Genomic DNA, 447,189 nt, shown 5'->3' with positions numbered 1-447,189 from the left:
ATGGGCGGACCCACTGCCTGGATCTTCGGCAACGAGGCCTGGGGGCTGCCCGAGGAGACCCGCGCGCTCGCCGACGCGGTCGTCCGGGTGCCCATCCACGGAAAGGCCGAGAGCCTGAACCTGGCGACCGCCGCGGCCGTATGTCTCTATGCCTCGGCGCGTGCCCAGCGCGCAGGCAGTACCCGCTGACCGGCGGTACTCGCTCAGGGGGTCCGCTCCGTCACCTTCAGCTAGTAGGGTGACGGGCTCGGGGACCCACTGCGCCGGCGGAGAGGTGGGGTACGGGGATATGGCTGTCGGGACGAGCGGGCCCGCGGAGACGCACGGGGCTCTGCGGGGTCCTTCCGACGGACCCGGGTGGTCCGGCATCGACCCCGACGATCTCGCCGACGGACTGGTCGTGGCCGACGAGACGGGCCGGGTGATCTGTTTCAACGACGCCGCCGTCAGGATCACCGCCGTGGCCCGGCGCGACGCCCTCGGACATCCCCTGGAGCAGGCGCTCCCGCTGGAGGACCTCAAGGGCCGCCGCTGGTGGACCCTGACCGATCCGTACGGCGGACTCGCCACCCGCGTCGGCCAGCCCGAGCGCAACCTCCTGCTGCCGGGCGGCCGTGAGGTACTGGTCTCCGCCCGGTACGTCCGCGAGCGCCCCACCGGGCCGATACGCCGGCTCGTCGTCAGCCTGCGCGGCACCGAGGCCCGCCGCCGCACCGAACGCAGCCACGCCGAGCTGATCGCCACGGTCGCCCACGAACTGCGCTCGCCGCTCACCTCTGTCAAGGGCTTCACGGCGACCCTGCTGGCCAAGTGGGAACGCTTCACCGACGATCAGAAGCGGCTGATGCTGGAGACCGTCGACGCCGACGCCAACCGGGTCACCCGCCTCATCGCCGAACTGCTCGACATCTCCCGTATCGACTCGGGACGCCTCGAGGTGCGCCGCCAGCCCGTCGACATGTCCGCGGCCGTCGGCCGCCACGTCCAGGCCCACATAGCCAGCGGCCAGAGCGCCGACCGGTTCCTGCTGCGCATCCGCCATGATCTTCCCGATCTGTGGGCGGACCCCGACAAGATCGACCAGGTGCTCGGCAACCTGCTCGAAAACGCGGTGCGCCACGGCGCCGGAACCGTCACCATCGAGGTGGCGCCGGCATCGGCGAAGGACGACGAGAAGGGAACGGCCGTCACCGTGAGCGACGAAGGCCCCGGCATCCCCGAGGAGTCGATGGGCCGTGTCTTCACCCGCTTCTGGCGGGGGAGCAAGCGCGGTGGGACGGGTCTGGGCCTCTACATCGTCAAGGGCATCGTCGAGGCGCACGGCGGCACGATCACGGTGGGCCGCGGTCCCGGCGGCGGTGCCGAGTTCCGATTTATTCTGCCCGTCGGCGCCCCCGCCTATCTGGCGTAGGCGCCCACGGGCTTCGCAGCGTCCAAGCGACCTTTAGACTCGGCTTTTGGCACCTTTGCGTCCTCATTCGTCGAGCAAGGCCGCGCCATCAGCCAATCGGAAGCACGGGAAGAGATGTCGGCACCGAACAAGTCGTACGACCCTGTCGAGGTCGAGGCACTGAAACCGGAAGAGATCGAGCGCATGCGGGACGAGGCGCTCGCCGCCTTCGCGGCCGCCGGCGACCTCGACGCGCTCGCCCACGCGAAGGTCGCGCACACCGGCGGTACCTCGCCGCTCGCGCTCGCCAACCGTGAGATCGGCGCGCTGCCCCCGCAGGCGAAGGCCGAAGCGGGCAAGCGCGTCGGCCAGGCACGCGGCGCCGTGAACAAGGCGCTCGCCGCCCGTCAGGGCGAGCTGGAGGCCGAGCGCGACACCCGCGTGCTGGTCGAGGAGGCGGTGGACGTCACGCTGCCGTACGACCGGATCCCGGCCGGCGCCCGCCACCCGCTCACCACACTCATGGAGCGCGTCGCGGACGTCTTCGTCTCCATGGGGTACGAGGTCGCCGAGGGCCCCGAGGCCGAGGCGGAGTGGTTCAACTTCGACGCCCTGAACTTCACGCCGGACCACCCGGCGCGGCAGATGCAGGACACCTTCTTCGTCCAGGGGCCCGAGGGCACCGACGGCGACGAGTCCGGCGTCGTGCTGCGTACGCACACCTCCCCGGTCCAGGCCCGCTCGCTGCTCGACCGGGAGCCGCCGGTCTACGTGGTCTGCCCCGGCCGGGTGTTCCGCACCGACGAGCTGGACGCCACCCACACCCCCGTCTTCCACCAGATCGAGCTGCTGGCCGTCGACGAGGGTCTGACCATGGCCGACCTCAAGGGCACCCTGGACCACATGGTCCAGGCGCTCTTCGGTGCGGGCATGAAGACCCGGCTGCGCCCGAACTACTTCCCCTTCACCGAGCCGTCCGCCGAGATGGACATGCTCTGCTACGTGTGCCGGGGCGAGTCCGTCGGCAACCCCGACCGGCCCTGCCGCACCTGCTCCAGCGAGGGCTGGATCGAGCTCGGCGGCTGCGGAATGGTCAACCCGAAGGTGCTCGTCGCCTGCGGTGTGGACCCGGAGAAGTACAGCGGATTCGCCTTCGGGTTCGGCATCGAACGGATGCTGATGTTCCGCCACAACGTCGAAGACATGCGAGACATGGTCGAGGGTGACGTCCGGTTCACCCGGCCGTTCGGGATGGAGATCTGATGCGGGTCCCGCTTTCATGGCTGCGGGAGTACGTCGACCTGCCGGCGACGGAGACCGGCCGTGACGTACAGACCAGGCTTGTCGCCGCCGGCCTCGAGGTCGAGACCGTCGAGCAGCTGGGCGCCGGGCTCAAGGGCCCGCTGGTGGTCGGCCGCGTCCTCACCATCGAGGAACTGACCGAGTTCAAGAAGCCGATCCGCCACTGCACGGTCGACGTCGGCCAGGCCAACGGGACCGGCGAGCCGCAGGAGATCATCTGCGGCGCCCGGAACTTCGCCGTCGGCGACAAGGTCGTCGTGGCCCTCCCCGGCGCCGTCCTGCCCGGCGACTTCCAGATCGCCGAGCGCAAGACGTACGGCCGGATGTCCCGCGGCATGATCTGCTCCAGCAGCGAGCTGGACATGGGCGACGACGGCACCAAGGGCATCATCGTGCTGCCGCCCGAGTACGAGGTCGGCATCGACGCCACCGAGCTGCTCGAGCTGTTCGACGAGGTCCTCGACATCGCCGTCACGCCCGACCGCGGCTACGCCCTGTCCCTGCGCGGCGTCGCCCGTGAGACCGCCACCGCGTACGGCCTGCCGCTGCGCGACCCGGCACTCCTGGACGTCCCCGGGCCGAACGCCTACGGCTACCCGGTCAACGTCTCCGACCCCATCGGCTGTGACCGCTTCACGGCGCGCACCGTCGTCGGGCTCGACCCCGAGGCACGGTCGCCGATCTGGCTCCAGCGCCGCCTCCAGAAGGCGGGCATGCGCCCGATCTCGCTCGCCGTCGACATCACCAACTACGTGATGCTGGAGCTCGGTCAGCCGCTGCACGCGTACGACCGCACCCGTCTCGACGGGCCGATCGGCGTGCGCCGGGCCGAGGCCGGCGAGAAGTTCACCACCCTCGACGGGGTGAACCGCGTCCTCGACGCGGGCGACCTCGTCATCACGGACAGCCGCGGCCCCATCGGTCTCGCGGGCGTGATGGGCGGAGCCAACACCGAGATCGCGGACGCGGAGACCCACCCGGAGACGGGCGAGGTCAAGGGCACGACCGAGGTCGTCATCGAGGCCGCGCACTTCGACCCGATCTCGATCGCCCGTACCGCCCGCAGGCACAAGCTGGCGTCCGAGGCGTCCCGGCGCTTCGAGCGCGGGGTCGACCCGGAGGCCGGCGCGGCCGCCGCGCAGCGCACCGTCGACCTGCTGGTGCTGCTCGCCGGCGGTACCGCGGAGGCCGGCGTCACCCACGTCGTCGCGCCGTCCGCGCCGCGTACGGTCACCATGCGCGCCGACCACCCCGACCGGGTGGCGGGCGTCGACTACGGCCGCGAGACCGTCGTCCGCCGCCTCCAGGAGGTCGGCTGCGACGTCTACGGCCAGGACGAGCTCGTCGTCACCGTCCCCTCGTGGCGGCCCGACCTCGCCGCACCCAACGACCTCGCCGAAGAGGTCATCCGGCTGGAGGGGTACGAGAACCTGCCCTCGACGCTGCCCAAGCCGCCGCCGGGACGCGGGCTCACCGAGCGCCAGCGGCTGCACCGCCGCCTCGGCCGTGCGCTGGCCGGCGCCGGCTATGTCGAGGCGCTGAACTACCCGTTCATCGGGGAGCAGGTCCTCGACCAGCTCGGTCTCGCGGCGGACGACCCGAAGCGGCGCCTGGTCACGCTCGTCAATCCGCTCTCCGACGAGGAGCCCGCGCTGCGCTCGACGCTGCTGCCCGGGCTGCTCGGCGCGCTGCGCCGCAACGACGGCCGCGGCAGCCACGACCTCGCGCTCTTCGAGACCGGTCTGGTCTTCCAGGCCGGTGAGACGCCCGGTGTCGCGCTGCGGCTGCCGGTGGACCGCAGGCCCACCGACGAGGAGATCGCCGAGCTGGACGCCGTGCTGCCCGCACAGCCGCGGCACGCGGCGGTCGTCCTCGCGGGCGCCCGCGAGCAGGCCGGCTGGTGGGGCAAGGGCCGTCCGGCCGAGTGGGCGGACGCGGTCGAGGCCGCCCGGTCCATCGCCGCCGAGGCCAGGACCGAACTGACCGTGCGCCAGGGCCAGTACGGCCCGTGGCACCCGGGCCGCTGCGCCGAGCTGGTCGTGGTGGTGGACGGCGAGGAGTGCATCGCGGGCCACGCCGGCGAGCTGCACCCGCGTGTCCTCAAGGCACTCGGACTGCCCGCCCGCACCTGCGCCATGGAGCTCGACCTGGACCTGGTCGAGCAGGCGTCCGCGGGCACGGTACCGGCTCCGCGGATCGCCACCTTCCCGGTCGCGACCCAGGACGTCGCCCTGGTCGTGGACGGGCAGGTCCCGGCCGCCGAGGTGGAGAAGGCGCTGACCGACGGCGCGGGCGAACTGCTGGAGTCCATCCGGCTGTTCGACGTCTTCACCGGCGAGCAGATCGGTGAGGGCAAGAAGTCGCTGGCGTACGCGCTGCGGTTCCGTGCGCCCGACCGGACGCTGACGGTCGAGGAGGCGTCGGCCGCGCGGGACGCGGCGGTGGCTCTGGCGTCGGAGCGTACGGGAGCGGTCCTGCGCGGAGCCTGACGCGCGTACCGGGGCCCGCTCCGGACGCCATGCACGACACTCGCGGGAAACCGTGAGGGACATGCCAACACCGGCGAGGCTGGGGAACCTGCCTCGCCGGTGTTGTCGTGGGTACGGCGTGCAGGCGCCGTACCCGGGCCGGAATCCTCCAATCGCTCGCCTTCTGCAACCAGTGCAGCGAAAGGCAACCAAGGGATTGCCGTGCGGCCGGCGCCGCCCGCCCTGCCGCGGAGTGTCGGGCAGATCAGCAGGGCAGACGACGCGAACGAGGACCGCCGCACTGTACGAGGGGGAGCCGGCGGTCCGGCCGCCTCCATGAGAGGCATTTCAGTCAACCGGCGCGAACCGTACGGCGGCAGAGCGCGCGTGGCACAGATCGGGGCACTCCGTTCACACCCCGTGCGAATCGTCCTCTACTAGGCTGGGCGCACCGAGCCAACGGAGGGGCCTCATGCAGCCCAATACCCTGCTCGACGCCCTGCTCGACGAGGCGGGCATCTCCCATGCGGGCCTCGCCGCACATGTGAACCAGGCCGGCCGTGCCCGGGGTCTCTCGCTCCGGTACGAACACACGGCCGTGGCACGGTGGTTGAAGGGACAGCGCCCGCGCGGCCAGGTTCCCGACCTGATCTGCGAGGTGCTCGCCGGCCGGTTGCACCGCGCCATCACGCTCGGCGACATCGGTCTCGGCGTCAACGGGGACTCGGTCATGCCCCCCGGCTCGCCGCTGTCCGGCTTCGTGGAGCGGGCCACCGCGCTGTGGCGCTGCGACGAACAGCAGCGGCGGCACATCATCGAGGCCCCGGCGGTCACCGGCACACCCGCCGTGATGCCGGTGTGGGAGTGGGAGAACCCTCCCGAGGACGCGGATGTGTCCCGCTCCGGGCAGACGCGCGTGAGCATGGCCGACATCACGATGCTGCGCGCCGCCCGCGCGCACTACGAGCTGATGTACCGCAGGGCGGGCGGCATCGCGACCCGCGCGCGCATCGTCGGATTCCTCAATGCCGAGACCGCGCCGTTGCTGCGCGGCGGCTACAGCGACGCGCTGGGCCGCCAGTTGCACCGTGCGACGGGCGGCCTGGTGGCGGTCGCCGGTATCTGTGCCTACGACTCGGACGCCCACGGTCTCGCGCAGCGCTACTTCCACCAGGCCCTGCGTTTGGCAAAGGCCAGTGGGGACAGGGGACTTGGCGCGTACGTGATAGCGCTGCTGGTCAACCAGTCGCTGTTCATGGCCGAGCACCGGCAGGCGGTGGCCTTCGCGGAGGCGGCACTGCGGTCCGCCGGTGACCGGATCACCCCTGCCCTGGCGGCCGATCTGTACGCGATGCAGGCCAAGGCGTACGCGCACCTCGGGGACGGAAGCAGTGCTCTTCGCTGCATACGGCGCGCCGAACTGGAGGCAGGGCGCATTCATCCGGGGCACGAGCCCGACGAGACCGGCTATGTGCAGCCCGGACTGGTCAACGTCCAGGTGGCCGAGGCCCTGCTCAGCCTCGGTGACCTCCAGGCGGCCCGTGAGCACGCCACGGCCGCCGTCGACACTCCCGCGCACGACCGTGGTCGGGTGCACCGGCTCGCCATGCTCTGTCAGATCGAGCTCCGCCAGGGCGAGGTCGACCGCGCGGCCCGCACGGCGGTGGAGATGGCGGAGCGGGCGCGGGGCATGGAGTCGCAGCGGCTGCGGGACCGGTTGCGCGCGGTGCGTGAGCATCTCGTCCTGAGCGACTGCGCCAACGCCGACGAGGCCGCCGAACTCATCGACGGGGCGCTGCGCGTTCCCCTCTGACCGAGCTCCTGCTGCGATATTGCCATCTACTTGTCGGAAGGTGGCAGAAAAGTGCAGTGGACGAACTTAAGCGAACAAACTGTGTATGAGAACCGTTGGTTCAGGGTCAACCTGGCCGACGTCGTTCTCCCCGACGGCCGGCATCTCGATCACTTCCTGATACGGCTGAGGCCGGTCGCCGTGGCGACGGTGGTCAACGCGGCCAACGAGGTGCTGATGCTCTGGCGGCACCGGTTCATCACCGACACCTGGGGCTGGGAGCTCGCCGCGGGGGTCGTCGAGGACGGCGAGGACGTCGAGACCGCGGCGGCCCGCGAGATGGAGGAGGAGACCGGGTGGCGTCCCGGCCCTCTTCAGCACCTCATGACCGTGGAGCCGTCGAACGGTCTCACCGACGCCCGGCACCATCTCTACTGGGCCGAGGACGCGACGTACACCGGTCACCCCGCGGACGACTTCGAGTCCTCGCGGCGCGAGTGGGTCCCGCTGAAGCTCGTGCCCGACATGGTCGCCCGCGGTGAGGTCCCCGCCGCCAACATGGCGGCCGGGCTGCTGATGCTCCACCATCTGCGGCTGGGCTGACGTTCCGCGGCCGCACTCGCCCACGACGGGCCCCGGCAGGCCTCGACGGGCTCGGGGAGCCGACGGCTGCCGACCCCCGCTCCCGGCGGCTTACCTAGCGGGCCAGCGCCTGCCAGACCGCCACCGCCAGCGCCCCGAGCGCCGTCAGTGCGGCCACGGCCGGCAACGGCCACCTGGCATGTTCCAACGCCCCGACGCGCGCGGCCAGATCGGTCAGCTCCCGGTCGATCTGGTCGTTGCGCTGCGCGAGCAGCGCCAGATGCCCGTCGATCCGGGCGAGGCCGACATCGAGGCTGCGGCGCAGTTCGGCGAACTCCTCGACGACCACTAAGTGATCTGGGTCGGTGGTCACGGATCGGCTCCTCTGCAGAAGGTGTACGGCGAACCCTTGGCTGAGCGGAACCGAGTCAACTCTCCGTGGTCACAGGGCGGGAGCGTGTGCGCACGGCATATGCGGGCACGCCCCTCACACTCCGTGTGAATCAGGAGTACGGGTAGAAGCCGGAGCCCGTCTTACGGCCGAGGCGCCCCGCGTCCACCATCCGCTGCAACAGCGGCGGTGCCGCGTACAGGGGCTCCTTGAACTCGGCGTACATCGAGTCGGCGACGGACGCGACGGTGTCCAGGCCGATCAGGTCGGAGAGCTTCAACGGGCCCATCGGGTGGGCGCAGCCCAGCTCCATGCCGTTGTCGATGTCCTCGCGGCTGGCGATGCCCGACTCGAACATCCGGATGGCGGAGAGCAGGTAGGGGATGAGCAGCGCGTTCACCACGAAGCCCGAGCGGTCCTGGGCGCGGATGGCGTGCTTGTCGAGCACCTGCTGGACCACGGCCTCGGAGCGCTTGATCGTCTCCTCGGAGGTGGTGAGCGCGGGGATCAGCTCGACCAGCTTCTGGACCGGCGCCGGGTTGAAGAAGTGGATGCCGATGACCTGGTCGGGCCGCGAGGTGGCGACGGCCAGCTTGACCAGCGGAATCGAGGAGGTGTTGGAGGCGAGGATCGCGTCCTGGCGGGTCACGACCTGGTCGAGGATCTGGAAGATCTCGGTCTTGACCTGCTCGTTCTCCACGACGGCCTCGATGACGAGGTCGCGGTCGGCGAACTCCCCGAGGTCGGTGGTGAAGCTCAGACGCTCCAGCGTGGCGTCCCGCTCCTCCTCGCTGATCTTGCCGCGTTCGGCGGCCTTCGACAGCGAGTTGTACAGCCGGGTACGACCGATCTCCAGGGCCTCGCCCGTGGTCTCGGCGACCTTCACCTCGAGCCCACTGCGGGCGCACACCTCCGCGATGCCTGCGCCCATCTGGCCACAGCCCACCACTCCGACGCGTGCAATGTCGGCCATTGAGTCCGTCACCTCGTGCCTTTCGCTGAATCAGTGCGGCGGGGCCCCCGCATGGTTCCGGTGCCCGCCTCGACGCCCCGACGTTACTCCGGATGCGGAGGTGCGTGACCGTCAGGGGCGGGCATGCTGTGCGGAAACGACCAGCGGCAACGACGACACCGAGGGCGACAAATGGGGCGTATCGGTAGAAGAGGTTTCGTGGCGGCGGCCGTGAGCGTGCTCGCCGCGATGGCGACGGCGGGCGACGCGGCAGCCTTTCCCCCGAGGCCCGGGCGCCCGCGGCCCCTCGCCGAGCCGGAGTTCCGGGGCACATGGCTGGCGACCGTCACCAACCGTGACTGGCCCTCACGTCCGGGCCTCACGGCGGTCCAACAGCGTGACGAACTTCTCGCCCACCTCGACACCGCGGTCGCCCGCAGGCTCAACACCGTCGTCTTCCAGGTCAGGCCGAGCGCGGATGCCCTGTGGCCGTCGCCGTACGAGCCCTGGTCGGTCTACCTCACGGGTGTCCAGGGCAAGGACCCCGGCTGGGACCCGCTCGGGACCGCCGTGCGCGAGGCCCACGCCCGCGGGCTCGAACTGCATGCCTGGTTCAACCCCTACCGTGTCGCGGTTCACACCGATCCCTCCCGGCTGGCCGCCGGCCACCCGGCCCGCGTCCACCCGGACTGGGTCCTCCCGTACGGCGGGAAGCTGTACTACAACCCCGGTATCCCCGAGGTCCGCGCCTTCGTCCAGGACGCGATGACCGACGCCGTGAAGCGCTACGCCGTCGACGCCGTCCACTTCGACGACTACTTCTATCCGTATCCGGTCGCCGACCAGGTCTTCGACGACGACGCGACCTACGCACGGTACGGGGCGGGCTTCCCGGACAAGGCCGCCTGGCGGCGCGACAACATCGACCGGCTCGTCAGGGAGATGTCAGCACGGATCAAGGAGACACGGCCGGGCGTCGGTTTCGGCATCAGCCCCTTCGCGGTGTGGCGCAACGGCGCCACCGACCCGCTGGGTTCGGACACCCGTGCCGGAGTGCAGACCTACGACGACCTCCACGCCGACACCCGCCGCTGGGTGAAGGAGGGCTGGATCGACTACATCTGCCCGCAGGTCTACTGGAACATCGGGTTCGCCGCCGCCGACTACGCGAAGCTGCTGCCCTGGTGGAACGACGTCGTCCAGGGCACCGGCGTCGATCTCGTGATCGGGGAGGCCCTCTACAAGGCGGGTGACCCGGCCCAGCCCGCGCCGTGGCAGGACCCCGCCGAGCTCTCGCGCCACCTCACGCTGGCGAAGATGTACAACGGGGTCCGCGGCCACTGCTTCTTCTCGGCCAAGGAAGTCATGACGGATCGGATCGGGGCGATGGCCAGGGTCGTGGCCGACCACTATCCGACCAGGGTGCTGCCGCCGCGCTGAGCGGCGGCCGCTCAGGCGTGCTCGTCCGGCTTGACGACAGTGTCGGGGCCCGGGGACATGAGCGCCTCGTGACCGTCGTCGTAGCGGACGCGGTAGGGCGGTGTGCCCTTCTGCCCCAGCACCTCGACGACCTCGGCGGTCCGGTCGTGCTGTCCCACGGTCCTGCCGTGCACGAGCAGCTTGTCGCCTACGTTGGCATGCATCGTGGTGACCTCCTCGCAGGGGTGGTCTCTGGTTCCGAGTCTACGGCCGGGTCCCGGAGTTGCACCCTCAGCTGCGGGCCCGCTGGGTCACGGCGATGCAGACGAGGACGGCGACCGCGGCCACGGGTGCGGCGGGGGAGATCTCCTCGCCCAGCAGGCCCACCGACCAGACGAGGGTGAGCAGCGGCTGCGCCAGCTGGATCTGGCTCGCCTTGGCGATACCGATCGAGGCCATGCCCCGGTACCAGACGTACAGGCCGAAGAACGTCGAACCGGCGGCGACCCACAGCAGACCGATCGCCCCGTGGGCCGTCATCCGCACCGGCTCGTGGGCGAGCGCGACGGCCGAGCCCGCCAGCGCCAGGGGCAGACAGAACACCAGGGCCCAGCCGACCACGTGCCAGCCGGGCATCTGCCGGGCGAGCCGGCCGCCCTCCGTGTATCCGGCGGCGCAGACCAGCAAAGCGCCGAACAGATACAGATCGCCGGTGTGCAGCGCTCCGCCGCTCTGCTGCACGGTGAACGCGATCACCACGGCGGCCCCGGCCAGAGCGGCCAGCCAGAAGGTGCGGGAGGGGCGGCGCCCGGTGCGGACCGCGGCGAAGGCGGCGGTGGTGAGCGGCAGCAGGCCCACCACGACGGCCGCATGGGACGTGGTGGAGGTCTGCAGGGCCAGCGTGGTCAGCAGCGGGAAGCCCACGACCACACCTCCCGCGACCACGGCCAGCGGGCCCCAGTGGCGGCGCTCGGGAAGCGGTACGCGCAGCGCCAGCAGAAAGGCTCCCGCGATCAGCGCGGCGAGCACGCTGCGCACCCCGACCAGCGACCAGGGGCCGAACGACTCGAGGCCCCAGGCCGTGGACGGAAAGGTGAGGGAGAAGGCGACGACGCCCAGCGCGGCGAGGAGGGTTCCGTTACCGACCGCTATCGGCATCGTGCGAGTAGCGCTATCCTGTGCTGTCATGCAAGAGCGTAGCAGTGTGGCGGAACTGGCGAATGTCCTGAAGCAGGAGCTCGACCGCTACTCGCCAGGTGGGAAGCTGCCATCGAGCCGGGCGCTCGTCGAGCGCTTCCGGGTCTCCCCGGTCACCGTCTCCCGCGCCCTCGCACAGCTCGCGGCCGAAGGGCTGGTCGTCACCCGCCCCGGCGCGGGGGCTTTCCGGACGGAGCCCCGGACGCACGCTCCCGCCCCCGGGGACACGTCCTGGCAGGAGGTCGCCCTCAGTGCCGACGCCGCGGCCGAGCTCGTCCCCCGTACCGTCGACGCCTCCGGGGTTCTCGCCACGCTCGCGGCACCGCCGCCGGGTGTCGTCGAGTTCAACGGGGGCTATCTGCATCCGTCGCTCCAGCCGGAGCGGGCGATGGCCGCCGCGCTGGCCCGCGCGGGACGCCGCCCGGGTGCCTGGAGCCGGCCGCCCGCCGACGGGCTGCCCGAGCTGCGCGAATGGTTCGCCCGCGGTCTCGGCGGCAGCATCGGGGCCGCGGACGTCCTGATCACCGCGGGCGGACAGTCCGCACTGACCACCGCGCTGCGGGCGCTGGCGCCGCCCGGAGCGCCCGTCCTCGTCGAATCGCCCACCTACCCGGGCATGCTGGCCATCGCGCGCGCGGCCGGGCTGCGGCCGGTTCCCGTGCCGGTGGACGCCCAGGGCGTGCGGCCGGACCTGCTCGCCGCGGCGTTCCGGGCCACCGGCGCCCGGCTCTTCATCTGCCAGCCGCTCTTCCAGAATCCGACCGGTGCCGTGCTGTCCGCCGAGCGCCGCCCCGATGTCCTGCGTATCGCGCGCGAGGCCGGAGCCTTCGTCGTCGAGGACGACTTCGCCCGCCGCATGGCCCACGACGACGCCGGTCCGCTGCCGAGCCCGCTCGCCGCCGACGACCACGACGGTGTCGTCGTCCACGTCAGCTCCTTGACCAAGGTGACTTCGGCCAGTCTCCGGGTGGGCATGCTGGCGGCCCGCGGGCCCGTGTCGGAACGTCTGCGGGCCATTCACGTCGTCGACACCTTCTTCGTGCCCCGCCCGCTCCAAGAAGCGGCTCTCGAACTGGTCGGAGCGCCCGCCTGGAGTCGTCATCTGCGCACGGTGGCCACCGAGTTGACGGCGCGCCGCGAGGCGATGGCCGTGGCCCTGAGGGCTGGACTGCCCGAATTGTCCCTGCCGCACATCCCTGCCGGCGGCTACCACCTCTGGCTGCGGCTGCCGGACGGCACGGACGAGTCCGCGCTGCTCTCCGCCGCCCTGCGCGCGGGTGTCGCGCTCGCGCCCGGCCGCCCCTACTTCTGTGCCGAACCCCCGGCCGGGTACCTCCGGTTGAGCTTCGCGGGGGTGGCGGGCACGTCGGAGATCGCCGAAGGAGTACGCCGGCTGCGCACCGCCTGCGACGAGCTGACCTGACCTTTCTTCATGCTGTGGGTAAAGGCGTGGGGTCGGCGGACGGCTGTCCATTTCCCCTCTTGACCTGCGCGGCTTTCCCGCTCACCATCTCGCCATGAGTGTTCGGATCACGCTGGTGGCAGCCGCCCGCAGCTCCGCCCTGCTCGCCGAGCGCTTCGACGACGACCGGCCGCTCGACCAAGCCGGCTGGCACGAGGTGCAGCTCGCCGCGCATGCCCTGATGCAGCTCAACGCCTCCGAGCTGCGGTACTGCTCGCCGACGGTCCGCAGCCGTGCGACGGCGCAGGCGCTCGGCTTCGCGCCCATGGCGCAGCCGGCCCTGCGCGACTGCGACATGGGCCGCTGGCGCGGATACACCCTCGCGGAAGTGACCGCCGTGGAACCCGGCGCCGTGGACGCGTGGCTCGGCGATCCGCGCTCCGCGCCGCACGGCGGCGAGTCCCTGCTCGCCTTCATCTCGCGGATAGGGGGCTGGCTGGACACCCGGCCGGCCGAGGACGGCGGCACGATCGTCGCCGTCGCCGAACCGTCGGTGGTCCGGGCGGCCCTGGTGTACGCCCTCCAGGCGCCGCCGACGTCGTACTGGAACGTGGAGGTTCGCTCGCTGTCGACGGTCACCCTGGCGGGCACCGCGGGCCGCTGGAGCCTGCGCCTCCAGACGGCGGCCTGAGCCCGGGGCGGGAATCGGCGGCCGGCCGAGCCGCGCGGGCCGAGCCGCGCGGGCCGAGCCGCGCGGGCCGAGTCGCCCGGGCCCGGTCGTTCTAGGCGGCCGTGCCGACCACGCGCTGCGGCGTGATCCGGATCTCTATGCGTACGACTTCCGGCGGCAGCTCCAGATACTCCTCGCCGGCGCCCTTCCCCTCGTACTCCTCGGCCAGGCGGGCGGCCAGCCGGCGCTCGGAGTCCACGGTGATCGTGGCGGTCCCGCGTACCTCCAGGTACCGCAGCGGGTCCTCGCGGTCGTAGACGGTCAGGCTGACCCGCGGATCGGCCGCGATGTTCCGGTCCTTGACGCGGCCGGCCTGGGAGGAGATGACCAGGTCGTCGCCGTCCCGGGCGACCCAGACGACCGAGGTCTGCGGGCTGCCGTCGGGCTGGACGGTGGCGAGCACCGCGGGGTTGGGGGCGTCGAGTATCGCGTGGGCGCTTGCGCTCAGGGAAGCGGACATGATCGTGAGCCTACTGATCACGGGCGCGGCGGCGAAGACCCGGCCGCGGCGAACCCGACGGACAGCGCCCCGCCGCGCTCAGGGCCTCAACCACCCGACACCGTCTCGCGGTTGCGCTCCAGCAGCGCGCGCTCCTTCGCGTTCTCCGTACGGGCGATGGCCTTCTCGTACGCCGCGCGGGCCTCGTCGTGGCGGCCCAGCCGGCGCAGCAGATCGGCGCGGATCGCGTGGTGGAGCCGGTGGCCGTCCAGATCCACGGCGTCGACGAGGGCCAGCGCCGTCTCCGGCCCCTCGACCTCGGCCACCGCGACCGCGCGGTTGAGCGCGACCACCGGATTGGGGGCCAGGGCCAGCAACTGGTCGTACAGCAGCACGATCTGCCGCCAGTCGGTGGCGGCCGGGACGGATGCGTCACTGTGCACCGCCTGGATCGCGGCCTGGATCTGGTACGGCCCCGGCCGGTCACGCCGCAGGCACTGGCGTACGAGCGCCTGGCCCTCGTCGATCAAGGCGCGGTCCCAGCTCTCGCGGTCCTGGTCGGCCAGCCGCACGAGATCCCCGGCCGGGGAAGTCCGGGCCGGACGGCGGGACTCGGTCAGCAGCATCAGCGCGAGCAGTCCCTTGACCTCCGGCTCGTCCGGCATCAGCTGTTCCAGCAGCCGGCCCAGCCGGATCGCCTCGGCGCACAGATCCTCGCGGACCAGGTGTTCGCCCGAACTGGCCGTGTATCCCTCGTTGAAGACGAGGTACACGACCGCCAGGACGGCCCGCAGCCGGTCCGGCAGGTCGGCGTCACGCGGCACACGGTAGGGAATGCCCGCGTCCCGGATCTTGCCCTTGGCGCGCACCAGGCGCTGTGCCATGGCCGATTCGGTGGCGAGGAACGCCGAGGCGATCTCGGCCGTGGTCAGTCCGCCCAGGAGCCGCAGCGTCAGCGCGACCCGGGACGCCGGTGCGAGCGCCGGGTGGCAGCAGGTGAAGATCAGGCGCAGCCGGTCGTCACGCACGGGACCCTCCTCGGCCGGTACCTCATGGGCGTGCAGCAGAGCTGCCTGGGCGTGCCGGTCCTCGCGCTGCGACTCGCGGCGGAGCCGGTCGATAGCGCGGTTGCGGGCGGTCGTGATGATCCACCCGGCCGGACTCGGCGGCAGCCCCGCGGCCGGCCAGCGCTGCACCGCGGTGGCGAACGCGTCCTGGACCGCCTCCTCGGCCACGTCGATGTCGCCGAAGATCCGGGCCAGGACGGCGACCGCGCGCCCGTACTCCTCGCGGAAGTGGCGCTCGATCACCGCCCCGGTCACCGCGGGCCCGCCGGCGGTCACGGGTGCCGCTCCCGGCACGCACGGCCCGGTCGAGGCACTAGGCACAGCTTCCGTGCTGGAGCGGACGGACCTCGATGGGAAGGGTGATCGCCCGGGCGAGCTTGCGGCCCCACTCCAAGGCGGCGTCGAGATCGGGGGCCTGGATGACCGTGAACCCGCCGATGTGCTCCTTGCCCTCGACGTACGGTCCGTCCGTCATGAGCAGGTCGTCGTCCTTCAGCCGTACCACCGTGGCGGTGCTCGGCGGGTACAGACCGCCGGAGAACACCCACGCCCCGGCTTCCCTGATCTCCGCGTTGACGGCTTCGAGATCCCGCATGATCGGTTCCAGGATCTCGGGGCCGGGCGGCTCTCCGTCGGGCTGGTAGATGCTGAGCAGGTACTGCTTCATGGTGTCTCTCCTCGGTGTGCGGTGGGCCGGCCGCCCGCCTCTCACCCTCTACACGAACGGCCTTCCGCCGTTTCGACATCTCACCGCGCCGGATCCGGAATCTTTTTCGCCCGGCGGTGGGCGGCCACCCGCTCGCGGGTCGCGCACCGCCGCGAGCAGTAGCGGCGGGCCGGCCCGCTTCCCTGCGTGAGGAAGACATTGCCGCAGGCGGGAGAGGCGCACACCCCGCCGGGCGGACGCTGCCGGTCCCAGACGATGACGGTCAGGGCGAGACAGGACGACGCCAGCAGCCACTCGCCCCAGGGGCCGTCGTCGTCGCGGTCCAGATGCGGATGCCAAGGGGAGCGGCCGCCGTGCGAGGTGAGGCGCAGCGCTCCGGTGCTCAGGGACAGCAGACGGTTGAGGCGGGCCGCGGCCTCGTCGGTTCCGTCGGCGGCGAAGACCTCCCGCACCTGAAGGGCGGCCGCTCGCATCTCCGCGACGTCCCTCCCGGAAAGCTCCACCGCGTCGCCCTCGCCGTGCGCGCGCAACACCGCGGACACGGACTGCGGTGAAACCCCCTCGTGCGACAGGGCATTGACGAGGGCGGCGGTCCGCAGGGCGACGGCCTGCACCGAATGCCGGGCCGACCAGTCGCTGTTCGTAGGCTCCACCCCTCGAAGGTAACGCACCTGGCGCAGGATTGAGTTACCTGCGTAACGTCCAGCGCATGCAAAAGCGTTACGCACTGTGGACGTACGCGGCGGGAGCGGCGGCCGCACGCACGGGCGACGAGATGTCCGGCCCCGCCCTGCTGCTCGCCGGTCTCGCGGTCACGGGGTCGGCCGCGTCGGCCGCGTCGCTGCTGGCGGGCATCACCATCGCGGCGGCGGTGGGCGGACCGCTGCTCGGCGTACTGCTGGACAGATCCGCCCGCCCCGGCCGACTGCTGGCGGCGGCCCTCGCCGGCTACGCCGCAGCCCTCGCCGTCGTCGCGCTGTGCCTCGGGACGCTGCCCATCGCCCTGACCGTGCTGATCGCGGCCGGCGCCGGGCTGCTGGGCCCGGCCCTCGGCGGCGGCTGGACCTCCCAGCTGCCGCGGGTCGTCGCCGCGGACGGCCTGCCCCGGGCGAACGCTCTCGACGCGATGACCTTCGATGCCGCGGGCCTGCTCGGGCCGGCCCTGGCCGGTGCGGTGGCCCACGCGGCCGGCGCACGCCCCTCAGTGGTGGCGTCCGCGGTACTGATCTGTCTGGCGCTGCCGGCGGCCCTTGCCCTGCCCGCGGCTCGTCGCCCGGACCGCGCACCCTCGACCACCACGATGGCCGCCGATCTCGCCGCCGGTTTCCGGGTGATCGCCCGGAGCCGGCCGCTGGCGCGGGCCACGGCGACCTCGGTGATCTCCTGCGCGGGTGCGGGGATGCTGGTGGCGTGTGCCCCGATGCTGGGGGAGCGGGCCTTCGGCGGGGCCGGCCAGGGCGCGTTCCTGCTGTCGGCTCTCGCCCTCTCCGCGCTCGCGGCGAACGCGCTGCTCGCCCGCAGGCCCGATCGGCTGCGAGCGGACACGGTCCTCGTCGCAAGCACGGTCGTCCTGGCTGTCGCTCTCACCCTTGCGGCGACGTGCCGGCCGGCGTTCTTCGTGGCCGCCGCCGTCCTGGCAGGCATCGGCGAAGGCCCGCAACTGACCGCCCTGTTCGCGATTCGCCACCGCGAGGCACCCGAGGTGCTGCGCGGGCAGATCTTCACCACGGGGGCGAGCCTCAAACTCACCGGCTTCGCCGTCGGCGCGGCACTCGCCGGGCCCCTCGCCACCTGGTCGCTCACCGGCGCGCTGCTCGCGGCAGCGGGCGTGCACCTCCTCGCGGGGGCCGCCTTCACCGGGTGGCCCGGCACCGCGCGTGTATCCCGTCCGTCCGTGACGTCCCGGTCTGCCGCCGGGCGGGCCCGGTCCCTGCCGTCCGGCACGGACCGGGCCCCGCAGCCGCCGACTACCAGGTCGCGCCGGCAGGCTGACGAGTCGTCACATTGAGCCGGTTGAAGAGGTTCGTCACGCCGATCATGAGGATGATCGATGCGAGCTGCTTCTCGTCGAAGTGGTCGGCGGCCGCGTCCCAGATCGCGTCCGGCACCGCGTCGGACGTGTCGCTGAGCCGCGTCACGGCCTCGGTCAGCGCCAGCGCCGCCCGCTCGTCGTCGGTGAAGAACGGCGCCTCCCGCCAGGCCGCCACGGCGTGCAGCCGCTCGTCCGTCTCGCCGTTCTTCTTGGCACTCGCCGCACCACCGACCACGCAGTAGCTGCACCCGTTGATCTGGCTGGCCCGCTGGTGGACGAGGTCGAGCGTGGTCTGCGGAACGCCCCCCTGCTGGGCGGCGCCGAGCAGATCGAGCATGGCGGGCAGCGCGGAGGGGATGACCTGGGCCGGGTTCTTCATACGTGCCTGCATCGTCGTTCTCCTCAGTAGGTGTCGTCACCGCACTGACGGATCCGGGAGCACGGATGTGACCGGTCCGGGAAAGGAACTTTCCGTGGTCGGAGAACGGGCTGCGGGCACAGAGGGTGACGGCGGGTCAGCGTGCGGTGGACGCGTCCGGGTCGGACGGTGTGTCCCGCCGCCTGCGCGTGACCAGCACGAGCCCCGCGCCGGTGAGCACGGCCGCGGCGGCGACGGCACCGAGCCCCGCGAGAGCCAGTGAGCGGGAACCGGTGTCGGCCAGCGCGGGCTTCCCCGCCGACGAGTCTGACGACGCCGACGCCGACGAGTCCGACGACGCCGACGCGGACGACGAGGAGCCGGCCGCGTCGCGGATGAGGTCGGTGACCGTATCGGGGTGGGAGATCATCGCGACGTGGGAGGAGTCGATCTCGACCGTGTGCGAGCCGGCGCGTTCGGCCTCGAACCGCTCCAGGTCGGGGGCGATGCTCTTGTCCTGCTTGGCGACCAGGGCCCATGACGGAATGGTCCGCCAGGCGGCGGCGAGGGCCTTGTCCGTGAACGCCGAAGCGGCGATGGGGCGTTGTGCCGCGCTCATCACCGCGGCGGTCTTCGCCGGGAGGTCGGCTGCGAACACGTCGTGGAACTTCGCGGGCTGGATGTACAGATCGGTGCCCTTGCCGCTCGTCGTCTCGAACGGCGTGGGACTCAGCGCGGAGTTCAGCTCGCTGCCCGGGAACTTGGCGGCCAGCTGTCCGAGGGCCTCGCCCTTGTCCGGCATGAAGGCGGAGACGTAGACCAGCGACTTCACGTTCGGGTTGCCGGCGGCCGCGCTGCTGATCACCGCGCCGCCGTAGGAGTGGCCGGCGAGCACGATCGGGCCCTTGATGTTCTTCAGGACACTGGCGATGTAGGTGGAGTCACTGGCCAGCCCGCGCAGGGGATTGGGCGGGGCGAGGACCGTGTAGCCGTCCCCCTGAAGACGTTCGATGACCCCGTTCCAGCCGGAGGCGTCGGCGAAGGCGCCGTGCACCAGGACCACGGTGGGTCTGGCACCTGCGTCCGTGTCACCGCCCGTCGTCCCGGCAGGGCCCGAGTCGGCGGAGGCCGGGACCGCGACGGTACAGAGCGCCACGGTGAGCACGGCTGCGGAGGCGTGCGGGAAGCGCCGGCGTATGAGGTCGGCGGTGGAAGGCATGGTCATGCTGTTCCCTCTTCTGCGCTACGGGTTGGCGGACCATCAGCGTTTCCGAGCACGGCCGAAGCGGCGCGGCCCGCGAGGCAAGCGGGTGAAGAGGGCCGCCCGTCCGGGTGACATCCGCGGCACATCCGCCGTCGGTGGGTAGCGGGGCGCCGTGGACAGTCCGGTGGGTGCCGCCGATCGGGTGGTCTCTGACCGCCCCCATCAGGGCTCGCCGGCCTGTGCCCGAGCGGGGTGGCACGGGCAACAGTGCCTAGTCGGCGGGGTCGGCGGCCCGGCGGGAAGACAACCGCGCCACCCCGGACACCGCCCGGCCCGTGGATGTCATGGAGGTGGGCGGGACGTAAGCCCGCTAGATTGCGCTTCGTGCGCCTTTGAGGAAATTTGCGGCCTGCTCAGGGGGTGCGGTCTGTGCATGGTGAAGGCTGCCGATTGAGTGGGAGTTCGTGTGGCTTCAGGGTCCGGGCCTGAGCTCGAAGTGCTGTCCAAGGACGACGACGCGTACGAGGACGAGCTGCCGCTGCGGCGCAAGCAGTCCGGCAGAGTGGTGGTGACGTGGCTGACCACCACCGACCACAAGACCATCGGCACGCTCTACCTGACCACGTCGTTCGTCTTCTTCCTGATCGGCGGGGTGATGGCGCTCTTCATGCGCGCCGAGCTGGCCCGGCCGGGCACGCAGATCATGTCGAACGAGCAGTTCAACCAGGCGTTCACGATGCACGGCACGATCATGCTGCTGATGTTCGCGACGCCGCTGTTCGCCGGTTTCACGAACTGGATCATGCCGCTGCAGATCGGCGCGCCCGACGTGGCGTTCCCGCGGCTGAACATGTTCGCGTACTGGCTGTACCTCTTCGGCTCGTCGATCGCGGTGGGCGGCTTCCTCACGCCGAACGGTGCCGCCGACTTCGGCTGGTTCGCCTACTCCCCGCTGTCGGACGCCGTCCGCTCGCCGGGTATCGGCGCAGACCTCTGGATCATGGGTCTGGCCTTCTCCGGCTTCGGCACGATCCTCGGCGCGGTCAACTTCATCACCACGATCATCTGTATGCGCGCACCCGGCATGACGATGTTCCGGATGCCGATCTTCACCTGGAACGTGCTGCTGACGGCTGTCCTCGTGCTGTTCGCCTTCCCGGTTCTCGCCGCCGCGCTCTTCGCGCTGGAGGCGGACCGCAAGTTCGGCGCCCACATCTTCGATTCGGCCAACGGCGGCGCGCTCCTGTGGCAACACCTCTTCTGGTTCTTCGGCCATCCAGAGGTGTACATCATCGCCTTGCCGTTCTTCGGCATCGTGACAGAGATCATTCCGGTCTTCAGCCGCAAGCCGATCTTCGGTTACATCGGTCTCGTCGGTGCGACGATCGCGATCGCCGGTCTGTCGGTGACGGTCTGGGCGCACCACATGTACGTGACAGGCGGGGTACTCCTACCGTTCTTCTCGTTCATGACGTTCCTCATCGCGGTGCCCACCGGTGTGAAGTTCTTCAACTGGATCGGCACGATGTGGAAGGGCTCCCTGTCCTTCGAGACACCGATGCTGTGGACCATCGGGTTTCTCGTGACCTTCCTGTTCGGTGGTCTGACCGGCGTCATCCTGGCCTCGCCGCCGATGGACTTCCACGTCTCCGACTCGTACTTCGTGGTGGCGCACTTCCACTACGTCGTCTTCGGCACGGTGGTGTTCGCGATGTTCGCCGGGTTCCACTTCTGGTGGCCGAAGTTCACGGGCAAGATGCTGGACGAGCGGCTCGGCAAGATGACCTTCTGGACGCTGTTCCTCGGCTTCCACGGCACGTTCCTGGTGCAGCACTGGCTGGGCGCCGAGGGCATGCCGCGGCGGTACGCGGACTATCTCGCCGTCGACGGCTTCACCGGGTTGAACACCATCTCCACGATCAGCTCGTTCGTCCTGGGCCTGTCGATCCTTCCCTTCCTCTACAACGTGTGGAAGACCTCCAAGTACGGCAAGAAGGTCCAGGTCGACGACCCGTGGGGCTACGGCCGCTCACTCGAATGGGCCACGTCCTGCCCGCCGCCCCGGCACAACTTCATCACCCTGCCGCGGATCCGTTCCGAATCCCCGGCCTTCGACCTCCACCACCCCGAGGTCGCCAGTCTCGATCCCGCACACGTCGAGGGCCGCCGGGACGTCATCGAGCCCGGGCAGGGCGCGGCGTCGCCGCTGGGAGACGACGACGGGAACGACAAGGGCCGGTCGTGACCGGCGGGCCGTCGTGGCAGCAGCCGTCGCTCGACATCGATGCCGGTATCTCGCAGGTGGAGGGCTACCTGCTGGCCCAGAGCCGGCTGCGGGAAGCAGCGGTGTCGGCCGAGATGTTCGCCGGACGCATGCCGTGGCTGACCACCGCCCAGTACGACGAGGTCGTGCGCCTGTACGCCGAGGAACACATCGAGGTGTCCCGGAAGGCGCTGGAAGCGATCACGGCGCGCGCCGGTGAGCTCCGCACGGAGTACAGCGAGCGGTACGACGCGCTGCGGCAGCGTCTGCTGTGCCGGGTGGTCGCCGTGCTCACCGGCCTGGCGGTTCTGTGGCTGTGCGTGGTGCTGCTGACCGTCCGTGGCTGAGGGGTTCGCGGTACCGGCGTACGGGGCTGAGGCGTTCGCAGTACGGGCGTACGGGCGGTGCTCTTCGGCGACGGACGGCCTAGGAACGGCGGCGTGGCTTGCCGCGCTTGCTGCCCTTGGCGCCGCCGGAACCGCTCCGCGGGCCCCTGCCCGTCGACGTACCGCCCGACTTTCCGCCGCCCGACCTGGCCGCGGGCTTGCGCCGTGCGTCTCCTGCCTCGGCGCGCTTGTTCTTCGGTTCCGCCGGTGTCTGAGGACGACCGCGCGAGCTGTTGACCGTCCGCCCGCGGACGATCCCGATGAAGTCCTCCACCAGATCGGTGGTCCGGTCCTCCGGCCAGGACAGCGCGATGCGCGACTCGGGCGTGCCGGACACCGGCCGGTATGTGAGGTCCTTGCGGTGGTGCAGGCGGGCCAGTGACTGGGGCACGACGAGCAGTCCCACGCCGGCCGCCACCAGCTCGATGGCGTCCGCCGTCGTCGCGGGGCGCTCGTACGCGGGCCGGCCGGGCGGCTGCTCCCAGTCGAGGGTGTCGTCGAGGGGGTGCAGCACGATCTCGTCGTCCAGATCCTCGGAGGACACCTCGTCGACGGCTGCCACGACGTGGTCCTTCGGGACCACGACCACGGTCGTCTCGGAGTAGAGGGGGATCGCGCTGAGGTCCGCTCCGTCGACCGGCAGCCGCACGAATCCGGCGTCCGCGCCGCCGTCGCGCAACACGTCGAAGGCCTCGGCGGGGGACACCGCGACGAGAGTCAGGGGGACGTCGGGCAGCCGCTCGTTCCAGATCCGCACCCACTTCGTGGGCGTCACTCCCGGGACATACGCCAGCCGGAACGAAGGGGATGCTTCCGAGCCTGTCACCGGGCCAGGCTACCGGTCGTGGTCGGAGGGGGCGCACACGCTCGATACCCTGGACACCATGACGTCGCACCAGACCACCCAGACGATGAAGCCCGCGACCGCGGCGAAGAAGCTGGGTGTGTACCTCGAGGCCACCCCCACCGAGTTCCAGGAGGGTGTCGTCTCGCGCACCGAGCTGAACGCCCTCCAGGCAGACCCGCCCGAGTGGCTGCAGGAGCTGCGACGCAACGGCCCGCACCCCCGGCCGGTGGTCGCGGCGAAGCTCGGCATCTCCATCGCGGGCCTCGCCCGCGGCGGAGTGACCGACGCGCTCACCACGGAGCAGATCGACGCGCTGAAGACGGACCTTCCCGAGTGGCTCCAGAAGGAACGTGCCACTCAGGCCGAGGTCCGCAAGGAAGCGGTGCGCATCAAGGAGAAGAACGCGGAGCGAGCCGAGCAGCCTCGCGGTCCGCGTTCCTGACCTTCTCCCCGCTCGGGCGATCGCCGGTCACACGGACCGGCGAGAGGAGCTGAGCCAGTCCTTGTAGTGGGTGGCGGCCAGACGGGCGCCGGGCCCCGGGACAAGAACGCCGTCGTCGGTGGCGGAGAACATGCCCGCCTGCTCGTCGGTGACGACGGTGCGCTCGTCCTGTCGGTCCGCCAGCGTGAGGCGGCCGAGCTCGTCCAGGGTGAAGACATCCGGCCCCGCGACATCGACCGAGCCGCCCAGCGGCGGGGCCGTGGCGACATCGGCGAGGGCGTCGACGACATCGGCCGTCGCGATGGGCTGGATACGGGTGGACGGCAGCCGGACGGTCTTGTCGTCGGAGGTCCACGACATGACCGCGTCCATGAACTCGAAGAACTGCGTCGCGCGCACGATCGAGTACGCCGTGGGGCCCTGTCGCAGCAGATCCTCCTGGAGCGTCTTCGCGCGGTAGTAGTCCAGCTGCGGCACCAGGTCGACGCCCACGATGGACAGGATCACCTGGTGACCGACGCCCGCGCGCTCGCCCGCGGCCAGCAGATTCCCCATGGTGGTGCGGAAGAAGTCCGGTGAGGCTTCGTCGAACGTGGGCGAGTTCGTCACGTTGACGACCGTGTCCGCACCCGCGAGCGCATCGTCGAGCCCCTCGCCGGTGAGCAGGTCGACGCCGGTCGACAGGGACGCGGGCGTCACCTCGTGTCCGGCGTCGCAGAGCGTGGAGATGAGCTGGGAGCCGATCAGCCCGGTGGCTCCGATGACGGTGATCTTCATGATGGTCCTTCCGTGAACAGGGTTCGCTGCACGCGCAAACTCGGATATCTGTTGTCCGAGATACTACTCGGATAGGCTTTGTCCGAGTCAACTGGAGGGTGCATGAAACTGTCCGGCGGCGTGGAGTGGGCGCTGCACTGCTGCGTGGTGCTGACCGCGGCAACCGAGCCGGTCCCGGCTGCCCGGCTGGCGGAGCTGCATGACGTCTCGCCCAGCTATCTGGCGAAGCAGATGCAGGCTCTGTCCCGGGCGGGTCTGGTGAAGTCCGTACAGGGCAAGACGGGTGGATACGTACTGACCAGAGCCGCCGGCGAGATCACGCTCCTGGACGTGGTGCAGGCGGTCGACGGGGCGAACCCGGCGTTCGTGTGCACGGAGATCCGTCAGCGGGGGCCCTTCGGGACGCCGCCGGAGGAGTGCGCGAAGGCGTGTCCCATCGCCCGCGCGATGGGTGCGGCGGATGCCGCTTGGCGGGCGTCATTGGCGAGTGTCTCGGTGGCCGATCTCGCGGGTTCGGTCGAGCAGGACAGCGGGCCCGAAGCGCTGCCGACGATCGGTGCGTGGCTCAACGCGGACAGGGGTGCCGACGGCTGAGGGGGTGGTCGACCCGGTGCTGCTCGGCCCGTGGTGTGGCTGGGGGCGGCGGCTGATCACCCAAAACCTTTGCATAAAGCTGCGGTGATACGTATAGTCATGCCATCGACGAGGAGGACCCGATGGCAGTACGCGCAGCAGTGGCCGGAGCGAGTGGATACGCGGGCGGGGAACTGCTGCGTCTCCTGCTCGGCCACCCGGACGTCGAGATCGGCGCGCTCACCGGGCACTCCAACGCAGGTCAGAAGCTCGGCGGACTCCAGCCTCACCTACTGCCCCTCGCCGGGCGGGTCCTGGAGCCCACCACCGCCGACGTGCTCGACGGACACGACGTCGTCTTTCTCGCCCTCCCGCACGGGCAGTCCGCCGAGGTCGCCGAGCAGCTCGGGGACGAGACTCTCGTCATCGACATGGGCGCCGACTTCCGGCTCGAGGACGCCGCCGACTGGGAGAAGTTCTACGGCTCACCGCACGCGGGGACCTGGCCCTACGGGCTTCCCGAGCTGCCGGGGGCACGCACCGCGCTGGCCGGTGCCCGTCGGATCGCGGTGCCCGGGTGTTATCCCACCGCCGTGTCGCTCGCGCTGTTCCCCGCGTACGCCGCGGGACTCGCCGAGCCCGAGGCCGTGATCACCGCGGCGTCCGGGACCTCCGGTGCCGGCAAGTCGCCCAAGGCGCACCTGCTGGGCTCCGAGGTGATGGGCTCCATGAGCCCGTACGGCGTCGGCGGCGGACACCGGCACACGCCCGAGATGATCCAAAACCTCAGCGCCGCCGCGGGCGAGCCGGTCACCGTCTCCTTCACCCCGACCCTGGCGCCGATGCCCCGCGGCATCCTCGCCACCTGCTCCGCCAAGGCGAAGCCGGGCACCACGGCCCATGACGTACGGACCGCCTACGAAAAGGCCCTGGCGGACGAGCCGTTCGTCCACCTCCTCCCCGAGGGGCAGTGGCCCGCCACCGCGTCGGTCTACGGGTCCAACGCCGTCCAGATCCAGGTCGCGTACGACGAGGCCGCCGGCCGTCTCATCGCGATCAGCGCCATCGACAACCTCACCAAGGGCACCGCTGGCGGTGCGGTGCAGAGCATGAACATCGCCCTCGGACTTCCCGAGGACACCGGTCTTTCCCTGACGGGAGTCGCTCCGTGAGCGGCAGACCCGCAGCCGTCCGGCTGCAGAGCGACCCGGCAGCCGCGTCCGCGTGCCGCACGGGCGGAGAAGCCAACGAGGAGAAGCAGTGAGCGTCACGGCAGCGAAGGGATTCACGGCGGCGGGCATCGCGGCCGGGATCAAGGAGAGCGGTAACCCGGATCTGGCCCTGGTGGTCAACAACGGGCCGCGTCGCGCCGCCGCGGGCGTCTTCACCTCCAACCGCGTCAAGGCCGCGCCCGTCCTGTGGTCCGAGCAGGTCCTCAAGGGCGGCGATGTCACCGCGGTCGTCCTCAACTCCGGTGGTGCCAACGCCTGTACGGGTCCGCAGGGCTTCCAGGACACCCACGCCACCGCGGAGAAGGTGGCCGATGTCCTCGGCCACAGCGCCGGTGAGGTCGCGGTGGCCTCCACCGGCCTGATCGGCCTGCTGCTGCCGATGGACAAGCTCCTTCCCGGCATCGAGAAGGCCGCGGCACAGCTCGGCGAGCACGGTGGCGAGAAGGCGGCCATCGCGATCAAGACGACCGACACCGTGCACAAGACGGCCGTGTACGAGGGCGAGGGCTGGAGCGTCGGCGGGATGGCGAAGGGTGCGGGCATGCTCGCCCCGGGGCTCGCCACCATGCTCGTGGTCCTGACCACCGACGCCGACCTCGACAGCTCCACACTCGACAAGGCGCTGCGCGAGGCGACCCGGCTCACCTTCGACCGGATCGACTCCGACGGCTGCATGTCCACCAACGACACCGTCCTGCTGCTGGCCTCCGGCGCGTCCGGGACGGCGCCGGAGTACGACGCGTTCGCCGAGGGTGTGCGCACGGTCTGCGGCGACCTCGCCCGTCAGCTCATCGGTGACGCCGAGGGTGCCTCCAAGGACATCCGCATCGAGGTCGTCGGTGCCGCCTCCGAGGACGACGCCGTCGAGGTCGGCCGGTCCATCGCCCGCAACAACCTGCTCAAGTGCGCCATTCACGGCGAGGACCCGAACTGGGGCCGTGTGCTCTCGGCGATCGGCACCACCCGCGCCGCGTTCGAGCCGGACCGGCTGAATGTCGCCATCAACGGCGTGTGGGTCTGCAAGAACGGCGGAGTCGGCGAGGACCGCGACCTCGTCGACATGCGCTACCGCGAGGTGCGGATCACCGCCGACCTCTCCGCCGGCTCCGAGTCCGCCGTCATCTGGGCCAACGACCTGACGGCCGACTACGTCCACGAGAACAGCGCGTACTCGTCATGAGCACCCGCAAGCACATCGCGCTGCCGAAGGCGCAGATCCTCATCGAGGCCCTGCCCTGGCTGACCCGGCACAACGGCAAGATCGTCGTCGTGAAGTTCGGCGGCAACGCGATGGTCGACGAGGACCTCAAGGCGGCCTTCGCCCAGGACGTCGTCTTTCTGCGGCAGGCCGGCCTCAAGCCGGTCGTCGTGCACGGCGGCGGCCCGCAGATCAACGCCCAGCTCGACCGGCACGGGCTGGTCAGCGAGTTCAAGGCGGGCCTGCGGGTCACCACGCCGGAGGCGATGGACGTCGTACGGATGGTCCTGTCCGGCCAGGTCCAGCGCGAGCTCGTCGGACTGCTGAACCAGCACGGCCCGCTCGCCGTCGGTCTGACCGGCGAGGACGCCCACACCATCACCGCCACCAAGCACCGGCCCACGATCGACGGCGAACTGGTCGACATCGGACGCGTCGGCGAGATCACCGCGATCGACACCGGCGCGATCGAGGCACTCCTCGCCGACGGCCGTATCCCGGTCGTCTCCTCGATCGCCCGCTCACAGGACGACGGACATGTCTACAACGTCAATGCTGATACGGCGGCTGCGGCACTCGCTGCGGCGCTGGGCGCCGAAACGCTGATGGTCCTCACCGACGTGGAGGGGCTCTACGAGGACTGGCCCAACAGCGACGAGGTGATCAGCAGACTCACCGCCGGCCAGCTGGAGAAGCTGCTGCCGGAGCTCGCGAGCGGCATGGTCCCCAAGATGGAGGGCTGTCTGTTCGCGGTACGCAACGGTGTCAACACCGCCCGCGTCATCGACGGCCGGGTGCCGCACTCGATCCTGCTGGAGATCTTCACCGACTCGGGCATCGGCACGATGGTCGTGCCCGACGGGCAGGGGGAACCATGACCAATCAGGAACTCGCCCAGCGGTGGCGGGACGTGATGACCGACAACTACGGCACGCCCCAGCTGTCGTTGGTCCGCGGTGAGGGTGCCACGGTCTGGGACGCCGATGGCACGGCGTACACCGACTTCGTCGGCGGCATCGCCGTCAACGCGCTCGGCCACGCGCACCCCGCCGTCGTGGAGGCCGTGACCCGGCAGATCGCCTCCCTCGGCCATGTCTCCAACCTCTACACCGCCGAGCCGCCGCTGGCGCTCGCCGAACGCCTCATCCAGCTCGTCGGGCGTCCCGGACGCGTCTTCTTCTGCAACTCCGGCGCCGAGGCCAACGAAGCCGCCTTCAAGATCGGCCGCCTGACGGGCCGTCAGCACATGGTGGCCACCGACGGCGGCTTCCACGGCCGGACCATGGGCTCCCTCGCCCTCACCGGTCAGCCGGGCAAGAGGGAGCCGTTCCTGCCGCTGCCGGGCGATGTCACCCACGTCCCGTACGGCGACGCGGACGCGCTGCGGGCCGCCGTCACCGAGGAGACCGCACTCGTCGTCATCGAGCCGATCCAGGGCGAGATCGGCGTGGTCGTACCGCCCAAGGGGTACCTGGAGGCCGCTCGGGAGATCACCCGGGCCACCGGCACGCTGCTCGTCCTCGACGAGGTCCAGACCGGCATCGGCCGCACCGGCCACTGGTTCGAGCACCAGGCCCACCAGGGCGTCGAACCGGACATCGTCACTCTGGCCAAGGGGCTCGGCGGAGGGCTGCCGCTCGGTGCGACCGTGGTCTTCGGTGAGGCCGCGGATCTGCTGAAGCCCGGTCACCACGGCACGACCTTCGGCGGGAACCCGGTGTCCTGCGCCGCGGGCCTGGCCGTACTGAACACACTGGCGGCCGACGGAGTCCTCGACGAGGTCAAGCGCCTCGGCGAGAGGATCCGCGACGGAATCGAGGGCTCCGCGGACCGGCCGGGCCACCCTCTGATCTCCCATGTCCGTGGTGCGGGCCTGTTGCTGGGTATCGTGCTCAACGAGCCCCTCGCGCCCCAGGTGCAGCAGGCGGCTCAGAGCGCCGGTTTCCTGGTGAACGCCCCGGCCCCCGATGTCGTACGGCTGATGCCGCCCCTGACCATCGCGGAGGCCGATGTGGACGCGTTCATCCGGGCGTTGCCCGGTGTTCTCGACGCAGCAGGCGGGGAAGGACGATCCGGAGAATGAGACGACGATGAGCGATGCGCAGGACACCGAACACGGCGGGCCGGCCGTGCCGCAGACCCGTACGGCCCGCCACCGCCGGATCGTGGACATCCTCAACCGGCAGCCGGTGCGCTCGCAGAGCCAGCTCGCCAAGCTCCTCGCCGACAACGGGCTGAGCGTCACCCAGGCGACGCTCTCCCGGGACCTCGACGAGCTCGGCGCCGTGAAGATCCGCAACACCGGCGGTGAGTTGATCTACGCGGTGCCCAGCGAGGGCGGCTACCGCACCCCGCACGTGCCGCTGGGAGAGTCGGCGAAGGAGGAGCGGATGCGCCGCCTCTCCGGTGAACTGCTCATCTCGGCGGAGGCATCGGCCAATCTCGTCGTCCTGCGCACCCCCCCCGGCGCGGCACAGTTCCTCGCGTCGGCCATCGACCAGGCCGAACTGCGCGACATCCTCGGCACGATCGCGGGTGACGACACCCTGCTGCTGATCAGCCGCGACCCGCTCGGCGGCCAGGCGCTCGCCGACCATCTGCTGCGCCTGGCCCAGAACGACCGCTGACGGGGGCCCGATCGGGCCGTCAGGCGGGCAACTGCGCGCAGTGGCGGGCGAATCCGCTGGTCTGCCAGGTGCTGCCGTCGGCGAGGACCGCGAACGCCTCGGTGCCCGCGAGGTCCTCCAGCCAGCCGCGGGCCCGGTCGCCCATCGCGTACGCGGCGGTCGCCCGGGCGTCCGCCTCCGTCAGTCCCGGGCAGACGACCGTCATCGAGGCGATGCCGTCGGCGGGGGGCCGGCGGGTGTGCGGGTCGAGGATGTGGCAGCCGCGCTCGGCCGGGCCCGAGGTGGCGACGGCCAGACCGTCCTCGGCCTCGATCACGGTGACGAGCTCGCCGGGGTGCAGCGGGTCCGACACCCCCACCCGCCAGGGGCCGCCGTGCAGTTGGATGTCACCGCCGCCGTTGAGGCAGACCGCGTCCGCGCCGGAGGAGGCGAGCATGCGGACCGCGCACTCCACCGCCCAGCCCTTGACCACGCCGGTCGGATCGAGGCCGCCGGCGTAGCGGGCGGTGAACCAGCCGTCGCTCTCGCGCTCGGCCTCCTCGCACAGCCGGAAGACCTCGGCGACCTCGGTGACACAGTCGTCGAGCGTGATCTCGCGCCGGGCCAGCCGGCTGATCTGGCTGTCTTCGCGGTACGTCGAGAAGATCTCGTCGACGCGGTGCAGACCGGCCACGGCGGCCGCGAGCCCGGCACGCACCCGCGGGGAGTCGGCGGCGGCCATCCGGACGTCGAACGAGAAGACCGTGCCCATCGAGTGCTCGACGTGACGCAGCCGCGTCCCGCCGGACATCACAGTCCCGCCTTGTCGAGGGCGCTCTGCAGGGACGTGATGTAGCCCTTGCTGGTGTAACTGGCGCCGGAGACGGCGTCGATGCCGGCGCTCTGCGCCGTGACCGCGGCCTGGTTGAGCTTGGGTACGGCATTGGCGGCGATCTGGCGGCTGTTGGCGTCGCTGTTCGGCGCCTTCACCGCGTCCGCCGCGGTGATCCTGCCACCGCTGACCGTGATCTTGACCTGCACCGGGCCGTACTGCGTGTCGGCGACGTCGCCGAGCACGGTCTTCGGCGCTGCGTCGCCGGCTCCCGCACCTGCGCCGGAGCCGCGATCCGCGCCCGCGCCGGGATCCGCACCGGCTCCCGGGTCCTTGCCGGCTCCCGGGTCCGCCGCGGGCGGCGGTGCCGCCGCCTCACCGCTCCCCGTGCCCCCCGACGCACCGGCGCCCGGGGCGGCCGCCCCCGCCTTGTCCAGGGCGCTCTGAAGGGACGTGATGTACCCCTCGCTCGTGTAGCTGGCGCCCGAGACGGTGTCGATGTCGGCGCTCTGCGCCGCCATCACCGCCTGGTTGAGCTTGGGGATGGCGTTGGCGGCGATCTTCCGGCTGTTGGCGTCGGCGTCGGGCGCTTTCACCGCCTGCGCGCCGGTGATTCTGCCGCCGCTGAGGGTCAGCTGGACCTGGACGTCGCCGTACTGCGTACCGGCGGCATCCCCGAGCACCGTCTGTCCGCCGGCGGCCGACGCCCCGTTGCCGGCCGACGCCGAGCCGCCCGGCGGTACCTGGGAACCGGCGGACGCCTCGGCCACCGTCGTACCCGGCTGCTTCAGTGCGAGCAGCAGCACGACGCCGGACGCCGTGGCGGCAATGCCGATCATGACCCGGCGCAGCGGGTGTTTCCTCTTCACGGACGGCCTCACATCTCGAAGGACTCGTGGTGGATGCGACGGGACGGCACTCCGGCTTCACGCAGTGCCTGGAAGGACTCCTCGGCGAGACCGGGCGGTCCGCAGAGGTACACGTCGTGACTGTCGATGTCGGGCAGGACTTCCTTCAGCCGCTCGGCGGTGATCTCGGGCCGGGCACCGTCCGGACCGTTCACGGCGTACATCAGCTGTGCGTCGCGGTTGCGGGCGATCTCCTTGAGCTCGCTCCACAGCGCCAGGTCCTGGGTCTTGCTGGCGCGGTAGAGCAGCGTCAGATCCCCCGGCCCGCCGGGCAGCGTCTCGAACAGCGCCCGCAGCGGGGTGATCCCGGCGCCGCCCGCGATCAGCAGCACCTTGTTGCGGCTGCGCCGGCCGGCGGTCATCGCGCCGTACGGACCCTCCGCCCAGACCCGGGTCCCCGGCTCCAGCCGGGACAGCGCCGTGCTGTGCTTGCCGACGGCCTTGACGGTGATCCTCATCAGATTGGGCCGGGGCGGGGCCGAGAGCGAGTACGGATTGGCGCTCCAGCGCAGGCCCTTGGTGAGGAAGCGCCAGCGGAAGAACTGCCCCGCCTCGGCGCCGAGCCGGTGCAGCCGGCGCCCGCTGATCAGTACGGAGACCACCCCGGGGGCCTCGTCCACGGTCGACTCGACCCGCATGCGGTGCCAGAGATTCAGCCGGACCGGCGCCAGCACGCGGTACCAGAGCAGCAGCGCGCCGACGGCCCCGTACAGGGCGTACCAGACGGTGCGGGCTGTGGAGTCGGCGACGAACTCGGCCCCGGTGGCGAGCTGGTGCCAGAAGGTCAGATACACCGCGACGTACGTCAGCAGATGCAGGTAGTACCAGGTCTCGTACGCCATCTTCCGCCGCACCATGCCGGCCGAGACGAAGCCGATGAACAGCAGGAGACCGGTGCCGATCGTCGCCTTGATCATCTCGGGGAAGTCGACGACGACGGTGACGGTCTGCTCGACCACACCGGTGTCGGCCTGCACGGAGTAGCCCCACACGGTCATCACGACATGGGTGACGATCAGGCAGATCGCATAGCGGCCGCTCATCGCGTGCCATCGCGTCACCCGGTCGGAACCCACCCGCCGCTCCAGCGCGGGAACGCGCGCCATCAGCAGGACCACCAGCGCGATCATGTATCCGCCCAGCAGACCGGTGATCCTGCCGGCCCCGACCAGCCACTCGGCGGTGTCCATGTGGACCACGGCCGTGTTCTGCCACCACAGGGACAGCACGGCCGCCGCCCCGACCCAGGCGATGGCCAACAACACCACCGCCGGGTCACGCTGGGGCCGGATCGCCCGCATGGTCTGGCGTCTGGCGGCCCGACCATTCTGCAACATCGTCACGACTGCTCCTCGGCTGCGCCTCGTTCGCGTACCTGGATACGGATGCGGAGCGGCGGGAGTTCAACCGGCGGGGTTCCGGGTTCTGCCGTGACGCGGGTGCGGGCGTCGGTAACGTGTGGGGCCGTGCGTCCGGTGGTGGTCCCGTTCTGCGGTCAGCGGCCACGAACGTCCGGACCGGGGCGCCGACCGGGCCGCCCGCGCCCCTGCCTTGAGGCGGTGTCCCGCCTCAGACGGTGTCCGTACGGGCCGCGAGAGGCAGCGGCAGCGCCGGCAGCCCGTCCAGGCTCACCCCCACGTGGTCCTTCTTCGCGCAGTACGCGGCGAACTCCTCGTCCGTCTTCCGGCCGAAGTGCTCCGCGTGCTGGGTGCGCTCCTCCCGGTAGTCCATGAAGGGCACCGCGAAGCCGCAGGCGTCGCTGATACGGCGGGCGTGGACGACCACGATCGCGCGGGCGGACGGCCCATCGACCTCCGTGAAGTGGCCGATGTACGCGGACCAGCGGGGATCGTCGCGGAACACGGCCTCCCCGGTGCCGTGCACCCGCAGCACCTTCGGCGGGCCGGAGAACGCGCACCACATCAGCGTGATCCGGCCGTTCCCCTCCTCCCGCAGATGGGCGACGGTCTCGGCGCCGCTGCCGCCGAAGTCCAGATAGGCGAGGGTCTGCTCGTCGATGACGACGAGGGTGCCGCTGCGCCCCTTGGGGGAGAGGTTGACGTGCCCGTCGGCGGCCAGGGGCGCCGTGGCGGTGAAGAACACCGGCTGCTGCTCGATGAAGGTGCGGATACGGCCGTCTATCCGTGCGTAGCGCTGTCCCATACGGGTGATTGTCCGCTGTGGTCGATCATCCTGTCCGGCCGTCTCATGCACCGGTACGCACCGCTGTGGGCGCCTTCGCCCCGGCCCCGCGGGGGCCGCGTTGACAAAACATACGGTGCCTTGCATACTTATGCCCATCACCGAATGCATCGTAAGGAGAAACCCGTGACCGAGCGCGTCGTACTCGCCTACTCAGGCGGTCTGGACACCTCCGTCGCCATCGGCTGGATCGCCGAGGAGACGGGCGCCGAGGTCATCGCCGTTGCCGTGGACGTCGGCCAGGGCGGCGAGGACCTGGACGTCATCCGCAAGCGCGCGCTCGCCTGCGGTGCTGTGGAAGCCGAGGTCGCCGACGCGAAGGACGAGTTCGCCGAGGAGTACTGCCTGCCGGCGATCAAGGCCAACGCCCTCTACATGGACCGCTACCCGCTGGTCTCCGCCCTCTCCCGGCCGACGATCGTCAAGCACCTCGTCGCCGCCGCCAAGAAGCACGGCGCCACCACGGTCGCCCACGGCTGCACCGGCAAGGGCAACGACCAGGTGCGGTTCGAGGCCGGCATCGTCGCCCTCGCCCCCGAGCTGAAGTGCATCGCCCCGGTCCGTGACTACGCGATGACCCGGGACAAGGCGATCGCCTTCTGCGAGGACAAGCAGCTCCCGATCGCGACCACCAAGAAGTCGCCGTACTCCATCGACCAGAACGTCTTCGGGCGGGCCGTCGAGACGGGCTTCCTGGAGGACATCTGGAACGGTCCGATCGAGGACATCTACGAGTACACCTCCAACCCCGCCGAGCAGCGCGAGGCCGACGAGGTCGTCATCTCCTTCAAGGAGGGCGTCCCGGTCGCGATCGACGGCAAGCCCGTCTCCGTCCTCCAGGCCATCCAGCAGCTCAACGAGCGGGCCGGCGGCCAGGGCATCGGCCGGATCGACATGGTCGAGGACCGGCTCGTGGGCATCAAGTCCCGTGAGGTGTACGAGGCCCCGGGCGCGATCGCGCTGATCACCGCGCACCAGGAGCTCGAGAACGTCACGGTCGAGCGTGAGCTGGCCCGGTACAAGCGGCAGGTCGAGCAGCGCTGGGGCGAGCTCGTCTACGACGGCCTGTGGTTCTCCCCCCTCAAGCGCGCCCTGGACGGCTTCATCAACGAGGCCAACCAGCACGTGACGGGCGACATCCGGATGACGCTGCACGGCGGCCGCGCCGTCGTCACCGGCCGGAAGTCCACGGAGTCGCTGTACGACTTCAACCTCGCCACCTACGACTCGGGCGACACGTTCGACCAGTCGAAGGCGCAGGGCTTCATCGAGCTCTTCGGACTCTCCGCGAAGATCGCAGCCAAGCGCGACCTCGCCTGATTCCCTGAATCCCCGTGCACGCGACATCTGCCTCCCCGTACCTCCGCGGCGGGGAGGCAGTGGTTCATCCATCCTCCTGAGGAGCTTCAGCTGTGAGCAGCAACAACGGTGACGTCCGGCTCTGGGGCGGCCGGTTCGCCGACGGCCCGGCAGAGGCGCTGGCGAAGCTGTCCGCGTCGGTGCACTTCGACTGGCGCCTCGCGCCCTACGACATCGCCGGCTCCCGCGCGCACGCCCGGGTGCTCCACAAGGCGGGGCTGCTCACCGAGGACGAGCTGACGCGCATGCTCGCGGGGCTCGACCAGCTGGAGACGGACGTCGCGGACGGGTCGTTCGTCGGCACCATCGCCGACGAGGACGTCCACACCGCGCTGGAGCGGGGCCTGCTGGAGCGGCTCGGCCCCGACCTCGGGGGCAAGCTGCGCGCCGGCCGTTCGCGCAACGACCAGGTCGCGACGCTGTTCCGGATGTATCTGCGCGACCACGCCCGGATCATCGGCGGCCTCGTCGCCGAACTCCAGGACGCGCTGGTGGGCCTCGCCGAGGCGCACCCCGACGTCGCGATGCCCGGCCGTACGCACCTTCAGCACGCCCAGCCCGTGCTGTTCGCCCACCATGTCCTCGCCCATGTGCAGTCGCTCTCCCGGGACGCGGAGAGGCTGCGGCAGTGGGACAAGCGGACGGCCGTGTCCCCGTACGGCTCGGGCGCGCTCGCCGGGTCCTCGCTCGGGCTCGACCCGGAGGCGGTGGCGAAGGACCTCGGCTTCGAGAACGGGTCGGCGGGCAACTCGATCGACGGCACGGCGTCGCGTGACTTCGTGGCGGAGTTCGCCTTCATCACCGCGATGATCGGCGTGAACCTCTCGCGCATCGCGGAAGAGATCATCATCTGGAACACGAAGGAGTTCTCCTTCGTCACGCTCCACGACGCCTTCTCCACCGGCTCGTCGATCATGCCGCAGAAGAAGAACCCGGACATCGCGGAGCTGGCGCGCGGCAAGTCGGGGCGTCTCATCGGCAACCTCACGGGCCTGCTGGCGACGCTCAAGGCGCTGCCGCTCGCGTACAACCGCGACCTCCAGGAGGACAAGGAGCCGGTCTTCGACTCCTGCGACCAGCTGGAGGTCCTGCTCCCCGCGTTCACCGGCATGATGGCCACGCTCACGGTGAACCGCGAGCGGATGGAGGAACTGGCCCCGGCGGGCTTCTCCCTGGCGACGGACATCGCGGAGTGGCTGGTCCGGCAGGGCGTGCCGTTCCGGGTGGCGCACGAGGTCGCGGGCGAGTGCGTGAAGGAGTGCGAGCAGCAGGGGATCGAACTGGACCAGCTGACCGACGACCAGTTCGCGAAGATCTCGGAGCATCTGACCCCCGAGGTGCGCGGTGTGCTGAACGTCCCCGGGGCGCTGGCGTCGAGGAACGGGCGCGGCGGTACGGCGCCGTCGGCGGTGGCCACGCAGCTGTCCGAGGTGAAGGCGGACCTGGTGATCCAGCACGCGTGGGCGCGGGCGAAGCGCTGACCACTGGCGTCGGGAGGCCGGCCGGACAGCCGGCCGCCCGACGCGCACGCGCCGGTCCGCGGTCAGTCGATCTGTTCGCAGATGTCGGTCCTCGTGCCGTGGACCATGGTGACCGTCTTGTGGCCGGTCGCGCTGATGTCCATGGTGTAGAGCCCGTCGACGACATACAGGCTGCGGGGCATATTGCCGCCCCCTTCGCCGACGCCGACCAGTACCGGGCCCAGGACGGACCAGAACTGGGAGCCGTCGGTGCGGTGGTCGACGAGGGCCGTGCCGCTCACGTCGGCGTCGTAGAAGTCACCGGTTCCGGTGTGCGTGACCCGGACGACCAGATCGCCCTTGTACGCCACCCGCTTCGGCGAGCCGTCCGGGTGCCGCTCGACAATCCGCCGGACCACCTCGTCGACCAGCGGTTCGCCGTGGACCGGGAAGTCGCAGCGCACGCCCGCGGCGAGATCGAAGGGCGGGGACGGCGCCGGCTCCCAGCCGGGGGCGGTCTCCGCCGCCGACGCGACCGCCGCCGGGCCCAGCAGCGTGGTGGCAAGTGCCGTCAACGCAAGGGCAGTTCGTCGCACGGCAACAGCAGTTCGCATGGTCACTCCGTGAGCTCGGTGAGATCCGCGAGGAAGCGGGATCGAGACCCGGCCACCATCTCCCCGGCCGCTGACCACACTCTCACCACCGTCGAAAGACGTCTGGGCGGCGCCGAACCGCCCGGCTAGGCTCAGCGGTTCATGGAGTTCCACCTGCTCGGGCCGTTCGAGGCCCACCACGAAGGCCGGCGGGTCCTGGTGGGCAGCCGTCGCCAGGAACGCTGTCTGCTGGCGATCCTGCTGCTGGAGGCGGGCGCCGTGGTGACCACCGACCGGCTCATCGACCTCCTGTGGGACGGTGGCGCGCCCGCGTCCGCACGCGGCACCGTGCACACCTACATCGGACGGCTGCGGGCCGCGCTCGCGCCGTACGGGCTGCGCCTCGAGACCCGTCACGACGGCTACGCCGTCGAGCCGGACACTCACGTCGTCGACGCGCGCGAGTTCGTCCTCCTCGTCCGCGAGGCCGCCGCCACGCGGGACCCCGCACAGCGGGTGCGTCTGCACGACCGGGCACTCGCGCTCTGGCGCGGCCCGCTGCTCGCCGACGTCGCCGGGCCCCGGCTGCGCGAGCGCATCGGCGGCTCGCTCGACGATCTGCGGCTGTCCGCACTGGAGCAGCGGGCCGAGGCCCAGCTCGCCATGGGGCTGCACGAGAGCGTCGTCGCCGATCTGGCGCTGCCGGCCCAGCAGCACCCGGATCGCGAACGGATCGTCGCCGCCCGGATGACCGCCCTGTACCGCGGCGGCCGCCAGGGCGATGCCCTGGCGCTGTACCGCGGCACCCGCCGGTTCCTGGTCGCCGAGCTCGGCGTCGAACCGGGCAGCGGGCTGCGCACCCTGCACGACCGAATGCTCCGGGCGGATCCCCGTCTGGACCGCCCGCCCGCGCCCGTCTACGCCGTACGCGTCGGTGAGGAATGGCTGCCGTGGAACACGAGCGGTCATCCGGCACTGGAGTTCTGCAACACCTACGCCGGCTGGGGCGGGCCGGAGCTTCCCGGCTCGGAGTGGCTGCGCGGCTACTCGACCCTCGCCGTCTGGGCCGGACATCTGGACCTGGCCGAGGACCGGTTCGTGTCCCGGCTGCTGGAACAGGCGCGCCGTCACCCGGCCGAGGCGGCCGCCGCGCTGGAGGAGGCACGGGACTTCCGCGGCCGGCTGTACACCTGCCTGACCGCGCCGGACGACGGGCGCGCCTTCACGGCGGTGGCCGCCGTGGCCGAGGAGGCGGCCAAGGCCTCGGTGTTCGTCCGGGGCGAGGACGGTCTGGGCCGCTGGCGGCTCCCTCCCGGCGCCGGGCTGCGCCTCCCGCTCTGGGCCGTCGCCCACAGCGCCGCCGAACTGCTCGCCGACCCCCGCCGGTTCCTGATCCGCGCCTGCCCCGGCGAAGAATGCGGCTGGCTCTTCCTCGACGAGAGCGGCCGCCGCCGGTGGTGCAGCCTCGGCACCTGCGGAAAGGGGCATCCGACCCGGGAATGAGACAATGGTGTCTCATATGGTTTATGCTTGTCTCATGACAGTGGATCGTGAGCAGGTACTGCGGACCGCCGCCGGCCTCCTCTCCCGCAAGGCGACGTCCACGATGGACGAGGTTGCCAGGGCCGCCGGCATCGGACGCGCCACCCTGCACCGGCACTTCGCCGGGCGGGAGGCGCTCGTGCGGGCGCTCGAGGACCTCGGAATCCGCGAGTTCGAGACGGCCCTCGACGCGGCCCGCCTCGCGGAGGGGCCGGCTCCCGACGCGCTGCGCCGGCTCATCGCCGCGACCGAGCCGAGTGCAGGACTGCTCGCCTTCCTCGTGACCGAGAACCAGCTGTTCGAGGGCGAGGAGATCAACCAGGGCTGGGCCCGGCTCGACGCCCGGGTCTCGGCGCTGTTCCGGCGCGGGCAGGACGAGGGCGACTTCCGCATCGACCTCACTCCTGCCTGGCTCACCGAGGCGCTGTACGGGCTGATCGGCTCGTGCGCCTGGGCCGTGCAGGACGGCCGGGTCGCGGGCAAGGACTACCAATTCATGATCGCCGAGCTGCTGCTCGGCGGCGCACGACGGAGCGTGGAGAAATGAGCACAACCGACCAGCGGGCGACGGCACACGAGACCGTGCGCGCACCCGGCCGGTGGCTCGCCCTGTCGGTCCTGGTCCTGGCGGTGCTGCTCGTGGCGGTCGACGCCACCGTGCTCGGCCTCGCGACCCCCTACCTCAGCGAGGACCTGAAGCCGTCCGGCACCCAGCTGCTGTGGATCGGCGACGTCTACTCGTTCGTCATCGCCGGCCTGCTCGTCTCCATGGGCAGCCTCGGCGACCGCATCGGCCGCAAGAAGCTGTTGCTGACCGGCGCGGTCGCGTTCGGCGCGGTGTCGGTGCTCAACGCCTATGCGTCCAGCCCCGAGATGATGATCCTGGCCCGCGCGCTCCTCGGCATCGCCGGTGCCACGCTGATGCCCTCCACGCTCGCACTGATCCGCAACATCTTCCACGACCCCAAGGAGCGCAGCGTCGCGGTCGGCATCTGGGGCGCCGCCGCGTCGGCGGGCGCCGCGGTCGGGCCCGTCGTCGGCGGATTCCTGCTGGAGCACTTCTGGTGGGGCTCGGTCTTCCTCATCAACCTGCCGGTCATGGCGGTGCTGGTGGTCGTCGGCATCAAGCTGCTCCCCGAGTCGCGCAACCCCGACCCCGGCCCCTGGGACCTCATCAGCGTCGCCCTCTCGCTGATCGGCATCGTCGCCGTCGTGTACGCCGTCAAGGAGGCGACCGTGCACGGCCTGCGCCCGGACACGTGCGGGGCCGCGGTGATCGGTATCGCCGCACTCGTCTGGTTCGTACGACGGCAGTTGACGCTGCCCTCGCCACTTCTGGACGTACGCCTGTTCCACCACAAGGGCTTCTCCGGCGCGGTACTGGCGGACCTGCTCACCATTCTCGGCCTGTCCGGCCTGGTGTTCTTCCTCTCGCAGTTCCTCCAGCTCGTCCAGGGGCGCTCGCCCCTGGAGGCCGGGCTCATCGAACTGCCGGCGGCGATCGGAGCGGTGGGCGCCGGCCTGCTCGCCGGCTGGGCGGCGCGCCGCGCTTCCGTGCGCAGCGCCGTCTCGGCGGGCCTGGCGGCCGTCGGTCTGGCCCTCGCGGCCTGCACGCTGCTGACGGCCGACACCTCCGCGCTGATGCTCGGGGTGGCCCTGTTCGTCGGCGGACTGGGTGCGGGACTCGCGTTCACCGTGACCGCGGACGTCATCCTGTCCACGGTGCCCAAGGAGCAGGCGGGCGCCGCGTCGGCCGTCTCCGAGACGGCGTACGAACTGGGCGCGGCGCTCGGCATCGCCCTGCTGGGCACCGTCGTGACCGGCGTCTACCGGGACTTCACCGTCCCGCAGGGCGTACCGGCCGGTGCGGCGGAAGCGGCCCGGGACTCGCTCGGCGGCGCCGTGGAGGTGGCCGAGGGGCTGCCCGCGCACCAGGGCGAGGCGCTGCTCGCCTCGGTGCAGAACGCGTTCACGGAGGGCTTCCACGTGGCGGGCGCGGTGGGCTCGGCCGTGCTGTTCGCGACGGCGCTCGCGGCGTGGTTCCTGCTGCGCGGCCAGCGCCTCGAAAGCGGCATCGAGCACTGACGCACGACGACTGCGTGCAGCACGGACGTACGGCGACGGGCCGGGACCCCCATCAGGTCCCGGCCCGTCGTCGTACGTCGTGCGGCAGTCGGCTCACCCGGTCAACGGCGCCCTGCCACCGTGCGGTTCGCAGCGCTCCCGGAAGCCTCGGCGCTCTTAGGCGGCCTTCGCCTTCGTGGCGTACATGTCCACGTACTCCTGGCCCGACAGCTCCATGACCTCGGTCATCACCGAGTCCGTCACCGCCCGCAGCACATAACGGTCGCGGTCCATGCCCTCGTACCGCGAGAACTCCATCGCCTCGCCGAAGCGGATCGTTACCCGGCCCGGACGCGGCAGGCCCGCGCCGCCCGGCTGGAGCTTGTCCGTGCCGATCACCGCGAACGGGACCACCGGCGCGCCGGTCATCAGCGTGAGCCGGGCGATGCCGGTGCGGCCCCGGTACAGCCGGCCGTCGGGGGAGCGGGTGCCCTCGGGGTAGATGCCGAAGACCCTGCCCTCCTCCAGTACACGCCGTCCCGTCATCAGTGCCGCCACTCCGCCGTTGGCGCCGTCGCGGTCGACGGGGATCATCCCGCAGCCCGTGAAGAACCAGGCCATGGCCCGGCCCTTGAGTCCCTTGCCCGTCACGTACTCGTCCTTGCCGATGAAGTACACCGGACGGGCGCACACCAACGGCAGGATCATCGAGTCGATGAACGTCAGGTGGTTCCCGGCGAGAATGACAGGACCGGTGCCCGGAATGTTCTCCGTGCCCTCCACCCGTGGACGGAACATCAGGCGCAGGAAGGGTCCTAGGACGGCCTTGATGAGCGACAAGCGGGACAACGGGTCCTCCGGTCTCAGGGACGGACGGTAGTGGACGGCCAAGTCTGTGCAGGTGAGGACGATACTCGCGGCTTGTCTCCACCGCACATCGGGTTCACGGAGCGGATACGCAGTGTTGACGTGTGTTTCCGGCGCGTTCGTCCAGGGTCTGCCGTATGTAAGGCGTAGCTGCCTACGATCGGGCGACTCGCGACAGGTGCGGGACATCACATGGAGGTACCTCGATGACGCAGGGTTCGGACGGAAGCCCGGCTCGCCGGACTGTTCTCGGAGCGGCGGTACTCGGCACGGCAGCCCTCGGTGTCGGCGCCACCGCCACGCCGTCCGGGGCCGCCGAACGGCACGGCGGTCACGGCGGATACAAGGACCTGCCGTACCCGACGGTCATCGCCCACCGCGGCGCCAGTGGTTACCGGCCCGAGCACACGCTCGGCTCGTACCAGCTGGCGCTCGACATGGGCGCGCACGTCATCGAGCAGGACCTGGTGCCCACCAAGGACGGTCATCTCGTATGCCGTCACGAGAACGACATCACGGGTACCACGGATGTGGCGAACCATCCCGAATTCGCCGCGCGGAAAACGACGAAGAGTGTCGACGGGGTGAGCCTCACGGGCTGGTTCACCGAGGACTTCACGCTCGCCGAGCTCAAGACGCTCCGTGCGAAGGAGCGGATCCCGGCCGTCCGGCAGGAGAACACGCTCTACGACGGCCGCTGGGCCGTGCCCACCTTCGAGGAGGTGCTGCGCTGGGCCGAGACCGAGGGCCGCCGTCGTGGCCGGCCGGTGTGGCTGCACGTCGAGACCAAGCACCCCACGTACTTCCGGGGCATCGGCCTCGGGCTGGAGGAGCGGCTCGCCAAGCTGCTGCGCCGCTACGGGCGTGACCGCCGCAACTCGCCCGTGTTCCTCCAGTCGTTCGAGCCGAGCAGCATGCAGCGGATGGCGAAGCTCGTCGACTCGCCGCGCGTGGTGCTGTTCGACGCCGCGAACACCCGCCCCTGGGACTTCGTGACGGCGGGGGACCCGCGCACGGTCGCCGATCTCGTCAAGCCCGAGGGCCTGAAGTGGATCGCGTCGTTCGCCCAGGGCATCGGCCCGTGGGTCGACCTCATCATCCCGAGGGACGCCAACGGCAAGCTCACGAAGACGACGACGCTGGTGCGGGACGCCCACGCCAAGGGCCTGATCCTCCACCCGTACACCATGCGGAACGAGAACAGCTTCCTGCCCGCCGACTTCCGGCGCGGCACCGACCCGAACGCCTACGGTGACGCGTTCGGTGCGTTCAAGGTCTACTTCGAGACCGGCATCGACGGCATCTTCACCGACAACGCCGACACCGGACTGCTGGCCGCCGCGGACTTCCGCGGCTGACCCGGGGAACCGGCCTGCCCCTGCGTACGGCGGGGGCAGGCCCTGTCCGTCCGTACGAGTGACTGTGCGCCGGCGGGGCAACCGTCGCCGCTCCGCGGCGCGTCCCGCCGGGCATGACGCTTCTCGATGACTCCGCGGCCCATGTCGTCAGCGCTCTGCGCCCGTTGGTGAGCGCGGAGGCGACGGCCGAGGCGCTCGGTGCGGCGATGGACGCGGGCGATCTGGAACAGGCCGTGTGGGTGCGGCTGTTCGAACTGCTCGACGGCGACGGACCACCGCCGGACGCGGCCCGCTGGGTCAGGTCCGCCGTACGGGCCGAGGCCCGGCGCGCCCGGCGGACGGCCGCACGGGAGCGTCCGTACGGCGCAGAGTTCTCGGCCGATCCGGCCGATCCGGCCGATCCGGCCGATCCGGCCGATCCGGCCGGCGGACCGGAACGGGCGGCGCTGCGCGCCGAACGCCGCCGCACTCTGCGGGCCGCCGTGGCCCGCACTCCTGGAAACTGCCCGCGACTGCTGACTGCGATGCTGTCGCCCGAGGACCCCACCTACCAGGAAATCGCAGGGGAGTTGGGTATCTCACAAGGAAGTCTGGGGCCGATGCGTTCCCGTTGCCTGGGATGCCTGCGCAGAATGCTCACGACAGAGGTTGCAGCTCCTGAACATGGGGGAAAGGAGCGGTAGACAACCGGCGGACAGGTGAGCGGGAGGCGTGCGCACATGGGCATGAGCGTGACCATCTCAGCGGCGAGAGCACAGGACGCGGAGCAGATCCTCAAGCTGCAGTATCTGTGCTACCAGGCCGAGGCCGAGCTCTACGGGGACTACGGCATCGAGCCTCTCACCCAGTCACTCGACGATCTGCGGGCCGAGATCGACCAGGGCCACGCTCTGGTGGCCAGGCTCGGTGACGAGGTGATCGCCTCCGTGCGCGGCCGGGTCGACGAGGAGGGGACGGCCCGGATCGCCAAACTCATCGTGCACCCGCGGATGCAGCGCCACGGTCTCGGCGGCCGGCTGCTCGACGCGATCGAGAAGGGCTTCGCCGCGGAACCCGCGGCCAAGCGCTTCCAGCTGTTCACCGGCCACCGCAGTGAGAGCAACCTGCGGCTCTACCGCAGCCGTGGATATGTACAGGTCTCCAGCGAGCAGGTGGGCCCGAGGCTCACGCTGGTCACGCTCCAGAAGGAAGCGGTGGCACGGGAGTTCGTCGCCAGCGCCTGATGCCCGGGCAGCCCGTCCGGGCCGTGTCCGCGGCGGACACTCCCTACACGGGCTGCCTGCGTGAGCGGCGCAGCCACAGCATTCCGGTGACCGGCAGCAGCACCGGGATGAAGAGATAGCCCATGCCGTACTCCGACCAGACGGTCGAGTCGGGGAAGGCGGACGGTTCCAGCACCGTCCAGGTACCGACGACCAGGACGCCCACGAGCTCGGCGGCGCAGCACACCAGCGCCGCCCTGCGGGCTCTCTCCCCGCCGCGGACCAGGGTGTAGGTGATGAACGCGTACACCACGGCGGCGACGGCGGAGAGCACATGCGCCAGCGGGGCGCTGCCGAAGTCGGTGAGGATCTGGTAGACCGAGCGCGACACCGCGCCGACCGACATCACTCCGTACAGCCACACCAGCAGCAGTCCGGGGCCCTGGACCAGCCTGGTCCGCTCCTGCCGGCCGTTCTTCTCGCCGGTGACGGGCTCGGCCATCGTCAGCCTCCCCAGATGTCGTAGAGCCGTACTTCGAGTACCGCGAGGACCACGGCCCCGGCCGCGACGGTCGCCGAGCCCCAGCGGGTCCGTTCCGTCAGTGACAGGAACCCGGCGGCCGGGACGGAGAGGAACGAGCCGATCAGATACGCGACGAAGATCGTGTTGCCCTCGTGCGCCTCCTGCCCGCGCGCCAGGAACACGATGCCCACCACCAGCTGCGCCAGCGCGAGGACGGTCACCACGGCCATGCCGATGAAGTGCCAGTCCTTGGTGGGCTGATCGCGATAGGCGGCGAAGCCGCACCAGGCGGCGAGAGCGAGCGCGGTCACGGCGACCGCGACCGTCAGGGCGTCAAGCATGGCGGAAGCGTATTACGGGCCAAAAGGCCCGACGCGAGCGGCCCCGGTGCGCCCCGTAGGGTCAAGGCCATGAAGATCCCCGCCGAAGCCCTGCTGTTCGACAACGACGGAACCCTCGTCTCCTCGATGGAGTCGGTGTACCGCTGCTGGACCCGTTGGGCGCAGGAGTACGGCATCACCGCGGAGGACTTCGCCCGCGTCGAGCTCCACGGCCGTCCCGCCGTGGAGATAGCCGCCGACCTGCTGCCCGCCGCCGTGGTCCCCGAGGCCGTGGCCCGTATCGAGCAGCTGGAGGTCGAGGACGTCGCCGGGGGAGTCGTGCTCCTGCCCGGCACCGCCGAACTCCTGGACAGCCTGCCCGCCGACCGCTGGGCCGTCGTCACCTCCGCGACGCGGCGGCTGGCCGAGGCCCGGCTCGAAGAGGTCGGCATCCGGCCCAAGAACCTCATCGCCGCGGACGACATCACCCGTGGCAAGCCCGACCCGGAACCCTTTCTGCTCGGCGCGCGCCGGCTCGGGGTGCGGCCGGAGGGCTGTGTGGTCTTCGAGGACGCCCCGGCGGGACTGACCGCGGGGCGGGCCGCCGGTATGCGAACCGTGGCCTTGACCACAACGCACGAGGCGACCGAGCTGCTGGCCGATGTCGTCGTCCGTGATCTGTCGGCGGTGTCTGCGCAGGTCAGCGGGGCCGGCCTGGAGATCATCGCAGCGGAGTGACCCCGTCCATTTTCCGTATCAAGGCTGTCCGCTATTCGGACAGCTGTGATCGTCCGGTGTGACGGTCTGGTTTACTTGCCGCCATGACCACGACGAGCAGCCGCACCCTTGCGACCGAGGCGATCACGACGCCCGGTGCTCGTTGTATGTGTCGAATGTGCGCCTTCTGAGGGCCCCTGCCGTTGTTTCGCGCCCCGAAGTGAGACCGCAGACGCCGCGTCCATAGCCATGGACCACGCCTGCCCCCGCGCACTTTTCCCGTTCCGTGCTCCGGAACGAATCCGTGCCGCTTTCCGAATGTGAATGCCCCGTGCCCGGCGACACCCCTGCCGTGCACTCGACAGTGACGGACATCCCTGTGATCACCACTACGGGCCTGACCAAGGTCTACCGCTCGCGAGGACGCGAGGTCACCGCCCTGGACGGCGTCGATCTCCACGTCGAGGAGGGCGAGGTGTACGGCGTCATCGGCCAGAGCGGCGCCGGCAAGTCCTCGCTCATCCGCTGCGTGAACCTCCTGGAGCGCCCCACCGCCGGCACCGTGACCGTGGCCGGCGAAGACCTCACCGCTCTCGCCGGCCGCGGACCGCGTGCGGGCAAGCAGCTGCGCGAAGCCCGCAGCCGTATCGGCATGGTCTTCCAGCACTTCAACCTGCTGTCCTCGCGCACCGTGCAGGACAACGTCGAACTGCCGCTGGAGATCCTCGGCATCTCCGGCCGGGAACGCTCCCGCAAGGCGCTCGAACTCCTCGACCTCGTCGGCCTCGCCGACAAGGCCAAGGCCTACCCGAGCCAGCTCTCCGGCGGTCAGAAGCAGCGGGTCGGCATCGCCCGGGCCCTCGCAGGCGACCCCAAGGTGCTGCTCTCGGACGAGGCCACCAGCGCGCTCGACCCGGAGACCACCCGCTCCATCCTCCATCTGCTGCGCGACCTCAACCGCCAGCTGGGCCTGACGGTCCTGCTCATCACACACGAGATGGACGTCGTCAAGACGGTCTGCGACTCTGCCGCCCTGATGGAACAGGGCCGCATCATCGAGTCCGGCACCGTCAGCGAGCTGCTCGCCACCCCGGGCTCCGAGCTGGCCGCCGCACTCTTCCCGGTCAGCGGCGACGCCTCGGGCCTCGACCGCACGGTCGTCGACGTCACCTTCCACGGCGAGGCGGCGACCCGACCGGTGATCTCGCAGCTCTCCCGCACGTACAACATCGACATCTCGATCCTCGGAGCCGCGATGGACACCGTCGCGGGCCGGCAGGTCGGCCGGATGCGGATCGAACTGCCCGGCCGGTTCGAGGAGAACGTCGTACCGATCGGATTCCTGCGCGAGCAGGGACTCCAGGTCGAGGTGGCCGACGAGGCCGTTGCGGGCGAACTTGTGAAGGACGGTGCCAAGTGACCTGGTCGGAGATGCAGCCCCTGCTGGAGCAGGCCTGTTGGGACACCCTCTACATGGTGGGCTGGTCCACCCTCATCGCCGTCGTCGGCGGACTGCCGCTCGGTGTCGTCCTCGTCCTCACGGACCGCGGCGGCCTGCTCAGCAGCTCCCTGCTGAACAAGGTGATCGGCCAGATCGTGAACGTCACGCGCTCGATGCCGTTCATCATCCTCATGGTCGCGCTGATGCCCTTCACCAAGGCGCTGACCGGCACCACCATCGGCCGGGAGGGCGCCATCGTGCCCCTGGCGATCGGTGCCATCCCGTTCTTCGCCCGGCTCGTGGAGACCGCCGTCCGCGAGGTCGACGGCGGGCTGGTCGAGGCCGTGCAGTCGATGGGCGGCAGCACCTGGACGGTTGTCCGCAAGGTGCTCGTGCCCGAGTCGCTGCCGTCGCTGATCTCCAGCGCCACCACGACGATCGTCGCGCTCATCGGCTACTCGGCGATGGCCGGAACGGTCGGCGCGGGCGGACTCGGCGACATCGCCATCCGCTACGGCTACCAGCGCTTCGAGACCGAACTGATGTGGATCACGGTGGCCATCCTCGCCGTCGTCATCTCCCTCATCCAGTTCGCCGGCGACTACGCGGCCCGCGGTCTGCACCAGCGCGGACGCGGCAGCTCGGCACCCCGGCTGCGGATCCTCAAGCCCGCCACCGCGGCCGCGGAACCCACCAAGACTTCCTGACCCCCTTGACCCCACCAGGGTCGTACCACCCATGGAGAAAGGCACTTTTCGTGCGTAACACCGCCAAGATCACCACCGCCGTCCTGGCCGCCGGAGCCCTCACCCTCGGGCTCTCCGGCTGCGGCTCCGACTCCGGTTCCTCCGCCGATGCCGACGCTCCGCTCGTCGTCGCCGCGAGCTCCGTCCCGCACGCCGAGATCCTGAACTACGTCAAGGACAACCTCGCGGCGAAGGACGGCCTCAAGCTGGAGGTCAAGGAGTTCACCGACTACGTGACGCCGAACACGGCCACCGAGAGCGGTGAGGTGGGTGCCAACTACTTCCAGCACAAGCCGTACCTCGACGACTTCAACAAGAAGAACGGCACGCACATCGTGCCCGTCGCCACGGTGCACCTGGAGCCCCTCGGCCTGTACTCCAACAAGGTCAAGAAGATCGCCGACCTGAAGAACGGCGCCACGGTCGCGCTGCCGAACGACACCACCAACGAGGCGCGCGCCCTGAAGCTGCTCGCCCTCAACGGCGTCATCAAGCTCAAGGCCGGCGCGGGCAACGACGCGACGCCCAAGGACATCGCCGAGAACCCCAAGAAGATCCAGTTCAAGGAGATCGAGGCCGCCCAGGTGCCGCGCTCGCTCGACGATGTCGACGCGGCCGTGATCAACGGGAACTACGCCGTCGAGTCCAAGCTCAGCCCCAAGGACGACTCCCTCGTCCTCGAGTCCGCCCAGGGCAACCCGTACGGCAACTTCCTCGCGGTCAAGAAGGGCAACGAGAAGGACCCGCGCGTGGTGAAGCTCGCCAAGCTGCTGAAGTCGCCCGAGGTGAAGAAGTTCATCGAGGACACGTACGAGGGCTCCGTCGTCCCCGCCGTCTGACCGGCCCGGACGACCACCACAGCCCGTACGACACGACAGGGAGCACACCATGCGCAAGCAGGCCGTCGCGGCCGTCGCCGCGACCGGGGCACTCGCCCTGGCGCTGACAGCGTGCGGTTCGGGAGCGGGCAAGGGCGGCGGTGACGCGAAGACCCTCGTCGTCGGGGCCACCGCCGTGCCGGCCGGTGAGGTACTCGACTTCATCGCCGGGGACCTCGCCGAGAAGGAGGGCCTGGACCTCCAGGTCAAGGAGTTCACGGACTACGTCCTGCCCAACACCGCACTCGCGGAAGGGCAGCTGGACGCGAACCTCTACCAGAACGCCCCGTTCCTGGAGAACTTCAACACGACGAAGGGCACCGACCTCGTCCCCGTCACCGAGGCCTACCTGCCTCCGATGGGGGTGTACGCCGAGAAGCTCGACGACATCGCCGAGCTGCCCGCGGGTGCGACCGTCGCCGTGCCGAACGAGACCACCAACGAGGGGCGGGCGCTTCTGCTGCTGGCCTCCCAGGGGGTCATCACGCTCAAGGAGGGGGCCGGCGTCACCGCCAGTCCCGCGGACATCACGTCCAACCCGAAGAAGCTGACGTTCAAGGAACTGGAGCCGGCGCAGCTGCCGCGTGTCCTCGGTGACGTGGACGCGGCGGTGATCAACAGCAACTACGCGCTCGACGCGGGGCTCGACCCCAAGAAGGACGCGGTGCTGCTGGAGAGCGCCGAGGGCAACAAGTACACCAACGTCCTTGCCGTGAAGAAGGGCGACGAGGACGATCCGCGGGTGAAGAAGCTCGTCACGCTGCTGCACTCGCCCGAGGTGAAGAAGTTCATCCAGGACACCTACAAGGGCTCCGTCCTGCCGGCCGCCGCGGGCTAGACCCCCGGGCCGGGCACGCGAGCCCGGCACGAGCCGAACGAGCGGCCCTGGGTCCCGGGCCGGGCACGCGAAGAGCCCGGCACGATCCGGAGCCGGGCTTCGGGCCGGCGCGGTCCCGCGGGCTCCGCACGTCCCTCACGGGCGTGCGGGGCCCGTCGGCATACCCGCCCGGTGCTCAAGTGCGGGACCCTGTGGTGCAGTTCCGGCGCGTCATGCTGCATGCTGGGCTTTTCAGCAGGCCCCTGGTTACGGAGCGCGCATGACTACCACCTTCCCGGACGTGTCCATCAGCACGGAGCGGTTGGTGCTGCGCCCCTTCGAAGAGGCCGACATCCCGGCGCTGACCGAGATGATGAACGACGAGATGGTCACGGCCTGGACTTCCGTGCCCCAGCCGTACACCACGACGGACGCCGAGCGCTGGGTGCGCAGGATCGCTCCTTCTGAACGTACACAGGGCCGCGGGATCGCCCTGGCCGTCACCGAATTCCTCACCCAGCGGCTCGTCGGCATGGTGCACCTGCGGAACACCGACTGGCGCACACTCGCCACCGAGGTCGCCTACGTCACCGCCCCCTGGGCGCGCGGCGAGGGCTACGCCACGGAATCCGTCCTGGCCATAGCCCAGTGGCTGTTCCGTGTGCAGCGCTTCGAGCGCATGGAACTGCGTACTCCCGCCGACAACACCGCCTCCCAGCAGGTCGCCCAGAAGATCGGCTGCATCAGCGAGGGTGTCCTGCGGAACGCCTGGATAGCGCGGACACAGACGGCCGACGGCGGCTGGGCCGACATCCGCACCGACCTGATCGTCTGGAGCCTGCTGTCCGAGGACCTCGAAGGAGTCACGGACCAGCTGGCGGACTCCGGCTACGCGTCGTTCACCGACTGGAACTGACCGCCGACTGGAACTGCCCGGGCCCCGGCTGATTCAGTAGGTGCGTACCCCAGGTAGCCTCGGCCTGCCCGTACGGGCACGCCCTGCACCACCTGCGACACCACCAGGGAGACTGACGACGATGGCCGACCGCGTCACGGTGATCGGCTGGGACGGTTCGCCCCTCACCGCCGCGGCCAGGTCCGCCCTCTCCGCCGCCACGCTGGTGGCCGGGGCGGCCCACCATCTCGCGCTCCCGGAGGTGCCACGGGACGCCGAGCGCATCCGGCTCGGCAGCGTCGACCTCGCCGCCCGGCGGATCGCGGTCCACCGCGGCAGCGCCGTCGTCCTCGCCGACGGCGACCCGGGCTTCTTCGGCGTCGTCCGCACCCTGCGGGCCCCCGAGCACGGCCTGGAGGTCGAGGTCGTGCCCGGCGTCTCCTCCGTCGCCACCGCCTTCGCCCGCGCCGGGATGCCCTGGGACGACGCCCAGGTGGTCGTCGCCCACCGCCGTACCCTGCGCCGCGCCGTCAACGTCTGCCGCGCACACACCAAGGTCGCCGTCCTCACCTCGCCGGGCGCGGGCCCCGCCGAGCTCGCCCTCCTGCTGGAAGGCGTCCACCGCACCTTCGTCATCTGCGAGGAGCTGGGCACCGACCGCGAGCAGGTCACCGTCCTCACCTCCGACAAGGCCGCCGACCATGTGTGGCGTGACCCCAATGTCGTGATCGTCATCGGCGGCACGGGCAGCACCACCGTCCAGGGCAGCGGCTGGATCGCGGGCCGCGAACCCGGCTACCCGTCCGGGACGCGCGGCTGGGCGCTGCCCACCGAGTCCTACGCGCAGGACGGCGACGACCGCGAGAGCGGAGGCGAGGGGGAGTCGGAGCAGCTCCGCGCCGCCCAACTGGCCCGCCTCGGGCCCCGTATCGGCGACCTCGTCTGGGACATCGGCTCCGGCAGCGGCGCCCTCGCCGCCGAGGCGGCCCGCTTCGGTGCCGCGGTGATCGCCGTCGACGCCGACGCGCGCAACTGCGCCCGTACCGACGCGGCCGCACGCCGCGCCGGCGTCCAGATGCAGATCGTGAACGCTCGGGCACCCCATGTGCTGGAGCGGCTGCCCGAACCCGATGTCGTCCGCATCGGGGGCGGCGGGGTCCCCGTCGTCACCGCCTGCGCCGACCGGCGGCCGGAACGCATCGTCACGCACGCGTCGACCCGCGACGAGGCCGAGGCGATCGGCGAGGCACTCGCCGCCGGCGGATACATCGTCGAATGCGCGCTCCTGCAGAGCGTCGAACTGGACCCCGACGGCTGGGCGGAGCGGGAGCGGTCCGTCGTCTTCCTGCTCTCCGGACGGCAGCCCGACCGCGCCCACTGACCCGCCGCCGAGGGCCGCGGGGTAGGCTGGCCGATCGTTGTACCGCGCCCGGCCGTTCGTCGCTTCGTTCGTCAATGTCCGGAAAGTGGGGTCGCTTTGGCTCCGGTATGTGGTACGTCGGAACCGGGGGACGCGCAACGTGGCGCAGCCCACAGCGGACCGTGCCGGATCTCCGTGCCATGGCCGCGAACGGCCGCGAGAATGCTGTGAGTCCGTGGGGCATCGTGCCGCGCGGCGCACCCGCTCGTTCTTGTTGACGGGCGTCAGGTGCGCGGCGCTGGGCGCCCCGGGCGACGGGGAAGGATCACAAGCGATGGGCGAGGGGTATGCATGACTGACACCGGCCAGATCCCGGGCGAGGGAATGCCCGAGAACGCGGGCGTGGTGGAGCAGCCGGGCATCCCCGGTGCGTACACCTTCCAGGACCCGTCCGAGACCCATTCCGAAGAGGACGATCTGCTGCTCATGCCGGGGGCGCAGGGCGCGTGGAGCGACCCGCAGTCCGTGCCGGCGCACCACGGCGCTACGGGCCATGTGCCGGCGCCGATGGCCGAGCAGTTCGCCGCCCCCGCGCACCGGATGACCCAGGCGCCCATGGCCGAGCACTACGCCTCCGACCAGCCGGTGGCCGAGTACGGCGCCCCGCAGGCGGCAGGCGGCTTCGCCGCTCCGACGGATCTGGGCAGCCCGGGCTTCGACGCCCCGGCGGATCTGGGATCCCCCGACTTCTCCGGCGCTCCCGACCACGCGGTGACGGGCATACAGCCCGCCGCCGGTCCGGGGCAGGGCCTCGGCCCGGTGGCCTCGGCGCAACAGTCCGCCCTCGCCGAGAACTTCCAGGCGGCGTTCGGGGGCGAGCCGGCCGCGGGCCTGTACGAGGCCGCGGAGAACGGACAGGCGAACGCTCAGCAGAACGCACAGGAGAGCACGCCTGAGGCGGCTCCCCACGAAGCCGCTTCCCATGAGGCCGCTGCCCGGACGGCGGTTCACGAAGCCGCGGCGCGTGCGGCCGTCGAGCACGAAACCGGTGCGCACGAGGCCGGAGGCCGTCACTCGGGCTCCGTCGACCTGCGAGGTGTCCGCATCCCGCCGTCGTCCGCCACACCGACACCTCCGCCGGCACGGCGTCCGTTGCACATGGGCCCGCCGATGCCCGACACCTCCGGCGGCGTCGTACGCTCCCTGGCCGACCGCGGTCCCGCGGGCACGCCTCCGCACCCCCTGACCGTGCAGAGCAACTCCGGACCGGCCACCACGGGTCCGGAGTACCTGGACATTCCGCGGGACGAGACCGGCGCTCCGCTGCCGGGTCCGCAGCTGGGGGAGATCCCGCCGCAGGCGGGGGCACCCTGGAACCCGCAGCCGCGGGCTCCCCAGCCCCAGGCCCCGCAGCTTCGGACCCCGGATCCGGTACCAGCAGAAACGGTCGTCCCGGAGCCCTCACCTGTCACAGCGGAGGCTTCCGTCACACCGGTCGCAATGGAAGCGCCGGTGACGGAGATGCCGGTGGCGGAAACGCCGGTACCGGAGCAGGAGACGGAGCAGCAGCCCGAGGTGCTGCCCGAAGCGCTGCCCCAGCCCGCGCCGGAGCAGTCGTCCGAGGGGCACTTCGTGCCGGTCGAGGGCTCGCTGCCCGACGATCAGCACCAGGCGCCCACGCCGGTCGCCGTCGTGCCCGAGCAGGCGGCCGAGCCGGAGCCGGTCGCGGCACCGGAGGCCGTTGACGAGGCGCAGGAGTCCGTCCCCGTGACGCCGGAGGCCGCCCAGGAGGCGCCGGAGGCCGGGACAGGGCTCGTGGCCGTACCCGCGCAGCCGGAACCCGTTGACGTGGTTCTGTCCGCCGAGCCGGTGGCGGAGACCGAGCACCGGGCCGAACCCGAGCTCGAAGCCGAACCCGAGCCCGAAGCCGTAGCCGTAGCCGAAGTCATGGTGCCCGCGCCGCGCGAGGCCTCGGAGCACGTCGTCGTCCAGCACGCGGAGGAGGTGACCGACGCCGCGCCGGAGCCCGAGCCCCTGCCGGAGCCGGACGCCGAGGCCGTACAGGAGTCCCAGCCCATGTCCGTCCAGGACCCCGCGGCCGAGCCCGTACCGGAGGAGACCCTTCCGGCCGCCGGGCCCGAACCGGTCGCCGCCGACAACGGGCCCGCGCCCGGATACGACGACGCCGAGCGCGAGGCCGTACTGCGCGTGATGCGCGAGCGCCGGGACATCCGCAACGGTTTCCGTTCCGACCCCATCCCGCACGAGGTGCTGCTGCGCGTCCTGGAGGCCGCGCACACCGCGCCCAGCGTGGGTCACTCGCAGCCGTGGGACTTCGTCGTCATCCGTTCCGCCGAGACCCGGCGTTCGATGCACGAACTCGCGCAGCGCCAGCGTGAGGCGTACGCCAAGTCGCTGCCGAAGGGCCGGGCCAAGCAGTTCAAGGAACTGAAGATCGAGGCGATCCTCGACACCCCGGTCAACATCGTCGTCACCGCCGACCCGACGCGCGGCGGCCGCCACACGCTCGGCCGTCACACGCAGCCGCAGATGGCGCCCTACTCCTCGGCCCTCGCGGTCGAGAACCTCTGGCTCGCGGCCCGCGCGGAAGGGCTCGGCGTCGGCTGGGTCAGCTTCTTCGACGAGCGCGAGATGGTGCGCGCGCTCGGGCTGCCCGAACACCTCGAAGTCGTGGCGTACCTGTGCGTCGGTTACGTCGACGAGTTCCCGGAGGAGCCCGAGCTGATGCAGGCGGGCTGGTCCAAGCGCCGGCCGCTGTCCTGGGTCGTCCACGAGGAGACGTACGGCCGCCGCGCCCTGCCCGGCGAGGACCCGCACGACCTGCTCCAGGAGACCGTCACCAACATCCGCCCGCTGGACGCCAAGGCGCTCGGCGAGGCGTGGGAGCGGCAGAAGCGCATGACGAAGCCGGCGGGCGCGCTCGGCATGCTGGAGATCATCTCCGCGCAGCTGAGCGGGCTCTCCCGGATGTGCCCGCCGCCGATCCCCGAGCCCGCGGCCGTCGCGATCTTCGCCGGCGACCACGGGGTGCACGCGCAGGGGGTCACGGCCTGGCCCCAGGAGGTGACCGGCCAGATGGTCGCGAACTTCCTCGGCGGGGGAGCGGTATGCAACGCCTTCGCCAACCAGGTCGGTGCCGAGGTCTGCGTCGTGGACGTCGGAGTCGCCTCCGACCTGCCCGCGACGCCCGGACTGCTGCCGCGCAAGGTGCGGGCCGGCACGGCGGACTTCACCACGGGCCCTGCGCTGACCCGCGAAGAGGTCCTCGCGGCGGTCGAGGTGGGCATCGAGACGGCCCGCGACCTGGTCGCGGCGGGCAACAAGGCGCTGCTGACGGGCGAGATGGGCATCGCCAACACGACGGTGTCGGCAGCGCTGATCTCCGTCTACACCGGCATCGACCCGGGCGAGATCACCGGCCGCGGCACGGGCATCAACGACGAGATGCACGCGCGCAAGGTCGACGTCGTCCGCCGCGCGCTGGACCTCCACGCGCCGGACCCCGCGGACCCGATCGGTGTCCTGTCCGCGGTCGGCGGCCTGGAGCACGCCGCTCTGGTCGGGTTCATCCTGGGCGGCGCGTCACTGCGTACGCCGGTGGTGCTGGACGGCGTCTCGGCGGGCGCGGCGGCGCTGGTCGCCCGCGCGGTCGCACCCGAGGCCCTGGCGGCCTGCATCGCGGGCCACCGCAGCGCGGAACCGGGCCACGTCGCAGCCCTCAACAAGCTGGGCCTGCGTCCCCTGGTCGACCTGGACCTCCGCCTCGGCGAGGGCACGGGCGCACTGCTGGCACTGCCGGTGGTGCAGAGCGCGGCGAGGGCGATGCACGAGGTGGCGACGTTCGACTCGGCGGGCGTGACGGAAAAGTAGCGGGAGCGGGCGGGGCCGGGCCCCTTGGGGCTGGGCCGGACCCGCGTGCCGACGCGAGCGGTGGGCGGCGGCCCGGCCTCCCGCGCGTGTGGGGCCGGCTGCCGGGTCGGACCCGTCTGCCGACGCAACGGCGCCGACGGTCCCGGCTTGCAAGGCGCCCATGCGCGAGGCCGGACGACCACCTGCGGGCGCGAAGGACCCGGCGGTTGGGGGCCGCTGCCCGGCGCGCAGCGGTCCGCCGGCTGCCTGCCGCGTCCGGGCGTCCGGCTGTCAGCCACCCCGGGACGCGGCCGACGTCACAGCCCACCCGCGCCGCCCGCTCGGGCACCCCCGCGCCGCCCCCGGATATCGTGGCCCCCACCAGCCGCTTCATCGTCGCAGCGGTCCGCACCTCCGTACGGTACGAGGAGTCCCCACCGCCATGGCCGAGCAAGCGCACGCGCCCGAGCACCCCGCCTACCCCGTCGGGCTCCGCCTCTCGGGGCGACGCGTCGTCGTCATCGGCGGCGGGCAGGTCGCCCAGCGCCGGCTCCCCGCGCTCATCGCCGCCGGTGCGGACATCCTGCTCGTCTCGCCCTCCGCTACGCCCTCCGTCGAGGCCATGTCCGCGTCCGGCGAGATCCGCTGGGAGCAGCGCCGGTACGCCGACGGGGATCTCTCCGACGCCTGGTACGTCCTCATCGCCACCGCCGACACCGAGGCCAACGCAGAGGCCTCCGCCGAGGCCGAGCGCACCCGCACCTGGTGCGTGCGGTCCGACGACGCCGGTGCCGCGACCGCCTGGACCCCCGCGACCGGACGGTCGGAGGGCGTGACGGTCGCCGTCCTCACCGGCCGTGACCCGCGCCGCTCAGCCGCCGTACGCGATGCCATCGTCGAAGGACTGCGCGACGGCACCCTCGCCGCCCCGCACCACCGCACCAGGACCCCGGGCGTGGCCCTCGTGGGCGGCGGCCCCGGCGACCCGGACCTCATCACCGTCCGCGGGCGCCGGCTTCTCGCCGAGGCCGATGTCGTCATCGCCGACCGTCTCGGCCCCCGCGACCTCCTCGACGAACTGCCGCCGCACGTAGAGGTGATCGACGCCGCGAAGATCCCCTACGGCCGCTACATGGCGCAGGAGGCCATCAACAACGCCCTGATCGAGCATGCCAAGGCGGGCAAGGCGGTCGTACGGCTCAAGGGTGGCGACCCCTTCGTGTTCGGCCGCGGCATGGAGGAGGCCGAGGCGCTCGCCCAGGCCGGCATCCCGTGCACCGTCGTCCCCGGGATCTCCAGCTCCATCAGCGTGCCCGGAGCCGTCGGCATCCCGGTCACCCACCGCGGTGTGGCCCACGAGTTCACCGTCGTCAGCGGCCATGTCGCCCCGGACGACGACCGTTCGCTGGTCGACTGGCCGGCACTCGCCAGGCTGCGCGGCACCCTCGTCGTCCTGATGGGCGTCGACAAGATCGGCGCGATCGCCCAGACGCTGGTCGCCAACGGCCGCGACCCGCACACCCCCGTCGCCCTGATCCAAGAGGGCACCACGGCCGCCGAACGCCGTGTCGACGCGAACCTCGCCACCGTCGCGGAGACGGTCGTCGCCGAGGACGTACGCCCGCCGGCCGTCATCGTCATCGGCGAGGTCGTCGCCGTCGGCCCGCGTAACCGCCAGTAACCGACTCCTGCCCAGGCGTTGGCACCACCACCAGGAGAAGGCAGTATCACCCTGTGGCCGATCTCATCACTGTCGAGGACCCCGACGACCCGCGTCTGCGCGACTACACGGGCCTGACCGACGTCGAGCTGCGACGCAAGCGCGAGCCCGCCGAAGGCCTGTTCATCGCCGAGGGCGAGAAGGTGATCAGGCGGGCCAAGGACGCCGGGTACGAGATGCGGTCCATGCTGCTGTCCGCCAAGTGGGTCGACGTCATGCGCGACGTCATCGACGAACTCCCCGCACCCGTCTACGCGGTCAGCCCCGAGCTCGCCGAACGCGTCACCGGCTACCACGTGCACCGCGGCGCTCTCGCGTCCATGCAGCGCAAGCCCCTCCCGACGGCCGACGAACTGCTCCGGACCACGCGCAGGGTCGTGGTGATGGAGTCCGTCAACGACCACACCAACATCGGCGCGATCTTCCGCAGCGCCGCCGCCCTCGGGATGGACGCGGTCCTGCTCTCACCGGACTGCGCGGATCCGCTCTACCGCCGGTCCGTGAAGGTCTCCATGGGCGCGGTCTTCTCCGTCCCGTACGCCCGTCTCGACGCCTGGCCCAAGGGACTTGACGCGGTACGGGAGGCGGGCTTCAAGCTCCTCGCCCTCACCCCCGACGAGAAGGCCGCGACGATCGACGAGGCCGCACCGCACCGGCTGGAGCGGGTGGCGCTGATGCTCGGGGCCGAGGGCGACGGCCTGTCCACCCAGGCGCTGGTCGCCGCGGACGAGTGGGTGCGCATCCCGATGGCCCACGGGGTCGACTCGCTGAACGTCGGCGCGGCCGCAGCGGTGGCCTTCTACGCGGTGGCGACGGGCCGACCGGGGGCCTGAACCACCCCCGGGGCCCGGGTCACAGCTGCTGGGCGGCGGCGATGCCCAGCGCGACGATCAGCGTCACGACGAAGAAGACGATGATCCGCTGCCGCAGCAGCCTCGGGTTGGCCGGCCGGCGCCCCGCCGATGTCGTCCGCACCCCGGGCCGGGTGCCCTGCCGCCCCTGAGGGCGGGAATTGCGCGGCTTCTGCGGGCGCGAACCCCCGGTGCGCGACGGCTGCGGCCGCGACCCCGAGGAACCCCCCGTACGCCGGTCCGGCCGGTCACCGCGCTCCAGCCGTTCGGGCCGCTCCATGCGCTCCGTACGCTCCAGCCGCTCCGGGTGGCGCGAGGTCGGCCGGTCCGCCTCGATGCGCTCGCGCTGGGCCGGGGGCCGCGCCTCCGGCAGCCCCTGGGCCTCCCGCGCCGCGATCTCCTTGAGCCGCATCGAGAGCTGCAGGGTGCTCGGGCGCTCCTCCGGGTCCTTGGCCAGACAGGCGCTCAGCAGCGGGGCGAGCGAGTCGGGTACGCCGTGCAGGTGCGGTTCCTCGTGCACCACGCGGTACAGCATCACCTCGGAACCGCCGTGCCCGAACGGCGAGTCCGCGGTCGCCGCGTACGCGAGGGTCGCCCCCAGCGCGAACACGTCCGTCGCCGGGGTGACCGCGACACCCCGCACCTGCTCGGGGGCGAGGAAGCCGGGAGAGCCGACCGCCGTACCGACGTGCGTCAGCGTGCTCGCGCCGGTCGCCCAGGCGATGCCGAAGTCGATGATGCGCGGGCCCTTGGGGGACAGCAGGATGTTCGACGGCTTCAGGTCCCGGTGCACGACACCGGCCTCGTGCACCGCCACCAGGCCCTCGGCGAGCGCCGCACCGACCGAGGCGACCTCGGAGGCCGGGAGGATGCCCTCCTCGGCGACCTTGTCGTGGAGCGAGGGACCGGGAACGTACTGCGTGGCGAACCACGGCCGCTCCGCCTCCAGATCGGCGGCCACCAGCCGCGCCGTACAGCCGCCGCGGATCCGCCGGGCGGCGGACACCTCACGGGCGAACCGCGATCTGAACTCCTGATCCTCCGCCAGATCCGGCCGGATCACTTTCAGCGCGACCCGCTGGCCCCGGCGGTCCGACCCGAGATAGACGACGCCCATCCCGCCCGCGCCGAGCCGCCGGTGAAGCCTGAACGAGCCGACGACACGCGGGTCCTCGCGCCGGAGCCGCATCATCGCCATGTCCGTCCCCTACCTACGGTGGGGGAGACCCCACCCCTGCCTGGCGGTGGGAGGAGCCCCACCTCTGCCCAGCGGTCGGGAGGCCCCGCCCCGCTGCCCGGTCGTCCGTCTGACGTGGCACAGCTTACGGATCCCCGCCCCGGTGCGCTCATAGGCCGCGCCCTCGCGGCCCGATCGATTGTCAGTGCCGGGTGGGAAACTTGAAGAGTGGTCAGGGGGCGCCGGATCCATGCCGCTTGGCCCGTGCGAGATCTCAACGGTCCGTCGCAGAAGGGGGATTGGATCAATGAAGGGTGACCGCGTGGAGATAGTGGTGGACGCGGGTGACACGACGCGGACGTACGAAGTCGTGGCAAGCCGGGCGGGTCGACGGGTGGAGACTGCGGTGCGCAGAGGTGTGGTGGAAGTGAGCGAAGTCACCCGCAACGGAACCGTGGTCCGGACGGCCCGCTTCATGGCCACCCGAGTGCTCGCTCTGGTGGAGCAGCCGGTCCCCCGGCAGGACGCCTCGGAGGGTCCCCTCCGGGAAGACCCCAAGGCCTAGGGCGGCATCTCCACCCTGGGGAGTACGCCGGGGGGTGACGGCTCATCCTCCGGGAGGCCCGGCAATCGGTACGCGGGCATGACGCCCGGGGCCTGCGAGATCCCTAATGTTGTTGTCAAGCGGCGGGTGCAGCACTCGTCCCCCGAGGTCAGACACCCGCCGCTGTTACAGACGACAGGAGAGGAACCATGGCGGACACGGCATCGCGGACCATGATCCGCACGCAGGGACGCAGGGCATACGCCGCGTTCGGCGGCCGCTCGTCCGGCCGGCGACACCCCTTGGTGGCGACGGCGATGGTTCTTCCTCTGGCGGCACTGCTGGTGGTCGCGTTCGGCGGCTGGGAAGCAGTGGTCACACAAGCGTCGTCCGTGGGCGTGATGCTGGGGCGCTGACCAGCGCCCCGGACCCGGAAGAGCGGTCCGGGTCGGGGACATCCGGCCAAAACCCCGTGGGGACGGGGGTGCGGCGGACGGCAGCAATGGCCGGTCAGCTGGGGAGCTGACCGGCCATCGCGCATTCTCCTGCGGGTCCTTGTGGTGCGGGTCCTCTTGTGCGGGTGCTTGTGGTGCGGGTCTTTGCGGTGCGGCTGCGCCCGGTGGGTGGTGGGTGCGGGGGCCGGGTTCTCCGGAGGGGGGTGTCCGGACTGCTTTCTCACCGCGCTTCGCGCGAGTTGCTGAAGCTTTGACGTCCGGACACCCCCCTCCTGCGCCCCCGTCCCCCTCCCGCCCGTCAGCGATCCCCCGACCGTTCGGGACGAGGCCCAGTGGACCGGTCACGATGGTGGCGGATACGGGTCCGGCGGGAGCGAGGGCTCGGGTTCAGGGACGGGGACGTGCAGGGGTCGTGTCCGGGACGTCAAAGCGCCCGCAACTCGCGCGAAGCGCGGTGAGGACCGCAGTCCCGGACATGACCCCGGAACGGCACCGGGACAGCAACCGAACAACCGGCCGCGCCACAACCACCCGCGGCCGCGCCACAAGGGCCCGGGCCGAACAACCGGCTGAGCCACAAGCACCCGAGCCACAAGGGCCCGCACCGAACCAGGGGCTGGAGCACACGCACCCGGGCCCGAGCCACAAGCGCCCGAGCCGAACAACCGGCTCAGCCACAAGAACCCGAGCCACAAGCACCCGCACCCGCACCCGCACCCGCACCCGTAGGGTGAACGCCCAGCGCACCCCCGGGGGAACCATGTCCGTCGTCAGCGAGCTCGCCCTCGCCGCCCGTACCGCCGCTCATCTCCCCGGCGCCCGCCGCCCCTGCCCCGCCTGCCGACGCGACGAGGCCGAGTCCGTCCTCGCGGACCGCGACGACGGTGCGGTCGTCCGGCACGGCGAGGCCGTCGCCAAGGCCCACGCCCCCGGTACGGACCCGAACGGCCACCACGCCCGCCTCGCCGTAGCGTCGCACCCCCTGCTCGCGGGGATCCTCCTGCCACCCCTCCCGCTGGACGCACCGGACGTGCGCGGCAGACCGGTCACCGCCTGGCCGTACGGCGCCCCCGTGGACCCGGAGGACCCCCACGCCGCCCCCTGGGAGGCGGCGGCGGTCCTTCTCGCGCGCCTGCACCGGGTGGACGTCGCAGCGCTCCCCGGCCCGCTGCCGCCCATGCGCGGCCCCGCCAAGGTCGCCCGGGCCATTGCCCGGATGGAGTCGGTGGCCGGGGAGCACCCCGCGACGGCTGTCGTCCGCCGCGCCTGGGACCGGCTGCCGGCCTGGGCCCGCGACGTGACCCCGTCCCCCCGCGGCGCGACGCCCTCACCCCACGGCGAGACCCCGTCCCCCCGCGACGCGCTCTGTCACGGCGATCTCCATCTCGGCCAGCTCGTCCGCCACCCCGCCCCGTCCGGCCCCTGGCTGCTGATAGACGTCGACGATCTCGGCGTGGGGGACCCCGCGTGGGATCTTGCCCGGCCCGCCGCCTGGTACGCCGCCGGCCTGCTGTCCCCGCAGATCTGGCAGCGCTTCCTCGGCGCGTACACGGCCGAACAGGGCCCGGCCGTCCCCGTGGACGGCGACCCGTGGCCCCAACTCGACATCCCCGCCCGGGCGCTCACCGTCCAGACGGCCGCGCTCTCGCTGGCCAGAGCGGTCGCGGATAAACGCGAAACGGACGAGGTCGATCAGATGATGATCGATGCGTGTGCGCGAATAGTCGACCTCCCGCCCGAGTTGGAGTTCGAGCCTCCGTCGTAGGCTGAACTCCTTGTCACCGGGCATGCATCCGGCGACGTCGACCGAACGGCGAGGAGCTGAAGCAGACCATGCAGTGTCCCAAGTGCCATGCAGCGATGCACACGTACAACCGCAACGGCGTCCAGATCGAGCAGTGCAGCGGATGCCGGGGAATCTTCCTCGACTACGGCGAGCTCGAGTCCCTCACGCGTCTCGAGTCCCAGTGGCAGCAGCAGGCCCCGCCCCCGCAGGGGTACCCGGCGGCCCCGGCCCCGCAGGCGTACCCCGCCCCTCCGGCGCCCGCCTGGGGCGCCCCGCATCACGGCGGGCACCACGGTGGTCATCACCGGCAGAAGGGCTTCGGCCGGATGCTGTTCTCCTCCTGATCGCTTTCGTGCCCTCGGCCGGTCTTCCCGTGCCGGCGGGCGCGGTGACGGGTGCGGCACCCGCGGGCCCGGGCTCCCCGTCCGGGCCCGCACCGCGTCCCGTGCATACCGTCGACAAAAAAGGTGCCCTCGGCATCTAGTCATGAGCATGATCGCTCTCTAGGGTGCGGCCATGACCTTCCTCGACAGGTCCCGTACCGTCGCACCCCCCGGCTGGAGCCGCTGGCTCGTTCCCCCCGCCGCTCTCTCGGTCCACCTCTCCATCGGACAGGCCTACGCCTGGAGCGTGTTCAAGCCCGCGCTCGAGTCGTCCCTCGATCTGTCCGGCACCGCCAGCGCCCTCCCCTTCCAACTCGGCATCGTGATGCTCGGCCTCTCCGCGGCCTTCGGCGGCACGCTCGTCGAACGCAATGGCCCGCGCTGGGCCATGTGCGTCTCCCTGATCTGCTTCTCCTCCGGCTTCCTGATAGCCGCCCTCGGTGCCGCCACCCGCCAGTACTGGCTTGTCGTCTTCGGCTACGGCTTCATCGGCGGCATCGGTCTCGGCATCGGCTACATCTCCCCGGTGTCGACGCTCATCAAGTGGTTCCCCGACCGCCCGGGCATGGCCACCGGCATCGCCATCATGGGCTTCGGCGGCGGCGCGCTGATCGCCTCGCCCTGGTCCACGCAGATGCTGGACTCCTTCGGCACGGACAACACCGGCATCGCCTCGGCGTTCCTCGTCCACGGCCTGGCGTACGCGGCGTTCATGTCGCTGGGCGTCATGCTCGTCCGCGTCCCGCCCGACGGCTGGAAACCGGACGGCTGGGAACCGAAGGAGCACTCCGGCACGTTGATCACCACGGCTCATGTGTCGGCCGACAACGCCCTGCGCACACCGCAGTTCTGGTGCCTGTGGGTCGTTCTGTGCATGAACGTCACCGCCGGCATCGGCATTCTGGAGAAGGCCGCGCCGATGATCGCGGACTTCTTCGCCGACACCCCGGCCGCCGTGACCGCCTCTGCCGCGGCCGGCTTCGTCGCCCTGCTCTCCCTCGCGAACATGACCGGCCGCATCCTGTGGTCCTCCACCTCGGACCTCATCGGCCGGAAGAACATCTACCGCGTCTACCTCGGCGTCGGCGCGCTGATGTACCTCGCCATCGTGCAGCTCGGCAACGACTCCAAGCCGCTCTTCGTCGTCTGCGCGCTGGTCATCCTGTCGTTCTACGGCGGCGGGTTCGCCACGATCCCCGCGTATCTGAAGGATCTCTTCGGCACGTATCAAGTGGGCGCCATCCACGGCCGGCTGCTCACCGCCTGGTCCACCGCGGGAGTCCTCGGGCCGCTGATCGTCAACTGGGTCGCGGACGCACAGGAGTCGGCGGGCCGCACCGGCCCCAGCCTCTACACGGCCTCGCTGTACATCATGATCGGGCTGCTGGCCGTCGGCTTCGTCGCCAACGAGCTCGTACGGCCGGTCGACGCGCGCTTCCACGAGCCGCGGAAGGAAGGGGCGGTCCATGAACAGCAGCAGGCGTAAGGCGCTCGGCGTCGCGGTCTGGCTCTGGGTCGCCGTGCCCTTCGGCTACGGCCTCTACGAGCTGATCCGCAAGGCCACCCAGCTCTTCACCGGGTAGCCGGCGGGGCGGACCCGCCGACGACAGAACCCCCGGCCGTCGAGACGGCCGGGGGTTCTGGCTGGTGCGCGATACTGGGATTGAACCAGTGACCTCTTCCGTGTCAGGGAAGCGCTCTCCCGCTGAGCTAATCGCGCGGGACGATCATGCGTGGTACTGCGTGCGCGATACTGGGATTGAACCAGTGACCTCTTCCGTGTCAGGGAAGCGCTCTCCCGCTGAGCTAATCGCGCGGGTCCCAAGTCTGAAGACCGGGAAGATCCTTACGGATCAGTGGACGATACTGGGATTGAACCAGTGACCTCTTCCGTGTCAGGGAAGCGCTCTCCCGCTGAGCTAATCGTCCTTGGAGGTGGAGACGGGATTTGAACCCGTGTAGACGGCTTTGCAGGCCGTTGCCTCGCCTCTCGGCCACTCCACCAGGAGTGCAGGGGCTTCGGGAAAGATCCCCCACTTCGAGCGGACGACGAGATTCGAACTCGCGACCCTCACCTTGGCAAGGTGATGCTCTACCAACTGAGCCACGTCCGCTTGTTTCCGGATCACTGAGGTGTCCCGGCGACGTGTTGAACTCTAGCGGATTCCTGGTCCAGCACAAAAACGCGTTTCCGCAGCGTGCTGACGTGTGTTCGGGCCGCAGCGGCACATCCGCACCGGTCATAGACTCGCAGACGTGCACGACCTCGCTCCTCTGGCCCGCTTCGGGCGACTCATCGCCACGGACCTCCGGGATGTCACCAGCGACCCCGAAGCCCTCGACTCCGCCGGCTTCTGGGCCGTCGTCGCGGACTTCGAGGGCGCTCTGACCTGCGCACGCTTCGGTGACGTACGGACGGAGCCGGTGCCCGCGCCGATCCCCGGGCGGTGGCGCGGTCCCGCCGCGGACGACTGGACCTCGTCGCTGGACCGCGCCGGATACACCGCCGGAGTCCGGCGCATCCGCGAGCACATCGCGGCCGGCGAGGTGTATCAGGCCAATCTCTGCCGGATCCTGTCGGCGCCGCTGCCCGACCCGGCCGCAGCCGACGTCGACGCCCTGACCGCACTCCTCGCGCGGGGCAACCCGGCTCCCTATGCGGGAACGATTCGGCTGCCCCGCCACGGCGTGGAGATCGCCACCGCGTCGCCCGAGCTCTATCTGCGGCGCGACGGCGCCGTGGTCGAGTCCGGGCCGATCAAGGGCACCGGCCGGACCCCGGAGGACCTGCTGGAGAAGGACCACGCCGAGAACGTCATGATCGTCGATCTCGTCCGCAACGACCTCGGCCGCGTCTGCGCCACCGGCACCGTGTCCGTCCCGGCGCTCTGCGAGATCGAGGCCCACCCGGGGCTCGTGCATCTCGTCTCGACCGTGCGCGGCGAGCTCGGGCCGAAGGACGGCTGGCAGGCGCTGCTGGAGGCGACCTTCCCGCCCGGCTCGGTGACCGGAGCCCCCAAGTCCAGTGCGCTGAAGATCATCGACGCGCTGGAGACCGCTCCGAGGGGGCCGTACTGCGGAGGGATCGGCTGGGTCGACGCCGACCGGGGAACCGGTGAGCTGGCCGTCGGCATACGGACGTTCTGGATCGACCGGACCCCGCCCGGCGGCCCGGTCCTGCGGTTCGGCACCGGAGCGGGGATCACCTGGGGTTCCGACCCCGAACGCGAGTGGGACGAGACCGAACTCAAGGCGTCGCGCCTGCTCGCGGTAGCGTCGGGGGCGTACGTGACCGGCGGAAGGACAGCGGGATGAAGCTCTGGGTCAACGGAGAACTGCGGGACGCCGACGAGGCACGGGTCTCGGTGTTCGACCATGGTCTGACCGTCGGCGACGGCATCTTCGAGACGGTCAAGGCCGTCCACGGGCAGCCCTTCGCGCTCACGCTCCACCTGGAGCGGATGAGCCGCTCCGCCGCCGGTCTCGGCCTCCCCGAGCCGGACCACGACGAGGTGCGCCGCGCCTGCACCGCCGTTCTGGACGCCAACCCGATGGAGCTCGGCCGGCTGCGCATCACCTACACCGGCGGCGTCTCCCCCCTCGGCTCCGACCGTGGCACCGCCGGCCCGACGCTGGTCGTCGCCCTCGGGGAGACCAAGCGCCGCAAGGACACGACCGCCGTGATCACCGTGCCCTGGACGCGCAACGAGCGCGGCGCGCTGACCGGCCTCAAGACCACCTCGTACGCGGAGAACGTCGTCGCGCTCGCCCGTGCGTCCGAGCACGGCGCGTCCGAGGCGCTGTTCGCCAACACGGTCGGACAGCTCTGCGAGGGCACGGGATCCAACGTCTTCGTCGTCGTCGACGGAGAGCTGCACACCCCGCCCGTGGCCTCCGGCTGTCTGGCGGGCATCACCCGCGCCCTGACGGTCGACTGGACCGGTGCCAAGGAGACGGATCTGCCGTTGGACGTGCTGGAGCGGGCCGAGGAGGTCTTCCTCACGTCCACGCTGCGCGACGTCCAGGCCGTTCACCGGGTCGACGGACGCGAGCTCACGGACGCCCCCGGCCCGGTCACCGCGGAGGCCATGCAGGTGTTCGCGGAACGTGCTGCGGCCGATCTCGATCCGAAGGCTCCGTAAAACCCCGTGACGGACGGCCGCCGGGCAGGTAGAACACCCGTGATGACCACCACCCTGCGGCCGACCGGGCCGTTGCAGCACGAGGCGGACGGCGCCCAGTCGCGGACCTTCGTGGTCTGCGTCAACAGCCGTCCTGTCGGCTCCGTCGAGATCGCCACCCTGCCCGCGCTCGGGCCGAGGGCGGGAACCGTCCGCTCGCTCGGCATCGACGATGCGGACCGGCGCCGCGGTCGCGGCACGGTCGCCGCGCTCGCCGCCGAGGAGGTCCTGCGCGGCTGGGGCTGCTCGCAGGTGACGGTGTCCGTACCGCCGGAGGCCGTCGAGGCCACCCGGCTGACCGCCGCCCTCGGCTACACCGAGCGCAGCCGCAACATGCTCAAGACCCTCGCCGCCGAGCCGCCCGCGCTCCCCGAGGGCGTCGAGGCACGGCCCATGACCGAGCCGGAGTTCCGTACCTGGTGGGACGTCCAGCACGAGGACTACGTCACCACCTGGTCGGAGCGCGGCCTGTCGGTCGCCGAGGCACGCGCCAAGGCCGACGCCGACCGGCACAGAAGCCTGCCCGAGGGCCTCGCCACACCGGGTGTGCGCCTGGAGGTGCTCGTCCGGCAGGGCGAGGTCGTCGGCCATCTGTTCGTCGGACGGCGCGAGGTGCGTCCCGGCGAGGAGGGCGCGTTCGTGTACGACGTGGCCGTGGCCGAGGCGCACCGCGGTCAGGGCCACGGACGTTCACTCATGCTGCGTGCCGAGCAGGGCGCGCTGGAGTCCGGCAAGCGGCTGCTCGGACTGCACGTCTTCGCCGGCAACGCCCCGGCGCTCGGTCTCTACACCTCGCTCGGCTACGAGACGACGGGCGTCAACTTCACCAAGCCGCTGCTGTAGCCGACTCGGACACTTCCTAGGCGGCGCCCGAGGATCCCTCGGCGAGGAGCCGGTCGACGATCTCCTCGACGCGTGCGCGCAGCCCCTCCTGGCTCTTGCCGCCGTCGAGCCGCTCGCCGCCGACGACATACGTCGGGGTGCCCGTCACGCCGATCGCCTTGCCCTCGGCCTGGTCGGCGTCGACGATCAGGATGTGCCGGCCGTCGATGAGCGCGGTGTCGAACTCCTCGGCGTTCAGGCCCAGTTCACGAGCGGTCTCGACCAGGAAGGCCTCACCCTCGCGGCCGAGGCGTCCGACGTGGGCGAGTACGGCCTCCGTGTACGGCCAGCCCTGCCCCTGCTCGGCGGCCTCCTCTGCGGCCTGGGCGGCGGCGAAGGCGTACGTGTGCTTCTCCAGGGGGAAGTGCCGCAGCCGCAGCTCGAGCCGGTCGCCGTAGCGCTCGCGCAGGGCCCGCAGATCATCGAGGGAGCTGCGGCAGTCGGGACACTGGAGCTCGCACCAGACGTCCAGGACGACGGGGCGGGCGGTGGTGGAGTCGCTCATGGGCCCAGTCTCCCAGCCCGCAGTGGCACCACCCAACCGGGACCTGGGGAGGAGCCCGTCCCGGAGATCTCCCTGAGGTCGCACCCGACCGTGGCCGCTTTGCCGCCGTGCGGTGCAGGATGGAGGGGGACGTAACCGCCCATGCCCGCCGAAGCCTGGAGGACCGGATGATTGCCGAGACCATTTGCTCCGCGGTGTCCGCGGCGGGCCTGGGCATCGCCGCCATCACGGCGTACCGCAAGCGATTCCTCGCGGCCACCAGGATCGCCGCCTACTCGCTGGTCCCCATCGGCCTGGTGCTGACCGGCGCCGTCGAGTGGGCCGTCGACACCGCCTTCAGCCTCACCGCCTGGATCGGCTTCGGACTGCTGGGCGCCGCCTGGCTGCTGTTCCTGACGAGCCGCGCGGTCGAACGGCGCTCGGGCGGCACCCGCAAGGAGCGCAAGGCGGCCAGGGCCGCGGCCCAGCGCGAGGCCGTCGCACCGGCGGCCTCCGCGCCCTCTCTCGGACAGGGCGCCACCCCGGCGGCCCCTCCCTCGGCGAAGAAGCCCAAGGAGGCCGCCGGCACCGGCGAGGACTTCAGCGACATCGAGGCGATCCTGAAGAAGCACGGCATCTGATTCCGTCGCCGCCCCGCGGGAACCGGGCGGACCACGGGATCGGGTCCCGCGGGAACAGGGACCGCGCCCTGTGAGGCCACGGGAACGGATGAACTCCCAAAGTCGCGGGGCGTGTTGCTCGATCACGGCGGCCCGCACTGCGTCATCATCACCCCGAGATGGTCGATACCTCCCGGGGCGAGGCCCCCGCACCGCCGCAAGAGCCGCGAGGCTGTCTCTTCGCGCTCTCCCAGCCGCCCCTGATGATCTTCCTGACGGTGATCGGCGTCCTGCTGCTCATGGCAGCCGTGCACGATCTGTTCCTCTTGTGAGCGCCCCGGGGTGAGAACCCGCATTCCCGCGCCGCGGGCCCGGGCCGGCGCGCCGTGGCTCAGCCCGCGGCTTCCTTGCGGCGGGCGCGGTACGCGGCCACATGCAGACGGTTCCCGCAGGTGCGGCTGTCGCAGTAGCGGCGGGAGCGGTTGCGCGAGAGGTCGACGAAGGCGCGCCCGCAGTCCGGGGCCTCGCAGCGCCGCAGCCGCTCCTGCTCGCCCGCGACCACGATGAAGGCCAGCGCCATCCCGCAGTCGGCGGCGAGGTGGTCGGCGATCGAGGCGCCGGGCGCGAAGTAGTGCACGTGCCAGTCGTAGCCGTCGTGGTCGGTCAGCTGCGGGGTGGTGCCCGCGGCGGCCACGAGCTCGTTGACCATCTCGGCCGCACTGCGGGCGTCGGTCGCCGCGAAGATCTCCGCGAACCGGCCGCGGACGTCCTGCACGCCCTTGAGGTCCCGGTGGCCCAGCTCACCCACGCCGCTGATGTCGTGCCCGCGCGCGAACTCGTACAGCGCGGCGACGTTCGCGAGCCCGTCCCCCTGGTCGGTCTCCGGTGCGGTGTTCACCAGATCGACGACGGTGTCGAGGGCGATCCTGGTGTCGTGGGGAATCAGCACGATTCGCTCCCTGGCCTGCTGCGGGCGGGTCCCCGCCGAATTGCGCTGACTCTAGCGGTTCGCGCCGGGAGCGCATCGGCGCCGTCACCGCGCTGGAATGCGCGGTGACGGCGCCGATGTCCGCCGTATGAGGTTGTCCGCGCGGCGCCGTCTCCCCGAGTAGGACGGCGCCGTGCAGCTCTCTGCCTGGCTCAGCTTTCGGCCAGGATGTGCGAGAGCTCCGTGTCGAGATCGAAGTGACGATGCTCGGTGCCGGGTGGCACGGCTGCGTCGGTCCGCTTCAGGAACGACTCCAGGGCCCGCGCCGGGGCCTCGAGCAGTGCTTCGCCCTCCGGGGAGCTCAGCGCGATGCAGACGACGCCCTGGCCATGACTGCGTGACGGCCAGACTCTGACGTCGCCCGTGCCGGTGGGCCGGTGCAGCCCCTCGGCGAGAAGGTCGCGGGCGAAGACCCACTCGACCGTCTCTTCGGCTCCGGTGTGGAAGGTGGCGTGCACGGCATAAGGATCGGCCGTGTCATACCGCAGGCCCGCGGGTACAGGCAGTGAAGACTCGCTCGATACAACGAGGCGCAGGTGCAGCTCGCAGCTGACCGTGGTGTTCATAAGCGCCAGGGCCTTTCGCTCAGTGTGCGCTCGGGGATTCGCACGTCGGCGAAATCGACATGCCACCTACGGTGCCGTTGTAAACCCCTCTGACCGTTTTGTGATCCTTCATGTCGCTCGTACGGCGGTGTATTACTTTGCGTCATACGGCCATTCCGGTGACGTCACCCGATCCGGTACGTTTGGGTCCATGAATGCGGAGAGTGACGAGCGGGGGAAGGTCACGGCAGTGGCCTCCAACCCCGTGACGGGGGACGTAACGGCGCCGGAGGGGGCCGAGCCGGAGCTCGGGTCCCGTGCGCCCCATTTCATCAAGCGGTCGAAGCCGCTGCACCTGAGCTGGCAGGTCGGTGTCTTCGTGGTCGGCCTCGCGGTCGTCGGCGCCGGCATCGTGATGCTGCCGCTGCCGGGACCCGGCTGGCTGGTGATCTTCGGCGGCATGGCGATCTGGGCGACCGAGTTCGTCTGGGCCCAGCTGGTGCTGCGCTGGACCAAGCGCAAGGTCACCGAGGCGGCACAGAGGGCGCTCGATCCCAAGGTCCGCCGGCGGAACATCATCCTCACCACGATCGGTCTGGTGATCATCGCGGTGCTGGTCGGGATCTACGTCTGGAAGTTCGGCTTCGAGATGCCGTGGAAGATCAAGGAGTGAGACGGAAAGGGTCGGGGACCCTCCCCCGGCGCGCGGCCGGGGGGACCCCTGCCATGGGGTAATGTTTGCGATGCGCCCGGGCGATTAGCTCAGTGGGAGAGCGCTTCGTTCACACCGAAGAGGTCACTGGTTCGAACCCAGTATCGCCCACCCCGACCGAAGGCCCCGAAGACCCAACAGGTCTTCGGGGCCTTCGGCGTTGCCGCCTCAGTGCATGCGGCCCAGGGACTCGCGCAGCCTGCGCGCGTCACGCAGCCGCTGCTCGTACGTGGCGCCCACGGCGAGGAGCAGAAGGCCCGCCAGCGCGGGCGGCAGCCAGCGCGGCAGCGCACCGACGACCTGGACGACGTAGGGCGCCAGCTCGTGCAGCGCGTCCAGGGCGAGGACCGCGCCGCCGAGCACCAGCAGCGCCTGGAGACGCAGCCGGGCGCCGGCCAGCGTGATCGCGAGCGCCACGGCGCCCAGCAGCAGCGGCCGCAGCCAGTGCTGGTCGCCCCAGGCGGCGACCAGGCTCGGCAGCAGCGTGACGGCCAGCCCGGGGCCGTACGCCGGCCACGAGGAGGCCTCCGGGTCGCGGCGCCGGCGCAGTACGCCGATGGCGAGCGCGGGGATCGTGACGGGCAGCGTGTACGCCTCCGGGGTGGAGACGCCCGACGCGGCCAGACGCACCCAGGTCGCCAGGACGAACAGCACCGTCGCGGTGGCGCCGGCCGCGATGCGGCGCTCGGGCCGCAGAGCTGTGCCGGCGGCGATGACACCGCAGAGCGCGAGTACCAGGGCGAGAGCCGGCCGGTCGCCGGCGGCGAGGGCGATCGCGAGGACGCCCGCCGCCGCTCCCGTGCACTCCAGGGGCAGGGTGACCGGGTGCGTGCCGAGCCGGGCGGCGAGCAGCGCGACGGCTGCGGGCACCACAAGGATCAGCAACGCTGCCTGATGGGGCGGGAGTTCGGCGGCTCCGGCGAGCGCGCCCAGCAGGGCGGTCGTGAACACGGCTGCCGCACAGGCCAGTACGGACCTGATCGCGGCGCCGGTCCGGGCGACGACCGCGGCCACGGTGAGCGCGGCGACGAGCGTGCCGAGCACGGTGAAGGTCGCCGGCCGGGTCGCGAGGGCCAATGCCGTGACGCCGGCCGCACCGGCGAGGCCGCAGGCGAGCGCGATGGCGGCGGTGGTGGGGGAGCGCCGGGCGGCGATCGCGAGCATGCCGAGCGTGACGGCGAGATGGACGGCCACGGCGAGGCCGTACCCCAGCCCGAAGGCGGGCGGCGCGACGACCAGGGCGGCCCAGCCGAGTGCCAGCGCTCCGCCGCGGGCCAGATCGCGGTGGGACGGCCGGGCCGCGGCGGGATTGCCGGTGCCGGGCACCCAGGCGCCCCACGGACCGGCGCCGGATGCGTCCTGCCCGCCCGCGGCCATGCCGGGACGGTCCGATGACGCGGGTCGGTCCGCGCCGCTGGCCTTGTCGTCGGCTCCGGACCGCACCTCGTCGGGAGCGGTGCCTGCCGCCGGACCGGCGGCGGAAGAGCCGGGCGCCGGGTGAGGGCGGGCCGAGGAGAGCGGTGCGTCCGGGGCACGCCCGTGCGCCGTCGCGGCAGCGGAGCCGGCCGGCGGCGCGGGAAGGTCCGGGCGACGCGAGAAGAGCACCAGCACGCCCGCGACCACGAGCAGGACGACCGGCGCGGACGTCAGACCCTCCGCGGGGACGTCCGCGCCCAGGGAGGCCCGGGCGTCCGACGGGGCGCCCGACCAGATGTCCGGCAGCACCGACAACGGGCCCGCCAGGGTGACCAGCAGCAGCGGCAGTGTGGCGAGGACGGCCAGGCCCTGGACCGCGGCCGACGCGTAGACGGGGCCCGGCACCAGACGTCGCGGCAGAGGCGAGCGGACGACGCCCAACAGGGCCACCGCGCACAGCAGATAGGTGAGAATGCCCCACCCCTCCACCTCCGCCGCAACCGCAGCCCGTACGACACCGCCCGCACCGGCGATCAGTGCGAGGCCGGCCACCACCGACGCGGCGACCGTGGCCGCGGGCACGCGCCACGCCGTGAACATCGCGACACCGGCCGCGGCCGTGAGCAGCGCGGCCGGCGGGAGGGCCGCGACCGGTCCGGAGGCCGTCACCGACTGTCCCAGGCCGAGCAGCAGCGCCCCGCCGCCCGTCACCGAGGCACCCACCAGGGCGATCCCGCGGATGGTGTCCCGCTTCACCCACACCGCGGCCGCGACATCGAGCGCGGCCGTTGCCAGCAGCGCCCACTGAATCGGCGGCGCGCCCGCCGATCCGGTCAGCGACCAGAGCGACAGCGGGAGTTGGGCGGTCACCGCGGCGACCGGAAGGGGTGTGCGCAGCCGGGGCAGTACGGAGGCGTACGCCGTCCAGGCGGCGGTGAGAACGGCCGCCGCCGCGGCCGAGTAGCCGAGCCCGTCCGTCTCCGGCAGTGCGACCGCGTGCAGTGCGTAGGCGTCCAGCACCATCAGCACCATCCCGAGCGCGGCCACCGACTCCGCGGTCGAGGTGAGGCCGCGGCGCACCAGCAGGGCCGGGGCGGCGAGCGCGGCCACGGTGACGACGCCGAGCACGGCCGACCGTCCGCCGATGCCCATGTGACCCCAGCTGACGAGCGTGAAGGCGATCGCCGCGATGGTCAGCAGAATGCCGCCCAACGTGAGCAGCAGATTCTGCACGTTCGGCGGTGACGTCTCGGCGGGTGGTGCGGCGAACCGCCGTCCGCCATGGGCCCATGCGCCCTGTGGCGGTGCGGCGACGGGCCGGATCAGGGTGAGCAGCCAGGCGCGGCGGGCCAGCAACTGGGCCCGGCGGGCGTCCAGTCGGGCCAGCTCGCGGTCGAGTATCGCCAGTTCCTCGGCGGGTGGCGGAACGTTGTCCATGTTCGGAGTGTGGCCCCGGCCACAGTGACGGACATGCGCGCGCGTACTCAGATCGCGTATGAGTACCGCTCCGGCCTGCTTCCCGGGGGCAGACTTGAGCCATGAACTGGTCTCACTACCGTTTTCGGAGCGTCTGGGATCTCGGGGCCGCGCCCGCGGCCGTGTTCGCGGTGCTCGAACGCGCCGAGGAGTACCCGCGCTGGTGGCCGCAGGTCCGCGAGGTGATCCCGCTCGACGAGGCGAGCGGTACCGCGCGCTTCCGCTCGTTCCTGCCGTACGACCTGTTCGTCACCGCCCGCGCCCTCCGGAGCGATCCGGCGGGGCTGGTGCTGGAGATCGGTCTGGAGGGCGACCTGGAGGGCTGGGTGCGCTGGACACTCGCCCCCCGCGGGGAGGGCACCCGCGTCGTCTACGAGCAGGAGGTGGAGGTACGGAAGCCGCTGATGAGGCGGCTGGCGCTGCTGTGCCGTCCGGTCTTCCGCGCCAACCACGCGGCGATGATGCGCGGTGGCCGCCGCGGACTGGCGGCGTACCTGCGGACCTGCTGAATGAGATTTGAAGGCAGGCGGCCGGGGCCTGTATGGTTCAGTCCGTTCCCGGGCGATTAGCTCAGTGGGAGAGCGCTTCGTTCACACCGAAGAGGTCACTGGTTCGAACCCAGTATCGCCCACCGGGATAGGCCGGTCCGTCATCGACGGACCGGCTTCTCTGTTGTACGGGGCCGTGCCCCGCGGGCGTACGCGTCAGGCGGCGGCGGGCAGTTCGGGCCGCAGCGGCCAGGCCGGGTCCACCAACTCCGGGGTGCCGCTGCGGGCGAACCACGCCTGAAGCCCCCGCGCCTGCGCCGCGTGCCACACCGCCTGGAGCGTGTGCAGCTCGGCCGCGGACAGCCGCTCCGTCCGGGTGGCGAAGCGGCGGCCCACCGCACGGGTCACCTCCATCGCCGCCAGGGCGTCGGCGGCCGCGTCGTGCGCCTCGTCGAGCACCACCTCGTACTGCGCGCACAGATCGGTCAGGGTGCGCTTGCCCTTGCGGTAGCGGTCCAGGTGTTTGTCCAGAACCCGCGGGTCGAGCACGCACAGCGGCTTGTTCTCCAGATAGCGGGCGAGCGACGAGGCGCGGTGCCGTCGCAGCTCACGGTCCAGCATGGTCAGATCGAACGGCGCGTTCATCACCACCAGCGGCCGGGACGCGGCGCACTGCTCGGCGAGGGTGCGGGCTATCTCCTCCATCACCGGTGCCGGCCAGCGGCCGTTGCGCTGAAGGTGGTCGTCGGTCAGACCGTGGATCTCGGTCGCCCCGGGCGGTACGGGAACGCCGGGGTTGACCAGCCAGCGGGTGACACGCGGTCGCCCGCCCGCCATGTCCTGCACGACGACCGCCGCCGACACGATGCGGTCCTCCTCTACGTCGACTCCGGTGGTTTCGGTGTCAAATGCGGCCAGCGGGCCGTCGAACCAGTGCGTCATCCCCGAACTCCTCGCACACGTCTGGCAGATGGAGAAAACCCCTGCCCGAATCCGTGATACCCGGGCCGTTTGCGCTGTACGCCGGGCGGTGACAACACAGATGACAGACAAAGAAGTTGACGCTCTGTCGTCTGGACTTCGATTCAGTACCGCCCGGAAGGCACGAAGAGCAATGGCTCTCCCGCAGCCCGAATTTGGGGGTACCTCCCGTGCCGAAAGTGTCGGGGGAGGGCTGCTGTCCCCACGGACGGCACCACTGCGCGGCTCACTCGCCACCACCGCCTGCATGGAGACCCTCCAGGTGGGCTATCTCCACGCCGTCGCGGCCGCGGCCGGATGCTCGCTCTCCCAGCCCTTTCCGGACAACGGCATCGACTGGCACGTCAGTCACAGCTCGGCCGGTCACACCGTCGACGACGAGGTGACGATAAAGGTGCAGTTGAAATGCACCTATCAGATCCCTCCGCATCCACCGGGTCCCGCTTTCTCCTTCACGCTCGACAACGACCATCTGGTGAAACTGGCCCGCACCCCGGTGTCCGTACACAAGATCCTCGTCGTGATGCTCGTTCCGCGGACCCAGGACGAATGGCTGCGCGCCAGTCATGACCGGCTCGATCTGCGCCACTGCTGCTACTGGACCAACCTGGCCGGCCACCCGGTGACGGGCAGGCGCAGGACCACAGTGCGGATCCCGACCTCACGGATCTTCGACGACCGTGCGCTCTGCGAGATCATGACGCGGGTCGGGGCGGGAGGGAGACCCTGATGCACCGGCCCTTCGACGAATCTGTACGCCCGCATCCGACCGCGGCGGTGCCAGGACCCTGGTACGGCGGCGAACCGGATCCCGCCCAGGTCGACCCCGTCGTCCTGGGCGCGCTGCTCGACCGGCACGGCTGGCGGCGCCGCGGGGGAGCGGCGGGCCGCTATGCCCGCTGGACACCGCCCGGTCCGGCCGTCGGCGGCACCAGTCTGCTCGTGCCCGAGAGCAGGTCCTTCCCCGACTGCGAGGACCTGCTGTCCGAGGCGCTCATCGCGCTCGCGCGCAGTGCCGCCCCCTCGGCCCGCGAGGTGCTGGTCGGTCTCACCCTGCCGAGCGACGAGGTCCGCTGGTGGCGCGATGTGCCGCAGGGGCCCTCGGGCGCCGCTGCCTGGACCGTGCAGGAGCAGATGCGCGCGGCCGCCCGGCAGATGCTGCTCGCGGGCGCTCTCGCGGCCCGCGGCCGGGCCGGTTACTACGGCGCGCGCCACCGCCGGCAGGCTCACGCCTCGCTCGAAGGCGTGCTGGTCGGGCCCGCTCCGGGCGGGCGCAGCCTCACCGCCTTCGTGCCCGTGGCCGGTGGCCGTGCCGTCGTGGTCCGCCTCCATCACGCCCTCCAGGCGGCCCGCGAGGCCACCGACTACCAACGGGCCACCGGCGGTATGGAGGCCTTCGACCAGGCGGTCGAGCTGGGTGTCAGCCGCGAGCTGACCGAGGCCGTCATCGCGCTCGTCCGCGGTTCGGAGGGGGCGCGGATCGAGCTGGCGTGGTCGCCCGCGGCCGGGGTGCCCGACGGGTGCGCGCCCGTCAGCGAGCCGGTGGAGTTCTCGCCCGGGGACCTGCCCGCCCTGCGGGAGGCGGGGGCCCGCTATCTCCAGGACGAGCCGTCGGTGCCGGTGCGGATCACGGGCACGGTGATCCGGATGCGCCGCTCGGGGCCGCGGGGTCCGGGGACCGTACGGCTGCGGGTGCTGGCCGGGGCGGAGGTTCCGCACATCCGGGTGGCGCTGGAGGAGGACGCGTACCGCACGGCCGGCCATGCCCATCTCGTCGGCCTGCCCATCCGGGTCGTCGGCCGGCTGGAGAGCCGGGGCGGTTTCCGCCGGCTCACGGACGCCACGAATGTGACGCCCGTCCAGGTCGACGACGCCGAGCGGGACCGGTTGATGAAGTCGCTCCACGAGAATCTGGACTTCTTCGAGGACGCCTGCGGCGCGGGCGAATGACGGGCGGGGCCTGAGAGCAGGGGGCCGCGGCGACGGTGGAACCGTTTAGCGGGCGGCCCCCTCGGCTCGGTACGATTCAGGCGCGCGCAGTGTCCACTGCCGCAGCCCCCTCAGTCAGGAGAGACCGGTGTCAGACGTCCGTGTGATCATCCAACGCGATTCCGAGCGGGAAGAGCGCGTGGTGACGACGGGCACTACGGCTGCCGAGCTCTTCACCGGTGAGCGCACCGTCGTCGCGGCGCGGGTCGCCGGTGAGCTGAAGGACCTCGCCTACGTGGTCAGGGACGGCGAGGAGGTCGAGCCCGTCGAGATCTCCTCCGAGGACGGTCTGAACATCCTGCGCCACTCCACCGCTCATGTCATGGCGCAGGCCGTGCAGGAGCTCTTCCCCGAGGCGAAGCTGGGCATCGGCCCGCCGGTCAGGGACGGTTTCTACTACGACTTCGACGTCGAGAGGCCCTTCACGCCCGACGACCTCAAGGCCGTCGAGAAGAAGATGCAGGAGATCCAGAAGCGCGGTCAGCGTTTCTCGCGGCGTGTGGTGAGCGACGAGGCGGCCCGCGAGGAGCTGGCCGGCGAGCCGTACAAGCTGGAGCTCATCGGGCTCAAGGGCTCGGCGTCCTCGGACGACGGCGCGGATGTCGAGGTCGGCGCCGGCGAGCTGACCATCTACGACAACCTCGACGCCAAGACCGGCGAGTTGTGCTGGAAGGACCTCTGCCGCGGTCCGCACCTGCCCACCACCCGCAACATCCCGGCGTTCAAGCTGATGCGCAACGCCGCCGCGTACTGGCGCGGCAGCGAGAAGAACCCGATGCTCCAGCGCATCTACGGCACCGCCTGGCCCTCCAAGGAGGAGCTGAAGGCGCACCTGGAGTTCCTCGCCGAGGCCGAGAAGCGCGACCACCGCAAGCTGGGCAGCGAGCTGGACCTGTTCTCCATCCCGGAGCAGATCGGCTCGGGCCTCGCGGTCTTCCACCCCAAGGGCGGCGTCATCCGCCGGGTCATGGAGGACTACTCGCGCCGCCGGCACGAGGAGGAGGGGTACGAGTTCGTCTACACCCCGCACGCCACCAAGGGGAAGCTGTTCGAGACCTCGGGCCACCTGGACTGGTACGCCGACGGCATGTACCCGCCCATGCAGCTCGACGAGGGCGTGGACTACTACCTCAAGCCCATGAACTGCCCCATGCACAACCTGATCTTCGACGCACGCGGCCGGTCCTACCGTGAACTGCCGCTGCGCCTCTTCGAGTTCGGCACCGTGTACCGCTACGAGAAGTCGGGCGTCGTGCACGGCCTCACCCGGGCCCGCGGCTTCACCCAGGACGACGCGCACATCTACTGCACCAGGGAGCAGATGGCGGACGAGCTCGACTCGACGCTGACCTTCGTGCTGAACCTGCTGCGCGACTACGGTCTGACCGACTTCTACCTCGAACTCTCCACCAAGGACCCGGAGAAGTTCGTCGGCTCCGACGAGGCGTGGGAGGAGGCCACCGAGACGCTGCGCAAGGTGGCCGAGAAGCAGGGTCTCCCGCTGGTCCCGGACCCGGGCGGCGCCGCCTTCTACGGTCCGAAGATCTCGGTCCAGACGAAGGACGCCATCGGCCGGACCTGGCAGATGTCGACCATCCAGCTCGACTTCAACCTGCCGGAGCGCTTCGACCTGGAGTACACCGGGCCGGACGGCACCAAGCAGCGTCCGGTCATGATCCACCGCGCGCTGTTCGGCAGCATCGAGCGCTTCTTCGCGGTGCTGCTCGAGCACTACGCGGGTGCGTTCCCGGCGTGGCTCGCTCCGGTCCAGGCGGTCGGCATCCCGGTCGGCGACGCCCACATCCCGTATCTCCAGGAGTTCGCCGCGGAGGCGAAGAAGAAGGGCCTGCGGGTCGAGGTGGACGCGTCCTCGGACCGGATGCAGAAGAAGATCAGGAACCAGCAGAAGCAGAAGGTCCCGTTCATGATCATCGTCGGTGACGACGACATGAACGCGAACACGGTCTCGTTCCGCTACCGCGACGGTTCGCAGGAGAACGGCATCCCGCGCGAGGAGGCCCTCGCGAAGCTGGTGCAGGTCGTCGAGGACCGCGTCCAGGTCTGACCGAAGGTCTACGGCCGCAGGCCGTCGGAAGCCCCCGGGGTGCCCCCCGGGGGCTTCTTCTCTTCGGGCCTCTGCTCTTCGTCCTGCGCGAACGTCTGCAGCAGCCAGGACGAGAACGACCCCGTCACCGCTCCCAGCAGCGCGACGCCGCCCACCATCATCCCCACCGCCACCACGCGCCCCCGCGGAGTCACCGGCGTCATGTCGCCGTAGCCGACCGTCGTCACGGTCGAGGAGGTCCACCAGATCGCGTCCCCGAAGGTCTTGATCGTCGCGTCCGGCGCGTTGTGCTCGTCGTGGTAGACGCTGAGCGCTCCCGCGAAGCCCAGCAGCAGCGTCGACAGCCCCGCGTACGCGATCACCCGGGCCTGCAGAGGCAGCCGGGCGTGGGTGTGGCGCCGCTGCACCGCCTCGTAGATCTTGACGATCCGCAGGGGCCGCAGCAGCGGCAGCACCACGACGATCGCGTCCATGAGGTGTCGGCGGACGAACGCGAGGCCCTCACCGCTCAGCACCCAGCGCACCGCGTAGTCCACGACGAACAGTGCCCACGAGGCATAGGTGACCGCCTCACAGAGGGCGTACCAGCCGGACGGGAGGTTCTCCGCGAGGACCCGGACCGTGAAGGAGGCGAGGAAGAGCGCCGAGGCGGCGAACATCGGGATCTCGATACGCCGCTGCCAGCGCTCCTGCGGGCTTTCGTCGGTCATCGCCCCAGCATCGCGGGGTGCGTCGTGGGCAGCCCCCGGCGACACGCCCCATACAGGCGAAGCCATATGCTGCACAGCATGACCAGTGAGCCGGAGCAGCAGATCGGAGTGGGGACGCCGGACGCGTTCCAGCGTCTGTGGACGCCCCACCGGATGGCGTACATCCAGGGCGAGAACAAGCCGACCGGCCCCGGCGCCGAGGACGGCTGTCCCTTCTGCGCCATTCCCGCGAAATCCGACGAGGACGGGCTGGTCATCGCCCGCGGCTCGCACGTCTACGCGGTGCTCAACCTCTACCCGTACAACGGCGGGCACCTGATGGTGGTGCCATTCCGCCATGTCGCGGACTACACGGAGCTGGACGACGCGGAGACCGCCGAACTGGCGGCGTTCACCAAGCGGGCCATGACCGCGCTGCGCAACGCTTCGGGCGCGCACGGCTTCAACATCGGCATGAACCAGGGCTCCGTCGCCGGCGCCGGGATCGCCGCGCATCTGCACCAGCACGTCGTGCCGCGGTGGGGCGGGGACACCAACTTCATGCCGGTCGTCGGACACACCAAGGTCCTGCCGCAGCTGCTCGCCGACACCCGCACGATGCTGGCGGAGGCCTGGCCCGCGTAAGGGCTGTACGACAGCCGCCGGGCCCTTCGCGAAGGGCCCGGCGTTCTGCTGTCCGCCGGCGTGCCGGGGCTGTCTGTCGTACGGGCGCTACGCGTCGTAGAGATCGGCCTTACGCGGCGTCGGGTCCTGGACGAAGCTGCTGACCACCATGGAGCGGTTCCCGAAGCGGTCGGTGTCCACGCCGTTCTCCTCCAGCACCCTGATCGCCGCCGCGTGCGCCACCCGCAGCACGGGGGTGGCGGCACGCATCGCGTCGTCGGCCATGAACCGGTGCCGCCAGGGCTGGTCCGCCCAGGCGTGCCGCAGTCCGAACGGCTCGGGGAGCACCAGCTTGCCGCCGAGGAAGTCGAGCAGCGGGGGGTACCAGGTGAAGGGTGCCCGCACCGCGAGGCGCACCACCTCACGGGTCTCGACCAGCGGAAGATGGCGGTCCACGGTCTCCCAGAAGCGGACCGTCTTGCTCACCGTCACGGTCTTGGGTGCGGGCTTGGTCGTGAACAGCGGGTGCACCGGCCCGAGAGCGTGACCGGTGACCTCGATACGCAGGGTCTCGTGGAGCACGGTGACCGTGATCATCATGGTGATCACCAACTGGCCGTCCCAGAGCGTGAACTGCACGCCCAGGTAGTGCCGGTTGCCACCGCCGAACTGCTGGTGGTTGCAGATGCGCTGTATCTCGTGGCCCTTGACCTGGAAGGCCTCCACGTCCTGGCCCTCCGGCCGCGCCACTTCCTTGGCGTTCTCGCCGACGGGGGAGACGATCCAGTGCTTGACCGACGGCTTGGGGAAGCCGCCCGAATTCAGCGGTCCGCGCTCCAGCATCTTCATCTTGTCGTGTATCGCGCGGACGACGTCCCAGCTGCGGAACTGGTTGATGTCCTTGCCCGGCTCCTTGGAGACCAGCTCCTCGGCCATCTGCCAGCTGCCCCACCGCGTGCCCATGCCGAGTATGCCCTTGGGGCCCGCGTAGAAGACCGAGTTGGACTGCTGCTCGGCGGTGAGCTTCTCCAGGCCTTGGCGCAGTTGCTCGCGCGCGGTCTCGTTCGGGTGTCCGGGGACGGCTTCGGGGACCTTGGCGCCGATGCCGCCGCCCGCGAGGAGCGCGTCCCAGCGGGCCCGCATGTCCTTGGCCGTCGCTTCGCAGACCCGCTTGGCGAGCATCCATCCCACGATGGGGGCGACGAGCATGACGCGCAGATACAGCGCCCAGAAGCCGCCGAAGGGCAGTTTGAACAGGAAGAGGGCGATCAGACCGCCGACGGCGACGAGCAGCAGGGTGCCGAGCGCCCCCGCGCTCTTGTTCTGGGCGCCCGCGAGGGTCCGGCGGAGCTGGAACACGGCCATCCACAGCAGTAGTCCGGGCAGGAAGACCAGCCCGAACAGCACGGTGATGCCGGTCAGTTTGGTGTCCCGCTCCTTGCGTATGCCGGTGGCCGCGAGGCAGTGCTCGACGACGGACTGCGGCTCGGTCCCGAAGGACTGGATCAGTGGCTTGCGGGCGCCCCCCAGCGTCCGTGTCTGCACGGCGCGCGAGAACGCCTCGCCCAGATTCGGCTCGAAGAGCGAGAACTTGCCCGGCTTCACGACGGACGTGTGCCATTCGTTGTTCGCCTTGAGGATCTCGGCCACCGGGCCGTCGCGGTACGCCGCCGAGGCGAGGGCATGCGTCGCCGCGGTCTGCCCGGCGGCGCCCGTGAGCGGCACCTGCGCCCCTGGACTGAAGTCGAAACCGTCGCTCGCCACTGCCGCCCCCTCGCCGCGCTGCATCCGCACTGCGGCCTGTTCCCAACTACCGTGCCCCGCACACCTGCTGAGCTGCGCAGCTCAGCGTATCGGGGGCGCACGGCATTCGTCACAGGACGGCCCGATGCCGTCCGCCGCACGGCCGCCGGCGGACGGCTCCGTCGCCTACGAGCCGTTCCCGCCCTGGCCACGCACCTTGTCGGCCACCTGCTGGGGCATTGGTTCGTGACGGGCGTACGCGCGGGAGAACTGACCCGTTCCGTGGGAGATCGAGCGCAGATCGACGGCGTACCGCCCGATCTCGATCTCGGGCACCTCGGCCCGCACCAACGTGCGTGATCCGCTGGTCTGTTCGGTGCCGACGACCCGGCCGCGCCGTCCCGACAGATCGCTCATCACCGGCCCGACGTACTCGTCCGACACCAGCACCTGCACCTCGGCCACCGGCTCCAGCAGATGGATGCGGACGTCCGCCGAGGCCTCGCGCAGCGCGAGCGCGCCCGCCGTCTGGAACGCCGCGTCGGAGGAGTCGACCGAGTGCGCCTTGCCGTCCCGCAGGGTGATCCGTACATCGACGAGCGGGTATCCGGCGGCGACGCCGCGCGCCGCCTGGGCGCGCACTCCCTTCTCCACGGACGGGATGAACTGCCGGGGGACCGCGCCGCCCACCACCTTGTCGACGAACTCGATGCCGGAACCGGCCGGCAGGGGCTCCACGTCGATCTCGCAGATCGCGTACTGGCCGTGTCCGCCGGACTGCTTCACATGCCGCCCGCGCCCGGTCGACTTCCCGCCGAACGTCTCGCGCAGCGACACCTGGTAGGGCACGACGTCGACCTGGACGCCGTAGCGGCTGCGCAGCCGTTCCAGGGCCACGTCCGCGTGCGCCTCGCCCAGACACCACAGCACGACCTGGTGCGTGGCCTGGTTCTGTTCCAGCCGCATCGTCGGGTCCTCGGCCACCAGCCGCGAGAGGCCCTGGGAGAGCTTGTCCTCGTCCGCCTTGCTGTGCGCCTGGATGGCCAGCGGCAGCAGCGGGTCGGGCATCGTCCACGGCTCCATCAGCAGCGGATCGTCCTTGGACGAGAGCGTGTCGCCGGTCTCCGCGCGGGAGAGCTTCGCGACGCAGGCGAGGTCTCCGGCGAAGACATGACCGAGTGGGCGCTGCTGTTTGCCGAAGGGCACGGAGAGCGCGCCGACGCGTTCGTCGACGTCGTGGTCCTCGTGCCCGCGGTCGGAGAGTCCGTGCCCCGACACATGCACCGTCTCGTCGGGCCGCAGGGTGCCGGAGAAGACACGGACGAGCGAGAGCCGGCCGACATACGGGTCGGACGCCGTCTTGACGACCTCGGCCACCAGCGGGCCGTCGGGGTCGCAGCTGATCTGCGGGCGGGGCGCGCCCGCAGGCGTGGTGACGGCCGGGGACTGCGGCTCCAGCGGGGTGGGGAAGCCGCCGGTGATCAGTTCGAGGAGTTCGACCGTGCCGAGACCCTGCTTGGCGCCGTCGGCCGCCGGGGCCGCGGCCAGGACCGGGTGGAAGATGCCGCGTGCGACGGCCTTCTCCAGATCGGTGATGAGGGTCTTGATGTCGATGTCCGCGCCCGTGAGGTAGCGGTCCATCAGGGTCTCGTCCTCGCTCTCGGCGATGATCCCCTCGATGAGCCGGTTGCGGGCCTCCTGAAGCAGCGGCGCCTGGTCCGGGTCCGGTGGCGTCTCTTTGCGCTCGCCGGAGGAGTAGTCGAAGATCTTCTGGGACAGCAGCCCGACCAGCCCGGTGACGGGTGCGTGACCATCGGGGTGCTGGGGCCCGTACTGCGGCAGATACAGGGGCAGTACGGCATCGGGGTCCTCGCCGCCGAAGATCTCTCCGCAGACCCGGGTCAGCTCCTCGAAGCCGGTCCGCGCCGTCTCCAGGTGGGTGACCACGATCGCGCGCGGCATGCCCACCGCGGCGCACTCCTCCCAGACCATGCGGGTCGCGCCCGCGATCGCCTCGGGTTCCTGGGCTGCCGAGACAACGAAAAGGGCCGCGTCCGCGGCTCGCAGACCGGCCCTGAGCTCCCCGACGAAGTCGGCGTATCCGGGAGTGTCCAGGAGATTGATCTTGTACCCGCCCCACTCGACGGGGACCAGTGACAGCTGTACGGAGCGTTGCTGCCGGTGTTCGATCTCGTCGTAGTCGGAGACGGTCCCGCCGTCCTCCACCCTTCCTGCCCGGTTGACCGCTCCCGCGGTGAGCGCGAGAGCCTCGATCAACGTCGTCTTTCCCGATCCGCTGTGGCCGACCAGCACCACGTTCCGTACGGATGAGGGCCGGTCGGCCGTCGCCGCCCTGCCGGCGGCTCCGGTGTGTCCACTCGCCTTGTCGCCCATGATTCTTGCCTCCCGATCGATTGCACGGTGAGGAGAGAGGGGCCGCGGGCGTACGAAGCCGTGACTGTGGCCTCCGGACGGCATCCAGGGGCAGCTCCGGCGGTGCCCGCAGTCGTCTTTCGAGCTTTCCACTCAGGTCACCATGCGTCCATACGTCATACGCCGCCGTGCGGGGCGGGTGCGCGGCGGTGGAGCGCTTCGGTCCTGGCTACGATGGGCCAGCCGGTGGCCAATGGGGCCGCCCGGCCACCGACCCTCGGGAAGGCCATGCTGAACAAGTACGCGCGTGCATTCTTCACGCGTGTCCTCACACCGTTCGCCGCATTTCTGCTCCGTCGAGGGGTGAGCCCCGATGCGGTGACGCTCGTCGGCACGGCCGGAGTGATGGCGGGTGCGCTGGTCTTCTTCCCGCGCGGCGAGTTCTTCTGGGGCACGATCGTCATCACGACGTTCGTGTTCTCGGACCTCGTCGACGGCAACATGGCCCGCCAGGCCGGTGTGTCGAGCCGCTGGGGAGCATTTCTGGACTCCACCCTCGACCGGGTCGCCGACAGCGCGATCTTCGGCGGCTTCGCGCTCTGGTACGCGGGCAGCGGCAACGACAACGTGCTCTGCGCCGTGGCGATCTTCTGTCTGGCGAGCGGCCAGGTCGTGTCGTACACCAAGGCACGTGGAGAATCGATCGGCCTGCCGGTCGCCGTCAACGGTCTGATCGAACGCGCCGAGCGGCTGGTGATCTCCCTGGTCGCGGCGGGACTCGCGGGTCTCCACGCCTTCGGCGTGCCCGGCATCGACATCCTGCTGCCGATCGCGCTGTGGATCGTGGCCGTCGGCAGCCTGGTGACCCTGGGGCAGCGGGTGGTCACGGTGCGCCGGGAATCCGCGGAGGCCGACGCCGCGGCGCGCGGAAGCGAGGCTGAGGCGACGTGATGCGCGACCGGCTGACCGACGGGCTCTACGGACTGGGCTGGAGCACCGTCAAGAAGCTGCCCGAGCCGGCGGCCGCCGCGCTCGGCAGGAACATCGCCGACATCGCCTGGAAGCGCCGCGGCAAGAGCGTGCTGAGGCTGGAGTCCAACCTCGCCCGCGTCGTCCCCGACGCGGATCCCGCGCGCCTCGCCGAGCTGTCGAAGGCCGGCATGCGCTCCTACATGCGGTACTGGATGGAGTCCTTCCGTCTGCCCACCTGGAGCGCCGACCGCGTCCGGGAAAGCGTCGAGATCCACGACATCGACCGTCTGATGGACGGCATCGCCTCGGGCCGCGGGGTGATCCTCGCGCTGCCGCACCTGGCGAACTGGGACCTCGCCGGGGTCTATCTCACCCGGGCGCTGGGCGTTCCCTTCACCACGGTCGCCGAGCGGCTGAAGCCGGAGACGCTGTACGACCGTTTCGTGGCCTACCGCGAGAGCCTCGGCATGGAGGTCCTGCCGCACGCCGGCGGCTCCGCGTTCGGCACCCTGGCCCGCCGGCTGCGGGCCGGAGGGCTGGTGTGCCTGGTCGCCGACCGCGACCTGTCGGCCAACGGCGTCGAGGTGAAGTACTTCGGCGAGACGGCCCGGATGCCGGCCGGACCCGCGATGCTCGCCCAGCAGACCGGGGCCCTGCTCCTCCCGGCCACGCTCTGGTTCGGCGACGCGCCGATGATGTACGGCCGCGTCCACCCGGCCATCGACGTACCCGAGACAGGTACCCGGGCCGAGAAGACGTCCTCCATGACACAGGCACTGGCGGACGCCTACGCCACCGGCATCGCCGACCACCCGGAGGACTGGCACATGCTGCAGCGGCTGTGGCTCGCCGATCTCGAGCCCCAGGAGGAGCGGACGTGAAGGTCGGCATCGTCTGCCCGTACTCCTGGGACGTACCGGGCGGCGTCCAATTCCACATCAGGGACCTGGCCGAACACCTGATCCGGCTCGGCCACGAGGTGTCGGTGCTGGCGCCGGCGGACGACGAGACACCCCTCCCGCCGTACGTGGTCTCCGCGGGACGGGCGGTGCCCGTCCCGTACAACGGCTCGGTGGCCCGGCTGAACTTCGGCTTCCTGTCGGCGGCGCGGGTGCGGCGCTGGCTGCACGACGGCACCTTCGACGTCATCCACATCCACGAGCCCGCGTCGCCGTCGCTGGGTCTGCTCAGCTGCTGGGCGGCGCAGGGGCCGATCGTGGCGACGTTCCACACCTCGAACCCGCGTTCGCGGGCGATGATCGCCGCGTATCCGATCCTCCAGCCCGCGCTGGAGAAGATCAACGCCCGGATCGCGGTCAGTGAATACGCCCGCAGGACTCTCGTCGAGCACCTCGGCGGCGACGCCGTCGTCATCCCCAACGGCGTGGACGTCGGCTTCTTCGAGGGCGCCGAGCCCAAGGCCGAGTGGCAGTCGGACAGCGCGCGCGACCCGGACGGCGGTGACGGGGGCCGGCGCGGCGGCACGATCGGCTTCATAGGGCGTATCGACGAGCCCCGCAAGGGTCTGCCGGTGCTGATGAAGGCGCTGCCGAAGATCCTCGCCGAGTGCCCGGACACCCGGCTCCTGGTGGCGGGCCGGGGCGACGAGGACGAGGCCGTCGCGTCCCTGCCGAAGGAGATGCGTGACCGCGTCGAGTTCCTCGGCATGGTCAGCGACGAGGACAAGGCGCGGCTGCTGCGCAGCGTCGACCTCTACATCGCGCCCAACACCGGCGGCGAGAGCTTCGGGATCATCCTCGTCGAAGCCATGTCGGCGGGCGCGCCGGTGCTCGCCAGCGACCTGGACGCCTTCGCCCAGGTCCTGGACCAGGGATCGGCGGGCGAGCTGTTCGCCAACGAGGACGCGGACGCGCTGGCGAGTGCCGCGGTCCGGCTGCTCGGCGACCCCGCGCGGCGGGCCGAGCTGCGGGAGCGGGGCAGCAAGCACGTACGCCGCTTCGACTGGTCGACGGTCGGCGCGGACATCCTCTCGGTCTACGAGACGGTGACGGACGGCGCCGCCTCGGTGGCGGCGGACGAACGGCCCGGCTTCCGCGCCCGTTTCGGCCTCGCGCGGGACTGAGCCCGCCTTCGAAGGGCTCCGCCGCCACGCTCCGGTGACGGCGGGCGCCCGGGCGCGGAACGCGCCGCGGGAGCCCTCGGACCGGGGCGGTAGCCTTGCCGCCCGTGACCGCAACCCTTATCTGGATCGTCGTCGGCCTCGTCCTGATCGGCCTGTATCTGAGCTGGACCGCCGGACGGCTGGACCGGCTGCACGCCCGTATCGACGCCGCCCGCGCCGCCCTCGACGCCCAGCTCGTACGCCGCGCTTCGGTCACCCAGGAACTGGCGACCTCCGGAGTGCTCGACCCGGCCGCGTCGATCGTCCTCTACGAGGCGGCGCACGCCGCCCGCCAGGCCGAGGAGGAGCAGCGCGAGGTCGCCGAGAGCGAGCTGAGCGCCGCACTGCGGGCCGTCTTCTCCGAGACCGTGCAGATCGAGGCGGTGCGTGAGGTGCCGGGTGGCGAGGACGCCACGCTGGAGCTGGCGCAGGCCGTGCGCCGGGTCCCCATGGCACGGCGGTTCCACAACGACGCGGTGCGTGCCGCACGCGCCCTGCGCCGTCACCGCACGGTCCGCTGGTTCCGGCTGGCCGGTCATGCGCCGTTCCCGCTGGCCTTCGAGATGGACGACGAGGCTCCGGTCGCGCTGGCGGACCGGCCGGGTACCTGACGTACCGGGCGTGGCGCGGTACTCGACGTACCCGTGGCGCGGTTGCCAGGCATGGCCGGGCACCTCACGTATCCAGGTGTGAAGGGGCCCTCCCCTTCACTCCAGCGGTGAAAACGATCCACCGGCTGTTCATTGGCCCTTGCAGTGGCCTGGTCGGTGAAGGTTCCATCAGTTACGCACCGACTGTCGTCACCGAGTGAGGTCCCTTCCGTGTCCAGTACGCTCCCCAGCACCCCGCAGTCCCCCGACTCCCCGGCCACCGGCACGGCCCGCGTCAAGCGCGGCATGGCCGAGCAGCTCAAGGGCGGCGTGATCATGGACGTGGTCAACGCCGAGCAGGCGAAGATCGCCGAGGACGCGGGCGCCGTGGCCGTCATGGCCCTGGAGCGCGTTCCGGCCGACATCCGCAAGGACGGCGGCGTGGCCCGGATGTCCGACCCGAACATGATCGAAGAGATCATCGAGGCCGTGTCCATCCCCGTCATGGCCAAGTCCCGCATCGGCCACTTCGTCGAGGCCCAGGTGCTCCAGTCCCTCGGCGTCGACTACATCGACGAGTCCGAGGTGCTGACCCCGGCCGACGAGGTCAACCACTCCGACAAGTGGGCCTTCACCACCCCCTTCGTGTGCGGTGCCACCAACCTGGGTGAGGCTCTGCGCCGTATCGCCGAGGGCGCGGCCATGATCCGCTCGAAGGGCGAGGCCGGCACGGGCAACGTCGTCGAGGCCGTCCGCCACCTGCGCCAGATCAAGAACGAGATCGCCCGGCTGCGCGGCTTCGACAACAACGAGCTCTACGCCGCCGCCAAGGACCTCCGCGCCCCCTACGAGCTGGTCAAGGAGGTCTCAGAGCTGGGCAAGCTGCCGGTGGTCCTCTTCTCGGCCGGCGGTGTGGCCACCCCCGCCGACGCCGCTCTCATGCGCCAGCTCGGCGCCGAGGGTGTCTTCGTGGGCTCGGGCATCTTCAAGTCCGGCGACCCGGCCAAGCGCGCCGCCGCCATCGTGAAGGCCACCACCTTCTACGACGACCCGAAGATCATCGCGGACTCCTCCCGCGACCTGGGCGAGGCCATGGTCGGCATCAACTGCGACACCCTGCCCGAGTCCGAGCGCTACGCCAACCGAGGCTGGTAATGACGTCGCCGGTCATCGGAGTCCTGGCTCTCCAGGGCGACGTACGGGAGCACCTGATCGCCCTGGCCTCGGCGGACGCCGTGGCCAGGCAGGTGCGGCGTCCCGAGGAACTCGCCGAGGTCGACGGCCTCGTCATCCCGGGCGGCGAGTCCACCACCATGTCCAAGCTCGCGGCGCTCTTCGGCATGACCGAGCCGCTGCGCGAGCGGGTGCGCTCCGGTATGCCCGTGTACGGCACCTGCGCGGGCCTGATCATGCTCGCCGACAAGATCCTCGACCCGCGCTCCGGCCAGGAGACGCTCGGCGGCATCGACATGATCGTCCGCCGCAACGCCTTCGGCCGGCAGAACGAGTCGTTCGAGGCCTCCGTGGAGCTGCGGGGAGTAGTGGACGGTCCGGTCGAAGGCGTCTTCATCCGGGCTCCGTGGGTGGAGTCGGTGGGCGCCGAGGTCGAGGTGCTGGCGGAGTACGACGGGCACATCGTCGCCGTGCGGCAGGGCAACGCGCTGGCGACGTCCTTCCATCCCGAACTCACCGGAGACCACCGGGTGCACGGCCTGTTTGTGGACATGGTGCGCGCTGCCTGGTGACGCCGTCCCGGTAGGATCTCTGCCGAACGCAGCAGCAATGGGTTACGCGAAGGAGACAGGCAGATGTCCGGCCACTCTAAATGGGCTACGACGAAGCACAAGAAGGCCGTGATCGATGCCAAGCGCGGCAAGCTCTTCGCGAAGCTGATCAAGAACATCGAGGTTGCGGCCCGTACGGGCGGTGCCGACGTCGACGGCAACCCGACCCTCTTCGACGCCATCCAGAAGGCCAAGAAGAGCTCGGTCCCGAACAAGAACATCGATTCCGCGGTCAAGCGCGGCGCGGGCCTCGAGGCCGGCGGCGCCGACTACGAGACGATCATGTACGAGGGCTACGGACCGAACGGCGTCGCGGTGCTCATCGAGTGCCTCACCGACAACCGCAACCGCGCGGCCTCCGACGTCCGTGTCGCCATGACCCGCAACGGCGGCTCGATGGCCGACCCCGGCTCGGTCTCCTACCTCTTCAACCGCAAGGGCGTCGTCATCGTCCCCAAGGGCGAGCTGAGCGAGGACGACGTCCTCGGCGCCGTCCTGGAGGCGGGCGCCGAAGAGGTCAACGACCTCGGTGAGTCCTTCGAGGTCATCAGCGAGGCCACCGACCTGGTCGCGGTGCGCACCGCGCTCCAGGAGGCCGGTATCGACTACGACTCGGCCGAGGCCAACTTCGTCCCGACCATGCAGGTCGAGCTGGAGGAAGAGGGCGCTCGCAAGATCTTCAAGCTGATCGACGCGCTGGAGGACAGCGACGACGTGCAGAACGTCTTCGCCAACTTCGACGTCTCGGACGAGGTCATGGAGAAGGTCGACGCCTGATCCGCTTCGTACGGCGGGCCGACGGGACACACCCGTCGGCCCGTCGTCGTTCCGGCGCGTTGTCGGTGCCGGCGGATAGCCTGCACGAACAGGGGGAACCTCCCGGCGCCTGCCGGGGGATGACGGAGGAGGACGGCGTGCGTGTGCTGGGGGTGGACCCGGGACTGACCCGGTGCGGTGTGGGGGTCGTCGAGGGAGTGGCGGGCCGTCAGCTGACCATGCTGGGCGTCGGAGTGGTGCGCACCCCCGCGGACGCCGAGCTCGGCCACCGCCTGGTCGCCGTCGAGCAGGGCATCGAGCAGTGGTTGGACGAGTACCGGCCCGAACGGGTCGCCGTGGAGCGGGTGTTCAGCCAGCACAACGTCCGCACCGTCATGGGCACCGCCCAGGCCAGCGCCGTCGCCATGCTCTGCGCGTCCCGCCGGGGCATCCCCGTCGTCCTGCACACCCCCAGCGAGGTGAAGGCCGCCGTCACCGGCAGTGGCCGGGCCGACAAGGCTCAGGTGGGCGCCATGGTCACCCGGCTGCTGCGGCTGGACGCCCCGCCGAAGCCCGCCGACGCGGCGGACGCCCTCGCCCTCGCCATCTGTCACATCTGGCGCGCACCCGCGCAGAACCGCCTGCAGCAGGCAGTCGCCCTGCACGCATCGAAAGGCCGTACCGCATGATCGCCTTTGTCAGCGGCCCGGTGGCCGCCCTCGCTCCCACCACCGCGGTCATCGAGGTCGGCGGCGTCGGCATGGCCCTCCAGTGCACGCCCAACACCCTGTCCGAGCTGCGCATCGGCCAGGAGGCCAAGCTCGCCACCTCCCTCGTCGTCCGGGAGGACTCGCTCACGCTGTACGGCTTCGTCGACGACGACGAGCGGCAGGTCTTCGAGCTGCTCCAGACGGCGAGCGGCGTCGGCCCACGGCTTGCCCAGGCGATGCTGGCCGTGCACGCCCCCGACGCCCTGCGGGTGGCGGTGGCGACCGGAGACGAGAAGGCGCTCACGGCCGTCCCCGGCATCGGCAAGAAAGGCGCGCAGAAGCTGCTGCTGGAGCTGAAGGACCGCCTCGGGGAGCCGCTCGGCGCGCACATCGGCAAGCAGGGCATCGGCACAGCGGTCTCCTCCTCCTGGCGCGACCAGCTGCACGGCGCGCTGATCGGACTGGGCTATGCCACCCGCGAGGCCGACGAGGCGGTGGCCGCGGTCGCGCCGCAGGCCGAGGCCTCGGCGGGCGAGCCGGTGGTGGGCCAGCTCCTCAAGGCCGCTCTCCAGTCGCTGAACCGCACGAGATGACCCGCGGGCGCGTCCGCGCGCCTGCCGGCCCCTGCCCCTCCCGCCCGTGCCGCAGGGCACGCCCAGGGACGGACGACCCCGACCACCCCGCGGCGCAACCGCCGCGACGACCTCGTGAGGCACCTCCGCAGTGAACTGGGACGACACCACCCCGGCCCCCGCCGACGAAGCGCCCTTTGCCGCCGACGGGCGGCTCGTCGGCCCCTCCGCCGACGGCGAGGACCAGGCCGTCGAGGCGGCACTGCGGCCGAAGTCTCTCGATGAGTTCGTGGGCCAGGAGCGGGTGCGCGAGCAGCTCGACCTGGTCCTCAAAGCCGCCCTCGCGCGCGGCGCCACCGCCGACCACGTCCTGCTCTCCGGTGCCCCCGGGCTCGGCAAGACCACCCTGTCCATGATCATCGCTGCCGAGATGAAGGCCCCGATCCGCATCACCTCGGGCCCCGCCATCCAGCACGCCGGCGACCTGGCAGCGATCCTCTCCTCCCTCCAGGAGGGCGAGGTCCTCTTCCTCGACGAGATCCACCGGATGTCGCGGCCCGCCGAGGAAATGCTCTACATGGCCATGGAGGACTTCCGCGTCGACGTCATCGTCGGCAAGGGACCCGGGGCCACCGCCATCCCGCTGGAGCTGCCGCCGTTCACCCTGGTCGGGGCCACCACCAGGGCCGGACTGCTGCCCCCGCCGCTGCGCGACCGGTTCGGCTTCACCGCGCACATGGAGTTCTACGACCCCGCCGAGCTGGAGCGCGTCATCCACCGCTCCGCCCAGCTCCTCGACCTGGAGATCGAGTCCGACGGCGCCGCCGAGATCGCCGGCCGCTCCCGTGGCACGCCCCGTATCGCCAACCGCCTGCTGCGCCGCGTGCGCGACTACGCGCAGGTCAAGGCGGACGGACTGATCACCCGGGACATCGCGGCCGCGGCACTCAAGGTGTACGAGGTGGACGCCCGCGGCCTCGACCGTCTGGACCGGGCGGTCCTCCAGGCGCTGCTCAAGCTGTTCGGCGGCGGCCCGGTGGGCCTCTCGACGCTCGCGGTGGCCGTGGGGGAGGAGCGGGAGACCGTGGAAGAGGTCGCCGAGCCCTTCCTCGTACGGGAGGGACTGCTGGCCCGGACCCCGCGCGGACGGGTCGCGACCCCCGCCGCCTGGGCCCATCTCGGCCTCGTTCCGCCGCAGCAGCCCCCCGGCGCAAGCGGACAACCGGGGCTGTTCGGGACGTGACGGCGCGGATACTCGCCGGGCAGGAACCACGGTGCGATGCTGGGCGTTGTTCCTTTGATGCGGACTCGCTTAGACTCCGCCGATGCCGCCCTTCCAGGTCGGCGTACCCACCCCCGTAGATAAGGCCGCCTCATCGGTGCGGTCGTGTGAAGGAAGTTTCTTCCCGTGAGTCTCGTGACCCTCCTCCCCTTCATCGTGCTCATCGGGGCCATGTTCCTGATGACCCGGTCCGCCAAGAAGAAGCAGCAGGCTGCTGCGCAGATGCGCAACCAGATGCAGCCCGGCACCGGTGTCCGGACGATCGGGGGGATGTACGCCACCGTCAAGGAGCTGCACGACGACGCCGTGCTGCTCGAAGTCGCTCCCGGCGTCCACGCCATGTATGCGAAGAACGCCATCGGCGCGGTCCTCGACGACGACGAGTACAACCGCATCGTGCACGGCGACGACGCTGCTCGGATCGACGACCCGATCGTGCCGGACGACGCGTCCTCGCTGACCGGCACGACCGAGTCCGACGACGCCAAGATCGACCTCGGCAAGAAGCCCGAGGCCGACGCGGCGGACGAGGCCGGCGCCAAGGATGCCGACGCCGACGCCACTGACACGGAGCCCAAGGACGGCAAGGCCGACGGCGAGAAGTAGTCATGATCGGGGATCGCGGGGGCACCGTCCGGTGCCCCGCGGTCCCCGGGTCGTGTTGACTTCTGCGGGGGCAGGTCCCCACAACACTTCGTGGCTGCCCCGGCGCACACCCGGCGCGGGGGCGGTTGGACAGGGAGAAACGAGAAGGTGGCAGCACCGAACAGGGGCCGAAGGCCCGCGGGGGCTCAGGGGAAGCCGGGGCGCGTCCTCGCTCTGATCCTGATCGCCATGGTCGCGCTGACCGGTGGGATGTTCTGGTCCGGGCACACCACGCCTCGCCTGGGCATCGACCTGGCCGGCGGTACGACGATCACGCTGGCCGCGAAGGCGGAGCCCGGCAAGGAAAGCGCGATCAACGAGACCAACATGAACACCGCGGTCGAGATCATCGAACGCCGTGTCAATGGTCTCGGTGTCTCGGAGGCCGAGGTTCAGACCCAGGGCCGCGAGAACATCATCGTCAACATCCCGAAGGGGACGAACTCCGAGCAGGCCCGTAAGCAGGTCGGTACCACCGCCCAGCTCTACTTCCGGCCCGTTCTGACCGTCGCCGCGGGTGGGCCGACCGCCCCGCAGCCCAAGCCCAAGCCCAGTCCGAGCGCCTCCGCGCCGGACAAGGCCACGGACAAGGGCGGCGCCGACAAGGCGACCTCCCCGTCGCCGAGCGCCACCCCGCAGGGCCGCGCCGTCACCGACGGGCTGAAGGCCCCGTCGCCGAAGCCCAGCGGCTCCGCCGCCGACAAGCCGGCCCCGACGCCGAGCACCCCGCCCGCCACCGCCGCGCTGGAGAAGAAGTTCACCGACCTGAACTGCCTCGACCAGACGGAGCGCGGCAACGTGGGCGAGGGCGTCAAGCCCGAGGACCCCACGGTCGCCTGTGGCAAGAACAGCGCCGGGCAGTGGGAGAAGTACGTCCTCGGCCCCGCCGAGGTGAGCGGTAAGGACGTCGACGACGCCAAGGGCCAGCTGGACCAGCAGCGCGGCATGTGGATCGTCACGATGGACTTCACCAGCGCCGGCTCGAAGAAGTTCCAGGCGATCACCAGCAAGCTCTCGCAGCAGCAGTCGCCGCAGAACCAGTTCGCGATCGTCCTCGACGGCGAGGTCGTCTCGGCCCCGCAGGTCAACCAGACGCTCAGCGCCAACGCCGAGATCTCCGGAAGCTTCGACCAGCAGTCGGCGCAGGACCTCGGCAACATCCTGTCCTACGGTGCGCTGCCCCTCAGCTTCGAGGAGCAGAGCGTCACCACCGTCAGCGCGGCGCTCGGCGGCGAGCAGCTCCAGGCCGGCCTCATCGCCGGTGCCATCGGCCTCGCGCTGGTCATCATCTACCTGGTGATCTACTACCGCGGTCTGTCCATGGTGGCGATCCTCAGCCTCCTGGTCTCGGCAGCCCTCACCTATTCGCTGATGGCCCTGCTCGGCCCGGCCATCGGGTTCGCGCTGAACCTGCCCGCGGTGTGTGGTGCGATCGTTGCCATCGGTATCACCGCCGACTCGTTCATCGTGTACTTCGAACGCATAAGGGACGAGATCCGCGAGGGCCGGACGCTGCGGCCCGCCGTGGAGCGCGCCTGGCCGCGTGCGCGGCGCACCATCCTGGTCTCCGACTTCGTGTCGTTCCTCGCCGCCGCGGTGCTCTTCGTGGTCACCGTCGGCAAGGTCCAGGGCTTCGCGTTCACCCTCGGTCTGACCACCCTGCTCGACGTGGTCGTGGTGTTCTTCTTCACCAAGCCGGTCATGACGCTCCTCGCCCGCACGAAGTTCTTCTCCGGCGGCGGCTCCTGGTCCGGGCTCGACCCGAAGCGCCTCGGTGCCAAGCCCCCGCTGCGCCGCACGCGCCGCACCTCCGCCCCCACCGACCCGAAGGAGGCGTGAGATGTCGCGTCTCGGCAATATCGGCGCCAGGCTCTACCGCGGCGAGGTCGGTTACGACTTCGTCGGCAAGCGGAAGATCTGGTACGGCCTCTCGATCCTGATCACCATCACGGCCATCGTCGGCCTGGCGGTGCAGGGTCTGAACATGGGCATCGAGTTCAAGGGCGGTGCCGTCTTCAACACCGCGAAGACGAACGTGTCCGTCGCGCAGGCTGAGGAGTTCGCGGAAACGGCCTCCGGCCATGACGCCATCGTCCAGCAGCTCGGCAACGACACCCTGCGGATCCAGGTCAGCGACCTGGACACCAAGCAGGCCGACGCGGTGGCCACCAAGCTCGCCGCCGATCTGGACATGAACAAGAACCAGATCGACCAGGAGCTCGTCGGTCCGAGCTGGGGCAAGCAGATCGCCAACAAGGCCTGGACCGGCCTCGGCGTCTTCATGATCCTCGTGGTGATCTATCTGGCGATCGCCTTCGAGTGGCGCATGGCCATCGCCGCCCTCATCGCGCTGATCCACGACATCACGATCACGGTGGGCATCTACGCCCTGGTCGGATTCGAGGTCACCCCGGGCACCGTGATCGGTCTGCTGACCATCCTCGGTTACTCGCTGTACGACACCGTGGTCGTCTTCGACAGCCTCAAGGAAGGCACGAAGGACATCACCAAGCAGACCCGGTGGACCTACAGCGAGATCGCCAACCGGTCCATCAACGGCACCCTGGTGCGGTCGATCAACACCACGGTCGTCGCGCTGCTGCCGGTCGCCGGTCTGCTCTTCATCGGCGGCGGCTTCCTGGGCGCCGGCATGCTCAACGACATCTCGCTGTCGCTCTTCGTCGGCCTCGCCGCCGGTGCGTACTCCTCGATCTTCATCGCCACGCCGCTCGTCGCCGACCTCAAGGAGCGCGAGCCGCAGATGAAGGCCCTGAAGAAGCGGGTCCTCGCCAAGCGCGCGGCCGCCGTGGCCAAGGGCGAGTCCCCGGACCAGGCCGAGGAGCCCCACGGGCCGTCGGACGAGGTACCGGGCGACGCCGCGACGGCGGGCGCCGTCGTCGGACCTCGGGGTCGTGGCCGCGGCCGCCCCTCGGGCAGGCGTCGATGACCGACGGCGTGCAGGAGCTGCTGCTGAGCCGTATCCGCGACGTACCCGACTACCCGAAGCCGGGCGTGGTGTTCAAGGACATCACGCCCCTGCTGGCGGACCCGAAGGCCTTCACGGCCCTCACCGACGTGCTCGCCGAAGGGTGCGCGCGGCACGGGGCCACCAAGGTCGTCGGACTGGAGGCGCGGGGGTTCATCCTCGGCGCCCCGGTCGCGGTCCGCGCGGGGCTGGGCTTCATCCCCGTACGCAAGGCGGGCAAGCTCCCCGGAGCGACGCTGTCGCAGGCGTACGAGCTGGAGTACGGCAGCGCCGAGATCGAGGTGCACGCCGAGGACCTGCAGACGGGCGACCGTGTGATGGTCATCGACGATGTGCTCGCCACCGGCGGTACCGCAGGGGCGGCGGTCGAACTGATCCGCCGCAGCGGGGCCGAGGTCGCGGGCATCGCGGTCCTGATGGAACTGGGTTTCCTCGGCGGCCGGGCCCGCCTGGAGCCCGCGCTGCGGGGAGCTCCGCTGGAGTCCCTGATCACCATCTGAAGCCGTACGGCCGTCCGTGGGCGTCCCGGGATCTCCCGGGGCGCCCACCGGTCTGTCACGGCCTCGTGAGCACCGGGACAGCGAGGTCGATACCATGGCTTCTCCGGACCTGACCGGGGGACCCGGAACCGCACGAGGAGCGCTCTTGCCAGACGAGGCCCAGCCCGCCGCCGCGCAGCCCGACCAGAAGGCCGACAAGGCCGCGGCAGCCCCTGGCACGCCCGAGACCCAGTCGGCCGACAAGAAGGCGAAGCCTGCTGCGCCCGAGGGAAGCGGGACGGGTGTCGCTCCGGTCGACGTCCGCCAGCCGGCGTCGGCCAAGGGCGCCGCCACCGGCGAGGCCCCGGCGAGTGCGAACGGCCCGGCCCCCGCGTCCGCTCCGAAGCCCCCGGCTCCCACGCCGGCCCCGGCCCCGAGGCCCACACCCGCTGCCGTGCCGCGCAGCGCCGGCTCCTCGAACCGGGTGCGCGCCCGTCTCGCCCGGCTCGGCGTGCAGCGCTCGTCGCCGTACAACCCCGTCCTGGAGCCGCTGCTGCGGATCGTGCGCAGCAACGACCCCAAGATCGAGACCGCCACGCTGCGCCAGATCGAGCGCGCCTACCAGGTCGCCGAGCGCTGGCACCGGGGCCAGAAGCGCAAGAGCGGCGACCCGTACATCACGCATCCGCTCGCCGTGACCACCATCCTCGCCGAGCTCGGCATGGACCCGGCGACCCTGATGGCGGGGCTGCTGCACGACACCGTCGAGGACACCGAGTACGGCCTGGACACCCTGCGCCGGGACTTCGGCGACCAGGTCGCCCTCCTCGTCGACGGTGTCACCAAGCTGGACAAGGTCAAGTTCGGCGAGGCCGCGCAGGCGGAGACCGTGCGCAAGATGGTCGTCGCCATGGCCAAGGACCCGCGCGTCCTGGTCATCAAGCTGGCCGACCGGCTGCACAACATGCGCACGATGCGCTATCTCAAGCGGGAGAAGCAGGAGAAGAAGGCCCGAGAGACCCTCGAGATCTATGCGCCCCTGGCCCACCGGCTGGGCATGAACACCATCAAGTGGGAGCTGGAGGACCTCGCTTTCGCGATCCTCTACCCCAAGATGTACGACGAGATCGTGCGGCTGGTGGCCGAGCGCGCCCCCAAGCGCGACGAGTACCTCGCCATAGTGACCGACGAGGTCCAGTCCGACCTGCGGGCCGCCCGCATCAAGGCCACCGTCACCGGCCGGCCCAAGCACTACTACAGCGTCTACCAGAAGATGATCGTCCGCGGCCGGGACTTCGCGGAGATCTACGACCTGGTCGGCATCCGCGTCCTCGTCGACACCGTCCGCGACTGCTACGCGGCGCTCGGCACCGTCCATGCGCGATGGAACCCGGTCCCCGGCCGGTTCAAGGACTACATCGCGATGCCGAAGTTCAACATGTACCAGTCACTGCACACCACGGTGATCGGTCCCAACGGCAAGCCCGTCGAGCTCCAGATCCGTACGTTCGACATGCACCGCCGTGCCGAGTACGGCATCGCCGCGCACTGGAAGTACAAGCAGGAGCCGTCCGCCGGGGCCTCCAAGGTGCGCACCGATGTGCCGAAGAAGGCCGGCAAGGACGACGCCGTCAACGACATGGCGTGGCTGCGCCAGCTGCTGGACTGGCAGAAGGAGACCGAGGACCCCTCGGAGTTCCTGGAGTCGCTGCGCTTCGACCTCTCGCGCAACGAGGTCTTCGTCTTCACGCCGAAGGGTGACGTCATAGCGCTGCCGGCCGGCGCCACACCCGTCGACTTCGCCTACGCCGTGCACACGGAAGTGGGCCACCGCACCATAGGAGCGCGGGTCAACGGGCGGCTCGTACCGCTCGAATCCACCCTGGACAACGGCGACCTGGTCGAGGTCTTCACCTCCAAGGCCGAAGGCGCGGGCCCCTCGCGCGACTGGCTCGGCTTCGTCAAGTCACCGCGGGCCCGCAACAAGATCCGTGCGTGGTTCTCCAAGGAGCGTCGCGACGAGGCGATCGAGCACGGCAAGGACGCCATCGCGCGGGCCATGCGCAAGCAGAACCTGCCGATCCAGCGCATCCTCACCGGTGACTCGCTCGTCACGCTCGCGCACGAGATGCGCTACCCCGACATCTCGTCGCTGTACGCGGCGATCGGCGAGGGCCATGTCGCCGCGCAGGGCGTCGTGCAGAAGCTCGTGCAGGCCCTCGGCGGCGAGGAGGCCGCGAACGAGGACCTCGCCGAGAGCACCCCGCCCTCGCACGGCCGCTCCAAGCGCCGCTCCAGCGCCGACCCGGGCGTGGTCGTCAAGGGCGTCGAGGACGTGTGGGTCAAGCTCGCCCGGTGCTGTACGCCCGTGCCCGGCGACCCGATCATCGGCTTCGTCACCCGCGGCAGTGGCGTATCGGTTCACCGCGCGGACTGCGTCAACGTCGACTCGCTGTCCCAGGAGCCGGAGCGCATCCTCGAGGTCGAGTGGGCGCCCACCCAGTCCTCGGTCTTCCTGGTCGCCATCCAGGTCGAGGCGCTGGACCGGTCCCGGCTGCTGTCGGACGTCACCCGGGTGCTGTCCGACCAGCACGTCAACATCCTCTCCGCGGCCGTCCAGACCTCCCGCGACCGGGTGGCGACCTCGCGCTTCACCTTCGAGATGGGCGACCCCAAGCATCTCGGGCACGTGCTGAAGGCGGTCCGCGGTGTGGAGGGCGTCTACGACGTGTACCGGGTGACCTCGGCCCGCCGCCCCTGACCGGATCCCCTGCCCGAGCAGCAGGGGACAGGACACACGAAAGGGCCTCCCGTACACCGCGTACGGGAGGCCCTTTCGATGTGCGGTGCGCTGTCAGCCGCCGAACTCCTCGAGGCCCTTCAGCGCCTGGTCCAGCAGGGCCTGCCGGCCCTCGAGCTCCTTCGCCAGCTTGTCCGCCCTGGCGTTGTTGCCCGCGGCGCGCGCCGTGTCGATCTGGCCGCGCAACTTGTCCACGGCCGCCTGGAGCTGTCCGGTCAGACCCGCGGCACGCGCACGCGCCTCCGGGTTCGTCCGGCGCCACTCGGTCTCCTCGGACTCCTGCAGGGCCCGCTCGACGGCGTGCATCCGGCCCTCGACCTTGGGACGGGCGTCCCGCGGCACATGGCCGACGGCCTCCCAGCGCTCGTTGATGGAGCGGAAGGTGGCACGCGCCGCCTTCAGGTCCTTAACCGGGACGAGCTTCTCCGCCTCGGCGGCGAGCTCCTCCTTGAGCTTGAGGTTCTCCGCCTGCTCGGCGTCCCGCTCGGCGAAGACCCCGCTGCGGGCCGCGAAGAAGATGTCCTGGGCGCCGCGGAAGCGGTTCCACAGGTCGTCCTCGGACTCGCGCTGGGCACGGCCCGCGGCCTTCCACTCCGCCATCAGCTCGCGGTAGCGGGCGGCCGTGACGCCCCAGTCGGTGGAGCCGGACAGCGACTCGGCCTCGGCGACCAGCCTCTCCTTGGTCTTCCGGGCCTCCTCGCGCTGCGCGTCCAGCGAGGCGAAGTGCGCCTTGCGGCGCTTGGAGAACGCCGACCGGGCGTGCGAGAAGCGGTGCCACAGCTCGTCGTCGGACTTCCGGTCGAGCCGCGGCAGGCCCTTCCAGGTGTCCACCAGCGCGCGCAGCCGCTCACCGGCCGCCCGCCACTGCTCGCTCTGCGCCAGCTCCTCGGCCTCGTTGACCAGGGCTTCCTTGGCGTGCCGTGCCTCGTCGCTCTGCTTGGCGCGCTGGACCTTGCGCTCCTCGCGGCGCTTCTCGACCGACTCCACCAGCGCGTCGAGGCGCTTGGCCAGCGCCTCGAGGTCGCCGACGGCGTGATGCTCGTCCACCTGCTGGCGCAGATGGTCGATGGCCTGCTGGGCATCCTTGGCCGAGAGATCGGTGGTCTTCACCCGACGCTCGAGAAGGCCGATCTCGACCACCAAGCCCTCGTACTTGCGCTCGAAATAGGCCAGAGCCTCTTCGGGAGTCCCGGCCTGCCACGATCCGACGACCTTCTCGCCGTCGGCTGTACGCACGTACACGGTGCCCGTCTCGTCGACACGGCCCCACGGGTCGCTGCTCACAGCGCCTCCTCCACCTGATGCCCGCGAGGGGGTTCGCCCCCCGGGCATCGTCCACAGTTTCCAGGGCGGGCATCGCCCGCCTTCCGCAGCGCGAAGCCGGCCGCGCTGCACAACGCCAATCTAGGCGACCGGCCGCCCGGCTGTCCGCACTCAGCGCGGCTGAAATTCCCCGCTCACGCCTTGGGGACGGCAGCCTTCTCAATGGTGACGGCCGTTTTCGGGGCACCGTCCCCGCCGCCGCCGGTGACTCCGGCCTTGGCCACCTTCTCGACGGCCTTGAGGCCTGCGGCGTCCATCTTTCCGAACGGTGTGTACGTCGGCGGCAGTTTGGTCGCCTTGTAGACGAGGAAGAACTGGCTGCCGCCGGAGTTCGGCTGACCGGTGTTGGCCATCGCCACCGTGCCGGCCGGATAGGTCACCGAGCCGTCGGCGGCCGCCTTGCCGAGCGCGGTCAGGTTCTCGTCGGGGATCGTGTACCCGGGCCCGCCGGTGCCGTCGCCCTTCGGGTCGCCGCACTGGAGCACGAAGATGCCCTGCGTGGTCAGCCGGTGGCACTTCGTGCCGTTGAAGAACCCCTTGTCCGCGAGCGCCTTGAACGAGTTCACGGTGCGCGGGGTCTTCGCCGCGTCCATCGCGATCTTGATGTCGCCCTGGTTCGTCGTCAGGTCCATCGAGTACTTCGCCGTCTTGTCGATCGACAGGGCGGGTTCGGGGCTCTTGGCCTCGGAGGGAGTGGGGGAAGCGCTGGGCGACGTGGTGCTGTCGTCGCCCGCGGTCTGCCCGTCGGCCTTGGTGTCGCCGTCGGACAGGCCCACCGAGGCGTAGGCGGCCGCACCCGCGGCGAGCACCACGGCCAGTGTGGCCGCGATGACCGTGTTGCGCTGCTTCCTCTTGCGTGACTGTGCCCGACGCTGCTGCTGGCGCTCGAACTTCTCCCTGGCGAGCTGCCGCCGCCGCTGATCGCTGCTGACCACCGGGTCTTCTCCTTGTAGTCGTACGTCTGATGCCGACCGGCCGAGTGTGCCCGTACCGTATACGGGTTGGCTGTGGGAGGAGCAGCGCCGGTAGGCTCTGATCTGCTGCATTTCGAGGCAGCGAGAACTCTCTCCACGACCACACTGAGGACGATCGTGCTTATTGCCGGGTTCCCCGCCGGGGCCTGGGGGACCAACTGTTACCTGGTCGCCCCCGCCGCCGGCGAGGAGTGCGTGATCATCGATCCGGGCCATCAGGCCGCCGAAGGTGTCGTCGAGGCGGTCGCGAAGCACCGGCTCAAGCCCGTCGCCGTCATCCTCACCCACGGCCACATCGACCATGTCGCCTCGGTCGTCCCGGTGTGCGGCGCGCACGACGTGCCCGCGTGGATCCATCCCTCCGACCGGTACATGATGAGCGACCCGGAGAAGGCGCTGGGCAGGTCGATCGGCATGCCGCTGATGGGCGAGCTGACCGTGGGAGAGCCGGACGACGTCAGGGAACTGACCGACGGCGCGAAGCTGCGCCTCGCCGGACTCGACTTCTCGGTCGCGCACGCGCCCGGCCATACCAAGGGGTCGGTGACCTTCGGCATGCCCGAGGCCGCGGACGTCCCGTCCGTGTTCTTCTCGGGAGACCTGCTGTTCGCCGGCTCCATCGGACGCACGGACCTGCCGGGAGGTGACATGGACGAGATGCTCGCGTCGCTGGCACGGGTGTGCCTGCCGCTCGACGACTCGACCGTGGTCCTGTCCGGACACGGCCCCCAGACGACCATCGGCCGTGAGCGCGCCACCAATCCCTATCTGCGGGAAGTGGCCGACGGCCTCGGGAGCCAGGCGGCTCCCCGACGAGGAATGTGACGAGAGAAGCTCCGTGAGCACTTTTCAGGCCCCGAAGGGCACGTACGACCTGATCCCGCCCCGGTCCGCGAAGTTCCTGGCGGTCCGCGAGGCGATCTCCGCACCGCTGAAGAATTCCGGCTACGGCTACATCGAGACACCCGGCTTCGAGAACGTCGAACTGTTCGCGCGCGGCGTCGGTGAGTCCACCGACATCGTGAGCAAGGAGATGTACGCCTTCGAGACCAAGGGCGGCACCAAGCTCGCCCTGCGCCCCGAGGGCACCGCCTCCGTGCTGCGCGCCGCCCTGGAGGCCAACCTCCACAAGGCCGGCAACCTCCCCGTCAAGCTCTGGTACTCCGGCTCGTACTACCGCTACGAGCGGCCGCAGGCGGGGCGCTACCGCCACTTCTCGCAGGTCGGTGCCGAGGCGATCGGCGCCGAGGACCCGGCGCTGGACGCCGAGCTGATCATCCTGGCCGACCAGGCGTACCGCACGCTCGGCCTGCGGGAGTTCCGCATCCTGCTCAACTCGCTCGGCGACAAGGAGTGCCGTCCGGTCTACCGCGACGCCCTCCAGGGCTTCCTGCGCGAGCTCGACCTCGACGAGGACACCCGGCGCCGGATCGAGATCAACCCGCTGCGGGTGCTCGACGACAAGCGCGCCGACGTCCAGAAGCAGCTCGTGGGTGCGCCGATGCTGCGGGACTACCTGTGCGACGCGTGCAAGGCGTACCACGAGGAGGTCCGCGAGCTGCTGACGGCGGCCGGTGTGGCCTTCGAGGACGACGAGAAGCTGGTCCGCGGCCTGGACTACTACACGCGCACCACCTTCGAGTTCGTCCACGACGGACTCGGCTCGCAGTCCGCGGTCGGCGGCGGCGGCCGCTACGACGGTCTCTCCGAGATGATCGGCGGCCCGGAACTGCCGTCCGTCGGCTGGGCGCTGGGCGTGGACCGTACGGTCCTGGCCCTGGAGGCGGAGGGCATCGAGCTCGAACTCCCCGCCAGTACCAGCGTGTTCGCCGTCCCGCTGGGCGAGGAGGCGCGGCGCGTGCTCTTCGGCATCGTCACCGAGCTGCGCAGGGAGGGCATCGCCACGGACTTCGCGTTCGGCGGGCGGGGCCTGAAGGGCGCGATGAAGAGCGCGAACCGCTCGGGCGCCCGGTACACGATCGTCGCGGGAGAGCGTGACCTCGGGGAAGGCGTGGTCCAGATCAAGAACATGGAGTCCGGCGAGCAGAGCGCCGTGGCGTTGGGCCTCGTCGTGGAGGAACTGCGCAGCCGCCTGTCCTCGTAGTCCCCATGGTTCGGGTGGAGGGGCGTCAACCCGGCGGGAGTTTTCTCCTCCTGCCGTGCGAGGCCGATTCGGACGGGTCGGCGGCGGTTTCCGGTCGTCGTGCCGACGCCGGAGACCGCCACGTCACCTCCCGTCGCCCGAGGCCGGAGCGCCCGGCGGCCCCGCGGAGCACCTTCCCGCGGCGTCGCCGCTGCGCCCGTGCTTATGTCCGGCGAACGGCGGGCACCGGCGCAGGTGCGGCAGAATGACCGTGCCCGAGCAGGCTACGAAGCGATGGAACGGCGATATGACGACTGCGGCGGTGGACGACGTGTCCTCGGACGAGCGAGCGGACGGCTCCACACGCCCGATCGGTGCGGGCCGGGGGTTCGGCTGGCTTCTGGTGATCACGGGTGCGGCGGGTCTGCTGGCTTCGTGGGTGATCACGATCGACAAGTTCAGGCTGCTGGAGGACCCGTCGTTCACGCCGGGGTGCAGTCTGAATCCGGTGGTGTCCTGCGGGAACATCATGAAGAGCGAGCAGGCGGCGGTGTTCGGGTTCCCGAATCCGATGCTGGGTCTGGTCGCGTACGGCATGGTGATCGCGATCGGTGCGGGGCTGCTGGCGGGTGCGCGGTACCGGCGGTGGTTCTGGCTGGGGCTGAACGCGGGCGCTCTGTTCGGGGTTGGGTTCTGTACGTGGCTGCAGTATCAGTCGCTGTACAACATCAACGCCCTGTGTCTGTGGTGCTCGTTGGCGTGGGCCGCGACGATCGTGATGTTCTGCTACGTCACCGTGCACAACGTCAGGCACCGGGTGATCAGGGTTCCCGAGGGGCTGCGCAGCGGTCTGCTGGAGTTCCACTGGATGCCGCCGGTGCTGTGGATCGGGATCATCGGCATGCTGATCCTCACCCGCTGGTGGGACTTCTGGACCAGCTGAGCGGGGCGGGGGAGCCGAGGAGCGTTGTCAGTGCGCTGACATAGGCTTCACCGCGTGGAGCCCGACCTCTTTACCGCAGCTGCCGAAGCACGCCAGGAGAAGGATCCGTCCAGCAGTCCGCTGGCGGTCCGGATGCGTCCGCGCGTTCTCGACGAAGTCGTCGGCCAGCAGCATCTGCTCAAGCCCGGATCGCCGCTGCGCCGCCTCGTCGGCGAGGGCGGCGGAGGTCCCGCGGGACCCGCGTCCGTCATCCTCTGGGGCCCGCCCGGCACCGGGAAGACGACCCTCGCCTATGTCGTCTCCAAGGCGACCAACAAGCGCTTCGTCGAGCTCTCGGCGATCACGGCGGGCGTCAAGGAGGTCCGGGCCGTCATCGACGGGGCCCGACGCGCGGCCGGCGGCTTCGGCAAGGAGACCGTCCTCTTCCTCGACGAGATCCACCGCTTCTCCAAGGCCCAGCAGGACTCCCTCCTGCCGGCCGTCGAGAACCGCTGGGTGACGCTGATCGCCGCCACCACCGAGAATCCGTACTTCTCGGTGATCTCCCCTCTGCTCTCCCGCTCGCTGCTGCTGACGCTGGAGTCGCTGACCGACGAGGACCTCACGGGACTGCTGCGCCGTGCGCTCACCGAGGAGCGCGGCCTCGGCGGGGCTGTCACGCTGCCCGCCGACTCCGAGGCACATCTGCTCCGCATCGCGGGCGGCGACGCCCGGCGGGCCCTGACCGCTCTGGAGGCCGCCGCGGGCGCCACCCTCGACAAGAGCGAGAAGGAGATCTCGCTCGAAACGGTGGAGGAGACGGTCGACCGTGCGGCGGTGAAGTACGACCGTGACGGCGACCAGCACTACGACGTGGCCAGCGCGCTGATCAAGTCCATCCGCGGCTCCGACGTCGACGCGGCCCTGCACTATCTGGCGCGGATGATCGAAGCGGGGGAGGACCCGCGCTTCATCGCGCGGCGGTTGATGATCTCGGCGAGTGAGGACATCGGCCTGGCGGACCCGACGGCCCTGCCGACCGCGGTCGCCGCGGCGCAGGCCGTGGCCATGATCGGCTTCCCGGAGGCCGCGCTCACCCTCAGCCATGTCACGATCGCGCTGGCGCTGGCCCCGAAGTCGAACACCGCCACGACGGCGATCGGTGCCGCGCTCGCCGATGTCCGGGCCGGTCTCGCCGGTCCGGTCCCGCCGCATCTGCGGGACGGCCACTACAAGGGCGCGGCCAAGCTCGGCCACGCCCAGGGGTATGTCTATCCGCACGATGTGCCCGGCGGGATCGCGGCCCAGCAGTACGCCCCGGACGCGGTGCACGGCAAGCGCTACTACGAGCCCACGCGTTACGGCGCCGAGGCGCGGTACGCGGACGTCGTGGAGAAGGTGCGTGAGCGGCTGCGCGGTGGCGCCGCCGGCGACTGACCGCCTGCTGCGCGTCGTGCAGTCAGGGCGCGGCGGCCTCGAAGAGCGTGTGCATCGCCCGGCGCAGCTCGGTGACGTCGCGGACGGGCTCGGGGAAGTCGAACCGCGCGTCGAAGCAGCGCTCGCCGACGAACCGCACCCGCAGCCCGAAGCGGTCCAGCGCCAGTGGCACCGCGCGCTGTCCGCCCCCGTCACTCCCCTCGGCCCGGTCGCCGAGCAGTGCGCACAGCCCCTGCACCTGCTCGCCGTGGACGGAGTGCAGATGCTGGAGCAGCTCCGTCTCGTACGACACCAGCGGGTCCACGCCGGCCCGGGCGAAGTCCTCCGGCTCCACGCTCGACACACCCCACAGATCGTCCACGCGCAGCTCGCCGACCTCCAGCCGCAGCATCATGGCGCCCGGTTCGGCGAGGCCGGGGACGCAGGTCAGCCAGCCGGTGACCCATGCGCGCCCGCGGATACGATGGGGGACCGAAACCGGGGCGACGTCCGTGATCTCCAGCACGGCGGACAGCTCGTCGTCCTGGGCGTGGGTCGCGGCCCGTACGGCCGGGGAGTCCGCGGGAAAGAGCAGGAAGACCTCACCGTCGGTGCCCACCACGCGTGCCTGCGGGGTCAGCTGCTCCGGCCGGGTGACGTCCACACCGGGAATGAGCAGTACCGCGGAGCATGTACTCTGTACGAGAGTTCGTGTGCGCTCGGCTGCTGACGGCATCCGAGTGATTTCAAGCCCGCTGGGACGCGGCTGACCATGAGCTGATCGGACCTCCGTCGCCTCGACGCTCTGAGCAGCGTCGGCTTCTTTTGTGCTGTCCGTGATGCGCTTGGTGTTCCCAGGGCGAGACATGCGATCTCCTTGAGTAAGGTGAGCCTAACCTAACCTACAACGGAGGTCTGGAGAACGTGCCTAACCAGTCGCGTCCCAAGGTCAAGAAGTCTCGCGCGCTCGGTATCGCGCTGACGCCGAAGGCTGTCAAGTACTTCGAAGCCCGCCCCTACCCGCCGGGCGAGCACGGCCGTGGGCGCAAGCAGAACTCGGACTACAAGGTCCGTCTGCTCGAGAAGCAGCGTCTGCGCGCCCAGTACGACATCAGCGAGCGCCAGATGGCCCGCGCCTACGACCGCGCGCGCAAGGCCGAGGGCAAGACCGGCGAGGCGCTGGTCATCGAGCTCGAGCGTCGTCTCGACGCCCTCGTGCTGCGTTCGGGCATCGCCCGGACCATCTACCAGGCCCGCCAGATGGTCGTCCACGGCCACATCGAGGTCAACGGTGGCAAGGTCGACAAGCCGTCCTTCCGCGTCCGTCCCGACGACGTCGTGATGGTCCGCGAGCGCTCCCGCGAGAAGAGCCTGTTCCAGGTCGCTCGTGAGGGTGGCTTCGCCGCCGACGGTGAGACCCCGCGCTACCTGCAGGTCAACCTGAAGGCCCTGGCGTTCCGCCTGGACCGCGACCCGCAGCGCAAGGAAGTTCCGGTCATCTGCGACGAGCAGCTGGTCGTCGAGTACTACGCCCGCTGATTCAGGGGCCCTCCCGGCGACAGCCGGGAGAGTGACTCACCACGCTTCAGCCCGCCGCTTCCCCGCCCTTTCCGGTGGGGGAGCCGGCGGGCTCTCGCGTTTCCACGGGCGTCGCCGTACGGATCGGACGGGGCCTGCCCGGTATGGCCGCCGGCGGGCGTTCCGGTGTGGCGAGGGCCCGCCGCACCGCCGCATCCAGCGACAGCTCACGGCCCTCCCGCGCACATGAGGCGTACCGCTCGGCCCCCAGCACCTTGCCCGCCTGCTGCTCGCACAGGGCCCGCGGCCCGCTGAAGTGGCCGGAGCCGAAGAGCGGCATCCCGACCGCACCCCACACCGGGGACGCGGCGCCCTGGAGCACGGCCGCCTCCGCCGGGTCCCCCTCGCCGGCCGTCACCAGCGCCAGCAGCTCGATCGCGAGTACCAGGCCCACCAGATCGTTGAACCGGTGGTCGATGACGACGGCGTCCTGGAGCAGGGTCCGCGCCCGGACGTGGTCGCCGCCCCTCCACGCCGCATAGGCCAGGACGTACAGCGCATAGGCGCGGGTCCACAGCTCGCCGCGCTCCTCGCAGATCTCCCGTACCTCCTCGCAGAGGCCGACCGCCTCCCCCAGGCGGTTCTGGAAGACGAGCGCCATGGCCAGCTCGACCTGTCCCATCAGCACATTGCTGTTGAGTTCGCCGAGGTCCCGGTAGGCCGCGAGGGCCGAGCGGATCAGCTCCTCGGCGCGCGGCATGTCGTCGGACAGCAGGGCCAGGCACCCCATGCGGTGGACGGCGTACGCCGCCGCCACCGGGTTGCCGGTGCGGCCCGCCTCCTCGCGGCACTCGTGCAGCGCGCCCGCGGCCGCCGCACTGTCGCCCTGGAGGATCGCCACATAGCCGAGCACCCACAGGGCCTTGAGCCGCGACTCCTCGTGGTCCCCGGCCTGTGCGAGCGCCCGGTCCAGCCAGTGCCTTCCCTCCGCGAGCCGGCCGCAGCCGGCCCAGTAGAACCACAGCGTGCCCGCCAGGTGGTGACCCAGATGCGTGTCCTCGGCGGACTCCAGGCACAGCTCCAGTGCGGCCCGCAGATTGGGCAGCGCGCTGTCGGTGCAGTCCGCCACCTCCGGCTGCCGCGGACTGAACCACTCCAGCTCGCACCAGGTGGCCAGTCCCACGTACCAGTCCCTGTGCCGCTTACGCATCCGCAAGGAGTCGCCGAGGGCCTCCAGCCACTCGGCGCCGTACGCGCGGACGGTGTCGAGCAGGCGGTAGCGCACGCCCGCGGGCGTCTCCTCACGGAAGACCACGGACTGCGCGAGCAGCCCGGAGAGCACGTCCAGCACCTGTTCGGCGGGGAGATCGGGGCCGCTGCAGACGTACTCCACGGCCTCCAGATCGAACTGGCCGGCGAACACCGACAGCCGCGCCCACAGCAGCCGCTCCTCGGGGGTGCACAGCTCATGGCTCCAGCCGACCGCCGTACGCAGCGTCTGATGGCGCGGCAGCGCGCCCCGGCTGCCACCGGTCAGCAGCAGGAAGCGGTCGTCCAGCCGCTGGAGCAGCTGGTCGAGGGAGAGCGCGGAGAGCCGGCCCGCCGCCAGTTCCAGCGCGAGGGGGATTCCGTCGAGACGGCGGCACAGCTCCCGTACCGCCCCCGTGTTCTCGTCGGACAGCCCGAAATGCGGCAGCACCGCCGTCGCGCGGTCCGCGAAGAGCCGCACCGCGTCGCTCTCCGTCAGCGGTGCCAGCGGGAAGACCACCTCGCCCGCCAGCCGCAGCGAACGGCGGCTCACCGCCAGGACCTGAAGACCGGGGGAGTGCCGCAGCAGATCCCGTACGAGCTCGGCGCCGTCGTCGACGAACTGCTCGAAGCCGTCCAGCACCAGAAGCAGCCGGCGCTCCGCGAGGTGGCCGAGGAGGACCTCGCGGGGCGGTCTGCTGGTGTGGTCGGTGATGCCGAGGGCGGTGACCAGCGCATGGGCGACCAGCGCGGGGTCGGACAGCGTGGACAGTTCGCACAGCCACACCCCGTCGCGGTGGCTGCCCTGCTCCCGCAGCCCGGCCGCGACACGGATCGCCAGCCGTGACTTCCCCACACCGCCCGCTCCGGCGACGGTGACCAGCCGGGCGCCGCTGTCGATCAGCCGGGCGAGCGCGCCCTGCTCGTCGGCCCGGCCCACGAACGGGGTCAGTTCCGCCGGGAGACGGCCCCGCGGCGGGGAGTGATCGTCGGGCGATGGGCCGTTGCGAGAGGTGCGCCGCATAGGACACGGAGCGTACCCGCGTGTAAGCACTCCGTACAATCTGCTTGCACAACTCCCTCCGGCCCCCTGGTAATGCGGTTCGGGGTGTGACCCTGGGCGCGATAGGGTCGGAGGACGTTTTCCGACGTGTTTTCAGCGACTAGCAGAGAGCGGTGCAGCGTGACCGGTGGAGAGGTTGCCGGGATCCTGGTGGCCGTCTTCTGGGCGATCCTGGTCTCCTTCCTCGCCGTGGTGCTGGTGAGGTTGGCCCAGACGCTCAAGGCGACCACCCGGCTCGTGGCGGACGTGACCGAGCAGGCAGTGCCGCTTCTGTCCGACGCCTCCGCGACGGTCCGCTCCGCGCAGACGCAGCTGGACCGGGTCGACGCGATCGCGACCGACGTTCAGGAAGTCACCTCCAACGCCTCCGCGCTCTCCACCACCGTCGCGTCCACCTTCGGCGGCCCGCTGGTCAAGGTCGCCGCCTTCGGCTACGGCGTGCGCCGGGCGATGAGCCGCAAGGGCGACGGCACGGCACCCGAGCCGTCCCGCCGGTCAGTGATCGTCGGCCGTACCGTGCCGGCCGCCCGGCGAAAGAAGCAGAGGGGCTGACGCACCATGTTCCGCCGCACGTTCTGGTTCACCGCCGGCGCCGCAGCCGGCGTCTGGGCCACCACCAAGGTCAACCGCAAGCTGAGGCAGCTGACCCCCGAGAGCCTCGCCGCCCAGGCGGCCAACAAGGCGATCGACGCGGGCCACAAGCTCAAGGACTTCGCACTCGACGTCAGGGCCGGAATGGTCCAGCGCGAGACCGAACTGGGCGAGGCGCTCGGCCTCGAGACGCCGCCCGGCGGCCCCGAACTGCCCGCGCAGCGCCGCCTCGCCGCCGTCGAGCCGCCGAGGCGCCCGTTCGACCAGCACGACAAGCGTTCCTATACATCGCACAACCGGAATGAGGACCACTGATGGAGTCGGCTGAAATCCGCCGCCGCTGGCTGAGCTTCTTCGAGGAGCGCGGGCACACCGTCGTGCCTTCGGCGTCGCTCATCGCGGACGACCCGACTCTGCTGCTGGTCCCCGCGGGCATGGTGCCCTTCAAGCCGTACTTCCTCGGCGAGGTCAAGCCGCCGTTCCCGCGCGCCTCCAGTGTGCAGAAGTGCGTGCGTACGCCGGACATCGAAGAGGTCGGCAAGACCACGCGGCACGGCACCTTCTTCCAGATGTGCGGCAACTTCTCCTTCGGCGACTACTTCAAGGAAGGCGCCATCAAGCTCGCCTGGGAGCTGCTGACCACCCCGGTGGCGCACGGCGGCTACGGGCTGGACCCGGAGAAGCTCTGGATCACGGTGTACGAGGAGGACGACGAGGCCGAGCGCATCTGGCGCGACGTCGTCGGTGTCCCCGCCGAGCGCATCCAGCGCCTGGGCAAGAAGGACAACTACTGGTCGATGGGGGTCCCCGGACCCTGCGGACCGTGCTCCGAGATCAACTACGACCGCGGCCCCGAGTTCGGCGAAGAGGGCGGCCCGGCCGTCAACGACGAGCGCTATGTGGAGATCTGGAACCTGGTCTTCATGCAGTACGAGCGCGGCGAGGGCACCGGCAAGGAGGACTTCGAGATCCTCGGTGACCTCCCGTCGAAGAACATCGACACGGGTCTCGGCCTCGAGCGTCTCGCCATGATCCTCCAGGGCGTACAGAACATGTACGAGACCGACACCCTGAAGGTCGTCATCGACAAGGCCACCGAGCTGACCGGCGTGCGCTACGGCGCCGAGCACGGCTCGGACGTCTCCCTGCGCGTGGTCGCCGACCACATGCGGACGTCCGTGATGCTGATCGGCGACGGCGTCACGCCCGGCAACGAGGGCCGCGGCTACGTGCTGCGCCGCATCATGCGCCGCGCCGTCCGCAATATGCGGCTCCTCGGCGCCACGGGCCCGGTCGTCGGTGAGCTCGTCGACACGGTCATCAAGACGATGGCCGAGCAGTACCCGGAGCTGGAGACCGACCGCAAGCGGATCGAGACCGTCGCCCTCGCCGAAGAGGCCGCCTTCCTCAAGGCCCTCAAGGGCGGCACCAACATCCTCGACACGGCCGTCACCGAGACCAAGTCCTCCGGCTCCACGGTCCTCGCCGGCGACAAGGCCTTCCTGCTCCACGACACCTGGGGCTTCCCGATCGACCTCACGCTCGAAATGGCCGCCGAGCAGGGCCTGTCGGTCGACGAGGACGGCTTCCGCCGTCTGATGCAGGAGCAGCGGGAGCGTGCCAAGGCCGACGCCAAGGCCAAGAAGATCGGCCACGCGGACGTCACGGCCTACCGCGAGATCGCCGACGGCTCCGGAGCCACCGAGTTCACCGGCTACACCAACACCGAGGGCGAGACCACGATCGTCGGTCTGCTCGTCAACGGCGTTCCCTCGCCGGCCGCTTCGGAGGGCGACGAGGTCGAGATCGTCCTCGACCGGACCCCGTTCTACGCCGAGGGCGGCGGCCAGCTCGCCGACCACGGCCGTATCAAGCTGCACAGCGGGGCCGTCGTCGTGGTCCGCGACGTGCAGCAGCCGGTTCCCGGCGTCACCGTGCACAAGGGTTCGGTCCAGGTCGGCGAGGTGACGGTGGGCGCCACTGCCTACGCCACCATCGACGTGCGCCGCCGCCGCGCCATCGCCCGCGCGCACAGTGCCACCCACCTCACGCACCAGGCGCTGCGCGACGCCCTCGGGCCCACGGCCGCCCAGGCCGGTTCGGAGAATTCGCCGGGTCGCTTCCGCTTCGACTTCGGCTCGCCCGCCGCCGTGCCCGGCACGGTGCTCACCGACGTCGAGCAGAAGATCAACGAAGTGCTCGCCCGTGAGCTCGACGTGCACGCCGAGGTCATGAGCATCGACGAGGCCAAGCGACAGGGTGCCATCGCCGAGTTCGGTGAGAAGTACGGCGAGCGTGTACGCGTCGTGACCATCGGCGACTTCTCCAAGGAACTGTGCGGTGGCACGCACGTGCACAACACCGCGCAGCTGGGCTTGGTGAAGTTGCTCGGCGAGTCCTCCATCGGCTCCGGCGTGCGCCGTATCGAAGCCCTCGTCGGCGTCGACGCGTACAACTTCCTCGCCAAGGAGCACACGGTCGTCGCCCAGCTCCAGGAGCTGGTCAAGGGCCGTTCCGAGGAGCTTCCCGAGAAGATCTCCGCCATGCTCGGCAAGCTGAAGGACGCCGAGAAGGAGATCGAGAAGTTCCGCGCGGAGAAGGTCCTCCAGGCCGCCGCCGGGCTCGTCGAGAGCGCCAGGGACGTACGCGGCGTGGCCCTCGTCACCGGTCAGGTGCCGGACGGCACCTCCGCGGACGACCTGCGCAAGCTGGTGCTCGACGTCCGGGGCCGTATCCAGGGCGACCGTCCCGCCGTCGTCGCTCTGTTCACCACCGCGAACGGTCGGCCGCTCACGGTCATCGCCACCAACGAGGCCGCCCGCGAGCGCGGCCTCAAGGCCGGAGACCTCGTGCGCACCGCTGCCAAGACGCTGGGCGGCGGAGGCGGCGGCAAGCCGGACGTCGCGCAGGGCGGCGGGCAGAACCCGGCCGCCGTCGGCGACGCCGTGGCCGCCGTCGAGCGCATGGTCGCCGAGACCGCGTGATGCGCCGGGGACGCCGTCTCGCGATCGACGTCGGGGACGCCCGTATCGGGGTCGCCTCGTGCGACCCCGACGGGGTCCTCGCGACGCCGGTGGAGACCGTGCCGGGACGGGACGTCCCGGCCGCCCACCGGCGGCTGCGGCAGCTCGTCGAGGAGTACGAACCGATCGAGGTCGTCGTGGGCCTGCCCCGCTCGCTCAACGGCGGGGAGGGGCCCGCCGCGGCCAAGATCCGGGTATTCGCCCAGGAGCTCGCTCGCGGGATCGCACCGCTTCCGGTGCGACTTGTGGACGAGAGGATGACCACATTGACGGCCAGTCAGGGGCTCCGCGCTTCGGGCGTGAAGTCCAAAAAGGGCCGCTCTGTCATCGACCAGGCTGCCGCTGTGGTGATTCTCCAGAACGCTCTGGAGTCCGAACGGGCGTCGGGAGCTGCTCCCGGCGAGTCCGTCGAAGTGGTTGTCTGATCGCGATACGGTAACGTTCCGCGCGATGCGGCGGTGTTCGAACAGCTGCCGCTCAGCAAAGAGGCGGGACGCGTCAAAGCCTGCCTCGCGGCCCTAGGGGATCGATGACTGATTATGGCCGGGGCCCCGGCTCCGAACCGTGGCATCCCGATGACCCTTTGTACGGCGACGCGGGATGGGAAGGGCAGCAGGCCGCGGCCGGTCAGGCCGCCTACGGCCAGCAGCCGCATCAGCAGTACGCGCAGCAGCAGCCGCAGCAGCACTACGGACCCCAGGACCCGTACCAGCAGCAGTACGCCCAGCAGCAGTACCCCCAGCAGCAGTACCAGCAGCAGGGGTACGACCAGCAGGCCTACGCGCAGCAGCAGTACGCCCAGCAGAACCAGCACCCGCAGCACCCGCAGAACCAGCACCCGCAGCATCAGCAGCAGCACAACGACGGCTGGGACACGGGTCAGCACGCGGCCATGCCCTACCCGGGCGACCCCGCCGACACCTACGGCGGTCCGCCCCCGGGTTACAACAGCCGCCAGGAGGCGGACTACTACGCGACCCCCGAGGCCTACCCTCCGCCGCAGCCCCCGGGCCGGCGGCAGGCCGAGCCGGAGCCCGCGCCCACCGAGTGGGAGACGGAGGCGGCGAAGGAGGGCGAAGAGACCCACCCCTTCTTCACCGGCGACGACGGCCGTGACGACGACGGGGAGTACGACGACGACCCCCGCGAGACGCGGCGCGGCGGCGGCAGCGAGCGCCGTGGGAAGACCAAGAAGAAGAGCCGTAACGGTTGTGCATGCCTGGTCGTCTCGCTCGTCCTCGTGGGCGGTCTCGGCGGCGTCGGCTACTTCGGCTACCAGTTCTGGCAGGGCCAGTTCGGCGCCGCGGCGGACTTCGAGGGCGAGGGCACCGGCTCCGTCGAGGTGGAGATCCCCAAGGGCGCCGGCGGGTACGAGATCGGCAGGATCCTCAAGGACAGCGGTGTCATCAAGAGCGTGGACGCGTTCGTGTCCGCGCAGGAGAAGAACCCCAAGGGCAAGACCATCCAGGACGGCAACTACGTCCTGAAGAAGGAGATGTCGGCGGCCAGCGTCGTCGAACTGATGCTCAGCCCGGGCAGCCGCAACAACCTGATCATCGCCGAGGGCCGGCGCAACGTCCTGGTCTACGCCGAGATCGACAAGCGCCTGGATCTCCCGGCGGGCACCACGAAGACGGTGGCCACGAAAGAGGCGAAGAACCTCGGGCTGCCCGAGTGGGCGCTCAACCGCCCCAAGGTCAAGGACCCGCTGGAAGGATTCCTCTTCCCTGCCAGCTACTCGGCGGCCAAGGGCAACAAGCCCGAGGCCGTGCTCCGCAAGATGGTGGCCCGCGCCAACGCGGAGTACGAGAAGGCCGGTCTGGAGGACAAGGCGAAGAGCCTCGGACTCGAGGGTCCGTGGGAGCTGCTGACGCTCGCCAGCCTGGTGCAGGTCGAGGGCAAGACGGACGACGACTTCCGCAAGATGTCCGAGGTCGTCTACAACCGCCTCAAGCCGACCAACACGGAGACCAACCAGGAGTTGCAGTTCGACTCGGCCTTCAACTACCTCAAGGGCGAGAGCAACATCGACATCTCCGAGCAGGAGATCAACACCAACCCGGACCCCTACAACACGTACACCAACAAGGGGCTCACGCCGGGGCCCATCAGCAACCCCGGCAACGCGGCGATCGCTGCGGCGCTGAATCCGACGAAGGAAGGCTGGATGTACTTCGTCGCGACCGACGGCAAGGACAAGACGGAATTCGCCAAGACCCACGCCGAGTTCCTGAAGCTCAAGGAAAAGTTCGATGCCCGCAACGACTGAGGCACGGCGTGCGGCGGTCCTCGGATCGCCCATCGCCCACTCGCTCTCCCCGGTGCTCCACCGTGCCGCGTACGCGGCGCTGGGCCTCACCCACTGGACGTACGACCGGTTCGAGGTGGACGAGGACGCGCTGCCGGACTTCGTGAAGGGGCTCGACGGCTCCTGGGCCGGCCTGTCGCTGACCATGCCGCTGAAGCGGGCGGTCATCCCCTTGCTGGACGGCATGAGCGACACCGCCGCGTCCGTGGAGGCCGTCAACACGGTCGTCCTCACCGCGGACGGCCGGCGGCTCGGTGACAACACCGACATTCCCGGCATGATCGCCGCCCTGCGGGAACGCGGCGTCGACAAGGTCGACTCCGCGGCCGTGCTCGGCGCCGGTGCGACGGCCTCCTCGGCCCTCGCCGCCCTCGCGCGCATCTGCACCGGACCCGTCACCGCGTACGTACGCAGCGCGGGCCGGGCGGCCGAGATGCGCGGCTGGGGCGAGCGGCTCGGTGTGGACGTCCGCATCGCCGACTGGGCGGAGGCGGACGCGGCACTCCAGGCGCCGCTCGTCATCGCCACCACCCCGGCCGGTGCCACCGACGACCTCGTGTCGGAGGTGCCCGACCGGCCCGGCACCCTCTTCGACGTGCTCTACGAGCCGTGGCCGACCGCCCTGGCCGCCGGATGGTCGGCGCGGGGCGGAGCGGTCGTCGGCGGCCTCGACCTCCTGGTGCACCAGGCGGTCCTCCAGGTCGAGCAGATGACGGGCCGCGCACCGGCGCCCCTGGCCGTGATGCGAGCCGCGGGCGAACGGGCGCTGGAAGCCCGCTAGGGCTTTGCGTTTGGATCAGGGGGCAGGCGGGTGCTCGAAGCCCGCTGGAGTTGCCGTCCCGGTCGAGGCCGGCCCCGCGAGGCGGTGCGGCGTTCTTCCCGGTGGTCCACGCGCCTGGCCGGGGCAAAGCCGCTGACACACGCTGATACGCGGCGTCCGACTGCTGGACCGGCGGCCGGGTCCCACGTCCGGACATGGGAGGATCGTGGGTAGGCGGGCCAGGGCCGCGCTGCCCCAGTTGTCGCTGGGACGTGTCCCGGGCCGCGCCGTCGCAGTCCCAGGCGCGAGCAGGAGGAGCACCGTTGAGCAGGTTGCGTTGGCTGACGGCGGGGGAGTCGCACGGACCCGCACTGGTGGCGACGCTGGAGGGTCTTCCCGCCGGTGTGCCGATCACCACGGACATGGTGGCGGACCACCTTGCCCGTCGGCGTCTCGGCTACGGACGCGGTGCGCGGATGAAGTTCGAGCGCGACGAGGTGACCTTCCTCGGCGGTGTGCGCCACGGGCTGACGATGGGCTCGCCGGTCGCGGTCATGGTCGGCAACACCGAGTGGCCGAAGTGGGAGAAGGTCATGGCGGCCGACCCCGTCGACCCCGACGAGCTGGCCGCGCTCGCCCGTAACGCGCCGCTGACCCGGCCCCGCCCGGGCCACGCCGACCTCGCGGGTATGCAGAAGTACGCCCTGGACGAGGCCCGCCCGATCCTGGAGCGCGCCAGCGCCCGGGAGACCGCCGCCCGGGTCGCGCTCGGCGCCGTCGCCCGCTCCTACCTCAAGGAGACGGCCGGCATCGAGATCGTCTCCCATGTGGTGGAGCTCGCCGGGGCCAAGGCTCCGTACGGCGTCGTCCCGACCCCGGCCGACGTGGAGAAGCTGGACGCCGACCCGGTCCGCTGCCTGGACGCGGACGCGTCGAAGGCGATGGTCGCGGAGATCGACCAGGCCCACAAGGACGGCGACACCCTCGGCGGAGTCGTCGAGGTGCTCGCCTACGACGTCCCGGTCGGCCTCGGCTCGCACGTGCACTGGGACCGGCGCCTCGACGCACGGCTCGCGGCCGCGCTCATGGGCATCCAGGCCATCAAGGGCGTCGAGGTCGGCGACGGCTTCGAACTGGCCCGGGTGCCGGGATCGAAGGCCCACGACGAGATCGTGCCCACCGCGGACGGGCTCCGTCGCTCGACGGGCCGCTCCGGCGGTACCGAGGGCGGCATGTCCACCGGTGAGCTGCTGCGGGTGCGCGCGGCCATGAAGCCGATCGCGACCGTCCCGCGTGCGCTGGCGACCGTCGACGTCGCCACCGGCGAGGTCGCGGCCGCCCACCACCAGCGCTCCGACGTCTGCGCCGTGCCCGCCGCCGGCATCGTCGCCGAGGCGATGGTGGCGCTGGTGCTCGCCGACGCGGTGGCCGAGAAGTTCGGCGGCGACAGCGTGAGCGAGACCAGCCGCAACGTGCGCTCGTACCTCGACAACCTGCACATCCGGTGAGCGCCCCGCTGATCGTCCTGGTCGGGCCCATGGGCTCCGGCAAGTCCACCGTCGGCGCGCTGCTCGCCGAGCAGCTGGGCGTGGCCTACCGGGACACCGACGCCGACATCGTCGCGTCCGAGGGACGGGAGATCTCGGACCTCTTCGTCGACGAGGGCGAACCCTACTTCCGTGAGCTGGAGCGCGCGGCCGTACGGAACGCGGTCGCCACCCACACCGGTGTGCTCTCCCTCGGCGGCGGCGCCGTCCTCGACGACGCGAGCCGCGAGCTGCTCGCCGGCCTGCCCGTCGTCTACCTCTCGATGGAGGTGGAGGAGGCGGTCCGGCGCGTGGGACTGAACCAGGCCCGGCCGCTCCTCGCCGTCAACCCCCGCAAGCAGTGGCGCGAGCTGATGGACGCCCGCCGTCATCTGTACACCGAGGTGGCCCGCGTGGTCGTGGCCACCGACGAACGCACCCCCGAAGAGGTCGCCGAGGCGGTCCTCGACGCTTTGGAGCTGAAGGACGTATGACCGATCAGTCCGTGACCCGTATCCAGGTCGGCGGTACGGAAGGCTCCGATCCGTACGAGGTCCTGGTGGGCCGTCAGCTGCTCGGTGAGCTCCCCGCGCTGATCGGGCGGGCGCAGCGTGTGGCCGTCCTGCACCCCGAGGCGCTCGCCGAGACGGGCGAGGCGATCCGCGAGGACCTGGCGTCCCAGGGATACGAGGCCATCGCGATCCAGCTGCCGAACGCCGAGGAGTCCAAGACCGTCGAGGTCGCCGCGTACTGCTGGAAGGCCCTCGGGCAGACCGGCTTCACCCGCAGCGACGTCGTCATCGGTGTCGGCGGCGGCGCCACCACCGACCTCGCGGGCTTCGTCGCGGCGACCTGGCTGCGCGGGGTGCGCTGGATCGCCCTGCCGACCACGGTGCTCGGCATGGTCGACGCGGCGGTCGGCGGCAAGACGGGTATCAACACCGCCGAGGGAAAGAACCTCGTCGGCGCCTTCCACCCGCCGGTCGGCGTCCTGTGCGACCTGGCCGCGCTCGACTCGCTGCCGGTCAACGACTACGTCAGCGGTCTGGCGGAGATCATCAAGGCCGGTTTCATCGCCGACCCGGCGATCCTGGAGCTCATCGAGGCCGACCCGGAGGGCGCGCGCTCGCCCGCCGGACAGCATGCCGCCGAGCTGATCGAACGGTCCATCCGGGTCAAGGCCGAGGTCGTCTCCAACGACCTCAAGGAGTCGGGTCTGCGCGAGATCCTCAACTACGGCCACACCCTCGCCCACGCCATCGAGAAGAACGAGCGCTACAAGTGGCGCCACGGTGCCGCGGTCTCGGTCGGCATGGTCTTCGCCGCCGAACTGGGCCGGCTGGCGGGGCGGCTCGACGACGCGACCGCCGACCGGCACCGTGCGGTCCTCGAGTCCGTGGGGCTGCCGCTGACCTACCGCGGCGACCAGTGGCCGAAGCTCCTGGAGACCATGAAGGTCGACAAGAAGTCCCGCGGCAACCTGCTGCGCTTCATCGTCCTCGACGGTCTTGCCAAGCCGACCGTGCTGGAGGGCCCGGACCCGGCGGTGCTGCTCGCCGCGTACGGCGAGGTGTCCGCGTGACCCGCCGGGTACTGGTGCTCAACGGACCCAACCTGGGGCGCCTCGGCTCCCGCGAGCCCGACGTCTACGGCGCCACCTCCTACGCCGGACTGGTGGAGGCCTGCCAGACGCTCGGCAAGGAACTCGGCTTCGACGTCGACGTACGCGAGACGAACGACGAGGGCGAGATGATCCGCTGGCTGCACGAAGCGGCGGACGGATCGATTCCGGTCGTTCTCAACCCCGGTGCCTTCACCCACTACTCGTACGGCATGCGGGACGCCGCAGCGCAGCGCACCGCTCCGCTGATCGAGGTGCACATCTCCAACCCCTACGCACGCGAGACATTTCGGCACACTTCGGTGGTGGCCGCCGTCGCCAGCGGTACGGTCGCCGGCTTCGGCATCGGCTCCTACCGGCTCGCCCTGCGCGCACTGGCGGAGGAAATCGCGGGCTGAACAGGGCACTTCGGGCCGATCCCGGCCGTTCACCCAGTGGCGGCCGGGACTTCGAGAACGTATTCCGGCGCCGCCGCGGGGTACGGTTCGGTAGCAACGGCGGCCGAGCTGCCGCCTGACCAGCGACAGTCGCACGAGACGGAGTGGCACCGGATGCAGCACGCAGTGGGGGGTCCGCTGCCGCCCCACCGGCCGGGGCACGGACCGGCCGGATGGACACACAGCGCCCAGCACCCCGGGCCGCCGCCGGGCCCTGTGCCCGGACACCCTTCCGCACCGCCGCAGGGTCCGCCGCCCGGACATCCGGCCGCACCGCCGCAGGGCCCGCCGCCCGCCGGACACGCTCCCCGGCCGCAGCAGCCCGCACACCCGGGACCGCCGCCCCCGCACACCGGGCAGCAGCCCCCGCAGGGCTGGACGGGACCGGGGCCCCAGCACCCCTCCGCGGCGCCGCCGTCCCGCGACACCACCGGGCACGTCCCGCTGCCGCCCGGCGGACCGGTTCCCATACCCGCGCCCCCGCAGAACGACGGCGGCACCGGCACGGCCACCCTCGCCGTCCTGCTCATCGGCCCGGCCGGAGCCGGCAAGACGACCGTGGCCCGCCACTGGGCGACCAGCCGACGCGTCCCCACGGCCCACATCAGCCTCGACGACGTCCGCGAATGGGTCTGCACGGGCTTCGCCGACCCCCAGTCCGGGTGGAACGACAGCTCCGAGGCCCAGTACCGCCTCGCCCGCCGCACCTGTGGCTTCGCCGCCCGCAACTTCCTGGCCAACGGGATCTCCTGCATCCTCGACGACGCCGTCTTCCCCGACCGCCCGGTCGTGGGACTCGGCGGCTGGAAGCGGCACGTCGGCCCCGGCCTGCTGCCCGTCGTGCTGCTCCCCGGCCTCGAGGTCGTGCTGGAGCGCAACGCCGAGCGCAGCGGGAACCGGCGGCTCTCCGACGAGGAGGTGGCGAGCATCCACGGCCGGATGGCCGGCTGGTACGGCTCGGGCCTGCCGATCATCGACAACTCCAAGTACGACGTGGAGACCACCGCCCGGGTCCTCGACGAGGTCCTCGCCCGCTCCATCGCGAGTCCGCCGGCCTGGTAGCCGCCCGCCGTGCGCCATGCCCCCGGTCGGACGCGCTGACCGGGCCGCCCCGCGCCCGCGCTCGTAGGCTCGGAAACATGTCAGAGGTGTATGGCGTCCGCCGCAGCCGGCTGCGCGACCGGTGCGCGGCCACCGGCAGCGACGGAGCCCTGGTCTCCCGTCCCGCGAACGTCCGCTATCTCGCGGGCGGAGCGCCTCCCGGGGCCGTTCTGCTGATGGGCCGGGCCGAGGACATCCTGCTCTGCCCCCGTGCGCTCACCGGCGACCCCGCCGACGGCCGCCCGGACGATCGGCTGCGGCTGTCCGTCCTGCCCACCTCCGCGGGTGACCCCGCGGTCGCCGCCGCCGAGCTGGCCCGGACGGAGGGCGTCGAATCCCTCGCCGTCGAGGAGCACCACCTGACCGTCGTCCGCCATCGCGCGCTGCGCTCGGTGGCGCCCCGGCTGCGCATCGCCGACCTGGGCCTCGCCGTCGAGCACCTGCGCATCGTCAAGGACGAGGAGGAGATCGCCTGCCTGCGCATCGCGGCGGAGATCACCGATCAGGCGCTGGGCGAGCTGCTGGAGTCCATCCTGGTCGGGCGCACCGAGCGGCATCTCGCCCTCGAACTGGAGCGGCGGCTCGTGGACCACGGCGCCGACGGCCCCGCGTTCGCCACCTCCGTCGCGACCGGACCGAACTCGGGCCGTGGCGGTCACCGCCCCACCGACCGCAGAGTCGAGGAGGGTGATTTCCTCTCCGTCTGCGTCGGTGCCAATTACCGCGGGTACCGCTGCGAGATCGGCCGCACCTTCGTGATCGGCACCTCGCCCGCGGACTGGCAGATCGAGCTGTACGACATCGTCTTCGCCGCTCAGCGGGCCGCTCGGGAGTCCCTTCTGCCCGGCGCCGCGTACCGCGAGGTCGACCACGCGGCCCGGCAGATCCTCAACGCCGCGGGCCACGGAGAGGGCCTCGCACAGCTCACCGGGCACGGTGTGGGGCTCGAAATCGAGGAGGACCCGCGGCTGGGCCCTGCCGCCATGGGTAAACTGGACGCTTGTGTGCCGGTCACCGTCGAACCGGGGGTCCACGTCCCCGGCCGGGGAGGTGTCCGGATCGATGACACGCTCGTCGTGCGCCAGGAGGCGGACGGCGGACCCGAGCTACTCACCATCACGACCAAGGAACTGCTCGCGCTCTAGCCTCGCGGCAGCGCGTTTCCTCGGTCGTCCACCAGCGTCAGTCCAGGAGATTCCGCAACCGTGGCTTCCACGAACGACCTCAAGAACGGCATGGTGCTCAAGCTCGACGGAGGCCAGCTCTGGTCCGTCGTCGAGTTCCAGCACGTCAAGCCCGGCAAGGGCCCTGCCTTCGTGCGCACCAAGCTCAAGAACGTGCTCTCCGGCAAGGTCGTCGACAAGACGTTCAACGCCGGCGTGAAGGTCGAGACGGCCACCGTCGACCGCCGCGACATGCAGTTCTCGTACATGGACGGCGAGTACTTCGTGTTCATGGACATGCAGACCTATGACCAGCTCATGGTCGACCGCAAGGCCGTCGGCGATTCCGCCAACTACCTGATCGAGGGCTTCACGGCCAGCGTCGCCCAGCACGAGGGCGAGGTGCTGTACGTCGAGCTGCCGGCCGCCGTCGAGCTGGTCATCCAGGAGACCGAGCCGGGCGTCCAGGGCGACCGCTCCACCGGCGGCACCAAGCCCGCCACCCTCGAGACGGGCTTCACCATCCAGGTCCCGCTCTTCATCACCACCGGTGAGAAGATCAAGGTCGACACCCGTTCCGGCGACTACCTCGGCCGGGTGAACAGCTAACCGTGGCTGCTCGCAACAAGGCCCGTAAGCGCGCCTTCCAGATCCTCTTCGAGGCCGACCAGCGCGGGGCGTCCGTGCAGACGGTCCTCGCGGACTGGGTCCGGCACGCACGGTCCGACGACCGGCAGCCGCCCGTCGGTGAGTACACCATGGAGCTGGTCGAGGGGTACGCGGAGTACGCGGACCGGATCGACGACCTCATCGCCACGTACGCGGTCGGCTGGACGATCGACCGGATGCCGGTCGTCGACCGGAACATCCTGCGGCTCGGCGCGTACGAGCTGGTGTGGGTGGACGAGACCCCGGACGCGGTGGTGATCGACGAGGCGGTGCAGCTCGCCAAGGAGTTCTCCACCGATGAGTCCCCTGCGTTCGTGAACGGCCTGCTGGGCCGCTTCAAGGACCTCAAGCCGAGCCTGCGCCGCTCGTAGCGCGCGGGACGGTTTCACCGGGCCCGGGACGGAAGACGAACGGTCTTCCGTCCCGGGCCCGGTGCATGTCCGGCCTCTCCGTGCCCGGGCTCCGCACGCACCACGACGGCGACCGAACGTACGTCCTGACGGGGCGACAGCAGCCTGTCGGGGCCCAAGCGTTGGCCAAAGCTCGGGAGCTGTCCGGGCTGCCGGGGACCCGGGAACCGGGCCGGATCCGACGGGTTGTCAGACCCGCGGATCCGGAGCGACACGTCGGACCGGGACCCCCGCGGGGGAGCGGGAGAAAAGCGTCGGAGGGCGAACCCGCGTACGACGGGTTCGCCCTCCGATGTGACGTTTCTCCTGAAGTGGGATCAGCCCTCTTCGTGGGTCACGGCACGGCGGGCATCGGCGTCCAGGACGCCCCAGCTGATCAGCTGCTCGGTCAGGACGGACGGCGACTGGTCGTAGATGACCGCCAGCGTGCGCAGGTCGTCCTGGCGGATCGACAGCACCTTGCCGTTGTAGTCGCCGCGCTGGGACTGGATCGTCGCTGCGTAGCGCTGCAGCGGGCCCGCCTTCTCCTGCGGGACGTGGGCGAGGCGCTCCAGGTCCAGCACGAGCTTCGGCGGCGGCTCGGCGGCTCCGCCGGGCGTGGTGCCGGGCAGCAGCTCCTGGACCGGAACGCCGTAGAAGTCGGCCAGCTCGGCGAGGCGCTGCACGGTCACGGCGCGGTCGCCGCGCTCGTAGGACCCGACCACGACGGCCTTCCAGCGGCCCTGGGACTTCTCTTCCACGCCGTGGAGGGACAGCCCCTGCTGCGTGCGGATGGCGCGGAGCTTGGCCCCGAGCTGCTTTGCGTATTCGCTGGACATATAGCTCCCCGGACGAAGTCTGGTAACTCACTGTGAGGTTACGCAGCGTTACTTGGATGCGTCAAGCCGAATGGGGCCGGACCGGTTGTTGACAGGGGCGCGACCAGCCGCCCCGCAAGGCCCTGATACGGTGGGTGGCGCAAATCCGACGTCCTTTAACGTCCGTCCCGTGAGGCGGAGAAGGAGGTCCGTTTCTTATGGACGCCAGTAGCTCCGATGTGGCACGCCCCGTTCTCGAGGCGCCCGACATCGCGCGGGTTCTGACCCGCATCGCCCACGAGATCGTCGAACGCGCCAAGGGCGCCGACGACGTGGTTCTTCTCGGCATTCCGACCCGCGGTGTGTTCCTCGCCCGCCGGCTCGCCGACAAGCTCGAGGAGATCACCGGCCGCAAGATGCCGGTCGGCTCGCTCGACATCACCATGTACCGCGACGACCTGCGGATGCGGCCCGCTCGCACGCTGGCCCGCACCGACATCCCCGGTGACGGTGTGGACGGCCGGCTCGTCGTCCTCGTCGACGATGTGCTCTTCTCCGGCCGCACCATCCGCGCCGCCCTCGACGCGCTCGGCGACATCGGCCGCCCGCGCGCCGTGCAGCTGGCGGTCCTGGTCGACCGCGGCCACCGCGAGCTGCCCATCCGTGCCGACTACGTCGGCAAGAACCTCCCCACGTCGTTGCGGGAGACGGTCAAGGTCCTGCTCGCCGAGGAAGACGGTCGCGACACCGTGCTCCTCGGTGTCCGCGAGGCCGCCCCGGCCGGCGAGCAGTAGCGCTTTCTCCGTACGGCCCAGGTGCCGTACGGACGCCTCTGCACGCCCGCAAGTCCACCGTGCCCCGCCCGGGTCACCCCCAGCCGGCACACCGACCGCCACACACCGGAGCACACCCAGATGAAGCGTCACCTCATCTCGGCCGCCGACCTCACCCGTGACGACGCCGTCCTGATCCTCGACACCGCCGAGGAGATGGCCCGGGTCGCGGACCGGCCGATCAAGAAGCTGCCCACCCTGCGCGGACGCACCGTCGTCAACCTGTTCTTCGAGGACTCGACCCGCACCCGGATCTCCTTCGAGGCCGCCGCCAAGAGGCTGTCCGCCGACGTCATCAACTTCTCCGCCAAGGGGTCGTCGGTCTCCAAGGGCGAATCGCTCAAGGACACCGCCCTGACCCTGGAGGCGATGGGCGCGGATGCCGTCGTCATCCGCCACCACGCCTCCGGCGCGCCCTACCGGCTGGCGAACTCCGGCTGGATCGACGGAGCCGTCGTCAACGCGGGCGACGGCACCCACGAGCACCCCACCCAGGCCCTGCTGGACGCCTTCACGATGCGCCGCCGCCTGGTCGGGCGGGACGCCGGCCTCGGCCGCGACCTGGAAGGGCGCCGGATCACCGTCGTCGGCGATGTGCTGCACAGCCGCGTCGCCCGCTCCAACGTCCTGCTGCTGAACACCCTGGGCGCCGAGGTCACCCTGGTCGCCCCGCCGACGCTCGTCCCGATCGGCGTCGAGAACTGGCCGTGCCAGGTGTCGTACAGCCTCGACGAGGTGCTGCCCAAGTCCGACGCCGTGATGATGCTGCGGGTGCAGCGCGAGCGGATGAACGCCGCGTTCTTCCCGACCGAGCGCGAGTACTCGCGCCGCTACGGCCTGGACGGCGACCGCATGGCGCGGATGCCGGAGCACGCCATCGTCATGCACCCCGGCCCGATGAACCGCGGCATGGAGATCACCGCCGAGGTCGCCGACTCCGACCGCTGCACCGCCGTCGAGCAGGTCGCCAACGGCGTCTCGATCCGGATGGCCGTCCTGTACCTGCTGCTGGGCGGTAATGAGCCCGCCGTCAGCCCCGCCCACTCCCGTACCGAGGAGAGCAAGTAACCATGAGCAAGATCCTTATCCGTGGCGCGAAGGTGCTGGGCGGCGAGCCGCAGGACGTCCTGATCGACGGCGAGACCATCGCGGCCGTCGGCGCCGGCCTGAGCGCCGAGGGCGCGACCGTGATCGAGGCCGAGGGCAGGATCCTGCTGCCGGGCCTCGTCGACCTGCACACCCATCTGCGCGAGCCCGGCCGCGAGGACTCCGAGACCGTCCTGACCGGCACCAAGGCCGCCGCCGTCGGCGGCTTCACCGCCGTCCACGCCATGGCCAACACCTTCCCGGTCGCCGACACCGCCGGCGTCGTCGAGCAGGTCTGGCGGCTCGGCAAGGAGTCGGGCTACTGCGACGTCCAGCCGGTCGGCGCCGTCACCGTGGGCCTGGAGGGCAAGCAGCTCGCCGAGCTCGGCGCGATGCACGACTCCGCCGCCGGGGTGAAGGTCTTCTCCGACGACGGAAAATGCGTCGACGACGCGGTGATCATGCGCCGTGCGCTGGAGTACGTGAAGGCCTTCGACGGCGTCGTCGCCCAGCACGCGCAGGAGCCCCGCCTGACCGAGGGCGCCCAGATGAACGAGGGCGTCGTCTCCGCAGAGCTCGGCCTCGGAGGCTGGCCCGCCGTCGCCGAGGAGTCGATCATCGCCCGCGATGTCCTCCTCGCCGCCCACGTCGGCTCCCGGGTGCACATCTGCCACCTCTCCACCGCCGGCTCCGTGGAGATCGTCCGCTGGGCCAAGTCCAAGGGCTGGGACGTCACCGCCGAGGTCACCCCGCACCACTTGCTGCTCACCGACGACCTGGTGCGCACCTACAACCCCGTCTACAAGGTCAACCCGCCGCTGCGCACCGAGGCCGACGTGATGGCCCTGCGCGAGGCGCTCGCCGACGGCACCATCGACTGCGTCGCCACCGACCACGCCCCGCACCCGCACGAGGACAAGGACTGCGAGTGGGGCGCGGCGGCCATGGGCATGGTCGGCCTGGAGACCGCGCTCTCCGTCGTCCAGGAGACGATGATCGAGACCGGCCTGACCGACTGGGCGGGTGTCGCCGACCGGATGTCCTTCCGGCCCGCGAAGATCGGCCGCCTGAAGGGCCACGGACGCCCCGTCTCGGCAGGTGAGCCCGCGAACCTCACGCTCGTCGATCCGGCATACCGTGGAGCGGTGGACCCCGCGGGCTTCGCGTCCCGCAGCCGCAACACGCCGTACGAGGGCCGTGAGCTGCCGGGACGCGTCACCCACACCTTCCTGCGGGGCCGCGCCACGGTCGTCGACGGGAAGCTCGCGTGACAACTCATCTCCACATCGCCGCCGCGAAGCAGTCCGCGGAGGTCACCGACTGGGCGGCCCGCGCGGGCTGGGTCGTCGGGCTGCTGCTCTTCATCGCCTTCGTCTACTGGCTGATGCGCCAGGGCTGGAAGTGGCGGGGCAGCCTGCAGTCCGGTCTGCCGGAGCTCCCCACCGCGCCGGACGCGCCCGGAGAGGCCAAGCTGACCATGACGGGCCGGTACCACGGCTCGACCACGGCCGGTCAGTGGCTCGACCGCATCGTGGCGCACGGTCTGGGCACCCGCAGCCGTGTGGAGCTCACCCTGACCGACGCGGGACTGGATGTCGTACGCCCCGGGGCCGCCGACTTCTTCGTCCCCGCGGCACAGCTGCGCGAGGCACGGCTCGACAAGGGGATCGCCGGCAAGGTGCTCGCCGAGGGCGGGCTGCTGATCGTCACCTGGCAGCACGGCGAGACGCTCATCGACTCGGGCTTCCGCTCGGACCACGCGGCCGAGCACACCGCCTGGGTCGAGGCCGTCAACTCCATGAACACGCACATCACGACGGAAGGCACCGCACGATGACGACCTCCACCCGGGGAACCGCGAAGGTTCCCGCCGTACTCGTCCTGGAGGACGGCCGCATCTTCCGCGGCCGCGCCTACGGGGCCGTGGGGGAGACCTTCGGCGAGGCGGTGTTCAACACCGGCATGACCGGTTACCAGGAGACGCTGACCGACCCCTCGTACCACCGCCAGGTCGTCGTGATGACCGCCCCGCACGTCGGCAACACCGGCGTCAACGACGAGGACGACGAGTCCCGCAAGATCTGGGTCGCCGGATACGTCGTACGCGACCCCGCCCGCGTCCGCTCCAACTGGCGCTCGCGGCGCACCCTCGACGACGAGCTCGTCGCCCAGGGCGTCGTCGGCATCAGCGACATCGACACCCGCGCCCTCACCCGCCATCTGCGCGAGCGCGGCGCGATGCGCGTCGGCATCTTCTCCGGGGAAGGGCTGGCCGACGACGGGACGCTGCTCACCCGCGTCCGGCAGGCCCCCGAGATGTCGGGCGCCGATCTGTCCGCCCAGGTGGCCACCACCGACGCCTACGTCGTCCCCGCCATCGGCACCAAGCGCTTCACCGTGGTCGCTCTCGACCTCGGCATCAAGGGCATGACCCCGCACCGGATGGCCGAGCGCGGTATCGAGGTGCACGTCCTGCCCGCCACCGCCACGGTCGACGAGGTGTACGCGGTCCGGCCCGACGGCGTCTTCCTGTCCAACGGCCCGGGCGACCCCGCCACCGCCGACCTGACCGTAGTCAAGGCAGTCCTGGAGCGCGGCACTCCGCTGTTCGGCATCTGCTTCGGCAACCAGCTCCTCGGCCGCTCGCTCGGCTTCGGCACCTACAAGCTGAAGTACGGCCACCGCGGCATCAACCAGCCCGTCCAGGACCGCTCCACGGGCAAGGTCGAGGTCACCGCGCACAACCACGGCTTCGCCGTCGACGCCCCGCTCGACCAGGTCTCCGAGACGCCCTACGGGCGCGCCGAGGTCTCCCACGTCTGTCTCAACGACAACGTGGTGGAGGGCCTGCGGCTGCTCGACCGCCCGGCCTTCAGCGTCCAGTACCACCCCGAGGCGGCCGCGGGCCCGCACGACGCCGCGTACCTCTTCGACCGCTTCGTATCCCTGATGGAGGGCCAGCGTGCCTAAGCGCTCCGACATCCAGTCCGTTCTGGTCATCGGCTCCGGCCCGATCGTCATCGGCCAGGCCGCGGAGTTCGACTACTCCGGCACCCAGGCCTGCCGCGTCCTCAAGTCCGAGGGCCTGCGCGTCATCCTGGTGAACTCCAACCCGGCGACGATCATGACCGACCCGGAGATCGCCGACGCCACCTACGTCGAGCCCATCACCCCCGAGTTCGTCGAGAAGATCATCGCCAAGGAGCGGCCCGACGCGCTGCTGCCCACCCTCGGCGGTCAGACCGCGCTCAACACCGCGATCTCCATGCACGAGCAGGGAGTGCTGGAGAAGTACGGCGTCGAGCTCATCGGCGCCAATGTCGAGGCGATCAACAAGGGCGAGGACCGTGACCTCTTCAAGGAGGTCGTCGAGGCCGTCCGGCAGAAGATCGGCCACGGCGAGTCCGCCCGCTCCGTCATCTGCCACTCCATGGACGACGTGATCAAGGGCGTCGACACCCTCGGCGGTTACCCCGTCGTCGTCCGTCCCTCCTTCACCATGGGCGGCGCCGGCTCCGGCTTCGCCCACGACGAGGGCGAACTGCGCCGTATCGCCGGCCAGGGGCTGACGCTCTCACCGACCACCGAGGTGCTCCTGGAGGAGTCCATCCTCGGCTGGAAGGAGTACGAGCTCGAGCTGATGCGCGACAAGAACGACAACGTCGTGGTCGTGTGCTCCATCGAGAACTTCGACCCCATGGGCGTGCACACCGGCGACTCGATCACCGTCGCCCCCGCGATGACCCTCACCGACCGCGAGTACCAGCGGCTGCGCGACATCGGCATCGCGATCATCCGCGAGGTCGGCGTCGACACCGGCGGCTGCAACATCCAGTTCGCCGTCAACCCCGACGACGGCCGGATCATCGTCATCGAGATGAACCCCCGCGTCTCCCGCTCCTCGGCGCTGGCGTCCAAGGCGACCGGCTTCCCGATCGCCAAGATCGCGGCCCGGCTCGCCGTCGGCTACACCCTCGACGAGATCCCGAACGACATCACCGAGAAGACCCCGGCGTCCTTCGAGCCCACGCTCGACTACGTCGTCGTCAAGGTGCCCCGCTTCGCCTTCGAGAAGTTCCCCTCCGCCGACGCCACCCTGACCACCACCATGAAGTCGGTGGGCGAGGCCATGGCGATCGGCCGGAACTTCACCGAGGCTCTGCAGAAGGCGCTGCGGTCCCTGGAGAAGAAGGGCTCGCAGTTCGCCTTCACCGGCGAGCCCGGTGACAAGGACGAGCTGCTGCGCGTCGCCGTCACCCCGACCGACGGCCGCATCAACACCGTCATGCAGGCCATCCGCGCGGGTGCCACCCCCGAGGAGGTCTTCGAGGCGACGAAGATCGACCCGTGGTTCGTCGACCAGCTGTTCCTGATCAAGGAGCACGCCGACGAGCTGGCCGCCGCCGAGAAGCTCGGCCCGGAGCTCCTCGCCGAGGCCAAGCGGCACGGCTTCTCCGACGCCCAGATCGCGGAGATCCGCGGGCTGCGCGAGGACGTCGTGCGCGAGGTCCGGCACGCGCTGGGCGTCCGGCCGGTCTACAAGACCGTCGACACCTGCGCCGCCGAGTTCGCCGCCAGGACCCCGTACTTCTACTCCTCGTACGACGAGGAGAGCGAGGTCGCCCCGCGCGAGAAGCCCGCCGTGATCATCCTCGGCTCCGGTCCGAACCGCATCGGTCAGGGCATCGAGTTCGACTACTCCTGCGTCCACGCCTCCTTCGCGCTCAGCGAGGCCGGCTACGAGACCGTGATGGTCAACTGCAACCCCGAGACGGTCTCCACCGACTACGACACCTCCGACCGGCTCTACTTCGAGCCGCTCACCCTGGAGGACGTACTGGAGATCGTGCACGCCGAGACACTCGCCGGCCCCATCGCCGGCGTCGTCGTCCAGCTCGGCGGCCAGACCCCGCTGGGTCTGGCCCAGGCGCTCAAGGACAACGGTGTGCCGGTCGTCGGCACCTCCCCGGAGGCGATCCACGCCGCCGAGGACCGCGGCGCGTTCGGCCGCGTCCTGAAGGAGGCCGGACTCCCCGCGCCCAAGCACGGCACCGCGACCACCTTCGCCGAGGCCAAGGCCATCGCCGACGAGATCGGCTACCCGGTCCTGGTGCGCCCGTCGTACGTGCTCGGCGGCCGCGGCATGGAGATCGTGTACGAGGAGAGCCGCCTCGAGACGTACATCGCCGAGTCCACCGAGATCAGCCCCACCCGGCCGGTCCTGGTCGACCGCTTCCTCGACGACGCCATCGAGATCGACGTCGACGCCCTCTACGACGGCACCGAGCTCTACCTCGGCGGCGTCATGGAGCACATCGAGGAGGCCGGCATCCACTCCGGCGACTCGGCGTGCGCGCTGCCCCCGATCACGCTCGGCGGCTTCGACATCAAGCGGCTGCGCGCCTCGACCGAGGCCATCGCCCGGGGCGTCGGCGTACGCGGACTGATCAACATCCAGTTCGCGCTGGCCGGCGACATCCTGTACGTCCTGGAGGCCAACCCGCGCGCCTCCCGCACCGTCCCCTTCACCTCGAAGGCGACCGCCGTGCCGCTGGCGAAGGCCGCCGCCCGTATCTCGCTGGGCGCGACCATCGCCGAACTGCGCGGCGAGGGCCTGCTCCCGGCCCGCGGCGACGGTGGCACGCTCCCCATGGACGCGCCGATCTCCGTCAAGGAGGCCGTGATGCCGTGGTCGCGCTTCCGCGACATCCACGGCCGCGGCGTCGACACCGTCCTCGGCCCGGAGATGCGCTCCACCGGTGAGGTCATGGGCATCGACACCGTATTCGGCACGGCGTACGCCAAGTCGCAGGCCGGTGCGTACGGTCCGCTGCCCACCAAGGGCCGCGCGTTCATCTCCGTCGCCAACCGCGACAAGCGCTCGATGATCTTCCCGGCCCGCGAGCTCGTCGCCCACGGCTTCGAGCTGCTCGCCACCTCCGGCACGGCCGAGGTGCTCAAGCGCAACGGCATCAACGCCACGATCGTGCGCAAGCACTCCGAGGGCGAAGGGCCGGACGGCGAGAAGACCATCGTCCAGCTGATCCACGACGGCCAGGTCGACCTCATCGTCAACACGCCCTACGGCACGGGCGGCCGTCTCGACGGCTACGACATCCGGACGGCAGCGGTGGCGCGCAGCGTGCCGTGTCTGACGACGGTCCAGGCGCTCGCCGCCGCCGTCCAGGGCATCGACGCGCTCAACCGCGGTGACGTGGGCGTCCGTTCCCTCCAGGAACACGCCGAACATCTGATCGCGGCCCGCGACTAGCCACCCACGAGGGGGACACCACACGGTGTCCCCCTCTTCATGAGGCCCCCGAGGACATCACCATGTACACGTTCTTCTTCCGTCTCGTCTTCCGGCGGATGGATCCGGAGCAGGCGCACCATCTGGCCTTCCGCTGGATCCGGCTGGCAGCCCGCGTCCCCGTCCTGCGCACCTTCGTCGCCGCTGTGCTCGCGCCCCGCCACAAGGAGTTGCGCACCGAGGCGCTCGGACTGCGCATGCACGGACCGTTCGGGCTCGCGGCGGGGTTCGACAAGAACGCCGTCGCCATCGACGGCATGTCGATGCTCGGCTTCGACCACATCGAGATCGGCACGGTCACGGCCCAGGCCCAGCCGGGCAACCCCAGGAAGCGCCTCTTCCGGCTCGTACCGGACCGCGCCCTGATCAACCGGATGGGGTTCAACAACGAGGGCTCGGCCGCCGTCGCCGAACGGCTCGCCGCGCGGAAGGCCGTCTTCCCGACCACCGTGGGCGTCAACATCGGCAAGACCAAGGCGGTCCCCGAGGAGGAGGCCGTGGGGGACTACGTGACCTCCACCGAGCGCCTGGCCCGCCACGCCGACTACCTCGTCGTGAACGTCTCCTCGCCGAACACCCCCGGCCTGCGCAATCTCCAGGCCACCGAGGCGCTGCGCCCGCTGCTGACCGCCGTGCGCGAGGCGGCCGACCGCACCGTCACCGACCGCCGTGTCCCGCTGCTCGTCAAGATCGCCCCGGATCTCGCGGACGAGGACGTCGACGCCGTCGCCGACCTCGCCGTGGAACTCGGCCTCGACGGCATCATCGCCACCAACACCACCATCGCCCGCGAGGGCCTCGGGCTCACCTCCGACCCGGCCCTGGTCAAGGAGACCGGCGGACTGTCCGGCGCCCCGGTCAAGGCGCGCTCGCTGGAGGTGCTGCGACGGCTGTACGCGCGCGTCGGCGACCGGATCACCCTGGTCGGAGTCGGCGGCATCGAGAACGCCGAGGACGCCTGGCAGCGCATCCTCGCCGGTGCCACGCTCGTCCAGGGCTACAGCGCCTTCATCTACGAGGGCCCCCTGTGGAGCCGCGCGATCCACAAGGGCCTGGCCGCCCGCCTGGCCACCAGCCCCTACGCCACCCTCGCCGAGGCCGTCGGCGCCGACACCCGAAAGGCGAACGCATGAGCCCCCTGGAACCCTTCGGCACCCGGCTGCGGACCGCGATGGACGAGCGCGGGCCGCTGTGCGTCGGTATCGACCCGCACGCGTCGCTGCTGAGCGAGTGGGGACTCGGCGACGACATCGCGGGCCTGGAGCGCTTCACCCGGACGGTCGTCGAGGCGCTGGGCGAGCACGTCGCCGTCTTCAAGCCGCAGAGCGCCTTCTTCGAACGCTTCGGCTCCCGGGGCATCGCCGTTCTGGAGCGCGCGGTGGTGGATCTGCGCGCGGCCGGCGCGCTGGTCGTGATGGACGCCAAGCGCGGCGACATCGGCTCCACCATGGCCGCGTACGCCGAGACCTTCCTGCGCAAGGGCGCGCCCTTGTTCTCCGACGCGCTGACGGTGTCCCCGTATCTCGGCTACGGCTCGCTGAAGCCGGCCGTCGATCTCGCCCGGGAGAGCGGGACCGGCCTGTTCGTCCTCGCCCTCACGTCCAACCCGGAGGGCGCGGAGGTCCAGCGCGCGGTGCGCGAGGACGGCCGCAGCATCGGCGCGACGATGCTCGCCCACCTGGCCGCCGAGAACGCCGGGCAGACCCCGATGGGCTCGTTCGGCGCCGTCGTCGGCGCGACGCTCGGTGATCTGTCGTCGTTCGACCTCGCCGTCAACGGTCCGTTGCTGGCCCCCGGAATCGGCGCACAGGGCGCCACGGCCGCCGATCTGCCGAAGGTCTTCGGCGCCGCGGTGCGCAATGTGGTGCCGAATGTGAGCCGGGGGGTGCTGCGGCACGGACCCGACCCGGCGGCGCTGCGCGCGTCGGCCGAACGCTTCGCGGACGAGGTCCGTTCGGCGGTTTCGGGGGTTTAGAACCGCTCCGGCGCGTCGACCTGCGACCTCATCGCCACTCCCGGCCGCGGCTTGTTGACAGATCTTTGGCCGAAATCAGGGGCGATATGCCCGAAAAGTCCTGGTCGATCGATGCTGACCAGGACTTTTCCGCTGTTCTCGCTGACTGGAGCGGTGATGGCCGCTAGTCTCCGTCGAAGAGTGAACGTGCAGTGCGTTGCTCGTTGCTCGCCTGGTGTGGGGCGACTAGGTTCCTCACCGGTCCGTATCCGACAGTTCGACATCCGAGGTGACGTAGGCGTGGCTCTTCCGCCCCTTACCCCTGAACAGCGCGCAGCCGCGCTCGAAAAGGCCGCCGCGGCTCGCCGGGAGCGGGCCGAGGTCAAAAATCGACTCAAGCACTCCGGTGCATCCCTCCATGAGGTCATCAAGCAGGGCCAGGAGAACGACGTCATCGGCAAGATGAAGGTCTCCGCCCTGCTCGAGTCCCTGCCCGGCGTCGGCAAGGTCCGCGCCAAGCAGATCATGGAGCGGCTCGGCATCTCCGAGAGCCGCCGTGTGCGCGGTCTCGGCTCCAACCAGATCGCCTCTCTCGAGCGCGAGTTCGGCGGCGGTGCCGCCTGACGTTTCCGGGCACCCCCGGGAACCTGGATAATCGCTGCATGGCAGCAGAGGTACGTCCGCGGCTGACCGTGCTCTCCGGCCCCTCCGGGGTCGGTAAGAGCACGGTCGTCGCGCATATGCGCAAGGTCCACCCCGAGGTCTGGCTCTCGGTGTCGGCGACCACCAGAAAGCCGCGTCCCGGCGAGCGTCACGGCGTTCAGTATTTCTTCGTCTCCGACGAGGAATTCGACAAGCTGATCGCCAACGGTGAGCTGCTCGAATGGGCCGAGTTCGCGGGCAACCGCTACGGCACGCCGCGCCATGCCGTGCACGACCGCCTGGAGGCGGGCGAGCCCGTGCTGCTGGAGATCGACCTCCAGGGCGCCCGGCAGGTGAAGGAGTCCATGCAGGACTCCCAACTGGTCTTTCTCGCCCCGCCCAGCTGGGACGAGCTGGTCCGCCGCCTCACCGGCCGCGGTACCGAGTCGACCGAGGTGATCGAGCGCCGGCTCACGGTCGCGAAGGTCGAGCTGGCCGCCGAGTCGGAGTTCGACACCACACTGGTCAACACCTCTGTCGAGGACGTGTCGCGCGAGCTGCTAGCCTTGATGGCGGTGTCTTCTTCGGATTCCGGGGAGTGAGTTCCGGATCCCAGCACCGTTTTCGCTTTTTCCCATCTGTCGGAAGGTAGAGCGTGTCCTCTTCCATTTCCACGCCCGAGGGCATCATCAACCCGCCGATCGACGAGCTGCTCGAGGCCACGGACTCGAAGTACAGCCTCGTGATCTACGCGGCGAAGCGCGCGCGTCAGATCAACGCGTACTACTCGCAGCTCGGCGAAGGCCTGCTCGAGTACGTCGGTCCGCTCGTTGACACCCACGTCCACGAGAAGCCGCTCTCGATCGCCCTGCGCGAGATCAACGCGGGTCTGCTGACCTCCGAGGCCATTGAGGGTCCGGCCCAGTAAGGCGTAGCGGTACTTTCATCCCAGGCCCGGCGGAACATCCGCCGGGCCTGTGGTGTGTCATGGGAGGGAAGCGAGCCGAGTGCGGGGAGACGCAGTGGACAAGCCGAAGGTCGTTCTGGGGGTCAGCGGTGGCATCGCCGCGTACAAGGCGTGCGAGCTGCTGCGGAGGCTGACCGAGTCGGGCCACGACGTCCGGGTGGTGCCGACCGCGTCCGCCCTGCACTTCGTCGGTGCGGCGACCTGGTCGGCGCTCTCCGGTCACCCCGTCTCGACCGAGGTCTGGTCCGACGTCCACGAGGTGCCGCACGTCCGCATCGGCCAGGGCGCCGACCTCGTCGTGGTGGCGCCGGCCACCGCCGACATGCTGGCCAAGGCCGCCCACGGGATCGCCGACGACCTCCTCACCAACACCCTCCTCACCGCTCGCTGTCCCGTGGTCTTCGCCCCCGCGATGCACACGGAGATGTGGGAGCACCCGGCGACCCAGGAGAACGTGGCGACGCTCCGGCGCCGCGGCGCCGTGGTCGTCGAGCCCGCGGTGGGACGGCTCACCGGGGTCGACACCGGCAAGGGCCGGCTGCCCGATCCGGGCGAGATCTTCGAGGTGTGCCGCCGGGTACTCGCCCGCGGCGCGGCCGAGCCGGATCTGGCCGGCCGCCATGTCGTCGTCAGCGCCGGCGGCACGCGCGAGCCGCTCGACCCGGTGCGGTACCTGGGCAACCGCTCCTCCGGTAAGCAGGGGTACGCCCTCGCCCGTACGGCCGCGGCCCGCGGTGCCCGGGTCACGCTCATCGAGGCCAACACCCACATGGCCGATCCCGCGGGGTGCGACGTCGTCCACGTCGGCACGGCCGTGCAGCTGCGGGAGGCGGTGATCAAGGCCGCGGCGGACGCCGACGCGGTCGTGATGGCCGCCGCGGTGGCCGATTTCCGGCCCGCCGCCTACGCCTCCGGAAAGATCAAGAAGAAGGACGGGCAGGAGCCGGCGCCGATCGCACTGGTCCGCAACCCCGACATCCTCGCGGAGATCTCCCACGAACGGGCTCGGGCCGATCAGGTGATTGTCGGCTTCGCCGCCGAGACCGACGACGTCCTCGCCAACGGCCGCGACAAGCTCCGCCGCAAGGGCTGCGACCTGCTCGTGGTCAACGAGGTCGGCGAGCGCAAGACCTTCGGCTCGGAGGAGAACGAGGCGGTGGTCCTCACCGCGGACGGCGGCGAGACACCCGTGCCGCACGGGCCCAAGGAGGCGCTCGCGGACACCGTCTGGGACCTGGTGGCCCCCAGGCTCGGGTGAATTCTTGATGGCGGATCGACAGATGGGCGAAAATCGGCCAAACCCGGCGTACCGACGGTGAAATCCGGCCCTCCTGCCGTTCCGCCACCCCTCCGCCGCAGGTGACAGTGGTCCCATCGGACTCCCACGGAGCGAGACAGGTGGACTGCCGGAGGAGGGCGACGGATAAACTGCCCATGGAACGTCGCGGGGCGCAGCCCCCTGCCGGTCCGCCAATGATCAGCCAGCAGCCGCTGCAACCCCAGGGAGCGATGTGTCCCGCCGTCTCTTCACCTCGGAGTCTGTGACCGAGGGTCACCCCGACAAGATCGCTGACCAGATCAGCGACACCATCCTCGACGCACTGCTGCGCGAGGACCCGACGTCCCGCGTCGCCGTGGAGACCCTGATCACCACCGGCCTGGTGCACGTCGCCGGCGAGGTGACCACCAAGGCCTACGCCGACATCCCCACGCTCGTGCGCAACAAGATCCTCGAGATCGGTTACGACTCCTCGAAGAAGGGCTTCGACGGCGCGTCCTGCGGAGTCTCGGTCTCCATCGGCGCGCAGTCGCCGGACATCGCGCAGGGTGTCGACACGGCGTACGAGAAGCGGGTCGAGGGCGATGAGGACGAGCTCGACAAGCAGGGCGCCGGCGACCAGGGCCTGATGTTCGGCTACGCCTGCGACGAGACGCCCGAGCTGATGCCGCTGCCGATCCACCTGGCGCACCGGCTCTCCCGCCGTCTCTCCGAGGTCCGTAAGAACGGGACGATCCCGTACCTGCGCCCCGACGGAAAGACGCAGGTCACCATCGAGTACGACGGCGACAAGGCGGTCCGTCTGGACACCGTCGTGGTCTCCTCGCAGCACGCGTCGGACATCGACCTGGACTCGCTGCTCGCTCCCGACATCCGTGAGTTCGTCGTCGAGCACGTGCTGAAGCAGCTCGTCGAGGACGGCATCAAGCTGGACACCGACGGCTACCGCCTGCTGGTCAACCCGACCGGCCGCTTCGAGATCGGCGGCCCGATGGGCGACGCCGGCCTCACCGGCCGCAAGATCATCATCGACACCTACGGCGGCATGGCCCGCCACGGCGGCGGTGCCTTCTCCGGCAAGGACCCGTCCAAGGTCGACCGCTCGGCCGCCTACGCGATGCGCTGGGTCGCGAAGAACGTCGTGGCCGCCGGCCTCGCCGCCCGCTGCGAGGTCCAGGTCGCCTACGCGATCGGCAAGGCCGAGCCCGTCGGTCTCTTCGTCGAGACCTTCGGCACCGCGACGGTCGACGTCGAGAAGATCGAGCAGTCCATCGGGGAGGTCTTCGACCTCCGTCCGGCCGCGATCATCCGCGACCTGGAGCTGCTGCGCCCGATCTACGCGCAGACGGCCGCCTACGGCCACTTCGGCCGCGAGCTCGCGGACTTCACCTGGGAGCGCACGGACCGCGTGGACGCGCTGCGTACGGCCGCGGGCCTGTAGCCCCGTACCTCCCGCACGGCCCGAGGCCCGGCACCCTTGAGGGGGTACCGGGCCTCGGCCGTGCTCCGGGGCCGCACCACGGCCCGGGCCCGCTGTCGGTGGCATCTGGTAGGAATTTGGCTGTGAGCAGCGACAACGAGCAGCCCGACGAGCCCGCCGCCGGTGGGCCGGAGCAGCTTGCGCTCATCCGGGAGACCGTCCGCAAGGCCAAGGTGCCCAAGGCCAAGCCGCGGACCTGGCGGGGTGCGGCGCTCGCCCGGGACCTGCCCGTGGCGCGGGTGATGGTCAACAAAGGCGTGCTGCACCTCGACCAGTACTTCGACTACGCCGTGCCCGAGGAGCTCGACGCCGACGCGCAGCCGGGGGTGCGGGTGCGTGTGCGCTTCGGCGCCGGGGGGCACCGGGTGCGCGACGGACGGCGCGAGGGCGGCGGTCTGATCGACGGCTTCCTCGTCGAGCGGCGTGCCGAGAGCGACTACGGCGGGGCGCTCGCCGCGCTCGCCTATGTCGTCTCGCCCGAGCCCGTGCTCGGCCCGCAGATGCTGGCCCTCGCACGTGCGGTCGCCGACCGGTACGCGGGGAGCCTCGCGGACGTCCTCCAACTCGCGATCCCGCCGAGGAACGGACGGGCCGAGTCCAAGCCGTCGCCCGACCCGCTGCCCGCGCCGCCGGTCCCCGAGCCCGGCAGCTGGACGCGGTACGGCCGGGGGCCCGCCTTCCTGGAGGCGCTGGCATCCGGAGGGACACCCCGGGCCGTGTGGACCGCGCTGCCCGGCCCTCGCTGGCCCGACGAGTTGGCGCGCGCCGTCGCCGCCACCCTCGCCTCGGGCAGGGGCGCCCTGGTGGTCGTGCCGGACGGGCGGCGTGCGGCGCGGGTCGACGCCGCGCTCACCGAGCTGCTGGGTGCCGGCCGGCATGCGCTGCTGACCGCCGAGTCGGGGCCCGAGAAGCGGTACCGCCAGTGGCTCGCCGTGCGCAGAGGCTCGGTGAAGGCCGTCGTCGGGACGCGGGCCGCGATGTTCGCCCCCGTGCAGGACCTCGGACTGGTCGCCGTCTGGGACGACGGCGACTCCAGCCACAGCGACGAGAACGCCCCCTTCCCGCACGTCCGAGAGGTACTGGAACTCCGCGCCACCCACGAGACCTGCGCGTTCCTGCTGGGCGGCACGAGCTGCACGGTGGAGGCGGCCCAGCTGGTCGAGAGCGGCTGGGCGCTGCCGCTGGCCGCCGACCGGGAGCAGGTGCGCACCGCCGCGCCACTGGTCCGTACGGTCGGCGACCAGGACCTGGCACGGGACGAGGCGGCCCGGGCCGCGCGGCTGCCCAGCGTGGCCTGGCAGGCCGTGCGGGAGGGGCTGAAGAGCGGACCGGTGCTGGTGCAGGTGCCCCGGCGCGGCTACGCGCCCCGCCTCGCCTGTGAGCGGTGCCGTACCCCGGCCCGGTGCCGGCACTGTGCGGGACCTCTCGAAGCACCGGACGCGCGTGATCTGACCTGCCGCTGGTGCGGGCGCGGTGCCACGGACTGGCACTGCGTGGCCTGCGGGGCTGCGCGGCTGCGGGCGAGTGTCGTCGGCGCACGGCGCACCGCCGAGGAGCTCGGCCGGGCCTTTCCCGCCGTCCCGGTGCGCACCTCGGGCCGCGACCATGTGCTGGACACCGTCCCGGCGCGGCCCGCGCTGGTGGTGAGCACCCCGGGTGCCGAGCCCGTCGCCGAGGGCGGCTACGCGGCGGCACTGCTGCTCGACGGCTGGGCGATGCTGGGGCGGCCCGATCTGCGCGCCGGCGAGGACGCGCTCAGACGCTGGATCGACGCGTCGTCCCTGGTGCGCGGCCAGAGCGAGGGCGGCACCGTGGTCGTCGTCGCCGAACCGACCCTGCGGCCCGTCCAGGCGCTCGTCCGCTGGGACCCCGTCGGTCATGCCCAGCGGGAACTGGCCGAGCGGGCCGAGCTCGGATTCCCGCCCGTGTCGCGGATGGCGGCCGTGACCGGCCGGGCGGATGTCGTGGCGGCCTTCATCTCGACGGCCGGACTCCCACCCGATGTGGAGGTGCTGGGCCCGGTACCGCTGCCTGTCGCGGACCCCGGCCGGCCGCGTCGGCCGGGCGATCCGCCGGTGGGGGAGAGCTGGGAGCGGGCGCTGCTGCGCGTTCCGCCGGGCAGCGGGGCGGCGCTCGCGGCTGCTCTGAAGGCGGCGCAGGCGGCCCGGATGGCACGCGGGGGTACGGACCAGGTCCGGATCAGGATCGACCCTCCGGACATCGGCTGAGGACCCGCCGCGGGGTGCTCGCTGCGTGGCGCGCCCGGTCCTCCACCGGCTGCGCACGTCCCACCGCCCCCCCCGTGGTCGTACGCGACGACAGACGGCTGCCCCCGTCCTCGCGGGCGGGGGCAGCAGCCGGGGGTGGAAGGTCAGCCGTTGCGCGGGCCGGGGAAGGCGCTCGGGCGGGCCTCCTCCCGGAGGGATTGGCTGGTGGCCGTCGGCTGCGGCGGCATGGTGCGGGCGGCGGGCACCGCGGGCAGCCCCGGCGCCGGCAGCCCCGGCGAGGGGATTCCCGTCGGCGGGAGCGTGCGCGTCGTCGTCTCCACGGCGTGGTCCCCGTCGACGGCCGCCTGCTGCGTGGCCCTGCGGGCGCCGTAACGGCGGTGGACGGCCTGCTTGGTGACCCCGAGCGCCGAACCGACCGCGTCCCACGAGAAGCCCAGCGAGCGGTCGAAGTCCACCGCCGCCGTCACCAGCGTCTCGACGCTGTCCCGCAGCTCCTGGGCGAGACGGACGGTCGGCGCGGGAGCCCTGCCGTAGACGACGAAGCCCGCGGAGGGGCCGGAGCGGCGGGGCCGGTAGACATTGCCCAGCTGCGCGGTGAGCGTGCGCAATGCGTCCACCTGCCGGCGGACCCGCTCGATGTCCCGCACCAACAGATGCAGACTTGCCCGGGCTTGGGCGTCGTGGGTTGCGTGGTCGGCCATTGGCAAGCCTCTCGAACCGGCGTTGAAAAGGGGGTGGGCCGCATCCTGGCGGCCCGTTTCGGTCAATCTCTCTTGACCAACGCGCCAGCGGGCGATGTGGTCACGCCTCGGGGGCGTGGACGCATATGCGTGGGGCGCGCGGCGGCCCGTACGCCCCCTGCGCCAGGGGCCCATAGACTGGTGTGCTGCTCGTCGACGCACGCGTCGCCGCCCCACCGCTCCATCCAGCCTGAGAGGCAGTCAGCCACCCCATGAAGCTCGTCTTCGCAGGCACCCCCGAGGTCGCCGTACCCGCTCTGGACGCCCTGATCGCCTCCGGGCGGCACGAGGTGGCCGCCGTCGTCACCCGGCCGGACGCGCCCGCGGGACGCGGACGGCACCTGGTCGCCAGTCCGGTCGCGCAGCGCGCCGAAGAGGCCGGGATCGAGGTGCTCAAGCCGGCCAAGCCGCGGGACGAGGACTTCCTGGCCCGGCTGCGGGAGATCGCGCCCGACTGCTGCCCCGTCGTCGCGTACGGCGCGCTGCTGCCGAAGGTCGCCCTCGACGTGCCCGCACGCGGCTGGGTGAACCTGCACTTCTCGCTGCTCCCGGCCTGGCGCGGCGCCGCGCCGGTGCAGCACGCCCTGCTCGCCGGGGACGACATGACGGGCGCCGCCACCTTCCTGATCGAGGAGGGCCTCGACTCGGGCCCGGTCTACGGCGTGATCACCGAGCAGGTGCGGTCCACCGACACCAGCGGCGATCTGCTCACCCGGCTCGCGTTCGCCGGTGCCGGACTGCTCTCGGCGACCATGGACGGCATCGAGGACGGCAGCCTGCACGCGGTGCCGCAGCCCGCGGAGGGCGTCTCGCTGGCGCCGAAGATCACCGTCGAGGACGCCCGCGTCGACTGGCGGGCCCCGGCCCTGCGGGTGGACCGCGTCATCCGCGCCTGCACCCCGGCGCCGGGCGCCTGGACGGAGTTCCGCGGCGAACGGCTCAAGATCGTGAACGCGCGGCCGGCCGCCGACCGCATGGACCTCACTCCCGGCGCACTCGCGGCCGGCAAGAACAACGTCCACGTCGGCACCGGGTCCCACGCGGTCGAGCTGCTCTGGGTCCAGCCGCAGGGCAAGAAGCCGATGCGCGCCGCCGACTGGGCCCGCGGGGTGCGGATCGCCCCCGGTGAGCGCGTCGGCGTCGCCGACGTAGGCTGAGGGGGTTGGACCCTTTCGATCGCGGAGCACCTTTGAACGAGCAGGCACGTCGCCGTACCCCCAAGCCCTACCGCCGCCCGAAGAAGGATCCGGTGCGGATCCTGGCCTTCGAGGCACTGCGGGCCGTCGACGAGCGGGACGCGTACGCCAACCTCGTCCTGCCGCCGCTGCTGAAGAAGGCCCGCGAGCAGGGCGACTTCGACGCGCGGGACGCGGCGCTGGCGACGGAGCTGGTGTACGGGACACTGCGCCGGCAGGGCACGTACGACGCGATCATCGCCACCTGTATCGACCGGCCGCTGCGTGAGGTCGATCCGCCGGTGCTCGATGTGCTGGCGCTCGGTGCCCATCAGCTGCTCGGCACCCGTATTCCGACGCACGCCGCGGTCTCGGCGAGCGTGGAGCTGGCGCGGGTGGTGCTCGGCGACGGGCGCGCCAGGTTCGTCAACGCCGTGCTGCGCAAGATCTCGCAGGACGACCTCGACACCTGGGTGGAGCGGGTCGCCCCGCCGTACGACGAGGACGCCGAGGACCATCTCGCCGTGGTGCACTCCCACCCGCGGTGGGTCGTCTCCGCACTGTGGGACTCCCTGGGCGGTGGCCGCGCCGGCATCGAGGACCTGCTGGAGGCCGACAACGAGCGTCCCGAGGTGACCCTCGTCGCCCGTCCCGGCCGCTCCACGACGGACGAGCTGCTGGCGGCGGTGGGCGAGGAATCAGCCCTGCCGGGCCGCTGGTCCCCGTATGCCGTACGGATGGCGGAGGGCGGCGAGCCGGGCGCGCTGGAGGCGGTACGCGAGGGCCGGGCGGGCGTGCAGGACGAGGGCAGCCAGCTCGTCGCGATCGCGCTGGCCGGTGCGCCGCTGGAGGGCGCCGACGAGCGCTGGCTCGACGCCTGCGCCGGTCCCGGTGGCAAGGCGGCCCTGCTGGCGGCGCTCGCGGCGCAGCGCGGTGCCTCGCTCCTGGCCGCCGAGAAGCAGCCGCACCGCGCGCGCCTGGTGGAGCGGGCGCTGGCGGGCAACCCCGGCCCGTACCAGGTCATCGCCGCGGACGGCACGCGCCCGCCGTGGCTGCCGGGCACGTTCGACCGGGTGCTCGTCGACGTCCCGTGCACCGGCCTCGGCGCCTTGCGCCGCCGCCCGGAGGCCCGCTGGCGCCGCCGTCCCGAGGACCTGGAGGGCTTCGCACCGCTCCAGCGCGCCCTGCTGCGCGAGGCGCTCAGCGCGGTCCGGGTCGGGGGAGTGGTGGGATACGCGACGTGTTCACCGCACCTCGCCGAGACGCGCGTGGTCGTCGACGACGTCCTCCGCGGCCGCGGAGGCGACCCGGTCGAGGCGGAACTCCTGGACGCGAGGCCCCTGATGCCGGACGTCCCGGCACTCGGCGACGGCCCGGACGTCCAGCTGTGGCCGCATCTGCACGGCACGGACGCGATGTATCTGGCACTGCTGAGGCGCACGGGGTGAGGAGTGTCGGGCCGACAGGCCCGAGGCTGCCCCGGCGGGTTCAGGGGCGGCCGCGAGGGACGCGTGTTCCGGCAGACAGACGCGGGCCCCTGCGCCCACGAGTGAGACCTTCGTCAGACCTTCGCCGGTTCCTCCGCCTTCGTCGGGGGCTCCTTCGGGTCCTCCTCGCGTGACATCGGGTGCGGCCACCACACCCTCGGGCCCGCGTCCAGGAACAGGGACGTGACCAGGACCGAGCGGACGACGAACGTGTCCAGCAGGACGCCGAGCGCCACCGCGAAGCCGATTTCGGCGAAGGCGACGATGGGGAGGGTGCCCAGCGCCGCGAACGTGCCCGCCAGAACCAGGCCCGCCGAGGTGATCACCGCGCCGGTGGCGGCGAGGCCCGTCACCACGCCCGCTCGTGTGCCCTGGCGGCCGGCCTCCTCGCGGATACGCGTGGACAGGAAGATGTTGTAGTCGATGCCCAGCGCGACCAGGAACACGAAGACGAACAGCGGGAAGTCCGTCGTCTCGCCCGCGAAGTCGAAGATGTAGCGGAACGCGAGCGCACTGAGCCCCAGCGCGGCGGCGAACGACAGCACCACCGTCGCGATCAGCAGCAGCGGCGCCACCAGGGCCCGCAGCAGGACCGTCAGTACCAGCAGGACGACCAGCAGGACCAGCGGGATGATCAGCAGGTTGTCGTGTCGGGTGGCGGTGTCCATGTCCAGCAGGGCAGCTGTGCCGCCGCCCACCTGCGCATCCGCGTCCGGGACCGCGTGGACCGCGTCCCGGACGCGTTCCACGGTGTCCTTCGCCGCCGCGCTGTCCGCGGGCGCGGTCATCGTCGCCTCGACGAGCACCCGCCCCTCGTGCACGGGCTTGGTGCCGGGCGGAACGGTGATCGAGGCGGGGACCACGCCGGGCGTGGACGCCACGGCCGCCCTCACCCGCCCGGCCTGTGCCGCGTCGCTGATGATGATCAGCGGGTCGCCGCTGCCCGCGGGGAAGTACTGCGCCTGGACCTCCTGTCCGACGATCGAGTCGGGCTTGTCCGTGAAGGAGTCCGCGTTGCTGATCCCCTCGGCGCGCAGCTGGGTCAGGCCGATCGAGAAGGCCACCAGAACGACCGCCGTGACGGCCCAGATCGCCCGCGGCCGCCGGGCGATCCACCGGCCCATCCGTGCCCACACTCCGGACTCCGTGGGCTCGGGTGAGCCGAAGTGCGGGATCACCGGCCAGAAGATCCAGCGGCCGAAGATGACGAGCAGGGCAGGGAACAGCGTGATCATGGCGATCAGCGCCACCGCCACCCCGATCGCTGCGACCGGGCCGAGGCCGCTGGTGGAGTTCATCTCGGCGAAGAGCAGGACCAGCATGCCGAGCACCACCGTGGCTCCGCTCGCCAGCACGGCCGGCCCCGCACGGTGCAGCGCGAGAGCCATCGCCTCGTGCCGGTCCTCGTGGCGGCGCAACTCCTCGCGGTAGCGCGCGATCAGCAAGAGGGCATAGTCCGTCCCGGCGCCGAAGACGAGGACCGTCAGAATGCCCGCGCTCTGCCCGTTGACGGTCAGACCGGCGTACTCCGCCAGCAGATAGATCAGTGCCTGCGCGGTGGAGAGCGACGCAACGGCCGCGATCACCGGCACCAGCAGCAGCGTGGGGCTGCGGTAGGTGATCAGCAGCATCACGATCACCACGGCGAGCGCCGAGACCAGCAGCGTCGAGTCGATGCCCTCGAAGGCCGCGGAGGAGTCGGCCGCCGTGCCGCCCGGACCCGTGACGTGCACCGCGAGGCCATCCGTCCCGGTCCCCGTCACCCCGCGGATCGAGTCCACGGCCGGGCCGATCCGCTCCCAGCCCTTCTCGTCCATGACGATGGGGACGAAGACCTGGGCCGCCCGCGGATCCGACGGCCGGTCCAGCACCGGACCGCGGACCTCGTCGCCCAGCACGCCGTGCGCGCTCAGCTGCTTCAGCTCGGCGACGTCCTCGGTGATACGCGCACGGTCGGCCGCCGTGAGGCCGCTCCCGCGGGCGTAGACGACGATGGCCGGAATGACCTCGGGCCTGAACTCCTCGGCCTCGTGCAGGACTTGAGTGGACTCCGCGCTGCCGGGCAGCCAGGACGCCGCGTCGTTGTCCTGGGCGTCGGTGAGTTTCTGCGCCAGGGGGAACGCCAGCACCATCACCGCCAGCCAGAGCACGACCACGATCCACTTGGCGCGTGGCCCGCAGACCAGGTGGGCGACGCCCCGGCGAGGCCGCATCCGTCCCGTGTTCCCGTCCGGCATGACGCCCCCATTGGCCTCGACCCTGGCCGAAAACGCCAGGATTGCACGGACTGTGCTGATCCCGGAGCCCTTTGGTCCGGACCGGAACCCGTACCGGGGAGGGGAAGACCCCCGGAACATGGCAGGCTTGGCCCATGGCCGTACAGATCAACCCCAGTATCCTCTCCGCCGACTTCTCCCGCCTGGCGGAAGAGGCCAGGGCCGTCGAGGGCGCCGACTGGCTCCATGTCGACGTGATGGACAACCACTTCGTGCCCAACCTGACGCTGGGTGTGCCGATCGTGGAATCCCTCAGCCGGGCGACGGACACCCCGCTGGACTGCCATCTGATGATCGACGACCCTGATCGGTGGGCGCCCCAGTACGTCGAGGCAGGGGCCGGATCCGTCACCTTCCACGTGGAGGCCGCCGCCGCACCGGTCCGGCTGGCCCGCGAGATCCGCGCCAAGGGGGCCCGCGCCTCGATGGCGCTCAAGCCGGCCACCCCGATCGAGCCGTACGAGGATCTGCTTCCCGAGCTCGACATGCTGCTGATCATGACCGTGGAGCCCGGCTTCGGCGGTCAGGCCTTCCTCGACATCATGCTGCCCAAGATCCGCCGCACCCGTGAGCTGATCTCCAAGCACGGCCTCGCCCTGTGGCTCCAGGTGGACGGCGGAGTCTCGGACGCCACGATCGAGCGGTGCGCCGAGGCGGGCGCGGACGTCTTCGTCGCGGGCTCCGCGGTCTACGGCGCCGAGGACCCGGCCCAGGCGGTGCGCGCCCTGCGTGCCAAGGGGGAGCAGAGCATCGCCTCGGCGAGCTGGGCTTGCAACCACTGAGCCACAAGCAAGTGAACTCGGCCCTTCGGGGCTGATCGACAACCGCCGGATCTGACAGGATTGCAGATCTGGAGTGCGAACAGCAGTGAGGAGATCGCGGTGTCTGCAAGGTCGGCGGGACGGTCTGCCCTGCGGATGGGACCCGCGGAGCTGGTGCAGGCGGCGGCCATGGCCCGCCGCTTCTACCTCGAGGGCAAGTCCAAGATCCAGATCGCGGAGGAGTTCGGCGTCAGCCGCTTCAAGGTGGCGCGCGTTCTGGAGACCGCCCTGGAACGCGATCTCGTCAGGATCGAGATCCGCGTCCCGGCGGAGCTGGACGCCGAGCGCTCCGACGCCCTCCGTGCCCATTTCGGACTGCGTCACGCGGTCGTGGTCGAATCGCCGGCCGAGGCCGCGGACGAGTCGCCGGACCCGGAGAACCTGGGCGAGGTGGCCGCCGACCTGCTCGGCGAACTGGTGAACGAGGGTGATGTGCTGGGTCTGGCCTGGGGCCGGTCCACCATCCACATGGCGGCCGCGCTGGACCGGCTGCCGCCCTGCACCGTCGTCCAGCTCACGGGCGTCTACGACGCGGGTACCGCCGAGCGCGGCTCGGTGGAGGCGGTCAGACGCGCGGCCCAGGTCTCCGGCGGCGACGCCCACCCCATCTACGCGCCGATGCTGCTGCCCGACGCCGCCACCGCGGCCGCGCTGCGCAACCAGACCGGTATCGCCCGCGCCTTCGAGTACTTCGACAAGGTCACCGTCGCGGCCGTCTCCATCGGGTCCTGGGAGCCGGGCATCTCGACGGTGTACGACATGCTCAGCGACGAGGAGCGCGCCCGGTACGCCTCCTTCGGTGTGGCCGCCGAGATGTCGGCGCACCTCTTCGACCGGGACGGCCGACGCGTCGGCCGTGACCTGGGCGAACGCTGCATCACCGTCGAGGCCGACCGGCTGCGCCGCATCCCCGAGGTGGTGGCCATCGCGGGCGGCCAGCGCAAGGCGGAGGCCATTGCGGCCGTCCTGCGCTCCGGCCTCGTCACCAGCCTCGTGACGGACACGGCGGCCGCCGACCACCTGCTCTCGGTCCAGGCGGGGCCACGCCCGGCGCTGGAGCGTGCGGACCCCGACGACTGACGGGTGCGGGCCGGGCGGACGGCCTTGGACGATCGCACGAGCCCACCCGTGCTGACCTGGAGGAATCGTCCGGGCCGTGCATGCGGGTGGGCATGGGACAATGAAGTACGTGCGATTTCCCCGGCTGAGATGACCGGGGGCCAACTCCGATCGACTGGGATGATCAGCACGTGCGTTTCCTCAATGATCTGAAGCCGCCGTACGACCTGACGTACGACGACGTGTTCATGGTGCCGAGCCGCTCGGCCGTGGGCTCCCGTCTGGGTGTGGACCTCTCGTCCCCCGACGGAAGCGGTACCACCATCCCGCTGGTCGTCGCCAATATGACCGCCATCGCGGGCCGCCGGATGGCGGAGACGCTCGCCCGCCGCGGCGGGCTCGTCGTCATCCCCCAGGACATTCCGATCGAGGTCGTCACCGAGGTCATCGGCTGGGTCAAGACGCGTCACCACGTCCTGGACACCCCGATCGTGCTCGCCCCCACGCAGACCGTCGCCGACGCGCTGGCCCTGCTGCCCAAGCGTGCCCACGACGCCGGCGTGGTCGTCGACGCCGACCACCGGCCCGTCGGAGTCGTCACCGACGCCGACCTGACCGGCGTCGACCGCTTCACCCAGCTCTCCGAGGTCATGTCCAAGGACCTGCTGCTGATCGACGCGGACATCGACCCCCGCGACGCCTTCAACACGCTGGACGCGGCCAACAGGCGCTACGCCCCTGCGGTCGACCGGAACGGCCGTCTCGTCGGCATCCTCACCCGTAAGGGCGCCCTGCGCGCGACGCTCTACAGCCCTGCCGTGGATGCCCAGGGCAGGCTGCGCATCGCCGCGGCCGTCGGCATCAACGGCAATGTCGCGGGCAAGGCCAAGCAGCTTCTCGACGCGGGCGTCGACACCCTCGTGGTCGACACGGCGCACGGCCACCAGGAATCGATGATCGCCGCGATCAAGGCGGTCCGCGGACTGGACCCGCACGTGCCCATCGTGGCGGGCAACATCGTCGCCGCCGAGGGTGTGCGCGACCTCGTCGAGGCCGGCGCCGACATCATCAAGGTCGGCGTGGGCCCCGGTGCCATGTGCACCACCCGCATGATGACCGGCGTGGGCCGGCCGCAGTTCTCGGCGGTGCTGGAGTGCGCGGCCGAGGCGAAGAAGTACGGCAAGCACGTCTGGGCCGACGGCGGTGTCCGCCACCCCCGCGATGTCGCCATGGCGCTCGCCGCGGGCGCGTCCAACGTCATGATCGGCTCGTGGTTCGCCGGTACGTACGAGTCCCCGGGCGACCTCCAGCAGACCGCCGACGGACGGCTCTACAAGGAGTCCTTCGGCATGGCGTCCGCGCGGGCCGTCCGCAACCGTACGAGTGAGGAATCCGCGTACGACCGGGCCCGCAAGGCGCTGTTCGAGGAGGGCATCTCCACCTCGCGCATGTTCCTCGACCCGACCCGTCCCGGCGTCGAGGACCTCATCGACTCGATCATCGCGGGCGTCCGCTCGTCCTGCACGTACGCCGGCGCCAACTCCCTGGAGGAGTTCGCCGAGCGGGCGATCGTCGGTGTGCAGAGCGCCGCGGGGTACGCCGAGGGCAAGCCGCTGCACGCCAGTTGGAGCTGAGCACCGCAGGGCCTGACAGCGCCTGATCCGAGCGACAGGATCTCGGGCGACGAGCCCTCGCCCGCACGGCCGTTCGTGTCCGGTCCCGGCATCGTCCGGGGCCGGACGTCTGCGTCTGCGCTTGCATCCGTGCCATCTGCCATCTGCCATCTGGCTATCCGGGTCGGCTCCGACAGGCCGCTCCCACCAGCCTTTTCCACGAGTTCGAAATTCAGAGGCATGTGTGGGAGGACTCGGGGTAGACGGGCCGTTGCACTGACCACGGAGCAGGGGAGGACTTAGTGTCCACGGCGAGTACGGTTGCGACCGAACGCACAGAGCCGGGAACACGGTGCCCGAGCCGCGAGCTCGAGCTTCCGGAGGTGCGGGACCCCAGGGCGGTCGCTCCCAAGGACGCACGGGAGATCTCCAAGGTCTTCTTCGTGCGCCTGTCCTCGCTGGAGGAAGGCACCCCCGACTACCAGTACGTGCGGAACACCCTCATCGAGCTGAACCTCGCTCTGGTGAAGTACGCGGCCGGCCGCTTCCGGAACCGGGCCGAGCAGATGGAGGACATCGTCCAGGTCGGGACGATCGGCCTGATCAAGGCGATCGACCGGTTCGAGCTGAGCCGCGAGGTGGAGTTCGCGACCTTCGCCGTCCCGTACATCGTCGGTGAGATCAAGCGGTTCTTCCGTGACACCAGCTGGGCGGTCCATGTGCCGCGGCGGCTCCAGGAGTTGCGGATAGATCTGGCGAAGGCGGCCGACGAGCTCTCGCAGCGGCTCGACCGGGCGCCGAGCACGGCGGAGCTCGCCGCGCACCTCGAGCTCGACGAGGAAGAGGTCATCGAGGGCATCGTCGCGAGCAACGGCTACACCGCCGGCTCCATCGACACGCCCATCGACGACGCCTCCGATCACGCGTCGGCACCGCTGTCCGACCGGCTCGGCGCACCGGACACCGATCTGGAGATCGCCGAGAACGTGCAGGCGCTCAAGCCGCTCATCCAGGAACTCGACGACCGGGACAGGCTGATCCTCGCCATGCGCTTCGGCCAGGAGCTGACGCAGGCGGAGATCGGTGCGGAGCTCGGCGTCTCGCAGATGCATGTGTCCCGGCTGCTGAACCGCATCACCTCGCGACTTCGCGAGGGCCTGCTCGCGGGAGCGTGAACTCCCGCCCTCACACTTCCCCCCACGGGAAGATCCCCCCACGGGACAGGCGGCGCCCCACCTGACAGGGGGCGCCGCCTCCTGTGATTCCGGGAGAGCGCGCCGTTGATGCGTGGGAGGGCGCCGTGGTTCGTGCGCGCCGTGTGCTGTCGTTCCTGCGTACCGCGTGACGATGCCGCCGCGGTGTGGCGAAGGGGGCCCGCGGGCCGGCACCTGCGGGCGGGCAGCGCGCTCGGCCCTTCCGGCCGCCGTCAGCAGGCAGACGCCGCCGCGGGGATCTTCCTCACCCACGTGGCCTGGACCCGCTTGCCGCAGGGCAGGGGGCTGATCTCCACCTTTCCGGCGAGCTGGTGCACCATGTGCCAGCCGAATCCGCCGCTGCCGCTGAAGTCCGGCTCGCGGGACACCGGGATCGCGGGACTGGAGTCGTCGATCTCGACGACCAGCGTGTCCTGGGCCGCCGCCAGATGGAGCCGCCACCAGCCGGCCGTGTGCTGCACCGCGTTGCTGACCAGCTCGGACACGACGAGCAGTACGGCGTCCAGGTCGGCCCACGGGCAGTGGCGCGCCAGGAAGTCCGCGGTCGCCCTGCGGGCCCGGGCGCTGTCGCTGGGGAGCGGGGGGTCGGCCACCACCCGCGGTTCAGTGTTCATCGCAGCTCGCGTACCCCGTCCCGGAGCATGTATTTGCGTCTGCACCTCATCAGTTCGGCCGCGCGGAGGGGAGGGCCTCGGCCACCGCGGCTGCCAGCACGGCATGTCCCTCGTCGTCGGGATGCACCCCGTCGGCCAGTTGCTCAGCCGCGAGCAGGTCGAGACCGGGAAGCAGGGCGAGCCAGTCGTCCGCGTCCTGGCCGTCACTGCCCTCCCTGCGGTCCGTGACGGCCTGTTCCATCGCCGTCCGCAGATCCGCGAGCGTGGCACCCAGCCGGTTCGGGGTGTTCTCCGCACCGGGGCGCAGGACGGGGGAGACCACCAGGAGGGGCGTGCGGGGGTGGCCCTGTCGTACGAGGGTGAGGAAGGTGCGGACCGTCTCGTACATCAGCGGCGCCGAACAGGGAGTGCTGGACCAGCAGTTGGTGCCGAAGGCGAGAGTGATGGCATCGGCGTCCAGCGACGCCAGCTGTTCCGCGAGGGCCGGCTCGCCGTGTGCGCACCCCGCGTATCCCAGGTTGACGGTGTCCAGGCCCAGCCGCCGACCGGCCGTGGCGGGCCAGGAATGGGCGGGACGGGTGGACCACCAGCCCTCGGTGATGGAGTCGCCGTGCACGAGCCAGCGGGGCTGCCGTGGGGCGGGCGCGATCGAGCCGCCGACCGCGCGCAGCCCGAGGATCTCGGGTGCCACGGACTCGGGCGGATGCACGGTGAAGGGCGCGGCGGAGCTGCCCGGCAGCGCCAGGGTGACCACCGACTCGGCGGCGGGCTCGGTGATCGTCTCCGAGACGCAGCGGCCGTCCTGCCACAGCGCGAAGCAGTGCGGGAGATCCCGCAGCGCGTCGCTCTCGCCCGGCGGTGAGGCGCGATAGCGGATCTCGACCGCGGCGGCGTCATCGGCCGTGAACTCCAGGCGCACGCCGATGGGCAGGGTGGCCCGCTCCCAGGCGTCCCAGGGCAGCCGGCGCGCGTCCGCAGGATCCGCACGCACCGGCCGTCCTCGGTCCAGCCAGGCCACTCCGCGCAGGAACGGATGAGGATCGAGCCAGGTCACCGGGGCCTCCAGGGGTCGGGTTGCGGGTCGCGGAGCGGTGCTTGCGCACCGCGCAACGGACTGACGGGGAGTCAGAAAATACCGTGCCTACTGAACGGTCGGTTACCCCCAGGAACGTTGCGTTGCGCATGCTGCGTCGCGTAACTTGACTGCCCCCTACTCGGGGGTAATCACCGCTGTTCAGTAGCTCTCTTGCCCAGGGGAGACCATGCGCCGGCGACTTCGCCGCCCCACGATCCGGGGACGGATCGTGACATTGACGGTCATACCCGTCATTGCTCTGATGTCCTTGTGGACCTTTGCCATGGTCTCCGTGACCGGTGATCTCCGAGCGCTCATACGGCTCCAGAGCGTGTACGAGAGCTTCGGTACGCCGGTCGACACCGCCGTGGGACAGATCCAGATCGAACGACGGCTCTCCGCCGCGTACTTGGGGGCGGGGCCGCAGGACGGCGCTGCCGCCGTCGCCGGTCTGACCCAGCAGCAGCGCTCCACAGACCGGGCCGTGCGCGCGATGCGCGAGGCGATCGGCGACCGGGAGCGGCGCGAGGACCTCTCCGCACGCCAGCGGGAGTCCCTGGACGCGATGACGGACGCGGCCGACGGTCTGGAGGCGCTGCGCGAGAAGGTCGTGGGCCGGACCATCTCCTGGGACCGCGCGATCGAGGAGTACACGACGATGGTGGAGCCCACCTTCGACGTGCAGTCCACGCTCACCGCGCTTCAGGCCGGCCAACTCGCCCGCGAGGCGCAGGTCGTCGTCGAACTCGTGCGGGTGCGGGAGTTCGTCTCCCGGCAGGACGCACTGGTGGCGGGCGCGCACGCCGCCGGGCGGCTGAGCGACGCGCAGTACGACACCCTCACCGCCACGATCGAGGACCGCCGGGTCTTCCACCGCACGTATGTGCCCGACCTCCCGGCCGACTCCCGGCAGCTCTTCGCCGGCTTCGAGCGCAGCGATGTCTACCGGGCCCTGGCCGCCCAGGAGGACACACTGCTGCGGGCCGGTCCCGCGGGTGCCGGCGAGGCGATGGCCGGCGACTCCTGGCGCGACACGACGGACCGCGCGGTCCAGCGGTACATGCTGCTGTGCACCGATGCGGCGATCAACGCGTCCGACCGGGGCCGCGCCTTCGCCTACCACGAGATGATCAAGGCGGCGGTCGTCGGTGTGGCGGGACTGGCCGCGGTCGGTCTGTCGATCTGGTTCTCGGTGGCCAGCGGCCGCCGCATCTCGCGCCGGCTGGAGGAACTGCGCGACGCCGCGGGCCTGTTGGCCACCCGCCAGCTGCCCGACGTGATGGAGCGGCTCGCCGCGGGCGAGGAGGTCGACGCGGCAGCCGCCGCTCCGCCCCTCGACTTCGGCGACCCGAAGCGCGGCCCGGACGAGATCGACGAGATCGACCAGGTGGGCCAGGCTCTCAACGCCGCGCGGCTGGCCGCCGTCGAGGCCGCCGTCAAGCAGTCCACGCTGCGCCGGGGCATCTTCGCCGTCCTGCTCAACATCGCCCGCCGCAACCAGGCGCTCGTGCACCGTCAGTCCAAGCTCGTCGACACCCTGGAGCGCCGCACCAGCGACCCCGACACACTCGACGACCTGTTCCGCATCGACCATCTGACCACCCGGATGCGCCGGCACGCGGAGGGCCTGATCATCCTCTCCGGCGCCGCCCCCGGCCGTCGATGGCGCCGGCCGGTGCCGGTCGTCGACATCGTGTCCGCGGCCGTCGGCGAGATCGAGGACTACGCGCGCGTCGTCGTACCGCCCATGCCCGCGGTCGGCATCACGGCCGACGCCGTGGCGGACGTGGTGCACCTCGTCGCCGAACTCGTCGAGAACGCCGCCGTGTACTCCCCGCCGCACACCCAGGTCACCATGCGCACCGGACGCGTCGGCAACGGCTTCGCGCTGGAGATCGACGACCGCGGACTCGGCATGGACCAGGCCGCGCTGGAGGAGGCCCAGCGGACGCTGGCCCGGCCCGGCGACTTCGATCCGGCGCAGGACGACCGCCTCGGGCTGTATGTCGTCGGCCGCCTGGCCGAACGGCACGGCATCGGTGTCACCCTCACCCGCTCCCCGTACGGCGGCACCACGGCCGTGGTCTTCCTGCCCACCGCGGTCCTCGCCGCCGTCGAGCAGCCGGGTAAGGCCGCCGCGGAGCGGGAGAGCGTGCCGCCGCCCCGGCCTCGGGCCGTACGGGCCGAGGCCTTGCGGCGCACGCTCGAACCCGTGCCCCTCATGCACGACCGTGCCACGGGTGACCCGGAACCCGCGCCGGAGAGGACGACGGCGACAACGGAGTCCGGAGCAAGGCCGGTGGCGGTATCGGACGGGACCGGCCCTGCCGCCGAGAAGGCGGCACCTGCGGCGGACGGGACTGTCACGGGCGCCGAGAAGGCGGCACCTGCGACGGACGGGACCGGCCCTGCCGCCGAGATGAACGTACCTGCGACGGAGGGGAACACCCCGTCCGGCGCCAGGCCGGCAACCGTACCGGACCCGACCGCCGGGCCGAGCGAGTCGGCGGCCCCCGCGGCCCCGCTGCAAGGGCTGCCCACCCGCGTGCGCCAGGCCTCCCTCGCGCCCCCGCTGCGTGACGCGCCGCGGTCCGCCGCCGGGGGCCCCGACCGCGAGGTGTCCGCCGAGGAGATGCGCTCGATCTTCGGATCCTTCCAGCGGGGGCTGGACCGCGGCCGTCGCGACGACAGCGTCGGTCCCGAGTCGCCGAGCACCGCACCGCAAGCCCGCACGACCGATGAAGGGACCGACGACGATGGCTGACGAAGGCACCGGAGAAAGTACCGGCCTGGGCTGGCTCCTCGACGACCTGGTGGCCAGGACCGGTCATGTGCAGCAGGCGGTGCTCCTCACGGCGGACGGGCTGGTCGGCAGCGCGTCCCGGGGCATGGTCAGGCGGGACATCGAGCATCTGTCCGCCGTCTGCGCGGGCTTCCACAGCCTGGCGAAGGAGGCGGGCGACCGGTTCGCGGCGGGCAGCGTACGGCAGACGATGGTGATGCTCGACAACGCCTTCCTCTTCATCACCCCGGCCGGTGACGGCAGCCGGCTGGCCGTCCTCTCCGACATCGAGACGGACGTCGGTCAGCTCGCCCACGAAATGGCACTGCTGGTCCGGCGCGTGGGACGGCACATGGCCGTGCCCACGCGCTCGGGCCCCGAGGACACCGGCACCTGAGTCCTCGTGAGCGACCACTGGTACGAGGACGAGTCCGGTCCCCTGGTACGGCCCTACACCGTCACCCGAGGGCGGACCCGGCCCGCGTCCGAGCAGAACATCGACCTGATGTCCCAGGTCACGGCCCTGGACCCGGACGGCGTCGACCTGCCGCTCGACCACGCCCGCAGCGCGCTGCTGGAGCTGGTGCGGCGCGAGCCCCGGCCGGTCGCCGAGATCGCCGCCGACGCCGATCTGCCGCTGACCGTCGTCCGTGTGCTGCTCGCCGACCTCGCCGAGGCCGGTCTCGTCAGGATCTCCGAGCCGGTGACGCCCCGGAACCTGCACGACCCGGTGCTGCTGCGTGAGATCGCCACCAGGCTGCGGGAGTTGTGACGCCTGCGTTCACCGCAGGACGACGTCCGCGTTCACCACGGCGTGCGGCGCGTTTCACCGGACCAGCGCTCCTGCGTTCACCGCGGCGGCGAGGCCCGCGGTCGGCGGAGCGCAATGTTTCCCCATACTCTCCGTCATCGCGCAATGATCGTCCGCCGATGCGCAACGACAGTGCATTTCCGGTTCCGAGCGCGGACTCATAGGCTCATCCCCCGTACCAGGAGTGGCGGTGACCGTCTGCTCGGCGGTCTCCCCCTCATGCGGACCCCTCCGTCATGTCCGTGGATCGTCGCAGGTCACCTGCCGCGATCCGCAGCGATGAAGGAGCACCCGCAGTGCTGGACCACGGCGCAGCCCCACCCTCGACCGAGCCACCGCAGGGCGGGCGCCCCGGCGCCGGCGCCCGGCTGATGCGGCGCAAGCCCGTCGAGCGCCTGGTTGCCGAGAGTGGCCAGGGTGAGGGCGGCTCGCTGCGCCGGTCGCTGTCCATGTGGCAGCTGACCATGATCAGCATCGGCGCCACATTGGGCACGGGCATCTTCGTCGTCCTCGGCGAAGCCGTCCCCGAGGCGGGCCCCGCCGTCACGGTCTCGTTCGTGATAGCAGGCCTCACCGCACTGTTCTCGGCGCTCTCCTACGCCGAACTCGCCGGCACGATCCCCGTCTCCGGTTCCTCCTACTCGTACACCTACGCCACGCTCGGCGAACTCGTCGCCTGGGTCTGCGGCTGGTGTCTGATCCTCGAGTACGGGGTGTCGGTCGCCGCGGTGGCCGTCGGCTGGGGCGAGTACCTCAACGAACTGCTCGACGGCACGATCGGCGTGACCATCCCGGACGTGCTCTCCGCACCGCCGGGCGACGGCGGCCTGTTCAATCTGCCCGCCCTCATCGTCGTGCTCCTGGCGATGGTCTTCCTGCTCGGCGGCGCCCGCGAGAGTGCCCGCGCCAACACGGTCATGGTCGTCGTGAAGATCGCCGCCCTGGTGCTCTTCTGCGCCGTCGGCGTCCAGGGCTTCCGGGCCGGCAACTACGAGAACTTCATGCCGCTGGGCATGGCGGGCGTCAGCGCCGCCGGTGCCTCGCTGTTCTTCTCCTACATCGGCTTCGACGCCGCCTCGACGGCCGGCGAGGAGGCGAAGAACCCGCAGCGCGACCTGCCGCGCGCGATCATGCTCTCGCTGCTCATTGTCACGGCCCTGTACGTGCTGGTCGCGGCCGTCGCCGTGGGCGCCCGGCCGTGGAAGGGTTTCGGCGAGTCGGAGGCCGCGCTCGCCGGCATCATGCGCGATGTGACGGGCCAGACGTTCTGGGCCGTCCTGCTCGCCGCCGGCGCCGTGATCGCCATTGCGAGCGTCGTCCTCACGGTGCTCTACGGACAGACCCGCATCCTGTTCGCGATGTCCCGCGACGGCCTTGTCCCCAAGGTCTTCTCCAAGGTGGACCGCAAGAGCGGCGTGCCTCGCGCCAACACCGTGATCGTCTCGGTGTTCTGCGGGGTGCTGGCGGCCGCCGTCCCGCTGGGCCAGCTCGCCGACGCGACCAGCATCGGCACGCTCTTCGCGTTCGCCCTGGTCAATGTGGCGGTCGTGGTGCTGCGCCGGACGCGCCCGGACATGGACCGCACGTTCCGGGTGCCGCTCTCGCCGCTCTTCCCGGTGGCGGGCTTCGCCTTCTGCGTCTGGATGATGTTCAGCCTCCCGGCCGTCACCTGGGCGGTCTTCGGAGTCTGGATGGCGGTCGGCCTCGTGTTCTACTTCGGTTACGGCATGCGCCGCTCCCGACTGGCCACCGCAGAGAAGTGACCCATTCGTAGTGCGACTCAACGATCTCGACGAACGCATCGTCCACGCCCTGGCGGAGGACGCCCGCCGCTCCTACGCCGACATCGGCGCGATGGTGGGCCTGTCCGCTCCCGCCGTGAAGCGGCGTGTGGACCGGCTGCGCGACGTGGGGGCCATCACCGGCTTCACCGTACGGGTGGACCCGGCGGCCCTCGGCTGGGAGACCGAAGGGTTCATCGAGATCTACTGCAGCCGCAACACCTCGCCCGAGGCCATCGAGCGCGGGCTGAAGCGGTACCCGGAGATCGCGTCCGCCTCCACCGTCACGGGGGACGCGGACGCGATCGTGCAGGTCTTCGCGGCCGACATGCGCCACTTCGAGCGGGTGCTGGAACGGATCGCGGGCGAGCCCTTCGTGGAGCGCACCAAGTCCGTTCTGGTGCTCTCGCCGCTGCTGCGGCGCTACTCGTCGGGCTCACCCGCCTGACACGCCGGGCCCCGACGCGTCAGAGCTTGGGGTTCCAGGGCACCACCCGGAAGTCGCCCGAGCCCCCGGTCACCTTCTCGAAGGGCGCGGAGCCCACGCATCTGGGCAGGTCCTTCGTCTCGACCGGGCTGCCCTGGGCGGCCCAGCTGTAGCCGAGCCGGTCCCCCCGACCGACGTCGTGGACGGTGATGCCGACCCGGGTGCCCTTGGCCCCCTCCAGGTCGGTGTCGGTGATGACACCGCTGACCACGGCCACCTTTCCGCCGGTGACCAGGCAGTCGACCCTGGCCTTCGCCCAGGCGCCCTTGCCGTTCAGATAGTGGCTCCAGCTGAAGGTGCCGGTGGCCTTGAGCGGGTCATCGGTGTTCTTCGCCGCCAGATGCGCGTCGAAGGTGAAGGTGATGTCGTCGCCGAGCGAGCGGTACAGCTTCGCGGAGCCGGTGAGGGCGGCGGCCTCCCGCTGCCCGCCGCCCCGCGAGCCGGGGTCGCCCGACGCCACGGCGGACCCGGTGGCCCCGGCGGTGATCAGCACGGCCGCGCCGATCGCGGCGACCTTCGTACGACGGTGGACAGGAGCCTTCATGGCGGTCCTTTCGGCAGATGAAGGGGACGACGACCACTCTTCCGGCGGCCCTCCAGACGCACATCGCGCCCGAGGCGGTGCCCGGCTCCGCCGTCCGGGCGGGGGAGTGCGGCGCGCCGTACGACCGCAGCCGTAGACCGCATCAGCGGCTGGTCTCACCCCACCTCCGGATGTCGCAGGTCACAGGGCGCAACGAATCGCCGCTCCCGGGACCGTCGGCGCAATGGATCGCTCATCAGCGCGCAACGGTCGCGCCTTGTCCCGGCCGGTGCCCGGCCCGTACCGTTTTGACGTCTCCTCCACCGCACTCCGTCCGAGGTCAGCCATGCCGCCGCTGCGCACCGCACTGCTCCAGAGTTCCGGCCGACCGGGCTCGGTCGCCGAGAATCTGAAGGCGCTCGACGAGGCCGCCGCGCGCGCCGCTGACGCCGGCGCCCGTCTGCTGGTGTGCCCGGAGCTGTTCCTGACCGGATACGCGATCGGGGACGAGCTGCCCGTGCTGGCGGAGCCCTCCGACGGCCCCGGTGCCACGGCCGTCGCCGAGATCGCCGTCCGCCACGGCATCGCGGTCGTGTACGGGTACCCCGAGCGCGACGGCGCCGCGTCCGGCGACCGGGCCGACGGCCCGGGCCGGATCTTCAACTCCGCCCAGTTGATCGGCCCCGACGGCAGCCGCCTGGCGAACTACCGCAAGACCCACCTCTTCGGCTGCTTCGAGCAGCAGTGGTTCACCCCCGGCGACCTGCCCGTCGTCCAGGCCGAGCTCGACGGCATCACGATCGGCATGCTGATCTGCTACGACGTGGAGTTCCCGGAGAACGTCCGCGCGCACGCCCTCGCCGGCACCGACCTCCTGCTGGTGCCCACCGCGCAGATGCACCCCTTCCAGTTCGTCGCCGAGTCGCTCGTACCGGTGCGGGCCTTCGAGAGCCAGATGTACATCGCCTACGTCAACAGGACGGGCCCCGAGGGGGAGTTCGAGTTCGTCGGGCTCAGCTGCCTCGCCGGCCCTGACGGCGCCGCCCGGGCCCGCGCGGGCCGGGGCGAGGAACTCGTGGTCGGCGACGTGGATCCCGCCTTCCTGAGCGCGTCGCGCGAGGCCAACCCGTATCTCCAGGACCGCCGCCCGGGCCTGTACACCTCACTGAACTGAGCCGCGGCGCTCCCCACGCCACGACGATCCGGGCCCGCCCGGCCTTCCCCGCCCCACCTTTTGTGCAAGGAGTCCGTACCCCATGACGTCCACGGTGCCCACCGCTGTCCAGCACACCGACGCTCAGCCGCCGATCACCATGTTCGGTCCGGACTTCCCGTACGCGTACGACGACTTCCTCGGCCACCCCGCGGGCCTCGGCCAGATACCCGCGACCGAGCACGGCACCGAGGTCGCCGTCATCGGCGGCGGGCTCTCCGGCATCGTCGCCGCCTACGAGCTCATGAAGATGGGCCTGAAGCCCGTCGTCTACGAGGCGGACCGGATCGGCGGCCGGCTGCGCACCGTCGGCTTCGACGGCTGCGACCCGGAGCTCACCGCAGAGATGGGCGCCATGCGTTTCCCGCCGTCCTCGACGGCCCTCCAGCACTACATCGACCTGGTCGGACTGGTCACCGAGCCGTTCCCGAACCCGCTGTCCGAGGCGACCCCCTCGACCGTGGTCGACCTCAAGGGCGAGTCCCACTACGCCGAGACCATCGACGACCTGCCGCAGGTCTACCGCGATGTGGCCGCCGCGTGGAACGCCTGCCTGGAGGAGGGCGCCGACTTCACCGACATGAACCGCGCCATGCGGGAGCGCGATGTCCCCCGTATCCGGGAGATCTGGGCGAAGCTCGTCGAGAAGCTCGACAACCAGACCTTCTACGGGTTCCTGTGCGACTCGGAGGCCTTCAAGTCCTTCCGGCACCGCGAGATCTTCGGCCAGGTCGGATTCGGCACCGGCGGCTGGGACACCGACTTCCCCAACTCCATCCTGGAGATCCTCCGCGTCGTCTACACCGAGGCGGACGACCACCACCGCGGGATCGTCGGCGGTTCGCAGCAGCTGCCGGTGCGCCTGTGGGAGCGCGAGCCGCAGAAGATCGTGCACTGGCCGCTGGGCACCTCGCTCGCCTCGCTGCACGACGGCGAGCCCCGGCCGGCCGTGACCCGGCTCAACCGCACGGCGGGCAACCGCATCACGGTCACCGACGCCTCCGGCGACATCCGCACCTTCCAGGCGGCGATCTTCACCGCTCAGTCCTGGCTGCTGCTCTCCAAGATCGACTGCGACGACTCGCTCTTCCCCATCGACCACTGGACGGCGATGGAGCGCACCCACTACATGGAGTCGTCCAAGCTCTTCGTCCCCGTCGACCGGCCGTTCTGGCTCGACAAGGACGAGACGACCGGCCGCGACACGATGTCGATGACGCTCACCGACCGGATGACGCGCGGCACGTATCTGCTGGACAACGGCCCCGACAAGCCGGCCGTCATCTGCCTCTCCTACACCTGGTGCGACGACAGCCTGAAGTGGCTGCCGCTGTCGGCGAACGAGCGCATGGAGGTCATGCTCAAGTCGCTCGGCGAGATCTACCCGAACGTCGACATCCGCAGCCACGTCATCGGCAACCCCGTCACCGTGTCCTGGGAGAACGAGCCGTACTTCATGGGCGCGTTCAAGGCGAACCTGCCCGGCCACTACCGCTACCAGCGCCGGCTGTTCACCCACTTCATGCAGGACTCGCTGCCCGCCGACAAGCGCGGCATCTTCCTCGCCGGTGACGACATCTCGTGGACCGCGGGCTGGGCGGAGGGTGCCGTGCAGACCGCGCTGAACGCGGTGTGGGGTGTGATGGCGCACCTCGGCGGCGCGACCGACGCGACCAACCCGGGCCCCGGCGACGTGTTCGACGAGATCGCTCCCGTCGAGCTGCCGGAGGACTGACCTCCCGGGGCCCCGGCCCCTCGGTCAGGACCAGGGCGTCAGCAGGCAGCGCCCGACCAGGCCGACGCCCGTGTCGAGTCGTTCGGTGAACTCGTCGGCCAGCTCCGGCAGGGTCCGCACACCCCACAGCAGCCGGGCCGCGGACCAGGCGCCGTCGCGCGCCCGGTCCAGGCTCCACGCGCCCAGCAGATGGGTGAGCGGATCCGCGATCTCCAGCAGATCGGGGCCCGGCATCAGGTCCTCCCTGATGCGCTCCTCCAGAAGCGTGAGGATGTCGCCGACCCGGTCGAACTCGCCCTCCAGATCGGCCGGTTCGCAGTCCAGCACCCGGCAGGTGTCGACCACGGCGAGCGCCAGGTCGTGCCCGATGTGCGCGTTGATCCCGGCGAGGGCGAACTGCACCGGGTGGATGCCGGGGTGGCGCCGGTACTGGAACAGCGGACGCCAGCACGCCGGCGGTCTCTCGCCCGCGGCCGCCGCGTCCACGGCCGTCAGATAGCGCCGGGCGAAGAGCACGTCCAGCGTGGCGGCGGCCCGCCGGTCGGGGAAGTCGCCCGCCGCGATGCGCCGGTCGATCTCCTCGGTGACCGCCAGATAGACGCGATTGAAGACCGCGACCCCGTCCGTCGCGGGCCAGATCGAGCGGAACGAAACCATCCGCTCCACCACCGAGTCGACCGGGGACGGGCGGCAGCCGGCCGGCGGTGCGAGCAGTTCCCTCTGCGCCATACCGGAAGCGTCCCAGCCGCCGGCCCACGGGCGCGGTGACCGGCCGGGACTTCCCCGAAACGAGGGAATACGCGGGTGGCTACGGCCGCTCGTCCGGGTGCTTGTCGGCCTCGTCGTACGTGGAGGTGCCCGAGTCCAGCAGGGGCTCCTGCTGCTTGAGATGGGCGGGGGCGAAGGCCCGCAGCAGGTGGTAGCCGGCGATGACCACGATGGTGCCGAGGGCGATGCCGCTGAGCTCGAAGGTGTCGGTGATCTTCAGGCTGACACCGCCGACGCCGATGATGATGCCCGCCGCCGCCGGTACGAGGTTCAGCGGATTGCGCATGTCCACCTTGGCGTTGATCCAGATCTGGGCGCCGAGCAGACCGATCATGCCGTAGAGGATCACGGTGATCCCGCCGAGGACGCCGCCGGGGATGGCGGCCACCACCGCGCCGAACTTCGGGCAGAGCCCGAACAGCAGGGCGAAGCAGGCCGCGGCCCAGTAGGCGGCGGTCGAGTAGACGCGGGTGGCCGCCATGACGCCGATGTTCTCGGAGTACGTCGTGTTCGGCGGGCCGCCGACGGCCGTCGACAGCATGGAGGCCGCGCCGTCCGCCGCGATCGCGGTGCCGAGCTTGTCGTCGAGCGGCTCACGGATCATCTCGCCGACGGCCTTGACGTGTCCGGCGTTCTCGGCGATCAGCGCGATGACGACCGGCAGGGCGACCAGGATCGCCGACCACTCGAAGCTCGGTGCGTGGAAGGACGGGAGGCCGACCCAGTCGGCCTTGCCCACGCCCGACAGGTCGAGCCGCCAGTGGTCGACGGCTTCGGCGCCGCCGGCGGGGGAGTGGATCCTGCCGAAGACCCGGTCGAGGACGAAGGACAGCACATAGCCGAAGACGAGCCCCAGGAAGATGGCGATCCGGGAGAAGAAGCCGCGCAGACACACCACGGCCAGCGCGGTGAACAGCATCGTCAGCAGGGCCGTCCACTGGTCCTGCGGCCAGTACGTCGTGGCGGTCACCGGCGCCAGGTTGAAGCCGATGAGCATGACGACAGCACCGGTCACGATCGGCGGCATCACGGTGTGGATGATGTGCGCCCCGAAGCGCTGCACCGCGAGGCCCGCGAGGAAGAGGGCCGCGCCGACGACGAAGACCGCACCGGTCACGGTGGCGCTGTCGCCGCCCGAGGCCCGGATGATGGCGGCCACGCCCACGAAGGAGAGCGAACAGCCCAGGTAGCTGGGCACCTTCCCGCGGGTCGCCAGCAGGAAGATCGCCGTCGCGATGCCGGACATCATGATCGCGAGGTTGGGGTCGAGCCCCATCAGGATCGGGGACACGAAGGACGCCCCGAACATCGCCACCACATGCTGGGCGCCGAGCCCCGCGGTGCGCGGCCAGGAGAGCCGCTCGTCGGGGCGTACGACGGCGCCCGGAGCGGGAGTCCGCCCGTCGCCGTGCAGGGTCCAGCGCACGCCGAGGTTCACGGGCCGCTCCACTTCAACAGTCGTTCGATGATCGGCGCAATCGTAGTGGCCGATCAGTGCCGCAGTCCCATCCGTGAATCGTGCGCGCGGCATTGTCACCCGTACCTGGTGGCCCTACGCTCGCACGGTCCCGTTCATGAATCTCGTTCACATATCTGATGGGAGCGCTTGATGACCGGAAGACCCCGACGCCGCTGGGCAGTTGTGCTCACCGCCCTCGCCGGCTGCGTCGCCGTCCTCGTACCGACCGCGTCCTCCCAGGCCGCCGCCACCGGCTCCCACCAGGTGCCGAAAACGGCGGTCATCGACGGCAAGCGGCTGGAGGAAGCCAGGAAGCGGCTGGAGCGCGGTGATCCGGCCCTCCGTCAGGCTGCCAGGGATCTGACCGTCCGCGCGGACGGCTGGCTCGGGCAGGGGCCCTGGACCGTGGTGGACAAGCCCAAGCCCGCCCCGAGCGGCGACGTCCACGACTATCTGAGCCAGGCGCCCTACTGGTGGCCCTCGCAGCCCAAGACCCCCGAGAATCCGTGGGGTTGCCCCTATGTCCAGCGGGACGGCGAACGCAATCCCGAGGTCGACACCGGCACCGACCGCCCCGACATCGGCAAGGTCGTCAACTCCACCACCACGCTCAGCCTCGCCTGGTACTACACCGGCAAGAAGAAGTACGCCGAGCACGCCTCGAAGATCCTGCGCACCTGGTTCGTGGACCCGGCCACCCGGATGAACCCCCACCTGAACCACGGGCAGTTCATCCCCTGCAAGTACGACGGCCGGGCGATCGGCATCATCGACTTCTCGCAGATGTACACCAGCGTGCTGGATGCCATCGCGATCCTCGACACCGGAGCTCCCGGCTGGTCCGGGAAGGACCGCTCCGGCATGCGCGCCTGGAACACCGCGTTCCTGGACTGGCTGGTGAACAGCCCGTTCGGCAAGGAGGAGGCGGCGGCCAAGAACAACCACGGCACCTTCCACGACATGCAGGTCGCCGCTCTCGCCGTCGCGACCGGGGACAAGGCGCTCGCCCGCCGGACCGTCCTCGAAGCGCGCGCCAAGCGCATCGACCCGCAGATAGCCGCCGACGGGAGCCAGCCGCAGGAGCTCGCCCGCACCCGCAGCTGGCACTACTCGACCTTCGACCTGGTCGCGTACACGCGCCTCGCGGACATCGGCGACAAGGTCGGCGTCGATCTGTGGGCGTACCGAGGACCGCAGGGGCAGAGCCTGTTCAAGGCCGTCGACTATCTGCTGCCCGCGGCGACCGGCGCGGCCCCGTGGCCGCATCCGGAGCTCGAGTTCTACCGGTACGCGGCGACCGACGTCGTGCACGCGGCGGCCGACGCGGGTGACCGCAGGGCCAAGGCGGCCGTCCCCCGTCTCCAGGCACCTCCCGGCGGAGATCTCTGGGCGCTGCGGCCCGCTGCGGAACAGCTCGACTCGATCGCCGGCTGACCGAGGCCGGGAAGCGGAAAGCCCCGGGCGTGCGCGGAGTCCGCCGGGTGCCATGAACGGCTCAGGGCCGGGCCTCAGGTCCGGGGCTCGGATACGGCCCGGTCCTGAGTCCCCGCCTTGGCCTGCTCCCGCCCGGCCGACCGCAGTACGCCGGCCCCCAGGGTCAGCCCGAACGCCAGGGCCGTCACCAGACAGAAGGAGACCACCAGGCTGGTGGCGTCGGCGACCGCGCCGATCGCCGAGGGCGCGATCAGGCCCGAGGTGTAGGTGATGGTCGCGACGCCCGCGATGGCCTGGCTGGGGTTGGGGCCGCTGCGTCCGGCCGCCGCGAAGGCGAGCGGGACGACGACGGCGACACCCAGTCCGATGAATCCGAAGCCGGTCATCGTCAGCGCCGGATGCGGTGCGAGGACGACCGTCAGTCCGCCCGCCGTCGCGAGGACTCCGCCCCAGCGCACCGTACGCACGGGGCCGAAACGGTCCACGATCCGGTCGCCCGCGAGCCGGGCGACCGCCATCGTCAGGGCGAAGGCCGTGGTCGACGCGGCCGCGAGTCCCGGCGATGTGTCCATCACGTCCCGCAGATAGACCGCCGACCAGTCCAGGCTCGCACCTTCCGCGAAGACCGCGCAGAAGCCGATCGCCCCGATCACGACGGCCGACTTGGGCGGCAGGGCGAAGCGCGGCGGCGGCTCCTCGTCCGGCGCGCTGCGCAGATCCAGTACGCCCTGGCAGGCGATCAGTCCGAGCACGGTCAGGGTCAGCGCCGCCAGGGTGTGGTGCAGGCGGGCGTCGCTGCCCAGATGGGCCGCGAGGGTGCCGCCGGCCGATCCGATCAGGGCGCCCGCGCTCCACATGCCGTGCAGTCCGGACATGATCGAGCGGTCGAGCCGGTTCTCGATCTCCACGCCGAGGGCGTTCATCGCCACGTCGGACATGCCCGCCGTCGCGCCGAACACGAACAGCGCCGCGCACAGACCGAGCAGATTGGGCGCCAGGGCCGGGAGCGTCAGGGCGAGGGTCCACAGGGCGAGCAGTCCGCGCAGCGCGTTGCGCGCGCCGAAGCGGTGGCTGACCGCGCCGGCGAGGGGCATCGCGACGGACGCGCCGAGGGCGGGGAAGGCGAGAGCCAGTCCCAGCTGTCCCGCGCTGACCGCGGCATGGTCCTGGATCCAGGGGATCCGGGTGGCGAAGCTGCCGGTGACCGCGCCGTGCACACAGAAGACCGCGGCGACGGCGAACCGTGCCCGCCGCAACTGCCGCTGTCCGTAGGCCGCTTCCTCCGCCATGACTCTGCTCCTCCCCGCGGTTGGTTCGCGTAAACTATCAGGAACCCTGCCTGATAAATAGTGGCCGGGTCAGATCTGGAAGGATCCAGGCATGCCCGCATCCCCGAGTACCGCCCGGGCCATCAACGACCGGGTCGCGCTTCAACTGCTCCAGCGCGAGGGCCCGTTGACGGCAGGGCAGCTCAAGGCCATGACCGGCCTGTCCCGGCCCACCGTCGCCGACCTGGTGGAACGGCTCCAGGGCTCCGGCCTGATCCAGGTCGTCGGAGAGTCGGGGGAGCAGCGGCGCGGGCCGAATGCCCGGGTGTACGGGATCGTCGCCGACCGCGCGCACCTCGCCGCACTCGACGTCCGTACCCAGGGGGTGACCCTCGTCGTCGCCGATCTGCTGGGTGTCACCCTCGCCGAGGCGTCGCTGCCCATCGGGGACGACACCGGCACCGAGCCCGCCGTCGAGCGGGCGGTCGCCCTCCTGGAACGGACGGTGCGCGAGGCGGGCGCGGCCCGGCTGCACAGCGTCGGCATCGGGGCGCCCGGCCTCATCGACCCGCTGAGCGGCGAACTGCGCGACACCTCCGGGCTGCCCGCCTGGCACCGCCGCCTGGTCGCCGCGCTCCAGGAGCGGCTGCCGGCCCGGGTCGTGGTGGAGAACGAGACCAATCTCGCCGCGCTCGCCGAACAACGGGCCGGCGCCGCGCGCGACCGCGACACCTTCGTCTATCTGTGGCTCGGCCACGGCGTCGGCGCCGCGCTCTTCCTGGACGGCAGGCTCCGCCGCGGAGCGTCGGGCGGCGCGGGCGAGATCGGCTTCCTGCCGGTGCCGGGCACGGCCGGGCTGCCGTCGGCGAACGACTGCGACGGCGGCTTCCACTCGCTGGCGGGCTCCGCCGCGATCTGTGAACTCGCCGAGAAGTACGGCATCCAGGCAGCTCCGGCGCCCGGTCCCGCGGCGGCTGCGCTGGTTGCCGCCGCGGTCGCCTCGGGCCACGCCGACTTCCTCGACGCACTGGCCCACCGCCTCTCGCTCGGTGCGGCCGCGGTCGCCTCGGTCCTCGATCCGGGCTGCGTCGTCCTGGGCGGCGAGGTCGGCCACGCCGGCGGTGAGGAGCTCGCCGTCCGGGTCGAAGCCAGGCTGGCGGCACTGACCCCGCTCCCGACCCAGGTCCGCGCGGGTGATCTGGGCGGCGACGCGGTGCTGCACGGTGCGCTGCTGACGGCCCGGGAGGCGGCCCAGGACGAGCTGTTCGCGCCGGGGGCATGAGGCGCGCAGGTGCGGGGCGCTCGGGCCCGGCTCCTCGGTGCGGGGCGCTCGGCGTGCGGGGCGCCGGCCCGGCGGTACCGGGACGCTCAGCGCGAAGGTGCTCAGCGTGCGGGGCGCTCGGCGCGTGGGGCCTTCCGCCTGAGAGCCGCGCGCCCGGCAGTACCGGGGCCCTCAGTCCTTCCGTCGCGCCAGGAACTCCTCGAACGTGACCCGCCCCACCGCCCGTTCCGGTGTCAGATGGCCGCCCGCGCGGAAGCCCGCGTACGCCTTGCCCGCGAGCCGCACCGGCACGATCCGGCGGCGGCGCCCGGTCGCCCGGAGGTAACCGCGCGCCAGATCGGCGAGCGGCCGGATCTGCGGGCCGCCCATGTCGGCGACCCGACCCGCGGGCGGTCCGAGGGCCAACTCGGCCAGCCGGTCGGCCACTTCGCCCGCGTCGACCGGCTGGACGCGCACACCCGACGGCAGCGGCAGCACGGGAAGCCTGGACGCGCCGGACAGCAGGCTCAGCACCAGCTCGTGGAACTGGGTCGTCCGCAGTACCGTCCACCCCGGGCCGCCGGACGCGTCCGACTGCTCGATCAGCCGCTCGGTCTCGCGCTTCACCCGGTAGTAGCCGAGTGGCACCCGGTCCACGCCGACGATGGAGATGTGGACCAGATGTCCGACGCCGGCCCGCCGGGCGGCCTCGACCAGCAGGGCCGCCGATCGGTCGTCGCCCCCGCGCGGGCTCGTCGCGCAGTGGACGATCGCGTCGACTCCCTCGACGGCCGCGTCCAGGCCCGTACCGTCGCGCAGATCCACGGCGTACGGGTGCGCATGGCGGCTGAGGACGCGGACTTCGTGCCCGTCGCGGCGCAGACGTGCGCTCACCAGAGTGCCCAGTGTTCCCGTGCCGCCCGTCACCAGGATCGAGGTCATGGCGCCCACCCTGCCAGGTCCGGCAGAAGCCCGACGGCGGCAAGGGCCGGGACTCCGCCGCCGGGCAGTCCACACCCCGCGCGCATGCCGAGGTGCGCCAGAGACTAAAAGGACTAGACCAGTCCGTCAATAGGTCTGAACCAATCGTGGGCCGAGGGGTGTTCGCCTCGCAGCCGGCCGTGCGCTCGCCCTCTTGCGCGGCATGCCTAGACTTGTGAGTCAGCACACATCTGTTCACTCGCATGGCCCACGCCCAGGCGTGGCAGAATTGCCCTGTATCAGCAGCAGCGCACTCCGGGGTCGGTGTAATTCCGAACCGGCGGTTACAGTCCGCGACCCGTCCGCATCCAGCGGCCGGTTGACCAGGTGAAATTCCTGGACCGACGGTTAAAGTCCGGATGGGAGGCAGTGCGCGGCGGGCGGCCCTACGCGGCATGCCGGCCGTAGTGGCTGGTCGTCTTCAGGACGACCGGCGTGCTCGGCCCAGGCGCAGCCGTACGGCGACGTCCCGCTTCTCTGTCGTTCGTCGACAGGCCCCGGAGTCCGTGCCCGAAGAGGCAGGAGGACCCGGTGGCCACCGCAGCCGACAGCACCGCCATGGGCCGAGCGATCATGCTCGCCGCCCGCGGACTCGGCTCCACCAGCCCCAACCCGGTCGTCGGGTGTGTCATCACCGATGCCTCCGGCCGGATCGTCGGCGAGGGCTACCACCAGCGCGCCGGCGGCCCGCACGCCGAAGTCCACGCCCTGCGCGACGCGGGCGAGGGGGCCCGTGGCGGCACCGCGTACGTCACCCTCGAACCCTGCAACCACACCGGTCGCACCGGCCCCTGTTCGCAGGCACTCGTCGACGCCGGGATCGGCCGTGTCGTGTACGCCGTCGCCGACCCCAACCCGCAGGCCACCGGCGGCGGTGAGACTCTGCGCGCCGCCGGAATCCCGGCGGAGGCCGGCCTGCTGGCCGAGGAGGCCGCGGCGGGCAACACCGCCTGGCTCACCGCCATGCGCCGCGGCCGCCCCTTCGTCCGGTGGAAGTACGCCGCCACCCTGGACGGCCGTATCGCCGCCGCCGACCGCACCAGCCGCTGGATCACCTCGCCCGAGGCCCGCGCCGACGTCCACCGGCTGCGCGCCGAGGCCGACGCGGTCGTGGTCGGCTCCGGCACAGCCCGCGCTGACGACCCGCACCTCGCGGTCCGCGGGATCGAGGGCGCCACCCAGCCCCTGCGGGTCGTTCTCGACACCGAGGCCACCGTGGTGAAGCCCGGCGCCCGGGTCCTCGACGACGCCGCGCCCACCCTGGTCGCGATCGCCGACGACGCGACCACCGATCTCCCCGATGTCGTACGGCTGCCGAGGGCCGGGCGCGGGCTGTCCGTGCCGGCCCTGCTGGCGGCCCTCCACGAACGCGGCGTCCGCTCCGTACTGCTCGAAGGCGGGCCCACCCTCGCCGGCGCCTTCGTCGCCGAAGGAGCGGTCGACGAGGTCGTCGGCTATCTCGCCCCCGTCCTCCTCGGTGCGGGCCCCGCGGCCCTCGCCGATGCCGGAATCTCCACTCTCCCCGAGGCGTTGCGCCTCGACGTGACGGAGGCCGTCCGTATCGGCCCCGATCTGCGTATCACTGCCACACCGAAGGAGCGCTGAGCGTGTTCACCGGAATCGTCGAAGAACTGGGTGAGGTCACCGCCGTCGAGAATCTCGGCGACTCCTCGCGTTTCCGACTGCGCGGACCCGTCGTCACCGACGGCGCCAAGCACGGCGACTCGATCGCCGTCAACGGCGTCTGCCTCACGGTGGTCGACACCGCCGACGGCGAGTTCACGGCCGACGTCATGGCCGAGACGCTCGACCGCTCCAGCCTCGGTGCGCTCCAGGCCGGTTCCCGCGTCAACCTCGAACGGCCCATGGCCGTCGGCGGGCGGCTCGGCGGGCACATCGTGCAGGGACATGTCGACAACGTCGGCACGGTCCTGGAGCGCAAGCCTTCCGAGAACTGGGAGATCGTCAAGATCTCGCTCCCCGCCGACCTCACGCGCTACGTCGTCGAGAAGGGCTCCATCACGGTCGACGGCGTCAGCCTCACCGTCGTCGACGCCGGACCCGACTACTTCACGATCAGCCTCATCCCCACCACCCTCGCCCTGACCACGCTCGGCATCAAGCAGAGCGGCGACCCGGTCAACCTCGAGGTCGACGTCATCGCCAAGTACGTCGAGCGGCTGCTCGGCGCCGGTAGCGAGGAGACAGCCCGGTGAGCGCTCTGTCCTGGCTCAACGCCGAGGCCTTCACGGCCTTCGACCAGCACATCCTGTGGTCGGACATGATCGGGAACTACGTCGGGCTGTTCGCCCTCGCGCTCGGCTGGCGACGCTCCATCTGGACCTGGCCGGCCCAGTTCGCCTCCGGTGTCATCCTCGTCGCGGCCTACGCCTCCGCCCAGCTCAGCGGCGGAGTCGGCAAGCAGCTCCTCGTCATCGGCGTGGCGCTGTGGGGCTGGCAGCAGTGGCGCCGCGGCAGGCAGCAGGCCCAGGACGGGTCCATCGCCGTCCGCTTCGCCACCTGGAAGGAGCGCGGCCTCCTCGCGGGCGGTGCCGTCGTCGGCACACTCGCCGTGGGCGGGCTGTTCACCCTCTACCCGTCGCTGTCGTGGAGCCCGTGGGCCGACGCGTACATCTTCGTCGGCACGCTCGTCGCGATGGTCGCCCAGGCCCGTGGGCTGGTCGAGTTCTGGTTCGCCTGGCTGCTCGTCGACCTCGTCGGCGTCCCGCTGGCCTTCAACAGCGGCCTGGCCTTCTCCGGCCTGGTCTACGTGGTCTACTTCGCGCTCGTCCTGTGGGGCATGCGCGACTGGTGGCTGCGCTCCCGTGGGAGCGTCAAGCCCGCTCTGGAAGGAGCAGCAGCATGACGGCACAGCCCACCTGGTACTCCACCGACAACGTCGAGGACTTCGCCCTCGACCCGGTGGAGCAGGCCATCCGTGACATCGCCGCCGGACGCCCCGTGGTGGTCGTCGACGACGAGGACCGCGAGAACGAGGGAGACCTCGTCATCGCCGCCGAGAAGGCCACCCCCGAGATCGTCGCCTTCATGATGAGCGAGTGCCGCGGCCTGATCTGCGCGCCGATGGAGAGTGACGAACTGGAGCGGCTGGAGCTGCCCCAGATGGTGGAGCACAACACCGAGTCCATGCAGACGGCGTTCACCGTCTCCGTCGACGCGAGCTCCGCCCACGGCGTCACCACCGGAATCTCGGCCGCCGACCGCGCCACCACGCTCCAGCTGCTGGCCGGCGGGCGCGCCGAAGCCTCCGACTTCGTGCGCCCCGGCCATGTCTTCCCGCTGCGGGCCAAGTCCGGCGGCGTACTGGTCCGCAACGGTCACACCGAGGCCGCCGTCGACCTCGCCCGGCTCGCCGGGCTGCGCCCCGCCGGGGCGATCGTCGAGATCGCCGGCGAGGACGGGGTGATGCTGCGGCTGCCCGAGCTGATCCCGTTCGCCCGCAAGCACGGCCTGACGATCATCTCCATCGAGGACCTGATCGCCTACCGGCGCTCCGCCGAGCCGACGGTCAAGCGCGAGGCCGCGGTCAACCTGCCCACCTCCTTCGGGCAGTTCACCGCCTACGGCTACCGCTCCACCGTCGACGGCATCGAGCACGTCGCGCTCGTCCACGGCGACATCGGCGACGGCGAGGACGTCCTCGTCCGGGTCCACTCCGAGTGCCTGACCGGCGACATCTTCCACTCGCTGCGCTGCGACTGCGGCCCCCAGCTCCAGGAGTCCATGGAGCACATCACCAAGAACGGCCGGGGCGTCGTCGTCTATCTGCGCGGCCACGAGGGCCGCGGCATCGGCCTGCTGTCCAAGCTGCGTGCGTACGAACTCCAGGAGCGCGGCCGCGACACGCTCGACGCCAACCTCGAACTGGGGCTGCCCGCGGACGCGCGCGACTACGCGGCGGGCGCCCAGATCCTCGAGGACCTCGGTGTCCGCAGCCTGCGGCTGATGACCAACAACCCCGACAAGATCAGCGCGCTGGTCCGGCACGGCCTCACCGTGCACGGCCGCGAGCCCATGCCCGTCCACGCGGGCGAGCACAACCTCCGGTATCTGCGCACCAAGCGGGACCGGATGGGACACGACCTGCCCCGGCTCGACGCCACCGGCGCGTCCGCCTGCGGCAACCAGTAAAACCAGTAAGCGTCAAGGAGAGACATGAGCGGCAAGGGTGCACCCGAACTGTCCGTACGCAACTGCGGCGACCTGCGGGTCGCGGTGATCGCGGCGCAGTGGCACGAGAAGGTCATGGACGGGCTGGTCGACGGCGCTCTGCGCGCACTGCACGAGCTGGGCATCGACGAGCCGACACTGCTGCGCGTCCCCGGCAGCTTCGAGCTTCCCGTGGTCGCCAAGGTGCTGGCCGGCCGGGGCTACGACGCGATCGTCGCGCTCGGCGTCGTCATCCGCGGTGGTACACCGCACTTCGAGTATGTGTGCCAGGGCGTCACCCAGGGGCTCACCCAGGTGTCGATCGACACCGGTGTCCCGATCGGATTCGGCGTACTGACCTGTGACAACGAGGAGCAGGCGCTGGACCGGGCCGGGATCGAGGGATCGCACGAGGACAAGGGGCACGAGGCCGTGACCGCCGCCGTGGCCACCGCGGCCACGCTCCGGACCGTCAGCGAACCCTGGCGCTGAGCGTCTCGCCGGAGCCCGTCGGCCGAGGCGCTGCGTGTCCGCCTTTCCGCACCCCTTACTCTGAGACCATCATGGCGAACAAAACCTTCGAAGAGCTCTTCGCCGAGCTGCAGCTCAAGGCGAAGAACGGCGACCCGGCCACCTCCCGCACCGCCGAACTGGTGGACAAGGGAGTGCATGCCATCGGCAAGAAGGTCGTCGAGGAAGCCGCCGAGGTGTGGATGGCCGCCGAGTACGAGGGCAAGGAAGCCGCCGCCGAGGAGATCTCGCAGCTGCTGTACCACGTCCAGGTGATGATGGTCGCGCGCGGGATCTCGCTCGACGACGTCTACGCCCACCTCTGAGCACACCCGTCAACGCAGAACACTCCCTACGCACGAAGGAAGCCCGACTCATGCTGCGCATCGCCGTCCCCAACAAGGGTTCACTGTCCGGACCTGCGTCGGCGATGCTCCATGAGGCCGGCTACCAGCAGCGCAAGGAGTCCAAGGAGCTCGTGCTCGTCGACCCCGAGAACGAGGTCGAGTTCTTCTATCTGCGGCCGCGCGACATCGCGATCTATGTGAGCTCCGGCCGGCTCGACATCGGCATCACGGGCCGCGATCTGCTGCTGGACTCCGGCGCCAGCGCCGAGGAGATCCTCCAGCTCGGCTTCGCCCGTTCCACCTTCCGTTACGCGACCAAGCCCGGCACCGCGTCCGGGGTCGGCGAGTTCGGCGGCATGACGGTCGCCACCTCCTACGAGGGCATCGTCGCCAAGCACCTCGCCGAGCACGGCATCGACGCCTCCGTCGTCCACCTCGACGGAGCGGTCGAGACGGCGATCGAGCTCGGCGTGGCCCAGGTCATCGCCGACGTCGTGGAGACCGGGACCTCGCTGCGCAACGCGGGCCTCGAAGTCATCGGCGAGCCGATCATGACCTCCGAGGCGGTCGTCATCCGGCGCACCGGCGCGGAGACCGACGACCCGAAGGTGCAGCAGTTCCTGCGCCGCCTCCAGGGCGTCCTGGTCGCGCGGAGCTACGTGATGATGGACTACGACTGCCGGGTCGAGCACCTGGAGCAGGCCGTGGCCCTCACCCCGGGCCTCGAGTCCCCGACCATCTCGCCGCTGCACCACGAGGGCTGGGTCGCCGTGCGCTCCATGGTCGCCGCCAAGGAGGCGCAGCGGATCATGGACGATCTCTACGACCTCGGCGCCCGCGCCATCCTCACCACCGCCATTCACGCCTGCCGGCTCTGAGGATGCCCGACACCATGCCCGCTTCCGCGCCCGAAGTCCCCGCGCTGCCGGTCACGTTCCGGCCCACACGCACCCGGTTCGTCCTGCTGACCGTGGGCGCGGTGATGTTCGTCGTCATCACCGCCGTCGCTCTGCTGCTGGAGAATCTCAGCGCGGGGGAGCGGAGCAGCTTCGTCTTCACCGCGGTCCTCTTCCTCGGTGTCCTGACGCTGCTGAGCCGGCCCAAGGTCGTCGCCGACACGAGCGGGGTCACCGTCGTCAACATCACCCGCACCAGGCGGCTGGAGTGGGCGGAGATCCTGCGTGTCAACCTCCGTCCGGGTGACCCCTGGGTCTTCCTCGATCTGAGTGACGGAACCAGCCTTCCTGTACTGGGCATCCAGCCCGGAATCGCCAAGCAGCACGCGATCCGTGACGCCCGCGCACTGCGGGCGCTGTCGGAGTCCCGCGGCAGCTCGGACGCTCACTGAGCGTTTCGAGCGGCGATGCCCCTGCCGCGTCCGCGGCTTGCTTGTCTACTCTGGTGACGGCGGCGCCAAGCGCGCCCCGTCCCGCCCACCCCCGGCCGCTCGCGGCCCGCGGGACTCTCCACCGACCCGAGGAGTGACTCCCTCCAGCAATGGACGGATCGTCCGGTAGTACCTGCGCCGCCCCCTCTCAGGAGGCGGCGGCATGATCATCCCCTTGTCGCTGCTCACCGCAGCCTTCCTTCTGATCCTCGCCAACGGCTTCTTCGTCGCGGCGGAGTTCGGTCTCGTCACCGTCGACCGGCCCGACGCCGAACGGGCCGCCGCCGAGGGCGACCGCCGGGCCGGCAACGTCGTCCGGGCGCTGCGCGAGCTGTCCTTCCAGCTGTCCGGCACCCAGCTCGGCATCACCATCACCTCGCTCGTCGTCGGCATGCTCGCCGAACCGGCGCTCGCCCAGCTGCTCCACGGGCCGCTGACGGCCACCGGGCTGCCCGCGGGGGCCGTCTCCGGAGCCGCGGTGGTGATCGGCATGCTGCTCGCGTCCGCCGTCCAGATGGTGATCGGCGAGCTGGTCCCGAAGAACTGGGCCGTGTCCCGGCCGCTCCAGGTCGCGCGGTTCGTCGCCGGCCCGCAGCATCTGTTCTCGACCCTCTTCCGCCCGGTCATCACCCTGCTCAACTCGGCCGCCAACCGTCTCGTACGGCTGTTCGGTGTCGAGCCGGCCGATGAGCTGGCGTCCGCGCGCACCCCCGGCGAGCTGATGTCCCTGGCCCGCCACTCGGCTCTGGCCGGCGCGCTGGAGCAGGACACCGCGGACCTGTTCGTCCGCACCCTCTCGCTCGGCCATCTCACGGCGCAGCATGTGATGACGCCGCGGGTGAAGATGAGCGCACTGCAGACGGACGCCACGGCGGCCGACGTCCTCAACCTCACCCGGGCGACCGGGCTTTCACGCTTCCCCGTCTACCGCGAGCGCATCGACGAGATCGTCGGCATGGTGCACCTGAAGGACGCCCTCGCCGTCCCCGCCGATCAGCGCACGCGCATCCCCGTCGACCAGGTGGCCGTCGCGCCGCTGCTGGTCCCCGAGACCCTGCCCGTCCAGCAGCTGCTGGAGCGGCTGCGCAGCGAGCAGCCGATCGCGGTGGTGGTCGACGAGTACGGCGGCACCGCCGGGGTCGTCACCCTGGAGGACATCGTCGAGGAGCTCGTCGGCGAGGTCCGCGACGAGCACGACGCCGAGGCCGACGCCCAGCCCGAACTCGCGCCGGTGGCCGCCGAGGACGGGCGGCCGGCCTGGGAGGCGGACGGTAGCTGCCGGGTCCTCACCCTGCGCCGCATAGGCCTCGATGTGCCCGACGGCCCGTACGAGACCGTGGCCGGACTCGTCGCGGATCTGCTGGGCCGCATCCCCGCCCCCGGTGACCGGGCGGAACTCCCCGGCTGGCGGCTCTCGGTGCGCCAGGTGGAGCGCTACCGCGCCGAGCGGGTGCGCCTCGTGCGAACCGCCGACGTCCCGGTGCTCACGGAGGCCGCGCGATGAGCGTTCTCCAACTCGCCTTCGCCGGCCTGCTGGTCCTCGCGAACGGGTTCTTCGTCGGGGCCGAGTTCGCGCTCGTGTCCGTCCGACGCAGCCAGGTCGAACCCCTCGCGGCGGAGGGCTCGGCCCGGGCCCGCCAGGTGCTGCACGGACTGGAGAATCTGCCGCAGATGATGGCGGCCGCGCAGTTCGGCATCACCATCTGCTCGCTGACCCTCGGCGCGGTCGCCGAGCCGACCGTCGCGCACCTGCTGGAGCCGGTCTTCCACGCGGCGCACGTCCCCGAGGGCCTGATCCATCCGCTCGGCTTCGTGATCGCGCTCGCCGTGGTCGTCTTCCTGCATCTCGTCATCGGCGAGATGGTCCCCAAGAACCTCGCCATGGCCGCACCGGAGAAGACCGCGCTCTGGCTCAGCCCGGGCCTCGTCGCCTTCGCCCGGCTGTGCCGTCCGGTCACCGCGGCACTCGGCGCCTGTGCCCGGCTGGTGCTGCGTGCCTTCCGGGTCGAGCCGAGGGACGAGGTGGAGTCCGTCTTCACCAGCGACCAGCTGGGCCAGCTGGTCGAGGACTCGGGGCAGGCCGGGCTGCTGGAGCCGGCCGAGCAGGAGCGGCTCGAGGACGCACTGGAACTGGGCTCCCGCCCGGTGAGCGACGTCCTGATCACCCGCGCCGCCCTCGTGACGGTCCCGCCGTCGGTCACCCCGCGCCGGATCGAGGAGCTGACCGTCCGCACCGGCTACTCCCGCTTCCCCGTGAGCGCCGAGGGGACGGGTCCGTACATGGGCTACCTCCATGTGAAGGACGTCCTCGACCTGGAGGACCGCGAACGGGCCGTGCCCCAGCACATCTGGCGGCCCATGGCGACACTGCGGTCCGAACTGCCGCTGGACGACGCCCTCACCGTGATGCGCCGGGCCGCCACCCATCTGGCGCAGGTCGCGGACGCGTCGGGACAGGTACTGGGGCTGGTCGCGCTGGAGGACGTGCTGGAGATGCTGGTCGGCGAGGTCCGCGACCCGTCCCACCGGATCACCGTCCCGTCCACGCCCCGGACCACGCCCCCGGCCCGGGACACGGCGCTGGTCGGCTGAGGCTCAGACCGGCGGAGGCTCCTGGGGGCCGCGGTCCCGCGGACCGCGGCCCGACAGGACCTCGCCGTACGCCTGCATGAGATCGGGCAGCCGCAGGGTGGCCAGATCCTCGCGGGTCGGTGTGCCGGGGTAGCCGGACAGCCGCAGATCGCGGTACGCGCAGCTCTTCTCGTACAGGGTGCGCAGAAAGCGCCCGTTGCCCAGCTCGTCGATCCAGCTCTGGTCGACCACATGGCCGCTGATGGACCGCAGCTCGTCGACGGCCTCCTCGTCCCACATGTCGCCGTTGTCGGCGGCCAGCACCTGGCCGATCGCCGTCAGCTCCAGCGGTCGGTACGAGGGGAAGTCGACGCGGGTGGTGAAGCGGGACGACAGCCCGGGGTTCGTGGCGAGCAGCCGGTCCATGCCCTCGGGATAGCCGGCCAGGATGACCACGAGATGGTCGCGGTTGTCCTCGGCCCGCTTCAGCAGCACCTGAAGAGCCTCGTCGCCGTACGCATCGCCCTTGCTGTAGCCGGAGTTGGACAGGCTGTACGCCTCGTCCACGAACAGCACACCGCCGAGCGCCGAGTCGATCAGCTCATTGGCCTTCACCGCCGTCTGGCCGAGGAACTCGCCCACCAGATCGGACCGTTGGGCCTCCACCAGATGATCACCGCCGAGCAGCCCCAGCGCGTAGAAGACCCGGCCGAGGATGCGGGCCACGGTGGTCTTGCCGGTACCGGAGGGACCCGAGAAGACGAAATGGCGCTTCGGCGGCTGTACGGGCAGCCCCTGGCCGGCCCGCAGCCTCGCCATCTTCAGCTGCGCCGACAAGGCGTTGACCTGCCGCTTCACCGGTTCCAGACCCACCATCCGGTCCAGCTCGGCGAGCGCGTCGGCGAGCAGGTCCGGGTCGGTGGGGCCGGCCGGGAAGAGCGGCGGCGCCGGCTGGGCGGGCACCGCCGCCCGGTGGCGGATGGTCTCGGGCGGTGCGGCGGGCACCGAGCCGGGCAGCTGGGTCTGTGGATCGATGCCGATACGGGCGTCGGCGGCCGGGGAGCCTTCGCCCTCGGCCTGCGCGTCCACCGCGTCCTGGCCGTAGCCGGCGAGGGAGACGGCGAGCCCGGCCGAGTCGTCGAAGCCGTCCATCCCGTCGTACTCGGCGATCGCGGCGAGCCGGGCCGAGGTGTCCATGAACGCGGGGTCGATCCGGTGCACCGCCCGGTACAGCGGCAGGGCGGCCGCGCTGCGCCCGGTGCCCTCGTGGGCGCGCGCCAGCCAGTACCGCAGCTCCTTGCGCTGCGGCTGCTCGCTGCGGCAGCGCATCAGCGCGGCCGACAGCAGCGGCTCGGCCTGTCCGTACATCTCCAGACGCACCCGGGCCATGCCGCCGAAGAGCCCTGCCTCGATGCCCAGCACCTGATCGTTGACGAGCGGCTCGGTGTGGCGTACGAGCTGCTCCCAGTCCTTGACCAGATAGGCGCGGCAGGCGTGCAGAAACCGGACCTGCGGATCGGCGTCGACCGGCGGCAGTCCCGCGAGCGCCCGGTCGAGCTCGGGCACATGGCGGCCGTCGAGCCAGTGGGAGGCGTGCGCCAGCAGGAGATCGCGCGGGCTCTCGAGCACGGGCTGGACCCACCAGCCCAGCCAGTACCAGGAGTTGAGCGTGCGGCGGTGCCGGGCGCGCTGCTCGCCGAAGCGTTCGCGGTTGCGGTACATGCGCAGCAACGCGGTCGTCGTGTCGACGCGCAGCGCATGGAGTCCGAGCCAGCCGTCGGCCATCCCGGGGTCGAGCCGCACGGCGCTGCGGAACTCCTCCTCCGCCTGGGGGTAGGCCCCCATGGTGTAGGCGTCCACGCCGCGCACCCAGGCGAGGTCGGCCGGGGCCGGTGCGCCCTGAGTGCCGATGTCCATCAGGTCCCCCACAAAGTGCACCTGTGCTGTGTTTTCCGGGGGGAGCCCCCCGGACCCCCGGCGCCGGGAGGACGACCGTGGGCAACGCACTGAACCGCCTTGCCGTGGACGGGAATTGACCCCACCGAGGTGCATCGTACCTGCGCAGAGGGGTTGCGCCTAAGGGCACCACAAATGATCCGTTGGCGGTGACCCAGGGTGAGCGAAGGGTGGGGTGTCGCGCCGGTGAAGTGGGGGAGAGGGCAGAACGAAGCCCCCGATCACGGGGGAACAACCGGGGGCTTCGCGTCTGCGGCGACTCCGGAAAGCCGCACATTGGAAACGTAAGACCTGTACGCCCCGTCGGTCAAGAAGAGTTGGGGCACTCTTGAGGCGGATTTCCGACTGCTCAGTATGGGGGTGAAATCCGGTGACCCTCTGTGATGATTCCGTTCAATCGTGCTGTCGCAGAAGGCCTCGGCAGCACCTCATATCCCTCGGAACACTCGCGTACCAGGGAATTCGCGAATGAATACGAGGGGTCGGCCAGGAAATGGCGAGTCTCCGCCATCGTCCAGTCGTCCCAGAAGGCCGAAAGCGCATCCCCGTCGCGCAGACGGCCCCGCTGCCAGGAGCCGTCGGCGTCCTTGTCCATCCAGAACAGCCATGCCAGATGCGGGCGCAGCGCCCGCCGGCCGGCGCCCACCCCCTCGACCAGCACCACGGGCGCCGGTGCGAGTGTCCGCGCCGAGGTGAAGCGGCGGTCGACCCAGTCGTACGGCTCGTAGCGCGCCTCCTCGCCCCGCGAGAGCGGGGCGACGACCTGGCCGAGCATCCGGTCCATCCAGTCGAAGAACTCCTCGTGGCTCGCCAGATCGTCGAGATGCAGCACCGGCACTCCGCCCCCGATGGCTTCCGCGAGCCGCGCGGCGAAGGTGCTCTTGCCCGATCCGGCGTGGCCGTCCACGGCGATCAGCCGTACCGGCCCGCAGGAAGGCGGAAGCGCCCGCAGGGCCAAAGACAGCTGTTCGAGATCGTCCATCCGATCACCCTACGAGGGCGCGGTGGAATGCCGCAGGTCACTCCCTCTGCACCGGTTCATAAAACTCCCAAAGGACAAGACCAATATTGGTGGCGCGACGCGATGCCGGGATGCTGGCAGAACTTGGCAGGGACCCGTAATAGTGGCCCCACTGCAGGCACCGACTTGGGAGTCCCATGGCCAGAGCCACTTCCCGCAGAACCGTGCTCGGCGCCGCGATCGCGGCAGCGGCGGGAGCGGGCGTACTGTCCTCGTCGGCCGTCGCGGCCACCGCACCGCAGGCGCGAAAAGGTGCCGCGCCCACCTCCTCGGCTCGGAAAGGTGCCGGAGCGATTCCGTTCGTCGACAACCGGTTCTGGTCGACCTACACCGACTGGCGCAGCGGTACGACCGCCGGCACCCGGGCGGTCGCCGGCAGCCGTCCCGGCGTCGTGATCGCCGCACCCGCCGGCCGCGTCGACTACACCGACCCGCACACCGGGAAGACCGCCGCCTGGGACTACGCCACCTGGACCTCGCCCGTCCACCGCACCCGGGTGCCCGCGACGGAGCTCGTCGCCTCCTGGAACGCGTACACCCCCGCAGGCACGTGGATCCAGGTCGACCTGCGCGGCCACTACTCCGACGGCACGGTCAGTCCCTGGTTCGTGATGGGCCGCTGGGCGGCGGGCGACGGCGACATCCGGCGGACCTCGGTCGACGGCCAGAGCGATGGCAAGGCCTCCATCTGGACCGACACCTTCTCGATCGACAACGCGGCGAGCGGTCTGCGCCTGGCGACCTACCAGCTGCGGCTGAGGCTCCACCGCAAGCCCGGCACCGGTCTGACGCCCACGGTCCGGCGGCTCGGTGCGATGGCGTCGGACGTTCCCGACCGGTTCACCGTCCCTGCCTCCGTCCCGAAGCTCGCACGCGAGCTGGCCGTGCCGCGCTACTCGCAGAACACGCACGTCGGCCAGTACCCCGAGTACGACAACGGCGGCGAGGCCTGGTGCAGCCCCACCTCCTCGCAGATGATCATCGAGTACTGGGGTCGGAAGCCGTCCCCGGCGGACCTCGCCTGGGTCAACCCGGCCTTCGACGATCCGCAGGTCTGCCACGCGGCCCGTTTCACCTTCGACCACCAGTACAACGGCTGCGGCAACTGGCCGTTCAACGCCGCGTACGCGGCGACCTACCCGGAGATGAACGCGGTCGTCACCCGGCTGTCCTCGCTCGCCGACCTGGAGACGCTGGTACGCGCGGGAATCCCGGCCATAACGTCGCAGTCGTTCCTCAAGGAGGAGCTGACGGGCGCGGGCTACGGCACCGCCGGTCATCTGATGACCGTGATCGGGTTCACAGCCGCGGGCGATGTGATCGCCAACGACCCCGCGTCGCCGGGCAACGCGGCCGTACGCAGGGTCTACCGCCGCCGCGAGTTCGAGAACATCTGGCTGCGGACGAAGCGGTACAACGCGAGCGGGAACGTGTCATCCGGCACAGGGGGCGTCTGCTACCTCTACTGGCCGGAGCGCCCCACGGCCGCTCAGCGCAAGGCTCTGGAGGCCTTCGGTATCCACTGAGGCGCGGACCGGGCCCCGGGGGCAGTGACGTACGTCTCTACCGTCGGGGCCCCGGTCTTTGGCACTGTGGTCGGGTCACCCGGGGGGACGTACACCCGTCAGCCGACCGAGCGAGATGCCCCATGACTTCTTCCGCGACCACCGCAGACCGCGTCCGGACCCGTACCGGCGGCCCCGACGAGGACTCGAACCTCCTCGAGCACGTTCTCGGCTGGACCCTCGTCGTCGTGTTCGCGATGCTCGTCACCCAGATCGGCCTGATCTAGCCGCTGCGCAGGTCTGCCATACTGCGGGAATCCTGTGGCAGTTGGAGACTAGGGCGCAATTTGAATAATAGTCAACAACGCGGTGCGACCGAACGATCCCAGGTACGCCGCGTTGAACTCATCGCAACCGGGCGGAAGTTGTTCGCCGACACGTCCTACGACGCGCTGTCGATGGACGACATCGCGAAACACGCCGGTGTCGCCAAGGGTTTGATCTACTACTACTTCAAGAGCAAACGCGGCTACTACCTCGCGATCATCGAGGACTCGGTGGCCGATCTCGTCTCCGGTGCGGCGAGCGACACCGAACTGCCGCGCGCCCAGCGGGTGCAGCGCACCGTCGAGGGCTATCTGCGCTACGCCCAGCACCACGAGGCCGCGTTCCGCACCATCGTCACCGGTGGCGTCGGGTTCGACACCGAGGTGCAGTCCATACGCGGGGCGGTGCGCGAGGAACTGATCGCGACCATCGCCGAGGGTGCGTACGGCAGACGCGACATTCCCATGATCGCCCGGCTCGCGCTGCTCGGCTGGCTCAGCAGCGTCGAGCAGATCACGCTCGACTGGCTCGCGCACCAGGAGCTGGAGCGGGAGATCGTCTGCGCTCTGCTGATGCGACAGCTCCGGGCCACCCTCGGCACCATCGAGGAGTTCGAGCCGAAGTGCCCGCAGCCGCCGCGCGAACACGTGCCGCCGCCGTATCCGCAGGACACCGCGGTCCAGGCCTGACCTGGGGCGTTCGGACCTGACGGCGCGGTTCCGGGCCCGACCCGGTGCGTCCGGAACATGTCAGCGGGGCGGGGAGCCCGACCGGCTCCCCGCCCCGCTGACCGTTGTCCTCCCCGGACTAGGTCCTGTCCGGGCGATCTTCGAGGATCAGCCGGTGGCGTCAGATGCGGTGCATCGCACGGCGGAGGATCGTCCTCGTACTGGGCGTACTCGGGCGACTCCGACAACACAGCGAGGTGCCGTAGCTGTCGTCACAGGCCCGACAAGATCGCCCGGACAGGACCTAGCTGATGGCCTTGATCAGTTCGCCGTTGGCGGTGTCACCGCTGAGCTCCCAGAAGAAGGTGCCTCCCAGGCCCTGCTGGTTCTTGTAGTTCATCTTGCCGGTGATGGTGGCGGGGGTGTCGTAGCTCCACCATTGGTTGCCGCAGTGCGCGTACGCGGTGCCGGCGACGGTGCCGTTGGCCGGGCACTTGGCCTTCAGTTCCTTGTAGTCGTCGATACCCGCTTCGTACTTGCCGGGCGCGGGTCCCGTCGCCGTGCCGCCGGGCGCCTTCTGGGTCACGCCCGTCCAGCCGCGTCCGTAGAAGCCGATGCCGAGCAGCAGCTTGGAGGCGGGAACGCCCAGCGCCTTCAGCTTCTGGATCGCCGCGTCACTGTTGAAGCCCTGCTGCGGAATGCCGCTGTAGGACGTGAGCGGTGAGTGCGGCGCGGTCGGGCCCTGCGCGGCCCAGGCGCCGAAGAAGTCGTACGTCATCGGGTTGTACCAGTCGACGTACTGCGCGGCTCCCGCATAGTTGGCCGCGTCGATCTTGCCGCCGGACGAGGCGTCCGCGGTGATGGCGGCGGTCACCAGGTTCGATCCGCCGAACTTGGTGCGCAGTGCCGACATCAGGTTCTTGAAGGACTCGCGCCCGCTGGTGTCGCACGAGAGACCGCAGGAGTTGGGGTACTCCCAGTCGATGTCGATGCCGTCGAAGACATCGGCCCAGCGGGGGTCCTCGACGAGCTTGTAGCAGGAGTCGGCGAAGGCCGCCGGGTTCGCGGCGGCCTGGCCGAAGCCGCCGGACCAGGTCCAGCCGCCGAAGGACCAGAGGATCTTCAGATTCGGGTGCAGCTTCTTGAGCTTGCGCAGCTGGTTGAAGCTGCCGCGCAGCGGCTGGTCCCAGGTGTCGGCGACGCCGTCCACGCTCTGGGCGGCGGTGTAGGACTTCTCGTAGTCGGCGAAGGCGTCGCCGACGGTGCACTTGCCGCCCTGGACGTTGCCGAAGGCGTAGTTGATATGGGTCAGCTTGCCGGCCGACCCCGACGTCTGGATGTTCTTGACGTGGTAGTTGCGGTCGTAGACGCCCCATTCGGTGAAGTACCCGATCACCTTGCTGCCGGCGGCGGCCGGGGCGGCGGCCGTCGTCGACGTCTTCTTCTCGGGGGCGCTCCCGCCCGCGGCAGCGGCGTGGGCACCCGTCAGCAGGGTCGCGCCGAGTGCGGCGGTACAGGCGGCGGCGATCAGTGCCCTCAGACGGGCACGGGGACGGTGTGGACCGGACATCTGGTCTCCTCGTGGGGGAGGCGAACACGTGGGGGGAGTGCTGTCGACCGATGGCTCTTTGACATGAACGCGGTACGCGTTGCAGGAACGCTAGAAGGACTAGACCATTGGGTCAATGGTTCGGACCAAGTTCCCGTGCAGGGGAGCGGGGGCCGGGCCGGACGGCTCCACCCGTGACGGACGTCCGCTGATCGGGCATACTCAACCCGCCACAGCCGCCGTCCAGCCCCATCCGTGACCCGGAAAGGCAGCATCGGCCTGGCAGGAAGACCCGGCGGCGCGCACACACCCTTCGCGCGCGACCGCCGTATCGCCCGACAGGGAGGAGAGCGCCGCAATGCCCGACCGCGCCCCGCAGCCGGTGGAACGTCAACTGCCCACCGAGGAGTCCAGGGATCTCATCGCCCTGGTGCGCGACATCATCGAGCGGGAGATCGCTCCACGGGCGGCCGAGGAGGAAGAGGCGGGACACTTCCCCCGTGAGCTCTTCACCCTGCTGTCCGAGTCAGGTCTGCTCGGCCTTCCCTACGACAGCGAGTACGGCGGCGGGGACCAGCCGTACGAGGTCTACCTCCAGGTACTGGAGGAACTCGCCGCCGCCCGGCTCACCGTGGGCCTCGGCGTCAGCGTCCACTCCCTCTCCTGCCACGCACTGGCCGGATACGGCAGCAAGCAGCAGCAGAGCGACCACCTGCCCGCCATGCTCGGCGGCGGACTGCTCGGCGCCTACTGCCTGTCGGAGCCCTCGTCCGGCTCGGACGCCGCATCCCTGCGCACCAAGGCCGTCCGCGACGGCGACGACTGGGTGATCACCGGCACGAAGGCCTGGATCACCCACGGCGGGATCGCCGACTTCTGCACCGTGCTCGCCCGCACCGGCGGCGAGGGCGCTCGCGGCATCACGGCCTTCCTGGTGCCAGGCGACGCCGAGGGCCTGAACGCGGCCGCGCCCGAGAAGAAGATGGGCATGAAGGGCTCGCCCACCGCCCAGATCAACTTCGACGGCGTCCGGGTCTCCGACGCCCGCCGGATCGGCGACGAGGGGCAGGGTTTCGCGATCGCGCTCTCGGCCCTGGACTCGGGCCGTCTCGGCATCGCCGCGTGCGCCATCGGTGTCGCGCAGGCCGCGCTGGAGGAGGCCGTCTCGTACGCCACCGGGCGTCTCCAGTTCGGCCGGCCCATCGCCGACTTCCAGGGGCTGCGCTTCATGCTGGCCGACATGGCCACCCGGATCGAAGCGGGCCGCTCGCTCTATCTGGCGGCTGCCCGGCTGCGGGACGCGGGACGCCCCTTCTCCCGTGAGGCCGCCATGGCGAAGCTCTTCTGCACGGACACGGCGATGAGCGTGACGACCGACGCCGTGCAGGTGCTGGGCGGCTACGGCTACACCCTGGACTTCCCCGTCGAGCGCTACATGCGCGAGGCCAAGGTCCTGCAGATCGTCGAGGGCACCAACCAGATCCAGCGCATGGTCATCGCGCGCCATCTGGCCGGTCCCGAGACCCGCTGAACCGACCGCGCCGCGGACCGCTCCCGGGGCGGGCCGCGGCGGCGTCGCGGACACTCCCCGGGCGGCGTCAGCGGATGGAGACGCTGTGGGCCATCTCCGTGGAGTGGGTCCGGCCCGGGTACACGATCGCGTCGACATTCCCCCGGCAGTCGAAACCGGTCCACACCGTGGCCGTCGCGTTGGTCCTGTTGGTGATCGAGGACGGGAACCAGGTGACCGGGTAACACCCGCTCGGATTCTCGTACGCGACCCGGTTGATGATCAACGTGCCCTGGGCCGCGTACGCGGAGTTCGGAATCGCGAGCGTCAGCGTCGCCGCCGTCGCGAGCGCACCGAGCACCGTGGCCGTCCGTCTGCGCGTCATGTGCCTGCTCCTTCCACCGGCAGCGGGCCGCGCCCGAAGCGGCCCGCGGGTGGTCCCACGTCAGCACGCGGGCGGGGAGCGGACGGACGGAGCGCACAGGCCCGAACCCGTCAAGTGCCGTGTTCACGCCACTGATTCACGACGGGCGCGGAGCGCGGAGCGAGCTCCGAGGCAACGTCCGTGTGTGGGAACGGAGTTCAGTACCCTCTCGCGGCCCGTGTGGGCTCTTGAAGGCCGACGGTGCGGCCGGCGGGACCCGGCCGTCCGGCGGCGCGCAGCCCGAACTGCCCGTCAGGGGCTGCGCGTTACGACTCCTGCCGGGGAAATCAGACGCGGCGGCGGCGCATCGACGGCATCCGCACCGGACGCGAGCCCGGGCCGCCGACGTGCGAGAAGGGCTGCATCCGCCAGTCCAGACCCTGAGGCAGCGTCAACAGCAGTGCGGTGTCCTGCTCCTGGACCTCCAGCGACTCGTCCGCGGCGCTCGCCTGCGAGGCGGGCCGGCCGGTGCCGGAGCACACGGTGAGACCGAACGGGTTCCACGGAGTCGGGCACAGCGCGTGCTCCGGAAGGACGTCCTCGTCGGCCAGCAATGCGATCGGCTGCACGCAGTCCGGGCAGATGACCCGGTACATCTCGTAGGTGTCGTACGCGTCCAGCTCGTCCATCTCGGCGGGCTCAGCCGGATCAACGGGCTCCGGTTCGGTACGGCCGGTGTTCTTGACACTCTGCATGGAGATCTCCCCCTCGGGTGGGCCGACCAGGCACGTGCGGCCTCGACCACAGCAAGCACTTCCCCACGCGCCCGGCAGGTAACCGTGCGGTCACGGCGGAGGCGCCGCCGGGACTGTGGTGTTCGTCACATGCCCCCCGCAGGTGCCCTCGCATGCCTCTTTCGGCTGTGCCGGAAGCCACCTGGGCAATTAGGTTGATCCGCATGGAGGAGCTGGATCGTCAGATCGTGGAGTTGCTCGTCAAGGACGGGCGGATGAGCTACACCGACCTGGGCAAGGCCACCGGCCTGTCCACATCGGCGGTGCACCAGCGCGTCCGCCGTCTCGAACAGCGCGGCGTCATCCGCGGATATGCGGCGGTCGTCGACCCCGAGTCGGTGGGGCTCCCGATCACCGCCTTCATCTCGGTCAAACCGTTCGACCCCAGCGCCCCCGACGACATCGCCGAACGGCTCGCGGACGTACCCGAGATCGAGGCCTGCCACAGCGTCGCCGGCGACGAGAACTACATCCTCAAGGTGCGTGTCTCCACCCCGCACGACCTCGAGCACCTGCTCGCCCGCATCCGCACCCTCTCCGGCGTCTCCACCCGCACCACGGTCGTCCTGTCGACCCCGTACGAGGCACGCCCGCCGCGTATCTAGGCTGGTCCCATGACCGAGAGCACCGCCCCCCGCGCCGAAGACCGCACCGTCCTGCTGCGCGGCGGAGAAGTCCACAGCCCCGCCGACCCCTTCGCCACCGCGATGGTCGTCGAGCGAGGCCACATCGCCTGGGTGGGCTCCGAGGGGGCGGCCGACGGCTTCGCCGACGGGGTCGACGAGATCGTCGACCTCGAAGGGGCCCTCGTCACCCCGGCGTTCACCGACGCCCATGTGCACACCACGGCCACCGGCCTTGCGCTCACCGGGCTCGACCTCTCCGGCGCGGCCACGCTCGCCGACGCCCTGCGTCTCGTACGCGAGCACAGTGCGGCACACCCCGGTGCGGCCGTCCTCCTCGGCCACGGCTGGGACAGCGCCCGCTGGCCCGAACGGCGTCACCCCTCCCGCGCCGAACTCGACGAGGCGGCCGGCGGCCGCCCGCTCTATCTGCCGCGTATCGACGTCCACTCCGCCGTGGTCACCACCGCGCTGCTCGATCTGGTCCCCTCGGTGACCGGTCTGTCCGGCTACCACCCGGGCGAACCGCTCACCGGCGCCGCCCACCACGCCGTGCGGGCCGCCGCCCACGCGGCCGTCGCTCCCGCCCAGCGCGAAGCCGCCCAGCGGGCCGCGCTGGACCACGCCGCGTCCCTCGGCATCGGCACCGTGCACGAGTGCGCCGGGCCCGACATCTCGGACGAGGACGACTTCACCGGTCTGCTCGCACTCGCCCGCGGCGGAGCAGTGCCGCGGGTCGTCGGCTACTGGGCCGAACGCGTGGCCGACGAGAAGGACGCCCTGCGCATCAGGGAACTCGGAGCGGCCGGGGCCGCCGGCGATCTGTTCGTCGACGGCTCCCTCGGCTCCCACACGGCCTGCCTCCACACCCCCTATGCCGACGCCGCCCACACCGGAACCGCGCACCTCGACGCCCAGGCCGTAGCCGCCCATGTCGCCGCCTGTACCGAGGCCGGGCTCCAGGCCGGCTTCCACGCCATCGGCGACGCCGCCCTCACCGCCGTCGTGGACGGCATCCGGGCCGTCGCCGACACGCTCGGCCTCGCCCGCGTCCGCGCCGCCAGGCACCGCGTCGAGCACGCCGAGATGCTGACCCCCGAAACCATCGCCGCCTTCGCCGAGTTCGGCCTCACCGCCTCCGTACAGCCCGCCTTCGACGCGGCCTGGGGCGGTGACGAGGGCATGTACGCCGAGCGACTCGGTGTGGAGCGGGCGCGCACCCTCAACCCGTACGCCGCCCTGCTGCGCGCGGGGGTCCCGCTCGCCCTCGGCTCCGACGCCCCCGTCACGCCGCTCGACCCCTGGGGCACCATCCGTGCCGCGGCCTTCCACCGCACCGCCGAGCACCGGGTGTCCGTACGGGCCGCCTTCACCGCCCACACCCGGGGCGGCTGGCGGGCCGTGGGGCGCGACGACGCGGGCGTCCTGGTCCCCGGGGCGCCGGCCGACTACGCCCTGTGGCACACGGACGAACTGATCGTGCAGGCGCCCGACGACCGGGTCGCCCGCTGGTCGACGGACCCGCGCTCCGGCACTCCCGGCCTGCCCGACCTCACCCCCGGCACCGAGCTGCCGGTCTGCCTGCGAACAGTGGTATCCGGACAAACGATCTTTGAGCGGCCGAAAGAGTGACGTCCGGACATTTCGTACCGCCGACCGGTGCTTGCGAGGTTCGGCCACGACCTGCGGATCTTCGGCTCCGACCTGCGGAATTGGGCAAATCGCGCAGATCGCACGACTGTTGACACGGAGCGCCCACCGGCCGGTAGGTTCGGCCGAGTCCACCACAGGACGTCCGACCGGAGAACTTCCCCGCAGTCGTCGAACGCCGCTGGGCCATGGGGCAGAGCACCGCACCGGTGCACTGCCACTGGGAGCCAGGTCCAGCGCCCGCGCCTCGGGGGCGAGGGAAGGTTTCAGCCGGCCGGCAGGTGCGACCCGGGTAGGGCCCGGCGTTCAGTAGACAACGGCTCTCGGTCGACCCGCAGCCAGCGGGTCCCAGGTCGGCCCGAAGGACGCCGGGCCCTGATCCGCACCCGCTGTCTCCCCCCGCCGCACGGCCCACGACACCCCAGGTCCGTGCCGCCGCAGGCTCCCGCCGCACGATCGCTATGGTGGGGCTCTGTGTACGGACATTAAGGGGCAGCAGTGAACGACGGCGCTGGGTCTACCCAAGGCGAAGCCCAGGGGAGGCGGTACGAACCGCTCGGCAGATCCTTGGTGATCATCCCGACCTACAACGAGGCCGAGAACATCAAGACGATCGTCTCCCGGGTGCGCGAGGCCGTGCCCGACGTGGACATCCTCGTCGCCGATGACAACAGCCCCGACGGCACCGGCAAGATCGCGGACGAGCTCTCGGGCCATGACGAGCAGGTGCATGTCCTGCACCGCAAGGGCAAGGAAGGCCTCGGCGCCGCCTACCTCGCCGGCTTCGCCTGGGGCATGGAGCACGACTACGGCGTGCTGATCGAGATGGACGCCGACGGCTCGCACCAGCCCGAGGAGCTGCCCCGACTGCTGACCGCCCTCAAGGGCGCCGACCTGGTGCTCGGTTCGCGCTGGGTTCCCGGCGGCCGGGTCGTCAACTGGCCCAAGTATCGCGAATTCCTGTCCCGCGGCGGCAGCACCTACTCACGCCTTCTCCTCGGCGTCCCGATCCGCGACGTCACGGGCGGCTTCCGCGCCTTCAGGGCCGAGACGCTGAAGGGTCTCGGACTGGGCGAGGTCGCCTCCCAGGGCTACTGCTTCCAGGTCGACCTCGCCCGCCGTGCGGTGGCCGAGGGCTACCACGTGGTCGAGGTGCCGATCACCTTCGTCGAGCGGGAGCTCGGCGACTCCAAGATGAACCGCGACATCGTCGTCGAGGCGCTGTGGCGCGTCACCGCGTGGGGCGTCGGCGACCGCGCGCATCGTCTCCTCGGCCGCAAATCCACGTAGCGGCGACGGGCCGATGACCCTCCCGTCCGGACCGCGATCTTCTTGATCACCCGCTTACGCCACTCCGGCGTGCTCCCAGGCACACTGGGAGCATGACGACCGGCGCAATGCCCCCGACAGCCCCCAAGCGCTCACGCGCCCGCAATCTGGTTCCCCTCGCCGTTGCCGCCTGGCTGGTGCTCGAGATCTGGCTGCTGACCCTGGTCGCCGGGGCGGCCGGGGGATGGACCGTCCTCGCCCTGCTGATCGGCGCCGCCATCGTCGGCGGCGCGGTGGTGAAGCGCGCCGGCCGGCGGGCCTTCCGCAATCTCACCGAGACCGTGCAGAGGCAGCAGAACGGCCAGGCGCCGCCCCCGGAGAGCGGCAGCACCGGCAACGGCTTCCTGATGCTCGGCGGACTGCTGATCATGCTGCCCGGCCTGATCTCCGACGTGGTGGGCCTCGCCCTGCTGGTGCCGCCCGTCCGTACCTACCTCGGGCGCCGCGCGGAGCGGTCCCTCGAGCGCCGTATGCGGGCGGCAGGGCCCGGCAGCCTGGGAGACGCCTTCCAGCAGGCCCGTATGCACCGCCCCGACGGCAAGATCGTGCAGGGTGAGGTCATCCGCCAGGACGCGGGGCATTCGGCGGGCGGACCCGAGGGCCAGGGTGACGAGGGCCCGAGGCCGCCGCTCACGCCCTGAGCGGTATCCGGTGGGTCGCGACGGGTACGCAAGCGGAGTGCGCGCGGCCCGGCGCGCACCCGCTCCGAGCCTGAGCCGCCCCACTCCGGACCCCGAACCGGCCGCCCCACCCCGAACACAGCAGAGCCGCGGGCCGTCTCACCTGGTCGGTGAAACGGCCCGCGGCTCTTGTCGTGCGTCATGCTGTTGTAGGTGGCGCCAGATGGTGCGATGCGGTGTACGCGGTCAGGCGGATCAGGCAGACTTCCGGCTGTCCCGCGGGTGCACGGCGATGTTCATGGCACCGGAGCGCAGGACGGCCAGCCTCTCGGCCAGCACCTCCTCCAACTCCTCGCGGGTACGCCGCTCCATGAGCATGTCCCAGTGCGTTCGCGCCGGCTTGCCCTTCTTCTCCTCGGGGCCATCCCCGTCGACCAGGAGTGCCTGGGCGCCGCACGCCTTGCACTCCCACTCCGGCGGAATTTCCGCCTCGACCGAGAACGGCATCTCAAACCGATGTCCGTTCTGGCATGCGTACTCCACCGCCTGGCGCGGGGCCAGATCGATGCCGCGGTCCGTCTCGTAGCTGGTAACCACGAGGCGCGTGCCGCGGAGAGCTCGCTCACTCATGAATCGTGCCTCCCGGGCTTGTCGCCCACAGGACAGGTGTCGCTGTCGTCGTCATCCGGTCAACGTCCGGTCGGCGGTAAAGATTCCCGTTCCGGGTCATGCGTCGCCCGTCGTGCCGCTGGTATCCCATTGGTTGGGGTACCCACCAGTGCCCGGTTTGTCACATCTGACAAGAAGTGTCACCCAGTGATTTCACTTCTTCAGCTCGCAGTAACGGTCCGCCTGGCAGGCCAAAGGCGTACACTACCGGCCTTTCACTTCAACGTCTAAATCCGGTCCGGCACGGGGTTGCCCGCGGCTGCCACCGCACGGCGTACGGGTACCCGGGCGAGCAGGACGAAACCCAGCCCGAAGAAGACCACCAAAGAGATGATCGCGTCCCGATAACTCCCGGTCAGCTGGTACGCGAGGCCGAAGACCAGCGGTCCGAGCCAGCTCAGGCCGCGGTCGCTCATCTCGTACGCCGAGAAGTACTCCGCCTCCTTGCCGCGGGGCACCAGGTGTGAGAAGAGCGACCTCGACAGGGCCTGGCTGCCGCCGAGAACGAGCCCGATCGCCGCGGCGAGCGCGAAGAACCACAGCGGAGCCCTGGCCGGAAGGAAGAACCCGGCCGCCAGGATCACGGTCCACACTCCGAGCGAACCGAGAATCGTCCGCTTGGCCCCGTGCGTTCTGGCCAGCCGTCCCATTCCGAGGGCACCCGCCACGGCCAGTACCTGTACCAGCAGAACCGCGACGATCAGTGTCGTCTGGTCGAGTTCCAGTTCTTCCGAACCGTAGATCGACGCCTGCGAGATGACCGTCTGGATGCCGTCGTTGTAGACGAGATACGCCAGCAGGAACGACATCGTCAGCGGATGCTGCCGCATGTCCTTGAGGGTCGCCACCAGCTGCCGCCAGCCCGATCCGACCGCGCCCTCGCCGCCCGGCGCGATCCGCCGGTCCCGCAGACGCCGGAGCGGAACCAGCGTGAAGGCGCCCCACCACACACCGGCCGACGCCAGGCAGATCCGTACCGCTGCGGATTCGGAGAGGCCGAACGACTCGTGGCCCGAGTAGACGATCAGATTGAGCACCAGGACCAGGGCGCCGGAGGTGTAGCCGAAGGCCCAGCCGCGCGACGAGACCGCGTCGCGTTCGTCCGGCTCGGCGATCTGCGGCAGATAGGCGTTGTAGAGGACCATCGAGACCGACAGCGAGGCGTTCGCGACGATCAGCAGAAACGCGCCCAGCAGATAGCGGTCGCCGCCCACGAGGAACATGGCCGTCGTGGCCGTCGCACCGACATACGCGGCCACGGCCAGCAGCGGCTTCTTGCGCCCCGTGCGGTCCGCCCACGCTCCGGCCATCGGCATCAGCAGCACGGCCAGCACCACGGACGCGGAGACCGCGTAGGCGAACACCGATCCGGCGCGTATCGGGATGCCGAGGGGATGCACGAAGCCGTCCGCGTCCGCCGCGGCCTTCGCCACCGACGTCAGATACGGGCCGAGGAAGACGGTGAGCACGCTCGTCGAGTAGACGGAGCACGCGAAGTCGTAGAAGTACCAGCCTCGTTGCTCGCGCCGGCGGTCGCCCGCCCCCGTCGCCTCCTGCGCGATGTCGGTCGTCACGCCCGCCCCCTCGCTCGTCCGTGGTGCAGACGCGCGGGTCAGACCCAGACTCCCCGGGCGGTCAGTACCGTGCGCAACGTCTCCAGATGATCGGTCATGATGCCATCCACTCCGAGGTCCAGGAGCGCTGCCATCCGATCCGCGTCGTTGATGGTCCACACGTGCACCTGAAGACCACGGTCGTGAGCCGACCGCACGAAGCGGCGGTCCACCACGCGCACCCCGCCCTGCGACTCCGGTACCTGCGCGCACACGGCGCCCATCCGTACCGCCGCCGGAATGCCGAACGACCGCAGCCGCAGGCCCACCACACCCCGCACGCCGTAGGACGTGGCGAGCCGCGGGCCCGCGAGGCGCATCGCCCGGGCCACCCGGCCCTCGGAGAACGAGCCGATGCAGACCCGGTCCCAGGCGCCGGCCCGGCGCACAAGATCCACCAGCGGCACCAGCGCGGGCTCCGCCTTGATGTCGATGTTCCAGCGGGCCTCGGGGAACTCCTCCAGCAGTTCCTCGAACAGCGGCAGCGGCTCCTTGCCGGCCACCCTCGCCTGCTGGATCTCGCTCCACGGCAGGTCCGCGATCCGGCCCTTCGCGTCCGTCAGCCGGTCCAGCGTCGAGTCGTGGAAGGCGACCAGCTTGCCGTCGGCCGTGGTGTGCACATCCGTCTCGAAGTAGCGGTAGCCGAGACCGGCCGCCCGACGGAACGCTGCGGTGGTGTTCTCGATCCCGTCCGCCGCACCCCCGCGATGGGCGAACGGCAGCACGGAGGGGTGGTCGAGATAGGGGTGGAGTACGCGGTTCACTTCCGCAGTATCGCCCGTCCGGGTGTCGAGCCGGCGACGACCGTGCTGCTTGCGTCCTGATCGGAGATGGCGAAGACGCGCAGGAACAACTGCGCGAGCGGGCCGATGGCCAGGGCGTAGGCGACGGTGCCGATGCCCACCGAGCCGCCCAGCACGAAGCCCGTCGCCACCACGGCCACCTCGATCGCCGTGCGCACCAGGCGGATCGAGCGACCCGTGAGCCGGTGCAGTCCGGTCATCAGACCGTCCCGCGGGCCCGGTCCGAACCGCGCCGCGATGTAGAGCCCGGTCGCCACCCCGTTGAGCACGATGCCCGCGATCAGGAGCGTGATCCGCAGGGGCAGGCCGTCGGCGTCCGGGACGAGCGTCAGCGTGCCGTCCATCGCCAGACCGACGACGAAGACGTTCGACACGGTGCCGAGGCCCGGCCGCTGCCGGATCGGGACCCAGAGCAGCAGCACCACGGCGCCGACGATGATCGAGACCACGCCCATGGTCAGACCGGTGCGCTCCGCCAGGCCCTGGTGCAGCACCCCCCAGGGTTCGAGCCCCAGCCCGGCGCGCACCAGCAGTGCCGCACTCACCCCGTAGAGGGTGAGACCGACGTACAGCTGCGACAGCCGGCGAGTGAGATGCGCGGACTTCCCCGACACGATGACGCCCCCTCTGGGATGGTGGACTGGCTCATGACACTCTGTGGCTATGCCACACCTGGCAACCATGGCCAATTCGATGAAGGTGGACTGACTTCCATGACGCAGTGGACCTCTGCGGTGGGCGCAGCCCAGCTCGCCCGGCAGCTCACCTCCCAGCAGCCGCGGCCCGCCGGCCCCGGGACCCGCAAGCCGCCGGCCTACCGGGCCCTCGCCGACGGTATCCGGCTGCTCGTCCTCGAAGGCAGGGTCCCCGTCGCCGCCCGCCTCCCCGCGGAGCGCGAACTCGCGCTGTCCCTCTCCGTCAGCCGCACCACGGTCGCCGCCGCCTACGAGGCGCTGCGCACCGAGGGCTTCCTCGAGTCCCGCAGAGGTGCGGGCAGCTGGACCGCCGTACCGGCAGGGAATCCGCTGCCCGCGCGAGGCCTGGAGCCGCTGCCGCCCGAGTCGCTCGGCTCCATGATCGACCTGGGCTGTGCGGCCCTGCCCGCGCCCGAGCCGTGGCTGACCCGGGGTGTCCAGGGAGCTCTGGAGGAACTGCCGCCGTACGCCCACACCCACGGCGACTACCCGGCGGGCCTCCCCGCCCTCCGGCAGATGCTCGCCGACCGCTACACCGAGCGCGGTATCCCGACCATGCCCGAACAAATCATGGTCACCACCGGGGCGATGGGCGCCATGGACGCCATCTGCCATCTGTTCGCCGGGCGCGGCGAGCGGGTCGCCGTCGAGTCACCCTCCTACGCCAACATCCTCCAGCTGATGCGCGAGGCCGGGGCGCGTCTGGTGCCGGTGGCGATGGAGGAGGGGCTGGGCGGCTGGGACCTGCCGCGGTGGCGGCAGGTGCTGCGGGACGCGGCGCCCCGGCTCGCCTATGTCGTGGCCGACTTCCACAACCCCACCGGCGCGCTCGCGGACGAGGACCAGCGCCGCCGGCTGGTCGACGCGGCCCGCTCCGCCGGCACGGTCCTCGTCGTCGACGAGACCATGTCCGAACTGCACCTGGACGACGGTGTCGACATGCCGCGGCCCGTCTGCGCCTTCGACCCGGCGGGCAGCACCGTGCTCACCGTCGGCTCGGCCAGCAAGGCCTTCTGGGCGGGCATGCGCATCGGCTGGGTGCGGGCCGCACCCGATGTGATCCGTTCGCTCGTCGCCGCTCGCGCTTACGCCGACCTGGGTACCCCGGTCCTGGAGCAGCTCGCCGTGAACTGGCTGATGCGCACCGGCGGCTGGGACCAGGCGGTCTCCATCCGGCGCGACCAGGCCCGGGAGAACCGCGACGCGCTGGTCACCGCCCTGCGCCGGGAACTGCCGGACTGGGAGTTCGCCGTCCCGAGCGGTGGTCTCACGCTCTGGGTGCGGACGGGCGGGCTGTCCGGCTCCCGGCTCGCCGAGGTCGGCGAGCGGGTCGGTGTACGCGTCCCCTCGGGGCCGCGCTTCGGAGTGGACGGGGCCTTCGAGGGCTTCGTCCGGCTGCCGTTCACGGTCGGCGGGCCGGTGGCCGACGAGGCGGCCGCGCGGCTGGCCGCTGCCGCGCGACTGGTGGAGGCGGGGGCGAAGGCGGGCACGGAAACGCCGCGCACCTTCGTCGCCTGACCTCTCCCGGCAGGCGGCCGTCCTCGCCGGGTCAGCCCTCGGCCGGTACCGGGTCGGGCGCCCCGGCCTCGGCCTTCTCCGCCTTCTTCAGCCGGTCCACCGGCTCCGCGGGCTCGTCCGGCGCCTGCCCGTCGATGTGCTCGGGCAGCAGCTCGAGCACGGCCTGGCGGTGTGTCTCGCTGGTCGCGTCGTCGTACGGGTCCGGGGTCGCCGGCACCTGGAGCCGCAGCACCGGGCCGGTGCCGAGGCGTGCGTAGCCGCGGCCGGGCGGGACGTCCGGCGTCGGCGTGGTGTGGGGCGTCTTCCCGAGCACGGCAGTGATCTGCTCCGGGGTCGCGGGGCCGAGCACGACGCGGCCGCGGGTGTGCGTCCGTACGGTCTCGGTCAGTGCGTCCAGGCTGTCGAACTGCTCCGCAACGACGACCGTGACCTGGGCGGCGCGGCCGTGCCGCAGCGGCACCTGGAGCAGCTGCTGGGGCTCGGTGTCCCCGTCGGCCGCGGCGAGGTGGCCGAAGATGCTGGGGCGGTCCACCAGGATCCACAGCGGCCGCTTGGTGTCCTCGGGGACGGACTGCCCGGCCTGTCGGGCGCGGTTCGCGGCGATCAGACGGCGCTCGGTCTCGTGCGCGGCCCACTCCAGGCTGGCGAGCGCCCCGGCCAGTCCGCACTCGACGGCCAGTACCCCGGAGCGTCCGGTCAGGCAGGCGTACTCGCCGGTGCCGCTGCCCTCGACGATCAGCACGTCGCCGTGCTGGAGCGCCTGGAGCGCGATGGACCGGAGAAGGGTCGTGGTGCCGCTGCCCGACTCGCCGACGACCAGCAGATGCGGCTCCGTGGAGCGGGGGCCCGTACGCCAGATCACCGGAGGCGCGTCCCGTGTCTCCTCGCCCTGGGCCACCGGCACGGTGCGCTGGACGGCGCCCTCGTCGGTGAAGCCCAGCACGGTCTCGCCGGGAACGGTGACGAAGCGCTGGGCGGCGATGGAGGTGGACAGGGCGGGCAGGACGGTCATGACGAGGCGGTTGCCCTCCTCGTCCCAGGTGAAGTGGTACTCGCGGCCGCGGCCGGACTTGGCGTGCAGCAGCTGCTCGATCCGGTCGCGGGACTCCGCCTCGCCGTCCGTGAAGTACGCCGGGTAGGCGATGTGCAGCCGGGTCGGTCGGCCGTCGTCGTCGAAGGCGTACTCGCTGAAGGCGCCTGACCAGTCGCCTCCGTGGGCGAAGAGCGGGGCCGGGTCGTCGGGGACCGAGAAGTAGGGCACCAGGGCTTCGTAGAGCGCCTTGAGCCGTCCGATCTCCGCCTCGTCGGGCCCCGTCTTCACCGGTTCGCGCACCCGTCCCTTCCAGGCGGCCGCGGCCATCACCGAGATGAGGGCCAGAAGCGGCCCGTACGGGATGAGCGCGACCACCAGGACGCCGCCCGCGACCAGGAACAGGGTGGGACCACGCCGTTCCTTGGGGGTGGCGGCCCACCGCTGCCGGGTCAGTCCGGCCAGCTTCCGCAGACCACGGGAGACCGTGATCAGTGGATGGAGTACGTCCGTGGCGTTGTCGGCGGCCGTGCGCGCGATCTCCCGGCTCCGGGCGATCTGCGCTGTTCCGCTGCTCAGAATGCGGGGGAGTGGTCGCCGGGCCACGTGGGTCTCCTGGGGGTGCTGAATGCGGATGTACCGAGGGGGGCGGGAGTGGTCAGAACTTGATCCCGCCCAGCAGGCTGGCGAGGCTCTGGCTGCCGGCCTTGATGCTGGGGGCGATGGCCGTGCCCGCAAGGAAGAAGCCGAAGAGCGTGCAGACGACGGCGTGGGACGCCTTGAGGCCGTCCTTCCTGAAGAACAGGAAGACGATGATGAGCAGCAGCACGACGCCTGAGATGGACAGGATCATGATGAGTTCTCCTGGGTGAGGGGACAGTCACCTTGAGTACTTCCAGCCTCACAGGAAGTATCTATGCGATAAAAGGTGCAAATGGGTGAAAATCCCAAGATTTCACTCCACTGGCGGACGTCGCGTCTCCGCTCGAGGGGCACACTCCGCGCTGGCACGGCACAGTGCCTCCCTCATGGGTGATCCATGCCTCGGGCAGGCCGCTCCGTCCCGGTCGCCGGGCAGTACTCTGACGATTCACTCGTACGGCTGTCCTTGCCGTGCGCCCCAGGTCAACGCAGTGAGAGGCGGTCCGTCCGATGAGCGAAGCCCCGGATCCCGAGGTGATCGAACTCGCGACCAAGGTCTTCGACCTGGCGCGACAGGGGGAGACCGAAACGCTCGCCGCGTACGTCGACGCCGGTGTGCCCGCGAATCTCACCAACGACCGCGGCGACACTCTCGTCATGCTCGCCGCCTATCACGGCCACGCCTCCGCCGTGGAGGCGCTGCTCGCCCGCGGCGCCGAGCCGGACCGTCCCAACGACCGCGGCCAGACCCCGCTCGCCGGTGCGGTCTTCAAGGGCGAGGACGATGTCATCCGCGTTCTGCTGGCCGGCGGAGCGGATCCTTCCGCCGGAACGCCCTCCGCCGTGGATACTGCGCAGATGTTTGGGAAGACAGAGCTCCTGGAGCTCTTCGGCGGCCGGTGACCGGCTGCCGGAAGGCCGCCGGGAGGGACGCCGTAAATGTGGTCGCGGTGGCGAAATGGGTGGGTCATCATGACGTCGGGCCCTACCCCGGACTTCATCCGGGAGTTCCCCTGGGGCCACCGACGAGAGGCAGGACGATGGTCTACACCAAGCGGAAGACGACGACGGGCGGCCCTACATGTTGCTGCGCGGCCTAGGCATCCCCTTGCCCGGATTTCCCCGGATCTCCCCGGTTGCGTCGACAGCTTGATGTGAGGCTCTCCCCATGTTCGATCCAGTCATAGCGCCGAGCGGCACCTTGCTCGGCCTGCTGCAGAGGGGCCGCGGCGACGGCACGCTGCACGCGCTCGCCGCGCCGCGCGCCGAAGCGCTCGCCGCCCTCAACCACTGCGTGCTCAACGACCCCCGTCACGACTGGCAGGTCGAGAACCGCTCCCTGTACTACGCCCGCCTCTACCTCGACCTCCACGGCGGTCTCGAGGAGATCGAGCGGCACCTGAGCGACATCGACGACCACCTCGACACCGACGAGGCCAGGACCGGCCTCGCGCTCGCGGTGCTCGGACATCTCGCCTCCTACGGCAGGACCGACGCCCTCGCGCTGTTGCGCGGCTATGCCGCGACCGGCGCCAACTGGGCGTGGGCCCTGGACGAACTCGCCCTGCGTGACGACGACGCCGGGCTGCGTGCCCTCGCGGCCCCCGTCCTCGCCCGCTTCCCGGCCACCCCCGAGGGCGAGGCCGACCTGGCCGCCGCCGTCCGCGACGCCTTCGAACCCCGGCCGTGGCGGCTGTGGGCGGACGACCGGCGCGAGAGCGTCGGCGCCCGGGTCCGCGCGGCCCGGGAGGCAGGCTCCTTCGACCGCTGGCAGCGCCAGATGCGACCGACCGGGCCCCGGCCCGGCTGGAGCGTCCAGGCCGTCTTCGACTGGGCCGACGAAGGCGTCGAGCGTGGCGCCGCACTGCACGTGCCGGCTGCCCGTTGTCTGTCCGCCGTGGCCGGGTCCGAGGACCGGCCCGCCATCCTCGCCGCCGCACGCGACGGGGCCGACGGCGCCCGCTGCGCGGCGCTGCACTACCTCGCCCAGTCACGTGACCCCGCCGTCCTCGACCTGATCGAGGCCGCCGTCGGCACCGGGTCGCGGACGGTCGCCGAGGCCGCCGTCGCCGCGTTCGAGCGGATGTGCGGCGACGAAGCCGTCGACCGGGCGCGCGGCTGGGTCCACCGGCCCGACGCCCTCGGCGCCTCGGCCGCCGGTGTCCTCGCCTGCCGCGGCACCGCCCAGGACGCCACGCTGGTCCTCGGCGCACTGCGGGAGACCGTGCGGGCCGACGGCCCGGACGCCCCGCTGCTGTGGACCCTCGTCGACGGGGCCGGGCGCCTCGGCATCGTCTGCGCCGCACCCGTCCTGCGCCACATCTACCGCGAGACCGCCTCCTCCTGCCTGCGCGGCAGGGCCGCCCGCGCCCTGGCCTGCACCGACGGCTCGTTCGCCACCGGATTCGCCGTGGAATGCCTGTGGGACTGCGAGGAGACCACCCGGGAAGTCGCGGCGCTGCACGCCGAGACCGGCGATGTCCGCGTGGCCGAGAGGCTGCGCCGGCTGGCCGCCGATCCGGCCGAGGAGGCCGAGGTACAAACGGCCGTACGGAGCAGAATCGGCCCGGACATGCCCGCCGTGTGACATTAGGGACGCTGCCACAAACGCTCATGGGACGTTCCACAAGCGGAAAGATCCACGTTGTCGCAGCCACCCCGGGCCAGACGACAACACGGGTATGCGAGTCGTCATCATCACCGAATCATTTCCGCCAGACGTCAATGGTGTGGCGCACTGCGCCCTGCAGACCGCCCGGCATCTCGCCGCGCGCGGCCATGACCCGCTCGTCATAGCCCCGGCGGTCGCCGGGGCGGACGGCTCCGACGAGAGCGCACCCTGCCCCGTGGTGCGCGTGCCCTCCCTGCCGCTGCCCGGCTATCCGCAGGTACGGGTGGCGCTTCCCAGCCGCAAGGTGGCGGCGACGATCGCCGCCCACCGGGCCGAACTGGTCCACCTGGCCAGCCCGTTCGTCCTCGGGGTACGCGGCATGGCCGCAGCGGCCAAGCTGGGGCTGCCGGCCGTCGCGGTCTACCAGACCGACCTCGCCGGCTATGCCCGTACCTACGTGGGCGCGGGCGAGAACGCCGCCTGGCGGCGCATCCGTACCGTGCACAGCGCGGCCGACCGCACCCTCGCCCCCTCCACCGCGGCCCTGCGGGACCTGGAGGAACACGGCGTCGAGAGGGTGCGGCTGTGGCCGCGCGGCGTGGACACCGCGCGTTTCCGGCCGGAACTGCGGGACGAGCAGCTGCGCCGCAGCCTCGCCCCGAACGGCGAGCTGATCGTCGGCTATGTGGGGCGCCTCGCCCCCGAGAAGCACGTCGAACTCCTCGCCGGCGCCTGCGCCACACCCGGTGTACGGGTGGTCGTCGTCGGCGACGGCCCGAGCGAGCCCTCCCTGCGCACCGCGCTGCCCGGAGCCGTCTTCCTCGGCCGCAGGACCGGCGCGGACCTCGCCCGGATCTTCGCCTCGCTGGACGTCTTCGCGCACACCGGACCGTACGAGACCTTCTGCCAGACCGTGCAGGAGGCCATGGCCAGCGGCGTTCCCGTCATCGCACCCGCCGCGGGCGGACCGCTCGACCTCGTGGACCACCTGCGCACCGGCCTGCTCGTCCAGCCGCGGGACGGCGAAGCGGTACGGACCGCCGTCGCCACCCTCGCCGCGGACCCGCAGCTGCGGGCCGCCTACGGCCGCGCCGGAAGGGCCGCCGTCGAAGGACGGACCTGGACCGTGATCGGCGACGCCCTGCTCGACCACTACGCCGAGGTCCTCGGCGCCCGGACGGCGGTGGCGGCATGAGCGGGCTGCGGATCGTACGACTGGCGAACTTCGTCACCCCCGCCTCCGGGGGCCTGCGCACGGCGCTGCGCGAACTCGGCCAGGGCTACCTCGCCGCCGGCCACGAGCCGGTGCTGATCGTGCCCGGCGATGTGGAGAGCGACCGGATGACCCCGCAGGGCCGGGTGATCACCCTGCCCGGGCCCGAGATACCGGGCACCGGCGGCTACCGCGTACTCGCCGCCAAGCGGCGCCTGCGGGAGGTCCTCGACAGCGTCGGACCCGACCGGCTGGAGGTCTCCGACCGCACCACCCTGCGGTGGACGGGCGAATGGGCACGACGCCACCGGGTCCACTCCGTGATGGTCTCCCACGAGACCGCGGACGGGGTGCTGCGCACCTGGGGACTGTCCGAAGGCGTCGCGGCCCGCGCCGCCGACCGGCTGAACCGCCGCAGCGCCTGGGCCTACTCGCGGATCGTGTGCACCACCGAGTGGGCGGAGCGCGAGTTCGTCCGCATCGGGGCACGCAACGTCGTCCGCGCGCCTCTCGGCGTCGACCTGGTCCACTGCCGTCCCGGGCGGCGCAGCACGGTCCTGCGGGCCGAGCACGCGGCCGGGGCCGAGGTGCTGCTGCTGCTCTGCTCCCGGCTCTCGGTGGAGAAGCGCCCCGGCATGGCACTGGACGCGCTCGCGGAACTGCGCCGGCGCGGAGCACGGGCCACGCTCGTCGTCGCCGGCGACGGCCCGCTGCGGACCTCCCTGATCCGCCGGGCACGGGCGGAGCGGCTGCCGGCGGAGTTCCTCGGGTACGTCGGGGACCGCGAGGCCGTGGCCGACCTCCAGGCGGCGGCGGACATCTGCCTCGCCCCCGGCCCCGCGGAGACCTTCGGGCTCTCCGCCCTGGAGGCACTGGCCTGCGGAACGCCCGTCGTCGCGAGCGCCTCCTCGGCCCTGCCCGAGGTGATCGGCGACGCGGGAGCGGCGGCCGAGGACACCCCGCGCGACTTCGCCCAGGCCGTACAGGGGCTGCTCGCCCGCCCGGAGCGGGAACGCCGCGAGGCGGCCAGGGCGCGCGCCGAGCTCTTCGACTGGCAGCGGTCGGTGACCGCCTTCCTCGACGCGCTGGAGGCCCCGGCCGTCCGGACGACCGGCCGGCCCGCACCGCACGTGCTCGGAGAGGGAGTGACGGTATGACGCCCTCGCCCGCCGGGGCGCTCGCCGACGAGTCGAAGGAGGATCCGTCGGCGGCCTGCCCGGACCCAGCAGCCACCCCGCATCCGACGGCCACCTCTGCGCATCCGACGGCGGCCACCGCGGACCTGACCGCGGCGGGGCGTACGGCGATCGTCGCGGGCGCGGAGGTCTACCCCGTACCGGACCTCGCCCCCGCACCCGAGCTGCCGGGCTCGGGCGTCATCGTCCGCCCGGCACCCCCGGCACCGGTCCGCCCGCTCACGGCGGTCCCCGGGCCGGGGAACGACATCCCGTCCGCACCGCCGCGCGCCCTGCGGTTCGCTGCCCTCGGCGACTCCCTCACGGAAGGCGTCGGCGACCGGGTCGGCGAGGGCTGGCGGGGCTGGGCCGCCCTCCTCGCGGCCGGGCTGGGGGACCGCTCGGCACCGGCCGAGTTCCGCAACTTCGCCGTCAGCGGCGCCCTCACCGAGGACGTCGCCGACCGGCAGGCACCCGAGGCGCTGGCGTTCCGGCCCGACATCGCCTCCGTGCTCGTCGGCGTCAACGACACCCTGCGCCGCACCTTCGACATCGAGGAGCTCACCCGCCGCCTCGACTCCGTCTTCGACCGGCTGACGGCACGGGGCACCGTCCTGCTGACCGCCTGCCTCCCCGACCCGGGGACCATGCTGGGGCTTCCGCTTCCGCTGGCCCGGCCGCTCGCCCGCCGCCAGCGCGCGGTCAACGCGGTCGTGCACGCCCTGTCCGCCCGCTACGACGCCGTCCATCTCCATGCGAGCGACGGCGCGTGGGTCCTCGACCGGTCCATGTGGAGCGCGGACCGGCTGCATCCGGGGGAGCGCGGCCATCGCATGATCGCGCTGCGCTTCCACGAACTGCTCGGGGCGTACGGGCTCGCCCGCGGTCAGGCGCCCGGCGCCGAACCGACCCAGCCCCCGCCGACCAGGGCGGCCTCCCTGCTGTGGCTCGCCACGGCGGGCACCGGCTGGGTGGCCCGGCGCTGCACCGATCTGCTGCCGCAGCTGACGCGACTCGCCGGTTCCGAAGTGCGCCACTGGGCGCGCGGCACCAGCGAACGCCTGGACCGGAGCGCGGAGCACGCACTCTCCGCCGCTCTCGCCGCCGTGTCCCTGGAGGTCCCGCTTGTCAGAATGGGGGAATGAGCGGGCGCTGGGAGTTCTGGATCGACCGTGGCGGCACCTTCACCGACGTCGTGGGCCGGCGCCCCGACGGCAGGCTGGTGACCCGGAAGCTGCTCTCGCACAACCCCGAGCGCTATCGGGACGCGGCCGTGGCGGGGATCCGGCTGTTGCTCGGCACCGGGCCTGACCAGCCCGTGCCGGCCGACCGCGTCGACAGCGTGAAGATGGGCACGACCGTCGCCACGAACGCCCTGCTGGAGCGCCGCGGTGAACCGACCGTCCTGGTCGTCACCGAGGGCTTTGGGGACGCCCTGCGCATCGCCTACCAGAACCGGCCGCGGATCTTCGACCGCAGGATCGTCCTGCCCGAGGCCGTGTACGAGAAGGTCATCGAGGTCCCCGAACGCGTCGACGCGCACGGGGAGATCATCCGGCCGCTCGATCTGGACGACGTCACCGAGCAGTTGACGGCGGCCCGCGCCGACGGCTTCCGCAGCGCGGCGATCGTGCTGATGCACGGCTACCGTCACCCCGGCCACGAGCAGCGCATCGCCGAAGCCGCACGCGAACTCGGCTACACCCAGATCAGCTGCTCCCACGAGGTCAGCCCGCTCATCAAGATCGTGCCGCGCGGCGACACGACCGTCGTGGACGCCTACCTCTCGCCCATCCTCCGGCGCTACGTCGACGAGGTCGCCTCCGAACTCGCCGACATCCGGCTGATGTTCATGCAGTCCAACGGCGGACTGCGCGAGGCCGCCCACTTCCGCGGCAAGGACGCCGTCCTGTCCGGACCGGCCGGCGGGGTCGTGGGCATGGCGCGCACCGCCCAACAGGCCGGTTTCGGACGGGTCATCGGCTTCGACATGGGCGGCACGTCCACCGATGTGTCCCACTACGCGGGGGAGTTCGAGCGCGAACTCGGCACCCAGGTCGCCGGCGTCCGGATGCGGGCGCCGATGATGAACATCCACACCGTCGCCGCCGGCGGCGGTTCCGTGCTCCACTTCGACGGCCGCCGGTACCGGGTCGGCCCCGACTCGGCGGGCGCGGACCCCGGACCTGCCTGTTACCGCCGCGGCGGGCCCCTCACGGTCACCGACGCCAATGTGATGCTCGGCCGGATCCAGCCCGACCACTTCCCCGCCGTCTTCGGGCCCGACGGCGACCGGCCGCTGGACGCCGATGTCGTACGGGAGCGGTTCACCGAACTCGCCGATGAGGTCCACCGGGAGAGCGGCGTCCGGCGCACCCCCGAGGAGGTCGCCGCAGGATTCCTCGAGATCGCCGTGCTGAACATGGCGAACGCGGTCAAGAAGATCTCCGTCCAGCGCGGCCACGACGTCACCGGCTACGCCCTCAACTCCTTCGGCGGCGCGGGCGGCCAGCACGCCTGTGCCGTCGCGGACGCCCTGGGCGTCGACACCGTGATCGTGCCACCGCTCGCGGGAGTGCTGTCCGCGTACGGCATCGGCCTGGCCGACGCGACCGCCATGCTGGAGCAGTCCGTGGAGGCGGAGCTGGACGAGGAGACCCGCGTGCGCGTCGGCGCCCTCTGCGACGAGCTGGCCGACCGCACCCGGGCCGAACTGCGCGACGACAATGTCCCGGACGACGCGATCACCACCCACGCACGCGTCCTGCTGCGCTACGCCGGCACGGACGCGAGCCTGCCCGTACCGCTGGACGGCGCGGCCGCCATGCGGGAGTCCTTCACCTCGGCCCACCGGGCCCGTTACGCCTTCACCATGGACAAGCCGCTCGTCGTCGAGGCGGTCTCCGTCGAGGCGGTGGGGACGGCGGGCGAGCACGGCGCTCATGTCGTCGAGGAGACCGAGGGCGGGGGCGAGTTCACGCCACGGGCCCGCGTGCCGATGTTCGTGGAGGGCGAGCGGCAGGAGGTGCCGCTGTACCGGCGCGGCGACCTCGGGCCCGGCGACACCGTAGACGGACCCGCGATCATCGCCGAGTCCGACGCCACCACGGTCGTCGACCCGGGCTGGCGGGCCGCGCCGGACGAGGGCGGTCATCTGCTCCTGACGCGCGTACGGCCCCGGCCCGGCAGGACCGCCGTCGGCACCGACGTCGACCCGGTGCTGCTGGAGGTCTTCAACAACCTCTTCATGGCCATCGCCGAGCAGATGGGGGTGCGCCTGGAGAACACCGCCCACTCCGTCAACATCAAGGAACGGCTGGACTTCTCGTGCGCCCTCTTCGACGCGGAGGGCAATCTGATCGCCAACGCGCCCCACATCCCCGTGCACCTCGGCTCGATGGGCGAGTCGATCAAGGAGGTGCTGCGCCGCAACGGGGACGGCCTGCGGCCGGGCGACGTCTACGCCATCAACGACCCGTACCACGGCGGCACGCATCTGCCCGATGTGACCGTGGTGACGCCCGTGTTCGACGGTGACGAGCTGCGCTTCCTCGTCGCCTCCCGCGGGCACCACGCGGAGATCGGCGGCATCACCCCCGGCTCGATGCCCGCCTTCAGCGAGACGATCGACCAGGAGGGCGTGCTCTTCGACAACTGGCTGCTCGTGCGCGACGGCGTGCTGCGCGAGGAGGAGACACGCGAGCTGTTGACCACGGCGGCGTACCCCTCCCGGGCACCCGACACCAACCTCGCCGACCTGCGCGCCCAGATCGCGGCGAACGAGAAGGGCATCGAGGAACTGCGCCGTATGGTCGACGAGTTCGGGCTCGACGTCGTCCAGGCCTATATGCGCCACGTCCGGGACAACGCCGAGGAATCGGTCCGCAGGATCGTGGCCGGACTCGAAGACGGTGAGTACTGCTACGAGACCGACGGCGGCGCGGTCATCCGTGTCGCACTGAGGGTGGACCGCGACGAACGCAGCGCCGTCATCGATTTCACCGGCACCTCGCCGCAGCAGCCGGGCAACGTCAACGCGCCCACCTCGGTGGTGATGGCGGCCGTGCTCTATGTCTTCCGCACGCTCGTCGCCGACGACATCCCGCTCAACAGCGGCTGTCTGGAGCCGCTGGAGGTCCGGGTGCCGGAAGGTTCCATGCTGGCGCCCGTCCACCCGGCGGCGACCGTCGCGGGCAATGTCGAGACCTCGCAGGCCGTCACCGGCGCGCTCTACGCGGCGCTCGGCGTCCAGGCGGAGGGCTCCGGCACGATGAACAACCTGACGTTCGGCAACGACCGGGTGCAGTACTACGAGACCGTGGCGAGCGGTTCGGGGGCGGGGGACGGGTTCGACGGCGCCGACGCCGTACAGACGCACATGACCAACTCGCGGCTCACCGACCCCGAGGTGCTGGAGTGGCGCTACCCGGTGCGGGTGGACGCCTTCGCGGTACGCGACGACAGTGCGGGCGACGGCCGGTGGCACGGCGGGCAGGGCGTCGAACGCAGGATCCGCTTCCTGGAGCCGATGACGGTGGCGCTGCTCACCGGGCACCGCCGCGTCGCGCCGTACGGCATGGCGGGCGGTGCGACGGGCGCGCTCGGCGAGAACCGCGTGGAGCACGCCGACGGGGGTGTGACGGAACTGAAGGGCGTCGACTCGGTGGACGTGGGGCCGGACGACGTCCTGGTGGTCAGGACGCCCGGCGGCGGTGGCTACGGCGAGCGGGTCTGAGGTCTGCCGCGTGTCCGCCGTCCGCTGATCCGGCTCGGTCAGCGGACGGGGACGAAACGGACCGGGGTGCCGGGTGCCGCCTGGGCCGCAGCGGGGAGGTCACGCCCGTCGACCACCGCCACCACCGGATAGCCCCCGGTGGTCGGATGATCGGCGAGAAAGACCACCGGGCAGCCGTCCGGCGGCACCTGGACCGCCCCCAGCACCATGCCCTCGCTGGGCAGTTCACCGGTCCGCGCCCGCTCCAGCGCCGGGCCTTCCGTCCGCAGCCCGATGCGGTTGCTCGACGCCGAGACCCGGTATCCGCCGGAGGCCAGCGTGCGCAGGGCCCCGTCCGTGAACCAGTCCGCGCGCGGACCCAGCCGTACGCGCAGGATCAGCTCCGCGGGCGGCGCGGGCCAGGGCACACCGCCGTCGAGCCGCGCCGGCTGCCCGGTGGGCCTGCCGAGCGGCAGCACCGCGCCGTCCGCGAGCGGCGCCGGTCCGAGACCGGACAGCAGGTCCGTGGAGCGGCTGCCCAGGACGGGCTCCACCGCGAACCCTCCGGCGACCGCCACATACGACCGGACGCCCCGCGCGGCCCAGCCGGCCTCGATGAGGGAGCCCGCGCCCACCCGGACCGGTGCTCCCCAGGCCACCGGCCGTCCGTCGACGGTGACCGGACAGGGCGCCCCGCCGACCGCCACGGTGACCGCGCAACGCGGCCGCAGCGCACAGCCGTTGAGCGTGGTCTCCAGGACCGCCGCCCCCTCCGCGTTGCCCACCAGACGGTTGACCGTCCGGGCGGCCGGCGGATCGAGCGCCCCGGACCGGGGCACACCGAGGTGGGCGTGCCCCGGGCGCCCCAGATCCTGCACGGTGCTCAGCGCCCCGGACCGTACGACGGCGATCGCTCGGTCGGTCATCGGCCCTCCGGGACGAAGCGCACCCGGGTCCCGGGGGAGAGAAGGGCGGCCGGCTCGCGGGCCGGGTCCCACAGCTCCAGAGCCGTGGAGCCGATCAGCTGCCAGCCGCCGGGGGAGGAGCGGGGATAGATCCCGGTGTACGGACCGGCGAGACCGAGGGAACCGGCGGGGACCGCGGTGCGCGGGGTCGCCCGGCGCGGCACGGCGTACTGCTGCGGAAGACCCGTGAGATAGCCGAACCCGGGGGCGAATCCGCAGAAGGCGACGCGGAATTCGGTCGCCGCGTGGATCTCCACCACCTGCGCCCGTGTCACCTGCCACAACGCGGCGACGTCGGCGAGATCGGGGCCGTCGTAGCGCACCGGCACCTCGATGGCGTCGTCCAGGCGCGCGCGAAGCGGGGGCACGTCCCACCCCGCGAGCTCCTCGGCCCAGTGCCCCGGGTCATCGAGCCCGTCCAGCAGAACGGTCCGGGCCGCCGGGACGATCTCCCGCACCGGCTGGAGCGTGCCCGCCGCCCGGCGGCGCAGCAGCTCGGCATGGAGCGCACCGGCCTCGTCGCCGTCCACGAGCTCGACGAGCAGGGCCCGGTCGCCGACCGGCAGCACCCTCATACGAACGCCTCCACGCGCACACCCGCGGCTTCCAACTGCCGCCGCACGCGCCGGGCGAGGGCGACGGCTCCGGGGGTGTCGCCGTGCAGGCACAGTGAACGCGCGCGGACGGGTACGGACTTGCCGCACCGCGCGGTGATCACCCCGAACCGGGCCATGCTGACGGACCGTTCGACCACGGCCGACGGATCGGTGAGGACCGCGCCCTCCTCCCTCCGGGGCACCAGCGTCCCCTCGGCGGTGTACGCGCGGTCGGCGAACGCCTCGGTGATCGCGGGCAGTCCGGCCTTCTCCGCCATGGTGTGCAGCTTCGAGCCGGGGAGCCCGAGCAGCGGCAGGCGCTCCCCCGACAGCAGGACGCCCTCGACGACGGCGGCCGCCTGCTCCTCGTCGTGCACGACACGGTTGTAGAGCGCGCCGTGCGGTTTGACGTACGAGACCCGGGAGCCGGCGGCGCGGGCGAAGATCTCCAACGCGCCGATCTGGTAGGCGATCTCGGCCGCCAACTCGTCCGGCGGCACGTCCATGGAACGCCGTCCGAAGCCGGCGAGATCGCGATAGGAGACCTGGGCGCCGATCCGCACCGACCGCTCGGCCGCGAGCGTGCAGACGCGGCGCATGGTGGACGCGTCCCCGGCATGGAAGCCGCAGGCGACATTGGCGCTGGTGACGACGGACAGCAGCTGTTCGTCGTCGGTGAGTTGCCAGCGGCCGAATCCTTCGCCGAGGTCGGCGTTGAGGTCGATCGACGCCCAGGTCATGTGCTCCTTCTTTCCTGCCTCTGCTCGGTTCACGCGGTCGGGCCGCGGGTTCAGGCCACGCGGTACTGCTCGTCGCGGACGTCCGTGATGAACATCCGGCCCGGTGCGTGGGTGATCGCGAACGGCGGCCGTGAGGCCATCACCGCCGCCTGCGGGGTGACACCGCAGGCCCAGAACACCGGGATGTCGCCCGGCTCCGGGACCACCGCGTCACCGAAATCGGGGCGGTCCAGGTCCTTGATGCCGAGCTCCGCCGGGTCTCCGCTGTGCACCGGGGCGCCGTGGACCGCGGGCATCGCCGCACTGGCGCTCACCGCCGCGGCGAGGTGCCCGGGCGGTACGGGACGCATGGAGACGACCATGGGTCCGTGCAGCCGTCCCGCGGGGTGGCAGAGCCGGTCGGTCACGTACATCGGGACGTTGCGGCCCTGCTCGACATGGCGCAACGGGACCCCGGCCGCCGACAGAGCCCACTCGAAGGTGAAGCTGCATCCGATGAGGAACGACACGAGGTCCTCGCGCCACCACTGGACGACATCGGTGGGCTCGTCGACGAGTTCGCCGTGCTCCCACACGCGGTAGCGCGGCAGATCCGTGCGCAGGTCCGCGTCCGGTGCGAGCGCGGTGGACCAGGAACCGGCGTCGGTCTCGTCGAGTACCGGACAGGGCTTCGGATTGTGCCGGCAGAACTCCCGCACATCGTGCGCCCAGTCGGCGGGGACCGCGATCAGATTGGCCTGTGCATGGCCGGGGACCATGCCCGCGGTCGGTCCGCTCAGCCCGGAACGGAACCGTGTGCGGGCCTCGGCCGGGCTCCACGCGCGCCCGTCGAGGGGCTCGGGGGGCGCGCTGTACGCCGTCACAGCAGCTCCCTGCCGCGCGTCTCCGGGAGGCCGAACAGCGCCACCACCGCCAGCGCGTAGCCCGCGGCGCCGAGGATGAGCGCGCCACCCACACCCCAGCTGTCGGACAGGAAGCCCACCAGCGTGGGCAGGAAGGCGCCGACCGCGCGGCCGCTGTTGTAGGTGAAGCCCTGGCCCGTGCCGCGTACGGCCGTCGGGTAGAGCTCGCTGAGGAAGGAGCCGAAGCCGCTGAAGATCGCGGACATGCAGAACCCGAGCGGGAAGCCGAGAACGAGCAGCAGGCCGTTCGCTCCGGAGGGAATGTTCGTGTAGGCGAGAATCCCGGCCGCCGAGAGGGCGGCGAAGAGCGTGATGTTGTTCTTGCGGCCGATGCGGTCCGTGAGATAGCCGCCGGTGAGATAGCCGAGGAAGGCGCCGGAGATCAGGAAGGCGAGATAGCCGCCGGTGCCGACGACCGTCAGCCCCCGCTCGGTCTTGAGATACGTGGGGACCCAGGTGGCGAGCGTGTAGTAGCCGCCCTGGACACCGGTCGACAGCAGCGTGGCGAAGAGTGTCGTCCGCAGCAGGTCGCCCTTGAAGATGGCCCCGAAGGAACCGCGCTCGGTGCTGGCGTTGCGCCGGGCGGCGGCTTCGGGAGCGTCTTTGACATGGCGCCGTACATAGATCACCAGCAGGGCGGGCAGCGCGCCCGTCCAGAACATCACGCGCCATGCGGTGTCCGCGTCGAGGAACGCGAAGACCAGGGTGTAGACGATCACGGCGAGCGCCCAGCCGGCCGCCCACGCGCTCTGGACGGCGCCGAGGGTACGGCCGCGGTGCTTGGGGGCGGCGTACTCGGCGACCAGGATCGCGCCGACCGCCCACTCGCCGCCGAAGCCGAGGCCCTGGAGGGCCCGGAAGACCATCAGTGTCTCGTAGTTGGGGGCGAAGCCGCAGGCCACGGTGAAGACCGCGTAGGTGATCACCGTGATCATCAGGGCCTTCACCCGGCCGATGCGGTCGGCCAGGATTCCGGCGAGCGCGCCGCCCACCGCGGAGACCACCAGGGTGACAGTGGTGAGAAGTCCGGTCTGTCCGTTGTCGAGGGCGAAGTACGCGGAGATCGCCACCATGCTCAGCGGCAGCGTGAAGTAGTCGTAGGAGTCGAGGGCGTATCCGCCGAACGCGCCGCCGAAGGCGCGGCGGCCGCCGGGGCCGAGCGCCCGCAGCCAGGCGAAGGCGCCGGTGTCCTCGGGGAGCTCGCCCTGCTTCGACTGTGCCTGGGTCGTACTCATCTGCACCTCGCAGAGGGGGAGAGGGTGCTGGCGACTGTGCGGTAGCGCCAAGGTAGGGGATTGTTGAACGATCCGACAAGAGTCATGTCGGGTCGTTCTTCCTTCTACGATGGAGCTCGCGCATCGCCGGGAGCCGCCGGCGACGGAGAGAGGGGTGTTGTGGGGACGACGGAGCCCGAGGTCGGCGGACTGGCGGACGACCGGCCGCTGTTGGGCCGCACCAGCACGGCCGAACGGGTCGCGGACATCCTGCGGACCCGGATCGCGGAGGGCTATTTCCCACCGGGGGAGCGGCTCTCGGAGGACAGCATCGGCAAGGCGCTCGGCGTATCGCGCAACACCCTGCGCGAGGCGTTCCGGCTGCTCACCCACGAACGGCTGCTCGTCCACGAGCTCAACCGCGGCGTCTTCGTGCGGATGCTCGCCGTCCAGGACGTCATGGACATCTACCGCACCCGCCTCCTCGTCGAGTGCGCCGTCGTGCACGGCCTCGGCGAGCCGCCGTACGCCGTCGAACGGCTCGAAGCCGCGGTCTCCGGCGGTGAACGGTCCGAGCGCGAAAGGGACTGGAAGGGCGTTTCCACCGCAAACATCCATTTCCACCGCGAACTGGTCGCTCTTGCCGGCAGTGCCCGCACCGACGAACTGATGCGCAGCGTGCTCGCCGAACTGCGGCTCGCCTTCCATGTGGTGGACGACCCCCGACGGCTGCATCAGCCCTACCTCGTCCGCAACCGCGCCATTCTCGACGCGCTCCAGGCCGGTGACCGCACCGCCGCCGAACGGCTGCTCACCGACTATCTCGAGGACTCCCGCACCCAGATGGTGGAGACCTATGCCGACCTCGTCGCGGACGAGGACGGCGAGGGAGCGTAGTCACGCCGGGCACAGGGCCGGGCGTCGCGGACCCGGCCCCCCGGACCGCGGCCCCGGTGCCGCGGTCGCTTCTGCGTCGTTTCGACCGTTGTCGGTGCGAGGACCTAATCTGTGCAGCGTGACTTCGCCTGCCTCGACGGAATTCGTTCCGCCCCAGCTCAGCGCGGCGCCGCGGCCCGCGCAGGGCCCGGCCGCCGACGAAGGGCTCGCGCGGCGGCTCCGTGCGCTCGCGTGCACCGCGCCGCTGCACGACCTGGACGCCCGCAAGGCGAATCTCGCGGGGGAGTACACGGTCTACGCGATGGCGGAGGTGGCGCTGTCCGCCATCGACCTCGTCACGCTCAACATGGACTTCGACACCGGCGCCGACCACGACCAGATCGTCGCCAGGCTGCTGCCGCGCATCGGCGCCCAGGCACCGCAGCGACCCGTCGCCGAGCATGAGCGCGTCGCGCGCTGGGTGCTGGAGAACCTGATCAACGTGGGCAGTGTGGACCGCGGTTTCCGCGCGGTCTACGGCACCTTCGGCACCGACGGCATCTACACCCGCCGCGACTACGACTTCAAACTCATCGAGGAAGTCCCGGGCCACGGCGGCAGCGTCTACCTCCGCACCACCGACGAAGCGGTCAACGTCCTGGTCGGCGCGCTCGACACCGACGTCACCAGCGCGCAGATCGCGGCGGAGGTCAAGCTCGAAGTCCTCATCAGCCGGGGCAGGCTCGCCGACGCCCAGCTCGCCGCCGAACAGGCGCGGTACCGCACCGTGCAGTACGCCGAGACCCTCCGCAGAACGCTGGACGCCACCCGCCGCAACGTCCGCGCGGTCGACTGGCTGAACGCCGTGCCCGACATGATCGCCGAAGCGCTGGACCACGTCGCCGACCGGTACCGCCACGAGAACGCGATCCTCACCAACATCCGCAAGGCACGCGACGAGGCCGAGGACCCGGAGCACAAGCGCCGCGCGGCCGAACTCGTCGACATCGTCAAGGACTGCATCCGCCGCCACACCCAGTTGCAGTCCCGACTCCTGGAGGCCGGGCCCCTGTTCCGTGCCGAACAGGACCGGCAGGCGTTCGCCCGTCCCACCGCGCGCACCGGACTCGATCTCTACGGACAGCTCGTCACCCCGGTGCTGCCGCTGCCGCTGCGGTCGGCGATCCGGGTCACGGACGCGTTCTTCGCCCGCGGCACCGGACTGCGCACCCCGTCCTCCGTACGGGTCGGCGACCTCGTCGAGATGCTGCTGACGCCGCCCCTGGAACGCGAGCACCTCGGCGCGGAGATGCCCGAGCCCGATCTGATCGCCACCCCGGACGACAGCCGCTTCAGCGAGGAACAGCTGGCGAGTGCGATGGAGCTGCTCGACCTGGAGCACGACGCGCCGCGCCGGCTGTCCGGCCTGCTCGCCGAGGCGCGCCGCCGCGATCCCGAACTGCCCTACCTGGTCGCGCTGCTGGCCATACACGCGGCGAGCCCCCCGGTCGGCACCGCCTACCGCCAGGGCGAGGAGCGGCTGTTGTTCGCGGTCGACGACGGCACCGAGCTGGACGACCCCGAGTTCGGCGGTGCGGACCTGATAGTGGGGACGGCACTGCTGGACGCGGCGGGTATGACGGCGGACCGCACGGAGGCGGCATGAGGACCCTCGCTCAGCCCTCTCCGGCCGCGTCCGGGGCGGCGCGAGGTCCCGTTCCGGCCGCGCCCGGGGCGGCGCGAGGTCCGGCTCTCCATGGAGGGGAGACCCCACCTGCGGGCCGGCGCCCCGGATCCGCTGCGGTATCCGCATCCGCATCCCGGCCCGCGACCACCACCACGATTGCGCAGGAGCACCAGTGACCGACAACCAGGCCGAGCAGCACGCATGGCGGGAGGCGGACGTCCACGAGACACCCGTCCCGGCCGCGCAGGCCACGGTCACCCCCGCCGACGCCGCCGACGCGGCACGTCTGGTCTCCTTCGGACTCCAGCCCAAGCTGCTGCCCGCGCGCGACGCCGAGTACGCCGAACTGCTGCGCCGCTACCGCGAGGAGGCCGCGTTCGCCCGCCTCGCCGACGCCGTCGCCACGGGCCTCGGTCTTGTCGTCCTCGAAGTCTCCCCGCGCGCCGGCATGGCGGTCACGGCCGGCGAGGACTCGGTGTTCGCCGTCCGCATGGGCGACTACGCCCGCCGCGCCACCGCCGACTCGGCGGACCGCTTCCTGCACGGTCTGGCCCATCTCGCCGTCGCCGCCATGGCGTTCCCGCGCCCCGAGGACCTCGCCGACGACGGATACATCGGCCGGATCACCGTCAACGGCGTCGACGCCTTCGTACGGCAGGCGTGCAGCCGTCTCGAGGAGCGCGCCGACGCCGAGGGCGAGAACACCGACCCGGCCACCGACGAGCCGGGTCTCGAGGCCGCCTGGCGCGTCTACGCCCGCCGCAGCGCCACCGGCGCCACCAAGGACGCACGACGACTCGCCGGATCCACCACCGGCATCATCGGCAAGGCCGTCGCCTTCCTCACCGACTCCGGCTTCCTCCAGCGCACGGGCGACGACGCCGGCGGCGCCTATCGCACCACCGCCCGGTACCAGTTGCAGGTCCGCGACCTGGCGGGCAGCGCGGCCATGGCCGAACTGCTCGAACTGGGCGTCGTCCCGGTCAGCGACGGCACCGCCACCCTCGTACCACCGCCCGACGCGGACGGGCTGGAGCTGGCCGCCGACGCCGGACTCCCCTTCCACACCTGACCCGTCGGCCCTCCACCACGGCCCCCGCCACCCGCCCCGCCCATCCGCCTGCCGACCACGAGAGTCCGCCATGTACGAGCTGTCCCGCGTTCGCCTCTACTCCATCGGGCCCGCCGGTGCGCGCTACGCCGACACCGTGCTGGATCTGCGCGGGGTCGGCGCGCCGGTGCCCCACCCCGCGCCGACGCAGGCCGAGTTCTTCGAGGAGGAGCCGGCCGGTCCGCCCCGCCGTCCGGCCCCCGCCGGCGTGCTCTTCCTGGAGAACGGCGGCGGCAAGTCCGTCCTGCTGAAGCTGATCTTCTCCGTGATGCTGCCCGGTCACCGCAACACGCTCGGCGGCGCGAGCTCAGGAGTCCTGCGCAAGTTCCTGCTCGCCGACGACTGCGGGCACGTCGCGCTGGAGTGGCAGCACACCCTCACGGGCGAGCTGATCGTGGTCGGCAAGGTGAGCGAGTGGCGGGGACGCCAGGTCTCCAACGACCCGAGGAAGTTCGCCGAGGCCTGGTACTCCTTCCGGCCCGGCCCGGGTCTCAGCCTCGACTCCCTGCCCGTCGCCGAGTCCTCGGTGGTACGCCCCCCGGTCGAAGGTGTCTCCGGCGCACAGGGCCGCCGTCGCACCATGAAGGGCTTCCGGGACGCGATCACGGAGGCGGCGAAGGTGTACCCGCACCTGGACGTCTACTGGGAGGAGATCCACGACCGCTGGAACGAGCACCTCGGCGAGGTGGGCCTCGATCCCGAACTGTTCCGCTACCAGCGGGAGATGAACGCGGACGAGGGCGAGGCCGCGGGCCTCTTCGCGGTCAAGAAGGACTCCGACTTCACGGACCTGCTGCTGCGGGCCGTCACCGACACCCGCGACACGGACGGCCTCGCCGACCTCGTCAGCAGCTTCGGCAACAAACTCGGCCGCCGGGCCGAGCTGACCGCCGAGCGCGACTTCACCGCCGGATCGGCCGACCTGCTCGGCCGGATCGTTGAGGCCGCCGAGGCGCGTACGCGAGCCCGCGAGATCCACACCGGAGCCGAGCGTCGCACGCGTACGCTCGCCCGCCGGCTCTCCGCACGGGCCGAGCTGGAGCGCGGCCGCACGGCGGAGCTGACCGAGCAGGTCACCGCCGCCGCGCACACGGTCACTGATGCTGAGCAGGCCCGCAGTCGCAGCTCCCTGATCGCGGCCGAACTGGCCTACCGGCACGCATCCTTGGCGCTGACCGTCGCCGAGAAGGGCGCGGCAGCCCAGCGGCGCGAGCTGATGGACGCCCGCACGCTGCACTCCGCATGGCAGGCGGCGGAGGCGGTGCTGCGCCACCGCGCCGCCTCCGACCGCTCGGCCCGTGTCGCCGTCGCCATCCGCGAGGCCGAACGCGACGCCGCCCCCGCGCTCGCCGCCCGCGCCAAGGCCGCCGCCGACCTCGTGCGGGCGCTGCACTCCGCGGCCGAAGCCGGCGAGCGGGTCGCCAACGAGGAGGAGGAGCGGTCGGCCGCCCTCCAGGAGACCGGCGAGGCCGCCCACCGCGACGCGACAGCGGCCGCGACCGAGGCGCAGCGCGCACGCAGCGAGATCGGCCACCTGAGGCAGCGGCTGAGCGAGGTCGAGCAGGAAACGGCCGAGGCGGTACGCGCGGGCTGGCTCGACGACACGGCCCCGGACGCCGACCCGGCGCGCGCCGCACTGGCGGCGAGCGACGCGGAGAAGACGGCGGTCGCGGGATGGGACACGGCCCGCGAGGCGGGACGCGCCACGGCGGACCGCGCACGGGAGGCGGCCGCGGCGGAGTCCCGCGCCGAACTGGCGGCGGCCCGGGCGTCGGACGCGGCCGAGGCCGCGGAGAACGCCTACGAGGCGGAGCGCCGCGCGGCGGACGCCATCGCGGAGGACGACCGCCTCGCGGAACTCCTCAGTCTGCCCCCGACGGCACAGGCCCCGGCCTCGGCCGCGACCGTGCCGTCGCCCCGCCGTGGCACGGCCGGCGCGGACGCCGGTCGCGGGGGAGCGCTTGCGCCGACCGAGCCGTACGGAGCGGGTTCGGGTCCCGATGAGGACGGCCCGGTCGACAACGCGGGTACGTCAGCACGCAGCGCAGGTGACGACACCGCGGGGGCGGACACCGCGTCGGAACCGGGCAGCGCCGAGGCGTCCTCGCAGGGTCCCGCCGGTCCCGTCACACGGACCGCCCGGCCCGCCGAAGGTCCCCTCACCACCGAGGAGTTGGACCGGTACGCCGACGAACTCCACGAACTGCTCGACCAGTACGTCGCCTCCGCCGAGCGCCAGCTCTTCGACCTGCGGACCGTCGCGGCCGACGACACCCGGATCCTCGGGGCGCTCGGCGACGGAGGCCTGCTGCCGCCCGGCCCCGACGTCCTCGCCACCGTCGAGTACCTGGGAGAGCACGGCGTTCCGGCTCTGCCCGGCTGGCGCTACCTCGCGCAGGCCGTCGACCCCGCCGACCACGCCGCCGTCCTCGCCGCGCGGCCCGAGCTCGTCGACGGAGTGGTGATCACCGATCCCGCTTCGCACGCCCGCGCCCGTGAGGTCCTCACCGGGGCCGCGCTGCTGCCCCGTTCCGCGGTCGCCGTCGGCACGGCCGCCGCGCTGCTCGCACCGGTGCCCGGACCCGGCACCGGCCAGGACGACGGCAGCGGTGTCTTCCTCGTACCGCCGAACCCCGCGATGCACGACGAGCACGCGGCCGACGAGGAGCGGCAGGCGCTGCGCGCACGGGCCGCCGCCCGGGACGAGGAGATCCGGGCGCTCGCCGCCCGGCTCGCAGCGGACCGGTCCCTCGCCGCCCGCATCGGATCGTGGCGCGCGGACTGCCCGCCGGGCATGCTCGCCGAGCTGGCGCAGGCCGCACACGCGGCCCGCGAGACCGCGGAAGAGGCGCAGGCCGAACTGTCGGAGGCGCGGACCGTCCGCGCCGAGGCGGACGAGGCGGCGGCCGATGCCGCGCGCGTCCGTGACGAACGCCAGGACACCGCCCAGCGCGCCCGCCGGGTCGCCGACGCCCTCGCCGGCCTCGCGTTCCGGCTGCGGGAGCGGGCCGGCTGGCAGGTGAAACTGCGCGAACTGGCCGACGAGGCCGCCGAGTCCGAGGCCAGGGCCGCCACCTGTCTGGAGCGCGCGAAGGCCGCGGACGAGGACCGCAGGGCCGCCCAGCGGGCCGGTGACGACGCCCGCCGTACGGCCCGCGCTCTGCGGGCCGAACGCGCCGAGATCGCGGGAGCACCCGAGAATCTGCCGGAGCCGGACGAGGACGCCGCGCGTGCCGCGCTCCCCGCCCTGCGCGAGGCCTACCGCGCCGCCTCCCAGCTGTACGAGAAGGTCGGCGTCGGCGCCGACCTGCGCGCCGAGCAGGCCCGGGCCGAGAGCGACGAGAGCGCCGCCCTCGCCGAGCTCGACCGGCTCACCAACAAGGTCCGCACCCGCGCCGCCCAGCTCCTGGAGGGCACGGACGGCGCCGACGGACCGTCCCGCCAGGCCGCGGCCGCCCGCGCCGAGTCGCTGGTGCAGATGCTGGAGTCACGGGCGACGGAGGCCAGCGAGAAACTGGGCCGGCTGCGCGGTGAGGCGGAACGACTGGCACCGGCCGACGGCGACGCCCACACCGAGCTCCCCGACGAGCTGGTCCCGGCCGACGCCGAACAGGCACAGACCCTGCTGCGTACCGCGACCGCCGAACTCGCCTCGCGTACGGACGCGTTGGAGACGGCCCGAGACGTGCATGCGAGCCTGCTCCAGGCCCACCGGGCGTCCGAGGACGCCAGGGGAGGCTTCGAGGAGGCCGCGGCCCTGCTGCGCGACCTGTTGCGTGAGCAGCACGACGAGGAGGGCGAGGAGACCCCCGAGCCGTACCCGGGCAGCCTGGCGGAGGCCCGCCAGTCCGCCGCCGAGACACGCCGCTCCCTGCGTTCCTGCGCCGCCGATCTGTCCGCCGCCGAGACCTCCGTCCGGGAGGCGAGCGACGTCCTCGTCCGGCACGCCAACTCCACGCGCTACGAGCAGGTGCGCACCCCCGCACGGCAGCAGATCCGGGAGCTGCCGGCCTCCGCGCTGCCGGAGCACGCGGCGAAGTGGGCGGAGGCGTTCGCGCCGCGCCTGCGGGTACTGACCGACGAGCTGGAGCAGTTGGAGCGCAACCGCGACACCATCGTCGACCGGCTGCGGGGCCTGGTGGAGTCGGCGCTGACGACGCTGCGCTCGGCCCAGCGGCTCTCCCGGCTGCCGGAGGGACTCGGCGAGTGGTCCGGCCAGGAGTTCCTGCGGATCCGCTTCGAGGAGCCGGACCAGGCGACGCTGGCCGAGCGGCTCGGAGAGGTCATCGACGAGGCGACCCGCGCGGCCGTGCGCAAGAACTCCTCGGCGGCCTACGGCGAGGGGCGCAGGGACGGTATGTCGCTGCTGCTGCGCGGAGTGCAGGCGGCGCTGGAGCCCAAGGGCATCGCCGTGGAGATCCTCAAGCCGGACGCCGTGCTGCGCGCCGAGCGGGTCCCGGTGGGTCAGATGGGGGATGTGTTCTCGGGCGGCCAGTTGCTCACGGCCGCCATCGCGCTCTACTGCACGATGGCCGCGCTGCGCAGCAACGACCGCGGCCGCGACCGGCACCGCCATGCGGGCACCCTGTTCCTCGACAACCCGATCGGCCGGGCGAACGCCACCTATCTGCTGGAGCTCCAGCGGGCGGTGTCCGATGCGCTCGGCGTTCAACTGCTGTATACGACCGGCCTGTTCGACACCACGGCACTCGCGGAGTTCCCGCTCGTCATCCGGCTGCGCAACGACGCCGATCTGCGGGCGGGGCTGAAGTACATCAGCGTCGAGGAGCACCTGCGGCCCGGTCTGCCCCAGCACGACCCGTCCGGCGAGACGGTCCACGGTGAGATCACCGCGACGAGGATGTACAAGCGCGCCGCGGTGGAGCAGGAACCCGAGACCACTGTCCCGCCCGGGAACCCCGCCTCGGCCGGGAACCCCGCCTCACCCGAGCACTCCGCCGCGAACCCTGCGCCCGCCGCGGCGGAGGCCGCCCGCTGACGGCGGCGGTCCCGACACCGCGCAGGGGCCCGGCTGTTCAGGCCTGGGACAGCCGGCCCCGGCTCTGCCGCCGTATACGCGCACTCTCGCGGGCGGACGCCTTGGCCGCCCGCCGCACCCGACGGCGCTCCCGTCGCAGTTGCCGCGCGCTGCTGCTCGGTGCGGAGATCACACCATGGCGTTGGTTCCACACCTGACGGGTCACCCAGACGTCCAGCACCGCCCAGGTCGCCACCACGGTGCTGGCGACAGAGCTGAGCACCATCGGAAATGCCAGCCATGAACCGGCAAGGGTGCAGAGGAAGGCGATCATCGCCTGAATCAATGTCAGGGACGTTATGAGTACCGCGCGGACCGCCGCTGTGCGAACCGGATCCGCCATACGCCGTCTTGCCACCGGCTCCTCGACCCAGAGTTGCGGCGAATCCTGCGCATGGCCCGTCGCTCGTACCGCTCCGCGACGCTCGTCCGTGTCCATGGAACTGTCACTCCCCACTTCTGTCCGGCTTCAGGGTGGCTGCCCGGATTCCGTTGCTTTACTCCGGCGCCGCGTCGTACACGGACGCAGCCGCACGTCGCGCGCGCCGACGGAGATGAACAACCGGTGCCGGCCGCGAACGGCCGGGCGCTGAACCGAATCCGCCGTCCGCCGATGCGGACGCGCCCCCGCGGGCCCCCGTACAGAAGGACGATTGACCAGGCGCGATGATTCCCGCAGAACGAAGAATTCCAGCCATCTCCCACGGTCCGAAACATGACGTGCCGCCAGGTGGGGCGGGACACGCGGGGAATGTCATCTCCTTGAATACCAGGACAACCCGTGATCAACGCATCGTGGGCAGGCTGAAAATCGTCCGGACGCACCTTCGAGTTGTCTGTGTGACAGTAGTAGGCTCGCGCCGTTTGTTGACGGATAACACCGCCTGCCGTGGGCGGGGTTGAGCAGGGGGAGGCCATGCGCTTTCGCGGGAAGTCCATCCGCCGGAAGATCGTGGCGTTGTTGATGGTGCCGCTCGTCTCCCTGACGGCTCTCTGGGGCTTCGCCACCGTACTGACCGGCCGGGAGGCGGACCAGCTTCTCGATGTCGGCTCGGTGGTCGAACAGGTCGGTCACCCGGTCGAGGACGCACTCGAGGTCATCCAGAAGGAACGCCGTCAGACGCTCGTCTATCTGGCGGACCGCCGTGCTTCCGACGCGCTGCCCGCACTCCGCGAGAGGCGCGCGGCCACCGACGCCGCCGTGGCCAAGATCAAGCAGAACGCGGAGAAGAAGGAAGTCCGCGAGGACATGCGGCCCGACGGCCGCACCAGGCTCTCTTCGCTGCTGGAAGGGCTCGACGGCCTCGCGGCCCTGCGCCGCTCCGTGGAGGCGGGCACCGTCTCGCGCGCCCAGGCCCTGGAGTTCTACAACCGCATCGTCGACCCCGGCTTCCGCTTCCTGACCACCCTGCACGCCCTCAACGACGTCGGCATGGAACGCCAGGGCCGCGCCCTGGTCGGCCTCGTCCGCGCGATGGAGATGCTGTCCCGTGAGGACGCTCTCATCGCCTCCGCCCTGACGACGGGCAAGGTCAGCGCCGACGAGATCCGCAAGCTCTCCGTCTTCGTGGCCAACCGCGAGCTCTACTACGACATCAACCTCGAGGTCCTGCCCGCGCAGGAACGCGGGATCTACGAGCAGTACTGGCGAAGCCCCGAGACCGCGGCCCTGCGCGACGCCGAGGAACGCCTCATCGCCGGCGGACCGCAGAAGAAGGCGACCGCCGCCGAGGCCGCCGACTGGCAGTCGGCCGCCACCCCCGTACTCGACGAACTCGCGCGTGAGGCCAATGCCGCCGGCGCGCGCTACCAGGACCGCGTCGACCCGGCCGCGTACAGCGTCTTCGTCCGCGCGGGCATCGCCGGCGTCCTGGGCTTCCTCGCCCTGCTGGTCTCGGTGATCGTCTCCGTGCGCATCGGCCGCGACCTCGTCCGTGACCTGTCCCGGCTGCGCAAGGAGGCCCATGAGGTCTCCGGCGTCCGTCTGCCGAGCGTCATGCGCAGGCTGGCGGCCGGCGAACACGTCGACGTCGAGACCGAGGCCCCGCGCCTCGAATACGACAAGGACGAGATCGGCCAGGCCGGCCAGGCGCTCAACACCCTCCAGCGCGCGGCCGTCGAGGCCGCCGTGCGCCAGGCGGACATGCGGCGCGGCGTCTCGGAGGTGTTCGTCAACCTCGCCCGTCGCAACCAGGTGCTCCTGCACCGCCAGCTCACGCTCCTCGACACCATGGAGCGCCGCACCGAGGACACCGAGGAACTCGCGGACCTGTTCCGCCTGGACCACCTCACGACCCGTATGCGCCGGCACGCCGAGGGTCTGGTGATCCTCTCCGGCGCCGCGCCCTCCCGGCAGTGGCGCAAGCCGATCCAGCTCATGGACGTCGTCCGCGCGGCGGTCGCCGAGGTCGAGGACTACGAGCGCATCGAGGTGCGCCGACTGCCCCGCATCGGCGTCGGCGGTCCCGCGGTCGCCGACCTCACCCACCTCATCGCCGAACTCCTGGAGAACGCCACGGTGTTCTCGCCGCCGCACACCGGCGTTCAGGTGCACGGCGAGCGCGTCGCCAACGGCTTCACCCTCGAAATCCACGACCGCGGACTCGGCATGGCGCCCGAGGTACTCCTCGACGCCAACCTCCGGCTCGCCGAGACCCCCGAGTTCGAGCTCTCCGACACCGACCGCCTCGGCCTGTTCGTCGTCAGCCGGCTCGCCCAGCGCCAGAACGTGCGGGTCTCCCTCCAGCCGTCGCCGTACGGCGGGACGACCGCCATCGTCTTCATCCCGGCGGCGCTGCTCACGGACGCCCCCGAGACGCAGGGCACCGGCTTCCGGCTCGACCGCAAGAGCGAGAGCGCGGCGGGCCGGCGCGGCAGCGACGGCAAACTGTCGGCGCTCTCCGGACCGGGCCGGGCGAACGGCTCGGCGCTGCTCGACGGACCCGTCGAACTGGAGGGCCCCGTCGACCCGTTGGGCTTCGAAGGCCGCCCCGCGGAACGGGACTCCGGTGCCTTCGCCGACCTCGGTGACTCCGAGAGCGAGCGCGGCGGCATCTTCCGGGCGAGGTCCCGCGACCGCCGGCGCCCGGTCCCCGAGGAACAGCACCAACAGGCGCTGGAGCCGGCGCCGGAACGGACGGTGGGACCCGTGTCGCTTCCCCGCCGCAAACCGCCGACGCTGGTCACCGACCACGGGCGCCGGGTCGACGAACCGGGCCGCTCGCACCCCGCCCCGGCCCCCGAGCCTTCGCGCAACGAGCCCATGCCCCCGCCCGCCCACGAGCTCCGGCCGGCATCCCCCGGACCGTGGTCGTCGCCCGCGCCTCAGGATGGGCCACCGGCCCCCGGGCTGATCGACGGCCTGCCGCGCCGGGTCCGCCAGGCGAGCCTCGCCCCGCAGCTCAGGGAGGGGTCGGGGCAGAGCCCGGCACCGGACGTGCGTGATGATGTCGAACGGGACGCGGAACAAGTACGCAACCGCATGGCTTCCATGCAACGAGGCTGGCAACGCGGCCGCCTCCAGAACGCAGACGAGGCCGACGAAGCCGGGCAGACCACCGGTACCGGCCGGCCGGCACCACGAAACACATCGGAGGGGGACGGTCGATGACCGCACCGCACACCGCAGCAGACGCCGTGGGCGGCCGCCCGGTCGCCAAGGGATCCGGCGAGCTCAACTGGCTTCTCGACGAGCTGGTGGACCGCGTCGGCAGCATCCGCAAGGCACTTGTGCTCTCCAGCGACGGTCTGGCGACCGGCACCTCGGGGGAGCTGACCCGGGAGGACAGCGAGCATCTGGCCGCCGTCGCCTCCGGATTCCACAGCCTCGCCAAGGGAGTCGGCCGCCACTTCGACGCCGGCAAGGTCCGCCAGACCGTGGTGGAGCTGGACGAGGCCTTCCTCTTCGTCACCGCCGCCGGTGACGGCAGCTGTCTGGCCGTCCTCGCCGACGCCGACTCCGATGTCGGCCTCGTGGCGTACGAGATGACCCTGATGGTCAAGCGGGTCGGAGTGCACCTCGCCACCGCGCCACGGTCCGGTCCGGCCGCCGGAGGGTGAGTGTCCCGGCATGAGTGACTCGACTCATAACGCCCAGCACCCTCACCACTACTTCGACGCCGAAGCGGGCCCCGTGGTCCGCCCGTACGCCATGACACGGGGCCGCACCAGCAGTGCGACCCGCCACCGGCTCGACCTGATCGCCCTGGTCGTTCCCGAGCCGGCGGCGGACCACCCCGGCCAGGACCAGTCCCTGTCCCCGGAACATGTCGAGATCGTCGAGCGCTGCGGCGACATGCCGCAGTCGATCGCCGAGCTCGCCGCCACCCTGGATCTCCCCGTCGGGGTGGTCCGGGTGCTGGTCGGCGACCTCGTCGAGGACGCTCTCGTGCATGTGACCCGTCCCGTTCCGCCGGCCGAACTGCCGGACGTGAGTATTCTCCGCGAGGTGATCAATGGTCTTCGGGCGCTCTAGCCGCCGGCAGCCTCCCGTCGAGCCGGTGACACTCAAAATCCTCGTCGCCGGCGGGTTCGGCGTCGGCAAGACGACTCTGGTGGGTGCGGTCAGTGAGATCAGACCGCTGCGCACCGAGGAGACGCTGAGCGAGGCGGGCCGGCCCGTGGACGACACCGCGGGCGTCGAGTCCAAGACGACCACCACGGTCGCCATGGACTTCGGCCGCATCACGCTCCGCGAGGACCTGGTGCTGTACCTCTTCGGTACGCCGGGCCAGGACCGCTTCTGGTTCCTGTGGGACGAGCTGGCCCAGGGTGCTCTCGGCGCCGTCGTGCTCGCCGACACCCGCAGGCTGGAGGACTCCTTCGCGGCCATCGACTACTTCGAACGCCGTGGCATCCCCTTCACGGTGGGCGTCAACTGCTTCGAGGGCGCGGGCCGTTTCCCCGGCGAGACCGTACGGGCCGCACTCGACCTCGACCCCGAGGTGCCCCTGATGATGTGCGACGCCCGCGACCGCGAGTCGGTCAAGATGGTGCTCGTGGCGGTGGTGGAACACGCACTGGCCCGCGCCGACCGGCAGCGCGAGCACGCCACGACCTGACCTGCGCAGCGGCAGGAGCACGCCCGGTAGCGAGAAGCACGGCCCGTACCCCCACCGACTGGGGTACGGGCCGTGGGCTTGTGCGCGGCCGCGGAGCGACCCGCGGCAGCCGGGGCCGGGGGCCTCAGGACCGGCCGCCGTCGTCCTCCCAGCCGAAACTCCGCTCCACCGCCTTGCGCCAGTTCGCGTACTCGCGTTCACGAACCGGGGCCTCCATCCGCGGCGACCACTCCACATCGCGCTGCCAGTGGGTCTTCAGCTCGTCGAGGTCCGCCCAGACGCCGGTGGCGAGACCGGCCGCGTAGGCGGCGCCCAGGCACGTCGTCTCGGACACCTTCGGCCGGATCACCGGCACGCCCAGGACGTCGGCCTGATGCTGCATCAGCAGATTGTTCGCCGTCATGCCGCCGTCCACCTTCAGGGTCGTGATCTGCACCCCGGAGTCCTGGTACATCGCGTCCACGACCTCACGCGTCTGCCAACTGGTCGCCTCCAGCACCGCGCGCGCCAGATGTGCCTTGGTGACATACCTCGTCAGACCGGTGATCACACCACGGGCGTCGGAGCGCCAGTACGGGGCGAAGAGGCCGGAGAAGGCGGGCACGATGTAGGCCCCGCCGTTGTCGTCCACACTCGCCGCCAGCGTCTCGATCTCGTCGGCGCTGCGGATGATGCCCAGTTGGTCGCGGAACCACTGCACCAGCGCGCCCGTGATCGCGATCGAGCCCTCCAGGCAGTACACCGGGTTCTCGTCACCGATCTTGTAGCCCAGGGTGGTGATGAGCCCGCTCTTGGACGGCACGGGACGGTTGCCGGTGTTCAGCAGCAGGAAGCTGCCGGTGCCGTAGGTGTTCTTGGCCGTTCCCGTGTCGTAGCAGGCCTGGCCGAAGATCGCGGCCTGCTGGTCGCCGAGAGCTGAGGCGACCGGCACCCCGGCCAGCTGGCCGACGGCGGTCCCGTAGACCTCCGAGGACGACCGGATCTCCGGAAGGACGGACTCGGGCACGTTCATGGCCGCGAGGATCGAGCTGTCCCACTGGAGGGTCTGCAGGTTCATCAGCATGGTGCGGGACGCGTTGGTCACGTCCGTGGCGTGGACGCCGCCCTCCGTGCCGCCGGTGAGGTTCCAGATCAGCCAGGAGTCGATGGTGCCGAAGGCGATCTCGCCGCGCTCGGCTCGGCTGCGCAGCCCGGGTACGTTGTCCAGCAGCCAGGCCGCCTTGGGACCGGAGAAGTAGCTGGCGAGCGGCAGCCCGGTCGCGTCCCGGAAGCGGTCCTGACCGTCCGTGGCGCCCAGTTCGTGGCACAGGGCGGACGTGCGGGTGTCCTGCCACACGATCGCGTTGTGGACCGGCTTGCCGGTCGCGCGGTCCCACAGGACCGTCGTCTCGCGCTGATTGGTGATGCCGAGAGCGCTGAGCTGGTCGGCCCGCAGCCCGGCCTTGGCGATCGCACCCGCGACCACCGCCTGCACCTTGGACCAGATCTCGGTCGCGTCGTGCTCCACCCAGCCCGGCTTGGGGAAGATCTGACGGTGCTCGCGCTGGTCGACGGCGACGATGGCACCGTCCTGGTTGAAGATGATGCAGCGGCTGGACGTGGTGCCCTGGTCGATTGCGGCGACGAACTTGTCCGTCATGACGTCCCCTTGTCGATGCGGCCCGGAGGCCTAGAAGGCTGCGTTGAAGATGAGGCCGGCCAACAGCCCGCCGATCACCGGCCCGACCACCGGCACCCAGGCGTAACCCCAGTCGGATGAGCCCTTGTTGGGGATCGGCAGGACGGCGTGGGTCAGCCGAGGTCCCAGGTCGCGCGCGGGGTTGATGGCGTAGCCGGTCGGCCCGCCGAGCGAGAGACCGATGCCGACGACCAGCAGGGACACCAGCAGGATCGAGATGCCGGATCCGTAGATGCCAGCGTCCTGCCCGGGGATCTGGCCGATGCCGATGCCGTCGTTCTTGCCGAAGGCGAGGATCGGCAGCACCAGCGCGGTGGTCGCGATGACCTCGGTCATGGTGTTGGCGACCGGGCTGCGGACCTCGGGGCCGGTCGAGAAGATCCCGAGCGTCGGCTGAGCCTTGTCCTCCTCGGCGTTGGCCCGGAACTGCGCGAAGTAGACGAGGTAGGCCAGTACGGCTCCGAGGACCGCGCCGACCATCTGCGCCAGGATGTAGAGCGGAACCTTGCCCCACTCCCCGGTGTCGACGGCCACGCCGAGCGTCACCGCGGGGTTGAGGTGGCCGCCCGACAGGGGAGCGGCGGTGTACGCACCCGCCAGCACTCCGAAACCCCAGCCGAAGGCGATGACGATCCAGCCGGCGGCCTTGGCCTTGGAGTGGTGGAGGGTGACGGCGGCGCAGACTCCCGCGCCGAACAGGATGAGTATCGCGGTGCCGATGACCTCACCGAGGAAAATGTCCCCATTGCTCATGGCGGCTCCTAGGCCCTCGCCCGGGGCCCGGCCCCGGTCCTCCGTGCAGGGTGCGTGCCATGGACTTCCATGGCTGGGGGAGCCGGAGGCAGGGAGATCTCGCCCCCGCCCGGCGTCCGTGACGAGCGTGGTGAGCGTGCCGAATTGCGGCGATGCCGACGAACAGGCAGTGTTCACCGACCGTGTAGGGGCGTCAAGGTGGTGGACAGCAAGGGCGGCTCCCGGGGCGGAAATTGACGCCTCTCCGGGATACGTACAGCGCCTCAGCGGACGGCGACGACCGCCGACCCGTGCCCGAACAGCCCCTGGTTCGCGGTGATTCCGGTACGCGCTCCGGGCACCTGGCGCTGCCCGGCCGTGCCCCGCAACTGCCAGGTCAGCTCACAGATCTGGGCGATGGCCTGGGCGGGCACCGCCTCGCCGAAGGACGCGAGCCCGCCGCTGACGTTGACCGGGACGCGTCCGCCGAGCGCCGTCGCCCCCTCCCGTACGAGTTTGGCGCCCTCGCCGGCGCCGCACAGCCCGATGTCCTCGTACCACTCCAGCTCCAAGGCCGTGGAGAGGTCGTACACCTCCGCCAGCGACAGGTCCTCCGGCCCGATGCCCGCCTCTTCGTACGCCGCCGCGGCGATGGACGCCCGGAACGAGTGCGGCGACGGCTCCACCGCCACGGCCGAGTCGGTCGCGATGTCGGGCAGATCGAGCACGGTCCTCGGGTAGGCGGGGGTGACCGTGGAGACCGCGCGGATACGAACGGGGTCGGCCGCCCCGTGCCGGCGCGCGAAGTCCATGCTCGACAGGACCAGCGCGGCCGCACCGTCCGACGTCGCGCAGATGTCGAGCAGCCGGAGCGGGTCGGCGACCACGGGGGAGGCGGCCACTTCCTCGGCCGAAACGGGCTTGCGGTAGCGGGCGTTGGGGTTGAGGGCTCCCGCCGAGGCGTTCTTGACCTTGACCAGGGCGAAGTCCTCGGGGGTGTCGCCGAGTACGGCCATGCGCCGCCGGGCGTAGAGCCCGAAGTAGGCGGGATTGGTCGCACCGAGCACCCGGAAGCGGAGCCAGTCCGGGTCGTCGGGGCGATCGCCGCCGGCGGGTGCGAAGAAGCCCTTGGGGGCCGAGTCCGCGCCGACCACCAGCACGACGTCGGCCATCCCCGCGAGGATCTGCGTACGAGCCGCGTCGACGGCCTGCGCTCCCGAGGCGCAGGCGGCGTACACACTGGTCACACGGGCCCCCTGCCAGCCCAGGGCCTGCGCGAACGTCGCCCCCGCCACATAGCCGGGATAACCGCAGCGCACGCTGTTCGCGCCGACCACCGACCGGATCTGCGGCCAGGCGATTTCGGCGTCGGCAAGGGCGGCCCTCGCGGCCACCGTCCCGTACTGCACGAAGCTGTGTCCCCACTTGCCCCAGGGATGCATGCCCGCCCCGAGAACCGCCACATCGCCGGTCATGACGACACCGCCACGGGCCGCCAGTGCCAGGTCGTCAGAACGGTGTCCGTCCCCGCGCCCTCGTCGAGCACACCGGGCACGACCTCGACCTCCATGCCGACCGCGAGGTCCGCGACGGAGACCTCTGGCACGGCCTGTCCGAGGACGACCATGCGCTCGGCGGCGAGTTCGACGGCGACGAGGGTGTAGGGCTCCCACTCCGTCCCGGGATCGGAGACGTAGGGCGCGGGCGGCCGGTAGCGGCCGTCGGTGTACGACCACACCCGCCCCCGCTTGGAGAGCGGCACCTCTGCCAACTCCCCGCCCGAGCAGGCGGGATTGCGGCAGAAGGCGTCCTCGCGGGGGAAGAAGACCGACGAGCATGCCGTGCACCGGGTGCCGAGCAGCCGGAAGTCCTCCTCACCGCTGTCGTGCGTGAACCATCCGGCGACCACGGGCGTGCGCGTCAAGGGTCCTCCCCGGCACGACAATCTGACGGAACGTCAGAAGTGTGCCACGACCTAGCGGTTCTCGGCGAGCCACTTGGCGGCGATCTCGGCCAGCTCCGCGTCCCGGCCCGCCAGCATCATCCTGATCATCTGGACGTCACCGCGCAGCGACCAGGCGGGATGCCCGAAGGTGGCCGGGTTGTTCTTCTCGATGAAGAAGTGCGCCGGCCAGGCCGTGCCGTAGCCGATCAGCGGGAGCGCCGCCGCATATCGCTTCCGCCCGCGGGCCAGCCCGTAGACGGTCACCGCCAGCCCCGTCAGCGTCCCGGTCAGATGCACCCACCGGGTCGCCGCCCTGGAGTGCATGGCGACGTAGTAGGGCCAGAATTCCTCGTACGAGTCAAAGGTCTGCTCTGCCATGTCCGCACCGTAATCCCTGGGAGGAGAACCGGAAACGGCTCCCGTGCGTCGGATAGCAGTGAACGGACCGGCCGGAGCCTACGGGGGTGGTCCCGGCCGGTCCGTTCGCACGCCGCCCGCGCCCGGACGGGTCAGCGCCCGGACGGCTCGGCTCGGCTCAGTGACCGGCGACCGACCTCCGGGCGACGGGGAAGTCGAAATACGTGGCCGGGAAGAGTTCGGGCTTGTAGGTGAAGTGCCACCACTCCTCGGCCAGGTTCACAAAGCCGAGACCGCTCAACGTCGACTTCAGCAGGTGCCGGTTCGCGCGCTGCTCGCCCTGAATGCGCGGGTCCTCGGTGTGCGACAGCGTGTCGAAGCAGTCGTACCCGGTCCCCATGTCCACGGAATTGTCCGGGAACCGCTCGGACGCCGGGGCATGACAGGGGACAAGGGGCTCGCCCGGCACATACGGCCTGGTGGGGCGCGCCGGCAGCTTCACGACGGTGAGATCGACCGTACTCCCGCGACTGTGCCCTGACTTCTCCGCGATATAGCCGTCCTCGAACAGCCTCGACTTGTCGACGTGGGGATAGAACTCCTTTTTCATCGCCTCGTCGTCCAGATCCTTCGCCCACTCCACGAAGTGGTCGACAGCCCGCTGGGGCCGATAACAGTCGTACACCTTCAGCGAATAGCCCCGGCGCAGGAGTTGCCGCTGCGCCTGGCGCAGGGCCTTGGCGGCCGGCCGCGTGAGAATGCACAACGGCTGCCGGTATCCGTCGATCCGCTCGCCCACGAAGTTGTGCGCGGTGGTGTAGCGCATCTCCTGAATGATCGTCGGGTCCACCGACCGCAGGGCCACGAACTCCTTCGGAGCCGTGGGCTCCGGGTCGGCCTGTGCGGAGGGAGCGGTGGCAGCGGCGAGGGAGACGAGGGCGGCACCGGTCGCGAGCAGGGTGCGGAGAGCGGAAGCACGTCGTGTCATGGGCACACCGTCTATCAGTTCCGGCCCTCATGGGAAAGGTGATCGGATACAGTCCGCGCGTGCCCAAGGACTCCTACTGCGGCAACTGCGGTGCGCCGTACGGCCCCGCCACCGGCTGGCCCCGCACCTGCCCCGCGTGCGGCGACATCGCCTACCGCAATCCGCTCCCCGTGGCTGTCGCCCTGCTCCCGGTCCGGGACGCGGACGGCACGGGACTCGTCGTCATCACCCGGACCGTCGAACCCCGGCGCGGCGGCATCGCGCTGCCCGGCGGATTCATCGACTTCGGCGAGGACTGGCAACAGGCCCTCGTCCGCGAACTGAAGGAGGAGACGGGCATCGAAGCGGCCCGCGACGAGGTACGCCTGGCCGACGCCATGAGCGCGCCCGGGGGCCATCTGCTGCTGTTCGGCCTGCTGCCGGAGCGGGCGGCGGCGGATCTCCCGCCGTCGGAGGCGACCGACGAGACCGAGGGCTGGCATCTGCTGCGCACCAAGGAGGAGCTGACGTTCCCGCTGCACACGACGGCGGCCAAGAACTGGTTCGACGGCGTCTACGGCTGATCATGCGCGCGGGCTGACCCGTTCCGGCTGACCCGTACGACCCGGGCCGACCGATGGGCGCTGCGGCCACGAGGGCCGCGAGCCGGCCTGCGGGGCGCGGCCGGCCGCCCACCCGGCCCGGCCCCTACCCCTTCGCCCCCAGCCCCCTCACCCGTACCCGCCACCGCGGCGGACCCGAGCCCTCCCCGTTGATCTGCTTCACGACCACCCGGCCGTCCACCAGCCGGGTCGTGTAGCGCTCCACCTCCGTGGCCTCGAAGCCGTCGCCGGAGTCCGGGACCACCAGACCACCGCCGCGGCGGCCCACCGCGGGGGCCCACACCTCCAGCTCCGTACTGCCGTCCCCACCCCGTACCGGAATCACCGAGCCGCCCCGCGCCAGGACGGGGACGCGTGACAGCGGCGCCTCGACCAGCACCTGCCCGGGGCCGTCGTACGCCCGGCCGGTCGCCGTGTCGTACCAGCGGCCGCGCGGCAACCGCACCGCACGGCGGTCGGCCCCCCGCTCCAGCACCGGAGCGACGAGCAGCGCGTCGCCGAGCAGGAACGTGTCCTCGCAGTCGCGCAGCGTCCTGTCCTCGGGGGAGTCCCACCACAGGGGTCGCACATACGGCGCCCCCGTCAGCCGCGCCAGCTGCGCGAGCGTGACGAAGTAGGGATGCAGGCGCTCGCGTTCCTCCAGCGCCGCCTTCGCGTGGGCGAGGACGGCGGGTCCGAACTCCCACGGCTCCCTGCGTCCGGCGTCGATCGCCGCATGCGTACGGAACAGCGGCAGATACGCGCCCAGCTGGAACCAGCGCAGATACAGCTCGGGCGAGGGAGCGCCGTCGAACCCGCCGATGTCCGGCCCCGAGTACGGCACTCCGCACAGCCCGAGTCCCAGCACCAGCGAGAGCGAGGCCCGTAGCCCCGGCCACCCCGTGGAGACATCGCCGGACCAGGTCCCGCCGTACCTCTGCATCCCCGCCCAGCCGGAGCGCGAGAAGAGGAACGGCCGCTCCGCCGGGCGCAGCTGCCGCAGCCCCTCGTATCCGGCGCGGGCCATGGTGAGCCCGTACAGATTGTGGGCCTCCCGGTGGTCGCCGCCCTGCCCGTCGAGCGCGTGCCGGGCCGACCGCGGCAGGGTCATGTCGCCGAACGGGGTGAAGGAGACCGGTTCGTTCATGTCGTGCCACACCCCCGAGAAGCCCTGTGCCAGACGCTCCTCGTACTGCTCGCCCCACCAGCGCCGGGCCCGCGGATCAGTGAAGTCGGGATAGACGCAGTCGCCGGGCCAGACCACACCGTGCACCTCGTCGCCCCGGCGGTCCTTGACGAACACATCCGCCGCCAGCCCGCTGGCGTACAGCGCGTTCCCCGGCTCGGCCTTCACCGCGGGATCGACGATCGAGACGAGCCGCACCCCGTCCTCGCGCAGGTCCTTCGCCAGCCCGGGCAGATCGGGGAACCGCTCGCGGTCGACAGTGAAGACCTGGCGGGCGTCGTAGTGGTCGATGTCGAGATGGATCGCGGACAGGGGCAGATCCCGGTCCCGATAGCCCGCCGCGATCCGCCGCACCTCCCGCTCACTGCCGAAACCCCAGCGGGCGTGCTGCGGCCCGAGCGCCCACGAGGGCGGCACGGCGGGTGCGCCCGTGAGGCGGGCCCAGCAGCTCAGTACGCGGGCGGGGGTACCGACCGCGACCCAGCAGCGCAACGGACCGCCGTCCATCCGCACCTCGCTGGTGCCCGGCCGGTCGTGCCCGGACCCCGCGCCCTCCTCGCCCTCGCGCAGCGTGACGCGGCCGTCCCAGGAGTTGTCGTGGAAAGCCAGATGGGTGCCGGCGTCCGCCACGACCAGCTGCACCGGCATGGTGACGTAGAGCGGATCGTCGCCGGGGCCGAAGGAACCCCCCGGGTCGGTGTTCCACAGACGGTAGGTGCCGTCCCGCAGCCGCGGCCCCGACGCCCGGCCGCCGAGCCCGAAGAAGCGGGCGTCCGCCGCCACTTCCGTCCGCTGCACCCAGCGCGCCGGACCGCCGTGCACCGGCTCCCACCAGCGCGGCGGAAGATCGCGGCGCAGGGCCACACCACCGGGAGTACGGATCTCCACCGCCCCGTTCCGGGACACCTCGACGGTCACGCGCTCCGACACCACCCGCCAGCCGCCGTCCTTGTCGGGCTCCAGCGAGGCTCTCGGATCCGGCTCGGGCGGCGCTCCGTCCAACGCGTACGACGGCTCCGGTTCCGCGCCGTCCCATCCATAGAAGACGGCACCGCCCGCGGTGACGCAGATCCGCAGCTCGGAACGGGCGAACCGGACGATCCCGCCTCCCGGCAGCGGCTCCGCACCGGCCACCGGACCGGGCACCCTGGCACGCTCCGCACCCCTCGCCGGCAGTTCCCGCGCGTCGGTACGCCGCTGCCGCCAGGCCGAGCGCACCGCGCGCAACCCCTGCACCGTTCCGAAGTTCCGCACCGAGCGCACCAGACCACGTCCGTCCATGCAGCTCAGCCTGCCATCCGGCGGGGCGTACGGGAGGTTTGTTCAACTCCCGTTCACCCATGGTGGGACCACATATTCCCCGGCCCGACCATGGGTGGCGAGCCCTGGTGCGAAAGACGATCACATGGCATCGTCCGTGTCAGCCGCGTTACGCGCACACCCCGCACGTGCGCGTGACCACGCAGACACCGCGTAGAGCCAGCCGGGAGCCGCCTCATGACCTCAGCAGCGAACCCTGCCCCCCTGTGGCAGCCGGACGCCGAACGTATCGCCGCCGCGAGGATCACCCGCTTCCAGAGCTGGGCCGCCGAGCACTACGGAGCCCCGGAGCAGGGCGGATACGCGGCGCTGCACCGCTGGTCGGTCGACGAGCTCGAAACGTTCTGGCGCGCGGTCGCCGACTGGTTCGACGTCCGGTTCTCCACCCCCTACGAGCGCGTGCTCGCCGATCCGGCCATGCCCGGCGCCCGGTGGTTCCCCGGCGCCACGCTCAACTACGCGGAACACGCCCTGCGTGCCGCCGAGGAACGCCCCCATGATCCGGCCCTGCTCCATGTGGACGAAACACATGAGCCGACTCCGGTCAGCTGGGCCGAGCTGCGCCGCCAGGTAGGCGCCCTCGCCGCCGAACTGCGCGCACTCGGCGTGCGCCCCGGGGACCGGATCAGCGGCTACCTCCCCAACATCCCGCAGGCCGTCACGGCACTGCTCGCCACCGCCGCCGTCGGCGCCGTGTGGACCTCCTGCGCCCCCGACTTCGGCGCCCGCAGCGTGCTCGACCGCTTCCAGCAGGTCGAGCCCGTCGTCCTGTTCACCGTCGACGGCTACCGCTACGGCGGCAAGGAGCACGACCGCAGGGAGACCGTCGCCGAACTGCGCGCCGAACTGCCCACGCTGCGCGCCGTGGTCCACATCCCCCTCCTCGGCACCGAGGCTCCCGACGGCGCAGTCGACTGGTCCGCCGTCACCTCCGGCGACACCGAGCCCGCGTTCGAGCAGGTCCCCTTCGACCACCCGCTGTGGGTGCTGTACTCCTCCGGCACCACCGGCCTGCCCAAGGCGATCGTCCAGTCCCAGGGCGGCATCCTGCTGGAGCACCTCAAGCAGCTGGGACTGCACTGCGACCTCGGCCCGGAGGACCGGTTCTTCTGGTACACCTCCACCGGCTGGATGATGTGGAACTTCCTCGTCTCCGGCCTGCTCACCGGCACGACGGTGATCCTGTACGACGGCAGCCCCGGCTATCCGGGCACCGGAGCCCAGTGGGGCATCGCCGAACGCACCGAGGCCACCTTCTTCGGAACCTCCGCCGCGTACGTCATGGCCTGCCGCAAGGCCGGCGTCCGCCCGTCCCGCGACCATGATCTGTCCCGCATCGCCTGCGTCGCCACCACCGGATCCCCGCTCCCGCCGGACGGTTTCCGCTGGCTGCACGACGAGGTGGCGGACGACCTCTGGATCGCCTCCGTCAGCGGCGGCACCGACGTCTGCAGCTGCTTCGCGGGCGCCGTCCCCACCCTGCCCGTCCACATCGGTGAGCTCCAGGCCGCCTGTCTCGGCACCGACCTCCAGTCCTGGGACCCGCACGGCAAGCCGGTCATCGGCGAGGTCGGCGAACTGGTCGTCACCAACCCGATGCCGTCGATGCCCATCCGCTTCTGGAACGACCCCGACGGAAGCCGCTACCGCGACAGCTACTTCGAGATGTTCCCCGGCGTCTGGCGGCACGGTGACTGGATCACCATCACCGACCGCGGCTCCGTCGTCATCCACGGTCGCTCCGACTCCACCCTGAACCGTCAGGGAGTACGCATGGGGTCCGCCGACATCTACGAAGCGGTCGAACGCCTCCCGGAGATCCGCGAATCCCTGGTCATCGGCCTGGAGGAGCCCGACGGCGGCTACTGGATGCCGCTGTTCGTCCACCTCGCCGACGGTGCCACGCTCGACGACGACCTGCGCGCCCGCATCACGCGGACGATCCGCGAGCAGCTCTCCCCGCGGCACGTCCCCGACGACATCATCGAGGTGCCCGGCGTCCCGCACACCCTGACCGGCAAGCGCATCGAGGTCCCCGTCAAGCGTCTGCTCCAGGGCACGGCCCTCGCCAAGGCGGTCAACCCCGGCTCGGTCGACAATCTGGAACTGCTGACGTTCTACGAGGAGCTCGCCCGCAGCCGTCCCTGACCGCCGCCGCCTCCCGTCCGGCCTCGGGACCGCCCATGACCCGGCGAACACCGAGGCCGGCCGCCTGTCCCGGCGTCTGCCGGCGTGCTCCGCTGCGGCGTTGTCAGTGCTGCTCGTTACGGTGAGTCACGACCAGTCGACAACCGTCAGGGGGAGAAATGACGCACGACAAGGCAGCCCGCAAACAGGCCGGGCGATCGAGGCGCAAGGGCCGTACCGGACCGCGGCCCTCGGGGGGCCGTCCCACGACCAGCACCACCCTCAGGCGCACCCTGCGCCGAGAAGTAGCCGGCACCGTCGGGGTGCTGACCGACGCGTACGACTTCGACGCGATGCGCGGGTACCGCACCTTCCCGTTCGATGACCACCGGGACTACCTCCAGCAGCTCGACGGGCTGCTCAAGACGCTCGCAAGCCGTCAACTGCACACCACCGTCGCCCTGTTCGACCCGGAGGACTTCGCGGAGTACTGCTCCGAGCACGGCCTCGACCCCGACACACCCACCAGCCGCAGCAGCTACACCGCGGCGATCACCACCCGCGGCAGTACCGTCACCTACGCCGGACAGCCACTCGACAGCCTGCTGCCCGAGCTCATCGACAAGGCGGTCCGCCAGGCCACCTGGGAGTACGCGACCCTGCTCCTCGCCGACCTCGGAGAGTGCGCCGACTGCGGCCAGGACGTCGGCCGGTCGGCCTTCGACCGCGCGTCCCGTCTTCTGATGCGCCTGCTCGAAGGGGCCGGAGAGGGCAGACACCACCTCGTGTGCAGCGTCCCCGCCCGGGACGAACAGCTCCTGGCCGTCCTGCACGCGGAAGGCAACGCGACCACGGCAGCGCGGGCCGCCGAACTGGACGCGGCCGAGGGCGCCGAGTTCGTCGCCGTCCTAGCGACCGCCATCGCCCTGGAAAGCCCAGGAGGCCTGGTGCTGCGCACCAGCACACCCGACGCACCGGACCGCCTTTGCGGCTGGCAGCTGCACGAGGGCCGCCTCCTCCCGCTGACCGCGGGCGAGGTGTTCAGCGCGTACTGCACGGACGCGGACACGGGCGAGCCCCTGTCACCCGAACCGGGCGTGGAGTACTGCGCCGGCTTCCCCGTCACGACCGACGACCCGGAAGCCCAGCACTGAACGGCGAAGGGGCTCCCGCCGTCACCGGCAGGAGCCCCTCGACCGATCCGTTCCCGCGGCTACTCGCCGGAGAGCACCGCCTGCGCCGCCAGGCGCGCCTCCTCGGCGGTGTCCGCGGCACGCGCCGCGGCCGCGGCCCGCTCGCACTGCGCGAGCGTGTACTTCGCCAGCGTCGAGCGGACGTAGGGAATCGACGCGGCGCCCATGGACAGCGACGTCACTCCCAGACCGGTGAGCACACAGGCGAGCAGCGGATCGGAGGCAGCCTCACCGCACACACCACAGCTCTTGCCCTCGGCCCGCGCGGCCTCGGCCGACAGCGCCACCAGGTCGAGCAGTGCCGGCTGCCACGGGTCCTGAAGCCGGGACACCGCACCCACCTGACGGTCGGCGGCGAAGGTGTACTGCGCCAGGTCGTTGGTGCCCAGCGACAGGAACTCCACCTCCTGGAGAATCGAGCGCGCCCGCAGAGCGGCGGACGGAATCTCCACCATCGCGCCGAACTTCGCCCGCAGCCCCGCCTCGCGGCACGCGTCCGCGAACGCCTTCGCGTCCGTACGGTCCGCCACCATCGGCGCCATGACCTCGAGATACACGGGCAGACCCTCAACGGCCTTCGACAGCGCCGTCAGCTGGGTCCGCAGCACCTCGGGGTGATCCAGCAGACTGCGCAGCCCGCGCACACCCAGCGCCGGATTCGGCTCGTCCGCCGGCGTCAGGAAGTCGAGCGGCTTGTCCGCGCCCGCGTCCAGCACCCGCACGACCACGCGGCCCTCGGGGAACGCCTCCAGCACCGCGCGGTACGCCTCGACCTGCTTCTCCTCGGACGGCGCCTGCTTGCTGTCGTCCAGGAACAGGAACTCCGTACGGAACAGACCGACGCCCTCGGCACCGGCCTCCACCGCCGCCGGGACATCCGCCGGACCGCCGACATTCGCCAGCAGCGGCACCTTGTGCCCGTCCGACGTCGCACCCGGTCCGGTCGACGCGGACAGAGCGGCCTTCCGCTCCGCGGCCGCCCGCTCCATCTGCGTGCGCTTCTCTTCGCTGGGCTCGACGAAGACCTCACCGGTGCTGCCATCGACGGCGATGACCGTGCCCTCGGCCAACTCGCCCGCCCCGGGCAGCGCCACCACGGCCGGCACACCGAGCGCCCGCGCCAGGATCGCGCTGTGACTTGTCGGCCCGCCCTCCTCGGTCACGAACCCGAGCACCAGCGCCGGGTCGAGCAGCGCCGTGTCCGCCGGCGCGAGGTCCCGGGCGATCAGGACATACGGCTCGTCGCTGTCGGGCACACCGGGCATCGGCACACCGAGCAGTCGCGCCACGATCCGGTTCCGTACGTCGTCCAGGTCGGCCACGCGGCCGGCCAGATACTCACCGGCACCCGCGAGCAGCGCCCGGTACGAGGCGAACGCGTCGTACACCCCGCGCTCGGCCGTGCTCCCGACAGCGATGCGCCGCTCCACATCGGCCATCAACTCGGGGTCCTGCGCCATCATCGCCTGCGCCTCGAGCACGTGCTGGGCTTCACCACCTGCCAGATTGCCCCGAGCGATCAGGTCAGCGGCCACAGCCTCCACGGCCTTGCGGGCGCGCCCCTGTTCGCGCTCCGCGTCCTGTGCCGGGATCTGCTTCGCCGGCGGCTCCAGCACCGCCGTACCCATGTGCCGTACTTCGCCGATCGCCACCCCGTGGCTCACGCCGACGCCTCGCAGCGTTGTCTCCATTTCACCGTCTCCGATTGAGCGACGGCCTGTGCCGCCGCGTTTGGATGTGCAACTCGCCGTCATCACGGCGTCGGCGTCACTGCCAGGTGAAGAGGGTGTCCCCGGACTTCACGTCGCCGTCCTCACGGAGTCCGGAGAGGGAGTCGGCCGTGGCCTCGAGCGCCACGACCGGACAGATGGCGGACTTGCCGGCCTCTTCGACGGCCGACGGGTTCCAGCGCACCACGGGCTGTCCCCGGCGAACGGTGTCGCCCTTGTTGACGAGCAGCTCGAAGCCCTCGCCGTTGAGCTGGACGGTGTCGATGCCCAGGTGTGTCAGCACACCGTGTCCCTCTTCGTCGACGACGACGAAGGCGTGGGGGTGGAGGGAGACAACGATGCCGTCGACGGGTGCGACCGCCTCGGAGGGCTCACGCACGGGGTCGATGGCGGTACCCGGACCGACCATGGCACCGGAGAACACCGGATCCGGCACCGCCGAGAGTCCGATGGCACGTCCGGAAAGAGGGGACGTCACTGTGGTCATGGAGCCTCCCAGGGGCGGAGATTCGTTACTGCGCCGTCACTGCCTGTCGAGGACGGCGCACTGTTCAGAAGGGTAAGTCATGAGAAGTCCTAGTTCCGCACGAGAGCTACCAGTTGGCGGACCTAGGGGTGCACCGGAAACGATTTGCCTCGCCTCCTGGCGACAGGTACTGTCGTACCCCTGCCTGGCCCCAACGCGACAGTGAGTCGGGGGTCGGCAGCGCCTATCAAGCCGAGATCCTAACTGGTCTAAACCTCTGCATGTCCGCAGGGCGGATGGTCAGGGAGACCGAAAAAGCCTGATAAGGTTTGGAAACACCGAAGGGAAGCGCCCGGAGGACCTTGAAGAAGGCCCAAAGGAAGCGTCCGTTCCTTGAGAACTCAACAGCGTGCCAAAAGTCAACGCCAGATATGTTGATACCCCGTCCATCTTCGGATGGCGAGGTTCCTTTGAAAGTCCTGCCGGCCCCTTTGTGGACCGGTAGGCAATGACACAGCGAGGACGCTGTGAACAGTCGGTCTTATTCCGATCGACTGTTCCGCTCTTGTGGTGTTCATCCCGATTACGGGAAAACATTCATGGAGAGTTTGATCCTGGCTCAGGACGAACGCTGGCGGCGTGCTTAACACATGCAAGTCGAACGATGAAGCCTTTCGGGGTGGATTAGTGGCGAACGGGTGAGTAACACGTGGGCAATCTGCCCTTCACTCTGGGACAAGCCCTGGAAACGGGGTCTAATACCGGATAACACTCCTTCCTGCATGGGGAGGGGTTGAAAGCTCCGGCGGTGAAGGATGAGCCCGCGGCCTATCAGCTTGTTGGTGGGGTGATGGCCTACCAAGGCGACGACGGGTAGCCGGCCTGAGAGGGCGACCGGCCACACTGGGACTGAGACACGGCCCAGACTCCTACGGGAGGCAGCAGTGGGGAATATTGCACAATGGGCGAAAGCCTGATGCAGCGACGCCGCGTGAGGGATGACGGCCTTCGGGTTGTAAACCTCTTTCAGCAGGGAAGAAGCGAAAGTGACGGTACCTGCAGAAGAAGCGCCGGCTAACTACGTGCCAGCAGCCGCGGTAATACGTAGGGCGCAAGCGTTGTCCGGAATTATTGGGCGTAAAGAGCTCGTAGGCGGCTTGTCACGTCGGATGTGAAAGCCCGGGGCTTAACCCCGGGTCTGCATTCGATACGGGCTAGCTAGAGTGTGGTAGGGGAGATCGGAATTCCTGGTGTAGCGGTGAAATGCGCAGATATCAGGAGGAACACCGGTGGCGAAGGCGGATCTCTGGGCCATTACTGACGCTGAGGAGCGAAAGCGTGGGGAGCGAACAGGATTAGATACCCTGGTAGTCCACGCCGTAAACGTTGGGAACTAGGTGTTGGCGACATTCCACGTCGTCGGTGCCGCAGCTAACGCATTAAGTTCCCCGCCTGGGGAGTACGGCCGCAAGGCTAAAACTCAAAGGAATTGACGGGGGCCCGCACAAGCAGCGGAGCATGTGGCTTAATTCGACGCAACGCGAAGAACCTTACCAAGGCTTGACATCGCCCGGAAAGCATCAGAGATGGTGCCCCCCTTGTGGTCGGGTGACAGGTGGTGCATGGCTGTCGTCAGCTCGTGTCGTGAGATGTTGGGTTAAGTCCCGCAACGAGCGCAACCCTTGTTCTGTGTTGCCAGCATGCCCTTCGGGGTGATGGGGACTCACAGGAGACTGCCGGGGTCAACTCGGAGGAAGGTGGGGACGACGTCAAGTCATCATGCCCCTTATGTCTTGGGCTGCACACGTGCTACAATGGCCGGTACAATGAGCTGCGATGCCGCGAGGCGGAGCGAATCTCAAAAAGCCGGTCTCAGTTCGGATTGGGGTCTGCAACTCGACCCCATGAAGTCGGAGTTGCTAGTAATCGCAGATCAGCATTGCTGCGGTGAATACGTTCCCGGGCCTTGTACACACCGCCCGTCACGTCACGAAAGTCGGTAACACCCGAAGCCGGTGGCCCAACCCCTTGTGGGAGGGAGCTGTCGAAGGTGGGACTGGCGATTGGGACGAAGTCGTAACAAGGTAGCCGTACCGGAAGGTGCGGCTGGATCACCTCCTTTCTAAGGAGCATCTAGATCTCGCAAGAGATCCAGAGCCACTACGTCGGCAAATGTTCGACGGTGGTCAGCTCATGGGTGGAACGTTGACTATTCGGCACGATCCGCAGGGATCACTAGTACTGCTCTTCGGAGTGTGGAACGTGACTCCAGGCTGGTCGTGCCGGGCGCGCTGTTGGGTGTCTGAGGGTGCGAGCGTGAGCTCGTCCTTCGCGATGCCGGCCCCAGTGAACTCGCCCTGTTGGGTGGGGTGGTGGGTGGCTGGTCGTTGCTTGAGAACTGCACAGTGGACGCGAGCATCTGTGGCCAAGTTTTTAAGGGCGCACGGTGGATGCCTTGGCACCAGGAACCGATGAAGGACGTGGGAGGCCACGATAGTCCCCGGGGAGTCGTCAACCAGGCTTTGATCCGGGGGTTTCCGAATGGGGAAACCCGGCAGTCGTCATGGGCTGTCACCCGCTGCTGAACACATAGGCAGTGTGGAGGGAACGAGGGGAAGTGAAACATCTCAGTACCCTCAGGAAGAGAAAACAACCGTGATTCCGGGAGTAGTGGCGAGCGAAACCGGATGAGGCCAAACCGTATGCGTGTGATACCCGGCAGGGGTTGCGCATGCGGGGTTGTGGGATCTCTTTATCATCGTCTGCCGGCGGTGAGACGAGTCAGAAACCGTATGGATAGGCGAAGGACATGCGAAAGGTCCGGCGTAGAGGGTAAGACCCCCGTAGCTGAAATTCATGCGGCTCGTTTAAGAGACACCCAAGTAGCACGGGGCCCGAGAAATCCCGTGTGAATCTGGCGGGACCACCCGTTAAGCCTAAATATTCCCTGGTGACCGATAGCGGATAGTACCGTGAGGGAATGGTGAAAAGTACCGCGGGAGCGGAGTGAAATAGTACCTGAAACCGTGTGCCTACAAGCCGTGGGAGCGTCGCGCAAGGAACTTGTTCCTTGCGTCGTGACTGCGTGCCTTTTGAAGAATGAGCCTGCGAGTTTGCGGTGTGTTGCGAGGTTAACCCGTGTGGGGAAGCCGTAGCGAAAGCGAGTCCGAATAGGGCGACATAGTAGCGCGCTCAAGACCCGAAGCGGAGTGATCTAGCCATGGGCAGGTTGAAGCGGCTGTAAGAGGTCGTGGAGGACCGAACCCACCAGGGTTGAAAACCTGGGGGATGACCTGTGGTTAGGGGTGAAAGGCCAATCAAACTCCGTGATAGCTGGTTCTCCCCGAAATGCATTTAGGTGCAGCGTCGTGTGTTTCTTGCCGGAGGTAGAGCACTGGATAGGCGATGGGCCCTACCGGGTTACTGACCTTAGCCAAACTCCGAATGCCGGTAAGTGAGAGCACGGCAGTGAGACTGTGGGGGATAAGCTCCATGGTCGAGAGGGAAACAGCCCAGAGCATCGACTAAGGCCCCTAAGCGTACGCTAAGTGGGAAAGGATGTGGAGTCGCAGAGACAACCAGGAGGTTGGCTTAGAAGCAGCCACCCTTGAAAGAGTGCGTAATAGCTCACTGGTCAAGTGATTCCGCGCCGACAATGTAGCGGGGCTCAAGCGTACCGCCGAAGTCGTGTCATTCGTACATATATCCCCAACGGGAGTACGGATGGGTAGGGGAGCGTCGTGTGCCGGGTGAAGCCGCGCCGGAAGGCAGTGGTGGACGGTTCACGAGTGAGAATGCAGGCATGAGTAGCGATACACACGTGAGAAACGTGTGCGCCGATTGACTAAGGGTTCCTGGGTCAAGCTGATCTGCCCAGGGTAAGTCGGGACCTAAGGCGAGGCCGACAGGCGTAGTCGATGGACAACCGGTTGATATTCCGGTACCCGCTTTGAAACGCCCAATATCGAGCCCATTAATGCTAAGCCCGTGAAGCCGTTCCGGACCCTTCGGGGAATGGAAAGTGGTGGAGCCGGCGATCCAAGGTGGTAGTAGGTAAGCGATGGGGTGACGCAGGAAGGTAGTCCAGCCCGGGCGGTGGTTGTCCCGGGGTAAGGGTGTAGGCCGTGTGATAGGCAAATCCGTCACACATGAAGGCTGAGACCTGATGCCGAGCCGATTGTGGTGAAGTGGATGATCCTATGCTGTCGAGAAAAGCCTCTAGCGAGTTTCATGGCGGCCCGTACCCTAAACCGACTCAGGTGGTCAGGTAGAGAATACCGAGGCGTTCGGGTGAACTATGGTTAAGGAACTCGGCAAAATGCCCCCGTAACTTCGGGAGAAGGGGGGCCATCACTGGTGAGAGGACTTGCTCCTCGAGCTGGGGGTGGCCGCAGAGACCAGCGAGAAGCGACTGTTTACTAAAAACACAGGTCCGTGCGAAGCCGTAAGGCGATGTATACGGACTGACGCCTGCCCGGTGCTGGAACGTTAAGGGGACCGGTTAGTACGCTTTCGGGCGTGCGAAGCTGAGAACTTAAGCGCCAGTAAACGGCGGTGGTAACTATAACCATCCTAAGGTAGCGAAATTCCTTGTCGGGTAAGTTCCGACCTGCACGAATGGCGTAACGACTTCTCGACTGTCTCAACCATAGGCCCGGTGAAATTGCACTACGAGTAAAGATGCTCGTTTCGCGCAGCAGGACGGAAAGACCCCGGGACCTTTACTACAGTTTGATATTGGTGTTCGGTTCGGCTTGTGTAGGATAGGTGGGAGACTGTGAAGCGGCCACGCCAGTGGTTGTGGAGTCATCGTTGAAATACCACTCTGGTCGTGCTGGATGTCTAACCTGGGTCCGTGATCCGGATCAGGGACAGTGTCTGATGGGTAGTTTAACTGGGGCGGTTGCCTCCCAAAAAGTAACGGAGGCGCCCAAAGGTTCCCTCAGCCTGGTTGGCAATCAGGTGTTGAGTGTAAGTGCACAAGGGAGCTTGACTGTGAGACCGACGGGTCGAGCAGGGACGAAAGTCGGGACTAGTGATCCGGCGGTGGCTTGTGGAAGCGCCGTCGCTCAACGGATAAAAGGTACCCCGGGGATAACAGGCTGATCTTCCCCAAGAGTCCATATCGACGGGATGGTTTGGCACCTCGATGTCGGCTCGTCGCATCCTGGGGCTGGAGTCGGTCCCAAGGGTTGGGCTGTTCGCCCATTAAAGCGGTACGCGAGCTGGGTTTAGAACGTCGTGAGACAGTTCGGTCCCTATCCGCTGTGCGCGTAGGAATATTGAGAAGGGCTGTCCCTAGTACGAGAGGACCGGGACGGACGAACCTCTGGTGTGCCAGTTGTCCTGCCAAGGGCATGGCTGGTTGGCTACGTTCGGGAGGGATAACCGCTGAAAGCATCTAAGCGGGAAGCCTGCTTCGAGATGAGTATTCCCACCTCCTTGAGAGGGTAAGGCTCCCAGTAGACGACTGGGTTGATAGGCCGGATATGGAAGCCCAGTAATGGGTGGAGTTGACCGGTACTAATAGGCCGAGGGCTTGTCCTCAGTTGCTCGCGTCCACTGTGTTAGTTCTGAAGTAACGAACTGTCGAACCCCCGTCTGTGTGGGTTCCGGGTCGATATCTTCATAGTGTTTCGGTGGTCATTGCGTTAGGGAAACGCCCGGTTACATTCCGAACCCGGAAGCTAAGCCTTTCAGCGCCGATGGTACTGCAGGGGGGACCCTGTGGGAGAGTAGGACGCCGCCGAACAATCATTGTGAGAAGGCCCCGCACCTCTGGTGCGGGGCCTTTCTGCGTTCCGGGACTTCTGCCGCTCACCCCTGTGCATCCGGCCATCCGGGCTGAGGGTAAGGTCAGGGAGCATCGTCGGCACGTTCCACACAGGAGGCCCCCGGGTGGAGGTCCAGGAGACCCGCGTTCAGACGGACCGGGTACTCACCATCCCCAACGTCCTCAGCATGGCGCGTCTTGCCGGTGTGCCGCTCTTCCTTTGGCTGATCCTCCGCCCCGAGTTCGGCGGACCCAAGAGTGACGGCTGGGCTTTGCTCGTCCTGATGCTGAGCGGCGTCAGCGACTATCTCGACGGGAAGCTCGCACGGCGGTGGAACCAGATCAGCAGTCTGGGGCGACTTCTCGACCCCGCTGCGGACCGGCTGTACATCCTGTCGACCCTTGTCGGCCTCACCTGGCGCGAGATCCTGCCACTGTGGCTGACCGCGGCGCTTTTGGCCCGGGAACTGATGCTCCTGGTGATGGTGGGAATCCTCCGCCGGCACGGTTATCCGCCTCCTCAGGTGAACTTCCTGGGCAAGGCGGCCACCTTCAACCTCATGTACGCGTTCCCGCTGCTGCTGCTCAGTGACGGCTCGGGGTGGCTTGCGTCACTCGGTGCTATTTTCGGATGGGCCTTCGCCGGATGGGGTACAACTCTGTATTGGTGGGCAGGGATCCTGTATGTGGTCCAGGTCCGCCGCCTCGTCAAGGCGGACGCAGTCGCCGATTGACCCGTCGATGCGGAGCCGTGCAGCGTTGCCGGCCGCGGATGACCCACGAGGGCCTCTTTGGACGGGTGGAGTCGGCCAGACCGTCATCTCGTCAAGGAGGACGCTTCCGACATGAAGGCCGTCGTGATGGCCGGTGGCGAAGGTACGCGACTTCGCCCCATGACCTCGAGCATGCCCAAGCCGCTTCTGCCGGTGGCAAACCGCCCCATCATGGAGCATGTGCTTCGGCTGCTCAAGCGGCATGGGCTCAATGAGACCGTCGTAACCGTGCAGTTTCTCGCTTCACTGGTAAGGAACTACTTCGGTGATGGCGAAGAGCTCGGAATGGAGCTCACCTATGCCAATGAGGAGAAGCCGCTCGGCACCGCGGGGAGTGTGAAGAATGCCGAGGAAGCGCTGAAGGACGACGCCTTCCTCGTCATTTCCGGTGACGCCCTCACCGATTTCGATCTGTCCGACCTGATCGCCTTCCACAAGGAGAAGGGCGCGATGGTCACGGTGTGTCTGACCCGTGTGCCGAATCCTCTGGAATTCGGTATCACCATCGTGGACGAGGAAGGAAAGGTCGAGCGCTTCCTGGAGAAGCCGACCTGGGGGCAGGTTTTCTCGGACACGGTGAACACGGGTATCTATGTGATGGAGCCCGAGGTCTTCGACTATGTCGAGGCCGATGTGTCCGTGGACTGGTCCGGCGATGTCTTCCCGCAGCTCATGAAGGAAGGCAAGCCCATCTACGGCTATATCGCCGAGGGCTACTGGGAGGACGTGGGCACGCACGAGAGCTATGTGAAGGCCCAGGCCGATGTCCTCGAAGGCAAGGTCGATGTCGACATCGACGGTTTCGAGATCTCGCCCGGCGTCTGGGTCGCGGAGGGCGCGGAGGTGCACCCGGACGCCGTTCTGCGCGGTCCCCTCTTCATCGGCGACTACGCCAAGGTCGAGGCCGGCGCGGAGATCCGCGAGCACACGGTCATCGGGTCCAACGTCGTCGTCAAGAGCGGTGCGTTCCTTCACAAGGCCGTCATCCACGACAACGTCTACATCGGCGAGCACTGCAATCTTCGTGGCTGTGTGATCGGTAAGAACACCGACATCATGCGCGCCGCCAGGATCGAGGACGGCGCGGTCATCGGGGACGAGTGCCTCGTCGGTGAAGAATCGATCGTTCAGGGCAATGTGCGGGTCTATCCGTTCAAGACCATCGAGGCCGGTGCGTTCGTCAACACCTCGGTCATCTGGGAGTCCCGCGGTCAGGCGCATCTCTTCGGCGCCAGAGGTGTCACCGGCATCCTGAATGTGGAGATCACCCCGGAGCTGGCCGTGCGGCTGGCCGGTGCGTACGCGACGACCCTGAAGAAGGGGTCCACCGTCACGACGGCACGTGACCACTCGCGTGGTGCCCGTGCGCTCAAGCGCGCCGTGATCTCGGCGCTTCAGGCGAGCGCCATCGACGTACGCGACCTGGAGAACGTGCCGTTGCCCGTCGCCCGTCAGCAGACGGCGCGCGGAAGCGCCGGCGGCATCATGATCCGTACGTCGCCGGGTGTACCGGACTCCGTCGACATCATGTTCTTCGACGAGCGTGGTGCCGACCTCTCGCAGGCCGGACAGCGGAAGCTGGACCGCGTGTACGCACGCCAGGAGTACCGGCGAGCCTTCCCCGGTGAGATCGGCGACCTGCACTTCCCTGCCAGCGTCTTCGACTCGTACACCGGGTCGCTGCTGCGCAATGTCGACATCACGGGGATCGCCGACTCCAACCTGAAGGTCGTCATCGACGCCTCCAACGGCAGCTCCGGACTCGTCCTTCCCAGCCTGCTGGGTCGGCTGGGTGTGGACGCGCTGACGATCAACCCCGGTCTCGACGAGTCCAGGCCGACCGAGTCGGCCGACACACGCCGGTCCGGGATGGTGCGCCTCGGCGAGATCGTGGCCTCCGCGCGGGCGGCCTTCGGGGTGCGCTTCGACCCGGTCGGTGAGCGGCTTTCCCTCGTGGACGAGCGCGGCCGCATCATCGAGGACGACCGGGCACTGCTGGTGATGCTCGATCTCGTCGCGGCGGAAAGGCGCAGCGGGCGGGTGGCCCTGCCGGTGACCACGACGAGGATCGCCGAGCAGGTGGCGGCGTACCACGGCACCCAGGTGGAGTGGACGACGACCTCGCCCGACGATCTGACGCGGGTCGGCCGCGAGGAGACGACGATCTTCGGTGGTGACGGCCGTGGTGGCTTCATCATTCCGGAGTTCAGCAGTGTCTTCGACGGCTCGGCGGCTCTGGTGCGGCTGGTGGGCCTCGTGGCCCGTACACAGCTCACGCTGAGCCAGATCGACGCCCGGATCCCGAAGGCGCATGTCCTCAAGCGCGACCTCGCGACGCCGTGGGCGGTGAAGGGGCTCGTCATGCGCCGGGTCGTCGAGGCCGCCGGCGACCGGCATGTGGACACCACCGACGGCGTGCGTGTCGTGGAGACGGACGGCCGCTGGGTCATGGTGCTGCCGGATCCCGCCGAGGCTGTCACTCATTTGTGGGCAGAAGGCCCCGATGACGCTTCGGCGCAGGCTCTGCTCGACGAGTGGTCCGCCGTGGTGGACAGCGCAGGTCAGTAGCGTGTGACCGCTGTGCCGGGAGTTGTCGCGCGACGGCTCCCGGCACACCGGTGGGGCCATTCGGCGGTAGCGGCTGCGACGTGCGACGATGTGCGGCATGTCGCAGCAGCCCCCCGTTCGGAGCACCGGCTCTCCACCGGCACGTCCCGATGCGTCCATGTCGCTGCTGACGAACGTGATGGAGCACAGTCTGGACGACGGGTACGCGGAGGCCTCGGCCCGCCGGGCGGCCGAGGGCGGCGGTCTGCCGCGTACGCTGCGTGCCAAGCTGGGACTGGCCGCCGGGCTCGTGCTCGCCGCCCTGGTCGTGACCGTGGGAGCCGCGAATGCGCGGATAGCGGCACCGGTGGTGGCCAAGGAGCGCGAGGAGCTCATCAACCGCATCGACGCGGAGACCTCGGACGCCGACGCGCTGGAGCGCAGCGTCGACAAGCTCCGTGACGACGTCGGAGACCGTCAGCGCAAGGCTCTGAAGACCCAGGGCGGCGACCAGGGTGATCTGGTCGCCCTGCTCGCGGGGGCCACCGAGGTCGAGGGGCCGGGCGTCAAGCTCGTCGTCGACGATGCCAAGGGCACCGAGCAGGGTGGTGACGGGCCGCGGGAGGACAGCGGTTTCAACGACACCGGCCGGGTGCGGGACCGCGACATGCAGCGGGTCGTGAACGGACTCTGGGAGTCCGGCGCCGAAGCGGTGGCGATCAACGGGCAGCGGCTGACGGCCCTGTCCGCCATCCGCGCCGCGGGCGACGCCATACTGGTCGACAACAGGCCGCTGGTTCCGCCGTACACGGTGCTCGCGGTGGGGGACGGGAAGAAGCTGAGCACGGCGTTCCAGGACAGTGCGGACGGACAGTATCTGCACGCGCTCCAGGAGAACTTCGGGATCCGTTCCAGCATCTCCACCGAGAGCACGGTGCGTCTTCCGGCTGCTCCGAGCTTGATCGTACGAACAGCAGAGCCGAACACCGCCGACGCCGGGACGGGCAGCGGGCAGGACACGGCTGACACAGGGAAGGGCACATCGTGATCGCCGTACTGGGCCTCGTCGTGGGAGTCGTGGTCGGACTGTTGGTCCGGCCCGAAGTGCCGGCGGTGGTCGAGCCCTATCTGCCGATCGCCGTCGTCGCCGCTCTGGACGCCGTGTTCGGTGGTCTGCGGGCCATGCTGGACGGCATCTTCGTCGACAAGGTCTTCGTCGTCTCCTTCCTGTCGAACGTCGTGGTCGCCGCACTGATCGTCTTCCTCGGCGACAAGCTGGGTGTCGGCGCGCAGCTCTCCACGGGTGTGGTCGTCGTGCTCGGTATCCGGATCTTCTCCAACGCTGCCGCGATCCGCCGGCATGTGTTCCGGGCGTGAGGCCGATGAACAGCGCAGAGAATCCGCAGGACCCGAACGCCCAGGACCCGAACGCCCAGGACCCGAACGCGCAGGACGGGATTGCGCAGGACGGGAACCCGAAGGGCGAGGGCGGCATCAGTGAGGGTGTGACAGAAGAGGGTCCGCGCAGCGAGCGGCCGAAGGCCGGGGCGCCGCGGGCCGAACTGCCGCCGGAGAAGGGCCCCCAGGGGGAAGCCCGCGACGAACGGACGGCGTCGGCCGAGGAGCCGACGGCGGCACCGGCGGGCGCGTCGATCCCGCCGGGCGGCGACGGGGCAGGTGAAGAGACCGGCAGGCAGCGGCTGTTGGCCGGGCTCTGGCCCCCGCGTATCAGCCGTGCCCAACTCACGGTCGCCGTCCTGCTGTTCGTCCTGGGGCTGGGCCTCGCCATCCAGGTGCGCTCCACCAGCGACAACAGTGCCCTGCGCGGAGCCCGTCAGGAGGACCTCGTCCGCATCCTCGACGAGCTCGACAACCGCACCCAGCGGCTGGAGGACGAGAAGCAGCGCCTGGAGGACCAGCGCGCCGAGCTGGAGAACAGTTCGGACCAGGCCGAAGAGGCGCGCAAGCAGACTCAGCAGAAGGAACAGCAGCTGGGCATCCTCGCCGGCACGGTCGCGGCGGAGGGCCCGGGCATCACCCTCACCATCCAGGACAAGTCCGGCACCGTGGAGTCGGACATGCTGCTGGACGCCATCCAGGAGCTGCGCGCGGCCGGTGCGGAGGCGATCCAGGTCAACGACATCAGGGTCGTTGCGGATACGCACTTCACGGGCACGGGCGGTGACATCGAGGTCGACGGGAAGCGCATCACCGCTCCGTACGTCTTCAAGGTCATCGGGAAGCCGCAGGATCTCGAGCCGGCCCTGAACATCCCCGGCGGTGTGGTGCAGACATTGGAGAAGGAGCAGGCCACCGCCACGGTGGTGCGCTCGCAGAAGATCGTCGTGGACGCCTTGCGACCCGCGAAGCGGCCTGACTACGCTCGGTCGTCGGACCAATGAGGCGGGGGCGCATGGGGTCCGGCGGACCGGGGCAAGAGGTTGCGGGGGGTCGGCACATCGAACGCGTGCGGTCTGGTGGAAACTGTCTGGTGGGTACGGACGTTGTGAGAATGTCCGGGTCGGCAGGTCTGATCATCGAGGGTTCGTCCTGCCCCACGGGCGGGTCTATTTCGGTCAAGGGGAATCGCCCGTGAAGTTGTTTGGGAAGTTGTTCGGCAAGAGCTCGCGCGAGGACGGCGGCAACGCCAGGCATCGCGCGCCGCGTCATGGCCAGGGTGAGGAGCAGGGCGGCGAGCGGCCGCTCTTCCGGGACGAGGTCTCCGGTCAGGGCGGTGACATTTCGGGCGGTCCGGGCGCGTCGTCTGTTGACCCTGCCGGTCCCGGCCGCATAGGTTTCGGGGAACCATCAACCTCAAGTACGGGTGGAGGGTTTGCCTCCGACCCGTATGCGACCAATCCCCACGCGGGGCAGCCGCGGCAGGAGGATCCGTCCATGTCGGCCTTGCCGGTTTGTACCAGGTGCGGTCACCGCAATGCCGAATCCAGTCGGTTCTGCTCCAACTGCGGCGCGCCGCTGCGCGGCGGTGCGCCCGCCGAGCGGCCGTCCGAGACGACGTCGACGATCTCCATCTCCGGCCTCGAGGCGTACGACTCCGAGGTGACGGGCCAGACACAGGTCCCGTCGCTGTCCCCGGAGGCCCAGGCGGCGGTCGACGCGCTGCCGCTCGGCTCCGCGCTGCTCGTGGTGCGCCGCGGACCGAACTCCGGAAGCCGCTTCCTGCTGGACGGTGAGCTGACCACGGCCGGCCGCCACCCGCAGAGCGACATCTTCCTCGACGACGTCACCGTGTCGCGGCGCCATGTGGAGTTCCGGCGCGGTCCCGACGGCAGCTTCACCGTGGGGGACGTCGGCAGTCTGAACGGCACCTACGTCAACCGTGAGCGGATCGACTCGGTCCTCCTGGCGAACGGTGACGAGGTCCAGATCGGCAAGTACCGACTGGTCTTCTACGCGAGCCAGAGGGGCCTGTAACCGTCCCCCGGACACGGTCCGGGGGGACCCCAGGAAGGCACATGCGAACACCGAAGGGCGGTGCCGGTCACGGCACCGCCGCTGCGGCCGAGCGGCTGATGAGCATCGGTACGGTGCTCAGCGGGCTGCGCGACGAGTTCCCCGAAGTCACGATCTCCAAGATCCGGTTCCTCGAGGCGGAAGGGCTCGTCGAGCCGCGGCGCACCCCGTCCGGGTACCGCAAGTTCAGTCCGGAGGACGTCGAGCGTCTGGCGCAGGTGCTGCGGATGCAGCGCGACCACTATCTGCCCCTGAAGGTCATCCGCGAGCATCTCGACGCCGTGGCCCGTGGTGAGCAGGTCCAGCTGCCCGCACAGAGCACGCCGCGGGAGCTCCTGGACGGCGGCACCTGGCAGGCCGACGCCGAGCGCCGTACCGCCGCCCGGGTGGGCCGTGCGGAGCTGCTGGCCGCCGCCGGGGTGGGCGAGGAGGAGCTGGCCGACTGGGAGTCGTACGGCCTGCTCGGACAGCACGAGGACGGTGGCTACGACGCCGAGTCGGTGACGGTTGCCAGGCTGGTGGCCGATCTGGGCAGATTCGGTCTGGAACCGCGTCATCTGCGGGCCATGAAGGCCGCCGCCGAACGAGAGGCCGGGTTGGTGGAACAGGTGGTGGCACCCTTGCGGCGGCACCGCAATCCGCAGACCAGGGCTCATGCCGAGGCCACCGTGAAAGAGCTCGCGTCCCTGTCCGTGCGGCTGCACGCGGCTCTGGTGCAGACGGCTCTCGGGGTGCGGCTCCACTGATCATGAACGTGCCCGACTACCCAAACCTGCCGAGCACGTCCTAGGGTTGCTGTGTGAACGAGCTCGACGTTGTGGGTGTCCGGGTTGAAATGCCCTCCAACCAACCGATCGTGCTCCTGCGTGAAGTGGGAGGCGATCGATACCTCCCCATTTGGATCGGTCCCGGGGAGGCGACCGCCATTGCCTTCGCACAGCAGGGCATGGCTCCCGCCAGGCCGCTGACCCATGACCTCTTCAAGGATGTGCTGGAGGCGGTGGGCCAGGAGCTCACCGAGGTCCGCATCACTGATCTGCGTGAAGGGGTCTTCTACGCGGAGCTGGTCTTCGCCAGCGGAGTCGAGGTGAGTGCGCGTCCGTCCGACGCCATAGCCCTCGCTCTGCGTACCGGTACGCCGATCTTCGGCAGCGACGGTGTGCTGGACGACGCGGGGATCGCGATCCCCGACGAGCAGGAGGACGAGGTGGAGAAGTTCCGCGAGTTCCTCGACCAGATCTCGCCGGAGGACTTCGGGACCAACAGCCAGTGACCGCCCAGCGGGGCGGCATCGGCACATTCGAGCAGCCTTTCCCCAAACCGGGGCACGGGAAACCACTCTCAGGGTGATTATCACTCGGCGTGCCGAGTGTGGCGATCGTTGACGCGCCCCTGGTGACTGCCTACCGTCGACATGGCAGGTCAAGGACGGAGGTCGGCGTGGACAGCAGCGGCGACGGTGCGGTGGGGGGCACCCCCGGACGAGGTCCGGGGGAGAGCGGGCCGTATCCGCTCCACGGGAGTGCGGCCGAACCATCCACGGAGACGGTCGGCTATCGCGGTCCCACCGCGTGTGCGGCAGCCGGCATCACCTATCGGCAACTCGACTACTGGGCCCGTACCGGCCTGGTCGAACCCAGTGTCCGTCCGGCGCACGGATCGGGGACCCAGCGCCTCTACAGCTTCCGTGACGTGGTCGTCCTCAAGATCGTGAAGCGTTTCCTGGACACCGGCGTGGCACTGCAGAACATCCGGACCGCGGTACAGCACCTGCGGGCGCGCGGCTTCGCCGATCTCGAGCGGATGACGCTGATGAGCGACGGCGCGACGGTCTACGAGTGTTCGTCGCCGGACGAGGTCGTCGATCTCCTCCAGGGCGGTCAGGGCGTCTTCGGGATCGCCGTCGGAGTCGTCTGGCGGGACGTCGAGGCCGCCCTGTCGCAGCTGCACGGCGAGCGGATCGACACCGGCGAGACCCTGGTCGGGCACAACCCGGCCGACGAGCTGGCCAGACGCCGACGCGACCGGGCGGTCTGAGCACACCGGGAAGCGGCCCCTTTGTCAGTGGCGTAGGGCAGCATCGGAGATGTGAGATCCGCGCCGACGATCCTGCATCTGGACATGGATGCCTTCTTCGCCGCCGCCGAGCAGGCGGCGAAGCCGAGTCTGCGCGGAAAGCCCGTGATCGTCGGCGGTCTCGGTCCGCGCGGAGTCGTCGCCACCTGTTCGTACGAGGCGAGACGCTTCGGGGTCCATTCGGCGATGCCGATGGCCCAGGCCCGACGGCTCGCACCGAACGCCGCGTATCTCGTGCCCCGCTTCTCGCTCTACCGCACGATCAGCGAGCAGGTCATGGAGCTGCTGGGGCGGCTGTCGCCGCTCGTGGAGCCGCTGAGCCTGGACGAGGCCTTTGTGGATCTGGAGGCGGGCGGTGCGGCGGACGACACCGCGTCCGCCCGGGCCACCGGTGAGCAGCTGCGTGCGGCCATCCGCGCCGGCACGGGACTGACCGGCTCGGTCGGCCTCGCCGGGTCCAAGATGCTCGCCAAGATCGCCTCGGAGCAGGCCAAGCCGGACGGCCTGGTGCTCATCGAGCCAGGCACGGAGCGTGAGCTGCTCGGGCCGATGTCCGTGCGCACGCTGCCGGGCGTGGGGCCGGCCACGGGAGAGCATCTGCGCAGGGCGGGCATGACCACGTGCGCGGATCTGGCCGAGGCGGGCGAGGACGAACTGGTGCGGCTGCTCGGCAAGGCGCACGGTGCGTCCCTGTTCCGCATGGCGCTCGGGCACGACGACCGGGCCGTCGTGGCCGAGCGGGACACCAAGTCCGTGTCGGTGGAGGACACCTTCGACGTCGATCTGCACGACCGCGTCCGGATCAGGGTCGAGGTGGAGCGGCTCGCCGACCGGTGCGTGCACCGGCTGAGGGCTTCGGGGCACTCGGGCCGCACCATCGTGCTGAAGGTCCGGCGCTTCGACTTCTCCACCCTCACCCGCTCCGAGACGCTCCGCGGGCCCACGGACGACCCCGCCGTCGTGCGGGAAGCGGCGGGGAGGCTGCTGGAGTCCGTCGACACCACGGGCGGGGTGCGGCTGCTCGGCGTGGGCGTGACGGGCCTTGCGGACTACACACAGGAGGATCTCTTCGCACAGGCCGCTGCCGCCGGTGAGAGCGCGGGAGAGCCGGCCGAGGGCGAGGCGGTTGATGCTGTGCTGCCGTACCGGGACGAGAAACCGCCGGAGCCGGAGCCCGCGGCGGCTCTCGCCGAGCGACGCTGGCCCGCGGGCCACGACGTACGGCATGCGCAGTTGGGGCCGGGGTGGGTGCAGGGGAGCGGGATCGGGCGGGTCACCGTCCGGTTCGAGGAACCGACCTCACCGCCGGGACGCGTCCGCACCTTCCGGGTCGACGACCCGGACCTGGAGCTGTCCGACCCGCTGCCACTGGTGACTCCCCCGAGGGGGATCAGTCCTCCTGGCCGGCGACACGGCCGAAGGAGCGGTCGCCGGACGAGGGCGCGGGGGTGTCCGGCGGAGTCGAGAGATCGAGCCCGTAGTGGTGGTAGAGCTGAAGCTCCTGCTCCGGCGAGAGATGGCGGCCCACTCCGAAATCGGGGGCGTCCTTGATCAACGCGCGTTCGTACGGCACCCGCAGTCCGTTGTCGACGAACTCGCTCGGCTCCAGAGGGACGAAAGCGTCCCTGCTGAAGAGCCCGGTGCGGACGGCCGCCCATTCGGGTACGCCGGTGGCATCGTCGAGATACACCTCGTCCACAGTCCCGATCTTGGCCCCGTTGCGGTCGAACGCCTTGCGGCCGATCAGGCTGCGCGGATCGATGTCGGTCTGCACGGTCCCTCCAAGAGGTCGCAACTGCTCCGTAAATGATACGAAAGTGCACATCGAGGGTGTCGGCCACTTGAGCGATCGACGAGAGGACGCGCTGGTACGCTGACTAACGGCTGCTGACCCCGTGCGGGAGAGTCCACCGGAAGCAACGGTGGCGCCGAAGGAGCAAATCCTCCCCGGAATCTCTCAGGCACCCTGTACCGCACGGACGAGGTCACTCTGGAAAGCAGGGCGGGCGTCGGACGGCATCCGCTCTCACCGACGGTGAAAGCCGGGTTCCCGCGTGGGGATCCGGTGAAGCTCTCAGGTTGAGATGACAGAGGGGGAGGCCGTCCGGGTACCCGCGCCGTGGTGCCCCTCGCAGGTCGCGTCAGACCAGGAGGCCTCCATCATGACCGCCAACCGCATTCCGCTCGCACAGCTGGAGCGAGGCACCCCCTTCGAGCAGCGCCACATCGGACCCGACGCCGAGGCGCAGGCCAAGATGCTGGCCCAGGTGGGATACGGCTCGCTCGACGAGCTCACCGCGGCCGCGGTTCCCGACGTCATCAAGAACGCCGAGGCGCTCGCGCTGCCCGAGGCGCGCACCGAGCCCGAGGTCCTTGCCGAGCTGCGGACCCTCGCCGACCGCAACACGGTCCTGGCGCCGATGATCGGCCTCGGCTACTACGGCACGTTCACGCCGCCGGTCATCCTGCGCAACGTCATGGAGAACCCGGCCTGGTACACCGCGTACACGCCGTACCAGCCCGAGATCTCCCAGGGCCGGCTCGAAGCCCTGCTGAACTTCCAGACCATGGTCGCCGAGCTGACGGGCCTGCCCACCTCGGGCGCCTCGCTGCTCGACGAGAGCACCGCCGCCGCCGAGGCCATGTCGCTCGCCCGCCGCGTGGGCAAGGTCAAGAACGGCGTGTTCCTCATCGACGCCGACGTCCTGCCGCAGACCCTCGCGGTGATCGAGACCCGCGCGGAACCGACCGGTGTCGAGGTCGTCACCGCCGACCTGCACGACGGCATTCCGGCCGAGATCGCCGAGCGGGGCGTCTTCGGCGTCCTGCTGCAGTACCCGGGCGCCTCGGGAGTCGTACGCGACATCAAGCCCGTGATCGAGCAGGCGCACGAGCTCGGTGCGATCGTCACCGTCTCCGCGGACCTGCTGGCGCTGACCCTGCTCACCTCGCCCGGTGACCTCGGCGCGGACATCGCGGTGGGCACCACGCAGCGCTTCGGCGTTCCGATGGGCTTCGGCGGACCGCACGCCGGTTACATGGCGGTGCGCGAGAAGTTCGCCCGCAGCCTGCCGGGACGGCTCGTCGGCGTCTCCGTGGACGCGGACGGCAACCGGGCCTACCGCCTCGCGCTGCAGACCCGCGAGCAGCACATCCGCCGGGAGAAGGCCACCAGCAACATCTGCACCGCGCAGGTGCTGCTCGCGGTCATGGCGGGCATGTACGCCGTCTACCACGGGCCCGAGGGCCTGCGGACGATCGCCCGGCGCACCCACCGCTACGCGACGCTGCTCGCCGAGGGCCTGCGGGCCGGCGGCGTGGAGGTCGTCCACGGCGCGTACTTCGACACGCTCACCGTCCGCGTGCCGGGCAAGGCGGCCGACGTGCTGCACGCCGCCCGTGAGGGCGGGGTGAACCTGCACCTCGTCGACGCCGACCACGTCTCCCTCGCCTGCGACGAGACCACGAACCGTGCGCAGCTGACCGCCGTGTGGGGCGCCTTCGGCGTCGACGCCGACATCGAGGCGCTGGACGCGGCCGTCGCGGACACCCTGCCGGACTCCCTGCTGCGCACCGACGAGTACCTCACGCACCCGGTCTTCCACCAGAACCGCTCCGAGACGGCGATGCTGCGCTACCTGCGCCGCCTCGCCGACCGTGACTACGCGCTGGACCGCGGCATGATCCCGCTCGGCTCCTGCACCATGAAGCTGAACGCGACCACCGAGATGGAGCCGGTGACCTGGCCCGAGTTCGGGCAGATGCACCCCTTCGCCCCCGTCGACCAGGCGGCCGGGTATCTGACGCTCATCCGCGAGCTGGAGGAGCGTCTCGCCGAGGTCACCGGCTACGACAGCGTCTCCATCCAGCCCAACGCGGGTTCGCAGGGTGAGCTGGCCGGACTGCTCGCGGTCCGCGCCTACCACCGCGCCAACGGCGACGACCAGCGCACCGTCTGCCTCATCCCGTCGTCCGCCCACGGCACCAACGCCGCGAGCGCCGTCATGGCCGGCATGAAGGTCGTCGTGGTCAAGACCGCCGACGACGGTGAGATCGACGTCGAGGACCTGCGCGCCAAGATCGAGCAGTACCGCGACGAGCTGTCGGTGCTGATGATCACCTACCCGTCCACGCACGGCGTCTTCGAGGAGCACGTCGCCGACATCTGCGCCCAGGTCCACGAGGCCGGCGGTCAGGTGTACGTCGACGGTGCCAACCTCAACGCGCTGGTCGGCCTCGCGAAGCCGGGCAAGTTCGGCGGCGACGTCTCGCACCTGAACCTGCACAAGACCTTCTGCATCCCGCACGGCGGCGGCGGTCCGGGCGTCGGCCCGGTCGGTGTGCGCGAGCACCTCGCCCCGTACCTGCCGAACCACCCGCTCCAGCCCACGGCAGGCCCGGAGACGGGCGTGGGACCGATCTCCGCCGCCCCGTGGGGCTCGGCGGGCATCCTGCCCATCTCCTGGGCGTATGTCCGGCTCATGGGCGGCGAGGGCCTCAAGCGGGCCACACAGGTCGCCGTGCTCGCGGCCAACTACATCGCCAAGCGACTGGAACCGCACTACCCGGTGCTCTACACCGGCCCGGCGGGCCTGGTGGCGCACGAGTGCATCGTGGACCTGCGGCCGCTGTCGAAGGCGACGGGCGTCAGCGTCGACGACATCGCCAAGCGTCTGATCGACTACGGCTTCCACGCGCCGACCATGTCGTTCCCGGTGGCGGGCACGCTGATGATCGAGCCCACCGAGAGCGAGGACCTGGGCGAGATCGACCGCTTCTGCGAGGCGATGATCGCCATTCGCGCGGAGATCGAGAAGGTCGCGTCGGGCGCCTGGCCCGCGGAGGACAACCCGCTGCGCAACGCCCCGCACACCGCGGACGCGCTGGGTGGTGCGTGGGAGCACTCCTACAGCCGTGAGGAGGCGGTCTTCCCGCCCGGCGTGAGCGCCGCGGACAAGTACTGGCCGCCGGTGCGACGGATCGACGGCGCGTTCGGCGACCGCAACCTCGTCTGCTCCTGCCCGCCGCTGGAGGAGTACGACAACTGACGGGCGACGCGTATGCGTCGGGGCCGGTACGGAGGATGAGTCTCCGGCCGGCCCCTTCTCGTACGGACGGCGCTCAGGCGGCCGTCATGACCTGGCGGTGCGGCGCGATGATCTGCCCGTCGGGCAGCAGCTCACCGGTGTCCTCGAAGAGGAGTACGCCGTTGCACAGCAGGCTCCAGCCCTGCTCCGGGTGGTGCGCCACCAGGCGCGCCGCTTCCCTGTCGGCAGAGTCGGATGTCGGGCAGGCTGGTTGGTGCTGGCACATGGGTGGGTTCTTTCGCTGCGGTGTGAGTGTCCTGCGGCTGGATGAAGTGTTCATGGCCGCCCCCCGTATCTGTCGGTCCGATCCCAGTGTTGCCCCACGGGCGTCAATCCGCAGGGATTTCGCGGCAGCTCTTCTTACTGGTTAATGACGTATCACCCGGGCGGACGGTTCAGCTCAACTGAGCTGTCCTTTCGGGTGGTTCAGGGGGGCCGGTTCGGGCTAGTCCGGTCGGGGCGGCAGTGCGCCCCGCGACCGGACGGTCACGGGGCGCGAACAGCGGTTTTTCAGGCCGGCGAGCCGAGCAGCGGCGCGGGGGTGAGCCGCAGGGTCATCACCGGAAGCAGATCGGCGACCCGGTGCGGCCGGTGGGCCGCGATGCCGGGAGGGGCCGGGGCGAGAGGGACCAGGACATCGGTCGGGAGAGGCATGCCCGTCGATGCGTCCGCGTCGGTGTCGCCGTGCAGCCACAGGGTGAGCATGTAGAGCTCGGGAATGGACAGGAGGCGGGGCTGGAAGGCGGTGATCATGGACTCCGCCTGCCGCAGCGCGCGTTCGGTGGAGGTGAGATAGGGGCCTTCGAAGAAGTGCGAGAAGGTCCAGCCGTCGGCGGTGAGTGTCGTCTCCGCGGCGGCCACACTTCTCTCTCCGCTGCGGATGAGGAAGCGCCAGCCGGTGAGGCGGGTGCACGGGCGGCCGGCGCTCGGCACGATCCGGTCCAGTACGTGGACGGGGAGCGGCGATTCGGGACTGACAGGTCCCTGGACGGACCTCAGTGCTGGTGTGCGGTCCTCACGGACGGCGGTAGGGGAACCGAGTGCCGCAAGGACGCTGCGGAGGGCAGGCGCGGGAGCCGGGGGGACATGCAGCGGCATGATGGGTCGCCTCTCACTTGGAGACACGGTGAAACGTGGGCAGGTGCGGACGGCACTGTCAGCGTGCGGGGTCAGAGGGGGGCCGGGACAGGCCGCCGGGCGCCAACTCTCTGCCTCGTTTGCGGAGTTTATACGACACGTGTTCTCACAATGTTTCCGCTAGTGCTCGCGCGTATTTCCCGCAAGGCAGGTTCAGGTCTTTTTCCTGCGGAGTTTCAGGGGGTTTTAGCCGGCGTGCAACGCCGCGGCCTGGGATTTCATCTACGGGCCGGTAGGCCGAAACCCGTCGGCGTTTTTCACCAGGGGGCCGGTGCTGGAAACTGCGTTCTGCATCATGCCGAGTGAATGTGCCGCTCGGGCGCGCATCCCACAGTAGCGGTCACCGGGCGTTCCCGCCGCGTTATAGATCAGCCTGCCGGGGCATTATCGTCCGTGACGCGAGCGACCAGAGCTGCGTGGAGCCCACTCGAGGAGGGACCCTTCGATGGGGGAGAAGGTCGTGGCAGGCGGTATCGCGCTGTCCGATCGGCAACGCCACCGCCGGAAGTTGCAGCAGTGCCTGGCGGGACTGGGGCGACTGCTGGACGAGAAGAGGTTCGACCGGCCCAAGAATCTCATGGGGCTGGAGATCGAGCTGAATCTCGCAGGTGCCGACGGGCTGCCTCGGATGATAAATGCGGAGGTTCTGGAACGCATCGCGAGCCAGGATTTCCAGACCGAGCTGGGAATGTTCAATCTGGAAGTGAACATTGTGCCGCACAGGCTCGGCGGTCAGGTGCTGGATCAGCTGGGGGAGGAGTTGCGCACCGGGCTCGGATATGCGGACCGGAAAGCGAACGAGGTCGGCGCGGGCATCGTGATGATCGGCATCCTGCCGACCCTCGCGCAGGACGACCTGGTGTCGGCGAACCTCTCCGACGTCGACCGCTACACGCTGCTGAACGACCAGATCGTCGCGGCCCGCGGTGAGGACTTCGCCCTGGACATCGACGGCGTCGAGCGGCTCACCTGCACCTCGGCGTCGATAGCCCCCGAAGCCGCCTGCACCTCGGTGCAGTTGCATCTTCAGGTGACGCCCAACCGCTTCGCCGATGTGTGGAACGCGGCGCAGGCGGTCGCCGGCGTACAGGTGGCGGTGGGGGCCAACTCCCCGTTCCTGTTCGGCAGGGAGCTGTGGCGCGAGTCGCGGCCCCCGCTGTTCCAGCAGGCAACCGACACCCGGCCGCCCGAGCTCCAGGCCCAGGGCGTACGGCCGCGGACCTGGTTCGGCGAACGGTGGGTGGATTCGGCGTACGAGCTCTTCGAGGAGAACCTGCGGTACTTCCCTCCGCTGCTGCCGATGTGCGACGACGAGGATCCGCTGCGGGTGATCGAGGACGGCGGCATCCCCGGGCTCCATGAACTCGTGCTGCACAACGGCACCGTGTACCGCTGGAACCGGCCGGTGTACGGCGTCGCCGACGGCGTGCCCCATCTGCGGGTCGAGAACCGGGTCCTGCCGGCGGGGCCCACGGTCACCGACGTGATCGCCAACGCCGCGTTCTACTACGGGCTGGTGCGCGCACTCGCCGAGGAGCCGCGTCCGGTCTGGAGCAGGCTGCCGTTCTCGGCCGCCGCGGAGAACTTCGACGCCGGGTGCCGGTACGGCATCGAGGCGGAACTCCAGTGGCCGCGTCCGGGCCGGGCGGGCGGCATCACCAAGGTGCCCGTCGCCAAGCTCGTGCGCGACGAACTGCTGCCGCTGGCCGCCGCCGGGCTCGACGCCTGGAACATCGAGCCGGCCGATCGCGACAGGTACCTCGGGGTGATCGAGGAGCGGTGCAAGCGGCGGATGAACGGCGCGTCCTGGCAGGCGGAGACGTACCACCGTGCGCTGGAGGCGGGCCTGGGCAGGGACGCGGCTCTCGCGGCCACCACACGTCGCTACTGCGAGCTGATGCGTGAGGGCGACCCGGTCCACACCTGGCCGGTCGGCTTCCCGGGGCCGCGGAACTGAGCGGGAACGGGCCGATGGCGCGAGACCTGCACACACCGAGACCTGCACACAGATCGGGCGCGCCCGACGCGGTCATGTGCGCCCCGCTCGCCGGGGCTGTCCGGCGGGTGATCGGTCGGGCCCCCGGTCCCGCCCGGCAACGGCCGGTCGGGACCTGCCTCCCTTCCCCGACCGTGCGTCGGGCAAGCTGTGACGTCTCAACCTGTGGTGTTGCTCCGGCGATGTCCGCCGGCGGCACGAGGATGGGGACGAGACGGGCTCGGTCTATGGGAGGCACGTGTGCAGGCGGATGCGGGACGCGTGGCTGATCCTCTCCCCGGGGAGGGCATGCCGCGGAAGATCTTGCGGTCCGAGATGCTCCTGGTGCTCGCGCTCTCGCTGGGCGCGAGCGGAGTGTCGGCGCTCATCAGCTTTATCGGGTCGCTGACGAAGCCGGGCGGGCTGAAGGACCAGGCGGCGACGCTGAACGGGTCGTACGCGCCGGGCCGGCCCTGGCTCGACCTCTCCTGGCAGCTGTTCGGCATCGCCTCCGCCCTGGTGCCGGTGCTGCTGGTGGCCCATCTGCTCCTGCGCGAGGGGGCCGGGATGCGGGCGATCGGCTTCGACCGGAGCCGGCCGTGGTCCGACCTCGGACGCGGCACGCTCGTCGCGGCGGGGATCGGCAGCGCCGGACTCGCCTTCTATCTGGCCGCGCGCGCGTCCGGGTTCAACCTCACCGTCGTGCCGGAATCGCTGCCCGACGTGTGGTGGAAGTACCCGGTCCTGATCCTGTCGGCGATCCAGAACTCCGTCGTGGAGGAAGTGATCGTCGTCGGGTATCTGCTCCGCAGGCTCGACCAGTTGGGCTGGACGCCGATGGCCGCGCTGGCGGCGAGCTCCGTGCTGCGCGGCTCGTACCACCTCTACCAGGGCATTGGCGGCTTCGTCGGCAACATGGTGATGGGCGTGGTCTTCGTCCTGCTGTACCGGCGCTGGGGACGGGTCGGGCCGCTCGTGGCCGCCCACGCACTGCTCGACATCGTGGCGTTCGTCGGATACGGGCTGCTCGCCGGGAAGGTGAGCTGGCTGCCCACGATGTGACGCGGTCGAGCGTGGTGACCAGGGGCGTACGGCACATGCCGTGCGCCCCTGTCTGTGCGCGGTCAGGGAGCGGTGAGCAGGTCGCCCTCGATGACGGTCACGGCGCTGCCGGTCAGCGCGGTGCGCTCGCCCCGCAGCGAGGTGCGGACCAGGCCGGAGCGGGCGGACGCCTGGAGCCCGGTCAGATCCGTACGCCCCAGACGTGCCGACCAGAAGGGTGCGAGGGCCGTGTGGGCGCTGCCCGTCACGGGGTCCTCGTCGATGCCGACCCGCGGGAAGAAGCACCGCGAGACGAAGTCGTAGCCGGAGGCCGGGTCGTCGGCGGCGGCCGTGGCGATGACACCGCGGTCGGAGATGTCGACGAGGGCCCGGTGGTCCGGGCGCAGGCCCCGCACGGTCTTCTCGTCGGCGACCTCGACGAGGAGATCGCCGATGTGCGGACCCGTGTCGTGCACCGAGAGCACCTCCGCTCCCAGCGCTCCGGCCAGGGAGGGCGGGATCTCGACAGCCGTCAGGGGGGAGGTCGGGAAGTCGAGCGTGATCGTGCCGTCGTCCCCGGCGGTGGCCGTGAGGATGCCGCAGCGCGCGGCGAACCGGACCGTGCCCATGCCGGCAGCAGTGGTCTGCAGAACATGGGCGGTGGCCAGCGTGGCGTGGCCGCACATGTCGACCTCCGTGGCCGGGGTGAACCAGCGCAGCGCCCAGTCGGCGTCCCCGCCGGGGGGCAGCGGGTGAGCGAAGGCGGTCTCCGAGAGATGGACCTCGGTGGCCACCTGCTGGAGCCAGGCATCGGCCGGGAAGCCGTCGGCGTCCAGCAGCAGGACTCCCGCGGGGTTGCCGGCGAAGGGGCGGTCGGTGAAGGCGTCGACGATTCGAATCCGCATGAGCCGACCGTAGGGGCCGCACAAAGCCGCAGGCCAAGGCCAATCCGGGATCGGCGGCCCCATGAGTGTTGTCATGCGAGCTATTCCGATATATCGTTGACGCATCGCGACAGATCAACGATGGAAGGGGCGTAGTCATGCGTTCATCAGGACACGAACACGGTCACCGTCAGGGACACTGCGGACCCGGCCATCAGGGTCGGGGCGACTTCGAAGGGCGCCGGGGAGCGTTCGGTCCGTTCGGACCGCCGTTCGGCGGCGGACCCTTCGGCGGCGGGCGCGGTCGTGGCGGCGGCAGGGGAAGGGCGCGGCGCGGTGACGTGCGTGCCTCGATCCTGGCGCTGCTGAAGGACCGCCCGATGCACGGTTACGAGATGATCCAGGAGATCGGCGAGCGCAGCGGCGGGGCGTGGAAGCCCAGTCCCGGCTCGGTCTACCCGACGCTCCAGCTGCTGGAGGACGAAGGCCTGATCACCAACCAGAGCGAGGGCGGCAAGAAGCTGTTCACGCTCACGGAATCGGGCCGTGCCGAGGCCGAGTCGGGGCCGGACGCCCCGTGGGAAGAGGCCGGGCGCACCGTCGACTGGGACACGGTCAACGAGATCCGGCAGGCCGGCTGGGGGCTGATGGAAGCCTTCGGGCAGGTCTGGAAGACCGGCAGCCCCGAGCAGCGGCAGAAGGCCGTCGAGGTCATCAACGAAGCCCGCAAGAAGCTCTATCTGATTCTCGCCGACGAGCACTGACCCGTGGACGAGTAGACCCGTGATGGACGGCAGGGCCCCGCGCATCCGCGCGGGGCCCTGTTCCTGTTCATGGGGCGGGTGGCAGTTGGGTGGGTGACGGGGGTGCCGGGGTGAGGTCAGGCGACCAGGCCGCCCAGCTTGCGCAGTGACTCGTTGAGGGCCGCCGTCGCCGAGTCCTTGAGCTTGCCGGCCATGAGCGAGACCGCCGCGCCCGTGAACTCGCCGTCGATCCGCACCAGCGTCGCGTCGCCCTCAGGGGTGAGCGAGTAGCGGTTGCCGACATTGACGCCCATCGGGCCCTTGCCCCTGATCCCGAGCAGCCTGCCGGACTCGAACTCGTCGACGGTCCAGGTCACTTCGGCGGGGAAGCCCATCAGCTTCATGTTCTCCTCGTAGGTGGCGCCGACTTCGAGAGTCGTCGGCCCGCCCTTGGGGAAGCTGGTGTGCGTGGCGTTCCACCGGCCGTACCCGGTGAAGTCCGTCAGCTCGGCCCAGACCTTCTCGGCCGGTGCCTCGATGCGTGCCTCGGCGCTGACTTCGGCCATACGACCACCCCTTCGTATCGGGTCACGGTGTCGCGGAACGTAGTCGCAGTGCCGCGAACATTCAATACTGATGAACAGTCAGTAATGGGCGGGGGAGTGCTCGTGTGGCCGGGCAAGGCGGCGCGCGAGAGTCGGGAAGAACTGTCTCGATCTCATCCGTAAGGAGGAGAAACCGTCCAGGTGTGCCCAACCTCCGTGGGATGTGCAAATGAGCCCCTCCGGGGACGCCGGGGCCCTCGGCGGCTGATGAGGTGGGAGATGTGCAGAGTCCTACCCCGCGGCTGCCGCAGCAGCCCGCCGCCACCCGCGCGGAGAACGACGCCCGACTGACCGTGGAACTCGCCTCGGTGCTCGCGAGTGCGCGCCGGCGGGCGCTGCGTGACGGAGACCGGCAGATCGACACCGCGCATCTGTTGCACTCCCTGCTCGAGGCCGACGCCGATGTCCGTGCAGCGTTCGGGCCCGGGCCTCAGGTGGCCAGGGTGCTCGGCTATCTCGTGCAGCGCAGCATCGGGTACGGGCTGCGCTGGCAGGGCTCGGTGGAGGACTCGGGCGCGGTGCCCGTCGTCCGCGCCCCGCAGGTGGACACCTCCGGATACTCGCCGTCGGCCGTCGCGGCGATCCAGGGTGCGCTGGAGGGGGCCGAGCGGCGCGGCGAGGCCCGTGCCGGGGGCGTCGATCTCCTGGCCGCTCTCGCCGCCGACGGGGAGTGCCGCGCCGTGGAGGTACTCGCCAGGGCAGGGGTGGACGCGGCGGAACTGGGCGGGCGGATCGAGGCCGGGCCGCCGGTGGGATCGGGGTCGCGTCTCGACATGTGCAACGGGGTCGACGGTCCTGACTCGCGCTGACATGATGTGCCGATGCAGGCGTCTTGGGGAAGGAACGCAGGCCTGGGACTCGCCCTGGGCTCGGCGTTCGCGTTCGGTGGATCGGGTGTCGCGGCCAAGCCGCTGATCGAGGCGGGTCTCGACCCGTTGCACGTGGTGTGGCTACGGGTGGCGGGCTCGGCGTTGATCATGCTGCCGGTGGCCTGGCGCCACCGCGACCTCGTACGCCGGAGGCCCGCCCTCCTCCTCGGCTTCGGGCTTCTCGCCGTCGCGGGCGTCCAGGCCTGCTACTTCGCCGCGATCTCCCGCATCCCCGTCGGTGTCGCGCTGCTCATCGAATATCTCGCGCCGGCCCTCGTGCTCGGCTGGGTCCGCTTCGTGCAGCGCCGGCCCGTCACCCGTGCCGCGGCCGTCGGGGTGGTCCTCGCCGTCGCCGGACTGGCGTGTGTCGTCGAGGTCTGGTCGGGACTGACCTTCGACGCACTCGGTCTGCTGCTGGCGCTGGGCGCCGCGTGCTGCCAGGTCGGCTACTTCGTCCTGTCCGACCACGGCGGTGACGGCGACAACGCCGCCGACCCGCTGGGAGTCATCGCGTACGGACTGCTCGTCGGCACCGCCGTGCTGACCGTCATCGCCCGGCCCTGGTCGATGGACTTCTCGCTGCTCGGCGGGAGCGCCTCCATGGGCGGGACCGCGGTCCCCGCCGGGCTGCTGCTCGCCTGGGTGGTGCTCGTCGCCACCGTCCTCGCGTACGTCACCGGTGTCGTCTCGGTGCGCAAGCTGTCGCCGCAGGTGGCGGGCGTGGTGGCCTGTCTGGAGGCGGTCATCGCCACCGTGCTCGCCTGGGTCCTCCTGCGGGAGCACCTGTCGGCGCCGCAGATCGTGGGCGGTGCCGTGGTGCTGATCGGGGCGTTCATCGCCCAGTCCCAGGCGCCGAAAGCCCCGTCCGGGCCCGTTGCCTCCGGGTCCGTGGTCGCGTCCGCAGCGGATGCGGGCGTCACGGACGAGGAGCGGTTGTCGGTCGAGAGGGCCGGAACGTAAGGTGGCGATCATGCACTTGACCGTCCTTCCGCCGCCTGCCGCATAACGCGGGCGGCCAGCCGTTGACGAAGACCGGGCTCGGGGTGTCCCCGAGCGGGTCGTCGCTGCCCGCGTGACGGAGCCGAGCGACCACCATCCCGTTCTTCACACGGAGAAGTCACGTGCCGAATCTTTCCTCCACGTCCGCTGTCGGCGTGTCCGCGCAAGCTGCCGTTCCGGTGCAGATCCCGCTGCCCGTGGGACGCAGCCTCCTCTACCTCGTCTTCGCCGGAGTCGCCTGGGGGACCGCCGGGGCGGCCGCCTCGCTGGTCTTCCGGCTGAGTGACCTCGGTCCTCTCTCGCTCTCCTTCTGGCGCTGCGCCGGGGGACTCGTCCTGCTGCTGGCTGCGCTCGCGCTGCGCGCCCGGCGGGGCTCGGTGGGCCATGCCGCCCATGCCGCCCGTGCCGCGCATGCCGCCGCCGAGCCGCGGCGGCGCCGGCTGGTGCGGATCCTCGGTACGGGGATCGGGCTCACCGTCTTCCAGAGCGCGTACTTCGCGGCCGTGCAGTCGACCGGCCTGGCCGTGGGCACGGTCGTCACCCTCGGCGCGGGACCCGTCCTCATCGCGGTGGGTGCGCGGCTGACCATGGGCGAGCGCCTCGGCCGGGGCGGCATCGTCGCCGTCACCGGCGCGCTCGCCGGACTGGCCGTCCTCGTCCTGGGCGGTGGGGGCGGCACGGTGCGGCCGGTCGGCGTCGCACTCGCCCTGCTGTCGGCGGCCGGATACGCGGCGATCACGCTCCTGACCCGGTGGCTGGGCCGGGACGGCGGCGGCGACTCGATGGCCACGACGGCGTGGGCGTTCGGTATCGGAGCGGTGGGGCTGCTGCCGATGGCCCTCGCCGAGGGCCTGTTGCCGCACACCGACGAACTGGGGCACGTCGTGTGGCTGCTGGCGTATGTCGCCGCCGTACCGACCGCGCTCGCGTACGCGCTCTACTTCGCGGGAGCCGCGGTCGTACGGGCGGCCACCGTGTCGGTGATCATGCTGCTGGAGCCGGTGAGCGCGGCGCTGATCGCGGTGACGCTGCTCGACGAACGGCTCACGGCGGCGACCGTGGTGGGCACGCTGCTCCTGCTCGCCGCGGTGGCGGGACTGGCCGTCGCGGAGACACGGCCGACGAGGCCGACGAAGCCGGCGAGGTCGGCGGCCTGACGTCGCGGGTGGCCGGGCCGGGGTCTCGAACCGGCCCGGCCCCTTGCCATCCGGGCCGGGCGCCGCGCCGGACCTGCCCGGGCCCGGGTTCGCGCCTCAGCGGGAGGCGATGTACTCCGGGAGCGCGATCGATGCGTCCAGGTCCGCGGCGGGGATCGCGGGCCCGTACGACGTGTGCAGCGGGAGGACCCCCGTCCAGTGCGGGAGTTCCGTGTCCTCCGGCTCGTCGTTCGGGCCGCCGGTGCGCACCTTCGCGGAGACCTCCGTCAGGTCCAGTCGCAGGACCGCCGTCGCCGCCAGCTCCTTCGGGTTGGCGGGCCGGGAGTCCTCGGCGCGGCCCGGCACGACCTGGTCGACCAGGGCGTCGAGGGCGGCACGCTTCTCGGCCGGGTCGGTCACCGGGTGGGCCGTCGCGTGGATCACGACCGAGCGGTAGTTGATTGAGTGGTGGAAGGCGGAGCGGGCGAGGACCAGTCCGTCGACGTGGGTGACCGTCAGACAGACCGGCAGGCCGGGGTCCGGTGCTCCCGCCATGCGCAGGGGGCGTGACCCCGTCGAGCCGTGGACGTACACATGGTCGTCGACACGGGCGAAGAGTGTCGGCAGCACGACGGGTGCGCCGTCCCGGACGAAGCCGAGATGGCAGAGGTAGGCCTCGTCGAGTATGGAATGAACCAGCTCGCGGTCGTACGAGGCGCGCTCCCGCGCACGGGTGGGGACGGTGCGTTCCGTCGCTTCGTAGACGTCCGGCATTGCGATCTCCATTGCACTAGTGCATAATACTGTTTGTGCTAGGAGAGTATCGGATCGAAGGTCGGCGTGCATCGGAGATTGCCGCCAGTGTCGAGCGTGCGGTCGGTGCGGGAGAGCTGGAGCCGGGGCAACTGCTGCCTCCCATGAGGGAGTTGGCGACCCGTCTCGAGGTGAACCCGAATACCGTCGCCGCCGCCTACCGGACGCTGCGCGAGCGCGGCGTCATCGAGACGGCGGGCCGCCGGGGGAGTCGGGTGCGTCCGCGCCCGGCGAGCACCTCGCGCGGATCGATCCGGGTCGACGCGCCGCCCGGCGTGCGCGATGTCGGCAAGGGGAACCCGGACCCCTCCCTGCTGCCTCCCCTGGGCGAGGCTCTCGCCGCGGCCGCCCGCCGCAACGAACGCGAGCCGGGGCTCTACGGACTGGAGCCCGTGGATGCCGAGTTCGGGGAGCTCGTCCGCGCCGGGCTGGACGCCGACGGGGTGCCGGACGGCCCGGTCGCCGTCACCTCCGGCGCACTCGACGCCATCGAGCGGGTCCTCGCGGCCCATCTGCGGCCCGGTGACGCCGTCGCCGTCGAGGACCCCGGCTGGGGAAGCCTGCTGGACCTGGTGACGGCGCTGGGGCTGAAGCCCGTGCCCGTGGCCCTGGACGACGACGGGCCGCTCACCGCCGAGGTGGAGCGGGCGCTGGAGGCCGGCGCCCGGGCGCTCGTCGTCACCGACCGCGCCCATAACCCCACCGGTGCCGCTGTCGGCGCCGCCCGCGCCGCCGAACTGCGGGCCGTCCTGGCCCGGTTCCCCCGGACCCTGCTCATCGAGGACGACCACGGCCACGCCATCGTCGATCTGCCGCTGCATCCCCTCGCCGGTGTCACGGACCACTGGGCGTTCGTGCGTTCCGTCGCCAAGGCGTACGGCCCGGATCTGAGGGTCGCGACACTGACCGGCGACACCGTCACCGTCGACCGCGTCTCGGGACGGCTGGGCCTGGGGCCCGGCTGGGTGAGCAGGTTGCTCCAGCGCGCGGTGGTCCATCTGTGGACCTCGGACGCGGTCGACGTGCCGGCGGTGGCGCAGTCCTACGGGAGGCGGCGTGATGCCCTCGTACGGGCGCTGGCGCGGCGCGGTGTCGAGGCGTACGGCCGCAGCGGCATGAATGTCTGGGTGCCGGTCGGCGACGAGACGGGCGCGGTGGCGCGGCTGCTGCACGCGGGATGGGCGGTCGCGCCGGGCGCGAGGTTCCGGATGTCGTCGCCGCCCGCGGTACGGATCACCGTCTCGGACCTCGATCCGGACGAGATCGAGGCGGTGGCCGAGGTGCTGGCGGCGACGGTCGGGCCGGCTCCCGCACGCAGCTACGGCTGAGGGGCGGGCGCCTTCGCGGCGGAGGGGGCGTCCGGCGGGCGCACGGCATCTTCGGCCTGCGTCGCGACCGGTGCGGCGGCAGCCGTGGCTGGTTCGCCTGCGGACTCCGGCTCGGCGGCGGACCCCTCCGTCCTCGGGCCGGCGACCATCGTCGCGGTCCTCGGCTTCGCCCGGCTCTGCGTGAGTGCCGCGCCGGCCAGCACGATCAGGGCGCCCACCGGTGTGTTCCAGCTCAGCTGCTCGCCGAGTACGAGGACGCCCGCCGCGGTGGCGATCACCGGAATGAAGTAGGTGACCATCTGGGCCGTCGTCGGACCGACCTCATGGACCAGGCCGTACTGCACCAGCAGGGCGAACCCGGTGCCGAGTGCGCCGAGCGCGACCACGGCCAGCAGCGGGACGACCGGGAACGACGTCGGCATCGTCGTGAACAGCGGTGTGACCACGGCGAGTTGAACCGTCGCCAGAAGCAACTGCGCGCCCATCAGGGAGAGGTTGGAGTGGCTGCTGCCCGCCAGGGTGCGGCGCACGTAGATCCAGCCGACCGGGTAGCTCAGCGATGCGAGCAGCGCCATCGCCGTACCGCCGACGTCGAGCCCCGAGAAGCCCTGCCACGCCCCGAGCACGGTCAGTACACCGAGGAAGCCGATGCCGAGGCCGGCCACCCGGCGCCGGGTCGGACGGTCCTCGGAGAGGGCGACCACGGACAGGACCATCCCCCACAGCGGCGAGGTGGCGTTGCAGATGCCGGCCAGGGTCGAGGGGATCGTGAGTTCGGAGTAGGCGAAGAGGGAGAAGGGCAGCGCGTTGAGCAGGAAGGCGGCCACCGTCAGATGGCCCCAGGTCCGGAGCGAACGCGGCATCCGCTGCCGGCGCACCGACATCGCCACGGCAAGGACCGCGGTGCCGAAGAAGAGCCTGCCCAGGGTCACCTGGAACGGTGCGTACGCCTCCGTGCCGACCTTGATCAGCAGAAAGCTGAAGCCCCAGACGGCGGAGAGTGCGGCGAAGCGGATACGCCAGTCGAGCCGGGGCGGCCGGGAGCGGCGCGGCGGGGGTCCGAGGAGGTCCGGGAGGAAGCGGCGGCGGTCATGACAGCCAGCTTCGTCGCCACAACCTCGTAGAACAAGCGAGAATTTGTTGCCGCATTCACTTAGCATTGCTTACATGTTGAATCTGGAGCGCCTGCGGACCCTGGATGCGCTGGCCCGCCACGGCTCGGTCAGCGGCGCGGCCGACGGACTGCACGTCACGACCTCCGCGGTCTCCCAGCAGATGGCCAAGCTGGAACGGGAGGTCGGCCAGCAACTGCTGGCGAAGAACGGGCGGGGTGTCCGGCTCACCGACGCCGGCCAGCTGCTCGCCGACCATGCCGCGCGCATCCTCTCCCAGGTCGAACTCGCCCAGTCCGACATCGAGGCGCGGCGCGGGCAGGTGGTCGGCGAGGTCCGGATCGGCGCCTTCCCGACGGCGGCCCGCGGACTGTTCCCCGCGGCGATCTCCACACTGCACCGGCAGCATCCCGAACTGGGCGTCCAGTCACGCGAGATGGAGCCGGAGCAGGCCATTCGGCACGTCATCAGGGGAGACCTCGACCTGGCCGTGGTGCTCGACTGGAGCAACAAGCGGCTGCCCGTGCCCGGCGGTCTTGCCCAGGCGCATCTTCTCGACGACGCGCCCGATGTGGCGATGCCCGCGGACCACGCGCTCGCCGGCCGCAGCGAGGTCGACCTCGCCGAGTTCGCCGAGGACGAGTGGGTGTCCTGGCCGGAGGGCGAGTTCTGCCACGAGTGGCTGGTCTTCACCCTGCGTTCGCACGGCATCGAACCGCGGATCTCGCACCTGGCGGGGGAGCACCACACCCAGCTCGCGCTGATCGCCGCGGGGCTCGGTGTCTGCGTCACCCCCCGGCTCGGCCGGGGCCCGGTGCCGGAAGGTGTCGCACTCGTTCCCGTACGGCAGCAGATGCAGCGCCATGTGTACGCGGTCTGGCGCACGGACGCGGACCGCCGCCCCTCGATCAGGGCGGCGGTGACGGCGCTGCGGGCCGCGGCCGCGGCCGCGACCGGGTCGGAGCGCTGACACCGCCCTCGAAGCCGGGCCCCGTCACCGCCGTCTTGCCGAACCCGGCACGCCGTCGCGTCAGAGTGCGGACATCTTCCTGAAGTCCCAGGACGCGACCGCGTCGGGCGTCAGCCGCAGCCAGGCGTGCCTGCCGTCGTGGGGCATCTCGTCGAGCCCGAAGTTCTTCCGCGTGAACAGCGCTTCGGGAACGTCCAGTTCGGGGCAGGGCTCACCCGTCCGCGGGGCCTCCCCGACGAACACCGCGCTGCCGGAGAGCTCCACGCCCCGCAGTTCGCCGTAGTCCTCGCCGTCGTCGACCACGACGGCGAGCCGGGGATCGCGGCGCAGATCGGCCCAGCGCCGGCTGCGGGTCAGGGAGTACAGCCACAGGGACGTGCCGTCCCAGGCGAACCACAGAGCGCTGACGTGCGGGTGGCCGTCGGCCGAGACGGTGGCCACGCGGCAGGTGCGCTGCTCGGCGAGAAACGCGTCCAGTTCACCGGCGCTCATCATGATCCGGCGGCCCCGGCGCTGTTCGACGGCCATGGCGGCCCCTCCCTGTAGCTGACGGTGTGTCAGAAATCATGAGGGCTCTTCCCTCTGCGCGCAATGGAGGCTACTGTCACGCGCCCGGTCCGGCCCGTGACACCCGGTCGGTCGGACCGCGACACCCGAGGGGGAGCCGTGTCGAGTGCCGACCAGCTCGCGGAACAGCTCGATCCGGTGACCACGGCGCTGCTCACCGTCGAATGCCAGCAGGGCGTGGTCGGCGACCACAGCGCCCTGCCCGAACTCGCCGCGCAGGCCCGGTCGTCGGGCGTACTCCAGCAGGTCGCCCGGCTCGTCGCCGGAGCGCACGAGGCGGGCGTCCAGGTGCTGCACGCGGTGGCGGAGCGCCGTCCCGACGGCCGCGGCGCCAACCACAACGCCCGCCTCTTCCGGGCGGCCGGGCGCCTTCCCGTCCAGCAGCACTCCGGCACGTCGGCGGTGCGCATCGCCCCGCCGATCGAGGTCGCGGACGAGGACCTCGTCGTACGCCGGCTGCACGGCCTGTCGCCCATCGCCGGTACGGACGTGGACGCGCTGCTGCGCAATCTCGGCTGCCGCACCGTCATCGTCGTCGGCGTCTCGGCGAACATCGCCGTGCCCAACGCCGTGTTCGACGCGGTGAATCTGGGCTACACGGCCGTCGTGGCCCGGGACGCCATCGCGGGGGTGCCCGCCGACTACACCCCCGCGATGATCCGCAACACACTCGCCCTCGTCGCCACGATCGCCACCACCGACGAGGTGCTGACCTGCTGGAAACGCCCGCGCCGCACCCGGCGGGACCGGACGGCGTCGGAGGCGGGCTGAGGCCGGGTCGTGTCTGCCAGATCCCTTCGCCTAGGCGAGCTTGATCGAGTTTCCGTCGACCGTGATGTCGGCCGGCGGCAGCGGCGTGGTGGCCGGCCCCGCCTTGACGCTGCCGTCGGTCGCGTCGAACTTGCTCTGGTGGCACGGACAGGTGATCACGCCGTCGGCGACATCCTTCACCGCACACCCCTGATGGGTGCACTTGGAGGAGAACGCCTTGAACTCGCCCGCCCTCGGCTGGGTGATCACCACGTCCCCGACGACCTTGCCACCGCCCTCGGGGATGTCGGCGGTCGTCGCGATCACCTTGCCGCCAGCGCCACCCGTGCCCCCGGTCCCGCCGTCGCCGGGCTGCTCGGACACGGAGCCCCCGCTGTCGTCCGAGCCTCCGCACGCGGTCAGCGCGACGGCGAGACCGGCTCCGCCCGCGGCGGCGACGACCGTCCGACGTGCGATGGTGCGGGACGGCCCCTGTGATCCGGTCATGACTGCTCCTTCTGTCTGTACGGTCCCTGTCGGCCAGACATCAGCCGGTTCCTCGTGATGGTGTACGGCCCTCTGTTCGGCAGCGTTCAGATTCTCAAACTTTCAAGGACTTTCTCAGGAAGTCGGCCTCCCACAGCAGCAGGCTGCTCGCCTGGTCCTGTTGCGTGACCATGTGGGTCGCCCCCGACAACGGGAGCACACTGTGGGGCCTCCCGGCCGCGAGCAGGGCCGATGAGAAGCGCAGCATGTGGGCGAGAACCACATTGTCGTCCGCCACCCCGTGCACCAGAAGCAGCGGCCGCCTCAGCTGATGGGCGAACGGGACGAGTGAGCTGCGCTCGTACGCCTCGGGGGTGACATCGGGGTGCCCGAGGAAGCGCTCCTCCCAGTGCGTGTCGTAGAGCCGCCGGTCGGCCGGGGCCGCGCCGGCGACGGCAGCGTGGAACACCTCGGGGTGGTGCAGTACCGCGCCGGCCGCCAGATAACCGCCGTAGGACCAGCCACGGATCGCGACCGCGTCCAGATCGAGGAAGGGATGCCGCTCCGCCGCCGCGTGCAGGGCGTCGATCTGGTCGTCGAGCGCGGGCGTCAACCGGTCTCCCCGGACCGCCTTCTCCCACTCCCTGCCCCGGCCGGGCGTGCCCCGGCCGTCCGTCACGAGCACCGCGAAGCCCTGCTCGGCGAACCACTGCGACACGGCCGTCCACCACCCTCCGGCCCGGACGACGATCTGCATGCCGGGGCCCGCGTACGGGTTGAGCAGCACCGGCAGCCGGCCCGAGCCCGGCTTGTACCAGGAGGGGAGGAAGAGCTGGCTCCGCAGGTCACGCCTGCCGAGCGAGAGGAACACCGGCCGGGGGGTGACCAGTGGTTGCTCGGCCAGTACGGCGATCCGCCCGGCGGGGCGGCCGCCCTCGAGGACGGTCACGGTGCGGCCCTCGTCCGTGACGCTGTCCAGGACCACGGTGTCCCCGCCGACGGAGGCGGTGTGGACACCGGCGGCTTCGCTGAGGCGAACGAAACCGGACGCCGGGCCCCAGCACCAGACATGGACTTCGGTGGGGTCTTCGTTCGCGGTGAACCACACCCGCTCGCCCACCGTGCCGACCACCTCGCGGACGTGCAGTCCGGCCGGGGAGGCCTCGTCGCCGATACGCAGTCCCCGCCTCCCGTCCGGGTGGTCGAAGGTGCGGACCGGTGTGCCCAGCGAGGTACGGCCGGGATCTCCCGGCACCAGGTCGACCCACGCCGGATCGCGCCGTGTGCGGAGGACCTCGGTCGCGCCCGACCGCGGGTCGACGGCCAGCAGCTGGGCGGTGCGCTGGTCGCGTGTCTGCACCTCGACCAGCGGACCGAGCGCGTCCCAGGAGACCGCGGCGACGTATTCGAAGGCGGTGTCGGTCCAGGTCCCCGGCTCGTGGGACTCCTGGTCCGCGGCGGCCGGCAGCCGCACGGCCGTGCGGCTGCCGGTGCCGTCGAGGCGCACGATGTGCAGGGACACCTCGGCGTTCGCCGTCCCCGCCGCCGGGTAGCGGACCGATCGCGGCTCCTTGGCCGGCTCGGACGGATCGCCGATGTACCAGCGCTGCACGCCGGAGTTGTCCACCCGGGCCACCAGCAGGGCGTCCGAGTCGGGTGACCACCAATGGCCCCGGGACCGCCCGATCGACTCGGCGGCCACATGGTCCGCGAGGCCCCAGGTCACCTCCGGATCCTCCGGGGCGGCGAGCAGCCGGTCCTCCGAGCCGTCGGTCCGCACGGCACGCAGTGCACCCCCGGTGACGTACGCGACGGCCGTGCCGTCCGGCGACGGGCGCGGGTCGACCACCGGGCCGGCCGTGGCGATCCGGCGGGGGGCGCCTCGGTCGGTCCGCACCACCCACAACTCACCACCGAGCGCGAAGGCGGCGAGCGTCCCCTCGGCATCGGTCGCGTAGGACACCACTCCCGAGGACGTCACCCGGGCGCGTTCCCTGCGGACCTTCTCGGCCTCGGGTTCGTCCTCCCGCCCGCCGAGCGCGGCCGGATCGGCGAGTACGCGCTCCCTGCCCGCCTCGTGCATCCACAGCCGGCTCACCGGGTCGTCTCCGGCCGTGCCGCGGACGAAGAGCACCCGCCGGCCGTCGGGCGAGACGGTGAAGAGCCGGGGGACACCGAGGGAGAAGCGGCGGGTACGGGCGAACTGGCGGGGGAAGCCGGGGGCTTCGATGTGATCACTCATGGGGCATCGTGCTCAGGTTCCGCAGCGGCCGAGCAAGCGAATAAGCTCGTGATCCTGTCCATGGCCCCGACGTACTGTGGGGCCATGCTCCCCGAAGTCACAGCGACCCGCTATGTCACGCCGCTGCGTGAGGGCGGCTCGCTCCCCGGCATCGTCGAGGCCGACGATCTCGGCACGTACGTCATGAAGTTCACCGGTGCAGGGCAGGGCCGCAAGACCCTGGTCGCCGAGGTCATCTGCGGCCGGCTGGGCCGCCGGCTCGGTCTGCGCGTGCCCGACCTGGTGACCATGCAGCTCGACCCGGTCATCGGTCTCGGCGAGCCCGACCAGGAGGTGCAGGAGCTGCTGAAGGCGAGCGGCGGACTGAACCTCGGCATGGACTTCCTGCCGGGCTCGATCGGCTTCGACCCGCTCGCCTACGAGGTGGACCCGGCCGAGGCCGGCAAGGTCGTCTGGTTCGACGCGCTGATCAACAACGTCGACCGCTCGTGGCGCAACCCCAACATGCTGGTGTGGCACGGGGATCTGTGGCTCATCGATCATGGAGCCACCATGATCTGGCACCACAACTGGCCCGGAGCCGCCGCTTCGGCCGCCAAGCCGTACGACGCGTCCGACCACGCGCTCGCGCCGTTCCGGCCGGACATCGCCGCCGCCGCGGCCGAGCTCGCTCCGCTCGTGACCAAGGAGCTGCTGACCGAGGCCGCCGCGGACGTTCCCGACGAGTGGCTGGTCGACGAACCCGGCTTCGAGACCACCGACGCCCTGCGGCGTGCCTATGTCGAGCCCCTGCTCGCCCGCGCGGCGACGATCCACGAGCGGATCACGCTGACCGCGCCGTCCAAGCCCCGGTCCTCCCAGGCCCCCGGCTGGCTGACCGGGCATCTGACTCCCTGGCCGCACCCGGCCGAGGCACAGAAGGCGGCGGGCGAATGAGCGAGCGTGAGGTCTTCGAGTACGCGGTGCTGCGGGTCGTGCCCCGTGTGGAGCGCGGTGAGTTCTTCAACGCGGGCGTGGTGGTCTACTGCCGGGCCCGGTCCTTCGTCGCCGCCCGTACGCACCTGGACGAGGTGAAGCTCAAGGCGCTGGACCCGCATGCCGATGTCACGGGAGTACGGGCCGCTCTGCACGCCGTCGAGGGCGTCTGCCGCGGCGGGGACGACGCGGGTCAGGCATCGCGCGACGACGCCGGCCGCCGGTTCCGCTGGCTGATCGCACCGCGCTCGACCGTCGTCCAGCCCGGCCCGGTGCACACCGGGCTGACCGCCGATCCGCAGGCCGAGGCCGAACGGTTGCTGGAGCTGCTCGTACGGTGAGTGACCCGGCGCACGCGGTGGGCCGTTGACACCGCGTGCCATGGCTTCTAGCGTCTCGTCTGCTGAAGGTACTAAGCGGTCGCTCATCCGTCGGGACGTACCGGATGAGCCGCATCCAAGGGCGAGGAGAACCAGCATGTCCACCACCGAGCAGCGCGTCGCTGTCGTGACCGGCGGGGCGCGCGGCATTGGCGCAGCCACCGCGGTCCGGCTGGCGGCCGAGGGCCGTGCCGTAGCCGTACTCGACCTCGACGAGGCGGCCTGCAAGGACACGGTCGAGAAGATCACCGCGGCGGGCGGCACGGCGCTCGCCGTCGGCTGCGACGTCTCCGACAGCGCTCAGGTGGAGGCCGCTGTGGGGCGCGTCGCCGCCGAGCTCGGCGCGCCGACGATCCTCGTGAACAACGCGGGCGTGCTCCGCGACAACCTGCTCTTCAAGATGAGCGAGTCCGACTGGGACACCGTGATGAACGTGCACCTCAAGGGCGCGTTCCTGATGGCCAAGGCGTGCCAGAAGCACATGGTCGACGCCGGGTTCGGCCGTATCGTCTCGCTGTCCTCCAGCTCGGCGCTCGGCAATCGCGGCCAGGCCAACTACTCCGCCGTCAAGGCCGGTCTCCAGGGCTTGACCAAGACCCTCGCCAAGGAGCTCGGCAAGTTCGGCATCACCGCCAACGCCGTCGCGCCCGGGTTCATCGTCACCGAGATGACGGCCCAGACGGCGGAGCGCGTCGGCATGGGCTTCGAGGAGTTCCAGGCCGCCGCCGCGACGCAGATCCCGGTCCAGCGCGTGGGGTACCCCGAGGACATCGCCGGCGCCATCGCCTTCTTCACGGGCGACGACGCCGGCTTTGTCTCCGGCCAGGTCCTGTACGTCGCCGGCGGACCGCTCAACTGAACCGGGAGACGACGAACATGACCGCAGAAGTACCTGACAGCGGAAAGGTCGCGCTGGTCACCGGCGCGAGCCGCGGCATCGGCTACGGAGTCGCCGAGGCGCTCGTCGCCCGCGGCGACCGGGTGTGCATCACCGGCCGTGGCGAGGACGCCCTCAAGGAGGCCGTGGAGAAGCTCGGCGCCGACCGGGTGATCGCCGTTCCGGGCAAGGCCCACGACGAGGCCCACCAGGCGGCCGCGGTGGAACGCACCATGGAGGCGTTCGGCCGGGTCGACTTCCTGGTGAACAATGCCGGCACCAACCCGGTCTTCGGACCGATGGCCGAGCTCGATCTGAACGTCGCGCGCAAGGTCTACGAGACCAACGTGATCTCGGCCCTCGGCTTCGCCCAGCAGACCTGGAAGGCGTGGCAGAAGGAGAACGGCGGTGCGATCGTGAACATCGCGTCCGTCGCCGGCATCTCGCCGTCGCCCTTCATCGGCGCGTACGGGATGAGCAAGGCGGCCATGGTCAATCTGACCCTCCAGCTGGCCCACGAGTTCGCCCCCGGCGTGCGGGTCAACGCGATCGCGCCCGCCGTGGTCAAGACGAAGTTCGCCGAGGCGCTGTACGAGGGCCGGGAGGCCGAGGCGGCAGCGGCCTACCCGCTGGCGCGGCTCGGCGTGCCCGAGGACATCGGCGGTGCCGCCGCGTTCCTCACGTCGGACCAGTCGGACTGGATCACGGGCCAGACTCTGGTCGTCGACGGCGGTATCTTCCTCAATGCAGGCGTGCACTGAGCGAACTGAGCCGTTTTGTTCATGAATGAACCAAGTGCCCTGCCGGGCTTTTAGGTTGACCCGGCAGGGCGCTGCGGTATGGTCGGCCGACCCATGGCTGAACGAGGAGCGTGCACGTGTTCTACCGGACCTGTCTGCAGGCCGCTGCAGCCCTAGCGTCCATATCTCTGCTGGCGGGATGCGGTCTGTTCTCCGATGCGGAAGCGGACGGCAAGCAGAAGATTTCAGTCGGTACGACGAGTGAGCCCACGACGCTCGATCCTGCCGCTGCCTGGGACGGTTCATGGGAGTTGTTCCGCAACGTCTTCCAGACGCTGGTCAGCTTCCCGACCGGCAGCACGACACCGCAGCCCGATGCGGCGAAGAAGTGCCAGTTCATGGATCCGGCGAACAAGGTCTTCGAGTGCGAGCTGCGCTCCGGGCTGAAGTTCTCCAACGGTGACACCCTCGACGCCGCCGCCGTGAAGCACTCGATCGACCGGATCCAGAAGATCGATGTGCAGGGTGGCCCCAACGGTCTGCTCGGTTCCCTCGACAAGGTCGAGACGTCCGGCGACCGTGTGGTGCGCTTCCGTCTGAAGTCCCCGGACGCCACGTTCCCGTTCATCCTCGCCACGCCCGCCATGTCGATCGTGCCGCCGAAGGAGTACCCGGCGGACAAGCTCCGCGAGGACGGCGGGCTGACCGGTTCCGGTCCCTACGTGCTGGACTCGTACAACAAGGGCGACAAGGCGGAGCTGACCCGCAACGACACCTACGAGGGCTTCGCCAAGCGCAAGAACGACGCCGTCACGATCCGTTACTTCGGCGACTCCGACGTGATGGTCAAGTCCCTCAAGAAGAAGGAGATCGACGCGATCTACCGCGGTCTGACCGCGCCCGAGGTCGTCGAACTCCAGCAGAAGCTCCCCGAGAACGATCACCTTCAGCTCGTCGAGACCGTCGGCGCCGACATCCGCTACCTGGTCTTCAACTCCAAGGACCCGATGGCGGGCAAGCTCCCCGTGCGGCGGGCGATCGCCCAGATCGTGGACCGCGGCGCGCTGGTCAACAAGGTCTACCAGGGCACCTCCGAGCCGCTGTACTCGATGGTTCCGAAGGGCATCGCGGGCCACACCACGGAGTACTTCGACCGCTTCGGCGACCCGAGCGTGGCCAAGGCCAAGGGCATCCTGGAGGACGCCGGCATCGACAAGCCGGTGCCGCTGACCTTCTGGTACACCACCGACCGTTACGGCTCGGCGACGGCGCTGGAGTTCCGCGAGCTCAAGAGGCAGCTGGACGCGTCCGGTCTCTTCAAGATCACGATCCAGGGCAAGTCGGAGAAGGAGTTCCAGCAGGGATACAAGTCCGGCTCCTACCCCGTCTTCGGCCGAGGCTGGTTCCCCGACTTCCCGGACCCGGACAACTTCATCGCGCCGTTCGTCGGCGAGAAGAACGTGCTGAGCACGCCGTACGAGAACAAGGAGATCACCGACACGCTGCTGCCCGCCTCCCGGCGGGAGAGCGACCGTGGCGCGGTGACGACCGAGTTCGAGCGGGCCCAGGAGATCCTCGTCGACGACGTCCGGCTGCTGCCGCTGTGGCAGGGCAAGCTGTACGTCGCGGCCAGCGAGGAGATCGGCGGCGGCGAGCTCGCCCTCGACCCGCAGACGGTCATGCAGATGTGGGAGCTGTACCGCAAGGCCAGCTGGTAGGACCCGTTGTCAGTGCCTCCGGGTAGGTTCTGTGGTCGGTAAGTGATCGCATCCCGGAGGTTGTTGACGTGACCGACACCGACATGCTGCCCGAGTCCTGGCGCGGCGTCCTCGGCGACGAGCTGCAGAAGCCGTACTTCAAGGAGCTCGTCGACTTCGTCGAGGACGAGCGCGCCAGGGGGCCGGTGTACCCGCCGCGCGAGGAGGTCTTCGCCGCGCTGGACGCCACGCCCTACGACCGGGTCAAGGTGCTGGTGCTCGGCCAGGATCCGTACCACGGCGAGGGGCAGGGGCACGGGCTCTGCTTCTCGGTGCGGCCGGGCGTCAAGACGCCGCCCTCGCTGCGGAACATCTACAAGGAGATGCAGGCCGAGCTCGGCCTCCCGATCCCGGACAACGGCTATCTGATGCCGTGGGCCGAGCAGGGCGTGCTGCTGCTCAACGCGGTGCTGACCGTCCGCGCCGGCGAGGCCAACTCCCACAAGGGCAAGGGGTGGGAGAAGGTGACGGACGCGGTGATCACCGCCGTGGCCTCCCGCCCGGACCCGGCCGTGTTCGTCCTGTGGGGGAACTACGCGCAGAAGAAGCTTCCGCTGATCGACGAGCAGCGGCATGTGGTGGTGAAGGGCGCCCACCCCTCACCGCTGTCGGCGAAGAGGTTCTTCGGATCCCGGCCCTTCACCCAGATCAACGAGGCCGTCGCCGCGCAGGGCCACGCGCCCATCGACTGGCGCATCCCCGACCTCGGCTGACCGTTCGCGCACCCGGCTGACAGGCACGGGCCACCTGCCCGAGCCTGTGCGGCATTGTCGGTGGCGGCGGCTAGCGTCGTGATCGTGGCGTCCGTGCCGACGGCCGGCGCCACGGTCGCACGTCGGGCGCACGGATGCGGGAGGCGGCAGTGGTGGAGCAGCAGGAGGCGTCGGAGGACGCCGTCATGACCCGGATCGGGCAGGCGATCATGCTGCTGCACGGCGGTGACCGCGAAGAGGCGCGCAATCGCTTCGGCACGCTGTGGGCGGAGATCGGCGACGCGGGGGAGCCCCTCCACCGCTGCACCCTCGCGCACTACATGGCGGACACCCAGGACGACCCGGTGGACGAGCTGGCGTGGGACCTGCGGGCGCTCGCGGCGGCGGAGGGGCTGAGCGAGCAGCGGACCGCCGCCCACCAGGCCGGGCTCGCGGTCCGGGCCTTCTACCCCTCGCTCCACCTCAACCTCGCCGCCGACTACGTGAAGCTGCACCGGCCGCAGGCGGCCCGGATCCATCTCGACCGGGCTCGCTCGGCGACGGACGCACTCGGCGACGACGGATACGGCCGAGGGGTCCGCGCGGCCATCGAACGCCTGGAGCTGAGGCTGCGCACCGACTGAGGCGTGGGTCCCGAGTCGGCAGGGCTCTGAGTCCGTGTCGGCGGGGGCCCGGGCCGGATCGGGACCCTGCGCCGTCGGGCAGGGGCTCAGGACCCGCAGGGCTCCATGCGGTGTCGGCGACGGCCCGGGTCGGAGTCTTCCGCCTGCCGGGCAGTGGCCCGGCTCAACGTCCGTACACATCCCGGCAGATGCGTGCCTGCGCGCTGTCCGGTCGCCAGCCCCCGTAGCCCTCGCTCAGCGCACAGACGTCGGGCCGCGACGTCGGCACGACGGGCAGCAGCGCCCGAGGCGTCGGAGATGTCGGCTCCGTCTGCCGCAGCGGGACGGGAGAGGGGTCGTGGCGGCGCGGTACGGCGGACTCGGACGGTGGCACCGCAGGGAGCGGGGGAGTCGTCTCCCGTGCTGCCGGCGGGGCCAGGGCCTCGCGCACGGGAGCCTGACCGACCCGGGGCTCCAGCACCTGCACCGGGCGGCTGCCGGCCGGTGCGGGGACCGGAGCGGACCCCGGGGCCACGGACACACAACCCGTCACGGACAGGCCCCACACGGCCAAGGCGGCCACCCCTGCCAGGACGTTCGCGGCGGTCGGTGGTCGCCGCTTCGATGATCGCTGCACGCGATCAACTGTGCTGGTCGCCGGGCCGGTTCACCGCCCGACCGCTCCACAATGGCCCTCACGGGTGACATCGGCCCCGGCCGCGGGCGGGTCATTCGCCCGTGGCGCCGTCGATCCGCTCCCGTACCAGGTCGGCGTGCCCGTTGTGGCGCGCGTACTCCTCGATCATGTGCGTCATGATCCACCGCAGGTTGAACGCCCTCCCGGAACGGGTGGTGCCGGCCGCGACATCGGCCAGCGAGCGGCCCGCGACCAGCTCGCGGGCACGCGCGATCTCCGTCTGCCATGCGGTGCGGGCGTCCGACCAGGTGTCCTGGTCCGTGACGTGGAAGTCCCCGTCCCGGTCCTCCTCGCAGTAGAGCGTGCGGACGTCCTCGCCCGCGAAGACGTCTCGGAACCAGCCGCGCTCGACCTCCGCCATGTGCCGTACGAGTCCCAGCAGCGATATCCCGGACGGTGGCACGGACCGCTCACGCAGCTGCTCGTCGGTGAGCCCCGCGCACTTCAACTCCAGCGTCTCGCGGTGGAACTCCAACCAGCCCGTCAGCATGGCCTGTTCGCCTGCGGTGGTGGACGGTTCGGTGCGCTCAGTCCTCGTCATGGCGATCATCCTGGAGGACCGGCCCGCCGCCCGCCAGGGCATTTTCGCCGAGCATCCCCCGCAGCAGCTCGGTGAACCCCGTGCGCAGCTCCGCCCGGTCGGGGACGGCCGCGTGGTACGACCCCACGGCGCAGGCGAACATCAGCCCCTCGCACCAGGCGACCAGGGACAGCGCATGGCGTTCCGGCTCCGGTGAACCGGCCGCTGTCATCAGGGCGTTCAGCATGGTCCGGAAGCGGCTGCCAGCCGCGTCGTAGTACGCACGCAGCTCCGGTCGGCGGGTGGCCTCCAGGGCGAGTTCGTAGCGGGCGACGAGCAGTTCGCGATGGCGCGTGAGATAGCGGTGCAGCGCGAGGGCCAGGGCGTCCGCCAGGCCCTCGCCGCTGTCGCCCGCGGCCGGCAGCTCGCCGGGTGTCAGAACGGCCGCCTCGCGGTCGGCCAGACGGCGTACCGCGGCCTCCAGAAGGGCCTGCCGGGTGCGGGCGTGATTGGACGTCGAGCCCTGAGGGAGGCCCGCGGTCTCGTCCACCGCCCGGTGGGTGAGGCCGCGCATGCCGCGCTCGGCGAGCAGTCCGAGCGCGGCGTCGGCGATCAGATCGGCGCGGGAGGTGCCGGGAGTGGTGCGTTCTGCCATGGGCCCAACCTACCGTCGCAACTACAGCTGTAGTACGCTCGGTGTGTCACTACAGATGTAGTGCGCCTGTGAGGAGGAGCCATGCCCGAGCCCCGAGCCGTCGTCATCGGCAGTGGCATCGGCGGCCTGACCGCCGCCGTGGCCCTGCACCGAAGCGGCTGGCAGGTCACCGTCCTGGAACAGGCCGCCTCCCTGGAGCCGGTCGGCGCCGGCATCGGGCTCGCCCCCAACGGCCAGCGTGCGCTCGACGTGATCGGCCTCGGCGACGACATCCGGGAGCTGTCCGCGTGGCAGGGCGACGGCGGCATGCGCACCCCGCGCGGCCGGTGGCTCGCCCGCACGAACAGCGCGGCCGCCGCCGAGCGCTTCGGCGGGCCCCTGGTCCTTCTCCACCGCGCCACCCTGGTCGACCGCATCGCCGCCCTGCTGCCCGCGGGCGCCGTGCACACCGCGAGCGCGGCCCGGCTCACCGACCCGGGCGCCGCGGACGGACGCCCGGCCCGTGTCACCACCGCGGACGCGGAGTTCGAGGCGGAACTCGTCGTCGGCGCCGACGGAATCCACTCGGCCGTCCGCACCGCGCTGTTCCCTGCCCATCAGGGTCCGGCCTACTCCGGATTCACCACCTGGCGCGTCGTGGTCCCGGGCCTCGGCAGGGCCTTCGCACCGCACGAGACCTGGGGCGCCGGCACCCTGTGGGGCACCCAGCCCCTCAAGGACGGCAGGATCTACGCCTACGCGGCGGCCGTCGCGCCCGCCGGCGACCGGGCGGAGGACGAGAAGGCCGAACTCCTGCGCCGGTTCGGGGACTGGCACGATCCGGTCCCGGCCGTCATCGCCGCCGCGGACCCGCGGCAGGTGCTGCGCAACGACGTCCACCACCTCATCGACCCCTTGCCCGCCTTCCACAGGGGCCGGACCGTCCTCGTCGGCGACTCCGCCCACGCCATGGCGCCCACCCTGGGCCAGGGCGGCAACCAGGCGATCGAGGACGGCATCGTCCTCGCCCATCACCTCGCCCCCGGAGCCGAGCTGGGCGCGGGCCTCGCCGCCTACAGCGCGGACCGGCTCCCGCGTACCACCGCCGTCGTCCGCAAGGCGGCCCGGGTCGCCCGGGCGATGTCGCTGACCAGCCGGCCGGCCGTCGCCGCGCGCAACACCCTGATGTCCGCGGTCTCCCGGCTCGGGCCGGGCGTGGTGCTGCGGACCTTCGACGGCATCGCCGACTGGCAGCCGCCCCGGCGCCCGTATGCTGACCAGGCACACGGGCGAGGACACAGCGTGAGGGAGGCCCCGTGAAGGTCGGCTGCATCGGACTCGGCGACATCGCGCAGAAGGCCTATCTGCCGGTGCTGGGCGCTCTTCCAGGCGTCGAACTGCATCTGCAGACCCGCACACCGGCCACCCTGGCCAGGGTCGCCGAGACGCACCGCATCCCCGCCGATCGGCGCCACACCGACCTCGGCCGGCTGCTGGACCAAGGCCTCGACGCCGCCTTCGTGCATGCGCCGACAGGGGCGCACGCGGAGATCGTCGGCCGTCTCCTCCAAGCGGGTGTGCCCACCTATGTCGACAAGCCTCTCGCGTACGAACTCGCCGACTCCGAACGGCTCGTGGACCTCTCCGAATCACGCGGCACCAGCCTGGCCGTCGGCTTCAACCGGCGGCTCGCGCCGGGATACGCCCAGTGCCTGGAGCACCCGCGCGACCTGATCCTGATGCAGAAGAACCGCGTCGGTCTCCCCGAGGACCCCCGCACCCTCGTGCTCGACGACTTCATCCATGTCGTCGACACCCTGCGCTTCCTCGCCCCCGGCACGATCGAGCACAGCGATGTGCGGGCCCGCATCGTCGACGGGCGGATGCACCACGTCGTCCTCCAGCTGTCCGGCGAGGGATTCACCGCCATCGGCACCATGAACCGGATGAGCGGCTCCGCCGAGGAGATCCTCGAGGTGTCCGGCCAGGACACCAAGCGCGAGGTGCGCAACCTCGCCGAAGTCGTCGACCACAAGGGGCAGCCCAGCGTGGGACGACGGGGCGACTGGGTGCCGGTGGCCCGCCAGCGCGGCATCGAGCAGTCGGTGACGTCGTTCCTCGAAGCGGTCCGCGCGGGCAAGTTCCTCAGTGCCCAGGACGCCCTGAGGACTCATGAACTGTGCGAACGCGTGGTGCTTCGGGCTCTCGAGCAGGCCGCCTGACGGCCCGCGCGCCCTCCGCCGCCAGCCACAGGGCCAGCACGGCGAGCGCGCCGTAGACCGCCCAGTCGCCGAACCGCACATACGCCGTCGTCCCGCGCGCCAGCGGTATGTCGTAGACCGCCGCCGTGCTCTCGTCCGTACCGAGCGGCTGCCCCACCCGGCCGCCCTGCGCGTCGTGGACCGCGCTGACACCGGTGAGCGTGGCGTGCACCATCGGCCGCCCGCTCTCCGCCGCCCGCAGGGCCGCCAGTGACGCGTGCTGCTCCGGCGCCCAGCTGTTCTGGAAGGACGACGTCGCCGACTGGGCGATGAGCACCTGGGCACCGTCCCGGGTGAGCCGGCGGCTCATGTCGGGGAACGCCGACTCGAAGCAGACCAGCGGACCGAGGCGCAGCCGGTCGGCACCGTCGCCCGGCAGCACCATCACCACGGGGCGCGTGCCGCGCAGCCGGTCCTCGCCGGCCGCCTTGCCCACCGAGGTCGCCCAGCCGAGCAGATCACGCGCCGGGATGTACTCACCGAACGGCACCAGACGCATCTTGTCGTAGCGGTCACCGGTCGGTCCCTGCGGACCGACCAGGACCGAGCTCTTGAAGATCCCGCTCTGCCCGGAGGCGTCCACGCGCCGGGCGTCGACATTGACCAGCAGATCGGCACCGACCGCACGCGAGAGGACCGCGAGACGCGCCGCCAGATCGGGGCGTTCGCGCAGGTCCGATCCCACACTGCTCTCGCCCCAGACGACCAGGTCGACGTCCTGGCCGGCCAGCTCACGGGTCAGCTGCTCGCTGCGCTCGAAGCGCTTGTCCTCGCCGCCGATGCCGTTGATCACCCCAGGCTGGACGACCGCGATCCGGGTCCGGCCCGACGACTCCGGTTGTGGTGCCCACATCCACGCCGCCGTGGTGGCGAGCGCACAGGCGACCGTGCCGCCCACCGCGGTGGTACGGGCCCTGGGCACCGCGATCAGTACGGTCACCGCGGTGTTCACCGCCAGCACGAGCAGGCTGACCAGCCACACGCCACCCACCGACGCCAGCCGCAGGGCGGGGGAGACTTCCCACTGGCTGGCGCCGAGCAGCCCCCACGGGCCGCCCAACCCCTCCCAGGAGCGGGCCAGTTCGATCATCAGCCACCCGGAGGGGACCACGGCGAGAGCCGCCGCGGCCCGTGCCGGTGACGGCATACCGCCGAGCAGGGAGCGAACGAGCCACCCCCAGGGCGCCCACAGCAGCCCCAGCAGTGCGGCCAGAACGACGATGAACACATGGAGGCTCGGCATGAGCCAGTGATGCACGGCGACCATGAAGCCCAGGCCGCCGAGCCAGCCCTCCAGCGCCGCCCGCCGCCCGGTCGCCGCCGTGCGCACCAGCAGCATCCACGGCACCAGCGCCACATAGGCGAACCACCAGAGCGACGGTTCGGGGAACGCGAGCGCCGGCAGGGCACCGGCCATGACGGCGGCGACCGCACGCCCGCGGGGGGTTGCGAGGAGCCGCCGGGCGCGCTGCCACCCCGCGTCGTCTCCGGTCCGTCGTCGGGGCTCGCTGCCCTCCCGCCGGCTCCGGCCGACCGGAATCCGCATGACGCGCCTCCTCGTCCTGCCTGGAAGGGACCGCCCCGACGGGCGGCGAGCCGTCCCTCTCCAGTGTGCGCGAGGGGGTCCCGCACCGACAGCGTGCCCTTTCTAGCTCACGGCAAGCGCTCCCGTGCCGCGCCGCCACTTCTCGGCGATCAGCACATGGTTGAGCCGCCAGCCCTCGTCCGTACGGAGTACGTGGAAGGTGTAGCGGCCGCCGGACACGAAGTCGTCGCCCGACTCCATCCGCATCGGATTCACATAGTCGGCCTGAAGCTCGGCGCCGTCACCCGGATAGCCCCCCAGATCCTGGATGTGCAGGCGCCGGTTGACGATCAGGTGCTGGCGTACGGGAAAGATGCGCATCGTCTCCGCCAGCCAGTCGGCGACCTCGGCGGCGGAGCCCTCGATCCCGCCGGAACTGCGGTAGTCGGCGCGCCCGTCCCCGGTGAACAAGGCCCGGTAGGCACTCCAGTCGGCGTCGTCCACGGCCACCGCGTAACCGGTGACCAGTTCGTCGATGGCGAGGCGGTCCATCATCGTCGCGAGATCCACGCGCTGCGTCATCGGGTCAGTCTCGGGCAGCCGGGGCCCCAGGCCAAGAGCCGCGCACGCTCATCACCCGCGTCTGTTCGGCAAACGGTGGATCTCCGCCGTCCGGAAGGCCGGCCCTAGGGCCGGACGGCCTTCAGGACCACGAACTTCGGGTCGCTCGCCACGACCTCGCAGTTGCCGAAGAGCCGCCGCAGCCGTACGTGGTACCCGAGGTGCCGGTTGCCGATCACCCACAGCTCGCCGCCGGGCCGCAGGACGCGGCGGGCGTCACCGAACATCCGGCGGGCCGTCGAGTCCGTCGTCGCCCGGTGCGAATGGAACGGCGGATTGTTCAGGACGAGATCGGCTGAGCCGTCCGCCAGCTCCGCCAGCCCGTCCCCCACGAGGAAGTCCGCCCTCGATGCGTCGGCGACGTTCTCGCGGTAGGTGGCCCGTGCGGAGTCCACCGCGGAGAAGGACTCGTCGGCGAAGGTCACCGAGGTCTCCGGCCCGGCGAGAGCCGCGGCGGTGCCGACCACGCCGTTGCCGCAGCCGAGGTCCACCACATGGGCGGGCCCGCTGCGCTCCGGCAGATGCCGCAGGAAGAACCGGGTGCCGATGTCGAGACGGTCGGCGCAGAAGATGCCCGCGTGGTTGGTGACGGACCGGCCTGCCAGCACACCGATGCCGTCGGGCAGGGCGTAGCGCACCGGCCAGGGGCTGGGTCCGGGGGCCAGCGCGGGGTCGGGCGTGCAGAAGATGAGCCGCGCCTTCTTCACCGCGAGCGAGGTCCGCGTCGGGCCGATGATCCGCTCGAACAGCCGCAGCGTCGAGGTGTGGATCTCGCTCACCATGCCGGTACCGATGACCAGGGTGCCGGCGTGCACGGCGGGCGCGAGCCGGTGCAGCTGGTCCTCCAGCAGCGCGAGGCTCTTGGGCACCCGGACGAGCAGGACGTCGATGCGCTCGGGCGGAGTGTCCCGGGCGGACAGCAGCCGCACGGAGGCGGCGTCGAGGCCGTTGCGCGCCAGATTCGCGCGGGTGGCCTCCTGGCCGAGGTACGAGTCGGTGATCTGTACGGGGCCGTGCGCGGCGAGTGAGACGGTCAGAGCACCCCACCGGTCGCCCACCACGACCACGGTGCCGGACAGGTCCGCCGGATCCTCGTCGTCGCTCCCCTCGAGCCTGCCCAACAGGTACTCGTCGGCGGCGTCCCATGCGCGGAGGGTGTCGCGGGGATCTTCGGGGAAGCGGGCGAGCCGGAGGTCGCCCCAGGACGTGGTCAGACGGTTCATCGTGCAGCCAGGCTAGCCGAGCGCGGGCACCTCATGATCCACGCGCCCGCTGCGGACGTCAGGCCGCTCGCCCCACACCTTCGAGAGCCGCGGCCGCCCACTTCACCACGAGCGCCTCGTACTCCGGGCGCCGGTCGTCGGGCAGCTGCCCGTCGGCCCACAGCTCTCGGATGCGGGCGTTCAACTCGGTGGCGGACAGGGCGGTCTCGGTCTCGGGTCGAAGGGTGGACATGGCGAACAGGCTACGACGGGCCCGAGCGGCGCGTCTTCCCTTCGGCGTGTGGCGTCAGTCGCCCGACTCGCCCGCGTGGGGGCTCAGAGTGTCCGTTCCGACCAGGATGAACAGGGCAATTCCCAGAATCACCCGGTAGATGACGAAGGGCATGAAGCTCTTGGTAGTGATGAACTTCATGAACCATGCGATGACCGCGTAGCCCACACCGAACGCGATGAACGTCGCGAAAATGGTGGGCCCCCAGGACACATGGCCCTCGCTCGCGTCCTTGAGCTCGTACGCGCCGGAAGCGAGGACGGCGGGGATGGCCAGCAGGAACGAGTAGCGGGCCGCGGCCTCGCGGGTGTAGCCCATCAGCAGACCGCCGCTGATGGTGGCGCCGGACCGGGAGACACCGGGGACGAGGGCCATCGCCTGGCAGATGCCGAAGATCAGACCGTCCTTGACGCTCAGTTCGCGCAGCGTCTTGCGCTCCCTGATGGCGCGGTGCTTGCCGCCCGTCTCGTCGCGGGCGGCGAGCCGGTCGGCGATGCCGAGGACGATGCCCATCACGATCAGCGTGGTGGCGATGAGGCGCAGATCACGGAACGGGCCCTCGATCTGGTCCTTGAGCGTGATGCCCAGCACGCCGATCGGGATCGAGCCGACGATCACCAGCCAGCCCATCTGGGCGTCGTGGTCGCTGCGCATCGCCTTGTCGGTCAGCGAGCGGAACCATGCCGAGACGATCCTCGCGATGTCCTTGCGGAAGTAGATCAGGACGGCCGCCTCGGTGCCGATCTGAGTGATCGCGGTGAATGCCGCACCCGGGTCGTGCCATCCGGCGAACGCCGCGGTGAGCCGCAGATGAGCGCTGGAGGAGATGGGCAGGAATTCGGTCAGCCCCTGGACGAGCCCGAGGATGAATGATTCGAACCAAGACATGGAAAACTACGCCGTCCAAGAAATGATCACGGTCAGGCGGCGCGTAGCGTTCTCGATCATGCGCCAGGTCTGAGGCAGCCTAGCGTCCCTCCACGGCGGGCTGTGCCTCGGGCCCTGGCAGGGCCCAGGCGCGAGCAGCGCCTCAGAGGGTCAACTGCTCGGCAGACGATGGCGCTTGCGCCAGGCGACGGCCGCGGCGCCGAGACCCGTGACCACGATGAAGCCCATCGCGATCAGGAACACCGGCGACGTCGGCGACCCGGCCCGGCTGCCCGCGACGACGTACGCCGCGGTGTTCGGGATCGAGCCCAGTCCGGTGGCCAGCAGGAACGGGACGTAGCCCATGCGGGAGACGGCCGCACAGTAGTTGGCCGCGGCGAAGGGCACACCGGGGAAGAGCCTGATCGCCAGCATCGAGCGGAAGCCGTGCGTACTGAGCTGGGTGTCCGCGGCCTTCAGCCAGCGGCCCTTCACCAGCGGACGCAGCGCGTCCTGTCCCAGCAGACGGCCGAGGGTGAAGGAGATGCCCGCACCGATCACCGTGCCGGCGATCGCCGAGACGAGACCGGCCTGTGAGCCGAACAGCGCGCCCGCCGCCAGGTTGAGCAACGGCCGCGGTACGAAAGCGGCGGTGCACGCGCCGTACGCCACACCGAACAGCATCACCGCGGCGGCGCCGCCGAGTTGGGCCGGGAAGCCGCCGGAGAGCAGTCTCTGCGGCTCGTACAGCAGGACCAGTGCCGCCGCGGTCGCCAGCATGAGGACCAGCAGCGACAGCCGCGACCACGGGGACAACAACACCCGGGTGCAGCGGACGGCGAGTGGGGAAGCGGGCCTGGGGACGGGCTCGAACATCCGGAGACAGTAACCGACATAGGGATGTGATCGCCGTAATCTGTGACGCATGACCCCCGCGGTACCACGCAGCGAGCTCGCCGACACGGTCATGGAACGACTGACCGCGCTGTACCCCACCGGGGCCGATCCGGTCCGGGCGGCGGGCGCCGCCGCGTACATGAAGGGGGTCGCGCCCTTCCTCGGGATCTACACCGCCGAGCGGCGCGTCATGTCCCGCACCGCGCTCGCAGGGCTGCCGGCGCCGGACGAGACCGACTGCACGGCGATCGCACTGCGCTGCTGGGCGCTGCCCGAGCGGGAGTACGCCTACTTCGCCGCCGACTATCTGCGCCGTCACGTCCGCCGCTGCTCCTCCGGCTTTCTGCCCGTCGTCCGCCGGCTCGTCACCACTGTCTCCTGGTGGGACACCGTCGACGCGCTCGCCGCACATGTCGTCGGACCGCTCGTCGCGGCCGACCCCGCGCTCAGGACCGACATGGACGCCTGGATCGACGACGACGATCTGTGGGTCGCCCGCACGGCGCTGCTCCATCAACTGCGCTACAAGGAGTCCACCGACACCGGGCGTCTCTTCGGGTACTGCCTGCGCCGCGGCGACCACCCCGACTTCTTCATCCGCAAGGCGATCGGCTGGTGCCTGCGGGAGTACGCCAAGACCGACCCCGACGCCGTACGGGACTTCGTCGGCTCCGCCCGGGACCGGCTCTCCCCGCTGTCGGTACGGGAAGCGCTGAAGAACCTGTGACCTGCTGATCTCCCTTCACGGAGAATCCGGACCCGCCGAACTCCCGTACACGGAAAACCATTCGACGCGGCGCGGGCCGTGGGCGAACATCGTCCTCATGTTCCGGTACGCCTTTCTCGCAGCGCCGTCCGCAGTCGCGGACGCGCCGAAGGCTGCCGCATTCCTCACGGCGGCGGCAGCCGCTGCCGCGGCGCCGTTCGGCGGCGCCCGAAGCTGACCCTTCCCGGAACGTCCGGCGGACCCCGCAGGGGGAGGGTCGGCAAGGCCCAGGGGTCCTCATCACGCTTCGCACTCCGAGGAAGTCCGAGGAAACAGCCATGCCCAAGACGGCATACGTACGCACCAAGCCGCATCTCAACATCGGCACCATGGGCCATGTCGACCACGGCAAGACCACGCTGACCGCCGCCATCACGAAAGTGCTCGCCGAGCGCTCCGGGAGCAGCACCTCCTACGTGTCCTTCGACCGCATCGACCGGGCGCCGGAGGAGGCGCAGCGGGGCATCACCATCAACATCGCGCACGTCGAGTACGAGACGGACACCCGGCACTACGCGCACGTGGACATGCCCGGGCACGCCGACTACGTCAAGAACATGGTCACGGGCGCCGCCCAGCTCGACGGGGCGATCCTGGTCGTCTCCGCGCTCGACGGGGTCATGCCGCAGACGGCCGAGCACGTCCTGCTCGCCCGTCAGGTCGGTGTCGACCACATCGTCGTCGCGCTGAACAAGGCCGACGCGGGTGACGACGAGCTGACCGACCTGGTCGAGCTGGAGGTCCGCGAGCTCCTCACCGCGCACGGCTACGGCGGCGAGGCCGCTCCCGTCGTCCGGGTCTCCGGGCTCAGGGCGCTGGAGGGCGACCCACGCTGGACCGCCGCCGTGGAGGCGTTGCTCGACGCCGTCGACACCTATGTGCCGATGCCCGTCAGGTACACCGACGCGCCGTTCCTGCTGCCGGTGGAGAACGTCCTGACCATCACCGGGCGCGGGACGGTCGTCACCGGCGCCGTCGAGCGGGGCACGGTACGCGTCGGCGACCGTGTGCAGGTGCTCGGCGCGGACACCGAGACGGTCGTCACCGGCCTGGAGACCTTCGGCAAGCCGATGGAGTCCGCCGAGGCGGGAGACAACGTCGCACTGCTGCTGCGCGGACTGCCGCGCGACGCGGTGCGCCGCGGCCATGTGGTGGCCGCGCCCGGCAGCGTCACTCCGAGCCGGCACTTCACCGCCCAGGTGTATGTGCTCTCGGCCAAGGAGGGCGGCCGCAGGACGGCGGTCTCCACCGGCTACCGGCCGCAGTTCTACATCCGCACCGCGGACGTCGTCGGGGACGTCGACCTCGGCGAGCGGGCCGTTGCGCAGCCCGGCGACACGGTCACCATGACCGTCGAGCTGGGACGTGACATCCCGTTGGAGGCCGGTCTCGGCTTCGCCATCCGCGAGGGCGGCCGCACGGTCGGCGCCGGCACGGTGACCGAGGTCGCCGGCGTGAAGGCTGCCGCCGCCGGGTGAGGCGCACGGCCGGTCCCCGTACGCACCGTACGAGGACCGGCCACCTGCGCCTACGCTGCTGCCACACACCTCGGCGGAAGGCGGCGGCGATGGGCGACACGGCCCTGGTGCTCGGCGGCGGCGGTCTCACCGGCATCGGCTGGGAGATCGGCATCCTGCACGGACTCGCGCGGGCGGGCGTGGATGTGACCGGCGCCGACACGGTGATCGGCACCTCGGCGGGCTCGGTCGTGGGCGCGCAGCTCGTCTCCGGGCTGCTGGAGCTCCCGGAGCTGTACGAGCGTCAACTCGCCTCCCCCGACGGGGAGATCACCGCGAGCATGGGGCCCGCGATGCTGGCCCGTTACGCCTGGACCGTGCTGCGGGCGCGCGACAGCACGGCGTACGGCATCCGCATGGGGAAGATGGCGATCAAGTCCGGGACGGACGGCGGGGCAGGGCGCCGGGAGGTCATCGCCCGGCGGCTGCTGTCGCACGAGTGGCCCGAGCAACGGCGGCTCGTGGTGACGGCCGTCGACGCCGCCACGGGCGAGTTCCGCCCCTTCGACCGGAACAGCGGGGTCGGACTCGTGGACGCGGTGGCCGCGAGCTGCGCGGTGCCGGGGGTCTGGCCGCCCATGGAGATCGACGGCCGGCTGTTCATCGACGGGGGAGTGCGGTCGTCCTCCAACGCGGATCTCGCCTCCGGGTACGGCAGGGTCGTCGTGGTGGCCCCGATGGCTATCGGCGGCGGACCGGTGCCGGCCGCCCGGGTGCAGGCCGCGCGACTGCGGGATGAAGGGGCCCGCGTCGCCGTCATCACCCCGGACCGGGCGGCGCGGAAGGCGTTCGGCCGCAATGTCCTGGACCCGGCCCGGCGGGCGCCCGCGGCACGGGCGGGACTCGCCCAGGCGGCGGCGCACGCCGACGAGGTCGCGGCGGTCTGGTCCGGCTGACGGCGGGACGCTCGGTGCGGGGCGGTTGCCGCAGCTCGGCACGGGCGGTTGCTTGCGGCGGGCGCGGCGCACAGCGGTGGCTTGCGGCGGGCGTGTGCTCGGCAACAGTTGCCTGCGGCCGGCGCGCTCGGACGGGTACGGGCGGGCGCTCCCCGGCCGTCCCCGCGCCTGCCGGCGCGAGCGGCCCGGGCACAATGTGACCGTGAACGAGCAGATACCGGTTGTCCGCGAGGTCGACCGGGGCACCGCCAGGCTCATGCCCGACATCGACCGCGAGCGGGCCTGGCTGCTCACCGTCGACGACGCTCCCCAGTCGTACGTCGACCTGGACGAGCCCACGCATCTGGAGTTCGAGTACACCAGGCGGCTCGCCCATGTCATCGACACCTGCGCCGACGAGGGTGCGCCACTCGATCTGCTGCACCTCGGCGGCGGAGCCCTCACTTTGCCGCGCTACGCCGCGGTGACCCGGCCCGGCTCACGGCAGGACGTGGTGGAGTTCGACCGCGGTCTGCTCGACCTGGTCGCGGAGCAACTGCCGCTGCCCGACGGCTCGGGCATCGCGCTGCACGCGGCGGACGCCCGCGCCTGGATCGACGCGGCGCCGGCGGACTCGGCCGACCTGCTGATCGCCGATGTCTTCGGCGGATCGCGGGTGCCGGCGCAAGTGACCTCGGTCGAGTACGCGCGAGCGGCCGAACGCGTCCTGAGGCCGGGCGGGATCTACGCGGCGAACCTCGCCGACAGCGCTCCGTTCGCGTTCCTGGGCTCCCAGTTGGCCACCTTCGCCGCGGTGTTCGCCGAACTCGCCGTGATTGCCGAACCGGCGGTGCTGCGCGGACGCCGCTTCGGCAACGTCCTGCTGCTCGCGTCCCACGCCCCGCTCGACACGGCAGCCCTCGCCCGCCGCACTTCGGCGGACCCGTTCCCCGCACGCGTCGAGGACGGCGCCCCGCTGCGGCGGCTCATGGGATCCGCGACGCCGGTGGCGGACGCCGATGCCCAGGCGTCACCCGAGCCGCCCGGCGGCGCCTTCAGCATCGGCTGAGGCCACCGGGAGGGGGCCGGGGCCCGCGGCGGCGACCTTCCCGGAGCGGCGGGCCAGATGCCGGACGTCCGGCACGAACAGCACGGCCGCGGTCACGAGGACCACGAGCGCCGAGCACCCCCACAGCGACGCGCTCCGCCCGAACACGCTCTCCGCGGGCCCGGCGAGCGCGGTCGCCAGCGGCAGCATGGCCACCGAGCCGAACCAGTCGTAGGCGCAGACCCGCGAGAGCATCTCCTCCGGGATCTCCTGGTGCAGCGCCGTCATCCACGCGACGCCGAACACCTCGATCGCCACCCCGCTCACCAGCATCACGGCGGCCAGTCCCGGGACCGGCAGCGGCACGGCGAGCGCGGCGGACGGCAGGGCGAGGGGGAAGACGCACAGCGTGCCCGCGAGCAGCAGCCGCCGCGGCTTCCACCGCATCATCAGCAGCGCACCGAGGAGGGTGCCCACACCGAAGGCCGCCAGCGCCATGCCCCAGGGTCCGGCGCCGCCCAACTCGTCCTCGGCCACCAGCGGTCCGAACACCGACTCGGCGGCGCCCACGACGGCGACGACCACCGTGAACTGCGCGACGATGCCCCACAGCCACGGCCTGCTGATGACTTCTTTCCAGCCGTCGCGCAGATCGGCGAGCAGCCCGCCGCCGGGCGCGCGCGGCGCGATGTGACCGACGTGGAGGAAGGCGCGCAGCCCGCCGGCGACCGCGAACGCCACCGCGTCCACCGCCAGCACCCAGCCGGGCCCCATCGCCGCGATCAGCGCGCCGCCGAGCGCCGCACCGCCGATCGAGGCACCGTGCATGGCCATCCGGAACACGGCGAAGGCCCGGCTCGCCTGCTCACCGCTGACGCTCGACATCAGCATGCCTTCGGCGGCCGGGTTGAAGAACGCCTGCCCGGTTCCGCAGAGCGCGGTCAGGAGCATCATCTGCCACAGCTGCGCGTCGCCGGCCAGCACCAGGACCGCGAAGACGCCCTGGGACACACAGTTCAGGGCGTTGGCGGCGACCATCACCCGGTGCCGCGGCACCCGGTCGGCGACCGCGCCGCCGATCAGCAGGAAGAGAACGAGCGGGAGCGTACGGGCAGCCGCGACCAGACCCACATCGCCCGCGTCGCCACCGGACTCCAGCACGGCGAACGCCGCCGCGATCAGTGCACCGTGGCTTCCCAGGTTGGTGACGATCGCGGCGGCGGTCAGCAGCGTGTAGTTGCGGCCGGCCCATTCGGGGCGGCGCGGGTGGCGGCGGGGCGGGGCTGCGGAGGAGGTCACCCACGGACTATCCCCGCAGGCCGCCCTGCTTGCCAAACCGGTTACGGCGTGGGCGTCGCCGCCAGCCGCACCGTGCTCAGGATCTGCTTGATGGTCGCGTCCGGGACCTCGTCCGGCACACCCTTGTTGGCGTACAGGACCCAGGACTTGAACTCACCCGCGGGGTCCTTGAAGGAGAAGGCGATCGACTTGCCGTCGGTCTCGCACTTGTTCTCCTTCTTCACCCCGATGGCGGTCGCCGTCGACACGCTGCCGGCCAGGCCCGACTTCGTCGTGTACGGGACGGCCTTGGTCACCTTCACCGTGCCCTTGGGCTCGGTCTGCGCGTAACCCGCCCAGACCCAGTTGCCGGCCTCGTTGTACGCGGCCGTCGCGGCGTCCTTGGCTCCCTTGCCGCCCTTGGTGCCCGTCGTGCTCAGACCCCAGTCCTCGAGCTTGCCGTCCTTGTCGGTGTCGAACGTGCACCACTTGGACTTGTAGTGGGCCGGAGCCGACATCGCGACGACGGGGGAGCCGTCGCCCTTCTTGTCGTCCTCGAAGCCGGTGCTGACGCCCGAACCGGCGACCTCCCACCCCGCCGGGACGTCGAACTGCGTGCCGTGCTTGGGGTTGGAGACGACCTTCCAGCCGGCGATCGTCGCCTTGCCGCCGTCACCGCCGCGCGGGTTCTCCGTGGGAGAGGCCGCGGGATCGCCGGTCGGCTGCTTCACCGTCGGCGTCTTCGAGGCCGTGGGCTTGCTGTCGACGGACGTGCTGTCGTCGTCCCCGAGCACGACGACACCCGTGATCACCGCAGCCGCGACGACGGCCGTGGCCGCGACGATCGCGACGATCGTCGTCTTCTTCTTGTCGTCCGGCGGCGTGGGGCCACCGGGCGGCTGCATCGGCACCCCGTACTGCGGCGCGGTCGGCTGCTGGTACGGGTTGGGCTGCTGGTACCCCGGCTGCTGGTACGGATTCGGCTGTTGGTACCCCGGCTGCTGGTACGGGTTCTGGTCCTGCGGGTTCTCGCCCCCGGGCGGCTGCTGTCCTGGCCACATGGCGAGTAACCATAGAGGTGCCGTGCCGCCGGGGCTACGTCCGCCCCCGCGCGGGGATGGCCAAGCGGCCCTACTCGTGGGTAACATCCAGGCATGAGCGCTGATCAGATGACAGTCGGCGAGATGCTCGCCGCCACGGTCCCCATGGCCCGGACGCTGAACCTGGAGTTCCTGGAGACCACCGCCGAGCGTGCCGTACTGCGCATGCCGGACCAGCCCGACTTCCACAACCACGTGGGCGGGCCGCACGCCGGAGCGATGTTCACGCTCGCCGAGTCCGCCAGCGGTGCCATCGTCATCGCCGCCTTCGGCGACCAGCTGAACCGTGCCGTACCGCTCGCCGTCAAGGCGGAGATCGGCTACAAGAAGCTGGCGATGGGCGTCGTCACCGCGACGGCCACCCTCGGCCGGCCCATCGCCGACGTCGTCGCCGAACTCGACGCGGGCGAGCGCCCGGAGTTCCCGGTGAACGTCGCCATCGAGCGCGCCGACGGCGCGGTCACCGGCGAGATGACCGTCGTCTGGACCCTGCGGCCCAACGCCTGACGGGCGGCCGGACCCCACTCCCGAAGCAGGTAGGCTGCCCGGCGTGCGCCACGGGGGCGCACGCCGGGCAGCGGTACTGCGCACACGGGAGGAACCGGCGTTGCACGTCCAGGAGTGGCTCGAGACCGTCCCCCCGCTCAGCATCTACCTGCTGGTCGGGGTGGTGATCGGGCTCGAGAGTCTCGGTATCCCGCTGCCGGGTGAGATCGTCCTCGTCAGTTCGGCGCTGCTCGCCTCCCAGCACGGTGACATCAACCCGTACATCCTGGGCGCGTGTGCGACGGCCGGCGCGATCATCGGCGACTCGATCGGGTACACGATCGGCCGCAAGGGCGGCAGGCCCCTGCTGGCCTGGCTCGGCGGGAAGTTCCCGAAACACTTCGGCCCCGCTCAGATCGCCATGGCGGAGCGGTCGTTCGAGAAGTGGGGCATGTGGGCCGTCTTCTTCGGACGCTTCGTCGCTCTGCTGCGGATCTTCGCCGGGCCCCTGGCGGGCGTGCTGCGCATGCCGTACTGGAAGTTCCTGATCGCCAACGTCTTCGGCGGCATCCTGTGGGCGGGCGGCACGACCGCCGTCATCTACTCGGTCGGTGTCGTCGCCGAGGCGTGGCTCAAGCGGTTCTCGTGGCTGGGGCTCGTCCTCGCGGTGCTGATCGGTGTGACCTCCATGCTCGTGCTCAAGAGCCGTGCGAAGAAGGCGGCGGCCGAGGCGGAAACGCGGACGGTCCTCGAACCCGAGCCGGTTCCCGCCGCCGACTGACCCGCGGCCCGGTCGTCGCGCAGCCGTACGGACCGTCCGGTGCGCCGTTCATGAAACGGTGCGCCGTTCATGAAACGAGGAGACAGCGATGGCGTCAGAGGCGCTGATCATGGGTGTGGGCGGCCGGGAGCCGAGCGTCGCACCGGAGGCTTTCACCGCTCCGACCTCGGTCGTCATCGGTGAGGTCACCCTCGCGCCGGGCGCCGGCGTCTGGTACCAGACGGTGCTGCGGGCGGACTGCGGGCCGATCGTCATCGGCGCCGACTCCAACATCCAGGACAACTGCACGGTCCACTCGGATCCCGGCTTCCCCGTGACGGTGGGGGAGCGCGTCTCGGTCGGCCACAACGCCGTCCTGCACGGCTGCACGGTCGAGGACGACGTGCTGGTGGGGATGGGGGCGACGGTCCTCAACGGTGCCCACATCGGCACCGGGTCCCTGGTGGCCGCGCACGCTCTCGTGCCGCAGGGGATGCGGGTCCCGCCCGGCTCGCTCGTCGCCGGGGTGCCCGCCAAGGTGCGGCGCGAGCTCACGGACGAGGAGCGCGAGGGCATCAAGCTGAACGCCGCCGTCTACCTGGACCTCGCCGACGCCCATCGTGAGGCGGCACGGAAGGTCTGACGGGCAGCCGTCGGCCGGCCCGCACCAGCCTGACCCGCAGCGTGAACCTTTGATTGCAGCCGTCGGCAGCCGGTGCGGAGGGTCTGACCTCTCCCGTCGCCCGGCTCGCGCCCGCGGTCCGCGTGGTCCTCGCTGCCCCGTGTGCGTCAGTGGCAGTCCGGCTCCACCGTCAGCCCGATCACCGTACGGAACTCCACGGGGGGCGACGGTTCGTCCTCCATCCGTGGGTGCAGGGTCACGGGCCGTGGCCCGCCCTGATGGGGTGGCATGACGATTTCAGCCGCGACCACGCTGCCCATCGGCAGCCGTCGCGTGACGGTCCTGGTGGCGAATGCGTCGACGAGCCGCAGACCCTGGCCGCAGTCCGCGTGAGCGTCCAGCGGTTCCTGGCGTCGTGCATGACGATGCTTCCACCGGCCGCCGTCCCTGACCTCCGTCACCAGCGTGTTGCCGCGGACCTTGATGGCCAGGGCGACCCAGGTGCTGCCACTGTGCAGCACCACATTGCTGACGAGCTCGGTGACGATCACCGAGAGCGCTTCGTGGAATTCGTCGTGCAACCGCCATCGACGGGCCACTGCGCGTGCGAAATGGCGCAGGGTGCGGGCGGCTTCCGGCGTCGCCGACATCGCACACTGGGCCAGACCCGAGGTTCCGCCGTACGGTCCGTGCCCGGACGACGAAAACTGGGAGGACTCCTCTGATGCGATCACGTCGGCTCCTTCTGCCCAGGTCGATGCCTGGGCCCGTGGGACTACGCTCACTGTCTCGGCAAGCCCGGCGCAATTGGGGAGACTGAAGTACGGATACCTAAAGAAATGAAATGCCCAGAAATGTCGAGGAGAGTGAGCCGGTGAGCACGCTCAGTGACGAAGTCTGGGAGCGATGGCTGCAACAGACGGTCGCCCACCCCGGCCGGCAGTCGGCGCTCCTGCTGCTGGAGGGGCGCGCGGGTACCGGCAAGAGCCGCCTGGTCGACCGGCTGCTGGACAGCGCCGAGGCCGGAGGGCGGCCCCGGGTCGTGCTGACGTTCACCTCCTCCGGCGTCGCGCTGACGCACCACCCGGCCCGGGTGCCCCGCACGGAACCGGGCGCCACCCCCGTACGTGAGCGCCCCGATCCGGTCGCCCTGCCGCCGCGGATCCACCCCGACGCCGCCGCACTCGCCGGGGATCTGGAACCCCTGTTGGAGTCCGGCGGTCCGGTCCTGCTGATCGCCGACGATGTGCACCGGGCGGACGGCGCGGGCAGGGACCTGCTGCGCGGACTGCTGGAGCAGCCCCCCGCCGGGCTCGCCACCGTCCTCACCTACCGCCCCGAGGAACTCGCCGAACCCGGACTCGTCCTCGGCCGCGCCGTCGCCTACCCGGCCCGGCTCACCGTCCTGCGCGTACGCCTGGAACCCCTGGACGCCGACGAGGTCCGCCGGCTGGTCGAGGACCGCCTCGGTCCCGAATGCTGCCCGCCCGAGCTCGTCGCCCGGATCCACGAGCGGTCCGCCGGAGTGCCTCAGGTCGTCGTCGATCTCGTGCGCCAGCTGGAGGACGCGTACGGGCCCCGGGAGCGCTACACGGCCAAGGACCTCGATGCCACCGGCCCGCCCGTACGACTGGCCGAGCTGGCCGTCGGCCGGCTGGCCGCACTGCCCGAGGAGCACCGGGCCGTGGCCCGCGCCGCCGCCGTCCTCGACGAGCCCAGCAGCGCGGCGGACCTGTACGCGGTGGCCGCGTTGCCCGGCGCGGCCGGCCGTGAGGCGCTCGTCGCCTCACTGCGCGGGGCGGTGCTGCTGGAGAACGACCGCGATCTGTACGGCTTCCCCTCGCCCCTCGCGGGCACCGCCGTCTACGGCGAGATGCCCGGCCCCCTGCGCCAGGACATGCACCGCAGGGCCGCCGACGTCCTCGCCCACCGTCATCCCGTGCCGTGGGCCCGGCTCGCGGCGCACCGGCACCGCGGCGGCCAGATACGCGGGTGGCTCAAGGCCGTCGAACACGCGGCCCAGCAGTGCGCCGAGGCAGGCGCCCACCAGACGGCGATCGACCTGCTGGAACAGGCTCTTTCGCACCCCGCGGTGCCGCGGGAGACCAGGGCCCGCCTCGCCCGCCTCCTCGCCCACAGCGCGGTGCTCGGACTGCACACCGACCAGACCGTCCAGGTGCTGCGCCAGATCCTCGACGAGCAGTCGCTGCCCCCGGCGGTCCGCGGGCAGATCCGGCTCGACCTCGGCCTGGTGCTCTACAACCAGGCCGGCCGCGGGCTCCAGGGCTGGGTGGAACTGGAGCAGGCGGTCGATGAGCTGGCCGAGCGGCCGGCCCTCGCCGCCCGCGCGATGTCGGCGCTCGCCATGCCGGTCATGTCGTCCGTACCGCTGGAACGCAATCTGCACTGGCTCGAGAAGGTGCAGAAGATGGCGGCCGGCAGCCACGACGACGAGGCGCGCACAGCGGTCGACGCCAACTGCATCGCGGTCCTCCTGGAGATCGGCGACCCCACGGCCTGGGACGTCCTGGAACGGCTGCGCGGCCAGACCGAGCAGTCGGACCGGCTGCCGCACGTGGCCCGCGGGCTGGTGAACGCCGCGGACGCCGCCCTGTGGCTCGGTCATCTCTCCCGCGTGGGAGAGCTGCTCGAAGAGGGTGTCGATGTCGCCGTCCGCGGCGGAGCCACCTACGTCGAACAGGACGGCCGCGGCACCGGACTGCTGCTGGACTGGGTGACGGGCACCTGGGACGGCCTCACCACCCGGGCCAGGGCCTTCGTGGCCGAGACCGGTGTCATGCCCGGGCCCGCCGCGGACGCGCGGATCGTCCTCGGCATGCTGGCCCTCGCACAGGGCGAATGGCAGCAGATGGCGGCCTGGCTCTCCGGAGAGGGGCATCCGCTGCCTGTCGGCTCACCGCTGCCGCATGTCGCGGCGGCGTCCGGCGCGCTCGTCCGTACCGCACTCGCCCGCGGCGATCTGGACAGCGCGGCGTCCGAGGCGGCCGACGCCTGGGACCGGCTGCGGGACAAGGGCGTCTGGGCGTGGGCGGCCGAACTGGCGCCCTGGGCGGTGGAGGCGACCGCCCGGGCCGGCCGCCGTCAGACGGCCGAGGCGATGACCGCGGAGTTCGAGGCGGGCCTGAAGGACACGGCTCTGCCGTCCCCGATGGCGGCACTGTCCTGGTGTCGCGGCATCCTGCTGGACACCGCCGGCCGGCCCGCTGAGGCGGTGCAGCACTTCCAGGACGCGACGGAGAGGTACGCCGCGATGCCCCGGCCGTACGCGGCGATCCTCACCGCCGAGGCGGCGGCCTCCTGCGTGCTCGCGGCGGCGGCCGAGGGCGGGGACAGCGACCCGGACGCGCTCGCGGCGGCGGTCGAGTCCCTGGCGTCCTGCGTGGAACGGCTGACCGACATGGGCGCCGGGTGGGACGCCGCACGGGTACGGGCCACGCTCCGCTCCCACCAGCCCGCGGCCGAGCAGCGTCCGCGCGGGCGGCCCAGCTACGGCGACCAGCTCTCTCCGCGCGAGCAGGAGGTCGTGGACCTGGCGTCGGCGGGCCTCACCAACCGAGAGATCGCGACCACACTGCACCTGTCGCCGCGCACGGTGGAGCAGCACGTGTCCCGGGCGCGCCGGAAGCTGGAGTCGCAGACCCGCCAGCAGCTCAGCCGCAACCGCGGCACACGGGGTTCATGAATTATTTGCGTATCCGTAGATCCGGTGCACGGATAGGCGCATCTCGGGATGTGGTCATAGCTTCCACTCACCGAAAGCGGAATGCACCGTTATCGAGTCTGCCCTCGCGGCGACCGGTGACCCGAGTGCCCGCCGTCGGTGCTGTGCCCGGGCGGCCGGACGGCCTGGCGAGTGTGCGCCGCATCCCCCACCACGGTGGCCCGCGCTCGCCGAGGCAGGGGGGCCCGGCCCCGGGCACGGTTGTCCGCCCCGGGCGCAGGATCAGGCCGCGCGCCGGAGAAGGGCACCAAGGCACCAGATTCGGCCAGGACCGGTCTGGTTCAGCTGACGGATGATCAATAGCCTTGTGTGAGTTGCCCGTTACTGCTCAAGGAGCGCCATGGCCACCGCACAACAGGTACCGGACATCCTGTCGCCGGAGTTTGCCGCGAACCCCTATCCGGCTTACCGCGCCATGCGTGAACACGCGCCCTTGATCTGGCACGAGGCCACCAACAGCTATCTCATCTCGCGCTACCGGGACGTCGAGCGGGCCTTCAAGGACAAGGACTCGCTCTACACCACCGACAATTACGCATGGCAGATCGAGCCGGTGCACGGCAAGACGATCCTCCAGCTCAGCGGGCGCGAACACGCCGTCCGCAGGGCGCTGGTGGCGCCGGCGTTCCGGGGCAGGGACCTCCAGGAGAAGTTCCTGCCGGTCATCGAGAGCAACGCCCGTGAACTGATCGACGGCATCCGGCACAAGGGCGAGGCCGACCTCGTCGACTCCTTCGCCACCCGTTTCCCGGTCAACGTCATCGCCGACATGCTCGGCCTCGACAAGGCGGACCACGCCCGGTTCCACGGCTGGTACACCACCGTCATCGCCTTCCTGGGCAACCTCGCGGGCGACCCCGACGTCACGGCGGCGGGGGAGCGCACCCGTATCGAGTTCGCCGAATACATGATCCCGATCATCCAGGAGCGCCGCGAGCACCTCGGCGACGACCTGCTGTCCTCGCTCTGCGCGGCCGAGGTCGACGGCGTACGGATGAGCGACGAGGACATCAAGGCCTTCTGCAGCCTGCTGCTCGCCGCCGGCGGTGAGACCACCGACAAGGCGATCGCCAGCATCTTCGCCAATCTGCTGGTCAACCCCGAACAGCTCGCCGCCGTACGGGAGGACCGCAGCCTGATCGACCGGGCCTTCGCCGAGACCCTCCGCTACACCCCGCCGGTCCACATGATCATGCGGCAGACGGCCACCGAGGTCACGGTCAGCGGCGGCACGATCCCCGCGGGGGCGACGGTCACCTGTCTGATCGGCGCGGCGAACCGGGACGCGGAGCGCTACAAGGACCCGGACCGTTTCGACATCTTCCGCGACGACCTCACCTCGACCACGGCGTTCTCCGCGGCCGCAGACCATCTGGCGTTCGCACTCGGCCGGCACTTCTGCGTCGGCGCGCTGCTCGCCAAGGCCGAGGTCGAGACCGGTGTCAACCAACTGCTCGACGCCATGCCGGACATGCGGCTCGCGGACGGCTTCGTCCCGTCCGAGCAGGGCGTGTTCACGCGCGGGCCGCAGTCGCTGCCCGTCCGCTTCACGCCCGTCGACGCCTGATCACAGCGGGGCCGGCCGGTGCGCCGGGGCCGCGGTTCCACCGCGGGCCCCGGCGCCGCCGCTCACTGCACGACCGGCGTGAACTGCACCGGCAGGGACGTCAGCCCCCGCATCCAGATGGAGGGCCGCCAGGTCAACTGCTCCGGCTCCACGGCCAGAACCACGTCCGGCAGCCGCTCCAGCAGCGTCTCGATCGCGGTACGCGCGATCACATCGGCCAGCAGGGGCGCCGGGTACGGGCAGCGGTGTTCACCGTTGCTGAAGGACAGATGCGAGGAGTTCTCGGCACCGATGTGACCCTCGGGCCAGATCTGCGGATCGGTGTTGGCCGCCGCGAGCCCCAGCACCACACAGTCGCCCGCCCGGATCTGCCGGCCGCCGAGCTGCGTGTCGCGCACCGCCCAGCGGCCGATGAAGTTCTGCGTGGGGGTGTCCAGCCAGAGCACCTCGTTGAGCGCCTGGCCGACGCTGAGACGGCCGCCGGAGACGTTCAGGGCGAACCGGTCGTCGGTCAGCAGCAGACGCAGCGTGTTGCAGATCCAGTTCGCCGTCGGCTGCTGGGCCGCGGCGATGATCGAGATCAGGTCCTGGACGATCTCCTCGTCCGTCAGCCCCGCCGGATGCCGGAGCATCCGCGAGGTGACATCCGGACCCGGTGTGCCGCGCTTGTCCTTGACCAGGCGCTGAATGCGTTCCTGTACGCGTACGTAAGCGGCCACCGGGTCGTCGCCCTCGGCCGCGTCCAGCGAGATCTGCAGATCGCGCACGAGGTCGTCGGTGTCGGAGCCCCGCGCCGGCATCCCGCACATCTGGACCGCGGCCCGCATCGGCAGTGCGTGGGCGTACGCGGACATCAGCTCGGCCTGCCCGCTGCCCGCGAAGCCGTCGATCAACTGGTCGGCGATCCGCGTGCTCCAGTGGGCCAGTTCGAACTGGTCGACCGACTCGAGCGCCTCGGTGATGACGCCCGCCCGCCGCTGGTGCTCGGCGCCCTCGGCGAACAGGACCGAGGGCTGATAGCCGACGAACGGCATCAGCGGCCAGTCGGCGGGGATGTTCTCCCACTGGTTCCAGCGCCGCGAGTCCCGGGCGAACAAGTCGTCGTGGCTGGTCACATAGGAGACTTCGGCGTAACCGAGCACCAGCCAGGCGGGGATGTCCCCGTCGAGCAGGATCGGGGCCACCGCGCCCTGCTCACGGCGCATCGAGCGGTACAGCTCGGAGGGGCTCTGCTGGTACTCCAGGCCGCTGAGGCGGATCGCCCCCGCATGAGCGGGGCAGCCCGGCGGCGGGGACGGCGCGGGTTCGGGTGCGGCGGGGTCGGTCATGGTGTCATCTCCCGTGCCATGGCCAGTTCATGAAGGTGGTCGACAAGGCTGATCAGGACGTGCTTGCCGGACGAGCGGACCCGGGCGTCGCAGTCGATCAGCGGCACATGCGGGGCGAGCGACAGCGCCTGGCGTATCTCGTCCAGCGAGAAGGCGGCCATGTCGTCGTCGAAGCGGTTGACCGCCACCACGAAGGGCGTCCGGTGGTGCTCGAGCCGGTCGATCGCGTACCAGGAGTCGCTCATGCGCCGGGTGTCGACCAGCACCACGGCACCCAGGGTGCCGGTGAAGAGCCGGTCCCACAGGAACCAGAAGCGCTCCTGGCCCGGTGCGCCGAACAAGTACAGGACCATACGGTCGTTGAGGCTGATCCGGCCGAAGTCGAAGGCGACGGTGGTGGTCGTCTTGGTGGCGAGACCGGCGGTCTCGTCGACGCCGACACCCGCCTGCGTCATGACTTCCTCGGTGTTCAGCGGACGGATCTCGCTGACCGACTTCACCAGGGTGGTCTTGCCGACCCCGAAACCACCCACGATCACGATCTTCAGCCCGGTCTCGGCCGAGTCGACGAGCGGGGTGCGGGCGGGCAGTTCAGAGGTTGCGGAGTCCATGGAGCACCTCCTTCAAGAGGGCCGAGTCGGGCAGATCGACGAGCGCGCGGGCGGCCCGCGGATGGCGGGCCGTGATACGCCCCGTCGCCAGCAGGTCGCCCAGCAGGATCCGTACGACCGTCACCGGCAGTTTCAGCTCCGCGGACAGCTCGACGACCGCGGTCGGGTGACGGCACAGGTCGAGGATCCGTACATGCTCCGACTGCATCCCGAGGGTCGGCTCGCACTCGCTGACGATCAGCGTCACCAGGTCGAACGCGTCGTCGTCGGCACGGCTGCGGCCCCCCGTGACCGTGTAGAGCCGGTCCGGATCACCCGTGTCGACGGGTTTGCGGGTCATGAGAGCGGACTCTCCGGGGTCGGCATCCGCGGCTCAGCCCGCAGATGCTCACCGATCTGCTCCACGAGATCCGTCATCTGGTGGCCCACCACGCCGGGATCGGCGCCGTCCTCCGCGACGACCGCCAGATGGGCGCCGTCGCCGGCCTCCACGATGAACAGCAATCCGCCGTGGAACTCGGTCATCGAGTGCCGTACGCCGCCGCTGCCGTTGCCGAATTCGACCGACGCCCCCTGGGCCAGCGCCTGGATGCCCGAGCAGATCGCGGCCAGCTGATCGGCCTGGTCGAGCGTCAGATGCCGGGTCCAGCACAGCTTGAGCCCGTCGCGGGAGAGCACCAGGGCGTGCCGGGTGCCCGGGGTGCGTTCGAGAAGGCTTTCCAGTAGCCAGGTCAGGCTGTTGTCAGTGGTCTGCATCGTCTGCGTGGGGCGGATGCGTCCCGGTGTTCCGGTCATCCGCCCGTGCCTCCTTCTCTCACGTCGTGTAACGGGGGTGGCGCCATGACCCGGGCGCCGGCGGGGCGGATCGCATCACTCCTCGGTGGGCCCTGCGGGCCGGTCCTCCTGTGCCTTGCGGGCGCGGTGGAAGGCGCCGAACTGCGCACCGGCGTCACGGCCCGGGTCGCGCGCGGTCCCGGTCTCGCGGTCGGTCGCCTGGTGCCCCTTGCCGGGACCGGCCGGTTCACGGCCGCGGTCGGCGGCGGCCATGGTGCGCCCCGGCGGCCGTACGGGCAGGCCGTTCGGCGTCGCCACGCGCGGTCCGCCCTGGGCCGGGAAGGGAGTGCCCGCGGCGGCCACGGTGCCGGGCGCGGCCGCACCCGAGCCGGAGGTCGTGGGTGCGTCGGGCGTCCGCTCCACCGTGTCGGGGGTGGCGCGGTGGATCGTCGTCTCCGGTACCGCGCTGCGCTGCTGGGCCATCAGCTGCGGCGGGAACAGCACCACGACGCCGGTGCCGCCACGGGAGGAGGGCCGGAAGTTGACGCTCATCCGGTACTTGGCGGCCAGCCGGCCCACCACCGCGAGCCCGAGGCGGGTGCCCTGAAGAGCCGCGAGGTCGGTGACCCGGCCGGACACGGCCTCCTCGGCCCGCCGCATGGCGGCGTCGGCCATCTTCAGCCCACTGTCCTCGATCGTGACGACCAGGCCGGCGGTGCGCTCCTCGACATAGACGTGGACCTCGTCGATGGGCGGCGAGAAGTTCGCCGCGTTGTCCATCAGTTCCGCCAGCAGATGCATGACGCCTTCGGCGGCGAAGCCGGCGACCGCCGCGGTGCTGGAGGAGTGCAGCCGCACCCGCTGATAGGCCGCGATCCGGCCCACCGCGCCGCGCAGGATGCTCTCCATACCGATCGGCTTGTTCCACGACCGACTCGACCGGCCGCCCATCAGGAGCGCGAGGCGGTCGGTCAGCAGACCGAGCTGCGAGGTGTTGTGGTCGAGCTTGAGCAGATCGCCGAACACCTCTTCGCCGTGACGATCCTGCATCTCCCGCAGGTCGGCGAGCATGCTCACGGCCTTGGCCTGCACCCGGCTCAGCGCCTTGGCGCTCGCGCCCTGGGCGGCAGCCGCACGCCGCTCACTGACGGCGAACTCCCGGACAACCGCGTCCAGGATCACCCGCAGCCGAGCGTCGGCGGGCTGCTCGAGCTCGCCGAGCACGGTGTCGGCCGAGGCGCCCCGGCGCAGATGCTCGAAGGCGGCGGGCAGCGTCACCGCTGTCAGCCGGTCCAGATCGTCGGCTGCCTGGGCCAACTGGCGTACCGCGGAGGCGCTGTTGGCGGCCGAGGTCTCCGCCCGGCGCTCACCGGCCCCGAGCTCGGTGGCGAACACCTGGAGCATGCGCCGCAGTTGGGGATCGGTCGGCGGTGGGGTGCCGGCGAGGGTGTCCTCGGAGTTCTCCCCGTCGCGCAAGCGCTTCACCACCGAGGGGAGCGTGACGTTCACCAGATGGGCGGACTCGGCGCCCGCCTGGGCCGCCTGGGCCTGGACCGCCCGCAGTTCACCGGCGGCGGCCATCGCCGTGGCGCGCAGCCGGCGTGAGCTCAGCGCGGTGACGACGACGGTGGCCGCCACCCACACCCAGGCGACGCCGACGGTCGCCGCGACCCAGTCCCTGGCCGCCTCGGGTGCCGCAGCGATCACCGCGCCGGCGGCCGCGCCGGCCACCACCACGGCGGCCAGCGGTACGACGAGGGGCAAGGGCCGTGGGGTTCGTATCCTGTGCGGTTTCCGAGCGACTGGCACTGACATTCCGCGATCCCTCGCTGCTTGAGTCCGGGGAAGAACAGACGAGGCCGACTGGCGCGCATCGGCCGACCACATGCCGTACAGGCACCGTAAGTTGACGGTGATCTTCCGTACGCATGTGGCGCTCATGCTAGTCACGCGCCGATGCCCGGGAGCACTGAGAAGCCGGACTGCCCACGGAACGGAGGACTTAGTCCCGAAGTCACTGTCAGGTCCAGGCGGACGTGGTAGACAGCGTTTTCCTCCCGGCAGCCCGTGTGTCGCCGGAAACGGTGCCCATGACCTCGGGGCCGCTGTTGCCTCTGTGCCGAATGGGGTGGCCGGGACCACGACATCGCCCGTCCGAGCGGTGCTTTCCAGCCAACCCGGCGCCGGGCGTACGGGCAGAACGGCCCCCAGGGCGCCCCGCCGCCTGACGCCGTGGGGCGAACATCACAGCGCGGTGCTCCGATCGGCCGCGATCGGGCCGACTACCGTGTGCGGGTGCCGAAGAACAGAAACACGTTCTCATCGCCCGCCGCCTGGTGGCGTGGCGTTCTCGCCCGTGCCCTCCACCGGGGCTGGCGCTGGGCACAGGACGCCGGTGCCGTCACCGCCGACCACCCCGGCCGGCTGCGCTTCCGCAGCATCGGCCACGGCACCCGGCTCGCCTTCCCGCAGGGCACCGTGTTCGGCGAGGCGTGGATCGAGCTCGGGGACCACTGCATCATCGGGGAGCAGGTCACCTTGACCGCGGGGATGATGCCGGACCTCGATCTGGGCACCGAGCCGATCCTGACCCTGGGCCACGGCGTGGTGCTCGGCCGCGGCAGCCATGTCATCGCCGACACGAGGGTGTCCATCGGCTCCGACACGTACTGCGGTCCGTACGTCTACATCACCTCGACCAACCACAGTTACGACGATCCGCACGAGCCGGTCGGGAAGCAGTGGCCCCGTACCGAGCCGGTGACCATCGGGCCGGGTTGCTGGCTGGGCACCGGCGCGGTGGTGCTGCCCGGCGCACGCCTCGGCCGCAATGTCGTGGTCGCCGCCGGGGCCGTCGTCCGCGGAGAGGTCCCCGACCACTCCGTGGTCGCCGGGGCGCCGGCCCGCGTGGTCAGGAGCTGGGACCCGGTCCTCGGCTGGCAGCCGCCCCTGCGGACGCCTGCGCCCGTGCCGATCCCGGACGGCGTCACGCCCGAGCAGTTGCTGGCGCTCGCCGAGCTGGACGAGAGCTGAGCTCGGCGAGGCCGTAGCCGCGCGGGAACCGACCTCGGCCGGAGGCCGGCAAGCGCGGGCCCCCGGACGAGTGCCCAGCTCAACCGGAGGCCGGCAAGCGCGGGCCCCCGGACGAGTGCCGAGCTCAACCGGAGGCCAGCAGGACCGTGCCCACCAGTGCGAGCCCGGCGCCCGCCGCCTGGACCATGCGCAGCCGTTCCCTGAGCAGGAGGAGCGCCGCCAGCACCGTGACCACCGGGTAGAGGTTCGCCAGCACGGCCGCCACGGTCACCGGGCCCGTCTGGGCGGCGATGGAGTACGTGCCGTTGGCCGCGACGTCGGCGAGACCGACGAAGGCGAGGGCGGGCAGCGAGGCCACGACGACCTTCATCCCGCCGTCCTCCGGCAGGGCCCGCCCGCCGCGCTTCACCGACGCGTACAGCGCCGCGCCGCCCACGGTCACGTTGGTGACGCGCTGCACGAACAGCGCCAGGAACAGGCCGGTGAGGGTGGTCGACGCCTCGGCGATGAGGGCCATGACCGCGCCGAACCCGAAGGCCGCCGTCAGGGTCAGCAGGATCGCCCGGCGCTGCACGGCTGCGCCCCGCAGCTCAGGACCGCCGGCCAGCACGATGCCGACCACCGCCACGCCGATACCGGCGAACTGGAGCAGCCCGGGCCGCTCGCCCAGCACGAGGCCGACGCCCACGGGCACGGCCACACCCAGCGAACCCAGCGGCGAGACCACACCCATGGGGCCGAGGGCGAGCGCCTTGTAGAAGGAGAGCATCGCCACCGGCCCGACGACGCCGGCGCCCACCGCGTACCAGAGCTGGTGGCCCGCCTCGTGCCACGCGCCCGTGGCGACGACGATCACGCCGAGGACCACGACCGCGATCGACTGCGAGACCACCACGACGGTGAGCGCGGGAGTCCGCCGGGTCAGCAGTCCGCCGCCGAAGTCCGCGAGACCCCACAGCACGCTGGTGGCCAGGGCGAACAGTGCGGTCATGAGGGCCTCGCAGTACAGTGCGGTGAACGTTTGGGTGCACCACACGGTAGTGCAAGATATTGAACTCTGTCATCCACGATAATGGACGGAACGTGTCGGATCTCGACCAGCTCACGCAGTCGCTCGCCCGCAACCTCAAACGCTGGCGCGGCGAGCGGAGGCTCACGCTCGACGCTCTCGCCGCTCGCGCGGGGGTCAGCCGCGGCATGATCATCCAGATCGAGCAGGCGCGCACCAATCCGAGCGTCGGGACCACGGTGAAGCTCGCCGACGCGCTCGGCGTCAGCATCACCACGCTCCTCGACTACGAGCAGGGGCCGCAGGTCCGCGTCGTCCCGCCGGACCAGGCCGTACGGATGTGGTCGACCTCCACCGGCAGCTTCACCACGTTGCTGGTCGGCACCGAGAAGCGCGGACCCCTGGAGCTGTGGGCCTGGGAGCTGATGCCCGGCGACCGCAGCGAGTCGGACGCGCACCCGGACGGGACGATCGAACTCCTCCACGTCACCGCGGGCGACCTCACCCTGCTGGTCGACGGCACCCCGCACACGGTGCCCGCCGGCTCCTCCGCCACGTTCGAGGCGAACGTCCCCCACGGGTACCGGAACGACGGCGCCGAGAAGGTCGTGATGACCATGGCCGTCTCCATCCCGCCCGTCCGCTGAGACGCCCGGCCGCCCCGCCGCGGACCGCTGCTACTTTTCCGCCCATGCGCGCCCCCATCGGAAACTTCCCCGACGCCCGCCCCGCACCCGACTGCCTCGACATCCTGACCGCTCCGGTCGCCGACGCCGTACGCGGCTGGCAGGGTGATGTCCCGGCGGACCAGCTGATCTATGTGGACACGGACCCGGAGATCGCGGACACGGCGGTGTTCGTGCAGCACTACGGACAAGAGCTGCTCGAACAGTCGGCGAACTGCGTGGTCGTCGCGGGCAGACGAGGCGGCGAGTCGACGCTGGCGGCGTGCGTCGTGCTGTCGAGCACGCGGGTCGATGTGAACGGCGTCGTCCGCAAGCAACTGGGCGCGCGCAAGGCGTCGTTCGCGTCGACGGAGACCGCGACGGGCGAGACGGGTATGGAGTACGGCGGCATCACCCCGATCGGACTCCCGGCGAGCTGGCCCCTGCTGGTGGACGCGGCGGTCGTCGACATCCCGTGGGTGCTGATCGGCAGCGGGCGCAGGCGCGGGAAGCTGATCGTGCCCGGGAAGGCCTTCGCGGGGTTGGCGGGGGTGGTGGTTCTTGCCGGGTTGGGGACCTGACCTTCAGGCTCCCGCAACCCGGCATCGGCATCGGCAACGCCCCCGGCCCGCCCCGCTCACCCCAGTCGCGGGATCTCGATCGCCGGGCAGCGATCCATCACCATGTCCAGGCCCGCCGCGCGCGTGCGCTCGTACGCCTCGGGGTCGATCACGCCCAGCTGGAACCAGACCGCCTTCGCGCCGGCCGCGACCGCCTCGTCCGCCACCGCGCCCGCCAGGTCCGAGTTGACGAAGACGTCGACCACGTCGACCTCGAAGGGGATGTCGGCGAGTGAGGCGTAGCCCAGTTCGCCGTGGACCGTCTCGGCCTTGGGGTGGACCGGCACGATGCGCTTGCCGAAGCGCTGGAGGACGTCGGCGACGCCGTACGCCGCCCGGGACGTGTTGGTGGACAGGCCCACCACCGCCCACGTGTCACCCGTCGAGGTCAGAATCCTGCGGATCGTCTCTGTGTCTGCGTCCATGAAACCGACAACCGGGGAGCCTCGCGGAGCATTCCCCTCCGGGCGCCGCATAGGGTGGCTGGATGCAGGAGCAGTACCGGACGGTCGCCCGCGAGGGTGTGCACGAGACAGAGATCAACCGATCGCGCTTCATCTGCGCGCTCGCACCCGCGGCGACCGAGGAGGAGGCACAGGCCTTCGTCGCCCGGGTCCGCAGGGAGCACCCGGCCGCCTCGCACAACTGCTTCGCGTATGTCATCGGGGCCGACGCCGCCGTCCAGAAGGCGGGTGACGACGGCGAGCCCGGCGGTACGGCCGGTGTCCCCATGCTCCAGATGCTGATGCGGCGTGATGTCCGCTATGCCGTCGCGGTCGTCACGCGGTACTACGGCGGTGTGAAGCTCGGCGCCGGCGGGCTGATCCGGGCGTACGGGGGAGCGGTCGGCGAAGCGCTCGACACGCTCGGGACTCTCACCCGGCAGCGCTTCCGGCTCGCCAGCGTCACCGTCGACCACCAGCGCGCGGGCAAGCTCGAGAACGATCTGCGGGCCACCGGACGTGATGTGCGCGAGGTGCGGTACGCGGAGGCCGTCACCTTCGAGATCGGTCTGCCCGACGCCGACGTCGAGGCGTTCCGCGGTTGGCTGGCGGACGCCACCGCGGGAACTGCGGTGCTGGAGTTGGGCGGTGAGGCGTATGGGGACGCCTGATTCCGCACGTGATGTCCGACCGCACCGTTACTCTCGGGGATCATGAGATTCCTGCATACGTCGGACTGGCACCTGGGGCGCTCGCTCCACCGGGTGAGCCTGCTCGACGCCCAGGCCGCGTTCCTCGACCACGTGGTGGCGACGGTTCGCGAACGCGACGTGGACGCGGTGCTGGTGGCGGGAGACGTGTACGACCGGGCGGTGCCGCCGCTCACCGCCGTCGAGCTGTTCGACGACGCGCTGCACCGGCTGGCGGCCGTCGGCGTGCCGACCGTCATGATCTCCGGGAACCATGATTCCGCGCGCCGTCTCGGGGTCGGGGCCGGGCTCATCGAGCGGGCCGGGATACATCTGCGGACCGACCCGGCGGGCTGTGACACCCCCGTGGTCCTCGCCGACGACCATGGCGAGGTCGCCTGCTATGGCCTGCCGTATCTGGAACCGGCCCTGGTGAAGGACGAGTTCAAGACCGACAAGACGCACCACGAGGCCGTCATCGGTGCGGCGATGGACCGGGTCAGGGCCGACCTCGCGACCCGTCCGGCCGGTACGCGCTCGCTCGTGCTGGCGCACGCGTTCGTCGCGGGCGGCCAGGAGAGCGACAGCGAACGGGACATCACCGTCGGCGGTGTCGCGGCGGTGCCGGCCGGAGTGTTCGACGGCGTCGACTATGTCGCGCTCGGGCATCTGCACGGCGCCCAGACCATCACCGAGCGCGTGCGCTACTCCGGTTCGCCGCTCGCCTACTCCTTCTCCGAGGCATCCCACCGCAAGACCATGTGGCTCCTCGACCTCGGCCCTGCCGGTGAGATCGACGCCGAGCGTGTCGACTGCCCGGTCCCGCGGCCCCTCGCGCGGTTGCGCGGACGGCTGGACGACCTGCTCGACGACCCGGCGCTCGCCGGCCACGAGCAGTCGTTCGTCGAGGCCACGCTCACCGACCCGGTGCGCCCGGCCGACCCGATGGCTCGCCTCGCCGAGCGCTTCCCGTACGCGTTGAGCCTCGTCTTCGAACCCGAGCGCGCCGAGGAGGACACCGTCACCTCGTACGCCGAGCGGCTGAAGGGACGCAGCGACCAGGAGATCGCGGAGGACTTCGTGGCCCATGTCCGGGGCAGCGGGCCCGACGAGCGCGAGCGCACGGTGCTGCGCGGAGCGTTCGACGACGTCCGTGTGGACCACAGTGTGCGCGAGGTGGCCGGGTGAGGCTGCACCGGCTGACCGTCACCGCCTTCGGCCCCTTCGGCGCCGACCAGGAGGTCGACTTCGACACCCTGTCCGCCGCCGGGATCTTCCTGCTCCACGGGCCGACCGGCGCAGGCAAGACCTCTGTGCTCGATGCCGTCTGCTTCGCGCTGTACGGCGCGGTGCCCGGGGCCCGGCAGAGCCCGGGGGCCTCGCTGCGCAGCGACCACGCCGTGGCGGGCACCTTCACCGAGGTCCTGCTCGAACTGACCGTCGGTGGGCGGCGGTTGGAGATCCGCCGCCGCCCGGCCCAGCTCCGGCCGAAGAGGAACGGGAAGGGGTTCACCACCGAGCGCGCACAGAGCTGGCTGCGTGAGTACGACGCCCAGAGCGGCGAGTGGCAGGCGCTGAGCCGCTCCCACCAGGAGATCGGCGAGGAGCTCACCCAGCTCGTCGGCATGAGCCGCGACCAGTTCTGCCAGGTGGTGCTGTTGCCGCAGGGCGACTTCGCCCGCTTCCTGCGCGCCGACGCCGAGGCCCGCGGCAAGCTGCTGGGCCGGCTCTTCGACACCCGCCGCTTCGCCGCCGTCGAGGACCGGCTCGCCGAACAGCGCCGCGCCGCGGAACAGCAGGTGAAGGCCGGGGACGAGCGACTGCTCGCGATCGCCCACAAGATGGAGCAGGAGGCAGGCGCCGCGGCGGGCGACTGGCCGCTGCCGCAGCAGCAGCCGGGAGACCCGGGCCTCGCCGGTGCCGTGCTGGACTGGGCGGCGGTCGCCCGCGCGGGGGCCAGGGAGCGCCAGGACATCGCCGACTGCGCGCTGTCCGCCGCGGAGAGCCGGCAGGCCGCCGCGCGCCACACGCTGGACGCCGAGCGTGAACTGCACCGGCTGCAGCAGCGGTACGACGACGCACAGCGCCGCCAGGAGGCCCTGGAAGCACGCCGACCGGAGCGCGAGGCGCTGCACACCCGTATGGAACGGGGCCGCAAGGCCGAACGCGTGACACCGGCACTGCGGCTGCGGGACGACGCCGAGCGCGAGCACGACAGCGCGAGCGAGGCGCGCGACCTGGCCCTGGCGGGCCTCCCGCCGGAGCTGCACGAGGCCGGCGCGGAGCAACTGTCCGAGCTGGAAAGGAAACTGCGCCAGGATCTCGGCGGCCTCGACGCCGCCCGCAGGGCCGAGCGGCGCAGCGAGGAGATCGGACGCGAGCGCGCGGACCTCGACCGCCAGGCCCGGGCCGACGACGACATCCTCCAGGACGCGGCGGCCTGGCTGTCCGGCTGGGAGTCGCTGCGCCGCGGTCACCAGGAGCACATCACGGCCGCCCAGGAGGCCGCCACGGCCGCCGAACACCTGGCGGGCCGGCTCGCCCCCGCGCGCCGCAGACTGCATGCCGCTCTCGAACGGGACCGGCTCGCCGCCCGTGCCGAAGGCGCAGCACAACGGCTGCGAACGGCACACGAGCGTGCCAACAGCGCCCGGGAGCGCTGGCTCGACCTCAAGGAACGCCGGCTGCGGGGCATCGCCGCGGAACTGGCCGCGGGGCTGCTGCCCGGCGAGCCCTGCGCCGTCTGCGGATCGCCGGACCATCCCGATCCGGCCCGCGCGGGCGAGGGGCACGTGGACCACTCGGCGGAGGAGTCCGCGTACGAGGGCTGCACCCGGGCGGATGAGGCGAAGGCGGACGCGGAACGCGAACTCGCGGTGGTGCGCGAGTCGCTGGCCGCGGCGCGGGAAGCGGCCCGGGAGGGGACGAGCGGGGCCGAGGGCACGGCGCCGGCCGGAGAGGCGGACAGAGCGCCCATCGGCGCGGCAACGGACGGCGGTACGTTCGCCGTCGATCCCGACGTGTCGGAACTGCGCACCCTGGTCGAAGAGTTGGACCACGACCATCAGCAGGCCCGCCGTCTCGCCTCCGGGATGCATGCCGCGCGCGAGGCACTCGACCACGCCGAGCGGGAACACCAGGAGCGTCTTGCGGCACAGCAGGAGGCCGGTCGGCGTGCCGCGGCGCGGACCTCGGGCCGCGAGGCGCTCGACCGCGAACAGGCGTCGCTGGCAGGGGAGTTGGTACGCGCGCGAGGCGGCGAGGCGAGTGTCGCCGCGCACGCGGATCTGCTGGAGCGGCGGGTCCGCCTGCTCACCACGGCCGCCGAGGCCGTCCGTGCCGTCGATCTCACGGCCCGGCGGCTGAAGGACGCCGACGACCGGCTGGCCGACGCCGCGTTCCGTGCGGGGTTCGACACGCCCAGGGCAGCCGCCGACGCGATGCTGAGCGACGCGGAGCATCGCGACCTCCAGCACCGTATCGACGACTGGCAGAGAGAGGCCGCCGCCGTCGCCGACCGGCTCGCCGAGCCGGAGACGCGCGACGCCGCCGGACGTCCGCCCGCCGACCCCGAGTCCGCCCGTGCCGCGCACGACACGGCCGAACGCGCCCTGCGTGACGCCACGTCCGTGCTCGCGGCCGCCCGAGGCCGGACCGCCGAACTCGGACGGCTCGCGCGCCAGGCCGCCACGGAAGTGCTCCGCCTCGGCCCGCTGCGCGAGGAGTACGACCGTGTGGCGCGGCTCGCCGGACTCACCGCGGGCACCTCCGCGGACAACGAGCGCAAGATGCGCCTGGAGTCGTACGTCCTCGCCGCCCGGCTCGAACAGGTCGCGGCGGCCGCCACCGCGCGCCTCCAGCGCATGTCGGCCGGTCGCTACACCCTGGTGCACTCCGACGCACGCGCCGGGGGCAGGCGTTCGGGACTCGGACTCCATGTCGTCGACGCCTGGACGGGCAGCGAACGCGACACGGCGACGCTCTCCGGCGGCGAGACGTTCTTCGCCTCGCTCGCCCTCGCTCTCGGCCTCGCCGACGTGGTCACCGACGAGGCGGGCGGCGTACAGCTGGACACCCTCTTCATCGACGAGGGCTTCGGCAGTCTGGACGAGCAGACCCTCGACGAGGTCATCGACGTGCTCGATTCGCTGCGCGAGCGGGACCGCAGCGTCGGCATCGTGAGCCATGTCCCGGATCTGCGCCGCCGCATCCCGACCCAGCTCGAAGTGGTCAAGGAGCGGAACGGATCCGTGGTGCGGCTGCGGACCGCCCCGCTCAGCGGCTGATCGCCCGGCGCGGCAGCGGGGAGGAGTAGACGATGCTCGTGGTGACCGAGCCCAGCGCGCCGATCTTGCCGGCGACGGATTCGAGATGGCTCATGGACCGGGCGGCGACCTTGAGTACAAAGCAGTCGTCGCCGGTCACATGGTGCGCTTCGAGGATCTCGGGCGTCGTCTCCAGCAGGTCGTGGAAGGGCTTGTAGTTGCCGTTCGGGTACCGCAGTCGTACGAAGGCGAGAATCGGCAGCCCGAGCCGCTCCTGGTCGACCACCGCGGTGTAGCCGGCGATGACGCCTGCCTCCTCCAGCCGCCGTACCCGCTCGGTCACGGCGCTCGCGGACATCGAGACGGTGCGGGCGAGCTCGGCGAAGCCGGCCCTGCCCTCGCTCTGCAGGGCCTGCAGAATGCGCCAGTCCGTGGCGTCCGGTGAATACGCGGTCATCCCCGAGAGATAACAGGGGAATCCCCGGCCGATCAAGAGCAGCCCGGGGAAATCTCCCTTCAGACCCGCGCCGGCCGCTCGTAGATTCTTGGTCATGACAACGACCCGGCTCACCGCGCACTCCGCCCCTTCGGGCCCCACCTTCTCCCATCCCGTCCTTCGGGTCCCGCCGGCGCCTCCTGCCGCTGCCGCCGCGTACTTCGGTGCCTCGCTCGCCTTCCACGCCGATGTCTCCGACGTCGCCTCGGCGCTCGCTGCCGGCGGCGACCCGGGATTCGTCGTCCTCGACTCGCGGTCCACCCAGTCCTGGGACCAGGGGCACGTCCCCGGAGCGGTCCACCTGCCGACCGCGCTGATCGCCGAGCAGGCCGGACAACTGCTCGACCCGGCGGTGCCGGTGGTCACCTACTGCTGGGGCCCCGGCTGCAACGGCGGAGTCCGTTCCGCGCTCGCACTCGCCGAACTCGGCTACCAGGTCAAGGAGATGCTCGGCGGCTTCGAGTACTGGGTGCGCGAGGGATTCGCGTACGAGACGTGGGAGGGCGGCGCGCAGCGCGCGGCCGACCCGCTGACCGCACCTGTCGGCGCGGACGCCTGCGGCTGCTGAACCGGCAGCGGGGGGACGCGGGTTGGACAGGGCCGTGGTCCGTGGCCGCGCGCCGGTCGCCATGGGTGTGACACGGGCGGTGCGATCGAGCAGGATGACCTGCCATGCCGAAGATCCCGAACCCCGATGCCGCGTCGCTGCGGCGTGATCCACTCCCGCTGCGCGGCCGAACCGCCCTTGTCACCGGTGCGAGTCGGCGCGGCGGCATCGGCTACGCGGTGGCCCGCCGTCTCGCCGCGTACGGCGCGAGTGTCCATCTCCACCACCATGTCCCGCACGACGCGGCCCAGCCGTGGGGTGCGGACCCCGACGGGCCCCGTGCGGTGGCCGAGGGGGTGCGTGACGCACTCGGCGACCCGTCCGCGGCCGTCTTCCACGGTCCCGGCGATCTGTCGGACCCGGCCGCACCGGCCGAACTCGTCACCACCGCCGCCGAAGCCCTCGGCGGCCGGCTCGACATCCTCGTCGCCAATCACGCCCTCAGCGGGGGCGACGGTCCTCTCGACACGATCGACGCCGGCATGCTCGACGCGCACTGGGCCGTCGACGCGCGCTCGGTGATCCTGCTGGTCCAGGCGTACGCCCGGCTGCGGGCCGCGCTGCCGGAGCGCACCCCCGGCGGCCGGGTGGTGATGATGACATCGGGCCAGGACATCGCCGGCGGGATGCCGCAGGAGATCGCCTACGCCCTGGCCAAGGGCGCGCTCGCATCGGCGACCCGGACGCTCGCCACGTCCCTCGCGGATCTCCTGGTGACCGTGAACACCGTCAATCCGGGGCCGGTGGACACGGACTACCTGGACGGCGAGGTGTACGAGGAGATCGCGGGGATGTTCCCGGCGGGCCGCTGGGGAATCCCGGACGACCCGGCGCGGCTGATCGCGTGGCTGGCGACGGACGAGGCGGAGTGGATCACCGGCGAGGTGATCAACTCGGAGGGCGGTTTCCGCCGTTGACGGCAGGCGGCTCGCGTCCCACTGCGGGACGCGAGCCACCGGGGGCGTATGGCGCCGGGCTGTGATTCCGGTGCAAGGTCGGCAGGGCAGGGCGCTCACGCGCCCGCCCTCACGCGCCCGCCCTCAGGCCGCAGCCCTCACAACTTCGACAGCTCGTCCACCAGATCGTCCAGCCCCAGCGAACCCTGCGACAGCGCCGCCATGTGCCAGGCCTTAGCGTCGAAGGACGCGCCGTGGTTCCGGCGCGCGTTCTCGCGACCCAGCAGCCAGGCCCGTTCGCCGAGCTTGTAGCCGATCGCCTGCGCGGGCATCGAGAGGTACCGCGTCAGCTCGCTCTCCACGAAGTCCGCCGGCCGGCCGCTGTGGTTGCCGAAGAACTCCTGCGCCAGTTCCGGCGTCCAGCGCTCGCCCGGATGGAACGGCGAGTCGGCAGGGATCTCCAGCTCCAGGTGCATGCCGATGTCCACGATCACCCGGCACGCGCGCATCATCTGGGCGTCGAGATAACCGAGCCGGCGCTCCGGGTCGGGCAGGAAGCCCAGTTCGTCCATCAGCCGTTCCGCGTACAGGGCCCAGCCCTCCGCGTTCGCGCTGACCATGCCGACCGTGGCCTGGTAGCGGGAGAGCTGGTCGGCGACATGCACCCACTGCGCGATCTGCAGATGGTGGCCGGGGACACCCTCGTGGTACCAGGTGGACACCAGGTCGTACACCGGGAAGCGTGTGGCGCCCATCGTCGGCAGCCAGGTCTGGCCGATCCGGGTGAAGTCCTCCGAGGGACCGGTGTAGTACGGCGCCGCCGCTCCGCCCGGGGGTGCGATCCGGGACTCCACCTCGCGCACCCGCTCGGCGAGTTCGAAGTGGGTGCCGTCCAGCGCCTCGATCGCTTCGTCCATCAGGTTCTGCAGCCAGACCCGGACCTCTTCGACGCCCTCGATGTGCTCGCCGTGCACGTCGAGGTGGGCCAGCGCCTCCCAAGGGCCCGCGCCGGGCAGGATCTTGGCGGCTTCCTTCTTCATCTCGGCCAGCAGACGGTGGTATTCGGACCAGCCGTACGCGTACGCCTCGTCCAGGTCGAGGTCCGTGCCGTTGAAGTAGCGGGACCAGCGGGCGTAGCGCTCGCGGCCCACGGTGTCCGGGGCGTCCGCGACAGCCGGGGCGTAGACGTCGCGCATCCAGTCCCGCAGCTCACCGAGGGCGGCGGTGGCCGTGCGGGCGGCGGCGTCGAGCTCGGCGCGCAGCGCGTCCGGGCCCTCCGCGACGATGTCCTCGAACCAGCTGCGGTCCGTGCCCAGCCATTCCGTCAGTTGACCGATATGGGTCGTGGTGGCCCGAGGGCCACCGAACAGCTTGCGTTCCAGGCCCAGTTCGAGCGATTCCCGGTAGCCGCCGAGGGCCTGCGGTACGGCCCGCAGCCGCTGGGCCACCGCTGCCCAGTCCTCGTCGGTCTGCGTCGGCGTCACCGTGAAGACCTCGCGCACCGCGTGCACCGGCGAGCGCATGTTGCTGACGGTCCGCAGCCCTTCCTCCGCATCGTGCACGGCCAGCTCGGCCGTCAGACGCTCTCGCAGCAGCCGTCCGCAACGCCGTTCCGCGTCCGCGGCGGCACCTGGCAGCTTCTCGGCCTCGTCGAGCCGGGCGAGGGTCTCCCTGGCGAGTTCGGCGAATCGCTCCTGACCTGCGGGTGAGTAGTCGGGGAGCAGTCCGGCGCTCTCCTTGACTCCCAGATAACTTCCGACGGTCGGATCGAGTTCGATGAGCGCGTCGACGTAGGCGTCGGCGACCTGGCGGGGCAGCGGATGGCTGAGGGTGACAGACATGCGCACATCCTCATACGAGTGAGGCCTCCGCGTCACCATCGTCCCGGCTCAGCGGCATGTCATCGGCCGGATCGCTCACTGTCCGGCCGGAGGCAGCAGGGGTCCGCAGTCCCACTGCTGGAATATCAACCGGGTCTCCACGCGGGCGACTTCCCGCTGTGAGGTGAACTCGTCGATGACCAGGCGCTGGAGGTCGGCCGTGTCCGTCACCGCCACATGCACCAGATAGTCGTCCGGACCGGTGAGATGGAACAGGGCCAGCGATTCCGGCAGGGCGCGGATGCGCTCCACGAACGGCCCGATCAGCTCGCGCCGGTGCGGGCGCACCTGCACCGACAGCAGGGCCTGGAGACCGCGGCCCAGCCGGGCCGGGTCGAGGGCCAGACGGTGACCGAGGATCACGCCGGAGCGGCGCAGCCGCGTCACCCGGTCCAGGCAGGTGGACGGCGCGACTCCGACCTCCGCCGCCAGATCGCGGTACGTGGTCCGGGCGTCGTTCTGCAGAAGGCGGAGGATCTGCAGGTCGACCGGGTCCAGAGCGACAGATTCGGCCATTCATCGAACGTAGCACGGCCATCCGACGCTACGTTCCGGTAGGTGTTCAGTCTGCGCTCATGGACAACGCAGCCTTCGCCGCCCCCGTACCCCGGGCGCTGGCCACCGAAGCAGTACACGCCGGACGCGAGGACCTCGCGGAGCTGGGTGTGCACGCACCGCCGCTGGACCTGTCGACCACGTATCCCTCCTACGACGCCGCGGCCGAGGCCGAGCGGATCGACGCCTTCGCCCTCACCGGCGGCCGGCCCGAGGGCCCGCCCGTCTACGGACGGCTCGACAACCCGACCACGGCCCGCTTCGAGACGGCCCTCGCCCGGCTCGAGGGCGCCGAGGCCGCGGTGGCCTTCGCCAGCGGGATGGCGGCACTCACCGCCGTACTGCTGGTGCGGGCGAGCATGGGCCTGCGTCATGTGGTCGCCGTCCGTCCCCTGTACGGATGCAGCGATCACCTGCTGGAGACGGGTCTGCTGGGCACCGAGGTGACCTGGACGGATCCGGCGGGGATCGCCGACGCCATACGCCCCGACACCGGTCTGGTCATGGTCGAGACGCCGGCCAACCCGACCCTCGCCGAGGTCGACATCGAGGCCGTACGCCATGCCTGCGGTTCGGTGCCGCTGCTTGTCGACAACACCTTCGCCACCCCCGTGCTCCAGCGCCCGATACGGCACGGCGCGCGGATCGTGCTGCACAGCGCCACCAAGTACCTGGGCGGTCACGGCGACGTGATGGGCGGGGTCGTGGCCTGCGACGAGGAGTTCGCCGGACGCCTGCGGCAGGTGCGCTTCGCGACCGGCGGTGTGCTGCATCCGATGGCGGGCTATCTGCTGCTGCGGGGTCTGTCCACCCTGCCGGTACGGGTCAGGGCGGCCTCCGCCTCGGCCGCCGACCTGGCGTGCCGGCTGGCCGCCGATCCGCGTATCGCGCGTGTGCACTACCCGCGGATCGGCGGGGCCATGGTCTCGTTCGAGGTCTACGGCGACGCGCACCGGGTGATCGCCGGCGTACGGCTGATCACCCCCGCCGTCAGCCTCGGCAGCGTCGACAGCCTGATCCAGCACCCGGCGTCCATCAGTCACCGCATCGTCGCGGAGGGCGACCGGCGCTCGGCCGGTGTCAGTGACCGGCTGCTGCGGCTGTCCGTCGGGCTGGAGGACGTCGAGGACCTCTGGCGGGATCTCGCCGAAGCGCTCAGCGCTCAGCCTGTTCGAACCAGGACCGGTGCTGTTCGGCAGATCCGTCCAGTCGGGCTGTGATCACCAGCGTGCCCTCCTCGATCTGGTAGTCGAGGGGCAGACCCAGGCCGCGCATCGCCGCCACCATGGCGGTGTTGGACGACTGGGTCACGGCGTACACACTGCTGCAGCGGGCCTCCCGGGCGAGGCCGACGAGCCGGCCGAGCAGCTCCGAGCCGATGCCGCGGCGCTGCCAGTCGTCCTCCACCAGCAGAGCGATCTCGGTCTCGTCCCCGTCCCACAGGAGATGGCCGAGGGCGACGAGCCGGCCGGAGGCCGTCTGGACGGCGAGTGTGCGCCCGAAGCGCGGGCTGAGCAGGTGGTTCAGATAGCGGTCGGCGTCGCCGACCGGCCCGTGGTAACGGTGGCCGAGCGTGCGCTGCGAGCACCGCTCGTGCATCGCCTTCGCCGCTTCGACGTCGCTCTGGTCGGCCCGGCGCACGGTGATCTCGTTGCCCTCGGGGAGGGTCAGGACGTCCTGGCTGCGCGGGATACGGGGGCCGAGCCGGGCGTCCAGCTCGACCAGGGCGCGCGCCCGGGCGAACTCGGTGGGGGTGAAGGGGAGATAGGGCCGCTCGACGGTGATCGCGCCTCCGTTCGGGTCGCGCAGCCGCATCACCGTGTCCTCCAGGACGCCTTCCACCGGCGGGAGATCGCCGGTGGGGCGGCCGGTGAGGGAGACGGCGGGCAGCGAGTGGATGGTGCACCGTCCGAGCAACTGCCGTAGTGCAAGGGGGAGTTCAGCCGCGTCCAGGGCGGTACGGGTGGCGAGGCCGAGCACCCGCGTCGGGGTGTCGACGAGGTCGTGGGCGTCCGCCCGCTCGATCCAGGTGCTGCTGCCGCCGGCCGCGGAGACGGCGTGGGTCAGCTGCCGGGCCTGGAGCGGGCCGGGGGCCCTGAGCAGGAACTCGTCCACGGTGCCTGCGGCGAGCGGGTGCGTCTGCAGGGTGAGGATGTCCACGCGCAGGGAGGCGAGGGCGGTGCACAGCGCGGCGAGACTGCCGGGCGCGTCCTCGACGGTGGTGCGCATGCGCCACAGCGTCGTCTCGTGCGGTGTGCCGTCGTCGGCACGCTCGGCGCCGGCCGCGCCCGTACCGCCGGCGGTATCGCTCGTGCCGGCCGGAGGAGCGTGGCCGTGGCGTCGTGCCCACCATGTGTGGAACGTGGCCGTGGCCACGAGGGCGACGGCGGAGGCGACGAGCAGGAACGGACCGTCGGGGCTGTGGCCGACCAGATTCGCGATGCCGTCGGCGACGGCCACCGCCGTGAACAGCGCGGCCAGTTCGACGAGATCCCGTCGCCAGTGGTGGGGGCGGCGGGCACTCTTCGCAGAAGTCACATCAGTCATGCCCTCACTGTGAACGTTCTGTGTTGCGTGATCGCGAACGTATTGTGACTGATGGGTTAAGCGCGGATCTGAACCGCTATAGGGCATTTTTGGCCGATTTTGGCGGGGAGTGATCGGTCGCCCGATGTATCGAGATCACCGGCCGGGACCCACAGCCCGGCGAGCTGCGACGATCTCCTCGCCCCGGCATCCCCAGCCCCCGCGAGTATCCCCCGGGGAGAACTCCACACCTCCGCGCGCATGACGGTTCCGCGTCACCTCGGCGCGTGACGCCGGGCGTACAGCAGAACCCGACCGCCCCGCACCCCTCGCGGAGGCGGACGGCCGGGCTCACGTCCGGGTGGATGCCCGGTCTTCTCCTGTCCTGCCTACTGTCCTACGCGGCCCGGCTGGAGCACCTTGCTGAACAGCACCGTCCCTCCTTCGGCCCGCAGCCGTACGGTCAACTCACCGCTGCCGCCGTCGATGTCGACCTCGCCGAAGTACTGCGAGGACTCCATCGGCGAGACGTTCGCCCGCTCGGGCGCGCGGACGAAGACCCGCTCGGGACCGAACGTGGCATCCAGAGCGTTGGCCGGGAAGCCGCCCGCCGCCAGCGGCCCCGAGACGAACTCCCAGAACGGGGCGAAGTCCTTGAAGGCGGCCCGCTCCGGCGTGTAGTGCTGGGCCGAGGTGTAGTGCACATCCGCGGTGAGCCACAGCGTTCCGGTGATCCGGCGGTGCTTGATGTGCCGCAGCAACTCCGCGATCTGCAGCTCGCGTCCGAGGGGCGCGCCGGGGTCGCCCTGCGCCACCGCCTCGAAGTTCGCCGCGCCGTCGGGCACCACCAGACCGAGCGGCATGTCGGACGCGATGACCTTCCACACCGCACGCGACCGCGACAACTCCCGCTTCAGCCAGGCAAGCTGCTCGGCGCCGAGGATGCCCTGTGTGTCGTCGGCCTGCCGGCCCGGCGAGTTGGCGTTGCGATACGAGCGCATGTCCAGGACGAACACGTCGAGCAGCGGCCCGTACCGCACCACCCGGTGCATCCGGCCCTCGCGCCCGCCCGACGGAAGGGTCGAGACCGGGAAGTACTCGCTGAACGCACGGGACGCACGCGCGGCCAGGACGTCCACGTTCTTCTCGGTGTAGCGGACGTCGTCGAGGATCTGGCCCGGGTACCAGTTGTTGCGCACCTCGTGGTCGTCCCACTGGACCACGGTCGGCACCTGCGCGTTGAAGCGGCGGACGTTCTCGTCGAGGAGGTTGTAGCGGAAGGTGCCGCGGTACTCCGCGAGCGTCTCGGCGACCTTCGCCTTCTCCTCGGTCATCAGGTTGCGCCACACACGGCCGTCCGGCAGCGTCACGCTCGGGACCAGCGGGCCGTCCGCGTACACCGTGTCACCGCTGCACAGGAAGAAGTCCGGATTGCGCCGGCGCATCTCCTCGTAGGCGCGGTAACCGCCGATGTCCACATTGATGCCCCAGCCCTGGCCCGCGATGTCGCCCGACCACAGAAAGCGGACGTCCTGACGGCGCCGGGCGGGTGCGGTACGGAACGTTCCGTACACCGGCTCGCCGGTACGACGGGGGTCGTCCGGGTCCGCGAGCGTGACCCGGTAGTGGATCTGCTCGCCCGCCGGCAGCCCGCGCAGCGACGCCGTACCGGTGAAGTCCGTGCCGGCCCCGAGCAGCGGGCCGTGCCACCGGTGCGTACGCCGGAAGGAGTCCGTCGCCGACGTCTCGACGATCATGCGGGCGGGCCGGTCCGAACGTGCCCACACCAGTCCCGACGACGTGGTGACATCGCCGGTCTGCACGCCCCAGGCCGCACGGGGACGGCCGGAGCGGGCCAGCGCGGGTGCCGCGCCCACCGCCGGAAGCGCGAGGGCCGCCGATGCGGCGACCGTGCCCCGCAGAACGGTACGGCGGTCGGGGGTTCTCCGCGGGCTGTGCGACATCGCTGGGCCTCCAGAACGGTTGGGGCAGGGGTGCGCCGGGTGTGCCGAGCCATGCCTAGCGCCCGGCTGCGGCGCGCACACGAACCGGAGGTGAACAACCGGCCTTCCGCACACCGGCCTTCCGCGCCCGGGCCTTTGGTTTGGTACACCGGCCTCCTGGCGCCGGCTCCCCTCGGCGGGTTCCGCGCCGGGCCCTTCGTGCACGGCCTCCCGCGCCCGGGCCCACCGCGCCGCCGGCCCACCGTCTTCTCCGGACCGGACCGGACCGGACCGGACCGGACCTTCGCCCACCGGTGAACGATCCCCGCCGGCACCCCCAACTCCCGCACGCCGCAGCCCCCGTGGCGCGGTGTCGGCGGCCGGCCTCGTCAGTGCGCCGCCGGGCCGCCCCCCTGCGTCTCGCGTGCCAGCAACCCGATCCCGCGCACGATGTCCGACGGCGTCAGATGCGCGTACCCGAGCACGAGCCGGACCGCCGAGTCCGCATACCGTGCCGTCCCGTGTTCGGCGAGCGCCCGCAGAACGATGCCCGCCCGCCGCGCCGACTCCAGGAACCGCGGCTCGGGACCGAACCTCCCGGGCAGACGCGCGATGGCATGGAGCCCGGCGGCTATCCCGCTCACCTCCGTGCCCGGGAAGTGCTCGTCGAGCGCGCCGACGAGCGCGTCGCGCCGCTCCCGGTAGGCCCGCTGGCAGCGTCGCAGTTGCCGGTCGTAGCCGCCGCCGTCGATGAAGTCGGCGAGCAGCGCCTGGTCGAGAGAGGGGTTGCCCAGATCCATGGTGCGCTTGCGTTCGACCACCTCGTCGGCGAGACGTTCGGGCACCAGCAGCCAGCCGAGGCGCAGCCCCGGGGCGAGCGATTTGCTCACCGAGCCGCTGTAGGCGACGCGTTCGGGGTCCAGGCCCTGGAGCGCGCCCACCGGCGCGCGGTCGTAGCGGAAGTCGCCGTCGTAGTCGTCTTCGACGACCAGTCCGTCCACCGACCGTGCCCAGTCGAGGAGTTCGGTGCGGCGCTGCGCGGAGTAGGCGATCCCGGAGGGGAACTGATGCGCCGGTGTCGTCACCACGGCCCGCACACCGGACCGGTGCAGCGGTTCCATGGCCAGTCCGTCGTCGTCCAGCGGGAGCGGTGTCTCGCCGAGACCCGCCGCGGCCAACAGCGGGCCGTGCTGCGGACTCCCCGGGTCCTCGACCCCGATCGTCCGCAGCCCGTGCCCGTGCAGCACGAAACCGAGCAGGGTCATGGCCTGGGCGACGCCCGAGCACACCACCAGCCGTTCGGGATCGGCGACGACACCGCGGCGCCGGACGAGCAGCGACGCGAGAGCGGTACGCAGCTCGGGCAGGCCGCGTGGATCCGGGTAGCCCAGCGCCCGATGGGGCAGCCGCGCCAGTACGGACTTGTGCGAGGCGGCCCACGCGGCGCCCGGGAAGAGCGAGAGGTCGGGGGTGCCGGGACGGAAGTCCACCCGGGCGCCGGACGCCCGCGGTGCGAGGTCCCGCGCCGCCCGGGCACCGGCCCGTGCCGCGTCCCCCACCCAGGTGCCCGCGCCCCGGTCGCTGCGCAGATAGCCCTCGGCGGTCAGCTGTTCGTACGCCTCGGTGACCAGGCCGCGGGACACCCCGAGGTCTGCGGCGAGTTCCCGGCTGGAGGGCAGCCGGGTACCGGCTGCCAGCCGGCCCGATCTGACCGACTCGCGCAGGGCCGACTGGAGGGCCCGGCCGCGCCGGCGGGCCGGTGCTCCGGCGGCCGGCAGCAGCAGTTCCCAGGCGGTCGTCCAGGACGGCCCGTCCTGCGGATTGGTCCCCGATGTCGTCATGGAAGTGGACCTTAAAGGGGACCGCGGGCGTCCATAGCGTCGTCCCCATGAACCGTATGAACACCCACACGCTGCACGGCGTGGGGCTCGTCTCCTTCGCCTACTGCCTGGTCGGCGCCTCCTTCACCGCCAACAGCGTCCTCGGCGACTACCCGTACGCCGGAGGTCAGGCCGTTCGCTATGCCCTGGCCTGCCTGCTTCTGCTGCCCCTGCTCGGCGGACGGGCCGCACTCGCCCCGCTGAAACTGCTCAGTCCGTCCCAGTGGGGCCGCATCGCCCTGCTCGCCGGAGTCGGCATGGTCGGGTTCAACCTGGCGATCCTGGCGGCGGAACGCACCGCCGAGCCCGCGGTCCCGGGCGTGTTCGTCGGCTGCGCGCCCGTCATCGTCGCCGTGCTCGTACCGCTCGCGGACGGCCGGCGGCCCACCCGGCCGGTCCTGTTCGGAGCGCTGCTCGTGGCGGCGGGGGCCTTCACGGTCCAGGGCTGGGGCCGCGCCGACGCCGCGGGCATCGGCTGGTCGGTGGCCGCGCTGGCGGGCGAGGTCGGGTTCGCCGTGCTGGCGGCGCCCGTGCTCCGGCCGCTCGGACCCAAACTGCTCACGGCGACCGTCTGCGGTGTCGCGGCCATCGAGTCCACGATCGTCGGACTCGTCGTGGACGGCGCCGCATTCGTGCGGACCCCGGAGCAGGGCGAGGCACTGGCGCTGCTGTGGCAGGCGGCCGTGGTGACCGTCATCGGCTTTGTGACCTGGTACAGGGGACTGCAGCGGATCGGCACCGAGCGGGCGACGCTCTTCACCGGCCTCATCCCCGTCGCCGCCGCCCTCACCGCGCCGCTCGTGGGCACCGGATCGTTCGGTCCCGCCCAGGCTGCGGGCGGAGTGCTGGTCGGAGCGGGCGCGGCGCTCGGCTCCGGCGTCTTCGGGCGCGGGTCAGCGGCTGCCGTCCAGCAGGACGCGGGCGACGAGAGCGGGGTCGTCGTTCATCGGCACGTGGCCGCATCCGGGCAGCCGGACGAGCCGGGCGCCGGGGATGGCCTGCTTGGCGCGGACACCCTGCCGGCGGAACAGCAGCCGGTCGCGGGTGCCCCAGGCGATGGTGACGGGCACATCGGGAATGTCGTCGGTGAACAGGACGTCGCGGCCGGCCAGGAGGGTCTCGTGGAAGCCGGTGGCACCCCGCAGCGCGAGGGTCTCCGCGACGACGGCCTCGGGTGAACGCCTGCCCGGCTTGGCGTAGATGGTGCTGGTGAGTGCCGCGCGTCCGGCGGCGCTGCGGGCGAGCCACTCGATCATCGGCAGGGACAACGACTGGGCGCCCAGCCGCATGGCCCGCAGTGTTCCGAAGGCGAAGAGCCGTTCCCCCTCCGTCCAGAAGCCGGCGGGGGAGAGGGCGGTGACGGAACGGACCAGCTTCTCGCGGCCCAACTCGAGGGCCAGCAGCCCGCCGAGGGAGTTGCCGGCGACATGGGGCCGCTCGATGTCCAGTGCCTCGCAGAGCGTGGCGAGCGCACCTCCGACGGCCGCCAGGTCGTACCGCACCCCGTCGGGCAGTGCCGGGGAGACACCGAAGCCGGGCAGGTCGACCGCGATGACCTCGCGCTCGGCCGCGAGAATCCCGATCACCGGGTCCCAGGCCTGGCGGTGATGCCCTATGCCGTGGAGCAGCAGCAGCGGTTCGCCCGAGCCCGCCCTCTCGTAGGAGACGGACAGCTCCCGGCTGCCCCGGGGTGACTCGACGGAGAACGAGATCTTCGCGACCATGCCCTGCTGCTCCTTGGTCTCGCCACGGCACCGATGTGTCGGACGGCGTACGCCCGTGGGACGGGCGGCCCGGCCGCTTGTCCGTAAGAATTACCGCTCAGTAGCTTCCAGTTCAAGAGGAACCGCCGGGCGGACGTGGATGTGCGGCGCGGCGCGCCCCCGCCGCCTGGACAGCGGATGCGCCGTCGGGTGGGATGGAAGCGTGGCGAGCGACACTGCGACCGACGTCTTCGAAGAGCACCGGCCCGTGCTGACCGGTGTGGCCTACCGCATGCTCGGCCGGGCGGCCGACGCCGAGGACGTGGTGCAGGACGCGTGGCTGCGGTGGACCGCGCAGGAGCGCGACGATGTGGCGGAGCCGCGCGGCTATCTCGTACGGATCACCACCCGGCTCGCGATCGACCGGCTGCGGCAGATCAGGGCGAGGGGCGAGGCGTACATCGGTCCGTGGCTCCCCGAGCCGATCGCCACGGACTTCGGCAGCACGGTCCCCGACACGGCCGAGCAGGCGGTTCTCGCCGAATCCGTCTCCCTCGCCGTGCTCGTGGTCCTGGAGTCGCTATCGCCGCTGGAGCGGGCGGTGTTCGTGCTCCGCGAGGCCTTCGGCTTTCCCTATGGCGAGATCGCGACCACGCTGGAGCGCTCCGAGGCGGCCGTGCGACAGCTCGCGGGCCGTGCGCGGCGGCATGTGGAGGAGCGCAAACCCCGCTACGACGTGGACCCCGGCGAACGGCGCGATCTCACCCAGCGCTTCCTCACCGCAGCGGCCGGCGGCGATCTGGACGCCCTGCTGGACCTCCTCGCCCCCGACGTCCGGATGATCAGCGACAGCGGAGGCAAGGCCAAGGCCCCGGTGCGGATCCTGGAGGGCGCGGACAAGGTGGGACGGTTCCTGTTCGCGGTGGCGAAGCAGCCGATCCCCGCGGCGGACTTCACGTTCCCCGAGATCAACGGCGCACCGGGGCTCGTGGTGTTCAGCGCCGGAAAGCCGGACACCGTCTTCCAGTTGGAGATCCGGGGCGGCCGCATCCAGTGCATCCACCTGATGCGCAACCCCGACAAACTCGGCGCGCTCCCCACCCTCTGACCTGCGAGCGGCCCCGCTCCGACCCTCTGTCCGAAAAGGGCAGGGGGTCTTTGCCGCGCGCGTTTCACTGGGATACGAACGCCCTGTGAACGCGCTGCGAACCCACTCGACCTCACAGCGTGACGAACGCAGGATTGGTCTTGACCAAGGTGGTGGGCCGTCCTATGGTCGCAGAGTTAGTGCAGGAACCTTTAATAAACAAGGGCGCGGAAAAGCCGCCGCTGACACGGCCATTGCGGAGGATCAGGGTGGGGACCACGCAGCTCGAATCAGTGCCGGAGCCGAAGTACTGGCACCTCAAGACCGTGATCGGTGAAGCGCTGGACTCGGACTTCGCGGTGGGCGAGATCCTGCCCAACGAACGAGATCTGGCCGCCCGCTTCGGAGTTGCCCGCGCGACCCTGCGCCAGGCACTCGAACAGCTCGAGCTCGAAGGACGACTCCAGCGCCGCCGCGGCGTCGGTACGACCGTCGCCCCTCCGCGCGTGGGCGTGGACGTCTCCACCACCGAGCACGCGTGGCCCGGATCGGCGCAGGACTCCTGGCAGTCGGTCGACTGCACCCAGGCTGTGCCGCCGGTCGCGGTCGCACGGTTCCTGGACACCGGCGCCGACGAGGAGACGTACGTCGTGCGCCGGCTGCGCGTCAGCCACGGACAACCGGTCGCGGCCGAGCTGCTCTACGTGCCGGCCGCATCCGTCGCCGAGCTCTCCGCCATCGACACGCCCTCGGGGCCGGCCCGTGCGCGTGCCGTCCTGCGGGAACTTCAGCGCCGCGAACTCGACGGCCAGGACCGCGCCGTGGAGCTCGGCTCGGCCCGCGCCGACGACGCCAAGGAGCTCGACCGGCTGCCGGGCGCGCCCGTGCTGATGGTCACCACCCGTTACTTCTCCGCCGGCAGGACAGCCGCGCTGTCGGTCGCCACCTACCGCGCCGACACCTGCAGGCTCACCTTCGGCGACTCGGGCGATGTCGAGATCAGGCACCACGACGAGGAACGCCGCGCCTCCTAGGACTCGACCGGGAACGCCGCGCTGCCCAGGACTCGACCGGGAGCGCCCGCGCCTCCCGGGCCCGATCTGGTACGCGCACCCCCGTCCCCGCACGGCCCGTCGCACGAGCTGAGGCTCAGCGGCGGGCCGTCACCGTTCCCTCCACGGCGAAGAGTTCCTCCTCGACGTGGTCGAGCGCCAGCCGCAGCGCGCCCGTCGCCACCGCCGCCTCACCGAGCAGGGACAGAGCGACCCGTGGCGGCCGCAGGCAGTACCGCGACAACTCGTCGCGCAGCGGGTCGAGTACACCGTCCAGACCGGCCGCCCAGCCGCCGATCACCACCAGTTCGGGATCCAGCGCCAGCACCAGGGCCGCCACATCGTGGACCAGACGCTGGATGAAACGCTCGACGGCCTCCTGCGCCCGTGAGTCGCCGCCCTTGGCGAGTGCGAAGACATCGGCCACCGCCTGCTCGTCCAGCGGATGCAGCGGTTCGTCCGTCGTCGACAGCAACCGCTCAGGGGTCACGTCCCGCCCGAGCAGATGCAGCGCGCCGATCTCCCCCGCCGCTCCGCCGAAGCCCCGGTGCAGCCGTCCGCCGATCAGCGAGCCGGCACCCGGGCTGAGCCCCGCGAGGACGAAGACAAGGTCGTCGGAGTCCCGTCCCGAGCCCTTCCAATGCTCCGCCACCGCGGCCGCGTTGGCGTCGTTCTCCACCAGCACCGGACAGCGGAACGAGCGCTGGAGCCGTTGCCCGAGCGCGAGCCCCGTCCAGCCCGGCAGCGCGGTCCCGAGCCGTACGGTCCCGTCGGCCTCCACGATCCCCGGTGAGCCCACTCCCACGGCCCGCAGGCTGTTACGGGCGATCCCGGCCCGGCGCAGGACATCGGCGACCACCAGCCGCACCCGCTCCAGCCGGTCGTCCGCGCAGGCGGTCTCCGACACCTCCCGGGACCCGGCCCCGATGATGCGGCCGTCCAGGCCGGACAGCAGGGCCGCGACCCGGTGCGGTCCGATCTCCACGCCCAGCAGATGGCCGGCCTCGGCGCGGAAGCGGAATCGCCTCGCGGGCCGTCCCTGGCGGCGGGCCGCACCCTCCTCGGCAACGGACTCGACGACCAGGCCGGCCTCGATGAGACCCTCGACCACGCCTTCGACGGTCGGCCGGGAGAGCCCGGTGATCCGCGTCAGGTCCGTGAGCGTGGGGGAGCCGGCGCCTCGTAGCGCATGCAGTACCACCGCGGAGTTGATCCGCCGCAGCAGCGACGGGTCTCCGCCGGTCAGCCGCCCCACTGTGTGTCCTCCCAGCTCGAGCGCGTGTTCTGCCGGATCGTACTCGCTGGCCGTACGACGTGCACGGTCGGTGCAAGGGGTGCAACGGTGGGTCGTCGCGCGCCCTGCCGCTCTCCTTGTCTGACGGACAGCCATATGTCAGTGCAGGCAGCTTTACTGGGGGCATGACCACGGCACGGCACCTCGAGACGATCGACCTGCTGCGCTCCCGGCAGTTCGCAGCGGAGCCCGGACCGTCGGATGTCGGCTCCGAGGGCCCGGGCTTTCACATAGCGGTGCTGGGCGGACATCCCGATCCGGGTGATCCGTACGCCGTCGCGGGACCCGACGCGGACCTCCGCGCGGAAGCGGAACAGCGCCGGGCGGAGCACGACGCCCTGCTGGAGGCGCTGGACCACCGCTGGGGCGATGCCTCGCTCTTCGACCTGACCGGCACCCAGCTGCGCGCCGCCCGGACCGGACCCGGCGAGGGGGGCATACCGGAGCCGTGGCTGCGCCTGAGCTCCACCGTCCCCTGGCTCCATCTCTGGCGCGTCGAAGGCCGGTGGATAGGCGTCGGCCTCTCCGAGTTCCAGCTCCTGGCCGTCGTCACCGCGAACGACCCGCCCTGAACGGCATCCGGGAAGACCGCGGCTCAGGAGCACTCCGCCGCCGCGCGCAGCCGGGCGTACTCCTCCGCCATCGTCTGCGCCGTCCAATGGGCGTTCAGTCCGCTCGGATTGGGCAGCGCCCAGATCCGTGTCCCGCCGATCGTGCGCTCCTGCGGACCGATCCGGGCCTTCCGGTCGCCGAAAGCCGTGCGGTAGGCCGTGACCCCGACCACCGCCAGCCACCTAGGCCGCAGCCGCTCCACCTTCGCGGCCAGCAAGCGCCCGCCCTCGCGGAACTCCTCGTCGCTCAGCTCGTCGGCCCGCGCGGTCGCCCGCGCCACCACATTCGTGATGCCGAGCCCGTAGGTGAGCAGCTCCCGCTGCTCGGAGGGCTTCAACTGGCGGGGTGTGAAGCCCGACCGATGCAGTACGGGCCAGAACCGGTTGCCGGGGCGGGCGAAGTGATGACCCGTCGCCGCCGACATCAGGCCCGGGTTGATCCCGCAGAACAGCACATGCAGACCGCCCGCCACCACATCGTCGATGACGCGGTCGCGGGCGGCCTCCAGTTCGTCGGGCGTCAGAGGATCGACCCCGGGGTGTAGCCCGCTGCCGCGGGGTGCTCCTTGACGACGGCCTCGATCCGGCCCACCACGGCGGCGACCTGGTCGGCGGCGGCACCGGTGAAGGACAGCTTGTCGGCCATCAGGGCGTCCAGCTGCCCGCGGTCCAGCGGGATGCGCTCATCGGCGGCCAGCGTGTCGAGCAGCTCGTTGCGCTCGGCGCCCTGTTCCCGCATCGCGAGCGCGGCGGCGACGGCGTTCTCCTTGATGGCCTCGTGCGCCACCTCGCGGCCGACCCCCGCCCGTACGGCGCCCATCAGCACCTTCGTGGTGGCGAGGAAGGGGAGGTAGCGGTCGAGCTCCCGGGCGACGACGGCGGGGAAGGCGCCGAACTCGTCCAGCACCGTCAGGAACGTCTCCAGCAGACCGTCGAACGCGAAGAACGCGTCGGGCAGGGCCACCCGGCGCACCACGGAGCACGAGACGTCGCCCTCGTTCCACTGGTCGCCCGCCAGCTCGCCCGTCATCGAGGCGTAGCCCCGCAGGATCACCATGAGGCCGTTCACGCGCTCGCAGGAGCGGGTGTTCATCTTGTGCGGCATCGCGGAGGAGCCGACCTGGCCCGGCTTGAAGCCCTCGGTGACCAGTTCGTGCCCGGCCATCAGCCGGATCGTCTTGGCGACGGACGACGGCGCTGCCGCCAGCTGGACCAGCGCGGAGACGACGTCGTAGTCGAGGGAACGGGGGTAGACCTGGCCGACCGAGGTGAAGGCGTGGGCGAAGCCCAGATGCCCGGCGATGCGCCCCTCCAGGTCCGCGAGCTTCGCCGCGTCCCCGCCGAGCAGGTCGAGCATGTCCTGAGCGGTGCCCACGGGCCCCTTGATCCCGCGCAGCGGGTAGCGGGCCAGCAGGTCCTCCAGCCGTCCGTACGCCACCAGCAACTCGTCGGCGGCGGTGGCGAACCGCTTCCCGAGCGTCGTGGCCTGGGCGGCGACATTGTGCGAGCGTCCGGCCATCACGAGCTCGGCGTACTCGGCGGAGAGCTTGCCGAGGCGGGCCAGTACCGCGACGGTACGGTCGCGCATCAGCTCCAGGGAGAGGCGGATCTGAAGCTGCTCGACGTTCTCGGTCAGATCGCGGGACGTCATGCCCTTGTGCACGTGCTCATGACCGGCGAGCGCGTTGAACTCCTCGATCCGGGCCTTCACATCGTGGCGCGTGATCTTCTCGCGCTCGGCGATGGAGGCCAGGTCGACCTGGTCGACGACCCGCTCGTAGTCGGTCAGGGCGCTGTCCGGCACCTCGATCCCGAGGTCCTTCTGCGCGCGCAGCACGGCCAGCCAGAGCTGCCGCTCCAGCTTCACCTTCTGCTCGGGGGACCACAGGACGGCGAGCTCCGCGGAGGCGTAGCGGCCGGCCAGGACGTTGGGGATACGAGGCTTTGCAGTCACGTGTACGGATTCTACTGGCGGTTTGTGCAGGCCAGTGTGCCGCCCCGGTTTGTGGCTTGCTACGAGAAATCGTCCGTGCGCGGGAGCTCGTACGGCAGCAGCTCCGGCCGCTTGGGCGCCAGGCCGTCGCCCGATGACCGGCCGGTGAGCCGGCGTCCGATCCACGGCCCCAGGTACTGGCGCGCGAACTGCACGTCGGCGACGCGGCGGGCCGTCCACCGCGCCTGCACGGCCGGTGGCAGCGGCGAGCGCCAGTCGTCCTCGGCGTCGAGGCCGAGGGTCTGCCAGACGGCCTCCGTCACCCGCCGGTGCCCCTCCGCCGTCAGATGCAGCCGGTCCACGTCCCACAGCCGCTGGTCGCCGAGCGCCCCGGAGCCGTAGAGGTCCACCACGAGAGCGCCGTGCCGGGCGCCCAGCTCGTCGATGAAGTCGAAGAGCTCCTCCATGCGGGGGCGGAAGCGCTCCATCACCGGTCCGTTGCGGCCCGGGCTGCGCATCAGCACCAGCTGACCGCAGGACGGCGTCAGCTTCTCCACGGCCTCTTCCAGCAGACCGCGGACGTGGCCCATGTCGCACTTGGGGCGCAGGGTGTCGTTCAGCCCGCCCACCAGCGTGACCAGATCGGGTCGCATGGCGGCGGCGACATCGACCTGCTCGTCGACGATCTGCTTGATGAGCTTTCCGCGGACCGCCAGGTTCGCGTAGCGGAACCCCTCGGTGCGGACGGCCAGCCGGCCGGCGAGCAGATCCGCCCAGCCCCGGTAGGTCCCGTCGGGCATCAGGTCGGACATGCCCTCGGTGAAGGAGTCGCCGAGCGCGACAAAGCTGGTGTAGTTGGCATGCATCTCCATGGCGGAAGGATCCTACCGCGCGGTAAGGTCCGTCGGTTCCGTACCGGGAGGGAGCCCTGTGAGCGACGCGCTGCTGAACGCGCTGACCGAAGCGCTGGCCGATCTGGTGACCTCGGTCGCCACCTGTGACGACGATGTGCTCGACCCCGACACCGCGGTGAAGTGGCTGGAGAACACCGGCTGTCTCCTGGGCCGGCTCTCACCCGCCGACCGCGGCGCGCTGTCGGTCCTGCTCCGGCAGACCGCCGCCCGCCGGCCGGACGGAGGGCTGCGCGACGACGTGCTGCGCATCTGCGAGGACTTCGGTATCGACGACGACCAGCACGAGCTCTACTGCGACGCGGTGGAGGACCTGGGGCGGCGCTTCGTCCAGGCCGTACGGGACGTGGACCCGGCGACGCCGGTGCCGACCTGCCCCGGCTGGACCTTCGCCGACCTCGTACGGCACCACGGCACCACCCACCGCTGGATGGAACACCTGGTGCGCACCCGCGCCGCCGAACGCGTCTGGTCGAAGGACGTGCCGCTGGACCTCCCGGACGACCCGGGCACGTACCCCCGGTGGCTGGCCCGCAGCGCCGAGGCCTCGGTCCGCACGATGCGAGGCGTCGACCCGGACACTCCGATGTGGTCGCACGGCGCCGACCAGCGGGTGCGGTTCTTCCCCCGCCGGCTGCTCTTCGAGGCGGTCGTCCACCTCGCGGACGCCGAACTCGCCCTGGGCCAGGAGCCGCGGATCGCCCCGGGCACGGCGGCCGACGGGATCGAGGAGTTCCTGGAGAACCTGCCCTGCTACCCGTGGCTCGCGGAACCCGTCGGCGTACTGCCTGAGGGTTCGCTGCGGTTGGTGGCCATGGACACGGGGGCGGGCTGGACCGTCTCGTTCGGCGGGGGCGGGTACCGCTGGACGGCCTCGGGCTCGGGTATCGGTCCCGGCCCGGCGGTCCCGCCCCGGGTCGCCGGGCCCGCGGCCTCGGCCCGCGTCCAGGGACCGGCGGGTGACCTGCTGCTTCTCCTGTACGGCCGGTACCGGTACGACGACCCGCGCTTCGGTGTGTCCGGCGAGCGCTCGGCGCTCGACGCGTGGGTCCGGGCGACGGCGTTCTAGGGCGGGCTCAGGTGGACGAGGCATCGTGGAGCGCATCCCTTCGCGCCCTGTTCGGGGAAGGCATGTTCGCGGCGGTGGGGGCGCGACGGCACAAGGACTGGAGGCGGGACGCGTTCGATGTCATGCGGCTGACGACGGACGACCCTCGTGGCTGGCCAAGGCTGGTCATGGCCCCCGGCGGGCGTCGTTACGGCACTGGCCCGGACAACCCGTTCACTGCCGTCACGCCGGCCGCCTACGCCTCCGTCTTTCCCGTGGCCAGGACGGGGGCCGAGCAGCTGCTGGTCTCCCTCTTGGGCGACTGGTTCCAGGTGGACGGTATTCCGGATTTCGCTGCGCGGGAGCGAGAGCTGATCTCCCACGCGCGTGGCGTCCTGGAACGGTTCGGGCGGGATGCTCTGTACTTCACGAACGTGTCGGCAGCGCTGGACGATCCCCACGCGGACATGTTCCGTCGTGAGGGTTCCTACGAGTGTTTCACCGAGCACGTGATGGACTGCGGTGTCATCGCTGTGTCCGCCGGGGAAGTCGGCGTCTTCTGGGGCTTCACGATCGATTGAGCCTCCGGCCGTGAGCCGCCCGGCGCAGGCGGCGGCCGGTCCCCGGTCGTGCGAAGACCGGACCGGCCGCCGTCAGCGGCTCGGTCCGGTCCCGCCGTCAGGCGGCAGACCCTAGTCCCGCCGGCCGACCAGCTCCCGCAGCACGTCCTCCATCGTCACCAGGCCCACCGGGGAGTCGTCCTCGTCCAGGACCGCCGCCAGGTGCGTACGGCTGCGGCGCATCGCGGTCAGTACGTCGTCCAGAGGTGTCGCCGCACGGACCCGAGCGATCGGCCGCAGCGCCGTGACCGGGAAGGGCTCGTCGCGCGGGGTCGCGTCCAGGGCGTCCTTCACATGGAGATAGCCGAGGATGCGGCGGGCGTCGACCACCGGGAAACGCGAGTACCCGGACTCGGCCGCCAGCCTCTCCAGCTGCTCGGGGGTGGTCCCCGCCTGCGCGTACACCACCTGCTCGACCGGCCTCACCACGTCCCGCACGGGACGGCGGCCCAGCTCCAGAGCGTCGCGCAGACGTTCCGCGGACCGGTCGTCGAGCAGGCCGGCCTCGCCGGCGTCCCGCACCATCCGGGCGAGTTCGTCGTCCGAGTAGGTCGCGGCCACCTCGTCCTTGACCTCGACCTTCAGCAGCTTGAGCAGGGCGTTGGCGCAGGCGTTGATCGTGAAGATCACCGGCCGCAGCGCCCGTGCGAGCGCCACCAGCGGCGGGCCGAGGAGCAGAGCGCTCCGGGTCGGCTCGGCCAGCGCGATGTTCTTCGGCACCATCTCGCCGAGGAGCATGTGGAGATACGTCGCCACGGCCAGGGCGATCACGAACGAGATCGGGTGCACCGCACCGTGCGGCACGCCGATCGCGTCGAACACCGGCTCCAGCAGATGCGCGATCGCGGGCTCGGCGACGATGCCGAGCACCAGGGTGCACAGCGTGATGCCGAGCTGGGCCGCCGCCAGCAGTGCCGACACATGTTCCAGGCCCCAGATGACGCTGCGGGCCCGCCGGTCGCCGGCCTCCGCGTGGGGCTCGATCTGACTGCGGCGCACCGAGATCAGCGCGAATTCGGCGCCGACGAAGAAGGCGTTGACCACCAGGGTCAGCAGACCGATGAGAAGTTGGATCGCGGTCATCGTCCGGCCTCCACGGGCTCGTCGGCCGAGGGGAGCGGAGCGTGCAGCAGCACCCTCGCGGCGCGCCGCCCGGAGGCGTCCAGGACATCGAGGCGCCAGCCTTCGAGGTCGATGCGGTCACCCTCGACGGGGATGCGTCCCAGCTCGGTGGCGATCAGACCCGCGAGCGTTTCGTACGGGCCTTCCGGCACCCGCAGGCCGATGCGCTCCAGCTGGTCCGTGCGTGCGGCGCCGTCGGCCGACCACAGGGTGCGGCCGTCGGCGTCCTGGCCGGCGGGTGCGAGGTCCGGCGTCTCGTGCGGATCGTGTTCGTCCCGCACTTCGCCGACGACCTCCTCGACGATGTCCTCCATCGTCACGACACCGGCCGTGCCGCCGTACTCGTCGATGACGACGGCCATCGTGGACTTGCCGGCCAGCCGGTCGAGGAGCCGGTCGACCGTGAGGGATTCCGGCACCAGCAGCGGCTCGCGCAGCAGTTCGGTGACGCCGCGGCGGGTCCGGTCGTCGGCCGGTACCGCCAGGACGTCCTTGATGTGGGCGATGCCGACGACGGTGTCGAGGCTGCCGCGGTAGACGGGGAAGCGGGAGAGCCCGGTCGCGCGGGTCGCGTTGGCGACGTCCTCGGCCGTGGCCTGCACCTCCAGCGCCGTGACCTGCACGCGCGGGGTCATCACGTTCTCCGCGGTGAGCTCGGCGAGCTTCAGGGTCCGGACGAACAGCTCGGCGGTGTCCGCCTCCAGCGCGCCCGCCTTGGCGGAGTGACGGGCCAGGGCGACCAGTTCCTGCGGGCTGCGGGCCGAGGCCAGCTCCTCGGTCGGCTCCATGCCGAGCCGGCGCAGGATGCGGTTGGCCGTGTTGTTGAGATGGCCGATCAGCGGCTTGAAGGCGGCGGTGAACACCCGCTGCGCGGGGGCGACCACCTTGGCCACGGCCAGCGGGGAGGAAATGGCCCAGTTCTTCGGGACCAGTTCGCCGACGACCATCAGCACGAGGGTGGACAGCGCGGTACCGAGGACGAGGGCCACCGAGGAGGCCATGGCGGGCGAGAGTCCGGCCGCTTCGACCGGACCGCGGATCAGCTTGGCGACCGAGGGCTCGGCCAGCATGCCGACGATCAGGTTGGTGACGGTGATGCCGAGCTGGGCGCCCGAGAGCTGGAAGGTCAGGCTGCGTACGGCCTTGAGGGCGCTCGCCGCGCCTCGTTCACCCCGCTCGACGGCCTTCTCGAGGTCGGCACGCTCGACCGTGGTGAGCGAGAACTCCGCCGCGACGAAGGCGCCGCAGGCCAGTGAGAGCAGCACGGCCACGAGGAGCAGGAGCACTTCCGTCATCGGGTCACCTCCGTCCCATGATCGGACAGCGGGAGGAGGAATGCGCGATGTCTGCTACTGGGAGGCTCGCCCATGGACGGACGCTCACACCTTTCGTACGGAGAGTGATGGTTCACCCATGGTAAAGGACCGGCAAAGTCAAACGGGACGGGAGGGGCGCGCGAACGGTTTCACCCAGCGCCGCCAGTGGTTCTCCTTCCGGTAACCGGCGGCCGCCCATGCTCCGTGTGCCTGTTCGTTGGCTTCCAAAACCATGGCATCGCCACGGCGTCCGCCGACGGCGGCGAACCGGCGCTCCGCCGCCTCCAGCAGAGCTCGCGAGACACCGCGTCTGCGGTGGGAGGGGAGGACGGCGAGCCGGTAGAGGGAACACCGCCATCCGTCGTAACCCGCGATCACGGAACCGACGAGCAGGCCGTCGGACTCGGCGAGGATCAATGCCTCGGGGTCGCGGGAGATCAGCCGGGTGACGCCGTCCACGTCGTCCGTGACGCTCGTCCCCTCGGCCGCCTCCTTCCAGAAGACCAGAACTCTCGTCGCCTCGTCCGGCCGGGCGGTCCGTATGCGCAGATCGATCACGGGCCGAGCCAAGCACGCGGGGGAGCGGGCCTGCCACCGGCTTTCAGGGTTCGAGACACCGCGCCGCGGCACGGTGCCCCGGGACGCGACGTCGACCGCCGCGTTGTTCACCCCTTGCGCAGTTCGTCCATCACCGGGGCGAACGTCTCCAGGTACGGATCGAGGACGGTGAAGTAGCTGAAGCCGTAGCGCTCACGCTGCTCGCGCAGCTGACCGGCGATCGCCTGGACCGTGCCGACGGCCAGCAGGGGCAGGTCCAGCACCTGCTCGACACTCAGATGCGGGACGCGGGGCAACAGCTCCTTCACCGCGGCCTCGCGGTCGTCGGTGACCGCGACGAGCTGGAGCAGCAGATTCAGCTCCTGCTCGTCGGACCGTCCGCCGGCCATCCCGCGGTACGCCGCGATCCGTCCGTCGACCTCCTCGGCGGTGAGCACTTGGAGCCCGTCCCCGCTGTCCCGGGCGCCGGTGAAGGCGACGATGTCGGCGTGCTCGGCGGCGAGTTGCAGGACCTTGTCCCCGTTCCCGCCGATCAGCAGCGGAGGACGGGGCTTGTGTGCCGTCTTCGGCAGATGTCCGTCGTCGCGGAGCAGCCGGTCCACCTCCTCGACCGTGTGACGCAGATGTGCGACCCGGCCGCCGGGGGTGCGGAACTCCAGCCCGGCGCGGTCGTGTTCCTCCTTCACATAGCCCGCGCCGATGCCGATCTCCAGCCGGCCGCCGGTGAGGGCATCGGATGTGGCGATCTCCCGGGCGAGCAGCGCGGGGTTCCAGAACGCGGCGTTGAGCACGAAGGTGCCGAGCCGAGGACGCTCGGTCACCTCGGCGGCGGCCATCAGCGCGGGAAACGGCGCCATCATGCCGACGTGGTCCGGCACCTGGATCACGTCGTAGCCGAGCTCCTCGGCCCGCCGGCACTTCCGGCGCCACTCGGGGCCGTCGGTGGGTGTCAGCATGTTCACCGCGAAGCGGAACGGCCTGGCCATGGACTCTCCCTCTCCTTCACATCGGCGGTCCGGTGAGACTCGGTCGGCTCTCGGCTCTCGGCTCTCGGCTGTCGGCTGTCGGCGGTTGGTTGGTCGGCGGTCGGTGCTGGGGCGCGGCGCGGCCTTCCGGGGCGCCGGGTCGCCCGGTGTCCCGGCCCGCGCTTCTCCTACTCGTGGGCGATCGCTGCCAGCACGTTCATCCGCGACGCGCGGAGCGCCGGCAGCACCGCCGCCGCGAGGCCGACGACCACCGAGCCCACCACCACCGCGATCACCGTGCCCCACGGCACGGCGAACGCGGTCAGGCCCTCCAGCGCCAGCACCTGCTGGACGGCCACTCCCCACACCATGCCCAGCGCCAGCCCCAGCAGTGCCCCGAAGACCGCGATCACCACGGACTCCAGCCGGATCATGCGCCGCAGCTGCACCCTGGAGAGGCCGATCGCGCGCAGCAGTCCGATCTCCCGTGTCCGTTCCACCACCGACAGGGCGAGGGTGTTGACGACCCCGAGCACCGCGATGACGATCGCCAGCCCGAGCAGCGCATAGACGAGGTAGAGCATCACGGCGATCTGCTGGCGGATCAGTTCCTTGTAGTCGGCCTGGTCGCGCACCTGCACTTGGGGATACGGGTCGAGCGCGGCTTCGAGACCGGTCCGCAGCTCGTCCGTGGCGCCGCTGTCGGCCGCGTTGACGAAGACCGCGGCATCCTGGCCGCCCGGCAGATACTTCTCGACGGTCGCCAGACCCATGAACAGAGCGCCTTCCATGCCCGGCCCGCCCGTCTGGTCCATGTCGGTGAGCGCCCCGACGGTCAGCCGGGCCTTCCGCCCGCCCGGGAACTCGGCCGGCAGCACCGACCCGATCCGCACCCGGTGTTCGGTGGCGTATGCGACGTCCATGGCGATGCTGTCGGCGGCCAGCGCGGTCGCGGTGCTTCCGCTCGCGTAGGTGATGTTGGCGGCCTCGTCCAGCTTCGGGTCGTACCCGGAGGCCGTCGACTCCACCCGCTTGCCGTCCGGCAGCGTCAGAGCGAGAGGCGCGAAGCGCTGACGTACGACCGTTCCGGCACCCTCGACGGCCTTCACCTTCTCGGTGATCTCCTGCGGGAAGGGCATGAAGTTGCTGTTCTGGACGACGAAGTCGGCGCCGAGCGTCTTGTCGATCTGGTTGTCGAACGACTCGGTCATCGAGGCGCTCGCGATCGAGAGTCCGCCGACCAGGGCCAGCCCCACCATCAACGCGGCGGCCGTCGCGCCCGTACGCCGTGGATTGCGCAGGGCGTTGCGCTGGCTCATCCGGCCCACCGAGCCGAAGACCTTGGGGAACGCCCCGCCCAGTACCCGGATCACGGGGCGTACGAGGAGCGGGCCCGCGACGATCGTGGCGATCAGCGTGAGCACCACGCCGAGTCCGAGCAGCATGGAGGCGGTCGCCGTCCGGTCGCTCGCCGCGCAGCCGGCGAGCGCGGCCGCACCCGCGGCGGCCATCAGGGACCCGGCGACGGCGCGGACCTTCAACGGCCGCCCCACACCCTGGACTTCGGCGTCGACGAGCGCCGCCATCGGGGAGACCCGGGCGGCCCGGCGGGCGGGCAGATACGCGGCGAGGAAGGTGACGCCCAGGCCCACGGCGTAGGCGGAGACGGGAGTCGCCGGTCCCACGACCATCTCGGCCGCGCTGAGGTTCATGCCGAACGCGCTCATCAGCCCGATGAGTCCGGCCGCCAGCCCGACCCCCGCGGCGAGGCCGAGCGTCGAGCCGACCAGCCCCAGGAGCACCGCCTCGGTCAGCACCGAACGGCGGACCTGGCGGCGGTCGGCCCCGAGCGCGCGGAGCAGCCCCAGTTCGCGAGTGCGCTGGGCGATCAGCATCGAGAAGGTGTTGACGATCAGGAAGATGCCCACCAGGACGGCGATGCCCGCGAAGCCCAGCATCACCCACTTGATCACGTCGAGGAATCCGCCGAGCTGCGCCGCGTCGGACTCCGCCTGTTCGTCGGCGGTCTTGAGGTCGTAGGCGTCACCGAGTTCGGCAGCGACCCGCTGCTTGAGCGTGTCGTCGCTGACGCCGTCGGCGGCGTCGACCGAGATGGAGGTGGCTTCGCCGGGCCTGCCCAGCACCTTGGTCTGGGCGGTCGGCGTGTCCAGGAAGACCAGCGCCGCACCGGGGTTGGTGGTCCGGAACGTCGCGATGCCGACGATCTCGACCCGGAAAGAACCGGGCTGGGCGAGGAGGGTGAGGGTGTCGCCGATGCCCAGCTTCGCCTTGTCGGCGGTGTTCCGGTCCAGCAGCGCCTCGCCCGGGCCGCGCGGCGCGTGTCCGCTGGTGAGCTTCACGGGACTGCGGTCGGTGACGTACCAGTTGGTGGCGATCGTGGGCGCGCCGCTGGTGGGCCCGACGGGCTCGTTGCGGTCGTCGACGACGGTGATGTTCTCGACGGCCGCGTCGACGTGGGTGCCGGCGACCCCGTCGAGGGCTCCCACACGTTGCGCGAGCGAGGCCGGCACGGTCCGTACGACCCCGGTCGGCAGACTCTCGCCGACATCTTCCCTCGGCGCGATCGTGACATCCGCGGACGTGGAGGCGAACAGGCGGTCGAAGGTGCGGGAGACGGTGTCCGAGAAGATCAGTGATCCGCTGACGAAGGCCACGGACAGCAGGATCGCGAGCATCGACAGCAGCAACCGGCCCTTGTGCGCGAAGAAGCTCCGCAGTGTCGCTCTGAGCACGGCGCGCCCTCAGTCCTTGGTCAAGGGGTCGGCCCCCGTGGCCGGTGGTTGCGTCCGGCCGCCGGAGAACAGGCGCATCCGCTCCAGTACGGCCTCGGCCGTCGGTTCCGGCATCGTGTCCACGATCTGCCCGTCCGCGAGGTAGAGCACCAGATCGGAGTGGCCCGCGGCGCCCGGGTCGTGCGTGACCATCACGACCGTCTGGTCCAGGTGGTCCACCGCCTCGCGCAGGAATCCGAGGACTTCGGCGCCGGCGCGTGAGTCGAGATTGCCGGTCGGTTCGTCGGCGAAGATCAGCTCCGGGCGGGATGCCAGGGCGCGCGCACAGGCCACCCGCTGCTGCTGTCCGCCCGACAGCTGCGCAGGCCGGTGCCGAAGCCGGTCGCGCAGTCCCAGGGTGTCGATGACCCGCTCCACCCACTCCTGGTCGGGCTTGCGCCCGGCGATGTCCATGGGGAGGGTGATGTTCTCGGCGGCGGTGAGCGTGGGCAGCAGATTGAACGCCTGGAACATGAAGCCGATCCGGTCCCGTCGAAGCCTGGTCAGTTCGCGGTCGTTGAGCCCCGTGATCTCCGTGTCCCCGAGCCACACCTGGCCCGCCGAGACGGTGTCGAGACCCGCGAGGCAGTGCATCAGCGTGGACTTGCCCGAACCGGACGGGCCCATCACCGCCGTGAACCGCCCGCGGGCGATGTCGACGTCGACGGCGTCCAGTGCGCGGACGCTCGTCTCCCCGCTCCCGTACGCCTTGGTCAGCGCCCGGGCCCGCGCGGCGAGCGGAACGCCCGCGGCCCGGCCGTGGGTGGGTGCAGTGGCAGGTGTGGACATGGCCGCCTCCTGGGTCGTGCCGCTCCGACTCGCTCCGGTGCCCTACAACGTGCTGAGATCTCAGGCTTCCTGAGACTCCTGAGATTAGGGAACGGCCGGTGGTGCCCGGTATCCGTCGCAGGGCCCGGTTCTCGGGGTTGATGTAAGGGGCAACCGAGTGGTGTACGAGGCGGTGTTCGCCCGGGGAGTCGGCGGGACGGAGCGCACGCGTCGACGCCATAGGCCGGATCAAGCCGTCATGCGGCGTCATGGGGACGGGAGTTGGGGACCCAGAGGTGAGCCGCTGCCCGCGATCAGCTCTCGGCGACCGGACGGTACGCCCTGCCGAGAACACACGGAGAACTCGGCATCTGCATTCCGCGCTCCGGCACCCGCAGCCGCCGGTGCTCGCCCAGCTCGAACCCGGCCGCCTCGATGGCCGCGAGCGTGTCCCGCGAGGTGTGACAGCCGCCGAACAGCAGCGGCCACACCGTACGGTCCACGAGCCGCTGGGCGCGCGTCATTCCCGTGGTCTCGGCGCGGCCGTGCTCGAAGAACCGCAGCTCACCCCCGGGCCGCAGCACCCGCCGGATCTCCGCCAGCGCCCGCGGCACGTCCCGTACGGAGCACAGCACCAGCGACACGACGGCCGCGTCGAACGCCTCGCTCTTCACCGGCAGCGCCTCGGCGGCACCCGGGACCACATCGACCGGGACGTCGGCGCGGCGCGCGGCCTCGACCGCGAGCGCGCGCAGGCTGCGCTCGGGCTCCAGGGCGACGACCTCGGAGACGGCGGAGGGATAGTGCGGGAAGTTCAGACCGTTGCCCGCACCGACCTCGATCACCCGGCCGGAGAGTCCGATCAGCAGCTCCCTGCGGTGCTGCGCGATGCTCTTGTCCGCGGCCACACTGAAGCGGGCGTAGAAACGGGCGAACAGAGGATGGTGGACGGCGTCCCGGGGCACTGCGCTGCTCCGCAAGGGCATGACGGTCTCCTCGGGGGGTTGGAGTGTCCGGGACGGCGGACGTTCACCGTCATTCTCCCCCCGGGGCGACGAAGCAGAACTCGTTGCCCTCCGGATCCGTCAGCACCTGGAACCGGCCGTGGTCGTCCGTCGTGAGCGGGCCCAGCCGTACGGCGCCGAGAGCCACCGCCCGTTCCGCCGCCCCGTCCACATCGCCGGCGTCGAGATCCAGATGGATCCGGTTCTTCGCGACCTTGCCCTCGGGCACACGCTGGAACGCGATCCGCACAGACCCGGGCGGATCGATGTACGACCACTCGGCGCTGCGGTCGACCGGCTCCCCGCCGAGGAGCGCGGCCCAGAAGCGGACCAGCCGGGCCGGATCGTGGCAGTCGAAGACGATCTCGTCGATACGCGCGCGCATCCCGTCAGCGTACGACCGAGCCGAACGCCTCCGCATCCCACGACCCGCCGAGCACCGGAGCGAGCCAACCTCCGGCGCGGGCCCGGAAGTCCGCGGGCGCGAGAGCCCCGGACCCTTCCGGTACGGCTCCGAGCAGCGGCGCTCCGGCGGCCTCGGGGAGGTCCGTCAGATTGCACCGCTCGGCCAGCCCGGGGTCCGCGGGCCAGCTGCCGACGACCACGCCGAGCTGCGCCAGCCCCCGCGCGCGGAGAGCCTCGCCGGTCAGCGTGGTGGCGTTGAGCGTGCCGAGCCCCGCCGTGGCGACGACCAGGACGGGAGCGGCCAGCAATCGGGCGGCGTCGGCGAGCGTCCCGCCGTCGTCGTCGAACCGGACGAGCAGCCCGCCCGCGCCCTCGACGAGGACGAGGTCGTACTCGGCGGTCAGCTTCTCCACGGCGTCGGCCACCTCCTGCGGCCGGACCGGCGCGGCCCCGGCCCGCCGGGCGGCGGTGGCGGGGGCGAGCGGCTCGGGGTACCGGGCCAGTTCCACCCCGAACACGTCGCCCGCCAGCCGCGCCACCTCGGCGAGGTCCCCGGGCTCGTCGCGCCCGACGCCGGTCTGCGCGGGCTTGACCACGGCCACCGTCCGGCCCTGCGCGAGCGCGAGCGCGGCCACGGCGCCGGTGACGACGGTCTTCCCGATCTCCGTCCCGGTTCCCGAGACGACGACGACTGCCATGGTGCTCCTACCGCCCATCTGTTCACCGGCGCCGAAGCGCCCCTCGTTCCTGTGCGCGATGCCGCCGCGCCTCGTGCCCGCGTTCGGACGGTGCGTCAGTCCGCAGGCCCGGCCCGCAGGAGTCCGCGGCCCCGGCCTGCGTCGGCCAGGGCCGCGGACGGCGCGTCACCCCGCGGCCGCGGCCGCGCACACCGCCTCGCACACCCGGGACAGATCCTCGTCCCCGGTCACATACGGCGGCATCGTGTAGATCAGGTCCCGGAACGGCCGGAGCCACACCCCGGCGCGCACCGCGGCCTGAGTCGCCGCGGCCATGTCCACGTCGTGGTCCAGCTGGACGACGCCGATCGCTCCCCGCACCCGGACGTCCTTCACCCCGGGCAGGTTCCGCGCCTCCGCGAGGCCGTCCCGCAGGCCCGTCTCCAGGCGTTTGATCTCCTGGGGCCAGTCCTGCGCCAGCAGCAGGTCGATGGAGGCGTTCGCCACCGACGCGGCCAGTGGATTGGCCATGAACGTCGGGCCGTGGGCCAGCACCGGCACCTCGCCGCGCGAGATCCCGTCCGCCACCCGCGAGGTGCACAACGTTGCCGCCATCGTCAGATAGCCGCCGGTCAGCGCCTTGCCCAGGCACATCACGTCCGGCGACACCCCGCCCTGCTCCGCGGCGAACAGGGTGCCGGTGCGCCCGAAGCCCGTGGCGATCTCGTCGAAGATCAGCAGCACACCGTGGGCGTCGCACGACTCCCGCAGCACCCGCAGATACGCGGGCGAGTGGAACCGCATGCCGCCCGCGCCCTGCACCACGGGCTCCACGATCACGGCCGCGAGCTCGTCGGCGTGCCGCGCGACCGCCTCCCGGAGATGATCCGCGTACACCTCGTCGAACTCGGCCGGCGGCGCGTCCGCGAAGACCTGCCGCGGCAGCACCCCCGACCACAACTCGTGCATCCCGCCATCGGGATCGCACACCGCCATGGGCTGCCAGGTGTCGCCGTGGTACCCGCCGCGCCAGGTGAGCAGCCGGCGCTTCTCCGGGCGGCCCGTGGAACGCCAGTACTGGAGGCACATCTTGACGGCGACCTCGACCGACACCGACCCGGAGTCGCACAGGAACACGTGCCGCAGCGGCTCGGGAGTGATCTCGACGAGCCGCGTTGCCAGCCGGACGGCGGGCTCGTGGGTGAGCCCGCCGAACATCACATGGCTCATGCGGTCCAGCTGATCGCGTGCCGCGTCGTTGAGGACGGGGTGGTTGTAGCCGTGGATGGCCGACCACCACGAGGACATCCCGTCGATCAACTCACGCTGCCCGTGGGCGGGTTCGGCGAGCCTCAGCCGTACCCCGGACGCGGAGTCCACGACCAGCGGGTCGCTGCGGCCCGGCATCGGGCCGTACGGATGCCAGACATGGGTCCGGTCCAGGGCGACCAACTCGGCGTGGGGCACTCGCTCAGGCACGGGGCGCCTCAGGCATTGGGAGCAAGGTCGGTGCCGGCGCCGCGGCGGCGCACGGAGACCAGATCCGTACGGGCGGCGTTGGCCTCCGCGCGGACCTCGGCGGGTGCTTCGGCCGGAGCGTCGGACGACTCGCCACCGCACACGGAACCGCAGCCGCCGCCCTGCCGGTGCTTCGGCAGTGTCGTCGTCTCCGCGCCCTCCACCTCGAACCCGGCGTCCGCGATCATGTCGAGGTCCGCCTGGCCCGCCTGGCCCTCACTGGTGAGGTAGTCACCGAGGAAGATCGAGTTCACCAGGTTCAGGGCGAGCGGCTGCATCGACCGCAGATGGACCTCACGGCCGCCCGCGAGGCGCACCTCGACGTCCGGGCAGACGAACCGCACCATGGCGAGAATCCGCAGACACCGCTGCGGGGTGAGGTTCCACTCCTTGGCCAGCGGCGTGCCCTCGAAGGGGATCAGGAAGTTCACCGGCACGGAGTCCGGGTCGAGCTCACGCAGTGAGAAGACCACGTCGACGAGATCGGTGTCGCTCTCGCCCATGCCCGCGATCAGACCGGAGCAGGCCGACAGGCCCGCGGCCTGCGCCTGGTGCACGGTGTCCACGCGGTCCGCGTAGGTGTGGGTGGTCGTGATGTCCCCGTACGTCCCTTCGGACGTATTGAGGTTGTGGTTGTACGCGTCGGCGCCGGCGTCCCGCAGCCGCTCGGCCTGTCCCTGGGAGAGCAGCCCGAGGCACGCGCAGACCTCGACGTCCTCGTTCTGCTCCTTGATGGCCTCGATGGTCTTCGAGACGCGGTCCACGTCCCGGTCCGTCGGGCCGCGGCCGCTCGCGACCAGGCAGACGCGCTTCGCGCCGCCCGCGACCCCCGCGGCCGCCGCCTCGGACGCCTCGTCGGGCTTCAGCCAGGTGTACTTGAGAATCTCAGCCTTGGACCCCAGCCGCTGGGAGCAGTAGGAGCAGTCCTCGGGACACAGCCCCGATTTGAGGTTCACCAGATAGTTCAGCTTCACCCGGCGCCCGAACCACTGACGGCGCACCTTGCCAGCCGCGGCCACCACTTCGAGCAGGTCGTCGTCGGAGGTCGCCAATACGGCGAGCGCCTCTTCACGGGTCGGCAGCTCGCGCCGCAGCCCCTTCTCCACCAGCGTGTTCAGCAGGTCCATGCGCCAGATCCTGACGTACGGCACACGTCCCGGCCAAGGCGGAACCCGACAACAGAGCCCGAATGAGGTGTGTGTATGGCCACATCGGTTCCGCGAGCCGGCCCGGTTAGGGTCTGTGCGCTGCCTACAAAAAGGACCGGACCACCATGACCCAGGATCCTTTCGACTGGATCGACGACGAGTCGCGCCGCCGTGCGAGCGCGGGGCTCGTACGGACGCTCCGGCCGCGCGACGCCGACTCCGAGCTGCTGGATCTTGCGGGCAATGACTACCTGGGTCTGACCCGCCGGCCGGAGATCACGGACGCGGCCGCCGAGGCGGCGCGGCGCTGGGGCGCCGGCGCGACCGGCTCCCGGCTCGTCACCGGCAGCACCGCGCTGCACGCCGAACTGGAACGGGAACTGGCCGCGTTCTGCGGATTCGAGGCCGCCCTCGTCCTGTCCTCCGGCTATGCGGCCAATCTCGCCGCGGTCACCGCGCTGAGCGATCGCGGGTCGCTGATCGTCTCCGACGCCGGCAACCACGCCTCGATCGTCGACGGCTGCCGGCTCTCCCGCGCGGAGACCGCGATCTCCCCGCACGCCGATGCCGAGGCGGTCCGCAAGACGCTCGACGCGCACCCCGGCCGGCGCGCCCTCGTCGTCACCGACTCCGTCTTCTCCGTCGACGGCGACGCCGCACCGCTGCCCGCTCTCGCGCAGGCGTGCCGGGACCACGGCGCCGCGCTGCTCGTGGACGACGCCCACGGCCTGGGCGTCCTCGGCGAGGGCGGCCGGGGAGCCACGGCGGCCGCCGGTCTCGCGGGCGACGGGGGAGTGGTCGCGATGCTGACCCTCTCCAAGTCGCTCGGCAGCCAGGGCGGCGCGGTCCTCGGCTCCGCGCGGGTCATCGACCACCTGGTCAACACCGCCCGGACGTTCATCTTCGACACCGGACTCGCGCCGGCGGCCGCCGGCGCCGCCCTGGCCGCCCTGCGGCTGCTGGGCCGCGAGCCGGAGCTCGCCGGGCGGGCGCGCGCGGTCGCGGGGACATTGCACCGGCGGCTGACGGCCCAGGGCCTGACCGCCGTACGCCCGGACGCCGCGGTGGTGTCGGTGCGGGCGCCCTCACCGGAGGCGGCGCTGCAGTGGGCCGCGGACTGCCGGGCGGCCGGTCTGGGCGTCGGCTGCTTCCGCCCGCCGTCGGTGCCGGACGGCATCTCGCGGCTGCGGCTGACGGCTCGCGCGGATCTCACGGACGAGCAGATCGCGTGGGCTGTCGCCACCATCGTGGAGACGGCTCCGGTCGGCTGACACCACCGAACGTCGCCCGTACCGGGTTCGCCGCGGCCGGTGCACTCCCGTTCGCCCCCCTCACGGCCCGCGGACGCGGTTCGACGGCCCCGCCGCGCCCGTGACCAGGGACGGGAGGGCGCGGCCCCATCCGTTTTCGCGTAGCAGAGTTCACCGCTTCGAGCGACAGATATCTACATATCTTGGTGGATCGCCACCTCTGGCACGGTGATGAGTGGCACTCTGGCGCGAAGCGCAATCCGCGGCCGTCCGCGCATCATCCGCCACGAGTTGGAGCCCGGCCGCGGTGGGAAAGGGACAGCGTCGCCATGGCCGACCTTCAGGAAGCCTCCGTCACTCTGCCGAGCGATCCCGCCTCGGTTTCCGCGGCCCGGAAATTCGTTACGGACATCCTCTCCGAGTGGGGTCTCCCGGTGGACGACGAGGCAGGCGACACGGTCCGGCTGATCGTCTCCGAACTGACCACGAACGCGGTCCAGCACACCTTCGGCCAGTCACCGACCTTCACGGTCGATCTGCGGCTGGAGCGGGACGAGGAACTGGTCATCGGTGTCACGGACAGCCACCCGCGCTGGCCGCAGCGACTGCCCGCCGCCGTACGGCAGGACAACGGCAGGGGCATGATCATCATCCGCAGTCTCACGGCGGAGTGCGGTGGCCGGCTCTCGGTGACCCCGACGGCGGAGGGCGGCAAGACGGTCTGGATCGCTCTGCCGTGGACGGCGCCGGTCCCCGGCTGAACGACGACCCCGTCCCGTGGGGTCTCCGGCGACGTGGTGCTGGAGCTGCCTCATCCCGTCGCGCGGCCGAACGCCCGGCGCAGCAGGGCCCGCAGGGAAGCAGCGCCGGACTCGACTCGTCCCCGCGGCGTGCCACCGAGATGGTCCGCCGGAACACCGTCGGCTCCAACGGCCGTACGCCCGGCGGCGTGACCGACATGGCGGCCACCATCTCCGGTACCACCGCCACCCCGAGCCCGAACCGACCAGAGCATCGACACCGGGCGCACCGGCGGGCCGGGACAACCGACCGCCGGTACACCCTCAGTGGCGCGCCGTCAGCCGACGCGCCCGTACCAGACGCTCTTGGTCCAGATCTTTTCGAGCTTCACCCAGGAACCGGTTTTGGGGGAGTGCCAGATCTTCCCGCTGCCGGCGTAGATACCCACGTGATAGACGCTGCTGCCGGAATGGAAGAAGACGAGGTCACCCACCTGCCGTGAAGAGGCCCTGATATGACGCGTCTTGTTGTATTGCTGCTGGGCCGTACGGGGGAGCTTCTTGCCCGCCTTCTTGTACGAATACAGCGTCAGGCCCGAGCAGTCGAAGCGGGAGGGGCCCATAGCGCCGTACTTGTACGGCGCGCCCTTCTTCGACGCGGCCACCTTCAACGCCTTGCCGGCGTGGGTGGTTGCTGCGTACGCCTCCGACGAGGCACCCGGCACGAGCATGGAGCCGCCGACGGCGGCCAGGGTCAGGGCCGATACGGCACCCGCCCGTGTCATCAAGAACGGGACATGCTTCTGCGCACTCATGCGCAACCCTTCGTCAGCCGCCTGTGAAGGATGACCTGTCGGGTTCGGGCGGACGAAGGTGCCCGGCTGCATAGTGCGGCTTCACCCCGAGGGACGGCCGGACTTTCCGGCTGCCCCGTGTTGCTCGGGTCCTCCACTCCTGCCGAAGCACTTCTGTCGACCAGACGTCCGGATCGGCGGCAGGACTCGGCGTCCGCCCGGACCGCCCCGCCGAGGTGACGGGGGCTTGTCGTCCCAGGGATCTTGACCCATGGCGTGCCGGATTTCCGAGCTGAAACGGCGATATGTGAGTTTCGCCACCACTCACCTGTTCGGGTGGACAGGGGTGCTTCGCGGCTCGCCGCGCGACGGCCGAGGACGCCCGCACCAGCACCGGAATGAGTCATTCCGCCAAATCGGTAGTCATGGTGCGCAAGTTGACCGTAGGCAAATATGGTGCAACGGCTGCACCGAATGGGGTACGAGATCTCGTACCCATTTGGCGGTTGACGGCGATCCGAGGGGCCGTCAGTTCTCCGTCGGAGGTGGCAAGGTCACCCGTCGCGTCCTCCGATCGCCGTCAAGAACCCGCAGCGCCTGGCCGAGAGTCGCCGGGTGCACCTCGCTCTCGCCGCGCAGGTGCATGAGCGTCAGGGCGTCCCGCAGGGCGCTCGCCCGGCCGACGAGCGCCTGGGCCGCGCGCAGTGCGCCGTACGTGTGGGTGGAGCGGGCCGGATTGATCCGCCCCAGCAGGTCCACGACGTCGAGATAGCTGTCGATCAGTTCGCCCTCGGCGCGTGTCAGCGCGGGCAGCGGTGGCAGTTCGGGCAGCAGCATGGCGCGCCCTCACCGTGAACCGGGCGCGGAGAGCGACGTCTTGCGGTTCCGGATGACGTGGTCCAGCAGTCCGTACCCCTTGGCTCCCTCGGCGTCGAAGATCTTGACGCGCTCCAGGTCGGCCGCGATCCGCTCGGCCGTCTGGCCGGTGTGTGCCACGAGCATCGCGGCCAGTTGGGCCCGCAGCCGCAGCAACTCCTGTGCCGCGATGTCGAGATCGGTCGGCTGTCCCCGCAACGGCTCCTCGGTCGCGGGCTGTTGCACGACGATCCGCGCACCCGGCAGTGCCATGCGCTTCCCGGGCGCGCCGGCGGCGAGCAGCAGCGCCGCCGTCGACGCGGCCTGGCCCAGGCAGGTCGTCTCCACGTCGCAGGTGACGACCTGCATCGTGTCGTAGATCGCGGCCATGGCGCTGAGCGAACCGCCGGGGGAGTTGATGTAGAGCGAGATGTCCCGGTCCGGGGCCGCGTACTCGAGGTGCAGGAGCTGGGCGATCACATCGTTGGCCGCGGTGTCGTCCACCTCGGTCCCGAGGAAGACGATCCGCTCCTCCAGCAACGTGGAGTACGGGTCGAGGGTGCGGGTCCCCGAGCTCGTGCGCTCGGTGAACTGCGGCAGGACATAGCGGGCGACCGGACGGTGCATGGCGAGCCTCTTCTCCATGGGTGCGTCTCCACCGTGCGCCTGGCACGGTTCTGTAAAAAATGTACAGGACGTACAGGCGGTTATGATGGGGAGCATGGCCTACGAGATTCCGGTGACGCAAGCCCGCGCAGAGCTCGCCGATCTGATCAACCGCGTCGTCTACGGGGGCGAACGAGTCGTCGTCACCCGGCACGGAAAGCCCCTTGTCGCGCTCGTCTCGGCCGCTGACCTGGAACGACTGGAGCAGGCTCAGGACGGCGCGGAGGAGCAGGTGGTCAGCTCGGTCTCGTCCGTCGGCTCCCTCTCGTCCGCTTCCGGCGAACGGGGGCGCTTCGGACTCACGGCGGAGCACCGCCGCCCCGACTCGCACGGCTGACACGCGCCGGCGTGCCCGGGCGTGCGGCCGGAGTGAAAGCAAAAGGCCGCGCGTCCCCGTCCGCTACAGCGGGGACGCGCGGCCGGTCGTAGGTCTCAGCCGACCGGTGCCGGCACCGGTCGCTGCGACTCCTGAGACACCGTGGCGGGCTGCGCGCTCCGCCCGCCCGCCAGCACCGCGGCCAGTCCGAGCGCTGCCCACAGCGAGAGCGTGAGGACCGCTCCGCCCGCTCCGTTGCCGCCGAAGTACGAGACCGAGCGCAGCAGTTGGGCACCCGCCCCCGGCGGGAGCCACTGGCCGATCATTCCGGCAGGGTCGGGCAGCAGTTCCGGCGCGCTCGCGGCTCCCGAGAACGGGTTGCCGATCAGGACCATCAGCAGACTGCCGACGGCGATGCCACGGGTGCCGAGCAGTGCGGCGAATCCCGCGACGGCACCGGCGATGGCCAGCACGGTCAGCCCGAGGACTCCCGCTTCGGCCCACCAGTTGCCGCTCAGCAGGCCGAGCCAGCTGTGGGTGAGAGCGGCGGCCGTGAGTCCGACCAGTGCTGCCGCGCCGGTCAGTGCGAGCGCCGCTCGGCTCCCGCGCAGTCCGAGCACCGTCACCATGACTCCTGCCGCCACGCCCGCCAGGGCCAGCGGCAGGATGCTCGACGCCAGGCCGCTGCCGCGCGGATCGCCGGCGGGCGCGGCCACCACATCGGTCACCTTCACCGGCTCACCGGACGGCGCCTGCGCCGTGACCGCTTCCCTGAGCAGTCCGGCGACCACGGGGCTCGCGGCGGATGCGGTCAGCAGGTGTGGCCCCTGAGGGGTGACGACCACCGCTCCGTATACAACCCGGTCCTCGATCGCCTCGCGGGCCGCGGCCTCATCGGTGTAGCGGTGCACCTCGAAGGCGTCCGGCCGCTGTTCCAGGCGCTGTTCGACCTGGGTGACCGCGGACGCCGGGCCGGCGACGCCGATGGGGAGATCCCGGGGAGCGGTCCGGGCGGCGGGCCAGGCGAAGGCCCACAGGGCCAGCGCGACCAGGGTGGGGACGAGGGCCATCACCGCGATGGCGCGATGGGTCGGCGTAGCGGACATCGTGCGCCTCGATTCAAAGAGAAGGATCGTTCGTTTTATTGGATGGCCTCACTGTCCCGCCGCGTGTCGCGCTTGTCAAGAATGAATGTTCGTTTTAAGTTTGAACCATGGCTCGCGTATCCCAGGAACACCTCGACGCCCGTCGCCGCCAGATCCTCGACGGCGCCGCGCGCTGCTTCGCCCGCAACGGCTTCCACGCCTCGTCGATGCAGGACGTCCTGCGTGAGGCGGATCTGTCGGCAGGCGCCGTGTACCGGTACTTCCGCAGCAAGGAGGAGCTCATCGCGGCCATCGCGAACGAGGCTTTCGCCGGGATCCGCGGGGCCTTCGAGGATGCCGCCCGCACCACTCCGCCCCCCACGCCCGACGTGCTGCTCGGCCGCGTGCTGCGCAGGATGCTCCAGGAGCAGGTGCCCGGGGAGGACCCGCAGGCTTTCGCCCGGCTCGTGGTCCAGGTGTGGACGGAGACACTGCGCGACGAACAGCTCGCCACCACGCTGGGGGAGGGCTACGGCGGCATGAGGCTCGCCTGGGCGAAGCTCGTCGACGCCTACCGGGACAACGGTCTGATGGCCGCCGACGTACCCGCCGACCATGTGGCGCGCACGCTCATCGCCACCGCCCAGGGGTTCATCGCCCAGCAGGCGCTCTTCGGCAACGTGGACGTCGAGGTCATCGAGGACGGGCTCCGCGGGCTCATGTCGATGAGCGAACCCGGGGCCAGTTAACGCGGTGGAAAAACGCGCGCCCTAACGTTCACCTCCCGGCAGTGGGACAGCACCGTGCAGGTCGGCACAGCGTGGGCGGCGGCGATGGGTCTCGCTGAGCCCGAACGGGGCCGGCACGGACGACAGCCACGGACGACAGGCACGGACGACAGTGAGGTGGACGCGTGCAACTCTCCCCGCACGAGCAGGAACGGCTGATGATCCATGTGGCGGCCGACGTCGCGGAGAAGCGCCGCGCCCGTGGGGTGCGGCTCAACCACCCCGAAGCCGTCGCCCTGATCACCTCACACATCCTCGAAGGCGCCCGGGACGGGCGGACCGTCGCCGAGCTGATGGCGTCGGGCCGGCAGGTCCTCGGCCGTGCCGACGTCATGGAGGGCATCCCGGAGATGATCCACGACGTCCAGGTCGAGGCGACCTTCCCGGACGGCACCAAGCTCGTCACCGTCCACGACCCGATCGTCCGAGGGGGAGGAGCCGATGATTCCCGGTGAGATCCTGTTCGCCGACGACCCCGTCCCCCTCAACGAGGGCCGCGAGGTCACACGCCTGACGGTGGTGAACGCCGCCGACCGGCCCGTCCAGGTCGGCTCCCACTACCACTTCGCCGAATCCAACCCCGGCCTGCACTTCGACCGCGCCGCGGCCCACGGCAAGCGGCTGCACATCGCGGCCGGCACCGCCGTGCGATTCGAGCCCGGCATCCCGGTGGACGTGGAACTGGTGCCCTTCACCGGACGCCGCGTCATCGCGGGGCTGCGCGGGGAGACGGGAGGCGCGCTCGATGCCTGAACTGCACCGTGCCCTCTACGCGGACCTCTTCGGGCCCACCACCGGTGACCGCATCCGGCTCGCCGACACCGATCTGCTCGTCGAGATCGAGGAGGACCGCTCCGGCGGCCCCGGACTCGCCGGTGACGAGGCCGTGTTCGGCGGCGGCAAGGTGATCCGGGAGTCGATGGGTCAGTCCCGTACGACACGCGCCGACGGAGCGCCCGACACCGTCGTCACCGGTGCCGTGATCATCGACCACTGGGGGATCGTCAAGGCCGACATCGGCATCCGGGACGGCCGGATCACCGGCATCGGCAAGGCCGGCAACCCGGACACCATGGACGGCGTCCACCCCGGCATCGTGATCGGCCCCGAGACCGAGGTCATCGCCGGCAACGGGAAGATCGTCACCGCCGGTGCGATCGACGCGCACGTCCACTTCATCTCGCCGACGCTCGTCGACCAGGCCCTCGCGACCGGGGTCACCACGCTCGTCGGCGGCGGCACCGGGCCCGCCGAAGGCACGAAGGCGACCACCATCACGCCCGGACCCTGGCACCTCGCCCGGATGTTCGAGGCCCTGGACGGTCTGCCCGTCAACATCGGTCTGCTCGGCAAGGGCAACACCATGTCCGGCGAGGCCATGCACTCCCAACTGCGCGGCGGAGCCCTGGGATTCAAGATCCACGAGGACTGGGGTGCCACGCCCGCGGTCATCGACGCCTGTCTGCGGGTCTGCGAGGAGAGCGGCGCACAGCTCGCCATCCACACCGACACCCTGAACGAGGCCGGGTTCGTCGGAGACACCCTCGCCGCCATCGCGGGCCGGACCATCCACGCGTACCACACGGAAGGTGCCGGCGGCGGGCACGCACCGGACATCATCACGGTGGTCGGTGAGCCCTACGTCCTGCCCAGCTCCACCAATCCGACCCGGCCGCACACCGTCAACACCATCGACGAACACCTCGACATGCTGATGGTCTGCCACCATCTCAACCCGTCGGTGCCCGAGGACCTCGCCTTCGCGGAGTCGCGGATCAGGCCCTCGACCATCGCGGCCGAGGACATCCTGCACGACCTCGGCGCCGTGTCGATCATCTCCTCCGACTCCCAGGCCATGGGCCGGATCGGGGAGGTCGTCCTGCGGACCTGGCAGACCGCGCATGTGATGAAGAAGCGCCGGGGCTCTCTGCCCGGGGACGGCCGCGCCGACAACCACAGAGTCCGTCGCTATGTCGCCAAATACACGATCAACCCGGCGGTCGCCCAGGGCATGGATCGCGAGATCGGCTCGGTCGAGACCGGGAAACTCGCCGACCTGGTGCTGTGGGACCCGGCCTTCTTCGGCGTCAAACCCCAGCTGGTGATCAAGGGCGGACAGATCGCCTACGCGCAGATGGGCGACGCCAACGCCTCCATCCCGACCCCGCAGCCGGTGCTGCCGCGACCGATGTTCGGTGCGCTGGGCCGGGCCGCCTCGACGGGCTCGCTCACCTTCGTGGCCCCGGCCGCGATCGAGGACGGACTGCCCGAACGCCTCGGGCTGTACAAGGAGTTCGTACCCATCACCAGTACCCGCGGTGTCACCAAGGCGGACATGCGGGAGAACGACGCCCTGCCCCGGGTCGATGTCGATCCGGACACCTTCACGGTGACGATCGACGGGGAGCCGGTCGAGCCCGCGCCCGCCGTCGAACTGCCCATGGCCCAGCGCTACTTCCTCTTCTGACCACCGATGACGACAGACGAGGTCCCGCAGACGACCGCCGACGGGCCGACACCGGCACGGACACGGACACGGACACGGACACGGACACAGACACGGACACGGACACAGACACCACCTGCGACGAGGAGCCGGTCATGAGCCGTGCCGCACTCCTCGTCCTCGCCGACGGCCGGTTCCCCGCCGGCGGGCATGCCCATTCCGGCGGCGCCGAAGCGGCCGTCAAGGCGGGCCGCATCCGTGATGCCCGGGATCTGGCGGAGTTCTGCCACGGCCGGCTCCGTACGACCGGACTCACCTCGGCCGCACTCGCTGCCGCGGCCGCCCTCGGCCTCGACCCTCTCGAACTCGACGAGGCCGCCGACGCCCGCACGCCGTCCCCCGCCCTGCGGGCGACGGCCCGCAGGCTCGGCCGGCAGATGATGCGCGCTGCCCGCGCCACCTGGCCCGGTCCGGAACTCGACGCGCTCGCTGCCGCTCTCCCGCGCGGTGCGCATCAGCCCGTCGTCATCGGGCTCACCGCCCGGGCCGCCGGGCTCGGCCCCGAGGACGCCGCGCACTGCGTCGCCTACGAGACGGTCAGCGGCCCCGCCACCGCGGCCGTACGCCTCCTGAGCCTGAACCCCTTCGACGCCACCGCCGTGCTGGCCCGCCTCGCGCCCGCGATGGACGAGGTCGCCGCGCAGGCGGCGGCAGCCGCCCGCAAGGGCATCGACGCCCTGCCCGCGGCCTCGGCGCCGCTGCTCGACATCACCGCCGAACAGCACGCGGCCTGGCCCGTACGCCTCTTCGCGTCCTGACACACCCTGGAGCCGCACCATGCACCTCGACCACACCCCCACCGGCCCCGCCGCCGTCAGCGCCGATGCTCTACGTCCCGATGGCACCCGGCGTGCCCTGCGCATCGGGCTCGGCGGACCCGTCGGCTCGGGCAAGACCGCGACCGTGGCCGCCCTGTGCCGTGCGCTGCGCGACCGGCTGTCCATCGCCGTCGTCACCAACGACATCTACACCCGTGAGGACGCCGCATTCCTGCTGCGCAACGCCGTACTGCCGCCGGAGCGCATCCAGGCGGTCGAGACCGGAGCCTGCCCGCACACCGCCATCCGCGACGACATCTCGGCGAATCTGGAAGCCGTGGAGGACCTGGAGGAGAGCGTCGGCCCTCTCGATCTGATCCTGGTCGAGTCCGGCGGCGACAACCTCACGGCCACGTTCTCCAAGGGGCTCGTGGACGCCCAGATCTTCGTGATCGACGTCGCGGGCGGTGACGACATTCCGCGCAAGGGCGGACCGGGCGTCACCACCGCCGATCTGCTCGTGGTCAACAAGACGGACCTCGCGCCGCACGTCGGCTCCGACCTCGGCCGGATGGCCACGGACGCCAAGGAACAGCGGGGTGAACTGCCGGTGGTCTTCACCTCGTTGAGGAGCGAGGAGGGCGTCGCCCCGGTCGCCGGCTGGGTGCGCGAGCAGCTCGCCGCCTGGACCGCATGAGCGTCCACGCCACCGCCCGCATCGTCGCCACCCGGGACGGGCTGCCGGTCCTGGCCGGTGCCGGGCCCCTCGCGCTGCGCCGGACCCGGCCGGCCCTGACGCAGTCCCGGGCGCACTCCCGCGTCACGGTCGTCGGTGCCATGAGCGCACCCCTCGGCGGCGACCGGCTCGCCGTCGAGGCCGACATCGGCGAAGGTGCCCGGCTCGACGTCGACTCGGCGGCCGCGACCATCGCCCTGCCCGGCCGCGGGAGTGAACAGGCCCACTACGACGTGCGGTTGACGGTCGGCGAGGACGCCGAGCTGCGCTGGCTCCCCGAACAGCTCATCTCGGTCCTGGGCAGCGACCTGCGGATGCACACACGCGTCGACCTCGCGTCCACCGCACGTCTGGTCCTTCGAGAGGAGCAGATCCTCGGCCGGCACGGCGAGGACCCAGGGACCCTGACCACCCGGCTGACCGTCCGCCGGTCCGGCCGCCCCCTGTTCGACCAGGAGCTCTCCTACGGCTCCGGCGCACCGGCCGGCTGGGACGGGGGAGCGGTTCTCGCCGGACACCGGGCCGTGGGCCAACTCCTCGCGGTACATCCGGAATGGAGCGACAAACCGTACGAAACACGTCTCTGTGGTGAGTCGGCCGTGCTGACCCCGCTCGCCGGTCCGGCCTTCCTCGTCACCGCCGTCGCCCCCGACGCCCGGCAACTGCGCCGGGTGCTCGACGACGTACTGCGCTCGGAACTGCCGTCCTGAGAAGGGCTGTTCGTCCGCCCCTTCGCGGGCGTACCGCTCAGCGGGACCGCGCATACCGGTTATTGGTTCGGTAAAGAAACACCAGTACGGCCTGTTCCCGGCAGCCCCACAGACGAAAGGATCCCCCGGAGAACTTCGACGACAGAAGGGGGAGTTCTACGTGAGACGCACAGCAGTGCTCGGCTCGGCCGGCACTCTGATGGCGGGCACCCTCATAATGGGCGCCGTCGTGGCTCCGGCGGCCAACGCCGACGGCCGCGGCGGTTCCGAGGCGCGTGGCGTTCAGCTTGCAGCCGAACGTGCCGCCAAGAAGGGCATCGACTGGGCGGACTGCCCCGCGGACTGGGCGATCGCCAAGCCCATCCAGTGCGGTTGGGTGACCGTCCCGCTCGACTACGCACGACCGAACGGCAAGCAGATCAAGCTCGCCGTCGACCGGATCGGCAACACCGGTTCGAAGGCGGACCGCCAGGGCGCGCTGATCTACAACCCCGGCGGCCCCGGCGGCTCCGGTCTGCGCTTCCCGACCCGGGTCACGGGCAAGAACCCGCTCTGGGCCAACACGGCCAAGGCGTACGACTTCGTGGGCTTCGACCCCCGCGGTGTGGGCCACTCGGCGCCGATCTCCTGCATCGACCCGCAGGAGTTCGTGAAGGCTCCGAAGGCCGACCCGGTGCCGGACAGCGAGGCCGACAAGCGTGCGCAGCGCAAGCTCGCCGCGGAGTACGCGGACGGCTGTGCCGAGCGCAGCGGCTGGATGCTGCCGCACATGACCACGCCGAACACCGCTCGCGACCTGGACGTGATCCGGGCCGCACTCGGTGAGAAGAAGCTCAACTTCCTGGGCGTCTCCTACGGCACCTACATCGGCGCGGTCTACGCGACGCTCTTCCCGGGCCATGTGCGCCGGATGATCGTCGACAGTGTGGTCAACCCGTCCCGGGAGAAGATCTGGTACCAGGCCAACCTGGACCAGGACGTCGCCTTCCAGACGCGCTGGAACGACTGGAAGGCATGGGTCGCCAAGAACGACGCCGTCTTCCACATCGGGAACACCCCCGAGAAGGTCGAGCAGCAGTGGGTGAAGCTGCGGGCCACCGCGAAGAAGGCCCCGCTCGGCGGGGTCGTCGGACCGGCGGAGCTGATCAGCTTCTTCCAGGGCGCGCCGTACTACGACTCCGCCTGGGTGCCCACCGCCCAGACCTGGAGCAAGTACATCGCCGGTGACACCCAGGCACTCGTCGACGCCGCGGCGCCGGACCTGTCCGACACCGCGGGCAACATCTCCGCGGAGAACGGCAACGCCGTCTACACGGCCGTCGAGTGCGCGGACGCCAAGTGGCCCACCAGTTGGCGCACGTGGGACCGGGACAACACCCGGCTCCACCGGGATCACCCCTTCATGACCTGGGCCAACGCCTGGATGAACCTCCCGTGCGCCACCTGGTCGTCCAAGCAGCAGACCCCGCTGAACGTGAAGTCGGGCAAGGGCCTGCCGCCGGTGCTGATCGTCCAGTCGACCCGTGACGCCGCCACTCCCTTCGAGGGCGCCGTCGAGCTGCACAAGCGGCTCAAGGGCTCGCGTCTGATCATCGAGAAGGACGCCGGCTCGCACGGTGTGACCGGACTGGTCAACCCCTGCATCAACCAGCGGGTGGACTCCTACCTGCTCAGCGGCAAGGTCGACAGCCGCGATGTGACGTGCACCCCGCACGCCACGCCGAAGCCGTAAGTCCCGGTTTCACGGAGGAGGGGCGGCCGTTCACGGCCGCCCCTCCTTCATGCCCGGCTCTTGGTCAGCCCGCGATGTCCGCCGTGCGAGGCTCGGCGACCACGGTGTAGTCGGCAGTGCGCAGCGCCAGCGAACGGTCCAGCCGTGCCGCGTTGAAGAAGATCTCCTCGTGCACCAGCAGAGCGGGGTCCACGACCAGTTCGAGTTCGGGGTCGAAGGAGAACGGCAGGATCGTGCCGCTCACACTGCCCGCGAGCCGCTCCGCCACCTCGGGCGTCGCGAACCCCGCGTACGTGCCGCCCAGCAGGCCCTTCACCGCACCGAGGTCGACCCGGCGGTCTCCCGGCACCACCGCCAGGACGTACCGCTTCTCCTTCTTGCCGATCTTCACCATCACCACGATGCACTTGGCGGCCTGCGCCAGAGTGTTCCCGCGCAGCGCGCTGACCGCCTCGGTAGCGCCCTGCTCCGCGTGCTCGATGATCCGGTACGCCGCGCCGCGCTCGTCCAGCAGCCCGATCAACTTGGCGTACATGCCGTGCTCTTCGCTCACTTCGATTCCCGTCCGCGCTCGGCCAGCCATGCGTCTTCCTCCGCGTAGGGGAAGAGGTCGACCTGCGGAGCGTACAGCTCGGCCATCCTCGGGAAGGCCTCGGTCCAGTCCCGGCCGTGCAACTGCCGGGCCAGCCACTCGACGGTCTCGGGCAGCGAGTCCTCGTAGGTGGTCACCGCCCGGTAGCCGAGCTCCCGTTCGGCCGCCGCCATGTCGTAGACGATCGGGTGCTCCACACTCCACGGCGTCACCCCGACATCGCCTCGTGGGCTCGCCCCGTCCACCAGCACGGTCTCGCTGCTCCGGCCGAGGACGGCGTCGACGGCCGCACCGATCTCCGCGACCGTCGGCGCCACGGGGTCACCGGCGTTCAGCACCCGCGACCCCGGCCGGAGGGCCGCCAGCCGGATCAGCTCCGCGAGGTTGGACACATGCACCGGATGGAAGCGGTCGCGGCCGCCGTGGGCCAGGATCCGCACCGGCCGGCCGTCCACCGCACGCTTCACGAAGTACAGCTCGCGCGGCGTGCGGCAGTGCGGACCGTGGATCGCCCCCGCACGCAGCAGCGTGGTCGCAGGACGGTCGCCGGCGGCCAGCAACTCCTGTTCCAGCGCCACCTTTCCGGTGCCGTACGTGGCGTCCCCGGGCGCCACGGTCCGCTGGGTCTCCGGGATCGGAACGGGATAGCGGGGAAAGCCGTCCGGCTCGCCCTGGGTGTCGAAACTGCGGCCCTGATCGTCCTCGTACACCGCGCCGCTGGAGATGACGACCGCCGAGCCGATCCGGTCGGCGAGAGAGCTCAACTGCCGTGCGTGGTCCGCTCCGTAGGCCACCATGTCGACCAGTACGTCACAGCCGTCGCCGAGCGCCGCCGCCAGCGCCGTGTCGTCCTCCCGGTCACAGACGACTGCCCGTACCTCCTGCGGCCAGCTCTCGTCCCTGCCACCGCGGCGGGAGAGCGCCCGCACCTCCCATCCGTCCGCGGCGAGCGCGCGCACCGCGGCCCGGCCCACCTGTCCCGTTGCTCCGACGACAACTGCGTTTCCCCTGGTCATGTCCAGCACGCTAAAGGCCCGGCCGAGGCCGGGCCCAGAAAATCAGCGGAGCGCAGATTCGCTCTCAGCGCCGCCGGCGCGGGAACTTCTTCGCCGGCTCCAGTTCCGCCTTCACATCGGCCGCGTACCGGTCGATGTACTCCTGGCCGGACAGTTCGAGGATCGCGTACATGATCTCGTCGGTGATGGCGCGGATCGCGGCCTTCTCGTTCTCCATCCCCTCGTAGCGGGAGAACTCCATCGGCTCGCCGAACCGCACGGTGACCTGCTTGATCTTCGGCAGCTTCTGCCCGGGAGGCTGGATCTCGAAGGTGCCCACCATCGCGCAGGGAACCACCGGCACGCCTGCCCGCAGAGCCATCACGGCGACGCCGACCTTGCCCTTGTAGAGCTTCCCGTCGTGCGAGCGGGTGCCCTCCGGGTAGATCCCGAGCAGCTCGCCCTTGCTCAGCACCCCGAGCCCCTCACGGATCGCGGCCTGCCCGGCCTCCTTGCCGGAGCGGTCGACCGGGATCTGACCCGCGCTGCGGAAGAACGCGGCGGTCAGCCGGCCCTTGAGGCCCGGACCGGTGAAGTACTCCGCCTTCGCCAGGAACGTGATGCGGCGCTTGATGATCGCCGGCATGAGGAAGTGGTCCGAGAACGACAGATGGTTTCCGGCGACGATCGCCGCGCCGTCCTCGGGGATGTGCTCAAGCCCCTCGATCCGGGGCCGGAACAGCAACCGCAGAAGCGGCCCCAGAATGACGTATTTGAGCACGTAATAGAACACTTCAGGGTGCTCCTCACTCGGTCCGGAATCAGGATCAGGGCCGCGTCGTCCCTGGTCAGTCGGTGTCTTGGGGACGGTCAGTTTATGTGCACGGCACGCTCCGCGTAACCGTGCCCGACGGGACGAGCCACTGCTCCGGTCGGGCGATGTGTTGCGGTTGTGACGACGTGAGGTCACTCTGGTCAGTGACCCAGAAGCGTCAGGTGCTCACTCTTCGCACTCGGGGGCCCGCATCCGAAGAGACAGCCCTGTTGCGGTGAGGAGCCACGGTCATGCACGTTCAGGCCGCCTGCCGATACACCTTGGAAGTGCAGGCAACCACAGAGCGGATCCCCCAGATCCGGCGCATTCTCGCGGCACATCTTCGGCACTGGAAGCTCGAAGCGCACATCACCCCCGTCTGTCGCGCGGTCGACGAACTGGTCGGCAACGTCGTCCAGCACGTCACGGGCGACAAGACCTGCGTGGTGGAACTGCGCTGGACCGGGCGGCATCTGATCGCGTCCGTGGCGGACAACGACAGTCATATGCCACGGCTGACCAGTTCCTGCCCGTCGAGGGGTGGTCTCGCGACCGTCGCCCTCCTCAGCGACAGCTGGGGCACGTGCGGTACGACGACCGGCAAGGTGATCTGGTTCAGCAGGCGGGTGACACAGGCCGAGCGCATGCTGCGGGCCACCCCCGCCCCCACGGCCCCGATGCCCGAGTTCAAGCCCCTCCCCGTGGACCCCGTCGTCCGGCGGGAGGCCGAGCCCGCAGCGCGGCACCGGGCCGAGGACACCGAACGCGTCCCGGTGGGTGTCGGCTGAGGCACCGGCCGGTTCGAGGCGGCGGCCCCGGGGCCGTACGGGCGATTTCTGTCGCCCGTACGCGCGACCGGGGCCGCGCGGCCGCTTGCCACCACGTCCGTCCAGGAGTGCTCTTGCCTCCGTCGGTCCGACCCTGCGTCGTTCCCCGAGCCCCAGGAGCCTTCGATGTACCGCAGTGTCACTCTTGCCGCAGCCGCCCTCATGACCCTTGCCGCCGTCGTGCCCGCGCAGGCCGCGGACGAAGAGCCCGTCGCCGGTGAGGGGCTGTTCCTGACCGTGTCCGGCAGCGAGAACACCTGGATGCGCGGGGTGATGCTGAAGTGCGCACCCGAGCCCGGTGGCCCGCACCCCGCAGCGGCGGACGCGTGCGCGGCGCTCACGAAGGCCGGCGGCGACCTCGACAAACTGCCCGCCGACCCGCACCCGTGCACCAAGAAGTTCGACCCGGTGACGGTCGAGGCCACGGGCAGCTGGCAGCAGCGCTCGATGAGCTGGCAGAAGACCTACGCCAACGCGTGCGCGCTCGACGCGGCGACCGGAGCGGTCTTCCGCTTCTGAACACCGCCCGGCAGCCGACCTGCCGGGCTCTGCCCGGCACCCCTGCCTGCTGCCGGGTGCCCGCCCGGTACGTCGTACCGGCCGAGCGCCCGCCGTCCGCCTGTGCCGCCGAGCGCCCGTGCTGTCAGCTGTTGCCGCGCGAGGCGATCACCCCGATCGTCAGCAGGCCGAGCACGACCCAGCCGAACCAGAGCCAGCCGTTGCTGCCGAGTGCTGCCGTATAGGCGGTCACGACCACCAGGGTCGAGACGGTGAGCACTCCCATCGCCTTCGTGGATCCGGACATGCGCGCCCTCCTCCGTGCGGCCACGGCCGCCCAGGCCCATGGTCACCCGCGAGGAGGACTTCGCGCTACTGCCCGTCCGCCGGCCGCGCTATCGGCTGCGTGCCTGGAGCGATGCGAGGTAGGCGTTGTACGCCTCGAGCTCCTTGTCGCCGTCCCGGTCCGCGGCCCGGTCGAGGCGCCTGGCCTGCCGCTGCTCGGAGCGGTACCACTGGAAGACCAGGGCGATCAGCACCAGCACGGACGGGATCTCGCTGAACGCCCAGGCGATGCCGCCCGCGGCGTTCTGGTCGGTGAGTGCGTCGATGCCGAGCGAGGCCGGCGGGTTCCGGTACGCGCCGATCATGGGCTCGGTCGCCATCATCAGCGCGATACCGAAGAACGCGTGGAACGGCATCCCGGCGAAGAGCTCCAGCATCCGCATCACATAGCCCGGCCGGTGCGGCCCGGGGTCCACGCCCATGATCGGCCAGAAGAAGACGAGGCCGACGGCGAGGAAGTGCACCATCATCGCGGCATGCCCCACGGTCGACCCCATCAGGAAGTCGAACAGCGGCGTGAAGTAGAGGCCGTAGAGGCTCGCGATGAACAGCGGGATGGTGAACGCCGGATGCGTCACGATCTTCATGTACCGGCTGTGCAGCAGCGCGAGCAGCACCTCGCGCGGACCCTTGCGGCCGCGGCCGGCGACCGGCAGCGCGCGCAGCGCCAGAGTGACCGGCGCCCCCAGCAGCAGCACGATGGGGGACAGCATGCTGATCACCATGTGCTGCACCATGTGCACGCTGAACATGACCATGCCGTAGTCGTTCAGCTTGGTGCACATCACCAGGGCCACGCTCAGCACGCCCACGGTGAACAGCACCGTGCGACTGACCGGCCAGCTGTCGCCGCGCCGGCGAAGCCGCAGCACCCCCCAGCCGTACAGCACCAGCGCCAGCACACAGCCCGTCAGGAAGAACGGGTCCGGGGAGAACTCCAGACCCCGCCCCAGCGTGAACGGCGGCAGATCCATCGTCATGCCGTGCCCGCTGTGATCCATCTGTGCACCCCTGTGCGTACCGATTCGTGCTTGTTGTCCGCACCAGAGTAGAACTGCCCCCGGCCGCGGTTGCGGCCGGGGGCAGTTCGCGGTCTCCCGGCTACCTCACAGGACGGTCTCGGCCTCGGCGTACCGCTCGTCCGGGACCGTCTTGAGCGTCTCGGTGGCCTCGGCCAGCGGCACCATCGTGATGTCCGTGCCGCGCAGTGCGGTCATCATGCCGAACTCACCGCGGTGCGCCGCCTCCACCGCGTGCCAGCCGAAGCGGGTCGCGAGCACACGGTCGTACGCCGTCGGGGTTCCGCCGCGCTGGACGTGACCCAGGATGACCGGGCGGGCCTCCTTGCCGAGCCGGTGCTCCAGCTCGATGGAGAGCTGCCGGGCGACGCCCGCGAAGCGCTCGTGCCCGTAGATGTCCTTGCCGCCCTCGTCCCACTGCATCGAGCCCTCGCGGGGCTTGGCGCCCTCCGCGGCGACGACGATGGCGAACCGCTTGCCCGCCTCGAAGCGTTCACCGACCCGCTTGGTGAGCTCTTCGATGTCGAACGGCCGCTCGGGGACGACGATGGCGTGGGCGCCGGCCGCCATGCCCGAGTGCAGCGCGATCCAGCCGGTGTGCCGGCCCATGACCTCGACGACCAGCACACGCTGGTGCGACTCGGCGGTGGTCTTCAGCCGGTCGAGGGCCTCGGTGGCCACCCCGACCGCCGTGTCGAAACCGAAGGTGACGTCGGTCGACGCGATGTCGTTGTCGATGGTCTTCGGCACGCCGACGATCGGCAGACCACCCTCGGAGAGGAGGTTGGCCGCCTTGAGTGTGCCCTCGCCGCCGATGGGGATGATCGCGTCGAGGCCGAGCTCGGCGACGTGTCCCTTGGCGCGTTCCACACCGTCACGCAGATGCGCCGGCTGGACACGGGAGGACCCGAGGATGGTTCCGCCGCGGGCCAGGATGCCGCCCACGGCGTCGAGGTCGAGCTTGCGGTAGTCGCACTCCAGAAGTCCCTTCCACCCGTCGTGGAAGCCGATGACCTCATCGCCGTGGTCGACGACGGCGCGGTGTACGACGGAGCGGATGACGGCGTTCAGGCCGGGGCAGTCGCCGCCGGAGGTGAGCACACCAATGCGCATTGCCCGAATTACCTTTGCAACGTGGGCGGACTCCCGGACCACGTCGTCCGGTCGGATCCCCGCCACCCTACCGGCGCGAGGCGGCGGGAACCGAACCGGGCGTCCGAGTGCTGGACGCCCGTCGCCGCGGACGCGCCGGACGTCAGGCTGCTGTCGGTCCGGCGCCCGGGGATGGCGCCGGACGCCCGGCTGTGCGCCGGTGCCGCCCGAGGTCAGGCGGGCTGGGTCGCGGTGGCGATGCGCTCGGCGCGCAGCGCCTCGTACCAGCGGTCGTCCGTCGGCGGCAGGGCGTTCACATCGAGGGCCAGCTTGAGCAGCAGGTCCGCGATCTGCGGGTTCCGCGCCATGACGGGGCCGTGCATATAGGTGCCGAACACGGTCTCGTTGTACGCGCCCTCGGTGCCGTCGCCGGTGCCGTTGCCCCGGCCGAGGATGGTGCGGGCGAACGGACGGGCCGAGGGGCCGAGGTGCGTGATGCCCTGGTGGTTCTCGAACCCGGTCAGCTGCGGAAGGCCCAACTGCGGGTCGATGTCGCCCAGTACGTCGCCGACGCACCGCTCGCCCTCGCCGCGCGTGGAGACCACGTCGAGCAGGCCGAGGCCCGGCTCGCGCTCACCGAGGTCGTTGATGAACTCGTGACCGAGGATCTGGTACCCGGCGCATACCGAGAAGATGATCGCGCCGTTGGAGGCGGCCCGGCTGAGCCCGCCGTCGCGGCGCAGCCGCTCCGCCGCGAGCCGCTGCGGCCGGTCCTCGCCGCCACCGATCAGGTAGATGTCACCGGAGGTGGGGATCGGCTGGTCGCTGCGCACGTCGATCCGCATCACGTCGAGGCGGCGCTGACGGGCCCGGCGCTCGACGACGAGGGCGTTGCCCTGGTCGCCGTAGGTGCTGAGCAGGTCCGGGTAGACCCAGACCAGACGCAGGCTGTTGTCGCTCATGCTCATGTCCTTTTCGCAGTCCCCGGTCAGTTCCCGACGCGGCGGCGCACGTCCTGGAAGGCGGTGTAGTTGGCGATCAGCTCGATCCGTCCCGGAGGGGCGAGCTGCACTGCCTCGTCGACCGTCTCGCAGACCCGGAAGTCCAGGTTCGCGACCTCCAGCCGTACGGCCAGGTCCAGCCGGCGGTCGCCGATGACGAAGATCGGGTGGCCGGCCAGCCGGGTGTAGTCGACGTCCCAGAGCCAGGAGGTGTCCGTGCCGTCGGCGCCGCGGGCGTTGACGGACAGGATGACCGGGGTCGGCGGCGGGTCGATCAGGGAGAACGTCTCGAGCCAGCCGGCCGGGTTCTTGGCGAGCAGCAGGCGCAGATCACGGCCCTGGAAGGAGACCACGTCATAGCGTCCGGCCACGGCCTGCACCGCGTACATGCGCTCCAGCGCGACCTGCGGCGGAACACCGAAGCAGGCGGCGACCGCGGCGGAGGTGGCGGCGTTGGCCTTGTTGGCGCGGCCGGGGAGCTGGAGGTGGATCGGCCAGGCCGAGCCGTGCGGGTCGAGTACGTGGTCGCCGCTGAGGACCCAGCTCGGGGCGGGGCGGCGGAAGCCGCACTCGCCGCAGAACCAGTCGTCGCCCGGGCGCTGCATCACACCGCCGCAGGACGGGCAGGACCAGGCGTCGTCCTTCCACTCCTGGCCGGCTGCGACCCACACCACGTTGGGGGACGAGGAGGCGGCCCACACGATCAGCGGGTCGTCCGCGTTGGCGATGACCATGGCCTTCGAGCCGGCAAGGCCCTCGCGCCACTTCTCGGCCAGCATCCGGGTCTCGGCGGCACGGTCGAGCTGGTCGCGCGAGAGGTTGAGCAGTGCGATCGCCTTCGGCGTCACATCGCGCGCGACGCCGGCGAGGTACTTCTCGTCGACCTCGATCACACCGAACTTGGCGTCGGAGCCACCGGCCAGGGCCGAGGTGATGCCGGCGGGCATGTTCGCACCCAGGGCGTTGGAGACGACCGGACCGCTGGCCCGCAGGGCCTCGGCGATCAGCCGGGTCGTGGTGGTCTTGCCGTTCGTCGCCGACACGAGGACGACGTCCAGATGCTGCGCGAGCCGCCCCAGCAGATCGGGGTCGAGCTTGAGCGCGACCCGGCCGCCGATCACCGATCCGCTGCCGCGTCCGGCGGCGCGCGACACCGCCGCTGCGGCCTTGCCTGCCGTCACGGCGAGCTTGGCGCGCGGCGTCAGGGGCTCCGAGTTGCCTGACATCGTCCTTGATCCTCCTTGCATCGGTCCGGCCCAGCCTATCCAGGTCCGGCCGCACGGCCCTACCTCGGCACCGCCCGAGACGTGGAGGTCACGGCTGAACGTACCCTTGCGGCCATGCGAAACCGGCCGATCCCCGGCAGTTCCGGACTCGTGAGGACCATGAGCCTCCTCGGCGATCCCGTGCTGCACGCCCCCTGCGAACCCGTCAGCGACTTCGGTCCCGGACTGAAGCAGCTCATCGAGGACATGTTCGCGACGATGTACGCGGCGCAGGGAGTGGGCCTGGCTGCCAACCAGGTGGGCGTCGGGCTGCGCGTGTTCGTCTACGACTGCCCGGACGACGAGGACGTGCGCCATCTCGGACACATCGTCAATCCGCGTCTGGTGGAGGCGGACGGGGTCACGGTCCGCGGCCCCGAGGGCTGTCTGTCGCTGCCGGGCCTCGAGGCGGGGACGCTGCGTCACGACCGTGCGGTGGTGGAGGGGACGACCGCGGACGGTGAGCAGGTGCGCGTCGAGGGGACCGGATTCTTCGCGCGCTGTCTGCTGCACGAATGCGATCACCTGGAGGGGATCGTGTACCCGGACCGGCTCACGGGCCGGCGCCGCGCGAAGGTGCTGCGGGCGGCGGCACGCGCGAAGTGGATGACGTAGAGCGGGTCCAGCCTCCGCCGCCGGCGGGAGCCGAACCGCGCGCCGCTGCTGTCCGGCGCCGCTGCCCCGGCCCCAACGAGAGGCGCTAGAAGCCGGGCCCGTCCTCGCGGTCCGGCACCTCGAACAGGCGGCCCCACAGCAGATCCGTCAAGCTGGTCACCAACTGGGCGCGTGAGCACGGGCGTTCACCGAGCCACCAGTCGCCGGCCGCGTGCATCATGCCGACCATCCCATGGCCCCACACCCGCGCGAGCTGCTCGCCGTCGGGCCCGAGGTCCACCCGCTCGTGGATCACCTTGGCGAGTTCCTCGCCGAGGCGACGCAGCAGCGGTGCCGAGTGGCGGCCGACGTCGAATCCGGCCTCCGGCTGGTGGGCGTCCTCGGCGGGATGCATGAGGAAGCGGTAGACCTGCGGTCGGGCCTCGATCGCGGCGAGGTAGGCGTCGAGCGTGGCCTCGACCCGCTCGCGCCGGTCGGCGGGCGCGTCGACGGCCACCCGCAGCGAGGCGAGCAGCGCGTCCGTGTGGCGCTTGGCGAGCGCGCGGTAGAGACCGCCCTTGTCACCGAAGTGCCGGTAGAGGATGGGCTTGGTGATGCCCGCCTCCGCCGCGATGGCGTTCATGGAGGCCTGGGGGCCGTCCCGGAGAACGACGCGGTCGGCCGCCTCCAGCAACTCGCGACGGCGCTGGTCGGCGGCCGGTCGGTCCTGGTCGGACGACTGGTGTGTGGTCTCCATATGGCTTTCTCCCCGCCGTGCGATTGCGTAACGCCTGCGCAAACTAACACCCTGCCCGCCCGTACAGGGGATCCGCCGGCATTCGGTTGACACGGGCTACTAACCGGTAACAGACTGCGGTTACCGCAAGTAACATGTACCAAGACACCGCAGTGCTGGAGGGGACATGGCCGAGTTCACGCTCGATCTCAACGACGACCAGAAGCAGGTCAGGGACTGGCTGAACGGCTTCGCCAAGGACGTGATGCGCCCGGCCGCCGCAGAGTGGGACGAGCGTGAGGAGACCCCCTGGCCGGTGATCCAGGAAGCCGCCAAGGTCGGAATCTACTCCCTCGACTTCTATGCGCAGCAGTACTTCGACCCGACCGGTCTCGGCATCCCGATGGCCATGGAGGAGCTCTTCTGGGGCGACGCCGGAATCGGTCTGTCCATTGTCGGTACGGGACTTGCGGCCGTCGGCGTCCTCGCGAACGGCACCGAGGAGCAGATCGGCACCTGGATTCCCCAGATGTACGGCGACGTCGACGATGTGAAGGTGGCGGCCTTCTGCTCCTCCGAGCCGGACGCGGGCTCGGACGTCGGCGCGATGCGGACCCGCGCGGTGTACGACGAGGCCAAGGACGAGTGGGTGCTGAACGGCACCAAGACCTGGGCGACCAACGGCGGTATCGCCAACGTCCATGTCGTGGTGGCCGTCGTCGACCCGGAGATCGGCTCCAAGGGCCACGCGTCCTTCATCGTGCCGCCGAACACCCGGGGGCTCTCCCAGGGCCAGAAGTTCAAGAAGCACGGCATCCGTGCCTCGCACACCGCCGAGGTCGTCCTCGAGGACGTCCGCGTACCGGGGTACTGCCTGCTCGGCGGCAAGGAGAAGCTGGACCAGCGCCTCGCCCGGGCCCGCGAGAGCGTGAAGGCCGGCGGCGAGAGGGTCAAGAACGCGGCCATGGCGACCTTCGAGGCCTCGCGCCCGGCCGTCGGCGCGATGGCGGTCGGCACCGCCCGTGCCGCGTACGAGGTGGCCCTCGACTACGCCAGGACGCGCAGCCAGTTCGGCCGCCCGATCATCGACAACCAGGGCATCGCCTTCCAGATCGCCGACATGCGTACCCAGATCGACGCGGCCCGGCTGCTGGTGTGGCGCGCCTCGTGGATGGGCGTGACGGGCAAGCCCTTCACCTCCGCCGAGGGTTCGATGTCCAAGCTGTACGCGAGCGAGGTGGCGAAGAAGGTCACGGCCCAGGCGGTCCAGATCCTCGGCGGCAACGGCTACACACGCGAGTACCCGGTCGAGCGCATGCACCGCGACGCGGCGATCTACACGATCTTCGAGGGCACGAGCGAGATCCAGCGACTGGTGATCGCCCGCACCCTGTCGGGCATGACCATCCGCTGATCACGGCCGGCGGGGCGGGCCCGAACGGCCCGCCCCCGCAGGCTCAGAGAAGCGCCTCGATCGCCGAGACCACCTCGGGGGAGTCCGGCTCGGTGCGCGGACGGATGCGCGCCACGACCGCGCCGTCCTTGCCGATCAGGAACTTCTCGAAGTTCCACTGCACGTCCCCGGCCTCGCCGTCCGCGTCCGCCGCCCTGGTGAGCTCGACGTACAGCGGGTGCCGCTGCGCGCCGTTCACCTCCACCTTCTCCAGCATCGGGAAGGTGACGCCGTACGTCGCCGAGCAGAAGGTCTGGATCTCCTCGGCATTGCCCGGCTCCTGGCCCGCGAACTGGTTGCAGGGCACCCCGAGGACGGTGAAGCCCTGCTCGCCGTACTGCTTCTGCAACTGCTCCAGACCGGCGTACTGCGGGGTGAGACCGCACTTGGACGCCACGTTCACCACCAGGACCGCCTGGCCCCGGTAGGCGGCGAGGGACGTCGGCTCACCGGTCAGGGTGTGCAGCGGGATGTCGTACAGCGATGTCATCTGATCTCCTCCATTGATTACGGCCGTGCCTCGATGCGGTCGGCTCAGCCGCCCAGCGGCCTGAACAGGCCTTCCTGCACGACCGATACGAGCAGGTGCCCCGACCGGTCGTAGATGCGTCCGCGGGCCAGGCCCCGCCCGCCCGTCGAGATCGGCGACTCCTGGTCGTACAGGAACCACTCGTCCGCACGGAACGGCCGGTGGAACCACATCGCGTGGTCCAGCGAGGCCATGTCGTAGCCGCGCTGCCCCCACAGCGGCTCCACCGGGATCCGGACCGCGTCCAGCAGGGTCATGTCGCTGGCGTACGTCAGCGCGCAGGTGTGCACCAGCGGGTCGTCGCCGAGAGGGCCCACCGCGCGCATCCACACCGCGCTGCGCGGATCCGACTCCTTCTCCTTGATCTCCTCGGGCGTCCAGCGCAGCCGGTCGACATAGCGGATGTCGAACGGCTGGCGGCGGGCCATCCGCTCCAGCGCCTCGGGAAGCGTTCCGAGGTGCTCGCGGATCTCCGTGGTGACCGTGGGCAGCGTCTCGGGGTCCGGGAAGTCGAGGCGGGGCGGCAGCTGGTGCTCGATGCTGCCTTCCTCCGGCCGGTGGAAGGACGCGGTCAGGTTGAAGATCGTCCGGCCCTGCTGGATCGCGGTGACCCGGCGGGTGGTGAACGACCTGCCGTCCCTGACCCGTTCTACCTGGTAGACGATCGGCACACCGGGACGGCCCGGCCGCAGGAAGTACGCGTGCAGGGAGTGCACCGGGCGCTCCCCGTCGGTGGTGCGGCCGGCCGCGACCAGCGCCTGGCCGGCGACCTGCCCGCCGAAGACCCTCTGCAGGGACTCGTTGGGGCTCAGGCCGCGGAAGATGTTGACCTCGATCTGCTCCAGGTCGAGCAGATCCACCAGGCGCTCCGCCGGGTTCGTCATCGGGTGTTCTCCTGTGTTCCTGTCATGAGCCGCATTCCTGTCGAGAGGCGCGTTCTCACAGCTGACCGACGGCGGTCACACGCACGACGGCCCGCGCCTGTTCGTCGGAGGCCGCGAGGTCGACCTCCGCGCTGATGCCCCAGTCATGGTCGCCGTTCGGATCGGCGAAGATCTGCCGGACGCGCCACAGACCGTGCGGCGCGTCCTCCTCGATGATCAGCAGCTTGGGACCGCGGGCGTCCGGGCCGGTCCCCAGCTCCTCGTACTCGTCCCAGTACGCGTCCATCGCCTCGCCCCAGGCGTCCGCGTCCCAGCCGGACTCCGCGTCAAGCTCGCCGAGATCGTTGACCCTGTCCAGCGCGGCCAGCTCCACCCGGCGGAACATCGCGTTGCGCACGAGCACCCGGAAGGCGCGCGCGTTGGCCGTGACCGGCTTGACCTGGTCGGCCCTCTCCTGAGCCTCCTCCGCGGTCTCCACCTCCGGATTGGCCAGCTGCTCCCACTCGTCCAGCAGGCTGGAGTCGACCTGGCGGACCATCTCGCCGAGCCAGGCGATCAGATCCTCCAGGTCCTCGGACTTGAGGTCGTCCGGGATGGTGTGCTCCAGCGCCTTGTACGCGCTCGCGAGATAGCGCAGCACGATGCCCTCGGTGCGCGCGAGTTCGTACCAGGAGGTGAACTCCGTGAAGGTCAGCGCCCGTTCGTACATGTCCCGGATCACGGATTTCGGCGAGACCGGGTGGTCGCCGACCCACGGGTGCGACTTCTTGTAGACGTTGTACGCGTGCCACAGCAGCTCTTCGAGAGGCTTCGGGTACGAGATGTCCTGGAGCCGCTCCATGCGCTCCTCGTACTCCACGCCGTCGGCCTTCATCTGTCCCACGGCCTCACCGCGCGCCTTGTTCTGCATCGCCGCGAGGATCTGGCGGGGGTCGTCGAGTGTCGACTCGACCACGGAGACCATGTCCAGGGCGTAGGACGGCGATTCGGGGTCGAGCAGGTCGAAGGCGGCCAGGGCGAACGTCGACAGTGGCTGGTTCAGCGCGAAGTCCTGCTGGAGGTCGACGGTGAGCCGGATGGTGCGGCCCTCGGCGTCGGGCGTGTCCAGCTGTTCCACCACTCCACCGTCCAGCAACGAGCGGTAGATGGCGATGGCCCGGCGGATGTGCCGCAGCTGTGCCTTGCGCGGCTCGTGGTTGTCCTCCAGCAGATGACGCATCGCGTCGAAGGCGTTCCCCGGCCGGGCGATCACCGAGAGCAGCATGATGTTGGTGACCCTGAAGCGCGAGGTCAGTGGCTCCGGCTCGGAGCCGATCAGCTTCTCGAACGTGGTGTCCGACCAGGCGACGAAGCCCTCCGGCGCCTTCTTCCTGACCACCTTGCGGCGCTTCTTCGGGTCGTCGCCCGCCTTCGCCAGCGCCTTCTCGTTCTCGATGACGTGCTCGGGAGCCTGGGCGACCACAAAGCCGGCGGTGTCGAAGCCGGCCCGTCCGGCGCGGCCGGCGATCTGGTGGAACTCACGTGCGCGCAGGGTGCGCACCCGGTTGCCGTCGTACTTGGTGAGCGCGGTGAACAGCACGGTGCGGATGGGCACGTTGACGCCCACTCCGAGGGTGTCCGTACCGCAGATGACCTTCAGCAGACCCGCCTGCGCCAGTTTCTCGACCAGCCGGCGGTACTTGGGCAGCATGCCGGCGTGGTGCACACCGATGCCGTGGCGCACGAAACGGGAGAGGTTCTGGCCGAACTTGGTGGTGAAGCGGAAGTTGCCGATGAGCTCGGCGATCTTGTCCTTCTCCTCGCGCGTGCACATGTTGATGCTCATCAGCGACTGCGCGCGTTCCACCGCCTGGGCCTGGGTGAAGTGCACGATGTAGACCGGTGCCTGCCGGGTCTCGAGCAGCTCGGTCAGGGTCTCGGTGATCGGCGTCGTCACGTACTCGTAGGAGAGCGGGACGGGTCGGGTCGCCGACCGGACGACCGCGGTCGGCCGGCCCGTGCGCCGGGTCAGGTCCTGCTCGAACATCGACACGTCGCCGAGCGTGGCCGACATGAGGACGAACTGGGCCTGCGGCAGCTCCAGCAGCGGGATCTGCCAGGCCCAGCCGCGGTCGGGCTCGGCGTAGAAGTGGAACTCGTCCATCACGACCTGGCCGATGTCGGCGTGCCTGCCGTCGCGCAGGGCGATCGAGGCGAGCACCTCGGCGGTGCAGCAGATGACGGGGGCGTCGGCGTTGACGGAGGCATCGCCGGTGAGCATGCCGACGTTCTCCGTGCCGAAGAGCTTGCACAGGTCGAAGAACTTCTCCGAGACCAGCGCCTTGATCGGCGCGGTGTAGAAGGTGACCTGGTCCTTCGCCAGCGCCGTGAAGTGCGCGCCCGCCGCGACAAGGCTCTTGCCCGAGCCGGTCGGGGTCGAAAGGATCACGTTCGCCCCGGAAACCACCTCGATCAGCGCTTCCTCCTGAGCCGGATAGAGCGTGATGCCCTGGCCCTCGGCCCATGAGGTGAAGGCCTCGAAGAGGGCATCGGGGTCGGCATCCGGCGGCAGCTGATCGATAAGGGTCACGCCCCCATCTTGCCTGCCTTCGGTCCGGATGAGGGAACCGGACGGTGGAGGGAAGATCACGAGCGATACGCTGACCCGTCAACTGGGCTTCAGCGCAAGCACCATGAGCTTCACCACGGGATCGACGGGGGCGGGAACGCACATGATGGGACCGGCGCATTCGCTGTCCGGGGCAGCTGCCTGGCTGGGCGTGGGCGCGGCGACGGCCGCCGCCGGGCACCCGATGCCGTGGCCGGTGCTCGTCGTCGGGGCGCTGATCTGCGCCGGCGCCGCACTGGCACCCGACCTGGACCACAAGGCGGCGACGATCTCGCGCGCCTTCGGCCCGATATCGCGCGCGCTCTGCGGAATCGTGGACAAGCTGTCGTACGCGGTCTACAAGGCGACCAAGAAGCCGGGGGACAAGCGCAGGACCGGCGGCCACCGCACCCTGACCCACACCTGGCTCTGGGCCGTGACGATCGGCGGCGGCACCTCCGCGCTGGCGATCGTCGGCGGCCGCTGGGCGGTGCTGGCGATTCTCTTCATCCACCTCGTACTGGCGGTGGAAGGGCTGCTCTGGCGGGCGGCACGCGTCTCCAGCGACGTCCTGGTGTGGCTGCTGGGCGCGACCAGCGCCTGGATCCTGGCGGGCGTCCTGGACCAGCCGGGCAACGGAGCCGACTGGCTGTTCACGGCGCCCGGCCAGGAGTACCTGTGGCTGGGGCTGCCCGTCGTGCTCGGCGCCCTGGTGCACGACATCGGTGACGCCCTGACCATCTCGGGCTGCCCGATCCTGTGGCCGATCCCCGTGGGCAACAAGCGCTGGTACCCGATCGGCCCGCCGAAGCCGATGCGGTTCCGCGCGGGCAGCTGGGTGGAGCTCAAGGTGCTGATGCCGGTCTTCATGCTGCTCGGGGGAGTGGGCGGCGCCGCGGCGCTCAACTACATCTGAGAGCTGCCCCGCGGCGCCCACCCCTTCCCTGTGCGGCGTCTCAGCCGTGCCAGGAACGCCACAGGGCCGCGTACGCCCCGTCCGCCGAGACCAGTTCGTCGTGGCTGCCCAGCTCGGTGATCCGGCCGTCCTCGACCACCGCGATCACATCCGCGTCGTGAGCGGTGTGCAGCCGGTGGGCGATCGCCACGACCGTACGGCCGTCCAGCACCCGCGCGAGCGAGCGCTCCAGATGACGGGCCGCACGCGGGTCGAGGAGCGAGGTCGCCTCGTCCAGCACCAGGGTGTGCGGGTCGGCCAGAACCAGCCGGGCCAGTGCGATCTGCTGAGCCTGTGCCGGCGTGAGCGCGAGACCGCCCGAGCCGACCTCCGTGTCCAGGCCCTCGTCGAGCGCCTGCGCCCAGCCGTCCGCGTCCACCGCGCCGAGCGCGGCCCACAGCTCCGCGTCCGCCGCTCCGGTACGGGCCAGCAGGAGGTTGTCCCTCAGCGAGCCGACGAAGACGTGGTGCTCCTGGTTGACCAGGGCCACATGCTCGCGGATCCGCTCGGCCGGCATCCGGGACAGCTCGGCGTCGCCGAGCGAGACCCGGCCCGCCCGCGGGGCATAGATGCCCGCCAGCAGCCGGCCCAGCGTCGACTTCCCGGCGCCGGACGGCCCGACCAGCGCCAGCCGGGTGCCGGGCGCGACCGACAGGGACACCTCGTGGAGGACGTCCACACCCTCGCGGTAACCGAAGTGCACCTCGTCCGCACGGACGTCCCGCCCGTCCGGCCGTACCTGTGCGTCGCCGGCGTCCGGCTCGATGTCGCGTACGCCGACGAGCCGGGCGATCGACACCTGGGCGACCTGGAGCTCGTCGTACCAGCGCAGGATCAGATTGACCGGATCGACCATCATCTGCGCCAGCAGGGCACCCGTCGTCAGCTGGCCCACGGAGATCCAGCCCTGGAGGACGAAGACGCCGCCGAGCAGCAGCACCGCGCCCAGGATGGTCACATGGGTCACGTTGATGACCGGGAAGAGCACCGACCGCAGATAGAGCGTGTAGCGCTCCCAGGCGGTCCACTCCTTGATCCGCTGCTCGGACAGGGAGACCCGGCGGCCCCCGAGCCGGTGCGCCTCCACCGTCCGGCCGGCGTCCACGGTCTCCGCGAGCACCGCGGCGACCGCCGCGTATCCGGCGGCCTCCGAGCGGTAGGCGGAGGGCGCCCGCCGGAAGTACCAGCGGCAGCCGATCACCAGGACCGGGAGGGCGACCAGCACGGCCAGCGCCAGCGGCGGCGCGGTCACGGTGAGCGCGCCGATGAGCAGTCCCGCCCAGACCACGCCGATCGCCAGCTGCGGCACCGCCTCGCGCATCGCGTTGGCCAGCCGGTCGATGTCGGTGGTGATACGGGACAGCAGATCACCGGTCCCGGCCCGCTCCAGCACACCCGGCGGCAGACCCACCGACCGTACGAGGAAGTCCTCGCGCAGGTCGGCCAGCATCTCCTCGCCGAGCATGGCGCCGCGCAGCCGCATCAGCCGGGTGAACACGGTCTGTACGACCAGAGCGATCGCGAACAGGGCCGCCGTGCGCTCCAGGTGCAGATCGCGCGCTCCGTCGGCGAGGTCCTCGACCAGTCCGCCGAGCAGGTAGGGGCCGACCATCGAGGCGATCACCGCGACGGCGTTGACGGAGACCAGCAGGACGAAGGCCCCGCGATGCCGCCGCAGCAGTTCGCGGACGTAGGTCCGTACCGTCGCCGGGGTGCCGACGGGCAGGGTCGCCGTCGACTCCGGGGCCGCCGGATCGTATGCCGGTGGTGCCACGCCGATCACGCCGACTCCTCCATCTCTTCCAGTTCCGCGAGCTCGTCGGTGGCCTGTGTGCCGCCGAGTTGCTCCTCCTCGGTCTCACGGGTCACGACCGCCCGGTACGCGACGCCGTGCAGCAGTTCGCGGTGGGTGCCGACGGCCGCGACCTTGCCGTCGTGCACGAACACCACCTGGTCGGCTCGGTCCAGCAGCAGCGGCGACGAGGCGAACACCACCGTGGTGCGGCCGGTGCGCAGCGTGCGGATCCCCTCGGCGATCCGCGCCTCCGTGTGCGAGTCCACGGCGGACGTCGGCTCGTCCAGGACGAGCACCTCGGGGTCGGTGACCAGCGACCGGGCCAGGGCGAGCCGCTGGCGCTGCCCGCCCGAGAGCGACCGGCCGCGTTCGGTGATCCGTGTCTCCATCGGATCGCCGTCGTCCTCCACGGACGCCTGCGCGAGCGCGTCCAGGACATCGGCGCACTGTGCGGCCGCGAGCGCGTCCTCGGCGGCCACCTGACCGGAGGCCGGTACGTCGAGCAGCTCCCGCAGCGTGCCGGAGAGCAGCACCGGGTCCTTGTCCTGGACGAGGACGGCGGTTCGTGAAGCGTCCAGCACCAGCTCGTCCAGCGGCACACCGCCCAGCAGCACGGAGGGCGTGCCGTCCGTCCCGCCGGCCGCGTGCCCGCCGAGCCGTTCCGCCAGCACGCCGGCCGCGTCGGGGTCCCCGCACACCACGGCCGTGAACCGGCCGGTCGGGGCGAGGACGCCGGTCGCGGGGTCGTACAGGTCACCGCTCGGGCTGCCGTACTCCACGCCGGACGGCTCCGTCGTACGCCGCAGCGCCAGCACCCGGGCAGCACGTTTCGCGGAGGGCCGCGAGAAGGAGTACGCCATGGCGATCTCCTCGAAGTGCCGCAGCGGGTACATCAGGAGCGTCACCGCGCTGAACGCGGTGACCAGCTCACCCACGCCGATCCGGCCGTCCTGGACCAGCCCCGCCCCGTACCGGACCACCGCGATCAGAAGCAGACCCGGAAGCAGGACCTGGATCGCCGAGATCAGCGCCCACATCCGGGCGCTGCGGACCGCCGCCCTGCGGACCTCCTGGGAGGCATCCCGGTAGCGGCCGAGGAACAGCTCCTCGCCGCCGATGCCGCGCAGGACGCGCAGACCGGCAACGGTGTCCGAGGCCAGCTCGGTGGCCCTGCCGGCCTTCTCCCGCTGGATGTCGGCGCGCCGGGTGGCGCGGGGGAGCAGTGGCAGCACCGCGAGCGCCAGCACCGGAACACCGATGGCGACGATCACGCCGAGCTCCGGCTCGTAGAGCAGCAGGCCGACGCAGACCAGGACCACGGTGAGGGCGGCCGCGGCGAAGCGGGAGACGGCTTCGACGAACCAGCCGATCTTCTCCACATCGCCGGTGGAGACCGCGACCACTTCGCCGGCTGCGACCCGGCGGGTCAGTGCCGAGCCCAGTTCCGCGGCCTTGCGGGCCAGCAGCTGCTGGACCCGGGCCGCGGCGGTGATCCAGTTGGTGACGGCGGCGCGGTGCAGCATGGTGTCGCCCACCGTGATCGCCACACCGCACAGGACGATCACCGCGCCGGAGAGCGCGAGCCCGCTGCCGGAGCGGTCCACGACCGCCTGCACGGCCCGGCCCACGCCCAGCGGCAGGCCCGCCACACCGCAGAAGTGCAGCAGTCCCCAGGCCAGTGCCTTGAGCTGGCCGTCCAGCTGATTGCGACCGAGCCAGAGCAGGAATCGCGGCCCCGACCTGGCATCAGGCGAGCCGGGGTCGGCGTACGGAAGATCGCGAATCTGCATGACGTCCCAGAGCTCGAAAGGGGTGGCGCAAACCGTGCAAGGTTCGCCTTTCGAAGGCCCCTTCCGCAATCGGTTTTTGGGCGTGACAAGGCAGAACGCGCCAATGTCCGGTCCATGGGCCTGGCGTGCCGGGGCGGTCGCCGGTTCACTCCTGAGGCATGAGACGACAGATCATGTCCATGCTCGCCGGGCTGGTTCTGGTGACCGGAACACTGCTCGGCGCGGGGCCCGCCGCGGCGGCCGCAGAACCGCCGGCTGCCGAACCGCCGGCCGAGTTCGGCAGCGACTGGCACGACCCCGTCACCGCCGCGCCGCCCGTCACCCGCCCGGACACCCGGTCGTGTGAGGTGACGGTGGCGCAGGCGCAGTTCCGCGACTTCACGCCGTACCGGGGGAGTTACACGCCTCCGACGGGCTGCGGTGACCGCTGGAGCAAGGTGGTGCTGCGGCTCGACGGGAACGTGAAGGGCCGCCAGTACGACCGTCTGGGCCATCTGGCCGTCGGGGGCGTGGAGATCCTGCGGACCTCGACACCGCAGCCCTCACCCGACGGAATCGCCTGGTCCGTGGAGAAGGACGTCACGCGCTACAGCGAGCTTCTGCGCGGCGCCCAGCCGGTCGAGATGCTGATCGGCAACGTCGTCGACGAGACGTACACCGGGATCATCGACGTCAAGGTCACGCTCACCTTCTACGCCGCCCACGGCGCGACCCGGCCCGCCGCCGTCCCCGACCGGGTGCTCGCCCTGAACGGCACGTCGCTCACCACGCCCCGCAACTCCGAGCGCATCGTGGCCGAGGTGTACGCCACGGGGTCCGGAGGTGGGTGCGAGGAGTACTGGTACCTCACCGTCCCGGACACGGCCCCGTACTCCTGCCAGGCCACCGACGGCCCCTACCGCGAGGTGCAGATCAGGGTCGACGGCCGGCTCGCGGGCATCGCCGCGCCCTTCCCGACGGTCTGGACCGGCGGCTGGTCCAACCCCTTTCTCTGGTACGTGATCCCGGGGCCGCGGGCGTTCGACATCAAGCCGGTCCCGTACGACCTCACCCCCTTCGCCGCCCTGCTCAACGACGGCTTGGAGCACCGCGTCGAGGTGTCCGTCGCCGGGGTCCCGGCGGGCCGGCCCGGATGGAGCACCCCGGCCAACGTGCTGGTGTGGCAGGACGAGGGCAGCACCGTGGTCACCGGCGGACTGACCCGCCACCACGAGAGCACCCTCGTCAACTCGGTGCGGCACACGCCCGGTCCGGAGCACCGCCTCGACACGAAGGGCGGCCAACGCCTCACCGTGAGCGGGTATCTCGACACCTCGCACGGTCGGGTCACGACCACTGTCAGCCGCGCGGTCGGGAACGTGTCCGTCCACCGCTGGACCGAGGACGAGAAGCTCGACGCGCTCAAGGGGACCTGGACGGACGACGAGACGGTCACGACCGGCGGGCGGGCCATCGCCACCCACCGCCGCTACACGATGGACGGCACCACCACACTCGGCGCCGGCGACCGGCTGCGGACCGTGCTCACGCTGGGGGACACGGCCGACACCGCCGAGGTGCGCGGCGGCCGGCGGCTCGCCTGGTCGCGCCTGGACGACCGGTACACCGGCGATGCGACGTACACGGCCAACGTGCCGCGCGATCAGCGGCACGCGGTGGGCCGCACCGCGGAGCGGTACCGGCTGCACGGCTCGGAGGGCTGCTACGACCGGAGCCTGACGACGGTTCAGGGCATGCTCACGCAGGACCGCCGGCGCTGCTGAGCACCCGACTGCCGACGCCGGCGCCGGTGCTGGTGTCGGCACCGACATCGAGGACGCGGACGGAGCGCGGGCCCGGTCAGTGCCGACCGGGCCCCGCGCGGCCCGGCTACGGCTTGTCCGAGTCCACGCCGGAGCGTTCCTTGCGCCACTCGCCGCGGGTGAAGTCGGGCATCTCCATCGGCGCACCCTTCGCCTTCACCGACGCATGACTGAGCGGGACGGGCGCCGTCCAGGTCGCCGCGTCGTAGACGTCGAAGTCCGGAACCAACCCGAGCTGCATGCACTGCATCACCCGGAAGATCATGATGTAGTCCATGCCGCCATGGCCGCCCGGCGGGTCGGAGTGCTCCTTCCACAGCCAGTGGTCCCACTCCGTGTACGCCTCGAAGTCGCCCCAGGCGTCGTCGGAGTGGTCGGGCTCGATGTAGATGCGCGCGGGGTAGTCCTCGAAGACGCCCTTGGTGCCGCCGAGGCTGTTGATCCGGCTGTAGGGGTGCGGAGTCGACACGTCGTGCTCCAGCCGGATGACCCGCCCCTTCGCGGTGCGGAGCATGCTGATCGTCCGGTCGCTCTCGATGTACGTCTCCTTCCAGCTCGGATCGCCCGGCGGCATGTGCGCCTTGCGGTACTCCGCCAGGCCCAGGGCCAGGGTGCCGAAACTGGAGATGCTCACCACACGGTCGCCGCGGTTGACGTCCAGGTAGTTGGCGACGGGGCCGAAGCCGTGATTGGGGTACAGATCTCCGCGCAGCCGGGTGTGCCACAGCCTGCGCCACGGGCCCTCGTAGTAGTCCGGATCGAACATCAGACCGCGCAGATCGTGGTTGTACGCCCCTGCTCCGTGCAGGAGTTCACCGAACTTGCCCGCGTGTGCCATCCGCAGCACCCGCATCTCGTTGCGGCCGTAGCAGCAGTTCTCCAGCTGCATGCAGTGCCGGCGGGTGCGCTCGGAGAGATCGACCAGCTCCCACAGTTCGTCCAGCCTCATAGCGATCGGACACTCCACGCCGACGTGTTTGCCGTTGAGGAGCGCGGTCTTCGCCATCTCGAAGTGGAGGTCCCACGGCGTCGCGACATAGACGAAGTCGATGTCGCCGCGCTTGCAGAGGTTCTCGTAGTCGTCGTCGCCCTTGGTGTAGACGGCCGGGGCGGCCTGCCCGGCGGCCACGACCTTGGCGGCCGCGCTCTCGGCCTTGGCCTTCACCGGGTCGCACACGGCGATCACCCGGACGCCGGGGACGGCGAGGAAGAGATCGATCATGCTGCCGCCGCGGTTGCCGAGGCCGATGATGCCGACGCGCACCGTCCCGCGGCGCTCGAAGGGCACCCCGGCCATGGTGCGGCCCTGCCGTGCGGGGGACGGCGCCTGCGGTGCGGTGGCGGATCTCGCGGTCTGGGCGGCGGCCGCGGTGCCGGTCCCCAGGGCGCTGAGGCCGAGGCCGGCGCCCGCGACGCCTGCCGTGGTCCGTAGAACAGAACGACGGCTCATCGAGCCGTCGTCGTCGCCGTCGTCATTGCGCTGGTCCGGTATCGCTGCGTCGGTCATCGAGCCTCCACGAAAGCTGGTGCGCGGCCGGGTCATGAACCTCGGCAAGGACCATGGGTGTTGAGGCTGGTGATGAGCAAGAGCCGCGTTTGGACTCTTGGGTGTCAACGCATGGACTCTTCGTCACGCGGCCGGCCGGAGGGGTCAGCAGCGGACGCCGGGACCGTCGACCAGGGTGGAGAGCAGCCCGCCGAACACCTCACGCTGTTCGGCGGTGAGCGGGGCCAGGATGTCCTCCGCGGCGGCGCGGCGCGCGGCCCGCAGGGCCCTCAGCGTGGCGCGGCCGGTGTCGGTGAGCTCGATGCGGATCACCCGGCGGTTACTGGGGTCGGGGGCGCGGCGGACGCAGCCGCTCGCCTCCAGCCCGTCCACCAGGCTCGTCACGGCCCGCGGGACCACTTCGAGGCGCGCCGCGATGTCGGCCATGCGTGGTGGGTCGTCGTAGTGCGCGAGGGTCCGCAGCAGGCGGGACTGGGCGGGGGTGATCGCGATGTCGGCCGACTCCAGCTGCCGCTTCTGGCTGCGATGCAGTCTCCGGGTCAGCCGCAACAGCTGCTCGGCCAGCAGGCCGTCGGGGTCGGGTGTGCTCATACGGGAACAATATCAGGACCAGGCTCATTGTGAATACAGGTAACAGTGAGCTAAGCTCTCAAAATCTCATCCTGTACGTCCGGACTCATCCCGTACGTGCGCTACATGCGGTCCGTGCGAACCCAGAGTCATCGAGCATCATCGACAGCTATCGACAGTCATAGAACCGGACATTTCGGCGAAACCCTCGAAGGAGCCCATGCACCCCGAAGCCACCCCGTGGAACGCCCACGCCAAGGAACCGGAACCGCCGAGGGCCGAGGTCCGCCGGATCCTCCGGCTCTTCCGTCCCTACCGCGGCCGCCTCGCGATCGTCGGACTGCTCGTCGGCGCCGCGTCGGCCGTCTCCGTCGCCTCGCCCTTCATGCTGCGCGAGATCCTCGACACCGCGATCCCGCAGGGCCGCACCGGCCTGCTCAGTCTGCTCGCCCTCGGCATGATCCTCACCGCGGTGATGACCAGCGTCTTCGGCGTCCTGCAGACACTCATCTCCACCACCGTCGGCCAGCGCGTGATGCACGACCTGCGCACCGCGGTCTACGCCCAGCTCCAGCGGATGCCGCTCGCCTTCTTCACCAGGACCCGCACCGGCGAGGTCCAGTCGCGGATCGCCAACGACATCGGCGGGATGCAGGCGACCGTGACCTCCACCGCCACCTCCCTGGTCTCCAACCTCACGGCCGTGGTCGCCACCGTCGTGGCGATGCTCGCGCTGGACTGGCGTCTCACCGTGGTCTCGCTGCTCCTGCTGCCGCTGTTCGTCTGGATCAGCCGCCGCGTGGGCAACGAACGCAAGCGCATCACCACCCAGCGCCAGAAACAGATGGCGGTGATGGCCGCGACCGTCACCGAGTCGCTCTCGGTCAGCGGCATCCTGCTCGGCCGCACCATGGGCCGGGCCGACTCGCTCACCCGGTCCTTCGCCGAGGAGTCCGAGCGCCTCGTCGACCTCGAAGTGCGCTCCAGCATGGCCGGCCGCTGGCGGATGTCGACCATCGGCATCGTCATGGCCGCGATGCCGGCCCTCATCTACTGGGCCGCCGGGTTCGCCCTCCAGAGCGGCGGTCCCACGATCTCCATCGGCACCCTCGTCGCCTTCGTCTCCCTTCAACAGGGTCTGTTCCGCCCGGCCGTGAGCCTGCTCTCCACCGGTGTGCAGATGCAGGCGTCGCTCGCGCTCTTCCAGCGCATCTTCGAGTACCTCGACCTGCCCGTCGAGATCACCGAACCGGAGAAGCCGGTACGGCTCGACACGATCCGCGGAGAAGTCCGCTTCGAGGACATCGACTTCGCCTACGAGGCCACCCAGGCGGAGCTCACCATCGACGGCGTCGATGTGACCGTGCCGGCCGGAGGGCGGCTCGCCGTCGTCGGACCCACCGGCTCCGGCAAGTCCACCCTGAGCTATCTCGTGCCCCGGCTGTACGACGTCACGGGAGGCAGGGTCACGATCGACGGAGTCGACGTCCGCGACCTGGACTTCGACACCCTCGCGCGCGCCGTCGGCGTGGTCTCCCAGGAGACCTATCTCTTCCATGCCTCCGTGGCCGAGAATCTGCGCTTCGCCAAGCCGGACGCGACGGACGCGGAGATCGAGGCGGCCGCCCGGGCCGCACAGATCCACGACCACATCGCCTCGCTGCCCGATGGGTACGACACCCTGGTCGGCGAGCGGGGATACCGGTTCTCCGGAGGCGAGAAGCAGCGCCTCGCCATCGCCCGCACGATCCTGCGTGACCCGCCCGTGCTCATCCTCGACGAGGCGACCAGCGCACTGGACACACGCACCGAGTACGCGGTGCAGGAGGCCATCGACGCACTGTCCGCGGGCCGCACGACCATCACCATCGCGCACCGCCTCTCCACCGTCCGGGACGCGGACGAGATCGTGGTCCTCGAAGCAGGACGCGTGGCCGAGCGCGGCAGCCACGACAAGCTGCTCGCTCTGGACGGCCGGTATGCCGCATTGGTGCGCAGGGACGCACAGTTGACCGTTCCCGTGATCGCCCCCTGAGTGACGAGGAGTCCGGTGGGTACGGCATGATCGCCGCCCATGAGAGCTCTCCTTGGCGTGGAACTGCCCGGCTACCGGCCTGTCGACCAGGACGTCTGGGCGAACGACGACGGCGACATGCTGTCGGTGCACTTCTTCGGGCTGACCCCGGATCTTCCCGCGTCGCTCGACGACGGTCCCGCTCTGCGGGCGGCGCTGACCCGGCTCACCGCGCAGGCGGGCGGAGGGCTGATCGAGGCCTCCGTGAAGTCGCTCGGCGGGCTGCCGGCGCTCAAGCAGATACTGAAGCTGCCGCTGCCGGGACAGCCCAGCGGGCAGGCCTTCATCGGCAGCTACACCGTGCCGCGGGCGACCTGCAGCACCGTGGTGAAGGTCCAGGCGCCCGAGCGAGGGATGACCGGGATGCGCGAGGCCATGGTGATGGCGCAGGTCGGCCACGACAACTACTTCCGGCCGCACCCCTACGCCCCGGAGGTGCAGGGCGGACTGCCCTTCCACGCCGCCGACCACGCCCAGTGGGACCAGCAGTTCCCGGACCACCCGCTGTCGCGGGTGCGTCGGGTACTCGACACACTTGCCGAAGCGGCCCAGGTGGCACCGGAGTTCGCGGCCCTGCCGCCCTTCACCCGCTGATGCGGCCGCCACTCCGTCCTGCACATCCGTGGCGACGGCCAACGACAGGTGTCGATCCGGTGTGCGGAGCGGGGCGGTGCGCCGGGCCGGCGGGCGGCCCGGGTTAGCGTGCGCCTATGAACGACGAGCCTTCGCCGCCGCCGTCCAGGCGCGGGCCGCGCCTGTCCCGCCGTGGCCGATGGGTCCTGATCGTGACCGCCGCCCTCGCCGTGGCGGCGGCCGCGGTGGTGGTCACGCTGCTGCTGTCCGGCAGGCCCGAGGATGAGCAGGACACCCTGCTCATCCCCGAGGGCCGGCGCACCGCGCAGATCTACGCCGCGGTCGACCAGGCCCTCGGGAAGGCACCCGGCACCACCCGTAAGGCCGTCGGCACGGCCCCGCTCGATCTGCCGGCCGAAGCCCGGGGCAACCCCGAGGGCTATCTCTTCCCTGCGACGTATCCGATCGACTCCGACACGACGGCGGCGAGCCTGCTCGCCTACATGGTGGACACGGCGAACAAGCGGTTCGGCGCCGCCGGAGTCCCGGCCGCTGCGCAGCGCAGTGGGCTGACGGACTATCAGACCGTGAACATCGCCAGCATTGTGCAGGCCGAAGCCGACACACCCGAGGACATGGCCAAGGTCGCACGGGTCGTCCACAACCGCCTCGCACGGCAGATGCCGCTCCAGATGGATTCGACGCTGAACTACGCGCTGAACCGCAGCACGCTGGACACCACGGCTGATGACACCAGGATCGACAGCCCGTACAACACCTATCAGCGCCAGGGGCTGCCCCCGACGCCCATCGGCAACCCGGGGGAGCATGCTCTGCGCGCCGCGGTCGAACCGGCGGCGGGGGACTGGCTCTACTTCGTCACCGTGGCCCCCGGCGACACCCGATTCACGGCGAACTACGAGGAACACCAGCGCAATGTACGGGAGTTCAACGCCAACCGTGCGAAGGATCGTTCCGGCTGAGGTGTGAGGGGCCACCCGCCCCGGCAGGCGCATGAGTGCGGTCCTCGGACCAGTGCCGGCCCTCGGGCCAGTGCCGGTCCTCAGATCAGGGTCGGTTCCTCAGACCAGGGCCGGTTCCCGCTCCAGCAGCCGCATGATCTCGTGCACGGCCGCCCGCCCCGCCCGGTTGGCGCCGATCGTCGACGCCGACGGCCCGTAGCCCACGAGGTGGATACGGCGGTCCCGGACGGCCCGCGTGCCGTCCATCCGGATGCCACCGCCCGGCTCGCGCAGCTTCAGGGGTGCGAGATGGTCGATCGCCGCGCGGAATCCGGTCGCCCAGAGGATCACGTCCGCATCCACCGCACGTCCGTCGTCCCAGGCGACGCCGTCCGGCGTGATCCGGTCGAACATCGGCAGCCGGTCGAGCACCCCGTCCTCGCGGGCGCGCCTGATCGCGTCGTTGAGCGGCAGTCCGGTCACCGAGACGACGCTCTGCGGCGGCAGCCCGAGGCGTACGCGTTCGTCGACCTCGGCCACGACCGCCCGGCCCACGTTCTCGTCGAAGGGCCCCTCGCGGAAGACCGGTGGCCGCCGGGTGACCCAGGTGGTGGCCGCCGCGTACGGGGCGATCTCCATCAGGTGCTGGGTCCCCGAGGCCCCGCCGCCCACGACGACCACCCGCTGCCCGGCGAACTCCTCCGGCCCGCGGTATCCGGCGGTGTGCAACTGCCGCCCGTGGAAGGTCTCCTGGCCCGGGTATCGCGGCCAGAAGGGCCGGTCCCAGGTGCCGGTCGCACTGATCAGCGCCCGCGCCGACCACGTCCCCTCCGAGGTCTCGACGCGCAGTCGTCCGTCGTCTGCCTCGCGCACCGCCATGACGTCGACGGGCCGGTGCACGCGCAGGTCGAAGCGCTCCTCGTAGGCGGTGAAGTAGGCCCCGATCACCTCCGACGAGGGCCGGTCGTCGTCCGCGCCGGTCAGTTCCATCCCGGGGAGTGAGTGCATGCCGTGGACCTTGCCGTAGGTCAGCGTCGGCCAGCGGAACTGCCAGGCGCCGCCCGGGTGCGGGGAGTGGTCGAGGACCACGAAGTCGCGGTCGGGGACCAGCCCGACACGGCGCAGATGGTAGGCGCCGGACAGTCCCGCCTGCCCGGCGCCTATGACGACCACGTCCGTGTTCCGCGTCGCGCCACGCGCCCCGAAGTTGTTCACGCTTCTACCAACTACGGAGGGTCCGCGGATCTTCCCGCCTGGACGCGTACGGGTGCGACCAGGCCCCCGGGGCCCCCATGAGCGACTGGGAGCCCCCGGGACCCAGGAGCGCCTAGAGGAAATTGACCCCCTGGGCCAGCGGCAGGCTGTCGGAGTAGTTCACCGTGTTGGTCGCCCGGCGCATGTACGCCCGCCAGGCGTCCGAGCCGGACTCGCGCCCGCCGCCCGTCTCCTTCTCGCCGCCGAACGCCCCGCCGATCTCGGCACCCGACGTGCCGATGTTGACATTGGCGATACCGCAGTCGGACCCGTCGGCGCCCAGGAAGCGCTCCGCCTCCCGCTGGTCCTGCGTGAAGATGCTCGACGACAGACCCTGCGGTACGCCGTTGTGCAGCGCGACCGCCTCCTCCAGCGTCCGGTAGGTCAGCACGTACAGGATCGGGGCGAAGGTCTCCCGTCGCACGACGTCGGTCTGCGCGGGCATCCGGACGACCGCGGGCCGCACATAGACCGCGTCCGGGGCCGACTCCGCCGCCAGCCGCTCGCCCCCGGTGAGGATCTTGCCGCCGTCCGCCTCCGCATCGGCGAGCGCCTGCCTCATGGCGTCGTGCGCAGAGCCGGAGATCAGCGGGCCCACCAGCGTGCCGTCCGCGAACGGATCACCGACCGGCAGCTGTCCGTACGCGTGGACGATCTTCTCGACCAGCCGGTCCGCGATGTCCTCGTGGACGATCAGGCGGCGCAGCGAGGTGCAGCGCTGCCCCGCCGTGCCGGCCGCGGAGAAGACGATGCCGCGGACCGAGAGGTCGAGGTCGGCAGAGGGGGTGACGACGGCCGCGTTGTTGCCGCCGAGCTCCAGCAGACAGCGGCCGAAACGGGCGGCCACGCGCGGTGCCACCTCCTTGCCCATCCGTACCGAACCGGTCGCGCTCACCAGCGCCCCCCGCTCGTCGTCGACCAGCCGCTCGCCGATGTCGCGGCCGCCGAGCAGGAGCCGGTGCAGGCCGGCAGGGGCACCCGTGTCGGCCGCGGCCCGCGCCAGGAGGGCGTCACAGGCCAGGGCGGTGAGCGGGGTGAGTTCGGAGGGTTTCCACACCACGGGGTCGCCGCAGACCAGGGCGACGGCGGTGTTCCAGGACCAGACGGCGACCGGGAAGTTGAAGGCGGAGATCACTCCGACGACGCCGAGCGGATGCCAGCTCTCCGAGAGACGGTGGCCGGGGCGCTCGGAGACCATGGTCCGCCCGTAGAGCTGCCGGGACAGACCGACCGCGAACTCGCAGATGTCGATCATCTCCTGCACTTCGCCGAGCGCCTCGGAGCGGATCTTCCCCGCTTCGACGGTGACCAGGTCGGCGAGGTGCTCCTTGTGCTCGGTGAGCAGCTCGCCCAGCCGCTTGACCAGGGCGCCGCGCCGGGGCGCGGGCACGGTGCGCCACTGCAGGAACGCCTCCGCGGCCGCTCCGATCGCCGCGTCCACCTCTGCGGGCCCGGTGGCGGGCAGGGTGAAGAGCGTGCCGCCGGTCAGCGGCGACCGCGCGACGACATCGCCGCCGTCCGCGGGCAGCTCGGCGCCACAGCGCCGCAGGCTCTCCCGGGCGAGCGAACGCAGCGCTTCGAGGTCCGGAAGGGGAATGTCGTTGCTGGTCACAGCGTGTCCTGTCACAGCGCGTCCTTGGGGAGTCCGATGGCCTCGCGGGCCTGGCGTAGTGAACGGTCCTGCTGAGCGGCGTAGAGGTCGAAGGGGTCGTGGACCGGGCGTTCCAGCACCTCCGAGAGCCACTGCTGGTCGTAGTGCGTGCCCATGGCGGAGCGGTCCCGGGTGCCCTCCTCGGTGAGGTTCGACTGGAAGATCCCGGCGGCCGACGCGGGCAGGAAGTCCTCGTAGACGATGGGCAGGGCGTTGAGCCAGCCGCCGTCGAGCAGACCGGGAAGGTCCTGCGGCGGCCGCTGCCCGTCGCGCGGCCGGCCGGCTGCCGGTTCGTAGCGGAAGAACCCCATCTCCCGGGTGGCCAGCTGACGTTCCGTACGGGGGAAACGCAGCGGCCATGCGGCGGCGGGGCCGCCGATCAGTTCGTCGTAGAGCGCCCGGCCCGCCCGCGTGAGCGCGATACCGCGGGCCTCGACCTCACCGAACCGCACCCGCAGGGCACCCTCGCCGATGCTGCCGTCCGCCTCCCGGAAACGCCGTGCCTCCGAGAGCGCCCGGAACGACGTCTGGCGCAGCAGGACGTCGGGACCGTCCCACCGCGGCGGCCCCTGGATCCGGTCGATCATCGTGATGCCGCGCTCTCCCATCCGCCGGTAGAGCTCGTCGATGTCGAGGACGCGCGGTGTGAGGTGGTTGATGTGCGTGCTCGCGACACCCCCGATGTCGGCGGCGACGGCCGAGATCCGCTCCAGCTCCGCGTACCAGGTCCGGTCCACGGGCTCCGGGGAGAGTTCGAAGGCGGCCACCGCCAGGGTGAGGAATCGCTCCGCCGCCGCCTCGTCGAGCTCCCCCTCCCGCTCCGCCTGTGCCGCCAGATGCAGCAGCTCCGGGGGGAAGAGCGCACGCCGGTCGAGGAACGACTCCAGCCGGCCTTCGAGGTCCGCGTCGAAGAACCGCCGGTCGGCGGTGGTGAGCATGGAGGTGAAGACGCGGAAGGGATTGCGTTCCAGCTCCTCGGCCTCGACGGGACGAAAGGCGGTGGAGACGACCGGCACCGAGCTGGCCGCGGCCTCGCGCAGATCGTAGAAGCCGACCGGCCGCATACCGAGCGCGGCGAAGATCTGGGCCGCCTGGCGCATCTCACGCGGGGTGCCGACGCGGATCGCACCGTGCCGCTCGGCCGTCACCCGCTCGATCCCGCCGAGGCGTCCCGCATCGCCGTGCTTGCCGATCACCTCGTCGTTGACCTGGGCCGACACCTCCAGGAGCGTCGTGTACGCGGGCACTTCGGCCCCGTACATGTCCGAGAGGCGTCGGGCGAACGCCGCCCGCAGCCGCCAGGTCGGGATCATGCGGTCCTCCTTCTCTGCAGTGTGCCTTCTCGGATTCATGGTTTCCCGGATCCACGGCTTCCCGGATGTCCGGCTCGGGCCTCTCGTGGCCCGGCCCTGCGGGTCAGATGATGTGGGCCTCGGGCCGGGCAGCGGCTGTGCTCCCTTCGAAACGGGTCGCGGACAGCGGACCGACATCGATGAACGGCGTCGCCTCCAGATACAGATCGCGCATGATCTCGCCGACCGCGGGGGCCTGGAGAAAACCGTGCCCGGAGAAGCCGGTGGCATACAGGAACCCGTCCACGTCGCGGGCCCGGCCGATCAGGGCATTGCAGTCGGGCGTCACCTCGTACAGCCCCGCCCAGCCGCTGCGGACCCCGAGCGAGGCGAGCGCCGGCGCCCGCCGCAGGGCCGCCTCCCGGAACGGCTCCAGCCATTCGACGCTGAACTCCCGTCCGAAGCCCGGCTTTTGACGCGGGTCGGAGAGCCCGAGGACCAGCCCGCCCGCGCCGTCGTCGTGGAAGTAGAGCGACGACGCGAAGTCCAGGGTGAACGGGATCCTCGGCGGACCGGGCCTGAGCGGGCCCGTCATCGCGATCTGGCGGCGCAACGGGACCACCGGCAGCGGCACCCCGGCCATCGCACCGACGGCCCCGGACCAGGCGCCCGCGGCGCACACGACGGTGCCGGTACGCACGGTCCCCGACGAGGTGTGCACCGCCCGCACCCCGCCGTCGCCGGTGGCGATGCCGGTGACCGCGCAGTGCGTACGGACCGTGGCACCGAGCCTGCGGGCCGCACGGAGGTACCCGCCGACCGCGGCACCCGGCAGCGCGCAGCCGTCGTCGGGGGAGTGGGCAGCGGCGACGATCGAGGACGGATCGATGTACGGGCACAGCTCGTGCGCCTCGCGCGGCGTGATGATCCGGCTGCGGACCCCCAGATCGTGCTGCACGGCCACGGCCCGCTCGAACGTCGCGACCTCCTCCCCCGTGCCCAGGAGGAAGAGATACCCGACGGTCCGCAGCCCGATGTCGGCGCCGGGCCGAGTGGCGAACTGTCGCCAGGCCTCCAGGCTGCGCTGCCCCAGCCCGATGTTCAGCGGGTCCGAGAACTGGGCGCGGATCCCGCCGATCGGCTTCCCCGACGATCCCGACGCCGGCTCGTCGCGCTCCACCACCAGGACGTCCCGGACGCCGGCCTCGGCCAGGTGGAAGGCGATGCTCGCTCCGATGACACCGCCGCCCACGATCACGACGTCCGCGGCCGGGGGGAGGGGCGCCGCGGGGAGGACGGACGCCGCGGGGAGGGGCGGGGAGCCCGCGCCCGGAGCGCTGTGGACCATGGAGCACCGTCCCGTCTGCTCGTGACGTCGCCGCGCCGGAAAGCCGTGTCAGGGGTGCATCCATGGTGGACACACCCGGCTCTTCGCGTCCATGGACCGTCTCACCACGGGCCGCCGCCGGGCCGGTTTCGCACCGCGGGTCGCCCGCGGAACGGCCGACACGGCGGCCTCCCCGGCCAGGGCCTGGCCGGGCCGGCGGCCGGCGGAGGGGGAAAATGGACTCATGCCCGCACCCTTCACCACCAAGGTCCTGAACCTCACCACCGGCTCCGACGAGACGGTGACCGATCTGACCGGCGCCTGCGAACAGTTTCTCCAGGAGGCGGCGAACGGCCGGGACGGACTGCTCCACGTCTTCGTCCCGCACGCGACGGCCGGTATCGCCGTGATCGAGACGGGCGCGGGCAGTGACGACGACCTGCTGGCCGCGCTGCACACCCTCCTCCCGGCCGACGACCGCTGGCAGCACCGCCACGGCAGCCCGGGCCACGGCCGCGATCACGTCCTGCCCGCCTTCGTCCCTCCGCACGCGACGCTGCCGGTGATCGGTGGCCGTCTCGAACTGGGCACCTGGCAGTCGGTCTGCCTGGTCGACACGAACAAGGACAACCCGCGCCGCACCGTGCGGCTCAGCTTCCTCGGTTGAGCGGCCCTCTCCGGACTGCCGTCCCGGTCAGCTCGCGGTCGTACGCTCCGGGTCGTCCGCCGTCGTGCCGACGCGCAGCCACCGGTAGCCGTACGGCCCCAGCTCCGTGCGCAGGCGGCCGTCGCGCGGGGTGGTGACCGCGGCGCCGGTCAGCAGATCGGTGAGCACCGTGCCCGGCTTCAGCTCGGGCGCCTTCGTCTCCGCGGTGACCGTACGGTCCGCGAAATTGTGCAGGGCCAGCACGGCGCCCTCGGGCAGCGAGCTGATGTGGGCGAGGACGGCGGGCGTAGGGGTGTCGAGCACCTTGTACGTCCCCCAGGCCAGTTCGGGCGCACCGCGGTAGCGCTCGATCAGCAGACGCATGCGTGCGAGCAGCGATCCGGCGTCGTGGGACTGGTCGTGCACGTTCACCCGCCCGGGGCCGAACTCGCCCTCGGACAGCGGGTTCGGGAACGCTCCGGCGTCCGCGGTGGAGAAGCCGGCGTCGTCGTCGGCGGTCCACTGCATCGGCCCGCGTACGGCCTGCCGGCCCTCCGCGGCGAGATTCTCGCCCATCCCGATCTCCTCCCCGTAGAAGAGGACGGGCGTACCGGGCAGGGTGAACAGCAGGCTGTAGGCGAGTTCCAGCCGCCGCCTGTCGCCGCCGACCATCGGGGGCAGCCTGCGGCGCAGACCGCGGTCGTAGAGCTGCATGTCCTTCTCGGGGCCGAACGCCTCGAAGACCTCGGCGCGTTCGTCGTCGCCGAGCTTGTCCAGGGTCAGCTCGTCGTGGTTGCGGACGAAGGTGGCCCAGTGGGCGTCGCGGGGAGCGGCGGGCCGCGTACGGAGGGCGTCGGCGAGCGGGGACGCGTCGCCGCGGGCCATCGAGAGGTACATCCGCTGCATGCCGATGAAGTCGAAGCACATCGTCAGTTCGTCGCCGCGGCCGGAACTCGGTTCGCCGAAGAACAACGCCGTCTCGTCGTAGGGGAGATTGACCTCGCCCAGCAGCACCGCGTCGCCGCAGCGGCGGCCGAGGAAGGCGCGCAGATCCGCGAGGTACTCGTGGGGGTCGGGCAGCCGGCCGGCGTCGTCCTGCCCGTCGGTCTCCAGCAGGAACGGCACCGCGTCGACCCGGAAGCCGGAAAGACCGAGCTGGGTCCAGAACCCCATGATGCGCCCTATCTCGTCCCGCACGGCAGGGTTGGTGATGTTGAGGTCGGGCTGCTGCTTGTAGAACCGGTGCAGGTAGTACTGGCCGGACGTCCGGTCGTACTCCCACAGGCTCTTCTCGGCGTCCGGGAAGACCACGCCGGACGGTCCGTCCTCGGGCGGCTCGTCGCGCCACACGTACCAGTCGCGGTGCGCCGCGTCGCGGCCCGAGCGGGCGTCCTCGAACCAGGGATGGTGCTCGGACGTGTGGTTGACCACCAGGTCGGCGATGACCCGGATCCCGCGGTCGCGGGCGGTGCGGACGAACTCGGTGAAGTCCCCGAGCGTGCCGAGGCGGGGATCGACTCCGTAGAAGTCGGTGATGTCGTAGCCGTCGTCGCGTTCGCGCGTCGGATAGAAGGGCATCAGCCACACACAGGTGACACCGAGGCGCACCAGATGGTCGATCCGCTGGGTGAGGCCCGCGAAGTCGCCGGTGCCGTCGCCGTTGCTGTCCTGGTACGTCTCGACGTCCAGGCAGTACACGACTGCGTTCTTCCACCAGAGGTCGGAGGTCCGGGTCAGCCTCATCGCACACGCTCCGCCGTGTAGGCCCGCGGGCGGGTCACGTCGAGCTGCGGCAGCACCTTGGCGCCGAACGCCTCGATGAAGGGCGCCTGTTCCTGCCCGACGTGGTGCAGCATCACCGCGTCGAAGCCGAGGTCGGCGTACTCCTGGAGCCATGCCGCGTGCCGGCCCAGGTCGGAGGAGACGTTGACGCAGTCCGCGACCTGCTCGGGGGTGACGTGCTCGCTGACACTGTCGAAGAGTTCGGCCGTCTCCAGGTCCCAACTGGCAGGTGGGCCATGGATGTTGGTACGCCACTGGTCGTGGGCGACGGCGAGAGCCGTGTCTCGGTCGGGGTCCCAGCTGAGATGGACCTGGAGGTGCAGCGGGCCGGTCCCGCCGGCGGAGCGGTAGGCGTCGATGATCCGCGTCAGCTGTTCGTGCGGGGCGTTCACGGTGATCAGGCCGTCGGCCCAGTCCGCGCACCAGCGTGCCGTCGCCTCGCTGCACGCGGCGCCGATCAGCGGCGGTGGGGTCGGGGGACGGGTCCACAGCCTCGCGCGGTCCACCGTCACCAGGCCCTCATGGCTGACCTCCTCGCCGCGCAGCAAGGCGCGGATGATGTCGACGCATTCGCGCAGCCGCGCGTTGCGTACGTCCTTGCGGGGCCACCGGTCGCCGGTGATGTGCTCGTTGGACGCCTCACCGCTGCCGAGAGCGGCCCAGAACCGTCCCGGGTACATGGCGGCGAGACTGCCCACCGCCTGCGCGACGATCGCCGGGTGGTAGCGCTGGCCCGGCGCGTTGACCACGCCGAACGGTATGCGGTCGGTCGCCTGCAACGCGGCGCCGAGCCACGACCAGGCGAAGCCGGATTCACCCTGCCGGGCGCTCCAGGGCGAGAAGTGGTCCGAGCACATGGCGGACGTGAAGCCCGCCTGTTCCGCGTGGACCACCGCGCTCAGCAGGTCGGCGGGCGGTACCTGTTCGTGCGAGGCATGAAATCCGTAGACGGTCATGAAGGGCGCCTACCCGACGATGCCGGGATCATCGGGACACGGCTCTCGCCGACGGCGGCGGACCCGGCGCGTCGGCTCGGGCGGCGCGGACTCTCCGTGCGCCGGGCCACGCGCCGGGAGGGGCCGCCGGAGCCGCGATGCTCGGCGAGGCGGCCTTCACCCTGTGACCTCAGGTGGTGCGGCGGTGGATGCGGGCCTCCCACGGGGCGAGGACGGCGTGGCCGGGCGGTGCGGGATCCGCCGCGTCGGTCGCTTCGCCGGCCGGGACATTGCCGAGGACGAGTTCGGCGTCCTGCCAGCCGTCCGGCAGCGGCACGGCGGAGCTCTCGGAGCTGAGGTTGGCGACCACGAGCAGCACGGTGCCGCCGTACCGCCGGGTGAAGGCGTAGACCCGTTCGTCGTCCGGCAGCAGCATCGTGAAGTCACCGTGCACGACGGCTGGTTCACCGTGCCGCAGCGCGATCAGCCGGCGGTAGTGGTGGTAGACGGAGGCGGGGTTCGCGCGGGCGGCCGCCGCGTTGACCTCGCCGTGGTCGGGGTTGACCGGCAGCCAGGGGGTGCCGGTGGTGAAACCGCCGTGCGGGGACGCGTCCCACTGCATGGGGGTACGGGCGTTGTCCCGGCCCATCGCCCGCAGACCCGGCAGGACGTCCTCGGGCTTCTCCCCGGCCCGGAGCGACTGCGCGTAGTGGTTGAGCGTCTCGATGTCCCGGAAGTCGTCGATCGTGTGGAACGGCGCGTTGGCCATGCCCAGTTCCTCGCCCTGGTAGATGTAGGGCGTTCCCCGGTGCAGATGCAGCACGGTGGCCAGTGCGGTCGCGGAGCGCACGCGGTGCCGGGGGCTGTCGTCGCCGAAGCGGGAGACCGCGCGGGGCTGGTCGTGGTTGTTCCAGTACAGGCTGTTCCAGCCGGTGTCCGCGAGCTCCGTCTGCCAGCGCCCGAGTGAGGCCTTGAGATCGGTCAGACGCAGGGGCCTCAGGTCGAACTTGTGGCGGCCGTGGTCGAGTCCGACATGCTCGAACTGGAACACCATGTCGACCTCGGCACGCGCCGGATCGGTGAACAGCCTGGCCTGCTCCACGGTCACGCCGGGCATCTCGCCCACCGTCAACAGCCGCCCCGGGTTCCGGGCGAAGACCTCGCGGTGCATCTCCTGGAGATGGTCGTGGATACGGGGACCACTGACGAAGTGGGGCGAGCCGTCGCCGAGGGGGCCGTCACCGGTCACGGCGCCGTCCGGCAGCGCGGGGTCCTTGGAGATGAAGTTGACGACGTCCATCCGGAAGCCGTCGACACCGCGGTCGAGCCACCAGCGCATCATCGCGTACACGGCCTGACGCAGTTGTGGATGCTCCCAGTTGAGGTCCGGCTGCTTGGGCGAGAAGAGATGGAGGTAGTACGCGTCGCTCGCGGGGTCGTGCGTCCAGGCGGGTCCGGAGAAGAAGGAACCCCAGTTGTTCGGCTCGCCGCCGTCGCGCGGAGGGCGCCACCAGTACCAGTCGCGCCGGGGGCTCCGCGGATCGCGGGACTCCTGGAACCAGGGGTGCTCGTCGGAGGTGTGGTTGACCACCAGATCCATCACCAGCTTCATCCCGCGCTCGTGCACGGCCGCCACAAGCCGGTCGAACGCCGCCAGATCGCCGAAGACCGGGTCGATGTCCTGGTAGTCGCTGATGTCGTAGCCGTTGTCGTCCTGCGGCGAGGGATAGACCGGCGACAGCCAGATGACGTCGACGCCCAGATCCGCGAGATGGTCCAGGCGCTGTGTGATGCCGGCGAGGTCACCGATGCCGTCGCCGTCGGAGTCCGCGAAGCTGCGCGGATAGATCTGGTAGACGACCGCGGACTTCCACCACGCGTCGCCCTTCTGCGGTACGCCGTCGGCTGTGATGACGTCCTCCCTGGTCCGGTGCGTATCCGATCGCGGGTCTTCTTCCCCCGCTCCTTCCCCCGCGACGGCGGTCCTACTGGCCGTCGTCGCGAAGGGTGCCGGAGGCCGGACGGCCGAAGCGCGGGCGTGCCCGCCCGTGCCGGGGGCAGGCGCTCATCATGGCCATTCTCAGGACAGCCGCACGCCCCCTGCTCGCCTCCGTCTTCGTCTCGGGAGGATTCCGTACGCTGCTCGACCCGCGCTCCGTGGCGCCGGCCGCCGCACCCGTGGCGCTGCCCGTCGCCGAGCGGGTGCCCCTGCTGCCGGAGGACACCGAGCGGCTGGTCCGGATCAACGGCGCCGTCCAGCTGGGAGCCGGCGTTCTGCTCGCGACCGGCCGTTTCCCGCGTGCCTCGGCCCTCGCCCTGGCCGCCTCGCTCGTGCCGACCACGCTGGCCGGACACGCCTGGTGGAAGACCGAGGACCCCGAGGAACGGGCGCGCCTGCGCACCCAGTTCACCAAGAACGTGTCCCTCTTCGGCGGTCTGCTGATCGCGGCGGCGGACACGCACGCGAAGCCGTCGCTGGCCTACCGCTCGCGCACCGCCGCCTCCGCCGGCCGACGCCGCACCCGTCGCGCCGGACGCGATCTGGGTGCGGCGATCTCCGGCGCGGCGCACGACGTACGGTCGGCGGCGGACACGGTACGCGACCGTCTGCCGGTGGGCTGAGCCGCACCGGCGCAGCGCACCGGCGCCGCGCACAAGCCGACGGCTGTCCCCCCGTGGACCGAGCCGCACCGCGCACCGCGCACGGGCGCGGCCCGGCGGCCCGTCAGGCGTCGATGATCACCGGGATGACGAGCGGCTTGCGGCGGTGGGTCCGGAACGCCCAGGATGCCACCGCGCGGCTGATGAGCTGCTCCAACTGAAGGGCGTCGCCGACGCCTTCCAGCGCGGCCTTCGCCAGAACCTTCTCGATCACCGGGACGACCGTCTCGAACGTCGAATCGTCATGGACGAATCCGCGGGCCAGGAAGTCCGGTGCCTCCGCCAGCGCTCCGGTGTCGGCGTCCACGATGGCGACGACGGTGACCACGCCTTCCTCGGCGAGGGTCACGCGGTCCTTGAGGGAGGCCTCGGTGGCGCCGCCGACGGCCATGCCGTCCACATAGACATTGCCCGCGGGCACCTTGCCGGTGATGGAGGCGCGTCCGTCGACGAGGTCCACGACGACGCCGTCCTCGGCGATGATCACGCGGTCGGGCTCGACGCCGGTACGGATGGCCAGGTCACCGTTGGCGCGCAGATGACGCCACTCGCCGTGGACCGGCATGACGTGACGCGGCTTCACGATGTTGTAGCAGTAGACGAGTTCGCCGGCGCTGGCGTGGCCGGAGACATGGACCTTGGCGTTGCCCTTGTGGACGACGTTGGCGCCCCACCGGGTCAGGCCGTTGATCACGCGGTAGATCGCGTTCTCGTTGCCCGGGATCAGTGAGCTGGCGAGGAGGACGGTGTCGCCCTCACCGATACGGATCATGTGGTCGCGGTTGGCCATCCGCGAGAGCGCGGCCATCGGCTCGCCCTGGGACCCGGTGCACACCAGGGTGATCTGGTGGTCCGGCAGTTTCTCCAGTTCCTTCAGACCCACGATCAGCCCCTGGGGAACCTTCAGATAGCCCAGATCGCGGGCGATACCCATGTTGCGGACCATCGACCGGCCCACGAAGGCGACCTTGCGGCCGTACTGGTGGGCGGCGTCCAGCACCTGCTGGATGCGGTGCACATGGCTGGCGAAGCTGGAGACGATGACGCGCCGTGGCGCCGTGCGCATCACCTGCTCGATGGCGGGGTTCAGGTCGCGTTCCGAGGTGGTGAAGCCGGGCACCTCGGCGTTGGTGGAGTCGGTGAGGAACAGGTCCACACCTTCCTCGCCGAGGCGGGCGAAGGCACGCAGGTCGGTGATCCGCTGGTCCAGCGGGAACTGGTCCATCTTGAAGTCACCGGTGTGCAGCACCATCCCGGCGCCGGTGCGGATCGCGATGGCGAGGCTGTCCGGGATGGAGTGGTTGACCGCGACGAACTCGCAGTCGAAGGGCCCGAACCCGCGGCGGTCGCCCTCCTTGACCCGCACCGAACGCGGCTTGATGCCGTGTTCCTTGAGCTTGGCCTCCAGGAACGCGAGCGTGAGCTTCGAGCCGACGACGGGAATGTCGCGCCGCTCGCGCAGCAGATACGGCACCGCGCCGATGTGGTCCTCGTGGCCGTGGGTCAGCACGATCGCCACGATGTCGTCCAGGCGGTCCCGGATCGAGGTGAAGTCGGGAAGGATCACGTCCACGCCCGGCTGGTGTTCCTCGGGGAACAGCACACCGCAGTCGACGACGAGCAGTTTGCCGTTGTGCTCGAAGACCGTCATGTTGCGGCCGATCTCGCCCAGGCCGCCCAGGGCGACGACCCTCAGCCCTCCCTTGGGCAGCGGCGGGGCGGCTTTCAGCTCTGGGTGCGGGTGGCTCATGCCTCGACGTTACCGGAGAGGCCCCTGGGGTGATCCTTTGGCATACCCCTCCCGTGGCTCCGGTCCGCCGGGTCCTCCGGACGGCCCCCGGGAAATCACCTGCCCGCGGCCGGACGGCGCCCCGGAGCGGCGGTGCTGTCGGGCGGCATCACCGCTCCGGATCGGGGATGCCGAACCGCGTCGCGGATCTACGGGGCGGTGATCCAGTCGTACGCCGCCCGTGCCGTGAACTCGCGCTGGCCGCCCGCGTACAGCAGCCCCGCCGCGCGGAACGCCGGGTCGTCGGCCGTCGCCGCCACGTACGGGATCGCGATGCACCGCATCCCCGCCGCGTGGGCGGCCGCCGCGCCCGGCGGGGCGTCCTCCAGCACGACGCAGTCGGCGGGCTCGGCGCCGAGGCGACGGGCCGCCTCCAGGAAGACGTCGGGTTCCGGCTTGCCGCGCTCGACCTCCTCGGCGGAGACGAGGGTGGTGAGGAAGGCGTCCAGGCCGGTGGCGGCGAGCACCGCCTCGATGGCGGCCCGGGACGAACCGGACGCCACGGCCATCGGCACCCCCTCGCCGTGCAGCAGTTCCACGAACCTGCGCATCTGCGGGTACACGTCCGTCGACGCGGCGGCGAGTGCGAGGTAGTGCCGGTTCTTGCCGGCCAGCAGTTCCTCGACGGGTGCGGAGATCGTGTACTCCTCGCGCAGCGCCTCCAGGGTCTCGCGCGTCCCAATGCCGATGAAGTCGGTGTGGCGCTCCCAGCCGAAGTCGGTCACGCCGTACTCGGCGAGCAGCCTGCGCCCTGCCTCGTAGTAGTTCGGCTCGCTGTCCACGAGTGTTCCGTCGAGGTCGAAGATGACCGAAGGGGTGCGCGGCTGGCTCATGCCCCCAGCATGCCAAGGCGGGGTTCAGCGGCCGCTGCCGGCTGCCCGCCCGACCGACTCGACCAGGGGCAGCAGCCGGTGCGCCACGCGCTCGCGCAGCGCCATCTCGGTGCGGGTGCGCACCACACCCGGCAGCTGGATCAGGCGCTGGATGACGTCCTCCAGATGGCCGTTGTCGCGGGCGGCGACCCGGGTCAGCAGATCCCCGCCGCCGGTGATCGAGAAGGCCTCGATGATCTCGGGGATGGCCGCCAGCGCGTCGCCGACCTCGTCCAGATGCCCCTGGGTGACCTCGATGTGGACGAAGGCCAGCACGGGATGGCCGAGAGCGGCGGGGGAGAGGTACGGCCCGGTTCCGGTGATCACTCCGTCGCGTTCGAGGCGGTCGATCCGGGCCTGCAAGGTGCCCCGCGCGATGCCCAGCAGGCGGGCGTACTCCCGCGCGCTGGTGCGCGGCTGCTCCATCAGCAGTCGCAGGATGCGGGTGTCGAGCGCGTCCACGGCCATGGTCCGTTGGCCTCCTGCTGGTCCGGATGTTCCACCGTCGACTGTACCAATGGCCCACCCTGGACCGATCGAGTTGAGCCACCGGCATCCGGAATGCTTTCCTCTGTTGAGAGAGGGCGCTGCGCAGCGCCGGACCGGCGCCGCCGCCGTTCCGGACCCGCGGCGCCTTTGCCATGTCTGCAGGGTGTGCTGAACAGCGAGGGGGCGGGACGACGATCGTGAGGAGCGTGACCGGCGTGAAGAGGATGTTCAGCGCCCCCGACCCGGGGCGCCTGCGGCTGCGTGTCTCCCTGCGGGCCGTGCTCGGCATCGGCCTCGCGGTCGCCGCCGCCGAAGTCGCCGGGCTCTCCCTCGTCGCCTCGATCACCGGCGGTCTCGCCGCCCTCCTCGCGCTGTTCACCGTCGGGGACGCGACCGTGCGCCGCCAGGCGGTCACCACCGCGCTGCTGCCCGCCGCGGGCTTCCCCGTACTCGCCCTCGCGACGACCCTGCACGGTGAGCCGCTGCTGCGGGCCGCCGCCTGGCTCGCGGTGGTCTTCTGCGGGGTCTACGCCCGGCGCTGGGGGCTGCGCGGACACGCGCTCGGCATCTTCGCGTTCATGATGTTCTTCGTCACCCAGTTCCTGCACGCGCTTCCGGCCCAGCTGCCGGAGCTGTACGCAGCGGTGGCACTGGCCCTCGCCGCCTCATCGGCGGTCCGCTTCGGCCTGTGGTGCATCGAACGGCGCACCCCGCCGCCCGCAGTCCCCGCACCGCTCCCCGGCACCGGACTCGCCCGCCCCACCACCCGCCAGGCCTTCCAGGCGACCTTTGCCTGCGCCGTGGCACTCGCCGTGGGCGAGGTCATCTCGCCCGACCGCTTCTACTGGGCCGTGGGAACCGCCTGGTGGATCTTCGTCAACACCGCGTCGCGCGGCGAAACCCTCGTCCGCGGCTTCCGCCGTGTCGTCGGAACGGTCACCGGCATCGCCGCGGGGCTGCTGATCGCGATCCCCATCGCCGGTGCCCCGCTGCCGACCGCCGCGCTCGTCGCCGTCTGCGTCTTCGGGATCTTCTACACCGCCGCGCCCTCCTACAGCTGGATGATGTTCTTCGTCACCGTCATGGCGGGCCTGCTCTACGGGCTCCTCGGCGTCCTCCACCCGGGCCTGCTGCTGCTCCGCTTCCAGGAGACGGCGGTCGGTGCGCTCGGCGCGGCCCTCGGTGTCGCCCTGATCCTGCCCGTCACCACGCACGGCGCGACCGACGCCTGGATCCGCCGCGCGCTGACCTGCGTCCACGGCTGCACCACCGCGGCCGCCCGCCGGCTGGCCGGGGACAGCACGGCCGACCCCGCGCCCCTCGCGGCGGAGCTGGAGTTGCTGCTCGGCCGGGTACGCCTCTCCCTGGCCCCGCTCGTCCACCCGCTGAGCCCGCTGCGGGCCCGCAAGACGCGGGCCCGTCAGGTCATCGTGCTGCTCGACGACTGCGCGCGGGAGGTGCGCGGGCTCGCCGCCGTCGCCGCGGAACCGGCCGGCCGCACGGCCTCGCACGACGCACGCCTGGCCACCGCCTGCCGGCGCGTCGAGACCGCCGTCCACGCGCTCGTGGCACCCGCGGCGGGCCGCACCGACGCCGGTGCCGCGGCTCTCGCGCCTCACGCTCACCTCGCGTCCGACGCGGCGCTCACGCACCTCCATGCACTGGAGCAGGCGCTCGGGGACCTCGCCGCGCCCCTGCACACATCCCCGCGCGCCCCGCTCGTGCCCGCCTGACCAGGGGCATGGACAGGAAGCACGTGAATGAGGCATTTTCTCCGCGCACACAGAGGGTGGATCAGCGTGTTCGTTGGGTAACCAGTGCGGCATCCACGAACGTCCTTCCAGGGCCCCGGGGGTACGCACCATGCGGAAGTCACTGCTCAGATCGCTGCGTAGGGCCCTCGTCCCGGAAGAGGCGCACGCCCCCGGCCGGCCGGAGCCGGTGACGGAAAGCCGCTGCCCCGTCACCGGCTCCGGCCGGCCGGGTGCCGTCACGCCCCACCGGGCCGGCGAACTGATCGAGGAGGCCGAGGACTTCGTCCGGCTCCATCACCGCGAGGAGTGTCCGGGAGTGGACCCGGCCGCCCGGATCGCCGCCGTACGGGCGGAGATCGACGCGACCGGCACCTACCGGCACACCGCCGACGAACTCGCCTACGGCGCCCGGGTCGCCTGGCGCAACAGCAACCGCTGCATCGGCCGCCTCTACTGGCGCTCCCTGCGCGTCCGCGACCGCCGCCAGGTCGAGGACGCCGAATCCGTCGCCCGCGAGGCGGCCCTGCATCTGCGGGAAGCGACCAACGGCGGCCACATCAGGCCTCTGATCACCGTGTTCGCCCCGGACACCCCCGACCGGCCCGGCCCACGGATCTGGAACGAACAGCTCGTGCGGTACGCGGGCTACCGCACCGGCGGGGGAGCCGTCGTCGGCGATCCGCGCAACGCCGGTCTCACCGAACTCGCCCTGCGCCTCGGCTGGCCGGGCGGGCCGGGCACACCCTTCGACGTCCTGCCGCTGGTCGTGGAGGACGCCGACCGCAAGCCGCGCCTGTTCGACCTGCCGCCGGACGCGGTGCTGGAGGTCGCGCTGCGCCACCCCGAGGACGACCGGTACGCCGCCCTCCGTCTGCGCTGGCACGCCGTCCCGGCGATCGCCAACATGTGCCTGGAGATCGGCGGGGTCTGCTACCCGGCGGCGCCGTTCAACGGCTGGTACATGGGCACCGAGATAGGCGCGCGCAATCTCGCCGACACCGACCGCTACGACCTGCTGCCGCGTGTCGCCGAACTCCTGGGGCTCGACACCACCACGGACCGCTCGCTCTGGAAGGACCGCGCGCTGGTCGAGCTGAACCGTGCCGTCCTGCACTCCTTCGACCGCGCCGGGGTCACGGTCACCGACCATCACACCGAATCGCGCCGCTTCCTCACCCACATCGACCGGGAGGAGAGCCGGGGGCGCGGGGTCGGCGCCGACTGGTCGTGGATCGTGCCGCCGATGTCGGGCTCGGCGACCCCCGTGTTCCACCGCACCTACGACCCGACCGAGTGGAGACCCGCCTACGTCCATCACCCGGAGGCCCGCGCTCGTGCGGCCGGGGTTTGGAACGGGTGACGACACTTGGTCTAGACCGCTGCTACCGTCGGCCGGGCCACCAACGATCAGCGGGGCAGGAGCGATCCGCGGGGCGCGAGAGATCCGTGGGAACAGTGGGAGGGAACGGCGTGGGCAACACGAACACCGGACGGGCATTCATCGGGTCCTTCACCTCCGCCGGCGGCCGGGGGATCATCGCCGCCGCCGTGGACGGGACGACCGGAGCCCTGACCGAGACGGGAGCCAGCGACGCCCTCGCGGACCCCTCGTATCTCACGCTGGCGACCGCCCCCGGCGGGCCCGTCCTCTATGCCGTCTCCGAGACCTCTGAAGGGGCCGTGGCGGCCTTCGACGTGCAGGGCTCGGCCCCCAGACCGATAGGCGGCCGAGTGCCCGTCTGCGGCGCCGGACCGACCCATCTCGCCTACAGCGACGGCCATCTGCTCACGGCCAACTACGGCTCCGGCAGCGTGAGCGTGCTCCCCGTCAAGACCGGCGGTGAGCCGGACGCGGCCAGCGGTGTGCTGCAGCACGAGGGAGCGGGGCCGCACCCGGACCGGCAACGCGGTCCGCACGCCCACCAGGTGCTGCCCGACCCCAGCGGACGCTGGGTCCTCGGCGTCGACCTCGGCACCGACGCCGTACGCGTCTTCGCACTCGACCGGGAGGCCGGCGAACTGACGCAGCACCGCGAAACGGCGCTGCGCCCCGGCACCGGACCCCGCCACCTGGCGTTCCACCCCGCCGGCAGGCACGCCTATGTGCTGAACGAGCTCGAACCGACGCTCACCGTCTGCCGCTGGGACGCGGACACCGGCGTGCTCGAACCGGTCGGCGAGACGCCCGTGCTGCCCGACGGCGCGGACGGGCCCGTCTACCCCTCCGAGGTGGTGGTCTCGCACGACGGCCGCCATCTGTGGGCCGCCAACCGCGGACACGACAGCATCGCCGTCCTCGCGCTCGACGAGAGCGGTGAACGGCCGGAGCTGGTCACGACCGTTCCGTGCGGCGGCCACTGGCCGCGCGACCTGGTCCTGGACCCGACCGGCCGCAGGCTCTACGCGGCCAACGAGCGCTCCGGCAACGTCACCTGGTTCGACATCGACCCCGACACCGGAGTGCCGCACCGGGCGGGCTCCCTGGACGCCCCCGCGGCCTCCTGCGTGGTCTTCGCCTGACGCACCCCCGGGGGCTCCCCGGCCCGCGGGACGGGCCCGCACCGAGCAAGCGGTGCGGGCCCGACGCAGTCGTGCGGTGTGCGTCAGTGAGCGGGCGAGCCCTGCGGCTGCGGGCTGATGCCCAGAGCGGCCGCGTACTGGGACAGCACCAGCTTGCCGATCGCCGGGTAGGCACCCAGCGGCTCGGACGCGGCGCAGCCGGCCTCCTTCACGGCGGCGTCGAGCAGACCCTCGGGGAGCTCGGGGCCGACGAGGTACGGCGCCAGGGCCAGCTGCGTCGAACCGGAACCGCGCAGCTGGTCACCGATCGCGGCGATGGCGCCCTCCTGGTCGAGGGCCGCGGCCATGACCGGCACCGCGAGCCGCGCGGCGAGCAGCATGCCGGTGATGCCGGCGGCCTGGACGGCCTCGTCACCGCCCACCGTGGCCAGGATGATGCCGTCGGCGGCCGTGGCGACGGTGAACAGCCGGGCGCGGTCGGCGCGGGCCAGACCCGCCTCGGAGAGCCGCACGTGCATCGCCTCGGCGAGCAGCGGGTGCGGACCGAGGACATCCGTCAGCTCGGCGGCGGCGCGGCTGTCCATGACGGCCTGGCGGATGCGCCGCATCAGGACGTTGTCCGGCCCTGCGAGCAGCGGCACCACGACGGCGGCGGGGCCCTCGGGCGCCGCCACTTCACGGCCGGCCGCTCTGGCGATCTCGTACCGCTCGGTCCGGCGCGCGGCGGTGTGGGCGAGCACGGTCGCCGGCGTGGGGTACTCGGAGTCGTCGCCGTCGAGGTAGCCGATGCCGGCCTCGAGGCCGGGAAGCTCGGACCGGGCGATGCTTATGACCTCTTCGGCCAGGCTCCGGGTGGAGGGCCCGGGAGCGCCGGGCACGGCGAGCACAAGCGCAGGCGCGCCCTCGGGAGCGGCCACGGGTTCCGGGCGGCGGTGCCGTCCGGACTGACGCGGTCGCGGGCTTCGTACAGGCAGGCCGGATGCCGGCCCAGTGGGGGAGCTCATGGCGCCGCATGCTACTGGTTTTGTGGGTGCGGCTGTTCGGGGAGGGGGCGGTCCCGCGTCGTCTGTCCGCATTTATCCGATGAGTTCGCGCTGTCTCATCTGCCCTGCTCTGCCGGGACGTACAGCAGCGTCGGATGACGGGGCAGCCGCAGCGCATCCTGCGCCAGTGCGGCGGCGATGAGCAGCGCGCCGTCGAGCGGATCTCCGGCCGCGGCGACCTGCCGGGCGGACGGAAGTTGGGAGGCGAGCTCGGCCCTCAGCGGTACGAGCAGGGGGTCACCCATCTTCAACAGGCCGCCCGTCAGCGCCACTTGAAGCGCCCCGGTCCCTACGCCGGCCGGCGGGCACACGGCCGACGCCGACTCCGCGATGTGCCCCGCGGCACGGGCGAGGATGTCGGCCGCCACCGCATCGCCGCCCGCGGCGCAGCGCGCCACCTCCGGCGCGAAGGAGGCCAGCACGGCAGGCCGGTCGGTACGCGGGTACAGCTTGGCCGGCAGTTCCTGCGCCGGACCGAACGCCGACTCCATCGCGGCGAGCAGCGCGGCGGAACCGCCGCGCCTCCCGTCGTGCGCCCGCAGCGCCGCGTCCAGCCCGGCGCGTCCGATCCAGGCTCCGCCGCCGCTGTCCCCGAGCAGATGACCCCAGCCGTCGGCACGCTGCCAGGCCGACAGATCCGTGCCGAGCGCGATCAGACCGGTGCCCGCGGCGACCACCGCTCCGGGACGCTGCCCCAGCGCCCCCGCATAGGCCGTGACCGCGTCAGCGGCGAGCGCGAGGCGGCCGACGCCCAGCGACTCGCCCAGCGCGGCGGGGAGCTCCGCGCGCAACTGCCCGCCGAGCGTCCCCATCCCGGCGGCACCGATCGCGACCGCGGACACGGCGCCGCCGCCGGCCTGGTCCAGCAGTGCACGCGCCATCGGCAGCAGCTGATCCAGCAGGTGCCCGGCGTCGATGCCCGAGCCGCCGGTACGCACCGGTTCCCGCGATGTGAGCGTCTCGGCACGCTGAGGTGCCGAGGCGTCGGCAAGGGCCACGCGCAGCCCGGAACCGCCGGAGTCCACGCCGAGGACCCGGCTCGCGGTCACGGAAGCTGCCAGTCGACGGGCTCCGCGCCCTGGCGTTGCAGGAGGTCGTTGGCCCGGCTGAACGGGCGCGAGCCGAAGAAGCCCCGGTCCGCCGACATGGGCGAGGGGTGCGAGGACTCGATCGCCGGAAGGTCACCGAGCAGCGGGCGCAGATTGCGGGCGTCACGCCCCCAGAGCACGGAGACCAGCGGCTTGCCACGCGCCACGAGCGCGCGGATCGCCTGTTCGGTCACCTCTTCCCAGCCCTTGCCGCGGTGGGCCGCCGGCTTGCGGGGTGCGGTGGTCAGCGCCCTGTTCAGCAGCAGCACCCCCTGGTGGGTCCAGGGCGTCAGATCGCCGTTGGAGGGCCGGGGATGCCCGAGGTCCGCGTGCATCTCCCGGAAGATGTTGTCCAGGCTGCCCGGCACCGGCCGCACCTCGGGCGCGACGGAGAAGCTCAGCCCCACCGCGTGCCCGGGTGTCGGATACGGGTCCTGACCGACGATCAGCACCCGGACGTCCTCGAACGGCTGCTGGAAGGCGCGCAGCACGTTCGGTCCGGCCGGCAGATAGGTGCGTCCGGCGGCGATCTCCGCGCGCAGGAAGTCGCCCATCGCGGCGATGCGTTCGGCCACCGGTTCGAGGGCGTCGGCCCACCCCGGCTCCACAATGTCCTTCAACGGTCGTGCCACGGAGCGTCACTCTACTGGTGCAGTGACCTTGACCCTCAACCCATGGCCGCAGCCCGTACGCAGAGCACGTCCGGCAGATGGGAGGCCAGCTGCTGCCAGCTGTCTCCGTCGTCCGCGCTGGCGTACACCTCGCCGTTGCGGTTGCCGAAGTAGATCCCGGCGGGATCGGCGTCGTCGGTGCACAGGGCGTCCCGGAGCACCGTGCCGTAGTGATCACCCTCGGGCAGTCCGGCCGACAGCGCCTCCCAACTGCCGCCCGCGTCGGTGGTGCGGTACACGCGGCACCGGCGGCCGGCGGGTACCCGGTCGGCGTCCGCGGTGATCGGGAAGACATAGGCGGTGTCGCGGCGGTGCGGGTGCGCGGCCACGGCGAAGCCGAAGTCCGAGGGCAGGCCCGCCCCGATGTCCGTCCACTTGGCGCCGGCGTCGTCGCTGCGGAAGACACCCCAGTGGTTCTGGAGATACAGCCGGTCCAGATCCCCGGCGTCCTGGGCGATCTTGTGGACGCACTGGCCGAACTCCGGGTCGGGGTCGGGCAGAAAGACCGCGGACACCCCCTTGTTGGACGGCGCCCAGCTCTCGCCGCCGTCCCGGGAACGGAACACGCCCGCCGTCGAGACGGCGACCATCACCGACTGCGGGTCGCGCCGGTCCGTCACCACGGTGTGCACGGCCTCACCGCCGCCGCCCGGAACCCACTGCGAACGGGTCGGGTGCTCCCACAGCGGCCGTACGAGGTCGAACGTCTCGCCGCCGTCATCCGAGCGGAACAGGGCGGCCGGCTCGGTGCCGGCGTAGACCACGTCCGGGGTGTCGGGGCCCGCGGGATGGAGCTGCCAGACCCGCTCCAGGGAGGCCCCGGTGTCCTTGGGGAACTTCACCGCCGGCTTGGCGGGCTCCACCCAGGTCTTCCCGAGGTCGTCGGAGTGGAAGACCGACGGTCCCCAGTGCGCGCTGTCCCCGCCGACGAGCAGCCGGGGCACGTCCCTGCGGGTGTCGATGCCGATCGAGTACACGGCCTGCGCGTTGAAGTGCGGGCCGTCGAAGTCCCATGATCCGCCGCTTCTGCGGCCGATGAAGAGTCCTTTGCGGGTGCCTACGGTGAGCAGTACGTCGGTCATGTTCGTGTGCCTCCAGGACGCCGTTGTCGCGGATATGGGCCAGTCTGCACCCGGCCACCGACAGTGGCCCGTAGGTCGCGGTCGGCCCTTGCGTACGTCATGGAGGTCAGACCGTTCCGGAAGGCGAAACTCATCGGCGCGCGGTGACAGCACGACAGGCGGGCGGGAGATACGACGCAGGCGGGGGAGACGACGAAGGAGCGGCACCCTCGTCAGGGCGCCGCTCCTTCGTGTCCGCTGTTGGTCGTACCGCCGGTTCAGACGGAGCGGAGGTACTGCTCCGGGACGCTGATCTCGCCGCCGAGCTCACGCGCGGCATGCCGGGCCCAGGACGGATTGCGCAGCAGCTCACGGCCGAGCAGGACGGCGTCCGCCTCCCCGTTCGCGATGATCTTCTCCGCCTGTTCGGCATCGGTGATCATGCCGACGGCGGCGACCGGGAGCCCGGTCTCGGCCCGCACCCGCGCGGCGAACGGCACCTGGTAGCCGGGGCCGGTCGGGATGGTCACACGCGGGGCGTTGCCGCCGGAGGAGACGTCCAGCAGATCGATGCCGTGTTCCTTGAGCAGCGCGGCGAAGCGGACGGTGTCGTCGGCCGTCCAGCCGCCTTCGTCCAGCCAGTCGGTGGCGGAGATGCGGAAGAAGAGCGGCAGCTCGTCGGGCCACACGGCCCGTACCGCGTCGACGACCCGGAGCGGGAAGCGGGTGCGGTTCTCGAAGGAGCCGCCGTACTCGTCCGTGCGGTGGTTGGTGTGCGGCGAGAGGAACTCGCCGATCAGATAGCCGTGTGCGCCGTGGATCTCGGCGATCTCGAAGCCGGCGTCCAGCGCTCGGCGGGCCGCGGCCGCGAACTGTCCGACGATCTCCTCGATCTCTGCCGTCGTCAGCTCGTCGGGGACCGCGTGGCCCTCGTCGAAGGGGAGCGGGCTGGGCGCGAGGGGCTGCCAGCCGTGGTCGTCTGCGCCCACCGGCCCGCCACCCTTCCAGGGGCGGTCCGTCGATGCCTTGCGTCCGGCGTGTGCCAGCTGGATGCCGATGGTGGTGCCCTGGCTCTTGACGAAGCGGGTGATCCGGCGGAACGCCTCGACCTGGGTGTCGTTCCAGATCCCGACGTCCGCGGGGCTGATCCGCCCTTCGGGGGCGACCGCCGTGGCCTCGACGAGGATCAGGCCGGTGCCACCCGTGGCGCGGGCCGCGTAGTGCGCGAAGTGCCAGTCGGTGGGGGCGCCGGCACCCGGTCCGCTCGCCTCTGCCGAGTACTGGCACATCGGCGCCATCCAGGCGCGGTTGGGGATGGTCAGCGATCGCAGGGTGTAAGGCTGGAACAGCGCGCTCACGACGGACTCCATTTCGGGCGGGGCCGGTGTACGGCGGGTGGCAGGGCGAGGACCGGGTACGGGTGCGACCGGGGTGCGGGTGCTCGGCAGTCCCGGCCCTCGACTCGTACGATACGCATCGTAGTACGGCGAGTGTCAAACTACGAGGGTTCTCGTACAATGAGAGCCCCGGACGAAGTGGAGCAGCCGTGACCACCGCGACAAGCCCCCGCGAGCTCGCTCACCCCACGCGTGACGAGATCCGGCTGGAAGGCGTGCTCCACGCGTTCTCCGACCCCATGCGGCTGCTCGTGCTGCGGGAGCTCGCGGCCACCGGCGAGGCGCTCTCCTGCTCCCATTTCGACCTGCCCGTCACCAAGTCGACGACCACCCACCACTTCCGCGTGCTGCGGGAGAGCGGTGTGATCCGGCAGATGTACCAGGGCACGGCGAAGCTCAACGGACTGCGTCGTGACGACCTCGACGCCCTGTTCCCGGGGCTGCTGGACAGCGTCCTCGCCGCGGCGGCCCGGCAGGCGGACCGCCTCGGCGATGCATAGCCTCAGCGCGCTGTGTCGCCGATCGCGGCGCCCAGAAGCCCGTCCCAGTCGGGGATCTTGACGGACCGTCGCCCGAGCGACCGGCCGAGCGCGGCCTCGGCCGCCTCGATGGCCTGCCAGCCCGTCCACTCGACGGGGTGGTGTCCCGCCGCCCGCAGTTCCGCCACCGGATCCGCCGCCACGGAGCGCAGTGCCAGCGCGGCACCGTCCTCCAGCAGCGAGGCGACCGTCTCCTTGGCGCACGGCCGGTTGGTGCCGATCACTCCGGTCGGTCCGCGCTTGATCCAGCCCGCCACGTACTCCCCGGGAGAGGGAACCCCGTCCCGCAGGACCCGCCCGGCCGTGTGCGGCACGGTCCCGAGCGCCGCGTCGAACGGCAGGCCGGGCAGCGGCACGCCCCGGTAGCCGACCGCCCGCAGCACCAGTTGTGCCTCGATCTCCTCGTACGTCCCGGTGCCCCGCACCGATCCTCCGGCGTCCGGAACCGTCCGCTCGAACCGTACGGCCGCGACGCGGCCGCCCTGCTCGACGAACTCCACCGGGCGCAGGAAGAACCGCAGATGGATCCGGCGGTCCAGGCCGCGCGGAGGCTGGGCCGCCCAGCCGCGTACGACGTCGACGTTGCGGCGGCCGACCGCGGGCAGTGCGGCCGCGAGGGTGCCCGAGGTGTCCGCGTACACGGGATCCAGTGCGAGGTCGGCCGGTTCGACGACGGCCTCCGCCGAGGGCAGCGAGGCGAGTTCGCGCAGTTCCTTGGTGGTGAACTTGGCCTGGGAGGGACCGCGTCTGCCGACCATGTGCACGTCGCGCACCCGGCTGAGCGCCAGTGCGCCGAGTGCGTCCTGGGGCACATCCGTCGGCCGCAGTTCGTCGGCTCCGCGCGCCAGGATGCGGGCCACGTCCACGGCCACATTGCCCACGCCGATCACGACGGCCGAGCGGGCGCCGAGCGCGAAGCTGTGGCGCGCGGCGTCGGGGTGCGCGCTGTACCAGGAGACGAAGTCGGTGGCCGAGTAGCTGCCGGGCAGATCCTCGCCGGGGATGTCGAGTCTGCGGTCCCGGGCGGCTCCCACGCAGTACACGACCGCGTGATAGAGCTCCAGCAGCCGCCCGGGAGTCAGCCCGTGCGCTCCCACCTCGATGTTTCCGACGAAGTCGATCCGCTCCTGTTCCAGCACACCGCGGAGGTTGTTCTGCAGGGACTTGATCTTCTCGTGGTCGGGCGCGACCCCGTAACGCACGAGTCCGTAGGGGCAGGGAAGCCGGTCCAGAACATGCACCCGCACATCCGGAACCTGGCTCTGCTGGACGAGATCCTGAGCGGCGTAGACCCCGCTGGGTCCCGATCCCACAACGGCGACGCGAAGCACAGCTGCGCTCCTTCCCGCAGGGAAACTCCAGCATCGCACCGGGGTACGGCGCTGGGGAGGTGTGACTCGGCGCCCTTTCGGTGGACGGGGCCCCCAACGGGGTGCTCTGCGCCGGCCCGGCGTGCGTGCCGTCGCAGATCGACCTTAATTGACTGGTTACGTGCTAATTGTGCAAGAAACTACGTTTCTTAACGCTAATGATCTGTATGACCTGCATCAGGTCCTGCCTTTTCCGCCGGTCTGGGAGATGCAGGGCCACGGCACCGTCACCACCGTGGAGTCCCTCCCCGCGTGCGAGCTCACGCAGCCCTGGTTCAACGTCCGGCTGACCTTCGCCGACGGAGCACGCATCGATGTGCTGGCCGTCGTCGACCAGGGGCGGATCGCGATCGAGGACATGCGCGCCGACCCGCCGCTGCCGCTGCGGACCTTCACCGTGCTCGCCGACCGGATCGAGGACCCTCTCGAGGACGCCTGCCGTACGGCCGCAGGCCAGGCGCCGCGCGCGGTGACCCCGCCCGCAGCACCCGACGCCGTCGATGACATGGGCGGGGAGAGTGCTCCGCCGCCGTCCCGTCGCCGGGCGCGTACCGCTCTGCCGCGCGGCGCGGCAGGCCGCCGGCTGGCCGCCGATGTCTACCGGAGCGCCCAGCGGGACGGCCGTGACCCCGTGCTCGCGGTGATGGGCGCGACCGGCCGCAGCCGACGCAAGGCCCTCCGCCTGATCGCCGGCGCCCGCGACGAAGGGCACCTGCCGCCGCGCCACAACCGCCGCTAGCGCCGCGCGGGCGCCGGCCGGTGTCACATCTTCCGCATCCGGCCGATCTCGCTCGTCTGCTGCGCGATCACGTCCGTCGCCATCTCCTCGATCAGCACGTTGTTGCCCTCCGTCAGGGCCTCCGTGGCCATCGTGATGGCTCCCTGATGGTGCGTCATCATCAGCTTCAGGAAGAGCTCGTCGAACGCTTTGCCCTTCGCGGCCCGCAACTGGGTCAGTTGCGGGGCGGTCGCCATGCCCGGCATCGGGGCCGCGCCGTGGTCGTGTCCGCTGTCGCCCTTCTTCCCGCCGTTGACTTTCAGCCAGCCCTGCATCGCGGCGATCTCGGGCTTCTGGGACGCCGAAATGCGCTCCGCCAGCCGCTTGACCTGCGTCGATTCCGCGCGGGTCGGCACCAGCGCCGTCATCGTCACCGCCTGTCCGTGGTGCGTGATCATCATGTGGGCGTAGGAGAAGTCGGCGGAGTTCGGCGAGTCGTCCGGGGCGGCCTTCCTGGCCTCCTCGGGGGAGAGTGTCTTCGCCGGTTCACCCGGCTTCCCCGGCGCGACCACCGAGGGGCCGCTGTCCCCCTTGGCCTTGGCCGGAGCGTCGCTGTCCGACTCGCAGGCGCCCAGGGCGAGTACGGCGGCGGCGACGGCCACCGCGACCACCGGTCTGCGGGAGCGTGAGGCCGGGCGGCGGTTCAACACGGAGACCTCCTGAGGCACTTGGGGTGTTCTATGACCGTCCTAGCACGCTTCGGAACCCTGTTGATCAGAAACTTTCATTACGTCTCTGTTGCCATCTGTTGAGATGTCCATGCAAGGGAAGATACTGCGGTGGTCCGTGAACCGTTCAACTAGGAACGGATACAAGGGAGGACGCAGTGACCCTGTTGCACACCACCCGAGTGCGGCGCAGACGTCTGGGCGTGGCGGCAGCCGCGGCCGGGCTCCTCGCCACGCTGCTGACGGCCGGACCCGCGGCCGCCACACCCGACCCCGGGGACAAGGCCGCCCACAAGGAGATCTCCTCGGGCCAGGCGGCGCAGGACCGCTCCGCCATGGCGAGTGGTGAGATACCCGGCGTGGACGAGATCGTCCACAGCGACAACATCGAGCACCTCACCAACGTCCCCAAGGACGCGCTCAAGGGCACCAATACGGACATCGCCTTCCAGGGCAAGTACGCCTACTCGGGCAACTACGACGGCTTCCGGATCTTCGACATCAGCAACCCGAAGGCGCCGAAGACGGTCGCTCAGGTGCTGTGTCCCGGCAGCCAGAACGACATCTCGGTCTCCGGGGACCTGCTGTTCCTCTCCACCGACTCCTCGCGCAGCGACAACTCGTGCAACAGCACGACGCAGCCCGCGACCGAGAAGTCGTCGTGGGAGGGCATGAAGATCTTCGACATCAGCGACAAGCGCAACCCCAAGTACATCGCCGCTGTCGAGACCGCGTGCGGCTCCCACACGCACACGCTGGTGCCCGAGCGCCGCGACGTCTACATCTACGTCTCGTCGTACTCGCCGAGCGCGGCCTTCCCGGACTGCCAGCCGCCGCACGACGGCATCTCCGTCATCAAGGTGCCGCGCAAGGCCCCGCAGCAGGCGAGGATCGTGAACTTCCCGGTGCTCTTCCCCGGTGAGGGTCCGGACGGCGGGGGCAACCCCGGTTCGCCCACCAACCCGGGCGTCTCCAAGACGACCGGCTGCCACGACATCACCGTGCTCCCCTCGAAGGACCTGGCCGCCGGCGCCTGCATGGGTGACGGCATCCTGTTCTCGATCAAGGACCCGGAGCGTCCGAAGGTCATCGACCGCGTCCAGGACAACGTGAACTTCGCGTTCTGGCACTCGGCGACCTTCAACCAGGACGCCGACAAGGTCGTCTTCACCGACGAGCTCGGCGGCGGCGGAGCGGCCACCTGCAACGAGGAGATCGGCCCGAACCGCGGCGCCGACGGCGTCTACGACCTCGTCGGCCGCGGCGACAAGCGCAAGCTCGTCTTCCGCAGCTACTTCAAGATCGACCGGCACCAGGCCGACGCCGAGGTCTGCGTGGCGCACAACGGCTCGATCATCCCGGTGAAGGGCCGCGACATCATGGTCCAGGCCTGGTACCAGGGCGGTATCTCGGTCTGGGACTTCACCAACTCGAGCAGGCCGAAGGAGATCGCCTTCTTCGAGCGTGGTCCCGTCACCCTCGACCAGGTCACCACGGCAGGTCCCTGGTCGGCGTACTACTACAACGGTTACATCTACTCGAACGACATCGCGAAGGGTCTCGACGTCCTGAAGCTCAACGACAGGCGTACGGACCCGGCGAAGCGGGTGCGGCTGCACGAGCTCAACGTGCAGACCCAGCCCGACTACTTCGACCGCGACTGACCCAGGACCTCCCTGGTGTCGTACGTCGTCCCGCCGGGCGGATCTCCGCCCGGCGGGACGCCGAGCTCCCAGTCCAGCCCGTAGCGCTGGAAGAGCTCCGCCCGCAGACGCGCGAGCGGCATCGGCGCGCCGGGCAGCAGGATCGCGAAGACCGCGCCCATCAGCAGGGCCCGCAGCAGCGGATAGTCCACCTCGGCCTGCTGGGAGCCGTACCGCTCCACGGTGGTCCGCAGCTGCAGCGCCAGCTCTTGCTGCTCGGGGCACTGCACAAAGCCCTCGGCCTGGAGCACGCCCGACATATGGGTCCGCATCAGGACCGGATGGTCGACGGCGAGCCCGAGTACGGCGTCGATCGCCCGCGCCAGCAGTTCGCGTCCGTCCTCGGTCCGCGGCTCCCGCTCCAGTGCCTCCCGGAGTGTGAGATGCATCAAACGGTGCACGGCCGACTGCAGAAGCTGCCGCTTCCCCGGAAAGTAGTACGAGACCAGACCGCGAGCGGAACCCGCCCGGTCGGCTATGTCGGCAAGGGTCGTGGCCTCGTAGCCACGCTCGTCGACCAGTTCCACGGTCGCCTGGAGGAGCCGCTCCCGGGAACGCCGACGAAGCTCTTCATTGACCGATGCGCTCCGCGGGGACATGCTGGACTCCTGCGTTGACTGGCTCTCAGCCAATATACTCAGCGTGTTCCGCTGTGCGGGCTTCAGGGCCTGGTCAGCGGGGTGCTGCCCGAACCGGGCGACGCGGGGGATCGTCCGGTTCGGGTGGCTTCGTCATGCCTTCAGTGTCTCTCGTCCGGCCGTTGTCCGGACGAATCGGGGCCCCGTGGTCCGCGCGGGCCGCCCGGTCCGCTCGGTCCGCTCGGTCCACGAGATCCAGCACTTTCCGCAGAGCGTCGGGCCGTTCCTCCACCGGCAGAGGATCCACGAAGTGGACGGCACATCCGAGATCCGCGGCGCCCCCGTCCGCGCGCCGGTCGTCCCCGACCATGAGTACGTCGCCCGGACGCAGGCCCAGCGCCTCGCAGGCCGCACGGAACAGCCGTGCATCGGGTTTCTGCACGCCGTGCTCGTAGGACAGCGCGTACGCGTCCACGAAGGCGTCCAGGCCATGGGCCCGCACGACCGGCCGCAGGTCCCAGCCGATGTTGCTCACCACCGCGATGCCGAGCCCCCGCTCCCGCAGTGCGCCCAGCACCTCGGCGGCGTCGGGGTAGGGGCGCCAGGCCGCGGGCTGCATGTGCCGTTCGTACAGCGCGTCGCAGAGGCGGGGATCCGGCAGTTCGACGCCGCGCGCCAGACCGGTGTACGCGGCGCGGTGGTGCTCCATGGACGCGTCGCGGGCCGCCCACACCTCCACGAGATGCGGCGGGATCACAGCCGGCTTAGGGCCTCCCGGCAGAGCGCCGGCCGCCGCGAGCTCGCCGGCAAGGTGTGAGAACCCGGGCTCGGGGAGTTCGGCGTCGCAGACCTCCAGGCTCGCCCGGAGCCAGTCGGACACCGACTCGCTGTGCAGCAGCGTTCCCGAGAAGTCGAACAGCACACCCTTGACCGGCATGACGACGATCCTCTCCGGCTCAGTGCTGCCGCGACAAGACCGTCCGTTCGTACGCCGTGACCGAAAACGCCACCCAGCCCGCCCCGAGCAGCCAGCCGCCCAGGACGTCGGTGGGCCAGTGGACGCCGAGATAGAGCCGGGTCAGGCCCACCCCGACCACCGAGAGCACGGCCACGACCACGGCCCACAGCCACCACTGCGCCTCCACCCCGTGGCGCCGCAGCAGCCAGAGCACCGTCACGCAGGTGACCATGGCCGTCATCGCGTGGCCCGACGGGAAGGCCGAGAAGTGGGCCGAGTCGACCGGATCGGGCCACTCCGGGCGCTCGCGGCCCACCGCGGACTTCAGACCCTGCTGGAGGAAGGTGCCGACCGCGCTCGTCGCCGCCACCCACACGGCGAGCAGGCGTTCGCTCCGCCACCACAGCCACACCACGGCCACGGCGATCAGCGCACGCATCGTCCAGGGGTCCCACACCCAGTCGCTCAGGACGCGGTTCACCCGGACGAGCCCTGGATCCTCGACGGCCCACACGTGCAGTCCGTCGGCGACGGAGCGGTCGAAGGCGATGAGCGGTGACCAGGCGATCGTGACCAGGAACAGCAGGACGGCGAAGAGCCCGACCAGCAGCGACCCGGTGCGCACCGGGCCGGCCGGCGGTCCGGCCTCCGGGGGAGTGGTCGGAGCGGGATGTGGCGAGTGCATGAGAGGGATCTTCCCCGCGAAAGGAGATCTACGGCTGACCCAGCGCACGAAGTGCGGGGACGAAGGCCACCAGCAGCGGTACCACCGGCACCAGCGCGGCCGCGGCGGTCAACCGCAGACGACGGCCCGCGGTGAGCCGCGGAACGGGCGCCAGCAGCCGGTTGACGCGCTGCGGCAGCTGGGCGTCCGGAGTGGGGCACGGACCGAACACCCCGCGATCCTCGTTCAGTTCCACCAGCGCCAGAGCGATCGTGAGCCGCCCGAAGCGGCGCGAGGCGACATCGTCGGCGGCCAGCTCCACCAGCCGGTGCATCTCGTCGCGGAACGCGGCGAACACCGGGATCTGCGGGAACCCGTTGGCGAGCGCCGAGGAGCAGTGCAGCAGCCAGTCGTGGCGTGCCTGGGCGTGACCCTGCTCGTGCGCCAGGACCGCGTCGAGCTGACGGCCCTTCAGCCGTCGCAACGCCGCGGTGGTGATGACCAGTTGAGGCGCGGCACCGGGCAGCCACCACGCGTCGGGGCGTGCCCCCTCCAGGACGACCAACGGCTCACTGCCCGGCTGCTCGCCCGGCATGAGGGGGGAGCGCACCAGCAGCTCGCTGCGCCGCTGCCTGCGGCGCAGCCGGGCCCGGCGGATCTCCCGGGTGAGCATGGCGGCGGTCCACAGGCCGCCGCAGGCCAGCACGACCGCGAGGACGGCCGACCACGGCCCGTTCGCCCCGAGGGCGTAGGCCTCCACGACCCCGTGCGGCGCGGGTGCGAAGACATGACCGCGGACGAGCTGCCAGGCCGCCGCCGCGCTGAAGGTCATCGACAGCGCGAACGACAACAGCACCGCCGCCACCACGCACTGCCACACCCACAGGGCCACCACCGGCTCGCGCTCCGGCCAGTCGGCACGCGACAGCAGTCGCGGAGCCGCCACGGCGGCCAGTGCGCCGAGCGTCAGCAGCACGAGGGAGACCAACATGCCGTCAGCCTATGAGCGCGCGGCTACTTGCGGGTATGACCCTGCGCGCCAAGTGATGTACGCCACGGTCTTCGCGACCGGTCTCGCGGCGGTCCGTCGGGGGCGTCAGAGGGTGAGCAGCATGGCGAGCATCGCGAGGCCCATCGCCAGTCTGCAGGCCGGAGCGAGCTCGGGCCGGGTGCCGAAGGAGAGCGTTCCGCTGACGCCCGCGGCAGCCGGGACGGGCACCAGCCGCACCCCCGAGCGCAGGACGTACGCCGCGTAGTACACGAGCAGCGCGCCGGTCAGCAGCGGTACGCCGGCCGGGGCGTGACCGGTGTGGGCGCCGCCTCCGGGGGCCATCGCCAACGCCATGTAGACCATCGCGAGCGAACCGACCGCGTGGTGCAGATGATGCCGACCACGGCGGGCCGGCCACAGGGCCGCGAGCGCCGCGGCGCCGAAGACGGCCGCGTACCCCGTCCAGGCCCACACCGGCAGCACGACCACGGCTGCCGGCAGCGCCATCGCCGCCATGCCGAAACCCATCAGCGCCTCTCCGCCGGCCGCCCTGCGCGCCTCGCCGGAGGTGCCGCGCATCCGCACCAGGCAGTACAGGCCGGTCGCTCCGCACAGCGCCATGAGCAGCCAGCCGGACATCGCGGGTCCGTGCACGGCGAACCTCCCCCATCGACGGATGTCGAGAGGTCGATGCCCGGCCACCACCGGGGGTACGCGAGCGCACGGGGGTGCACAGGGAGCACTGAGCGGCGTCCGGGCCCGCGCCCTCCGCCCGCGCGCCCCGCCCGCTCCCCGGCGGCCGGCTCAGGGGCGGTGACGCAGCGGATGATCGCCGGGCACCTCGACGACGGCGATCCGATGGCCGTCCGGGTCCGCGATCCACATCTCGATCAGCCCCCACGGCTCCTGCACGGGTGGCCGCAGCACCTCGACACCCTGCTCCGCCAGCTCCGCGTGGACGGCCGCCACGTCCTCGACCTGGAGCCACAGTTGGGGCCCGTTCGCGGCGGGAGGCTCGGAGCGGCCCGAGATCTCGAGGAAGCCGCCCCCGAGGAAGTAGACCGTGCCCCGCTCGGGACCGCTCCCGAACTCCCGGTAGACGGCGAGTCCGAGCTTTTGCCCGTAGAACTGCCGGGAGCGCTCGGGGTCGGTGGGACGCAGAAGGATCCGGCTGCTCAGCACATGCACCATGCCCGAACCCTAGATCGTGTCCGCGGGTACTCTCGTGGCACGCGCACGCTGTTGAGAACGGAGAGCGATCCATGGACACCGCGCCGCCCCGGGACTCCGGCGAGCTGACGTACCGCGACGCCGTCGCCGCCGACACACCGGCGCTGGTCGGGCTGATCGAGTCCGCCTACCGGGGTGACACGAGCCGGACCGGCTGGACGACCGAGGCGGACATTCTCGGCGGCCGGCGCACCGATCCCGAGGGCGTGCGCGAGGTCATCGAATCCCCCGGCAGCCGCCTCCTCGTCGTGGAGCGCGATGGTGAGCTGATCGCCTGCTGCCAGCTCGAACACCGAGGCGAGGCCGCCTACTTCGGCATGTTCGCCGTCCGCCCGAAGCTTCAGGGCGAGGGGCTGGGACGTCTGGTCATCGCCCAGGCGGAGCGCAGTGCACGTCAGATGTGGGGCGTGCGCGAGATGCACATGACGGTGATCTCGGTGCGGGACGAGCTGATCGCCTGGTACGAGCGGCGCGGCTACCGCCGTACGGGAGAGCTGACGCCCTTCCCGTACGGCGACGAGCGCTTCGGCATCCCGCAGCGCGAGGACCTGGTCTTCGAGCTGCTGGTGAAGGATCTGACGGCGTGATCCCCCACCGGCTCCGCACCGCAGCCGGGCCCTGACCGACCGACACGCCCTACGCGGTGAACCGCCCGGTGCGCCGGATCTCCGGGTAGTCGGTGGTCGCGCCGTCGAGTTCGAGGGCGCGAACCAGCCGCAGCTGGTCCTGGGTGTTGACCACCCAGCCGATCACCTGAAGCGCTTCGCCGTGGGCGTGCTCGACCGTCTCCAGGGTCAGCCGGCGGATGTTCAGGGCGAGGGCTCCCGCGCCCACGGCCTTGGCGCGGTCGACGATGTCGGCACCCCAGCGGCTCGCGATCAGCACCGTGCGGACACCCGGCACCAGCGAGGCGATCTCGGCCACCGCGTCGTCGTGGAAGGACGAGACGGTGACCCGGTGGACGAGGTCGCGCTTCCTCATCACCTCGGCGAGGGCGCGCGCCGCGGCGACGTCCTTGATCTCGGCCTGGAGCGGTGCGTGCACCGCGTCGAGGACCTCTTCGAAGACCGGCACCCGCTCGCCCTGGCCCGCGTCGAGCTCGCGCAGCTCCGCCAGGGTCTTGTCGGCAATGGGTCCCTTGCCGTCCGTCGTACGGTCCACGTCGGCGTCGTGCATGACGACGAGCGCGCCGTCCTTGCTCAGATGCAGATCCAGTTCGATGGCGTCCATCCCGGCCCGCTCGGCCCGGACGAAGGAACGCAGGGTGTTCTCCGGCTCGACGCCCATGACCCCGCGATGACCGATGGTGAGGAAAGTCAAGATTCTCTCGCTTCCGTCGACGGCGGCTCCCGCGCGGCGTGGCCTGACGACGCGGCGCGGCAAGGACGCAGCCTAGTAGCCGCAACCCCGGATGAAACCGCTCTCGCACGCGGTAACAGGGGTGATTGGCGCCGACTTCCGGCCACTCGGGCGCCTGTCGTGTCCCCCGCTCGTGGGCGCGTCCTGTACGGCTTGACGTCATGTCAGCCCTGCGCAAAATCCTGCGGGCCGCCGCGCCGGGAAGGAACGCTGGGGCCGACACACTGATCTCACGGACGAGGGAGACCCGGATGACCGTCGGGAGAGACCGGCTGAGGCCCGAGGTGAGGGAGTTCGTCGACATTCTGGCTGCCGTCTTCCCGGACGTCGGGGTGTCGGTGACCGATGCCGTGGAGGCGCGGCGGATCATGGACGCCTCCCTGTCGCCCTTCGGCCGGCCCAAGGTGGGCGGGGTGGCCGACCGGACGATCCCCGGCCCGCCCGGCGCCCCCGAGCTGTCGGTGCGCGTCTACCGTCCCCTTCCCGAAGCCGGACCCGGGCCCTGGCCGACGGCTGTCTTCTTCCACGGCGGCGGCTGGGTGCTCGGCGGGCTGAACAGCCACGACCGCCTGTGCCGCCAGCTCTGCCGGGACGCGGGGGCCGTCGTCGTCGCCGTCGACTACCGCCTCGCTCCCGAGGTGCGCTTCCCGGTCCCCATCGAGGACGCGTACGCCGCCGTGTGCTGGGCCGCGGACCACATCGGCGAGCTGGGAGGCGACCCGCGCGCCCTGGTCGTCGCGGGGGACAGCGCCGGCGGCAACCTCGCCACCTGCGCCATGCTCGTCGCTCGCGAGCGCGGCGGCCCGGACGTCGCGCTGCAGGTGCTGATCTATCCGGCGACCGACGCGGCTCTCGACACGGAGTCGCACCGCACCAACGCGGAGGGTTACTACCTCACCGCCGAGCATGTCCGCTGGTTCCGCGACCTCTACCTCGGGCCGGACGGTGACATCCATCACCCGCTGGCCTCCCCGCTGCACGCCGAGCTCGCCGGACTGCCTGCGGCGCACATCGTCACGGCCGGCTGCGACCCCGTCTGCGACGAGGGGCGGGCGTACGCGAAGCGGCTCGCCGAGGCGGGCGTACCGGTCACGGAAGCCCACTATCCGGGGATGTTCCATGGCTTCCTCGCGCTGAGCAATGTGGTCGACGAGGCGAAGGACGCGATGGCCGGTGTGGCAGAAGTCATTGCCTCGACCATGATCAACCGCAAACCTTCCGGTGATCATGAACGTGGGGAAGAATAATTTCGCTTCTGGCTACTTGTACCGGAGAACCGGGCATAGATACGGTGTCTTGACGCGAGGTTCTCCTGTGGAGGAAGTGACATGACGGAAATTCTTGTGCAGGACGCCGCACCTGCGCCCATATCCCCCGCCGACCGGGTCGTCGAGCACCCGGCCTGGACGAGGCTCAAGAATGCCGTCGAGGAGATCCGTCCCTGGCAGTCCAAGGACGGCTCCATCGACTTCGACGCCGAGGACGCCCCCGCGCGTGTCGACGCCGAAGCGGTGGTGGACCGCGTCATCGACGCGATCGGTGAACTGTCCCCGCTCCTGCCGCACGACGCGGAGTACCACCGCGCGCTCGTCGCCGACCTGCGCAAGTGGGCCGACGACGCCTTCGGCATACCCGACTTCCTGGACGCGCTGCTGGCCTTCCAGCCCGCCCGGGGCCGCGCCGACGGGCTCCAGCACCTCGTCGTCTTCCCGATGTACACGCAGAACGGCAACCCGGACCGCAACCTCGAAGCGGTCGTGCTGCGCATGGTGTGGCCCGAGTGGCTCGCCGAGCTTGAGCGCACCCGCTACGACAACCCCCTCTTCTGCGGCATCACCTTCGAGGACTTCACCGCGGGCTACGACACCAACTCCGCGGTGCTCTTCCCGGAGACGATCGCCGTGCGCGAGGCCCCCGAGCGCTTCACCTGGGGCGGCATCTTCTGCGACCGCGAGGCCGCGCGCTTCCGCGCCGTGACGAGTGAGGCGGTGCAGGTACTCGGTCTCGAACTCCCGGAGGACATCCAGGAGATGATCGGTGACCAGGAGCGCTGCCAGCAGGCCTTCGTGCTCTGGGACATGGTCCACGACCGCACCCACAGCCACGGCGACCTGCCCTTCGACCCCTTCATGATCAAGCAGCGCCAGCCGTTCTGGATGTACGGCCTCGAGGAGCTGCGCTGCGACCTCACCGCCTTCAAGGAGGCCGTGAAGCTCGATGCCGAGGGCCACTCCCACGGCCGCGACGTTCAGTACGCCGTGCTCTTCGACCGCATGTTCCGCTTCCCGGTCACCGGCGAGCGCGTGCGCAACTACGACGGCCTCGGCGGCCAGCTGCTCTTCTCCTACCTGCACAAGCACGACGTACTGCGGTGGACCGACAACACCCTGAAGATCGACTGGGAGCGGGCGCCGCAGGTCACGAACCAGCTGTGCGCCGAGATCGAGAAGCTCTACCGCGACGGCATCGACCGCCCCAAGCTGGTCCACTGGTTCGCCGCGTACGACCTGGTCTCCACCTACCTGGCCCCGCACCCCGGCTCGCGCTGGGCCAAGGGCCCGGACGCCCTCGACCTGTCACAGCCTCCCCGGAAACTCGTCGACGACGTGCTTCCCGACGAGTTTCCGCTCAGCATGTTCTTCGAGGCGCTCTCCAAGAAGCTGAAGACGGTGATCGCCTCCACGAAGGGCATCACCGCGGCGGGTACGGCAGCGGCCGACGGCGCGACGCCCTCCGGGGCAGCCGCATGAGCACGCGCACAAAGGAGACCACGACCATGAACTCAGGCTCGAACGCGCCGCTGGACGGCGCCGTGGTCGCGGTGGCGGGAGCGGCGGGCCCCGCGGGCCGCGCCACCCTGCTGCGCCTCGCCGAGGCGGGCGCGACGGTCGTCGCCTCGGACGCCGATCCCGAGCGGCTCGCCGAGGCGGTCGACGCCGCCCGGTACGCGCACGGCGGAGCGACCGTCACGGGGGACACGGTCGACCTGCTCGACCTGGACGCCGCGCGGGAGTGGGCCGACAAGACGGAGAAGGAGTTCGGCCGCATCGACGGCCTGGTCCATCTCGTCGGCGGCTGGCGCGGAAGCCCGTCCTTCGCGGAGACGAAGCTCGCGGACTGGACCCTGCTGGAGAAGCTGCTGATCCGCACCGTCCAGCACACCTCGCTCGCCTTCCACGACGGGCTGCTGCGCAGCGACCGGGGGCGCTTTCTGCTGATCAGCGCGGCCGGCGCGTCCAACCCGACCGCCGGCAACGCTGCCTACGCCGCGTCGAAGGCCGCGGCCGAGGCCTGGACGCTCGCCCTCGCCGACGCCTTCCGCAAGGCGGGGGGCGACGACGGCCCGAAGGCCGCGGCTGCGATCCTGGTCGTGAAGGCACTGGTGCACGACGCCATGCGCGCCGAGCGCCCGAATGCGAAGTTCGCGGGCTTCACGGACGTGACGGAACTGGCGGAAGCCATCGCCGGGGTCTGGGACCGGCCCGCCAGGGAAGCGAATGGACAGCGTCTGTGGCTGACCCCCAAACCGTGAAGGCCGCACCGACGGCGGCCCGCCGCCATCACGACCCCGAGGTGCGCGGCTTCGCGAGCGACAACTACGCGGGCGCCCACCCCGAGGTCCTGGCGGCGCTCACCCTCGCCAACGGCGGTCATCAGGTCGCCTACGGCGAGGACGAGTACACCGACCATCTCCAGCGCGTCATGCACAGCCACTTCGGGCCGACGGCCGAGGCCTTCCCGGTGTTCAACGGCACCGGCGCCAACGTCACGGCGCTCCAGGCGCTCACCGACCGGTGGGGCGCGGTGATCTGCGCCGAGTCCGCGCACATCAACGTGGACGAGGGCGGCGCACCGGAGCGGATGGGCGGCCTCAAGCTGCTCACCGTGCCGACCCCGGACGGCAAGCTCACCCCCGAGCTCATCGACCGGCAGGCCTGGGGCTGGGAGGACGAGCACCGGGCGATGCCGCAGGTCGTCTCGATCACCCAGAACACCGAGCTGGGCACGGTCTACACCCCGGCCGAGATCCGCGCGATCGTCGAGCACGCCCACGGGCACGGGATGAAGGTCCACCTCGACGGCGCCCGGATAGCCAACGCGGCGGCGTCCCTGGACGTCCCGATGCGTACGTTCACCAATGCCGTCGGCGTCGATGTGCTGTCCTACGGCGGCACGAAGAACGGCATGCTGTTCGGCGAGGCCGTGGTCGTGCTCAACCCGGACGCCGTCAGCCACATGAAGCATCTGCGCAAGATGTCCATGCAGCTCGCCTCCAAGATGCGTTTCGTCTCCGTACAGCTCGAGGCGCTGCTCGCGCGCGATCTGTGGCTGCGCAACGCCCGGCACTCCAACGCCATGGCGAAGCGGCTGGCCGACGGCGTACGCGGTGTCGACGGCGTCGAAATCCTGTACCCCGTGCAGGCCAACGCGGTCTTCGCGCGGCTGCCCAACGCGGTGACGGAGCGCTTGCAGAAGCGGTTCCGCTTCTACTTCTGGGACGAGGCCGCCGGCGATGTGCGCTGGATGTGCGCCTTCGACACCACGGAGCAGGACGTCGACGCCTTCGTCCAGGCGCTCAAGGAGGAGATGGCGGCGTAGCGCCGCGAGGGAGCAGCCGGGCATACGGGCCGGCCGGACACTGTCCGGCCGGCCCGCGGGCGCTGTGGCGCCGTGGATCCGCCGAAGAGTCCAATGGGATGGACTGTCCAGTACGGTACGATGTACCACGTCCCGCGGTGCCCGCCGTGCGCCACCCGTCCGCACCGGCCGGTCGAGCGCTCCGGCACCGTCTCCCCAGCGCACTGTGAGGCAGCCCGGCATGACGCTCTCGCTCACCGTCTCCGACGAGGTCAGGGACCTCGTCCCCGGATTCGTCCACCTGGCCGTCGAGGCACACGGCCTGGTCAACGGGCCGAGTACCGCTGAGAGTTCGGCACTGCTGGACGCCGCGGCCGCACGGCTCGCCGAGCGGCTGGACGGACGCGCCCCGCACGAGGACCCGCACATGGCCGCCTGGCGCGCGGCGTACACCGCTTTCGGCTCCAAGCCGTCCCGCACCCGCAACTCCGCCGAGGCGCTGGCCAGGAGGGCGCTCGCGGACGGCGGACTGCCGCGGATCAATGTGCTGGTCGACCTCTACAACGCCATCAGCGTGGCCCATCTGATTCCGGTCGGCGGCGAGGACCTGGACCGCATCCGGGGCGGGATGCACCTGGTGCGCGCCACCGGCAGCGAACCGTTCGTCACCGTCGCCGGCGGCGAGGAGACGGTGGAGCACCCGGACGCGGGCGAGGTCGTCTGGCGCGACGACGAAGGCGTCACCTGCCGGCGCTGGAACTGGCGCCAGGGGCCGCGCACCCGGCTCACCGAGGAGTCGGTGAACGCGGTCTTCCTGCTGGAGTCGCTGGCCCCCATGACGACCGGCGAGCTCGAGGCCGCGGGCACCGAACTCGCCGAGTCGCTGGAGAAGCTGAGCCCGGGCGCGCGCATCACGATCCGTCCGCCGCACTGAGGAGTGGGCGCACGGGCGGGCCTGCTGCCCGGTCGGGTGTGCGCGGCGCGGCCCGTCGAGGGGCGTGCCCGCCGACGGGCGTGACGTTTCAGCCGGCTTCGCGGACCTCGGCCGGAGTCGGCGCCGTACCCCCGAGGTGCGCGGGCACCCACCAGGTGTCGGACGCGTCCTTGGGGCGCACGGGATAGGCGCGCTGAGCCGCTTCGAGGAGCTCCTGCACGCGCTCGCGCAGCCGGCGGGTGATCGCACCCGCGTACTGGTCGGTGGGTGCCTCGACCGGCTCGCCCACCCGGATCGTGACGGGGATGTGGCTGCGGCGGAAGTTGCGCGGGCGGCCCTTGGTCCACACCCGCTGCGTGCCCCACAGCGCCATGGGGATGAGCGGCACGCCCGCCTCCTGCGCCAGCCGTGCGGCACCGGACTTGAACGACTTCAGCGTGAACGACTGCGAGATGGTGGCCTCGGGGAAGACGCCGATGATCTCGCCCGAGCGCAGGGATTCGAGGGCGTGCTCGTAGGCGGCCTCACCCTGCTTGCGGTCCACCGGGATGTGCTTCATGCCGCGCATCAGCGGGCCGGAGATCTTGTGCCGGAAGACGGAGTCCTTCGCCATGAAGCGCACGAGCCGCTTCTGCGGCAGCGCGGCGAGGCCGGTGAAGATGAAGTCCAGGTAGCTGATGTGGTTGCTGACGAGCACAGCACCGCCGGTGCGCGGGATGTTCTCCGAACCCTGAGTGTCGATCTTCAGGTCCAGCGCCTTGAACATGGTGCGAGCGGCGCCGATGACCGGCCGATAGACGAGCTCTGCCATCTGGAGAGGGCCCTTCTGTTGTGCCCGGGGAGGGTTCTCCCGGCGGAAGTTACGCAGCCGTAGGTTTTCGGCATTGCGCCGATCGTGCCCCATGGGCGGCGTGCTGGCCAGTCCTGGTGGCGGAGGTCGGCGAGATTCTTGTCACGTCCTTCCCGTCACATTATGGACGCCTTGGCGTCACCCGCCGCAGAAGCAGGTACATCTCGCAGCCGAGGCAATAGCCGAAGACGGCGTTGAGGAAGGCGGCGGCAAGAGCGCAGGCGGTCGCCGCGACGCCCAGCCATGCGGGTCCGGCGACGTAGCCGATCAGCCCGAGGAGCGCGAAGGCGAGCCCGACCCCCTGGGCGAACCGCGGCGCCGCCGGGGACTCCAGCTCGGCAGGCGGCCCGAGCCTCGGCCTGACGGCGGTGCGGAAGAGCCACCCGTACGGCGAGCGCGGCACTCCCAGCAGCGCACCCGCCGCGAAGCACAGGGCCTGCCAGGCGAGCAGGCCGCCGCTTGCGGTGATCAGTACGACGGCGAGTACGGCCGTGGTGACGGCGGCCCCGAAGCGCGGGCCCCTGACGTCGATGTCCATGCTGTTCAGGATCACGCACCGCACGGGCCCTGGAGCGGTGGGAATCTTTGCAGTCCTGTGAACGCTGGAGTTGAGGATGAGCGGACTTGTGGTGTGCGCGCTGGTGCTCGCGGCGGCGAGCGTGTTCGGGGTGTGGCACAGGAAGAACGGCGGGAGGCTGAAGGTGCGCGGTCGGGATGCGGGGAAGAGGCTGAGCCCGGCCGATCTGGGGGCGGAGCTGGGGCGACGGGCGACGCTCGTGCAGTTCTCCAGTGCTTTCTGCCAGCCGTGCCGGGCCACGCGGCGCACCCTCACCGATGTCGCGGGCATGATCGACGGCGTGACCCACGTCGAGATCGACGCTGAGGAGCGGCTGACGCTCGTCCGCGAGCTCGGCATCCTCAAGACACCGACCGTCCTGGTGCTCGACTCCACCGGACACATCGTCACCCGCGCCGCCGGTCAGCCCCGTAAGGCGGATGTGATCAACGCGCTCGGCCGGGCGGTGTGACGCACCGTGATCCGTCTCGCACCTTCTGGGCAGCACTTGACTGCACGTGCCACGCATCGCCAGGCTGACGCTGTGTCCGAAGAACCTTCCCTCCGTGGGCCGGCCCGCACTCCATGACCGCTACGCCTGATCTCGGTACTCCACGAGTGGCCTCGCCCGAGCTGCTCCGCGCCGTCTTCCGCCGCCACGCCGCCGGTGTGTCGGTGATCACCGCGCAGGACGAGAAGCCCGTCGGTTTCACCGCCACCTCCCTCAGCTCGGTCTCGGCCGACCCGCCGCTGATCTCCTTCGGGGTCGGGACGGCGTCCTCCAGCTGGCCGGTGATAGCCCGGGCGGAGCACGTCGGCGTCCACATCCTCGGCGAGCACCAGCAGGAGCTGGCCGCCACCTTCGCCCGCAGCGGAGCGGACCGCTTCGCCGCGCCCACCCGCTGGCGCAACGGCCCCGAGAACGTGCCCGTCATCGACGATGTGCCCGCCTGGATGGTCTGCCGGGTCGTCGCGCGCGTCCCGGCCGCGGACCATCACCTCGTCATCGCCCAGGTGGTGGCGGGGGATTCGACGGGAACGGCCGGCCCGCTCGTCTATCACCAAGGTCGCTTCAACGCCCTGCGGGACTGAGAGTTCCCGGTTACGCAGCGTTGGCAACGTCACAGTTCCAAGCGCTTGCTCACGGGGTACATGAGGGATGTACTGGTGAGTAATATTTCGCTCAGGGCACCGGTCGCCCCGACCGGAAACCCCGCCTTCAGGCGCCTATGCTGCCTGCATAAGGCAGGCCCCTGGCCCACGGCGCCGGGGACCCCACAGAAATGACCGATGTAGTAGGAGAGCCGGCGTGAGCTTGAGGATCGTTGTCTGTGTGAAGTACGTGCCCGACGCCACCGGCGACCGGCACTTCGCCGATGACCTGACCGTCGACCGTGACGACGTGGACGGTCTGCTGTCGGAGCTGGACGAGTACGCGGTCGAGCAGGCGCTGCAGATCGCCGACGAGGCGGACGACGCGGAGATCACCGTGCTGACCGTCGGCCCGGACGACGCCAAGGACGCGCTGCGCAAGGCGCTCTCGATGGGTGCGGACAAGGCCGTTCACGTCGAGGACGACGATCTGCACGGTTCCGACGTCATGGGCACCTCGCTGGTGCTGGCCAAGGCGATCGAGAAGACCGGTTACGACCTGGTCATCTGTGGCATGGCGTCCACGGACGGCACGATGGGCGTGCTCCCGGCGATCCTCGCCGAGCGTCTGGGCGTCCCCCAGGTCACGCTGCTCTCCGAGGTCTCGGTCGAGGACGGCACCGTCAAGGGCCGTCGCGACGGCGACTCGGCGTCCGAGCAGCTGGAGGCCTCCCTCCCGGCGCTGGTGTCGGTCACCGACCAGTCGGGCGAGGCGCGTTACCCGTCCTTCAAGGGCATCATGGCGGCCAAGAAGAAGCCGGTGGAGTCCCTGGACCTCGAGGACCTGGAGATCGACGCCGCCGAGGTCGGTCTCGAAGGCTCCTGGACCAAGGTCGACTCGGCCACGGAGCGCCCGGCGCGTACCGCGGGCACGATCGTCAAGGACGAGGGCGAGGGCGGCAAGCAGCTCGCGGAGTTCCTCGCGAGCCAGAAGTTCATCTGAGGCCGAGCGCCTCTCACCGCCCCCAGCTCTTTCGCATTCGCAGGAGATTGAAGTCCCATGACTGAAGTTCTCGTCTATGTCGACCACCTGGACGGTGCCGTCCGCAAGCCCACGCTGGAGCTGCTGACGCTGGCCCGCCGCATCGGCGACCCGGTCGCCGTCGCGCTCGGCGCCGGTGCCGAGTCCACCGCCGCCGCGCTGGCCGAGCACGGCGCGGTCAAGGTGCTGACCGCCGACGCTCCCGAGTTCGCCGACTACCTCGTCGTGCCGAAGGTGGACGCGCTCCAGGCCGCGTACGAGGCAGTGTCCGCCGGGGGCTCCCTGGCCGCCGTGCTCGTACCGTCCTCCGCCGAGGGCAAGGAGATCGCGGCCCGCCTCGCGGTCCGTATCGGCTCCGGCATCATCACCGACGCCGTCGACCTGGAGGCCGGCGACGAAGGCCCCATCGCCACGCAGTCCGCGTTCGCGGCGTCGTACACGACCAAGTCCCGTATCAGCAAGGGCACCCCGGTCATCACGGTCAAGCCGAACTCGGCCGCCGTCGAGGCCGCTCCCGCCGCCGGCACGGTCGAGGCCCTGTCCGTCTCCTTCTCCGAGGCGGCGACCGGCACCAAGGTCGTCTCGCGCACCCCGCGTGAGTCCACCGGCCGCCCCGAGCTGACCGAGGCCGCGATCGTGGTCTCCGGCGGACGCGGCGTCAACGGCGCCGAGAACTTCGCGATCATCGAGGCGCTCGCCGACTCGCTCGGCGCGGCCGTCGGCGCCTCCCGCGCCGCCGTCGACGCCGGCTGGTACCCGCACTCCAACCAGGTCGGCCAGACCGGCAAGTCGGTCTCGCCGCAGCTGTACATCGCGTCCGGCATCTCCGGTGCGATCCAGCACCGCGCCGGTATGCAGACGTCGAAGACCATCGTGGCCGTCAACAAGGACGCCGAGGCCCCGATCTTCGACCTCGTCGACTACGGCGTGGTCGGCGACCTCTTCGAGGTCGTCCCCCAGCTGACCGAACAGGTCACGACCCGCAAGGGCTGACCCGCACCGCTCTGAACGGCCGGGGCCGCACGGTGATTGCCACCGTGCGGCCCCGGCCGCGTTCGGGGGACCATTGACGCAGGTCGCGACCGCCTATTAACTTCACTATGCGGATTGTTGATTCCGTGAAGTGGAAAACAGGAGGGTGTGGGATGGGTCAGCAGGAGAAGGTGGCAACGAGCCTCGCCGGCGCGGTCAGCGAGGGCATCAGCGCTTCCCTCGCACCGGTGGACGCGGAGCTCGCCCGTCGCTACCCGGGAGACCCCGGCACCCGCCAGCCCGTTCACACCGTCTATGTACCGGGTGACGTCTTCGCCGCCGGCACCATCCGCTCCTGGGGAGACCAGGCGCTCGCGGCACTCGACGAACACGCCCCGGACGCCGCCTCCCTCGCCGCCGTTCTCGGTCTCTCGGACGCACTGGCCGAGCCCGTGTACCGGCGTGTACGGGCCAAGCTGGAGCGCGAGCCCATCGAGGACCTGCGCATCGACTTCGAGGACGGCTACAGCGGACAGGGCGAGGACGCCGACGCGGCCAGGGCCGCCCGTCTGGTGACCGAGGCCTACGCGCAGGGAACAGCCGCGCCGTACATGGGCATCCGTATGAAGTGCATGGAGGCGCCCGTACGCGACCGGGGCATCCGCACGCTCGACATCTTCCTGACCGGCCTCATGGAACACGGCGGCCTCCCGGGTGGACTCGTGCTGACCCTCCCCAAGGTCACCTACGCCGAGCAGGTCACCGCGATGGTCCGGCTGCTGGAGGAGTTCGAGAAGGCGCGCGGACTCGACGCCGGCCGGATCGGCTTCGAGATCCAGATCGAGACCAGCCAGTCCATCCTCGCCGCCGACGGCACCGCCGCCGTCGCCCGCATGATCGACGCCGCCGAGGGCCGCGCCACCGGGCTGCACTACGGCACCTTCGACTACAGCGCCTGCCTGGGCGTCAGCGCCGCCTACCAGGCGAGCGACCACCCCGCCGCCGACCATGCCAAGGCCGTCATGCAGGTCGCGGCCGCCGGCACCGGGGTACGCGTCTCGGACGGCTCCACCAATGTGCTCCCCGTCGGCCCCACCGAGCAGGTGCACGACGCCTGGCGGCTGCACTACGGACTGACCCGCCGGGCCCTGGCGCGCGCCTACTACCAGGGCTGGGACATGCATCCCGGCCATCTTCCGACCCGCTACGCCGCCGTGTTCGCCTTCTACCGCGAGGGCTTCGAGCAGGCGGCCGCCCGCCTCGCCGCCTACGCCAACCACGCGGGCGGCGATGTCATGGACGAGCCGGCCACCGCCAAGGCGCTCAGCTCCTACCTGCTGCGCGGCATCGACTGCGGGGCGCTGGACACCGCCGAGGTGGCCGACCTCACCGGTCTGACCCGCGCGGGTCTCGACAGCTTCGCGGCTCCGCGGCGAGGGGATCTCACCGCCACAGCCCAGTAACGGTGGCCAACTCCCGTCACTGCTGCCCCTGCTGCTCCGCCTAGTCTGTACCTGGAACGCGCACGCCCGCGCAGGCGGAATGCGCACAGACACGGAACAGGAACGGGGCAGCGGTGACGTCGGGGGAGAACGAGCGGCTGGCCGGCCGCTACCGGGTGATCGAACAACTGGGCCGCGGCGGCATGGGAGTCGTCTGGCGCGCCGTCGACGAGGTGCTGGGCCGCGAGGTGGCCGTCAAGGAACTGCGTACCTACTCCGACTCGTCCGGCCCCGAACTGGCCGACCTGCGGATCAGGATGCAGCGCGAAGCGCGGGCCGCCGCCCGCATACGCCACCCCTCCGTCATCGCCGTGCACGACGTCACCGACCACGACGGCCGCCCGGTCATCGTCATGGAGCTCATCGACGGCCCGTCCCTCGACGACGTGCTGAGCAGCCAGGGCGTGCTCGACCCGCGCGAGGCCGCCCGTATCGGGGCCAAGGTCATGGAGGCCCTCGGCGCCGCCCACCGTGTCGGCGTGCTCCACCGGGACGTCAAACCCGGCAACGTCCTGCTGGACCGGGGCGGAGCCTCCGGGGCCGACAGCCGCGTCGTGCTCACCGACTTCGGCATAGCCGCGATGGACGACCCGGGCGACGGCTCCACCACCCATCTGACCCGCAGCGGCGAACTGGTCGGCTCGCTCGACTACCTGGCACCCGAACGGGCGCAGGGTCAGGAGCCCGGTCCCGCCTCCGACATCTGGGCACTGGGCGCCACGCTGTACGCGGCGGTCGAGGGCGCGGCCCCGTTCCGGCGCACCTCCACCTGGTCGACGCTCAACGCCATCGTGGTGGAACCGCTGCCCGAGCCGCAGCGAGCCGGGGCGCTGGGCCCCGTGCTCCGGCAACTCCTGCACAAGGACCCCGCACAGCGCCCCGACGCGGACACCGCGGCCCGGCTGCTGGCCGCGGCCGCCGCCGACACCGCCACCGCCTCCACCGCGCCGCTGGGACCGCCGGCGCCCGGCCCGCAGGAGCCGGCGACCCGGGTGCCGACCGTACTCAACGCGGCACCGCACCGTCCCGAAGGATTCGGTCCGGCAGCCCCCGAACCGGTAGCCGCCGCACCGGCACCGGCCGTCCCCGCCGTCACGGCGCCGGTCGCCCCGCAGGGTTCCCGGCCCGCGCCGACGTCCCGCGGCCGCGGCCGGATGCTCATCGCCGCGGGCGTCGCTGCCGTCCTGCTCGCCGGCGGAGGCGTGACGTACGCCCTTGTCGACCGCGGCGGCTCCTCGACCGCCGAACTGGCGGGCGGCGAGGGCACGTCACCGTCCAAGGGCGCGGGCGACAAGACGGAAGCGGGCAGCGAGGTCGCACCCGGGGGGAAGAGCCCGAGCTCCGGGCCCTCCGAGCCGGACGCCGATACGTCCCCGTCGAAGTCCGCCAAGCCGCCGGCCGCCGGAACGAACGGCGCGGGCGAATCCACGGGCGGTTCGTCCGGCAAGGGAGGCGGTGCGGGAGCCGGCGACACCACCGGCGGCGCATCGGACACCTCGGGCGGCGGATCCGGCAGCGCGACCGGTGGCGGTGCGGCGACGGGCGGCGGCTCCGACCCGGATCCCGCGCCCGTCTGTCATGCGATCGGTGGCGGCAAGTACAACTGCAAGGTGTGGCGCACGGCCACCTCGTACACGGCGTCCGGCACCGAGAAGGGTGTGCTGAAGGCGGGCACCAACTACTTCTACTGCCAGCAGAACCTGGGCCGCCGCGAGACCCACGGGCAGTGGACCAACGTCTGGTGGGCCAAGACCGACGACGACAGCGGCAACACCGGAGTCTTCGTCAGCGACGTCAACATCCAGGGCGGCCACAACGACGAGCCGGTGCCCGGCCTGCCGGTCTGCTGACCCAGCGCAGGGCAGGGCAGGGCAGGGCGGGCGGCGGGCCCGCGGGTGTCTAGCGGTCGCCCGCGGGCGGCGGGATCTCACCGCTGCCCCGCGGGATCAGCACCGTCTCCAGGGCGACCTGGGCCGGCTCGTCGTCCGCGCCGTCGAGGCGCCGGAACAGCCGCTCCGCGGCCGTGCGTCCCAGTGAGGCCGCGTTCTGGGCTATCACCGTGATCCCGAGCAGATCCGCGAGCTCGATGTCGTCGAAGCCCACCAGGGCCACCTGCTGCTCCCGCTCCGCCAGCACCCGCACGGCGGTGACGGTCACCCGGTTGTTGCCGGCGAACAGCGCGGTGACCGGCTCGGGCCCGGACAGCATCCCGGTGACGGCCGAGCGCACCCGCTCGGGCGCCGTGGAACCGAGCGACACCCACGAGTCGTCCACGTCGAGCCCGGCGTCCTCCATGGCCGCGCGGTAGCCGCGCAGTCGCTCGACAGCCGTGTGGATCCGCGGCTGGTCGCCGATGAAGCCGATACGGCGGTGGCCGTGCGCGATCAGATGGGCGACGCCGGCCCGGGAGCCGCCGAAGCTGTCGGAGAGCACCACGTCCGCGTCGATCTGACCGGCCGGCCGGTCCACGAACACCGTGGCGATACCGGCCTTGATCTCCGGCTCCAGATAGCGGTGGTCGTGCCCGGCGGGGATCACGATGAGACCGTCGACCCGGCGGGCGCACAGTGCGAGCACCAGCTCCTGCTCGCGGTCGGGGTCCTCGGCGCTGGACCCGTTGATGAGCAGCGCGCCATGGGCCCGGGCGACCTCCTCGACCGCGCGGCTCAGCGGGCCGTAGAAGGGGTCGGCCAGATCCTCCAGCACCAGCCCGATCGAGGCGGTGCGCCCCTTGCGCAGCACCCGCGCGCTGTCGTTGCGGCGGAAGCCGAGGAACTCGATCGCCTCCTGCACCCGGCGTTCCGTGTCGGGTGTCACACCGGCCTCGCCGTTGACCACGCGGGAGACCGTCTTCAGACCGACTCCGGCACGTGCGGCGACGTCCTTCATGGTGGGACGATTCCCGTATCGGGGCTCGGGACCTCGCGTGCGCACGGGGGTGTGCGAGGGGCGGTCGGTATCGGCCACAGTGCGTAGTCCTGTCGTTGTGCGGCGTATGCGAAGCTGTACCGTCGAGCATAGGGCCTGGACAACGTTGTCAGGGGAATGGAGACTGGTTACCTAACCGCAGGTCCGACCAGTTTCCCGGGGGATCCCACACCAATGCATACCGACCTCGTCGCCGCGCTGGACATCGGCGGCACCAAGATCGCCGGCGCGTTGGTGGACGGCAGCGGCCGCATCGTTCAGCGGGCGCAGCGCCCCACACCGGCCACCGAGGGCGCCGAGACGGTGATGCACGCGGTCGAGGCGGTGCTCGCCGACCTGTCCGCCTCACCGCTGTGGGCCCAGGCATCGGCCGTCGGTATCGGCAGCGCGGGCCCGGTGGACGCCTCGGCCGGCACGGTCAGCCCGGTCAACGTCCCCGGCTGGCGCGACTTCCCCCTGGTCTCGCGCGTCCGGCAGGCATCCGGCGGGCTGCCCGTCGAACTCGTCGGTGACGGCGTCGCGATGACCGCCGCCGAACACTGGCAGGGCGCGGCCCGCGGTTACGACAACGCCCTGTGCATGGTCGTGTCGACCGGCGTCGGCGGCGGACTCGTCCTCGGCGGCAAGCTGCACCCCGGCCCCACCGGCAATGCCGGTCACATCGGCCACATCAGCGTCGATCTCGACGGGGACCTGTGCCCCTGCGGCGCCCGCGGCTGTGTGGAGCGGATCGCCAGCGGCCCGAACATCGCCCGGCGCGCGCTGGAAGGCGGCTGGCGGCCCGGACCCGACGGTGACACCTCGGCCGCCGCCGTGGCCGCGGCGGCCCGGGCCGGACACCCGGTCGCCACCGCCTCCTTCGACCGCGCCGCCCAGGCCCTCGCCGCAGGTATCGCCGCGACCGCGACGCTCGTGGAGATAGAGATAGCCGTGATCGGCGGGGGAGTGGCGGGCGCGGGGGACGTCCTGTTCACGCCGCTGCGCCGGGCCCTGCACGACTACGCCACGCTCTCCTTCGTCCAGCGCCTCCGTGTCGTCCCCGCCCTGACGGGCACGGACGCGGGCCTCGTGGGCGCCGCCGCTGC

General features: G+C 71.0%; 411 protein-coding genes, 7 tRNA genes, 3 rRNA genes, 3 pseudogenes and 3 riboswitches (2 of these 427 cut by a window edge). Of the genes and pseudogenes, 253 read left to right on the top strand and 171 right to left on the bottom strand.

Going from position 1 to position 447,189, the window contains the following annotated elements; genetic code table 11:
- The 6 genes from ACQPWZ_RS06715 to ACQPWZ_RS06690 all read left to right on the top strand — a co-directional run.
- Window positions 1-189, top strand: the final stretch of a protein-coding gene (locus tag ACQPWZ_RS06715) for a TrmH family RNA methyltransferase (RefSeq protein WP_340472172.1). Its footprint begins 651 nt before the window's first position; only the last 189 of its 840 coding nucleotides appear in the window; the start codon falls outside the window, past its left edge; it ends in the stop codon at window positions 187-189.
- Window positions 190-289: 100 nt separating this feature from the next.
- Complete coding sequence (locus tag ACQPWZ_RS06710) at window positions 290-1,411, top strand: sensor histidine kinase (protein ID WP_356706013.1); 1,122 nt, start codon at window positions 290-292, stop codon at window positions 1,409-1,411.
- Between the two features lie 114 nt (window positions 1,412-1,525).
- The gene (gene pheS / locus ACQPWZ_RS06705) at window positions 1,526-2,653 is read left to right on the top strand and encodes a phenylalanine--tRNA ligase subunit alpha (protein ID WP_340472170.1); all 1,128 of its coding nucleotides are present in this window, start codon (window positions 1,526-1,528) and stop codon (window positions 2,651-2,653) included.
- Window positions 2,653-5,181, top strand: coding sequence for a phenylalanine--tRNA ligase subunit beta (gene pheT, locus ACQPWZ_RS06700; RefSeq protein ID WP_433570891.1), 2,529 nt, complete (start codon window positions 2,653-2,655; stop codon window positions 5,179-5,181). The genes pheS and pheT overlap by 1 nt, the downstream gene beginning before the upstream one ends.
- A 451-nt stretch (window positions 5,182-5,632) precedes the next feature.
- Window positions 5,633-6,973 (top strand): transcriptional regulator, encoded by a 1,341-nt coding sequence (locus tag ACQPWZ_RS06695; protein ID WP_340472168.1) that lies wholly within the window; start codon window positions 5,633-5,635, stop codon window positions 6,971-6,973.
- A 51-nt stretch (window positions 6,974-7,024) separates the two neighbouring features.
- Window positions 7,025-7,555 carry an NUDIX hydrolase gene (locus ACQPWZ_RS06690; protein WP_356706010.1) on the top strand — a complete coding sequence of 177 codons (531 nt, stop codon included), beginning with the start codon at window positions 7,025-7,027 and terminating at the stop codon, window positions 7,553-7,555.
- 94 nt (window positions 7,556-7,649) lie between these two features.
- On the opposite strand, the gene ACQPWZ_RS06685 is transcribed toward ACQPWZ_RS06690, so the two are convergent.
- Both ACQPWZ_RS06685 and ACQPWZ_RS06680 read right to left on the bottom strand, forming a co-directional pair.
- Entirely contained in the window at window positions 7,650-7,907 is a 258-nt protein-coding gene (locus ACQPWZ_RS06685; protein WP_313947366.1) for a hypothetical protein, read from the bottom strand.
- Between the two features lie 130 nt (window positions 7,908-8,037).
- Window positions 8,038-8,898: a 3-hydroxybutyryl-CoA dehydrogenase gene (locus ACQPWZ_RS06680; RefSeq protein WP_313947367.1), complete on the bottom strand. Its 861-nt coding sequence runs from the start codon at window positions 8,896-8,898 to the stop codon at window positions 8,038-8,040.
- Between the two features lie 171 nt (window positions 8,899-9,069).
- Between ACQPWZ_RS06680 and ACQPWZ_RS06675 the strand changes: the two genes are divergently transcribed.
- Complete coding sequence (locus ACQPWZ_RS06675) at window positions 9,070-10,317, top strand: glycoside hydrolase family 10 protein (protein WP_433570890.1); 1,248 nt, start codon at window positions 9,070-9,072, stop codon at window positions 10,315-10,317.
- Between the two features lie 11 nt (window positions 10,318-10,328).
- Here the strand turns inward: ACQPWZ_RS06675 and ACQPWZ_RS06670 are convergent, their stop codons facing one another.
- Both ACQPWZ_RS06670 and ACQPWZ_RS06665 read right to left on the bottom strand, forming a co-directional pair.
- On the bottom strand, window positions 10,329-10,520 hold the full coding sequence (locus tag ACQPWZ_RS06670) for a DUF1918 domain-containing protein (RefSeq protein WP_313947369.1): 192 nt from the start codon (window positions 10,518-10,520) through the stop codon (window positions 10,329-10,331).
- 67 nt (window positions 10,521-10,587) lie between these two features.
- Window positions 10,588-11,484, bottom strand: coding sequence for a DMT family transporter (locus ACQPWZ_RS06665; RefSeq protein ID WP_433570889.1), 897 nt, complete (start codon window positions 11,482-11,484; stop codon window positions 10,588-10,590).
- On the opposite strand from ACQPWZ_RS06665, the gene ACQPWZ_RS06660 reads away from it, so the two are divergent.
- Both ACQPWZ_RS06660 and ACQPWZ_RS06655 read left to right on the top strand, forming a co-directional pair.
- Window positions 11,483-12,916 carry a PLP-dependent aminotransferase family protein gene (locus ACQPWZ_RS06660; RefSeq protein ID WP_433570888.1) on the top strand — a complete coding sequence of 478 codons (1,434 nt, stop codon included), beginning with the start codon at window positions 11,483-11,485 and terminating at the stop codon, window positions 12,914-12,916. The genes ACQPWZ_RS06665 and ACQPWZ_RS06660 overlap by 2 nt on opposite strands.
- Window positions 12,917-13,010: 94 nt before the next feature.
- On the top strand, window positions 13,011-13,586 hold the full coding sequence (locus ACQPWZ_RS06655) for a histidine phosphatase family protein (RefSeq protein ID WP_340472163.1): 576 nt from the start codon (window positions 13,011-13,013) through the stop codon (window positions 13,584-13,586).
- 91 nt (window positions 13,587-13,677) lie between these two features.
- On the opposite strand, the gene ACQPWZ_RS06650 is transcribed toward ACQPWZ_RS06655, so the two are convergent.
- The 4 genes from ACQPWZ_RS06650 to ACQPWZ_RS06635 form a co-directional block, all read right to left on the bottom strand.
- Window positions 13,678-14,085: a PPOX class F420-dependent oxidoreductase gene (locus tag ACQPWZ_RS06650; protein WP_340472162.1), complete on the bottom strand. Its 408-nt coding sequence runs from the start codon at window positions 14,083-14,085 to the stop codon at window positions 13,678-13,680.
- Window positions 14,086-14,171: 86 nt separating this feature from the next.
- On the bottom strand, window positions 14,172-15,407 hold the full coding sequence (locus ACQPWZ_RS06645) for an RNA polymerase sigma factor (RefSeq protein ID WP_433570887.1): 1,236 nt from the start codon (window positions 15,405-15,407) through the stop codon (window positions 14,172-14,174).
- Window positions 15,408-15,444: 37 nt separating this feature from the next.
- A complete protein-coding gene (locus tag ACQPWZ_RS06640; protein WP_327685145.1) occupies window positions 15,445-15,798 on the bottom strand; it encodes a YciI family protein in 354 nt (117 codons plus the stop codon).
- Window positions 15,799-15,878: 80 nt separating this feature from the next.
- Window positions 15,879-16,451, bottom strand: a complete 573-nt coding sequence (locus tag ACQPWZ_RS06635; protein WP_433570886.1) for a CGNR zinc finger domain-containing protein — start codon at window positions 16,449-16,451, stop codon at window positions 15,879-15,881.
- Window positions 16,452-16,507: 56 nt separating this feature from the next.
- Here ACQPWZ_RS06635 and ACQPWZ_RS06630 point away from each other — a divergent pair, with 56 nt between their 5' ends.
- The gene (locus ACQPWZ_RS06630) at window positions 16,508-17,806 is read left to right on the top strand and encodes an MFS transporter (RefSeq protein ID WP_433570885.1); all 1,299 of its coding nucleotides are present in this window, start codon (window positions 16,508-16,510) and stop codon (window positions 17,804-17,806) included.
- Here the strand turns inward: ACQPWZ_RS06630 and ACQPWZ_RS06625 are convergent.
- A complete protein-coding gene (locus tag ACQPWZ_RS06625; RefSeq protein WP_340472158.1) occupies window positions 17,766-18,221 on the bottom strand; it encodes a carboxymuconolactone decarboxylase family protein in 456 nt (151 codons plus the stop codon). The two genes, ACQPWZ_RS06630 and ACQPWZ_RS06625, sit on opposite strands and share 41 nt — an antisense overlap.
- A 124-nt stretch (window positions 18,222-18,345) precedes the next feature.
- Entirely contained in the window at window positions 18,346-19,413 is a 1,068-nt protein-coding gene (locus ACQPWZ_RS06620; RefSeq protein ID WP_433570884.1) for an alpha/beta fold hydrolase, read from the bottom strand.
- 445 nt (window positions 19,414-19,858) lie between these two features.
- Between ACQPWZ_RS06620 and ctaD the strand changes: the two genes are divergently transcribed.
- A complete protein-coding gene (gene ctaD / locus ACQPWZ_RS06615; RefSeq protein WP_356706002.1) occupies window positions 19,859-21,637 on the top strand; it encodes an aa3-type cytochrome oxidase subunit I in 1,779 nt (592 codons plus the stop codon).
- Window positions 21,634-22,002 carry a hypothetical protein gene (locus ACQPWZ_RS06610; RefSeq protein WP_433570883.1) on the top strand — a complete coding sequence of 123 codons (369 nt, stop codon included), beginning with the start codon at window positions 21,634-21,636 and terminating at the stop codon, window positions 22,000-22,002. The genes ctaD and ACQPWZ_RS06610 overlap by 4 nt, the downstream gene beginning before the upstream one ends.
- A gap of 79 nt (window positions 22,003-22,081) precedes the next feature.
- Here ACQPWZ_RS06610 and ACQPWZ_RS06605 read toward each other — a convergent pair whose 3' ends face one another.
- Window positions 22,082-22,867 (bottom strand): LysR substrate-binding domain-containing protein, encoded by a 786-nt coding sequence (locus ACQPWZ_RS06605; protein WP_433570882.1) that lies wholly within the window; start codon window positions 22,865-22,867, stop codon window positions 22,082-22,084.
- Window positions 22,868-22,925: 58 nt separating this feature from the next.
- On the opposite strand from ACQPWZ_RS06605, the gene ACQPWZ_RS06600 reads away from it, so the two are divergent.
- Window positions 22,926-23,330 (top strand): DUF5997 family protein, encoded by a 405-nt coding sequence (locus tag ACQPWZ_RS06600; RefSeq protein ID WP_340472152.1) that lies wholly within the window; start codon window positions 22,926-22,928, stop codon window positions 23,328-23,330.
- Window positions 23,331-23,357: 27 nt separating this feature from the next.
- On the opposite strand, the gene ACQPWZ_RS06595 is transcribed toward ACQPWZ_RS06600, so the two are convergent.
- Window positions 23,358-24,107, bottom strand: coding sequence for an SDR family oxidoreductase (locus ACQPWZ_RS06595; protein WP_340472151.1), 750 nt, complete (start codon window positions 24,105-24,107; stop codon window positions 23,358-23,360).
- Window positions 24,108-24,209: 102 nt separating this feature from the next.
- Between ACQPWZ_RS06595 and ACQPWZ_RS06590 the strand changes: the two genes are divergently transcribed.
- From ACQPWZ_RS06590 to ACQPWZ_RS06565, 6 genes are all read left to right on the top strand, one after another.
- Window positions 24,210-24,701, top strand: a complete 492-nt coding sequence (locus ACQPWZ_RS06590) for an RrF2 family transcriptional regulator (RefSeq protein ID WP_340472150.1) — start codon at window positions 24,210-24,212, stop codon at window positions 24,699-24,701.
- Window positions 24,702-24,823: 122 nt separating this feature from the next.
- The gene (gene argC, locus ACQPWZ_RS06585) at window positions 24,824-25,852 is read left to right on the top strand and encodes an N-acetyl-gamma-glutamyl-phosphate reductase (protein WP_356705998.1); all 1,029 of its coding nucleotides are present in this window, start codon (window positions 24,824-24,826) and stop codon (window positions 25,850-25,852) included.
- Between the two features lie 88 nt (window positions 25,853-25,940).
- Complete coding sequence (argJ, locus tag ACQPWZ_RS06580; RefSeq protein WP_433570881.1) at window positions 25,941-27,092, top strand: bifunctional glutamate N-acetyltransferase/amino-acid acetyltransferase ArgJ; 1,152 nt, start codon at window positions 25,941-25,943, stop codon at window positions 27,090-27,092.
- A complete protein-coding gene (argB, locus tag ACQPWZ_RS06575; protein WP_433570880.1) occupies window positions 27,089-27,988 on the top strand; it encodes an acetylglutamate kinase in 900 nt (299 codons plus the stop codon). The genes argJ and argB overlap by 4 nt, the downstream gene beginning before the upstream one ends.
- Entirely contained in the window at window positions 27,985-29,193 is a 1,209-nt protein-coding gene (locus ACQPWZ_RS06570) for an acetylornithine transaminase (protein ID WP_340472146.1), read from the top strand. The genes argB and ACQPWZ_RS06570 overlap by 4 nt, the downstream gene beginning before the upstream one ends.
- Before the next feature lie 7 nt (window positions 29,194-29,200).
- On the top strand, window positions 29,201-29,737 hold the full coding sequence (locus ACQPWZ_RS06565) for an arginine repressor (protein WP_340472145.1): 537 nt from the start codon (window positions 29,201-29,203) through the stop codon (window positions 29,735-29,737).
- Window positions 29,738-29,756: 19 nt separating this feature from the next.
- Here ACQPWZ_RS06565 and ACQPWZ_RS06560 read toward each other — a convergent pair whose 3' ends face one another.
- The 4 genes from ACQPWZ_RS06560 to ACQPWZ_RS06545 form a co-directional block, all read right to left on the bottom strand.
- On the bottom strand, window positions 29,757-30,527 hold the full coding sequence (locus tag ACQPWZ_RS06560; protein WP_356705995.1) for an FAD:protein FMN transferase: 771 nt from the start codon (window positions 30,525-30,527) through the stop codon (window positions 29,757-29,759).
- A complete protein-coding gene (locus tag ACQPWZ_RS06555; RefSeq protein WP_433570879.1) occupies window positions 30,527-31,417 on the bottom strand; it encodes an FMN-binding protein in 891 nt (296 codons plus the stop codon). Before ACQPWZ_RS06555 ends, ACQPWZ_RS06560 begins: the two co-directional genes overlap by 1 nt.
- An 8-nt stretch (window positions 31,418-31,425) precedes the next feature.
- Entirely contained in the window at window positions 31,426-32,793 is a 1,368-nt protein-coding gene (locus ACQPWZ_RS06550) for a ferredoxin reductase family protein (protein ID WP_433570878.1), read from the bottom strand.
- Between the two features lie 232 nt (window positions 32,794-33,025).
- Window positions 33,026-33,619 (bottom strand): pyridoxamine 5'-phosphate oxidase family protein, encoded by a 594-nt coding sequence (locus ACQPWZ_RS06545; RefSeq protein ID WP_356705992.1) that lies wholly within the window; start codon window positions 33,617-33,619, stop codon window positions 33,026-33,028.
- Between the two features lie 165 nt (window positions 33,620-33,784).
- On the opposite strand from ACQPWZ_RS06545, the gene ACQPWZ_RS06540 reads away from it, so the two are divergent.
- Together ACQPWZ_RS06540 and argH are read left to right on the top strand one after the other, a co-directional pair.
- Window positions 33,785-34,978 (top strand): argininosuccinate synthase, encoded by a 1,194-nt coding sequence (locus ACQPWZ_RS06540; RefSeq protein ID WP_327685163.1) that lies wholly within the window; start codon window positions 33,785-33,787, stop codon window positions 34,976-34,978.
- Window positions 34,979-35,070: 92 nt separating this feature from the next.
- Window positions 35,071-36,498 (top strand): argininosuccinate lyase, encoded by a 1,428-nt coding sequence (gene argH, locus ACQPWZ_RS06535; RefSeq protein ID WP_340472141.1) that lies wholly within the window; start codon window positions 35,071-35,073, stop codon window positions 36,496-36,498.
- Window positions 36,499-36,560: 62 nt separating this feature from the next.
- Here the strand turns inward: argH and ACQPWZ_RS06530 are convergent, their stop codons facing one another.
- Window positions 36,561-37,073: a hypothetical protein gene (locus ACQPWZ_RS06530; protein WP_340477757.1), complete on the bottom strand. Its 513-nt coding sequence runs from the start codon at window positions 37,071-37,073 to the stop codon at window positions 36,561-36,563.
- Window positions 37,074-37,232: 159 nt separating this feature from the next.
- Between ACQPWZ_RS06530 and ACQPWZ_RS06525 the strand changes: the two genes are divergently transcribed.
- The 3 genes from ACQPWZ_RS06525 to ACQPWZ_RS06515 are packed head-to-tail and all read left to right on the top strand — an operon-like array spanning window position 37,233 to window position 40,697.
- Entirely contained in the window at window positions 37,233-38,573 is a 1,341-nt protein-coding gene (locus ACQPWZ_RS06525; protein ID WP_433570877.1) for a BTAD domain-containing putative transcriptional regulator, read from the top strand.
- A gap of 34 nt (window positions 38,574-38,607) precedes the next feature.
- The gene (locus ACQPWZ_RS06520) at window positions 38,608-39,159 is read left to right on the top strand and encodes a TetR/AcrR family transcriptional regulator (protein ID WP_327685167.1); all 552 of its coding nucleotides are present in this window, start codon (window positions 38,608-38,610) and stop codon (window positions 39,157-39,159) included.
- A complete protein-coding gene (locus ACQPWZ_RS06515; protein ID WP_340472139.1) occupies window positions 39,156-40,697 on the top strand; it encodes an MFS transporter in 1,542 nt (513 codons plus the stop codon). The genes ACQPWZ_RS06520 and ACQPWZ_RS06515 overlap by 4 nt, the downstream gene beginning before the upstream one ends.
- Before the next feature lie 156 nt (window positions 40,698-40,853).
- Here ACQPWZ_RS06515 and ACQPWZ_RS06510 read toward each other — a convergent pair whose 3' ends face one another.
- Complete coding sequence (locus ACQPWZ_RS06510; RefSeq protein WP_340477756.1) at window positions 40,854-41,516, bottom strand: lysophospholipid acyltransferase family protein; 663 nt, start codon at window positions 41,514-41,516, stop codon at window positions 40,854-40,856.
- A gap of 233 nt (window positions 41,517-41,749) precedes the next feature.
- On the opposite strand from ACQPWZ_RS06510, the gene ACQPWZ_RS06505 reads away from it, so the two are divergent.
- From ACQPWZ_RS06505 to ACQPWZ_RS06495, 3 genes are all read left to right on the top strand, one after another.
- Window positions 41,750-42,901: a glycerophosphodiester phosphodiesterase gene (locus ACQPWZ_RS06505; RefSeq protein ID WP_383247117.1), complete on the top strand. Its 1,152-nt coding sequence runs from the start codon at window positions 41,750-41,752 to the stop codon at window positions 42,899-42,901.
- Between the two features lie 113 nt (window positions 42,902-43,014).
- Window positions 43,015-43,584, top strand: coding sequence for a sigma-70 family RNA polymerase sigma factor (locus tag ACQPWZ_RS06500; RefSeq protein ID WP_433570876.1), 570 nt, complete (start codon window positions 43,015-43,017; stop codon window positions 43,582-43,584).
- Between the two features lie 36 nt (window positions 43,585-43,620).
- On the top strand, window positions 43,621-44,124 hold the full coding sequence (locus ACQPWZ_RS06495; protein ID WP_340472136.1) for a GNAT family N-acetyltransferase: 504 nt from the start codon (window positions 43,621-43,623) through the stop codon (window positions 44,122-44,124).
- A 43-nt stretch (window positions 44,125-44,167) separates the two neighbouring features.
- On the opposite strand, the gene ACQPWZ_RS06490 is transcribed toward ACQPWZ_RS06495, so the two are convergent.
- Window positions 44,168-44,605 (bottom strand): hypothetical protein, encoded by a 438-nt coding sequence (locus tag ACQPWZ_RS06490; RefSeq protein WP_405568473.1) that lies wholly within the window; start codon window positions 44,603-44,605, stop codon window positions 44,168-44,170.
- A 2-nt stretch (window positions 44,606-44,607) separates the two neighbouring features.
- On the bottom strand, window positions 44,608-44,967 hold the full coding sequence (locus tag ACQPWZ_RS06485) for a hypothetical protein (protein WP_340472134.1): 360 nt from the start codon (window positions 44,965-44,967) through the stop codon (window positions 44,608-44,610).
- 69 nt (window positions 44,968-45,036) lie between these two features.
- Here ACQPWZ_RS06485 and ACQPWZ_RS06480 point away from each other — a divergent pair, with 69 nt between their 5' ends.
- The 10 genes from ACQPWZ_RS06480 (at window position 45,037) to ACQPWZ_RS06435 (ending at window position 58,223) form a co-directional block, all read left to right on the top strand.
- On the top strand, window positions 45,037-45,684 hold the full coding sequence (locus ACQPWZ_RS06480; protein WP_433570875.1) for an HAD family hydrolase: 648 nt from the start codon (window positions 45,037-45,039) through the stop codon (window positions 45,682-45,684).
- Window positions 45,685-46,042: 358 nt separating this feature from the next.
- The gene (locus tag ACQPWZ_RS06475; RefSeq protein ID WP_405568471.1) at window positions 46,043-47,083 is read left to right on the top strand and encodes a methionine ABC transporter ATP-binding protein; all 1,041 of its coding nucleotides are present in this window, start codon (window positions 46,043-46,045) and stop codon (window positions 47,081-47,083) included.
- Window positions 47,080-47,811: a methionine ABC transporter permease gene (locus ACQPWZ_RS06470; protein ID WP_340472131.1), complete on the top strand. Its 732-nt coding sequence runs from the start codon at window positions 47,080-47,082 to the stop codon at window positions 47,809-47,811. Before ACQPWZ_RS06475 ends, ACQPWZ_RS06470 begins: the two co-directional genes overlap by 4 nt.
- Before the next feature lie 50 nt (window positions 47,812-47,861).
- On the top strand, window positions 47,862-48,689 hold the full coding sequence (locus ACQPWZ_RS06465; protein ID WP_340472130.1) for a MetQ/NlpA family ABC transporter substrate-binding protein: 828 nt from the start codon (window positions 47,862-47,864) through the stop codon (window positions 48,687-48,689).
- Between the two features lie 49 nt (window positions 48,690-48,738).
- A complete protein-coding gene (locus ACQPWZ_RS06460) occupies window positions 48,739-49,566 on the top strand; it encodes a MetQ/NlpA family ABC transporter substrate-binding protein (RefSeq protein WP_433570874.1) in 828 nt (275 codons plus the stop codon).
- A gap of 259 nt (window positions 49,567-49,825) precedes the next feature.
- Window positions 49,826-50,461, top strand: coding sequence for a GNAT family N-acetyltransferase (locus ACQPWZ_RS06455; protein ID WP_340472128.1), 636 nt, complete (start codon window positions 49,826-49,828; stop codon window positions 50,459-50,461).
- Window positions 50,462-50,582: 121 nt separating this feature from the next.
- Window positions 50,583-51,821, top strand: a complete 1,239-nt coding sequence (gene cbiE, locus ACQPWZ_RS06450; protein WP_340472127.1) for a precorrin-6y C5,15-methyltransferase (decarboxylating) subunit CbiE — start codon at window positions 50,583-50,585, stop codon at window positions 51,819-51,821.
- Window positions 51,822-52,151: 330 nt separating this feature from the next.
- Complete coding sequence (gene cobT, locus ACQPWZ_RS06445) at window positions 52,152-55,691, top strand: nicotinate-nucleotide--dimethylbenzimidazole phosphoribosyltransferase (protein WP_433570873.1); 3,540 nt, start codon at window positions 52,152-52,154, stop codon at window positions 55,689-55,691.
- Window positions 55,692-56,112: 421 nt separating this feature from the next.
- On the top strand, window positions 56,113-57,351 hold the full coding sequence (cobA, locus tag ACQPWZ_RS06440) for a uroporphyrinogen-III C-methyltransferase (protein ID WP_433570872.1): 1,239 nt from the start codon (window positions 56,113-56,115) through the stop codon (window positions 57,349-57,351).
- Between the two features lie 53 nt (window positions 57,352-57,404).
- Entirely contained in the window at window positions 57,405-58,223 is an 819-nt protein-coding gene (locus ACQPWZ_RS06435) for a TrmH family RNA methyltransferase (protein WP_313947416.1), read from the top strand.
- A 19-nt stretch (window positions 58,224-58,242) separates the two neighbouring features.
- Here ACQPWZ_RS06435 and ACQPWZ_RS06430 read toward each other — a convergent pair whose 3' ends face one another.
- Entirely contained in the window at window positions 58,243-59,439 is a 1,197-nt protein-coding gene (locus ACQPWZ_RS06430; protein WP_433570871.1) for a protein kinase domain-containing protein, read from the bottom strand.
- 286 nt (window positions 59,440-59,725) lie between these two features.
- Here ACQPWZ_RS06430 and ACQPWZ_RS06425 point away from each other — a divergent pair, with 286 nt between their 5' ends.
- The 6 genes from ACQPWZ_RS06425 (at window position 59,726) to ACQPWZ_RS06400 (ending at window position 64,169) form a co-directional block, all read left to right on the top strand.
- Entirely contained in the window at window positions 59,726-59,983 is a 258-nt protein-coding gene (locus ACQPWZ_RS06425; protein WP_433570870.1) for a hypothetical protein, read from the top strand.
- Between the two features lie 188 nt (window positions 59,984-60,171).
- Entirely contained in the window at window positions 60,172-60,378 is a 207-nt protein-coding gene (locus ACQPWZ_RS06420; RefSeq protein WP_340472123.1) for a hypothetical protein, read from the top strand.
- Between the two features lie 799 nt (window positions 60,379-61,177).
- The gene (locus tag ACQPWZ_RS06415) at window positions 61,178-62,182 is read left to right on the top strand and encodes a phosphotransferase family protein (RefSeq protein ID WP_433570869.1); all 1,005 of its coding nucleotides are present in this window, start codon (window positions 61,178-61,180) and stop codon (window positions 62,180-62,182) included.
- Window positions 62,183-62,250: 68 nt separating this feature from the next.
- Window positions 62,251-62,547 (top strand): zf-TFIIB domain-containing protein, encoded by a 297-nt coding sequence (locus tag ACQPWZ_RS06410; RefSeq protein ID WP_313947421.1) that lies wholly within the window; start codon window positions 62,251-62,253, stop codon window positions 62,545-62,547.
- 172 nt (window positions 62,548-62,719) lie between these two features.
- Entirely contained in the window at window positions 62,720-64,072 is a 1,353-nt protein-coding gene (locus ACQPWZ_RS06405) for an L-lactate MFS transporter (protein WP_356704622.1), read from the top strand.
- Window positions 64,053-64,169 (top strand): MFS transporter small subunit, encoded by a 117-nt coding sequence (locus tag ACQPWZ_RS06400; RefSeq protein WP_413777795.1) that lies wholly within the window; start codon window positions 64,053-64,055, stop codon window positions 64,167-64,169. Before ACQPWZ_RS06405 ends, ACQPWZ_RS06400 begins: the two co-directional genes overlap by 20 nt.
- A gap of 62 nt (window positions 64,170-64,231) precedes the next feature.
- On the opposite strand, the gene ACQPWZ_RS06395 is transcribed toward ACQPWZ_RS06400, so the two are convergent.
- The 5 genes from ACQPWZ_RS06395 to ACQPWZ_RS06375 form a co-directional block, all read right to left on the bottom strand.
- Window positions 64,232-64,306 (bottom strand) — tRNA-Val (locus ACQPWZ_RS06395).
- Between the two features lie 24 nt (window positions 64,307-64,330).
- Window positions 64,331-64,402 (bottom strand) — tRNA-Val (locus ACQPWZ_RS06390).
- 41 nt (window positions 64,403-64,443) lie between these two features.
- A tRNA-Val gene (locus ACQPWZ_RS06385) sits at window positions 64,444-64,515 on the bottom strand.
- Between the two features lies 1 nt (window position 64,516).
- Window positions 64,517-64,590, bottom strand: a tRNA-Cys gene (locus ACQPWZ_RS06380).
- Between the two features lie 37 nt (window positions 64,591-64,627).
- Window positions 64,628-64,700: transfer RNA gene (locus tag ACQPWZ_RS06375), tRNA-Gly, on the bottom strand.
- Between the two features lie 142 nt (window positions 64,701-64,842).
- Here ACQPWZ_RS06375 and ACQPWZ_RS06370 point away from each other — a divergent pair.
- Genes ACQPWZ_RS06370 through ACQPWZ_RS06360 form a run of 3 tightly spaced genes read left to right on the top strand, consistent with a single transcriptional unit; the run spans window position 64,843 to window position 67,610 of the window.
- Window positions 64,843-65,901, top strand: coding sequence for a chorismate-binding protein (locus ACQPWZ_RS06370; protein ID WP_433570868.1), 1,059 nt, complete (start codon window positions 64,843-64,845; stop codon window positions 65,899-65,901).
- On the top strand, window positions 65,898-66,728 hold the full coding sequence (locus ACQPWZ_RS06365) for an aminotransferase class IV (protein ID WP_340472119.1): 831 nt from the start codon (window positions 65,898-65,900) through the stop codon (window positions 66,726-66,728). The genes ACQPWZ_RS06370 and ACQPWZ_RS06365 overlap by 4 nt, the downstream gene beginning before the upstream one ends.
- 42 nt (window positions 66,729-66,770) lie before the next feature.
- Window positions 66,771-67,610, top strand: coding sequence for a GNAT family N-acetyltransferase (locus tag ACQPWZ_RS06360; protein ID WP_433570867.1), 840 nt, complete (start codon window positions 66,771-66,773; stop codon window positions 67,608-67,610).
- Between the two features lie 16 nt (window positions 67,611-67,626).
- Here the strand turns inward: ACQPWZ_RS06360 and ACQPWZ_RS06355 are convergent, their stop codons facing one another.
- Complete coding sequence (locus ACQPWZ_RS06355) at window positions 67,627-68,154, bottom strand: DsbA family protein (RefSeq protein ID WP_433570866.1); 528 nt, start codon at window positions 68,152-68,154, stop codon at window positions 67,627-67,629.
- A gap of 167 nt (window positions 68,155-68,321) precedes the next feature.
- Between ACQPWZ_RS06355 and ACQPWZ_RS06350 the strand changes: the two genes are divergently transcribed.
- The gene (locus tag ACQPWZ_RS06350) at window positions 68,322-68,774 is read left to right on the top strand and encodes a hypothetical protein (protein ID WP_433570865.1); all 453 of its coding nucleotides are present in this window, start codon (window positions 68,322-68,324) and stop codon (window positions 68,772-68,774) included.
- 158 nt (window positions 68,775-68,932) lie between these two features.
- Window positions 68,933-69,085 (top strand): hypothetical protein, encoded by a 153-nt coding sequence (locus ACQPWZ_RS06345; protein WP_340472115.1) that lies wholly within the window; start codon window positions 68,933-68,935, stop codon window positions 69,083-69,085.
- A gap of 59 nt (window positions 69,086-69,144) precedes the next feature.
- Here ACQPWZ_RS06345 and ACQPWZ_RS06340 read toward each other — a convergent pair whose 3' ends face one another.
- Window positions 69,145-69,702 carry a CGNR zinc finger domain-containing protein gene (locus ACQPWZ_RS06340; RefSeq protein ID WP_340472114.1) on the bottom strand — a complete coding sequence of 186 codons (558 nt, stop codon included), beginning with the start codon at window positions 69,700-69,702 and terminating at the stop codon, window positions 69,145-69,147.
- 191 nt (window positions 69,703-69,893) lie between these two features.
- The gene (locus ACQPWZ_RS06335) at window positions 69,894-70,307 is read right to left on the bottom strand and encodes an SsgA family sporulation/cell division regulator (protein WP_003959770.1); all 414 of its coding nucleotides are present in this window, start codon (window positions 70,305-70,307) and stop codon (window positions 69,894-69,896) included.
- Between the two features lie 190 nt (window positions 70,308-70,497).
- Here ACQPWZ_RS06335 and ACQPWZ_RS06330 point away from each other — a divergent pair, with 190 nt between their 5' ends.
- Window positions 70,498-70,959: a TIGR02611 family protein gene (locus ACQPWZ_RS06330; protein ID WP_340472113.1), complete on the top strand. Its 462-nt coding sequence runs from the start codon at window positions 70,498-70,500 to the stop codon at window positions 70,957-70,959.
- Window positions 70,960-71,037: 78 nt separating this feature from the next.
- Window positions 71,038-71,109 (top strand) — tRNA-Val (locus ACQPWZ_RS06325).
- A 57-nt stretch (window positions 71,110-71,166) separates the two neighbouring features.
- On the opposite strand, the gene ACQPWZ_RS06320 is transcribed toward ACQPWZ_RS06325, so the two are convergent.
- Complete coding sequence (locus ACQPWZ_RS06320) at window positions 71,167-73,851, bottom strand: SCO7613 C-terminal domain-containing membrane protein (protein ID WP_433570864.1); 2,685 nt, start codon at window positions 73,849-73,851, stop codon at window positions 71,167-71,169.
- 101 nt (window positions 73,852-73,952) lie between these two features.
- On the opposite strand from ACQPWZ_RS06320, the gene ACQPWZ_RS06315 reads away from it, so the two are divergent.
- Together ACQPWZ_RS06315 and ACQPWZ_RS06310 are read left to right on the top strand one after the other, a co-directional pair.
- The gene (locus ACQPWZ_RS06315; protein WP_340472111.1) at window positions 73,953-74,399 is read left to right on the top strand and encodes an SRPBCC family protein; all 447 of its coding nucleotides are present in this window, start codon (window positions 73,953-73,955) and stop codon (window positions 74,397-74,399) included.
- A 50-nt stretch (window positions 74,400-74,449) separates the two neighbouring features.
- Window positions 74,450-74,521, top strand: a tRNA-Val gene (locus ACQPWZ_RS06310).
- Window positions 74,522-74,594: 73 nt separating this feature from the next.
- Here ACQPWZ_RS06310 and ACQPWZ_RS06305 read toward each other — a convergent pair.
- Window positions 74,595-75,320, bottom strand: a complete 726-nt coding sequence (locus tag ACQPWZ_RS06305; protein WP_313947433.1) for a 3'-5' exonuclease — start codon at window positions 75,318-75,320, stop codon at window positions 74,595-74,597.
- 172 nt (window positions 75,321-75,492) lie between these two features.
- Between ACQPWZ_RS06305 and ACQPWZ_RS06300 the strand changes: the two genes are divergently transcribed.
- From ACQPWZ_RS06300 to thrS, 3 genes are all read left to right on the top strand, one after another.
- Window positions 75,493-76,089, top strand: coding sequence for a DUF4365 domain-containing protein (locus ACQPWZ_RS06300; RefSeq protein WP_313947434.1), 597 nt, complete (start codon window positions 75,493-75,495; stop codon window positions 76,087-76,089).
- The gene (locus ACQPWZ_RS06295) at window positions 76,089-77,309 is read left to right on the top strand and encodes a hypothetical protein (RefSeq protein ID WP_340472109.1); all 1,221 of its coding nucleotides are present in this window, start codon (window positions 76,089-76,091) and stop codon (window positions 77,307-77,309) included. The genes ACQPWZ_RS06300 and ACQPWZ_RS06295 overlap by 1 nt, the downstream gene beginning before the upstream one ends.
- 127 nt (window positions 77,310-77,436) lie before the next feature.
- Window positions 77,437-79,413: a threonine--tRNA ligase gene (thrS, locus tag ACQPWZ_RS06290; protein ID WP_340472108.1), complete on the top strand. Its 1,977-nt coding sequence runs from the start codon at window positions 77,437-77,439 to the stop codon at window positions 79,411-79,413.
- Between the two features lie 8 nt (window positions 79,414-79,421).
- Here the strand turns inward: thrS and ACQPWZ_RS06285 are convergent, their stop codons facing one another.
- A complete protein-coding gene (locus tag ACQPWZ_RS06285) occupies window positions 79,422-80,123 on the bottom strand; it encodes a potassium channel family protein (protein WP_405568450.1) in 702 nt (233 codons plus the stop codon).
- Between the two features lie 66 nt (window positions 80,124-80,189).
- Here ACQPWZ_RS06285 and ACQPWZ_RS06280 point away from each other — a divergent pair, with 66 nt between their 5' ends.
- Window positions 80,190-80,747: an HIT family protein gene (locus tag ACQPWZ_RS06280; RefSeq protein ID WP_313947438.1), complete on the top strand. Its 558-nt coding sequence runs from the start codon at window positions 80,190-80,192 to the stop codon at window positions 80,745-80,747.
- 87 nt (window positions 80,748-80,834) lie between these two features.
- On the opposite strand, the gene ACQPWZ_RS06275 is transcribed toward ACQPWZ_RS06280, so the two are convergent.
- Both ACQPWZ_RS06275 and ACQPWZ_RS06270 read right to left on the bottom strand, forming a co-directional pair.
- Window positions 80,835-82,490, bottom strand: a complete 1,656-nt coding sequence (locus tag ACQPWZ_RS06275) for a hypothetical protein (RefSeq protein WP_433570863.1) — start codon at window positions 82,488-82,490, stop codon at window positions 80,835-80,837.
- Window positions 82,491-82,655: 165 nt separating this feature from the next.
- Window positions 82,656-84,863 (bottom strand): elongation factor G-like protein EF-G2, encoded by a 2,208-nt coding sequence (locus ACQPWZ_RS06270; protein WP_433570862.1) that lies wholly within the window; start codon window positions 84,861-84,863, stop codon window positions 82,656-82,658.
- Between the two features lie 213 nt (window positions 84,864-85,076).
- Between ACQPWZ_RS06270 and pgsA the strand changes: the two genes are divergently transcribed.
- The 15 genes from pgsA (at window position 85,077) to ACQPWZ_RS06195 (ending at window position 100,501) form a co-directional block, all read left to right on the top strand.
- Window positions 85,077-85,793, top strand: a complete 717-nt coding sequence (gene pgsA, locus ACQPWZ_RS06265) for a phosphatidylinositol phosphate synthase (protein ID WP_383246637.1) — start codon at window positions 85,077-85,079, stop codon at window positions 85,791-85,793.
- On the top strand, window positions 85,793-86,695 hold the full coding sequence (locus ACQPWZ_RS06260; protein WP_327685199.1) for a phosphatidylinositol mannoside acyltransferase: 903 nt from the start codon (window positions 85,793-85,795) through the stop codon (window positions 86,693-86,695). Before pgsA ends, ACQPWZ_RS06260 begins: the two co-directional genes overlap by 1 nt.
- Complete coding sequence (locus ACQPWZ_RS06255) at window positions 86,692-87,897, top strand: glycosyltransferase family 4 protein (RefSeq protein WP_340472102.1); 1,206 nt, start codon at window positions 86,692-86,694, stop codon at window positions 87,895-87,897. The genes ACQPWZ_RS06260 and ACQPWZ_RS06255 overlap by 4 nt, the downstream gene beginning before the upstream one ends.
- A 104-nt stretch (window positions 87,898-88,001) precedes the next feature.
- Window positions 88,002-88,547, top strand: coding sequence for a hypothetical protein (locus tag ACQPWZ_RS06250; RefSeq protein WP_327685200.1), 546 nt, complete (start codon window positions 88,002-88,004; stop codon window positions 88,545-88,547).
- Between the two features lie 210 nt (window positions 88,548-88,757).
- Entirely contained in the window at window positions 88,758-89,681 is a 924-nt protein-coding gene (gene pdxS / locus ACQPWZ_RS06245; protein ID WP_433570861.1) for a pyridoxal 5'-phosphate synthase lyase subunit PdxS, read from the top strand.
- The gene (gene pdxT / locus ACQPWZ_RS06240; protein WP_340472100.1) at window positions 89,681-90,271 is read left to right on the top strand and encodes a pyridoxal 5'-phosphate synthase glutaminase subunit PdxT; all 591 of its coding nucleotides are present in this window, start codon (window positions 89,681-89,683) and stop codon (window positions 90,269-90,271) included. Before pdxS ends, pdxT begins: the two co-directional genes overlap by 1 nt.
- A 63-nt stretch (window positions 90,272-90,334) precedes the next feature.
- Window positions 90,335-91,087 (top strand): YebC/PmpR family DNA-binding transcriptional regulator, encoded by a 753-nt coding sequence (locus ACQPWZ_RS06235; protein ID WP_340472099.1) that lies wholly within the window; start codon window positions 90,335-90,337, stop codon window positions 91,085-91,087.
- 137 nt (window positions 91,088-91,224) lie between these two features.
- Entirely contained in the window at window positions 91,225-91,755 is a 531-nt protein-coding gene (ruvC, locus tag ACQPWZ_RS06230; RefSeq protein WP_313947448.1) for a crossover junction endodeoxyribonuclease RuvC, read from the top strand.
- On the top strand, window positions 91,752-92,369 hold the full coding sequence (gene ruvA, locus ACQPWZ_RS06225) for a Holliday junction branch migration protein RuvA (RefSeq protein ID WP_356704606.1): 618 nt from the start codon (window positions 91,752-91,754) through the stop codon (window positions 92,367-92,369). The genes ruvC and ruvA overlap by 4 nt, the downstream gene beginning before the upstream one ends.
- A gap of 130 nt (window positions 92,370-92,499) precedes the next feature.
- Window positions 92,500-93,591, top strand: coding sequence for a Holliday junction branch migration DNA helicase RuvB (ruvB, locus tag ACQPWZ_RS06220; RefSeq protein ID WP_433570860.1), 1,092 nt, complete (start codon window positions 92,500-92,502; stop codon window positions 93,589-93,591).
- A 165-nt stretch (window positions 93,592-93,756) separates the two neighbouring features.
- Window positions 93,757-94,236 carry a preprotein translocase subunit YajC gene (yajC, locus tag ACQPWZ_RS06215; RefSeq protein ID WP_313947451.1) on the top strand — a complete coding sequence of 160 codons (480 nt, stop codon included), beginning with the start codon at window positions 93,757-93,759 and terminating at the stop codon, window positions 94,234-94,236.
- Window positions 94,237-94,383: 147 nt separating this feature from the next.
- A complete protein-coding gene (gene secD / locus ACQPWZ_RS06210; RefSeq protein WP_405568443.1) occupies window positions 94,384-96,114 on the top strand; it encodes a protein translocase subunit SecD in 1,731 nt (576 codons plus the stop codon).
- Window position 96,115: 1 nt separating this feature from the next.
- Complete coding sequence (gene secF / locus ACQPWZ_RS06205) at window positions 96,116-97,222, top strand: protein translocase subunit SecF (protein WP_340472096.1); 1,107 nt, start codon at window positions 96,116-96,118, stop codon at window positions 97,220-97,222.
- Entirely contained in the window at window positions 97,219-97,761 is a 543-nt protein-coding gene (locus ACQPWZ_RS06200) for an adenine phosphoribosyltransferase (RefSeq protein WP_327685207.1), read from the top strand. Before secF ends, ACQPWZ_RS06200 begins: the two co-directional genes overlap by 4 nt.
- Before the next feature lie 145 nt (window positions 97,762-97,906).
- The gene (locus ACQPWZ_RS06195) at window positions 97,907-100,501 is read left to right on the top strand and encodes a RelA/SpoT family protein (RefSeq protein WP_433570859.1); all 2,595 of its coding nucleotides are present in this window, start codon (window positions 97,907-97,909) and stop codon (window positions 100,499-100,501) included.
- A gap of 93 nt (window positions 100,502-100,594) precedes the next feature.
- Here ACQPWZ_RS06195 and ACQPWZ_RS06190 read toward each other — a convergent pair whose 3' ends face one another.
- Window positions 100,595-101,824, bottom strand: a complete 1,230-nt coding sequence (locus tag ACQPWZ_RS06190; protein WP_433570858.1) for a DUF349 domain-containing protein — start codon at window positions 101,822-101,824, stop codon at window positions 100,595-100,597.
- A gap of 173 nt (window positions 101,825-101,997) precedes the next feature.
- Window positions 101,998-102,798, bottom strand: a complete 801-nt coding sequence (locus ACQPWZ_RS06185) for a peptidylprolyl isomerase (protein ID WP_340472093.1) — start codon at window positions 102,796-102,798, stop codon at window positions 101,998-102,000.
- 156 nt (window positions 102,799-102,954) lie between these two features.
- On the opposite strand from ACQPWZ_RS06185, the gene ACQPWZ_RS06180 reads away from it, so the two are divergent.
- The 4 genes from ACQPWZ_RS06180 to ACQPWZ_RS06165 all read left to right on the top strand — a co-directional run bounded on the left by ACQPWZ_RS06180 (window position 102,955) and on the right by ACQPWZ_RS06165 (window position 107,279).
- Window positions 102,955-103,662: an MBL fold metallo-hydrolase gene (locus tag ACQPWZ_RS06180; RefSeq protein WP_433570857.1), complete on the top strand. Its 708-nt coding sequence runs from the start codon at window positions 102,955-102,957 to the stop codon at window positions 103,660-103,662.
- Window positions 103,663-103,675: 13 nt separating this feature from the next.
- Entirely contained in the window at window positions 103,676-104,941 is a 1,266-nt protein-coding gene (gene hisS, locus ACQPWZ_RS06175; protein WP_433570856.1) for a histidine--tRNA ligase, read from the top strand.
- Window positions 104,942-105,227: 286 nt separating this feature from the next.
- Complete coding sequence (locus tag ACQPWZ_RS06170; protein ID WP_433570855.1) at window positions 105,228-105,863, top strand: vitamin K epoxide reductase family protein; 636 nt, start codon at window positions 105,228-105,230, stop codon at window positions 105,861-105,863.
- A 54-nt stretch (window positions 105,864-105,917) separates the two neighbouring features.
- Window positions 105,918-107,279, top strand: a complete 1,362-nt coding sequence (locus ACQPWZ_RS06165; protein WP_356704600.1) for a replication-associated recombination protein A — start codon at window positions 105,918-105,920, stop codon at window positions 107,277-107,279.
- 22 nt (window positions 107,280-107,301) lie between these two features.
- Here ACQPWZ_RS06165 and ACQPWZ_RS06160 read toward each other — a convergent pair whose 3' ends face one another.
- Window positions 107,302-107,994 (bottom strand): DUF2470 domain-containing protein, encoded by a 693-nt coding sequence (locus ACQPWZ_RS06160; protein ID WP_340472089.1) that lies wholly within the window; start codon window positions 107,992-107,994, stop codon window positions 107,302-107,304.
- A 188-nt stretch (window positions 107,995-108,182) separates the two neighbouring features.
- On the opposite strand from ACQPWZ_RS06160, the gene rpsD reads away from it, so the two are divergent.
- Window positions 108,183-108,797, top strand: coding sequence for a 30S ribosomal protein S4 (gene rpsD / locus ACQPWZ_RS06155; RefSeq protein ID WP_313947463.1), 615 nt, complete (start codon window positions 108,183-108,185; stop codon window positions 108,795-108,797).
- Window positions 108,798-108,843: 46 nt separating this feature from the next.
- Here rpsD and ACQPWZ_RS06150 read toward each other — a convergent pair whose 3' ends face one another.
- On the bottom strand, window positions 108,844-111,048 hold the full coding sequence (locus tag ACQPWZ_RS06150; protein ID WP_433570854.1) for an ATP-binding protein: 2,205 nt from the start codon (window positions 111,046-111,048) through the stop codon (window positions 108,844-108,846).
- Between the two features lie 159 nt (window positions 111,049-111,207).
- On the opposite strand from ACQPWZ_RS06150, the gene ACQPWZ_RS06145 reads away from it, so the two are divergent.
- The 14 genes from ACQPWZ_RS06145 to nusB all read left to right on the top strand — a co-directional run bounded on the left by ACQPWZ_RS06145 (window position 111,208) and on the right by nusB (window position 124,657).
- Entirely contained in the window at window positions 111,208-111,639 is a 432-nt protein-coding gene (locus ACQPWZ_RS06145; protein WP_340472088.1) for a DUF948 domain-containing protein, read from the top strand.
- A 6-nt stretch (window positions 111,640-111,645) separates the two neighbouring features.
- Entirely contained in the window at window positions 111,646-111,993 is a 348-nt protein-coding gene (locus ACQPWZ_RS06140) for a DUF6167 family protein (RefSeq protein ID WP_340472087.1), read from the top strand.
- Window positions 111,993-114,662: an alanine--tRNA ligase gene (gene alaS, locus ACQPWZ_RS06135; protein WP_433570853.1), complete on the top strand. Its 2,670-nt coding sequence runs from the start codon at window positions 111,993-111,995 to the stop codon at window positions 114,660-114,662. The genes ACQPWZ_RS06140 and alaS overlap by 1 nt, the downstream gene beginning before the upstream one ends.
- Window positions 114,662-115,126, top strand: coding sequence for a Holliday junction resolvase RuvX (gene ruvX, locus ACQPWZ_RS06130; RefSeq protein ID WP_313949084.1), 465 nt, complete (start codon window positions 114,662-114,664; stop codon window positions 115,124-115,126). Before alaS ends, ruvX begins: the two co-directional genes overlap by 1 nt.
- A 104-nt stretch (window positions 115,127-115,230) precedes the next feature.
- Window positions 115,231-116,970, top strand: a complete 1,740-nt coding sequence (gene mltG, locus ACQPWZ_RS06125; RefSeq protein ID WP_433570852.1) for an endolytic transglycosylase MltG — start codon at window positions 115,231-115,233, stop codon at window positions 116,968-116,970.
- Complete coding sequence (locus tag ACQPWZ_RS06120; protein ID WP_433570851.1) at window positions 116,954-117,790, top strand: shikimate dehydrogenase; 837 nt, start codon at window positions 116,954-116,956, stop codon at window positions 117,788-117,790. The genes mltG (ACQPWZ_RS06125) and ACQPWZ_RS06120 overlap by 17 nt, the downstream gene beginning before the upstream one ends.
- A 302-nt stretch (window positions 117,791-118,092) precedes the next feature.
- A complete protein-coding gene (gene aroC / locus ACQPWZ_RS06115; RefSeq protein WP_340472083.1) occupies window positions 118,093-119,277 on the top strand; it encodes a chorismate synthase in 1,185 nt (394 codons plus the stop codon).
- Window positions 119,274-119,789, top strand: a complete 516-nt coding sequence (locus ACQPWZ_RS06110; RefSeq protein WP_383244323.1) for a shikimate kinase — start codon at window positions 119,274-119,276, stop codon at window positions 119,787-119,789. The genes aroC and ACQPWZ_RS06110 overlap by 4 nt, the downstream gene beginning before the upstream one ends.
- Window positions 119,786-120,877, top strand: coding sequence for a 3-dehydroquinate synthase (aroB, locus tag ACQPWZ_RS06105; RefSeq protein WP_356704590.1), 1,092 nt, complete (start codon window positions 119,786-119,788; stop codon window positions 120,875-120,877). Before ACQPWZ_RS06110 ends, aroB begins: the two co-directional genes overlap by 4 nt.
- Window positions 120,874-121,314 (top strand): type II 3-dehydroquinate dehydratase, encoded by a 441-nt coding sequence (gene aroQ, locus ACQPWZ_RS06100; RefSeq protein ID WP_340472080.1) that lies wholly within the window; start codon window positions 120,874-120,876, stop codon window positions 121,312-121,314. The genes aroB and aroQ overlap by 4 nt, the downstream gene beginning before the upstream one ends.
- Window positions 121,315-121,467: 153 nt before the next feature.
- The gene (locus tag ACQPWZ_RS06095) at window positions 121,468-122,415 is read left to right on the top strand and encodes an AAA family ATPase (protein WP_405568423.1); all 948 of its coding nucleotides are present in this window, start codon (window positions 121,468-121,470) and stop codon (window positions 122,413-122,415) included.
- Between the two features lie 77 nt (window positions 122,416-122,492).
- Complete coding sequence (locus ACQPWZ_RS06090; RefSeq protein WP_356704587.1) at window positions 122,493-123,599, top strand: aminopeptidase P family protein; 1,107 nt, start codon at window positions 122,493-122,495, stop codon at window positions 123,597-123,599.
- A gap of 60 nt (window positions 123,600-123,659) precedes the next feature.
- On the top strand, window positions 123,660-124,226 hold the full coding sequence (gene efp / locus ACQPWZ_RS06085; protein WP_313947475.1) for an elongation factor P: 567 nt from the start codon (window positions 123,660-123,662) through the stop codon (window positions 124,224-124,226).
- Window positions 124,227-124,228: 2 nt separating this feature from the next.
- Complete coding sequence (nusB, locus tag ACQPWZ_RS06080; RefSeq protein ID WP_313947476.1) at window positions 124,229-124,657, top strand: transcription antitermination factor NusB; 429 nt, start codon at window positions 124,229-124,231, stop codon at window positions 124,655-124,657.
- 356 nt (window positions 124,658-125,013) lie between these two features.
- Here the strand turns inward: nusB and bldD are convergent, their stop codons facing one another.
- Window positions 125,014-125,514, bottom strand: coding sequence for a transcriptional regulator BldD (gene bldD / locus ACQPWZ_RS06075; protein WP_266489365.1), 501 nt, complete (start codon window positions 125,512-125,514; stop codon window positions 125,014-125,016).
- 197 nt (window positions 125,515-125,711) lie between these two features.
- Between bldD and pyrR the strand changes: the two genes are divergently transcribed.
- The 14 genes from pyrR to ACQPWZ_RS06005 all read left to right on the top strand — a co-directional run bounded on the left by pyrR (window position 125,712) and on the right by ACQPWZ_RS06005 (window position 142,272).
- On the top strand, window positions 125,712-126,287 hold the full coding sequence (pyrR, locus tag ACQPWZ_RS06070; RefSeq protein WP_327685227.1) for a bifunctional pyr operon transcriptional regulator/uracil phosphoribosyltransferase PyrR: 576 nt from the start codon (window positions 125,712-125,714) through the stop codon (window positions 126,285-126,287).
- A 120-nt stretch (window positions 126,288-126,407) separates the two neighbouring features.
- Window positions 126,408-127,394 carry an aspartate carbamoyltransferase catalytic subunit gene (locus ACQPWZ_RS06065; RefSeq protein WP_313947478.1) on the top strand — a complete coding sequence of 329 codons (987 nt, stop codon included), beginning with the start codon at window positions 126,408-126,410 and terminating at the stop codon, window positions 127,392-127,394.
- A gap of 2 nt (window positions 127,395-127,396) precedes the next feature.
- A complete protein-coding gene (locus ACQPWZ_RS06060; RefSeq protein ID WP_313947479.1) occupies window positions 127,397-128,683 on the top strand; it encodes a dihydroorotase in 1,287 nt (428 codons plus the stop codon).
- On the top strand, window positions 128,680-129,249 hold the full coding sequence (locus ACQPWZ_RS06055; RefSeq protein ID WP_313947480.1) for a hypothetical protein: 570 nt from the start codon (window positions 128,680-128,682) through the stop codon (window positions 129,247-129,249). The genes ACQPWZ_RS06060 and ACQPWZ_RS06055 overlap by 4 nt, the downstream gene beginning before the upstream one ends.
- Window positions 129,246-130,382: a glutamine-hydrolyzing carbamoyl-phosphate synthase small subunit gene (gene carA, locus ACQPWZ_RS06050; protein WP_356704584.1), complete on the top strand. Its 1,137-nt coding sequence runs from the start codon at window positions 129,246-129,248 to the stop codon at window positions 130,380-130,382. Before ACQPWZ_RS06055 ends, carA begins: the two co-directional genes overlap by 4 nt.
- Window positions 130,375-133,683 carry a carbamoyl-phosphate synthase large subunit gene (gene carB / locus ACQPWZ_RS06045; RefSeq protein WP_405568417.1) on the top strand — a complete coding sequence of 1,103 codons (3,309 nt, stop codon included), beginning with the start codon at window positions 130,375-130,377 and terminating at the stop codon, window positions 133,681-133,683. Before carA ends, carB begins: the two co-directional genes overlap by 8 nt.
- A gap of 62 nt (window positions 133,684-133,745) precedes the next feature.
- Window positions 133,746-134,855 carry a quinone-dependent dihydroorotate dehydrogenase gene (locus ACQPWZ_RS06040; protein ID WP_356704582.1) on the top strand — a complete coding sequence of 370 codons (1,110 nt, stop codon included), beginning with the start codon at window positions 133,746-133,748 and terminating at the stop codon, window positions 134,853-134,855.
- Window positions 134,852-135,697, top strand: coding sequence for an orotidine-5'-phosphate decarboxylase (gene pyrF, locus ACQPWZ_RS06035; protein WP_340472072.1), 846 nt, complete (start codon window positions 134,852-134,854; stop codon window positions 135,695-135,697). The genes ACQPWZ_RS06040 and pyrF overlap by 4 nt, the downstream gene beginning before the upstream one ends.
- Before the next feature lie 279 nt (window positions 135,698-135,976).
- Complete coding sequence (locus ACQPWZ_RS06030; protein ID WP_005319887.1) at window positions 135,977-136,300, top strand: integration host factor; 324 nt, start codon at window positions 135,977-135,979, stop codon at window positions 136,298-136,300.
- A 38-nt stretch (window positions 136,301-136,338) separates the two neighbouring features.
- Window positions 136,339-136,920 (top strand): guanylate kinase, encoded by a 582-nt coding sequence (gmk, locus tag ACQPWZ_RS06025; RefSeq protein WP_340472070.1) that lies wholly within the window; start codon window positions 136,339-136,341, stop codon window positions 136,918-136,920.
- A 53-nt stretch (window positions 136,921-136,973) separates the two neighbouring features.
- A complete protein-coding gene (gene rpoZ, locus ACQPWZ_RS06020) occupies window positions 136,974-137,246 on the top strand; it encodes a DNA-directed RNA polymerase subunit omega (protein ID WP_028814064.1) in 273 nt (90 codons plus the stop codon).
- 94 nt (window positions 137,247-137,340) lie between these two features.
- On the top strand, window positions 137,341-138,543 hold the full coding sequence (gene coaBC / locus ACQPWZ_RS06015; protein WP_340472069.1) for a bifunctional phosphopantothenoylcysteine decarboxylase/phosphopantothenate--cysteine ligase CoaBC: 1,203 nt from the start codon (window positions 137,341-137,343) through the stop codon (window positions 138,541-138,543).
- A 253-nt stretch (window positions 138,544-138,796) separates the two neighbouring features.
- On the top strand, window positions 138,797-140,005 hold the full coding sequence (gene metK, locus ACQPWZ_RS06010) for a methionine adenosyltransferase (protein WP_340472068.1): 1,209 nt from the start codon (window positions 138,797-138,799) through the stop codon (window positions 140,003-140,005).
- Window positions 140,006-140,127: 122 nt separating this feature from the next.
- Window positions 140,128-142,272 (top strand): primosomal protein N', encoded by a 2,145-nt coding sequence (locus tag ACQPWZ_RS06005; protein WP_405568412.1) that lies wholly within the window; start codon window positions 140,128-140,130, stop codon window positions 142,270-142,272.
- Window positions 142,273-142,415: 143 nt separating this feature from the next.
- On the opposite strand, the gene ACQPWZ_RS06000 is transcribed toward ACQPWZ_RS06005, so the two are convergent.
- Window positions 142,416-142,973, bottom strand: a complete 558-nt coding sequence (locus tag ACQPWZ_RS06000) for a hypothetical protein (RefSeq protein WP_356704577.1) — start codon at window positions 142,971-142,973, stop codon at window positions 142,416-142,418.
- Between the two features lie 251 nt (window positions 142,974-143,224).
- Here ACQPWZ_RS06000 and fmt point away from each other — a divergent pair, with 251 nt between their 5' ends.
- The gene (fmt, locus tag ACQPWZ_RS05995) at window positions 143,225-144,169 is read left to right on the top strand and encodes a methionyl-tRNA formyltransferase (RefSeq protein WP_433570850.1); all 945 of its coding nucleotides are present in this window, start codon (window positions 143,225-143,227) and stop codon (window positions 144,167-144,169) included.
- A 32-nt stretch (window positions 144,170-144,201) separates the two neighbouring features.
- Window positions 144,202-145,635 carry an RsmB/NOP family class I SAM-dependent RNA methyltransferase gene (locus tag ACQPWZ_RS05990; protein ID WP_340472064.1) on the top strand — a complete coding sequence of 478 codons (1,434 nt, stop codon included), beginning with the start codon at window positions 144,202-144,204 and terminating at the stop codon, window positions 145,633-145,635.
- A gap of 113 nt (window positions 145,636-145,748) precedes the next feature.
- On the opposite strand, the gene ACQPWZ_RS05985 is transcribed toward ACQPWZ_RS05990, so the two are convergent.
- Entirely contained in the window at window positions 145,749-147,911 is a 2,163-nt protein-coding gene (locus tag ACQPWZ_RS05985; RefSeq protein ID WP_433570849.1) for an MMPL family transporter, read from the bottom strand.
- A 134-nt stretch (window positions 147,912-148,045) separates the two neighbouring features.
- Here ACQPWZ_RS05985 and rpe point away from each other — a divergent pair, with 134 nt between their 5' ends.
- The 4 genes from rpe (at window position 148,046) to ACQPWZ_RS05965 (ending at window position 152,618) form a co-directional block, all read left to right on the top strand.
- Window positions 148,046-148,732, top strand: a complete 687-nt coding sequence (rpe, locus tag ACQPWZ_RS05980) for a ribulose-phosphate 3-epimerase (protein WP_340472063.1) — start codon at window positions 148,046-148,048, stop codon at window positions 148,730-148,732.
- A gap of 135 nt (window positions 148,733-148,867) precedes the next feature.
- Window positions 148,868-149,851 (top strand): sugar-binding transcriptional regulator, encoded by a 984-nt coding sequence (locus tag ACQPWZ_RS05975; RefSeq protein WP_313949087.1) that lies wholly within the window; start codon window positions 148,868-148,870, stop codon window positions 149,849-149,851.
- Window positions 149,852-150,000: 149 nt separating this feature from the next.
- Window positions 150,001-151,464, top strand: coding sequence for a GuaB1 family IMP dehydrogenase-related protein (locus ACQPWZ_RS05970; RefSeq protein WP_433573773.1), 1,464 nt, complete (start codon window positions 150,001-150,003; stop codon window positions 151,462-151,464).
- Between the two features lie 281 nt (window positions 151,465-151,745).
- Window positions 151,746-152,618, top strand: a complete 873-nt coding sequence (locus tag ACQPWZ_RS05965; RefSeq protein ID WP_433570848.1) for an RNA polymerase sigma factor SigF — start codon at window positions 151,746-151,748, stop codon at window positions 152,616-152,618.
- 251 nt (window positions 152,619-152,869) lie between these two features.
- Here the strand turns inward: ACQPWZ_RS05965 and ACQPWZ_RS05960 are convergent, their stop codons facing one another.
- Window positions 152,870-153,271 (bottom strand): ATP-binding protein, encoded by a 402-nt coding sequence (locus ACQPWZ_RS05960; RefSeq protein ID WP_383235892.1) that lies wholly within the window; start codon window positions 153,269-153,271, stop codon window positions 152,870-152,872.
- 49 nt (window positions 153,272-153,320) lie between these two features.
- A complete protein-coding gene (locus ACQPWZ_RS05955; protein WP_433570847.1) occupies window positions 153,321-154,325 on the bottom strand; it encodes a GDSL-type esterase/lipase family protein in 1,005 nt (334 codons plus the stop codon).
- A gap of 304 nt (window positions 154,326-154,629) precedes the next feature.
- Here ACQPWZ_RS05955 and ACQPWZ_RS05950 point away from each other — a divergent pair, with 304 nt between their 5' ends.
- The 5 genes from ACQPWZ_RS05950 (at window position 154,630) to ACQPWZ_RS05930 (ending at window position 160,168) form a co-directional block, all read left to right on the top strand.
- Complete coding sequence (locus ACQPWZ_RS05950; RefSeq protein ID WP_433573772.1) at window positions 154,630-157,110, top strand: nitrate- and nitrite sensing domain-containing protein; 2,481 nt, start codon at window positions 154,630-154,632, stop codon at window positions 157,108-157,110.
- Window positions 157,103-157,525 carry a roadblock/LC7 domain-containing protein gene (locus ACQPWZ_RS05945; protein WP_340472059.1) on the top strand — a complete coding sequence of 141 codons (423 nt, stop codon included), beginning with the start codon at window positions 157,103-157,105 and terminating at the stop codon, window positions 157,523-157,525. The genes ACQPWZ_RS05950 and ACQPWZ_RS05945 overlap by 8 nt, the downstream gene beginning before the upstream one ends.
- A gap of 6 nt (window positions 157,526-157,531) precedes the next feature.
- Window positions 157,532-157,900 carry a DUF742 domain-containing protein gene (locus ACQPWZ_RS05940; RefSeq protein WP_340472058.1) on the top strand — a complete coding sequence of 123 codons (369 nt, stop codon included), beginning with the start codon at window positions 157,532-157,534 and terminating at the stop codon, window positions 157,898-157,900.
- A gap of 335 nt (window positions 157,901-158,235) precedes the next feature.
- On the top strand, window positions 158,236-159,702 hold the full coding sequence (locus ACQPWZ_RS05935; RefSeq protein ID WP_340472057.1) for an amino acid permease: 1,467 nt from the start codon (window positions 158,236-158,238) through the stop codon (window positions 159,700-159,702).
- Between the two features lie 10 nt (window positions 159,703-159,712).
- On the top strand, window positions 159,713-160,168 hold the full coding sequence (locus ACQPWZ_RS05930) for an Lrp/AsnC family transcriptional regulator (protein ID WP_313947500.1): 456 nt from the start codon (window positions 159,713-159,715) through the stop codon (window positions 160,166-160,168).
- A gap of 19 nt (window positions 160,169-160,187) precedes the next feature.
- Here the strand turns inward: ACQPWZ_RS05930 and ACQPWZ_RS05925 are convergent, their stop codons facing one another.
- Window positions 160,188-160,751, bottom strand: coding sequence for a Repetin (locus tag ACQPWZ_RS05925; protein ID WP_433570846.1), 564 nt, complete (start codon window positions 160,749-160,751; stop codon window positions 160,188-160,190).
- Window positions 160,752-161,076: 325 nt separating this feature from the next.
- On the opposite strand from ACQPWZ_RS05925, the gene ACQPWZ_RS05920 reads away from it, so the two are divergent.
- Window positions 161,077-161,904: a carbon-nitrogen hydrolase family protein gene (locus ACQPWZ_RS05920; protein WP_340472055.1), complete on the top strand. Its 828-nt coding sequence runs from the start codon at window positions 161,077-161,079 to the stop codon at window positions 161,902-161,904.
- A gap of 82 nt (window positions 161,905-161,986) precedes the next feature.
- Window positions 161,987-163,678: a flavin monoamine oxidase family protein gene (locus ACQPWZ_RS05915; protein ID WP_433570845.1), complete on the top strand. Its 1,692-nt coding sequence runs from the start codon at window positions 161,987-161,989 to the stop codon at window positions 163,676-163,678.
- Between the two features lie 24 nt (window positions 163,679-163,702).
- Here the strand turns inward: ACQPWZ_RS05915 and ACQPWZ_RS05910 are convergent, their stop codons facing one another.
- Both ACQPWZ_RS05910 and ACQPWZ_RS05905 read right to left on the bottom strand, forming a co-directional pair.
- Window positions 163,703-164,407: a DUF5995 family protein gene (locus ACQPWZ_RS05910; RefSeq protein WP_433570844.1), complete on the bottom strand. Its 705-nt coding sequence runs from the start codon at window positions 164,405-164,407 to the stop codon at window positions 163,703-163,705.
- Window positions 164,408-164,486: 79 nt separating this feature from the next.
- The gene (locus tag ACQPWZ_RS05905) at window positions 164,487-165,884 is read right to left on the bottom strand and encodes a uracil-xanthine permease family protein (RefSeq protein ID WP_433570843.1); all 1,398 of its coding nucleotides are present in this window, start codon (window positions 165,882-165,884) and stop codon (window positions 164,487-164,489) included.
- Between the two features lie 171 nt (window positions 165,885-166,055).
- Between ACQPWZ_RS05905 and ACQPWZ_RS05900 the strand changes: the two genes are divergently transcribed.
- Entirely contained in the window at window positions 166,056-167,339 is a 1,284-nt protein-coding gene (locus tag ACQPWZ_RS05900; RefSeq protein ID WP_433570842.1) for an alginate lyase family protein, read from the top strand.
- 74 nt (window positions 167,340-167,413) lie between these two features.
- Here ACQPWZ_RS05900 and ACQPWZ_RS05895 read toward each other — a convergent pair whose 3' ends face one another.
- Window positions 167,414-168,628 (bottom strand): MFS transporter, encoded by a 1,215-nt coding sequence (locus ACQPWZ_RS05895; protein WP_340472050.1) that lies wholly within the window; start codon window positions 168,626-168,628, stop codon window positions 167,414-167,416.
- A 91-nt stretch (window positions 168,629-168,719) separates the two neighbouring features.
- Between ACQPWZ_RS05895 and ACQPWZ_RS05890 the strand changes: the two genes are divergently transcribed.
- The gene (locus tag ACQPWZ_RS05890) at window positions 168,720-169,889 is read left to right on the top strand and encodes an ROK family transcriptional regulator (protein ID WP_433570841.1); all 1,170 of its coding nucleotides are present in this window, start codon (window positions 168,720-168,722) and stop codon (window positions 169,887-169,889) included.
- A gap of 171 nt (window positions 169,890-170,060) precedes the next feature.
- On the opposite strand, the gene ACQPWZ_RS05885 is transcribed toward ACQPWZ_RS05890, so the two are convergent.
- The gene (locus ACQPWZ_RS05885) at window positions 170,061-170,810 is read right to left on the bottom strand and encodes an SDR family oxidoreductase (protein ID WP_433570840.1); all 750 of its coding nucleotides are present in this window, start codon (window positions 170,808-170,810) and stop codon (window positions 170,061-170,063) included.
- 285 nt (window positions 170,811-171,095) lie between these two features.
- Window positions 171,096-171,226, top strand: a riboswitch (FMN riboswitch).
- Between the two features lie 154 nt (window positions 171,227-171,380).
- Here ACQPWZ_RS05885 and ribD point away from each other — a divergent pair.
- The 10 genes from ribD (at window position 171,381) to ACQPWZ_RS05835 (ending at window position 179,855) form a co-directional block, all read left to right on the top strand.
- Window positions 171,381-172,454, top strand: a complete 1,074-nt coding sequence (gene ribD, locus ACQPWZ_RS05880) for a bifunctional diaminohydroxyphosphoribosylaminopyrimidine deaminase/5-amino-6-(5-phosphoribosylamino)uracil reductase RibD (RefSeq protein WP_433570839.1) — start codon at window positions 171,381-171,383, stop codon at window positions 172,452-172,454.
- A 2-nt stretch (window positions 172,455-172,456) separates the two neighbouring features.
- Entirely contained in the window at window positions 172,457-173,065 is a 609-nt protein-coding gene (locus ACQPWZ_RS05875; RefSeq protein WP_433570838.1) for a riboflavin synthase, read from the top strand.
- On the top strand, window positions 173,062-173,715 hold the full coding sequence (locus ACQPWZ_RS05870; protein ID WP_433570837.1) for a nicotinamide mononucleotide transporter family protein: 654 nt from the start codon (window positions 173,062-173,064) through the stop codon (window positions 173,713-173,715). The genes ACQPWZ_RS05875 and ACQPWZ_RS05870 overlap by 4 nt, the downstream gene beginning before the upstream one ends.
- Complete coding sequence (locus tag ACQPWZ_RS05865; protein WP_313947513.1) at window positions 173,712-175,001, top strand: bifunctional 3,4-dihydroxy-2-butanone-4-phosphate synthase/GTP cyclohydrolase II; 1,290 nt, start codon at window positions 173,712-173,714, stop codon at window positions 174,999-175,001. Before ACQPWZ_RS05870 ends, ACQPWZ_RS05865 begins: the two co-directional genes overlap by 4 nt.
- A 24-nt stretch (window positions 175,002-175,025) precedes the next feature.
- Window positions 175,026-175,511 carry a 6,7-dimethyl-8-ribityllumazine synthase gene (gene ribH, locus ACQPWZ_RS05860; protein ID WP_313947514.1) on the top strand — a complete coding sequence of 162 codons (486 nt, stop codon included), beginning with the start codon at window positions 175,026-175,028 and terminating at the stop codon, window positions 175,509-175,511.
- 71 nt (window positions 175,512-175,582) lie between these two features.
- The gene (locus ACQPWZ_RS05855) at window positions 175,583-175,855 is read left to right on the top strand and encodes a phosphoribosyl-ATP diphosphatase (RefSeq protein ID WP_142215995.1); all 273 of its coding nucleotides are present in this window, start codon (window positions 175,583-175,585) and stop codon (window positions 175,853-175,855) included.
- Between the two features lie 50 nt (window positions 175,856-175,905).
- Window positions 175,906-176,754 (top strand): ATP phosphoribosyltransferase, encoded by an 849-nt coding sequence (hisG, locus tag ACQPWZ_RS05850; RefSeq protein ID WP_313947515.1) that lies wholly within the window; start codon window positions 175,906-175,908, stop codon window positions 176,752-176,754.
- A gap of 14 nt (window positions 176,755-176,768) precedes the next feature.
- Window positions 176,769-177,224, top strand: a complete 456-nt coding sequence (locus ACQPWZ_RS05845; protein WP_356704559.1) for a PH domain-containing protein — start codon at window positions 176,769-176,771, stop codon at window positions 177,222-177,224.
- Window positions 177,225-177,426: 202 nt separating this feature from the next.
- Window positions 177,427-178,767 carry a hemolysin family protein gene (locus ACQPWZ_RS05840; RefSeq protein ID WP_313947518.1) on the top strand — a complete coding sequence of 447 codons (1,341 nt, stop codon included), beginning with the start codon at window positions 177,427-177,429 and terminating at the stop codon, window positions 178,765-178,767.
- Window positions 178,764-179,855 (top strand): hemolysin family protein, encoded by a 1,092-nt coding sequence (locus ACQPWZ_RS05835; protein WP_340472043.1) that lies wholly within the window; start codon window positions 178,764-178,766, stop codon window positions 179,853-179,855. Before ACQPWZ_RS05840 ends, ACQPWZ_RS05835 begins: the two co-directional genes overlap by 4 nt.
- A 3-nt stretch (window positions 179,856-179,858) precedes the next feature.
- On the opposite strand, the gene ACQPWZ_RS05830 is transcribed toward ACQPWZ_RS05835, so the two are convergent.
- Window positions 179,859-181,751 (bottom strand): AAA family ATPase, encoded by a 1,893-nt coding sequence (locus ACQPWZ_RS05830; protein ID WP_356704557.1) that lies wholly within the window; start codon window positions 181,749-181,751, stop codon window positions 179,859-179,861.
- Between the two features lie 388 nt (window positions 181,752-182,139).
- Entirely contained in the window at window positions 182,140-182,772 is a 633-nt protein-coding gene (locus ACQPWZ_RS05825) for a uridine kinase family protein (RefSeq protein WP_433570836.1), read from the bottom strand.
- 176 nt (window positions 182,773-182,948) lie between these two features.
- Between ACQPWZ_RS05825 and ACQPWZ_RS05820 the strand changes: the two genes are divergently transcribed.
- From ACQPWZ_RS05820 to ACQPWZ_RS05810, 3 genes are all read left to right on the top strand, one after another.
- Window positions 182,949-184,337, top strand: a complete 1,389-nt coding sequence (locus tag ACQPWZ_RS05820) for a peptidase C39 family protein (RefSeq protein WP_433570835.1) — start codon at window positions 182,949-182,951, stop codon at window positions 184,335-184,337.
- 122 nt (window positions 184,338-184,459) lie between these two features.
- Window positions 184,460-184,603: an SCO1431 family membrane protein gene (locus tag ACQPWZ_RS05815; protein WP_340472040.1), complete on the top strand. Its 144-nt coding sequence runs from the start codon at window positions 184,460-184,462 to the stop codon at window positions 184,601-184,603.
- A 60-nt stretch (window positions 184,604-184,663) separates the two neighbouring features.
- Window positions 184,664-185,332, top strand: a complete 669-nt coding sequence (locus ACQPWZ_RS05810; RefSeq protein ID WP_340472039.1) for a TetR/AcrR family transcriptional regulator — start codon at window positions 184,664-184,666, stop codon at window positions 185,330-185,332.
- Between the two features lie 283 nt (window positions 185,333-185,615).
- Here the strand turns inward: ACQPWZ_RS05810 and ACQPWZ_RS05805 are convergent, their stop codons facing one another.
- Window positions 185,616-186,881 carry a glycoside hydrolase family 18 protein gene (locus tag ACQPWZ_RS05805; RefSeq protein ID WP_433570834.1) on the bottom strand — a complete coding sequence of 422 codons (1,266 nt, stop codon included), beginning with the start codon at window positions 186,879-186,881 and terminating at the stop codon, window positions 185,616-185,618.
- Window positions 186,882-187,218: 337 nt separating this feature from the next.
- Between ACQPWZ_RS05805 and ACQPWZ_RS05800 the strand changes: the two genes are divergently transcribed.
- Window positions 187,219-188,391 carry an acyl-CoA dehydrogenase family protein gene (locus ACQPWZ_RS05800; protein WP_340472037.1) on the top strand — a complete coding sequence of 391 codons (1,173 nt, stop codon included), beginning with the start codon at window positions 187,219-187,221 and terminating at the stop codon, window positions 188,389-188,391.
- Window positions 188,392-188,458: 67 nt separating this feature from the next.
- Here ACQPWZ_RS05800 and ACQPWZ_RS05795 read toward each other — a convergent pair whose 3' ends face one another.
- A complete protein-coding gene (locus ACQPWZ_RS05795; RefSeq protein ID WP_433570833.1) occupies window positions 188,459-188,755 on the bottom strand; it encodes a hypothetical protein in 297 nt (98 codons plus the stop codon).
- Between the two features lie 326 nt (window positions 188,756-189,081).
- Entirely contained in the window at window positions 189,082-189,489 is a 408-nt protein-coding gene (locus ACQPWZ_RS05790; protein ID WP_405568388.1) for a hypothetical protein, read from the bottom strand.
- A gap of 203 nt (window positions 189,490-189,692) precedes the next feature.
- Here ACQPWZ_RS05790 and ACQPWZ_RS05785 point away from each other — a divergent pair, with 203 nt between their 5' ends.
- From ACQPWZ_RS05785 to fxsA, 4 genes are all read left to right on the top strand, one after another.
- Window positions 189,693-190,133: an Lrp/AsnC family transcriptional regulator gene (locus tag ACQPWZ_RS05785; protein WP_313947529.1), complete on the top strand. Its 441-nt coding sequence runs from the start codon at window positions 189,693-189,695 to the stop codon at window positions 190,131-190,133.
- A 9-nt stretch (window positions 190,134-190,142) separates the two neighbouring features.
- Window positions 190,143-191,783 (top strand): amidohydrolase, encoded by a 1,641-nt coding sequence (locus ACQPWZ_RS05780; protein ID WP_433570832.1) that lies wholly within the window; start codon window positions 190,143-190,145, stop codon window positions 191,781-191,783.
- Window positions 191,784-192,299: 516 nt separating this feature from the next.
- Window positions 192,300-193,091 carry a polyprenol monophosphomannose synthase gene (locus tag ACQPWZ_RS05775; protein WP_433570831.1) on the top strand — a complete coding sequence of 264 codons (792 nt, stop codon included), beginning with the start codon at window positions 192,300-192,302 and terminating at the stop codon, window positions 193,089-193,091.
- A 92-nt stretch (window positions 193,092-193,183) separates the two neighbouring features.
- On the top strand, window positions 193,184-193,771 hold the full coding sequence (gene fxsA, locus ACQPWZ_RS05770; RefSeq protein ID WP_356704547.1) for an FxsA family membrane protein: 588 nt from the start codon (window positions 193,184-193,186) through the stop codon (window positions 193,769-193,771).
- Window positions 193,772-194,005: 234 nt separating this feature from the next.
- Here fxsA and ACQPWZ_RS05765 read toward each other — a convergent pair whose 3' ends face one another.
- The 4 genes from ACQPWZ_RS05765 to ACQPWZ_RS05750 form a co-directional block, all read right to left on the bottom strand.
- Window positions 194,006-194,380: an RNA polymerase-binding protein RbpA gene (locus ACQPWZ_RS05765; protein WP_003959706.1), complete on the bottom strand. Its 375-nt coding sequence runs from the start codon at window positions 194,378-194,380 to the stop codon at window positions 194,006-194,008.
- 266 nt (window positions 194,381-194,646) lie between these two features.
- Window positions 194,647-195,993, bottom strand: a complete 1,347-nt coding sequence (locus tag ACQPWZ_RS05760) for an MFS transporter (protein WP_340472031.1) — start codon at window positions 195,991-195,993, stop codon at window positions 194,647-194,649.
- 38 nt (window positions 195,994-196,031) lie between these two features.
- Window positions 196,032-196,796 carry a glycerophosphodiester phosphodiesterase family protein gene (locus ACQPWZ_RS05755; RefSeq protein WP_433570830.1) on the bottom strand — a complete coding sequence of 255 codons (765 nt, stop codon included), beginning with the start codon at window positions 196,794-196,796 and terminating at the stop codon, window positions 196,032-196,034.
- Window positions 196,793-197,518: a YczE/YyaS/YitT family protein gene (locus ACQPWZ_RS05750; RefSeq protein ID WP_433570829.1), complete on the bottom strand. Its 726-nt coding sequence runs from the start codon at window positions 197,516-197,518 to the stop codon at window positions 196,793-196,795. The genes ACQPWZ_RS05755 and ACQPWZ_RS05750 overlap by 4 nt, the downstream gene beginning before the upstream one ends.
- 30 nt (window positions 197,519-197,548) lie before the next feature.
- Between ACQPWZ_RS05750 and ACQPWZ_RS05745 the strand changes: the two genes are divergently transcribed.
- Window positions 197,549-199,048, top strand: coding sequence for a PLP-dependent aminotransferase family protein (locus ACQPWZ_RS05745; RefSeq protein WP_313947536.1), 1,500 nt, complete (start codon window positions 197,549-197,551; stop codon window positions 199,046-199,048).
- Window positions 199,049-199,079: 31 nt separating this feature from the next.
- Here ACQPWZ_RS05745 and ACQPWZ_RS05740 read toward each other — a convergent pair whose 3' ends face one another.
- Window positions 199,080-200,684: a hypothetical protein gene (locus tag ACQPWZ_RS05740; RefSeq protein ID WP_433570828.1), complete on the bottom strand. Its 1,605-nt coding sequence runs from the start codon at window positions 200,682-200,684 to the stop codon at window positions 199,080-199,082.
- A gap of 52 nt (window positions 200,685-200,736) precedes the next feature.
- The gene (locus tag ACQPWZ_RS05735; protein WP_313947538.1) at window positions 200,737-200,931 is read right to left on the bottom strand and encodes a hypothetical protein; all 195 of its coding nucleotides are present in this window, start codon (window positions 200,929-200,931) and stop codon (window positions 200,737-200,739) included.
- Between the two features lie 299 nt (window positions 200,932-201,230).
- Between ACQPWZ_RS05735 and ACQPWZ_RS05730 the strand changes: the two genes are divergently transcribed.
- From ACQPWZ_RS05730 to ACQPWZ_RS05705, 6 genes are all read left to right on the top strand, one after another.
- Entirely contained in the window at window positions 201,231-201,623 is a 393-nt protein-coding gene (locus ACQPWZ_RS05730; protein WP_313947539.1) for an ankyrin repeat domain-containing protein, read from the top strand.
- A 265-nt stretch (window positions 201,624-201,888) separates the two neighbouring features.
- Entirely contained in the window at window positions 201,889-203,307 is a 1,419-nt protein-coding gene (locus tag ACQPWZ_RS05725) for a HEAT repeat domain-containing protein (protein ID WP_433570827.1), read from the top strand.
- Window positions 203,308-203,401: 94 nt separating this feature from the next.
- The gene (locus ACQPWZ_RS05720) at window positions 203,402-204,526 is read left to right on the top strand and encodes a glycosyltransferase family 4 protein (protein ID WP_433570826.1); all 1,125 of its coding nucleotides are present in this window, start codon (window positions 203,402-203,404) and stop codon (window positions 204,524-204,526) included.
- A complete protein-coding gene (locus tag ACQPWZ_RS05715; protein ID WP_433570825.1) occupies window positions 204,523-205,701 on the top strand; it encodes a glycosyltransferase in 1,179 nt (392 codons plus the stop codon). Before ACQPWZ_RS05720 ends, ACQPWZ_RS05715 begins: the two co-directional genes overlap by 4 nt.
- Before the next feature lie 287 nt (window positions 205,702-205,988).
- Entirely contained in the window at window positions 205,989-206,864 is an 876-nt protein-coding gene (locus tag ACQPWZ_RS05710; protein WP_340477747.1) for an SGNH/GDSL hydrolase family protein, read from the top strand.
- Entirely contained in the window at window positions 206,861-210,454 is a 3,594-nt protein-coding gene (locus ACQPWZ_RS05705; RefSeq protein WP_433570824.1) for a hydantoinase B/oxoprolinase family protein, read from the top strand. The genes ACQPWZ_RS05710 and ACQPWZ_RS05705 overlap by 4 nt, the downstream gene beginning before the upstream one ends.
- A gap of 38 nt (window positions 210,455-210,492) precedes the next feature.
- On the opposite strand, the gene ACQPWZ_RS05700 is transcribed toward ACQPWZ_RS05705, so the two are convergent.
- Genes ACQPWZ_RS05700 through ACQPWZ_RS05680 form a run of 5 tightly spaced genes read right to left on the bottom strand, consistent with a single transcriptional unit; the run spans window position 210,493 to window position 214,871 of the window.
- Window positions 210,493-211,359, bottom strand: a complete 867-nt coding sequence (locus ACQPWZ_RS05700; RefSeq protein WP_433570823.1) for a biotin-dependent carboxyltransferase family protein — start codon at window positions 211,357-211,359, stop codon at window positions 210,493-210,495.
- A complete protein-coding gene (gene pxpB, locus ACQPWZ_RS05695) occupies window positions 211,356-211,973 on the bottom strand; it encodes a 5-oxoprolinase subunit PxpB (protein ID WP_340472022.1) in 618 nt (205 codons plus the stop codon). The genes ACQPWZ_RS05700 and pxpB overlap by 4 nt, the downstream gene beginning before the upstream one ends.
- Window positions 211,970-212,734 (bottom strand): LamB/YcsF family protein, encoded by a 765-nt coding sequence (locus tag ACQPWZ_RS05690; protein WP_340472021.1) that lies wholly within the window; start codon window positions 212,732-212,734, stop codon window positions 211,970-211,972. Before ACQPWZ_RS05690 ends, pxpB begins: the two co-directional genes overlap by 4 nt.
- A 50-nt stretch (window positions 212,735-212,784) precedes the next feature.
- Entirely contained in the window at window positions 212,785-213,597 is an 813-nt protein-coding gene (locus ACQPWZ_RS05685) for a putative hydro-lyase (RefSeq protein WP_433570822.1), read from the bottom strand.
- Window positions 213,594-214,871: an MFS transporter gene (locus ACQPWZ_RS05680; RefSeq protein ID WP_356704534.1), complete on the bottom strand. Its 1,278-nt coding sequence runs from the start codon at window positions 214,869-214,871 to the stop codon at window positions 213,594-213,596. Before ACQPWZ_RS05680 ends, ACQPWZ_RS05685 begins: the two co-directional genes overlap by 4 nt.
- A 159-nt stretch (window positions 214,872-215,030) precedes the next feature.
- Between ACQPWZ_RS05680 and ACQPWZ_RS05675 the strand changes: the two genes are divergently transcribed.
- The 4 genes from ACQPWZ_RS05675 (at window position 215,031) to ACQPWZ_RS05660 (ending at window position 223,523) form a co-directional block, all read left to right on the top strand.
- Window positions 215,031-215,747: a GntR family transcriptional regulator gene (locus ACQPWZ_RS05675; RefSeq protein ID WP_327685283.1), complete on the top strand. Its 717-nt coding sequence runs from the start codon at window positions 215,031-215,033 to the stop codon at window positions 215,745-215,747.
- A gap of 118 nt (window positions 215,748-215,865) precedes the next feature.
- On the top strand, window positions 215,866-217,392 hold the full coding sequence (locus ACQPWZ_RS05670) for a hypothetical protein (RefSeq protein WP_405568371.1): 1,527 nt from the start codon (window positions 215,866-215,868) through the stop codon (window positions 217,390-217,392).
- Window positions 217,393-217,585: 193 nt separating this feature from the next.
- Window positions 217,586-218,485 carry a hypothetical protein gene (locus ACQPWZ_RS05665; RefSeq protein WP_433570821.1) on the top strand — a complete coding sequence of 300 codons (900 nt, stop codon included), beginning with the start codon at window positions 217,586-217,588 and terminating at the stop codon, window positions 218,483-218,485.
- Window positions 218,486-218,555: 70 nt separating this feature from the next.
- Window positions 218,556-223,523: a hypothetical protein gene (locus tag ACQPWZ_RS05660; RefSeq protein WP_433570820.1), complete on the top strand. Its 4,968-nt coding sequence runs from the start codon at window positions 218,556-218,558 to the stop codon at window positions 223,521-223,523.
- A 37-nt stretch (window positions 223,524-223,560) separates the two neighbouring features.
- Here ACQPWZ_RS05660 and ACQPWZ_RS05655 read toward each other — a convergent pair whose 3' ends face one another.
- Window positions 223,561-224,001: a hypothetical protein gene (locus tag ACQPWZ_RS05655; protein ID WP_340472014.1), complete on the bottom strand. Its 441-nt coding sequence runs from the start codon at window positions 223,999-224,001 to the stop codon at window positions 223,561-223,563.
- A 477-nt stretch (window positions 224,002-224,478) separates the two neighbouring features.
- Between ACQPWZ_RS05655 and ACQPWZ_RS05650 the strand changes: the two genes are divergently transcribed.
- From ACQPWZ_RS05650 to ACQPWZ_RS05635, 4 genes are read left to right on the top strand one after another with little or no spacing between them, the layout of a single operon-like run.
- Window positions 224,479-227,172, top strand: a complete 2,694-nt coding sequence (locus ACQPWZ_RS05650) for a nitrate- and nitrite sensing domain-containing protein (protein ID WP_433570819.1) — start codon at window positions 224,479-224,481, stop codon at window positions 227,170-227,172.
- On the top strand, window positions 227,169-227,621 hold the full coding sequence (locus ACQPWZ_RS05645) for a roadblock/LC7 domain-containing protein (protein ID WP_313947555.1): 453 nt from the start codon (window positions 227,169-227,171) through the stop codon (window positions 227,619-227,621). Before ACQPWZ_RS05650 ends, ACQPWZ_RS05645 begins: the two co-directional genes overlap by 4 nt.
- Window positions 227,622-227,631: 10 nt before the next feature.
- Window positions 227,632-228,036, top strand: a complete 405-nt coding sequence (locus ACQPWZ_RS05640) for a DUF742 domain-containing protein (protein ID WP_313947556.1) — start codon at window positions 227,632-227,634, stop codon at window positions 228,034-228,036.
- A complete protein-coding gene (locus ACQPWZ_RS05635; RefSeq protein ID WP_356704528.1) occupies window positions 228,017-228,622 on the top strand; it encodes a GTP-binding protein in 606 nt (201 codons plus the stop codon). The genes ACQPWZ_RS05640 and ACQPWZ_RS05635 overlap by 20 nt, the downstream gene beginning before the upstream one ends.
- 124 nt (window positions 228,623-228,746) lie before the next feature.
- On the opposite strand, the gene glpK is transcribed toward ACQPWZ_RS05635, so the two are convergent.
- The 6 genes from glpK to ACQPWZ_RS05605 form a co-directional block, all read right to left on the bottom strand.
- Window positions 228,747-230,261 carry a glycerol kinase GlpK gene (gene glpK, locus ACQPWZ_RS05630; protein ID WP_356704527.1) on the bottom strand — a complete coding sequence of 505 codons (1,515 nt, stop codon included), beginning with the start codon at window positions 230,259-230,261 and terminating at the stop codon, window positions 228,747-228,749.
- Window positions 230,262-230,291: 30 nt separating this feature from the next.
- Entirely contained in the window at window positions 230,292-231,053 is a 762-nt protein-coding gene (locus ACQPWZ_RS05625) for an MIP/aquaporin family protein (RefSeq protein WP_433570818.1), read from the bottom strand.
- Window positions 231,054-231,316: 263 nt separating this feature from the next.
- Window positions 231,317-232,507 carry a lipid-transfer protein gene (locus ACQPWZ_RS05620; protein WP_433570817.1) on the bottom strand — a complete coding sequence of 397 codons (1,191 nt, stop codon included), beginning with the start codon at window positions 232,505-232,507 and terminating at the stop codon, window positions 231,317-231,319.
- Window positions 232,504-232,941 carry a Zn-ribbon domain-containing OB-fold protein gene (locus ACQPWZ_RS05615; RefSeq protein WP_340477746.1) on the bottom strand — a complete coding sequence of 146 codons (438 nt, stop codon included), beginning with the start codon at window positions 232,939-232,941 and terminating at the stop codon, window positions 232,504-232,506. Before ACQPWZ_RS05615 ends, ACQPWZ_RS05620 begins: the two co-directional genes overlap by 4 nt.
- Before the next feature lie 66 nt (window positions 232,942-233,007).
- Entirely contained in the window at window positions 233,008-233,355 is a 348-nt protein-coding gene (locus ACQPWZ_RS05610; protein ID WP_356704525.1) for a DUF962 domain-containing protein, read from the bottom strand.
- Between the two features lie 157 nt (window positions 233,356-233,512).
- Entirely contained in the window at window positions 233,513-234,322 is an 810-nt protein-coding gene (locus ACQPWZ_RS05605) for a M15 family metallopeptidase (protein ID WP_433570816.1), read from the bottom strand.
- A 29-nt stretch (window positions 234,323-234,351) separates the two neighbouring features.
- On the opposite strand from ACQPWZ_RS05605, the gene ACQPWZ_RS05600 reads away from it, so the two are divergent.
- Window positions 234,352-234,885, top strand: coding sequence for an NUDIX domain-containing protein (locus ACQPWZ_RS05600; protein WP_433570815.1), 534 nt, complete (start codon window positions 234,352-234,354; stop codon window positions 234,883-234,885).
- Between the two features lie 124 nt (window positions 234,886-235,009).
- Here ACQPWZ_RS05600 and ACQPWZ_RS05595 read toward each other — a convergent pair whose 3' ends face one another.
- On the bottom strand, window positions 235,010-237,370 hold the full coding sequence (locus ACQPWZ_RS05595) for a glycoside hydrolase family 31 protein (protein ID WP_433570814.1): 2,361 nt from the start codon (window positions 237,368-237,370) through the stop codon (window positions 235,010-235,012).
- A gap of 216 nt (window positions 237,371-237,586) precedes the next feature.
- Between ACQPWZ_RS05595 and ACQPWZ_RS05590 the strand changes: the two genes are divergently transcribed.
- Both ACQPWZ_RS05590 and ACQPWZ_RS05585 read left to right on the top strand, forming a co-directional pair.
- Window positions 237,587-239,557 carry an acetoacetate--CoA ligase gene (locus ACQPWZ_RS05590; RefSeq protein ID WP_433570813.1) on the top strand — a complete coding sequence of 657 codons (1,971 nt, stop codon included), beginning with the start codon at window positions 237,587-237,589 and terminating at the stop codon, window positions 239,555-239,557.
- Between the two features lie 158 nt (window positions 239,558-239,715).
- Window positions 239,716-240,690 (top strand): hypothetical protein, encoded by a 975-nt coding sequence (locus ACQPWZ_RS05585; RefSeq protein ID WP_433570812.1) that lies wholly within the window; start codon window positions 239,716-239,718, stop codon window positions 240,688-240,690.
- A gap of 59 nt (window positions 240,691-240,749) precedes the next feature.
- Here ACQPWZ_RS05585 and ptsP read toward each other — a convergent pair whose 3' ends face one another.
- Both ptsP and ACQPWZ_RS05575 read right to left on the bottom strand, forming a co-directional pair.
- Window positions 240,750-242,420 (bottom strand): phosphoenolpyruvate--protein phosphotransferase, encoded by a 1,671-nt coding sequence (gene ptsP, locus ACQPWZ_RS05580; RefSeq protein ID WP_340472003.1) that lies wholly within the window; start codon window positions 242,418-242,420, stop codon window positions 240,750-240,752.
- A gap of 76 nt (window positions 242,421-242,496) precedes the next feature.
- Window positions 242,497-242,946, bottom strand: coding sequence for a PTS sugar transporter subunit IIA (locus tag ACQPWZ_RS05575; protein ID WP_433570811.1), 450 nt, complete (start codon window positions 242,944-242,946; stop codon window positions 242,497-242,499).
- Window positions 242,947-243,521: 575 nt separating this feature from the next.
- Here ACQPWZ_RS05575 and ACQPWZ_RS05570 point away from each other — a divergent pair.
- The 15 genes and pseudogenes from ACQPWZ_RS05570 to gcvP all read left to right on the top strand — a co-directional run bounded on the left by ACQPWZ_RS05570 (window position 243,522) and on the right by gcvP (window position 262,616).
- Window positions 243,522-245,047: ribosomal RNA gene (locus tag ACQPWZ_RS05570) — 16S ribosomal RNA — on the top strand.
- A 301-nt stretch (window positions 245,048-245,348) separates the two neighbouring features.
- A 23S ribosomal RNA gene (locus ACQPWZ_RS05565) occupies window positions 245,349-248,472 on the top strand.
- An 88-nt stretch (window positions 248,473-248,560) separates the two neighbouring features.
- A 5S ribosomal RNA gene (gene rrf, locus ACQPWZ_RS05560) occupies window positions 248,561-248,677 on the top strand.
- Together the 16S, 23S and 5S rRNA genes form the textbook arrangement of a ribosomal RNA operon.
- 146 nt (window positions 248,678-248,823) lie before the next feature.
- The gene (locus ACQPWZ_RS05555) at window positions 248,824-249,432 is read left to right on the top strand and encodes a CDP-alcohol phosphatidyltransferase family protein (RefSeq protein ID WP_313947568.1); all 609 of its coding nucleotides are present in this window, start codon (window positions 248,824-248,826) and stop codon (window positions 249,430-249,432) included.
- A 111-nt stretch (window positions 249,433-249,543) separates the two neighbouring features.
- A complete protein-coding gene (locus tag ACQPWZ_RS05550; RefSeq protein WP_340472001.1) occupies window positions 249,544-252,039 on the top strand; it encodes a mannose-1-phosphate guanyltransferase in 2,496 nt (831 codons plus the stop codon).
- Window positions 252,040-252,136: 97 nt separating this feature from the next.
- Complete coding sequence (locus ACQPWZ_RS05545; protein ID WP_356704628.1) at window positions 252,137-253,066, top strand: DUF881 domain-containing protein; 930 nt, start codon at window positions 252,137-252,139, stop codon at window positions 253,064-253,066.
- The gene (locus ACQPWZ_RS05540) at window positions 253,063-253,395 is read left to right on the top strand and encodes a small basic family protein (RefSeq protein ID WP_003970459.1); all 333 of its coding nucleotides are present in this window, start codon (window positions 253,063-253,065) and stop codon (window positions 253,393-253,395) included. Before ACQPWZ_RS05545 ends, ACQPWZ_RS05540 begins: the two co-directional genes overlap by 4 nt.
- Window positions 253,396-253,400: 5 nt before the next feature.
- Window positions 253,401-254,420, top strand: a complete 1,020-nt coding sequence (locus ACQPWZ_RS05535; RefSeq protein ID WP_433570810.1) for a DUF881 domain-containing protein — start codon at window positions 253,401-253,403, stop codon at window positions 254,418-254,420.
- An 82-nt stretch (window positions 254,421-254,502) separates the two neighbouring features.
- The gene (locus ACQPWZ_RS05530) at window positions 254,503-255,453 is read left to right on the top strand and encodes an FHA domain-containing protein (protein ID WP_340477744.1); all 951 of its coding nucleotides are present in this window, start codon (window positions 254,503-254,505) and stop codon (window positions 255,451-255,453) included.
- Between the two features lie 41 nt (window positions 255,454-255,494).
- Entirely contained in the window at window positions 255,495-256,238 is a 744-nt protein-coding gene (ftsR, locus tag ACQPWZ_RS05525) for a transcriptional regulator FtsR (protein WP_433570809.1), read from the top strand.
- Between the two features lie 53 nt (window positions 256,239-256,291).
- The gene (locus ACQPWZ_RS05520; RefSeq protein ID WP_005475662.1) at window positions 256,292-256,765 is read left to right on the top strand and encodes a bifunctional nuclease family protein; all 474 of its coding nucleotides are present in this window, start codon (window positions 256,292-256,294) and stop codon (window positions 256,763-256,765) included.
- A gap of 167 nt (window positions 256,766-256,932) precedes the next feature.
- A complete protein-coding gene (locus ACQPWZ_RS05515; RefSeq protein ID WP_340471996.1) occupies window positions 256,933-257,529 on the top strand; it encodes a MerR family transcriptional regulator in 597 nt (198 codons plus the stop codon).
- Between the two features lie 51 nt (window positions 257,530-257,580).
- Window positions 257,581-259,049 (top strand): annotated as a pseudogene (locus tag ACQPWZ_RS05510) (DNA polymerase IV).
- A complete protein-coding gene (locus tag ACQPWZ_RS05505; RefSeq protein WP_433570808.1) occupies window positions 259,049-259,378 on the top strand; it encodes a hypothetical protein in 330 nt (109 codons plus the stop codon). The pseudogene ACQPWZ_RS05510 and the gene ACQPWZ_RS05505 overlap by 1 nt, the downstream one beginning before the upstream one ends.
- Before the next feature lie 78 nt (window positions 259,379-259,456).
- A riboswitch (glycine riboswitch) is annotated at window positions 259,457-259,552 on the top strand.
- 178 nt (window positions 259,553-259,730) lie between these two features.
- Window positions 259,731-262,616, top strand: coding sequence for an aminomethyl-transferring glycine dehydrogenase (gcvP, locus tag ACQPWZ_RS05500; RefSeq protein ID WP_433570807.1), 2,886 nt, complete (start codon window positions 259,731-259,733; stop codon window positions 262,614-262,616).
- Window positions 262,617-262,689: 73 nt separating this feature from the next.
- On the opposite strand, the gene ACQPWZ_RS05495 is transcribed toward gcvP, so the two are convergent.
- Window positions 262,690-262,881, bottom strand: coding sequence for a DUF5999 family protein (locus ACQPWZ_RS05495; protein ID WP_313947578.1), 192 nt, complete (start codon window positions 262,879-262,881; stop codon window positions 262,690-262,692).
- Between the two features lie 284 nt (window positions 262,882-263,165).
- Window positions 263,166-263,753 (bottom strand): hypothetical protein, encoded by a 588-nt coding sequence (locus ACQPWZ_RS05490; RefSeq protein ID WP_340471993.1) that lies wholly within the window; start codon window positions 263,751-263,753, stop codon window positions 263,166-263,168.
- Between the two features lie 484 nt (window positions 263,754-264,237).
- On the opposite strand from ACQPWZ_RS05490, the gene ACQPWZ_RS05485 reads away from it, so the two are divergent.
- Both ACQPWZ_RS05485 and ACQPWZ_RS05480 read left to right on the top strand, forming a co-directional pair.
- Complete coding sequence (locus ACQPWZ_RS05485; protein WP_433570806.1) at window positions 264,238-265,749, top strand: glutamate--cysteine ligase; 1,512 nt, start codon at window positions 264,238-264,240, stop codon at window positions 265,747-265,749.
- A 327-nt stretch (window positions 265,750-266,076) separates the two neighbouring features.
- On the top strand, window positions 266,077-266,829 hold the full coding sequence (locus ACQPWZ_RS05480) for a CPBP family glutamic-type intramembrane protease (RefSeq protein ID WP_433570805.1): 753 nt from the start codon (window positions 266,077-266,079) through the stop codon (window positions 266,827-266,829).
- Between the two features lie 62 nt (window positions 266,830-266,891).
- Here ACQPWZ_RS05480 and ACQPWZ_RS05475 read toward each other — a convergent pair whose 3' ends face one another.
- On the bottom strand, window positions 266,892-267,713 hold the full coding sequence (locus ACQPWZ_RS05475; protein ID WP_433570804.1) for a PhzF family phenazine biosynthesis protein: 822 nt from the start codon (window positions 267,711-267,713) through the stop codon (window positions 266,892-266,894).
- A gap of 137 nt (window positions 267,714-267,850) precedes the next feature.
- Here ACQPWZ_RS05475 and ACQPWZ_RS05470 point away from each other — a divergent pair, with 137 nt between their 5' ends.
- Complete coding sequence (locus ACQPWZ_RS05470; RefSeq protein WP_313947583.1) at window positions 267,851-268,456, top strand: PadR family transcriptional regulator; 606 nt, start codon at window positions 267,851-267,853, stop codon at window positions 268,454-268,456.
- Window positions 268,457-268,572: 116 nt separating this feature from the next.
- Here the strand turns inward: ACQPWZ_RS05470 and ACQPWZ_RS05465 are convergent, their stop codons facing one another.
- Window positions 268,573-269,001 (bottom strand): type II toxin-antitoxin system Rv0910 family toxin, encoded by a 429-nt coding sequence (locus tag ACQPWZ_RS05465; RefSeq protein ID WP_433570803.1) that lies wholly within the window; start codon window positions 268,999-269,001, stop codon window positions 268,573-268,575.
- Between the two features lie 260 nt (window positions 269,002-269,261).
- On the opposite strand from ACQPWZ_RS05465, the gene ACQPWZ_RS05460 reads away from it, so the two are divergent.
- The 3 genes from ACQPWZ_RS05460 (at window position 269,262) to ACQPWZ_RS05450 (ending at window position 272,065) form a co-directional block, all read left to right on the top strand.
- Window positions 269,262-269,849 (top strand): Clp protease N-terminal domain-containing protein, encoded by a 588-nt coding sequence (locus ACQPWZ_RS05460; protein ID WP_340471989.1) that lies wholly within the window; start codon window positions 269,262-269,264, stop codon window positions 269,847-269,849.
- Between the two features lie 12 nt (window positions 269,850-269,861).
- A complete protein-coding gene (locus tag ACQPWZ_RS05455; protein WP_433570802.1) occupies window positions 269,862-270,869 on the top strand; it encodes an EamA family transporter in 1,008 nt (335 codons plus the stop codon).
- Window positions 270,870-271,063: 194 nt separating this feature from the next.
- Window positions 271,064-272,065, top strand: a complete 1,002-nt coding sequence (locus ACQPWZ_RS05450; protein ID WP_433570801.1) for a DMT family transporter — start codon at window positions 271,064-271,066, stop codon at window positions 272,063-272,065.
- A gap of 96 nt (window positions 272,066-272,161) precedes the next feature.
- Here ACQPWZ_RS05450 and ACQPWZ_RS05445 read toward each other — a convergent pair whose 3' ends face one another.
- The gene (locus tag ACQPWZ_RS05445) at window positions 272,162-272,830 is read right to left on the bottom strand and encodes a pyridoxamine 5'-phosphate oxidase family protein (protein WP_356704635.1); all 669 of its coding nucleotides are present in this window, start codon (window positions 272,828-272,830) and stop codon (window positions 272,162-272,164) included.
- A gap of 23 nt (window positions 272,831-272,853) precedes the next feature.
- Here ACQPWZ_RS05445 and ACQPWZ_RS05440 point away from each other — a divergent pair, with 23 nt between their 5' ends.
- Window positions 272,854-274,185, top strand: a complete 1,332-nt coding sequence (locus ACQPWZ_RS05440) for an aminotransferase class I/II-fold pyridoxal phosphate-dependent enzyme (protein WP_433570800.1) — start codon at window positions 272,854-272,856, stop codon at window positions 274,183-274,185.
- Here ACQPWZ_RS05440 and ACQPWZ_RS05435 read toward each other — a convergent pair.
- Window positions 274,176-275,345, bottom strand: a complete 1,170-nt coding sequence (locus ACQPWZ_RS05435; protein WP_433570799.1) for a DMT family transporter — start codon at window positions 275,343-275,345, stop codon at window positions 274,176-274,178. The two genes, ACQPWZ_RS05440 and ACQPWZ_RS05435, sit on opposite strands and share 10 nt — an antisense overlap.
- Before the next feature lie 7 nt (window positions 275,346-275,352).
- On the opposite strand from ACQPWZ_RS05435, the gene ACQPWZ_RS05430 reads away from it, so the two are divergent.
- Complete coding sequence (locus tag ACQPWZ_RS05430) at window positions 275,353-276,267, top strand: LysR substrate-binding domain-containing protein (protein WP_433570798.1); 915 nt, start codon at window positions 275,353-275,355, stop codon at window positions 276,265-276,267.
- 60 nt (window positions 276,268-276,327) lie between these two features.
- Here ACQPWZ_RS05430 and ACQPWZ_RS05425 read toward each other — a convergent pair whose 3' ends face one another.
- The gene (locus tag ACQPWZ_RS05425; RefSeq protein ID WP_433570797.1) at window positions 276,328-276,795 is read right to left on the bottom strand and encodes a pyridoxamine 5'-phosphate oxidase family protein; all 468 of its coding nucleotides are present in this window, start codon (window positions 276,793-276,795) and stop codon (window positions 276,328-276,330) included.
- Window positions 276,796-276,933: 138 nt separating this feature from the next.
- Between ACQPWZ_RS05425 and ACQPWZ_RS05420 the strand changes: the two genes are divergently transcribed.
- A complete protein-coding gene (locus ACQPWZ_RS05420; protein ID WP_433570796.1) occupies window positions 276,934-277,605 on the top strand; it encodes a cysteine hydrolase in 672 nt (223 codons plus the stop codon).
- Window positions 277,606-277,635: 30 nt separating this feature from the next.
- Here the strand turns inward: ACQPWZ_RS05420 and ACQPWZ_RS05415 are convergent, their stop codons facing one another.
- Both ACQPWZ_RS05415 and ACQPWZ_RS05410 read right to left on the bottom strand, forming a co-directional pair.
- Entirely contained in the window at window positions 277,636-278,091 is a 456-nt protein-coding gene (locus tag ACQPWZ_RS05415; RefSeq protein WP_433570795.1) for a Rieske (2Fe-2S) protein, read from the bottom strand.
- A 94-nt stretch (window positions 278,092-278,185) separates the two neighbouring features.
- Window positions 278,186-280,312 carry a prolyl oligopeptidase family serine peptidase gene (locus ACQPWZ_RS05410; RefSeq protein ID WP_433570794.1) on the bottom strand — a complete coding sequence of 709 codons (2,127 nt, stop codon included), beginning with the start codon at window positions 280,310-280,312 and terminating at the stop codon, window positions 278,186-278,188.
- Between the two features lie 84 nt (window positions 280,313-280,396).
- Here ACQPWZ_RS05410 and ACQPWZ_RS05405 point away from each other — a divergent pair, with 84 nt between their 5' ends.
- The 7 genes from ACQPWZ_RS05405 (at window position 280,397) to ACQPWZ_RS05375 (ending at window position 286,377) form a co-directional block, all read left to right on the top strand.
- On the top strand, window positions 280,397-281,248 hold the full coding sequence (locus tag ACQPWZ_RS05405) for a HipA family kinase (RefSeq protein ID WP_433570793.1): 852 nt from the start codon (window positions 280,397-280,399) through the stop codon (window positions 281,246-281,248).
- Window positions 281,245-281,628 carry a DUF3037 domain-containing protein gene (locus ACQPWZ_RS05400; protein WP_327685321.1) on the top strand — a complete coding sequence of 128 codons (384 nt, stop codon included), beginning with the start codon at window positions 281,245-281,247 and terminating at the stop codon, window positions 281,626-281,628. Before ACQPWZ_RS05405 ends, ACQPWZ_RS05400 begins: the two co-directional genes overlap by 4 nt.
- Window positions 281,629-281,764: 136 nt before the next feature.
- Window positions 281,765-282,526 carry a 3-oxoacyl-ACP reductase FabG gene (gene fabG, locus ACQPWZ_RS05395; protein ID WP_340471977.1) on the top strand — a complete coding sequence of 254 codons (762 nt, stop codon included), beginning with the start codon at window positions 281,765-281,767 and terminating at the stop codon, window positions 282,524-282,526.
- A gap of 17 nt (window positions 282,527-282,543) precedes the next feature.
- On the top strand, window positions 282,544-283,305 hold the full coding sequence (locus tag ACQPWZ_RS05390) for an SDR family oxidoreductase (RefSeq protein WP_356704645.1): 762 nt from the start codon (window positions 282,544-282,546) through the stop codon (window positions 283,303-283,305).
- A 116-nt stretch (window positions 283,306-283,421) separates the two neighbouring features.
- Complete coding sequence (locus ACQPWZ_RS05385) at window positions 283,422-285,002, top strand: ABC transporter substrate-binding protein (protein WP_356704646.1); 1,581 nt, start codon at window positions 283,422-283,424, stop codon at window positions 285,000-285,002.
- Between the two features lie 68 nt (window positions 285,003-285,070).
- The gene (locus ACQPWZ_RS05380) at window positions 285,071-285,754 is read left to right on the top strand and encodes a uracil-DNA glycosylase (protein WP_313947600.1); all 684 of its coding nucleotides are present in this window, start codon (window positions 285,071-285,073) and stop codon (window positions 285,752-285,754) included.
- 149 nt (window positions 285,755-285,903) lie between these two features.
- Window positions 285,904-286,377, top strand: coding sequence for a hypothetical protein (locus ACQPWZ_RS05375; RefSeq protein ID WP_340471974.1), 474 nt, complete (start codon window positions 285,904-285,906; stop codon window positions 286,375-286,377).
- 163 nt (window positions 286,378-286,540) lie between these two features.
- Here ACQPWZ_RS05375 and ACQPWZ_RS05370 read toward each other — a convergent pair whose 3' ends face one another.
- The 3 genes from ACQPWZ_RS05370 to ACQPWZ_RS05360 form a co-directional block, all read right to left on the bottom strand.
- Window positions 286,541-286,993, bottom strand: a complete 453-nt coding sequence (locus ACQPWZ_RS05370; protein ID WP_433570792.1) for a hypothetical protein — start codon at window positions 286,991-286,993, stop codon at window positions 286,541-286,543.
- A gap of 91 nt (window positions 286,994-287,084) precedes the next feature.
- Window positions 287,085-287,594 (bottom strand): DinB family protein, encoded by a 510-nt coding sequence (locus ACQPWZ_RS05365; protein ID WP_433570791.1) that lies wholly within the window; start codon window positions 287,592-287,594, stop codon window positions 287,085-287,087.
- Window positions 287,581-288,228 (bottom strand): TetR/AcrR family transcriptional regulator, encoded by a 648-nt coding sequence (locus ACQPWZ_RS05360; RefSeq protein ID WP_405568315.1) that lies wholly within the window; start codon window positions 288,226-288,228, stop codon window positions 287,581-287,583. The genes ACQPWZ_RS05365 and ACQPWZ_RS05360 overlap by 14 nt, the downstream gene beginning before the upstream one ends.
- Window positions 288,229-288,309: 81 nt before the next feature.
- Between ACQPWZ_RS05360 and ACQPWZ_RS05355 the strand changes: the two genes are divergently transcribed.
- Both ACQPWZ_RS05355 and ACQPWZ_RS05350 read left to right on the top strand, forming a co-directional pair.
- Window positions 288,310-289,527 (top strand): FAD-dependent monooxygenase, encoded by a 1,218-nt coding sequence (locus tag ACQPWZ_RS05355; protein WP_433570790.1) that lies wholly within the window; start codon window positions 288,310-288,312, stop codon window positions 289,525-289,527.
- Window positions 289,524-290,429 (top strand): Gfo/Idh/MocA family protein, encoded by a 906-nt coding sequence (locus ACQPWZ_RS05350; protein ID WP_433570789.1) that lies wholly within the window; start codon window positions 289,524-289,526, stop codon window positions 290,427-290,429. The genes ACQPWZ_RS05355 and ACQPWZ_RS05350 overlap by 4 nt, the downstream gene beginning before the upstream one ends.
- On the opposite strand, the gene lnt is transcribed toward ACQPWZ_RS05350, so the two are convergent.
- From lnt to ACQPWZ_RS05320, 6 genes are all read right to left on the bottom strand, one after another.
- A complete protein-coding gene (gene lnt, locus ACQPWZ_RS05345; protein WP_433570788.1) occupies window positions 290,353-292,014 on the bottom strand; it encodes an apolipoprotein N-acyltransferase in 1,662 nt (553 codons plus the stop codon). The two genes, ACQPWZ_RS05350 and lnt, sit on opposite strands and share 77 nt — an antisense overlap.
- A 102-nt stretch (window positions 292,015-292,116) precedes the next feature.
- Window positions 292,117-292,575 carry a nuclear transport factor 2 family protein gene (locus ACQPWZ_RS05340; RefSeq protein ID WP_340471968.1) on the bottom strand — a complete coding sequence of 153 codons (459 nt, stop codon included), beginning with the start codon at window positions 292,573-292,575 and terminating at the stop codon, window positions 292,117-292,119.
- A 104-nt stretch (window positions 292,576-292,679) separates the two neighbouring features.
- Window positions 292,680-293,837, bottom strand: a complete 1,158-nt coding sequence (locus ACQPWZ_RS05335; protein WP_433570787.1) for a methyltransferase — start codon at window positions 293,835-293,837, stop codon at window positions 292,680-292,682.
- Window positions 293,838-293,895: 58 nt separating this feature from the next.
- Window positions 293,896-294,069, bottom strand: a complete 174-nt coding sequence (locus ACQPWZ_RS05330) for a hypothetical protein (protein ID WP_340471966.1) — start codon at window positions 294,067-294,069, stop codon at window positions 293,896-293,898.
- A 54-nt stretch (window positions 294,070-294,123) separates the two neighbouring features.
- Window positions 294,124-294,996: an undecaprenyl-diphosphate phosphatase gene (locus tag ACQPWZ_RS05325; RefSeq protein ID WP_356704652.1), complete on the bottom strand. Its 873-nt coding sequence runs from the start codon at window positions 294,994-294,996 to the stop codon at window positions 294,124-294,126.
- Between the two features lie 150 nt (window positions 294,997-295,146).
- Complete coding sequence (locus tag ACQPWZ_RS05320) at window positions 295,147-295,851, bottom strand: TVP38/TMEM64 family protein (protein ID WP_433570786.1); 705 nt, start codon at window positions 295,849-295,851, stop codon at window positions 295,147-295,149.
- 49 nt (window positions 295,852-295,900) lie between these two features.
- Here ACQPWZ_RS05320 and ACQPWZ_RS05315 point away from each other — a divergent pair, with 49 nt between their 5' ends.
- The 4 genes from ACQPWZ_RS05315 to ACQPWZ_RS05300 all read left to right on the top strand — a co-directional run bounded on the left by ACQPWZ_RS05315 (window position 295,901) and on the right by ACQPWZ_RS05300 (window position 300,099).
- On the top strand, window positions 295,901-296,599 hold the full coding sequence (locus tag ACQPWZ_RS05315) for a DNA alkylation repair protein (RefSeq protein WP_433570785.1): 699 nt from the start codon (window positions 295,901-295,903) through the stop codon (window positions 296,597-296,599).
- Window positions 296,600-296,916: 317 nt separating this feature from the next.
- Window positions 296,917-298,116, top strand: coding sequence for an elongation factor Tu (gene tuf / locus ACQPWZ_RS05310; RefSeq protein ID WP_340471962.1), 1,200 nt, complete (start codon window positions 296,917-296,919; stop codon window positions 298,114-298,116).
- An 89-nt stretch (window positions 298,117-298,205) separates the two neighbouring features.
- Window positions 298,206-299,051, top strand: a complete 846-nt coding sequence (locus ACQPWZ_RS05305) for a patatin-like phospholipase family protein (protein WP_433570784.1) — start codon at window positions 298,206-298,208, stop codon at window positions 299,049-299,051.
- 202 nt (window positions 299,052-299,253) lie between these two features.
- Entirely contained in the window at window positions 299,254-300,099 is an 846-nt protein-coding gene (locus ACQPWZ_RS05300; RefSeq protein WP_433570783.1) for a spermidine synthase, read from the top strand.
- Here ACQPWZ_RS05300 and ACQPWZ_RS05295 read toward each other — a convergent pair.
- Both ACQPWZ_RS05295 and ACQPWZ_RS05290 read right to left on the bottom strand, forming a co-directional pair.
- A complete protein-coding gene (locus ACQPWZ_RS05295; protein ID WP_433570782.1) occupies window positions 300,061-301,377 on the bottom strand; it encodes an MFS transporter in 1,317 nt (438 codons plus the stop codon). The genes ACQPWZ_RS05300 and ACQPWZ_RS05295 overlap by 39 nt on opposite strands.
- A gap of 41 nt (window positions 301,378-301,418) precedes the next feature.
- Window positions 301,419-302,417, bottom strand: a complete 999-nt coding sequence (locus ACQPWZ_RS05290; protein WP_340471958.1) for a hypothetical protein — start codon at window positions 302,415-302,417, stop codon at window positions 301,419-301,421.
- A 108-nt stretch (window positions 302,418-302,525) separates the two neighbouring features.
- Between ACQPWZ_RS05290 and ACQPWZ_RS05285 the strand changes: the two genes are divergently transcribed.
- The 3 genes from ACQPWZ_RS05285 to ACQPWZ_RS05275 all read left to right on the top strand — a co-directional run bounded on the left by ACQPWZ_RS05285 (window position 302,526) and on the right by ACQPWZ_RS05275 (window position 304,345).
- Window positions 302,526-302,963, top strand: a complete 438-nt coding sequence (locus tag ACQPWZ_RS05285; protein WP_340477742.1) for a DUF4442 domain-containing protein — start codon at window positions 302,526-302,528, stop codon at window positions 302,961-302,963.
- Between the two features lie 100 nt (window positions 302,964-303,063).
- Entirely contained in the window at window positions 303,064-303,723 is a 660-nt protein-coding gene (locus ACQPWZ_RS05280; protein WP_433573771.1) for a DedA family protein, read from the top strand.
- Between the two features lie 88 nt (window positions 303,724-303,811).
- On the top strand, window positions 303,812-304,345 hold the full coding sequence (locus tag ACQPWZ_RS05275) for a gamma carbonic anhydrase family protein (protein ID WP_340471957.1): 534 nt from the start codon (window positions 303,812-303,814) through the stop codon (window positions 304,343-304,345).
- Window positions 304,346-304,491: 146 nt separating this feature from the next.
- On the opposite strand, the gene ACQPWZ_RS05270 is transcribed toward ACQPWZ_RS05275, so the two are convergent.
- Window positions 304,492-305,058 carry an ATP-binding protein gene (locus ACQPWZ_RS05270; RefSeq protein WP_356704659.1) on the bottom strand — a complete coding sequence of 189 codons (567 nt, stop codon included), beginning with the start codon at window positions 305,056-305,058 and terminating at the stop codon, window positions 304,492-304,494.
- Window positions 305,059-305,198: 140 nt separating this feature from the next.
- Between ACQPWZ_RS05270 and ACQPWZ_RS05265 the strand changes: the two genes are divergently transcribed.
- Window positions 305,199-308,027: a LuxR C-terminal-related transcriptional regulator gene (locus ACQPWZ_RS05265; protein WP_433570781.1), complete on the top strand. Its 2,829-nt coding sequence runs from the start codon at window positions 305,199-305,201 to the stop codon at window positions 308,025-308,027.
- Window positions 308,028-308,406: 379 nt separating this feature from the next.
- Window positions 308,407-309,633, top strand: a complete 1,227-nt coding sequence (locus tag ACQPWZ_RS05260; protein WP_340471954.1) for a cytochrome P450 — start codon at window positions 308,407-308,409, stop codon at window positions 309,631-309,633.
- A gap of 62 nt (window positions 309,634-309,695) precedes the next feature.
- Here the strand turns inward: ACQPWZ_RS05260 and ACQPWZ_RS05255 are convergent, their stop codons facing one another.
- From ACQPWZ_RS05255 to ACQPWZ_RS05235, 5 genes are all read right to left on the bottom strand, one after another.
- A complete protein-coding gene (locus tag ACQPWZ_RS05255; RefSeq protein ID WP_328859915.1) occupies window positions 309,696-310,961 on the bottom strand; it encodes a cytochrome P450 in 1,266 nt (421 codons plus the stop codon).
- Window positions 310,958-311,572 carry a GTP-binding protein gene (locus ACQPWZ_RS05250; RefSeq protein ID WP_313947623.1) on the bottom strand — a complete coding sequence of 205 codons (615 nt, stop codon included), beginning with the start codon at window positions 311,570-311,572 and terminating at the stop codon, window positions 310,958-310,960. Before ACQPWZ_RS05250 ends, ACQPWZ_RS05255 begins: the two co-directional genes overlap by 4 nt.
- A complete protein-coding gene (locus tag ACQPWZ_RS05245) occupies window positions 311,553-311,912 on the bottom strand; it encodes a DUF742 domain-containing protein (protein ID WP_340471953.1) in 360 nt (119 codons plus the stop codon). Before ACQPWZ_RS05245 ends, ACQPWZ_RS05250 begins: the two co-directional genes overlap by 20 nt.
- Window positions 311,909-312,367 (bottom strand): roadblock/LC7 domain-containing protein, encoded by a 459-nt coding sequence (locus tag ACQPWZ_RS05240; protein WP_383233859.1) that lies wholly within the window; start codon window positions 312,365-312,367, stop codon window positions 311,909-311,911. Before ACQPWZ_RS05240 ends, ACQPWZ_RS05245 begins: the two co-directional genes overlap by 4 nt.
- A 75-nt stretch (window positions 312,368-312,442) precedes the next feature.
- Window positions 312,443-314,161 carry a sensor histidine kinase gene (locus ACQPWZ_RS05235; protein ID WP_433570780.1) on the bottom strand — a complete coding sequence of 573 codons (1,719 nt, stop codon included), beginning with the start codon at window positions 314,159-314,161 and terminating at the stop codon, window positions 312,443-312,445.
- A gap of 480 nt (window positions 314,162-314,641) precedes the next feature.
- On the opposite strand from ACQPWZ_RS05235, the gene ACQPWZ_RS05230 reads away from it, so the two are divergent.
- Window positions 314,642-315,379 carry an acyltransferase gene (locus tag ACQPWZ_RS05230; RefSeq protein WP_383233863.1) on the top strand — a complete coding sequence of 246 codons (738 nt, stop codon included), beginning with the start codon at window positions 314,642-314,644 and terminating at the stop codon, window positions 315,377-315,379.
- 124 nt (window positions 315,380-315,503) lie between these two features.
- Here ACQPWZ_RS05230 and ACQPWZ_RS05225 read toward each other — a convergent pair whose 3' ends face one another.
- Complete coding sequence (locus ACQPWZ_RS05225) at window positions 315,504-316,370, bottom strand: EamA family transporter (RefSeq protein WP_433570779.1); 867 nt, start codon at window positions 316,368-316,370, stop codon at window positions 315,504-315,506.
- 92 nt (window positions 316,371-316,462) lie between these two features.
- Between ACQPWZ_RS05225 and ACQPWZ_RS05220 the strand changes: the two genes are divergently transcribed.
- Both ACQPWZ_RS05220 and ACQPWZ_RS05215 read left to right on the top strand, forming a co-directional pair.
- Entirely contained in the window at window positions 316,463-317,035 is a 573-nt protein-coding gene (locus ACQPWZ_RS05220) for a helix-turn-helix domain-containing protein (RefSeq protein ID WP_356704666.1), read from the top strand.
- Between the two features lie 44 nt (window positions 317,036-317,079).
- A complete protein-coding gene (locus ACQPWZ_RS05215; RefSeq protein ID WP_433570778.1) occupies window positions 317,080-317,634 on the top strand; it encodes a YbaK/EbsC family protein in 555 nt (184 codons plus the stop codon).
- 56 nt (window positions 317,635-317,690) lie between these two features.
- On the opposite strand, the gene ACQPWZ_RS05210 is transcribed toward ACQPWZ_RS05215, so the two are convergent.
- Window positions 317,691-318,098, bottom strand: a complete 408-nt coding sequence (locus ACQPWZ_RS05210) for a CoA-binding protein (RefSeq protein ID WP_433570777.1) — start codon at window positions 318,096-318,098, stop codon at window positions 317,691-317,693.
- Between the two features lie 62 nt (window positions 318,099-318,160).
- Here ACQPWZ_RS05210 and ACQPWZ_RS05205 point away from each other — a divergent pair, with 62 nt between their 5' ends.
- From ACQPWZ_RS05205 to ACQPWZ_RS05195, 3 genes are read left to right on the top strand one after another with little or no spacing between them, the layout of a single operon-like run.
- Complete coding sequence (locus ACQPWZ_RS05205; protein ID WP_433570776.1) at window positions 318,161-318,787, top strand: YigZ family protein; 627 nt, start codon at window positions 318,161-318,163, stop codon at window positions 318,785-318,787.
- A 42-nt stretch (window positions 318,788-318,829) separates the two neighbouring features.
- On the top strand, window positions 318,830-319,993 hold the full coding sequence (locus ACQPWZ_RS05200; RefSeq protein ID WP_433570775.1) for an exonuclease SbcCD subunit D: 1,164 nt from the start codon (window positions 318,830-318,832) through the stop codon (window positions 319,991-319,993).
- Window positions 319,990-323,091, top strand: coding sequence for an AAA family ATPase (locus tag ACQPWZ_RS05195; RefSeq protein WP_433570774.1), 3,102 nt, complete (start codon window positions 319,990-319,992; stop codon window positions 323,089-323,091). The genes ACQPWZ_RS05200 and ACQPWZ_RS05195 overlap by 4 nt, the downstream gene beginning before the upstream one ends.
- Here ACQPWZ_RS05195 and ACQPWZ_RS05190 read toward each other — a convergent pair.
- Window positions 323,081-323,527 carry an Lrp/AsnC family transcriptional regulator gene (locus tag ACQPWZ_RS05190; protein ID WP_405575780.1) on the bottom strand — a complete coding sequence of 149 codons (447 nt, stop codon included), beginning with the start codon at window positions 323,525-323,527 and terminating at the stop codon, window positions 323,081-323,083. The two genes, ACQPWZ_RS05195 and ACQPWZ_RS05190, sit on opposite strands and share 11 nt — an antisense overlap.
- A 94-nt stretch (window positions 323,528-323,621) precedes the next feature.
- Between ACQPWZ_RS05190 and ACQPWZ_RS05185 the strand changes: the two genes are divergently transcribed.
- Both ACQPWZ_RS05185 and ACQPWZ_RS05180 read left to right on the top strand, forming a co-directional pair.
- Window positions 323,622-324,134 carry a rhodanese-like domain-containing protein gene (locus ACQPWZ_RS05185; RefSeq protein ID WP_433570773.1) on the top strand — a complete coding sequence of 171 codons (513 nt, stop codon included), beginning with the start codon at window positions 323,622-323,624 and terminating at the stop codon, window positions 324,132-324,134.
- Window positions 324,135-324,238: 104 nt separating this feature from the next.
- Window positions 324,239-325,090: an SDR family oxidoreductase gene (locus tag ACQPWZ_RS05180; RefSeq protein WP_433570772.1), complete on the top strand. Its 852-nt coding sequence runs from the start codon at window positions 324,239-324,241 to the stop codon at window positions 325,088-325,090.
- 137 nt (window positions 325,091-325,227) lie between these two features.
- Here the strand turns inward: ACQPWZ_RS05180 and ACQPWZ_RS05175 are convergent, their stop codons facing one another.
- Both ACQPWZ_RS05175 and ACQPWZ_RS05170 read right to left on the bottom strand, forming a co-directional pair.
- Window positions 325,228-326,910, bottom strand: a complete 1,683-nt coding sequence (locus ACQPWZ_RS05175; RefSeq protein ID WP_340471937.1) for a DUF885 domain-containing protein — start codon at window positions 326,908-326,910, stop codon at window positions 325,228-325,230.
- Between the two features lie 75 nt (window positions 326,911-326,985).
- Entirely contained in the window at window positions 326,986-327,465 is a 480-nt protein-coding gene (locus tag ACQPWZ_RS05170) for an Lrp/AsnC family transcriptional regulator (protein WP_340471936.1), read from the bottom strand.
- Window positions 327,466-327,524: 59 nt separating this feature from the next.
- Between ACQPWZ_RS05170 and ACQPWZ_RS05165 the strand changes: the two genes are divergently transcribed.
- Window positions 327,525-328,724, top strand: a complete 1,200-nt coding sequence (locus ACQPWZ_RS05165; RefSeq protein ID WP_433570771.1) for a trans-sulfuration enzyme family protein — start codon at window positions 327,525-327,527, stop codon at window positions 328,722-328,724.
- Here ACQPWZ_RS05165 and ACQPWZ_RS05160 read toward each other — a convergent pair.
- The 3 genes from ACQPWZ_RS05160 to ACQPWZ_RS05150 form a co-directional block, all read right to left on the bottom strand.
- Window positions 328,660-330,051, bottom strand: a complete 1,392-nt coding sequence (locus tag ACQPWZ_RS05160) for a GNAT family N-acetyltransferase (protein ID WP_340471934.1) — start codon at window positions 330,049-330,051, stop codon at window positions 328,660-328,662. The genes ACQPWZ_RS05165 and ACQPWZ_RS05160 overlap by 65 nt on opposite strands.
- A 368-nt stretch (window positions 330,052-330,419) precedes the next feature.
- A complete protein-coding gene (locus ACQPWZ_RS05155) occupies window positions 330,420-331,994 on the bottom strand; it encodes an alkaline phosphatase D family protein (RefSeq protein ID WP_433570770.1) in 1,575 nt (524 codons plus the stop codon).
- Window positions 331,995-332,362: 368 nt separating this feature from the next.
- Window positions 332,363-333,814 carry a PLP-dependent aminotransferase family protein gene (locus ACQPWZ_RS05150; protein WP_433570769.1) on the bottom strand — a complete coding sequence of 484 codons (1,452 nt, stop codon included), beginning with the start codon at window positions 333,812-333,814 and terminating at the stop codon, window positions 332,363-332,365.
- On the opposite strand from ACQPWZ_RS05150, the pseudogene ACQPWZ_RS05145 reads away from it, so the two are divergent.
- Window positions 333,805-334,710 (top strand): annotated as a pseudogene (locus tag ACQPWZ_RS05145) (DMT family transporter); the annotation flags it as partial. The gene ACQPWZ_RS05150 and the pseudogene ACQPWZ_RS05145 sit on opposite strands and share 10 nt — an antisense overlap.
- Before the next feature lie 36 nt (window positions 334,711-334,746).
- Here the strand turns inward: ACQPWZ_RS05145 and ACQPWZ_RS05140 are convergent.
- On the bottom strand, window positions 334,747-335,577 hold the full coding sequence (locus ACQPWZ_RS05140; RefSeq protein WP_328859901.1) for an alpha/beta fold hydrolase: 831 nt from the start codon (window positions 335,575-335,577) through the stop codon (window positions 334,747-334,749).
- Window positions 335,578-335,779: 202 nt separating this feature from the next.
- Between ACQPWZ_RS05140 and ACQPWZ_RS05135 the strand changes: the two genes are divergently transcribed.
- A complete protein-coding gene (locus ACQPWZ_RS05135; protein WP_340471930.1) occupies window positions 335,780-336,664 on the top strand; it encodes an RNA polymerase sigma-70 factor in 885 nt (294 codons plus the stop codon).
- A 248-nt stretch (window positions 336,665-336,912) separates the two neighbouring features.
- A complete protein-coding gene (locus ACQPWZ_RS05130; RefSeq protein WP_356704680.1) occupies window positions 336,913-337,677 on the top strand; it encodes a GntR family transcriptional regulator in 765 nt (254 codons plus the stop codon).
- 115 nt (window positions 337,678-337,792) lie between these two features.
- On the opposite strand, the gene ACQPWZ_RS05125 is transcribed toward ACQPWZ_RS05130, so the two are convergent.
- Window positions 337,793-338,950, bottom strand: a complete 1,158-nt coding sequence (locus tag ACQPWZ_RS05125) for an ROK family transcriptional regulator (protein WP_433570768.1) — start codon at window positions 338,948-338,950, stop codon at window positions 337,793-337,795.
- Between the two features lie 164 nt (window positions 338,951-339,114).
- Here ACQPWZ_RS05125 and ACQPWZ_RS05120 point away from each other — a divergent pair, with 164 nt between their 5' ends.
- Window positions 339,115-339,561 carry a hypothetical protein gene (locus tag ACQPWZ_RS05120; RefSeq protein WP_433570767.1) on the top strand — a complete coding sequence of 149 codons (447 nt, stop codon included), beginning with the start codon at window positions 339,115-339,117 and terminating at the stop codon, window positions 339,559-339,561.
- Window positions 339,562-339,584: 23 nt separating this feature from the next.
- Here ACQPWZ_RS05120 and mug read toward each other — a convergent pair whose 3' ends face one another.
- From mug to ACQPWZ_RS05105, 3 genes are read right to left on the bottom strand one after another with little or no spacing between them, the layout of a single operon-like run.
- Entirely contained in the window at window positions 339,585-340,124 is a 540-nt protein-coding gene (gene mug, locus ACQPWZ_RS05115) for a G/U mismatch-specific DNA glycosylase (RefSeq protein WP_340477740.1), read from the bottom strand.
- Window positions 340,121-341,554, bottom strand: a complete 1,434-nt coding sequence (gene purB, locus ACQPWZ_RS05110; RefSeq protein ID WP_327685362.1) for an adenylosuccinate lyase — start codon at window positions 341,552-341,554, stop codon at window positions 340,121-340,123. The genes mug and purB overlap by 4 nt, the downstream gene beginning before the upstream one ends.
- A 59-nt stretch (window positions 341,555-341,613) precedes the next feature.
- Window positions 341,614-342,405 (bottom strand): SGNH/GDSL hydrolase family protein, encoded by a 792-nt coding sequence (locus ACQPWZ_RS05105; RefSeq protein ID WP_433570766.1) that lies wholly within the window; start codon window positions 342,403-342,405, stop codon window positions 341,614-341,616.
- Between the two features lie 58 nt (window positions 342,406-342,463).
- On the opposite strand from ACQPWZ_RS05105, the gene ACQPWZ_RS05100 reads away from it, so the two are divergent.
- Window positions 342,464-343,513: a maleylpyruvate isomerase family mycothiol-dependent enzyme gene (locus tag ACQPWZ_RS05100; RefSeq protein WP_433570765.1), complete on the top strand. Its 1,050-nt coding sequence runs from the start codon at window positions 342,464-342,466 to the stop codon at window positions 343,511-343,513.
- A gap of 11 nt (window positions 343,514-343,524) precedes the next feature.
- The gene (locus tag ACQPWZ_RS05095) at window positions 343,525-344,073 is read left to right on the top strand and encodes a hypothetical protein (RefSeq protein ID WP_433570764.1); all 549 of its coding nucleotides are present in this window, start codon (window positions 343,525-343,527) and stop codon (window positions 344,071-344,073) included.
- Between the two features lie 111 nt (window positions 344,074-344,184).
- On the opposite strand, the gene ACQPWZ_RS05090 is transcribed toward ACQPWZ_RS05095, so the two are convergent.
- The 11 genes from ACQPWZ_RS05090 to bioB all read right to left on the bottom strand — a co-directional run bounded on the left by ACQPWZ_RS05090 (window position 344,185) and on the right by bioB (window position 356,364).
- Window positions 344,185-345,195, bottom strand: coding sequence for a hemolysin family protein (locus tag ACQPWZ_RS05090; RefSeq protein ID WP_356704686.1), 1,011 nt, complete (start codon window positions 345,193-345,195; stop codon window positions 344,185-344,187).
- Entirely contained in the window at window positions 345,192-346,529 is a 1,338-nt protein-coding gene (locus tag ACQPWZ_RS05085; protein WP_356704687.1) for a hemolysin family protein, read from the bottom strand. The genes ACQPWZ_RS05090 and ACQPWZ_RS05085 overlap by 4 nt, the downstream gene beginning before the upstream one ends.
- Before the next feature lie 138 nt (window positions 346,530-346,667).
- Window positions 346,668-347,108, bottom strand: a complete 441-nt coding sequence (locus ACQPWZ_RS05080; protein WP_356704688.1) for a GNAT family N-acetyltransferase — start codon at window positions 347,106-347,108, stop codon at window positions 346,668-346,670.
- A gap of 107 nt (window positions 347,109-347,215) precedes the next feature.
- Window positions 347,216-348,094 carry an LLM class F420-dependent oxidoreductase gene (locus ACQPWZ_RS05075; protein WP_433570763.1) on the bottom strand — a complete coding sequence of 293 codons (879 nt, stop codon included), beginning with the start codon at window positions 348,092-348,094 and terminating at the stop codon, window positions 347,216-347,218.
- A gap of 167 nt (window positions 348,095-348,261) precedes the next feature.
- On the bottom strand, window positions 348,262-350,826 hold the full coding sequence (locus ACQPWZ_RS05070) for an ABC transporter permease (protein WP_433570762.1): 2,565 nt from the start codon (window positions 350,824-350,826) through the stop codon (window positions 348,262-348,264).
- 9 nt (window positions 350,827-350,835) lie between these two features.
- Window positions 350,836-351,654 carry an ABC transporter ATP-binding protein gene (locus ACQPWZ_RS05065; RefSeq protein ID WP_340471919.1) on the bottom strand — a complete coding sequence of 273 codons (819 nt, stop codon included), beginning with the start codon at window positions 351,652-351,654 and terminating at the stop codon, window positions 350,836-350,838.
- Between the two features lie 293 nt (window positions 351,655-351,947).
- Entirely contained in the window at window positions 351,948-352,619 is a 672-nt protein-coding gene (locus ACQPWZ_RS05060) for a class I SAM-dependent methyltransferase (RefSeq protein ID WP_433570761.1), read from the bottom strand.
- A gap of 49 nt (window positions 352,620-352,668) precedes the next feature.
- Window positions 352,669-353,022 (bottom strand): VOC family protein, encoded by a 354-nt coding sequence (locus tag ACQPWZ_RS05055; protein WP_340471917.1) that lies wholly within the window; start codon window positions 353,020-353,022, stop codon window positions 352,669-352,671.
- A gap of 4 nt (window positions 353,023-353,026) precedes the next feature.
- Window positions 353,027-353,740: a dethiobiotin synthase gene (gene bioD / locus ACQPWZ_RS05050; RefSeq protein ID WP_433570760.1), complete on the bottom strand. Its 714-nt coding sequence runs from the start codon at window positions 353,738-353,740 to the stop codon at window positions 353,027-353,029.
- A 165-nt stretch (window positions 353,741-353,905) separates the two neighbouring features.
- Entirely contained in the window at window positions 353,906-355,126 is a 1,221-nt protein-coding gene (locus tag ACQPWZ_RS05045; protein ID WP_383239257.1) for an adenosylmethionine--8-amino-7-oxononanoate transaminase, read from the bottom strand.
- An 80-nt stretch (window positions 355,127-355,206) separates the two neighbouring features.
- Window positions 355,207-356,364: a biotin synthase BioB gene (gene bioB, locus ACQPWZ_RS05040; protein WP_433570759.1), complete on the bottom strand. Its 1,158-nt coding sequence runs from the start codon at window positions 356,362-356,364 to the stop codon at window positions 355,207-355,209.
- Window positions 356,365-356,510: 146 nt separating this feature from the next.
- Between bioB and ACQPWZ_RS05035 the strand changes: the two genes are divergently transcribed.
- Together ACQPWZ_RS05035 and ACQPWZ_RS05030 are read left to right on the top strand one after the other, a co-directional pair.
- A complete protein-coding gene (locus ACQPWZ_RS05035; protein WP_340471913.1) occupies window positions 356,511-357,656 on the top strand; it encodes an 8-amino-7-oxononanoate synthase in 1,146 nt (381 codons plus the stop codon).
- A 308-nt stretch (window positions 357,657-357,964) separates the two neighbouring features.
- Entirely contained in the window at window positions 357,965-358,396 is a 432-nt protein-coding gene (locus tag ACQPWZ_RS05030) for an ATP-binding protein (protein ID WP_340471912.1), read from the top strand.
- A gap of 317 nt (window positions 358,397-358,713) precedes the next feature.
- On the opposite strand, the gene ACQPWZ_RS05025 is transcribed toward ACQPWZ_RS05030, so the two are convergent.
- The 3 genes from ACQPWZ_RS05025 to ACQPWZ_RS05015 all read right to left on the bottom strand — a co-directional run bounded on the left by ACQPWZ_RS05025 (window position 358,714) and on the right by ACQPWZ_RS05015 (window position 360,651).
- Window positions 358,714-359,190 (bottom strand): C40 family peptidase, encoded by a 477-nt coding sequence (locus tag ACQPWZ_RS05025; protein WP_383239251.1) that lies wholly within the window; start codon window positions 359,188-359,190, stop codon window positions 358,714-358,716.
- Between the two features lie 3 nt (window positions 359,191-359,193).
- Window positions 359,194-359,350: riboswitch (cyclic di-AMP (ydaO/yuaA leader) on the bottom strand.
- A gap of 347 nt (window positions 359,351-359,697) precedes the next feature.
- Window positions 359,698-360,006, bottom strand: a complete 309-nt coding sequence (locus tag ACQPWZ_RS05020; protein ID WP_340471910.1) for a hypothetical protein — start codon at window positions 360,004-360,006, stop codon at window positions 359,698-359,700.
- A gap of 9 nt (window positions 360,007-360,015) precedes the next feature.
- Window positions 360,016-360,651, bottom strand: coding sequence for an ATP-dependent Clp protease proteolytic subunit (locus ACQPWZ_RS05015; RefSeq protein WP_433573770.1), 636 nt, complete (start codon window positions 360,649-360,651; stop codon window positions 360,016-360,018).
- A 94-nt stretch (window positions 360,652-360,745) separates the two neighbouring features.
- Between ACQPWZ_RS05015 and ACQPWZ_RS05010 the strand changes: the two genes are divergently transcribed.
- Window positions 360,746-361,027 carry a type II toxin-antitoxin system Phd/YefM family antitoxin gene (locus ACQPWZ_RS05010; RefSeq protein ID WP_340471909.1) on the top strand — a complete coding sequence of 94 codons (282 nt, stop codon included), beginning with the start codon at window positions 360,746-360,748 and terminating at the stop codon, window positions 361,025-361,027.
- 95 nt (window positions 361,028-361,122) lie between these two features.
- Here ACQPWZ_RS05010 and ACQPWZ_RS05005 read toward each other — a convergent pair whose 3' ends face one another.
- Entirely contained in the window at window positions 361,123-362,112 is a 990-nt protein-coding gene (locus ACQPWZ_RS05005) for an ABC transporter permease (RefSeq protein WP_433570758.1), read from the bottom strand.
- Window positions 362,113-362,219: 107 nt separating this feature from the next.
- Here ACQPWZ_RS05005 and ACQPWZ_RS05000 point away from each other — a divergent pair, with 107 nt between their 5' ends.
- The 8 genes from ACQPWZ_RS05000 to ACQPWZ_RS04965 all read left to right on the top strand — a co-directional run bounded on the left by ACQPWZ_RS05000 (window position 362,220) and on the right by ACQPWZ_RS04965 (window position 369,321).
- On the top strand, window positions 362,220-362,840 hold the full coding sequence (locus ACQPWZ_RS05000; RefSeq protein ID WP_356704697.1) for a TetR/AcrR family transcriptional regulator: 621 nt from the start codon (window positions 362,220-362,222) through the stop codon (window positions 362,838-362,840).
- 164 nt (window positions 362,841-363,004) lie between these two features.
- Complete coding sequence (locus ACQPWZ_RS04995; protein ID WP_340471906.1) at window positions 363,005-363,334, top strand: urease subunit gamma; 330 nt, start codon at window positions 363,005-363,007, stop codon at window positions 363,332-363,334.
- Window positions 363,321-363,632 (top strand): urease subunit beta, encoded by a 312-nt coding sequence (locus ACQPWZ_RS04990; RefSeq protein WP_340471905.1) that lies wholly within the window; start codon window positions 363,321-363,323, stop codon window positions 363,630-363,632. The genes ACQPWZ_RS04995 and ACQPWZ_RS04990 overlap by 14 nt, the downstream gene beginning before the upstream one ends.
- Window positions 363,625-365,346, top strand: coding sequence for an urease subunit alpha (locus ACQPWZ_RS04985; protein WP_433570757.1), 1,722 nt, complete (start codon window positions 363,625-363,627; stop codon window positions 365,344-365,346). The genes ACQPWZ_RS04990 and ACQPWZ_RS04985 overlap by 8 nt, the downstream gene beginning before the upstream one ends.
- Window positions 365,347-365,480: 134 nt before the next feature.
- Window positions 365,481-366,143 carry an urease accessory protein UreF gene (locus ACQPWZ_RS04980; protein ID WP_433570756.1) on the top strand — a complete coding sequence of 221 codons (663 nt, stop codon included), beginning with the start codon at window positions 365,481-365,483 and terminating at the stop codon, window positions 366,141-366,143.
- Window positions 366,144-366,162: 19 nt separating this feature from the next.
- On the top strand, window positions 366,163-366,840 hold the full coding sequence (gene ureG, locus ACQPWZ_RS04975) for an urease accessory protein UreG (RefSeq protein WP_433570755.1): 678 nt from the start codon (window positions 366,163-366,165) through the stop codon (window positions 366,838-366,840).
- Entirely contained in the window at window positions 366,837-367,589 is a 753-nt protein-coding gene (locus tag ACQPWZ_RS04970; RefSeq protein WP_433570754.1) for an urease accessory protein UreD, read from the top strand. The genes ureG and ACQPWZ_RS04970 overlap by 4 nt, the downstream gene beginning before the upstream one ends.
- 199 nt (window positions 367,590-367,788) lie before the next feature.
- Window positions 367,789-369,321 (top strand): alpha/beta hydrolase, encoded by a 1,533-nt coding sequence (locus tag ACQPWZ_RS04965; protein WP_313949103.1) that lies wholly within the window; start codon window positions 367,789-367,791, stop codon window positions 369,319-369,321.
- Between the two features lie 64 nt (window positions 369,322-369,385).
- Here the strand turns inward: ACQPWZ_RS04965 and ACQPWZ_RS04960 are convergent, their stop codons facing one another.
- From ACQPWZ_RS04960 to ACQPWZ_RS04950, 3 genes are all read right to left on the bottom strand, one after another.
- The gene (locus ACQPWZ_RS04960) at window positions 369,386-369,856 is read right to left on the bottom strand and encodes a YbaK/EbsC family protein (RefSeq protein ID WP_433573769.1); all 471 of its coding nucleotides are present in this window, start codon (window positions 369,854-369,856) and stop codon (window positions 369,386-369,388) included.
- 14 nt (window positions 369,857-369,870) lie between these two features.
- Entirely contained in the window at window positions 369,871-370,929 is a 1,059-nt protein-coding gene (locus ACQPWZ_RS04955; protein ID WP_433570753.1) for an NAD-dependent epimerase/dehydratase family protein, read from the bottom strand.
- Window positions 370,930-370,993: 64 nt separating this feature from the next.
- Window positions 370,994-371,701, bottom strand: coding sequence for a lysophospholipid acyltransferase family protein (locus tag ACQPWZ_RS04950; RefSeq protein WP_340471897.1), 708 nt, complete (start codon window positions 371,699-371,701; stop codon window positions 370,994-370,996).
- A 272-nt stretch (window positions 371,702-371,973) separates the two neighbouring features.
- On the opposite strand from ACQPWZ_RS04950, the gene ACQPWZ_RS04945 reads away from it, so the two are divergent.
- Window positions 371,974-372,510, top strand: coding sequence for an ATP-binding protein (locus ACQPWZ_RS04945; RefSeq protein ID WP_340471896.1), 537 nt, complete (start codon window positions 371,974-371,976; stop codon window positions 372,508-372,510).
- Window positions 372,511-372,675: 165 nt separating this feature from the next.
- Window positions 372,676-373,068 carry an SSI family serine proteinase inhibitor gene (locus tag ACQPWZ_RS04940; RefSeq protein WP_313947681.1) on the top strand — a complete coding sequence of 131 codons (393 nt, stop codon included), beginning with the start codon at window positions 372,676-372,678 and terminating at the stop codon, window positions 373,066-373,068.
- A gap of 124 nt (window positions 373,069-373,192) precedes the next feature.
- On the opposite strand, the gene ACQPWZ_RS04935 is transcribed toward ACQPWZ_RS04940, so the two are convergent.
- The 5 genes from ACQPWZ_RS04935 to ACQPWZ_RS04915 form a co-directional block, all read right to left on the bottom strand.
- On the bottom strand, window positions 373,193-373,354 hold the full coding sequence (locus ACQPWZ_RS04935; RefSeq protein WP_327685392.1) for a hypothetical protein: 162 nt from the start codon (window positions 373,352-373,354) through the stop codon (window positions 373,193-373,195).
- Window positions 373,355-373,442: 88 nt separating this feature from the next.
- Window positions 373,443-374,393, bottom strand: a complete 951-nt coding sequence (locus ACQPWZ_RS04930) for a cytochrome c oxidase assembly protein (protein ID WP_327685393.1) — start codon at window positions 374,391-374,393, stop codon at window positions 373,443-373,445.
- Between the two features lie 105 nt (window positions 374,394-374,498).
- Window positions 374,499-375,524, bottom strand: a complete 1,026-nt coding sequence (locus ACQPWZ_RS04925) for a 6-phosphofructokinase (protein ID WP_356704704.1) — start codon at window positions 375,522-375,524, stop codon at window positions 374,499-374,501.
- A 212-nt stretch (window positions 375,525-375,736) separates the two neighbouring features.
- On the bottom strand, window positions 375,737-376,465 hold the full coding sequence (locus ACQPWZ_RS04920; RefSeq protein ID WP_313947685.1) for a type 1 glutamine amidotransferase: 729 nt from the start codon (window positions 376,463-376,465) through the stop codon (window positions 375,737-375,739).
- 26 nt (window positions 376,466-376,491) lie between these two features.
- On the bottom strand, window positions 376,492-377,730 hold the full coding sequence (locus ACQPWZ_RS04915; RefSeq protein ID WP_313947686.1) for a Mur ligase family protein: 1,239 nt from the start codon (window positions 377,728-377,730) through the stop codon (window positions 376,492-376,494).
- Window positions 377,731-377,844: 114 nt separating this feature from the next.
- Between ACQPWZ_RS04915 and def the strand changes: the two genes are divergently transcribed.
- A complete protein-coding gene (def, locus tag ACQPWZ_RS04910; RefSeq protein ID WP_356704705.1) occupies window positions 377,845-378,384 on the top strand; it encodes a peptide deformylase in 540 nt (179 codons plus the stop codon).
- A gap of 85 nt (window positions 378,385-378,469) precedes the next feature.
- On the opposite strand, the gene ACQPWZ_RS04905 is transcribed toward def, so the two are convergent.
- Window positions 378,470-379,120, bottom strand: coding sequence for a TetR family transcriptional regulator (locus tag ACQPWZ_RS04905; RefSeq protein ID WP_340471893.1), 651 nt, complete (start codon window positions 379,118-379,120; stop codon window positions 378,470-378,472).
- 166 nt (window positions 379,121-379,286) lie between these two features.
- On the opposite strand from ACQPWZ_RS04905, the gene ACQPWZ_RS04900 reads away from it, so the two are divergent.
- Window positions 379,287-380,513, top strand: a complete 1,227-nt coding sequence (locus ACQPWZ_RS04900) for an acyl-CoA dehydrogenase family protein (protein ID WP_433570752.1) — start codon at window positions 379,287-379,289, stop codon at window positions 380,511-380,513.
- Between the two features lie 43 nt (window positions 380,514-380,556).
- Here ACQPWZ_RS04900 and ACQPWZ_RS04895 read toward each other — a convergent pair whose 3' ends face one another.
- From ACQPWZ_RS04895 to ACQPWZ_RS04885, 3 genes are read right to left on the bottom strand one after another with little or no spacing between them, the layout of a single operon-like run.
- Entirely contained in the window at window positions 380,557-381,042 is a 486-nt protein-coding gene (locus ACQPWZ_RS04895) for a glutathione peroxidase (protein ID WP_433570751.1), read from the bottom strand.
- A 44-nt stretch (window positions 381,043-381,086) separates the two neighbouring features.
- Entirely contained in the window at window positions 381,087-381,965 is an 879-nt protein-coding gene (locus ACQPWZ_RS04890) for an acyl-CoA thioesterase (RefSeq protein ID WP_433570750.1), read from the bottom strand.
- A 55-nt stretch (window positions 381,966-382,020) separates the two neighbouring features.
- Window positions 382,021-384,594, bottom strand: coding sequence for a DEAD/DEAH box helicase (locus ACQPWZ_RS04885; RefSeq protein ID WP_340471889.1), 2,574 nt, complete (start codon window positions 384,592-384,594; stop codon window positions 382,021-382,023).
- 82 nt (window positions 384,595-384,676) lie between these two features.
- Here ACQPWZ_RS04885 and ACQPWZ_RS04880 point away from each other — a divergent pair, with 82 nt between their 5' ends.
- Complete coding sequence (locus ACQPWZ_RS04880; protein ID WP_405575773.1) at window positions 384,677-385,468, top strand: metal-dependent hydrolase; 792 nt, start codon at window positions 384,677-384,679, stop codon at window positions 385,466-385,468.
- A gap of 40 nt (window positions 385,469-385,508) precedes the next feature.
- On the opposite strand, the gene ACQPWZ_RS04875 is transcribed toward ACQPWZ_RS04880, so the two are convergent.
- Together ACQPWZ_RS04875 and ACQPWZ_RS04870 are read right to left on the bottom strand one after the other, a co-directional pair.
- Window positions 385,509-387,290: an ABC transporter ATP-binding protein gene (locus tag ACQPWZ_RS04875; RefSeq protein ID WP_340471888.1), complete on the bottom strand. Its 1,782-nt coding sequence runs from the start codon at window positions 387,288-387,290 to the stop codon at window positions 385,509-385,511.
- Complete coding sequence (locus ACQPWZ_RS04870; RefSeq protein WP_433570749.1) at window positions 387,287-389,092, bottom strand: ABC transporter transmembrane domain-containing protein; 1,806 nt, start codon at window positions 389,090-389,092, stop codon at window positions 387,287-387,289. The genes ACQPWZ_RS04875 and ACQPWZ_RS04870 overlap by 4 nt, the downstream gene beginning before the upstream one ends.
- Window positions 389,093-389,250: 158 nt before the next feature.
- Here ACQPWZ_RS04870 and ACQPWZ_RS04865 point away from each other — a divergent pair, with 158 nt between their 5' ends.
- A complete protein-coding gene (locus ACQPWZ_RS04865) occupies window positions 389,251-390,855 on the top strand; it encodes a peptide-N4-asparagine amidase (protein ID WP_433570748.1) in 1,605 nt (534 codons plus the stop codon).
- Between the two features lie 106 nt (window positions 390,856-390,961).
- On the opposite strand, the gene ACQPWZ_RS04860 is transcribed toward ACQPWZ_RS04865, so the two are convergent.
- Both ACQPWZ_RS04860 and ACQPWZ_RS04855 read right to left on the bottom strand, forming a co-directional pair.
- Complete coding sequence (locus ACQPWZ_RS04860; protein ID WP_433570747.1) at window positions 390,962-392,401, bottom strand: Gfo/Idh/MocA family protein; 1,440 nt, start codon at window positions 392,399-392,401, stop codon at window positions 390,962-390,964.
- Window positions 392,402-392,545: 144 nt separating this feature from the next.
- Window positions 392,546-392,992: a MarR family winged helix-turn-helix transcriptional regulator gene (locus ACQPWZ_RS04855; RefSeq protein WP_340471884.1), complete on the bottom strand. Its 447-nt coding sequence runs from the start codon at window positions 392,990-392,992 to the stop codon at window positions 392,546-392,548.
- A gap of 199 nt (window positions 392,993-393,191) precedes the next feature.
- Between ACQPWZ_RS04855 and ACQPWZ_RS04850 the strand changes: the two genes are divergently transcribed.
- From ACQPWZ_RS04850 to mltG (ACQPWZ_RS04840), 3 genes are all read left to right on the top strand, one after another.
- A complete protein-coding gene (locus ACQPWZ_RS04850) occupies window positions 393,192-395,006 on the top strand; it encodes an ABC transporter ATP-binding protein (RefSeq protein ID WP_340471883.1) in 1,815 nt (604 codons plus the stop codon).
- A gap of 39 nt (window positions 395,007-395,045) precedes the next feature.
- On the top strand, window positions 395,046-395,639 hold the full coding sequence (locus ACQPWZ_RS04845; protein ID WP_433570746.1) for a hypothetical protein: 594 nt from the start codon (window positions 395,046-395,048) through the stop codon (window positions 395,637-395,639).
- Between the two features lie 116 nt (window positions 395,640-395,755).
- Window positions 395,756-396,601 carry an endolytic transglycosylase MltG gene (gene mltG, locus ACQPWZ_RS04840; protein WP_433570745.1) on the top strand — a complete coding sequence of 282 codons (846 nt, stop codon included), beginning with the start codon at window positions 395,756-395,758 and terminating at the stop codon, window positions 396,599-396,601.
- Between the two features lie 99 nt (window positions 396,602-396,700).
- Here the strand turns inward: mltG (ACQPWZ_RS04840) and ACQPWZ_RS04835 are convergent, their stop codons facing one another.
- From ACQPWZ_RS04835 to ACQPWZ_RS04820, 4 genes are all read right to left on the bottom strand, one after another.
- The gene (locus ACQPWZ_RS04835) at window positions 396,701-397,795 is read right to left on the bottom strand and encodes an NAD(P)-binding domain-containing protein (RefSeq protein WP_340471880.1); all 1,095 of its coding nucleotides are present in this window, start codon (window positions 397,793-397,795) and stop codon (window positions 396,701-396,703) included.
- 112 nt (window positions 397,796-397,907) lie between these two features.
- Window positions 397,908-399,446, bottom strand: coding sequence for an L-piperidine-6-carboxylate dehydrogenase (amaB, locus tag ACQPWZ_RS04830; RefSeq protein WP_433570744.1), 1,539 nt, complete (start codon window positions 399,444-399,446; stop codon window positions 397,908-397,910).
- 11 nt (window positions 399,447-399,457) lie between these two features.
- Window positions 399,458-400,798, bottom strand: coding sequence for a 2-oxoadipate dioxygenase/decarboxylase (hglS, locus tag ACQPWZ_RS04825; protein WP_433570743.1), 1,341 nt, complete (start codon window positions 400,796-400,798; stop codon window positions 399,458-399,460).
- 103 nt (window positions 400,799-400,901) lie between these two features.
- Window positions 400,902-402,125, bottom strand: coding sequence for an NAD(P)/FAD-dependent oxidoreductase (locus ACQPWZ_RS04820; protein WP_433570742.1), 1,224 nt, complete (start codon window positions 402,123-402,125; stop codon window positions 400,902-400,904).
- 223 nt (window positions 402,126-402,348) lie between these two features.
- Here ACQPWZ_RS04820 and ACQPWZ_RS04815 point away from each other — a divergent pair, with 223 nt between their 5' ends.
- Window positions 402,349-402,771 (top strand): secondary thiamine-phosphate synthase enzyme YjbQ, encoded by a 423-nt coding sequence (locus ACQPWZ_RS04815; RefSeq protein ID WP_340471876.1) that lies wholly within the window; start codon window positions 402,349-402,351, stop codon window positions 402,769-402,771.
- 27 nt (window positions 402,772-402,798) lie between these two features.
- On the opposite strand, the gene ACQPWZ_RS04810 is transcribed toward ACQPWZ_RS04815, so the two are convergent.
- The 3 genes from ACQPWZ_RS04810 to ACQPWZ_RS04800 all read right to left on the bottom strand — a co-directional run bounded on the left by ACQPWZ_RS04810 (window position 402,799) and on the right by ACQPWZ_RS04800 (window position 407,379).
- A complete protein-coding gene (locus ACQPWZ_RS04810; protein ID WP_433570741.1) occupies window positions 402,799-404,493 on the bottom strand; it encodes an alpha-amylase family protein in 1,695 nt (564 codons plus the stop codon).
- Window positions 404,490-405,488 (bottom strand): TIGR03885 family FMN-dependent LLM class oxidoreductase, encoded by a 999-nt coding sequence (locus tag ACQPWZ_RS04805; protein WP_433570740.1) that lies wholly within the window; start codon window positions 405,486-405,488, stop codon window positions 404,490-404,492. The genes ACQPWZ_RS04810 and ACQPWZ_RS04805 overlap by 4 nt, the downstream gene beginning before the upstream one ends.
- Window positions 405,489-405,657: 169 nt before the next feature.
- Window positions 405,658-407,379: a glycoside hydrolase family 13 protein gene (locus ACQPWZ_RS04800; RefSeq protein ID WP_433573768.1), complete on the bottom strand. Its 1,722-nt coding sequence runs from the start codon at window positions 407,377-407,379 to the stop codon at window positions 405,658-405,660.
- A gap of 158 nt (window positions 407,380-407,537) precedes the next feature.
- Between ACQPWZ_RS04800 and ACQPWZ_RS04795 the strand changes: the two genes are divergently transcribed.
- A complete protein-coding gene (locus tag ACQPWZ_RS04795; protein ID WP_433570739.1) occupies window positions 407,538-408,089 on the top strand; it encodes a DoxX family membrane protein in 552 nt (183 codons plus the stop codon).
- Between the two features lie 103 nt (window positions 408,090-408,192).
- Here ACQPWZ_RS04795 and ACQPWZ_RS04790 read toward each other — a convergent pair whose 3' ends face one another.
- The 3 genes from ACQPWZ_RS04790 to ACQPWZ_RS04780 all read right to left on the bottom strand — a co-directional run bounded on the left by ACQPWZ_RS04790 (window position 408,193) and on the right by ACQPWZ_RS04780 (window position 411,257).
- Window positions 408,193-409,878 carry a ribonuclease J gene (locus ACQPWZ_RS04790; RefSeq protein WP_327685413.1) on the bottom strand — a complete coding sequence of 562 codons (1,686 nt, stop codon included), beginning with the start codon at window positions 409,876-409,878 and terminating at the stop codon, window positions 408,193-408,195.
- Window positions 409,879-410,066: 188 nt separating this feature from the next.
- On the bottom strand, window positions 410,067-410,750 hold the full coding sequence (locus ACQPWZ_RS04785) for an HAD family hydrolase (protein WP_356704726.1): 684 nt from the start codon (window positions 410,748-410,750) through the stop codon (window positions 410,067-410,069).
- Between the two features lie 24 nt (window positions 410,751-410,774).
- Window positions 410,775-411,257, bottom strand: a complete 483-nt coding sequence (locus tag ACQPWZ_RS04780; protein ID WP_327685415.1) for an Lrp/AsnC family transcriptional regulator — start codon at window positions 411,255-411,257, stop codon at window positions 410,775-410,777.
- 245 nt (window positions 411,258-411,502) lie between these two features.
- On the opposite strand from ACQPWZ_RS04780, the gene ACQPWZ_RS04775 reads away from it, so the two are divergent.
- The 3 genes from ACQPWZ_RS04775 (at window position 411,503) to ACQPWZ_RS04765 (ending at window position 415,552) form a co-directional block, all read left to right on the top strand.
- Window positions 411,503-413,011 (top strand): FUSC family protein, encoded by a 1,509-nt coding sequence (locus tag ACQPWZ_RS04775; RefSeq protein WP_433573767.1) that lies wholly within the window; start codon window positions 411,503-411,505, stop codon window positions 413,009-413,011.
- A gap of 130 nt (window positions 413,012-413,141) precedes the next feature.
- Entirely contained in the window at window positions 413,142-414,392 is a 1,251-nt protein-coding gene (locus ACQPWZ_RS04770) for a nitric oxide synthase oxygenase (RefSeq protein ID WP_433570738.1), read from the top strand.
- Between the two features lie 110 nt (window positions 414,393-414,502).
- Window positions 414,503-415,552, top strand: a complete 1,050-nt coding sequence (locus ACQPWZ_RS04765; RefSeq protein ID WP_433570737.1) for a lactonase family protein — start codon at window positions 414,503-414,505, stop codon at window positions 415,550-415,552.
- 83 nt (window positions 415,553-415,635) lie between these two features.
- On the opposite strand, the gene ACQPWZ_RS04760 is transcribed toward ACQPWZ_RS04765, so the two are convergent.
- From ACQPWZ_RS04760 to ACQPWZ_RS04740, 5 genes are all read right to left on the bottom strand, one after another.
- Window positions 415,636-416,556, bottom strand: a complete 921-nt coding sequence (locus ACQPWZ_RS04760) for a sirohydrochlorin chelatase (protein ID WP_433570736.1) — start codon at window positions 416,554-416,556, stop codon at window positions 415,636-415,638.
- 95 nt (window positions 416,557-416,651) lie between these two features.
- Window positions 416,652-417,644 (bottom strand): N-acetylglucosamine kinase, encoded by a 993-nt coding sequence (locus tag ACQPWZ_RS04755; protein WP_433570735.1) that lies wholly within the window; start codon window positions 417,642-417,644, stop codon window positions 416,652-416,654.
- Window positions 417,641-418,303: a uracil-DNA glycosylase gene (locus tag ACQPWZ_RS04750; RefSeq protein WP_356704749.1), complete on the bottom strand. Its 663-nt coding sequence runs from the start codon at window positions 418,301-418,303 to the stop codon at window positions 417,641-417,643. Before ACQPWZ_RS04750 ends, ACQPWZ_RS04755 begins: the two co-directional genes overlap by 4 nt.
- 47 nt (window positions 418,304-418,350) lie before the next feature.
- Entirely contained in the window at window positions 418,351-419,436 is a 1,086-nt protein-coding gene (locus ACQPWZ_RS04745) for a WD40/YVTN/BNR-like repeat-containing protein (protein WP_356704731.1), read from the bottom strand.
- A 257-nt stretch (window positions 419,437-419,693) separates the two neighbouring features.
- Window positions 419,694-420,773 carry an NADH:flavin oxidoreductase/NADH oxidase gene (locus ACQPWZ_RS04740; RefSeq protein ID WP_433570734.1) on the bottom strand — a complete coding sequence of 360 codons (1,080 nt, stop codon included), beginning with the start codon at window positions 420,771-420,773 and terminating at the stop codon, window positions 419,694-419,696.
- Between the two features lie 188 nt (window positions 420,774-420,961).
- Between ACQPWZ_RS04740 and ACQPWZ_RS04735 the strand changes: the two genes are divergently transcribed.
- Window positions 420,962-421,312, top strand: a complete 351-nt coding sequence (locus ACQPWZ_RS04735) for an ArsR/SmtB family transcription factor (protein ID WP_433570733.1) — start codon at window positions 420,962-420,964, stop codon at window positions 421,310-421,312.
- A 2-nt stretch (window positions 421,313-421,314) separates the two neighbouring features.
- On the opposite strand, the gene ACQPWZ_RS04730 is transcribed toward ACQPWZ_RS04735, so the two are convergent.
- Window positions 421,315-422,682 carry an FAD-dependent oxidoreductase gene (locus ACQPWZ_RS04730; RefSeq protein ID WP_433570732.1) on the bottom strand — a complete coding sequence of 456 codons (1,368 nt, stop codon included), beginning with the start codon at window positions 422,680-422,682 and terminating at the stop codon, window positions 421,315-421,317.
- Window positions 422,683-422,956: 274 nt separating this feature from the next.
- Here ACQPWZ_RS04730 and ACQPWZ_RS04725 point away from each other — a divergent pair, with 274 nt between their 5' ends.
- The gene (locus tag ACQPWZ_RS04725) at window positions 422,957-423,460 is read left to right on the top strand and encodes a DUF6214 family protein (RefSeq protein ID WP_433570731.1); all 504 of its coding nucleotides are present in this window, start codon (window positions 422,957-422,959) and stop codon (window positions 423,458-423,460) included.
- Window positions 423,461-423,483: 23 nt separating this feature from the next.
- On the opposite strand, the gene ACQPWZ_RS04720 is transcribed toward ACQPWZ_RS04725, so the two are convergent.
- Window positions 423,484-424,149, bottom strand: coding sequence for a DUF305 domain-containing protein (locus tag ACQPWZ_RS04720; RefSeq protein WP_340471861.1), 666 nt, complete (start codon window positions 424,147-424,149; stop codon window positions 423,484-423,486).
- Window positions 424,150-424,325: 176 nt separating this feature from the next.
- Between ACQPWZ_RS04720 and ACQPWZ_RS04715 the strand changes: the two genes are divergently transcribed.
- On the top strand, window positions 424,326-425,831 hold the full coding sequence (locus ACQPWZ_RS04715) for an LVIVD repeat-containing protein (protein ID WP_340471860.1): 1,506 nt from the start codon (window positions 424,326-424,328) through the stop codon (window positions 425,829-425,831).
- Here the strand turns inward: ACQPWZ_RS04715 and ACQPWZ_RS04710 are convergent.
- The 6 genes and pseudogenes from ACQPWZ_RS04710 to ACQPWZ_RS04685 all read right to left on the bottom strand — a co-directional run bounded on the left by ACQPWZ_RS04710 (window position 425,813) and on the right by ACQPWZ_RS04685 (window position 430,252).
- Complete coding sequence (locus ACQPWZ_RS04710) at window positions 425,813-426,469, bottom strand: TetR/AcrR family transcriptional regulator (RefSeq protein ID WP_433570730.1); 657 nt, start codon at window positions 426,467-426,469, stop codon at window positions 425,813-425,815. The two genes, ACQPWZ_RS04715 and ACQPWZ_RS04710, sit on opposite strands and share 19 nt — an antisense overlap.
- Before the next feature lie 226 nt (window positions 426,470-426,695).
- Window positions 426,696-427,385: pseudogene (locus tag ACQPWZ_RS04705) on the bottom strand (HAD family hydrolase); the annotation flags it as partial.
- Window positions 427,386-427,404: 19 nt separating this feature from the next.
- Window positions 427,405-428,091: a phosphatase PAP2 family protein gene (locus ACQPWZ_RS04700; protein ID WP_433570729.1), complete on the bottom strand. Its 687-nt coding sequence runs from the start codon at window positions 428,089-428,091 to the stop codon at window positions 427,405-427,407.
- A gap of 28 nt (window positions 428,092-428,119) precedes the next feature.
- Window positions 428,120-429,061 carry a M56 family metallopeptidase gene (locus ACQPWZ_RS04695; protein ID WP_356706843.1) on the bottom strand — a complete coding sequence of 314 codons (942 nt, stop codon included), beginning with the start codon at window positions 429,059-429,061 and terminating at the stop codon, window positions 428,120-428,122.
- A gap of 105 nt (window positions 429,062-429,166) precedes the next feature.
- Complete coding sequence (locus ACQPWZ_RS04690) at window positions 429,167-429,715, bottom strand: DUF5134 domain-containing protein (RefSeq protein WP_340471856.1); 549 nt, start codon at window positions 429,713-429,715, stop codon at window positions 429,167-429,169.
- 150 nt (window positions 429,716-429,865) lie between these two features.
- Window positions 429,866-430,252, bottom strand: coding sequence for a VOC family protein (locus ACQPWZ_RS04685; protein ID WP_433570728.1), 387 nt, complete (start codon window positions 430,250-430,252; stop codon window positions 429,866-429,868).
- A gap of 71 nt (window positions 430,253-430,323) precedes the next feature.
- On the opposite strand from ACQPWZ_RS04685, the gene ACQPWZ_RS04680 reads away from it, so the two are divergent.
- Window positions 430,324-430,878 carry a GNAT family N-acetyltransferase gene (locus ACQPWZ_RS04680; protein WP_340471854.1) on the top strand — a complete coding sequence of 185 codons (555 nt, stop codon included), beginning with the start codon at window positions 430,324-430,326 and terminating at the stop codon, window positions 430,876-430,878.
- Between the two features lie 49 nt (window positions 430,879-430,927).
- Here ACQPWZ_RS04680 and ACQPWZ_RS04675 read toward each other — a convergent pair whose 3' ends face one another.
- The gene (locus ACQPWZ_RS04675; protein WP_340471853.1) at window positions 430,928-431,611 is read right to left on the bottom strand and encodes a glycerophosphodiester phosphodiesterase; all 684 of its coding nucleotides are present in this window, start codon (window positions 431,609-431,611) and stop codon (window positions 430,928-430,930) included.
- 290 nt (window positions 431,612-431,901) lie between these two features.
- On the opposite strand from ACQPWZ_RS04675, the gene ACQPWZ_RS04670 reads away from it, so the two are divergent.
- From ACQPWZ_RS04670 to ACQPWZ_RS04650, 5 genes are all read left to right on the top strand, one after another.
- Window positions 431,902-432,897: an alpha/beta hydrolase gene (locus ACQPWZ_RS04670; RefSeq protein ID WP_340471852.1), complete on the top strand. Its 996-nt coding sequence runs from the start codon at window positions 431,902-431,904 to the stop codon at window positions 432,895-432,897.
- 81 nt (window positions 432,898-432,978) lie between these two features.
- Window positions 432,979-434,400 carry a DUF6421 family protein gene (locus tag ACQPWZ_RS04665; protein WP_356706853.1) on the top strand — a complete coding sequence of 474 codons (1,422 nt, stop codon included), beginning with the start codon at window positions 432,979-432,981 and terminating at the stop codon, window positions 434,398-434,400.
- 26 nt (window positions 434,401-434,426) lie between these two features.
- Window positions 434,427-435,182, top strand: a complete 756-nt coding sequence (locus ACQPWZ_RS04660) for an SDR family oxidoreductase (protein ID WP_340471850.1) — start codon at window positions 434,427-434,429, stop codon at window positions 435,180-435,182.
- Window positions 435,161-436,249 (top strand): threonine aldolase family protein, encoded by a 1,089-nt coding sequence (locus ACQPWZ_RS04655; protein ID WP_433570727.1) that lies wholly within the window; start codon window positions 435,161-435,163, stop codon window positions 436,247-436,249. The genes ACQPWZ_RS04660 and ACQPWZ_RS04655 overlap by 22 nt, the downstream gene beginning before the upstream one ends.
- Before the next feature lie 220 nt (window positions 436,250-436,469).
- Window positions 436,470-437,162: a B3/B4 domain-containing protein gene (locus ACQPWZ_RS04650; RefSeq protein ID WP_340471849.1), complete on the top strand. Its 693-nt coding sequence runs from the start codon at window positions 436,470-436,472 to the stop codon at window positions 437,160-437,162.
- An 88-nt stretch (window positions 437,163-437,250) separates the two neighbouring features.
- Here ACQPWZ_RS04650 and ACQPWZ_RS04645 read toward each other — a convergent pair whose 3' ends face one another.
- On the bottom strand, window positions 437,251-437,973 hold the full coding sequence (locus ACQPWZ_RS04645; RefSeq protein WP_340471848.1) for a lysophospholipid acyltransferase family protein: 723 nt from the start codon (window positions 437,971-437,973) through the stop codon (window positions 437,251-437,253).
- A 160-nt stretch (window positions 437,974-438,133) separates the two neighbouring features.
- A complete protein-coding gene (locus ACQPWZ_RS04640; protein WP_356706858.1) occupies window positions 438,134-438,550 on the bottom strand; it encodes a DUF4395 domain-containing protein in 417 nt (138 codons plus the stop codon).
- A 76-nt stretch (window positions 438,551-438,626) separates the two neighbouring features.
- Between ACQPWZ_RS04640 and ACQPWZ_RS04635 the strand changes: the two genes are divergently transcribed.
- The 6 genes from ACQPWZ_RS04635 to ACQPWZ_RS04610 all read left to right on the top strand — a co-directional run bounded on the left by ACQPWZ_RS04635 (window position 438,627) and on the right by ACQPWZ_RS04610 (window position 445,026).
- Entirely contained in the window at window positions 438,627-439,040 is a 414-nt protein-coding gene (locus tag ACQPWZ_RS04635; protein WP_340471846.1) for a TlpA family protein disulfide reductase, read from the top strand.
- Between the two features lie 113 nt (window positions 439,041-439,153).
- Window positions 439,154-439,660, top strand: coding sequence for a flavin reductase family protein (locus ACQPWZ_RS04630; RefSeq protein ID WP_356706860.1), 507 nt, complete (start codon window positions 439,154-439,156; stop codon window positions 439,658-439,660).
- 217 nt (window positions 439,661-439,877) lie between these two features.
- Window positions 439,878-440,663: an electron transfer flavoprotein subunit beta/FixA family protein gene (locus ACQPWZ_RS04625; protein ID WP_313947743.1), complete on the top strand. Its 786-nt coding sequence runs from the start codon at window positions 439,878-439,880 to the stop codon at window positions 440,661-440,663.
- Between the two features lie 57 nt (window positions 440,664-440,720).
- A complete protein-coding gene (locus tag ACQPWZ_RS04620; protein WP_340471844.1) occupies window positions 440,721-441,695 on the top strand; it encodes an electron transfer flavoprotein subunit alpha/FixB family protein in 975 nt (324 codons plus the stop codon).
- Window positions 441,696-441,847: 152 nt separating this feature from the next.
- Window positions 441,848-443,137 carry a DUF6986 family protein gene (locus ACQPWZ_RS04615; protein ID WP_340471843.1) on the top strand — a complete coding sequence of 430 codons (1,290 nt, stop codon included), beginning with the start codon at window positions 441,848-441,850 and terminating at the stop codon, window positions 443,135-443,137.
- A gap of 113 nt (window positions 443,138-443,250) precedes the next feature.
- The gene (locus ACQPWZ_RS04610; protein ID WP_433570726.1) at window positions 443,251-445,026 is read left to right on the top strand and encodes a serine/threonine-protein kinase; all 1,776 of its coding nucleotides are present in this window, start codon (window positions 443,251-443,253) and stop codon (window positions 445,024-445,026) included.
- 49 nt (window positions 445,027-445,075) lie between these two features.
- On the opposite strand, the gene ACQPWZ_RS04605 is transcribed toward ACQPWZ_RS04610, so the two are convergent.
- Window positions 445,076-446,065 carry a LacI family DNA-binding transcriptional regulator gene (locus ACQPWZ_RS04605; protein ID WP_356702566.1) on the bottom strand — a complete coding sequence of 330 codons (990 nt, stop codon included), beginning with the start codon at window positions 446,063-446,065 and terminating at the stop codon, window positions 445,076-445,078.
- Between the two features lie 213 nt (window positions 446,066-446,278).
- Here ACQPWZ_RS04605 and ACQPWZ_RS04600 point away from each other — a divergent pair, with 213 nt between their 5' ends.
- On the top strand, window positions 446,279-447,189 hold the 5' portion of the coding sequence (locus ACQPWZ_RS04600; RefSeq protein WP_433570725.1) for an ROK family protein. It continues 55 nt past the right edge of the window; only the first 911 of its 966 coding nucleotides appear in the window; the start codon lies at window positions 446,279-446,281; the stop codon falls past the right edge of the window.

The organism is Streptomyces sp. CA-251247 (genome assembly GCF_050952975.1).
Lineage (GTDB): Bacteria > Actinomycetota > Actinomycetes > Streptomycetales > Streptomycetaceae > Streptomyces > Streptomyces achmelvichensis.
Note: the sequence above shows the minus strand (reverse complement) of the source record. Positions and strands in the feature narration are given on the sequence as shown.

What these genes read in the sequence shown, in the direction of transcription:
- ACQPWZ_RS05885 (WP_433570840.1), bottom strand. Translation starts at nt 170,810, where the DNA reads ATGACCTCGATCCTGGTGACGGGCGGCACGGGAACACTGGGCACTCTG.
- ACQPWZ_RS06160 (WP_340472089.1), bottom strand. Translation starts at nt 107,994, where the DNA reads ATGCCGTCAGCAGCCGAGCGCACACGAACTCTCGTACAGAGTACATGC.
- ACQPWZ_RS04745 (WP_356704731.1), bottom strand. Translation starts at nt 419,436, where the DNA reads ATGACCGACGTACTGCTCACCGTAGGCACCCGCAAAGGACTCTTCATC.
- ACQPWZ_RS06315 (WP_340472111.1), top strand. Translation starts at nt 73,953, where the DNA reads ATGAACTGGTCTCACTACCGTTTTCGGAGCGTCTGGGATCTCGGGGCC.
- ACQPWZ_RS05255 (WP_328859915.1), bottom strand. Translation starts at nt 310,961, where the DNA reads ATGACCGACCCCGCCGCACCCGAACCCGCGCCGTCCCCGCCGCCGGGC.
- ACQPWZ_RS06570 (WP_340472146.1), top strand. Translation starts at nt 27,985, where the DNA reads ATGACCAATCAGGAACTCGCCCAGCGGTGGCGGGACGTGATGACCGAC.
- ACQPWZ_RS04895 (WP_433570751.1), bottom strand. Translation starts at nt 381,042, where the DNA reads ATGACATCGCTGTACGACATCCCGCTGCACACCCTGACCGGTGAGCCG.
- ACQPWZ_RS04760 (WP_433570736.1), bottom strand. Translation starts at nt 416,556, where the DNA reads ATGAGCTCCCCCACTGGGCCGGCATCCGGCCTGCCTGTACGAAGCCCG.
- ACQPWZ_RS06600 (WP_340472152.1), top strand. Translation starts at nt 22,926, where the DNA reads ATGACGTCGCACCAGACCACCCAGACGATGAAGCCCGCGACCGCGGCG.
- ACQPWZ_RS06335 (WP_003959770.1), bottom strand. Translation starts at nt 70,307, where the DNA reads ATGAACACCACGGTCAGCTGCGAGCTGCACCTGCGCCTCGTTGTATCG.
- def (WP_356704705.1), top strand. Translation starts at nt 377,845, where the DNA reads ATGCGAAACCGGCCGATCCCCGGCAGTTCCGGACTCGTGAGGACCATG.
- ACQPWZ_RS04630 (WP_356706860.1), top strand. Translation starts at nt 439,154, where the DNA reads ATGACCGCTACGCCTGATCTCGGTACTCCACGAGTGGCCTCGCCCGAG.
- ACQPWZ_RS05915 (WP_433570845.1), top strand. Translation starts at nt 161,987, where the DNA reads ATGACGTCCACGGTGCCCACCGCTGTCCAGCACACCGACGCTCAGCCG.
- ACQPWZ_RS04925 (WP_356704704.1), bottom strand. Translation starts at nt 375,524, where the DNA reads ATGCGCATTGGTGTGCTCACCTCCGGCGGCGACTGCCCCGGCCTGAAC.
- cobT (WP_433570873.1), top strand. Translation starts at nt 52,152, where the DNA reads ATGACTGACACCGGCCAGATCCCGGGCGAGGGAATGCCCGAGAACGCG.
- ruvA (WP_356704606.1), top strand. Translation starts at nt 91,752, where the DNA reads ATGATCGCCTTTGTCAGCGGCCCGGTGGCCGCCCTCGCTCCCACCACC.
- pxpB (WP_340472022.1), bottom strand. Translation starts at nt 211,973, where the DNA reads ATGAGGGTGCTGCCGGTCGGCGACCGGGCCCTGCTCGTCGAGCTCGTG.
- ACQPWZ_RS05065 (WP_340471919.1), bottom strand. Translation starts at nt 351,654, where the DNA reads ATGTCCACACCTGCCACTGCACCCACCCACGGCCGGGCCGCGGGCGTT.
- ACQPWZ_RS06415 (WP_433570869.1), top strand. Translation starts at nt 61,178, where the DNA reads ATGTCCGTCGTCAGCGAGCTCGCCCTCGCCGCCCGTACCGCCGCTCAT.
- ACQPWZ_RS05365 (WP_433570791.1), bottom strand. Translation starts at nt 287,594, where the DNA reads ATGACGAGGACTGAGCGCACCGAACCGTCCACCACCGCAGGCGAACAG.
- ACQPWZ_RS06650 (WP_340472162.1), bottom strand. Translation starts at nt 14,085, where the DNA reads ATGTCCGCTTCCCTGAGCGCAAGCGCCCACGCGATACTCGACGCCCCC.
- ACQPWZ_RS05405 (WP_433570793.1), top strand. Translation starts at nt 280,397, where the DNA reads ATGCTCCCCGAAGTCACAGCGACCCGCTATGTCACGCCGCTGCGTGAG.
- ACQPWZ_RS05075 (WP_433570763.1), bottom strand. Translation starts at nt 348,094, where the DNA reads ATGGCCAGGCCGTTCCGCTTCGCGGTGAACATGCTGACACCCACCGAC.
- ACQPWZ_RS04615 (WP_340471843.1), top strand. Translation starts at nt 441,848, where the DNA reads ATGGGTCAGCAGGAGAAGGTGGCAACGAGCCTCGCCGGCGCGGTCAGC.
- fabG (WP_340471977.1), top strand. Translation starts at nt 281,765, where the DNA reads ATGTCCACCACCGAGCAGCGCGTCGCTGTCGTGACCGGCGGGGCGCGC.
- ACQPWZ_RS05235 (WP_433570780.1), bottom strand. Translation starts at nt 314,161, where the DNA reads ATGTCAGTGCCAGTCGCTCGGAAACCGCACAGGATACGAACCCCACGG.
- ACQPWZ_RS05650 (WP_433570819.1), top strand. Translation starts at nt 224,479, where the DNA reads ATGCGCTTTCGCGGGAAGTCCATCCGCCGGAAGATCGTGGCGTTGTTG.
- ACQPWZ_RS05765 (WP_003959706.1), bottom strand. Translation starts at nt 194,380, where the DNA reads ATGAGTGAGCGAGCTCTCCGCGGCACGCGCCTCGTGGTTACCAGCTAC.
- ACQPWZ_RS06280 (WP_313947438.1), top strand. Translation starts at nt 80,190, where the DNA reads ATGCTGCACAGCATGACCAGTGAGCCGGAGCAGCAGATCGGAGTGGGG.
- ACQPWZ_RS04905 (WP_340471893.1), bottom strand. Translation starts at nt 379,120, where the DNA reads ATGGAGACCACACACCAGTCGTCCGACCAGGACCGACCGGCCGCCGAC.
- pheT (WP_433570891.1), top strand. Translation starts at nt 2,653, where the DNA reads ATGCGGGTCCCGCTTTCATGGCTGCGGGAGTACGTCGACCTGCCGGCG.
- ACQPWZ_RS04620 (WP_340471844.1), top strand. Translation starts at nt 440,721, where the DNA reads ATGACTGAAGTTCTCGTCTATGTCGACCACCTGGACGGTGCCGTCCGC.
- ACQPWZ_RS05200 (WP_433570775.1), top strand. Translation starts at nt 318,830, where the DNA reads ATGAGATTCCTGCATACGTCGGACTGGCACCTGGGGCGCTCGCTCCAC.
- ACQPWZ_RS06495 (WP_340472136.1), top strand. Translation starts at nt 43,621, where the DNA reads ATGGGCATGAGCGTGACCATCTCAGCGGCGAGAGCACAGGACGCGGAG.
- ACQPWZ_RS05715 (WP_433570825.1), top strand. Translation starts at nt 204,523, where the DNA reads ATGAGCGGGCTGCGGATCGTACGACTGGCGAACTTCGTCACCCCCGCC.
- ACQPWZ_RS06060 (WP_313947479.1), top strand. Translation starts at nt 127,397, where the DNA reads ATGAGCAAGATCCTTATCCGTGGCGCGAAGGTGCTGGGCGGCGAGCCG.
- ACQPWZ_RS05165 (WP_433570771.1), top strand. Translation starts at nt 327,525, where the DNA reads ATGGACAACGCAGCCTTCGCCGCCCCCGTACCCCGGGCGCTGGCCACC.
- ACQPWZ_RS05835 (WP_340472043.1), top strand. Translation starts at nt 178,764, where the DNA reads ATGAGCGTTCTCCAACTCGCCTTCGCCGGCCTGCTGGTCCTCGCGAAC.
- ACQPWZ_RS05545 (WP_356704628.1), top strand. Translation starts at nt 252,137, where the DNA reads ATGTCGCAGCAGCCCCCCGTTCGGAGCACCGGCTCTCCACCGGCACGT.
- ACQPWZ_RS05735 (WP_313947538.1), bottom strand. Translation starts at nt 200,931, where the DNA reads ATGATCCTGTCCATCTCAGGCGTCGTGCTGCTGCTCATCATCGTCTTC.
- ACQPWZ_RS04970 (WP_433570754.1), top strand. Translation starts at nt 366,837, where the DNA reads ATGAGCGTCCACGCCACCGCCCGCATCGTCGCCACCCGGGACGGGCTG.
- ACQPWZ_RS04855 (WP_340471884.1), bottom strand. Translation starts at nt 392,992, where the DNA reads ATGAGCACACCCGACCCCGACGGCCTGCTGGCCGAGCAGCTGTTGCGG.
- ACQPWZ_RS05060 (WP_433570761.1), bottom strand. Translation starts at nt 352,619, where the DNA reads ATGCCCTTGCGGAGCAGCGCAGTGCCCCGGGACGCCGTCCACCATCCT.
- secF (WP_340472096.1), top strand. Translation starts at nt 96,116, where the DNA reads ATGTCGCGTCTCGGCAATATCGGCGCCAGGCTCTACCGCGGCGAGGTC.
- ACQPWZ_RS04650 (WP_340471849.1), top strand. Translation starts at nt 436,470, where the DNA reads ATGACGCTCTCGCTCACCGTCTCCGACGAGGTCAGGGACCTCGTCCCC.
- ACQPWZ_RS05620 (WP_433570817.1), bottom strand. Translation starts at nt 232,507, where the DNA reads ATGACCGGCGATGTGGCGGTTCTCGGGGCGGGCATGCATCCCTGGGGC.
- ACQPWZ_RS04960 (WP_433573769.1), bottom strand. Translation starts at nt 369,856, where the DNA reads ATGTACGCCAAGTTGATCGGGCTGCTGGACGAGCGCGGCGCGGCGTAC.
- ACQPWZ_RS05640 (WP_313947556.1), top strand. Translation starts at nt 227,632, where the DNA reads ATGAGTGACTCGACTCATAACGCCCAGCACCCTCACCACTACTTCGAC.
- ACQPWZ_RS05055 (WP_340471917.1), bottom strand. Translation starts at nt 353,022, where the DNA reads ATGCGCGCGCGTATCGACGAGATCGTCTTCGACTGCCACGATCCGGCC.
- ACQPWZ_RS05865 (WP_313947513.1), top strand. Translation starts at nt 173,712, where the DNA reads ATGACGGCACAGCCCACCTGGTACTCCACCGACAACGTCGAGGACTTC.
- alaS (WP_433570853.1), top strand. Translation starts at nt 111,993, where the DNA reads ATGGAGTCGGCTGAAATCCGCCGCCGCTGGCTGAGCTTCTTCGAGGAG.
- ACQPWZ_RS05020 (WP_340471910.1), bottom strand. Translation starts at nt 360,006, where the DNA reads ATGCTGCTGCCCGAACTGCCACCGCTGCCCGCGCTGACACGCGCCGAG.
- ACQPWZ_RS06490 (WP_405568473.1), bottom strand. Translation starts at nt 44,605, where the DNA reads ATGGCCGAGCCCGTCACCGGCGAGAAGAACGGCCGGCAGGAGCGGACC.
- argC (WP_356705998.1), top strand. Translation starts at nt 24,824, where the DNA reads ATGGCAGTACGCGCAGCAGTGGCCGGAGCGAGTGGATACGCGGGCGGG.
- ACQPWZ_RS06590 (WP_340472150.1), top strand. Translation starts at nt 24,210, where the DNA reads ATGAAACTGTCCGGCGGCGTGGAGTGGGCGCTGCACTGCTGCGTGGTG.
- ACQPWZ_RS05950 (WP_433573772.1), top strand. Translation starts at nt 154,630, where the DNA reads ATGGTCTCCGTGACCGGTGATCTCCGAGCGCTCATACGGCTCCAGAGC.
- ACQPWZ_RS05475 (WP_433570804.1), bottom strand. Translation starts at nt 267,713, where the DNA reads ATGCGGATTCGAATCGTCGACGCCTTCACCGACCGCCCCTTCGCCGGC.
- ACQPWZ_RS05725 (WP_433570827.1), top strand. Translation starts at nt 201,889, where the DNA reads ATGTTCGATCCAGTCATAGCGCCGAGCGGCACCTTGCTCGGCCTGCTG.
- ACQPWZ_RS06405 (WP_356704622.1), top strand. Translation starts at nt 62,720, where the DNA reads ATGACCTTCCTCGACAGGTCCCGTACCGTCGCACCCCCCGGCTGGAGC.
- pyrR (WP_327685227.1), top strand. Translation starts at nt 125,712, where the DNA reads ATGGACGCCAGTAGCTCCGATGTGGCACGCCCCGTTCTCGAGGCGCCC.
- ACQPWZ_RS04870 (WP_433570749.1), bottom strand. Translation starts at nt 389,092, where the DNA reads ATGCAGATTCGCGATCTTCCGTACGCCGACCCCGGCTCGCCTGATGCC.
- ACQPWZ_RS05085 (WP_356704687.1), bottom strand. Translation starts at nt 346,529, where the DNA reads ATGACGGAAGTGCTCCTGCTCCTCGTGGCCGTGCTGCTCTCACTGGCC.
- ACQPWZ_RS05090 (WP_356704686.1), bottom strand. Translation starts at nt 345,195, where the DNA reads ATGACCGCGATCCAACTTCTCATCGGTCTGCTGACCCTGGTGGTCAAC.
- ACQPWZ_RS05595 (WP_433570814.1), bottom strand. Translation starts at nt 237,370, where the DNA reads ATGGACGGACGTGGTCTGGTGCGCTCGGTGCGGAACTTCGGAACGGTG.
- ACQPWZ_RS06270 (WP_433570862.1), bottom strand. Translation starts at nt 84,863, where the DNA reads ATGGGCGACAAGGCGAGTGGACACACCGGAGCCGCCGGCAGGGCGGCG.
- ACQPWZ_RS04670 (WP_340471852.1), top strand. Translation starts at nt 431,902, where the DNA reads ATGACCGTCGGGAGAGACCGGCTGAGGCCCGAGGTGAGGGAGTTCGTC.
- ACQPWZ_RS04930 (WP_327685393.1), bottom strand. Translation starts at nt 374,393, where the DNA reads ATGGATCACAGCGGGCACGGCATGACGATGGATCTGCCGCCGTTCACG.
- ACQPWZ_RS05745 (WP_313947536.1), top strand. Translation starts at nt 197,549, where the DNA reads ATGACGCAGTGGACCTCTGCGGTGGGCGCAGCCCAGCTCGCCCGGCAG.
- ACQPWZ_RS06095 (WP_405568423.1), top strand. Translation starts at nt 121,468, where the DNA reads ATGCAGCACGCAGTGGGGGGTCCGCTGCCGCCCCACCGGCCGGGGCAC.
- ACQPWZ_RS06595 (WP_340472151.1), bottom strand. Translation starts at nt 24,107, where the DNA reads ATGAAGATCACCGTCATCGGAGCCACCGGGCTGATCGGCTCCCAGCTC.
- rpe (WP_340472063.1), top strand. Translation starts at nt 148,046, where the DNA reads ATGGCCGTACAGATCAACCCCAGTATCCTCTCCGCCGACTTCTCCCGC.
- ACQPWZ_RS06360 (WP_433570867.1), top strand. Translation starts at nt 66,771, where the DNA reads ATGACCACCACCCTGCGGCCGACCGGGCCGTTGCAGCACGAGGCGGAC.
- ribH (WP_313947514.1), top strand. Translation starts at nt 175,026, where the DNA reads ATGAGCGGCAAGGGTGCACCCGAACTGTCCGTACGCAACTGCGGCGAC.
- ACQPWZ_RS06410 (WP_313947421.1), top strand. Translation starts at nt 62,251, where the DNA reads ATGCAGTGTCCCAAGTGCCATGCAGCGATGCACACGTACAACCGCAAC.
- ACQPWZ_RS04640 (WP_356706858.1), bottom strand. Translation starts at nt 438,550, where the DNA reads ATGGACATCGACGTCAGGGGCCCGCGCTTCGGGGCCGCCGTCACCACG.
- ACQPWZ_RS06455 (WP_340472128.1), top strand. Translation starts at nt 49,826, where the DNA reads ATGACTACCACCTTCCCGGACGTGTCCATCAGCACGGAGCGGTTGGTG.
- ACQPWZ_RS06675 (WP_433570890.1), top strand. Translation starts at nt 9,070, where the DNA reads ATGGGGCGTATCGGTAGAAGAGGTTTCGTGGCGGCGGCCGTGAGCGTG.
- ACQPWZ_RS05215 (WP_433570778.1), top strand. Translation starts at nt 317,080, where the DNA reads ATGCGCGCCCCCATCGGAAACTTCCCCGACGCCCGCCCCGCACCCGAC.
- ACQPWZ_RS04605 (WP_356702566.1), bottom strand. Translation starts at nt 446,065, where the DNA reads ATGAAGGACGTCGCCGCACGTGCCGGAGTCGGTCTGAAGACGGTCTCC.
- tuf (WP_340471962.1), top strand. Translation starts at nt 296,917, where the DNA reads ATGCCCAAGACGGCATACGTACGCACCAAGCCGCATCTCAACATCGGC.
- ACQPWZ_RS04780 (WP_327685415.1), bottom strand. Translation starts at nt 411,257, where the DNA reads ATGGCCGTGGACGCGCTCGACACCCGCATCCTGCGACTGCTGATGGAG.
- ACQPWZ_RS05655 (WP_340472014.1), bottom strand. Translation starts at nt 224,001, where the DNA reads ATGGACACGGACGAGCGTCGCGGAGCGGTACGAGCGACGGGCCATGCG.
- ACQPWZ_RS06640 (WP_327685145.1), bottom strand. Translation starts at nt 15,798, where the DNA reads ATGAAGCAGTACCTGCTCAGCATCTACCAGCCCGACGGAGAGCCGCCC.
- bioD (WP_433570760.1), bottom strand. Translation starts at nt 353,740, where the DNA reads ATGGCAGTCGTCGTCGTCTCGGGAACCGGGACGGAGATCGGGAAGACC.
- ACQPWZ_RS06625 (WP_340472158.1), bottom strand. Translation starts at nt 18,221, where the DNA reads ATGCAGGCACGTATGAAGAACCCGGCCCAGGTCATCCCCTCCGCGCTG.
- ACQPWZ_RS06090 (WP_356704587.1), top strand. Translation starts at nt 122,493, where the DNA reads ATGTCAGAGGTGTATGGCGTCCGCCGCAGCCGGCTGCGCGACCGGTGC.
- ACQPWZ_RS04700 (WP_433570729.1), bottom strand. Translation starts at nt 428,091, where the DNA reads ATGCACTCGCCACATCCCGCTCCGACCACTCCCCCGGAGGCCGGACCG.
- ACQPWZ_RS06550 (WP_433570878.1), bottom strand. Translation starts at nt 32,793, where the DNA reads ATGTTGCAGAATGGTCGGGCCGCCAGACGCCAGACCATGCGGGCGATC.
- ACQPWZ_RS05660 (WP_433570820.1), top strand. Translation starts at nt 218,556, where the DNA reads ATGTACGAGCTGTCCCGCGTTCGCCTCTACTCCATCGGGCCCGCCGGT.
- ACQPWZ_RS06355 (WP_433570866.1), bottom strand. Translation starts at nt 68,154, where the DNA reads ATGAGCGACTCCACCACCGCCCGCCCCGTCGTCCTGGACGTCTGGTGC.
- ACQPWZ_RS06660 (WP_433570888.1), top strand. Translation starts at nt 11,483, where the DNA reads ATGCAAGAGCGTAGCAGTGTGGCGGAACTGGCGAATGTCCTGAAGCAG.
- ACQPWZ_RS04900 (WP_433570752.1), top strand. Translation starts at nt 379,287, where the DNA reads ATGGCCGAGTTCACGCTCGATCTCAACGACGACCAGAAGCAGGTCAGG.
- ACQPWZ_RS04815 (WP_340471876.1), top strand. Translation starts at nt 402,349, where the DNA reads ATGCCCGCACCCTTCACCACCAAGGTCCTGAACCTCACCACCGGCTCC.
- ACQPWZ_RS05185 (WP_433570773.1), top strand. Translation starts at nt 323,622, where the DNA reads ATGACAACGACCCGGCTCACCGCGCACTCCGCCCCTTCGGGCCCCACC.
- ACQPWZ_RS05390 (WP_356704645.1), top strand. Translation starts at nt 282,544, where the DNA reads ATGACCGCAGAAGTACCTGACAGCGGAAAGGTCGCGCTGGTCACCGGC.
- ACQPWZ_RS05160 (WP_340471934.1), bottom strand. Translation starts at nt 330,051, where the DNA reads ATGACTGATGTGACTTCTGCGAAGAGTGCCCGCCGCCCCCACCACTGG.
- ACQPWZ_RS05105 (WP_433570766.1), bottom strand. Translation starts at nt 342,405, where the DNA reads ATGGAGATGCATGCCAACTACACCAGCTTTGTCGCGCTCGGCGACTCC.
- ACQPWZ_RS05585 (WP_433570812.1), top strand. Translation starts at nt 239,716, where the DNA reads ATGACGCACGACAAGGCAGCCCGCAAACAGGCCGGGCGATCGAGGCGC.
- ACQPWZ_RS04850 (WP_340471883.1), top strand. Translation starts at nt 393,192, where the DNA reads ATGCACCCCGAAGCCACCCCGTGGAACGCCCACGCCAAGGAACCGGAA.
- ACQPWZ_RS05795 (WP_433570833.1), bottom strand. Translation starts at nt 188,755, where the DNA reads ATGACGCGCAGACGGACGGCCACGGTGCTCGGTGCGCTCGCGACGGCG.
- ACQPWZ_RS05610 (WP_356704525.1), bottom strand. Translation starts at nt 233,355, where the DNA reads ATGGCAGAGCAGACCTTTGACTCGTACGAGGAATTCTGGCCCTACTAC.
- ACQPWZ_RS05975 (WP_313949087.1), top strand. Translation starts at nt 148,868, where the DNA reads ATGGGACCCGCGGAGCTGGTGCAGGCGGCGGCCATGGCCCGCCGCTTC.
- ACQPWZ_RS05240 (WP_383233859.1), bottom strand. Translation starts at nt 312,367, where the DNA reads ATGACCGGAACACCGGGACGCATCCGCCCCACGCAGACGATGCAGACC.
- pdxT (WP_340472100.1), top strand. Translation starts at nt 89,681, where the DNA reads ATGACGTCGCCGGTCATCGGAGTCCTGGCTCTCCAGGGCGACGTACGG.
- ACQPWZ_RS05175 (WP_340471937.1), bottom strand. Translation starts at nt 326,910, where the DNA reads ATGTCTGTCACCCTCAGCCATCCGCTGCCCCGCCAGGTCGCCGACGCC.
- ACQPWZ_RS06525 (WP_433570877.1), top strand. Translation starts at nt 37,233, where the DNA reads ATGGAGTTCCACCTGCTCGGGCCGTTCGAGGCCCACCACGAAGGCCGG.
- ACQPWZ_RS06680 (WP_313947367.1), bottom strand. Translation starts at nt 8,898, where the DNA reads ATGGCCGACATTGCACGCGTCGGAGTGGTGGGCTGTGGCCAGATGGGC.
- ACQPWZ_RS05535 (WP_433570810.1), top strand. Translation starts at nt 253,401, where the DNA reads ATGAACAGCGCAGAGAATCCGCAGGACCCGAACGCCCAGGACCCGAAC.
- ACQPWZ_RS06305 (WP_313947433.1), bottom strand. Translation starts at nt 75,320, where the DNA reads ATGACGCACTGGTTCGACGGCCCGCTGGCCGCATTTGACACCGAAACC.
- cobA (WP_433570872.1), top strand. Translation starts at nt 56,113, where the DNA reads ATGGCCGAGCAAGCGCACGCGCCCGAGCACCCCGCCTACCCCGTCGGG.
- pgsA (WP_383246637.1), top strand. Translation starts at nt 85,077, where the DNA reads ATGGGCCAGCCGGTGGCCAATGGGGCCGCCCGGCCACCGACCCTCGGG.
- ACQPWZ_RS06000 (WP_356704577.1), bottom strand. Translation starts at nt 142,973, where the DNA reads ATGGCCGACCACGCAACCCACGACGCCCAAGCCCGGGCAAGTCTGCAT.
- ACQPWZ_RS06695 (WP_340472168.1), top strand. Translation starts at nt 5,633, where the DNA reads ATGCAGCCCAATACCCTGCTCGACGCCCTGCTCGACGAGGCGGGCATC.
- ACQPWZ_RS05155 (WP_433570770.1), bottom strand. Translation starts at nt 331,994, where the DNA reads ATGTCGCACAGCCCGCGGAGAACCCCCGACCGCCGTACCGTTCTGCGG.
- ACQPWZ_RS05945 (WP_340472059.1), top strand. Translation starts at nt 157,103, where the DNA reads ATGGCTGACGAAGGCACCGGAGAAAGTACCGGCCTGGGCTGGCTCCTC.
- ACQPWZ_RS06670 (WP_313947369.1), bottom strand. Translation starts at nt 10,520, where the DNA reads ATGCATGCCAACGTAGGCGACAAGCTGCTCGTGCACGGCAGGACCGTG.
- ACQPWZ_RS06235 (WP_340472099.1), top strand. Translation starts at nt 90,335, where the DNA reads ATGTCCGGCCACTCTAAATGGGCTACGACGAAGCACAAGAAGGCCGTG.
- ACQPWZ_RS04660 (WP_340471850.1), top strand. Translation starts at nt 434,427, where the DNA reads ATGAACTCAGGCTCGAACGCGCCGCTGGACGGCGCCGTGGTCGCGGTG.
- ACQPWZ_RS06295 (WP_340472109.1), top strand. Translation starts at nt 76,089, where the DNA reads ATGCACCGGCCCTTCGACGAATCTGTACGCCCGCATCCGACCGCGGCG.
- cbiE (WP_340472127.1), top strand. Translation starts at nt 50,583, where the DNA reads ATGGCCGACCGCGTCACGGTGATCGGCTGGGACGGTTCGCCCCTCACC.
- ACQPWZ_RS06430 (WP_433570871.1), bottom strand. Translation starts at nt 59,439, where the DNA reads ATGGCGATGATGCGGCTCCGGCGCGAGGACCCGCGTGTCGTCGGCTCG.
- ACQPWZ_RS06350 (WP_433570865.1), top strand. Translation starts at nt 68,322, where the DNA reads ATGATTGCCGAGACCATTTGCTCCGCGGTGTCCGCGGCGGGCCTGGGC.
- ACQPWZ_RS05925 (WP_433570846.1), bottom strand. Translation starts at nt 160,751, where the DNA reads ATGAAGGCTCCTGTCCACCGTCGTACGAAGGTCGCCGCGATCGGCGCG.
- ACQPWZ_RS05900 (WP_433570842.1), top strand. Translation starts at nt 166,056, where the DNA reads ATGACCGGAAGACCCCGACGCCGCTGGGCAGTTGTGCTCACCGCCCTC.
- ACQPWZ_RS04820 (WP_433570742.1), bottom strand. Translation starts at nt 402,125, where the DNA reads ATGGTCCACAGCGCTCCGGGCGCGGGCTCCCCGCCCCTCCCCGCGGCG.
- gmk (WP_340472070.1), top strand. Translation starts at nt 136,339, where the DNA reads ATGGCAGCAGAGGTACGTCCGCGGCTGACCGTGCTCTCCGGCCCCTCC.
- ACQPWZ_RS06425 (WP_433570870.1), top strand. Translation starts at nt 59,726, where the DNA reads ATGAAGGGTGACCGCGTGGAGATAGTGGTGGACGCGGGTGACACGACG.
- ACQPWZ_RS04680 (WP_340471854.1), top strand. Translation starts at nt 430,324, where the DNA reads ATGGACACCGCGCCGCCCCGGGACTCCGGCGAGCTGACGTACCGCGAC.
- ACQPWZ_RS05575 (WP_433570811.1), bottom strand. Translation starts at nt 242,946, where the DNA reads ATGACCACAGTGACGTCCCCTCTTTCCGGACGTGCCATCGGACTCTCG.
- ACQPWZ_RS06200 (WP_327685207.1), top strand. Translation starts at nt 97,219, where the DNA reads ATGACCGACGGCGTGCAGGAGCTGCTGCTGAGCCGTATCCGCGACGTA.
- ACQPWZ_RS05335 (WP_433570787.1), bottom strand. Translation starts at nt 293,837, where the DNA reads ATGAACCGTCTGACCACGTCCTGGGGCGACCTCCGGCTCGCCCGCTTC.
- ACQPWZ_RS05805 (WP_433570834.1), bottom strand. Translation starts at nt 186,881, where the DNA reads ATGTCCGGTCCACACCGTCCCCGTGCCCGTCTGAGGGCACTGATCGCC.
- ACQPWZ_RS06330 (WP_340472113.1), top strand. Translation starts at nt 70,498, where the DNA reads ATGAATGCGGAGAGTGACGAGCGGGGGAAGGTCACGGCAGTGGCCTCC.
- ACQPWZ_RS05730 (WP_313947539.1), top strand. Translation starts at nt 201,231, where the DNA reads ATGAGCGAAGCCCCGGATCCCGAGGTGATCGAACTCGCGACCAAGGTC.
- bioB (WP_433570759.1), bottom strand. Translation starts at nt 356,364, where the DNA reads ATGGACCTGCTGAACACGCTGGTGGAGAAGGGGCTGCGGCGCGAGCTG.
- ACQPWZ_RS06460 (WP_433570874.1), top strand. Translation starts at nt 48,739, where the DNA reads ATGCGCAAGCAGGCCGTCGCGGCCGTCGCCGCGACCGGGGCACTCGCC.
- ACQPWZ_RS06140 (WP_340472087.1), top strand. Translation starts at nt 111,646, where the DNA reads ATGTTCCGCCGCACGTTCTGGTTCACCGCCGGCGCCGCAGCCGGCGTC.
- ACQPWZ_RS05855 (WP_142215995.1), top strand. Translation starts at nt 175,583, where the DNA reads ATGGCGAACAAAACCTTCGAAGAGCTCTTCGCCGAGCTGCAGCTCAAG.
- ACQPWZ_RS04695 (WP_356706843.1), bottom strand. Translation starts at nt 429,061, where the DNA reads ATGTTGGTCTCCCTCGTGCTGCTGACGCTCGGCGCACTGGCCGCCGTG.
- ACQPWZ_RS04665 (WP_356706853.1), top strand. Translation starts at nt 432,979, where the DNA reads ATGACGGAAATTCTTGTGCAGGACGCCGCACCTGCGCCCATATCCCCC.
- ACQPWZ_RS05750 (WP_433570829.1), bottom strand. Translation starts at nt 197,518, where the DNA reads ATGGTTGCCAGGTGTGGCATAGCCACAGAGTGTCATGAGCCAGTCCAC.
- ACQPWZ_RS05550 (WP_340472001.1), top strand. Translation starts at nt 249,544, where the DNA reads ATGAAGGCCGTCGTGATGGCCGGTGGCGAAGGTACGCGACTTCGCCCC.
- ACQPWZ_RS05025 (WP_383239251.1), bottom strand. Translation starts at nt 359,190, where the DNA reads ATGAGTGCGCAGAAGCATGTCCCGTTCTTGATGACACGGGCGGGTGCC.
- mltG (WP_433570852.1), top strand. Translation starts at nt 115,231, where the DNA reads ATGACTGATTATGGCCGGGGCCCCGGCTCCGAACCGTGGCATCCCGAT.
- hglS (WP_433570743.1), bottom strand. Translation starts at nt 400,798, where the DNA reads ATGATCCCGACCTGGCGGCTGCGGGCGGCGTTCGCCCGACGCCTCTCG.
- ACQPWZ_RS06420 (WP_340472123.1), top strand. Translation starts at nt 60,172, where the DNA reads ATGGCGGACACGGCATCGCGGACCATGATCCGCACGCAGGGACGCAGG.
- ACQPWZ_RS04940 (WP_313947681.1), top strand. Translation starts at nt 372,676, where the DNA reads ATGTACCGCAGTGTCACTCTTGCCGCAGCCGCCCTCATGACCCTTGCC.
- ACQPWZ_RS06065 (WP_313947478.1), top strand. Translation starts at nt 126,408, where the DNA reads ATGAAGCGTCACCTCATCTCGGCCGCCGACCTCACCCGTGACGACGCC.
- ACQPWZ_RS04685 (WP_433570728.1), bottom strand. Translation starts at nt 430,252, where the DNA reads ATGGTGCATGTGCTGAGCAGCCGGATCCTTCTGCGTCCCACCGACCCC.
- ACQPWZ_RS05205 (WP_433570776.1), top strand. Translation starts at nt 318,161, where the DNA reads ATGCAGGAGCAGTACCGGACGGTCGCCCGCGAGGGTGTGCACGAGACA.
- ACQPWZ_RS06150 (WP_433570854.1), bottom strand. Translation starts at nt 111,048, where the DNA reads ATGCGGCGCACCTCTCGCAACGGCCCATCGCCCGACGATCACTCCCCG.
- ACQPWZ_RS05910 (WP_433570844.1), bottom strand. Translation starts at nt 164,407, where the DNA reads ATGGCGCAGAGGGAACTGCTCGCACCGCCGGCCGGCTGCCGCCCGTCC.
- ACQPWZ_RS05830 (WP_356704557.1), bottom strand. Translation starts at nt 181,751, where the DNA reads ATGGACATCGGCACTCAGGGCGCACCGGCCCCGGCCGACCTCGCCTGG.
- aroB (WP_356704590.1), top strand. Translation starts at nt 119,786, where the DNA reads ATGACCGATCAGTCCGTGACCCGTATCCAGGTCGGCGGTACGGAAGGC.
- glpK (WP_356704527.1), bottom strand. Translation starts at nt 230,261, where the DNA reads ATGACGGACAAGTTCGTCGCCGCAATCGACCAGGGCACCACGTCCAGC.
- ACQPWZ_RS05140 (WP_328859901.1), bottom strand. Translation starts at nt 335,577, where the DNA reads ATGGTCGCGAAGATCTCGTTCTCCGTCGAGTCACCCCGGGGCAGCCGG.
- ACQPWZ_RS06545 (WP_356705992.1), bottom strand. Translation starts at nt 33,619, where the DNA reads ATGGGACAGCGCTACGCACGGATAGACGGCCGTATCCGCACCTTCATC.
- ACQPWZ_RS05275 (WP_340471957.1), top strand. Translation starts at nt 303,812, where the DNA reads ATGGCGTCAGAGGCGCTGATCATGGGTGTGGGCGGCCGGGAGCCGAGC.
- ACQPWZ_RS05355 (WP_433570790.1), top strand. Translation starts at nt 288,310, where the DNA reads ATGCCCGAGCCCCGAGCCGTCGTCATCGGCAGTGGCATCGGCGGCCTG.
- ACQPWZ_RS06040 (WP_356704582.1), top strand. Translation starts at nt 133,746, where the DNA reads ATGTACACGTTCTTCTTCCGTCTCGTCTTCCGGCGGATGGATCCGGAG.
- ACQPWZ_RS05635 (WP_356704528.1), top strand. Translation starts at nt 228,017, where the DNA reads ATGGTCTTCGGGCGCTCTAGCCGCCGGCAGCCTCCCGTCGAGCCGGTG.
- ACQPWZ_RS05820 (WP_433570835.1), top strand. Translation starts at nt 182,949, where the DNA reads ATGGCCAGAGCCACTTCCCGCAGAACCGTGCTCGGCGCCGCGATCGCG.
- ACQPWZ_RS05485 (WP_433570806.1), top strand. Translation starts at nt 264,238, where the DNA reads ATGGGGGAGAAGGTCGTGGCAGGCGGTATCGCGCTGTCCGATCGGCAA.
- ACQPWZ_RS04955 (WP_433570753.1), bottom strand. Translation starts at nt 370,929, where the DNA reads ATGACCAGGGGAAACGCAGTTGTCGTCGGAGCAACGGGACAGGTGGGC.
- ACQPWZ_RS06630 (WP_433570885.1), top strand. Translation starts at nt 16,508, where the DNA reads ATGCAAAAGCGTTACGCACTGTGGACGTACGCGGCGGGAGCGGCGGCC.
- ACQPWZ_RS04980 (WP_433570756.1), top strand. Translation starts at nt 365,481, where the DNA reads ATGAGCCGTGCCGCACTCCTCGTCCTCGCCGACGGCCGGTTCCCCGCC.
- ACQPWZ_RS04810 (WP_433570741.1), bottom strand. Translation starts at nt 404,493, where the DNA reads ATGAGGCTGACCCGGACCTCCGACCTCTGGTGGAAGAACGCAGTCGTG.
- ACQPWZ_RS06300 (WP_313947434.1), top strand. Translation starts at nt 75,493, where the DNA reads ATGGCTCTCCCGCAGCCCGAATTTGGGGGTACCTCCCGTGCCGAAAGT.
- gcvP (WP_433570807.1), top strand. Translation starts at nt 259,731, where the DNA reads ATGACCGCCAACCGCATTCCGCTCGCACAGCTGGAGCGAGGCACCCCC.
- ACQPWZ_RS05015 (WP_433573770.1), bottom strand. Translation starts at nt 360,651, where the DNA reads ATGCACCGTCCGGTCGCCCGCTATGTCCTGCCGCAGTTCACCGAGCGC.
- carA (WP_356704584.1), top strand. Translation starts at nt 129,246, where the DNA reads ATGACGACCTCCACCCGGGGAACCGCGAAGGTTCCCGCCGTACTCGTC.
- bldD (WP_266489365.1), bottom strand. Translation starts at nt 125,514, where the DNA reads ATGTCCAGCGAATACGCAAAGCAGCTCGGGGCCAAGCTCCGCGCCATC.
- ACQPWZ_RS06365 (WP_340472119.1), top strand. Translation starts at nt 65,898, where the DNA reads ATGAAGCTCTGGGTCAACGGAGAACTGCGGGACGCCGACGAGGCACGG.
- ACQPWZ_RS06565 (WP_340472145.1), top strand. Translation starts at nt 29,201, where the DNA reads ATGAGCGATGCGCAGGACACCGAACACGGCGGGCCGGCCGTGCCGCAG.
- ACQPWZ_RS05245 (WP_340471953.1), bottom strand. Translation starts at nt 311,912, where the DNA reads ATGACCCGCAAACCCGTCGACACGGGTGATCCGGACCGGCTCTACACG.
- ACQPWZ_RS05285 (WP_340477742.1), top strand. Translation starts at nt 302,526, where the DNA reads ATGACAGTCGGCGAGATGCTCGCCGCCACGGTCCCCATGGCCCGGACG.
- lnt (WP_433570788.1), bottom strand. Translation starts at nt 292,014, where the DNA reads ATGCGGATTCCGGTCGGCCGGAGCCGGCGGGAGGGCAGCGAGCCCCGA.
- ACQPWZ_RS05225 (WP_433570779.1), bottom strand. Translation starts at nt 316,370, where the DNA reads ATGACCGCACTGTTCGCCCTGGCCACCAGCGTGCTGTGGGGTCTCGCG.
- ACQPWZ_RS06170 (WP_433570855.1), top strand. Translation starts at nt 105,228, where the DNA reads ATGACGACTGCGGCGGTGGACGACGTGTCCTCGGACGAGCGAGCGGAC.
- ACQPWZ_RS05600 (WP_433570815.1), top strand. Translation starts at nt 234,352, where the DNA reads ATGGGAAAGGTGATCGGATACAGTCCGCGCGTGCCCAAGGACTCCTAC.
- ACQPWZ_RS05170 (WP_340471936.1), bottom strand. Translation starts at nt 327,465, where the DNA reads ATGGCCGAATCTGTCGCTCTGGACCCGGTCGACCTGCAGATCCTCCGC.
- mltG (WP_433570745.1), top strand. Translation starts at nt 395,756, where the DNA reads ATGAACGACGAGCCTTCGCCGCCGCCGTCCAGGCGCGGGCCGCGCCTG.
- ACQPWZ_RS04890 (WP_433570750.1), bottom strand. Translation starts at nt 381,965, where the DNA reads ATGACGAACCCGGCGGAGCGCCTGGTGGATCTGCTCGACCTGGAGCAG.
- ACQPWZ_RS05700 (WP_433570823.1), bottom strand. Translation starts at nt 211,359, where the DNA reads ATGACCGACCGAGCGATCGCCGTCGTACGGTCCGGGGCGCTGAGCACC.
- ACQPWZ_RS05045 (WP_383239257.1), bottom strand. Translation starts at nt 355,126, where the DNA reads ATGCCGGGCCGCAGCGACCCGCTGGTCGTGGACTCCGCGTCCGGGGTA.
- ACQPWZ_RS06345 (WP_340472115.1), top strand. Translation starts at nt 68,933, where the DNA reads ATGGTCGATACCTCCCGGGGCGAGGCCCCCGCACCGCCGCAAGAGCCG.
- ACQPWZ_RS06560 (WP_356705995.1), bottom strand. Translation starts at nt 30,527, where the DNA reads ATGTCCGGCGGGACGCGGCTGCGTCACGTCGAGCACTCGATGGGCACG.
- ACQPWZ_RS06260 (WP_327685199.1), top strand. Translation starts at nt 85,793, where the DNA reads ATGCGCGACCGGCTGACCGACGGGCTCTACGGACTGGGCTGGAGCACC.
- ACQPWZ_RS05325 (WP_356704652.1), bottom strand. Translation starts at nt 294,996, where the DNA reads ATGTCTTGGTTCGAATCATTCATCCTCGGGCTCGTCCAGGGGCTGACC.
- ACQPWZ_RS06505 (WP_383247117.1), top strand. Translation starts at nt 41,750, where the DNA reads ATGACGCAGGGTTCGGACGGAAGCCCGGCTCGCCGGACTGTTCTCGGA.
- ACQPWZ_RS05360 (WP_405568315.1), bottom strand. Translation starts at nt 288,228, where the DNA reads ATGGCAGAACGCACCACTCCCGGCACCTCCCGCGCCGATCTGATCGCC.
- ACQPWZ_RS04790 (WP_327685413.1), bottom strand. Translation starts at nt 409,878, where the DNA reads ATGAGCCACCCGCACCCAGAGCTGAAAGCCGCCCCGCCGCTGCCCAAG.
- ACQPWZ_RS05985 (WP_433570849.1), bottom strand. Translation starts at nt 147,911, where the DNA reads ATGCCGGACGGGAACACGGGACGGATGCGGCCTCGCCGGGGCGTCGCC.
- ACQPWZ_RS06485 (WP_340472134.1), bottom strand. Translation starts at nt 44,967, where the DNA reads ATGCTTGACGCCCTGACGGTCGCGGTCGCCGTGACCGCGCTCGCTCTC.
- ACQPWZ_RS05895 (WP_340472050.1), bottom strand. Translation starts at nt 168,628, where the DNA reads ATGGCGGAGGAAGCGGCCTACGGACAGCGGCAGTTGCGGCGGGCACGG.
- ACQPWZ_RS06400 (WP_413777795.1), top strand. Translation starts at nt 64,053, where the DNA reads ATGAACAGCAGCAGGCGTAAGGCGCTCGGCGTCGCGGTCTGGCTCTGG.
- ACQPWZ_RS05465 (WP_433570803.1), bottom strand. Translation starts at nt 269,001, where the DNA reads ATGGCCGAAGTCAGCGCCGAGGCACGCATCGAGGCACCGGCCGAGAAG.
- ACQPWZ_RS05605 (WP_433570816.1), bottom strand. Translation starts at nt 234,322, where the DNA reads ATGACACGACGTGCTTCCGCTCTCCGCACCCTGCTCGCGACCGGTGCC.
- ACQPWZ_RS05890 (WP_433570841.1), top strand. Translation starts at nt 168,720, where the DNA reads ATGCCCGCATCCCCGAGTACCGCCCGGGCCATCAACGACCGGGTCGCG.
- ACQPWZ_RS05785 (WP_313947529.1), top strand. Translation starts at nt 189,693, where the DNA reads ATGGAGGAGCTGGATCGTCAGATCGTGGAGTTGCTCGTCAAGGACGGG.
- ACQPWZ_RS04645 (WP_340471848.1), bottom strand. Translation starts at nt 437,973, where the DNA reads ATGGCAGAGCTCGTCTATCGGCCGGTCATCGGCGCCGCTCGCACCATG.
- ACQPWZ_RS04935 (WP_327685392.1), bottom strand. Translation starts at nt 373,354, where the DNA reads ATGTCCGGATCCACGAAGGCGATGGGAGTGCTCACCGTCTCGACCCTG.
- ACQPWZ_RS05680 (WP_356704534.1), bottom strand. Translation starts at nt 214,871, where the DNA reads ATGAGTACGACCCAGGCACAGTCGAAGCAGGGCGAGCTCCCCGAGGAC.
- ACQPWZ_RS05120 (WP_433570767.1), top strand. Translation starts at nt 339,115, where the DNA reads ATGACCACGGCACGGCACCTCGAGACGATCGACCTGCTGCGCTCCCGG.
- ACQPWZ_RS06120 (WP_433570851.1), top strand. Translation starts at nt 116,954, where the DNA reads ATGCCCGCAACGACTGAGGCACGGCGTGCGGCGGTCCTCGGATCGCCC.
- ACQPWZ_RS05840 (WP_313947518.1), top strand. Translation starts at nt 177,427, where the DNA reads ATGATCATCCCCTTGTCGCTGCTCACCGCAGCCTTCCTTCTGATCCTC.
- ACQPWZ_RS05445 (WP_356704635.1), bottom strand. Translation starts at nt 272,830, where the DNA reads ATGGAGATCGCAATGCCGGACGTCTACGAAGCGACGGAACGCACCGTC.
- ACQPWZ_RS05010 (WP_340471909.1), top strand. Translation starts at nt 360,746, where the DNA reads ATGGCCTACGAGATTCCGGTGACGCAAGCCCGCGCAGAGCTCGCCGAT.
- fmt (WP_433570850.1), top strand. Translation starts at nt 143,225, where the DNA reads ATGAAGCTCGTCTTCGCAGGCACCCCCGAGGTCGCCGTACCCGCTCTG.
- ACQPWZ_RS04785 (WP_356704726.1), bottom strand. Translation starts at nt 410,750, where the DNA reads ATGAGCCAGCCGCGCACCCCTTCGGTCATCTTCGACCTCGACGGAACA.
- ACQPWZ_RS05410 (WP_433570794.1), bottom strand. Translation starts at nt 280,312, where the DNA reads ATGAGTGATCACATCGAAGCCCCCGGCTTCCCCCGCCAGTTCGCCCGT.
- ACQPWZ_RS05705 (WP_433570824.1), top strand. Translation starts at nt 206,861, where the DNA reads ATGAGCGGGCGCTGGGAGTTCTGGATCGACCGTGGCGGCACCTTCACC.
- ACQPWZ_RS04880 (WP_405575773.1), top strand. Translation starts at nt 384,677, where the DNA reads ATGATGGGACCGGCGCATTCGCTGTCCGGGGCAGCTGCCTGGCTGGGC.
- ACQPWZ_RS04985 (WP_433570757.1), top strand. Translation starts at nt 363,625, where the DNA reads ATGCCTGAACTGCACCGTGCCCTCTACGCGGACCTCTTCGGGCCCACC.
- ACQPWZ_RS04920 (WP_313947685.1), bottom strand. Translation starts at nt 376,465, where the DNA reads ATGAGCGACAACAGCCTGCGTCTGGTCTGGGTCTACCCGGACCTGCTC.
- hisG (WP_313947515.1), top strand. Translation starts at nt 175,906, where the DNA reads ATGCTGCGCATCGCCGTCCCCAACAAGGGTTCACTGTCCGGACCTGCG.
- ACQPWZ_RS05590 (WP_433570813.1), top strand. Translation starts at nt 237,587, where the DNA reads ATGACCTCAGCAGCGAACCCTGCCCCCCTGTGGCAGCCGGACGCCGAA.
- ureG (WP_433570755.1), top strand. Translation starts at nt 366,163, where the DNA reads ATGCACCTCGACCACACCCCCACCGGCCCCGCCGCCGTCAGCGCCGAT.
- ACQPWZ_RS04845 (WP_433570746.1), top strand. Translation starts at nt 395,046, where the DNA reads ATGAGAGCTCTCCTTGGCGTGGAACTGCCCGGCTACCGGCCTGTCGAC.
- ACQPWZ_RS04990 (WP_340471905.1), top strand. Translation starts at nt 363,321, where the DNA reads ATGATTCCCGGTGAGATCCTGTTCGCCGACGACCCCGTCCCCCTCAAC.
- ACQPWZ_RS05260 (WP_340471954.1), top strand. Translation starts at nt 308,407, where the DNA reads ATGGCCACCGCACAACAGGTACCGGACATCCTGTCGCCGGAGTTTGCC.
- ACQPWZ_RS05960 (WP_383235892.1), bottom strand. Translation starts at nt 153,271, where the DNA reads ATGAACACTGAACCGCGGGTGGTGGCCGACCCCCCGCTCCCCAGCGAC.
- ACQPWZ_RS05920 (WP_340472055.1), top strand. Translation starts at nt 161,077, where the DNA reads ATGCCGCCGCTGCGCACCGCACTGCTCCAGAGTTCCGGCCGACCGGGC.
- ACQPWZ_RS04805 (WP_433570740.1), bottom strand. Translation starts at nt 405,488, where the DNA reads ATGACCGTCTACGGATTTCATGCCTCGCACGAACAGGTACCGCCCGCC.
- ACQPWZ_RS06480 (WP_433570875.1), top strand. Translation starts at nt 45,037, where the DNA reads ATGAAGATCCCCGCCGAAGCCCTGCTGTTCGACAACGACGGAACCCTC.
- ACQPWZ_RS06515 (WP_340472139.1), top strand. Translation starts at nt 39,156, where the DNA reads ATGAGCACAACCGACCAGCGGGCGACGGCACACGAGACCGTGCGCGCA.
- argB (WP_433570880.1), top strand. Translation starts at nt 27,089, where the DNA reads ATGAGCACCCGCAAGCACATCGCGCTGCCGAAGGCGCAGATCCTCATC.
- ACQPWZ_RS04775 (WP_433573767.1), top strand. Translation starts at nt 411,503, where the DNA reads ATGTTCAGCGCCCCCGACCCGGGGCGCCTGCGGCTGCGTGTCTCCCTG.
- ACQPWZ_RS04965 (WP_313949103.1), top strand. Translation starts at nt 367,789, where the DNA reads ATGGCGGGCACCCTCATAATGGGCGCCGTCGTGGCTCCGGCGGCCAAC.
- ACQPWZ_RS05425 (WP_433570797.1), bottom strand. Translation starts at nt 276,795, where the DNA reads ATGGCCGTCGAACAGCGCCGGGGCCGCCGGATCATGATGAGCGCCGGT.
- ACQPWZ_RS05250 (WP_313947623.1), bottom strand. Translation starts at nt 311,572, where the DNA reads ATGGACTCCGCAACCTCTGAACTGCCCGCCCGCACCCCGCTCGTCGAC.
- ACQPWZ_RS04635 (WP_340471846.1), top strand. Translation starts at nt 438,627, where the DNA reads ATGAGCGGACTTGTGGTGTGCGCGCTGGTGCTCGCGGCGGCGAGCGTG.
- ACQPWZ_RS05400 (WP_327685321.1), top strand. Translation starts at nt 281,245, where the DNA reads ATGAGCGAGCGTGAGGTCTTCGAGTACGCGGTGCTGCGGGTCGTGCCC.
- ACQPWZ_RS05315 (WP_433570785.1), top strand. Translation starts at nt 295,901, where the DNA reads ATGACCCCCGCGGTACCACGCAGCGAGCTCGCCGACACGGTCATGGAA.
- ACQPWZ_RS05435 (WP_433570799.1), bottom strand. Translation starts at nt 275,345, where the DNA reads ATGCTAAGTGAATGCGGCAACAAATTCTCGCTTGTTCTACGAGGTTGT.
- ACQPWZ_RS06620 (WP_433570884.1), bottom strand. Translation starts at nt 19,413, where the DNA reads ATGACCATGCCTTCCACCGCCGACCTCATACGCCGGCGCTTCCCGCAC.
- ACQPWZ_RS05190 (WP_405575780.1), bottom strand. Translation starts at nt 323,527, where the DNA reads ATGACCGCGTATTCACCGGACGCCACGGACTGGCGCATTCTGCAGGCC.
- ACQPWZ_RS05180 (WP_433570772.1), top strand. Translation starts at nt 324,239, where the DNA reads ATGCCGAAGATCCCGAACCCCGATGCCGCGTCGCTGCGGCGTGATCCA.
- ACQPWZ_RS05490 (WP_340471993.1), bottom strand. Translation starts at nt 263,753, where the DNA reads ATGCCGCTGCATGTCCCCCCGGCTCCCGCGCCTGCCCTCCGCAGCGTC.
- pheS (WP_340472170.1), top strand. Translation starts at nt 1,526, where the DNA reads ATGTCGGCACCGAACAAGTCGTACGACCCTGTCGAGGTCGAGGCACTG.
- ACQPWZ_RS06520 (WP_327685167.1), top strand. Translation starts at nt 38,608, where the DNA reads ATGACAGTGGATCGTGAGCAGGTACTGCGGACCGCCGCCGGCCTCCTC.
- ACQPWZ_RS06320 (WP_433570864.1), bottom strand. Translation starts at nt 73,851, where the DNA reads ATGGACAACGTTCCGCCACCCGCCGAGGAACTGGCGATACTCGACCGC.
- ACQPWZ_RS05150 (WP_433570769.1), bottom strand. Translation starts at nt 333,814, where the DNA reads ATGACGACATCGGGGACCAATCCGCAGGACGGGCCGTCCTGGACGACC.
- ACQPWZ_RS04860 (WP_433570747.1), bottom strand. Translation starts at nt 392,401, where the DNA reads ATGACCGACGCAGCGATACCGGACCAGCGCAATGACGACGGCGACGAC.
- ACQPWZ_RS05000 (WP_356704697.1), top strand. Translation starts at nt 362,220, where the DNA reads ATGGCTCGCGTATCCCAGGAACACCTCGACGCCCGTCGCCGCCAGATC.
- ACQPWZ_RS04770 (WP_433570738.1), top strand. Translation starts at nt 413,142, where the DNA reads ATGCGGAAGTCACTGCTCAGATCGCTGCGTAGGGCCCTCGTCCCGGAA.
- ACQPWZ_RS05455 (WP_433570802.1), top strand. Translation starts at nt 269,862, where the DNA reads ATGCAGGCGTCTTGGGGAAGGAACGCAGGCCTGGGACTCGCCCTGGGC.
- ACQPWZ_RS05340 (WP_340471968.1), bottom strand. Translation starts at nt 292,575, where the DNA reads ATGACGCAGCGCGTGGATCTCGCGACGATGATGGACCGCCTCGCCATC.
- ACQPWZ_RS06665 (WP_433570889.1), bottom strand. Translation starts at nt 11,484, where the DNA reads ATGACAGCACAGGATAGCGCTACTCGCACGATGCCGATAGCGGTCGGT.
- ACQPWZ_RS06500 (WP_433570876.1), top strand. Translation starts at nt 43,015, where the DNA reads ATGACGCTTCTCGATGACTCCGCGGCCCATGTCGTCAGCGCTCTGCGC.
- ACQPWZ_RS05825 (WP_433570836.1), bottom strand. Translation starts at nt 182,772, where the DNA reads ATGGACGATCTCGAACAGCTGTCTTTGGCCCTGCGGGCGCTTCCGCCT.
- ACQPWZ_RS05625 (WP_433570818.1), bottom strand. Translation starts at nt 231,053, where the DNA reads ATGAGCAATGGGGACATTTTCCTCGGTGAGGTCATCGGCACCGCGATA.
- ACQPWZ_RS05495 (WP_313947578.1), bottom strand. Translation starts at nt 262,881, where the DNA reads ATGTGCCAGCACCAACCAGCCTGCCCGACATCCGACTCTGCCGACAGG.
- ACQPWZ_RS06655 (WP_340472163.1), top strand. Translation starts at nt 13,011, where the DNA reads ATGAGTGTTCGGATCACGCTGGTGGCAGCCGCCCGCAGCTCCGCCCTG.
- ACQPWZ_RS05430 (WP_433570798.1), top strand. Translation starts at nt 275,353, where the DNA reads ATGTTGAATCTGGAGCGCCTGCGGACCCTGGATGCGCTGGCCCGCCAC.
- ACQPWZ_RS04915 (WP_313947686.1), bottom strand. Translation starts at nt 377,730, where the DNA reads ATGTCAGGCAACTCGGAGCCCCTGACGCCGCGCGCCAAGCTCGCCGTG.
- ACQPWZ_RS05290 (WP_340471958.1), bottom strand. Translation starts at nt 302,417, where the DNA reads ATGTGGCCAGGACAGCAGCCGCCCGGGGGCGAGAACCCGCAGGACCAG.
- ruvX (WP_313949084.1), top strand. Translation starts at nt 114,662, where the DNA reads ATGCGCCGGGGACGCCGTCTCGCGATCGACGTCGGGGACGCCCGTATC.
- ACQPWZ_RS05320 (WP_433570786.1), bottom strand. Translation starts at nt 295,851, where the DNA reads ATGTTCGAGCCCGTCCCCAGGCCCGCTTCCCCACTCGCCGTCCGCTGC.
- ACQPWZ_RS04795 (WP_433570739.1), top strand. Translation starts at nt 407,538, where the DNA reads ATGGCCATTCTCAGGACAGCCGCACGCCCCCTGCTCGCCTCCGTCTTC.
- ACQPWZ_RS05305 (WP_433570784.1), top strand. Translation starts at nt 298,206, where the DNA reads ATGGGCGACACGGCCCTGGTGCTCGGCGGCGGCGGTCTCACCGGCATC.
- ACQPWZ_RS05035 (WP_340471913.1), top strand. Translation starts at nt 356,511, where the DNA reads ATGACCCAGGATCCTTTCGACTGGATCGACGACGAGTCGCGCCGCCGT.
- ptsP (WP_340472003.1), bottom strand. Translation starts at nt 242,420, where the DNA reads ATGGAGACAACGCTGCGAGGCGTCGGCGTGAGCCACGGGGTGGCGATC.
- pyrF (WP_340472072.1), top strand. Translation starts at nt 134,852, where the DNA reads ATGAGCCCCCTGGAACCCTTCGGCACCCGGCTGCGGACCGCGATGGAC.
- ACQPWZ_RS05005 (WP_433570758.1), bottom strand. Translation starts at nt 362,112, where the DNA reads ATGTCCGCTACGCCGACCCATCGCGCCATCGCGGTGATGGCCCTCGTC.
- ACQPWZ_RS05815 (WP_340472040.1), top strand. Translation starts at nt 184,460, where the DNA reads ATGACTTCTTCCGCGACCACCGCAGACCGCGTCCGGACCCGTACCGGC.
- ACQPWZ_RS06710 (WP_356706013.1), top strand. Translation starts at nt 290, where the DNA reads ATGGCTGTCGGGACGAGCGGGCCCGCGGAGACGCACGGGGCTCTGCGG.
- ACQPWZ_RS05780 (WP_433570832.1), top strand. Translation starts at nt 190,143, where the DNA reads ATGACCGAGAGCACCGCCCCCCGCGCCGAAGACCGCACCGTCCTGCTG.
- ACQPWZ_RS05800 (WP_340472037.1), top strand. Translation starts at nt 187,219, where the DNA reads ATGCCCGACCGCGCCCCGCAGCCGGTGGAACGTCAACTGCCCACCGAG.
- ACQPWZ_RS05690 (WP_340472021.1), bottom strand. Translation starts at nt 212,734, where the DNA reads ATGACCTGGGCGTCGATCGACCTCAACGCCGACCTCGGCGAAGGATTC.
- ACQPWZ_RS05210 (WP_433570777.1), bottom strand. Translation starts at nt 318,098, where the DNA reads ATGGACGCAGACACAGAGACGATCCGCAGGATTCTGACCTCGACGGGT.
- ACQPWZ_RS05480 (WP_433570805.1), top strand. Translation starts at nt 266,077, where the DNA reads ATGCCGCGGAAGATCTTGCGGTCCGAGATGCTCCTGGTGCTCGCGCTC.
- ACQPWZ_RS05790 (WP_405568388.1), bottom strand. Translation starts at nt 189,489, where the DNA reads ATGCAGAGTGTCAAGAACACCGGCCGTACCGAACCGGAGCCCGTTGAT.
- ACQPWZ_RS05845 (WP_356704559.1), top strand. Translation starts at nt 176,769, where the DNA reads ATGCCCGCTTCCGCGCCCGAAGTCCCCGCGCTGCCGGTCACGTTCCGG.
- ftsR (WP_433570809.1), top strand. Translation starts at nt 255,495, where the DNA reads ATGCGAACACCGAAGGGCGGTGCCGGTCACGGCACCGCCGCTGCGGCC.
- ACQPWZ_RS05330 (WP_340471966.1), bottom strand. Translation starts at nt 294,069, where the DNA reads ATGTCCACCCTTCGACCCGAGACCGAGACCGCCCTGTCCGCCACCGAG.
- ACQPWZ_RS05470 (WP_313947583.1), top strand. Translation starts at nt 267,851, where the DNA reads ATGCGTTCATCAGGACACGAACACGGTCACCGTCAGGGACACTGCGGA.
- ACQPWZ_RS05415 (WP_433570795.1), bottom strand. Translation starts at nt 278,091, where the DNA reads ATGACCGGATCACAGGGGCCGTCCCGCACCATCGCACGTCGGACGGTC.
- ACQPWZ_RS06285 (WP_405568450.1), bottom strand. Translation starts at nt 80,123, where the DNA reads ATGACCGACGAAAGCCCGCAGGAGCGCTGGCAGCGGCGTATCGAGATC.
- ACQPWZ_RS05720 (WP_433570826.1), top strand. Translation starts at nt 203,402, where the DNA reads ATGCGAGTCGTCATCATCACCGAATCATTTCCGCCAGACGTCAATGGT.
- ACQPWZ_RS04865 (WP_433570748.1), top strand. Translation starts at nt 389,251, where the DNA reads ATGAGACGACAGATCATGTCCATGCTCGCCGGGCTGGTTCTGGTGACC.
- ACQPWZ_RS04710 (WP_433570730.1), bottom strand. Translation starts at nt 426,469, where the DNA reads ATGTCCCCGCGGAGCGCATCGGTCAATGAAGAGCTTCGTCGGCGTTCC.
- ACQPWZ_RS05645 (WP_313947555.1), top strand. Translation starts at nt 227,169, where the DNA reads ATGACCGCACCGCACACCGCAGCAGACGCCGTGGGCGGCCGCCCGGTC.
- ACQPWZ_RS04945 (WP_340471896.1), top strand. Translation starts at nt 371,974, where the DNA reads ATGCACGTTCAGGCCGCCTGCCGATACACCTTGGAAGTGCAGGCAACC.
- ACQPWZ_RS05030 (WP_340471912.1), top strand. Translation starts at nt 357,965, where the DNA reads ATGGCCGACCTTCAGGAAGCCTCCGTCACTCTGCCGAGCGATCCCGCC.
- fxsA (WP_356704547.1), top strand. Translation starts at nt 193,184, where the DNA reads ATGACGACCGGCGCAATGCCCCCGACAGCCCCCAAGCGCTCACGCGCC.